Here is a 448,850-nt window from a genome sequence, read left to right on the forward strand (position 1 = left end):
GCGTAATGTGCCATACTATCAATTTCTGCGCGCAGTGGGCGAGGGGATGCGAGCGGCCCTGAATGACCGGAAAGGCGTCATGGCTGTCTGTTTCGCTGATTGGCGCGCGAACTTAAAAAAACGGGGGTATAAAATGAAAACCAAGCTCTATCTCATGGCGAGCGCGATGGCGGTCGGTTTGCCGATGCTGGCGTCGCACGCCTTTGCCGATGACGTAGTTCGAGACGCTGGCCAGGCGGTTCCGGCTCGGGAGGTCGGCAGCCAGGCGACGGCGCAGAGCGGCGTCACGCCGGCGGCGGCCGCGAAGTCGGACGCAGCCGAGGAAACGCCTGCCGATGGCGCGACGCAGACCCGCCCCGTAAGGGCGGAGGCCGCCGAGGCGGATGAGGTTGCCGATGGGCACGCCGTGCTTTCCGACCTGGTGGTCACGGGCACGCGGATCAAGAATAAGACGACATTCGATTCACCGTCGTCGATTCAGGTCATTACCGCCGAAGACATGGCAATGTTGGGTCAGACCGATATTGCAAGCGTCCTACAGGACTCGACGGTCGCCGCTAACGCATCGCAAATCGATAACAATTATACAGGCTACAGTGTTGAGGGCGGCACCGGGGTCAATACGCTGTCGATGCGCGGCCTGGGCGCGCTGCGGACGCTGATCCTGGTCAACGGCCATCGCGTCGGTCCGGCAGGCGTTCAAGGGCAGGTCGGCCCGGTCGACCTGAACACCATTCCGAACACGATTATCGAGCGCGCGGAAATCCTGAAGGACGGCGCCTCGTCGTTGTACGGATCGGACGCCGTGGCGGGCGTCGTCAATATCATCACAAAGCAGAGGTTTAACGGCGGATCGGTCAATATAACCGAAAGCGTGCCCGTTGAAGCGGGGGGACGCCGCGACAGCTTCAGCATCAGTCAGGGATTTACCCATGATCGTTGGTTTGGTTCGGTCGGTCTCGACTACTCAAACCAAGAATCGCTGAATCTCGGCGACCGCGACTGGTCCAGCTGTCCGAATCCGTACGTCTATTATGCCGACGGAACACGCGCTGATCTGGTCGATGCAGAGACCGGCACCTATCAGTGCAATATGATGACGACCGGTACTATCCAGACCGGGGGCGCGGTCTATGTTCTGGATGACACCGCCACTCTGGGCGGCGGCGCGACCGGCCTGGACCGTGTCGGTCTTCATCGCGTTAGATATACCTTCCCCAGCACGGTCGCGGATTACATCAATAAGACGCGCGCATCGCGGGCTGAAGTGCCGAACTATGACTCGAAGTACGACGGCAAGAATATGATTTCGCCGTCTACGAAGTACAGTTTTGTGACGACTGGCGGTTACGATCTGGACGGTGGCGCTCAGATATACTTCGATGTGCTGGCAAACCAGAGAGAGTCAAGCACCGCTAACTGGATGCAGTTTTGGCCTACGGTAAACATTACGAACCCAAACAATATAGCGAAGGCAGGTAATAGCCTTGGGTTGACGGCCGCCAGCGCCTATTCGGTTATCGCAATTCCTCAACTGACCGACCAGAAAGTCCGTTATAATCGCGGACTGATCGGCATAAGGGGCGAGCTGCCGGACTTTGGTTCACTCAGGGGTTGGACATGGGACATCGCCGCGCAGATCTCTCATTCGAACGGCGCTTATGGCCAAAGCTTCGTATATGCTGACCGGGTCGCGGCGACGACAGCCGCCGGCACGGTCTGCGACGTCTCCAAGCTGACGACCGCCACCAGTTGTCCTACGGGCGGCGTGCAATGGTTCCGCCCCAGCACGGTGACCACCGGAAACTTCACAGCCGAGGAGAGCGCCTTCCTCTTCGGCTATGAAACGGGTCATACGACCTATGATCAAAAATATATCGAGGCCAACTTCACCGGGGATTTGTTCACCCTGCCGGCGGGGACGGTCGGGGCCGCTTTCGGTCTGCAGTTTCGTCAGGAATCGCTTGATGACGCGCCGGGGGCGCAGGCTGTCGCCAAAAACTATTGGAATACGTCCACCTTGGGCGCGACGAAGGGCGATGATACGATCAAGGAGGTCTATGGAGAAATCAGCCTTCCGCTAGTGAGAGACGTCTTCCTGGTTAAGAGCCTTGATGTCGATGTTTCGTCGCGCTTCTCCCACTACGACTCCTATGGTTCCAGCACGACCTATAAGGCCGGCGTGAACTGGGCCGTGACGGACACGCTTCGTCTGCGCGGCTCGCAGGGGACGTCGTTCCGCGCTCCGGGCCTGTATGAGCGCTTCTTGAGCCAGCAAACGAGCCTCTATACGCAAACGATCGATCCCTGCTACCGGCTCTTGAACGGAACGATCAGTGATCCGTCGGCGAACCTGGTGACCAATTGCGCCAAAGTCGGTCTTTCCAGCACCTATGCAGGCGGCGCCAGCGCTGTCGTTACTGAGGGGGGCAATGGAGATACACTAAAGGCTGAGACCGCGCTCAATAGGACGGCGGGTATTATCTTCACGCCGAAATCTGCTCCGATCATGGTGTCGGTAGACTACTATGACACTGAGATTAATGATCAGATTTCTAGCTTCGGTCCGGCAAACATATTGAACGAATGCTATAATTCCTTGAATATGTCGTCCGCATTCTGCAACCTGTTTACGCGCGCAACGACCAATGGAAATGGGTATGTTGCGGGCAATATTACTGCGGTGGACAACAGTTACCAAAACGTTGCTGAGCAGCGGCAAAAAGGATTTGATGTGTCGTTCACTTATAGCACGAAAGTGCTGGACGGCATGTTTACGTTCACGAGCGATAATACATTCGTTCGTGAGTGGACGTGGCAGCTGTTTACAGATTCAGAGAAGAGAGACGACCTCGGCCTTATCGGCTATCCTGAGTACAACGGAAGTCTCAATTTCAGATATCAACGAAATGACATAGCGTTGAACTGGGGTGTGTCGATGGTGGGGCGCGCGTCAAACTACAGCAGTCTCGGCACGGACATGACAGCAAGTTATCAAGGTACGGGCGTTGCTGTCCGTAACATCGTCGCCGTGCCATTTTATCACAACCATTCGTTTTCGATCAGCAAGCGAATGGATCGATCGACCGTAGTGCTGTCGGTTAGAAATGTGTTTGACCGCGATCCGCCGATCATTTCGTCTGCTGCTGGCGGTCGTGTTGGTAATGGCGCTCTCACCAGTCAGTATGACCAACTTGGCCGCACCATCGTGCTGAACCTGACGCGCGAGTGGTAGTCTCGACGTCTCAATAGAAGAGCAGAGAGGCGTATTGCTTTCGCCTCTCTGCCTAACGTTTTTTGTGCCGTTAATGTTGTGGGATTGTAATATACTATGAAAAGACATCGCCTCTTCGCTATGTGCGTAAGTGCGGTTGCGCTGACGGTCTCTATAAACGCGACCTGCAACCCATCGCCTGCATTCGCCGCTACGCCGAGCGAAGAGGCGGTTGATGTCCTGGTTAAGGGGATGAACATTCCCTATTCGACCTTCACACTGGAAAATGGCCTGCGGGTCATCGTGCAAACGGATCACCGTGCGCCGGTTGTGGCGGTCTCGCTCTGGTATGATGTGGGTTCAGGGGCGGAGCCGTCCGGCCGGACCGGCTTCGCGCACTTTTTTGAGCATCTGATGTTCACCGGGTCTGCCAATGTGCCCGGTGATGTCATGGAGCAACTAAAGAATATCGGTGCGTTTGAAATCAACGGCACGACCGGCGTCGATGTCACGAACTATTTCGAGACGGTGCCCACACCCAGTTTGGATGCGGCCCTGTTCATCGAAAGTGATCGTATGGCGAACCTCACCGGCGCCATGACCCAGGCCAAGCTGGATAGTCAGCGGGGCGTCGTGAAGAATGAGAAACGTCAGAAAGAAGACCAGCCGTTTGGGCTTGTTCGCGAGTTCATGCTGGAAAATCTGTTGCCTGAAGATCATCCCTATCACCATGACGTTATAGGCTCGATGGAGGATCTGAATAAGGCCAGCCTTAATGACGTGAATGAGTGGATTGAAGAACATTATGTGCCGAACAATGCACTATTGGTGTTGTCCGGCGATGTGACTTTAGACCAAGCGAAGGAAAAGGTTGGGAAATGGTTTGGCGACATTCCGCGAGGACATAGTGCGGACGCGCCTAAGCGTGATGTGCCTTCTCTTTCTGAACGAAAAGATCTCGTTTTAGCCGATCGCGTGGCGCAATCACGCCTTTATCGCTATTGGGCTGTCCCGGGTGTGGCCGATCCGGAGACTGTTTCGTTGGATGTCGGCGCTAGGATTTTGGGCGACATGGCGGGCTCGCGTCTCTACGACGCGCTTGTCCGCGACGAGAAGCTGGCCGATAGCGTAAACGCGCAGGTTCAGACTAACCAGCACCTTAGTTTTTTCCAGATTAGAGTGGATGTGAAAGCTGGTGTCGATCCGGACCTTGTGTCCAGGCGTCTGGATGAAATAGTGTCAGATTACATCGGTAAGGGCCCGGAGCAGTCGGAAATAGATAGGATTGCGGTCGATAATGCTTCCTATACTCTCGGCGCTCTCGAAACGGTAGGCGGTCGGGCGTCGCTGCTGGCCTATAGCATGCTCGCCTCTGGAAAGCCGGACGGATACAAGGACGAAATGCTGGCGATTGCGGACGCCTCGCCCGAAACGGTGAAAGCATCATTGAAGAAGTGGCTTTCTCGGCCGGTTCTGGCCTTTACGGTCGTTCCCGGCGACCGCGTCGAGGCCGAAGAGGCTGAGGTCACGGCCGGGGTGGTTCCGGGCGCGGCCGAAGGGGCGCCAACCAAGAGTGAAAGCCCGCCCGTCGTCGCAGCGGCCGACACACCAGCGGCTTCCGCCAATAGTCGGACCATGCCTCCTTTTAGCGGGGTGACGAAAATTGATTTTCCGGTGGTGGAAAACGCCACCCTTTCTAACGGGATCAAGGTCCATTTTGTGCGGCGTGACGTGCTGCCCGTCGTGAACGTGTCCTTGTCATTCGATGCAGGCATCTCTGCCGACAGCACGGACCGTCTTGGCGTGCAGGGCCTGATGTTGGCGGCCATGAAGCAAGGCACCAAGTCGATGGACGAGGGTGAACTGGGCATTGAACAGGAAAGACTGGGCGCACGTATCAATACGCGTTCGACGATGGATAGAACGCAAGTTGACCTAACCGCGCTTACGATGACTCTTGATCCCTCGCTTGATTTGCTGGCCGACATCGTCATGAATCCGTCGTTTGACGAGGCAGGCGTGGCGCGGGCGCGCGATCAGCGCCTGTCGGCGATTAAGCAGGAGCAGGCGCAGCCGCGGAGCCTCGCGTCGCGCACCCTGGCTGCCGCCCTCTTTGGCGGCCAGCACCCCTATGGGCGTCCCGTCTCCGGCAACGGCACGGCCAATGTCATCGAGACCGTGACCTCCGAAGACCTCGCCGCCTTCCACCAGGCCTGGATTCGTCCCGACAAGCTGGAAATCTTCATTGTGGGCAATCTAAGCTTGCAGGAGATGCAAAGTAAGCTGGAGGCGCGTTTTGGCGCCTGGGCGCCGCCGAGCCTTGCTGCGGGTCGTAAAAATTTCGACGTTGCGATTCCATCAAGTAATCCGCGCATCATTTTCATCGATGTTCCGCAATCGACTCAGTCCGTTATCTACGGCGGTAAGGTTTTGCCCGTGAAGGGGTCGGACGACCTGCTCGACCTCGTGCAGGCCAACACCATTCTTGGCGGCGGATATCAGTCGCGAATTAACGCGGATCTGCGAACGGCCAAGGGGTGGACTTACGGCGCTTCGACAAACCTCTATCGTTATGAAAACCAAGTCCAGTACACGATTGTTGCACCCGTCCAGGCGGATCACACTGGAGATTCTATAGTTGCCCTGCGCGATCAGGTTACTCAGTTTCTCGGCGAGAACGGCGTGACCCAGAGTGAACTTGATCGGACGGTCGATGGAAGTATCAAAGAGGCGCCGGGCAGCCTTCTGCGGTCAACGTCAATCCTGACGCGGATGCGAAACGATGCGCTTTATCAACGCCCATTTGATTCCATCGTAACGGAACAGGAGCGGCTTAAGACTTTGACGACTGAAGAGCTGGATGCCGCCGCCAGAAGCGTGATCGTCAAAGACGATTTCACCTGGGTTGTCGTCGGGGATAAGGAAAAGGTTCTTCCGCAGCTGGAAGGTCTGGGACTTCCGATCGAAGTGGTCCCGTCGGTTCAGTAGATCAGCGGGTTTGTCGTAGCGGGTGACCCCGGGGCGGTAGTGAACCGCCCCGGGGTTGCCGCAGGCTATTTGAGTTAAGTTATGCGGCGATGGCAACGTCGTCCACCGCCGCGTAGTCGCGCTGCTCTGCCTCGGCGGGCGGGATGTCGCCGATGGGGGCGAGCAGGCGTCGATTGTTGAACCCGTCGATCCATTCGAGCGTGGCGGACTCGACGGCTTCGAACTGCCTATGCGGTTCGTCGGGGCCAATCTCAGGATACGGTTTTGAGGCCAGCCGCCCGTGTCAAACGGGGGCGGTTCAAACCCGCCCCCGCGCCGCACCCGCCCCGCTCTTGAGGCGACAGTTCGCCGGGATGCTCTGCTGTTCACCGATCAAGGCCTACCATTGACCGAGACGTGGTTGATGAGCGTGCAGCGAACGGGTCAACCGACGCCATGACCAACCCAACTCTCAGTCAACGACCCGTTGCGCTCGCAGCAGCGCCTGTTCTTACTGCCCTGGGGATCGCAAGGGCGCGTCGATAGCCCGATCCTCAATCGCAGCCGATACCCCACCCCTTAAGCTCCGGATAGCCAGAAGAATGTTGAGCAAAATTACTGCCGCAATCGGCCTGATTGCCGTCATGGGCGGTCTTGCGGATCGCGCAGACGCCCACACGCCACGGATCGCAGAAACGGACGGCAAGACCGCAGCGATTGAACACCTGGTTCAGAGCGAAATGGCGTCTCGCCAAATTCCGGGGCTCCAGCTGGCGATCGTGAAAGACGGCGAGATCATATTCACGGGCGCTTACGGCCAGTCTGACCTGGAGACCGGGGCGCCTGTAACGGACCGCACTGTTTTCGGCGTCAATTCGATCAGCAAGGCCTTCACCGGCGTCGCGGCGATGCAGCTTGTCGAGGCCGGAAAGCTCGATCTCGATGAATCGGTGACGCACTATCTCGAAGGGCTTCCGCCGTCGTGGGACGCGATCACGGTCCGACAGATCCTCACGCACACATCCGGCCTGCCTGAGATCATCGACGACAATACCCGGCTGATCGACGGCGCCGAGCCCGACGCCGCCTGGGCAAGGGTGCAGGAACTCCCGCTGAGATACGCGCCCGGGACGCAGTATGCCTACAACCAGACCGGCTATGCCCTGATGGGCAAGATCATCGAGAAGCTCTCGGGCAAGCCCTTCGTTGATGTCGTTGGCGAGGGGCAGTTCAACGCGGCGGGCATGGCGCACGCCCGCTTTGGAAACACGGCCGACACCGTGCCCGAGCTGGCCCGGCTCTACACCTATCTGACGCTGCAGATCACGGACATGAGGACCGTTGGCGTCGAGCGCAGCGAGACCCCGTTTGCGCGCCAGGAGGTGTGGCCGGCCTACATGCATCCCACCGCAGGCGTTCAGGCCACGGCCACAGACCTGGCTGCATGGGTTATCGCGCTGCAAAAGCGGGAACTGGTCAGCGAAAGGGGCCTCGAGCAGCTCTGGACGCCGCAGCAACTGCCCGACGGAAGCTATCGCGGCTTCAACAAGACCATCAATGGCTATGGACTGGGCTGGCCGGTCATTCGCCGCGCGGAACACCCCGCGATCACGCCCACGGGCGGCAATCGCGCGGCCATCTTCATCTACCCCGAGGATGGCCTTGCGGTGATCGTTCTGACGAACCTGCTGGGCGCAGCGCCCCACGGTTTTGTCGACAGGATTGCGGCGCAATACATCCCCGATCTCGCCGTCGAAAACTGACGATAGCGTCTCGTCGGGAGGGTGGCCGGATTGGCGGTGGTCAAAAGCCGATCGGTTCAATGCAGGGGCCACCCACAGATGACAGCACCCGCGAATAGGCTGACGCCCTTGGGATATCTGTTCCTGACAACATCGCGGGTTGAGTTTATGCCGTCTGATGTCAGATATGGGGTTGAGAACGAACCGCAATTCCTGGGCGGAAATCGGAGACCTACCTGTGGCGGAGAGCGAGAGACGGCAGGGGATCCAATCCGTTGGCATCGGTCTGCGCGTGCTGGATGTGCTGGCGGCCCAGGAGGGGGCGCAGCCTTTGGGCGTCATCGCTCTGGCGGCCGATCTGTCGCCGTCGCAGGCGCATCGATATCTGGCCAGTCTGGTCGCGGCGGGCATGGCGCGTCAGGAGGCGGCCAGCGGTCATTATGATCTGGGGCCGGCCGCCTTGCGTCTGGGACTGGGCGCCCTGACGCGGATCGACGCCTTCCACGAGGCCAATCTGGCGATCACCGAATTCGCCAGAGAAACGGGGCGGACCGTGCAGATGGCCTCGCTGGGGCCGACCGGGCCGATCGTCGTGCGCTGGGCCATGGGCTCGCCGCCGGTGGCGACCTCGTTGATGGTCGGTTCGGCCCTGCCTCTGCTGCGGTCGGCGACGGGGCATGTCTTCCTGGCCTTCCGCCACGATAGCCATACGCGCCATCTGATCGCGCGCGAGACGGCTGAGGATCGCGGGCTGGAACCGGTTGATGTCGAGGGCCTGCGTAAGCGGGTGCGCGCCGACGGCTATTCCGCCGTCAGCGGTTCATTGATTCCCGGATTGCGGGCGACGGCCGTGCCGATCTTCGACTTGCAGGAAGAGGCCGTCATGACGGCGACCGTGCTGGCGACCTCGGCCTTCAAGCCCGAGCTTGACGACTCCGTTCGCGATCAGCTGATCGCCGTCTGTGATCGCGTGACCGCCGCTATCGGCGGACGCCGTCCGGTCCTCTAGAGACAGGGTTCAGGCCGCCGCCTTGCGTAGATCGGCGCGCGGATCGGCCGCCGTCTCGGGCGTCAGCGCCTTGCCGATCAGGCGGCGCGCCGTGCCGAAGTCGCGCGGCTGGTCCAGGCAGGCGGCGCCGACCAGGGTTCCGGCGCGAAGATAAAGTCGGACCCCGTCCCCGCGTGCGACCACGCTGTCGGCGACGGAGGGATCGCCGGCGATCTGCAGCATATGTCCGCACTGGGCGGTCCAGAACCAGGGCGTGGGTTCCAGCTCGCCCGGTTGACCCAGGATGGCCAGGGCCGCTGCGCGGGCCGAGGTCTGAGCGTGGGCCCAGGTTTCCATCCGGCGCGGGGCGGGGGCGTCGCCGAAGACGCGCAGGGCCAGGTCTCCGATGGCGAAGACATCGGGGTCGCCCAGCGAGCGATAGTCGGCGTCCACCAGCACGCCCGCGGCGGTCGGCAGGCCGGCGGCCTCGGCCAGCTCGACGCAGGGGATGATGCCGATGCCGACGACCATCAGGTCGGCGTCCAGCGTCGTTCCGTCGTCGAGGCCGACCGTCAGCCCGCCCGGCCGCTCCGTCACCGTCTTCAGCGAACGGCCGAGGTGAATCTCGACGCCGATGCGGGCGTGGGCCTCGGCGATCCAGGCGGCGGCGTCGGCGGGGGTGTTGCGCCCCAGCAGGCGTTCGCCGGCTTCCAGAACCGTCGCCGACAGGCCGAGACCGACCAGGGTCGAAGCGGTCTCGAGCCCGATCACCCCGCCGCCGACGATGACGGCGCGCGCGCCGGGACGGGCCGCTGCGGCCAGGGTCCGGGCGTCTTCGATCGTGCGCAGATGATGGATCCGCGGATAGTCGGGCGCATCGAGTCGTCGCGCCCGACCGCCGGTCGCCAGCACCAGTCGATCATACGAAACCTGCGATCCATCTGAGAGCGTGACCCGGCGTGCGTCGCGGTCGATAGCCTGGGCCGAGACGCCCAGCGTCAGCGTCACTTTCAGCTCTGACCAGCGGTCTTCGTTCGCCAGGTAGACGGGCGAGGCATCGGCCCCGGAAAGGAATTCCTTGGACAATGTGGGGCGTTCGTAGGGCGGTTCCGCCTCGTCGCCGATCACGCGGATAGAACCGGAAAAGCCAAGTTCCCGCAAAGAGATAGCGGCTGCTCCACCGGCATGTCCGGCGCCGATGATGACGATGTTTTCGACCATGGTCTGTCTCCTATCGCGCTGCACAATATGCAATGCGTTTGACATAGATCAAAAACCACGACATCTGTCCGGTCAACGGCGACGAGAGTTCGCTGACGACTTTCTGGTTCTGGGAGGCGCGAAAATGAACATTTCCGTCAAACCGCTCGAGGGGCGGATGTGGCCTGCGGACGTCGATGCGGCCGTGCCCTACTGGGTCTATACGGATCCTGAAATCTACGCGTCCGAGCTGCAGAAGATCTGGTACGGGCCGCACTGGCTGTATGTCGGCCTGGAGTGTGAACTGCCGAACGTCGGCGACTGGAAGACCACGACCCTGGGCGAAAAGCCTGTGGTCATGGTTCGGTCAGCCGAGGGCGAAATCTCGGTGGTCGAGAACCGCTGCGCCCACAAGGGCGTCAAATTCTGCCAGGCCCGTTTTGGCCATTCGCAAGAACTGATCTGTCCTTATCATCAGTGGTCCTATGCGCTGAACGGCGACTTGCAGGGCGTGCCCTTCCGTCGCGGCGTCAAGCGTCAGGGCGGCATGCCGGCCGACTTCGACCTGTCGCAGAACGGCCTGCACAAGCTGCGCGTCGAAGAGGTCAACGGCGTCGTCTGGGCGACCTTCTCGGACGAGACCCCGTCGTTCCGCGAATACCTCGGCGAGCGGTTCTGGAAACACTACATCCGCGTCTATGACGGCCGGAAGCTGGAGGTGCTGGGCTATAACCGCCAGCATATTCCCGCGAACTGGAAACAGATGCAGGAGAACATCAAGGACCCGTATCATGCGGGCCTGCTGCACGTGTTCTTCGCCACCTTCGGCCTGTTCCGGGCCGATCAGAAGTCCGCCGTCGACATTGACGACGAGGGTCGCCACGCCATCCTGATCTCGCGCAAGGGCGAACAGAAGGCGAGCGAGGCGACGGCCGACATCCGCAATCTGCAGAGCGACCTGGTCCTGGAAGATCCGCGTGTCATGGACGTGGTGCAGGAGTTTCCGGGCGACGAGACGGTGGGGATGATCACCATCTTCCCGAGCGTGATCCTGCAGCAGCAGATCAACAGTCTGACGACGCGACAGATCGTGCCCAAGGGGACGAACGGGTTCGACTTCCACTGGACCCACTGGTGCTACGCCGAGGACACGCCGGAGATGCGGCTGCGCCGTACGCGTCAGGCCAATCTGTTCGGCCCGGCCGGTTTCGTCTCGGCCGACGACGGCGAAGTCCTCGAGATGACCCAGCAGGGCGCGGCTGGTTCGCCCGACAAAAATTTCATCCTCCAGATGGGCGGGCGCGAGATCGAGTGCACCGACCACCAGGTCACCGAGACGGCTGTGCGCGGCATGTATCGTTACTGGAGAAAGGTCATGGGCCTGTGAGCACGTCCGTTCTCGAACGCTCCGTCGAAGGTCAGGGCGTGATCACGCGCGATGCGATCCGCGACCTCTACGACGACTATTACGCCGTGCTGGACGATGTGCGGCTGCACGACTGGCCGGAGTTCTTCACCGAGGACTGCCTGTATCGGGTGATCCCGCGTGAGAATTACGAAGCCGGCTATTCGCTGTGCACCATGCAGGCCGAAAGCCGGGGCATGCTGAAGGACCGGGTCACCGGCCTGACGCGCACCCAGATGTATGCGCCGCGCTATTATCGTCGCTTCCCGACTGCGCCGAGCATCGTCGGCGAGGACGGCGGGGCGGTGCTGACGCGGCACAATCTGCTGCTGGTCCAGACCTTGATCGACAAGACGTCCGAGATCGTCCTGTCCGCCGTGTGTCACGACCGCGTGGTGCGCGATGGCGACCGGCTGCGGTTCGCCAAGCGGATCGTCGTCTTTGATTCCGAAATGATCCCCAACAGTCTCGTGTACCCCGCATGACCGATACAGCGACTCTGACCTGGCAGCCCACCGTGGCGCCGTCCGATCTCGAACAATATGGCGTGGCCCAGGCCGTCGTCGGCGGCCTGAAGGTCGCCCTCTACGCCGTCGAAGGCGACTATTACGCCACCGCCGACCTGTGCACCCACGGCGCCGCCAGTCTGGCCGACGGCTACCTGGACGGCGACCTGATCGAGTGCCCGCTGCACCAGGGCGTCTTCAATGTGAAGACGGGCGAAGCCGTCGGCGCACCCTGCACCGTGGCGGTCAGAACCTTCCCGGTGAAGCTGCAAGACGGCCTGCTCCACGTCGGCGTGGAGGCTTGATCATGGACGGCGCCCAACCCCTGAAGAACGACCAGCAGGCGCAGCTGGAGACCCTATATCAGCAGATGGAGCCGGAAGGCCTCTATCCGCTTTGGGAGAAGCTGGCCGCCCTGGTGCTGCCCCGGCCGGACAGCCCGGCCAAGGTGCACAAATGGTCCTATGACAATGCCCGCGACTATCTGATGCGCGCGGGGGACCTGATCAGCGCCAAACAGGCCGAGCGCCGGGTGCTGATCCTGGAAAATCCCGGCCTGCCTGGGCTTTCGGGCATCACGCCCAGCCTCTATGCCGGCCTGCAACTGATCCTCCCCGGAGAAGTGGCGCCGTCGCACCGACACACCCAGTCGGCCCTGCGCTTTGTGATCGAGGGCGACGGCGCCTATACGGCCGTCGATGGCGAGAAGGCGATCATGCGCCCGTTCGACCTGGTGCTGACGCCGGGCGGACAGTGGCATGACCACAGCAACCCGACCGAGACGCCGATGATCTGGCTGGACGGCCTGGACATCCCGACCGTGCGCCATTTCGACGCCAGTTTCGCCGAGGGCTACAGCGAGGACCAGTATCCGGAACAGGTTCCGCCGGGCGACAGCCTGAACCGCTATGGCCGCAACATGCGTCCGCTGAAGGGACATACGGCCGATCGTCGTCCGTCGCATCAGCCGCTGTTCCACTATCCCTATGCCGACTGGCGTCCGGCTCTGGACGGGCTGGCCAACAGCGGCGCCGAGCCCGATCCGCATCTGGGCCACGCGCTGGAGTTTCTGAACCCCGTCAACGGCGGGCCGGTCATGGCGACCATCTCGGCCCATGTCCGTCTGATGCCGGCCGGGTTCGAGACCCAGCCGCGCCGCTCGACCGACGGCACCATCTTCGTGGTGGTCGAAGGTCAGGGCGAGGCGGTGATCGAGGGCGAGACCATCGTCCTGAACCCCCGTGACATCCTGGTCGTGCCGTCCTGGAAACAGGTGGTGTTCAAGGCCGAAAGCCAGCTGGTCCTGTTCGGTTATTCGGACAAGGCCTGCCAGGAAAAGTTGAACCTCTACAGAGAAGAAAACGCATGAGCCTGCTGTTCCAACCGCAAGCGCCGGTTCTCGCCCCGACTTCGACGGGCGATGATTTCCCGGTGCGCCGCATTCTTTGCGTCGGCCGCAACTATGCCGCCCATGCCCGTGAGATGGGCCGCGATCCGGATCGCGAGCCGCCCTTCTTCTTCACTGCCTGGGCCGAGACGGTCGTGCCGAACGGTTCGACCATCGCCTATCCGCAACAGACGGGCGACTTCCACTACGAAGCCGAACTGGTCGTCGCCATCGGCAAGTCCGGCCGCGACGTCTCGGTCGATACGGCCATGGATCATGTCTGGGGTTACGCCGCCGGTCTGGACATGACGCGCCGTGACTTGCAGCTGGCCGCTCGCGCCCAGGGCCGTCCGTGGGATACGGGCAAGAATGTCGAACAGTCGTCGCCGCTGGGTCTGATCCAGAAGGCCGGCGAGGGCGATTTCGACCCGACCAAGGGGTCGATCAAACTGACCGTCAACGGCGAAGTGAAACAGGACGCCGATCTGGCCGACCTGATCTGGCCGGTGGCCGACATCGTCGCCTTCGCGTCCAGCCTGTGGCGTCTCGAACCCGGCGACCTGATCTACACCGGCACCCCTGCGGGCGTCGGCGCGGTGGTCGAGGGCGACGAGATGACCGTGACTATCGACGGCCTCGAACCGCTGAACATTAAAGTCGGCCCCAAGGCCGCCTGAACAACAAGTCCAACATCAATGATTGGGACGAAGCGGGCGCAAGATCCGCACGTTTCTCTAGGGATAGGAAACCCACAATGGCTACTCTAGAAGCGACCGGCGGCAGCGCCGTCGTCGATCGGGCCAAGTTTGGTTCGTTGCAGTTCGGCGTTACGGCGCTGTGTTTCGTCATCGCCATGTTGGACGGCTTCGACACCCAGTCGATCGCCTTCGTGGCGCCGAGGATCGCCGAGGACTGGGGTCTGACCCCGGCCGCCTTCGGTCCGATCTTCTCGGTCGGCCTGCTGGGCCTGACCATCGGGGCCTTCGTGCTGAGCCCCGCCGCCGACAAGTTCGGCCGCAAGACCATCATCCTGATCTCGACGGCGATTTTCGGCGTTTTCGCTCTGCTGACCGCGACGGCGACGAACCTGGAACATCTGCTGATCTATCGCCTGCTGACCGGCATCGGCCTGGGCGCCGCCATGCCCAATATCATCGCCCTGACCAGCGAATATGCGCCGCAACGACTGCGGGCGACGCTGGTGACGGTCATGTTCTGCGGCTTCCCGCTGGGCTCGACCATCGGCGGCCTGGGATCGACCTGGCTGATCGCCAACTGGGACTGGCATTCGGTCTTCGTGGTCGGCGGGGTGTTGCCGCTGCTGCTCCTGCCGGTGCTCTATTTCATGCTGCCGGAATCGGTCCGTTTCCTGGTGGCCCGCGACGCGCCGGAAAGCCGGATCGCGCCCATCGTTAAACGCATCGACCCCGACGCCTCCACCCAGGCCTTCATCCAGGGCCTGAAGGACGAGCATTCGTCGGCGGCCAAGGGTTTCTCGGTCTTCCAACTGTTTCGTGAAGGCCGCGCGCCGGTCACGGGCCTGCTGTGGGTCGCCTTCTTCATGAACCTGTTGGTCATGTACTTCCTGGTGAACTGGCTGCCGACCCTGCTGAAGGGCGCGGGCCTGCCCCTGTCCCTGGCCATCCTGTCTACTTCGACCCTGAACCTGGGGGGCGTCGTCGGCGCCATCGCCCTGGGCCGCCTGATCGACAAGCGCAGCCCCTATATCGTGCTGGGTGCGGCCTATGCGGCCTCGGCGGTCTTCATCGCCGTCATCGCCTTCGGCGGCGTGAACCTGACCGTCCTGCTGATCGGCGCGGCCCTGTCCGGCTTCGGCGTCGTCGGCGCCCAGATCGGCTGCAACGCCCTGGCCGCCTCGGTCTATCCGACCGCCATCCGCGCCACCGGCGTGGGTTGGGCCCTGGGCGTCGGCCGGATCGGCGCCATCGTCGGCCCGCTGGTCGGGGGCATGCTGTTAGCCGCCGCATGGTCGCCGCAGAACATCATCCTGATGGCCGTCATCCCGGCGCTCATCGCTTCTCTCGCCGTCCTGGTTCTGGGCGGCGTGCGCAAGAAGACCGGAGCCTGAACCCATGATCCTGCACGGCTATTTCCGCTCCACCGCGTCGTGGCGCGTGCGGATCGCCCTGGGCCTCAAGGGGCTCGCCGCAGACCAGGTGTCGCATCACCTGCGCCGCGGCGAGCAGCGGGCGCCCACCTATCTGGCGCTCAACCCGCAGGGGCTGACGCCGGCCTTCGTCACCGATGACGGCGCGGTCCTGACCCAGTCCCTGGCCATCTGCGAGTATCTGGACGAGATCCACCCCGAGCCGGCCTTCCTGCCGCGTGACCCGGTGGCGCGCGCCCAGGTGCGGGCCGTGGCCCAGGCCATCGCCTGCGACATCCACCCGGTGCAGAACCTGAAGATCCTGCAGCGTCTTCGTGACCTGGGTCAGCCCGAGGAGGTCGTCACGGCCTGGGCCGCCGGGGTCATTGAAGAGGGGCTGGAAGCGGTGGAGACGCTTCTGGCCGAGGCCGAGGGCCCGTTCGCCTTCGGCGCCCAGCCGGGCCTGGCCGACATCTGCATCGTGCCGCAACTGGGCAATGCCCGCCGCTTCGGCGTGGAACTGCGCTGGCCCCGCCTCAACGCCATCGAGGCCGCCTGCCTGGAACTCGACGCCTTCCGTAACGCCGTACCCGGCGTCCAGCCGGACGCCGAATAACGCCCTGACCATTCGATGCGCGCCCGGAACCAACCGGGCGGCTCACCCTGGAGGAACCCATGCTGCTCTCGACCACGGCGGCCGCCGCGCTGCTGTCCGCAACCCTGCCCGTCAATCCGGCTGTGACCGACGTCACGCGCGAGACCGGGGCGTCCGCCCCTCCGGTCGTCGTCGAACAGGCCCAGCCGCAGTCGGCGCCGCCGCTCAGCGGCCAGTCGCCGGCTCAGTCCGCCGCGCCGTCGGCGGCGAGCCCGCCCATCGTCTTCAAGCCGCTCAACTATGACGACGATTGGACCCGTTTGCGTGATCCGGCCAAGCGCACCTCGCCCTGGGCCGATCTGAAATACATTCCCGTCGGCGAGAACGGCTGGCTGAGCCTGGGCGGCGAGGGCCGCTGGCGCGCCGAATATCGCGGCAACGAAAGGTTCGGCCGGGGCCTGCAGGACGATGACGGCGATCTGCAGCAACGCCTGCGCCTGTGGGCAGACCTGCACGCCACGCCGAATCTGCGCGTCTTTGTCGAGCTTCAGGACGGCCGAACGACCGGCCTGGACAGTGGCGAAGCGGTCATTGAGGAAAGCCGCACCGATGTGCACCAGGCCTTCGTCGAGACGAAACAGGTCTTGGGCGACGGCGCGCTGAAGGTCCGTGTCGGTCGTCAGGAGTTCGGCGTCGGCGTGTTCCGCATCATCGAGCCGCGTGAGGGCTCCAACGCCCGTACCGCCTTCGACATGACGCGGATCATGTACGACCGCCCGACCGGCTGGTCCGGCGGACTGTTCGCCGGCTATGCGCTGCGTGAGAGCAAGGCTTCTTTCGACGATGCGACCAACTACGACTACCGGCTCTATGGCGTCACGGCGTCGCGCCGGCTGGGCGCGGGCCCCAATGCGCCCCGGCTGGAACTGTTTTACGCCAACACCGACCGCCTGGGTCTGGCCTTCGACACCGGCGTCGCGGGGCGGGATCAGCGAGACACGGCTTCCGTTCGCCTGGATGGTCGGGTTGCGCCCTGGGACTATGATGTCGAGGGCGTGATCCAGCGCGGTGATTATCGCGGGCTGGATATCGAGGCCTGGTATGTGTCGGGCACGGTCGGTCGGACCTTCGATCATCGCTGGGCGCCGCGCGTGGCTTTGCGCATCGACGCCGCCTCGGGCGACAAGGATCGCACCGACAATGTCCAGAACACCTATAACGCCTTGTATGTGCCGCCGATCTCGCTGCGCACTGACTTCAACGTCTCCAACCTGATCAGCATCCAGCCTCAGGTCACCTTCCGGCCCCTGCCCAAGACCACGATCGGACTGTCGACGGCGGGCTTGTGGCGCCAGAGCAAGAAGGACGGCGTCTATCTGGTGTCGGGCGCGGCTTTGCGCGCCGGTACCGAAGGCGAGTCCGCCTATGTCGGTTGGCGCTATGCGGGGTTCGTCACCTACGCCGTCAACCCGTTCGTCAGCGTGTCCGGCGTGGCCAATTACACCGTGTCCGGCGACTTCCTGAAGGAGAGCGGCGTGGCTGAGGATCAGTCCTATCTGGGCCTGATCCTGACCGCGAAATTCTGACGAAAGGGGAGGGCCGGACGACCCGACTGCGACCCAGGCCGCAGCACACGCCGATCATCATGGCCCTCCTTATCTCTACCGCCACGACCCCAGGTCTGGCCCGCCGGCGACGACGCGGCCAACGGCCTCCCGCTTGAAAGAAGCCGGGAAGTTCCGGGGTTGAACCGTCGTGAGACACGCCTCTCCAGCTCTGAAAAACGAGCATGGGCGTCCATTGACGCGAGGGGGGATCAGACCGAAAATTTGCCAGACGGCCTGTAAGCCGGGTTTTGTTCCGCTCCGAAGCCGAAGCCTGGAACGGCGACGATCATTCCTCTGGACCGTCCATTGCTGAACGGTTCTCGCGACCTACCCGGACATCTGAGGCGGTGAGCCCCGCGAGGCGAACCCCGCGCGATGTCCCTATTTGGTCTTGCTCCAGGCGGGGCTTGCCATGCCGTCCCTGTTGCCAGGCACGCGGTGGGCTCTTACCCCACCCTTTCACCCTTACCGGCCTCGCAAGGCCGGAGGTTTGCTTTCTGTGGCGCTATCCCTCGGGTCGCCCCGGGCGGAAGTTATCCGCCGCCTTTTCACCGTGGAGCCCGGACTTTCCTCGACGGAATCAAGTCCCGCCGCGACCGCCCAGCCGTCTGGCGGAGGCTAGATGCGCCGCTGCGCCGCGCAGGTCAACCAACGGATGCGTTGGCGGACGAAATGTGGCATGATCGGCGCATGGTCGAACCCGTCTCGAAGATGATGACGCCCGAAAGCGACGAGCAGCGCGAACGCCGGATCGCACACGAACGCGCGCTATTGGCCGAAGCCTATGCGGACATCGCCGCCGGCCGGGTTATTTCAGGCGAAGAGGCCGAGCGCTGGCTCGAGGCCGAGATCGCCTGGGCGACCGCCCACGACCACTGAATGCGTCGTCGCAACACTCTGATCGTCACCGAACGGGCGCGACGGGACCTCGGCCAAGCCAGGGAATGGCTCACCCAAGCCGGCAGCGGTGCACGCGGACGGTCACGGTATGCGGCCCTCTTGGCGGCCTTACAGGACTTGAAGACCGCGCCGACCCGTTGGCCGTTTGGCGAAAATCCGAATGTTCGAGAACATGTTCGGGAAGGATACCGCTTCTTCTACGAATGGTGCGAAACCGACCACAGCGTCACGATCCTGAGGATCTACGGCCCCTTCCAGGACCGCGCGGCCCTCTAATCCAGCACGCCCGTGACGCTCTCGACGCTGGCCAGTTGCAGCAACCCCACCAGCCGCGCCCGCGTCTCGCCGTCGGCGACGCCGTCGATGCGGTCGGGGCGCCAGTGCCGCTGGAAGGCGCGGACCGTGGTCTCAGTCTCGGCGTCATAGTCGCCGCCGGGCGTCAGCCCATAGCCCAACCGGTGCAGGCCGGCGCGCAGCACCACGACCCCGATCCCCTGGTCGCCTTTTTGCAGCAGGCCGCCCAGGGCCTTGATCCGTTCGGCGGCGGGTTCGAACCACAGGCCGTGCCCGGCCTCTGCCAGCCGTTTCCAAGGGAAGAGCTCGCCGGGATCCGTCTTGCGCTCGGGCGCCAGGTCGGAATGGGCGATGATGCGGTTGTCGGGAATGGTCCAGCGGTCGCGGATATCGCCGATCAGGGCGATGACCGCCGCGATCTGGGCCTCGGGGAAGGGGCGATAGCCGAACTCATGGCCGGGATTGACGATCTCTATGCCGATCGAGGCGGCGTTGCAGTCGTCCTCGCCGCGCCAGACCCCACGGCCCGCATGCCAGGCGCGCCGTTCTTCGGGAACCAGCTGGAAGACGCGGCCGTCTTCCTCGATCAGATAATGGGCCGAGACCTTGGCCTCGGGATCGCGCAGCCGCGCCAGGGCGGCTTCGCCCGTCTCCATGCCGGTATAGTGGAGCACCAGCATGTCGGGCGGCGCGCGACGCGTGTCGAAGTTCGGCGAGGGCGCCGCAATCAGGTCAACCATGACGTCGGGCCTCAGCGGCCGTGGCGCTCCCAGCCGTAGGCGACCCAGGTGCCGTCCACCTTGTGCGCCTCAATCACGTCGGGATCCCCGGCGCGGCGACGCGGCGCCAGGTTGCGGCGTGTCCGCATGGCCAGACCGGCCAGGAAAACCAGGATCCCGGCGAACAGGGCGATCACCGCGACCGCGGCGGCGGTGAAGACGGCCAGAACCGCGCCGACGGCCAGGGCGGCGACGGCGGCGATCAGGCCCGCGATCCACATGATCGAGGCGATCAGGCCGTTGGGCCGGCGGCGGGCGGCGAAGCCCAGTGTGGCGAGACGTTCAGGCTGGAACATGGGTCATCCTTTCAGGCGCTCCTAGGAACGCCTTTGGTTCAATGTCGGTCCATTGGGCCCTGCGGTCAATGGATCGTCCCCTCACGCCTGTGTGCGATGGATCGTCACGCCCATCGTTAGAACATCGGTTGATCGGCCAGGACGACGGCGCCCTCGCTGCGCATCCGCTCGCCCTCGACCCGTTGCATCAGCGCCTGGGCCTGCGGATCGGCCATGACGCCGCCCAGCATGACCAGGGCCTGGGCCGCCTCGCTCTGGACCCCGAACATTTCGGACAGGGCTTCCCACGGCGACTTTGACTTGGGGAAATGCTTGAAGCGCACGGACTCGCCGGCCGGAATCTTGGCCAGGGCCTTGGCCTTGGCCACCGCCTCGGTCAGGCCGCCCAGCTGATCGACCAGGCCCAGCGGCAGGGCCTGGGCCCCGGTCCAGACGCGGCCCTTGGCGATCTCGCGCACCCGCGCCGGCTCCAGCTTGCGACCCGTCGCCACGCGGGTGATGAAGTCGTCATAGATCCGGTCCATCGAGCCGGCGAAGGCGGCCCGCTGCTGGGGCGTGAAGGACTGGGTCGACGAGAAGGCGTCGGCGTACTGGCCCCCGACCGTCAGGTCGCGCATATCCACGCCGAACCGGCCCAGGGCGTCGGCGACGACGAACTTGCCGCCGAACACGCCGATGGAGCCGGTCAGGGTCGAGGGCTGGGCCACGATCCAGTCGGCCTCCGAACTGACCCAGTAGCCGCCCGATGCGGCGTAGGCGCCCATGGAGACCACCACCGGCTTGCCGGCGGCCTTGGCCGCGCGCACGGCGGCCAGGATCTGTTCCGAGGCTTCCGGCGATCCGCCCGGCGAGGAGACGCGGAAGACGATGGCCTTCACGGCCTTGTCCTCGATGGCGTCATAGATGGCCCCGGCCGTGTCGTCCGAATGGATCGACGAGCCGCCGCCGAAGCTTCCGCCGTCGCCCCGGCCGGTCACGATGGCGCCCTCGCCGCCGACGATGGCGATGGCGTTCTTGCCCGAGCCGGTCCGTTCGCCCTTTTCGGAGACGTACTGGCCGAACTCGACGATCTCGGCGCCCTTGCCGGCGCGGCGCTTGATCTCGGCTTCGGCCTCTTCAACCTGGCCGATCTTGTCGATCAGCTTGTTCGACAGGGCCTGTTCGGCCGAATAGGGGCCGGCCTCGATCACCGTCTTCAGCGCGGCCGGGGTGGTCTTGCGGTCCTGGGCGGCGTTGGCCAGGGCGCTGTCATACAGCGAGGTCATCCAGGCCGTCATGGCCTCGCGGTGCGCCGGGGTATAGTCGCTCTGGGTGTATTCGTTGACGGCGTTCTTGTACTCGTAACGCTGCTCGAAATCGGCGCGCACCCCGTATTTGTCGAACGCCCGGCCCAGGAACAGGCTCTCGGCCGAGAAGCCGGTGGCCTGGAAGCCGGCGGTGTTCTGCATCCACAGTTCGGACGCCGAGGCGCCGACCATATAGGTCGACATCACCGCGCCGGCCGGGGCGAAGCCCTGGCTGTGGGCGATGACCGGCTTGCCCGAGGCGCGGAAGCGACGGATCGCCTGGCGCAGCTCGTCCGCCGTCGCCGGGGTCATGCCGGCCTCCGGCAGGCGGATCAGCACCGCCTTGACGTTGTTGTCCTTCTCAGCCTGGGCCAGACCGTCCACGACCTGAAGCACCGACAGGCTCGAACCGCCGAAGGCCGCGAACGGATTGGTCGACGGCTGGTCGCTGATCCCCTCGCGCAGGTCCAGTTCCAACACCGCGCTGGCGGGGGTTTCCGGTTTGGACGAGGCGCCCGCGATCGCGACGGTCAGCAACACCATCGGAATGACGACGACGAACAGGATCAGTCCGGTGAAGACACCCAGAACCGTCAGGAAGAATTGCTTCATGGGAGAAGGCGCGCTCGCAGGGGCCGAAATGGCTCGATTTCACCATAGTGCCGGAACAGTCACCGTCAAATGAACGTCCCGCAACGTCGGCGCGTCGCATCGCCCCGGATCCAGCATGTTGCGGCGGCGCGCCGCGATTGATGCGGCTTGCGGAAATCCCTATATGAGCCGCCAACGAGCGAGGGCCTGTCGCCCCGCGCCATAGACCGGAGACCGCCCCATGCTGGTCACCCTGATGAAGTCCAAGCTGCACCGCGCCACGGTGACCCAGGCCGACCTCGACTACGAGGGCTCGATCGCCATCGACATGGATCTGCTGGACGCGGCGGGCATCTTTCCGCACGAGCAGGTCGATGTGCTGAACATCACCAACGGCGCCCGTTTCACCACCTACGCCATCGAGGCCCCGCGCGGCTCCAAGGTCATCGGCGTCAACGGCGCCGCCGCCCGCCTGGTCCAGAAGAACGACAAGGTCATCGTCGTCACCTACGGACAACTCCCCCAGGAAGAAGCCCGCCAGTGGACGCCGAACGTCGTGCTGCTGGACGATAACAACGAGATCAAGCGCGCGGCCTGATCCAGGCGACGTGGCGATGCAAAAAGGCCCGCCGGCGACGGCGGGCCTTTTCTTCGTTCATCAGCGTCGATCAGCGCGCGATGTCGTAGACGCCCGTAATGTCGATCCGCACCGTCAGCTCGCCGGCGGCGACCGGGGTGCTGGCGTCCTCGCGCATCGCCATGGCGCGCACGGCGAACATCGGCTGGGGCTCGGGCGAATAGCCGCCGCCTTCGCTCAGGTTGCGGATGCCGGCCAGCTGGACGTTCAGGGCCTGGGCGTACAGCTGGGCCTTGGCTTGCAGGGCCCGAACGGCCAGTTGGCGCGCCTGGTTCTCGGCTGCGGTCGGATCCTTCAGGCCGAAGCTGATGCCGTCGATCTGGTTGACCCCGGCTGCGACCACGGCGTCGGCGGTGGTCCCGACCTTGGTCAGGTCGTTGATGACCACCGTCACCCGGTTCACGGCCTGATAGCCGCGCAGCTTGGGCGGTTCGTTCTGCACATAGTCATATTGCGCCGACAGGTTCAGGCCCGAGGTCTGGACGTCGCGCTCGGCGATGCCGGCGCGGCGCAGGGCGGCCATGACCTGGGTCATCCGGGTCGCATTGTCGCGCATGGCCTGCTGGGCCGTGGGGGCCTCGGTCTGGACGCCGAAGCTGATGGTGGCCATGTCCGGCGCGGCCTTGACCTCGCCATAGGCCGACAGGTTCAGCGACGGCGCGGGCTGCATCATCTGCACCGGCTGGACGCTCTGGGCCATCGCCGGAGCGACCGCGCTCAGGGCGACCGCCGCCGTCAGGGCGCTGCCCAGCATCAGGGATTTGAACGCGCTTTTCATGCCGAAGTCTCCGTAGGACGATCCTGACCGACGGGTTCGTCGATCCATGGCCGCAACCTTGGCCTTTTATGCCTGAACCAACGCCTCAGCTTCCATGTCGGTTTCCGTTCATCTTCGTGAATTCGCTGAAACATGCCGTCTGAGAACGCGCCTCTTGGCAAGCCGCATCCGCGCCTGCTAGGCGGTTCCTCCCGCCGCGCCGCGCATGGTCGCGCGCTCTGGGGGCCTGTAGCTCAATGGTTAGAGCCGACCGCTCATAACGGTCTGGTTGGGGGTTCGAGTCCCTCCGGGCCTACCAATCCTCGATAGAGGTCTGATTAGGCAGGAAATCCAGCAAATCCGGTCCTTCTGAAGCTTGCACTGTGACACAAAACTGTGTCACCGGACGGGAATGGACGCCGTGCACGGATGCGCTCATCTCTACCGCCGTGGAGCGGTCTATCAGTTCCGCCGGAGGGTCCCGGAGGACGTCTCGGGGGACCTCGGGATCACCCAATGGCGCGAAAGTTTGCACACCCGCGACTTTGAGGAAGCCAAGCGCCTCGCCCGCGAGAGGGGCGTCGCCACTGATGCCTTGATCGTCAATGCGAGGGCGAAGGCAGCCGGTAAGGCGTCCTTGCCGCTGAACAAGACCGATGCCGCGCGCATGGCGAACGCCTGGATCGGCGAAGTCCTGGAGTTCGATGAGGCGACGCGAACGGGCCGTGGTGAGAGCGGCGTCAGAGGCGCGCATCTGTGGCTGGAGGAAGCCACCCCTGATTATCGCCGGGCGTTGGCGACCCTCGACATCACCTCGGTCACACCGGAGGTGGACAAGGCGCTTGCCCAGGCAGGCCTATGGTACCCGCCGGGGGACCCTAGCCGGGAGATACTGGGTCTCGCCCTGCTTCGTGCCCAGGTTCGCCTTCTGGACCTCATGGAGCGCCGTCTGTCGGGGCAAGTGGTGGAACCGCCTTCGGAGGCCCCACAGGCGTCCTCAGGGGCCGTAGGGGGCATCACTCTCGGCCAGCTCATCACCCTCTACAAGGCCGAGCGCATGTCCGCACACGGAGGAGAGTCCACAGAGCGTAAGTACGGCCATGTCTTCAGGGCCTTGGAGGAGGCGCTGGGCACGGAGAGGGCCATCCGAGGCATAACGCGGGCTGACATCCGCCAAGTCCGCGACCTTCTCAGGCGTGTCCCCGCCCATGTCGGAAAGCGTTTTCCTGGCCTCAGCTTGACGGAGGCGGCCGATAGGGCCGACGCCACGGGCGCGCAGCGATTGGCCCCCAACACGGTCAAGTCGTATCTTCAGAACCTGTCCGCGATGCTGCACTGGGCGGTCAAGGAAGAGCATATCGACCGTAACCCCGCTGTCGGCCTCTTGGGCAAGGACAGGGCGGTGGTGAAACGCCGGGGCTTTAAGCCGGACGAGCTGGCGGTACTCTTCAGCGCCTTGGAAGCTGAGCGGGCGCGGATGCCTTGGAAATACTGGCTCTCGGCCATTGCCCTCTACTCTGGTGCCCGCGCCGGGGAGATCGCGCCGCTGCGAACGGCTGACATCGTCCAGATAGACGGCGTCTGGTGCATGAACTTCTCCGAGTTCGACGAGGAGGGGCGGCGGATCGAAGAGCGCCGACTCAAGACGGAGCCCAGCGCGCGGCGCACCCCTCTTCATCCCGCTCTGGTGGAGGCGGGCTTCTTGGCCTTCGTCGAGGCCCGCCGGAAGGCAGGCGATGAAGTTCTATTCCCCCAGCTTCGCCCCGGCCCCGGCGGGAACCACTCTCACGACCTGTCCAAATGGTTCGGGCGGTTCAGGTCTGATCTGGGCCTCAGCGCCCCCGCCACGCCGTTCCACGCCTTCCGGCATGGTTTCAGAGATGCTTGCCGGGAGGCGGGCCTGTCGGAAGAGGTGGCCGCAGCTCTGGGCGGCTGGGCGGGACGCGGGCTGGTCTCGAAATACGGGGATCGCGGCATGGTCAGTGTGTTGGATCGCGAGCTTCGTAAAATCAGCTATGCGCCGTTCAATCTCCCCGCCGCCCCGTAGCCATCGTTCGTCCGCCCGGCGTCTCGCCAGCCCCGGATCGAATAAAGTTGCACCCTTGGGGTGGGATTGGCTCAGGAGAACCCTCAGGCCACCTCAGGTCACCTCAGTGTAACTTGACGGTGTGGCCAGCGCCTGGAGATCTGGGTTCAGCCTCCGCCTCGAATAAACTTCCACCCTTGGGGCGGGATTGCTCAGGATAAACCTCAGGTGCCCTCAGGTCACCTCAGGACAACCCGAGGGCGGCAGTAGGGGCTGAAGCTCGACGATGGCGTCTGGAAATTAGGCGATGTACGCCTAGGCCAGAATTCAACGTTATGGACGAGCTTATGGCCACCCCCTCCGCAGATGACCGCGCCCACACGAGCCGGAGGTCGATCTCTCCGGCGGTCCTTGCAGCCGAGCTTGACGGCCTGACCGGCGTTGTTGAGCGTCTAATCCCTCTCGCGCCCGAGACCCTCACGGCCCGCCAGTTGCTGTTCTTCCTGGCAGTTGCTCGCAAGGACCTTCGGCACAGCCGGGTTACCCTCAGTCAGATTAAGGGTGAGTTTGAGGGCATTGGCCGCTCTATCGAGAAATCCAAGGACATGCTGCTGGAGCCATCCCGCTCATACCCGAAGGCCGTAGGTTGGCTCACTCAGGAGCATGACCCCGAAGATCGCCGCGTTCGATATCTGCGGCTGACGCCGCGCGGCCTGGACGTCCTGGCCGCCATCGTGGGCGTCTAGCTGGGTGGGGTCGGCGACGCTAATCCCCGACCCCTGTCTGCTCTAGCCCAGCGAGACCGGGGCCACCCTTGGTCAGACCAAGGGAGGCTCCACAGAGGCAAACTATCTCGGGGACGGCGCGACGGGCAACCCCACCACCTTCGCCTTCACCCGCGCCGCCGACGACATCGTCAACATCCGCTCCACCTTGATCGACGGGGAGCCTTGGTTCGTCGCAGCGGACGTCTGCCGGGCGCTGGGTCTTAGGGCAGACCACACAAGTAAGCACCTCCACCGCTTTCAGCCGGAAGAGATCAACACCCTGGACCGCCGACTGCCTCCCTCGGACGGAGGCAGTGCCTTTGACCTGTGGGAACCGCGTGAGTATCGACTGCGGATTGTCTCCGAGTCCGGTCTCTACAAGCTCATCATGCGCTCGAACAAAGCCGAAGCCCAGGTCCTGACGAAGACACGTGACTCAAACACGTGCCTCCCGGAGGGTCTCTTCCGCCGACAACGACATCATCACCATCCGCTCCACCGTGATTGATGGTGAGCCTTGGTTTGTCTCGGCAGACATCTGCCGGGCATTGGGCCTCGCCTCCAACACAGCGACAAACGGCATCGGTCGCCGACTGTTCAAGCCGGACGAGTTGAAGTCGATCACGAGGGGAGGTGTTCAAAACACTCCCCCTCTCCTTTCCCTCTTTGAAGGCAGTACCAGTCGCCTCGCTCTGCTCAGTGAGCCTGCGCTTTACAAGCTCATCATGCGCTCGGAGAAAGCCGAAGCGCTGGCGTTCCAACACTGGCTCGCCTCCGAGGTCCTGCCGTCCATCCGCAAGACCGGCACCTACTCCCTCGCCGACCACGGCCGGGAAGCCATGCCGCTGCCTATGGACATCGCGGAATCCTTCGCGGTCGTGCTGGGGGAGGCCCTAGAAACCCCCTCCAGAGCCCGCAGGGGCGCAGGGAGACCTGTGGGCACCCGAGCGTCCCGTAAGCGATCTTGGTGACTCCAGCACCCCTTCCTGGGGCATCCAGAGGTAACCTGGGGAGACCTCGTGTCTCCTTGGGTGCCTTGGGGTATACTCAGGTGGTGGTGATTAGGGTAATCCTGTTATAGAGACTCTATGGTCTACCTATAGGTTACCCTAGGGTTTTAGAGATGGGGATTGGTGTCTCCGTTTTCAAAGTCTGCACGGATCTAGATCCTATATTTTCGCGGTTGTTCATCGCCTCGAATAAACTGACACCCTTGATACCAGCGTAGTTTTAAAACGCACTCTAGGAGCCAAACGCTGTCAGCGGCGGGCTCTGGTGCAGGAATGCGTCGCGTACTTCGCTGAGAAACCTGCCGCTGAGCTGCGGCACCAACCTGGAAAATCAATGGAACCGAACATCATCCGCACGGGCAACCGTGACGGCGACGCCGTCGTGCGCGTGGAGATCGCGAATAAGCGCGGTGTCTTCGTCACCATGGACGCCGCAGACTATGACGCTTGGGTCGCCGCCGGGCGATCTACGAGATTCTGGCTCAACCGAAACGGCCCCCTCACCGGAACCTATCGCGTGGTCTACCGCGACCGTAGCGTTGCCGGTGGGATTGCTGGGGTGGCCCGCGAGCTTCTGCAACCGGGACCGGGGCGAGTAGTCCAATACCGAGACCAGGACCGGCTGAACCTTTGTCGGCGGAACCTCCTCGTGCGCAGCGGTCGAGCGAAGGGGCAGGCCGTTGCTCCCGAGTTTGCCGATGAGATCGAGGACCTCTGATGCTCACTCCCCGCCAACTGCACGTGAAGGGCGCGCCTACACCCGTCCCGCCGCCCGGCGATGCCTCTGCGGCGGGGGGGGGGGGCAGACCAAACATCAGGCCTAAGCGCCGCAACCCACAAGGCCCGTCATGACCGATTTTCTTACAGGGGATGAGTTCACCGCCACCAACCACCGGGCCTCGGCCGAGAGTGGCTGTCACCGTGGCAACGAGGGGAACGGCCGTCCAGCCCTGCGGGAGCCCCTGCCTTGCTCCACGAAGTTTATAGATCTGGGTGGGGTATCAAATGCACAAGCCGCTGAGTGGCTTGTGGACCTATCCGAGGGCCTGAGCGAGGCAGACCAATCCGAAATCAAGGCCACCTCCGGCCTAGAGCCCGCTGTTGCGCTTGTGTCGCATGTAATGATCTCCGACATGGCCTGGGCAATTCTCGACGACGCGGAGCCTATCGCAGTCTTTGGCTGTGTCCCCATCGGCAATCCCTCGGTCGCCCATGTGTGGATTTTCGGAGCTGACCGGATGGATGAACGCGATGACGTCCTCGAAATCTTGAGGCAATCTAGGTCGTTCCTGAACCTGATGCAGACTCGTCACCAGACGCTGTACAGCTTCGCGGACGCTAGGAACACGCGGCGACTAACGTGGCTTCGGCGGTGCGGTTTCCAAGCCTACGAGCCCCGCCCGCCTTGCAGCCTGGAGGGTCATCTGTCCTTCCGCTTCACGACGACCCAGCGCGATGTGTGAACCAACTATCATGGCGGCTCTCGCCGTCGCCACGACCGCTGGCGGCATCGTCGCCCAGGTCCGGTCCGCCAAGAAGCAAGAAGCCGCGATCCGCGAGCAGCTTGCGGTCTCCCAGACCGAGATCGACAACAAGGCCACCGCCGAGATCAACGACCGCCAGCGCGCCGCTCGCCGAGAGCAGGCCCGCATCAAGGTGGCCGCCGGTCAGGCTGGCCTTCAGCTCGGAGGCTCCATCGACTCGCTTCTTCAGGACAGCCTCATGCAGGCCGGTCTGAGCGAGGAGCGCACTCTGGATAACCGAGCCACGGAACAGCGCGGCGTCACCGCCGAGGCCAACTCAATGCTGTCCCGCGTCGAGCGTCCCACCATCGTGGGTGCGGCTCTTCAGCTCGGTAGTGCGGGGATGAACGGTTACGCGCAGGGCAAGTCCCTGCAAATCGCCCGTCAGAATGCCCAGACCGAGCCGAAGTAGAGGTCCGGCTGCTCCACACGGCCTCGCCTCCGGCGGACTCCTGGCAGCCTTGCCGGTGCCAACGCTTTTTGGGTCACTTATCTGAACTGGCATATACGGGGTAGCGCGCTCAGCTAATCCCCCCACCGGGGGGCTCGGGACACCTCAGCGGCGGCAGGCCCCGCCCCCTCCATCACATATAGCAGCGGACCCATGCCGACACGCTAGTCCCCGCCCACGGAAAGGACCGCGCATGGCACCGCCCGCCACAATAGCCGCCCTCGGGTGGACGCCTGGAGACCTGATGGCACCCGAGGACGCCGCTTGGTTCCTTGGCCTTGAGCTTGACGACCTTCGTCGATGGAGAGTGCAGGCGACCGGTCCCGCCTACGAGCGGTGGGGGTGGCAGGCCTACCGCTATAAGGCTGGTGATCTGGAGTGGTGGCGGGGACAGAGACCCCGTCCGAAACGGGTATACCCTCAGCGGACAGGGGCAAGGCGTCCGACATGAGTTGACTTCCTAATTATCGGACGGTAAGTCCGGCCTTATCTTAGACCTTTTCGGACAGTTTCGTGGCCGACATCATCGCCTTCACCGCCGCCCCACAGGCCACCCCCAAGCTCCCCGAGGGCATCGCCATGGTCGTTCCCTTCGTCGGCATCGCCACCGCACAAGCGCGTCGGGCCTTGGACCACCTCCGCGCCTCGCAGGAACGGGTGGCGGCATGGGATGCCCAGCTCTCACCGCTCCGCGCCGCTACGACACAGGCCAAGGCCGCCGCCCGCCGCGTGGTCGCATCTGTCGGGCCGGGTGCATTCGGTGATGCGCTGGATCGCCGGGCGTTCGCCATGGCGCTGACGTGCGGCAGCTCTAGCCGTGACCGCGCCCAAGCGGTGCTGGACCTCCACGCTGCCCAGAGGGCCGCTGGGGCCGCCCTGGCTCGTCTGCCGCGCCAAGAGGCTCGCCGGGTCTACGACGCTGCGTTCCCAGGCCTTTCGCCTCAGCGGGTCGGCATTGCCGTCAGTGCGCTTCTGCGGGACCACGCGGTGGCCCTGCGGTTCGCCGTGGAGGCCCTGTGATGGCGGTCGTTGGTTATGCGCGGGTGTCATCGGTTGGGCAGTCGCTGGAGGTCCAGGAGGAGGCCCTGCGGTCTGCGGGGTGCGAGAAGGTCTTCTCCGAGAAGCGGACGGGGACGACCCAGGCGGGCCGCGACGAGTTGCGCCGGGCACTCGAGTATGTGCGGGAGGGCGACACGTTCGTCGTCAGCCGCATCGACCGCCTCGCTAGATCGGTCAGCGACCTGAGTGAGATTGTCGCCGTCCTCACCACGAAAGGTGTGAGCTTCCGCGCGCTCCAACAGGGAGAGTTCGACACGACCGCCGCGACGGGCCGCCTGTTCCTGACGATGCTCGGAGCGTTTGCGGAGTTCGAGACCAGCCTACGGCGAGAGCGTCAGATGGAGGGGATTGAGAAAGCCAAGGCCGAGGGGCGGTATAAGGGGCGGCCGAAGAGCGTGGATACCGCCTCAGTCCGCCGTCTTCATGCTGAAGGCGTGAAGCCCGCTCACATCGCTACGCGCCTTGGGGTGGCCCGCTCGACGGTCTACGAAGCCCTAAAGGGCTGACCGGAGCATTCGGGTGAGCGTGCCTTATACCCTGCTTTTTTTAGCGCGACTGTCTGAGCAAGAGGGGCAGGGCGCACGTCCGGCTGCCCACCGCCTGCTTTAGCCAGCGAGACCGGCGGTCCCTGCGCCAACAGGGGGCCGTCCACTCCGCGAAGGTATTCCTGGCGCTTTCCCTGGGCAACCTGCGGGAGCTGAGAGGCGGCCTAGGAGCCTTCCCACCCCGCAATGGCGAGGCGAAGCCTGAGCTTCACTCTCAGTTGACCGCGCACTCCAGGCGGCGTCTCTCCGCCGCCTACAGTAAGGACGTGCGTGTGATTCCAGCTACCACCAAACTCCGCCCAGCAGCCCAGTACCTCCGGATGTCTACGGACGGACAGCAGTACTCCCTGGAACATCAGCGGGCGGTCATCTCCGGCTATGCCCAGTCCGCCGGTTTCGAGATCGTCCAGACATATATAGACGCCGGTAAAAGCGGGGTGACAGCTCGCCGCAGAGAAGGCCTCAGCGCGCTCCTCGCTGACGTGGTGTCCAAGCAGGCACCGTACACCACACTGCTGGTTCTGGATGTGAGCCGCTGGGGCCGTTACCAAGACCCCGACGAGGCGGCGCATTACGAGTTCCTCTGCCGGTCGGCAGGGGTCGAGGTGCGGTATTGTGCAGAGACGTTCGAGCCCGGGTTGGCGGGCTCCGTGTTCAAGGCCCTCAAGCGTGTGATGGCCGGGGAGTACAGTCGCGAACTGTCTGCAAAAGTCCGCGTGTCGAAACAGCGGAACGCGCTGGCGGGGAACGCCCCTGGCGGAACCTCACGCTACGGGTTCGCCCGGCAGATCGTCAATCCAGACGGCAGCTTGGGCAAGATACTGGAGCGTGGGGAACGCAAGCAGCGCCCCGAGCAGACGCTTCAGTTCGTCCCCGAGGGGCCTAAGCAATCCGCAGTTCTCCGGCAGACTTTCCGGCTGTACCTCAACGACCACCTGAGGATGGCCGACATCGCGCGGCGACTGAACGCGGAGGGGAAGTTCTGGCTGGACGGCACACCGTGGACCAAGCAGCGCATCTCGGAAGTCCTGCGGTGTGAGTTGGTCACTGGTCGCCAGCCATTCGGGAAGACCGCAGTTTTCTTGGGTGACATAGTCTACCACGACCGTGCTTCCTGGGGCTCCGTTCAGGTTTTCCCGGCCATCGTCCCCGTGAAGACCTACGAACGGGTGCAGGCGCGACTGGCAACCCTAAACGGCCGCCCGGGGAAGACGGACGAGGAAATGCTCGAAGACCTTCGCATCCTGAAAAGACGACATGGCCGGGTTACTGCTGCCATGATCGATGCCGACCCAAGCTGCGGTGCAAGCGCCACATACTTCACTCGGTTCGGCACTCTTTCAAAGGCCTACAAGCTGGCGGGCTTTCACTACGCTCCCCGTGAGCGGGGCCGACGTGAGGACGGCTCTCGCATCTCGAGAGAGGAGGTCTTAGGCCGCATCCGCGATCTCCACGCTGAGAACGGCAGGATCAATATGTTCCTCTGCCGTGACGATGAGAGACTCCCGGCCCTGGATTGGATCAGGTGGGAGTTCGGAAGCCTGGGCGAGGCCTTCGATGCCGCTGGGGTTTCGCATCGGAGCAACGGCGGCCCACGCCGCACATCACCAAACAGCGTTCATCCCCGCGCCCCACCCGGGAAAGGCCGCGCTGAAGTCTTCACCGGCCCATTAGGTGGCCGATACACAATCAGCTCAGGCGGTCGAAAGAAGTACGGCTGCTGATACGAACGCCGACAAGAGGGCTGGCCGAAATCCGCGCTGTCGAGGCGAAAACTGGGGTCAGTTCCGTTCCAGAATTGAGGCCTTTTTCTTTTCTTTGGTGACGTTGGCTTCCAGCCGAGCCACTTGTACGCCTCGCAGCACCACAGGTAGCGCGTAAGACAAGACAAGGGCGGCGGCAGCTAGACCGAAGGAAACCCGCTGCAGCTCATTACTCAGGTCCACTTGGCTCTTCGGCACAAGACGAGAGCCAAGAATAAACGTGAGAGTCGCCAGATATAGCCAGAAGAGCTGCTGCTGCCTATCGAGCCGCCGCCGCACCAATTCGGTGTCGTTTTGGACCCGCTTCCACCCGCCCGGCCTGAGCGCGTCTGTGTTCAGCAAGGACATTATCGCGATGATGAACCCAGCTAGAATCGAGAACAACGTCACGATCACGTCCATCGCCTTCTCGTTACCGAGGATAAGCGGCCCGCCTAGTCGGTAGGCAGCGAAACCGACAAATGCGGCGATGACTAAAAGTGAAACATAGGCAACACGTTCAATGTTCATGACGCCTCTCAAGGTTGGTGCAGCTCATCGTGATAGCCCTTCAAAGCAGCCCAGCCGTGGTTATGGTCTGGGTGCTTACCTAACGCCTGAAGGGGCGAAACTTTCATCAACTTCACATCATCCGCGCCGATTGTTTCACCCCGCGCGGTCACGATCTTGAAGCCTTCATCATCGTCCGCGACAGCTTGGGTCGCTACCGCCAAGACCAATGGATCGGTGACCAGAGCTGCCCTACGCTTGTCTAGCGTGAGTTTCACCTCAACCTTCATATCGGGAGATGGAGCGGGCGCACCGACACCAGCGCCACTGAATGACCGAAGCTGATCCAATACGGCTCCAATAAGCCCTTCCTTGGTAGTGTCCCGCTGCGCGGCATCAACTGCGGTTTGCGAGGCCGCACCATTGAATGTGACTGAGCTAATCCCGTCTCGAGTGATCCGAGCTACCTTGTCCACATCAGTTCGGTCACTCAGGTCGAACCGGTAGTGGTCCGCAATAATCTGGGCATCTACAGCAGCTTGATTGACCCATGATACGAGGTAGGAGTCGGATGACGTGCCGCTTCTGCAACTCAGAACTGTATCGCCAAACACCAAATACAACAGGGTGGCATCTGCGTATTGGCGCTGAGGAGGGGGAGGTTGGGCCTGCAGGGCGTTAGCTCCACCATCTCCGGCATTCTGGGCTGCTACCGGCTGATTTCCCGCCGCAGCGCCTGGGTCAGGCAAGGTCGTGACAGCTTCTCCTGCTGTGTACACGGCGAGGTGAAGGTAAACTCCCTCTGGCTGCACATCATGATGCATCAGATAGATGCTTTTGCCGCCATAACTCGCTGTGCGTCTCAGCGGTTGGCGAGCAAGCAGCTGCCCGAGGAGCCCGGCAAAGCTGCCCGTGCCGCCCCTGTCGGCACCAAAGGCTGAAGGACTGTTAGCGAGCCGAACTCGTAGTTTCCGAATTAGCAAAAGTTGGTCCCCGATTCCCACAGCGCGTGGCCAAGACAACTACTGCGTCCTCGCCGCTGTAGCAAACCGCCGTTCCGCAGGCCCATCATGATCGCGCGTGGAGGATTGCGCGTGACACCAAGACTGTGACACAAGCGCCCGCTTAAGGCCCACAGAAGCCTGGAAATGCTGGATCTGAGGGGCTCCTAGAGGCTCTCCCTCCGGGCCTACCACTCCTTGTCGGGACCACTTGAAACTGGCTCAGCGCCAAGATTTATCGACCCATCAACCTGGGCGGTCTGCCGGTCGCGCGATGCGGCCCTGTGGAAGAACTGGTCGTCCAGGGAGCGGAGCTCCGGAAGGACGTAGACCAAGCCGGGGGCGTCCTTGAACAGGGGCAGGATGACTGCCGAATAGAAGGCGGCGGGCACGTTGATGCAGCCATAGGATATCCGGTTGTCCGACGTCATCGGACTGTCGAGCCGCGCCTGCCGGTGTTCGGAAATCACAGCGGTGGCGACCGGGTGCAGCGAGATCGCCGCATCATAGTCGACCCAGAGGACGGTCCTGCCGGCAAAATTCTCACCCAGTTGCCCGGTGAAGCGGCCCGCTGGCGTGATCCGCTCCTCCGGACCGATACTGGCCAGGGCCCGGTCGCCGATGCCTGCGGGGGAATCATCGCCTTGCGCGAGACCGAGCAGGACCGGGGTCGACGCCAGCATCACCCCCGCCGGGTCAAAGGCCTGGGCCTGGGCGCCAACCTTGTCGACGATCACGAAGGGCCGGCCCTGGTTGTCCCCGGTCGCCAGTACCCAGTTTCGAAGCGCCTCGACCCCTGAGGGCGTCTCGGGGGCGGCGGTTTGCACAGGCTTTTCGCCCTCGGCGGCGGCCGATCCGCCGAAGCCGAAGGCCGCCATACTGGCCGCGAACCCCAGGCTGAGGAACAGCCTGCCTGTCCGGCGCCGTCCCGGGACCGCCGCCGGCCGCCAGGAGGGGGCTGCTGTGGCGAACGAGGTCGTGATCAGTTCCGATCCTGCTTGGGCGGACGGACTGGCGCGGGAACGACCGGCGTCGGCGGTTCAAAATAGGGCGTGGTCGTATCCGGAGGAGTCTCCGCCTCTGGCGGCGGGACATCCTGATTGGACGGCGGACTCTCGGGCGGCGGCGGCGGGGGCGCCGGAGTGTCGGGGGGCGGGAGTGGGAAATCCGGAGGCGGGAAGCCGGTGATGACGAAGGGCGGGGCCTCGACGGGGGGCGGGGACGGTGACGGGGGGAACGGCGTGACGAAGGGCGGCGTGACCACGGGCGGGACCACGACGGGCGGAATCTCGATGGGCGGGACCACGACCGGCGGAACCACGACGGGCGGAACAACCACGGGAGGTTCGACCGGAGGCGTCACGACGACCGGGGGCGTGACCACGGGAGGAACCACGACCGGAGGGACGACGACGGGCGGAACGACCACGGGGGGGGTGACGACGGGCGCCGGGGTGATGGTGCTACGCGTCCGGAAGCCGGCGAAGCAGCAGGAACCGGCCAGGGCGTACTGGGCGGCGTTAGCTCCCGACAGACTGTAGCCGCTGTAGGCAATGCCGACGTCCGTCCCAGCCTCTGCGCTATCGAACGAGGCCGTGGCGTCCGGACCCGCGACGAGAGTGACGCCGGCGGGCGTCCCGGAAACCGCCGTGGTGCGGAACCCGGTCAGGGTTGTGGCGGTCGTTCCATCCGCCGGACGGCCGCCCTCGGGGAACAGCAGCATTTGCTGGGTCAGGGCCGCGCCTTCGGTGAGGACGAAATGGATTCCGAAGTCGGTCGGCGCGTCGTAGGACACCGGATTGTAGTTGATGGTCACTGGCGCGACGGTGACGGTCGTGGGCGGCGCCAGGGCCCCATAGATGATCGTGCCGCCGTCGACGCCGGGTCCGTTGGCGTTGAAGCCCGCGATCAGGGTCAGGCCGATCGGAAGCCCGAGGCTTTCGGCCGGAATGGCGGATCCTCGCGTCAGGGTCACGGCGGCGTCGATGTGGACGTCGTGGCCGGCGCACAGGGCGATGTTGCCGTCCGTTGTGGTGATGGCGTGGAAAACCTGGATGTCCTCGCCAGCGCTCAGAAGCACGCTGCCACGCGTGGTGGTGATCGGCGCGTTCACAATCACGTCCCGACCGCAGCAGGCCACAAGATTGCCGTTGGTCGCCGTGATGGGCGCGTTGATATTGATGTCGCGACTGGCGTTGAGCGTCAGGGTCGTCGCCGCACCGGACGCGGTCCAGGCGATTGCATCATTGACGTTGATGTCGCCATTGCCAGCCAGCGCCGCGCCGGCGCCGGTCAGGGTGCTGATCACCACATCGGTGGTCACAAGCTGGGCCGAGAGCGTCGCGCCGGAGATGTCGCCGCCGGCCCCGATGGTGAAGTCCTGGGGGTCGATGAGCCAAGTCCCGGTGGTCCCGCTTGCAGCCGCCGTCGTGATCCGCGCGCCGTCGGCGATCCTGACCGTGGCGGCCGAGGTTTCGATGAAGCCGCCGTCGCCGCCATCGGGCGCGCTGGCGTCGAGAGAACCGCCCGCAGTCACCGTGCCGCTGCTCATGTCCCCCAGCAGGAGAATGACGCCGTCACGATCGCCGATGGTCCGGGCCTGGATGGCTCCCGTGTTGTTCACGACCGTATTGAGAAGGGCGCCGGCGCCCTGAGCGGTCATGATGACGGATCCGCCGTCCGCCTGAAGGAGTCCGCCGTTGCGGACCAAGGCGCCGACGGCGCCGGTGTCGACGGCGACCTTGAGCAGGCCGTCGCCCGCGAAGTCGAGGGTGATCGCCTCACCGGCAGCGAGGACGATGGAGCCCAGACGAGCCTGGACCACCCCATCATTGGCGACCTGCCCGCCCAGCAGGGCCACGTAGCCCCCACCGCTGGTGATCGCGCCCTCGTTGACCACTGATCCGCCCGTTCCGGAGAAGCTGTAGTTTCCAGCCATCAGGTCCGCGTCGCTGAGCGCCAGGGTGGAGGCGACCAGACCGCCGACATTCACCTGGGCGCTGCGCCCGAACAGGATGCCGTTGGGATTGACTAGGAAGACCTGACCGTTCGAGGTCAGCCCGCCCATGATCAGAGAAGGATCGGCGCCCAGCACCCGGTTCAGGGCCACAGAGGCGCTGTTCGGCTGGACGAAGACGACGTTGGCGTCGGCGCCGATCGAGAAGCTCTGCCAGTTGATCGCGACGTTCTGGCTGGACTGGTTGACCGTCAGAGTATTGCCGCCCGTGGACAGGGTCGCCTTACCCGCGGAAGTCACCCCCCCGACGGGCAGGGTCTGCGCGGTCGCGGCCGTCCCCACGGACAAGGCCGTGGCGAGCCCCAGGGCGGCCGGCGAGATCAGGCCCGTGAGAATGGTCGAGGCCGACAGGATCTTACGACGTCCTGATGGGCAGCACCACCCGTAGAGGCCTGAGAACAGGCCGTGGAGGCGAGTCATGGCGGAATCCTTGTGGGGGTGCGGCGCGGCGGTCCGGGCGAAAACGGTCATCAGAACAGCTGCACGATCTGGAAGGAGAAGCGGTCACGGCGGTCAGGACCGGAGCTGACCCTCTGATCGCCGTTTCGGCGGGCCCAGGTGGTCCTCACGATCAGGTTGGAAGGGCTTTGCCAGGCCAGGCCGAGGCCCGCACCGCTGCGACGTTCATGGTTGGAGCCCGTGAACCAAGGGCTCTGCGCCACTTTCACCTCGCCCCAGTCGATGAAGCCGAACGCCTGTAGATGGCCCGGCAGGCCTGGCGTCCATGGATCGAGGGCGAGCCGGGTTTCGACGGTGGCGACATAGCCCTCGTCGCCATAGGCCTCGCCTTCAGGATAGGCCCTGACGGCATAGGCGCCGCCAAGCTCCATCTTTTCGGTGGTGTCCAGATTTCCGGTGGCGACCTGCCCCCGCAGCGCGCCGTACAACGACAGCGGCCCCATGAGGGTCTGGGTCCGGGCCAGGCTGTATTGCAGCTTTCCGAATCCACCCTGGGTTCCGGCGGTCGCGGCGTCTGCGGCCCGCTCGAGCGGCGAACGGATGTCCAGAGACCCGGCGGTCCCGATCAGCGACCAGGCCGTCGCCCCGCCACCCCCGAAGGCGTCCAGGGAGTCTCCGCGCAGGCCCAGCCCGACCGCGTCGATCGTCTTGCGTGATGACTGGGAGACCAGGCCGATATCGTCTTTCAGGTTCTTGTGGTCGAAGCCGCCAAAGACGGAGACATTGGCCCGGCGTGATCGCAGGATCGGATAGCTGGCGAAGACGCCGAAGATGTCTGCGGAACCGCCGGCGTCCAGGGCGGAAAACTCCTCGCCGAGATTGTAGTCGACGTGGGTATAGGCCGCTCCGATGGTCGCCTCGCCGAGCGGGCGTTGATAGTTGGCGCGGCCATAGGCGAGACCCTCGCCTGATGTCAGAACTCTGAGGCTCGCGAGATCGCCGGCTCCGGTGGGGTTGTTGAGGTTGAGCGAGCCCCCGAACCGGTAACGGCCCGAATAGCGGTCGCCGACATTGTCAGCTTCCAGACTGCCAGAGAGCAGAGGCGCGTTGGCGATCTCGACGGTCAGGTCCGAGGCCCCGGGCTGGACGGCCGGTGACAGGGTGGAATTCACAACGACGCCCGGGAGATCAGACAGTAGCAGCAGCGCGCGCTCCAGCGGCCGGATGGCGATCACTTCTCCGGTTTTCAGTGCGGGACGATCCAGAATGGACGCGATGACCCTGTCGTTCAGTCGGGACTCATTCTGCACCGCGATCCCGCCATACCGACCTTCGGTTACGGCGATGGTCACGACGCCGCCGTTGATCTCCTGCGCGGGCAGATAGGCCCGGGCGAGGAAATAGCCCTTGTGGTTATAAAAGTCGGTGATCTCCGCCGCCCCATTGCGGAGTTCCGCCAGGGTCAGGTCGCTGCCGGGCGTGATCCCGGTCAGGGCGGCCAGGTCCTGCTCCGGGAACAGGGTGGCGCCGGCTACCCTTAGTCCTGTCACGTGCACCCGGGCTCCCTCTACGACGGGTTCGCGGACCTGGTCGGGCGTGACCAGGTCGATACCGCTGCGGGCTTCGGGCCGGACGACCGGCGGTATCTGTTGCAAGAGGCTCCCAGCGTTCGGAACCGATTGCTGTGCGTGCGCGGCTCCGGCCGCCCCAAGCAAGGCAGCCGTCAAAAGGCTCAGTTTCATCGGGATCGTCTCGGTCGCCGCCGCAGGATTCAGGGCGTGCCGGTTCCTGAGCAGCAGGGAATCACCACGCGCCAGTCAAGTTTTCAGAGCAAATCCGGTCTTCGACGCGCCACGTGAATGGAGTGCGCTTCACAGATGTCATTTAGCGTTCTAGCCAATGTTCTCTGAGCTTTGTGACCCTCCAGAAGTGCGTCTGCCTGCCAATAGTTCCCCGCGCGCGCCAAGTGCTGACAGCGTCTGGTCTGTGCGCCTGTTGGGCGCGCCGTTCCGCAGCCGCCCGTCAGGCCGACAGCCAAACCGCGGCAGCGGTGTAGAGGGCGATGCCGAGCGTGAGGTTGAAGGGGAAGGTGATCGCCAGAGACGCGGTGACAAAGACGCCGGCGTCGGCCTTGGGGGCTGCAAGCCTCATGGCTGCGGGCACGGCGATGTAGGACGCCGACCCGGCGAGAATCGTCAGCAGGGCGGCGTTGCCGGCCTCCAGCCCGGCGAGACGGGCCAGCCCCAGGGCGACGCCCGCCGAGATCAGGGGGAAGCCCAGGGCGAAGGCGATCACGCCTGGCGACAGCTTTCGCCCGCCCTCCATCAGCCGGCGGGCGGCGGTCAGACCGATGTCGAGCAGGAAGAAGGCCAGGGCGCCCTGGAACAGCGGCCCGACAAACAGGTCCAGCCGGGCCATGCCGGCCTCGCCGGAGATCAGCCCGATCAGAAAACTGCCGAGCAGCATCACGGACGCCGCGCCGACGAACACCTCCCTCAGGATCGACCTTCGCCTTCCGGGCTCGCCATGGCCTGCGCCGTTCAGCAGAACAAGCGCCGTCAGGATGGCGGGGGTCTCCATTAGGGCGAGGACAGCCGCCATATAGCCGCCCGATGGGATGCCGGCGGCGGCAAGATGCTGCTGGCCGGCGGCGAAGGTCACCACCGACACGGATCCGTAGGTCGCCGCCAGCGCGCACAGGGTCGGGCGATCAAGTCTCGGGACGCGCTTCAGGATAAGGAATGCGACCAGCGGCATAAGGGCGCTGAGTGCGACGCCCAGCGCAGCCGCCGCCAGGAAATCCCCATTGAAACCCGCAGCGCGCGCCTCCACCCCGCCTTTGAATCCGATGCACAGCATCAGGTAGAGCGACAGGCCCTTGGCGATCGGCTCGGGGATCGTGAGATCCGAACGGGCGAACGCAGCCGCCGCCCCGAGGAAAAAGAACAGAATGGCCGGCGAGGTAAGGAGCGCCAGGCTGGTGAAGAAATCGGGCATGCGTCAACTGGTCCACTGAAGGTCCGCCCGAGTGGTCTCGACCGGGACGGCGATCCAGTTTATTGATCTTATGCGAGCTATAAGGGACGCTAATGACATGGCCGGCCGGCTGGTCAATCTGGACATCGACCTGTTGCGCGCCTTTGTGACGGTCGTTGAGACCGGTAGCTTCACCCGCACGGCGGCCTTGCTCGGCCGGACCCAGCCGGCTGTCAGCCTGCAGATCCGCCGCCTGGAGGATCAACTTCGGTCGCCGCTGTTTGATCGGGGGGGGAAGGGCGTCGGCCTGACGACAGAGGGCGCGGGGCTTCTGCCGCAGGCCCGCCGGTTGTTGCGACTGAATGATGAGATCGTATCGACCCTGGGCGATGGAGATCTGGAGGGCGAGGTTCGGCTCGGCGCGCCCGAGGACATCGCGACCATGCACCTGCCCGGAATCCTTGGAGCGTTCGCGCGCAGCCATCCCCGCATCCGACTGTCTGTAATCTGCGACTACACCGCCAACCTGCTCGACCAGATGTCGCGCGGCATGCTGGATCTGGCGCTGATAAAACGAGAGCCCGTCGGGCCGGATCTGGGCGTTCGGGTGTGGAGCGAGCCTCTTGTCTGGGTGGCGCTGGACCCGTCCATCATTGAGGCGTCGCCGCTGCCGCTGATCATCGCGCCCGCCCCGGACATCTATCGTAAACGCGCCTTGGGCGCGCTCACGGACGCCGACATCGGTTTCCGCGCGGCCTTCACTTCGCCCAGCCTCGCCGGTCAGATGGCGGCGCTGCGGGCCGGCCTCGGCGTCGGCGTGGTTCCCGCCGCCATGGCCCCCCGCGACCTTTCGGTGCTTGGGGAACCACTTCCAAGGTTGAGCGACAGCGAGATCGCGCTGGTCACCGCACGGGGCGCGGGCGGGCCCGCAGACCTCCTTGCGCAGGAAGTTCTGCGCGCACTCGAGCGAGGTCCATCGCTCCATGACGGGCTTCTATAGACCGCATCATCACTACGGATTGGTCGGGTCGCCTCGGCCGTCGCTGATCGTGATGCTGTTCGCCTTCTCCGGCGCGCGCCCGCCCCGTTCATCCAGAGCTTTTGCCCAGGTTTCAGCAGTCCCGCTCGGGGCGAGGCCGTTAACGCGTTGTGAATGCGGCGCCGGGCAGAGTTCTGCACAGCATGTGAACAGACTTGTTGTTCTGTGTATGTTCTTGTGCGTAGCCTGTGCCTAGGTCGATATACGTCAAGACATGGTTAAGTATCGTTACCCATCCCATTGAGACCCATTTCATCCCATGCTATCCCATTCCCATGATTTGGGGCTGAGAGGCGGGCGCGTCGGGCGTTCGTCAGGCATCTAGGGGCGGGCCGAAGGGCTCGATGGACAGGGCGTGTTTCTCTCGACCTACGAGAAACAGTTGGACGGCAAGCGCCGTCTCCTGATCCCCAACGATTTCCGCACGACCGAAAACGGCGCCGCCGGCGGCGTCTTCATCTTTCCCTCCATCGAGGCCGACTGTCTGGAAGCGGGCGGCGACCGCCTGTTCGCCGTCTATGCCGAGATGATCGAAGCCCTGCCGTTCGGTTCCGAAGAGCGTTCGGCGCTGGAATGGCAGGTGATGGGCGAGCAGGTGCGTCTGGCCTATGATTCCGGCGGCCGCATCACCCTGCCGGAAGGTCTGTGCGCCGAGGCGGGGCTGGAGGATACGGTCGTCATCGTCGGCCTGAACGACCGGTTCCAGATCTGGTCGCGCGAGAAATGGGCGGCCCGCCGCGCCGAGCAGCGCGCCCTGGCCAAGGCCGGCATGGCCCAGATCGGCGCCCTGAAACTGGCGGCCCAGATGAAGCTGGCGGGGGGCGGATCGTGACCGACGCCCCCCACAATGCGCCCCACGCTCCCGTCCTGCTGGCCGAAGTGATCGAGGCGTTGCAGCCCGGTCCCGGCGACGTCGTGATCGACGCTACCTTCGGCGCCGGCGGCTATACCCGCGCCATCCTGGCGACCGGCGCCCAGGTCATCGGCCTGGATCGCGATCCGACGGTTCAGCCGCATGCCGACGCGGTCGCCAAGGACTTCCCCGGTCAGTTCCAACTGATCCGCACGCCCTTCTCGGGCCTGGCCGGCGCCTTCGCCGACAGCGGCAAGGCCAGGCTGGACGGCGCCGTCTTCGATATCGGCGTCTCGTCGATGCAACTGGATCAGGCCGAGCGCGGCTTTTCCTTCATGCGCGACGGGCCGCTGGACATGCGGATGTCCGATGAGGGCGACACGGCCGCCGACCTCGTCAACAGCTGGGACCACGGGCCGCTGGCCCATATCTTCAAGCTGTATGGCGAAGAGCGTCAGTCCGGGCGCGTCGCGACCGCCATCCTGCGCCGCCGCGTCGAACGGCCCTTCGCCCGCACCCTGGATCTGGCCGAGGTTGTCGAAAAGGCCCTGGGCGGACGTCGCGGCGCGCCGATCCATCCGGCGACGCGGGTCTTCCAGGCCCTGCGGATCGCGGTGAATGACGAACTGGGCGAGCTGGAGCGCGGGCTTGAGGCGGCCGAGGCGACCCTGGCGCCCGGCGGGCGTCTGGCCGTCGTCACCTTCCATTCGCTGGAAGACCGGATCGTCAAGGCCTTCCTGACCGAACGGACCGGCAATACTCCGGCGGGGTCGCGCCATGCGCCGGTCGCGATCGATCCGCGCAAGCCCAGCTTCACGCTCCAGTTCAAGGGTGCGCGCGAGGCGGGCGACGAAGAACGTTCGGTTAATCCGCGCGCGCGCTCGGCCAAGCTGCGCGCCGCCATTCGCACCGAGGCGCCGGCCTGGGCCTCGACGTCGGGGAGGGCTGCGGCATGACCACGGCGCCCTTCTTTGACTATTCGCGCAACGCCCTGCAGCGGCTGTTCGACTGGAAGGTCCGCGGCGTGCGCTGGATCGAGATCATCGGCGTGGCCCTGGTCGCGGTGATGATCGTGTCCGTCTATGCGGCCAAGGCGGCGGCGGCGCGCGAAAGCGGCCGCATCGCCCAGCTGGAGCAGGACATTCGCGAAAACGGCCAGCGGGTCCGCCTACTGCGCGCCGAGGTCGCCCGGCTGGAGCAGCCGGCGCGGCTGGAAAACCTGTCGCGTCAGATCGGCTTGGGGCCGGTCGAGGTTCATCGTCAGGCCAAGGAGGCCCAGCTTCCCGAGTTGAAGGCGGCGCCTGTCGCGGCGCCGGCTGCGCCCGCTGTCGTGCAGGCCGCCCCGGCCGGGGTCGCCGCCGCTGCGCCGGAGACGGTGCAATGAGCGTTCAGGATCATCGCTATCACCGGCCGGCGCCGGGCATGGACCTTCAGGGACGGCTGTCGCCCTTCTGGCGCGGTCTGTCGGAACTGGTCTGGCGTCTGGAGCATGGCTTCGAGCGGGCTCGCGCCGACGCCCGGCCGGAAGAAGACACCCGCGTCCGCATCTTCCTGATCCTGATCGTCTTCTCCTGCGTCTTCGCAGGTCTGGCCATCGGCGCCTCGTATAAGGCTCTGTTCGGCGAGGCGAGCGGTCGCTGGGCCGGCGCCAATCCTGACGCCCTGGTGCGCGGCGACTTGACCGATCGCAACGGCGAGCTGCTGGCGACCAACATTGTCCATTATGGCCTCTATCTGGACCCGGCCGAGATCTGGGATCGCGACCAGGCCTTCCGTCAGCTGCGCCGCGCCCTGCCGCGCCTGCCTGCGGCGCGGTTGCGCAAGGTGCTGGACGGGGATCGGCGCCTGATCGTCCTGACCGGACTGACGCCCCAGGAGAAGGCGGCCGTTCACGACCTGGCTCTGGGCGGGGTGACGTTCGAGCCCGAGGATCGCCGCGCCTATCCGCTGGGAACCTCGGCCGTGCACCTGATCGGCGACGCCGATACGGGCGGGCAGGGGACCGCCGGCGCCGAGCTGGCCTTCAACGACGAGATCCGCGCGGCGGGCCAGCGGGGCGAGAACTTCCCCCTGTCCATCGATCTGCGGATCCAGGGCGTGGTCGAGAATGAACTGGCCGCCGCGGCCATCCAACACCAGGCCAAGGGTGCGGTCGCCATCGTCACCGACGTTCAGACCGGCGAGGTCCTGGCCATGGCCAGCTGGCCCAACTTCACCCAGGCCGACCGCAAGGCTGCGCCGGACGGAGCCGCCCTGAACCGCGCCGTCTCGGGCCACTATGAAATGGGGTCGGTGTTCAAGACCTTCACCGTCGCCGCCGGTCTCGACACCGGGCGGGCCGACATGAGCACCCTGTTCGACGCCTCCGAGGCCTTCCAGATCGGCGACCGCAAGATCCAGGACTTCCACGCCCAGAACCGGGTGATGACCCTGGAGGAAGTCTATCTGCACTCGTCCAACATCGGCACCTCGCAGCTGGCGGTGCAGATGGGGCCGGACACCATGCGCGACTATTTCCGCCGTCTGGGCCTGTTGGACGCCGCCGGGATCGAGCTGAAGGAATCGGCGCGTCCGGTCCTGCCGCGTCGCTGGGACAACTCGACCCTGGCCTCGCTGTCGTTCGGCTACGGCATCATGATCACCCCGGCCCAGATGGTGCAGGCCATGGGCGCGCTGACGAACGGCGGTCGGATGATCCCGCTGTCCCTACGTCGCGGCGGCGCCCGTGGGGTCCAGCCGCAGCAGATCGTCACCGAAGAGACCTCGCGCGCCGTTCTGGAGCTGATGCGCGCCAATGTGGTTCGGGGTTCGGGCGGTTTCGCCGACGCCCCCGGCCTGCGGGTCGGCGGCAAGACCGGCTCGGCCAACAAACTGGTCAACGGCCGCTATGATCCCAGCCATGCCCTGGGGTCGTTCGCCGCTGTCTTCCCGGTGGACGGACCGCTGAACGCCAAACGCTACTCGATCTTCGTCCTGATGGACGAGCCGGGGACCTATCCCAAGACCGGCGCCTATGTGGCCGCGCCTGCGGTGCGCAACATCGCCGACCGGATCGCCGGCTTCCTGGGCGTCGAGCGCCGCGCCGACCGCTGGCGCACGGCGACCGGCGAGAAGACCCCCGAGTACCAGGGCGTGCAGGGGGACGGCCTGTGAACGCGCTTCACCTGTCCGATCTGCTGCGTCGCGACCTGGCGTCCGACCCGATCATCACCGGCGTCACCGCCGACAGCCGCAAGGTCGCGCCCGGGGCCCTGTTCGTCGCCCTGCCGGGCACGGCCGCCGACGGCCGCGCCTTCATTCCCCAGGCCCTGGCCCAGGGCGCAGCGGCGGTGCTGGCGCCGACCGATACGCCGGACAGCGCCGCGCCGGTTCTGGTGACCTCGGGCGACGTGCGCCGGGCCTACGCCATCGCCGCGCGCGGCTTCTACGGCGCCCAACCCAAGACCTGCGTGGCGGTGACCGGCACCAACGGCAAGACCTCGGTCGCCGCCTTCTGCCGCCAGATCTGGGCCGGCCTGGGCCACAAGTCGGCCAGCATGGGCACCCTGGGCGTCGTCGGCCAAAAGGGCGCCAAGACCTACGCCCTGACCGGCCCCGGCCTGACCAGCCCTGACGCCGCCGAGGCCGCCCGCCTGATGGCCGAACTGGCCGCCAAGGGCGTGACCCATGTGGCGGTCGAGGCCTCGTCGCACGGCATCGACCAGCGGCGTCTGGACGGGGTGGCGCTGAAGGCGGCCGCCTTCACCAACCTGACCCAGGACCATCTCGATTATCACGGCACGATGGAGGACTATCGCACCGCCAAGCTGCGCCTGTTCGAGGCCCTGCTGCCGCGCGGGCGGACCGCCGTGCTGAACGCCGACTCCGACGCCTATTCCGCCTTTGCTTCGGCCTCGATCATGGCGGGCCTGGGCGTGATGGGGGTGGGCGAGCGCGGGCGCGACCTGGCCCTGATCGGCCGCCAGGCGACGCCGGAGGGGCAGCGTCTGACCCTGGACGTGCGCGGCGAGGTTCGCGACATCCTGCTGCCCCTGGCCGGCGCCTTCCAGGCCTCGAACGCCCTGGTGGCGGCGGGGCTGTGCATCGCCGCCGGCGACCGGCCCGATGAGGTGATCGGCGCCCTGGAAGGCCTGACCGGCGCCCAAGGTCGCCTGCAACGGATCGGCGCCGAGACGGGACGCGGCGAGGTCTATGTCGACTACGCCCATACGCCGGACGGGCTGGAGACGGTGCTGACCGCCCTGCGGCCCCACGCCGCCGGCCGTCTGATCGTGGTCTTCGGCGCCGGCGGCGACCGGGATCGCGGCAAGCGGCCCCTGATGGGCGAGATCGCCGGGCGTCTGGCCGACGTCGCCATCGTCACCGACGACAATCCCCGCAGCGAAGACCCCGCCTCGATCCGCGCCCAGGTCCGCACCGGCTGCCCTGACGCCCTGGAGATCGGCGACCGTCGCGCCGCCATCGAGGCCGCCGTCGAAATGATGCGCGACGGGGATGTGGTGGTCATCGCCGGAAAAGGGCATGAACAGGGTCAGATCGTCGGCGGCGTCACCCACCCGTTCGACGACGCCACTGTCGCGTCCGAGGCCCTGTCGTTGAATGCCTGATACATCCGCCCGCCCGCTCTGGACGGCCGCCGAAGTCGCCGCCGCCACGGGCGGCGTGCTGCACGGCGACGACCGCCCCATCACGGGCCTGACCTACAACAGCCGCGAGATCGTCGCCGGCGACCTGTTTCTGGCCCTGAAGGGCGCGCGCGACGGGCATGAGTTCGCGCCTGGCGCCTTCGCCGCCGGCGCTGCGGCGGCCCTGGTCGAACACGCCGTCGAGGGCGGCGCCTATGTGGTCGTGCCGGACACCCTGCACGGCCTCGAAGCCCTCGGCGTCGCCGCCCGCGAACGCGCGCCCCACATCAAGCGCGGCGCCGTCACCGGCAGCGTCGGCAAGACCAGCGTGACCCAGGCGATCAAGGCCGGCCTGGATCTGGCCGGGCCCGCCCACGCCTCGATCAAGAGCTACAACAACCATATCGGCGTGCCCCTGACCCTGGCCCGCATGCCGGTCCAGACCCAGCGCGCCGTGTTCGAGATCGGCATGAACGCCCCGGGCGAGATCGCGCCCCTGTCGAAGTTCGTGGCTCCCCACGCGGCCTGCGTCACCACCGTCGGTCCGGTCCACATCGAGGCCTTCGCCGACGGCGAGGCGGGCGTGGCGCGCGAGAAGGCTTCCATCTTTCAGGGCCTGGTCCCCGGCGGCACGGCGGTGGGGAACGGCGACGTCGCCTTCTCGGGCGTCCTGTGCGACGCGGCCAAGGCGGTCGGGGCGCGGCTGGTCACCTTCGGGACCGATCCGGGCCATGACGCTCGCCTGCTGGATTTCCGCCCGGACGCGGAAGGGGCCACCGTCTTCGCCGAACTGTTCGGCCAGCCGCTCGAATACCGCCTGGCCCAGTCGGGCGCCCACTGGGGGCTGAACAGCCTGTGCGTCCTGCTGATGCTGAACGCCCTCGACGTCGAACTGGACACGGGCCTTCAGGCCCTGGCCGGCTTCCAGTCTCTCGCGGGCCGGGGCCAGACCCGCACCGTCGCCATCCCCGGCGGCGTCTTCACCCTGATCGACGAGAGCTACAACGCCAATCCGCTGTCGATGACCGCCGGCTTCCGCAGCCTGGGCGCCCGACCCACGACCGGCCGCCGCATCGTGGTCCTGACCGACATGCTGGAGCTGGGCGACCAGAGCCGCGCCCTGCACGAAGGCCTGGCCCAGCCCATCGCGGCCGCCGGTCTGGACCTGGTCCACGCGGCCGGCCCCGAGATGCGGCGCCTGTACGACGCCCTGCCGACCTCCCGACGCGGCCTGTGGCGCGAAACCGCCGCCGAACTCGCCGCCGAGGCGTCCGCGCTGGCGGCGGCCGGCGATATCGTCATGGTCAAGGGATCGAACGGATCCAAGGCGTCCCTGGTCGCCAAGGCCCTGGCCGATCTGCAAACCGCCCCTTCAAGCCCTGACACGCCGCCCGCGACCCGATAGAGACCCCCCGCATGTTCTATCTTCTGTATCTGTATTACGCCGACGTCGCGCATCAGTACCCGCTGCTGAACCTGATCCAGTATCAGACCGTCCGCGCGGCCCTGGCCCTGGCCACGGCGGCCATCGTGGCGGCGGCCATGGGCAGTCGCTTCATCAACTGGATCCGCACCAAACAGGGCAAGGGCCAGCCGATCCGCGACGACGGTCCGGTGTCCCACCTGTCCAAGGTCGGCACCCCCACCATGGGCGGGCTGATGATCCTGGCCGGCATCGGCGTGGCGGTCTTCCTGTGGGGCGACCTGACCAACCCCTATATCTGGATCGTCTCGGGCGTGACGGCGGCCTTCGGCGTGCTGGGCTTCATCGACGACTACGCCAAGGTGACGAAACAGACCTCGGCCGGGCTGACGTCGAAACAGAAACTGGCGGCCCAGACGGTGGTGGCCGTGATCGCCGGGGTTCTGACCGTGCTGTGGATGAAGGCCTCGCCGACCTCGCCGGGGCTTGAGACCTCGATCGCCTTCCCCTTCTTCAAGGCGGTTCTGCTGAACATCGGCTGGTTCTATGTGGCCTTTGCGGCCTTCACCATCGTCGGCTTCTCCAACGCCGTGAACCTGACTGACGGTCTGGACGGGCTGGCGACGGTGCCGGTGATGATGGCGGCCGGCGCCTTCGGCCTGATCGCCTATCTGGCCGGCAACTTCGTCTTCGCCCAGTATCTTCAGGTCCACCACGTGCCGGGCGCCGGCGAACTGGCCATCTTCTGCGCCGCCATGATCGGCGGGGGCGCGGGCTTCCTCTGGTACAATGCCCCCCCGGCCAAGATCTTCATGGGCGACACCGGGTCGCTGGCCCTGGGCGGAGCCCTGGGCGCCATCGCCGTCACCACCAAGCACGAGCTGGTGCTGGGCATCGTCGGCGGCCTGTTCGTGATGGAGGCCGCCTCGGTCATGATCCAGGTCGGCTATTACAAGCTGACCAAGAAGCGCATCTTCCTGATGGCCCCCATCCACCACCACTTCGAGAAGATGGGCTGGCCGGAATCGACCGTGGTCATCCGGTTCTGGATCATCGCCGGGGCGCTGGCTCTGCTCGGCCTGTCGACGCTGAAGCTGAGATGAGCGACGCCTTTTTTCTTCCGTCATCCCAGGGCTTGTCCCTGGGATCCATACTCCCGGTGTCGACCGCTGGCGCGCTCTGCGGAAACACCGGGTGTATGGATCCTCGCCACAAGGGCGAGGATGACGGTGTGAGAGATCCGAGATGATCCCCGTTCCCGGCTATGAGGGCAGGCGGGTCGCGGTCTTCGGCCTGGGACGGTCGGGGATCACGGCCGCGCGCGCGCTGAAGGCCGGAGGCGCGACGCCGATCCTTTGGGACGACGGCGTCTCGGGCCGGCTTCAGGCCCAGGCCGAGGGCTTCGTGGTCGAGGATCTGACGACCGCCGACTGGTCCGGCTTCGCCGCCCTGGTCCTGTCGCCCGGCGCCCCCCTGACCCATCCCAAGCCGCACTGGACCGTGGACAAGGCGCGCGAGGCCGGCGTGCCGGTCGTCGGCGATATCGAGCTCTTCGCCCGCGCCATCGCTGTCCTGCCTCAGGGGCAGCGGCCGAAGGTCGTGGCCATCACCGGCACCAACGGCAAGTCCACGACGACCGCCCTGATCGGCTGGGTGCTGCAACAGGCGGGCCTGACAGTCTATGTCGGCGGCAATATCGGCATCGGCGTCCTGGCCCTGCCCGTGCCGACGCCGGGCGCCGTCTATGTGATCGAGGTCTCCAGCTATCAGCTGGACCTGACGACCCGCTTCGCGCCGGACGTGGCGATCCTGACCAATGTCTCGCCGGACCATCTGGACCGTCATGGCGGGATGGAGGGCTATGTCGCCGCCAAGCGGCGGATATTCGCCGCCCAGGGACCGGATGCCGTGGCCCTAGTCGGGGTGGACGAGGACTGGGGGCAGAGGATTTTGTCCGGCCTGAACGTCCGGGTCATCACCATCTGCTCTTCCGCTCATCCCCGCGAAAGCGGGGACCCAGTCCTTTCGCAGGGGCAGGGCGCTGGGGATCAAGATCGTGGCCGCACGGACGAAGTGGACCGCCCAAAGAACTGGGTCCCCGCTTTCGCGGGGATGAGCGGGATTGAGGCTAATCCGGGCACCATCCGCGCCCAAGGCCAGACTATTGCAGATCTTGCACAGGCCCGCTCGCTCCCCGGCCGGCACAACGCCCAGAACGCCGCATTCGCCTATGCCGCCGCGCGGGCCCTGGGCGTATCGCATGACGCCGCCGTCAAAGGCCTGCTGACCTTCCCCGGCCTGGCCCACCGGATGGAGGCCGTCGGCCATATCGGCCCGGTTCGCTTCATCAATGACTCCAAGGCCACCAACGCCGACGCCGCGCGTCAGGCCCTGGCCTCCTATCCGGCCGTCTTCTGGATCGCGGGCGGCAAGCCCAAGGACGGCGGCATCGACGACCTGACCGACCTCTTCCCGCGCGTGACCAAAGCCTATCTGATCGGCGAGGCGGCCGAAGCCTTCGCCCACGCCCTGCGCGACACGCCTCACGTCATCTCGAAAACCATGGACGCCGCCGTCGCCGCCGCGGCCGCTGACGCCCAGGCTGCCGGCGGCGACCAGATCGTGCTACTGTCGCCCGCCTGCGCCAGTTTCGACCAGTACCCCGACTTCGAGGTGCGGGGCGAGGCCTTCCGCGCCGCCGTGCTGGCCCTCGGCGCAACCCCGGAGACAGCCCGATGAGCGCCTCCTACACCCCCGCCTTCTCGCGCAACGACCAGAGCCCGGTCGCCCAGTGGTTCTGGACCGTGGATCGCGGCCTGCTGAGCGCGGCCCTGGCGCTGATGGGGCTGGGCGTGGCGCTCAGCTTCGCCTCCAGCCCGGCGGCCATTCTGGCCGATGAATCGATCACCGACCCCTTCCACTATTCCTGGCGGATGATGGTCTTCTCGGGCCTGGGCCTGACCCTGATGCTGACCAGTTCGCTGCTGTCGCCGCGCGGGGTGCGCCGCATCGCCGTCCTGGCCCTATTCGGCGCCATCCTCGTGATGATGGCCCTGCCGTTTATCGGCGACACGGTGAAGGGCGCCGCCCGCTGGGTCAATTTCGGCCCCTTCAGCCTGCAACCGTCCGAGTTCGCCAAGCCCGGCCTGATCGTTTTCGCCGCCTGGATGTTCGCCGAGGCGCAGAAGGGGCAGGGGGTGCCGGGCGTGACCATCGCCTTCGGCTTCTACGCCCTGACGGTCTGCCTGCTGCTGATCCAGCCGGACATCGGCCAGACGCTTTTGATCACCACCACCTTCATGGCCGTCTTCTTTATGGCCGGGGTGCCGTTCAAATGGATGGCGGTCCTGGCCAGCGCGGGCATGGCCGGCCTGGTGTCGCTCTATTTCGTCTTCGGCCATATGCGCGACCGCCTCAGCCGCTTCTTCTCGCCCGAGACCACCGACACCCACCAGATCGACGCCGCCTCGGAGGCCATTCGCGCCGGCGGCCTGGTCGGACGCGGGGTGGGCGAGGGGGTGATGAAACGTCACGTCCCCGACCTGCACACCGACTTCATCTATTCGGTCGGGGCCGAGGAGTTCGGACTGGTGCTCAGCCTGACCATGATCGGCCTGTACGCCTTCATCGTGGTGCGTGGCCTGCGCCGGGCCATGAAGCTGACCGACCCGTTCGAGCAGACGGCGGCGGCGGGCCTGTTCATGCTGATCGGGCTTCAGGCCTGTATCAATGTGGCGGTGAACCTGAACCTGATCCCGACCAAGGGCATGACCCTGCCCTTCATCAGCTACGGCGGCTCGTCCATGCTGGCCATGGGCCTGACCATGGGCTTCGCCCTGGCCCTGACCCGTCGTCGGCCGGGGGCGTATGAACCGGGCGCCAGCCTGGCGCGGCCGGGACGGCGGTTGCTGTAACGCGTCCCCTTTGTGGTCCGGCTTCCAAAGAGCGAGCGTCATTTATGGTTCGTCATCCTAGGCCTTGTGCCTAGGATCCATAGACTCGAGCGGCGCCGCTTGAACTCCACTGTCGGACACCGGGCGTATGGATCCTAGGCACAAGGCCTAGGATGACGATGGGGAGTGTTGGGCTTCGCGCATAATCCCAATCGCAAATATCAGCTCAATCAAGGCTTTGACTAAACCGATCCCTCCTCTTCCTACCACTCCCGAAATCTGTGCCATCCTGCCGCCGTCGAGGGCCAGGGACCAAAGGGAGGGGTTTGGAAGAATGCAGAATGCAGTGGCGGTTTGGCGGTTTGTCACCCTGTTTTTACGACACGCTGACGTGCCCATGCAGAGAATTAGGACTATGCAGACCCAGCCCTTCGGAGACCGTCCCTGATGTCCAAACTCTGCGTCGTCGCCGCCGGCGGAACCGGCGGCCATATGTTCCCGGCCGAGGCCCTGGCGCGGGAAATGGCCGCGCGCGGCTGGCGCGTGGTGCTGGCGACCGATCATCGCGGCGAGCAATACGCCCACGCCTTCCCGGCCGAAGAGCGGCTGGACCTGGATGCGGCGACCGGCTCCGGCCCGCTGGGCCTGATCAAGGCGGGGGTTCAGATCTTCAAGGGGGTGATGCAGGCGCGCGCGGCCTTCGACCGGCTGGGGGCCGATGTGGTGGTCGGCTTCGGCGGCTATCCGTCGGCCCCGGCCCTTGTGGCGGCGGTGACGTCGCAACGGCCGACCGTCATCCATGAGCAGAACGCCGTCCTGGGCCGCACCAACCGTATCCTGGCCCCCTATGTGAACCAGGTGGCTTCGTCCTTCCCGACGCTGGAACGGGCGCCGGCCAAGGTGCAGGGCCGCTCGCACGTGGTCGGCTCGCCGGTCCGGGCCGAGATCCGCACCCTGTTCGACCGCCCCTATGCGGCTCCGGTCGAGGGCGGTCCGATCCATGTCCTGGTGACCGGCGGCAGCCAGGGCGCCCGCATCCTGTCCGAGACCACGCCCCGCGCCCTGGCGGCCCTGCCCGAGGCCCTGCGTCGCCGCCTGAAGGTGCAGCAGCAGTCGCGGCCCGAGACCCTGGAAACCGCCCGCCAGATCTATCTGGAAGCCGGGATCGAGGCCGAGGTCGCGCCCTTCTTCCGCGACATGGCCCAGCGTCTGTCCAAGGCCCATCTGGTCGTCGGCCGTTCGGGCGCCTCGACCTGCGCCGAACTGGCGGTCGCGGCCCTGCCGTCGGTGCTGATCCCGCTGAAGATCGCCATGGACGACCACCAGCGCCTGAACGCCAAGGCCCTGGTCGACGCCGGGGCGGCCGAGATGGTGCTGGAAGACGATCTGACGGTTCAGGGCCTGACCGCGACCCTGGACGCCCTGCTGTCCGACCCCGCCCGCCTGTCGTCCATGTCGGCGGCGGCCCGCTCGGTCGCCATCCCCGACGCCGCCGAACGCCTGGCCGATCTGGTGGAGGCGACGGCGGGGCGCTCATAATGTCTCCTCCCCACAACGTGGGGAGGGGGACCGCGCGAAGCGTGGTGGAGGGGTTCTGGACGCCCCACAGACGTCTGCGATGCGTTGAAGAACCCCTCCGTCACGGCGCGAAGATGCGCCGCGCCACCTCCCCATCGCTTCGCGATGGGGAGGAGACCTCAACCCTTGCGGACCTGATGCGTTAGGAAGCCCATGCCTCCCGAAATCATCGCCGTCACCCGCCAGATCCGCGCCCTGTGGAATCAGTTCGACTGGCTGCCCGAATGGGCGGTCGTGGTCCTGGTCCTGCTGGTCTTCGTCGGCGGCGGCTGGCTGACCCACAAGATCGTCTTCGCCATCCTGCGCCGGGTCGTGAAGAACAAGGACGTCTTCTGGCGCGGGGCGGTCGAACGCGCCCGGGTCAAGCTGCGGGTCCTGATCATCATCATCGGCGTCGGCATCGGCGTGACCGTCTCGCCGATGGACCCCGGCCCGTCCCAGGACATCCGCAACATCTTGCAGTTCCTGTTCGTCCTGACCCTGGGCTGGCTGGCCTCGGGCCTGCTGGACATGTGGTCGGTGATGCACCTGAAGCGGTACAATATCGCCGTCGAGGACAATCTGCTCGCTCGCAAACACCTGACCCAGACCCGCATTCTGCAACGCGTGGCCAAGGTCATCCTCTTCATCGTCACCGTCGGCCTGGCCCTGATGACCATCGCCGGCTTCCGCCAGTGGGGCGTCAGTCTGCTGGCTTCTGCGGGGGTGGTCGGCATCATCGCCGGTCTGGCCTTGCAACCGATCCTGACCAACATGGTCGCCGGCATCCAGATCGCCTTGACCCAACCCATCCGCCTGGACGACGCCGTCATCGTCGAGAACGAGTGGGGCAATGTCGAGGAGATCACGGCGACCTATGTGGTGGTCAAGCTGTGGGACTGGCGCCGAATGGTTCTGCCCCTGTCCTATTTCATATCCACGCCGTTCCAGAACTGGACCCGCGAGAACGCCCGGCTGATCGGCACGGCCTTCTTCTACGTCGACTATGAAGCCCCGATCGACCGGCTGCGCGAAGCCTTCGAGGGCATCGTCAAGGGCTCGAAACTGTGGGACGGGGATGTCCAGGTGATGCAGGTGACCGACATCACCGAACGGGTGCTTCAGGTCCGCTGCCTAGCCAGCGCGCGATCCGCGCCGGTGGCCTTCGACCTCCGCTGCGAGATCCGCGAGAAGCTGATGGCCTTCATGCGCGACCAATGCCGCGACGCCCTGCCGCGCGACCGCCTGGAATGGCCGCAGGGGGAGGAGAGGCCGGTCAGTCCGCCAGCGCCTTAGTCTCCCTCCCCGTCCCGGGGAGGGGGGCCGCGCAGCGGCCGGGTGGGGGCGGCCGCCTCAAGCTCGCGTACGATGAAGTCCACGACGTCTGTCAGGCGATCCCTGACGTCGACGGCCGGGATGCGAAGCGTCTTCAACCCCACTTGCAACAGGGCGTCGTCGCGTCGTCGATCCCAGTCGCTGCGCCCCTCGTGCGAACCGCCATCGACTTCAACCACCAGTCCTCGCGAAAGGCAGACGAAGTCGAGATAATAGCCAAGCAGGGGGTGCTGGCGTCGAAAGTGAAAGCCCTGTGCGCGCAGGCGACGTAGCGACAGCCAAAGCCGCGCTTCCGGCGGGCTCATGGATTTTCGCATGGCTCTGGCCTTGGCAATCCTGGCCATTCTGGGCCGCCCCCACCCGGTCTCGCTGCGCTCGACCACCCTCCCCTGAAGGGGAGGGAGAGGCAAGGGGTCAATCCTTCAGCGCGGCTTGGCCCTGAAGAATGGCTTGGACCAGTGACAGGGTTTCTATGGGAGCCTCGCCGCACGCCACAGCCAGCAGTTCCGCCGCATCTCCGCCCGCCGCCGCCGCATAGGCCGGGGCGGGGTCGGGCGTCGCGGGGCCTTCGGTTCCGTCTTCGCGCAGAGACGCGAAGTCGAGCCGATCCGCCGTGTGCGCGCGGCAGTCGAAGGCCCAGCGGGACCAGCCGCCAACATAGGTCACATCCCCGACCTTGAACCCCGTCTCCGTGACCTGAAGCTCGCGCATCCGGGCCGTATCGCCCTCCCGTTCGATCGAGGCGACATCGGCATAGATGGCGAACCGGCCGACGCCGGTTTCGACCAGTTGGGGATCGACGAGTACGAGCAGCAGGGCGATCATGCGACCAGTTTCTCCGCCTGGTGCAGATCCACGCTGACCAGCTGGCTCATGCCGCGCTCGGGCATGGTGACGCCATACAGCCGGTCCATCCGGCTCATGGTCACCGGATTGTGGGTGATGACGATGAAGCGGGTGTCCGTCCGCGACCGCATCTCGTGCAGCATCTTGCAGAACCGATCCACGTTCGCATCGTCCAGCGGGGCGTCCACCTCGTCCAGCACGCAGACGGGGGCGGGGTTGGCCAGGAAGACGCCGAAGATCAGAGCCGCCGCCGTCAGGGCCTGTTCGCCGCCCGACATCAGGCTCATGACCGACAGCCGCTTGCCGGGCGGGCAGGCGTATATCTCCAGCCCGGCCTCCAGCGGATCGTCGCTCTCGACCAGTTTCAGCTCGGCCTGGCCGCCGTCGAACAGGGCCTCGAACAGGGCCTTGAAGTTGGCGTTGATCACGTCGAAGGCGGCGATCAGCCGTTCGCGGCCCTCGGCGTTCAGTTCGTCGATCCCGTCCCGCAGCTTGGCGATGGCCTGTGTCAGGTCGATGCGTTCCGACTTCATGCTGTTCAGCCGGTCGCCGTATTCGGTCGCCTCGTCCTCGGCGCGCAGGTTCACAGCGCCCAGGGCTTCGCGTTCGCGTTCCAGTCCGTACAGCAGGCTCTCAGCCCCGGCGGCGTCGGGCGGGCGGGCCACGGCTTCATCCGTCAGCTTGCGGGCCAGGTCTTCGGGCGACATCTGGGCGGTCTCGCGCAAGGTCGCCTCGGCCTCGGTCAGCTTCTCGGCTGCGGCCTCTGCGCGAGCAGCCAGACCGGCGCGAGCCTCGCGGGCCTGGGATGCGGCGGCGTCGGCGGCGCGGGCGGCGCGGTCGGCCTCGGTCGCGGCGGTCTCGGCTGTGGCCATGGCGTCGGACGAGGCCTGTTTGCGTTGTTCGGCGGCGGTCAGCGCATCCAGCAGCTTGCTGCGCTGTTCCGCAAAGCCCTGGGGCGCGACCTCGGCCTGTTTCAGCAGGGCGGCGGTCTTCTCTGCGTCCTTCGCCAGGGCGGAGACGCGGGCGCCGCTGTCCTTGGATCGGGCGATCCAGCCTTCGCGGGCGCGGGTCAGGCTGCCCAGGCGCTGTTCGCGGCCCTGGCGGTCGCGGGCCTCGGCGTCTCGGTCTGACCGGGCGGTCTGGGCGGCGATGCGAGCCGCGTCGGCGGCGGCGCGGGCGGCGGTCAAGTCGTCGCGCAGGCCGTTCACGGTTTCGGACGGGGCGTCGACGGTCTGTGCGGCGGCCAGGGCGGCTTCAGTCTCGGCCACCTCGGCGGTCAAGCGCGCCAAGGCTTCGTCCAGCGCCTGTGCGCGGGCCTCGCGGCGGGTCTGGTCGCGCATCAGGCTTTCGACGCGGTCGCGGCCTGTGGCGACGGCCTTGTCGAGGGCGAAGGGTTTCAGGCGGGCCGCCTTGACCGTCTCCTCCGCCGCGCGGAAGGCCTCGGCCGTGGTCTTCTGCTGGGCCTGCGCCTGCTCCAGCGCCGGCTTGCCCTTGTCGATCTCGGCTTCCAACTCGGCCAGCCGGGTGCGTTGGGCCAGGCGGACGGCGGCGGGGCGGGGCGCTTCGGCGCGGCTGACGAAGCCGTCCCAGCGGTACAGGTCGCCCTCGGGCGTCGCCAGACGGGCGCCGACCGGCAGGGTGCGGGCCAGTTCGGCCGCCTGGGCGCGGGGGGCGACGCCGCACAGGGCCAGGCGGGCGGCCAGTTGCTCGGGGGCCTGGACATGATCCGACAGGGGCTCGACGCCTGTGGGCCAGACCGGCGGCCGGGGCTCGGCGCCGGCCCAGTAGGCTGCGGCGCGGGCGTCCAGAGCCGCATCCAGGTCTTCGCCCAAGGCGGCGGCCAGGGCGGCTTCATAGCCCCGGTCGGCGCGGACCTTGTCGAGGGCGGGGGGATGGTCGCGCTTGCCGCCGACCAGCAGCTGGGCCAGGCCCCGCGCCTCGGTCTGAAGCCGGCCCAGCCGGTCCTCGGCGGCGCGGGCGGCGGTGCGGGCCTCTTGCTCGGCGCGCGCCAGGTCGCCGCGTTTGGCTTCGGCCGTCTCGACGGCTTCGCGGGCGGCGGTCAGTTCGGTCTGGGCCGTCGCGAGCGTTTGGCGGGCGGTCTCAAGCTCGGGCGTCTCCAGCGGCCCAAGGGCGTCGCGTTCGCACTGGGCCTGTTCCCGCTGTGCGACGACGCGGGCCAGGCGGGTTTCGGCGTCGCGGCGGCGGGCGGCCTCGGCGTTGGCGCGGGCCTCGACGGCGGCCAGGGTTCCGGCCAGGCGTTCGACCTCGGCGTCGGCGGCCTTGCGGGCCTCCTCGGCGGCGGCCAGGGCCTTGTCCAGTTCGGGGCCGCGTTCGGGGGCGGCGGCGATCTCGGCCTGGAGCCGGGACAGTTCGTTATCCAGCCGGTCCAGCTCGCGCCTGGCGTCGGCGGCCATATTGGTCTCGCGCTCAGTATCGGCGGCGATGCGGGCGGCCTCGGCCTTCAGGCGATCCACCTCGGCGCGGGCGGCCTGTTCGGCCATGTCGAGGCGGTCGCGCTCCAGGCTGGCCCGGTGCAGCAGGGCGGAGGCGACGGCGTCTTCTTCCCGCGCCGGCTTCAACGCTTCCTGCGCGGCGAGAGCGGCGGTCTGAGCGGCGGCGGCGATAGTCGTGGTCTCGGCCACGGCCCGGTCGGCGTTGCGAAGCTCTTCCGCGGAGGTCTCGGCCGCAAGGCGGGCGTCGTTCCAGCGGGCGTAGAGCAGGGCGGCCTGAAGGGCGCGGATCTCGGCGGAGATCTTCTTGTATTTCTCGGCCTGGCGGGCTTCGCGCCTCAGCCGGTTCAGCGCCGTCTCCAGCTCGCGGCCGATGTCGTCGAGGCGTTCGAGGTTGGTCTCGGCCGCCTTGAGCCGCAGTTCGGCCTCGTGACGGCGGGTGTGCAGGCCGGCGACGCCGCCCGCCTCTTCCAGGATGCGGCGACGGTTCTGGGGCTTGGCGGCGATCAGTTCGCTGATCTGACCCTGGCGGACCAGGGCGGGGGAGTTGGCGCCGGTCGAGGCGTCGGCGAACAGCAGCTGGACGTCGCGGGCGCGGACCTCTTTGCCGTTGATCCGGTAGGTCGAGCCCTGGCCCCGGTCGATGCGGCGCGAGACCTCCAGCACCGGGCTGTCGGTGAAGGGCTGGGGCGCGCGGCGTTGGGCGTTGTCGATGGTCAGCTGGACTTCGGCGTGGCTGCGCGGAGGACGGCCCGAGGCGCCGGCGAAAATGACGTCGTCCATGCCCTGGCCGCGCATGGCCTTGGCGGAGTTGGCGCCCATGACCCAGCGCAGGCTTTCAAGGACGTTGGACTTGCCGCAGCCGTTGGGGCCGACGATGCCGGTCAGGCCGGATTCGATATGGACCTCCGCCGCATCGACGAAGGATTTGAAGCCGACGAGCCGCAGGCGCTGGAACTGCATCGGTCCTGGCGTTTACCGGCGCAGCAGCGGGTCGATGGCGGCCGACAGGGCCTCCAGCGTGTGTTCGGCGATGGGCTTGCCGTTGACGAAGAAGGCGGGCGTGCCCGCCACGCCGGCCTCTTGCGCCCCGACGATCTGCGCCTGAAGCGCGGCGCCGGTGGCGGGGTCGTTGAGGCAGGTCTCGATCTGCTCACGGGTCTTGCCGCTGGCGGCGACGCCGGCGTCAAACCAGGGCTTGGCGCCCGTGGTGCGCAGCTCAGCCTGGTCGCGCATGAAGACCTCGGCCACGGTGAAATAGCGGTCCGGCGCAGCGCAGATCGCCACGGCCGCAGCGGCGGCGGCGACATTGGCCGGGGCGGTCGGCAGGTTGCGATGCACCAGCCGGACCTTGCCCGTGTCGATGTATTTGGCCTTGAAGGTCGGCAGGACCTGGTTGTGGAAGTCGGCGCAGTGCGAGCAGGTGAAGCTGGCGTATTCGATCACCGTCACCGGCGCGTCGGCTCGACCCAGGACATGATCCTGGGCCGTCACCGGCGGCGGGGGCTCGGCCGCAGAGGCCGGCCCCGCCAGGGCGGCGGTCAGGAGGGCGAAGGTGAGGACGGCGCGCCGGATCATGGTCTTATTTCGCCAGTTCGGCGTCGATGGCCGTGGACAGGTCGGCCAGGCTGGCGCCTTCGCCGCCGGGGGTGATGACCTGGGTGTCGTTGACGTAGAAGGCCGGGGTGCCGGTCACGCCCTGGGTGCGGGCGGCCTGGACGCGGGTCTCCATGGCGGCGACGGCGTCCTTGTCGGTGACGCAGTCGTTGAACTGCTGTTCCGACATGCCGGCGGCCTGGGCCGTGCGCAGCAGCCAGTCGCGCGGCGTCGAGGTCAGCATCTCCTGCTGGGTGGCCATCAGCTGGTGGACGACGTCGAAATACTTGTCCGGGCCGGCGCAGCGGGCGACCAGGAAGCCGGCGGTGGCGGCGTCGACCGGCGGGGTCGGCAGTTCGCGGAAGACATAGCGGACCTTGTTGGTGTCGACGTATTTGGCCTTGAACGCCGGCCAGGTGTTCTTCTGCCACAGGGCGCAGTGGGGGCAGGTGACCGAGGCGTATTCGACCACGGTGACCTTGGCGCCTTCCGGCGCGCCCAGGCCCATGTCGCCCTCGGCCGCACCCTTGGAGCCGCCGCCGCAAGCGGCCAGGGCCATGGTCGCCAAGGCGGCGCCGGTGATGGCCGCACGGCGGCTCATGCGGGCGAAGCGGGTTTCGAAGTTGGCCATGGGACTTCCTTGGTCGGAGCGTTGCCGGATGATCGCGCGATTCTCTCGGAACCACGGAACCCTAGATTAGTCGAGAATGGGTGCGGCTTTTTCCGGGCCGCGACTGTCTGATAACGCGAACTTCGCGGCGATCAAAGATCGTTGCTCGCAGGCCGCTTAGGTCGTTTCCTGTCACGATTGATCGTAAAGTCGATAAGGGTCGTTCCGACCGAGACGATGAGGGCGAAGATGACGCCTGCCGGCGCCTTGTCCATCAGGGTCGTGTCGAGCGGGATCAAGAGGGCGGCGACGATAAAGCCCAGTCCGGCGCCCAGGAATGAGCCGACAAAAACCCTGAACCAATAGGCCTTTCGCTTTTTGCCGCGCCGATCCATCCGCCTATTTCCCTAGCCAAGGGCGCAGAAGGTTTCCGTAGCGAAGATTTGTCAATCGCGGTCGTTTGAACGCGACAGGGTCGCGCGGCCCAGGCGGGCCAGGGCGGCGCGCAGTTCTTCGGGAACATCGGCGATGGAGGCGGCCAGATCGGCCTCGGCTTCGGCGGCCAGGGGCGGGGGTTTGGCGGCGCGTTTGGGCCGGGCGGCGGCCTCGGTCAGGGGTTTGATCGGGCCCTGGGCGATGCGGAGGCGGTCCACCGAACCGGCGCCGAGGAACAGGTTCACCCGGGCCAGGATGTCTTCGGACTGATGCTGGACCAACAGGGCGGCGGCGCCGGCGACGCGCAGCTCCAGCACGCCGGGCTGGCCGGCCTTGCCCTTGGTCAGTTTCTGCGGACGGGTGACGCGGGCCAGTCGGTCGCCGACGATCTCGCGCCAGCGGGGCTCCAGCGCGCCGGCGCCGCGACCGAACTTCTCGTCCAGCTTCTTGATCAGGGGCGTCAGGGCCTTGCCGGCGCGCGGCGCTGGGCGCGGCGCCGGGCGGGTGCGGCGGCGCGACAGGATCTCGCGGACCTCGGCGTCTGTGGGCAGCGGGCGGCGCATGGGGCTATATAGCGCCATCTCATGCCCCCAGTCTCTCCCAACGTCGCTCTGATCCGTTCCGAAATGCTGGCCTGGTACGACGGTCATGCGCGCAGTCTGGCGTGGCGCGCGCCGCCGGGGGCGGAGGGGCGGACCGAGCCCTATCGGGTCTGGCTGTCGGAGGTGATGCTGCAGCAGACCACGACGCCGCATGCGACGCCCTATTTCCAGAGCTTCACCGCCCGCTGGCCGACGGTGTCGGACCTGGCGGCGGCCGAGGACGGGGCGGTGATGGCCGCCTGGGCGGGGCTGGGCTACTACGCCCGGGCCCGCAATCTGCTGGCCTGCGCCAGGGCTGTGGCGGGCGAGCATGGCGGCGTGTTTCCGGATACGGAGGCGGGCTTGCTGGCCCTGCCGGGGGTGGGCGCCTATACGGCCGCGGCGGTGGCCGCCATCGCCTTTGATCGCGCGGCCAATGTGGTGGACGGCAATGTCGAGCGGGTCATGGCGCGGCTGTTCGCGGTCGAGACCCCGGTCCCAAAGGCCCGGCCCGAGCTGAAGCGGCTGGCGGGTCTGTTCGTCACCGATGAGCGACCGGGAGATTGGGCGCAGGCGCTGATGGATCTGGGGGCGACGGTGTGTCGGCCAAAGTCGCCGCTGTGCGGCCAGTGCCCGGCGGCGGACCAGTGTCTGGGCCGGGCCGGCGGGAGCCCGGAGCGGTTCCCGGTAAAACTCAAGAAGGCGGAGCGTCCGCATCGCCAGGGTTTCGCCTTCGTCATGATCGATCCCGACGGGCAGGTGGCGTTGGAGCGGCGGCCGGACAAGGGGTTGCTGGGCGGAATGCTCGGCTTGCCGACCTCGGACTGGAGCGCCGCGCCGGATGCGACGCCGCCCGTGTCCGCCGATTGGCGCGAGGCCGGGGCGGTCGAGCATGTCTTCACCCATTTCAGCCTGACCCTGACGGTGCGCGTGGCGCGGGTCGAGGCGGAAGGGGGCTATCAGTGGCTGGGGCTCGAGGCGGCGCGGGCGGCTCTGCCCACGGTCTTCGCCAAGGCCCTGGATCGTGGGGCGCTGGATCGGGCCGGCGAACCGGCCCTGATCTGACGGCCTATTGCATCCCGGCGCGGATCTCGGCGCGGAGGGCGTCGATGGATTTCAGGCCCTGGTCGGTCTTGAAGCGCCAGTAGGTCCAGCCGTTGCAGGCCGGGGCGTTCTCGAACAGGGCGCCCAGCTTGTGGATCGAGCCGGTCATCGAGCCGGACACCAGCGAACCGTCGGCGCGGACGCGGGCCTCGCGCTCGCCCCTTGGGGCAATAGAGGCGGTCGCCGGGGTGCAGCAGGCCGGCCTCGACCAGGGCGCCGAAGGGCACCTTGGGCTCGGCGCGCTTGGAGCCCATGACCATCAGGTCTTCGGGATTGGCGGGAATGACGGCGGCGATGCGGGTCTGGGCCACATCGGCATAGGTCTCGTCACGCTCGATGCCGATATAGTGGCGGCCCAGGCGTTTGGCGGCGGCGCCGGTGGTGCCGGTGCCGAAGAAGGGGTCCAGCACGACGTCGCCGGGGCGGGTGGCCGACAGCAGGACGCGGTGCAGCAGGGCCTCGGGCTTCTGGGTCGGATGGGCCTTCTTGCCGTCGGCGTCCTTGATCCGCTCCTCGCCGGTGCACAGGGCGAAGGTCCAGTCGGACCGCATCTGGGTGTCTTCGTTGAAGGCCTTCAGGGCGTCGTAGTTGAAGGTGTAGCGCTTCTGGTCGCGCGAGCGGGCGGCCCAGATCAGGGTCTCGTGGGCGTTGGTGAACCGGGTGCCCTTGAAGTTCGGCATCGGGTTGGACTTGCGCCAGATGATGTCGTTCAGCACCCAGAAGCCCAGATCCTGGATCGCCGCGCCCAGGCGGAAAACGTTGTGATAGGAGCCGATCACCCAGATCGAACCCTCGGGTTTCAGCACCCGACGGCATTCGGTCAGCCAGGCGCGGGTGAAGGCGTCGTATTCGGCGAAACTGTCGAACTTGTCCCAGTCGTCATCGACGGCGTCGACCTTGGAATTGTCGGGACGCAGCAGGTCGCCGCCCAGCTGGAGATTATAGGGGGGGTCGGCGAAGACCATGTCGACCGAGGCGTCGGGCAGGCTTTTCAGCACGGCGATGCAGTCGCCGCGGTGAATGACGTCCTTGGCGAGGACGGGGGTGTTGAGCTCGGACATGGAACGCGGCCTCGGAACAGTGAGACGGGCATGGTGAATCCTTACGGTTAAGGCAGTGTTGATTCCGGGGGTTTCTTTGGCTGATCGCGGACAAGCGGCTTCGCCTTCGCGGGCGACCAGCGAAGTTGGGGAGGGCGTGGGACGCCGGGTCTGCACCCGGGGTTTGGAGTTTTAGTTACCGTTTCGGCGCAGTCGTCGTCCCACGTGGTCGTTTTCCACACGCGCTCCGGCTGGCGGCCCTAGCCTTCGAGCCTTGCCGGATCGGCGGGCCGCCTTGCGACGGCGTCGCCGGGGCGGACATGCCGATTGAAAATCGACAGCGGTCCGCTTTCCTAAGCGTGCGGCGAGCAGGAGGCGGCATCCATCGCCGCCCCTAAGGACCCCGGCGGTCTCCTCCCCACCGGCTTCATCGCTCGACCACAGCCCCGCCGCCGTCAGGGCGCTGGATCCGACGCCCTCCCCATCGGCGGGGATGAGAGGATTATGCGGGAGGTTTGAGGGGTGATGAGAAGCGGGGGATGAGATTCTGTTAGGGCGTTGAAATCGTTGATCGCGGGGCAGCGTCATTGTGCGCGCTGGCTCACCTCTCCGCGCGCGAAGGCGCGGGGGGAGGACAGGTCGCGCTTGCGACCAGGCGGGGGCGACTCCGACGGTGGGGATGACGGGACCAGCGTCTGACACCGAGTCGCCCCCACCTGGCGTTCGCTGACGCTCCCGCCTGTCCTCCCCGTTCGCCTTCGCGAACGGGGAGGTGAGTGAGGCGGCGGCGTCACCTCTCCGCGCGCGAAGGCGCGGGGGGAGGACAGGTCGCGCTTGCGACCAGGCGGGGGCGACTCTGGCGGTGGGGATGACCGACCCAGCTTCAAACACCGAGTCGCCCCCTCCTGGCGTTCGCTGACGCTCCCGCCTGTCCTCCCCGTTCGCCTGCGCGAACGGGGAGGTGATCTCGTGCCGCTCAGTTCGCCTTGCGGATCAGTTCGTCGGCTAGGGCGGCGGTCAGATAGCCGTCGGCGGTGCGGCCGTTGGCCTGTTGCCAGCGGCGCAGGGCCGTGCGGGTGTTGGTTCCGATGACCCCGTCCACGCCTTGGGTGTCATAGCCCAGTTTGCGTCAGGGCCGCCTGGGCGCCGATCCGTTGTTCGCGCGACATGGAGGCGTCGTTGGGCCAGGCCTTGGTCACGCCCGGCTTGCCCATGATCCCGTCCGCCGTCAGGCCGATGGCCAGGGCGTAGGAGACCGAGTTGTTGTAGCGCCGGATCACATAATGGTTCGGCAGGGCCAGGAAGGCCGGGCCGTTGGCGCCCTGGGGCAGCAGGATGGTCGCGTCTTCCAGCGCCTCGGCCCCGTTCGGGGTTCCGCCCTGGGCCAGGCGCACGCCCTTGGCCGCCCAATAGGCCCAGTTGTGCCTGGGCCCCTCGGCCTCGGCGTAGTTGAAGCCGGTCGGCAGGGTGACCTCATAGCCCCAGCCCTGGCCGCGCTTCCAGCCGGCCTGGGCCAGCAGATTGGCGGCGGAGGCCAGGGCGTCGGCGTCGTCGTTCCAGATGTCGACCTTGCCGTCGCCGTCCTGATCGACGCCCAGGCGCAGATAGTTGTCGGGCATGAATTGGGTCTGGCCCATGGCCCCGGCCCAGCTGCCCTTCAGGCCCGCGCGTTCGCGGCGGCCGTCGACGACGATGTCCAGCGCGTCCTTCAGCTGGGCCTCGGCCCAGTCGCGGCGGCGGCCGTCATAGGCCAGGGTCGCCAGCGAACGGATGACGTCATAGTCGCCCTGAACCTGACCGAAGGCGCTCTCCTGGGCCCAGACCCCGACCAGAATCTCGGACGGCACGCCGAACTTCTGAACCACCGGCCACGGCACGCGGTCGATCCGCTGCTTGGCCTGGGCGATTCGCGAGGCGGTGACGGCGTTCTGGACATAGGCGCCGGCGGGTTTGGAGAATTCGGGCTGGTTGCGGTCCAGCCGCACGACCGAGGGGTCGGGGGCCAGTCCCGCCAGTTCGCGCTCATAGTCGGCGCGTCGGGCGCCGCCCTTTCGCGCCAGGAAACCCTGTTTCCAACCCTCGAACCCCTGCTGGTCATAGGCGGCCAGCGGCGGCGCCTGGGGCGTCGGGGGCGCGACGACCACCGGCGGGGCGGGTTCGGGCTGCGGCGTCGGCAGGCTGACGGGCGGTTCCGGCAACATCGGCGCACAGGCGGCGACCGATACGATCAGGAGCAGGCGATAGGAAAAGCGCATGAGATTCAGACTACAGCCCCTGAGCCATTAGGGGAAATGACATACGCGCGAATGCGACTCGCGGGTCATAAAGCGCCTGTGGGGCGAAAGCGGCGCCGCAAGACTCTCCCCGTGGCGTCGTTAACCCTCAATTTCATCGACCCGCTAACGGACTGCGGCGTATTCACGCAGTGTGCTCTGACGGCCTGATGGCGGAGTGGCGACGCAACGGGCGTGCAACCCCGGAAACCCTCCGTTCGACTCGGAGGTCAGGCCTCCATATTTTTGGTGCTATCGCCCTTTGGGCTACTTGAGCACATGGTTTTGGGTGCTATCGCGCTTCGCGCTACTTGAGCACGGGGTGGGGAAAGTGACCGCCGGGCAGGCGGGGATTGGCTTTTCCGCTCATTTCCCTTGTAGCGGGTTGACGTTCGGAAGACCGCTCTCTATACGACCGCCTCCGCCGCGATCCGCCCGGATCAGCGGCTTTCTTATTGGCTTCTCTCAGGACGTCCGACCATGAAGGTCCGCAGCTCGCTCAAGTCCCTGAAGACCCGTCACCGCGACTGCAAGGTCGTGCGTCGCAAGGGCGTCGTCTTCGTTATCAACAAGACCGACCCGCGCTTCAAGGCGAAGCAGGGCTAAGCTGCGTTCGCAGCGCGCCGCCTCGGCGGCGTGCGCACGCAGGGTTCGCGCTGAAGTCGCCCAAAGGGCGATAGCGCAACGACAATCCCTGACGATCCACAGGCTGCGGGCTTTGTCCGCGGCCTTTTTCGTGTTCGGCGGTTGAGCCGCGCCTCTCGGCATGGTTAGCGTCCGCGCTTGATTTTTGGAGTATTCCCCATGGCTGACGACGCCGCCTTCGACGCCTCGTCCGACGTTCTGACCGCGACGGCCCAGGGCCGGCTGCGCACCATCATCGAGCGCCTCGAGCGCCTCGAGGAAGACAAGCAGGCCGTCATGACCGACATGAAGGAGGTCTTCGCCGAGGCCAAGGGCGAGGGCTATGACGTCAAGATCCTGCGCAAGGTCATCCGCATCCGCAAGCAGGACAAGGCCAAACGCCAGGAAGAGGACGCCATCCTGGACCTCTATCTGTCGGCCCTCGGCGAGATCTGAGGCTGACCCGGCTTGAAGCGCACCCCCTTCAAGCCAGGCGGCGGGCTTTCGCGCTCAAGCGGGCCGAAGGGCGATGGCGGGTTCAAGACGCGCTCAAGCAGCCCGAAGGGCGATAGCGCGCCTAAGAAAGCTCCGCCCAGCCCCTTCGAAGTCCAGCGCGAAGCGGCGAAACGCGCCGCACTCAACGCCTTGAAACGCGCCCGCCGCTCGGCAGAGAAGGCGGGCGTTTCTCTGTCCGAATGGGAGGGGGAGTTCCTTGAGTCCGTCAGCGACCGGGTCAAGACCCACGGCCGCGCCTTCGCCGACCCCGAAAAGGGCGCGCCCGGTCAGGCCCTGTCGGCCATGCAAGGCCGCAAGCTGAAGGAGATCACCGCCAAGGCGAAGGGGGAGGAGCCGAAGCGGCGGTGGGGGAGGAAGCCAAAAGATCTCCAATAGATCGTCATCCTCGGGCTTGACCCGAGGATCGGGTTGTCCGCAACTCAGCGTTGATGAGTGAGCGCCGACCTTTCATCGCGACCTATATCGAGGCCAGCCGTCCGCACGGCGTCCTTTACATCGGCATGACCTCGAACCTGTATGAACGCGGCCATCAACACCGGAACAGCGCGTTCGAAGGCTTCGCACGTCGCTATGGTTGTGGTCTGCTGGTCTGGTACGAGCAGTTCGAGCTGGTCACGGCCGCTATCCGCAAAGAGAAGGCGCTGAAGCGTTGGAATCGCGTGTGGAAGCTCGAATTGATCGAGCGGACGAACCCTGAGTGGGTCGATCTCTACCCCAGTCTGTGCGGCTGGGCGCCCGATCCTCGGGTCAAGCCCGAGGATGACGGTGAGGGGAGTGTGAAGGCGTTTTTGAAGCGGCTGGAATCAGGCGAGTGACGCTCACCCCGCCTCCTTCAGCTGCCCCTCCAGCCCCTGTTCGCGGACCTTGCGGTACAGGGTGGAGCGGCCGATGCCGAGGCGGCGGGCGATTTCGGACATGTGGCCGGCGTAGACCTCGATGGCGTGCTGGATCAGGTCGCGTTCGATGTCTTCCAGCGTCCGCAGATGGCCGCGGTCGTCCAGGATGCGGATCGGCTGTTCCGGCAGGGGCGGCAGGTCCGTGTAGGACGGGGCGGCGTTGGCCGGGGCGGGGGCCGTGTCCGGCATGGGCGCCGTCACGCCCGAGATGGACGGGAAATCATAGGGTTGCAGGAAGGGCGAGTCGGACAGGACGATGGCGCGGAACACGGCGTTTTCGAGCTGGCGCACATTGCCGGGCCAGTCGAAGGCCTGGAGCATGGCCAGGGTCTCGGGCGCGCAGCCCATGATCCGCTTGCCTTCCTCGGCGTTGAACCGGGCGATGAAATGATCGACCAGGGCCGGGATGTCCTCGCTGCGTTCGCGTAAGGACGGGGCCTCGATCGGGAAGACGTTCAGCCGATAGAACAGATCCTCGCGGAAGGCGCCGTCCCGGACCTGTTGGGCGGGGTCGCGATTGGTGGCCGAGACGATGCGGACGTCGATCTTGACCGGGCGTTTGCCGCCGACCGGATCGATCTCGCTCTCTTGCAGGGCGCGCAGCAGCTTGACCTGGAGGTCCAGCGGCAGTTCGCCGATCTCGTCCAGGAACAGGGTGCCGCCGTCGGCCTCGCGGAACTTGCCCAGGGTCTTGTCGACCGCCCCGGTGAAGGCGCCCTTCTCGTGGCCGAACAGGATGGATTCCGCCAGATTGGCGGGCAGGGCGCCGCAGTTGACGGCGACGAAGGGCTTGCCGGCCCGGTCGCTGGCGCCGTGCAGGGCGCGGGCGATGACCTCCTTGCCGACGCCGCTTTCGCCGGTGATCAGGACGGGGATGGAGGATTTGGCGGCGCGGGCGCCGAAGGCCTTGACCATCCGCATGGGGGCGCTGTCGCCGATGATGTCGTCGAAGCTGGCGCGGCCCTGCGCCCGTTTGGTCAGCCGGCCGACCTCGGCGGTCAGTTGATCCAGCTTCAGGGCGTTGCGCACCCCGACCAGCAGGCGTTCGGGCCCGACCGGCTTGACGAAGAAGTCCTGGGCGCCGGCCTGCATGGCCTTGACCACGGTGTCGATGCCGCCGTTGGCCGTCAGGACGATGACCGGGGTGGTCAAGCCTGCGCTGCGCAGCTCGGCCAGGCACTCCAGACCCGACATCTCGGGCATGACCATGTCGAGCAGGATGACGTCGGCGCCGCCGCCGCGCGTCATCCGGTCGATGGCCTCGCCGCCGCCGGCCGCATGGACCACGGCGTGACCGTCGCGTTCGAGCACAGCCTGCAACAGGCGGCGCTGGGTCGGATCGTCGTCGACCACCAGAACGGTCTTGGCCATGGGGCGTCCCTTGTCATCACCGAGGGGCCGCCCGTGGATCGGACTGGCCCGTTTCGGGACGATTTCTAGGGGGACGAGGTGAAAATCGGGTGAGAGGGCGTGGTGAGCGGGGGGTTAACGGGGCGTCGCACTGGGGCAACCGGTCGAGACTTCCGCGTCCAGAGGCGCGCCGTTCAAGGTGAGGTCAGGCAGGCGCGCCGCGCGCGTGCCGATCCGGCCCTCGGCCAGGGCCGCGCCCAAATCTGTTCCTGGGGTAAAGCAGGCTGAACTATAGCGCGCGTGCTCGAACCACCGCCCGTCCGGCTCTTGAATGAAGGCCATGATGACGCCGTGCGTGGCGACCAGCAGGTCATCGCGGCCATCGCCGTTCAGGTCCAGGGCGCGGGTGCGGCATGGGGCGGCGCCGGCGCAGCCGCGCAAGACCGGCTCCAGACGCCCCAGTTGAGCGGTGAAGCTGTCGGGGACCGGCGGCTGGCCGGGCGCGGGCTCCAGTCGGACCTTGCGCGCCGTCGCTGCGGCAACGGCGGGGTCGCCCAGATCAAAGGCGTGGCGGTTGGTCTTGGCGCGGGCTTCCCGCGCGTATTGGGCCACCTGTGGATTCTCGGAGCGGGTCAGGCGATCTAGAGCCGCCAGCCCCGCCTTGCCGCTGTCGAACCGCAGGAATTCATAGTCGAAATCCTGAGGCTTAACCGCCCCGCGCTCCAGCCGCGCGACCTGATCCGCAACCGACAGCCGCGCCGGGTCGGCGATGGGGCTGAACAGGGCCAGGATGACGGCGACCGAAAGGACGGCGGCGAGGATGTTGGTCGGCTCCAGCGGCTTCATCCAGGGGCCGGGGCGCAAGGCGGCGAACAGATAGCCCAGGCCATGGACCGCGCCGATCACAGCACAGGCCGTGGCGATGATCCGATCCGGCGTCAGCCCGTGCTGGCCGATGCGCAGCGCCAGGCCCCAGAAGGCCAGGGCGATCAGGGGCGCGATCAGGGCTGAGGCGACCCGGACGCCGTAGCGCAGGACCACCGGAGGGCGATGGTCGGGACGGCCGTCCTGATAGGCGGTGTTGATCAGCACGATCAGGGCCGCCGCCGCCGACAGGACCAGGGCCGTCGCGCTGCCCGTCTGCCACAGGCCGCCCAGACCGGTGAAGGGCAGGGCCGCGAGGAAGCCGCCGACCAACACGGTGATCACCAGCAGAAGCCAGGACAACAGCATCAGGGCGACGGTCCGTACGCCCCGGATCAGGCCGTCGCGCACATCGGTCAGATGCACGGCTGTGGCGAAGGCCAGGCCGGTCAGGGGCAGTGTGAACCAGCCCTTTTCCAGCAGGTCGCTGAGGAAGCTGAGCCCGATGATCTTGAACAGGGCCGCTCCCAGCAGAAGCAGCAGCCAGAAGGCGCCGGCGAAGCCGACGGACAGCACACCCTGCACCCCCGCCATCCAGGCGGCGTCGAAATAGGCGGCGAAGGGCGCAACCAGCCGACGCTCACGGTCCGCCGGCACGACCAGATGATGGGCGATGAACAGGGCCGCCGCCGCGAAGACGAACAGGGGGAAGGTCGCCTCGCGCGCGCCGTCGGCCTGGCGGGCGATGTCGTGCCAGGCCAGGAAGGCCAGCGCCGCCCCCGCGATCAGGCTCCAGACGACATAGACCCAGAGCCGCAGCTTGCCGACGCCGGTCAGCAGGACGGCGGGCAGGAACAGGGCGGTCAGCAGGGATGGGGCGAACAGGTCGGGATGGCGTTGCGACCAGCTGGCGCTGTCGCCCTCGGTGGCGCGCAGCAGCAGGTACAGGACGATGCCCTGCAACAGACCGACGGTCAGCCGCACGATGGCGATACGGCGGCGGTCGCCGTCCGGCGTGGTCCCGCCCCAGCCCGTGCCGAGAATATTCGCCGCTTCGGTGGTCATGACGCGCCCCTTCGCCCGGCTCGGAGCCCGAGTGGGCGCGCCATCTAACCGCAGCGGGGGCGTTCAGGGAAGCGTCGCCTCGATCCGGCAGGCGCGCGCCAGATAGCAGCCGCGCGGGGCGAAATGGATGTGGACCTGGTCCAGGGCCGGATGGTCGAACGCCTCGGCCAGGCGCGCGTCCAGATCGGCGCCGTCGATCACCAGCCCCTCCAGCATCAGGTTGCGCCGGTCATAGAGGCGCAGCGACAGCGGCCGTTTGGTCAGCATCTCCGGCGCCGGGCCTGTGATCGGCGCCTGTTCCACCGCCGACTCGCGCACGAAAATCGGGCCGGAGGCGCGATAGGGCGAGGTCGGGTCGGTCAGATGGGCGTGATTGACCAGCACCAGGGCTTCGCCGGCGTCGGCGTCGCGCAGACTGACCCGGCAGGGGGCGCGACCGGGGGCGTCGGCGACCCAGCGGCGCGCGCCGGCGGCGGCTAAGTCTTTATCGGACATGGCGAAATAGGGCGCGAAGGGCTCAAGGGGAAGGGCATGGATACGGTAGGTCATTTGGGATCTCCTGGGTGAGGGGATCTGATTGCGACGATCTGCGCGCGGCGTCTGGCGGCTTGCGGCCGTTGCATCGGCTTCGCCGCGCCCCCACAAAGGCGGCATGAACGCCCCCTTCAAAGCCCCGCCCCAGTCAGAACCTGCGGAAGCCCCGCTGTGGGACCTGACCGACCTCTATGGTTCACGCGACGACGTCCGGATCGCCGCCGACCTGGCCAAGGCCCGCGCCCTGGTGGACGAGCTGAACGGCCTGCAAGGCCGGCTGGCGGGGCAGGGGGGCGATCCGGCCGCCTTGGGCGCCGCGCTGGATCGGGCGATCAGCCTGTATGAACAGGCGTCCGACGTGCTGGGCGCCCTGGGCGCCTACGCCTTCCTGGCCGCCTCGACGGCGCGGGACGACGCGGGGGCGCAGGGGTTCGAGGCCGATGTGCGCGAGAAGATCACCGCCATCGCCACCCCGACCGTCTGGCTGACGCTGGAGATCAACCAGATCGACGACGCCGCCCTGGAGGCCGCGCTGACCGCCCACGCCGGCGCATCGCGCTGGCGGCCGTGGCTGCGGCGGGTGCGGGCGATGAAGCCGCACGAGCTGTCGAGCGAGTTGGAGACCTTCATCGCCGAACGCGGCCCGATCACGGCCCAATGGCCGCGTCTGTTCGACGAACAGCTGGCGGCCCTTAGGGCGAAGGCCGGGAATGAGAGCCTGACCCTGGCCGAGGCCCTGAACCGGCTGTCGGACGCCAAGCCCGCGCGCCGCAAGGCCGCCGCCGAGGGCCTGTCGGAGGCCTTGGCCGCCCGCGCCCCGACCCTGGCCCTGGTGCTGAACACGGTCGCCGCCGACAAGGCGATGGAGGATCGCTGGCGCGGTTTCAAACGGCCCGCCGACGGCCGCCACCTGGGCAATGAGGTCGACGGCGAGGCGGTGGACGCCATGGCCGAGGCCGTCGCCGCCGCCTATCCGCAGCTGTCGCACCGCTATTATGCGCTGAAGGCCAAGGCCATGGGCAAGGCGCGGCTGGACCACTGGGACCGCAACGCCCCGATCGAGACCACCGCCCCGCGCGCCTTCACCTGGACCCAGGGGCGCGAGATCGTGCTGGACAGTTTCTCGGACCTGGGCGGCGACTTCGCCGAGCGGGCCGCCGGCTTCTTCGACAAGCCGTGGATCGACGGCCGCGCCCGGCCGGGCAAACAGTCGGGCGCCTATGCCCATCCGGTCACCGCCGACCGCCACCCCTATGTCTTCCTGAACTGGATGGGCGAGCGGCGCGACGTCCTGACCCTGGCCCACGAACTGGGCCACGGGGTGCACCAGACCCTGGCGGCGGACCAGGGCACCCTGTTGGCCGACACGCCCCTGACCCTGGCCGAGACCGCCTCCATCTTCGCCGAGGGGCTGACGTTTGATCGTCTGCTGGCGACGGCGCCCAAGCGCGAGCAGCGCGGCCTGCTGGCCGGGCGGATCGAGGACGGGCTGAACACCGTGGTGCGCCAGATCGCCTTCCACCGGTTCGAGACCCGCTTCCATGACGAGCGCCAGAAGGGCGAGGTCTCGCAGCAGCGGATCAACGAGCTGTGGCTGACCGAGATGGGCGCCTCGCTGGGCCCGGCGGTGACGCTGAACCCCGGGTATGAGCACTGGTGGGCCTATGTCAGCCACTTCGTCCATTCGCCCTTCTACGTCTACGCCTACGCCTTCGGCGACCTGCTGGTGGCGGCGCTGATGGAGGCGCGGCGGGCCGATCCGACGGGGTTCACGCCGCTGTATCGCGACCTGCTGGCCGGGGGCGGGGCCAAGACCTATGTCGAGGCGCTGAAGCCCTTCGGCCTCAATCCGCGCGACCCGGCCTTCTGGAGCGTGGGCTGCAAGCGGCTGGAACGGTTGGTGGATCAGTTCGACGCGTTGGGGTGAGGTTGGGGGGCTTCCTCTCGTTCCCGTCATCCTAGGCCTTGTGCCTAGGATCCATAAACACAGGCGTATGAAGTCGGCGCACCCCGTTCGACACCGGGCGTATGGATCCTAGGCACAAGGCCTAGGATGACGACGGTTGGGGGCTGGGATGACGATGGGCTGGGCCGGGAGGGGCGACTTTTTGGGGGCGGAGGCGGTCGCCGAGGAGGCTGGCGTCCGGCCGAACCCGCGCTATAGTCCCCCCAACGATTAGACCCAGGGAGCTCTCATGGCCAAGGCCAAAAACCCCGCCACCGCCCAGGCCGACGCGGATGCGAACGCCTATGTCCGGGGCGAGATGCAGATCAATGAACAGGCGGCGACGTTCAAACTGTTCATGGACCTGACCAAATGGGGCTCGCTGGGCGTGGCCTGTCTGCTGGTCTTCCTGACGCTGTGGTTCCATCCGGGCGGCAGCCTGGTGGCGGCCCTGGTCGGCGCGGTGGTGCTGGGCGGCGTGGGCTTCGTCGCCCTGAAGCCCAAGGCTGACGCCGGTCACTGAGGGTCCGCCTGGCGGGCGAAAGAACGACGCGCTTTGACGGCGCGCTCGGAACCGGCCTAGTCTCGTGTCCCAAAGAAGAACAAGGGGATTCGCTTGGCTGTCGCTATCGCCGTCACCCGTGAACGTCGCGAAGGCGAGACGCGCTGCGCCGTCACGCCCGAGACGGTCAAGAAGCTGATCGCCCTGGGCGCGACCGTCTCGGTCGAGGCGGGGACCGGCCTGGGTTCCTCCATTCCCGATGCGGACTATGTCGCGGCCGGCGCGGCGGTGAAGCCGGACACCCGCGCGGTGCTGGACGGCGCCGACATCGTGCTGAAGGTGCGCGGCCCCACGGCCCAGGAGACCAGCGCCCTGAAACCCGGCGCGATCGTGGTCGCCATGCTGGACGCCTGGCGCGACAAGGCCACGGTCGAGGCCCTGCGCGGCGCCAACGCCACCGCCTTCGCCATGGAGTTCGTGCCCCGCATCACCCGCGCCCAGGTCATGGACGTGCTGTCGTCCCAGGCCAATCTGGCCGGCTATCGGGCGGTGATCGAAGCGGCCTACGCCTATGGCAAGGGGTTCCCGATGATGATGACGGCGGCCGGCACGGTCGCCGCCGCCAAATGCTTCATCATGGGCGTGGGCGTCGCCGGGCTTCAGGCCATCGCCACGGCGCGGCGTCTGGGCGCCGTCGTCACCGCCACCGACGTTCGTCCCGCCACCAAGGAACAGGTCGAGAGCCTGGGCGCCAAATTCCTGGCCGTCGAGGACGAGGAGTTCAAGAACGCCCAGACCGCCGGCGGCTACGCCAAGCCGATGTCGCCCGAATATCAGGCCAAACAGGCCGAACTGACCGCCAGCCATGTGGTCAAACAGGACATCGTCATCACCACCGCCTTGATCCCCGGCCGCGCCGCCCCGGTCCTGCTGACGGCGGCCCATGTGGCCTCGATGAAGCCGGGCTCGGTCATCGTCGACCTGGCGGTCGAGGCGGGGGGGAATGTCGAGGGCTCGAAGCTGAACGAGGTGGTGACCACCGCGAACGGCGTGACCATCGTCGGCTGGTCCAACCTGCCCGGCCGCATCGCCGCCGACGCCAGCGCCCTCTACGCCCGCAACCTGTCGGCCTTCGTGGGGCTGATGGTCAAGGACGGGGTTCTGGCGGTGGATCTGGAGGATGAGATCCTGAAGGCGGCCGTGGTGACGCACGGCGGGGCCGTGGTGCATGAGGGGGTTAGGGGATGACGGCGAACGAAACCCTCTCCCTCCCCGTTCCGGGGAGGGTGGTCGGCGCGTCAGCGACGACCGGGTGGGAGCGGCCGCAGGCCGCGCGTTCCACCAGATTCTGCGCCGCCCCCACCCGTCTGACGCTTCGCGTCAGCCACCCTCCCCGTGCCGGGGAGGGAGAAAGGTAATCATGGAACACGTCGATCCCACCGTCTTCCGCCTGGCCATCTTCGTCCTGGCCATCTTCGTCGGCTATTATGTCGTCTGGAGCGTGACCCCGGCCCTGCACACGCCGCTGATGGCCGTGACCAATGCGGTGTCCAGCGTCATCATCGTCGGCGGCCTGATCGCGGCGGCCGCCGTGTCGGGCGACGTCACCGGCCCCAGCGCCTGGATCGCCAAGGGCGCGGGCGTGCTGGCCGTGACCCTGGCCAGCGTCAACATCTTCGGCGGCTTCATGGTCACCCGTAGGATGCTGGCCATGTACAAGAAGAAGGAGCGGCCGGCTCCCAAGAGCGCCGCATGACCGACGCCGCGCAGATCGCCGTCGGGGGCTCCTGGGTCGCCACCGGCCTGGGGTTCGGCCTGTGGCTGTACGGCTGGTTCGGGACCAAGGTTCCGATCAAGCGTCAGCGGCTGCACGACTGCGGCATCGCCTTTGTCTTTTCGGCCATTCTGGTCCGGGTCGTGACCCAGGACCGGCCGTTGGGCGTCTTCGAATGGGCCCTGTTCTTCATCGGCCCGTTGTTCATCGCCGCCGCCCTGTGGCGGTTGGCGCGCACGTCTTGAGGGGAGGGGCGTGATGAACGCATCGCTGGCCGCACTGGCCTATCTGGTTTCGGGCGTCCTGTTCATCCTGTCGCTGCGCGGCCTGTCCAGCCCCGAGACCAGCCGACGGGGCAATACCTACGGCATGATCGGCATGGCCCTGGCCATCGGCGTGACCCTGCTGACCCTGGGGACCACCGGGGCGCTGGACAAGGTCACCCTGGCCCTGATCGCGGGCGGGGTCGTGGTCGGCGGCGGGGCCGGCGCCCTGATCGCGCGGCGCGTGGCCATGACCGACATGCCGCAACTGGTCGCCGCCTTCCACAGCCTGGTCGGCATGGCCGCCTGCCTGGTCGCCATCGGCGCCGTCTATGCGCCCGAGGCGTTTGGAATTCTGTCGGAGGACGGGACGGGCATCAAGACCCTGTCGATCGTCGAACTGTCGCTGGGCGTCGCCATCGGGGCCATCACCTTCACCGGCTCGGTCATCGCCTTCGCCAAGCTGAACGGCAACATGAGCGGCGCGCCCATTCTCCTGCCGGCGCGGCACCTGATCAATGTCGGCCTGGCGCTCGGCCTGGTCTTCCTGATCGGGATTCTGATCGGCACCGGCGGGTCGGCGACCTGGGCCTTCTGGGGTGTGTTCCTGATCGCCCTGGTGCTGGGCGCGACCCTGATCGTCCCCATCGGCGGCGCCGACATGCCCGTGGTGGTGTCGATGCTGAACTCCTATTCCGGCTGGGCGGCGGCGGCCCTGGGCTTCACGCTGGAGAATATCGCCCTGATCATCACCGGCGCCCTGGTCGGGTCGTCGGGCGCTATCCTGAGCTACATCATGTGCAAGGGCATGAACCGCAGCTTCATCAGCGTCATCCTGGGCGGCTTCGGCGGCGCGGATGCGGCGGCCGGTCCGGCCGGCGCCAAGGAGACCCGGCCCGTCAAACAGGGCTCGGCCGAGGACGCCGCCTTCATCATGAAGAACGCCTCCAAGGTCATCATCGTGCCCGGCTACGGCATGGCCGTGGCCCAGGCCCAGCATGCGCTGCGCGAAATGGCCGACAAGCTGAAGGAGGAAGGGGTCGAGGTGAAATACGCCATCCACCCCGTCGCCGGCCGCATGCCCGGCCATATGAACGTCCTGCTGGCCGAGGCCAATGTCCCCTATGACGAGGTGTTCGAGCTGGAGGACATCAACGCCGAGTTCGCCACCGCCGACGTCGCCTTCGTCATCGGCGCCAACGACGTCACCAACCCCGCCGCCAAGACCGACCCCACCAGCGCCATCTACGGCATGCCGATCCTGGACGTGGAGAAGGCCGGGACCGTTCTGTTCATCAAGCGCGGCATGGGCTCGGGCTATGCGGGGGTGGAGAACGAGCTGTTCTTCCGCGACAACACCATGATGCTGTTCGCGGATGCCAAGAAGATGGTCGAGGGGATCGTGAAGGGGCTGTGACGCCCCACGTTCGTCATCCTAGGCCTTGTGCCTAGGATCCATAAACACAGGCGTCTCCGCAAGGGGCGCGGCTTTTAACACCGGGCGTATGGATCCTAGGCACAAGGCCTAGGATGACGGGCGGAGGGAGGCTGTCACTCGTCGCCGCCCATCGTCTCGCCGACCGCCGAAACCCCTATCGCCCGGCCCGCACCGGCGCTATCACGCGTCCGTGAACGCTCTATCCAAACCCGCCCCCGTCGCCCATCGCCGTTTCGAGGCGCTCGATTCCCTGCGCGGGGTGTGCGCGGTTCTGGTGGTCATGTTCCATATGCCGGTGGCCAGCCATTGGCGGACCTGGGACTTCATTCAGCACGCCTATCTGTTCGTCGATTATTTCTTCGTCCTGTCGGGCTTCGTCATCGCCCATGCCTATGCCGAGCGGCTGAAGACGGGGGCGGACGCTGGGCGGTTCATGGTGCGGCGGTTCGGGCGGATCTGGCCGATGCACGTGCTGATGCTGGCGGCCTATGTCGGGTTGGAGCTGGCGCGGCTGGCCTTCCATTTCGATAGTGCGGCGCCGTTTACCGGGGACCGGTCGGTGTGGGCGATCTTCACCAATCTGGCCCTGATCCAGGCCTGGCACGTCCATCCGCATCTGACCTGGAACGGCCCGTCCTGGACGCTGAGCGCGGAATGGGCCTGTTATCTGATCTTCGCCGGTCTGGTGCTGGTCGCGCCCAAGCGGTTCCGCTGGATCGGCCTGGTTCTGGCCATCGTCGGCGGGGTTCTGGTGGTCAGCTATGCCCGGCGCTGGATGAACACCACCTATGATTTCGCCGTGCCGCGCGCGGTCTACGGCTTCTTCCTGGGCTGCCTGTTGCAGGGTCTATGGATGAATATCCCGCGCCTGAAGGGGCTGGCGGCCACGGGGCTGGAGATCGCGGCCGTCGTCGGAACCTGCGTCTTCGTGGCCTGGGCCCAGGGGCCGGTGACGGTGGCCGTGACCCTGGTCTTCGTCGTCCTGGTCTGGGTGTTCGCGGGCGAGGAGGGGCGGGTGTCGCGCCTGCTGGATCATCCGGCCCTGGTGACCCTGGGGCGCTGGTCCTTCTCCATCTACATGGTCCACATGTTCATCCTGACCGTGATGCTGATCATCGCGCGCAAGCTGGACTGGCTGCCCGGCGGGCGGCGCGTCGATTTCGGCTCGGTCTGGCTGAACGACCTGTTCGCGCTGGGTCTGTTCGGCTTCATCGTCGTGATCGCGGTCGTGGCGCACAATCAGGTCGAACGGCCGGCCCAGTGTCTGATCGACCGCTGGACCAAGCCCAAAGTCGCCTGAGCCCTGAGACGCGTTCAGGCCGCCATCAGCCAGGGCGTTTCCGCCGGGTCCGACCGGGCTTCGTCCCACAGGGCGTCCTCGTCCGAATAGCGGGCGATGGCGGCGGCGGAGATGACGTCCACCACCTGTTCCTCCAGCCGATCCCAGATGACGGCCAGGTCCGACGAGCCGTCGGCTTCGCACGGGACGATCAGATAGCGGTTGGCGTTGACGGCGTGGGTAGGTTGGAAACGAGCCATTTGATGATCTCCTGAAGCGGTCGGCCTCTTGTCGATGATGATGTTATGGCGCACTGATGCGTCAGAAACGGACGTATCGTTCAGGAGCGACGGTGAGACACGACAAGGCGGCCATGGTGATCGACTTGGCGCGGCGGCTGGCCGCCAGCGCCGAGGGCCTGACCTTGGATGAAATGGCGCGCGACATGCGCGTCAGCCGGCGCACCGCCGAGCGAATGCGCGACGCCGTCTTCATGCTGTTTCCGACGGTGGAGGAGGTGTCGGACCCGCCGTCGAAACGCTGGCGTATTCGCGGCGGCCTGTCGGCCTTTGAACAGGCGCCGACCTCGACCGAGATGTTGGAGTTGTCCAAGGCGGCCACGGCCCTGCGCGCGGCGGGCGAACCGGCGCGGGCGGCGGCGCTGGAGGGGCTGGAGCGCAAGCTGAAGGCGGCGATGCGCTCCACCACCCTGAACCGGATGGCCCCGGACCTGGAGGCCCTGGTCCGGGCCGAGACCATCGCCGTCCAGGCCGGGCCGCGTCCGTCTGCCGACGAAGGCCTGCTGACCGCCATTCGCGGGGCGGTGCTGGCGCAACAGCCGCTGGGCTTCACCTATTCCCGACCGGGCGCCGAACCGCGCCGGCGGGCCGTCGCGCCGTGCGGGGTCATGTTCGGCCGCGCCAACTATCTGGTCGCCGCCGACCGCGAGACCGGCCGTATCCAGACCTTTCGCCTGGACCGGATGAGCAGCGTCGCCCCGCAGGAGGGGGTGGCGGTCCCGCCCGCCGACTTCGACCTGGGCGTCTTCGCCAGCCAGTCGTTCGGCATCTATCAGGACGAGATCGAGGAGGTGGTCCTGCGCATCGCCCCTGAAGGCGCGGCCGAGGCCAAGAGCTGGCGCTGGCACCCCACCCAGACGTTCGAGGATCAGGCGGACGGCGGCGTGATCGTGCGGTTCCGGGCGTCCGGCATGCGTGAACTGGCCTGGCACCTGTTCACCTGGGGCGAACAGGCGGTGATCCTGGCGCCCCAGCGGCTGAAGGCGGTCATGGCCGGGGAACTGGCGGCGGCCGGACGCGCTCTGGACGCGGCCCGCGGATGACGAAGGCTTAAGGTGACGCTGTCGCCGGTCGTCGCTATGGCCGCCCTGACCTATCGGAGAGTTTCATGCGTCTGAAGACGGCCCTTATCTGCGCGGGCTTCATCGGCCTTTCGGCCGTGGCCGCCTGCGCCTCTCCCGCCGTCGTCGGACCTCAAGGCCCGCCTGTGGCCGAGGACGGCCGCGTCGCCGTCACCGTCCAACGCGACGGCGACCGCTGGACCGCCGACTATCAGATGGATCGCGACGCCCCGGCCTGGGCCTTCTTCCGGTCGGCCCTGCTGCGCGAAAGCCGCCAGCCCTGGCGGCCGGACTGGTGGCGGGTCGAGACGCCGGGCGTCGTGCTGGAGCGGATCGGCGACTATGATGTGCTGCGCTCGACCGACGGCGGTCCTGTGCCCCGCGACGTCCGTATCGTCATGACGCCGCGTCCCGGCGACCTGGAGGCCGAATATGATCCGGGCCTGGTGTTTTCGGACGGCACGGTGGCGCTGTTTTCCGGTCAGTTCGACGTCATTCCTCTGGAGTCCGCCGCCGCCGCCCGCGCCCTGCCGCGCGATCTCAACGGCGTCGATGTGCCCGGCGGTCCGGCCAGCGTGACCTGGCGCGACCGCGCCGGCCCCGTGCTGTTCAAGGGCGAGCGCCAGTCTCAGGTCACGGCGGTGGACGCCCAGACCTATGTCCTGTTCGGCGACGCGACGACGCGCCAGGGGGAGGGGATCACCACCGTGATCGACCCCGGCCTGCCGCGCTGGCTGGGCGACGAACTGGCCGGTTTCACCCCGCGCGTCATGGCCTATTACGCCCAGCGGCTGGGCCGGGCTCAGGGCGAGGCGCCGACCCTGATGGTCAGCTGGACCGGCCCGACCAAGGCCCTGTCCAGCATGGGGGGCAGCGTCCTGCCGGGCCTGATCTCGATGAATTTCGAAGGGGAGGGGGTGCTGAACCCCGACGCCCAGGCCCTGGCCCGCGCCCACTGGTTCATCGGCCATGAGGCGGCGCATTTCTGGCTGGGCTCGCAGGGGCTGCGCTACCAGTACGCCCGCGAAGCCTGGATCACCGAGGGCGGCGCGGACCTGATGGCGGTGCGGGCCCTGAAGGCCATGGACCCCGCCTATGACGACCGGGCCGAACTGCAACGCGAGGTGGATGACTGCGTCACCCTGGCGGCGGGCAAGCCGGTGTCCTTGGCCGGGGACCGGGGCGACAACCGCGCCTATTACGCCTGCGGCGCGGTGTGGGGGATGGTCATCGAAGCGGCGGAGCGACGCGCCGGCGGCGGCGACTTCTTCGATGTGGTCGCCGAATTCCAGCGCCGCAACAATGCGGACGGCGTCCTGACCCGTGGTGAATGGCTGGGCGCCCTGACCCGCCTGTCGCGCGATCCCACCCTGGCCAACGACATCTCGACCCTGCTGGACCAGGGCGTCGCCGACCCGTCCGCCGTCATCGCCCGCCTGTTCCAGCGCACCGGCGTCGCCTTCCGCCTCGAGAACGGCCGGGTGATCCTGAGCTGAAGATTTTGATGCGGATCAAGGCGAGCAGGCGTCGAAGGGCGCATTCAGGCGATGGCAACAAGGAGCATCGCCATGACCTATGCGAGCCTGATGGTCTATGTGGACGACGAACCCGACAATGTCGCGCGGATCGGTTTCGCGCGCGACCTCGCCGCCATTCATGACGCCGCCCTGATCGGCATATCCGTCAGCGAGCCGGAGCCGCCGCTGGTGGACGCCTATGTCGCCGGGGGCATGGCCGGGGAAATCCTGACCCTGCGGCGGGATCAGGCGGACGGCGAACTGTACGCCGCCAAGACCCGTTTCCTCGAGGCGCTGAAGGACACCGGCATCGCCCACGAATGGCGGTCCGAGACCGGCTATCCCGCCTCGTGCGTCACGCACCACGCCCGCGCGGCGGACCTGATCCTGGTGGGGCGTGACGCCGGACGGCTGCCCTATCGCGCGCCGGACGCGGGCGATCTGATCATGAATATCGGCCGGCCGGTCCTGGTCGCCCCGCCTCACGCCCAGGCCGCGCCGGTCGATGGGGTCGTACTGGTGGCGTGGAAGGAGGGACGCGAGGCCCAGCGGGCCGTCGCCGCCGCCCTGCCGCTGTTGAAACAGGCGCGCGAGGTCAAGGTGGTCGAGATCTGCGCCTCGGCCGACGCCGCCGCCGCCGCCGCGCGGGTCGCCGACGTCGCCGCCTGGCTGCGCCGTCACGGCGTCGTCGCCGAAAGCGAGGCCAAGGTGCGGGATGAACGCCCGGCGGGCGACCGTATCCTGGCCCTGGTCGAACAGATGGGGGCCAATCTGATCGTCTGCGGCGCCTGGGGCCATTCGCGGATGCGCGAATGGGTGCTGGGCGGCGTCACCCAGGCCCTGCTGAACCGCAGCCAATCCTGGCTGCTGCTGAGCCACTGAGGTTTTTGGGGCCTCAGCGCTCTTCGCGGGCGTGGAAGATGCGGGCGACCACGACCACGTCCGCATCGACCCGGTATTGGACGACGTAGCCGCTGGCGCCGAAGGGGATGTAGAGGTGGCGTAGACCGTCCAGGTCGATCCCGATCATCGGGGTCTCCGCCAGTCGGCCTATGGACCGGGTGATGGTATGGCCTGCTCGTCGGGCGGCGTTTGGATTGACGCCCCGCAGAAAGCCGATGACCCGTCGGCGATCCTGAATCGCATCGAGCGACAGCCGTATTTTCAAGCCTTGGCCTTCAACATGGCCTCGATCTCAGCCTCGAAATCCGCCGCCCAGTCCTCGAACTCGACGAAATTGCCGGTGCGGTCGTACTCAGCCAGCCGACGTTTGGCCTCGGTGGTGTCGTAAGGCGTGGTCGGAGGCCAAGGCTCTGGGCTGTCCACGATGAAGGCGGCGTCCTTCTCTCGGACTTCGAAGTCGCCGGAGGGGGCGTCACGCCCGCTCGCGAGCGCCCTGTCCAGGAGTGCGACGGCATAGGCCTCCGGTTCCATACCCGCCGCGCGCGCAGCGACCTTGAGCCGCTCAAGCGCCGCGTCGGTCAGGGGCAGGGTCAGGACGTGATCGGCCATGACTCAACCATGTCACAGCTATGAGTGGTTGTGAACTCACATCGCCGCGAATGGATAGGGGCTGACCGACTTTGACCAGTCGTCCACGGCCAGCGGCCGGTCGATCGGCGCGGCGGCGCGTTCGGCGCAGGGGTGGCGGTGGCACAGGCGGCAGGCGGGGCCGATGGGGGTGACCTCAGGCCGCTCCAGATCCAGGCCGTGGGCATAGGCGAGCCGGTGGGCGTGGCGCAGCTCGCAGCCCAGACCGACGGCCAGGTCGTGGGTCTCGCCGTACCCGTCCTGGCCCTGGCGTTCGACCGTGCGGGCGAAGGTGAACCAGCGGCCGCCGGGCTTTCCGTCTTGGGCGGGCGTCTCGATGATCTGGGTGATGATCCGGCCGGGGGTGCGAAAGGCCGAGTGCAGCCGCCAGCGCGGGCAGGCGCCGCCGAAGCGCGAGAAGGGAAAAGCGCCGGCCGCATAGCGTTTGGAGATGTTGCCGGCCTGATCCACCCGCATCAGGAAGAAGGGCACGCCCCGCGCCGTCGGCCGCGACAAGGTCGTCAGCCGATGCGCCGCCTGTTCATAGCTGACCCCGAACCGGGCCTGGAGCCGCGCCAGGTCATAACCCGTCTCCTCCGCCGTCCGCTGGAAAGCGGCGTAGGGCATCAGGGTCGCGGCTGCGAGCGTGTTGGTCAGGGCGACCTTCAGCAGGGACCGCGTCGGTCCGTCTGGGGCGTTCGCGGCCTGGACCATGTCGTTCAGGGCCGGGCCGTGTTCGACCAGGGCCAGCTGATAGGCGATGGCGAAGGCGCGCGACGACGGCCCCAGGGTTTCGGACAGCAAGAGGCGGCGGCGGTGCAGGTCGTAGCGGCGGGTCCATTCCACCATGACCTCGGCCGGCAGGGTGCGGACGCCCAGGTCGTGTTTGGCCGCCAGCCGCTGGCGGGCGGCGGGTTCGAAGCCGTCGGCGTGGGCCGGCGCCTCGGCCGCCAGGGCCTCGGCCAGGGCCTCGCCCATCTGGTCCAGTTCGGGGAAGTGGTTGCCGCGAGACTGGATATATTCGCGCACCCATTCAGCGGGGCTGGTCTCGACCAGGCCTTCGCCGTTTTCGGCGGCGGCGCGGGCCCGGGTGCGGCCGTCGTCGAAGGCCTGATACAGCCGCAGCAAGGCGTCGGCGACGCCCGGCGCCTCCTCCAGCAGTTGCACCAGTTCGTGGCGTGGGGCGGACAGGCCCTTGAACAGGGGGTCGGCCAGGATCTCGGTCAGACGGGCTTCGTCCGCCGCGCCGCCCTGGTTCAGGCTGCGCAGATCGACGTCGTAGGTTTCGGCCAGCCGCAGCAGCAGCTGGGCCGAAACGGGGCGCTGGTTGCGCTCTATGTGATTGAGATAGCTAGGGGAAACCCCCAGATCGGCGGCCATCGACGTCTGGGTCAGGGCCAGGTCGCGCCGCAGCCGCTTCAGCCGGGCGCCGAGGAAAAGCTTGCGATCAGCGGAGGCGTCCATGGCTGCAGAATGTCACAACATGACCGATGATGCAAAGTCATGATGTGACAAAGTGACATCAATGAGCCGGGTGATGCTGTGTCATTCGTGACTTACGCGTGTTCTTGTCTCCGAGACGGCGGCTGCGGCCGCGCCCTCCAGAGACCGAGTTCGACCATGACCACCTTCGCCGACCTGGTTCCTTCGCCCGCCGGCCGTTTCGACGGCATCGAGCGCCCCTATACGCCGCAAGACGTCCTGCGCCTGCGCGGGTCGGTGCCGGTCACCCATACGCTCGCCGAGCGCGGCGCCAACCGCCTGTGGCAGCTGCTGCACGACGAGCCCTTCATCAACGCCCTGGGCGCGGTCACCGGCAACCAGGCCATGCAGATGGTCCGCGCCGGGTTGAAGGCCATCTATCTGTCGGGCTGGCAGGTCGCGGCCGACGCCAATACGGCCGGGGCCATGTATCCCGACCAGTCGCTGTATCCGGCCAACGCCGCGCCGGAACTGTGCCGCCGCATCAACCGCACCCTGCAACGCGCCGACCAGATCGAGCACGCCGAGGGCGGCGCGAAACGCGATTGGTTCGTCCCCATCGTCGCTGACGCCGAGGCCGGCTTCGGCGGGCCGCTGAACAGCTTCGAGATCATGAAGGCCTTCATCGAGGCGGGCGCCGCCGGCGTCCACTTCGAGGACCAGCTGGCGTCCGAGAAGAAGTGCGGCCACCTGGGCGGCAAGGTGCTGATTCCGACCCAGGCGCATGAGCGCAATCTGGTCGCGGCGCGTTTGGCCGCCGACGTCATGGGCACGCCGACCATCACGGTCGCCCGCACCGACGCCGAAAGCGCCCAGCTGATCACCTCGGACATCGACGAGCGGGACCAGCCCTTCATCGACCGCGACAACCGCACGCCTGAGGGCTTCTTCCGCCTGAAGGAAGGCACGGGTCTGGATCATTGCATCGCGCGTGGCCTGTCCTACGCCAATATCGCCGACCTGCTGTGGTGGGAGACCAGCCATCCGGATCTGGACGATGCGAAGAGGTTCGCCGAAGCGATCCAGAAGAAGCATCCGGGCAAGCTGATGGCCTACAACTGCTCGCCCTCCTTCAACTGGAAGGCCAGGCTGGACGACGCCACCATCGCCAAGTTCCAGCGCGAGCTGGGGGCCATGGGCTACAAGTTCCAGTTCGTGACCCTGGCCGGCTTCCACAGTCTGAACAACGCGATGTTCGAGCTGGCGGACGGCTATCGCGATCGCGGCATGGCGGCCTATTCCGAACTGCAGCAGCGCGAGTTCGCCAACGAATCCATCGGCTACACCGCGACGCGCCACCAGCGCGAAGTCGGCACCGGCTATTTCGACCAGGTCGCCACGGTCATCTCCAACGGCACGTCCTCGACGACGGCGCTGAAGGACTCGACCGAGACCGCCCAGTTCACCCACGCGGCTTAACCCGAAAAGGAACCGCCCAAATGGAACCGCTGACCCGAACCGAAGCCATCATTGACTTCTGCCTGGCGCCCCTGGCGCTCGACACCGGCACGGAGGCCGAACGCGAGGTGCGCCGTCGCATGACGCACGTGCTGCGGACCTATCAGGCCAAGGTCGCCAATCCCATCGCCGTGGACTTCTCGTCCATGCCGTCCCAGGTGATCAACGAAGCCGCCCACGGCTACGAATAGGCCGGGAATGACAAAGGGCGCGTCCCGAACGGGGCGCGCCCTGATATTCGACAGCTTCAGCGGCTTGTCATCGCCTTCTGAAGCCCGCCACCCCGTCAAGCGAAGTGGTCTCAAAGCCCGATGCATTAGCAGAGCGGGGACGGACATGAATTTGGGACTCTAAAGATGCGCTGTCAACCGCTGAAGGCTTAGGGCGCACAGCACGGCGGTTCTGACACCTTTGAGCTGGTCGTCCGTGACGTGGGGTTGGACATATTTCCGACTTCCGTCAGGTCCCCGCCCTACGCCTATGAGCGATAGGCGCTTATGACTTACAGCGGCGAACAGATCGCACTTCGCCCATTTGTGCTGCCCCTCCCAGGGCCTTGGCAGTTCGTGTTTCAGCTCTAAGTCAAAATGATAGTCGCAGATGTCGCGTGGAGCCGTCGTGCTCAGGGGCACGACGTTGCACAGGCCTTCACGGCGCCTGAGGCGGGGTGAAATCACTACGCATAGCCGCCGCTTGACCATTTCCGGCTCGATAAAGCCCGTGCCGTAGTCGCAAAGCAGGATCGCCCCCTGCTTGGGATGAAAGGTGATCGCCATCCTCTATGGCTAGCAGCGTGTGGGGATTTTCGGTAGCGAGCCCCGCAACCTGGGTGCGTCGAAATGAAAAGGCCCGCCCCGATTGCTCGGGGCGGGCCTTATTCTGCTCGCGAGGCTCAGCGCGACGCGGAAGGCGCAGTGTTTAGCGAAGCCGTCGGCGACGGCGCAGGCGTTTGCGTCAGCGTGGTCGATACCGGAGACACGACTGCGCCAGGCGTGCCCGTCTCTTCCGGAGCGCCGACGGTGATCGAGGGCGTGAACACCGCCTGGGTGGTGCAGGTGGCCAGGTCGCGGGCGACGTGACGGCCCAGGCAGAACATGTCCTCATAGCTGGGGCGCGAGGCGGCCAGGCACTGGAACAGCATCAGTTTGGACATGTTCAGGCAGAATTCGCTGTTGCTCTCGACCGCCAGGGCGTCGGTGTTGGCGCGCGCTTCATCCCCGGCGGCGCCGAGCGCGGCCAGGGCCGCGATGGCCAGTGATCGCGTCAGGGCCGGCGTATAGGGCGGCGCCTTGCGGGACGGTTCGACGGAGAGACCCTGGCCGCTGTTGGCGGCGGTGAACAGGCGGCTGGATTCCTCGGCCGACGGCAACATGGTCACCGCCGACAGGGTCTTGGCGCCCTCGAGGCGGATTTCGCGATTTGAAATCGGGGTGACGGCCCAGCGACGACGCGGATCACGCCTTTCCTGAACCGTGTAGGCGTCGGCCTCGACGGCTTCGGCGATGGCGCGCATTGCAATGGCGTCCTTGCCGATGGTGGCCACGATCAGACCGGCGGCGGCGTCGGCGCCGGGCAGGGTGGCGGCATAGGCCGGGTCGGCGATCAACTGGGCGACCATCTGCTGACGCTGGACGGGATCGGCGGCGAACTGGCGCACCCCGGCCACGAACTCGGGCGATTGCAAAGCGATGATCGAACCATAGGCGATCAGGCCGCGCGACAGCTGGGCCGGCTCATAGGAGGCGCCCTTGCGGATGGCGGCCTGAATGGATTCGGCGTCCGGGAAACCGCCGGGCTGAATGGTCGCCGCTTCTCTCAGGAAGGCGACATAGATCGAGGCCGCCTGGGCGACGCCTTCATTCAGGGTGACGGGCGGTGGGGGCGGAGGCGGCGGTGGCGGCGCCGCCTCGGGTTCCTTGGTGCTGCAGCTCGCCAGGAAAGCGGCGGCTGCGAGGGCGGCGATCGACAGGCCGCGGGTCATTAAGGCCTTGGGCATAGGGCGCGTCCACAGAACTATGCGCCCCGAAGGGGCGCTTACTGAAAGGCGCTTATAACGTGCCGAAACGGGTTTGCCGAAAATTAATCGAACAACTTCGACACGGATTCCTCGTTGGCGATCCGTCGGATAGCTTCACCGATAAGCGGAGCGACCGAAACCGTGCGGATTTTCTTGCAGTTCAACACTTCGTGCGGCTGCTCGATGGAGTCGGTGATCACCAGTTCCTTCAGCGGGCCGTCGGTGATCCGCTGTACGGCCGGGCCCGACAGAACCCCATGGCTGATATAGGCCGAGACCTCGGTCGCGCCGTGGTCGATCAGGGCCTTGGCCGCGTTCACCAGGGTGCCGCCGGAATCGACGATGTCGTCGAACAGGATGCAACGGCGGCCTTCGACGTCGCCGATGATGTTCATCACCTCGCTCTCGCCCGCCTTGGGGCGACGCTTATCGACGATGGCCAGATCGACGTTCAGGCGGCTGGCCAGCGAGCGGGCGCGCACCACGCCGCCGACGTCGGGCGAGACGATCATCAGGTCGTCGCCGCGCGAATAGTGTTCGCGGATATCCTGGGCCAGGACCGGGGTGGCCACCAGATTATCGGTCGGGATGTCGAAGAAGCCCTGAATCTGACCGGCGTGCAGATCCATGGTCAGCACCCGGTCGGCGCCGGCGCGGGTGATCAGATTGGCCACCAGCTTGGCCGAGATCGGCGTGCGGCCGCCGGTCTTTCGATCCTGACGGGCGTAGCCGAAGTAGGGCATGACGGCCGTGATCCGCCGAGCGGACGCGCGCACCAGCGCATCCGTGATGATCAGCAGCTCCATCAGATTGTCGTTGGCCGGATAGCTGGTCGACTGAAGAATGAAGACGTCTTCGCCCCGGACGTTCTCTTCGATGACGGCGAAGACCTCGTTGTCGGCGAAACGCTTGACCTGGGCCTTGGTCAGCGGACCGTCCAGGTGGTCCGCGATGGCCTGGGAAAGGGCCCGGTTGGAGTTGCCTGAGAGCAGCTTCATCAGCTGGTCATCCTTTCGCCGTCATCCGACCCCCATGAACGGCGGTCGGTTGGCGCGCTCTTTACCAGCGGTGCCGGGCAGGGCAAGTCGTGTGCGGAGAGTTTTCGTCGGCATGGCGTGTCCCGGTCGTGGGTGCTAGAGATCGCCGCGTTCGTTTCCGGAGGCCTGTCCTAGGGCTGGTCTCCGCTCGTCATGGGGTCGTCCTTGTCCGTTTCTAAGTTCCGTTCCGGCCTGGTGCTGATGGCCGCAGCGGCCGCCGCTCTGACAATTTCGGGTTGCGCCGGCAATAAGCGCCCCAAGCTGGCCTATGAAGAGCGGCCGGTCGAGGCGCTCTACAACACCGGTTATCAGCGTCTGGAACAGAAGCGCTGGGCCGACGCCGTCGACTATTTCCAGGAGGTGGAGCGTCAGCACCCCTATTCGGACTGGGCCCGCCGCTCGATCCTGATGCAGGTCTTCGCCTATTATCAGAACAACAATTACGCCGAAGCCATCGCGGCGTCGGACCGGTTCATCTCGCTGTTCCCGGGCAATCCGTCGGCGGCCTACGCCTTCTACATGAAGGCGGTGTGCAACTTTGAACAGATCACCGACGTGGGTCGTGACCAGGGCTACGCCAACGCCGCCCTGGCCGGTCTGAAGGACGTGGCCCGCCGCTATCCGGGCACGGCTTACGCCACCGACGCCGCCGTCAAGATCGACATGGTCAACGACCAACTGGCCGGCAAGGAAATGAACATCGGCCGCTATTACCAGCGCGCCAACCAGCCGCTGGCGGCCCTGAACCGCTACAAGGCCGTTATCGCCAACCCCGAGTTCCAGCGCACCTCGCACACCGCCGAGGCCCTGTACCGCCTGGTCGAGGTCAATCTGCAGCTGGGTCTGAAGGAAGAGGCGACCCGCAACGGCGCCGTCCTGGGTTACAACTTCCCCGGCAGCCCCTGGTACGCCGAGGCCTATGCCCTGCTGACCGAAAACGGCCAGACCCCGGAAAAAGCCCCCGAGGCCAAGCGCGAATCCTGGCTGCAGCGGATCATCCCCGGCTGATCGTCCCCTTGACGGTCAGATTTATGTAGTTACATAAATGATCGTCTTCGACCCGGCGAAGGATGAGGCCAATATCGCCAAGCACGGCGTCTCGCTGTTGCGAGCCGACGAGATCCAGATGCAAGACGCCTTGATCGAGGTGGATGACCGCTTCGATTACGGCGAGCCGAGATGGATCGCCTACGGCGAACTGGACGGGCGGCTGCACGTTCTGGCCTTCACGGTTCGAGACGCAAGGGTGCGGGCCATCAGCCTGCGCAGAGCCAATGACCGGGAGCTGAGATATGTCCGAGAACAAAGGGGTGTCGGAAGCGGCCTCTGAGCCTTTTCTCGACGAGGACGACGCGCCTGAGCTGACCGCAGAGCGGGCGGCGAAACTTCGCCCCGCACGTGACGTCCTGCCCGACTATATCCTCAACCAGTTCAAACGCGCCCCCGGCCGCCCCAAGGCCGAGGCGCCCAAACAGCAGGTCACCCTGCGGCTGGACGCCGATCTGCTGGAGCATTGGCGCGCCCAGGGGCCGGGCTGGCAGTCGGGCATCAACGCCGCCCTGCGTCGGGCCTCCGGTCTCTGATTCCTTTCACGCCGCCACGCGCTAGACTGCGCCCCATGCCGAATCGCGTGCGCCCATGCTGACCGCCCTTTCCATCCGCGACGTCGTCCTGGTCGACGTGCTGGATCTCGACGTCGAGACCGGATTGACCGTGCTGACCGGTGAGACGGGGGCGGGCAAGTCGATCATTCTGGACGCCCTCGGTCTGGCCCTGGGCGGGCGCGGCGACGCCGGCCTGGTGCGCCACGGGGCCAAACAGGCTGTGGCCACCGCCATCTTCAGCGCCCCGGACGATCCCGACCTGCTGGCCCTGATCGCCGACAAGGGATTCGAGGTCCAGCCGGGCGAGGATCTGATCCTGCGCCGGGTGCTGAACGCCGACGGCCGCAGCCGCGCCTATGTCAACGACCAGCCCGCCGGGGTCACGGCCCTGCGCGAGATCGGCGCCGCCCTGGTCGAGGTTCACGGCCAGCATGAGACCGTCGGCCTGCTGGACTGGCGCACCCACCGGGGCCTGCTGGACGCCTATGGCGGGCTTCAGCCCCAGCTCCAGGCCGTCGCCGCCGCCGCGACCAAGCTGAAGGCCGCCGAGGCCAAGCTGGCCGAGCTGAAGGCCCAGGCCGCCGACGCCGCCGCGCGTCTGGACGAGATCAGCCAGAACCTGTCCGAACTGGACGCCCTGGACCCTCGCGCCGACGAGGAGACGGAACTGGCCGGCGAACGCGCCCTGCTGGGCGCCGCCGAAAAAGCCATCGCCGACTTAGCCGACGCCCGCACCCAGCTGGGCGGCGACAAGCTGAGCCAGAAGCTGGGCGCGGCCCTTCGCGCCGTCGAACACGCCCGCCAGCGCGCCGGCCAGGCGGGGGCCGAGGGCGACCATCCGGTCATCGTCAAACTGTCCGCCGCCGTCGAGGCCATCGACCGCACCATGGTCGAGGCGGCCGAGGCGGTCGCCGCCGTGGACGCCGCCGCCGACGCCTTCGACTATGAGCCCGGCCGCCTGGACAAGGCCGAGGAACGGCTGTTCGCCCTGCGCGCCGCCGCCCGCAAGCTGAACACCACGGTCGACGCCCTGCCTTCCTTACGCATCCGCCTGCGCGAGCAACTTCGCCTGATCGAGGACGGCGAAGAGGCCCTGGCCAACGCCGGCCGCGAAGCCGCCGAGGCCGCCGAATCCTACGACCTGGCCGCCACCTTCCTGACCTCGGCGCGCGAGGCGGCGGCCGACCGCCTGACCGCCGCCGTCATGGGCGAACTGGGCCCGCTGAAGCTGGAGCGCGCCCGGTTCCGCGTCGCGCTTGAGCCGATCGAGGGCCGGCGCGGCCCCGATGGAGTCGAGACCGTCCGCTTCCAGATCGCCACCAACGCCGGAACCGACTTCGGCCCGCTGGACGCCATCGCCTCGGGCGGCGAACTGGCCCGCTTCGCCCTAGCCATGAAGGCCGCCCTGGCCAGCCGCGAGGACATGCGCCAGCCGGTCATGATCTTCGACGAGGTGGACCAGGGCGTCGGCGGCGCCGTGGCCGAGGCCGTCGGCTCGCGCCTGAAACGCCTGTCCACCGGCGCCCAGGTCCTGGTCGTCACCCACAGCCCCCAGGTCGCCGCCCGCGGCCACGCCCACTGGAAGGTGATGAAGGCCGACCACGACGGCGCGACCACCACCACCGTCGTCGCCCTGGACGACGCGCGCCGTCAGGAGGAGATCGCGCGGATGCTGTCGGGGGCGGAGATCACGGATGAGGCAAGGGCGGCGGCAAGGGCGTTGATCGGGTAGGGGGGGGGGCGAGGCGATCAGTACCCGACTTCTGCGTGGCGCACCGCCGGGTGATCTCGCAGGATTTGGCTGACCTTATCCACAGTTCCCGCCGGCAGGCCGCGCTGGACCAACATGAAGTCGAGGCATTCCAACAGGCTTTTGAGCTTGTTGCTGGGCGCTACTGGGAGATTGTGCCGACGAAGGCGGGCAGGCTGCTTCTGAAGAGTGCGGTTGAACAGGCGATCATGGTGCGCGCAGACATTTCGAAGATCGACCAGACACTCCAGCCAGTTGGTGAAGACATCATGGGAGGGAAGGCCGAACGCTGCGGCGATGGTCGCCCTCATCGGATTGGCCAGCAGCTTGTAAAACCGCACGCTCGCTCCGAACGTCAGGAACTCCTTGATGGTCCAGAATGGCGGTAGAACGGGGTCGCCATATGTCTGCATGTAGTGACGCGCCCGGGCGTCTTTTGACTTTGCATAAACGGTCGCGAGTTGACTCATCGCCTCTCGACGGGCCGAGGCGTTGTGGAAGGCGTCGACTTGCTTGTGAGGATGGCTCCCATGGATGCTGGTTAGCGCCTCTGACATACTGTTGCGGAACGCTACCTCGAATATCCCGCAAGCGTCGAAACAGGCTGAACGCAGCTGACGATCACACTCATACAGCTGCAGAATGTCGGCGTAGCTCGTATGGGGTCGGAACGGCTTGCCGGGCAGATGGGCCTGCCGGCGGGCGATGAAATAAATCCGCAGCCGCTCGTAGCCGATCAGGTCGATTTCGACGGCCGCGACTTGGGGATTGGCCACAATCAGCCCGCGCTCGCTCAGATGGCGAACCCAGTCCGCAGGCGCCGCATGGGGCTTTCTGTAGGGAGGAAGCGCCATTTAAACGAAAAGGACCGCCCTTTTGCACTCTTCCCGAAGGAAGACGTGTGGCGGCCCGTGACTCGCTGAACATAGCGCGATCTTGCCAATTTTCAAGTTCGTTCGATCATCGACGGTTTCGATCCAGCTGCCACGTAGGACAGCCTGGAAAGCGAAAAGGATGTTAGCCGGATCGTACCGCTTAGGAGACAGGATGCTCATATCTTTATCGGCCCAAACATGCCCGTGTGGATGATGGCGTTCCAGATCGTCTTGATCGATTGGCCCGTTTCCTGGCTTACAAACAGCGAGGATCGCGCCCCGTGCGGCCGACCGAGGAAATAGGGCCGCATTGTTTCCCAAGTCTCTGCAACTTGACTCCATCGCCAGCACGGTACCTCCTTTTCAAGGATGAGAGGCATGGCCAGCGCCAGAGGTACGGTGTGATCGTCGTTCAGGGCGTGGTCCCAATCGCATTTCACGAGAATTGGGGTGGCCTGTGGGTTGTAGAACTGCACGTCTAGACGCTCGGCCGTGATGCGAGCGTGAGGATAGCGGGGTAGAGCATTAACCGAGTCTATGACTTGCTGACCGTCCCCATATGGGCAGGTGACGAAGCCGTGGGCAAAGTATCGCGTGTGATCCAGGCCCGCGTAGCCGCATTGCTTGCTGGGAGTGGTCGCCGGGTGGCGGTCATCGTGTTTGGCGACCAAGGGGTGCCAACTGGGGTAGGCGTCAACCACGGGTCCGAGTTCGTCAATGATGTTCTGTAGCGCCTCGCGGCTGTGGGCGCGGACCTGAGGCGTTGCGTCCCGTGCTCGGGGGACCAGATAGGCCTCGACTTCTTCCTGTCCGCTCTTTGCCAGTTCGCCTGCTCTAAACGCCATGTCGCCCTCCTTGAACGGCCGCTATCTCCTCGTTATTCGCAATCTGCGCATAAATCAATATTTTCGTGCGCGAAACATCTTTTGTGAGTTCTGGCGTGCGTTTGCGGAGAAGAGAGAAAGAGGAGCGAATGCCTTCAGGGCTGCGTTCCCAGGGCGCTTTCGCCGGAATTGTTCTGCGATGTCTCAGGCTTTTGAGCGAAGACTGCGAACGTAAGGGCCGTTGCGGAGGTGGCGCAGGGCTTGAGAAAACGAGGCGCGCCACCGCCCCCTTCGCCGCCGCCCGTCAGTCAATCGCGAACTTCGGCGGCGCCAGCCTCAATCGGGTGTCGCTGACCAGCTCTTCGCCGAAGAACTTGACCAGCAGGGTCGAACCTCCGGCTGCGGCACGAACACGCCCGCCAACACGCCCGCCAACGCGCCGGCCAGGCGGTGGCCGAGGGCGATGACGCTCTCATCTGGGCCGGCTTACTCGCAAAAGAAAAGGCCGTCGCCCGGGGGCGACGGCCAGTTTTGGGGGGAGAGAATTCTACAGCTTATAGGCGAAGCTCAAAGCCAGGACGCGACCGTTCTTGTAGAAGGCGGTCGGGGCGTCTTTGGTGCCGCTGTAGGAATAGTAGGTCTCGTCCAGCAAATTCTGAGCGTTCAAGTTCAGAGAGACGCGGTCAGTCACGTCATAGGAGGCCGAGAAGTCCAGTTGGCTGTAGCCGTCTGTGCTGTCTTTAGAGTTCAGGCGGCCGATTCCCGTGAAATAGGAAGAGCGGTAATTGTAGCTCAATCGCGCCTCGAACGGTCCGTTCTCGTAATAGGGAATTACGTTGACCGTATATTTCGACAGGAACGGCATGTTGTATTCCTGGACCTCCGCCTCTGAATAGGAGACGTTTGTCTGGATGCCGAAGCCCCAACGCAGGTTGCTCTGATAGGATATGAGCAGTCCGGTTACCTTGGCGTCCTGAGCATTGATAGGTGCTGTTACGCTATAGGTTTCTTCACTCCCAGTATTGGGGTTGTAGAGTTGCATATCGGTCGTCTTTGAGACGATATAGGAGCTGATGTCGCGGTGGAAGATCTCCGCCGAGACGAGGGCGCCGGGTGCGAAATACCACTCTGCCGAAACGCCGAGGTTCAGGGCCTCGTAGGGGTCCAGATCCGGGTTGCCTCCACTGGCGGTGTGTTGAGTGTCATCCCGGCTGAAGGCGCCGGCGAGTTGGCCGTAGCGAGGACGCGCGATGACCGAGGCCGCCGCGCCCCGCAAGAAGAGATCCGGCGTGATCGCATAGGCGATGTTGAAGGCCGGCAGGAACTTGTCGTAGCTCTTGGAGGTCTGGGTCTGGTTGTAGGTGTCGCCGCCGTCTTCGGTGACCCAGTAGGTGGAATCATCCTGGGTGCTGACGAAACGCCCGCCGATGTTGCCGCGCAGATCGCCCTGTTCGAAGTTGCCCTGGACATAGGCGGCGGCGACGCTTTCATCGACCTTGAAGCTCGAGCCGTAGTCGATGCTGTAGAAGGAATATTTCGCCTCCGCGAGCAGCCGCATGACTTCCTGCTTGGTAAGGGTCGTGAACTGGGTGGCGTTGCCGCTGACCCCCAAGCCGTCAAACAGGCCCGACGGGGTTTGCACCGTCTCGATGTCAGCCAGCGAGAAGGGCGTGTCGGAATAGACCGAGGTGCCGGCCGAAGATTCTTCATTGGTGTGGTCGGAGTATTTCAGGCCGAACAGGATGTCTGTGAACGGGCCCCACTCCACTTCCCGCTTGAAGTCGAGCTGAGCATAGGTTTCGTCGTCCGAGGTCACGCCGGTGTAGACGCCGCCCAGCTGATAGCCTGTGAAGGTCTGCCCGTTTCGCGTAACCGTCCCGTTCGCTCGGCTGGTGAAGGTGCCTGGATCGCTGGGGTCGGACGTATAGTTGACCGCGGTGTTCTTGCCATCGAAGGCATAGGTGAAGCCCGCGCTGGATACTGCCGAGAACAGATATTCCGGATCCTTGCCGCCGGTCGCCTTGGTGTAGCCCGCGTCAGCATGGATGGTCCACAAGCCGGGCGTCCAGTTGGCGGCCAGGTTCAGACTGTCGTTCTGGATGGTCGTGACGCGGTAGTTGGTGTCGAGCTGCGCGGTGTCGCCGTTGGCCTTGGCTCCGAACGCGCCACTCGTCATCAAGCCGTTCTCAACCGTCGCGGCCTGAAGTGTGGAGGGCGTCCAAACTGCGACGGAGTATTCGGACTGGCTGAAGTTGTTGTACTTGCCTTCGATGTGCAGGCCGGTCAGCAGGAATTCCAGCTCGTCCGATGGCTTGTACTGGATGGCGCCGGACAAGCCGACCCGTTCGCGGGTCTGCTCGAAATAGGCGAAGTTGATACAGCAGGGCAGACGTGAAGCCTGCAGTTCAGCAAGGCTGGCGTTGGTCGGGGCTGCGCCGTTGATGGTGGGGCCGCCGGTGACATTGCCCGCCGCGTCGTAGGTGAAGGCGCTGTCGAAGCTGCTGCCGCTGCTGTAGCCGAAATACTCGACCCCGGCGCGGGTCAGATTCTGCTTGTCGTAGGTGGCGCCGAGCAGAAGGCCGAACTTGCCTGATTCGTTCTTCCAACTGTAGAGGCCCGAAGCGCGAGCATTGGCCTTGTCAGAGCGGTCATTATACGAGCCGCCCAGGGAGCCGGAGAAGGTGTTGGACGCCAGATCCAGCGGCCGGCGCGTGTGAATGATGACGGTGCCGCCGAGGCTGCCTTCGTCGATGCGTGCTTCCGGTGTTTTGAAGACCTCCGCCCGAGCCACGATTTCGGGAGCGAGCAGGGAATAGTTGAAGCTGCGGCTGGAACGATCAGACGGGTTGCCGCCCCAATCGGCCGAGGCGATCGCATGGCCATCGACAAAGACGCGATTCAAAGCGGGATCTGTGCCGTGAATGGCGACCCGCTCGCCCTCGCCGAACTGGTGATCGACGGATACGCCCGGCACGTGGGCCAAGGCCTCCGCCACGTTCCGGTCGGGAAACTTCCCGACGCCGTCGGCGGTGATCACATCAATGATGGCGTTGGCGTCTCTCTTCACCTCGATCGATTTCTTCAGGCTCTCGCGGATGCCTGTGACGATCACCTCATCGACGCTGGAGGTTTCATCGGCCTGTTGGGCAAACGCCATGGTCGAAATGGACGCGCCGGCCAAGGCGGTGGTGAGCAGTATGTAGGTCTTAAGCCTCATGATCCGAAATCTCCCCTATGGGCCCTGCGGCCCGCCCTCGTTCGACCACCAAGTTGATGGCCACCCAGACCTTCAATTCGTGCAGTACCAATCTAGACCATTGAAGTACCTTCGGCGGACTTGACCTTAGGACTGGTATTTAAACTTCGTCAATTCACATCTCGAATTCGTGACAATTTCGGATGACGCCGGTCGGTGAGTCCGTCGTTGGAGTGCGGCCAAGCCGTCCCCCGCCGCGATCCAGGGCGCGTGGGCAGAAAGTTTTATCTATACAAGAGCTAGTCAGCAGACGGAGGGCTCGCTCAGTCACGGGCCAATGGCGTCATCTCGCCGTAGGAAGGCGCCCCAAGTTGTGGGCTTATGTTGGTTTATATTGGTATTTAATATGGGGCGTCGCCGTCGAGGGAGCCGGCTACGAGAAGGCCAGGGGCGTCGATCCGGATCGCCGACCGGAAGTCGTCGCCCAGGTCCACGCCGGGAATGGTCCCGGTCGCCGGCTCGGCCTCGTACCGGGCGTGGACGAGCCGCATCAGGGCGGGCAGGTTCGGAACGGCCGTGCGGGCGACGGGGTCTTCACCCAGCAGGCTTTCCGACCGACGGAAGCGGGCTTCGTCGAACGGCGCATCTGCGTCGGTGAACAGCAGCGCTTTCCGGCGAATGACAGGCTAGGCTCTCGTCATGTGGCGGCTGCTTCTCATCGTGATTCTCCTGACCGCCTTTCCGACGGGTTTGCGGGCGCAGGATTGGCAGGCCTGTCGCGGCGAACGGGGCGCGGCGGCGCCGGTTCTTCGGGACTGTCGGGCGGTGGAGGGCGTTCTGGACCCCCAGGGGCGGGCGCTGTGGCTTCGCTCTGTCGTGCGCCGACCAGACGGCGCTGGTCCGGCCGCCCTGTATGTCGTCGGCACGGCCTCTTCCGAAGTCTGGATCAATGGTCAGCGGCTGGGCGCCAACGGACGACCCGGCGCCTCGGCCGCGACCGAAACGCCCGGCCGCTACGAAGCGGCCTTCCCGGTTCCCGAACATCTCTGGCGGCCCGGCGACAATCCGGTCGTGATCCACATGTCGTCGTTTCATGGCGCTGTGCGGTTGGACGGCCCCATCGCGGGGATCGTGGCCGCCCCCTATCCGTGGCCGTCGCGCGCGGTCCCCCTGGCGGTGGTCTTCACGCTTGCGGGCGCGCTGTTCGCCGCCGCCTTCGGTTTCGCCGTCATCCACGGCCTGCGCCGTACCGGGTCAAGCCTGGCGCTGGCGACCCTGGCGGGCGTCGCGGGGCTGCAAGCGATCCTGGAGAGCCTGCGGGCGCTCGCGCCCTATGCCTATCCCGTGCACGGCTGGCGTCTGGTCGGCATCTGGCTTTTGACCGCCGCCTTCGCCGTGCTGCTTGTCGCCTATGTCGTGGAGCGCTTCTGGCCCCAGGCGCGCCGCGGGCTGATGGCGTTGGCCGTGGTCGCCGTGGTCGCGACCGTCTTCGCGCCCGGCTTCGATCTGAAAAGCCAGCTGGCCCTGATGGTCGGCCTGTCGCTCGCCGTCACGGCGGCCGGCGTCGGCGTGTATCGTCGTCGTGGGGGCGCCCGTCTGACCCTGGCCTATCTCGGCCTCTTCATGGCGACCGGCCTGGCTTTCCCCGCCTGGCTGGTCGATCTCTCCTATTTCCTGTTCGCCGCCGGCCTCCTTCTTCCGCTTCTGATGGCCGAGGTCGTGCGGCTGGGGCGGGATGACCAACAGCGAGAGATCGCGCTCACCCGCGCCGCCGCGCGCCCCAATTGTCTGACCGTGGCCTCGTCACGGGGCGTCCAGCGGATCCCGCTCAAGGACATCGTCTCCATCGTGGGCGCCGACGACTATGTGGAACTGCGACTGACCGATGGGCGCAAACTGCTGCACGCGGCCCGTCTGGACCGATTGGAAGCCGAGCTGCCGGCGGGCTTTCTTCGGGTCCACCGCTCGGTGATCGCCAATCTTACTCATGTTTGCGGCTTCGAGCGCGACGCTTCGCGCGGCCGACTGCTGATGGACGAAGGCGAGCCCTTGCCCATCAGTCGCAACCGCCTTTCGACCGTTCGCGACGCACTGGACGATCGGCATCTCAAGACATGAACTGAGCCCGACCTGCCGACGGGCCGCCATATCGCTCTCGCGTCAGCCTCACCCTTGTGGCGCGTATCCATACGCCCGGAGTCTGACGGCGCGCACCCTGCGGAAAGACCGGGCGTATGGATCCCAGGGACAGGTGTTCAGTCCGGGGAGATAGCGGACACCTGTTCGGAGACAGGGCGGACGCTTTTTGGGTTGGGTCAAGTCGAGGTTTGCGACCTGGTGGCCTGCGAGCGGGTGGCATGCGGCCTCGACGCCGTCTTCAACGCGCCCTTGGCGATCAGATAGGCGCAGCCTGCCGCGAGTACGATCGTCGCGACGACGCTCGCCTCCGGGCCGAACGCCCCGCCGGTCAACCACCATGGCGCGTCAGGGGCCGGAGCCAGGTTCGCGACGAGCGGCGTCACGGCCACCGTCTGACCGCTGACCTCCAGTCCGAAACCCATGCCAAGCAAGGCGTTCCACCCAGTGTGGGCCGCGCACACGCCCCACAAGGATTCTTCCCTGATCGCGTAGAGGCTGAGCGCGACCGCGAACAGAAACAGATTGAACAGCCCGAGCGCGAGCTCACCCGACGGATCGATATTGCTGGCATGGAGCAGGGCGAAGAAGCCGGAGTTGATCAGGACGGCGGCGACCAGTCCATGTCGGGAGGCGATCAAGGGCATCAGCCAGCCGCGCAGCATTACTTCTTCGGTCGCGCCCTGGATCATATAGCCGCCGAACAGGACGAGCAGCGGCGCCAGCAGGGCCGGCGTGGGCGAGACCCAGGATCCGCTTCCGCCGGCCGTGTAGCCGCCGGCGGCGAAGATGACGCCGACGACGGCGCCGAGCGCCAGTCCTCCGACAAGCAGGCCTCGCAGATAGGGACCGGCGATCCTGGCCTTGAAGCCGAGGCCAGCCGGTGATCGGCGCTCGAACAGGGACGTCCAGGCCAGAATGAGAAGGAGGGTGACCCCTCCGCCCGCCAGGAAGATGGCGAACGGCTCCCACTGCGTATCGAGATCCGCCTTGTGATAGCCCATGGGCTTCAGGACGCCGAAGATTGTCGTCAGCTGTCCGATCAGAAAGAAGACGACGATCAGGACGACCGCCGCAACGGTCCAGGTTCGCCGACCTTTGACGGCGCGCGGCGCGAAAATTTCATGTCTACTCATAAGCCCCCTCCGGCGGTCTCACGACCCCGCGCTTTCCGGTCGATGCGCGCAGATCGTCTTTGAATGCGGGGGAGAGGCGTTTAAGCGACGATTCAGATGCACCAGGTCGGATTAATTATATGTAATGTAAGGAGCTTTCCCTCTGGGTGTGGCCGCGAAATTTGCAGGGTGGAGTGTGTGCTCTGCGGATACGCTGGGTTTGCTGGCGTTGGGGACAAGCCCTGGTGCGACGCGGGAAAAGGGAAGGCGAAGGCCCACGACCAGTCGGATGTTCGCCGAATTCATCCCCAACGCCCCCCGCATTAGCGGTCCTGTCATCATCGTGCTAAGAGCCCCGCCCTTTATACGGGCGGCGATGTCGCCAGAGCATTTCAGTCTTCAGGAGAAGCACACATGAGCAGGGTGCTGGTCATTGGCGCCGGTGGCGTCAGTTCGGTCGCCGTCCACAAGATGGCGATGAATGCGGACATCTTCTCGCACATCACTCTGGCGAGCCGCACCAAGTCCAAGTGCGACGCCATCGCCGAATCCGTCAAGTCGCGCTTTGGCGTGACCATCGACACGGCGGCGATCGACGCCGACGACGTGGCGGCGACCACGGCCCTGATCCAGGCGGTCAAGCCCGCCCTGGTCGTCAACCTGGCCCTGCCGTATCAGGATCTGGCCATCATGGACGCCTGCCTGGCCGCCGGGGTCAACTATCTCGACACGGCCAACTACGAGCCGCGCGACGAGGCCAAGTTCGAATACAAGTGGCAGTGGGCCTATCAGGACCGCTTCAAGGCCGCCGGTCTGATGGCCCTGCTGGGCTCGGGCTTCGACCCCGGCGTGACCTCGGTCTTCGCCACCTACACCAAGAAGCATCTGCTGGATTCGATCGAGACGCTCGACATCCTGGACTGCAACGGCGGCGACACCGGCCTGCCGTTCGCGACCAACTTCAATCCTGAGATCAATCTGCGCGAAGTGACCGCCCCGTCGCGTCACTGGGCCGATGGCCAGTGGATCGAGGGCCCGGCCCTGTCGCACAAGCAGGCCTTCGATTTCGAGGGCGTGGGGCCCAAGAACATGTACCTCATGTATCATGAGGAACTGGAGTCGCTGGCCAAATTCTATCCGGAAATCAAGCGCATCCGCTTCTGGATGACCTTCGGCGACTCCTATCTGAAGCATCTGGAAGTGCTCGAGAATATCGGCATGACCTCGATTGAGCCGATGATGTTCCAGGGCCGCGAGATCATCCCGATCGAGTTCCTGAAGGCTCTGCTGCCGGAACCCTCGTCGCTGGGCCCGATCACCAAGGGCAAGACCAATATCGGCACCATCGCCACCGGCCAGAAGGACGGCGCGGCCAAGACGGTCTACGTCAAGAACATCTGCGACCACCAGGACGCCTATGCCGAGACCGGCAACCAGGCCGTCAGCTACACCACCGGCGTCCCCGCCATGATCGGCGCGGCCCTGATGCTGACCGGCCAGTGGAAGGGCGAGGGGGTGTTCAACATGGAGCAGCTGGATCCCGATCCCTTCATGGACATGCTGAACCAGCACGGCCTGCCGTGGACGGTCGAGGAACTGTCCGCTCCGCTGGACTTCTGAGGATACGCCCATGGTCATGCAGACCCAGGCCGGCGGACCGGGCGCCTTCGCCCGGTTCGATCTGAACCGCGTCCCGTCGCCCGCCTTTGTGGTCGATGAGGTCGCGGTGCGTCGCAACCTGGCGGTCCTTCAGGACGTCGGGGCGCGGGGAAACGCCCGGGTTCTGCTGGCCCTGAAGGCCTTCTCGATGTGGTCGCTGGCCGATGTCGTCGGGGAATACCTCGACGGCGTCTGTGCCTCGGGCCTGTGGGAGGCGCGGCTGGCGCGGGAGTTTTACCACGGGCACCTGACCACCTATTCCCCGGCCTACAAGCCCGCCGACCTGCCCGAGATCCTGCGGCTGTCGGATACGGTCATCTTCAACGCCCCGGACCAGATCGCCCGGTTCGCCGACCTGATCGCCGCCGCCCGCGCCGAGGGTGAGACGTTCGATATCGGCCTGCGCCTGAACCCCGAGCATTCGGAGGGCGAGGTCGCCAAATACGACCCCTGCCAACTGGGCTCGCGCCTGGGATTCCCGGTGTCGCAACTGACGCCGGAACACTTGAACGGCGTCGACGGCCTGCACATCCACGCTCTGTGCGAACAGGGGTTCGAGCCGCTGGAGCGGATCTGGGCCGCGGTGGAGCCCAAGCTGGCGCCCCTGTTGCCGGACTTGAAGTGGATCAACCTGGGTGGAGGCCACCACGTCACCCGCGCCGACTATCGGATCGACGCCCTGGTCGGCTTCCTGAAGGATTTGGGCGAGCGCTACGGGCTTCAGGTCTATATCGAGCCGGGCGAGGCCATTGCGCTGGACGCCGGCATATTGGTGGGCGAGGTGCTGGACACCTTCCACAACGGCCTGGCCATCGCTATCACCGACATATCGGCGACCTGCCACATGCCCGATGTGATCGAGGCGCCCTATCGCCCGGCTATGTTGAACGAGGCCGAGAACGGCGTGACCTATCGGCTGGGCGGGCCCTCCTGCCTGGCCGGCGACATCATCGGCGACTATGGCTTCGCCACTGCGCCGACGCCGGGAACCCGCATCGCCTTCCTGGACCAGGCCCATTATTCGATGGTGAAGACCAACACCTTCAACGGGGTGCCGCTGCCGGCCATCGCCCTGTGGAACAGCGACACCGACGCGCTGAAACTGGTGCGCGAATTCGACTATTCCGAGTTCCGCGACCGCCTGTCCTGACGGACCTGGGGGGTTAAACCCCCAGAATCCAGCCTTCTTCCTGCTCCACCTGGGCGATCAGCTCGGGCGTGGCGTCCTTGGGCGGGCCGAAGGCCTTGGCCAGGTCGCCGGCCTCGTCCATCTGGGCCAGGGCCTCGGCGGTGGAGCGGACCTGGGCCTGATCCTTGAACTCGCCCTCATTGGGCTTGGCGTCGAACATGGACGGCCAGACCTCGACCACCAGGGCCGACAGCGGCTCGACGTCGTCGGGCGTCAGTTCGCGCCAGCCGGTGCCGAACGGCCAGACGGCGCCCGAAGATCCCAGGCTTTCCAACAGCCTGCGCACAGCCGGGATGCCCACCAGGGTCTGGCCGCCGACGGCGCCGGCCCCGTGCATCTGCCACACGCTCTTGGGCTGCAGCCTGCCCTTGCGCGCCGCATTCTCGGTCGCCCGGAACTCAGGAATGTCGGCGCCGGCGCCCACCGGCGGCTTGGTCGTGGTCAGCCAGCGCTGCGCCTGTTTCGCCGGGGCGCCCCACAGCGGCCAGGCCTCGTCCGTCATCAGCCGGTTCATCTTGGCCGCCACCTGATAGCGGTTGTTCGTATTATCGGCCTTGTCCACGACATTGGACGCGATGAACTTCCACATGGAATTCCAAGGGGTTCCGTCCAACTTCAGCCGCGCGGCCGTGCCGACCGGATAGCCGAAATTGAAGTCCAGCCCGACCAGAACCCGGTCGCCGCGCTTCCGGTGATCCGCCAGGATCGAGGCCAGCAGGGCCTCGCCCTCCGCCCGCGTCGCGACATTGTGCGTCTCGGTATAGAGGCGGAACCGCACGTCGCGCTTGGCCACCCCGATCCACAGCGAGGTGTCGCCGAGTTTCTTGGTTTCGGCGGCGGTCCAGTCGGCGACGACATAGGCGTCGAATAGGCGGGCCAAGGCGGCCTCCCGTAAAAAGGCGTGTCGTTAGGAATGAGCGGGGGTTCTAGACCTCTCGCTGCTCAATCGGAAGGGGCGATGGGTGTCCGTCAGCCCTTCAGCAGGGCTTCCAGGTGCGACAGCCAGCGCCGGCCCAGCCGCAGCGCCTCGCCGGGAGAGCCGGTCTCGCCTGCAAAGCTGGCGTCCCACAGGGCCAGCTCGAACTCGGGATGGCGGGCGTCCGCGAACATCAGCCGCAGCACCACCTGTTCGGCGTCGGGCGCCAGTACGTCCAGCGCCTTGCGCGCCTCGCCGCGCCGGATGCGGGCGACCACATGGCCATCGACGATGATCTCGCCGCCCTCGACCTCCTCGAAGGCGTAGGCCAGGCCGTGGGCGCCGTTGGCCCACAGCACCACCACCTGTTCGATGTCGAAGTTCAGGGCGCAGGCCCGGCCCTCGCGCGGTGAAACCGCCTCGACCTCAGGCGGGACGCCCAGGGCCTTCAGCAGGGCGCGGCGGATGCGACGCGGCGGCTCCATCCACCACGCCAGGGTCAGAGCCAGGGTCGTCAGCAGGGCCGCCGCCAAGGCGATCAGCAGGACCACCCGCAGGACGTCGGCCATGGGCGTCAGGCCTCCGCGTCGGCCGACAGGTCGATATCGACCACCACCGGCACATGGTCGCTGGGCTTGTCCATGTCGCGCGCGTCGCGATGGGTCTCGATGCCCCGGAACCGATCCGCCGCCTGGGGCGACAGCAGGGCGAAGTCGATGCGGATGCCGTGGTCCCTCTGCCAGGCGCCGGCCTGATAGTCCCAGAAGCTGTAGGTTCCGGCCGGCTCTCCGCCGACCTCGTGCGCATCGGCCAGGCCCAGGTTCTTAAGAGCGCGAAACGCCTGTCTGCTCTGGGGCCGGAACAGGGCGTCGTCGGTCCAGGCCGCCGGGTTCTTGGCGTCCTCAGCCTCAGGGATCACGTTATAGTCGCCGCACAGGGCCATCGGCTCTTCGAAGGCGAGCAGGTCGCGGGCGTGGCGGTTCAGCCGCTCGAACCAGGCCAGCTTGTAGTCGAATTTCTCGGTCCCGATCGGATTGCCGTTGGGCAGATAGATGGACGCCACCCGGATCGGCCGGGGCGCCTCGACCACCGCCTCCAGATAGCGGGCCTGTTCGTCGGTCTCGTCGCCGGGCAGGCCGCGCCGAATGTCCGACAGCGGGTATTTCGACAGCATAGCCACGCCGTTGTAGCTCTTCTGACCGTGGGTCTCGACATTGTAGCCCAGGCTCTCGAAGGCCTCGCGCGGGAATTTTTCGTCCACGCATTTGATTTCCTGGAAACAGGCGACGTCGGGGGCGGCCTGCTCCAGCCAGGCCAGCACGGTGGGCAGGCGGGCGTTGACCGAGTTCACGTTCCAGGTGGCGATGCGCATTGCGCGACGGTAGGGCGCGTCACGGTTTCGGAAAAGAGGCCGCGCAAAACAAAAGGGCCGCCGGATCGCTCCGACGGCCCTTTGTCTTGTCTGCGGTGGTCGCTTACGGGCGGCCGCCGGCCGGCGCCGGAGCGGCGGCCGGGACCGTGGTCAGCTTGCAGCCGCCGCCGATCTGCTGGGCGGTGGCGCAGGGATAGACCTGCTGCACGACATTTTCGGTGTTCACACGGGCGATGATCCCGTCGCCGGCCGCGCACTTGGCTTCATAGAAGACGCCGTTGGCGTTGCGGCCCATCAGGCGAGCCTCGGTCACGTCGCAGGACGCAGCGTCCGAGCCGGCGAAATAGGATTTCACCTGGCCGGCGTTTTCGGCCGAGGTGGTGAAGGCGCAGGTTCCGTTTTCAGCCAGCACCTGGATGCAGGGGGTCTTGGTCCAGTCGTTGTTCAGTTGCTTGATCCAGAAGCCGGCGCCGTCGGAGCAGCCGGCTTCGTACATGACGCCGCCGTCGCTGGACTTGCCCAGAACCTTGACCTCATCGACCGTGCAGGCGACGCCGGCCTGGACGGCGTATTCGCGCAGGAATTTCTGCGTGTCGGTGTTGGCGACGATGGAGCATTGCGGACCGGGATCGGCGGCTGGATCGCGGGCGCGCAGGGTGGCCGCCGAATAGGACAGAAGGACGCAGTTGGAGGCTTCGGGCGGGGTCTTGGACTCGATCATAAAGCCCGGTCCGGCGGCGCAGGCGACTTCATAGACCGAGGTCTTTTCGGCCGTCGTGCCCAGCAGTTTGGCTTCCGTCACCTGGCAACCGGTGTTGGCGAGCGTGGCCTGTTCCTGGGCGGCGGCCTGGATCTGCTCGGCCGTGGGGGCGGCGGGCGCGCGTTCGCGGCGTTGACGAGAGGCCGAGGCGCGCGAGGAGCCTTCAACGGTGGCGGGCTGGTTATCGGCGCCGCGCTGCTCTTGCGCGAAGGCGGGAGCGACCGATATGGCGCTGAACAGGAGCGCCGCGAGGGCGGCGGCGATGCGGGCTTTCATGGAACACCTTCGGTTGGGGACGGCTGAAGGCTTCGTGGCGATCTAATCGGGCGGGGTCAAGGCGACTGTGGACGTCTTGGGCAAGACCTGACTAAGGTTGTTCGTTTCAATTGGAGACGCACTTGGCGGACGATGCGGCGGCCCTGGAACCGGGGATAGGGGCGCGAGGCCTGACCTATCCCATGCCCGATGCGCCCGCGCCCGGCGCGGCGATCGAGGTCGCGCGCGGGGTGCTGTGGCTTCGGTTCGCCCTGCCGTTCCAGCTGAACCATGTGAACGTCTACGCGGTTCGTGACGGCGACGCTTGGACCGTGATCGATACGGGTCTGCGCACCCCGGACAGTATAGCGGCTTGGGAGGTCGCGTTGGCCGGCGCGCTGGAGGGCCGGCCGGTGAAACGGCTGATCTGCACCCACATGCACCCCGACCACATCGGCCTGGCGGGCTGGCTGTGCGGACGCAGTGGCGCGCCGCTGCTGATGTCGCGGCTGGAATATGTGACCGCCCGCATGCTGATGGCCGAACAGGCCGGCGACGCGCCTGAAGACGGGGAACGCTATTACCGGGCCGCCGGCTGGACCGAAGCCCAGATCGACCGGTGGAGGAACGACTACGGCGGCTTCGCCAAGGGCGTGGCCCCGATGCCGCGCAGCTATCTGCGGCTGTCGGACCAGGAGGTGATCCAGATCGACGGCGACGACTGGACCGTGGTGGTCGGGTCCGGGCACAGTCCTGAACATGTGTGCCTGTGGCGGCGGTCGGACGACGTCTTCCTCGCCGGCGACCAGATCCTGCCCCGGATTTCGTCGAACGTCTCGGTGTGGCCGACCGAGCCTGAGGCCGATCCGTTGGGCGACTGGATGGACTCGCTGGCCAGGCTGCGGGAGCTGCTTCCAGAGGGTGCGTTTATCCTGCCGTCGCACGGCGAGCCCTTCTACGGCGTGCACGCCCGGCTCGACGCCTTGAAGCGCGGCCATGAGACAGCGCTGAAACGGCTTGATCGGACGCTGCGTCAACCGTCTAGGGTGATCGACGGTTTCTCGGCCGTGTTCGGTCGGGCGGTCGGAGACGGCGTATTGGGCATGGCCACGGGCGAGGCCCAGGCGCACCTGAACTATCTGGAAAGACGCGGCCGCGCCCAGCGGACGCGAGACGAGAACGGCGTCGACTGGTGGACAGCCGTCAAACGGGACGAGGAAACGACGTGAGCGAACATATCCGCACCCAACTGGCCGACGGCGTCCTGACCCTGACGCTGGACCGGGCCGACAAGAAGAACGCCATCACCCAGGCCATGTACTCGGCCCTGTCTGAAGCAGTCGAACAGGCCCGCACTGACGACGCGGTGCGGGTGCTGCTGCTGCGCGCCGAGGGCGACAGCTTCTCGGCCGGCAACGACATCGGCGACTTCATCGCCATCGGGGCCCAGACGGAACAGCCGTTCGACATGTCGGTGTTCCGCTTCCTGAAGGCGCTGGCCGATCTGGACAAGCCGCTGGTGGCGGCGGTCAAGGGGCGGGCGGTCGGCATCGGCCTGACCATGCTGCTGCACTGTGATCTGGTGGTGGTGGCCGAGGACGCCCTGCTGTCCGTGCCCTTCGTCAATCTGGCCCTGGCGCCCGAGGCGGCCTCCAGCCTGCTGCTGCCGGCGGTCATGGGGCATCAGCGGGCGTTCGAGATGTTCGCCCTGGGCGAGCCGCTGGACGGTCGCACGGCCCTGGCCTGGGGCCTGGCCAACCGGGCGGTTCCGGCCGATCAGGTCGAGGCGACCGCAGCGGATCTGGCGGCCAAGGTGGCGGCGCGGGCGCCCAACTCCATCCGCAAGACCAAGCGGCTGATGCGCGACGCGGAGGGTCTGTGGGCGCTGATGCAGCGCGAGGGCGAGGCCTTCGGGTCGCAGATGAAGAGCCCCGAGGCGATGGAGGCCTTCCTGGCCTTCACCCAGAAACGGGCGCCCGACTTCTCCAAGATCGGCTGACCCTTCCAAGACCGCGCCTTGATTTGGCGCGGCTTTGGCCCTAGTGCGCGCGCCTCGCCGTCGGAGCGCCCATGTCGCACGCCCCTGTTCTGAATCTGGCCCTGAATCTGGGCATGCCGGCGGCTTCCAACCGTATCGAAGCCGAAACCTCGGCCGACGCCGCAGGCGTCGAGGCCCTCATCATGGCCGCCTTCGGTCCTGGCCGTTTCGTCAAGACGGCGGAGCGGCTGCGCGAAGGCTCGCATCCTGCGGCCGGCTTCGTCGCCCGTCGGGGAGAGCGTATCGTCGGTTCGGTTCGCCTGTGGCCGGTCCTGATCGGCGAGACCTCTGGACTGTTCCTGGGCCCTATCGCCGTGGACGCCGCCAGCCGCAGCGACGGCCTGGGGGCCGAACTGGTGCAGGCCTGCCTGGATCAGGCGCGGGCGATGGCGGTCGGCGGGGTGCTGCTGGTCGGCGACCAGGCCTATTTCGAGCGGTTCGGCTTTGTCGGCGCGCCTGAGGCGATCCTGCCGGGGCCGGTGGATCGGCGTCGCGTCCTGTGGCTGCCGACCAAGGTCGAGGCCGTTTCGGGCGCGGTTCGCATCGGCTGACCTTTCCCGGTCGGTCCGCTGGGCCTAAGTCATGGCGGACATGACAAATCCCGAAGACCCCAAGTTCGGACTGAACGCCGTCGCAGAGGCCGTAAAACAGGCGCCGGGCCGCGGCCTGCCGCCGGTCCATCTGTGGAATCCCGAACACTGCGGCGACATCGATATCGTCATCCGGCGCGACGGCGTCTGGATGCACGAGGGCTCGCCCATCGGCCGCAAGGAACTGGTGCGGCTGTTCTCCACCGTGTTGCGCAAGGATCCGGACGGCTATCATCTGGTCACGCCGGTCGAGAAGTTGAAGATCGCCGTCGAGGATCTGCCGTTCCGCGCCGTGTCGGTCGGGCGCGAGGGGGACGATCTGATCTTCGTCACCGACGTCGGCGACGAGGTGCGGGCGGGCGAGGCCGATCCCATCGTGGTCGAGACCGATCCGACCACGGGCGAACCGTCGCCGCGCGTCCATGTGCGGCGCGACCTGTGGGCGCGGATCAGCCGGTCGGTCTTTTATGAACTGGTTGAGATGGCCGAGGAGGTCGACGGGCGGCTGGTCGTGCGGTCGGGCGGACATGGTTTTTCGCTGGGAGCGGTGGCGTGAGCCTGGACACGCTGAGAAACCGCCTGGTCGAGCGGCTGGCGCCGGTTGAGACCTGGCGGCCGGAACTGGTCGCGGCGCGGTCGGACTTTGATCTGAATCCCAAGGCGACGCGGCCGGTGCGTGAGCTGCGGCCGGCGGCGGTGCTGATCCCCGTCGTGGCGCGGCCCGAGGGGGCGACCGTCCTGCTGACGCGGCGGGCGGACACCTTGGCGCGGCACACAGGCCAGATCGCCTTTCCGGGCGGACGCCTGGACCCCGGCGAAAACGCGGTCCAGGCGGCGCTGCGCGAGGCGGACGAGGAGGTGGCGCTGAACCCCGACACGGTCGAGGTTCTGGGCCTGTCCGACGCCTATGAGACCGGCACGGGCTTCCTGGTTACGCCCGTGATCGGCTGGCTGCACACGGCGCCGGAGACGACGCCGTCGCCGGACGAGGTCGCCGAGGTGTTCGAGACCCCGTGGGACTTCCTGATGGACGCGGCCAATCACCGCCGCGACTTCTACGATATGGACGAGGGGCTGAGACGCTGGTTCTGGGCCATGCCCTGGGGCGAACGCTATATCTGGGGCGTCACGGCGGGAATCCTGAAAGGGCTTCACGCCCGGCTGTATGGCGACGAGCCCAAGGCTGAGGTTGCGGCCGAAGAGGACGCGGCGTGAGCGTGTCCATGCTCGGCCAGCCGTGGCTCGAGGCGTCGGCCACGCGCGCGGTCATGGCCGCGCTCGAGGCGGCGGGCGGCCCCGACTGCGCCCGCTTCGTCGGCGGCTGCGTCCGCAACAGCCTGCTGGGCCGGCCCGTGGATGATATCGACATCGCCACGCGGCTGCGACCGGAAGAGACCATGGCGGCGCTGAAGGCGGCGGGGCTGAAGGCCGTGCCGACCGGGATCGAGCACGGCACGATCACCGGGGTGTCCGAGCGCCAACCCTATGAGATCACCACCCTGCGGCGGGATGTGGAGACCGACGGGCGCCGCGCCGTGGTCGCCTTCACCGAGGACTGGGCCGAGGATGCGGCGCGGCGGGACTTCCGCCTGAACGCCCTCTACGCCGACGCGGCCGGGACGGTGTTCGATCCCACCGGCGGCGGCCTGGCCGACGCGGCCGAGGGGCGGATCGTCTTCGTCGGCGACGCCGAAATCCGGATTCGCGAAGACTATCTGCGGATTCTGCGCTTCTTCCGCTTTCAAGCCTGGTACGGGCGGGGCGAACCCGATGCGACCGGCCTGGCCGCCTGCGCCGCGCTGAAAGACGGGATGGCTCGGTTGTCGGCCGAGCGGGTGTCCAAGGAATTGCTGAAACTGCTGGCGGCGGTCGATCCCCGCCCTTCGGTGCGCGCCATGGCGGAAACCGGGGTGCTCGCCGTCGTCTTGCCGGACGTCCAGCCGCTGGATCTGCTCGAGGCCACTTGCGGGCTGACCGACGACCCGGTCATGCGTCTGTCGGCCCTGGTGCCTGACGATGCGGCCGTCGTCGTGCGGATCGCGCGGGATCTGCGGCTGTCGAATGCGGTGCGGGACCGGATGGCGGCGGCGGTCGCCGAAGGCCCGGTGGTGGCGCCCGACATGACCGAGGCCGCCGCGCGGGCGGCGATCTATCGGCTGGGCCGCGCCGCCTTTGAAGATCGGCTGACGCGCGCGGAGGCGCAAAGCGGTCGCGACGGCGCGGCCCTGCGCCGCCTTGCGACTGCCTGGACGCCGCCGTCCATGCCGGTCGGCGGACGCGACCTGGCCCGACTGGGCCGGACGCCGGGACCGGAGACCGGGCGCATCTTGAAGGCGTTCGAGGATGGCTGGGTCGCCGACGACTTCCCCACCGACGGCCATGAAGACCGGCTGAGATCGCTTATGGCTTCGCTCGGGTGAGCTCGGTCACGACCGGATAGTGGTCCGAACCCGTCGGGCGTCCGATGCGGCGGCTGACCAGGGCCAGGTCGGGCGAGCGATACACCTGATCGATGGTGATGCCCAAAACGGCGGGCAGGCGGGTCGGCCAGGTGCCCGGAAAGCCCGGCGCGGGAACCAGACCCAGATCCTTCTTGATCTGACGCCCGATGCGGGCGCTGGAGACGCTGTTGAAATCGCCGGCGACGAGGGTGGCGCCCGGCGTCGCCGCCTTGCGCCTTTCGGTCAGGGCCATGACCTGGCTGATCTGCCCCCACTGATATTCATAGGGCCAGGGACGGGTCAGGTGCACGCCGAAGACGGTAAGCGGGCCCAGCGGCGTCTCAACCACGGCGCCGATGGCGCTGAGCCCGTCACGCCGCCACGGCAGTTTTTTCACTATGGGATACCGGGAGGCGATCACGGATCGCGACGCCGATTGGCCCAGCGTCATGACGCCGTTGACCCGACGGTGGGGATAGTCCGCGAGCAGGCGGTCGAGTTGGGCGATCGGCGCATCGCCGACCTCGACCAGGATCACGATGTCCGCGTCGGCTTCCTTGATGGAGGCGCGCATGGCGTCGACATCGGTATTGAGCGTCCAGAGGTTGGCGGAATAGACGCGGATGACCGGCTGGTCCGGTTGGCGCAGGCCCATGGGCGTCATCCACTGCGGCCAGACGGCCACGAATAGGACGAGTGTCGCCAGACCACCGACGCCGACCGCCGGCCATAGACGCAGCACCGCACAGGCCAGGGTCAGACCCGCCGCCGCCAGCAGCACAGGCCCCGTGAACTGGGCCAGAATGTCCACCCAGCGATGATCTATGCCGCTGAGCGCCGCCACGCCGAAGAACGACAGGCCGATCAGGACCAGGCAGGCCGCCGAATTGGCCGCCAGCTTGAGCAGGGACATCGTGTGTTGCCTTTCCTGGTGAACGCTGTTGCCTATGCCGCGTTAGGGCGACGCTTGGGAGAGGCGCGACATGGCCAGACGGTCGATCACAGATATCGAAAAGATTTGGTCCAATGTCGAGGGGATCAAGAAACTGTCCGACCGGGTGATCGGCATCGGACCGTTCGGGATCGGCATGGACGGCCTGCTGACCTGGGTTCCAGTGGTCGGCACGGTCTATACGGTGGGAACCGGCGCCTGGCTGGTGATACAGGCCGTGCGGGCCAAGGCCTCGCCGGCGACCCTGGCGCGGATGGTCGCCTATATGGCCGTCGATACGGCGACGGGCACGGTGCCTATCGCGGGCGACGTCGTCGACACCTTCTTCCCCGGCCAATTGCTGGCGGCCAAGGCGTTGCAGAAGGACATCGAGACCACCCACTGGGTCGAGGACACCGAGGCGGGGGCCAGGGCCAGCGGCGATCACGACCGGCATCTGGAGAGGGTCCGCAACGACAAGAAGCTGCGGCGCATCGTCTATCTGCACGACTGAATTGTGCGCGCTGGCGGTCGTCTGATTTCCTAATTTCTCTGACGAAAATCCATGCCATCAATGGCTTGAGTAAAAATTCGACCCTCCAGCCCGCCTGAGTTGGCGGCGCCCGCAGACTGATCTCCGACAAGAACGGAGATCCTGATGAGCGACGATTTCACTGCGCGTTTGAGCCTGCCCTATCTGGCGGCGGGGCAGATGCAGAAACATGTGACCCTGAACGCGGCGCTGACGCGGCTGGACGCCCTGTTGCAGACGGCGGTGGTCAGCGCGACGACGGCCGTCCAGCCGTCGGCGCCGCTTGACGGCGACCTCTATATCCTGCCGGACGGGGCGAACGGCGCGGCCTGGACCGGTCTGCCCGCCGGCGCCCTGATGCGGTTCGAGGCGGGCGGCTGGAGCCGGGTCGCCACGCCCGTCGGCCTGATCGCCCTGGTGCTGGACGCCGCCGTTCTGGTGGTGCTGGACGACGCCGGCTGGACCCCGCTGGGGCGACGGCTGGGCGAGGTTCAGGGCCTGTCGCGCCTGGGGATCGGCACGACCGCCGACGCCGCCAACCTGCTGGCGGTCAAGACCAACACCGCCCTGTTCACCGCCCGCGCCGAGGACGAAGGCGGCGACGGCGACCTGCGTCTGACCTTGAACAAGACCGCAGCGGGCGACGTCCTGTCGCTGCTGTTCCAGAGCGGCTACGGCGGCCGGGCCGAGTTGGGCCTGGTCGGCGACGACGATCTCGGCCTCAAGGTCAGCCCGGACGGATCGACCTGGCGCCGCGCCTTCGGCGTGGATCGCGCCACCGGTCGGGTCGCCTTCGACCGAGGCGCGACCCGACGCGAGACGACGATCTTCGCCGCCGACGGCGTCTATACGCCGCCCGCCTGGGCGCGATGGATCGAGGTCGTCTGCGTCGGCGGGGGCGGGGCCGGCGGATCAGGCATGGCGGGCCCCGCCGGAACCGCGCGCTTCGGCGGCGGCGGCGGCGGCGCGGGCGGGTTGAGCGAGGCGGGCTGGATGGTCGCTGATCTGGGCCCCGATCTGGGCGAGACCCTGGCGATCGCCGTCGGCGGCGGAGGTTTGACCGCGACAGGCGGCGCCGGCGGTCAGACGACGGTCAGTCTAGACGGCGTCGTTCTGCTGCGGGCCGGTGGCGGCGCGCCCGGCGCCGTTGGAACCGCCGCGGCGGGGCAGGGCGGCTCGGGCGGCCTGGGTCAGCGCGTCGGCAATCCCGGCGGCGACAGCCGGATCACGGCGGCGGCGTCCGCCGGTGGTGAAACCGTCTGTGCCGACGGATCGGGCGGCGGCGGCGGCGGCGGCGGTCTGAGCACCGCAAACATCGCCCAGTCGGCCGGCGCAGGCGGGGCCGGCGGCTGGGCCGTGCGTCGGGCAGGGGGCGGCGCGCCGGGCGCGGCGGGCCAGGCCTCGTCGGCGCCCGGCCTGTCCTGGCCCGGAGGCGGCGGAGGCGGCGGCGACGCCTCGCCCACGGGCGCGGGTGCAGCGGGCGGGGCAGGCGCTGCTTACGGGGCGGGCGGCGGCGGGGGCGGCGCGGGCCTGACCCTGCCGGGCGCGGGCGGCGCAGGCGGCGCTGGCGTGGTTCGCCTCACGGCCGTCGGATGAGCCGGCGGCGTTATCTGCCCGAGCCGGTGGAGGTGCTCGATCCCGAGGCTTGGGACGTCCCCAGGTCTTTGAACGACACGACCCGCCGCGCCCAGACAGGCTTCGACGGCCGCTGCGGTCGGCCGATTCAGGACAAGGAGGACGAAGAATGAGCGGAAACGACACCCTGGCCGAGGGCCGCTGGCTGTGGCGCAGACTCTATGCCTTCGCCGTCAGCGCCGGACTGTGGCTGCTGCTGATGCGGACGGTGGCGCGGATGCCGGCCGAGATGCTGCCCAAGATGACCGACGGACTGATGGGCCTGCTGGCCTTGATCCTGGTCCTCTATCTGGTGGCGCCGACGGCCGAGCAGCTGGTCGCCCTACTGGCCAATGCGCGACTGCGCCTGACGGGCGGCCGCTCATGAGCGCGCGATTGTCCGCCCGCTCCCGTTCGCGTCTGAACGGCGTCCATCCCGCCCTGGTCGCCGTGGTCGAGGCCGCCCTGGCGCGCAGTTCGGTGGACTTCATGATCACCGAGGGCCTGAGAACCCCCGAGCGGCAGGCGGCCTTGGTCAAGGCCGGGGCCAGCCAAACCCTGAAGTCCCGCCACCTGACCGGCCACGCCGTCGACGTCGCCGCCCTGGTGGACGGCCAGGTCCGGTGGGACTGGCCGCTCTACGGCCGGATCGCGGAGGCGTTCAAAGCCGCCTCGCGGGAGCTGAACATCCCCATCGTCTGGGGCGGGGACTGGAAGAGCCTGCGCGACGGCCCGCATTTCGAGCTCGACCGGAAGTCCTATCCATGAGGGCCGGAGCGGCAAAAACGACTCGGCAACTTGTGCCGCCGTGTGTCGAGAATTGCCGGGTCTTGGCGAGGGCGATCTGAAAAAAATCAATGAAATCAGTATTAAAGTGTGCCGGTTTGCCCGTTTCTGTCTGGCCCCGCCCTTGCTCTCTAGAGGTCGAGCAAAATGCTCCTGGCGCTAAAATGGCGCCGGACATCACACGAAGTGAAGAGGACAGCCAAAATGGCTAGCAACAGCATCAACGTGAACGTCGGCGCCATGGTCGCGCTGCAAAACCTTAACGCGTCCAACAAGATGTTGGACGTGACGCAGAACCGTGTCTCCACGGGAATGAAGGTTTCCAGCGCCAAAGATAATGGGGCGATCTTCGCCATCGCGACGAATCAACGCGCCGAAATGGGCGCGCTCAACTCCGTGATGCAATCGCAACAACGCGGCCAATCGATCGTCGACGTAGCGCTCGCCGCCGGCGACACCGTCGTCGCCGCCCTGACTGAAATGAAGGCCCTTGCCGTGGCCATCGAAGCCGGCGGCAGCTCCGCGACGGCCACCGCGCTCCAAAACGACTACGACGCTCTGCAGACCGAGATCGACAGCGCCCTGGCCGGCGCCAACTTCGACGGCGTCAACCTGTGGACCGACGGCGCCGTGACCGGCGTCATCACCGACACCTCCGGCGGCACCTTCTCCATCGGCATCGCCGCCGCCAGCGACGGCACGCCCACGGCTACGACCGCAGCGGCTGTCCAGACCGCGATCGACGCCTTCACGGCCGATCTGGCGACCATGGGCACCCAGTCCAAGTCTCTGGATCGCCAGGTGACCTTCACCAGCAAGCTGCAAGACGCTGTCGAAGCCGGCATCGGCAACCTGGTCGACGCCGATCTGGCCAAGGAAAGCGCGCGCCTGACCGCGCTCCAGACCAAGCAGCAACTGGGCGTCCAAGCCCTGTCGATCGCCAACTCGGCCAGCTCGATCCTGGTCAGCCTGTTCCGATCCTAACCTCGCGGGCGTATCGGCCTCTCTGGCCTGCGCCTCACAATCAAACGTCAAAAAGGCGGTCGGACCTCGGTCCGGCCGCCTTCTTGCTTGGTTGGCAGCTTTTGCCCGGCAGATTTTTCCTACCCAGTCGGCAAAATCTGCCCCGCTAGGCGAAATCTGCCGGGATGGATTAATCTAAACAACAGTATAACGTAGAAGAAACAATGACTTGAGCGAGGTCGGGTTAACGGTTCTTGGCCCGGCAATTGCTTCACTTCAATCGGGCAAAAAGCTCCCGGCTGTTAAAATGACGCCGGACATCACGAAGTGAAAAGGACAGCCAAAATGGCTAACAGCGTTAACACGAACTATGGCGCCAACATCGCTCTTCAGAGCCTGAACGCCACCAACAAGTCCCTGGCCACGACGCAAGGCCGCGTAAGCACCGGTCAGAACGTTTCGTCCGCCAAGGACAGCGGCGCCATCTTCGCCATCGCCACCAACCAGCGCGCTGAAATGGCGGCCCAAGGGGCCGTCAAGCAATCGCTGCAACGTGGTCAGTCCATCGTCGACGTCGCTCTGGCGGCCGGCGAGACTGTCGTCGCGGCCCTGACGGAAATGAAGTCGCTGGCCGTCTCCATCGAAGCCGGCGGTTCCTCCGCCACGACCACGGCTCTGCAAGCCGACTACGACGCCCTGCAGACCGAAATCGACAGCGCTCTCGCCGGCGCCAACTTCGACGGCGAAAATCTGTGGACCGCTTCGGCTTCAGTGGTCACCGATACTTCGGCGACGTCGTTCACGGTCGGCATGGCCTCGCCCGCCGACGGCACACCGGCCGGCGCCACCGCTGCTCAAGTCCAGACCGCGATCGAGGCCTTCACGGCCGACATGGCGACCCTGGGCTCGCAGTCGAAGTCGCTGGACCGTCAGGTCACCTTCGCCAGCAAGATGGAAGACGCCCTGGAAGCCGGTATCGGCAACCTGGTTGACGCAGATCTGGCCAAGGAAAGCGCCAAGTTGACCGCCCTGCAGACCAAGCAACAGCTCGGCGTGCAGGCGCTGTCGATCGCGAACTCGTCCAGCCAGATCTTGCTGAGCCTGTTCCGTTAAGATGAGCGGCCGGAGCGGCCTACGTCGCTCCGGCCCTTCACTTCCGTTTAAATCCAGAAGGGCGCGGATCGTCCGCGCGAGGAGCCATGGCTGACAATGTCGCGAGCGTGTCCTCGGTAAACTTCTTTCCACCCGATCCTGCCGACGTCACTCCTACCCCGACCCCCACGCCGTCTCAGCCTTCGCTGCAGGCCGAGGAAGCGGCGAAAGCGAACAACTATCGCCTGACCATCGAGTCCGCCGAAAACGGTCGCTTTGTATACACGATCAGTGATCCGATCACGGGCAAGGTCGTGCTGAAACTGCCGCGGGAAGTCGTTCAGACTCTCGCAGACGACCCCAGCTACCGGGGCGGAAATGTGCTGAAAACCTCCGTCTAGACGAAGGCTGTTCAGGTCAAAGACTGCAACGCCGCCGGTTCGCCGGACGGCGCTATCGTGGTTTCTTCGGCGTTAACCATACGCTCACGACTCATGGTTAATCCTGTAGGGAACAGAAGTCCGGGGCTTGAAGCCATGACCACTAGCGTACACACCAACACCTCGGCGATGATCGCCCTTCAGAACCTGAACCGCACCAACGACCAGTTGGCGTCGACGCAGGGCCGGGTCAGCACTGGCCTGAAGGTTCAGGGCGCCAAGGACAACGCCGCCGTTTGGGCGGTCGCTCAGGCGCAGCGGGCGGACAAGGGGTCGCTGGAGTCGGTGACGACCAGCCTGAACCGCGCGACCTCGATCGCAGACGTGTCGCTGGCGGCGGGCGAGCAGATTTCCGATCTGCTTCTTGAACTGAAGGCCAAGGCGACGGCGGCGGCTGACCCCAGCGCCACGGCTGCGACCAGGGCCTCCTACGACCAGGAGTTCCAGGCGCTGCTGGGCTCGATCGATTCCTTTGCTGACAACGCCACCTTCGACGGCGCGAACATTCTGGACGGGGCGTCCACGACCGCGCTCGATTTTCTGGCCAACGCCGACGCGACCGAAACCATTTCCATGACGCGTCAGAACATGACGGTCGCTGGCTTGACGCTGACCGGCGAAGATCTGACCACTCAGGCCAATGCGGAAGATGCCCTGACCGCCGTCACCGCGGCCATCGCGACGGCCAGTTCCCGGCTGGCGGAGCTGGGCGCCGAGGCCAAGCAGATCGAACGCCACACCACCTTCGTCAGCAAGCTGTCCGATTCGCTGGAGGCGGGTATCGGCAATCTGGTCGACGCCGACCTGGCTAAGGAAAGCGCGCGATTGCAGGCGCTTCAGGTTCAGCAGCAACTCGGCGTGCAGGCCCTGTCGATCGCCAACCAGGCGCCACAGGTCATTCTGTCGCTGTTCCAGAACTAGGCCCGACTTAAGAGTTCGTTATCGGCCTTCGGCGCATCTTGGATAGCGGAGCCGATCGATGATCAACAACAGCTATCTGTTGGGACTGTATGGGGTGACGACGACCACGGCGTCTTCCTCGTCAAGCACGTCTACGACTTCAACCAAGCGCACCCAGCCTACAGCGCCCTGGACGGCGACGGAGAACGTCCCGACCGCCAGCGAAATGGTGCGGTCGGCCCTGGCGGGCCGTCGGATCGTCAACGAGGCGGCGGTGGACGTCGATCTGGCCTCAGCCTCCGACGACTATCGCAAGCTGTTCACCACCTATCAGGCGCTCAACACGCTGTCCGCCCTGGCGGACCGGGCCGCCACCCGCGGCGTCAGCGAGTCGGAATCCGCTCTGCTGAACAAGCGGTTCGCCTCAGGGCTGGCCGAGCTTTCGGCCTATCTGGCCACGGCGAAGTTTGAAGGCTTCAGGATGGCCGACGGCGTCGCCCAGAACACCGTCAAGACGACTGCGGCCATCGAGAAGACCTCCAGCACCTTCATCACCGCACCGGTGCATGAGGGGGCGCTCACCGAGACGGTCGACGCCTTCGAAGGGGACGTGCGCTTCTCCATCGGCGTCTCGATCTCAGGCGGCGCGCAGACGACTATCGACATCGACCTGGCCGACATGGGGTCGACCCCCCGCACATTCGACAATGTCACCGCCTTCATGAACGAACAGCTGGACGCGGCGGGCGTGGAGACCCGCATCGGGCGCGAGCAGATTCCCGGCGTCGCCAAGACGGTCAAGGTGGGGGACAAGACCGTCACATTGCCGGCGGGCCCGGATCAGTGGGCGTTGAAGGTGTGGGGCGGGGCGGGCGAAACCGTCTCATTCTCCGCAGCAGAGACGTCCGACGCCGTCTACGTCACCCAGACCACCGGCGGTGGAGCGGAACTCCTGAAGTTCCAGACCGAGGGGGGAAGCGCGCCGACGGCGACGCAGAGATTGGGCGAGACCTTCTGGGTCGAGGGAAGGGCCGGCCAGGTCGCCCTGCCGGAGGGTGTCGCCGCCGTGCGCGACAGCGCCGTGGCCGCCGACGGCTCGGTCTGGGTGCTGGCCGACCTGACCGAGGGAGAGGATGGCCAGCCGATCAAGGGGCAGCGCGACGTCGCCCTGATGAAGTTTGATTCCGCCGGGAATCTGACCCAGACCAAGCTGCTGGGGGCGGCGTCCAGCGCCAACGGCTTCTCGCTCGCCATCGCCGACGACGGCCGGATCGCGGTCGCCGGCTCGGTGACCGGCGCCCTGGACGCCGGCAAGAGCGGCGAAGACGCCGCTGTCGCAGACAGTTTCGTCACCGTCTTCGACGCTTCGGGCAAGGAGGTCTGGACCCAGCGTCGCGGCGCCAAGGCGGCCGATGAGGCGACCGAGGTCAGTTTCGGCGCCGACGGCACGGTCTATGTCGCCGGTCGGTCGCGCTCCATGATGCCGGGCGCCGAGGGCGCGCTGGGCGGATGGGACGGCTACCTCCAGGCGTTCGACGAGCAACGCCTGACCCCGACTTCGCCGCTCAGTGGTCTTATGGTGGGCGCGGCCCAGTTCGGCACGGCCGGCGACGACAATGTCCAGGCCATGACGACCTCGGGGTCGAACCTCTATACCGCCGGGGTGGAGAACGGTCGGATCATGGTCCGACAGTTCACGCTGGACGCCTCGGGCGCCCCGACCCTGGCGTCGAGCCGCGATCTGGGCGCGGCTCAGGGCGCGATCGCCGGGATCACGGTCGACAATGGTCAGGTCATCCTGACGGGTCAGACCGACAACGCCGCCCTGGACGTCGGCGGCGCGACGAATTCTCATGCAGGCGGCACGGACGTGTTCGTGGCGGTTCTGGATCCTGACCTTCAGCCCTCCGCCAACGAGCGGCTGACCTATTATGGCGGCGCCGGCGTGGATACGGCGTCCGATGTTCAGGTCAAGGACGGCAAGGTCTGGATCACCGGCGTCGCAGACCGTCCCGGCGATGCGGCCAAGACCGATCCGACCCAGGCCTATCTAGCGCGGTTGGACCCTCTGACCGGCGCCGTCGAATACAGCCAGACCTGGCGCGCCCAGGGCGACCAGGCCGTGACGGGCAGCCTGACGGTCGTGTCCGGCGGCGCCAGCGTGCTGGACAAGCTGGGTCTGCCGCAGGGCGAGATCATGCAGTCGGATTCCAAGCTGCTGACCGTCGCCACCGCCGCCCGCGCGGGCGATCAGTTCAGCATCACGCCCGGCAACGGCACGCGGGCCATCACCGTCACCATCGCCGCGAACGAGACGATGGCCAGCCTCGCCAAGAAGATCACCAGCGCGTCCAACCGCCAACTCATCGCGACCGTGGTCACGGACAAAAAGGTCTCGCCGCCGACCGAACGGATCGAGATCAAGGCCGCCGACGGCAAACAAGGCGCCACCGTCTCGTCAGGGGCGGTCGGCAAGGACGCCCTGGGCGCCCTGGGCCTGTCGCCGGGCTATATCGGGAACACGGGCGACAAGGAAAAGAAGGCCTACGGTCTCAATCTGACCAGTGCGCTGAACCTTAGCAACGCCGACTCCATCAAGGCGGCGAACGCCGCCCTCGCCAACGCCCTGACATCGGTAAGGTCGGCCTACAAGTCGCTGGCGCCGTCGACCGCAGCCATCACCAACACCCAAACCGGCAACAAGTCGTCGACCGCCTATCAGCAAACCCAGCTGGCCAATTTCCAGGCGGCCCTTACCCGTCTGACGGCCTGATCCGCCGATCTGACCTCGGTCGGCGCGGCTAGGCGGTTGACGCCCGGCGCCCGTTCCGGGTTATTGGGCGCCTCAGTTGCGAAAGCCCCTTATGGCCCTTCCGAACGACAATCGCGTCATCATCGCCATCGGCGCAGGTCTGGTGATCATCGCCGCCGTGGTGCTGGCCCTGATCTTCACCGGCGGCGGCAAGACGCCAGAGGCCCCGCCCGCCGCCAAGGGCGGTCTGACGGTCGATCTGGCCGACGCCCCTTCGCTGGAGCCGACGCGCGAGCTGCGCTGCTTCGTCGATGGTCAGTTCGTCGGCATGGCGACCCTGGCTGACTGCGCCCAGCGCAACGGCCTGGCCACCGACGCCCTGGATGTCGGCATCGACGAGACGGGCGCCCTGGCCGCCGCGCCCACCGCCGCCTTCGCTCCGCCGCCCGAACTGCCGCCGGTCGAGATGGCCGAGGCCGCGCCTGCGCCCAGCGCCGAAGCCGCCGCGCCCAGTACGCCCGCGCCGACGCCGTCCGGTTCTCAGTGCCTGCGCCACTCCGGGTCGGACTGGCGCGTCCTGTCCAGCGGCATGAGCCTGAACGCCTGCGTCCAGGCCCTGTACGCCGGAACCTGCGTCCGTCCGGGCGACGCCCAGTACGGCCGCTGGGGCGACACCACCCTGCGTCTGGTCCCGCGTCGAGTGGAGCAGTCGGGCGACAACAGCCGCTTCCGCACCCTGGCGGAGCAGGACCGTAACTGCCAATTCCCGGGTCTGAACTGATGCGCGTCTTCGCTGTCTCCGCCATCGCCGTCGCCGCTGTTCTGGCGGCGTGCAGCAACCAGCCCAAGTACGAGTTCGCACCCGGCGTCTGCTATTTCGTCGCCACCCCGGAAGGCCAGGCCCCGCGTTTGCAGAAGATGGGTGAAAACGTCACCCAGATCGAACTCTGCGCCGGCCAGCTGGAGGAGATGCGTCTGCGCTTCCTGCGCATGGGCGGCTCGAACCAGGAGGTCGCCGGCGCCTATCAGGGGCGCTTCATCTTTGTGGACCGCGAGGGTGTGAAGTTCGGCAAGAGCCTGACGGGCAGCCGCTTCTTCGCCATGGCCCGCACCGGCGACGGCCGTCTGGCCATTCCCGGCGCCATCCAGCGCGACGACACCGGCCGCCCCACCGCGATCGCCGCGCCGCCGCCCGAGACCAAGTAGAGGGCCGGCGCCGGCCAAGGGCTTGCGGAAATCGAACAAAGGTGGAACAAACTGTTAATCCATCCACCGGTTTGGCGGGTCTGATGTCGAATGCGGCTGGCGGCGACCGGCGGCGGCTCTAAGACATCCGGCTGAATTACGGAGCAGGCGAGGGACTCGCCGCTCCCTACGAGAAGGAAGTTTCCATGGCGGGCAGCGTCAACAAGGTCATTCTGGTCGGCAATCTAGGCCGCGATCCTGAAATCCGGTCGATGCCGAACGGCGACCGTATCGCCAACCTGTCGATCGCCACCTCGGAAACCTGGCGCGACAAGTCCTCGGGCGAGCGCAAGGAAAAGACCGAGTGGCACCGGGTCGTCATCTTCAACGACAACATCGTCAAGGTGGTCGAGAACTATGTGAAGAAGGGCTCGACCGTCTATATTGAGGGCGCGCTCCAGACCCGCAAATGGACCGACCAGCAGGGCGTCGAGAAATATTCGACCGAGATCGTGGTCAGCCGCTTCAAGGGTGAGCTGACCATGCTGGGCGGCCGCGCTGAAGGCGGCGCCTCTCAGGGCGGCGGTTACGGCGGCGGCGGCGGTGGTCGCGGCGACGACGACTATTCCTCGGGCTTCTCCACCGGCGGCGCCAACAAGCCCAGCGGCCCCAAGGAAAGCTACGACCTGAACGACGACATTCCGTTCTAAGGTCGATCCGAACCAACCATGGGGCGGGGGCCTTACAGCTATCGTGAGGATCCCGCCGTCCCGGCCTTCCCGGACGACCGGCCCCTGGTCCTGTTTGACGGCGATTGCGCGCTCTGTTCCGGCTCGGCGCGCAAGATCCTGAAGGCCGACCGGGCCGGGCTGTTCCGGCTGGCCCCGACGCAGTCGGCGCTGGGGCAGTCGCTTCTGACGCATTACGGCGTTGATCCCCAGGATCCGGCGACCATGCTGCTGATCCAGGACGGCGTGGCGCGCGAGCGATCCGACGCGGTTCTGGCCATCGCCGCCCAGCTGCCCGTGCCTTATCGCTGGGCGAGCATCGGGCGGATCGTCCCGCAGTTCATTCGCGACCGGCTGTATGATTTTGTGGCGCGCCGCCGTCGGCGGTTTCCCGGTCCGACCTGGTGCGCCCTGCCTCCGGCGGGCGTCGATCTGAAGGATAGAGTGCTGGGATGAGCGGACGGGTGCTGGTGCTGGGCGCCAACGGCTTCATCGGCTCCCATGTCGCGGCCGCCCTGTCTGTTGAAGGCTGGCGCGTGCGCGCGGGCGCGCGGCGTTATCGCCGAACCGTCTCGTCGCGCCCCGAGCTTCGACTGGATCGTCGCCGACTTTTCGAAACTGACGACCGCCCAGGCCTGGGCGCCCCTTCTGGACGGGGTGTCGGCTGTGGTGAACTGCGTCGGCGTCTTGCAGGACGGCGGCGGCGACAGCACCCGCGCGGCCCATATCGACGGGCCGCGCGCCCTGATCGCCGCCTGCGAGGCGGCGGGCGTGTCTCGGTTGATCCACATCTCCGCCGTCGGCGCCGATGAAGCGGCCGGCACCGACTACGCCCGCACCAAGGCGCAGACCGAACGACTGGTCGCTGACAGCGCGCTCGACTGGCTGATCCTGCGGCCGTCGCTGGTGGTGGACCGGGCGGCCTTCGGCGGCACGGGCCTGATCCGGGCGCTGGCGGCCTTCCCGCTGTTTTCACCGGTGGTGGGCGCAGACCAGACCTTCCGTCCGATTCCTCTCGGCGACCTGACCGCCGCCATCGTCGCGGCCTTGCGGCCCGGCGCCCCGTCGGGTCTGACCCTGGACATGCCGGGACCGGAGGCGGTGACCCTGGCCCAGACGGTGCGCCTCTATCGCGGCTGGCTCAGCTTGAAGCCGGCGCCGGTGGTGCGCGTCCCGCGCGCCCTGGCCGCTCCGGCCCTGGCGGTCGGCGATCTGCTGGGGCGGTTAGGCTGGTCCTCGCCGATCCGCACCACGGCCATGCGCCAGATGGACCATGACGTCTCCGGCCACGACAGCGGTTGGGCCGAGCGCCTCGGCGTGTCGTCGCGCGGCTTCTCCCGCTTCCTGGCCGAGACCCCGGCCTCGGTCCAGGACGTCTGGCACGCCCGCCTGTGGTTCGTCCGCCCGATTTCGATCCTGACCCTGGGCCTGTTCTGGCTGATCACCGGCCTGATCAGTTTCGGCCCGGGTTGGAGCGGCGCGGTCTCCATCCTGCACGAAGGCGGCTACGGCCGATGGGCCGGGCCTGTGGCCGGGTGGGGCGCCTTGCTGGACGTGGTTCTTGGGCTGGCCCTGTTCGTGCGGCCGTGGACGGCGCGGGTGGCGGTCTTCATGTGTCTGGCGACCGTCGGCTATCTGATCGCGGGCACGCTCAGCCTGCCGCACTACTGGATCGACCCCTTGGGGCCGTGGCTCAAGGTCCTGCCCATGATGGCGCTCTGCCTGTTCGTCGCTGCAACGGACGCCCGCCGATGAGCCTCTATTTCGCGCTGAAGATCATCCACATCCTGTCCGGCGCCGTCCTGTTCGGCACGGGGGCGGGCATCGCCTTCTTCATGCTCCGCGCCCACGCCACACGCGACGCCCGCACGGTGGCCGAGGTCGGCCGTATCGTGGTCCTGGCCGATTTCGTCTTCACCACCAGCGCGGTGGTGGTCCAGCCCATCAGCGGCCTGGGCTTGATCCATCTGCAGGGCTGGTCCCTGACCAGTCCCTGGCTGCTGGTCGCCTATGGTCTTTATGTTTTCGTCGGGGTCTGCTGGCTGCCGGTCGTCTGGATCCAGTATCGAATGATGAAACTGGCCGAGCAGGCGGCAGGGCAGGGGGCGCCCCTGCCGCCCGCCTATCATCGCCTGTTCCGCTGGTGGTTCGCCCTGGGCTGGCCCGCCTTCGCCGGCGTCCTGGCCATCTACTGGCTGATGGTCGCCAAGCCCACCTTCTGAGGCCTACCAGACCGCCTTGTCGAAATGGCGCAGGATCATCTGGTCGGCCGTGATCAGCGTGGCGCCGTCGGCCATGGCGTTGGCGACGATCAGCCGGTCGAACAGGTCGCGCGTCCAGGCGAAGCGACAGGCGGCCTCGGATACGGCGGTCATTGAGGCGTCCGACAACGCCAGGTCCAGTCGGTCCTGAAGGTCCCGAAGCAGAAGATCGGCCGTCTTCAGCTTGACCCGACCGATCTCGATCAGGATTTCGATCTCCACCAGCACCAAGGGGGACAAACGCAAGTCGCGCGCCTGCGCCAACTGCGCCTGCGCCGGGCGGCTGATCTGCCGATCCAGTCGATAATAGAGCCAGAGGGCGACCTGGGTGTCGAGATGGGTCACTTATCGCCGAAATCGAACTTGGTGTCCGGATCCCAGGTCCAGTGGCTCTTGTTGGTGTCGATATCGTCGGGGCAGTCTTCCCAACCCTCCCGCACCCCTTGCGCCATATAGGCGTCCCAGCGTTCCTCGGGCGTCGTCGGCTTGGCGGGCGTCTCGGCGATGAGGGTCAGCCGCCGACCGCCGCGCCGGATCACCAGCGGCTCGCCGGTTTCCAGCACGCTGTCGACCAGCCGGAACAGGTCCTTGCGCAGGGCGGTCAGGGTGACTTCGGTCATATGTACAGGCTGCGCTCGAGGCCTGTACATGTCAATGCAACGCGCCGACACGCCATTTGACAGGCGAAGCGGCTCAGGCCGTGCGATAGGCGGGCATGACCGACGTCGCCCCCGCCCCATCTGCCCCGGCGCCCGCCAAGCCCCATGCCCTGACCGGGCTGGAAATCGCCGCCATCGTGGCGATCATCGTCGTCTGGGGCGTGAACAATGCGGGGGCCAAGCTGGCGACCGAGACCCTGCCGCCGCTGCTGGTGGGAGCCATCCGGTTCGGCATCGCCACCGCCTGTCTGCTCGTCTTCGTTCGGCCGCCCTTCCCGGATTGGAAAAGCCTGACCCTGATCGTCATCCTGGGAGGGCCGATCCAGTACGGCCTAGCCTACACCGCCTATTGGATGGCCACCGACGTCAGCCCTGTGACCGTGGCCAACCAGTTATGGATTCCCTTCACCACCCTGTTCGCCTTCCTGATCCTGGGCGAGCGGCTGAGCAAGGCCGCCCTGATCGGCATGGGGGTGGCCTTTGTCGGCGTCGCCTGGATGACGCTGGACGCCCATGCCTTGCAGGACTGGAAGGCCATCCTGGTCGCCATCGCCGCCGGCGCGGCCTGGGGCGTGACGACCGTCGTGGCGCGACGCACCACCTCCATCCCGCCGCTGAAGATGCAGGGTCTGCTGGCCCTGGGGGCCTTCCCGGTCATGGCCTTTGGATCTGCCGTGTTCGAGCACGGGCAATGGGAGGCGGTGAAGTCCGCCACCCCCATGGTCTGGGCCGCTCTGCTGTGGGCCGGGATCACCTCGTCGGTCCTGGCCACCACGCTTCTGTTCTGGCTGGTGCAAAGGCGTGAGGCGGGGCGGGTGACCCCCTATCTGCTGGTGACGCCGGTGGTGTCGATACTGATCGGCTGGGGGCTGATGGGCGACATCCTGACGCCGCAGATCCTGACCGGCTCGGCCATCACCATGGGCGGGGTGGCCCTGGTCGCCTTGGCCGAGCGGGGCTTGCGCGCGGGCGCCGCCAAGGCTTGATCGTCTCCTGAGCCTTTCAGGAGACCGCCGTGAACCACGCCCCCATCGACGCCGACCATGTCTCCCGCCGCTGGCTGGGCAAGGCGACGCACGAACTCCCCGCCAACGCGGCCAGCGTCGTTCGCAGCGCGGCCGAGCGCCGCCCGATCTCTGAGGACGTCAACGAGGCCTTCGACGACCGCCAGACCTTCGGCGATCGATTGGCCGACCGGGTGGCGACGTTCGGCGGGTCGTGGACCTTCCTGATCGCCTTCGGACTGTTCCTTGTGGCCTGGTCGTTGCTGAACCTGGCCCTGCGGCGGGACGCCTTCGACCCCTATCCCTTCATCTTCCTGAATCTGATGCTGTCGATGATCGCAGCGGCCCAGGCGCCGATCATCATGATGAGCCAGAACCGTCAGGCGGCGAAGGACCGTCTCGATGTCGGCAACGACTATCAGGTCAACCTGAAGGCCGAGATCGAGATCATGGCCCTGCTGGACAAGGTCGAACACCTGACCGCCCGCCAGCAGGAGCAGACCGAAATGATCGAGCGGCTGCTGGCCGAAAAGGGGCGCTGACGTTCCAAATACTCCGTCATCCTCGGGTCAAGCCCGAGGATCGGATGCGGATCGGGCTGTGCGCCACCTCCCGACGCAATGCGGCTGAATCGCCGATCCCCACTTCCTGACGGTCGAGGAGACGCGCGCCTTCAACGCCCAGGCCGCCTACTGACCTGACTTGGCCAGTTGCATCTTCAGCTCGGCCAGCCGCCAGTCCGTCGGCGTGTCGATGTCCTGTGCCTCCATTGCATCGATGACGAAGCTGCCGGCCCGGCCGGCGAATGTCGGCTGTTTTGTCACGCAGACTTCGCGGGTCATCCAGTAGAACTGAGCCGCGTCATGATAGGCGGGCTCCAAGTCCTGCGATCGACTGGCGTAGTGTTCGGGGCGCCGCATCGCCGTCCGGCCGTGCATGTCGCGGCGCAGGGCGCGCTGGATCGGATAGTCGAAGGCGACGACGGGAAAGACCGTATCGAAATCCCCGGTGTCCATCAGATCGGCGGCGCGCTTCAACGTCGAGGAGCGCAAGAGCGGCGCCGTCGCCGAAATGCAGCACAGGCGATCGAACCGCTGGCCGTCCGCCTCGTAGCGATCGACGACTTCGGCCATCACCTCGAGGATGATCGCATGATCGTCGGCGGTCCTGGCGCTGCGCAGGAAGGGGACGCTGGCTCCGGCGGCGCGGGCCACCTCGGCGATCTCCTCGCTGTCGGTGGACACCATGACCGTATCGAACAGGCCGCTTTCGAGCGCAGCCTCGACCGACCAGGCCAGCATCGGTTTGCCGGCGAAGTCGCGGATGTTCTTGCCAGGCAGCCGATTGGAGCCTCCGCGCGCGGGAATGACAGCCAGGGCCTTCACGCCATACCCCCCGACGCCAGGCCCTTCACCGCAGAAATCACGCGCTCCACCTCCTCGTCGGTCATGGCGGGGAAAAGCGGCAGGCTGAGCGCCGTTTCGTAGTAGCGATCGGCGGCCGGGAGGCGCGCCGGCTCGCCGTAGGTCTGACGATACCAGGGCTGATGCGGAACGGGGATGTAGTGCACCTGCGACCCGACGCCCAAGGCGGCGAGGTCGGCCATCACCTCGGCGCGGGACCGGCCGATACGCTCGAAGTCGATCTGGACGACGAACAGGTGGTATCCGGTGCGGTTGAGCTCTCGGCGCGGCGGACGAAGCCAGTCCAACTCTTCGAATGCGGCCTGATACTGATCGACGATGGCGAGTCGACGATCAATGAAGCGATCCAGCTTCCTCAACTGGCTCGAGCCCAGGGCCGCCTGGATTTCGGTCAGACGATAGTTGAATCCCAGGAGTTGCTGTTCGTACCACCAGGTTCCGGGCTGCTCTGACAAGCGGGCGGGGTCACGCGTGATGCCGTGTGAGCGGAGGAGAAGCAGGCGTTCGTACAGCGCCGGATCATTGGTCGTCACCGCGCCGCCTTCGCCCGTCGTCATCGTCTTGACGGGATGAAACGAGAAGACGGTCGCGTCCGAGTGTCGGCAGTCGCCCACCTTGCCGTCGCCATGTTCGGAGCCGATCGCATGGGCGGCGTCTTCGACGATGCGGGCTCCGGCCTCGTCGGCGATTTCGCGAAAGGCGGCCATGTCGGCCGGACGGCCGGCGAAATGGACTGGCGCGATGACTCGGGTTCGATCCGTCATTGCGGCGCGCGTGGCCGCAGGCGACAGGTTCAGGGTCTCCGCGTCAATATCGGCGAACACCGGGGTTAATCCCACATAGGCCATGGCGTTGGCCGTCGCCACGAAGGTGATCGGGCTGGTGATCCCCTCGCCGGGACTGAGATCCAGCGCCGCCATCGTCAGATGAAGGCCAGCGGTGGCGTTGCTCACCGCAACCGCAAACCGGGCGCCGACATAGGCGGCAAGCTCGGCCTCGAACTGGGGCGTCGCCGGGCCCTGGGTCAGAAAGTCGGATCGGAGCGCGGCGAGCACGGCGCGCTCATCGTCCGCGTCGATCCACTGGCGACCGTAAGGGATGAAGCCTTTGGGCTCCATGTTCAGCGGCCCTGCGCCGTCAGCGCCCGAATGATTTCAGGCCGCATCAGGCCGCGATCCGCTCGTGTGATCCGACAGAAGTTCCTCGCTCAGGGCCTCGGCCATCTGCCGCATTACCTGCTCCCACTGATCGAACTGTGCGGCGTGGAAGATGCGGGCGGAAGGATAGCAGGGCGCTTGATCCGAACCGAACCCCGTCCACGAACCCGGACCGGCGCTGACAAACACCCGCGCGCCCACGGCCGCCGCGATATTGGTCGTCGCCGTGGATGGCCCCATGATGGTGTCCAGCGCGCAGCAGAGCGCGGCCAATTCGTCGAGATCCATCTTCAGATCGATGCCGGGCGGCGTCCAGATGTCGAACCCGCGCGCCCTGGCCGCCGCCAGGTCTTCCTCGGCATTGGCGTACTGGAGGTTGACGAACCGAACGCCCGGCGTTTCGAGAACGGGGCTCCATAGGGTGAACGGCGAATAGTGGCGCTGGCGCGACCCGCCCATCTTCATGCTCTTCCACAGCACGCCGACATAGGGGCCGGGCCCGCTGTCCTCGAGCACCTGACGCCAGTGCGCCACGCGTTGTGGATCGGGGACCAGAAACCCCGGATCGCGGGGGAAGGCGGCGAGGCTGGTCCGGAAACGCCGGAAGAGGCTGGCCATAGGAGTCCAGACGTCGATTGGCGCGGGCTGATCGCCCAGATCGACCGTCCGAAACAGGGTGTTGAACTGACGGACGGTCTTGTGCGGCAGTACCTTCGCCTGCGGAAAGCTGCGCTGGAATAGCGTCACCAGTCTTCGTTCGACAGCGATGATCAGCCGGCCGTCAGGGCCGAGGGCGTCCAGGGTGTCGCTTATGATGTTGGCGAAAAGGACTTCGTCACCCAGGCCCTGTTCGCCGTAGATCAGCAGGCTCTTGCCGCGCAGGTCGTCGCCCAGGTCCCAACGTCTGCCGAATTCAGTGAAGACAAAGGCGCCTTCCAAAGCCGCATCGAACCGAGCCTCATAGCTTTCGAACCCGGCGACCAGGTCGCCGGTGAGCAACTGGGTGAAGGCCTTCGCCAGGCGGATGGAGGCAATTTGGCGGGGGTCGGTCAGGCCTTGCGAGGCAAGGTCCATGTCCTGGAGCGCCCTTTCGGATTCGCCGAGAACGGTCAGGCAGTAGGCCCGGTTGTGGCGGGCCTTATGGAAGCCTGGATCCAGTCGAAGCGCCTCGTCATAATAGACCATCGCCCCAGCAACATCGCCGTTTTCGCTCAACACCGTGCCGAGGGTGTTCCATAGACCCGGGTGTTCGGGATTGCCGTTGATGCTGTCGCGCAGCAGGGCGAACGCCTCATCATATCGGTTCTGGTCGCGAAAGACGCAGGCGAGGCTGTCGGCGACCTCTTCATTGCCTGGCTCGCCCGCCAGAAAGCGTTTGAACAGCCTCTCGGCGATCTCCAGCTTGCCGAGACGATAGGCCAGCTGACCCACTTCGCGCACCACGGAGAGGTCGTTGGGGGCCAGCCGAGCGGCGGCTTCATATGCCGTGAACGCCTTGGCGAACTCGCCCTGTTTGTCAAAAGCCACGGCCAGCATCCGCCAGGCCAAGGCATTGCTGTCGTCCAACTCGAGCGCCTGCTGAAGACGCGTCGAGGCGGTGGCGTAGTCCTGCCGAGCCAGGGCCTCCAGACCGGTCTTCAACCGGATCAGGGTCTTTCGCCGACTCGCCTGCGCCTTGGCCGATAGCTTGGCGCCGCCGCGGCTGTCTTTTTCCTGGGCCTTTATGAGACGGGCGAGGGAGTCCGATAGGGCCGAATCCCCCTTAAGCCCTTCGAGGATGGGACGCGGTCGTGATGCGGAATTTTTGAGCCGGTTCACCAACTATCTCCTCGATTGAAACATAGTGGCAAAACAGGGTTAACGTGATCTTTCCCGCCCGCTCGGCCAAGTCTTGCGAGCGGACCCATGGGCGGCGACGGCGCAACAGGTGATCTTTCTGCAGAGGGGCAGGCGATTTGACTGTCCGGTCAGGAAGACTCCGAAGACACGCAGTGCTCAGGCGACCTGCAGCGTCTCGTTAACGCCTCGTTTAACGAAGCACACCAACTTGACCATAAAAGGATAGACGGTCGCTCATCATGCCGGTTTCCCATGCCCTCGAGGACGTCACTTTCCCGCCGACCCTGGAGGACGGCCGCGGCGCCCTTGCCCGTGGAGATGCGGACCAAGCGGTCGAACTGTTCTACGCCATCACGCAGAACAAGCCTGCTGACTGGGAAAGCCGATACTGGCTTTACAGCGCGCTTGTTGCCGCCGGACATGAAAATCTCGCGCGTCAAATTCTGATCGATGCTTGCAATCTTCATGCTGTGGCGGTCATGCAGGAGATCGGCACAGATATGGAGCGGTTCCGCTCCGATCCCGCCTACTGCGGGTCCGTGGGGCGACAGCTGTATATCGCCAATCAGATGGGGGCCGCGACGCTGGCGCTGAGCCATGCGCTGGATTTCGACAATCTCGTCCCGGATGTCCTGATCAGTTACGGCCTCTCGATGCAGCATCAGGGTCGGATGGCCGAGGCGATTGATGTCTTTACCCTTGCCGTCGAGCGCTTTCCCGGGCCTGCAATCCACGGCTTTCTGATCTACGCGCTGTTTCACGGGCCTGACCGTCTGAAGCAGGTCTCCGACGAGGCGCGCAAATGGGCCGCGCTCTACGCCGCGCCACACACATCTGGGACGAAGACGGTCGCCAATTCGTCGGCCGCAAATCGACGCCTGCGGATCGGCTATGTCGGCCCTAGCTTCTCGCGCAATCAAGTGGCCCAGTTTCTTGTTCCCGTTCTTGAGTCTCACGACACGGCGTCTGTGGAAGTCTTCCTCTACTGCGCGGATCCATCCGTTGAGATCGGCCTGCCAGAAGCCTGTACAGTCAGGGCGATCGGGGCGATGCCGGACACCGAGGTCGTCGAGCAAATCCGTGCGGATGGGATCGATGTCCTCGTCGACGTCTGGGGTCACACGGCTGGCAGCCGGCTATCGGTCTTCGGGCATCGTCCGGCGCCCGTGCAGGTGGCCTGGATAAATTTCGTGCAGACCACCGGACTGAGCAGCATGGACTATGTGCTGCACGCCGACAGCATGGACGCCCCCGGAACGGCGGATTATTTCGTCGAGAAGATTTGGCGAATGGGCGACATCATGGCGCCCTATCGACCGGCGCCGGATCGCCCCGATCCTGTGCCGACGCCGGCGCTGCGCAACGGTTACGTCACCTTCGGATCCTTCAACAATCCGGCGAAGATCAGCGAACAGACTGTGATCGCCTGGGCGGAGATCCTTCGGACCCGTCCGACGAACCGGCTGCTATTCAAGTACCGATACTACGTCGATCCCGTCTTGCAACGGGCCACGCAGGCTCGATTTTCCGCCTATGGGGTCAGCCCCGAACAACTGCAGTTCCAAGGCCACAGCAAGGGGGCGGACTACCTGAACGCCTTCTCCGAGATCGATCTGGCGCTCGATCCCTCGCCCTGCACGGGCGGGACCACCACATGCGACGCCTTGGCGAACGGCGTGCCGGTCCTGACGCTTAAGGGCGACGACTTCTTCTCGCGGATTGGCCTGCCCGCGCTTGTGCCGTGCGGGCTGACCGAGTTGATCGCGAACGACTGGGGCGACTACGTCAGGCGCGCCTTGGACCTGACCAGCGACGCTTCACGCCTTGACGGCCTCCGCCAGCGGGTTCGCCCCGCGTTCGACGCCTCGGCCTACCGTGACGAGGCGGGCTTCACGCGCAATCTCGAAAGTATTTTCCGCGAGATGCACGCGCGTGCGATCGCGGACGCGCAGTGAAGTCATGACCGAAACGGTCCTTGTCTTTCCGGCCGGGACGCCGGACGCTCTGAAATACCGGAGCGAGGCGGCCGAGCGGGGACATCGTGTCGTCGGGGCGTCGTCTCTTGCGTGGAATCCCGAAGCAGGCCGCTACGACAGCTGGGAGTATCTGCCCTATGTCCATGATCCTGACTTCGCCGAAGCCTTGCGACGCCTGATCGGGCGTCTGGGCGTTACGGCCATCTATTCCCCTCATGAAGTCGTCAGCGCCCATCTTGCCGAAATTCTTCCGGGGCTCTCGGCGAAGACCCGCTTGATCAGTGTCTCGCCGCTTCTGGCCAAGGAGCGGGCTTACCGCGCCCTCTGGGACCGCGCAGCCGAGATCAGCACAGCGCCCGACTGGTTCGGCGGCGGCGCCCCGCGTCTCGCCGGTCCCCGGCTGGCCGGTCTCTTGCGTTTCGTGGACGATGTGCCCGGCATGTCCGACAACGACAAGATCGCGGCGATGATCGAGGTCGCGCGTCACGTTCCAGCCGGAGATATCGTCGAGATCGGGTCGTGGTGGGGCCGGTCAGCCGCCCTGTTGGCCCTGTTGTCACGCCATCACGATCTTGGTCCGGTGCTGTGTGTCGATCCATGGCGTGCCGACGCCTTGTCGCAGGGCGTGGCGATGTTGGACAAGGCCAGCGCAGCCATGAACCTGGACGACGCTCTCACCATCTTCGAGACCAATCTCGCGCCCCTCGCGGACGGGCGAATCAACTATATTCGCGCGACATCGACTGTGGCCGCCGAATCCTATTGTTCCGGCTTGACTGTAGAGACCGAGGTCTTGGGTCGCACCGTCTATGCGGGCCGGATCGCCCTTTTGCATATCGATGGCAACCATTCTCTGGAGCGGGTGACAGAGGACGTTGAGAACTGGACGCCGCACATGGCGCCTGGAGGTTGGGTGGTCTTTGACGACTATGTCTGGGCCTTCGGCGATGGGCCTCGAATAGTAGGCGACGCCTGGTGCGCGCGTCACGCGGACCGGATCGCCCGCAGCTTCGTCATGGGCACCGCCTTGTTCGTCCAACTGGAACCCTAATGACCTTGGATCAGAGCCAGATTGACGAACAGATGCGCACCTTGGGATGGGTGCGTTTCGAGGGCGTGCTGGACGCAGACCAGGTCGCCGCTTTGGGACGAGACGCAGAGGCCCTCTATGCCGAGCGCCGACTGGTCCAGGTGCGGAACGGCGTCGCCGCCAATATGGAGGGCGCGGGTCATCACGCGCTCGGCCTGGACAACAGTCTGGATCGCTTTGTCGGGGACATGCCCTTGATGGACCAGATCGAGCACTATTTCGACGGCAAGACCATTCTGCTGAATTTCGGGGTGACCCTGCATCCACCGGGGGTCACGACCTATACGCACAAGCCCCACAGGGACATCCGGACCTGGTCCAACGGTTTTAGACTGTCGCTGAACATGCTGGTGATGCTGGACGAATTCACCGTTGAAAACGGCGCGACCCAACTGCTGGAAGGGTCGCACCGCGTAGAGGACATGCCCTCGGCGGACCATTTCGCCCAACAGGCTATTTCTCTTACCGGCCGGGCGGGGGACATCATTCTGTTCGACAGCCTGGTGGTTCATAGCGCGGCGCCCAATCGTAGCGCCGCGCTGCGCCGCGGCCTGACGCTTTGTTTTGGCCGCCCATTCATGAAACCGCATATGGACTGGCCCCGCTTCCTGCCCGTCGAGACCCATTCCGGCCTGACGCCGACAGCGCGCCAACTTCTGGGGTTTCATGCCCGGGTGCCGACTAGCGTCGAGGACTATTATCAACCCCCCGAAAACTGGTCGTTCAAGGCGGATCAGATATGAGCGCGACAGATCCGATGACTCACCCGAGCGCCGTCGTCTCGGCCGAACATCAGCGGTTGGCGGCGGCCGTGTCCTCCTACGGCGAGGGCGCAGCCCCGTTCGACGCCCTGATGCGGGGGTACATGATGCGCGCCTTTTCGCCGTGGTTCGCGGACGGCGCTTGCCTTCAGGTCGGCTGCGCGCACGGCGACCAGACCAGCCTGCTGCTTGAGCGGTATGACGACCTGACGGTTCTGGAGCCTGATCCCACCTTCGTCGCCCACACGCGCAAACGGCTGGGTGACCGTGTGGTCCTTATCGAGGCCCTGCTCGAGGACTACGAGACCGATCGGCGGTTCGACACCATCGTATTTTCGCATGTGCTGGAGCACGTCGCGGAACCGGTGGCCGCCCTGCGTCGACTGGGTGCGCTCCTGGCGCCCGGCGGGCGTCTCTATGTGGTTGTGCCCAACGCCGAGGCTCCGTCGCGACGCATCGCGGTGAAAATGGGCTTGTTCAGCCATCTGGAAGGCCTGTCCGCAGCAGATGAGGCGGCGGGTCATCGCCGTGTCTACAGGCTGGACACCCTGCAACGCGACGTCGCGGCCGCGGGACTGAACGCTGAGCACAGCGGAGGAATTTTCTACAAGCCCCTGGCCAATTTCCAGTTCAACGGTCTGATTGGAGGTCCGCTGATCAGCGACGATTTCCTCGAAGCCTGTTATGCTCTTGGCCAGGAACGGCCGAGCGAATGCGCCAGCATCTTTGTCGTCGCAAAGGCTGCAGAATGAGCATTTCAGGTCGTCGAGTACGTCTGCGGGCGCTGGAGCCCAGCGATATTCCGCTGCTGCATCGCTGGGCCAATGACCCTGCCATTTGGAGGCAGTTGGGCGGCTGGCAATTTCCCTCCAGCGAGGCGAGCACGCAGGCTTGGCTGAACGGTCTGGCGACCGACCGGCTGAATCAACGTTTCGCGATCGAAGGCTTGGAAGACGGCCTGCTGCTCGGCACAGCCAACCTCGTCGCCATAGACTGGAAGAATGGGACCGCCTTCCACGGCATGATGCTGGGCGCCGCCGAGACACAGGGCAAGGGCTATGGTCTCGATACGGTCATGACGATCATGCGCTATGCCTTCGACGAGCTGCGGCTGGAAAGGCTGGACGGCGACATAATCGAATACAACGCCGCATCGCACCGGCTCTATGTCGGCAAATGCGGGTGGCGCGAGGAGGGCCGGCAAAGAGGCTGGCATTTCCGCGAGGGGCGTCGCTGGGACAGGATCCTCGTCGGCGTCACACGCCAGGACTATGCCGATCTGGTCGCCGAAAACCGCTACTGGGCCGGCTGAGCTCGTGCATCCCTATGCGAGCCTGGCCTACGCCCACGCGCTAGGCCACGCGGGACGGCCGGTGGCCGTACCGGAGTGGGGCGTCCCGATTCTGGCGCGCTCCATTCCTCGGGATCTCAATCCCGCCTTTGGCGAGGGCGAGGATGCCATGGGCCTCTACCCCTTGGCGGCGCTTGCGACGACCGCAGACTTGAGCGGCGGACTGGAGCGGTTGCGCGGCCTCGGTCTGATCTCGGTCGTTCTCGTGCCTGATCCGCTTGCAGGCCCTCCGCAGGAGCGTCTCTCGGAGGCGTTCGGCTTCGTCCAGCCGTTCAAGGCCCACCTGACCATCGACCCCGCCCGCGGCCGCTACTGCCCCAGCCGTCATCATGCCGAACGCATCCGCCGGGGACATCGCCGGTGCCGAATCGACGTCGGCTCCTTGCCGCTCTGGCTCGAAGACTGGAAACGCCTCTACCGGGGTCTGGTGACCCGCCGCAGCGTCGCCGGGGTGGCCGCCTTTCCCGACGCCAGTTTCGAGGTCATGGGGAAGGAACCGGCGCTGGTGGCCTTCGCAGCCTCGGTCGGAGACCGTATCGTCGGCATGACGTTATGGTTCGCCTGGGACGGCGTCATCTACAACCACCTGACCGCGGTGGATGCGGATGGATACGCCAACGGCGCCAGTTTCGCCCTTTACGACGCAGCCATCCAACATTTCGAGGGGCAGGGCGTGGTCAACCTGGGCGGAGGCGCCGGGATCGGCTCTGGAGAGGGGGGGCTCTTTGCCTTCAAAAGCGGTTTCGCCAATGGCGAGGTCATGACTTCGCTGTGCGGTGCGGTTCTCGATCCTGCGCGATATGCCGCCCTGAGCGCCGGCGTGGAGACCGGATTTTTTCCGGCTTACCGCGCTTAAGCGGTGGGGAGAGGTGTAGAGCCTGCGAATTCCAGGACGGCGTCGACGATGCGCATCATCTCTGGCCGCCCATAACGGCCGTCGAGGGGCAAGGACACACAACGACCGCTGAGCCGATGGGCGGCGCCAAATTGGCTGGGAGAGGGAAGGTTCTCCCAATGGCGAGCAGCCCAGATTCGCCGGTCCGCAAGATGGGCGACGAGATCGGCGGCATTCGAGACGACGACAGGAAAAGCCAGGGGCGCGAATTGCGGAGCCGGATCGGGCCACAGCGCAAACGGAGCCAGATGTGCAGCGAGGCTTTCCCAGTTGCGGCGACGGGCGTCTGCTTCGGGTTGGATGGCGACGAGATCGAGGGCGGCGAGGGTTCGATCGCTGCAACAGCGGGGCTCGGCGTCGTACGCTGTCTCACGGGCTCGGTAGTCTGGGAACCATGTGTCGGGATTCCGCCCCTCAGCGTCCGCACGCCGGCAGTCATTGGCCGTCCACAGGCCGGGCAACCCGGGCCGGGTCGGGGGAGCAGGCAGGTCTGACCCGACGAGAAGGCCGCCGTCAGCCACGCCCAGCAGCTTGCGCGGACTGTAAAGCCGGACTGCCCCCGGGATGCCCGCTCCCGGGTCCAACGCCTGGGCGCGGTCCTCGATGACCAGGAGGGAGGGAAAGTCAGAAGCCAGCATCTGGAACTTGGTCTCGGGCGGGCGGCCAAACCAGGCGATCGTCAGGACCGCATCGTCGGGCGCCAGGCCGGCGCGCACCGCCTCGACATCGCAGTTGAGTTGCTCGTCCACCCCGTACCAGATCGGTTCCACCCCCGCCCTTGTCACGCCCTCGACCAGAGCGCGGCAAATATAGGCCGGCAGCCAGAGCCGTTTCACTTGGCGGGCGACAAGCAGAGCGGCGAGGGCCGCGCGGGCGGTCGCAAAGGCGCGGTTGTCGTTCTGTCCAGCCGTCCAAGCCGACCACACTGTCGTCGCGCACAACGGTGGGCCGGCCCGGTCAGCCGCAGGGATAAGGCTGCCGATGCCTTTGGGCGGCGTTCCCATCATGTCGACTCTTTCCTTCCTGTTCCGTGAGGGGGAGGGAGCCGACACTGCCGCCATCGGGGAAAGGCTTGTGCCCCACCCAGGGTCAACGGCCTGAAAGCGCCAAGCTCAAGGCGGCGGCGACACGCGAAATATCATCCCCGTCCATGTCGATCGCGAAGGGCAGGCCGAGCACGGAACGGCTCAGGGTCTCGGTCACGGACAAATCCCCACGCGGGTACTCAGCGAAAGCCGGATTCAAGTGACAACCCCGGTCCCACCAGCGCCGGGTGTGAATGTCTTGGTCCTGGAGTCTGTATTCAACGGCGTCAACCGATCCGTTCGGAAGGCCCACGGAGCACACGCTGGTGACCCAGCCGTCGCCCCAGCCCGGCTGGAACTGAACGTCTGGAAGGAAGGTCATGGCGACCTTCATCATCTGCGCGGCACGTAAAAACTGCAGACGGTCGGTCTCCCAGCTGTCCAGAGCGGCCAGACCCACCGCGCTCGCATACTCGCTGAGTTTCGCATTCGTCGCCGCGATGTCCGAGAGGCGTGAGCCGCGAAAGCCGAACGTCGTTAACTGCCTGACGCGCGCCGCCAGTTCGGCGTCCGTCGTCGCCAGAAACCCACCTTCGCCGATACCGAGGACCTTGGTCGCGTGCAGGCTTATGACGGTGGGGATTTCCGCTACGCGCGCCTGATCGAAGGCGGCGGCGGCGTCCAGCACGACGGGCAAGCCGGTGTCTTCACGCAGCGCTTTCCAAGCTTCGAGATCCGGCATGGCGCCGAAGGCGGCGACAACGACCACGGCCGAGACCGGAGCGGGCGCCCATGCGAGGGCGTCGCGCACGGTCTCAGGTCGAAGCATCCAGTCGTTCGGGTCCACGTCGAGAAACAGGGGGGTCAGGCCGGCGGCGATCACGGCATGGGCTGTGGCGACGAAGGTGTAGGACGGAACGGCGACCAGACTGCCCTTCGCGAGGTCCAGCGCATTTAGGGTCAGGGTCAGGGCCTGGGTTCCGTTCACGCAGGTGACCACCTTGGAACCCGCCTCGAAGCGCCCCGCAAGTCGGGATTCGAACTCCGTGAGAAGGGGGCCAAAGTTCGAATAGCTCCGGGCCGCGTCTATGCGCCGCAGATACGGGAGAACAGCGTCGGCGTCGGGTAGGCGCGGCCGGGCCGCTGGGATAAATCGCTGAGCGAATTCGATGGGCTGATGTTTGGCGGCGAGGGGGTCAGACATGTTCAGGGCTGCGCAATTTTCTCGATGAGAAGATGTTGGGCACGATTCATGCGGCGTTGGCACGCAAGGGGGTCAGCCATCAGCCGTGCGCACCAGGTTGCTTTTGATCTGCGCTGATCCGTCCGCAGCCAGATCCATCCGCGTCGTCTCCAGGAGAAGCGGGCCTCGAATGGCTGCGTTCACGGCGGTAAGTCCCCCTGCGGAATGTGACCGCCGGCTGATGAGATAGCGCAACGAGATACGTTCGTGGTCCGCCGTATCCGGCTGAGTTCCATGCAGGGTGAACGGGTGCCAGAGGGCGGCGAATCCCGCTTGGCCTGTCAGAACGGTCTGTCGCACCTCGACAGACTGCCCATCCGGGCTGCTGTAGAGCCAGGCTTGTCCGTCCTTGCGCGAGAGCATGTGCGGGAAGGTTGTCGCGCCGAGCACATGGCTGCCCTCAAGCAGGAAAAGCGGCGCGTCAGATCGGGCGACCGGATGAAGGTAGACATAGACGGTGACAAAATCGGCTTCCTGGTCTTTGAAGTCGATGATGTCCTGGTGGAAGTCGATCCCGTAAAAATAGGTCACATCCCGGTACTCGGGTTTCACATACGGGCCCAGATTGTTGACGGGGGCGCCTTCGATGCGCGCCTTCAACCAGTTTGGAATGGACCGGGATGGAACGCCGCAGACAATCTTGCGGTCTGTGATGACATAGTCAGGTCCAAGCACCTCTGTGAGGGCGCTCACCATGCCGCGATCCTGCTCAACAAAGGCCAGATCTTCATCGAACCGTTCAAGAAGATTTCGCCCAGGACGAGGGTTTACGCCGCGATACTGGGGATCAAGGTCGAAGACCTCTTCTTCTAGGAACAGGCTCTCGTCGAACCGACGCACAGCCCTGATCTTGCTCAGCAGCGCTGTCGCGCCTGCGGGGTCCAGCGGCCAGTCGAACCGATATGCGCCATCAGAGATCAGGATCTCTGTCACAGATGGCCCTATGCTGGTGTTCTCGGCCGCCGTGCTCATTGCCTTCCCCGTTCGTAGTCGTTTGCGTGTTATCCTGCGGTGGTGAACCGCTCGTGAGCTGCGGGCGAAAAGAGGTTCTCAACCTTGCGAGCCCTCGAAAGTTGAGGGACGTTCGGATCAAACTACCCTGATTCCGGTCTGGATCGAGCGGTTAGAGTTTCGGCGGCAAAGCTAACGGAGCAGCGACTGTGTGGTCAGAGTCGTAGTGCAGCGACTTCGATTGTCGCGATGGCTTTTGAGACTGTATTGTCAGTTCAATAGTCGTGCATCGCAGCGGCAAATCGCGTAGCTAAGCGAGAGGACAACCCGGCTGAACCTTTTCGCGGGGACATTAAACGCCATGACCCACGTCGAAATCGAGGTTCAGGACATGGACGCCAAGGTGGATTGGCGGCTGACCGAACGCCAACAAAGTCTGCCTCATTCCGGCGCATCGCGATGACTACGCCGGGATTGCTTATAGTGTTCACCGAAGGCGATCGGGTCCGGGGCCTCGGCCACGTCAGTCGGTGCAGCGCATATGCGGAAGGCTGGTTGCTGCGAGGCGGACAGGTTCGCTGGATTCTGGACGGTGACGCGGTCGCCGTCGCCGCGATCGGCTCCGGGCAGGACGTGATCCAGCGTCGCTGGCAGGAGGACGGGCAGAGCCCGAGCGGTCTGCGGGCGGGCATCGCTCTGATCGACAGCTATGTCGCCTCGGTCGAGGCCATGGAGACGATCGCATCCAATTCTGACGTCATAGTCTTCATCGATGACCTGGGCTCGTCCTATCCGTCGGGCGTGGTCGTTCATCCGGCCCCCGATCGGCCGGTCTCCGAGACCTCCGAAAACGAATGGGTGCTGAACGGTCCGTCGTGGCAGCCTTTGCGTCCGCCGTTCTGGGATCTGCCGGAGCGTCTGCCCGCGCGGCCCGACATCGAGCGGATTCTGGTGATCTTCGGCGGAGGCGATCTGCACGGGCTCGGCGTGCCCATGGCCCGTTTGGCCCAGCAGGCCTACCCTGCGGGGAGGATCGATCTGGTGCTGGGAGCCGGCCAGCCGGCGCCGCCCGTGATGCCCGGCGTGTCCGTACATCAGGCGATCGACGCCGCCGCCATAGCGTCCCTGATGCTGGAGGCGGACATCGCAATCAGCGGTGCGGGGCAGACGGTGTTCGAACTCGCCCGGTGTGGAACGCCGGCCATCCTCGTCGGAATCGCCGCCAACCAGAAGGCCAATCTCGATCACTGGCCGGCCTTGTGCGGCTATATTGTCGCGGGCGTTTGGGACGCTGCGGACCTCGAGGCGCGAGTGAAGGCGGCAATGGCTCAACTGCGGGATCCGGTTGCGCGACAGAGCATCGGCGCCAGAGCCGCAGGCGTGGTCGACGGGCAGGGGGTTCGACGTCTGTTCGATCATCTCGAACGGTCCATGGTTCAGGAGCGCGTCTGATGCGATATGCCGATTGCCGATTGCGGCCGATGGCTGAAGGGGATCGCGCCCTCGTCCTGTCGTGGCGCAATCAGGATCGGATCCGCGCCAATATGTATAGCGACCATGTCATCACGGTCGACGAGCATGCCCGTTGGTTCGATCGGAGCTTGGCCGACCGATCCGCCGTCTATCGCATATTTGAATACAGCGACCGGCCGGTCGGCTTCGTATCCTTCACCGAAATTGACCGGACCCATGGCCGCGCCAACTGGGCATTTTATCTGGGTGAGACGGACACGCCGCGCGGATCGGGCGCCGCCATGGAACTGCTCGCGCTGGACGAGGCGTTCGGGCCGGTCGGAATCCGCAAACTGTGCTGCGAGGTGTTCGCCTTCAACGGCGGCGTCGTCCGGCTGCACGAGCGGTTTGGCTTCACCCGCGAAGGCTTGCTCGCGAAAGCGCGTCTGAAGGATGGCGAGATGCAGGATATCATCTGTATGGCGCGGTTGGCCGACGACTGGCCTTCTGATCGGGCGGCCTTGATGGCGAGCGTATTCAAGGAAGATGCGGCATGAGCTTCACCTATCCGGACCATGTGTTCATGGTGGCGGAGCTTTCGGCCAACCATGGCGGTTCGCTTGAGGTTTGCCTCGAGACCGTGCGCGCTGCGGCGGCGGCTGGGGCCGATGCGATCAAGGTCCAGACCTACACGGCGGACGGGATCACCCTTGACTGCCAGACGACGCCTTTCCAGATCAACGACGGAACCCTGTGGGACGGCGCGACCCTGCACGACCTCTACCTCGAGGCTCAAACGCCTTGGGAATGGCATGCACCGATCCAGGCGGAGGCCCATCGTCTCGGCCTGACCTTCTTCTCGTCGCCGTTCGATCTCGAGGCCGTCGACTTCCTGGATGAGATGGACGTGCCGATCTTCAAGATCGCCTCGTTCGAGATCGCGGACATCCCGCTGATCGAACATGCGGCGTCCAAGGGGCGCGCGATGATCATCTCCACCGGCATCGCCAACATGGGCGACATCGAGGAGGCGATCGCGGCCTGTCATCGGCAAGGCAACCATGACATCACCCTGCTGAAATGCACCTCGGCTTATCCGGCGCTGCCGTCGGACGCCAATCTGGCGACGATACCGGTCTGGGCGAAGACCTTCGGCCTCAGGATGGGCTTGTCGGATCACACGACCGAGAATGCGGTCGCCATCGCCGCAGTGGCGCTGGGCGCCCGGGTGATCGAGAAGCACTTCATTCTCGACCGCGCCATCGGCGGACCTGACGCCAGCTTCTCGCTGACGCCGGACGAGTTCGCCGGCCTGGTTAAAGGCGTCAGGATCGCTGAACAAGCCATCGGCGGCGTCCAGTCTGGACCCACGGGCCAGGCCCTGGTCAACCGCCGCTTCGGCCGATCACTGTTTATCGCGATGGACATGAAGAAGGGGGAGGCTTTGACGCCCGAGAACCTTCGTTCCGTCCGCCCCGGCGACGGCCTCCACCCCCGGCATTATCGCGAGCTCCTCGGGCGCAGACTGCGGCAGGACGCTGCGAAGGGCACGCCGCTGGTCTGGTCATTGCTGGACTGACAGACCATGGGGCAATCGCGATGAGGGGGTGTTGCTGATGCTGCTCAGGACGTGCTCTACACTTGCATTAGAGCCGTCCGGGCGCTCTTCAGACGCGTTGGCGCGGCGGATCCGGGTCTGCGCGCAGCATCACCTAGGGCACCTGAATCGCCATGTTCGACGACAAATCGGTACTGATTACGGGAGGCTCGGGCTCGTTCGGGCGGATGTATGTCCGCACAATCCTGGAGCGCTACAATCCCAAGCGGGTGATTGTCTATTCGCGCGACGAACTGAAGCAGTTCGAGATGCAGCACGAGTTTTCAGACCCGCGCATGCGCTTCTTTCTCGGCGACGTGCGCGACAGGGAGCGGTTGATACAGGCCACGCGCGGCGTTGATTTCATCATCCATGCGGCGGCGATGAAGCAGGTGCCGGCGTCGGAATACAATCCGACGGAATGTATCCGCACCAACATCACCGGCGCGGAGAACGTCATTGCGGCGGCCCTGGCCAATGACGTCGAGAGCGTGATCGCCCTGTCGACCGATAAGGCCGCCAGTCCGATCAACCTCTATGGGGCGACCAAACTCGTCTCGGACAAGCTGTTCGTGGCCGCCAACAATATGGCGGGCAGCCACCGGACCCGCTTCTCGGTGGTCCGCTACGGCAACGTGGTGGGGTCGCGTGGTTCGGTCCTGCCGCTGTTTGAAAAGCTGATCGCCGAGGGCGTGGAGTCCCTGCCCATCACCGATCCGCGCATGACCCGGTTCTGGATTTCACTGCGTCAGGGCGTTGATTTCGTCCTGACCAATTTTCAGCGGATGCAGGGGGGGGAGATTTTTATTCCGAAGATTCCCTCTGTGAGAATTCCCGATCTGGCCGAAGCGCTGGCCCCCGGCATGCCCACGCACGTCGTGGGCGTCCGGCCGGGCGAGAAACTGCATGAAGTCATGTGCCCGACCGACGACTCACACCTGACTTACGTTTTCGACGACCACTATGTGATCGCGCCTACCATCCGCTTCCACAACATACAGGCCGATTTCGGCCATAACGCGCTTGGGGAGGTCGGTGAGCGGGTCACACCCGGCTTCCAGTACGACTCCGCGACCAATCCCCACTTCCTGACCGTTGAGGAAACGCGGGCGTTCAACGCCCAGGCCGCCTACTGATCTGGTCTGGCCAACTGCATCTTCAGCTCAGCCAGTCGCCAGTCCGTCGGCGTGTCGATGTCCTGGGCCTCCAGTGCATCGATGACGAAGCTGCCGCCCCGGCCGGCGAATGTCGGCTGTTTTATCAGGCAGACTTCGCGGGTCATCCAGTAGGGATACTCCCTCGTGAGCTGCCCCCGGTTTCGTTGACCCCAGGGTCGGGGCAAGCGGTAAAGTCTCAACGACGAAGGTTTCTCGCAAGCAGTTGTGGCGGACGGATCGTTGCACGCCGTCGCTCAACAATCGGACCCCTGCAATTTCGCAAACGGGTCGCGCGCTGCCATCACGCAGGCGCCGAAGCGAGATGTTCGGATCGTCACCGCGAGCAATCAGCGCCGGTGAATTCCCGCCCGAGGATGACGGAGGGAGTGAGGCGTCAGCTCGCGCTTAAGGCCGCGCAGGCCACCCGCGCGCCGGCGCCGCCGATGGGCTGGCTGGCGTGGTCGTCGGGATTGGCGTGGATGATGATGGCCGAGCCGTCGGCGTCCCACAGCCACTGGCCCGGTCCTTCCGCAGAAATCCGCGCGCGGGTGGTGAACAGTTCGGCGTTCACCTTGCCGTCCGCCCCGGCATAGATGTTCGGCAGATCGCCGTCGTCCGGCCCGGCCGCGTTCAGCAGGCCGTGCGGCGCCTTGGGCTCGCCGTGGTTGATATGGGCGCCGGACGAGGTGAAGGGCGCGGCGCAGGCGCCGGTCGCATGGATATGGATGCCGTGCCAGCCGGGCGTCAGGCCCGAGGCCTCGATCTTGATCACCAGGCCGGTCGGCCCCTGGCGCAGGTCCACTCGGCCGATGGTCTCGCCCTGCGCATTGACCAGAACCGCCTGTCCAGCGGCGCCGACGGGCGCGCGCTCGGCCTGCATCTGGGCCGCGCCGGCGGCGGACGCGCAGGCTCCGGCGAGGGCCAGCGGGGCGGCGAAGAGCAGGGCGGCGGCGAGGCGGTTCATGCGCATGTGAAAAGTCCTTTCAGAGACGGGCTTTCACGGCGACGTCGCTTTGCCTCCGGGGCCCTTGGATGCTAGAAATCGTCACAGCGGATCACGTTCCGATTCCGGCCGCATAAAGCCACGCTTCCTTGACCGACGACAACTACGAAAACGCCGCAACTCCGATCGTTCCGGGAGGCGGCGGCTCCGACATTTCCACGATCACGATCGAGGACGAACTGAAACGTTCGTACCTCGACTACGCCATGAGCGTGATCGTCTCGCGCGCCCTGCCTGACGCCCGTGACGGGCTCAAGCCGGTTCACCGTCGCATCCTGTATTCGATGCACGACCTGAACATGACGCCCGAGCGCAGCTATTCGAAATGCGCCCGCGTGGTCGGCGACGTGCTGGGCCGGTTCCACCCCCACGGCGACGCCTCGGTCTATATGGCCCTGGTGCGGATGGCTCAGCCCTTCTCGATGGGTCTGATGCTGGTCGACGGCCAGGGGAACTTCGGCTCGGTCGACGGCGATATGCCCGCCTCGATGCGTTACACCGAGGCCAAGATGGCCCCGGCCGCCGTCGCCCTGATGGCCGACATCGACAAGGACACTGTCGATTTCCAGCCCAACTACGACGAGAAGGAGCTGGAGCCGGTCGTCCTGCCGGCGCGGATCCCGAACCTGCTGGTCAATGGCGCGGGCGGCATCGCCGTCGGCATGGCGACCAATATCCCGCCGCATAATCTGGGCGAGGTCGTGGATGCGGCCCTGGCCCTGCTGGATGATCCGAACATTTCGGACGACGCCCTGCTGGACATCGTGCCCGGCCCCGACTTCCCGACCGGCGGCGAGATCATGGGCCGCACCGCGCCGCGCAACGCCCTGCGCGACGGTCGCGGCTCGGTCATCGTGCGCGGTCGCGCCTCGGTCGAAGAGATCCGCAAGGATCGCGAAGCCATCGTCGTCACCGAACTGCCGTTCCAGGTCAACAAACAGACCCTGATCGAACGCATCGCCGAAATGGTGCGCGAAAAGCGTCTGGAAGGCATCTCCGACGTCCGCGACGAATCCGACCGCCAGGGCATGCGGATCGTCATCGAGCTGAAGCGCGACGCCTCCGGCGACGTCATCCTGAACCAGCTGTGGCGCTACACCGCGATGCAGAGCTCGTTCGGCGTCAACATGCTGGCGCTGAACCACGGCCGGCCTGAACAGATGGGCCTGCGCGACCTGTTGCAGATCTTCCTCGACTTCCGCGAGGAAGTGGTGGTCCGCCGCGTCAAGTTCGAGCTGAACAAGGCCCGCGACCGCGGCCACGTCCTGGTCGGTCTGGCCGTCGCCGTCGCCAATATCGACGAGGTCATCCACATCATCCGCTCTTCGGCCGATCCGACCGAGGCGCGCGAACGTTTGCAGGCCAAGCCCTGGCCCGTCGGCGATATGATGGCCCTGGTCGAGCTGATCGCCGACCCCCGCAGCGTCGTCATCAATGGCGACAGCCTGCAACTGACCGACGAGCAGGCCCGCGCCATCCTGGCCCTGACCCTGTCGCGCCTGACCGGCCTGGGCCGTGACGACATCTTCGGCGAGGCGAACGGCCTGGCCGACACCATTCAGGGCCACCTGACCATCCTGTCGGACCGCAAGAACGTCCTGGCCATCATTCGCGACGACCTGATCGACGTGAAGGACAAGTTCGCCGTGCCGCGTCGCACCCTGATCGGGGAAGGCGACGGCGAGATGGAGGACGAGGACCTGATCCCGCGCGAGGACATGGTCGTCACCGTCACCCACGGCGGCTACGTCAAGCGCGTCGCCCTGAACGCCTATCGGACCCAGCACCGCGGCGGCAAGGGCAAGTCCGGCATGACGATGAAGGACGAGGACGCCATCACCGGCGTGTTCAGCGCCTCGACCCACACCCCGGTCCTGTTCTTCGCCACCAATGGCAAGGCCTACAAGCTGAAGACCTGGCGCCTGCCGCTGGGCAATCCGCAGTCGCGCGGCAAGGCCTTCGTCAACCTGCTGCCCATCGAGCCGGGCGACAGCATCATGAACGTCCTGCCCCTGCCCGAGGACGAGACCACCTGGGGCGACTACGACATCATGTTCGCCACCAGCTCGGGCGACGTGCGCCGCAACAAGCTGTCGGACTTCGCCACGGTCAACCGCGCCGGCAAGATCGCCATGAAGCTGGAAGGCGAAGACCGCATGGTCGGCGTCGGCCTGTGCACCGCCGACGACGACGTGCTGCTGACCACGGCGCTTGGCCGGGCGATCCGGTTCAAGGCCGACGACGTGCGCGTGTTCAAGGGCCGGGATTCGACCGGCGTCCGGGGCGTGCGCCTGCAAGACGGCGACGAGGTCATCTCCATGGCCATCCTGGGCCGCGTCGATGCGACGCCGGAAGAACGCTCGGCCTACGTCAAACACGCCAACGCCATGCGCAAGGCCCTGGCCGGCGCGGAGGCGGAAGAGGATGTTGCGGCTCCGGCTGAAGCCGAAGACGAGGTCGCTGACGCCGCCCTGACCGTCGAACGGATCGCCGAACTGGGCGCCGCCGAACAGTTCATCCTGACGGTCACAGAGACCGGCTTCGGCAAGCGGTCCTCGGCCTACGAGTATCGTCGCACCGGTCGCGGCGGCCAGGGCCTGACGGCTCACGGCCTGGGCGGTCGCGCGGGCACGCGCCTTGCCGCAGCCTTCCCGGTCGAGGAGACGGACGACCTGCTGTTGGTCACCTCGGGCGGACAAATGATCCGCACGCGGATGGATCAGGTCCGCATCGTCGGCCGCTCCAGCCAGGGCGTCACCATCTTCCGCACCGGCAAGGACGAAAAGGTCGTCTCGGTCGAACGCCTGCCGGAAAGCGGCGGCGCGGATGAGGCGGACGTCGCGAGTGAAGAGGGCGAAGCCTAAAACCAAGACCCTCTCCCAGCGGGAGAGGGCTTGAGCGCACGGCGGCGAAGCCGTCGTCCTTGCGCGAAAGGGTGAGGGGCAGGTGGTGCGAGCTAGCCCACCGGCGGTCCCTCATCCGGCCCTTCGGGCCACCTTCTCCCCACGGGAGAAGGAAGGAGGAGAGGGGAGCGGCCATGACGTCTGACATCCTGATCAACGGCGAACCCGCCAGCCCTGACGACCTGGCCCACCAAGCCCTGGTCAACTACGGCGCCTACACCTCCTTCCGCGTCGAGCACGGCGCGGTCCGGGGGCTGGACCTGCATCTCGCCCGCCTGGGCCAGGCCGCCGTCGAACTGTTCGGCGAAAGCCCCGGCGAGGCTGAGTTCCGGCGTCTGTTGGCGCGCGCTGTTGAGGGACGTGACAAGGCCTGGATGCGCGTCAGCCTGTTCTCGCCCGAGATCGGCCATCGCGATCCGTCCTTCGTCGGCCGGCCCAAGGTGATGACCGTCGTCTCGCCGCCCCCGCCGCCCCTGGCCGCCCAGATGCGGGTGACGGCCGTTAAATACGAGCGCAAGCCGGCGCACCTGAAACATGTCGCCACCTTCGGCGCCACTTGCGCGCGCCGCACTGCGCGGGCGGCGGGCTTCGACGACGCCCTGTTTGTCGATGACCAAGGCCATGTGTCCGAAGGCGTGACCTGGAACATCGGCTTCATCAAGGGGAATGGCGTTGTCTGGCCCCAGGCGCCGATGCTGGCGGGCGTGACCCAGGTCCTGATCGAGCGGGGGCTGGCCGAGGTTGGCCTGTCGTCGCAGACCCGCCCGGTGCATGTTTCCGAACTGGCGGGCTTCGATGGCGCATTCCTGTGCAACAGCGCCACGCCGGCCTGTCCCATCACGGCCGTTGACGACACGGTTTTCGCCGTCGATCCGACCCTGATGACTGCGATCGAAACCGCCTGGGCCGCCAATGATCCGCTGCCTTTGACAGTCCAGCACGCCTAATTCGTCAAGAAAGATCCAGTAAAATCAAATCCGTCGTCAGCAGATTCAGCAATCGGCGCGCCTGGGTTTACGGCGGGTGTAAGGTTGCTCAATGACCGATGTGACGCCAAGATCCGCCCCGCCGTCCCAACCGCCTGCATTGGCGCTTTTGGCGCTTTTGGCGCTTTGTCACCCTGTTTTTACGACACGTCACTACGCCAACCGGCTGCTAGGCCGAACCTTTCGCACCTGCTAAGTCACGCCGAACAGCAGGCGACAGGCTGGGGAGACACGCCATGCGCATCGGGCTTTATCCGGGCACCTTCGATCCGGTGACCAACGGTCACACCGACATCATCAAGCGGGCGTTGAAGCTGGTGGATCGGCTGGTCATCGGCGTGGCCCAGAACGACGACAAGGGGCCGTTGTTCACCACGGACGAGCGGGTCGAAATGCTCCAGGCCGAGGTGGCCAACCTGGGCGGCGACATCGTGGTCCAGCCCTTCTCGACCCTGCTGATGCATTTCGCGGAAGAGCTGAACGCCAATGTCATCATTCGCGGTTTGCGCGCCGTGGCCGATTTCGAATACGAGTTCCAGATGACGGCCATGAATCAGCGCCTCAATCAGGACATCGAGACGGTATTCCTGATGGCCGACCCGCGGCATCAGGCCATCGCCTCGCGGCTGGTCAAGGAAATCGCCCGTCTGGACGGCGCGATCGACAGTTTCGTCAGCCCCGCCATCGCCGCGCGCGTGCGGGACAAGGTCAAGAACAGAGGATGAGTTCGTCAATGCGTCTTGGTGTGATCGCGGCGGCCGCCGCCGCTCTTCTGGCGTCGGTTTCGACCCAGGCTCCGGCTATGGCCCAAGCTCAGGCCGCGGCCCAGGCCCCGGTTCAGGCTCCCGCTGCGGACTGGCGCACCGTCGCGCCTGAGAACCTGCTGGTCATCGACACCCCCAAGGGCCGGATTCTGGTCGAGCTGACGCCGGTCGCCGCCCCCGCCCATGCCGAACGTATCCGCACCCTGGCCAACCAGGGCTTCTATGACGGGCTCAAGTTCCACCGCGTCATCCCCGACTTCATGGCCCAGACCGGCGACCCCCAGGGCACGGGCGAGGGCGGCAGCGAACTGCCGGACCTGAAGGCCGAGTTCAGCTTCCGTCGCGGGCGTGACGCCGGCTTCGTCGCTGTCCCGAACGCGGGGCAGGGCGTGCGCGGTCTGGTCGGCGTCCTGCCGGTCGAGACCCAGCCCGACGCCCAGATGATGATCACCGCCGACTTCAAGGTCGGCGCCCACGGCCTGTTCTGCCCCGGCGTCCTGGGCATGGCCCGCGCCGGCGCGCCCGACACCGCCAACAGCCAGTTCTTCCTGATGATGGGCGACCGGGATCAGTTGAACGGCGTCTATACCGCCTTCGGCCGCGTGGTCTTGGGCCTGGACGTGGTGAACAAGCTGAACAAGGGCACGGACGCCGACGACGGCAAGGTGGCCAATCCCGACGTCATGACGCGGGTCCGCATGGCCTCGGCCCTGCCCGAAGGCGAACGTCCGACGGTGCGGGTTCTGAATCCCGCCAGCGCCGCCTTCGCCGCGCGTATCGCCGCCACCCGCACCGCGCGCGGCGGCGGCTTCAACATCTGCGACGTCCAGCCGGTGGCCGAGGTCGTCGGCGGTTAGACATGGGCAAGGGGGCAGGGGCTATGAAGGTTCGAAACGCACTGATCGCGGCGGGGCTGACCGCTCTGTTGTCCGGCCCGGCCCTGGCGCAGCAAGCGGCTGTCCCGTCGCCCCCGCCCGGCCCGAGCGAATGGCGCGCCGTGGCCCCCGACAATCTTCTGGTCATCGACACGACCAAGGGCCGGATCCTGGTCGAACTGGCCCCCGAGATCGCCCCGGCCCATGTCGAGCGGATCAAGCTGCTGGCGTCGCGCGGCTTCTACGACAATCTGGCCTGGCACCGGGTCATCGACTGGTTCATGGCCCAGACCGGCGACCCCCTGGGCACCGGCGACGGTCAGAGCTGGTACCCCGACCTGAAGGCTGAGTTCACCTTCCGGCGCGGCCCGGACATGGCCTTCACCCCCGCTGCGGCTCCGGCCGGGGCTCTGGTCGGATTCTATCATTCCGTCCCGGTTCAGACCCAGCCCGACGCCCTGATGGCCGGCACGGCCGACCGCAAGGTCCACGGCTGGGGCCTCTATTGCCCGGGCGTCGCCGGCATGGCCCGCGACGAGGGCAATGACACCGCCAACAGTCAGTTCTTCCTGATGCGCCAGGCCTATCCCGCCCTGGACAAGCGCTACACCGTCTGGGGCCGCGTGGTCGTGGGGCTGGAGATCGTCCGCGCCCTGAAGGCCAGCTCCGAGCCCAGCGGCATCGTCGCCGATCCCGACCGCATGAGCCGCGTCCGCCTGGCCTCCGACCTGCCCGCCGCAGACCGTCCGGCGGTGCAGATGCTCAACACCACATCGCCGACCTTCCGCGCCCTGATCGACCAGGCCCGCCAGGCCAAGGGCGCAGACTTCTCGGTCTGCGACATCGACGTGCCGGTGCGGATGGGTTGATCGTCTCCTCCCCGCTATGCGGGGAGGGGGACCGCGAAGCGGTGGAGGGGTTCTGGACGCCCCACGGACGTCGGCGATGCGGCGGAGAACCCCTCCGTCTCTCCGCTTCGCTCCGAGCCACCTCTCCATAAAATGGGGAGGAGACACAATGGGTTATGCCGCTGCCGCCCCCCGGCCACGACCCCGACGCCGCCTGCGCCGCTTGGGCGGCTTCTTGTCCTCCCGCATCTGCTGCAACAGCAGGCCTTCGCGCAGGCCCCGATCGGCGACCCGCACCCGCTCCGACGGCCAGGCCCGCTGGATGGCCTCCAGGATCGCCGCCCCCGCCAGGACCAGATCGGCCCGGTCCGGCCCGATACAGGCCTCCTTGGCCCGCCCGTCCGGCCCCAGGGCCTTCAGCCGCTCCGCCGCCGCCTCGCAGTCGCCGCGCGTCATCCACAGCCCATCGACCCGGTCGCGATTGTAGCGGGGCAGGTTCAGGTGGATGCCCGCCAGACTGGTGATCGCGCCGGACGTCCCGATCAAATGCGCCCGGTCCCGCGACAGCAGGTCCAGCATGCCCGGATCCTCGATCCCGCCCCCGGCCAGGGCCGCGCCCATATCGGCGACCATGGCCTCATACCAGTCTTCGCCTGCGCCCTCCGGCTCCGGGTGCCGCTCCGCCAGGGTGACGACCCCCAGGGCCGCCGACATCCAGCCGGTGGTCTTCCAGTCCGACCCCTCGCGCTTCAGCCAGGACAGTTCGGTCGACCCGCCGCCCACGTCGATGATCACCACCCCCTCGGCCCTGGGATCGATCAGGTTCAGACAGCCCTCGACCGCCAGCCGCGCCTCTTCCGCCGGATCGATGATCCGCAGCCTCAGCCCGGTGCCTTTACGCACCCGATCAATGAACTCGACGCCGTTCTCGGCCGCCCGGCAGGCCTGGGTGGCGACCGCACTCAGCCGCACCGAGTCGACGCCCTTCCTGACGATCCGGTCGGCGCACAGGGCCAGGGCGTCATAGGCCCGGTCCATGGCCCGCGGGTCCAGCCGTCCCGTGTGGGACAGGCCTTCGCCCAGCCGCACGATGCGGCTGAAGCTATCGACCACCCGAAAGCCGTCGCGTGAGGGCCGCGCGATCAGCAGTCGACAATTATTGGTCCCCAGATCGAGCGCGCCATAGAGTTGCGCATCCCGACCCGACGCATCCCGCTCGCGGGAAGGCTGGGACCGCTCGTCGCGCCTCCGGGGCGCGCCGTGGGTCTCCGGCATGGGCCGTCATTCCGATGTGGGCGGTCCAAAGCGGCGCCCGTCCCGATCAACCTAGCCCGCCAATATCATCCGCGCCAAGCCATTCTGTCAGGAAGATGAACAGGCCTGGAGGGATCGGGGTCATCGCGCCAAGCGTATCAGGAGCCCATGACCCAGGTTCTTACAGCCCGCTTCGCCATCGGCCAGATCGTCCGCCACCGCGACGACGCCTTCCGGGGCGTGGTGATGGACGTCGATCCCGCCTACGAAGGCCCGGCGCTCGACACAGGCGCGGTTTCGCCGCACCAACCCTTCTACCGCGTCTTCGCCCTGGGCGAGGACGGCGGCTTCGTGGCCTACGCCGCCGAGGGCGTGCTCGAGGACGGCCAGTCTGTGCTTCAGCCCGACGACGCCCAGCGCTGGTTCACCGTCGATGCTCAAGGCCATCACGCGCCCCTGCACGAAGCCATTCACTGACCAGGCCTTTGAACGGGCGCCGACCGGGCGTTAGGATGGGGCAAAAGAGGAGCGTCCCATGTCCGACTTCGAACACGTCTTCGAACAGCCGCCCGAAGGCGCGGCCGCCGACTGGACCATCCCCCAGAACTGGGCCGCCTATACCGACATCGAACACCGCACCTGGGATACGCTGTACGCCCGCCAAATGAAGATCCTGCCCGGCCGCGCCTGCGACGCCTTCCTGAGCGGCCTGGACGCCCTGGACCTGAACGCCGGCGGCATTCCCGACTTCGCCATCATCAATCCCAAGCTTCAGGCCCTGACCGGTTGGACCGTCGTCTGCGTGCCCGGTCTGGTGCCCGACGAGGTCTTCTTCGATCACCTGGCCAACCGCCGCTTCGTCTCGGGCCAGTTCATCCGCAAGCCGGACCAACTCGATTATTTGCAAGAGCCCGACATCTTCCACGATGTCTTCGGCCATGTGCCCATGCTGACCGATCCCGACTTCGCCGCCTATATGGAGGCCTATGGCAAGGGCGGACAGCGCGCCGCCGGCCTGGGCATGCTGCCGAACCTGGCCCGGCTCTACTGGTACACGGTCGAGTTCGGCCTGATGAAGGAGGCCGACGGCCTGCGCATCTATGGCGCGGGCATCGTCTCGTCATCGACCGAGAGCGTCTTTGCTCTGGAAGACCCGTCGCCGAACCGCCTGGGCTTCGACCTGGAGCGGGTGATGCGGACGCTCTACCGGATCGACGACTTCCAGCAGGTCTATTTCGTCATCGACAGCCTGGAGGCGCTGAAGGACGAGACGCTGAAAGACTTCGGGCCCGTCTATGACGCCCTGAAGGGTCAGGCCGACCTGCCGATCGAAACCGTTCTGCCGACCGATCAGGTCTTCACGCGCGGCACCCAAGCCTATGCGGCCAAGGGCGGGCGGTTCGCGGCCTAGAAGGCCTTCCCCCGCTTGCGGGGGAAGTGTCAGGCCGTGGCGCGCAGCGACACGCCTGACGATGGGGGAAGTCCTGCTTCTTGAGAGAAGACTTCCCTCTCCGAGCCTGGTCCGCTGCGCGGACGCCGGCCCACCTCTCCCGCAAGCGGGAGAGGGCCTTCACTTCAAGCCTGCTGGAACGGATAGAAGCCGCCGCCCAGGCTCAGGATGCGGGTCAGGGCGTCTAGGGCGCTCCGGCTTTCGTCCAGTAGCGCCGGATCCGCGAGATCCGCCGGCCGCAGTTCGTCGCGGTACCAGCGGTTGGCCCAGGCCGACAGCTCGGCGTGCAGAGCGTCCGTCAAGCGCATCGCCGGATTGGTCGCGGCCAGTTCCGCCTCGTTCAGGACGACCCGCAGACGCAGGCAGGCCGGACCGCCGCCGTTGCGCATCGACTGGCGCACATCGACGTAGCGGACCTGGCCGATGGGACCGTTGGAGGCGGCCAACGACTGCGCCACCGCATGGCTGCGCGGGTTGTCGCGGGTCTCGGTGGGGCAGATCAGGGTCAGGCGGTCCTCGCCCGGAATCTGGATCAGCATCGAGTTGAACAGGTAGGAGCTGATGGCGTCGGCCAGGGGCAGGTCGGCGGACGAGACCTTGATCGGCTGGAGCTCGAACAGGTCCTCGCAGGCTCCGGCGAGGTAGTCGATGACCGTGTCCGGGTGGTCGAACGAACTGTCATGGTAGAAAAGGCAGGTCTTGGCGCCGACGCAGACAACGTCATTGTGGAAGACGCCACCGTTGATTGCCTCGGCCGACTGACGCTGGAAAAACCAGCGATCAACACCGTGACGGCGTGCGACGGCGAGCGACGCCTCCAATGTCTGACGAGCCGGAAATTCTCCTGTCCAGGACTCGAACGCTTCACGTCCATAGACAAACAGGTTCATGCCCGGCGATCCGTGGTCGGCGCACAGGCGCACATGGTTGGCGGCGCCTTCGTCGGCCAGATGCGCGACCGAAGGCAGGGCGTCATGGACGGCGAACCGCTCGGGATCCGGGAACAGGGCGTCCAGCGCCCGCTTCGTCTGTTGGTGCTCCAGCGACCGGTGCAGATTGGTGATCAGATTGGCGGGGGTGAAATGCACCCGGCCGTCGGCGGCGTCGGCGCTGGGCGTCACGGTCGCGGCGTTGGCCGCCCACATGGGTGAGGCGGAACAGGCGGCGGCGGCGAAGGAGGGCGCGTCCTTCCAGGCCCGCTCCAGCACCTGGGCGTTCGAGCCCGAGAACCCCAGGGTCCGCAGGAAGGGGATGTTCGGCCGCTCGTGCGGGGGCAGGACGAACTGGGGCAGGCCCAGGTCCGCCAGGGTCTTCATCTTGTCGAGCCCCTGCAACACCGCCGCGCGCGGATTCGACGCCTCGCCCTTGTTCAGGCTGGAGGCCAGATTGCCGGGCGACAGACCGGCGTAAGAGTGCGTCGGCCCGATCAGGCCGTCGGCATTGGCTTCGACGGCGTAGGTCATCGCAACCCCTTGATCTCGCCTTCGATGTTCGCGACCGCGTTGGCCTCGAAGCTGGCGACCGGATAGGCGCAGTAGTCGGCGGCGTAATAGGCCGACGGCCGGTGGTTGCCGCTGGCGCCCAGGCCGCCGAAGGGCATGTCGCCGGCGGCGCCTGTGGTCGGGCGGTTGAAGTTGACCACGCCCGCGCGGATGCGGCGGATGAAGTGGTCCCAGTTGGCTGGATCGTCGCTGACCAGACCGGCGGACAGGCCGTAGCGGGTGGCGTTTGCGGCCTGGATCGCGGCGTCGAAGGTCGGGACGCGGACGACCGACAGGAAGGGGGCGAACATCTCTTCGTCGGGGACGTCGATCCCGGTCACGTCGATGATGGCCGGCTTGACGAAAGCACCGGGTAGATTGGCGACGGGGCCCGAGGCGCGGATCACCTTGGCGCCCGCGTCGATCCGCTGTTGCAGCGCCTTTAACGCTGCCTCGGCCGCGCGGGCCGAGATCAGCGGCCCGGCGTAGGGTTCGGGATCGCTGTCCCAAGGACCGAACACCAGGCGGTCGGACAGGGCGGCGATGGCTTCGAGAATGGCGTCGCCCTGAGGCCCTTCCGGCAGGATCAGACGCCGGGCGCAGGAACAGCGTTGGCCGGTGGTGATGAAGGCGGACTGCACCGCGATGCCCGCCACGGCTTCGGCGTCGGCGGCGTCCCAGACGACCAGAGGATTGTTGCCGCCCAGCTCCAGCGCCAGGATGACGTGCGGATCATCCGCGAACTTGCGCCGGAAGTGAGCGCCGGCCGCGCCTGAGCCGGTGAACATCAGGGCGTCGATCCCGGCGTCCAACAGGGCCGCGCCGGTCTCGCGGCCGCCCTGGACCACATTGACCACGCCGGTCGGCATGTCGGCGGCGGCGAAGGCCTCGGCCATGACCTGGCCGACCAGGGGCGTCTCTTCCGACGGTTTGAACACGACGGTGTCGCCAGCCAGCAGGGCGGGGACGATATGGCCGTTGGGCAGGTGGCCGGGGAAGTTGAACGGGCCCAGCACCGCCGCCACGCCGTGCGGACGGTGGCGCAGGGTGGCCCGGCCGAAGGCGGTGTCGCTGGTGCGTTCGCCGGTGCGTTCGTCATAGGCGCGGATGGAGATGTCCACCTTGCCGATCATGGCGGCGGCTTCGGTCTTGGTCTCCCACAGGGGTTTGCCGGTCTCGCGGGCGATGGCCTCGGCGATCTGGGGCGCGCGGTCCTTCAGAACGGCCTGATAGCGTTTGACCGCCTCGATCCGCTCGGCCCGAGGCGCGTCGGCCCAGGCGGGGAAGGCGGCGCGGGCCACGTCAACGGCGGCCTGGACCTGGGCGGGGCTGGCGGCCTCGCCCTCCCAGTTGGTCGCCTCGGTGGCGGGATCGGTGGATTTGAACACGGTCATGATTTCACCCGGACGGTGGCGCCGGCCTTGATTTTCAGCGCAGCGGCGGTTTCGGTGGTCAGGCGGACGGTGTCGCCCTCGATGTCCGCCTTGGCGCGGACGGCGCGGAAGGCGGCGATGCTGTCGGTCGAGATCAGGGCCGGCAGTTCGGCCTGAACCTTATCGACCAACTCCACCGTCAGGCGGCGCGCGTCGCGGACCGTGCGGATATTGTCGCGGCCGCACGAGACGGTGGGGCCGGCGTCGAAGATGTCCACCAAGCCGTTGGGCCGGAAGCCCTCGCTCTCTAGCAGCGCCATGGCGGGCACGCCCTGGGGGTGGACCTTGCCGATCACGGCGCGGGCCGGTTCGGGCAGGAGCTCGGTATAGATGGGGTGACGGGGCGCCAGGTCGAGGATGAATTGCTTGTCGGTGGAGCCGCTCATTCGATCCGCGTCGTCGAACTCCATCGGGAAGAATTTGTGCGCCACATGATCCCAGAAGGGGCAGGCGCCGTCGGGGGTGAAGACCCCGCGCAACTCGGCCAGCACATTCTCGGCGAACAGTTCGGGCTGGGCCCCGATCAGCATATAGCGCGACTGGCTGAGCAGACGGCCGGCGCCGCCCTTGCGACGGTCGGCCTTGAGGAACAGCGAGCCGACCTCGGTCCAGCCGGTGCATTCATTGACCAGCACCAGGGTCTGGTGATCCAGCTTGACCCCGATGGACGGCGAGGACGCGGTGTTGTTCACAACGCGGAACGAGAAGAAGGGGCGTTTCAGGCCCACCGTCGCCTTGACCGAGCCGACCCCGTCGACGTCGCCGGTGTCGCTGTCTTCCAGCATCAGGGTGTACCAGGCCTCCTGCCAGGCGACCTCGCCGCGGAAGCTGGCCTGGCTGAGTTCAAGCCGATCGGACAGGACGTCGGGGTCTTCGGGCAGGCTGGTGAAGCCGGGACCGGACAGGATGGCCAGCTCCAGCAGGTAGTCGAGGTCGGCGGGACCGGCGGGACGGACGACGAGCATTCAGAGGGTTTCCATCCGCAGGGCTTTGAGTTTGGCCGCGTCGATCTCGCCCGAGGCGATCTTGCACAGGATCAGGGCGCTGAGCTGGGCGCGTTCGACGAAGCTGTCGGGCCAGGCGAACTCCTGGTCCGAATGAATCTCGCCGCCCCGGACGCCGAGAGTGTCGATATTGGGCAGGCCGGCGGCGTGCAGATTATTGCCTTCGCAGACGCCGCCTGACGGCTTCCAGGCGATGGGCTGGCCCAGCAGGGCGCCGGCTTGTTTCACCGCTTCGAACAGGGCCGTCTGGGCGGCGTCCATCGGCTTGGGTGCGCGGGTGAAGCCGCCGTGAAGGTCCAGGGTCAGCCCCTCGAAAGGCGGCGTGGCGGCGATGGCGCGGACCGAGGCGTCGATCCAGTCGGCGGCGGCCTTGTCCGGCACACGTACATTGAAGCGGACCACGGCGTTGTCGGCGACGACGTTCAGGGCGCCGCCGCCTGAGATCTTGGCCACATTGACGGTGACCCCTTCATGCTGGCCGTTCAGCCCGTGCAGAGCGGCGGCGATCATGGCGGCGCCGGCGACGGCGTTGCGGCCCTCGTCGAAGGCGCGGCCGGCGTGGGCGGCCTTGCCGGTGACGATCAGATGATAGTTGCCGCTGCCCTTGCGCGCCCCGGCCAGGGTGCCGTCCGCCAGGGCCGGTTCATAGGTCAGGCCGACATGGCCGCGCGCGCCCAGCTCGGCCAGCAGGGGAGCGGAGGCGGGCGAGCCGATTTCCTCGTCGGGGCTCAGCAATACGGTCCAGCCGACGCCGTGTCGGTCGGGATGGGTTTCGAAGGCCTCCAGCGCGGCCAGCAGCACGCTGATCCCGCCCTTCATGTCGGCGACGCCGGGGCCGTTCAGGGCGCCGTCCGCGCGGGTGGTCACGGTCTGGAAACGGCTGTCGGCGGGGAAGACGGTGTCGTAGTGGCCAGTCAGGACGACCTGGATCGGCGCTTCGGGGCGGGCCGTAATCTTCAGGGCGTCGGCGTGGGCTTCGGTCCGCACCGAGCCGTCGTCGGCGACGGTGGTCGAGCCCTGGGTCGGGATGCGTTCGACGACGGCGGGCAGGGTCTTCGCCTCGGCTTCCAGAGCGTCCAGCACGGCGTTCAGTCCGGCGGCGTTGCGGCTGCCGGAGTTGATATTGGCCCAGTCGATGGTGCGGCCGATGATGGCCTCGCGCCGCGCGGCGACGTGATCGAGGACGGCCTGGTCCGAGGTCAGAATCCGCATCGGCCGGACCCTAGACGCAGCCATGGCAAAGGTGAAGGGCGTGGCCTGTATGTCACGGGCGATGATCGCTAGGTTGCCCGCGAAACAAGGGAAGTTGCATGACACGTTCGACCTTCGATCTCTGGCTGCGGGCCATGAATCCGCTGATCCTGCCGCGCGGCATGGCCGAGGCGCAGCGGGCGGCGCGGTCGATGGTGATCGGTCTGGCCATTGCCCTGGCGGCCAGTCTGGCTCCCACCTGGTGGATGTTCACCTCGGGCTGGTTCGAGTCGGCGATGAACTACGAATATGTCCGCATGAACCTGGCGCCGGAGCAGATCGCGACCCAGCGGGCGATGATGAAGGTGATATGGCCGTATATGATCGGCTTCGGCGCGATCTTTTCGGTCTTTTTGTATGGCGTGCTGGCCGCAGTGCAGTGGCGGATGATGACGCGGGTCATTCCGATCATCATGCTGGCCATGATCGCCTACAGTCTGGTGGCCAATATCGGCATGCGGCTGCTGGGAAGCCTGCCGACGCCCGAGCTGCCCCTCTGGATACTGCTGATCATCTGGCCGGCCTCCATCGTTTCGGCGGTCATCTATGTCGCCTCTCTGCAAGGCGCCATGCTGCTGCACCGGCTGCGTCGCGAGCCGTGAGACCTAGTTCCGGTTCGGGCGGCGGTCGGCGCGCTGACCGGGCTCGCGGCTTTCGCGGCGCCAGCGGATCGACAGGCTGGTGTCGCCTTGGCCGCCGAACTGCGAGCTGATGGCCAGGTTGCGGCGCGGTTGCCATTCGACCTTGACGGCTGCGCCGCCCTCGCCGCCGCCGATGACCTCCAGATAGACGTCGTCGGTGATGTAGCGGCCGCCGGCGACGGTCACGGCCGAGGCCTCGCCGCCGAAGGACAGTCGGTCGAGCCCGGCCAGTTCGCGCAGGTTGCCGATCACGTCGAACCCGCCGCCGCCGGCCAGGGCGGCGACCCCCGCCGCCAGTTGGGCGGCTTCGAACGGCGACAGCTGGGATGCGGATCGGCCGAACAGCACCTGCGACAGGATTTCGTCCTGCGGCAGGGCGGGGGTGGAGGTCAGGGCGATTTTCGGCTGGTCCGCCGTGCCCGTCACATTGATCGAGGCGGTCAGGGAAGTGTCCTCGCGCGTCGCCGAAAGGTCGAGGCGAATCTGCTTCGGATCGGTGGACAGGGTGACGCGGCCGGTGTCGTCGAAGATGAACCGCTTGCCCGCGAACTCATAGTCGCCGCGCACCACATTGGCCGTGCCGGTCAACTGAGGCTGGGCGATGGTGCCGCGCACCCGGGCGTCGACGTCGAGCACGACGTTCAGGCCGCGGCCGCTGACCCGTACCTTGCCCCCGGCTGACCGCAGGCTGATGTCCATGCCGATCTGCGGACCGGCCCGGCGAGTCTGGGTCTCCTCCGCATCGCCGCCGGGGCGGTTGATCTCGACCACATCCATGGAGACGATCCCGGTCGAACCGGGAACTTCCGGCTCGATACGCGCCTCGTCGACCGTGATCTCGCCCGACAGCTGGATATTGCCGTCCTGGCCGCGCACGATGGTGAGGGGGCCCGAGGCGCGCGCTTCGCCGATATCGTTGTCGATGACGCGGAACCGGTTCAGCGTCAGTCGCGCGGTCGATCCCGATCCTTCGCGCAGGCCGACACGGCCCTGGCCCGTGACGGTTCCGCCCGCCGTGTCATTGGCGGTGAAGGTCTCGATCTGGGCGACGGTGTCGTCGAAACTGGTGCGCAGGTTCAGGTCGCCGAGAACAAGACCGACGCTCTTTTCACGATAGGAGCCCTGGCTCAGGTCGAAACGGCCGTTCAGGCGTGGCGCGGCCAGGGTGCCCGCGATGGCGGCCTGGCCCGTCACCTGTCCGGCCAGGCTGCGCTCGCCGCCCAGGAACAGGTCCCAGATCGGCTGGATCTGGCCATTGATCGAGACCGCGCCGGACATCGGCCGCTGGCGGGCGATGGCCAGTCGCAGGGGCGCAGCCGACGCCTCGACCGGCAGAACCAGATCAGCGGAGGCCTGGACCGCGCCCTCGTCGGCGGCGGTCGCCTTGAGGGTCAGGCTGTTGTTGATCAGGGTGGCGTCCAGTCGCCCGTCGACGGCCAGGCCGCGCGGCGCGTCGATGCTGCGCACGTCCTGCAATGTGACATTGGCCGCGCCGGACAGGTCGTCGCCCGCGCCGCGCAGCGCCACCCGGCCTGTGGCTTTGCCCCGCAGTTGCGGCGACAGGGTCTGCAGATCGACGCTGGTCAGGTCGGCCTGGATGATCGCCGTACGCGCGTCCTGGCGCAGGTCCGCCAGCAGCACGCCGCTGCCGACGCCCAGATCGAGGTGGGCGATCCGCGTCGCGCCGTCGAGCGAGAGGGTGGCGGGGCTGCGCGTGGTGAAGGCCACCTCGCGCACCCGGCCCCCGCCGCGCAGGGTCAGCGCCTGGGCGGCGTCGCGTCGGGAATAGACGCCCGTGCCGTTGAACTGGGCCGGCGTGCCGCCGCCGACGTCCAGCGCCAGGCTGAAAGGCAGGTTGTCCAGCGTGCCGCGCCCGTCCAGATCAAGGGTGCGGACGGTCCAGCTCTGGCCGGCCAGACGGATGTTGCGGCCATTGACGTCGAGAATGGCGCTCTCGGAGCCGCCGCCCTCGGTCAGGCGGATGCGGCCGTTGGCTTCGCCGGCGGTCAGGAAGGCGCCGGTGCGCGCGGTGAAGGTCAGGTCGGCGCTGGAGGGAATGCTGTTCGACAGGGCCACTGCGCCCTGGGCTGTGACGCCCCCGGCGTTGACGTCGAGGTCGGTCAACCGGATCCGCTGGCCGCCCAGGAAGAAGTTCCCCGACGCACGGGCCGGGCCATAGTTCGATCCGCTGGCGACGGTGATCCGACCGTCGGACGCGTCGGCGCCTCGGCGGAAGCTCAGGACCAGATCCGCATTGGTCAGGGTCAGGGCGCCGGCCGTGACCTTGTCGAAGCCTGCGGTCAGATCGACGCGAGGCTGGGACAGGGTTCCGGTCAGGGCCCCTTGCCCGTTCATGTCGCCGCCGATCTCGACCGGTCCGACGGCGAAGGGGCCGCGCGCATTCCAGTTCAGCGCCAGTCCAAGCCGCCCGTTGGTCTCGATCAGGCCCTTGGCGCCGGCGCGTCCGGCCGCGCCGGTCAATTCGCCGCGCTCCACCTCGATCCGTCCGCCGTTCAGTTTGCCCGTCAGCTGCAGGCGCGGGGTGCGGCCCAGCAGGCGGTTCAGCTCATCCATGCCGACCGTCAGATTACGGCCCCGACCGTCGAAGTTCAGCATCCAGGGCGCGCCGGTCTTGGGCGACGAGGCCCGGATCGGCCCGCCGAAGGCGCCGGCGGCGTTGGACACGACCCGCGAGGCGTCGGTCAACTGGGCCTCGCCCCGGAAGCCCAGGGCGCCCAGCAGATTGCGGGAGCCGGAGCCTTTCAGGGTCAGGCCCTGGCCTTGCAGATCCAGCGTCTCCAGCAGGATCGCGCCGTCCTTCATTCGCGCGGCCTCCAGCTGAATGCGCGGGGCGGCGCCCAGCAGGCCGCCGATGAGGCCCTCGGTCGCGCCGCCGTTGGCGCGAATGTCGCCGTCCAGATCGATGCGGCCGTTCTTGACCTGTATGTTCAGCGGCCCGGCGATGCGGGTGGCGCGGTAGCTGGCCAGGTTGGCGTTCAGCACGGTGGCCTTACCCTGCAAGGTCCAGGTCTGGGCGTCGCCCTTGAACAGGCCGGAATAGGCGGCGGGGCCGGCGACGTCCGAGCCGACCAGCTTGCTGAGCGAGGTGGCCTGAACCTCGAGCTGGATTCCCTCCGGCGAACTGCGGTCGGACATGCGGATCAGGCCGCGGGCTTCAGAGGCGATGTTGTCGGCGGTCAGCTTCCAGTCAACGCGCTGATAGGCCTTGTCCTGGGTGGGCGTCATGGTGAAGCCGAAGCGGGCAGTGCGGCCGACACGTTCGATGAAGGGGGCGAACAGGTCCGACCCGCTGAAGTCGAGATCGCCGGCCAGGCGCGAGCCGTTGTCACCGAACCTGCCATCGACGGTCAGGGGGACGAAGTCGCCCGTCTGGACCTTGGCGTGGACCATGTCGGCGTTGACCACGGCGACGGCGGAAAACGGTTTGTCCGGAGAATAGCCCAAGGAGCCGGCCAGCGGACCGCCCTGGGCCTCGTTGGCGCGCAGATTGACGCGGGTCTCTTCCAGCTTGCCGCCAAAGATCGCGGCAAGGCGAAGATAGTCGCCGGGGCGGTTCAGACTGTCGGCGTTGACGGTGGCGCTCTTGGCGCCCCGGCGCGGCAGGCTGACGTCCCCCGCCAGGTTCCAGCGGCCGTATTCCTTGGAGAAGCCCTCCAGCAGTTCGACCTTCGCTGCGAACCGGTCGATGTCCACGTCGATCGGCTGAGGCCCGCCCGGCTTGCCGCTGGGCGCGTCGAGTACAGGGCGGCGGATCAGCTGGATCACGCCGGCGCTGATCTCGGTCGCGTGGAACCGGCGGGTGATCAGCGGCCAGTAAGACCAATCAACCCGGACATTGCGGGCGTCCAGCCAGACGCCGTCCCGGTCGGTCACCGTGACCCGGTCCAGGGTGAAGTCGTCTAACAGGTCGCCCTTCAGTCCATAGACGTTGATCCGGCCATAGCGGCTGATCTTCTGGCCCTGCACGAAGCCCGTCACCCGTTCGCGTCCGGCGTCGGAGACGATGTACATCCGCCCCCCGAGCAGGGCGATGACCAGCAGGACCAGCAGGCCGCCGATCACGCCGCCGGCGATCGGGGCCAGCCGTTGCAACAGGCTGCGCGTCTTGCGGACCGCGGCGGCGGTCTGTTCCGGCGGGACGGCGTCCGGCGTGTTTTCGGGCGGGGCCTCGGTCAAAACGCCTGCCCGATGCTGATGTAAATCTGGAAGGCCGAGTCGCCGTCGCGCTGGTCGAGGGGCATGGCGATGTCCGCGCGGATGGGGCCGAACGGCAGCTTGTAGCGCACCCCGACCCCCGCGCCGTAACGCATGTTGGTCAGGTTCGGTGTTTCCTGGAAGCCGACGGCGCCGGCGTCCAAGAAGGCCACGGCCTGGAAGCTCTGGCCGATGTCATGGCGCACCTCCAGCGAGGTTTCGAACAGGGAAAGGCCGCCGCGCGGCGTTTCGTCCGGCAGTTCCGGATTGACGCCCTGATAGGAGTAGCCGCGCACCGAGCCGCCGCCGCCCGAATAGAACAGACGGTCAGAGGGGATGCTCAACTCGCTGCCGCCGATGATGGCGCCGATACGGACGCGGCCTGCCAGAACGGTGCGGGCCTGATCCTGAAGCGGCAGATAGGCGGTGGCCTGGCTTTCGCTGCGCAGGAACAGGATGGTGTCCTCGCCCGCCACGGCGGTGGGCTGGACCGAGACGGTCATCCGCCATCCCCTGGTCGGGTTCAGCGGGTCGTTTGAGTTGTCGATATAGGCGCTGGTCCGGCCGGTGACGATGGCCAGATCCCGGTCGAACGTCACCGCGCTGGGCGGGGTCGAGGTGTAGTCGTAACGGTTCTCGTTGTACTGGCCCGCGTCCAGACCCAGCCCATAGTTGAAGTAGGAGGTCCGTCCGATCCGCTGTTGCAGTTCGGCGGCCAGCACCAGGGCGGTCCGGTCATAGGCGTCGGTGTCTTCCTTCACCACGCCGGCGCTCAGCTTCAGGGTTCGACCCGGCTTGCGCCAGTGGGGCAGGGACAGGTCGCCGCCGATGCGGCTGTCGATATCGGCGAACCGCGCTTCAAGCGCCAGGGTGTCGGCGCGTCCCAAGCGATTGTAGCGGGTCCAGAGGAAGTCCACGCCCGCGCCCTCGGCCGTGGACCAGGTGGCCCCGGCCTCGACGACGCGACGGGGACGGTCGTTCAGATTGACGACCACCGGCCGGCGCCCGTCGGCCTGGGTCTGATCGAGCGGGCTGAGGGCGACGCCGACGCCGTCATAGACGCCCGTATCCAGCAGACGGCGCTCCAGTTCGCCCACCTGTTCGGGGTCGTAGCGGTCGCCGGCCTTCCAGGGCGCCAGTCTGGCGACCCAGGCGGGATTGGTGCGGCCGGCCCCTTGCAGCACCACCCCGTCCAGCAACACCAGCCGGCCGGAGTCGATGTGGTACTCGGGGGCGACGGTTAAGGCGGCGTGGTCCACCACTACGCGGCGCGGCTCGGCCTTGGCGTCGGCGTAGCCGTTGCGGGACAGGGAGGCCACGGCCCGGCCCTCGCCGGCGATGACATCTACGGCGCGGCCGGGATCACCGGGTTTCAGACCGATCGCCGCCTGGGCCTGGGCGGCGCCTTCGGCGTCAGGGGCGGTCTCGAGCCAGGAGATGGTCGGCTGGGTCAGCAGGAAGCGGGGGCCGGGCTGGACGGCGACGATGGCGGACGGCCGCTCTTCGCCCTCGACCACGTCTTCGAGCACGGGCTGGTAGTAGGCTTCCGAGCGCAGCAGGGCCTCGGCGGCGGCCATGGCGCCCTGGGCGCGTCGCCGAGCCTCGAACCGGCTTTCCGGCGCGCCGTCGACCAGGCCGACGGCCCGTTCCAGCAGGCGGCGCAGTTCGGCGTCCATGTCGCCCCGGATGGCCGCGCGTGGTTCGGCGGCGGCGGCCTGGGCGGCGAGGCTGCAGATCGCCAGGGCGGCGAGAAACAGGGTGGGCCGGAACGTCAAACTCTAGCTTTCGTCAAGGGCGCGGACTTCAGGTCGGCGCCTGTATACACCCTGGCGCCGCCGTGTGGCGGTCCACGCCTCAGTACATGTGGCGGTCCATGCCTCAGTAGAAGAGGGTTTCGCTCTCGGGTCGGACCGATTGTTCGGACGTGCGTTCTTCCGGCGGGATAGGCGTCGTGGGGGTAGGGGCCGGGTCGGTCACTTCCGGGGCCACGACGGGCTCGGCCGAGTCCTCTGCAGCCGGCGCCTGTTCCTCGATCTGAGGCGTGTCCGCGTATTCGTCCTGCGAATTTGACTGAAAGTCGTCGCAGCCTGCAAGCGCCAGCACGCCGAGCGCCGTTGCGGCCAGAACGAAAATCGAGCGTCTCATCAAACCAGGTCCCCAGGGTGCCGACTGTTGCAACGCCTTGGGCGTCGTCTCGTTCCATAGCGCCGAAAACGTCGGGGGTCATCCCGCCTCCGCACCCCAGGCGGTCAGGGCCTCGTTCAGCGAGGCGAGAGAGGGTTTTGCGGCGGCCTCGAGCACGGCGCCGTCGAAGCGGGGCGCCGGGGCGGGAAGGCCTTGATCGAAGGTGGCGCGGGCGCGATTGTGGGGATGGTCCGGGGCTTCGGTCAGGCTGAGGACTGGGGTGACGCAGGCTTCGGTCTGCGCGAAACGCCCGGCCCAGTCATCCCGGTCACGGGTGGCGAACAGGGCGGCGAACCGGGCCTGGAGCGCGGGCCAGGCGGCGGTGTCGTACTGGGGCGCGTCGGACGGATCCACGCCGAGGCCGTTCAGCAGGGCGGCGTAGAAGCGCGGCTCAAGCGCCGCCACCGCGACGAAGCCGCCGTCCCGGCAGGCATAGCAGCGATAGAAGGGCGCGCCGCCGTCCAGCAGGTTGGCGCCGCGGCGGTCGCTCCAGACGCCTTGGGCGCGCAAGGCCTGGAACAGGCCGCCCAGCAGGGCGGTCCCGTCGGTCATGGCGGCGTCGACGATCCGGCCTCGACCGGTGGTCTTGGCCTCCAGCAGGGCCGCCAGCACGCCCGTCACCAACATCATCGCCCCGCCGCCATAGTCGCCGACCAGGTTCAGCGGCGGGGCAGGGGGGCGGTCGGGCTCGCCCATGGCGTGCAGCAGGCCGGTCAGGCCGATATAGTTCAGGTCGTGGCCGACCTGGTTCGCCAACGGTCCCGTCTGGCCCCAGCCCGTCACCCGGCCATAGACCAGGGCCGGATTGCGCGTCTGGAGCGTCTCGGGACCATAGCCCAGGCGTTCCATGACGCCGGGACGAAAGCCCTCGATCACCGCGTCGGCGCGGTCGGTCAGGGCGAGGATGGCGGGGCGGTCGGCGTCGGACTTCAGGTCCACCGGAACGGCGGCCCGGCCCCGGTGCAGCAGGGCCCCGCCGACCTCGTCGAAGGGGGAGGCCCCGGCCGAGGCTGAACGGGTCAGACGCAGCACCTCGGCCCCCAGGTCGGCCAGCACCATGCCCGCGAAGGTGACCGGCCCCAGGCCGTCGAATTCGACGATTCGAAGTCCATTCAGCGGTTTCATGTGCATCGAGTAGCAGACCTGGTCTTGACCGGAAGGGCGGATTGCAACAGAAGGCGCCCTTCGACGGTTCGGGCCAGCCCCGGATGTCGCACGGTGCGTCCTTAGCTCAGTTGGTTAGAGCATCTGACTTTTAATCAGAGGGTCCTCGGTTCGAGCCCGAGAGGACGTACCATTTCTCCCCTTTTGCGGAGCCCCATGCCCCAGCCTGTCTTCTTCGCCGTCGAGACCGGCGGGACCAAAATCGTTTGGCGGATCGAGGATGCGGCCGGCGCAGTGCTGGACGAGGGGCGATTCGCCACCGGCCGACCCGAAGCGGCGGTCGAGGCCCTGGTCGCGGCGGTCGGCGACAGGACGGTCGCGGGCCTGGGCGTGGCCAGTTTCGGGCCGCTGGTGGTCGATCCCGCCTCGCCTGACCGCGGTCTGATGCTGGCGACGCCCAAGCCGGGCTGGGCCGGATTCAATCTGTCGAAGACCCTGGCCGAGCGTTTCGACGCGCCCTTCGCCGTGGACACCGACGTCAACGCCGCCGCGGTCGCCGAGGCGCGGCTGGGGGCAGGGCGGGGCGCTATGGCCGTGGCCTATGTCACCGTGGGAACCGGGATCGGCGGCGGGCTTTGCGTGGACGGTCGGACGCTGAAAGGCGCGGCGCACCCCGAGATCGGACATATGTTCGTGCGTCGCGTCGAGGGCGACACCCAGCCCGGCGCCTGCCCCTTCCATCCCGATTGCGCCGAAGGACTGGCGGCGGGGCCGGCGGTGCAGGCGCGGCTGGCGGGTCGGCGGCTGGAAGAGGCGGACGAGGTTCGGGCGACGACGGCCGACTATCTGGGTCAGTTGATCGCCGGTCTTGTGTTCGCCTGGGCGCCGGACCGGATTGTGATGGGGGGCGGAGTCATGTCGACGCCCGGCCTGATCGCGGAGGTCGAGGCTGCGGCGCGACGGCGCATCAACGGCTATGGCGCAGCGGTGGTGATGGGCGAGGCCGGTTATCTGGCGCCAGCGCAGCGCGAGCATGCCGGACTGGACGGCGCCATGCTGATGGCGCGGGATCTGGCGCACTGACCGCAGGCGAAGACGACGATTTCGTGATGCATCATCCGTAAGAAGTCTGATTGCGGATTGATCCATTTTGGGATTAGCTCTGGGGATAAACAAAAAAGACCCTAGGGAGCGATTATGAGACAAGACCAACATCACGAATTCGACTTCGCGGGAGGCCTGGCCCTGGGCCTGGTGTTCAGCCTGCTCGCTTGGGGCGTGATGGTTGCGGGCCTGGCCCGGGTGTTTTGAGCGAGGCGGCTTGCGTGCTCTAAGGGCCGCATGAAGCCGATCCTTGTTCCCGCTCTCGTCGCCTTGCTTGTCCTGGCTGGATGCAACGCCGGCCGCTCCGCCATGGGCGGGGCGGAGCAGGTGGGCGAGGGCCTGGGCGAGGCGGTCACCGCGCCGCTGGACGACTTCAACCTGCGGCGGCAGCTGATTCCGACGGTGCTGTTGCAGGCCGAGGCCAATCCCTATGATCTGCGCAATCTGAACCAGTGCACCACCATCGGCGCCGAGGTGGCGCGGTTGGACGAGGCCTTGGGGCCCGACACGGACGAACCGCCGCGCCAGGACGGCTCCTATCGCAGCGAACAGGCGGCGGATGCGGCGGCCAGGGCGACGCTGGACGCCATCCGCGGCACGACCACCGACTTCATTCCGGGCCGCAGCTGGATCCGTCGGCTGAGCGGGGCCGACCAGCACAGTCGTCATGTCCAGTCGGCTATCCAGTCGGGGCGGATGCGGCGGGCCTTCCTGAAGGGGATCGGCATGCAGAGGAACTGCGCCCCGCCGGCGGCGCCGAGCTGGTTCCGGCCGAAGCGGTAGGGCGTATCCAATTTGGCCGTCATCCTCGCCCTCGTGGCGAGGATCCATACGCCCGGTGTGTCCGCAGAGTGCCTCATCGTTGAAACCGGGAGTATGGATCCTAGGGACAAGCCCTAGGATGACGGTGTGGGGAGGGGCGTGGTCGCTAGCCGTTCGACCCACGACCGACGCGATCTAACGTCTGCCGGCCGGCCGGCGCTTGTCGGTGCGGTCGCCTCTGATCTGAACCGCGCCGTCCTTGGCGAAGGCCTCGAAGGAGGATTTGTCGATGTTGCGGAACTCGCCGGTCCGGTCCCAGTCCCAGGTGAAGGAGATCCGTTCGCCCTTGTGCGCGAACTTGCCGGACCAGTGGGCGAAGAATGAGTATTTGTCGCCGCCGATGATGATGACGTGGCGGTGCAGGGCCGTCTCGTTCCCCGCGTCGCGGGGCGGCTCCTCCAGATAGGTGTTGTAGGCGTGGAAGCCTGACTTCTCGATGCGCATCAAATGGTTCCGGGGGTCAGTTCGACACATGCCGCGCGTGAAAGTCGCGGCGGAACTGTTCGAACCGGCCTTCCGAGATGGCGGCGCGCATGGCGGCGGTCAGGGCCTGGTAGAAGGCGATATTGTGCCAGCTGAGCAGGACCTTGCCGAGGATTTCGTCGGCGCGGATCAGGTGGTGCAGATAGGCCTTGGAATATTGCGACGACGGCCCGTCGATGGCGGGATCGAGCGGATCCTGGTCCTCGGCGAAGCGGGCGTTCTTCAGGTTCAGCGGTCCGTCCCAGGTCCAGGCCTGGCCGTGGCGGCCGGCGCGGGTCGGCAGGACGCAGTCGAACATGTCGACGCCGCGCCAGACCGCCTCGACCAGGTCGATCGGCTTGCCCACCCCCATCAGATAGCGCGGACGGTCGGCGGGCAGCATCTCGGGCGCATAGTCCAGCACGCGGCACATGGCGTCGTGGCCCTCGCCCACAGCGAGACCGCCGATGGCGTAGCCGTCGAAGCCGATCTCCTGAAGCTGGTCCGACGACTGGCGGCGCAGATCTTCATAGGTCGAGCCCTGCTGGATGCCGAACAGGGCCTGGTTCTCGCGCTCGCCGAACCGGGCCTTGGAGCGGGCGCCCCAGCGGATCGACAGCTCCATGGCCTTCTGGGCCGCGTCCCGCGCGGCCGGCCAGGAGACGCATTGGTCCAGTTGCATCGAGATGTCGGCGCCGATCCGGTCGGCCTGGATCTCGATCGAACGTTCGGGCGTCAGGACGTGTTTGGAGCCGTCGATATGGGAGGAGAAGGTCACGGCCTCTTCCTTGACCTTCGAAATCCCGGCCAGGGACATGACCTGGAAGCCACCCGAGTCGGTCAGGATCGGCTTGTCCCAGCCCATGAATTTGTGGAGGCCGCCCAGACGCTCCATCCGTTCGGGGCCGGGGCGCAGCATCAGGTGATAGGTGTTGCCCAGGAGGATGTCGGCGCCGGTCGCCTTGACCTGATCCACCGTCATGGCCTTGACCGTCGCCGCCGTGCCGACCGGCATGAAGGCGGGGGTGCGGATGTCGCCGCGCGCGGTCTTCAGCACGCCGGTGCGGGCGCGGCCCTGTTTGGCGGAAATCTCGAAGGGGAAGGGCATCAGGCGATCAGTCGTTCAAGCTGCTCGATCCGCGCCAGATCCTTGGGGCGGCCGAACAGGCGGTAAAGGGCGATATGGTCCCGGATGTCGGGCACGAACAGCGGCACGTCGTCGATGAAGACGGCATGGCGCGAGGTAAAGGCGACCGGCCGCCATTCGGCCCCGTCGCGGGCCTCAAGGTCCGCCATGACCTCGACCAGGACCGGCTGGTCCGGGGCGCGGCCGAAGACGGCCGAGCGGAACAGGCCCTCGCCCGGATCGGGCACGATCTGTCCGTCCAGGGCCGCCAGCAGGGCGCGGGCGTCGCGCGGCGCGCACAGGACGTCGATGTCGGGCACATGCAGATCGGTCAGGCCGTAGAGCGCCATGGCCGCCCCGCCGAAGATCCACCACGGCTGATCCAGATCGCGCGCAGCCTCGCCGACGGCGATCAGGCCGTCCTGGAGGTCTTGCGGGAGATCGAGGTCGAAGTCGTCGGGGCTCACGGGGCGGGTCTTTCGTCAGGGGACGGCATTTAAGGGTTCGGGCGGCGGAAGGCTACAGGGCGAGCGGCGGCGCCGACGCGCTTTCGCTGCGAAGTTGGAGGCCCATCGCGAGTGGAGGGCGGGACGGAGCGCCGGGCCTCGCCCGGGATGGATTAGTTTTTACCGTTTCGACGAAGACAGACGCTCCGCGCGCAGGGTGTTTCTGCCGGCCGGGGATATTGAAGCGGCAGTTGTGATGCCTCTTCCCCAAGGCCTGCGTCAGGTCGGCGATCCCTGCGAAGGACCGTCCCGAGTGCGACCGGGTTCCTAACCCCGTGTCCTCCGCCGACGTTTCTGCGCGGGATGAGCCCACCGATGCACCGTCATGCGGCGCGAGGGAATCCCACCCCCGCCCCTGATCCCTACGCTCCCGCCGCCGCAAGGTCGCAGGCCTTACGAGCCCTCCTAGCGACGAGACCGGGGGCATTATGCGCGGGTTTTGGGGGGTGGTGAGAAGATGGGGGTGAGATTTGTGTAAGGGGTTGGATTCGTTGGGGTGAAGGCAGCGTCATTGTGCGCACTGGCTCACCTCCCTGCGCGCGAAGGCGCGCGGGGAGGACAGGTCGCGCTTGCGACCAGGCGGGGGCGACTCTGGCGGTGGGGATGACCGGGCCAGCGTCTGACACCGAGTCGCCCCCTCCTGGCGTTCGCTGACGCTCCCGCCGGTCCTCCCCGTCGGCCTTCGCCGACGGGGAGGTGAATGTGGCGTCAGCCGTGCGTCTGGTCCCAGTGCCGCACCGCATCCGCGTCGCGGGCTGAGAGGTCGGGGTAGGCGGGGTCGGAGCCGACGTCGGGGACGCGGCGCCAGGAGCGGGCGCATTTCGGGTGGTCGGCTAGGGCCACCGTCACCGCCAGCGTTTCGCCTTCGACCAGTTCGGCGCCCGAGGTGCGGAAGATCTCGGCCGCGTCCAGACCGTCGAACGGGGCGAAGGTTCCGGCCGGCGCCGTGACGGTCGGCCAGGCGTCCAGCGCCCCGCCGATCAGTTTGTCGCGACGGGCGGCCTCCAGCGATTCATTGACCACTTCCAGCACGGTGTTGATCTTTGACCACCGCTCCGCCTCGGCCGCATTCTCCCATTCCGCCGGCGTCTCCGGGATCACCCGCGCGCAGTTGGTGCCCGCATCGGGGAAGCGCGTCGTCCAGGCCTCTTCCATCGTAAACGGCGTCAGCGGCGACAGCCAGGCGGTCAGGCGCAGGAAGACCGCGTCCATCACCGTGCGGGCCGCGCGGCGACGCATTTCGTCGGGGCGGTCGCAGTAGAGGCTGTCCTTGCGGATGTCGAAATACAGGGCCGACAGGTCGTTGGAGCAGAACTCCAGCACCGGGCGCACCACGTCCTGGAACCGGTATTCGGCATAGGCCTGGCGCACATGGGCGTCGAGTTCCCACAGGCGGTGCAGGATGAAGGTCTCCAGCGGCGGCATCTGATCCAGCGGCAGACGCTCGGCCTCGTCGAAGTCGGCCAGGGCGCCCAGCAGATAGCGGACCGTGTTCCTCAGCTTGCGATAGGCGTCCACCGTGGTTTGCAGGATCTGTTTGCCGATCCGCTGGTCCTCGGAATAGTCGACCAGCGACACCCACAGACGCAGGATGTCGGCGCCGCTCTCCTTGATGATGGTCAGGGGATCGGTTGTATTGCCCTTGGACTTGGACATCTTCTCCCCCTTCTCGTCGAGGGTGAAGCCGTGGGTCAGGACCGCCTTGAACGGGGCGCGGCCGCGCGTGCCGCAACCTTCCAGCAGGGACGACTGGAACCAGCCGCGGTGTTGGTCCGACCCTTCCAGATACAGGTCGGCGGGCCAGTGGGCCGGGCGGTCGCCGGTATAGCCGTGCTCGGGCAGGCGCGGGTCCAGGGTGAAGGCGTGGGTCGAGCCGGAGTCGAACCAGACGTCCAGGATGTCTTCGACCTTCTCATACCGGGCCGGGTCATGGGCGCCCAGGAAGTCGGCGTCCGGCGCGGTGAACCAGATGTCGGCGCCGTGTTCGGCCACGGCCTTGACGATCCGGGCGTCCACCTCGGGGTCATGCAGGGGCTGGCCGGTCTGTTTGTCGATGAACATGGCCAGGGGCGTGCCCCAGGCGCGCTGACGGCTGACCAGCCAGTCGGGACGACCCTCGACCATCGAGCGGATGCGGTTGCGGCCGGCGGCGGGGTGGAAGGCCGTGTCGTCGATGGCGGTCAGGGCCGTTTCGCGCAGGGTGTCGCCCGACTTCAGGGGCTGATCCATGCGGATGAACCACTGGGGGGTATTGCGGAAGATGATCGGGGCCTTGGAGCGCCACGAGTGCGGGTAGGAGTGTTCCAGCCGGCCGCGCGCCAGCAGATTGCCGGCCTCGATCAGCTTGTCCATCACCGCCCCGTTGGCGGGGCCGAACTTGCCGGTTTTCTTGCCCTCGGTCTCCAGCACCTTCAGGCCGGCGAACAGGGGGACGCCGGGGTAGTAGGCGCCGTCCGGGTCGACCGTGTCCGGCACCTCGTGATGACCGTGGGCCTTCCACACCTCGAAGTCGTCGGCGCCGTGGCCCGGTGCGGTGTGGACGAAGCCGGTGCCGGCGTCGTCGGTGACATGGTCGCCGGCCAGCAGGGGCACCGAGAAGCCGTAGCCGCTGTCGAGCGCGGCCAGCGGGTGGGCGCATTCCAGGCCGGACGGATTGATGTCGTAGATGCGGGTCCAGGCGGCGATCTTGGCGGCCTTGAACACATCCTCGGCCAGCTTGTCGGCGACGATCAGCCGGTCGCCCGGCTTGGCCCAGGGCGCGAACTCCAGACCCTCTTCCATGGCCGTGACCTCATACAGGCCATAGGCGATCTCGGGGCCGTAGCTGATGGCGCGGTTGGCCGGGATGGTCCAGGGGGTGGTGGTCCAGATGACGATGGACGGGGTGCTGGTGCGGAAGGCCAGCAGGTCGTCGGGATGGTCGTCGGACGCGCCCGTGACCGGGAACTTGACCCAGATCGTGGGGCTGACATGGTCGTGGTATTCGATCTCGGCGTCGGCCAGGGCGGTGCGTTCGACCGGCGACCACATGACGGGCTTGGAGCCGCGATACAGCTGGCCCGAGTTCTTGAACTTGTGGAACTCGGCGACGATGGCCGCCTCGGACGTGAAGTCCATGGTGGCGTAGCGGTTGGCGAAGTCGCCGGTGATGCCCAGGCGTTTGAACTGGTCGCGTTGCAGGTCGATATATTTGCCGGCGTAGTCGCGGCAGGCGGCGCGGAACTCGTCCTTGGACACCTCGTCCTTGCGGCGGCCCTTGGCGCGGAACTGTTCCTCGATCTTCCACTCGATCGGCAGGCCGTGGCAGTCCCAGCCGGGGACATAGTCGACGTCATAGCCCAGCAGAAAACGGCTGCGGACCACGAAATCCTTCAGCGTCTTGTTCAGCGCATGGCCGATGTGGATGTCGCCGTTGGCGTAGGGCGGGCCGTCGTGCAGCACATAGAGGGGGGCGTTTTCGGATTGCCGCTGCGCCCGCAGGCGCCCGTACAGGTCGCCCCACTGCTCCAGGATCAGCGGCTCCTTCTGCGGCAGGCCGCCCCGCATGGGAAACGGCGTTTCGGGCAGGAAGACGGTGTCGCGATAGTCGCGGCCGCTGGGGGTGTCGGTGGTGTCGGGGGCGTCGGCCATGGAAAGTCTCGGCGTCGTGAAATTAATGTCGCTGTCTTCGTTCGCCCTATCGCGCTTCGCGCTGCTTGAGGGCGGGTTCGCCCTCTGGGGGCGGTCGTTCCCGGCGTGCACGGGGCCAAGGGCCCAGAGGCGCTACGCCGGGCGGCTAATCGAAATCAGGCGAAGGAAGACGCGGACGGTCATTGTGCGGGCGGTCTAGCAGACGGATGCGGCATTGCGCCATCCCGAACACCGCCGCGTCTCAACGGAAACGAAAGGCTTTTGGGGTCTTGGTTAAGATTGGATCGTCCGGAAGTCTGTCCGGACGACGTGAGAATTCGTTCGGGAGTCCCGCCGATGCGGCAGCGGATCAGGAATTGGATGCTGGGTCTGGCGGCCGGCGTGGCCGTGCTGGGCGCGGGGAGCGCGGCCCTGGCCCAGTGCAGCAGCGGCTGCACCCCCGACCCCTGCTCCTCGTGCGAAACGCCTGAGCCCCCGACGCCCCCCTCCTGCGGCGGCGGCGGATCGTGTGGCGGCGGCGGGCACGGCGGCGGGAACTCGAACACCAACGTCAATGTGAACGTCAACGTCAATGCCAGCGCCAGCGCCGGCGCCCGATCCTATCTCAACGCCCGGGCCGGCGGCTTTTCGGGCAGTTCCGGCGGGGGCGGCGGTTCGGCCTATGTCAGCGTGGACCAGCCCTATCCCACCACCATCCAGAACCTGGCCGTCGAAGGCCTGGTCCAGACGGTCCGCACCCCCTTCACCGCCTATCGCCGCTCGATGAAGCGGGTCGTGATCCAGGCCGTCTGCATGGACGACCGCCAGACGCCGCACCCCGCCTCGCAGGTCAAGCCGGATCGCGAGATCGCCGACGGCTATGAGGGCGAGATCTATCGCTGCCTGGCCGGAACCTGGCTCCAGGCGACGATCGCGGACTATGAGGGCGAGATCAAATTCGACCACGGCACGGCCCTGACCTGCAAGAAGCACGAGGCCCTGTGGTTCGGCGGCGAGGGCAAGCTGGAATGCCGCCCCGAAAAGGCCGAGCGCGACTGCAACGAACGCTCGCTGCTGCGCCGTTACGGGGCCGGGGTGAAGATCCTGACGATGTACCGCGAAGAGGAATACACCGAATACCGCGAGGAACAGGTCCAGAGCGCGACCGTCATCACCGGGGCCATCACCCTGGACGGCGGCGTCGGCGGCCGGGTGTTCTGAACCGGAGCTGACACGCTTCGTTCAGGCGCGGCTCAGGCTGGGCGTGCGAGACATAAGACCGTCGGCTCTCCGTCGACGATCCTGAAGACTGGCCCCAAAAAGGCTCGGCCCCGGCTCGAAAGAACCGGGGCCGTTTTTCTTACTGGGCCGGCTTGTCCGAGACGACCTCGGCGCGCCAGGCGGTGTCGGGCTTCAGATACTGTTGCGCCAGCCGTTGCAGGTCGGCGGCGGTGACGGCCTCCAGCACCGCGATATTGTTGCGGGTCTGGTCCAGCGAGGCCGGGTTCGACTGGGCCTCCGACAGCTGGCCCAGCCAGTAACCGTTGTCGGCCATGCTGCGCCGCAGCCGCTCCACCGCCGGGCGGCGGGCGCGGTTCAGCTCGTCGTCCCCGACCGGATTGTCGCGCAGGTCGGCGACGATCAGGTCCACGGCTTCGAACAGTTTCGTCAGCGACTCCGGCGGCGTCTCGGCCGCCACGGCGATATAGCCATAGCCCGCAAACGTATCCGAGTTGGTCCCGCTGGCGTTCGGCGAATAGGCGATGGCCTGTTTCTCGCGGATCTCCTCGTTCAGCCGCAGTTGCAGCACGGCCTCCAGCACGCCCAACTGGCGGGCCGTGGTGCGGTCGCCGATCTGGTCGGTGGTGGGCCAGGCGACGACGCCCAGGGCCTGGGTCGCCTGGCCGGCGTGGGTCAGGCGGATCGGGGTCGCGGTCGGGGCGGGGAAGCGCCGCTGGGCCGAGGCCGGCGCCGGGGTGGGCGCCGGGCCGCGCGGGGGCAGGGCGGCGAAGGTCGAGCCGACGGCGGCGATCACCGCGTCCACATCGACGTCGCCGACCACGGTGATCTCGATCGGACCCTGGGCCAGGGCCGCCTTGATCTGTTCGCGCAGGGTCTCGATCTCGATCGACTGGAACTGTTCGTTGGTCGGGGTGGCGGCCCGCTGGTCGCCGCCGGCCAGCAGCACCCCGGCCTGAAGCCCGAAGGCCCCGCCGGGCGTCGAGGCCCGCTGTTCCAGCGACTGCGGATAGCTGGCCTTGGCCCGTTGCAGCGGCGCCGCCCTCAGACCCGGATCGGTCAGATAGGCGGTCAGGATCTGCATCGTCAGCGCCAGATCCTCGGGCCGGGTCGCCCCGCCCAGGCCGTAGGAGTCCAGCCCCTGGCTGATGCTGGTGGTGAACACATGGCCCGCCAGCACCCGGTTCATCTCGTCCACCGTCAGCTTGCCCAGTCCGCCCGAGTTCAGCACGGCGTTGGTGGCGAACAGGGGCGAGAACCGGTCGCTGGGCATGCCCAGGCTGCCGATCCCGGTCGAGGCGCTGATCAGGATCTGGTCGTCGCGGAAGTCGGTCTTCTTGATGTTCAGCATCGTCCCGTTGGGGAAGCGGACCAGGGTCGCCCCCAGGTCGGCGACCTCCACCCGCGATTCCGGCGCGGCGGCCGGGCCGAAGTCCTCATAGGGCCATTTCAGTTCGGCCTGGGCGGCCGGCGCCGCCACCGGAACCTGACGCGAGGCCTCCAGGGCGGCGGTCACGGCCGCCTCGCCCCCCTCGACCGGGACCGGGCTGGTGAACAGGACCAGCGGACCCTGGCCTTCGAACACCGGCCGGACGGCGGCGTTGACCTGTTCCGGCGTCAGGCCGGCGACGGTCGCCTCGAACCGGGCCAGGCTGTCCTGCGGGGTTGAGAAGACCGCATCCCCGTTGACGGCGTTCAGCAGGGCGCCGGCCAGGGCCGGTGTCGAGCGGGTGGCGGCGGTGGCCACGGCGTTCTGCAAGCCGGTGCGGTATTCGGTGATCTCGCGATCCAGCTCGGCCTGGGTCACCCCGTACTGGGTCAGGCGGCGCGCCTCCTGTTCGGTGGTCTCCAGCGCCCGTTTCCATTCGCCGGGGGTGAAGGCGACCGACAGAACCCCGGCGTCCAGGCTGTCGAACAGGCCCTGATAGCCGCCGCCCGCGCTCAGGAAGGGCGGATTGTCGGCCCGCGCCATCTCGCCCAGCCGCCGGTTCAGCACCGCCAGACCCAGGCTGCGGCGGGTGTCCTCGGCCCGCTCGGCGGCCGTGTCGGGATCCAGGTCGGGGGCCTTGATCCAGTTGATCTGGATCGACGACTGCACGCCGGGCTCGACGATGATGCTGGTCTGGGGTTCGCGCGGCTGCACCTGGCCCAGGTCGGGCTCGGGCCCGTCCGCCGCCTTGGGCGTCCAGTCGGCGAAGGCGGCGCGGATCTTGGCCTCCATCGCGTCCACATCGAAGTCGCCCACGGCGATGAAGGTCGCCCGCGACGGCCTGTAATAGGCGTCATAGAAGTCCACGAACCGGTCGCGCGGCGCGGTGCGGATCACCTCCAGATCGCCGATCGGCAGGCGTTGCGACAGGCGTTGCCCCGGCGCCAGCAGGCCCAGCTGGGTCTTCAGCACCCGGAACTGCGGCGTGTCGCGCGTCCGCGCCTCGCCCACGATCACCCCGCGCTCGGCGTCGATGGCCTCGGACGCCATCAGGGCGTCGCCCATCATCTGGCGCATCACGTGCAGGGACGTATCGACCGTCTCGTCCTGGGTGTTGGGCAGTTCCAGCATATAGGCGGTCTGGTCGAAGCTGGTGAAGGCGTTGGTGTCGGCCCCGAAGGCCAGGCCCAGCCGCTCCAGGATCCGCAGCATCTCGTTCTCGGGGATGTCCTTGGTCCCGTTGAAGGCCATATGCTCCATGAAGTGGGCCAGCCCCTGCTGGTCGTCCCGCTCCATCAGCGAGCCCGCGTCGATCCGCAGCCGGAACGAGGCCTGACCGGGCGGGGTGGCGTTCTTCAGCAGGGCGTAACGCATGCCGTTCGGCAACAGGCCGTACCGCACGGCGGGATCGGCCGGAATATCACTGGCCGCCTGGGCCCAGGGATCGGACGGGGCGACCTGGGTCTCGGCTTGAACAGCGGCGGCGGGCGCAAAGGCCATCGCCAGAACGGGGGCCGGCAGGCTGAACGCCCCCGCCGACAGAGCCAATCCCGAGGCTGCAACCAGCAGCAGACGACGCGCAGACCGCATGACATCACTCCAAACACCGCAACCCCCGATGGAGCGGCCGATGGTTGGAGTAGGCGAGGGCGGGCGGCAGGGCAAGGCGACGTTTGGCCTCCCCCTTGGGGCGCTCGCCCTCCGGCCGCCCTCCGCCCGCCCGCCGCCGCGACGGCGGAACCCGCTGTGCTCAGGCCTGAACCTTGCGCGTCCGCAGCCAGGAATACAGCATCGAGCCGCCGATCAGGGCCAAGGTCGCGATCAAGGACCATTGCGGCTCCAGATAGGGCGCCAGCGGCGCGCCGGTCACGTCCTTCCAACCCTTATAGAGGCCGAAGTTCCAGATGATCTTGACCCCGATCAAGACCAGCACCAGCGACAGCCCATATTTCAGGTATTTGAACCGCGCCACGGCCTCGGCCAGCATGAAATACATCGACCGGAGGCCGAGGATCGCGAAGATGTTGGACGTGTAGACGATGAACGGGTCCTTGGTGACCGCGAAGATCGCCGGCACGGAATCGACCGCGAAGATCACATCCACCACCTCGACCATCACCAGCGCCAGGAACAGAGGCGTCGCGAACAGGACCAGACGGCCTGAGCCCTTGGGGTCCGGCCTTTTGACGAAGAAGTTGTGGTTGTCGATCGTGTCGGTGATCCGCATCCGCTTGCGAAGAAACTTCAGCACCGGGTTCTTGTTCAGATCCATTTCTTGGCTGCCGCCGAAGATCATCTTCCAGCCGGTGAAGATCAGGAAGGCCGCGAAGATGAACAGGACCCAGGTGAACTCGTTGACGATCGCCGCCCCGAGCGAAATGAAGATGGCCCGGAATACGATCGCCCCCATGATGCCCCAAAACAGCACCCTGTGCTGATATTGGCGTGGCACGGCGAAGAAGGTGAAGATCATGCCGATGACGAAGATATTGTCGAACGCCAGCGCGGTCTCGAGCAGATAGCCGGTGAAATACTGAAGCACGGCCTGCTGGTTGAGGTTCTCGGCGCTCATATAGTAGCGCGGGTCGGGTTCGTAGACGAAGTAGACATAGGCGCCGAAGGCGACGGCGATCGAGGCAAAGGACGCCCACATGCCTGCCGATTTCTTGGCGGAGACGACGCCGTCCTTGTTGTTCACGACCCCGAGGTCGAGCCACAGGAGCAGTCCGATAAAGGCTAGAAATGCGATCCAGAGCCAGATGGGCTGGCCGACATAGGTCAATGCAAGAAACGGAAGGGACTCAAGCATCCCGTACCTCCAAGTTTTGAAAGATGGCGCCGCGTTGCACCGGTCCAGGTGGGAATCCGACATCGCAGCCGACGCCTCGGCTGCCAGAGGGGCCCGGACCCTTGGAGTTTGTTATGGTGGCGAATGAATACGGGTCCGTCAATCGATCTCAGTGATTCTAGTCTGTCCTTAAGATCATCATGACTGTGGTCATGAGTCATAATCATTTTTCATGGGGCGAATGCTCATTTCTTATTGGCGCTTTTGGGCGCGGCGGCGCAGCCTGTCTTTGCGGCCCATCTTTGCAACCTGGGCCCCTCTGGCGATCATGGTGATCGTGATGTCGGACCGCATCGGGTGCGCTCGATGCCGGGGTCCGATTGTCTCGTCCCCACAAGCCTAAGGCGTCGACATCGAGCGTCCCGACCCAGAAGGGAGAGGCTCCGTGTCTATCGAGACAGCGCGTTTGATCGCTGAAGTCGATGGCGGCTTGGATACGACAGGGCGCGCCGCGACCTTGCGCCCGTGCGAAATCCTCAACGTCGATCTGTCGGCTTACGGCCTGGCCTGCGGTGACGGAGAAGGACGATGAGGGTCGGCGCATTCAATCCCGTCGCCCAGGCCTGGGCCAGCCAACTCGCTCAGACGACCGGCCGTGTGGCGTCGCACCAGAGCTCCCCCACGGACCGACCCGTCGACCGCCCCCACGCCATTCAGGACGACACGAGCACCCGGCGGCCCAGCCGGCATACCTTCGACATTCGCGTCTGAGGACTGCCCCTGCGGATCGGACGGTGCGACCTGCCCGCCCGCCTGGGCGGCGGCGGGGGCAAAGGTCATGGCCAGAACGGGGGCCGGCGCACTGAACGTCCCCACCGACAGAGCCAACCCCGAGGCTGCAACCCGCAGCAGACGAAGCGCAGACCGCGTGAGATCACTCCGAAACGCCGCAACCCCCGATGGAGCGGCCGATGGTTGGAGCGGGCGAGCGCGTGGGATAGGGCAGGGCGACGATAGCCGTCTGGAGGAACGGGCGGGTGGGCCGCTTGTGACACTAGGCAGCCGAAATTTGGGTCCGCAGCTCTGCGTTGCTAAAGCTTGGCTGGAACCGGCGTACTGCAGGTGAAGTTGGCGGCGAGCTTGGTTGCGTCGAGGTCCTCGGGACGACCTGAGAATCGTGGATACCGGGGATACCGGCAGAGCGGCATGGATCTGCCAGGCGCGTCCGCCGTGCCGAGCTTCTGAGCCACCAGCGTTTCTGGCACGGCGACATTCATGACCCACCGATCCAGGGCGAGCAGCAGATCGGTCTGGTCGGGCCCTGCGCCCCCGCCACAGTGGTTCACGCCAGGCGCTACGTAGAACCGCGTTGCGGCCTCAGCTCTGGCTGGGCCAACGGCCTGCTTCATCCTCGTCATATAGTCGATCGTCGACTCGACGCTCAGAGCGGCGTCCGACCCGCCCTGCCAGACGATCAACTTGCCTCCCCCGTCGATGAAGGCGCGAATGTCCGGGTTGGTCGCGTCGTTGAGCGCAGCCATTTCCTCCAATGCTTCCGGATCACGGTCCCAGGGTATGTAGGCGAGAGAGTCGGCGCTCCGGTCCTTCGCTAGGTAATACTGCACCGTGCTGTCCTGCATGAGGAAATAGCCACTCTGGCGGACGTTGCCGTTACCGGTCGCCCATAGGCCGAAGCCCGCCGGATCATCTTCATTGCCCGACAGCGGATACCCCCTGTTCGAGTAGACGTCCTTGACGCCGTTGAAGACGATATCGGCCGTCCACGTTCTCACTAGGGCGAGCTGGGCGTCCGACAGGCAGGTGTCCCCAAGATCTCCCCCACCCACGCAGCGCAGGGTCTCTAGCCTGATGATGCCGGGCGTGCAGGCGGCGCGATGGGACACCACGCCGTCCACGAGGCCGTCGAGACCATCACAGGCGTCTCGCACATGACGGGCCAACAGGGCCGCCTTGGCTTGGCCGAAGGCTGCGCCGGGTGCGGCCGCCGCTCTGGCCGCCGCGTTGAAAGCACCCATGAAGCCGACCCAGTTGAAGGCGGGCGCCCGGGCGATCACGCCGTCGAACAGGTCCGGGTTGCGTTGAACCGCCATCAGGGCCTCGCGGCCTCCGGTGGAGCAGCCTTCGAAATAGGACTGGGACGGGGGGGAGCCGTATGCGGTGGAAATGATCTGGAGTGTTGTCGCCATGACCGCCGGAACGGCCTCGCTTCCGAACAGGCGGGCAGCGTGCTGGTCGCCTTCAACAAAGGCGGCCGACATGCCGGTTGGGTCCTGGTGACCGGAGTCGCTGACCACCTGGGCGTAACCCTGCACGAGGGGCGCGACGACCAGTTCCGGCATGACGCCGTTGTAGCCGCCGCCCCCGCCGTAATAGAGCTTGCTGTTCCAGGTCTGCGGCAGCCGGATTTCGAAATTCAGTTTGGGCGCGATTGTCCCGCTGACCCTGCAGTACGCCGGGGCCGCCTCGGTTTCGGCGATCAGCGCCGTCACCAGCTTCGATCCCCCGACCTCACGGCCCGACAGGGCATGGCAAACGGCCGTCGCCGAAGTGGTCGGATGGCCGAGCGGGCCAGCGCTTGCCACCCCCGCCGCATGGGCGAAGGTGGCGAGAAGCGAGCTGACAGCTGCGACCGCGAACAGAGGGCGGAGAGTGCTGCTCATTTGCGCCTCCCTAGAAGCGGGTCTTCAGCGTTACGAACGCCGACCGGGGCTGAGTGGGTATGACCACCGGGAACCCAAAGTACTGGTAGGTGTCGAAGGCGTCGCTGTCGGTCAGATTGACCGCAGACAGCTCCACCGTGACCCGGCCGAAGTCGTAGGCGGCCTGGGCGTCCACGGTGGTGTAGCCCGGCACCCAGACGGAGTTCGGCAGGGTGTCCTGACGCGCTCCAAAGCTGGTGACGCCCGCCCCGAACGACAGCCCGGCTGCGGCGCCATCCAACACGCGATAGCGCCCGGCGATCCGTCCGCTGTTCTTGGGGATGCGCGGCAGGGTGTCCCCAACAGGCAGGGAGTTGTCGCGAGTCACTTCGGCGTCCGTGTAGGCGTAGTTGGCCAGCAGCGAGAAGGCAGGCGTCGGCTCCCAGATGAAATCGGCCTCCAGACCCCGCGCACGTTGGGTTCCGGTCTGGATCGAGAAGAGCGGATTGTCCGGATCCGGCGTGGCGACGTTGTCGCGGGTCTGCTCGAAGATGGCGATCGTGCCCGACAGACCCAGGCGGGTCATCGCCAGTTTCACACCGCCTTCGACATTTTCAGACGTCTCGGGTTCCGGCGTTTCCAACCCGATGAAACCGAAGGGCGCGCGGAACGCCGTTGCATAGCCCGCATAGAGGGCGATACCCGGCGCGACATCGAAGGTCGCCCCGATCCGGGGAGACAGGTGATTATAGGTCTCGTCCGTCCCCTGTTCGGCTTCCTTGAAATTGAGCCGAGTGAGGCGCAGCGAGCCGGTCAGGTGGAGCCGTCCATAGGTGACCTGGTCCTGCACATAGATCGCCGATGTCTGGTAGCGATCCGTCTGCGTCATGCTCATCGGCTCCAGGGGGCCGAATGGCAGGGTGTAGGTCGGATTGGCCAGGTCGATCTCGCCGACGGGGACGCCGGTAAAGGCCATGCCGGAGTAGAATTTTGTGTGGTCGTAGCTGACCCCGACGAGGATACGGTGATCGCCGCCGAAGGCGTTCGCCGCGATCTGCAGATTCGCGTCTAGCGCACCCTCCTGCGTCGTGGTGAACATGTTCATCGGCAGGATGGGATAGACGGTCGGCGTGGCGGGATCGGGTGCATACATCGCCGGGAAGACGAAGCTGCCAACCTCGACCACTTCGCTGTCGTAGTAGCGCCCGGTGACCGTCAGCTTGAGTTTATCGCTAAAGACGTGACGCAGGGTCACGGTCTCGAGGTGGTTCTCCATCCGGGTGTGGGGCTGGCCCACCGGCGCACCCGGGAAGGCGTTGCGCTCAAGTTCGCCAGCGAGTGCCTGTTCCGCAGGCAGGCCGGAGTATTCCAGCTGACTGTTGCGATTGATCTGGGCCTGGAACAGCAATTCCGTGTCCGGGCCGAGCTGGACGGACAGGCTGGGCTTGATCACCCAGCGTTCGCCCTCGACCTGATCGATCCAACTTTCGCTGCTCTGGTACTCCGCCGAGATACGCGCGGCCACGCCTTCGGCCAGCGGCAGATTCACGCTGCCATAGGGGTTCCAGGTCGAGAAGCTGCCCGCGCGAACACCGAAATAGCCGCCGAAAGTGTCGGCCGGCCTTTCGGACACGATGTTGATCAGTCCGCCGAGGGGGGAGCCCAGACCGCCTCCGTAGAGGGCCGAGCTCGGTCCTTTGAGCACCTCGATTCGCTCGATGCCGACCAGACCGGCGGGATCGAAGGCCTGCTGGTTGCCGCCGAAGATGGGCAGGCCGTCAACATAGACCTCACCGGGGAAGCCGCGAAGCAGCGGCGGGGTGAGCAGCACCTCCTGCGGCTGGGTGGCCGTCACGCCCGAGACGTTCACCAGCGCGTCGGACAGGTGGCGAACGCCCTGTTCTTCCAGCAGGCTGCTGGTGAGGACCTGAACCGACTGGGGGACCTGGATCAGCGGCGTATCGGTTCGCGTGGCCGAGGTGGTGTCAGTCGAGGCGTAGCGCTGTCGGAGGCCAGTAATGACCACATCGCCGATCCAGCTGGGCGTAGTCTGGGCGGTAGGTTCGGTTTGGGCGAAGGCGGGGGCCGCGCAGGCGGCGAGAAGCAGCGCCAGGGGCGCAGCGGAAGTCTTGAGACGCATGGGAGAATGATCCTGATCGGAGAGACGTAAGCCGCCGGACGGGCGGCGTTCGGACGTATTCGATCAGGCTGCGGGCGGCGCTGTCGCAGGAGGAAGCCGTCGTGTCCAGAGGCTCAGCGCGGCGGGGGGCGTCACCCGAGGGGTAGGTACGATCAGTCCAGGAAAGACCGGTGCCTGAACCTGCACGCTGGGTTCGGGCGGTGGGAGCATGGCCGATGACGTCGCCACCAGCACACACAGCGGACACTTTATCGCGCCTATGGGCGCAGGTTCGTCCGGCGTTGGGCGCCCGTTCGCATCGACGGCGACGGCCATCTGGTCGCCCGAACACAAAATCACCGCCGTGGTAGAGGTCAGAGCCGACGCCGTAGTCGGCAGCAACGACCCGAGCATGATCGCGAAAATCGCGGCGAGGAACGCCAGCGATCGCGTCAACGACCATTGTTCTGAGGAGTAGGGCTGCACAAAGCCTCCTTAGGCGGGATGAATTTCTCGCGATAGTGCGGTTGTACGAGGATATCGTTTGTCGGGTGCAGCTAAAGTCTGTTCTGGACGCCGTGCGGTTCTCCGACTCTTGTCCCAATTCTTACGAAAATCCCCATCCTTTTCAACGTCCCACCGCCCGAAACCACCCCTCAACCCACCACGCCCCAAAACCGTGCGACACTCTTCCCCCACGGTCTTTGAAAACCAAATCCCCCTCCCGTCGCCCTCTCGGGAAATGGCGCTTTTGGCGCTTTGTCACCCTGTTTTCGTGCCAGCGCCATTTCCACGCAGCCCCGCCCCCCCCGCGACGACTGGACGAAAATAGACTCCATCTTTTCGCAGTGGATCGAGTCCAGTCCTCAGCCGCCCGGCCGGCTGACATAGAAGGTCGCGCTGTTGCCCACGGCGGTCGCTCCGACCACGGCCGTGCGGCCGGCGCCGATGGTGGCGGTGGTCGTGGCGGTGACATTGGCGTCGTTGGTCTGGGTGTTGGTCACATTGACCTCGCCGCCGCACTGGGAACAGGCGTATCCGGTGACGCTGTTGCCCACGGCCTCGGCGCCGACATAGGCGTCATAGCCGCTGACGCCCGTATAGGTCGCGGTCGCCTCGACCCCGCCGGTGTTCAGCTGGGTGTTGTTCAGCTCCAGATAGATGTCCTGGTTGCCGGCGATGACCTCATTGGCGACGGCGCGGGCGGCGACGGTGGTCTGGCCCTGCACATAGGTCTGGGCCTGGGCGACGGCGCGGACCCGGCCCTGGTTGGTCTGGTCGGTCGCCGCGACCAGCGAGCCGCCGGCGTTGTAGAGCACGGTCTGGTTGGCGCGGGCGTTGGCGCGGGCGGCTAGGTTCCAGGCGTTGTCGACATAGACGTCGGTGCGGGCCTCGATGGTCGACGGGGCGTTGGTCTGGCGGATCGTCAGATCCTGGTGCGAGGCGCCGGTGGTCGAGGTCTGGACCGCATTGGCCACGGCCTGGGCCGAGAAGTCGGCGGGGGCCGGGATGTACTGAACGTCGGCGACGGTCTCGGCCAGGACGGTGGTCTGGGCCGACTGGTCCACGGTCCCGGTGATCGAGGCGGAGGGGCCGCCCAGGGCGACGCTGTTGGCCACAGCCGTGGTCGCGACGGCGCCGCCGTTCTCGACATGGGCCGTCGGCGCATCGACGGCGGTGCGGGCGGTCACGGACGGGCCCGTCATGGTCTGGCGCGCCGCCAGGGCTGCGGCCGCCTGATCGATCCCGCCGACCAGCAGATTGCCGCTGGCGTCGTTGGTCACCTGCAACTGGCCTACGGCGACGTCCAGGTTCACCGTGCCGGTGACCTCGCCGGTCATCGTCTGGGTGCTGGTGCAGGTCGCGCCGGTCTGGGCGGCGCAGACGGTCGTCGTCTGGGCCGTCGCCTCAGTAGCGGCTAGGGCGAACGTCGCCGTCGCGGCGATCATGCCAGCGAGACGGATCGGCGCGGGTCTGGCCATTGTTCGTCTCCGTGGTGGGATAGGCCGGATAATAGCCGCCGGTCGGGCCGACGGCGCCGTCGCCGAGCGGATCATTGGCGGAGTCGAGGCAGATTTCGGGGCCGGGGGCGCCGTACAGATTGGCCATGAACTCGACCGTGGCCCGCTCGACCAGGGCGCGCACGGCCAGCTGCGTCGGCTCCATCCCGCCGGACCCGGCCGAGATGTCGAAGACATTGCCGTTCAGGAAGTCGAACACCCCCGCCGAGATCTCGCGGCCGATGATCTGCTTCTGGTAGGAGACGACGTCCACGACCTCGAGCGTGGTGGTCTGCACCAGCCGCAGGTCGATGGCGATGTTCATCACATAGGTGCGGTAGGTGGCGATGCCCGATCCAGGGGTGTCGGAGTCCGTCTCGCCCATGGCGGCGTCGAACCCGCCCGAGCGGATGTTGTAGTTCACCTCGGTGATGCCGCCGACGATGTAGAAGTCCGAGCCCGGAACCTGGCCGGCCAGGATGCGGCGGTACTGGGTGTCTTCCGGTCCCTGGGCGCCGGGGGTCTGGTCGCCGATCAGCTTGTTGTTGGCGTAGCGCAGCTCCAGCTCCGACACCGAGGTATCGTAGCGTTCGACGATCCGCGCCCCGGCCTTGGCCAGGGCCGAGTTGGCCATCAGCGAGGCGCCGCCGGTGATCTGGCGTCCGCCGTCCGAGGAGACGGTGCCGGTGTAGTCGCTGATCCGCCCCACGGCCATGCGCGGCGAGGGCAGGTTATAACGCCGGGCGTAGTCCGCCAGGCAGTAGAGGGCGGCGGAATAGGGGGTCGGGTTGGCCGTGACCGGCGCATTGCCGATCGGCGTCGCATACTGGCCCGACGGCCCCGCCACCGGGCTGACGCAGCCGGCCAGCAGCAGGGCCGCAGCCGTCGCAGCGGCGCCCGTGCGAATGAAGACTGGGCGGCTCATGGCAGGGTAAGGGTTCCGTTCAGGGCCGTGCCGGCGGTGACATCGCCGTTGTTGGTCTGTTTCGAGTTGACGATGACGGTGTTGTGGCTGCCCTGGACCACGACGTTCAGCTGGTTGCCGATGGCGGTCGAACCGCCCGTGGTCGATCCGCTGCTGCTGGACGAGCCCGCGCCGGCATAGGCCGAGGCCACGCCGCCGGACTGGCTGGAATAGGACGACGCCCCCGACTGGATCAGGCCGTTGACGATCACCCGGTTGCCGTTGGCGTCGCGGGTCGATCCGGTGGTGGCGGCGCTGGTCGCGCTGCGGGCGGAGCCATAGCCCTGCTGGAACTGTGCGGCGCCGCTGGAGCCTGTGGTCTGCGCCGCCGCCAGGCTCGGAGCGCCGAAGACCAGGATCGCGGCCAGGGATGCGGCCAGGGACGCAGCCTGGGTCGGCAGGGGGGCGATCAGCCTCTTGACCGGCATGGGGTTTGCTCCTCGCGCACAGACGAACCACGGACCGAAAGCATGATCCGCAGCTCAAACTGCGTTAAGGTTATTAAGAAGCGCTTGAGATACGGGAAATCCCTGCGCATGGGTGATGAATGTCCGAACCCGACGGTCGATTCGCCGCGCCCCTCGAACCCCGGGGGCCCAGGTCCGAGAGGATGTTCAACGCCCCGGTCCCGGTGGTGCTGATCGCCTTGTCCATGCCGGTGCTGTTCTTCTTCCAGCGCCAGTTGCCCGACATGGGCGGCGCAATGGCCTTTGCGCCTGTCGATCTGGAGAACGGGCGATGGGGTGGGTTGCTGACCGCCATGCTCCTGCACGGCAGTTGGACGCACGCCATCATGAACGCGGTCGGGGCGCTCGCCTTCGGCGCCCCTGTGGCCCGGTTGTTCGGTGACCGGATCGGCCCGACCGTCTTCCTGCTCTTCTATATAGGCTGCGGCGTGATCGCCGCCCTGGGCTATGGACTGGTCCACTGGGGCTCGAACGACGCCATGGTGGGCGCGTCCGGCGCCGTGTTCGGCCTGATCGGCGGGGCGACCCGTCTGATGGGCGGGCAGGGCAGGGTGTTGAGCCTGTTCAACCGGCGCGTGGTCAGCGCCTCCATCGCCTGGATGGCGGTCAATGCGTTGACGGGCCTGATCGGCTATGCGCCGGGCGCCGAGGGCGCCCGTATCGCCTGGGAGGCGCACGCCTTCGGCTTCTTCGCCGGACTGCTGGCCATAGGCCCGCTGGCGCGCGCCTTCGGCAAGGGGCCGCTCCCCGACGCGGCGTCCGACGAGCCTGAATCGCGGATTTGATTCCTGCGGCCCCATGAGCGATCATGGTTATCGAGCGGCCCTGTCGCCATTCCGGCCCCGCGGTCGTCTCTTAACCATAGAGAAGGAGCCGCGATGTTCGTCGCCGAGATCCTCAAGACCAAGGGAAACGCCGTCTTCTCCATCGCGCCCTACCTGACGGTGGCGCGCGCCTGTGAGGAACTGGAGCTGAAACGGGTCGGGGCCATGGTGGTCCGCGACGGCGAGACCGTCGTCGGCGTGTTTTCCGAAAGGGACGTGGTCAAGGCCCTGGCCGCTGACGGCCCGTCCGCCCTGAACCGCCCTGTCGGAGACTATATGACGGCCAAGGTGATCTTCGCCGAACCGGGCGAGGCCATGTCCGCGCTTATGACCCGGATGACCGACCGGCGGATTCGCCATCTGCCGGTGATGGACGGCGGGCGATTGGTCGGCGTCATCTCCATCGGCGATGTGGTCAAATGCCAGATCGCCGAACACGCCCGCGAGGCCGAAAGCCTCAGAACCTATATCACCGCTGGCTGAGCGGGGTGCGGTGAAGCTTCGGAGATTCCGACTCCGCGAGATTCTTCATCGATCTGTCAGAATCTGGTTGCGGCGGAAAAGGGTGGCCCGTATAGGACCGCCTCGCTCGGAAACGGGCCGGCCCTGAGGGCTTCGGAGCTTCGGTTTCGGGGGTTTTGAGGGGAAGAAAGAGTTGAGAAACTTCTTGCTTTCCTGGGTTGGTTTCAATAGGTTCCGCGCTCCAATCGAATCGCCGAACGGTTAAGAGGAAAGCCTCTGCGTTTTCCTCCGGTGGTTTTTTGTGGTTTTGAGGCTTCGGTCTTGGTTCTGCAAAATCTCTGAAAAGAGCGGTTGACACGAGGTTCGCGGTTCTCTAAATCGCCGCCTCCGCCGACGACGAGGCGCTAAACAAGTCGGGCCGCTGAGGCGGTTCTAGGTCTTTGACATTGTTGATATGGAAAGAGAAACGCAGGCGGCGGTGTTCTAGCGATGACCATCTGGTCATTATACGACACTGACTATCTGCGGTCTTTTTGAAAAGATACCATGCGTCGGTCTTCGGATCGATGAATGGGAACTCGTCAATAAAATACGTAGAACTAATGCCAAGACGTCCTTCGGGATGTTCTTAAGCTTAGGTCAGAAGTCAACTCAACCTGAGAGTTTGATCCTGGCTCAGAGCGAACGCTGGCGGCAGGCCTAACACATGCAAGTCGAACGAACTCTTCGGAGTTAGTGGCGGACGGGTGAGTAACACGTGGGAACGTGCCTTTTGGTTCGGAATAACTCAGGGAAACTTGTGCTAATACCGAATGTGCCCTTCGGGGGAAAGATTTATCGCCATTAGAGCGGCCCGCGTCTGATTAGCTAGTTGGTGAGGTAAAGGCTCACCAAGGCGACGATCAGTAGCTGGTCTGAGAGGATGATCAGCCACATTGGGACTGAGACACGGCCCAAACTCCTACGGGAGGCAGCAGTGGGGAATCTTGCGCAATGGGCGAAAGCCTGACGCAGCCATGCCGCGTGAATGATGAAGGTCTTAGGATTGTAAAATTCTTTCACCGGGGACGATAATGACGGTACCCGGAGAAGAAGCCCCGGCTAACTTCGTGCCAGCAGCCGCGGTAATACGAAGGGGGCTAGCGTTGCTCGGAATTACTGGGCGTAAAGGGAGCGTAGGCGGACATTTAAGTCAGGGGTGAAATCCCGGGGCTCAACCTCGGAATTGCCTTTGATACTGGGTGTCTTGAGTATGAGAGAGGTATGTGGAACTCCGAGTGTAGAGGTGAAATTCGTAGATATTCGGAAGAACACCAGTGGCGAAGGCGACATACTGGCTCATTACTGACGCTGAGGCTCGAAAGCGTGGGGAGCAAACAGGATTAGATACCCTGGTAGTCCACGCCGTAAACGATGATTGCTAGTTGTCGGGATGCATGCATTTCGGTGACGCAGCTAACGCATTAAGCAATCCGCCTGGGGAGTACGGTCGCAAGATTAAAACTCAAAGGAATTGACGGGGGCCCGCACAAGCGGTGGAGCATGTGGTTTAATTCGAAGCAACGCGCAGAACCTTACCACCTTTTGACATGCCTGGACCGCCAGAGAGATCTGGCTTTCCCTTCGGGGACTAGGACACAGGTGCTGCATGGCTGTCGTCAGCTCGTGTCGTGAGATGTTGGGTTAAGTCCCGCAACGAGCGCAACCCTCGCCATTAGTTGCCATCATTTAGTTGGGAACTCTAATGGGACTGCCGGTGCTAAGCCGGAGGAAGGTGGGGATGACGTCAAGTCCTCATGGCCCTTACAGGGTGGGCTACACACGTGCTACAATGGCGACTACAGAGGGTTAATCCTTAAAAGTCGTCTCAGTTCGGATTGTCCTCTGCAACTCGAGGGCATGAAGTTGGAATCGCTAGTAATCGCGGATCAGCATGCCGCGGTGAATACGTTCCCGGGCCTTGTACACACCGCCCGTCACACCATGGGAGTTGGTTCTACCCGAAGGCGCTGCGCTGACCGCAAGGGGGCAGGCGACCACGGTAGGGTCAGCGACTGGGGTGAAGTCGTAACAAGGTAGCCGTAGGGGAACCTGCGGCTGGATCACCTCCTTTCTAAGGATGCTTCTCCAGGCCGTCTCTCACGAGGCTGTCTATTGAGGCTCCAATAAACTGCGGAATGCCGCCGTCTCCGTTTCTCTTTCCACTTTCGTCATCGACGCATCGACCATTCGGGTTGATGTATTGGTGACGCGATCGCGAGCCTGGGTTCCCAATCTTTCTTGAAAGTTTGGCCCGGCTGTCGCTGCCATAGGCCCGTAGCTCAGGTGGTTAGAGCGTACGCCTGATAAGCGTAAGGTCGGCAGTTCGAGTCTGCCCGGGCCTACCAGGACTTCTGGTTCGCTGGGGGTTCTCAGCCTCAAGACGGCATCGCCGACAGCTCTCCTGGGCTTCGCACTGTTCCTGGTTGGAACGGGGCCATAGCTCAGTTGGTAGAGCGCCTGCTTTGCAAGCAGGATGTCGTCGGTTCGACTCCGTCTGGCTCCACCAGGACCTTGTGATCGCATTCGAGTTTGCCGTTGGCCGTAAGGCTGGCGTGCATTGAAATCGTGAAGGAAGAACGTGACCGGCTCCCCTGAGCTTGTAGGTCTTGTTCGAGAAGAAGACATTGTCTGACAAATATCAGGCTTGGTCCCCCGGCAACTTTCCAGTCGGGCGGAATAAACCAAGCATGAGTTTTGCTGAGAAACGATCAAACGTTGAAGGGCTTCTGACGGATGCCTTGGCGTAGAGAGGCGATGAAGGACGTGGCAAGCTGCGATAAGAACCGGGGAGGCGCTAGCACCCTTTGATCCGGTTATTTCCGAATGGGGAAACCCACCTTTACAGTCTTCCAACTCTGTTTCTTCGGAAGCAGCGATTGGCGGATTGTTTAAAGGTATAATGAGCTGAATACATAGGCTTCATTAAGCGAACCCGGGGAACTGAAACATCTCAGTACCCGGAGGAAAGGACATCAACCGAGACTCCCGTAGTAGTGGCGAGCGAACCGGGACCAGGCCAGTGCTCTTGTGAAATAAAGACGAACGATCTGGAAAGGTCGGCCATAGTGGGTGAAAGCCCCGTAGTCATCAAACAGCAAGAGACTCGAGTAGGGCGGGACACGTGAAATCCTGTCTGAACATGGGGGGACCACCCTCCAAGCCTAAGTACTCCTCTACGACCGATAGTGAACAAGTACCGTGAGGGAAAGGTGAAAAGCACCCCGACAAGGGGAGTGAAACAGATCCTGAAATCGGAAGCCTACAAGCAGTCGGAGCCCCCAAGCGGGGTGACGGCGTACCTTTTGTATAATGGGTCAGCGACTTCATGTGTCGAGCAAGCTTAAGCCGTTAGGTGTAGGCGCAGCGAAAGCGAGTCTGAATAGGGCGCTAAGTTCGACGTATGACGACCCGAAACCAGGTGATCTATCCATGAGCAGGTTGAAGGTTGGGTAACACCAACTGGAGGACCGAACCCGTGAATGTTGAAAAATTCTGGGATGACTTGTGGATAGGGGTGAAAGGCCAATCAAACCTGGACATAGCTGGTTCTCCGCGAAATCTATTTAGGTAGAGCGTCCGACGAATTCCTTGGGGGGTAGAGCACTGGATGGTTGCGGGCTGCGCGAGCGGTACCAATACTAACCAAACTCCGAATACCCAAGAGAACTATCGGGCAGACACACGGCGGGTGCTAACGTCCGTCGTGAAAAGGGAAACAACCCTAACCATCATCTAAGGCCCCCAAGTCACGGCTAAGTGGGAAACGATGTGGGATTGCTTTGACAATCAGGAGGTTGGCTTAGAAGCAGCCATCCTTTAAAGAAAGCGTAACAGCTCACTGATCAAGCGATCCTGCGCGGAAAATGTAACGGGGCTCAAGCCGTGCGCCGAAGATATGGGTTTGCAGTTTACTGCAAGCGGTAGCGGAGCGTTCCGTAGGCCGGTGAAGGTCAGGCGTGAGCCTGGCTGGAGGTATCGGAAGTGAGAATGCTGACATGAGTAACGATAGGAGTGTGAGAGACACTCCCGCCGAAAGACCAAGGGTTCCTGCGTAAAGCTAATCTGCGCAGGGTTAGTCGGCCCCTAAGGCGAGGCTGAAAAGCGTAGTCGATGGGAAGCAGGTAAATATTCCTGCACCAGCTGGAAGTGACGGATGGCTTAACTCGTACCCACTTATTGGATTGTGTGTGCGGGGGCGTTGTCCCAGGAAATAACTCCAGCAGAGACCGTACCCGAAACCGACACAGGTGGTCAGGTAGAGCATACCAAGGCGTTTGAGAGAACTATGCTGAAGGAACTCGGCAAATTGCACGCGTAACTTCGGAATAAGCGTGACTCACCCTGGGCAACCAGGACTGAGTGGCACAAGCCAGGGGGTAGCGACTGTTTAGCAAAAACACAGGGCTCTGCGAAGCAGCAATGCGACGTATAGGGTCTGACGCCTGCCCGGTGCCTGAAGGTTAAAGGGAGTTGTGAAAGCGACGAACTGAAGCCCAGGTAAACGGCGGCCGTAACTATAACGGTCCTAAGGTAGCGAAATTCCTTGTCGGGTAAGTTCCGACCTGCACGAATGGCGTAACGACTTCCCCACTGTCTCCAGCATAGGCTCAGTGAAATTGAATTCCCCGTGAAGATGCGGGGTTCCCGCGGTCAGACGGAAAGACCCTATGAACCTTTACTATAGCTTCGCCTTGGCGTTAGCGACCGTATGTGTAGGATAGGTGGGAGACTATGAAACCGGGGCGCCAGCTCTGGTGGAGTCGTCCTTGAAATACCACCCTTACTGTCGTTGACGTCTAACCGAGGGCCGTTATCCGGTCCCGGGACATGGCGTGGTGGGTAGTTTGACTGGGGCGGTCGCCTCCTAAAGTGTAACGGAGGCGCGCGATGGTGAGCTCAGAGCGGTCGGAAATCGCTCGTCGAGTGCAATGGCATAAGCTCGCCTGACTGCGAGACTGACAAGTCGAGCAGAGACGAAAGTCGGCCATAGTGATCCGGTGGTCCCGAGTGGAAGGGCCATCGCTCAACGGATAAAAGGTACTCTAGGGATAACAGGCTGATTTTGCCCAAGAGTCCATATCGACGGCAAAGTTTGGCACCTCGATGTCGGCTCATCACATCCTGGGGCTGGAGCAGGTCCCAAGGGTATGGCTGTTCGCCATTTAAAGTGGTACGTGAGCTGGGTTCAGAACGTCGTGAGACAGTTTGGTCCCTATCTGCCGTGGGTGTTCGAAGCTTGAGAGGATCTGTCCCTAGTACGAGAGGACCGGGATGGACATACCTCTGGTGTACCTGTCATGGCGCCAGCTGTGCAGCAGGGTAGCTAAGTATGGAATAGATAACCGCTGAAAGCATCTAAGCGGGAAACTAACCTCAAAACAAGGCTTCGCTGAGGATCGTGGAAGACTACCACGTTGATAGGCCAGGTGTGGAAGTGGGGCGACCCATGAAGCTTACTGGTACTAATAATCCGATCGGTTTGATCGTTTCTCAGCAAAACTCATTCGATGATTGCTCCTTGACCGAAGCAATCTCAGACAATGTCTTCTCATCATCCGCTGTCCGCCTTGTTGACCTGGTGGCTATGTCGGAGGTTCCACACCCGATCCCATTCCGAACTCGGTCGTTAAGCCCTCCAGAGCCAATGGTACTTCGTCTCAAGGCGCGGGAGAGTAGGTCGCCGCCGGGTCTACAAGGCGGACAGCCGATGATGAAATCTAATCACCGCAAATGCGGTCTTCTCGAAACGTTCTTCCTCACGAAACTACCGTTTGCCGCGGGATGGAGCAGCCCGGTAGCTCGTCAGGCTCATAACCTGAAGGTCGTAGGTTCAAATCCTACTCCCGCACCCAAGATTAACGACACCCCCGGCGCGAAAGCGACGGGGGTGTCGTCGTTCACGGGCCTGAGCGTCGCCGGCGATGGCGCGATGAAGAGGCCGCGATGAAGAGGCGTTGGCGAACCAACCTCAGCCAGGCCGTCAAACTGTTCGAAAAATCGGCGTCACGTCAGAGTTTTCAGGGGCAGCTCACGCCGGTATTGTGACAAGTGCGCGACGGCGCTGAAAGAAAAGGAGCCCGTCCGCGCGGTGTGGCTGATTTCAGAGAACGCGGGCTTGCCGCCTTCTGAAGGCGCGTGCCAGTCTCAGTGCGCATGGGGATTTCAGACGATACAGCGCTCTGGCTTGCGCGAAGCGTGATGCCGCATGAGCCTGCGCTGCGCGCATGGTTGCGTCGGGGGGCTTCGCCTGCCGACGTGGATGATATTGTTCAGGAAACCTACGCGAAATTGATCGGTGTCGCGGATGTCGGCGCCATCCGTAACGTGCGCGCTTATCTTTTTCGCACGGCGCAGTCCGCGGCCGTCGATCGCTTGAGACGAATGAGCGTGGTGCCGCTCGACGCCGTCGCCGATATCGACAGACTTCAGATCGCGGCAGATGCGGTGACGCCAGAAGATGAAGTCGTGGGCCGCAACGAACTTCGGCTTCTCGCGAAAATGATCGACCGCCTTCCTGATAAGACGCGTCGTGTCTTCATCTTGAGCCGGGTGGAGGGGCGCTCGCAGAAACAGATTGCTCAGGAGACGGGATTCCCTGAAAGCACCGTCGAGAAGCACATCGCCAAGGCCTTCGTCCTACTGATGGCCGCATATGCCGATGGAGGATATGATGCTCCAGATGCGTCAAGGTTGCGGAACGTGCGGATCGGACGAAGGGCGGATGGCAGGGACGGAAACGGCTGAAGAAATCGATCGTCGCGCGGCCATGTGGGCCGCGCGGCTTGATCATGGCGCGTTTTCAACTGCGGATCAGCGTGAATTCGACGCTTGGGCGGCGGAGGATCCGCGTCGTTTGGGCGCCTTCGCCCGCGCCCGCGCCATAGCGCTTCATTCCAAACAGGCATCCGCCCTGCGCGGCGGCGCCGTTTCAGAGCAACCCGTGATGGCGCGGCGGTCTCTGCTGGCGGCCGGAGTGGCCGTGGCGATGTTGAGCGGCACGGGATTGGCCGCGGCCTATTGGCGACGTTCTCAGCGGCTGGATACGGTGCGCGGCGAAGTCCGCTCGGTCCCCCTGGACGACGGCAGCGTGGTCACGCTCAACACCCTTTCGCGTGTCAGCGTTCGCTATACGCGTTCCGTCCGCGAAATTGTGCTGATGTACGGCGAAGCCCTGTTCGAGGTGGCCGTCGATCCGGTCCGGCCTTTCGTCATGCGAGCGGCCGGCGTCGTGCTTACGACCTACGATGGGTCTTTCCTGCTGAAGCGCTTGAATCAGTCGCCGCTTGAAGTGGCTGCGCTTGCGGGCTCGGTCCATATGCGGGTGGGGCAGGGGCAGGCGCAGATCCTGACCGCCAACCAATTGATCAGTCTCGGCGGAAACAATGTGTCAAGCCGTCGTCCCATAGACGCGCGCCAGACCAACCAGATTCTCGCCTGGCGCGACGGCAAGATCGAATTCCACGACGAAAGCCTGCAGGCGGCCGCCGCTGAGTTCGCCCGGTTCAGCGAAGTTCCGATCGAATTCGCGGATCGAAACGTGGCGGAAATGAAAATCACCGGCCTGTTTGAAGCACATGATCCGGCGGCCTTTGCGCGAGCGGCGGCGCGCAGCCTGAATCTGCGCGCAGAAATCAGCACGAGCCGAATTTTGCTCGCTTACGGTTAAATATTTTCCGGACGCTGGAGGATTCCCGTTCCGCTACCCGTCTTGTCTATGTCCGGTGCGCCGGGGGAACATAGACAACGGATCGGGGGATCTCATGGTGTCGTGGAAGCGATTGTTAGCGGCGGGCGTGGCTGGGGGCGTGCTTGTCGCAGCGGCCCACGGAGCAGCGGCTCAGGATAGACAATTCAACGTAGCGGCTCAGCCGCTGGCGCAAGCCATTCCGGAACTGGCGCGTCAAGCCGGGGTGACAATTTCAGCCCCAACCGGCCACCTTGCCGGCCGGGTCGGGCCGGCGATCTCGGGCCAGATGGACGTCGAAGACGCGGTCAACCGACTGCTGGAGGGCACCGATCTCTACATCGCCTCACACGAGGGATCGACCATCATCCTACAGAAGCGGAGCGCAGGCGACAGCCGCGCCGCCGAGGTCCAGGAGGTCGTGGTCGTCGGGAGCCGGATCAGGGGCACGCGCATAAACGAGGCCTTGCCAGTCACAGTCGTCGATCAGTCTGATCTGGATGCGATCGGCGCCACCGACGGCGACGATCTCTATCGCTCCATCGCCCAGATGGGCGACGTCGGCTTCAACGAGGCGGACAGCGATAACGGCGGCATCAATAATGCCCGGGGGGATGTGGCGTCGATCGACCTGCGTTCGATCGGGACGGGCAATACCCTGGTTCTCCTGAACGGCCGGCGGCTCGTGCCCCATCCCGGCACGCAGATCGAAAACTTTGTGCCGGTGCAAACGGTCAACACCAACGCCATTCCGACCTTCGGCCTGCGTCGGGTCGAGGTTCTGGCCGATGGAGCCGCGGCGCTTTACGGCACCGACGCCGTGGCCGGCGTCGTCAACAACGTCCTGCGTGACAATTTCGAAGGCTTTACGGTCCAGGCCGCCATGGGGCGCGACGAAGGGGGAATGGAGGAGTATTCCTTCGACTTCCAGGCTGGCAAGGACTTCAACAACGGCAAGACCAACGTCTCGATCATGGGCGGCTACCTGACGCGGGATCCGCTTTATATCTGGGAACGGGACTATGCGACCGTCGCAGGACGGGTGGCCGCCTTTGATGGCCGGGCTTCTGGCCTCGACTATGCAACCTACAGCACGATCACGGCCTGGGCTGAAGGCATCAAACTGGATCCGACGACCTACCGGAATGCCGGAACCACCACGCGGGTCAACGGAACGACATTGACGTCCACGGCCGGAAGCTTCCACGTCCAGCCCAGCACCAACGCCGGCTGCATCACCGGCGCCTATACGACGGGGACCTGTTTCGATAACTCGACACTGGCGACGACGACCGACGACGACAATCTCCGCTATGATCTGGACTCGATGCGGACCATCGGCTCGGCGGTTGATCGCGCCAACCTGTTCACCTTCGTCAACCACAAGTTCGACAACGGCGTCGAATTCTTCGGCGAGCTGAGCTACTACTGGGGCGAGACTTGGTCGCAGCGGCAGCAGGACACGCCGCTCGACACGCAGCGCGTGCTCATGTCCCCGACCGCCTACTGGAATCCGTTCGGCGCCACTGGCGTGACGGCCCGGCTGAGCGGACTGTCCGGCGTGCCGACGACCGGGTCTGCGATCCAGATCCAGGACTACCGTTTCGCCGATCTCGGTTATCGGGAGATCGAGGTCGAGAACGTCAACACCCGGTATCTGGGCGGTCTGCGCGGTGAACGCTTCGGCTTCGATTGGGAAAGCGCCTTGCTCTACAGCAAGGCCGAAACGACCGACGAAATGGACGGCGTCAGCATGACCCTGCTCCAGGACGCCATCAACATGACGACGCCTGACGCCTACAATCCCTTTGTCGGCGGCGACCTGACCAGTCCCCAGAACGGCGTGACGGGATTGAACAGCCAGGAGACGATCAACAGCTTCATGGTCGAGGTTTACCGCTACGCCGAGACGGAACTGATGCAGTGGGACTTCAAAGTCTCCAAGGGCGATTTCTACCCGGTGCCGGGGGGACACATCGGTCTGGCTGCGGGGGTTGAGGCGCGCCGGGAAACCTTCGCTGAAGATCGCGACCCGCGTCTGGATGGAACCATCACCTTTACGGATCTGGCCGGCGCCGTGTCGCAGAGCGATGTCATGGGCGTGTCCTACACGCCGGACAGTGCGGGCGCGCGCAACGTCTATTCGGCCTTCCTGGAATTGGCCGTTCCGGTCGTTTCGCCGGAAATGAACATCCCGCTGGTGCAGTCTATCGATGTCCAGATCGCAGGACGCGTGGAGAACTACACCCTGTTCGGAACGGTCGGCGCCCCAAAGGTGGCGTTGGCCTATCGTCCGACGTCCTGGTTGATGTTCCGCAGCGCCTGGTCAGAAGGGTTCCGCGCGCCGAACCTGCTTCAGCTCTACCAGCCGGATTTCGAACGATCGAACAGCCGACGCGACTACGCCGCCTGTGCGGTGCAACTCGCCATAGGCGCGATCCCGACCCTGACGACCAGCAACGACTACTGCACCAGCGAAGACCGCATCGAGAAGCGCTCGGGCAATACGGACCTGAAGGCGGAGAACTCCGAAAACATCAGCCTGGGCCTGGTGTTCGAACCCGAGCTCTGGTCCGACCGGTTCGGCGACCTGACGCTGACCGTCGATTACTGGAAGATCCGTCAGGAGGATCTGGTCGGGATTTTCGGCGGCGCCAACCAGTTGATCATGGACTATTATTTGCGTCAGATCGGCAGCTCGAACCCCAACGTCGTCCGGGCCGATCCCGACGCCCAGCAGATCGCCGACGCTGCGGCGGCGGGCCTGGCGCCCGTGGGCGACCTGTTGTCCATCAAGGACGACTACATGAACCTTCAACCGCGTGAGTCCGAAGGTCTCGACTTCCGCCTGTTCTACACGCTGCGCGACACCCCGGCGGGCGACTGGCGCCTCAGCCTCAATGCGAGTCAAAAGCTGAAGCTGTATCAGGAGGCCAGCGAGCAGCATCAGATCCTGCTGGACGCTCTGGCTGACGGCACGATCGCGGGCGTGACGGTCGGCGGCGTGGAAGACCTGATCGGACAGAACGGCAGGCCGGAGTGGAAGTTCACCGCGTCCCTGACCTGGGATCTGGGCCAGTGGACCTCCGGTTGGTACACCAGCTACGTCTCCGACTTCGTCGACACCAGCGCCACCTATGTGGATACCGACGACTATTGGGTGGTGGACGAGTGGCTGACCCACAACCTCTACGTCCAGTATGAGTTCGACAAGGGCGGCCCGCTGGACGGTGCGCGCGTCCGCATCGGCGCGCGCAATCTCTTCGATGAGGATCCGCCGCTGGCCGACGAAAGGTTCGGCTACACCGGCAGCGTCCATTCCAATCGTGGCCGCTGGTGGTACGCCAGCATCCGCAAGTCCTTCTGACGACAGAGCTCGGGCGAGCCTCCGCCTCGCCCGAGCCTTCCAGGAAATCGACATGTCTTCGCATGCGCCTTCGGCGGGCTTGTTCCGACCGGCTCGACTTGCCGCGCGCCTATGGTTCGCCACGCCGCTGTGGCGACGGATCCTGATGGGTCTGGCGCTCGGCGCGGTCGCAGGCGTGGTGCTGGGTGAGCGCGCCCAGGACCTGAAATGGATCGGCGATCTCTTCATTCGCCTCATCCGTATGCTGGTCACCCCGCTGGTCTTTGTCACCATCGCCGCCGGGGTGTCCGCCATGTCCGATCCGGCGCGGTTGGGATCGGCCGGCCTCAAGACCATGCTCCTTTACTTCGGCTTGATGCTGATCGGCGCGGCCATCGGGCTGGGCCTAGGCGCGCTGATCCAGCCGGGCGCCGGCGTCGATCTCGACGGGGTCGTCCCCGCGCCCCTGGCCGAGGCGCAAGACCTGACCGCCATACTGACGAACATCGTGCCCCTGAATCCCATCGCGGCCATGGCGGAGGGAGACGTCCTCGCCGTCATCTTCTTCGCTCTGCTGATCGGCGGCACCCTGCTGGTGACGGGTGAGGAGGGGCGACCTTTGCGGCGGGTTCTGGAGTCGGGTTCCGCCGTTCTGCTGCGCGTCGTTCAGTTCGTGATGGAACTGGCGCCGTTCGGCGTCTTCGCTCTGATCGCCTGGGTGATGGGAACCAGCGGACCAACGGCCTTCGTAAGCGTGTTGCGGCTGTCCTGCTGTGTGCTCTTGGGCGCCGCTGTTCAGACCTTCATCGTCCACGGCGCCGTTCTGCGACTGATCGCGCGTGTCCCGGTCTTGCCGTTCTACCGGGACATCGTTGACGCCGTGGCGGTGGCCTTTTCGACATCGTCCAGTGCGGCCACCCTGCCTGTGGCGCTGAGGGTGGCGCAGAGGAACCTGGGCGTCAGTCCGGCCATCGCCTCGACGGTGCTGCCGCTGGGGGTGACGCTCAGCATGGATGGAACCGCCCTCTATGTCGGCCTGCTGGCCGCCTTTTCTGCTCAGGTGTTCGGCGTCGCCCTGGGGCCGGCCGATTATCTGGCCATAGTCGCAGTGACGGCCCTTGTGGCCCTGGGCGCCGCGCCTGTGCCGTCAGCCTCGCTGTTTCTGCTGGCGGCGGTTCTTTCGGTGATTGGACTAGGGCCCGAGCAAACAGCTTTGATCGTCGGCTTTATCCTGCCGTTCGACCGGCCTCTCGATATGATCCGCACCGTGCCGAACTGCACCAGCGATCTGGCCGTGGCCGTCGCCGTCGCCCGTATGGAAGGTGAACTGGACCTCGTAACCTACAAGGAAAGACCGTTGGAATGAGCCGTCTCCAACCGCTGCTGGCCGCCCAACTGACCCTGGCGCCCTGCGCTGACCCGATTCAGCGGCGGTCATTCCCTGAGAGGAAATCACGAATCTGTCTTCATTGGAGAATGGGATGATGAAGCGACTGATGATGGCGACCGCCGTCGCGGCGATTGTGGCCGCATCCACGCCGGCCTCTGCCCGACAGGACGCAGCGCCGCCGCCAGCGACCGAACAGACCGTCGGCGAGCGGATCGTGTTTCGCAGCATGGACGAGGCGCGCACCGAACTGGTCGGCTATCTGTTTCGGCCAGTGGGCACGACGCCGGAAGGCGGAGCTCCGGCCGTGGTGCTGATGCACGGTCGAGGCGGCGTCTATTCGTCCCTGGCTGACGGAGTCTATGAGGCGCAGAACCTGACGCTACGGCTCAAGTTCTGGGCCGACTATTGGACTGACCGTGGCTACTACGTCCTGGTGGTCGATAGCTTCGGGCCGCGGGGTTATCCGATCGGGTTTGCAGCGGGGACCTACAGTTCGCGGCCGCCGGAGATCAATGAGGTGACGATACGACCGCTGGACGCCTATGGCGCCCTGAGGTTCCTGCGCAGCGTGGACGACGTGGCGGATGATCGTATCGGCCTGATGGGCTTTTCCAACGGCGCCAGCACTGTCCTGTCGGCTTTGGCCGACGACAAGCCGGGGGACATGCGCCGGATCGGCTTCCGGGCGGGGCTCGCCCTCTACCCAGGCTGCGGCCTCCAGGGCCGGTTCCGACAAGCCTACAAGACCTATGCGCCGGTCGAGGTCTTCATCGGTACGGCCGACCAGGAGGTGTCGCCCGAAAGCTGCCGGACCCTGGTTGATCGCGCGCAGGCGGCGGGCGCTCCGGTCAATCTGACCGTCTATCCGGACGCGGCGCACGGTTTCGACGATCCCAGCCGCAGCCGGCAGGCGGTCGCCGCCAACGCGACCGCCACCCAGGACGTTCGCAGTCGGGTTGATCGCTTCTTCGAAGCTCAACTGGCTCCCCGCTGACTTCAGGCCAAGGCGAGGAGAGGGCGTCGGCGGCAAGGCCGACGCCCTCTTTCGTTTCAGGATCCCGGCGCGGCGGCGGGGCCGTAGAACAGGGCGTTGAACAATAGGCGGACCGAGGCGCGGGCCTGGGCGCGATTGATGACGTCCGGCCCCAGGATGATCAGCCGCCCCTGGCCCATTGGCGCATTCACCACGGCGGCGGCGCCGGCCAGCTTCTCCGGACCTATGGCCCATCCGCTGGACACTACGGCGGGCGAGGCATAGCGTGCGGCGATCCCTGCGTCCCCCCGCGCCGTCCCCCGCGCCGTGAAGGCGGCGTTCTCGTCGAAGAAGACATTCAGTCGGGCCGGGAGGCCATAGGCCAGCGGGTCGGCGGGATCGACATCCACCGCCAACAGCGCGCCGGGGATGAAGAAGTCGGTGGAGGGCAGGGGCTTGTTTTCGATCGACAGGACGTCGTCGATCGGCGCTCCCAGGGCCAGGGCCAGTTGGTGGGCCGAACCGGCGGTCACGATCGTGCCCCCGGCCTCAGCGAAGCGGGTCAGCTGCGGCAGGGTCTTCTCTCGCGTGACGGCGCCCAGCCAAGAACGATAGGCTTCGGGGATCGTCTCAGGATCCGGCTGCCCGCGCCCCGTTCCGTTCGGGAAATCGCCGGGCAGCAGATCGGGCGCGAAGACAAGGACGTCGAAATCCTCTTTCAGGTCTCCCGCGTCGAGACGTTGAGGATAGACGACCTCGAAGGGATACTCGAACTGCTCCAGCAGCCAGCGGGTCCAGCCGGCCGACATGGAGCCGCCGTAACGATCCACCAGACCGATCCGCACAGGCTTCAGCGCGATGGCGTCTCCGCGCGGCGCGCGCGCCACGGCCTCGGCGTTCAGGCCGAGGTCGGCGACCGCCTGTTCGACCAAGGCGCGCGACACGTCGTTTGCCGGGATCCACAAGGCGCCCGGCGCGAGGGTGCGGGCGCCGACACGCACCTCGGCCTTCTGCCAGAAGACCGGCTGCCCCGCCTTCAGCAGGCGATTGGTCAGGATGAAGCTGTTGATCGCCGCATGGTCGATGATGAAACCCGCCTTGCCCTGTCCTCGAACCTGACCGGCCGGGACGGAAATGAGATCGGGCACTGGTTCCAGCGGCGCCTCGAACGGATCGAGAATCCGGTCGAACTTCACCCCCATCTGGAGTGCGAGCGTATAGCCGGTGGCGTCATAGGGCAGGGCCGGCGGGCCGCCGGGATACTGCAGGTCGTGCGGATGGTCCTGCGGTTCGAACATGTCCAGGACATGCGGCCGATAGGCCTGGTTCGTCCGCACGACGAAGGAGCCGGCCGGATAGGAGGTTCCGGCGATGGAGAAGGCGCGGGTGGCGCGATCGACGTCCACCCCGGTCTTGATCAGGCTGTTGAGGAAGGCAATGGCGGTCGGCAAATCGGCCTGGTCCGCCGGAAGGACATAGGCGCGCGGATCGCGCAGCGCCGGGTCGTGCAACACCTTGTCGTACAGGGCGGGATCGACCGATCGTCCGCCCTGGCTCGCCGCTGTCTTCAGGGCCTCGATGCGAGAGGGGGTGACCCGCCAGGTGTCGGTCTCGCCCCGTGCAATGGCGTTCGAACCCATGCGCCAGATGTTGAACAGCAGCCGGTCGCGGTTGCGTGACGCATAGTCCAGCACCGCGCGATTGATCGACAGCGAATAGTCGATGGATTGCCGGAAGCGCCAGGTCTGCGGCGCGATGGGGGCCGGCAGATCGTTGCGCGGCAGCTGGTTGTCCGGAACCAGCGCGATGCGGCTCGGCGTGGGGTGGCCGGTGATCTCCGTCAGCAGGCCGATGGAGTTATGGAAATAGGTGATGGAACGCTCCATCCCGTTGTTCCAGGTGGAGTAGCGGGCGCCGCTGCGCATGGTCGCGCCGGGCTTGCCTTCGGCGACCAGTCGGTTGTGCATGGCGGCGCCGACCTCTGACAGGGCGGTCATCGCCAGAGGATCGTAGTTGTAGTTGAAGGGGTCCCGGAACGGCGGCATGAAGACGACCGTCCCCGCCGGCGCGGACTGGTGATGGTTGTAGACGATCTGGGGGAACCATTCCCGGAACAGCATGCGGTTGACGTTGGTCGTCTCCGTCATCGCGGACAGATAGTAGTCGCGATTGTTGTCGTGGCCGACATAGGCCTGATAGAGGCGCGGCAGGCTGGCGAACTCGCGCTTTTCCGGGTCAGCCTCGCGCATGTACCAGTCCGCCACCAGATCCCAGCCGTCCGGGTTCAGCGGCGCGAACAGGATGATCACGTCGTCCAAGACCCGCAGGGCCTCGGGATCTTCAGCGGTCAGCCATTCATGGACGGCGGCGATCAGGGCCTGGGGCGGCACGGTCTCGGTTGCGTGAAGGCCGCCGTCGATCCAGACGACGGCCTTGCCCTCAGCGGCCAGGGCCCGTGCTTGGGCTTCATCGACGCCCTCGGCCTTGGCCAGGCGTCGCGCGATGTCGCGGTAGTGATCCAGGCGGGCGATGTTCGCCGGAGACGAGACCGCAGCGACATACTGGGTTCGCCCTTCGGTCGTCTTGCCGATCTCCATCAGCTTCATACGATCCGACTGGCCGGCGAGCGTATGGAGATAGGCTTCGAACTGTCGGTAGTTGATCAGCTGATAGTCATCGCCGACCTCATGTCCAAACGCCTCATGCGGGGAGGTGATAGGATCTGTCTGAGCGGCTGCCGGTCCCCCAAGCAGCGCGCTCGCGATCACAATCGCAGCGAAAATTCGGTTGAACATCGTCTATCTCCATTCCCCGTCTACTGATTTAGACGCGCGGCGACTCGAATTTCCTCCAGCGAGCCTGCCCCGGCCTTATGGGAAAGGCATCGCACAAATCAGGATCATTTGCCGATCATGCGCTCGGGGCCGAAGGGGCGGTCGAAGATCAGATGACGCGGTGAAGCACGGCGGCGTCGGCGATCTGGCGCAGGACGGCCTCGTGGCCCGGGGTGTCGAGGGGGCTGGACAGGCCGATCGAGTTGCAGCCGTGGCGAGCCAGGTCGCAGGCGGCCGAGACCAGCGGCGCGATCAGATCCTCGGGGCGCAGCAGGTCGAAGGCGACAAGGTTCTCGACCATGAAGCGCCGGGCGCCCGTCGGATCGGTGGAGATGGAATAGGCCAGTATGGCCCGGACGCAATCGTTCACCACGGCCGCGAGAACCCCGCCGACGGCGGGCGCGGCGGCGACCATGGCGCGCCAGGCGTCCAGCGTGAGGCGCGGGTTCGCCATGCGGGCCAGCACATAGGTCTGGTCGGCCTCGGCCCTTTCGAGGCGGCGATACAAGAGCGCGCTCATGATCGGCCTCGTAACGGTTGGACGAAATGGCCGCCTTGATCTCCATCAATCATTTGCGTGGTGAGCACGCGCGGCTTACCCTCTGGCCGTCATGCTCGAACTCAGATCCCTCCCCACGGATTGCGGCCAGCGCCGACAGGATTCGGTGTGTTCGACCTGCGGCGCGCGGGCGTTCAGCGTGTGCAGCAGCCTGGATCCGGCGGATCTGGTCAGCCTGGACGCCATCGCCGAGCGGGTGTCGCTGAAGGCGGGCGAGTCCCTGATCCGCGAGGGGGATCCGGCGACCCACCTGTTCAACATCACCTCGGGATCGGTGAGGATCTACAAGCTGCTGCCGGATGGGCGGCGTCAGATCACGGGCTTCCTGTTCGCCGGCGACTTCGTCGGTCTGGCCACCGGTCAGGACTATGCGTTTTCGGGCGAGGCCATCGAGGATGCGACCCTGTGCCGGTTCCGCAAGACCGATTATCGCGCCCTGATCCGCGAGCGGCCGCTGCTGGAAGAGGCCCTGCTGGATCGGGCGACGCACGAACTGGCGGCGGCGCAGAACCAGATGCTGCTGCTGGGCCGCAAGACGGCGCAGGAGCGGATCGCCTCCTTCCTGCTGGACCTGCCCACCCGCGATCCGCTGCGGCCGTCGGCCGAGGATCAGGTGCGGCTGCCGATGACGCGGTCGGAGATCGCAGACTATCTGGGCCTGACCATCGAGACCGTGAGCCGGGTGCTGACCAAGCTGAAGACGACCGGGGTGATCCGGTTGCTGGCGCTGAACGAACTGCGGATCGAACAGCCCGATCGTCTGCGCGACATCGCCGAAGGCGACGCCTAAGCCCAGACCCGGCAAATGCAGTGGGTGGCGTCGTAAAAACATACCGCCAAACCGCCAAACCGCCAAAATGCAGCTTCATCCCTCATGCCCTTCGCCTCTGCGTCATCGAGGTCCGTGGCGCGGAGAGGAGTGTAACCCGGCGGGCGGGCCTGTCGGGTTGAAGGGTGAAAACGCGCCGCAAACCCGCAGCCCAGCGTGAATCGCAGCGCGCGCAAATAAATCCGAGTGTGGCCGTCTTCAGACCAGGGCCTGCTGACGGTGGGCGGTCAGACGCACGCGGCCGTCGGTTCCGACGCCCTCGATCCGCAGCGTGCGGTGGCACAGACGCGTTGGGGCAGGGCGGTGGCTGACGATGATCAGGCCCTGGCCGGAGGCCTTCAGGCGACGGTCGAGCGCGGTCAGGACCTGGGCTTCGGTCGCGGGGTCCAGGCCCTCGGTCGGTTCGTCCAGCACCAGCCAGGGCGCGGAGCGCAGATAGGCGCGGGCCAGGCCGAGGCGACGGCGTTCGCCGCCGGACAGGCGTTCGCCATTGGGGCCGACGCGGGCGTCCAGACCGAGCGGGTCGGCGCGGACGCGATCGGCCAGGGCTGCGTCTTCGAGCGCGGCCCATAGGGTTTCATCGTCCGCAGGACCGGCCAGCAGCAGGTTTTCGCGGATCGTGCCGTCGATCAGGCGGATGTCCTGGGCCGCGTAGGCGAACAGGGACAGTCGGTCGTGGGGGGCGATGTCGGCGATGTCGAGCCGGCCCAGCCAGGCCTCATTCGTGACGGCGTCGCGCAGACCGACCAGGCGTTCGATCAAGGTGGTCTTGCCCGCGCCGGACGGACCGATCAGGCCCAGGCGCAGCGGCGGCGCCATGCGGTCGCCGTCTGCGGACAGGGTCAAGCTTGCGGTGGTCGGAGCGGACCCCTGCCGCGCCGACGGGGGCGAAGCCAGGGCGTCGAGGCGGGCCGTGGCCTCCACGGCGGCGCCGTTCTGCAACAGGGCGCCGACCAGACCGGCGGCGGATTCGATGCCCATGACGGCGGCCAGGGCGGCGAGGGCCGTCATCGGCAAGGGCGCGCCCAGGGTGGCGGGAATGACGGCGGCGACGGCGAGGCCCGTGACCGCCGCCTGCCAGGCGGCCATCCAGCCGCCGGCCTGGGTCAGGGCGATCTGGGCGCGGTCGAGAGCGGCGGCGGCGTGGGCCGCCTCGCCGGCCGCCCAGCGATCCAGGCCATAGGCCTTCAGCTCCGGGGAGACGGCCTCGAGCGCGGACAGCCGATCCTTGAGCGCGCCCGTGGCGATCTGAACCTGGCGACCGGCAGGGGCGGCCAGGCGACGGGCGAGCAGGACCGATCCCGCCGCGCCGAGACCCATGGCGAGCAGCAGCATCAGACCGGCGAGGGGGCCGGCCATGCCCGCGAGCAGGGCGGACGAGGCGACGCCCGCGCCCATGGCCCAGGGCGCCGAGAGCCGGACGAACAGGGTCTGGACCGCGTCCACATCCTGGACCAGTCGGGCCGAGGCCTCGCCGGACGACAGGGACAGGGCCTGGGCGGGGGGCGCCGAGGCGAGGGCGTCGAACAGTTGCGGTCGCAGCCGCGCCAGGGCCTTCAGCGCCGCCTCATGGCCGGCGACGCGTTCAATGTAGCGGGCGCCGGTGCGCAGGACGGCCAGCAGACGGATGGTCGCGCTGGGCATCATATAGTTGAAGGCCTGGACGGCGACGGATCCGGCGACCCCCGCGATGGCGGCGCCGGTGATGAACCAGCCTGACAGGCCCAGCAGACAGGCGGCCGCGACCGCGACAGTCGCGCCCCCCGCGGCGGCAAGGCGCAGGCGGCTCCGTTGAGCCTGACGTTGCGCGGCGATCAGGGCGCCGACGCGCGAGGGAAGGGGACGGGTCATCACAGGCGCACCACGCGGTCGGCCATGGCCGCGACGGCGGCGGAATGGGTGGCGATCAAGGTCGTGCGGCCTCGCGTCGCCTGACGGATCAGGTCCAGCATGGCTTCTTCCGAAGCGGGGTCCAGATTGGCCGTCGGTTCGTCCAGCAGCAGGATGGGCGCGCGCTTCAGAATGGCGCGGGCCAGGCCCAGACGCCGCCGCTCGCCGCCCGACAGGCCGCCGCCGCGTTCATCGATGGGGCGGTCCAGGTCGCCGAACAGGCCGGCCTCTCCGGCGGCGACCAGGATACGGCCAGGGCAGGCGGAGGGATCGGCCAGACGGATATTGTCGCCCAGACTGCCGGGCACGACGACGGGGTTCTGGCTGGCCCAGGCGATCTGGCCGGCGAAGCCGCCCGCCTCGCTGAGCCGCGCGCCGCCGACCTCGACCTCGCCGGTGGTCAGGGGCGACAGGCCCAGTAACAGGTGCAGCAGGCTGGACTTGCCCGAACCGCTGGCGCCGACCAGGGCGACGATCTGGCCGGGGCGGACCTCCAGGTCGAAATCGGCGATCATGGGGGCGGCGCCCCCATAAGCAATGGAGACCTTGGCGAAGCGGATCGCCGGGGCGTCTTCGGGCAGGATATGGCGGTCCCGCGCCGGGGCCTCGGGCGTGATCAGGGCGGGGACGGCGGATTCGGCGGCCTGGCGGTCATGATAGGCGGCGGCGAGGCGACGCAGGGGCTGATAGACCTCGGGCGCCAGGGCCAGGACGAAGAAGGCGCGGCTCAGATCCAACTGCTCCGGCGCGGGGAAGGGGAGCAGTTTCAGCAGGTTGAAGCCGCAATAGACGGCGATCAGGGCGACCGACAGGGCTGAGAAGAACTCCAGCACCCCGGACGACAGGAAGGCGATCCGCATGACGCGGTTGGTGCGGCGCTCCAGCTCGTCGGAGGCGCGGGCGATTTCGGCGGTGGTGCGGGCCCGGGCGTCGAAGGCCAGAATAGCGGGGAGGGCGCGCACCCGGTCCACGAACAGGCCCGACAGCCGTTCCAGCGCCTGGAACTGGCGGCGGCTCTCGCCCGCTGCGGCGGTTCCCGCCAGGATCATGCCGAAGATGAAGGGCATCAGGGTGAACAGAAGTATGCCGGCCGAAAGCGGGCTGGCCACGGCGGCGACGGCGATGATCAGCAGGGGGGACAGGCCGGCCGCCATCTTCAGCGGGGTGAAACGGGACATGTAGCCGTCCAGCGCGCCGACGCCTTCGACCACGGCGGTCAGGCGATCATCGGAACGGGCGCCGCGGCCGAACAGGTCGGCCAGCAGCCGGTCGCGCACGCTGGTCTTGACCGAGCGACCGAGGCGCGCCCCGACCACGACTGCGGCCTGGCCCACCAGACCGCGCGCGATCAGGCTGGCGACCGCCAGCAGCAGCCAGGGCAGGGCGGCGAAGGGCGAAACGCCGAAGGTCGCCACGGTCATGGCCAGGCCGCCCGCGAAGCCGACGGCCGGAACCACGTCCGCCACGGCCAGAAGACCGGCCAGGGCCGTCAGCCGGCGCCAGGGCGCCGCGGCCTGTTTCAGCCAGACCGCAGGGGAGGAGGCCGTGATGAGCGCCGATGTCATTCCAAACTCCAGCCTCAGGTCGGACGCCATGGCCATTGGACAAACCGTCGTTGGGCGAAATGTCCAAGGACGATCAGTCCACTACGACTGACCGGGCAACAGGGCTTTGATCGAAATCAAGGCGACCGTCCCGCCTTGGTTCTAGGGCGGGAGAAACGTCGGTCGTCGTGGCCGGCCACAAGGAGCCTTGAGCCATGATCGACCTCGCGGTCGTCGACCTATCCAGGCTGCAGTTCGCACTGACAGCCCTCTATCACTTCCTGATCGTGCCCCTGACCCTGGGGATGTCGTTCATGCTGGTTATCATGGAGTCGATCTATGTGATCACCCGACGGCCGATCTGGAGGACCATCACCCGTTTCTGGGGCGTCTGCTTCGGCATCAACTTCGCCCTGGGCGTCGCGACCGGCATCACCATGGAGTTCCAGTTCGGCATGAACTGGAGCTATTTCTCCCACTATGTGGGCGACATCTTTGGGGCGCCGCTGGCGATTGAAGGCCTGATGGCCTTCTTCCTGGAGGCGACCTTCATCGGGCTGATGTTCTTCGGCTGGGAGAAGCTGAAGCCGTCGGCCCACCTGTTCGTCACCTTCATGGTCGCCCTGGGCACCAATCTGTCGGCGGTCTGGATTCTGGTCGCCAACGGCTGGATGCAGAACCCGGTCGGCGCCGCCTTCAATCCGGACTCGATGCGGATGGAGGTCACCGACTTCATGGCCGTGATCTTCAATCCGGTGGCCCAGGCCAAGTTCGTCCACACCGTCAGCGCCGGCTATGTCCTGGCCTCGGTCTTCGTGCTTGGGATCTCGGCCTTCTATCTGCTGAAGGGCAAGCACGTCGGCTTCGCCAAGCGCTCGATGACCGTGGCCTCGGCCTTCGGCCTGGCGGCCTCGCTGTCCGTCGTCGTCCTGGGCGACCAGTCCGGCTATGCCCTGACCGATAACCAGAAGATGAAGCTCGCCGCGCTGGAGGCCATGTGGCACACCGAGCCTGCGCCGGCCGGCCTGACCCTGATCGGCATCCCCAGCATGAAGGACCGCGAGACCCACTACGGCGTCCATGTGCCGTGGGTCATGGGCCTGATCGCAACCCGCTCCATCGACAAGCCGGTGGCGGGCATCTTCGAACTGGTCGCCACCGCCGAGACGCGGATCGAATCCGGGGTCATCGCCTATGACGCCCTGGAGAAGGTCAAGGCCAATCCGGCCGATCCCGTCGCCCGCGGCGTGTTCGAAATCCATCGCCGCGACCTGGGCTATGGCCTGCTGCTGAAGCGCCACGTCGCCGATCCGCGCATGGCCTCGCCCGAGCTGATCCGCCAGGCGGCGTGGGAGACGGTGCCGAACGTGCCGCTGCTGTTCTGGACGTTCCGGACCATGGCCGGCATCGGGATGTACCTGATCGCCATGTTCGCCACCGCCTTCGTGCTGTGCACGATGCGCAAGCATGACACCAAGTGGTTCCTGCGCCTGGCCCTGTTCTCCATGCCCCTGCCGTGGATCGCGATCGAGTCCGGCTGGATCCTGGCCGAGATGGGCCGTCAGCCCTGGGCGGTCGAAGGCGTGCTGCCGACCTTCCTCGGCGCCTCGTCCCTGAGCGTGCCTCAGCTGTGGGCCACCATCATCGGCTTCACCGCCCTGTACGGCGCCTTGGCCGTGGTCATGGTCAAGGTGATGCTCCTCGCCATCAAGAAGGGTCCGTTCCACGAGCAGGAGCAGTTCGCCGAACCCACACCCGAAGCCCCCGGTGCGCGCCCCGTCGCGCCCGCCGTGGCCTGACCCAGAGAGATTTTAGGACATCCGACAATGGATCTTCCAATCGACTTCGCAACCCTTCGCCTGATCTGGTGGGCCCTTCTGGGGGTTCTGCTGATCGGCTTCGCCCTGACCGACGGTTTCGACCTGGGGGTCGGCGCCCTGCTGCCCTTCGTCGCCAAGACGGATGAGGAGCGCCGGATGGTGATCAACACCGTCGGCGCGACCTGGGAAGGCAACCAGGTGTGGTTCATCCTGGGCGGCGGCGCGATCTTCGCCGCCTGGCCCTTCGTCTACGCCGTCAGCTTCTCGGGCTTCTACCTGGCCATGTTCCTGGTCCTGTCGGCCCTGATCCTGCGGCCGGTGTCGTTCAAGTACCGCTCCAAGCGCACGTCGCCCAAGTGGCGGTCGTTCTGGGACTGGTGCCTGTTCATCGGCGGCTTCGTGCCGGCCCTGGTGTTCGGCGTCGCCGTCGGCAACGTCCTGCTGGGCGCCCCCTTCCGCCTGGATAGCGACCTGCGGTCCTTCTACGAAGGTCATTTGCTGGGCCTGTTCACCCCCTTCAGCCTGATCGCCGGCCTGTTGTCGGTGGCCATGCTGGTGCTGCACGGCGCGGCCTGGTTGTCGGTCAAGGCCGAGCAGGGGCCGGTGCTGGAGCGGGCGCGTCTGTACGGCACGATCGCCGGCGTCCTGGCCCTGGTCCTGTTCGCGGCGGGCGGTCTGTATATGGCCTTCGGCGGCGTCGGCTACCGGATCACGGGCGACCTGGACATCCAGGGCTTCTCCAACCCGCTGCGCACCACGGTTGCAGCCGCGCCCGGCGCCTGGCTGGACAACTACGGCCGCTATCCGTGGATGATGATCGCCCCGACATTGGGCTTCGTCGGCGCGGTGGTCGGGTTGTCGGGGATGTGGCTGCGGTCCGCGCCGCTGGCTTTCGGCGGATCGTCAATCTCGACCGTCGGCATCATCTCGACCGTCGGCCTGTCGATGTTCCCCTTCATCCTGCCCAGCTCGATCGATCCGCAGTCGAGCCTGACCCTGTGGAACGCCTCGTCCAGCCACCTGACCCTGTTCATCATGCTGATCTGCACGCTGATCTTCCTGCCGCTGATCCTGATCTACACCAGCTGGGTCTATTCCGTGCTGTGGGGCCGCACCTCGACCGCCGCCCTCAAGACCAACCCCGACCTCTACTGAGCTCAAGGAGCATCAAGTCATGTGGTATTTTGCCTGGATACTGGGCCTGGGTCTGGCGGTGGCCTTCGGCGTGCTGAACGGCGTTTGGCACGAGTTTCATCTGTTCGACGAGGGCGACCAAGGCCTGTCGGTCGATGCGGCGAAAGAGGGCGATGTCCCTCTCTAGCTCCACCGGCGCGCTAACGACGCGCGCGCTGATCGCCCGCTACGACGCCCACGCGCCGCGCTACACCTCCTATCCGACGGCGGCGCAGTTCACGCCCGCCGTCGGGGCCGCCGACTGGGGGGCGTGGCTGTCGGCCGCGCCCCTCGACCGCGCGGTGTCGCTGTATCTGCACATCCCCTTCTGCAAGCGGCTGTGCTGGTACTGCGGCTGCAACACCCGGGCGATGAACCGGGTCTCGGCCATGAGCAGCTATGTCGATCTGCTGCTGAAAGAGGCCGACCTCGTGCTGTCGCGGATCGGTCGGCCGGTGCGGGTCGGCTCGATCCACCTGGGCGGCGGCACGCCCAATATGCTGCCCCCCGAAGAACTGGAGCGGCTGTTCGCCGGTCTGGCCGCGCGGTTCGACCTGGGCGACTGTTTCGAGATCGCGGCCGAACTGGACCCTGAAGTCCTGACCCAGGACTGGGTCGAGGCGGCTGGCCGCGTCGGCCTGAGCCGCGCTAGCCTGGGCGTGCAGGACCTGTCGCCCAAGGTTCAGGCGGCGGTGAACCGGCCCGAGTCCTTCGAGACCATCCGCTGGGCCGCCGAGGCGCTGCGGGCGCAGGGCGTGACCTCGTTGAACCTGGATCTGATGTACGGACTGCCGCTTCAGGCGGTCGAGAATGTGATCACCACCGTGGCCCAGGTCGCAACGCTGCGGCCCGACCGGATCGCCCTGTTCGGCTATGCCCATGTGCCGTGGATGAAGCCGCACCAGAAGCTGATCAACGAGGCCGACCTGCCGGGGCCCGAGGCGCGCTTCGCTCAGAGCCAGGCGGCGGCGCGGTATCTGGTGCAGAAGGGCTGGCAGGCGGTGGGCCTGGATCATTTCGCCCTGCCGCACGACTCGATGGCCGCGGCCGCGCGGGCCGGTCGGCTGCGTCGCAACTTCCAGGGCTATACGACCGACGAGGCCCCGGTGCTGATCGGCCTGGGGGCGTCGTCGATCAGCCGTACGCCGCAGGGCTTTGTTCAAAACCTGACGCAGGAGCGCGAATGGCGCGCCGCCGTCGAGGCCGGCGACCTGCCGGTCGCGCGGGGCGTGGCGCTGGACCCGCGCGACGCCTTCGTGGGCGAGATCATCGAACGGCTGATGTGCGACTTCGCCGTCGATGTCGCCGCGATCGCCGGACGACACGGGCGAGCCCTGAGCGAAGTCGGCCAGGCCTGGCCCCGGCTGCTGCCGTTCCAGCTGGACGGATTGGCCGAGGTCAGCGGCTCGGTGGTGACGGTGACGGACCTGGGCCGGCCGTTCGTGCGGGCGGTCTGCGCCGCCTTCGACCCGGGCGCCGTCGATCTCGAGAAGCGGCACGCCCGCGTGGTCTGATTGGACAGATTGTCCGACCCCTGCATCGGTTTGCGCTGGATCAAGGCCGGACCTGTGCAGGGGGCGCATCTCCCCCTTCAAGACGCTCGGAACGGGTCGCATGAGGCGACAGCGGGCGTCGGGGATGAGCAAGATGAAACTGAAAACCCTGATCCTCTCCGCCGTCGCCGCCGCGGCTTTCGCGGCCCCGGCTATGGCGCAAACCGCCGTCTGGGAAATGCCCAAGAAGGGCGACTGGATCATCACCGGCCGTGTGACCGACGTCTTCTCCGACGCCGACAACGCCATCACCACCGCCGCCGGCGTCGATTCCGGCCTGAAGGTTGATGTGGGCGACAGCGTCATGCCGACCCTGGGCTTTACCTATTTCCTGACCGACCATTTTGCGGTCGAGGCGATCCTGGGCACGACCAAGCATGAGATCCGCGCCCAAGGCGGAACGACAGACGTCGCCGTGCACGAAACCTGGGTCGTGCCGCCGATCGTGACCCTGCAATATCGCCCGCTGACCGAAGGCCGGTTCAGCCCCTATGTCGGGGCTGGGATCAACTACATGCTGTTCTACAGCGGCGAGGACAAGAACGGCTTCACCGTCGATCTGGACGACGGCTTCGGCTACGCCCTGCAGGCGGGCGCCGACGTCGGCATCCAGGGGCCGTGGAGCCTGAATCTGGACGTCAAGAAGGTCTGGTTCAACACCGACGCCGACGTCAACAACGGCGCGCTGAAGAGCGATGTGGATCTGGACCCGTGGGTCGTTTCCGTCGGGGTGGGGCGTAAGTTCTAAAAATCACATCGGAAATGCGTTCGAAATGGAAGCCCCGCCGGTTCGCCGGCGGGGCTTTCGCTCGTGTGCGGACGCGCTCGACAAATGGGACGACGCGTCCTAGCGAGAGGCGAGCCGATTGTTGCGGCGCACTCTGGGGATTTTCGCATGCCTTCTGGTTTGATCGCCCTGCTCGACGATGTGGCGGGCATCGCCAAGATGGCGGCGGCGTCGATCGACGATGTCGGGATGGCGGCCGGCAAGGCCTCGACCAAGGCCGCAGGCGTGGTGGTGGACGATGCGGCGGTGACGCCGCGCTATGTCACCGGCCTGTCGCCCAGCCGGGAATTGCCGATCATCGGCAAGATCGCCCTGGGGTCGTTCCGCAACAAACTGATCTTCATCCTGCCGGCGGCGCTGCTGCTGAGCGCCTTCGCCCCCTGGGCCATCACGCCGATCCTGATGTGCGGCGGGGCCTATCTGTGTTTCGAGGGCGCCGAGAAGCTGATGGAGGCCTTCGGGCACGCCGGCCATGAAGAAGAGGCCGCCGCCGAGGGCGATCCTGCGTCGCTGGAAAAGGCGACGGTGGCCGGGGCGGTGCGGACCGACCTGATCCTGTCGGCCGAGATCATGGCCATCGCCCTGGCGGATGTCTCGACCCAGCCGATCGTGACCCAGGCGGCGATCCTGGCCGTGGTCGGCGTCGCCATGACGGTCGCCGTCTATGGCGTGGTGGGCCTGATCGTGAAGATGGACGATATCGGCCTGCACCTGGCCGAGCGGCCCAATGGCGCGGTGCGCGCCCTGGGGCGTGGCCTGGTCAAGGGCATGCCCGTGGTGATGGACGCCCTGTCGGTCATCGGAACAGCGGCCATGTTGTGGGTCGGCGGCGGCATACTGGTGCACGGAACCCATACGCTGGGGCTGCACTGGCCGGCTGAGCCGCTGGAGCATCTGGCCCATGCGGTCGGGGCCGCGACCGGACCGCTGCACAGCCTGGTCAGCTGGGCTGTGACGGCTCTTGGCTCGGCCGTCATCGGCGTGATCGTGGGCGGGGTGATCGCCCTGCTGGTTCATCAACTGGGGCGGCTGCGGTCCACGCCCGCCCACTAACGCCGCGAGCGCAGCGGCTGTCACGCCCTTGCCATCGCCGGCCCGTACAGCGCCTGCCTGAATATCGGAGTATGCCCATGTCCCTGTCGCGCCTCACGGTCGCCGCCCTGGCCGCCCTTTCGCTGAGCGGCGTCGCCTTGCCGGCGATGGCCCAGCAGACCGCCGTTCCGCAGACGTCGCGCGCGGCCCTGACGCCGCCCAAGCTGATCGTGACCATCGTGGTGGACCAGTTCAGCGCCAATCTGTTCGACCAGTACCGCGGTCGCTACACCGGCGGCCTGCGGCGGATGGCGGACCAGGGACTGGTGTCGATCAACGGCTATCAGACCCATGGCCTGACCGAGACCTGCCCCGGCCATTCGACGGTTTTGACCGGTCAGCATCCGACCGAGACCGGCATTCCGGCCAATGACTGGATCGACGCCAAGACCGGCAAGGAGGTCTATTGCCTGGCCGCCCCGGCCAACCATCTGGCCCACGGACGCGACGATACTGACAACGGCCCGGTCGGACCCGAACAACTGCGCGCCACGACCCTGGGCGACTGGCTGAAGGCCGTCAGCCCGCAGAGCAAGGTCGTCGCCGTGTCGGGCAAGGATCGGGGGGCCATCAATCTGGCGGGCCACCAGGGCCAGGCCTTCTGGTTCACCGAGGGTTTCGGCCTGACCACCTATGTCGAGCCGGGCGAGACGGCGCAGGCCAAGCTGGCGCCGGTCGCGGACTTCAATCGCGCCTTCCGCCTGGGCATGAGCTTGGCGCCGGTCGCCTGGGACTACACGGACGACCAATGCCGGGCCCTGGCCGGGGACTGGACCATTCGCGGCCAGACCTTCCATTCGACCCTGCCGCCCGCGGGTTTGAAGTTCGACACCTCGCCCCTGCTGGACGAACAGACGCTGAAGGCCGCCGAATATCTGCTGGACAGCCAGAAGCTGGGGCAGGGGGCGGCGACCGACATGCTGGGCGTCAGCCTGTCGGCCACGGACCGGATCGGCCACATGTACGGCACCCAGGGGCCGGAGATGTGCGAACAGATGCTGCGTCTGGACGCGGCCCTGGGCGAGTTCCTGGACCGGTTGGCCCAGGTTCCGGGCGGCGCCCTGGTGGTGCTGACGGCCGACCACGGCGGGTCGGACTTCGTCGAGCGGCTGCACGACCACGGCTATCCCCACGCGCGCCGCGCCGACATGGCGGCGATCCAGGGCGTGAACGATGCGTTGAAGGCCCGGTTCAGCCTGACGGCCGATCCGTTGCAGGCCGGCGGCAGCGGCCTGATGGTCGCCGACGCCCAGCACCGGTCCTTGCCCGATCCGCTGCGGACCCAGGTGGCCGAGGCGGCGGTGGAGCTGTTGCGCGTCCTGCCGGACGTGGCCTTTGCCGAGACCCGCGACCGTCTGCTGGCCGAGCCCCTGCCGGACAGCCGCCAGCCGGAGATGATGAGCCTGCGCGAGCGGATGCGTCTGTCCACCGTGGCGGAACGTTCGCCGGACATCCAGTTCGCCTTCGCCCAGAACGTCACGGCGGGCGGCCGGGTGGGTTCGACCCTGGCCGGGCATGGCACGCCGTGGGAGTATGATCGCCGCGTGCCGATCCTGTTCTGGTGGCCGGGCGCGACCGGTGAAGAGCGGTTTTTGCCCATCCGCACCGTCGATATCGCCCCGACCCTGGCCCATGTCATCGGGGTGGCGACGCCCAAGGTGGAAGGGCGCTGTATCGACCTGAACGGGTTCGCTGTGGCTGATTGTCCGGCGACGGAGATGACACCGGCGCGATAAACTCCTGTTTCGCACTCGTAAACTCATGTTTCCCAACGGGGGCGTGGCCTTACGTTGGGGACGTTTCATCGGCAGAAGGGGGCAAATCGTCCTAGCTGTCCCTTGTCCAGGGGCGGGGCGACCCAGAAACGAACAGGAAGCGTCCCCATGAACAGAGCCCGCCGCGCCCGCATCGTCGCGACCCTGGGGCCTGCAAGCCGCGCCCCCGGCACGGTCAAGGCCCTGGCCGAGGCTGGGGTGGACGTCTTCCGCCTGAACTTCAGCCACGGCACGCACGAAGATCACGCCGCCGCCCTGAAGGCTGTGCGCGGCGCCGAGTTGGCCTTGCAGCGTCCGCTGGGCGTGCTGGCCGACCTGCAAGGGCCCAAGCTGCGGCTGGGGCGGTTCAAGGACGTCGAGATCGCCGTCAAGCCGGGTCACAAGATGCGGTTCGACCTGGACCCGACGCCCGGCGACGAAACCCGGGTGCAGATGCCGCACCCCGAAATCTTCAAGGCCCTGCGCACCGGCATGCTGTTGCTGCTGGACGACGGCCGGGTGCGGCTGCGGGTCAACGACCGGACCGACGACTGGGCCGATGTGACGGTCGAGAGCGGCACGAAACTGTCGGACCGCAAGGGTGTGGCTGTGCCAGAGGCCGTCATCCCCGTGTCGGCCCTGACCCCTAAGGACCGCGAGGACCTGGCCTTCGCCCTGCGCCAGGGCGTGGACTGGGTCGCGCTCAGCTTCGTGCAGAAGCCGGAGGACATGGCCGAGCTGAAGCGGATCGTGAATGGTCAGGCGGCGTGCCTGGCCAAGATCGAGAAGCCGGCGGCCCTGGCCGATCTGGAGGCCATCCTCGACTATTGCGACGGGGTCATGGTGGCGCGCGGCGACCTGGGCGTCGAGCTGGACCCCGAGGACGTGCCGGTGGCGCAGAAGCAGATCGTGCGCGCGGCCCGTAATCGCGGCGTGCCGGTGATCGTGGCGACCCAGATGCTGGAGTCGATGACCAGCGCGCCTTCGCCGACCCGCGCCGAGGCCACCGACGTGGCCAATGCGGTCTATGAGGGGGCGGACGCCCTGATGCTGTCGGCCGAGACGGCGTCGGGCGACTATCCGCTGGAATCCGTCGCGATCATGAGCCGGATCATTGAACGGGTCGAACGCGACCCGATGTGGCCCAAGCTGATGGGCGCCGAACACGCCGGCATGGACGAGCAGGACGTCGACGCCCTGGTCGGGGCGGCGGCCATGGCGGCCAACGCGCCGTCGACCGGCTGTCTGGTGGTCTACACCACCTTGGGCGGCACCGCCCGACGCATGGCGCGCGAGCGGCCGTTGAAGCCGATCCTGGTGTTGACGCCCAATCCGAACACGGCGCGCCGACTGGCCCTGGTCTGGGGTCTGGAGCCGCGTCTGGGCGACCAGCCCTCGTCGCTGGAGGACGTCACCGACGACGCCGTCAACGGGGCGGTCAAATATGGTCTGGCCGAGCCGGGGCAGCGGATCCTGATCCTGGCCGGCACGCCGTTCGGGGCGCCCGGCGCCGCCAATCTGCTGCGTCTGGCCCATGCCCCGGCGGCCAAGGGCGGTGCGCGGAAGAAGGGCTGAAGCCGCCCCTAGGTCAAGACTCTGGCTTAGCCGGACGATCCGGCTACTGTATGCGGATGAATCGGCGATCCGCATGATCAAATATATCGGCTCCAAACGCGCCCTGCTGGGGCATGTGACCGGCGCCGTGGCGGGGGTGCTGCCGCAGGGCGGGCGGGTCTGCGACCTGTTTTCGGGCACGGCGCGGGTCGGTCATGCGCTGAAGAAACAGGGGTTTCAGGTCTGGTCGAACGACCACAACGCCTATGCCCACACCCTGGCCACCGCCTATGTCCAGGCGGATCGCGAGCGCTGGGTCGAGCGGGCCGAGGCGGTGCTGGCCGAACTGCGGACGGTTGCGCCGCAGGCGGGGTGGTTCACCCAGGCCTTCGGCCACGACGCCCGCTATTTCCACCCGGACAATGGCGCGCGGATCGACGCCATGCGCGACCGGATCGAGGCCTTGGGCTTGGAGCCCGAGCTGAAGGCGATCGCCTTGGTCAGTCTGATGGAGGCGGCTGACCGGGTCGATTCCACGGCCGGGGTGCAGATGGCCTATATGAAACAGTGGGCCCCGCGCGCGCTGAAGCCGCTGGAGCTGCGCCTGCCCGACCTGCTGCCGTCGGTCGGCGCGCCGTGCCGCGCGACCCAGGGCGACGCCGTCGAAATGGCCGAACAGGTCGAGGCGGACCTGGTCTATCTGGACCCGCCCTATAACCAGCATTCCTATCTGGCCAACTACCACTGCTGGGAAAGCCTGGTGCTGTGGGACCGGCCCGAGACCTATGGGATCGCCAACAAGCGAGTGGATGTGAAGACCCGCAAGAGCGCCTTCAACAGCCGGCCCGGCATCGGCCCGGCCCTGCGCTCGGTGGTCGAGCGGATCAAGGCGCCGAACCTGATCGTCAGCTTCAACGACGAAGGCTATCTGAGCCGGGCGGATCTGGTCGAGATGCTGTCGGCGCGGGGCCATGTCCAGGTGCTGGAAATCGCCCACCCCCGTTATGTCGGCGCCCGGATCGGCATCCATAATCCCAAGGGGGTGAAGGTGGGGCAGGTGGGGCGGTTGCGGAACGTCGAACATCTGTTCGTGGTCACAGACAAGCCCGTCGAACTGCCGGTCGCGGCCTGACACCGGGGTCATGATCGTATCGGGAACCTGACTCGGCGGGCGCCGTTGATTCATCATGCAACCGCCCGTCACGCACACCGGAATTCCCGCTCGCGAAGAGGATTATCGCGCGCGGCAGGCCGCCGAGCCCAAGTCTTGGGTGACGGATCAGCCGGTCGAGGCATGGAGCTCCGACGCTCGAGCTTGGCCTGGCCAGGGCGCGCATCTGTACACCCACAATGCCGAGCGGTTCGCCCGCGCTGAAGCGGCGCCGGCGGAGACGACCGAAGCCGACGTCGAGCCGGCGGTGAGCCCGCCGCCGCACTGGATGATCATGATCGCCGTCGCCGCCGTCGCCGCCCTGATGGGCGCGCTGCTCGGCGGGTTCTTGCATATCTGAGGCGAGGCCTCAGGCCTCTTCCAGCAGAGCCCTGATCGGCGCCCAGCTGCGGCGGTGGGCGGGGCAGGGGCCCAGGGCCTTGAGGCCCGCCGTATGGGCCGGGGCGTTGTAGCCCTTGTGCCCGGCGAAGCCGTAGCCGGGATACTGGGCGTCCAGGTCGATCATCAGCCGATCCCGCGCCGTCTTGGCCAGGATCGAGGCCGCCGCGATGGATAGCGACAGGCCGTCGCCGCCGACCACGGTCTGGATTTCGCAAGGCAGTTTGAACCGATAGTTGCCGTCGACCAGGGCCGCGACCGGCTGAACCTTCAAGGCCTCGACGGCGCGGCGCATGGCCAGGCCCGTGGCGTGCAGGATGTTCAGTTCATCGATCTCCTCCACCGACGCAAACCCGACGCCCCAGGCGACGGCGCGGGCCTTGATCTCGGGCTCAAGAGCGGCGCGGCGCTTTTCGGTCAGGGCCTTGGAATCGTCGATGCCCGGCGGCAGGTCGTCGGGGTTCAGGATCACCGCCGCCGCCGACACCGGCCCCGCCCACGGACCCCGCCCCGCCTCGTCCACGCCGCAGACGGGGCCGTTGACGCGCTGGATCAGCACGGCCTCGAGCGCGAGGGTGGGGAAGGCTTTCGGAGTCGCAGGGGCTTTAGCCATGGCCCGCCATCGCACGAAGCGGGGTGTGACGGAAGCGGGGGTGGGGGGCGTTCGCCATGACGGCGCTTTCACGGCCGTGATTGGGACATTGCAAACGTCGCAAAGCGGACGTCGGGTGTGTCTGAGAGGGGTGGGGAGCGGACATTTAGGCGTCAAACTGGATGAACGGCTCGACTATCGTCAGGTGCTTGTACTCGGTCATTCATGCCGTAGTCGCGCATAACGCCCGCGATACGCAGTCGGTAGTCACGAAATACCTCTGCACGCCCCTTGACCTGAGTTTCGCGGTGACGAGGACGCTCTCGCCACGCCGCTACAGCCGTGTCGTCCCGAAAGAAGGAAAGCGACAACAGTTTGTCGGGCTCAGTGAGGCTGCGAAAGCGCTCGATCGAGATGAACCCTTCGATGGTTTCGAGTTCATCGCGCAAGGCCGCAGCGAGGTCGAGATACTGTTGTGTCCGACCTTCGGCGGGCCAAACCTCGAAAATCACAGCGATCATCGAACAGCCAGTGGCGCGTGCGGCCCCGAGGCCAGACGCAGGAACAAGCGGTCTTCCTTTTGGATGAACTTCTCTCGCTTGGCGAAGTCGTAGTTTTCTCGCCCGAGAGGGTCATCGCGCAACCGCGCACGATAGGCTTCGTAAGCGGCAAGGCTCTCGATATTGTAGACGCCGTAGGCAGTCGTGGACGAGCCCTCGTGCGGACCGAAATATCCGACGAGATCGGCTCCGCAGCGCGGAATTGCCTGGCCCCAGTTGCGAGCGTAGGCGTCGAAGGCGTCCGCTTTGAACGGGTCGATTTCGTAACGAATAAAGCATGTGATCATGGCCTAGCGCCTCCATACGCGCCTCATGATCCTATCGCGGGACGCAGAGCCCATGCTTCGGTCTCGACCGAAGCATGCTCGTCTCAGGCGTGCTACTCAGAGTGCGCAATCTCTGCAGGGCGGTCACATACGGGGGAAAGCGGACGTCAAGCGTTCCCTTGGCTGGGGTCTGACTGGGAAGATTCTGAGCGCATCATCTTCAAGCCAAACCGGACCCCTCTGAGGGCGGCGCCGACGAGACCCAAGGGGATTAGAAACCGGACGAAGATTTCGATTTGCCAAAACCCCGCGCCCTGCGTGATGGCACGCCATAGGTAGTCCGACGCTCCCCAGACTGCGGCTGCTGCGAGCAGCCCCGACAGGATTACGACCATACCGCCGTTCAAGAGGGTTGCCGCTCTCTCTTCAGGACCATCGATCTGCGTCACGGGCCAGTCTCCTTGTCCTTGGTTTGCTACTCTATAGCACAAGCGAGCTGTGCGAGCCGTCCGCTAAGGGTCGACCCGTCAATCACCCAAGACCTGAATTCAGACCCTGGCGTCAGAGGCTCATCGCCCGGACCTCCCCATGTCGGAAGCAGGTCGTCTGGTGGTCGTTGACCATGCCCACGGCCTGCATGAAGGCATAGACGATGACCGGGCCGCAGAAGTTGAAGCCGCGCTTCTTCAGGGCCTTGGCCATGGCGACGGACTGTTCGGTCTGGGTCGGGGCCTGGCGGTAGTCGGCGAAGGGGGTGTGGATCGGCTCGCCGCCGACGAAGGACCAGAGCCATTCGGAGAAGTCTTCTCCGTCATCGCGCATTTCCAGCCAGATCTGGGCGCCGCGGATGGCGGCGTTGATCTTGGCGCGCGAGCGGATGATGCGGGCGTCGCCCAGCAGGCGCTGGATGTCGGCCTCGTCGTAGCGGGCGACGATCTCGGGGTCGAAACCGTCGAAGGCGTCGCGGATGCCTTCGCGTTTGCGCAGGATGGTGATCCAGGCGAGGCCGGCCTGAAAGCCGTCGAGGACCAGCTTCTCCCACAGGGCGCGGGGATCGCGTTCCGGCACGCCCCATTCGGTGTCGTGATAGGCGATGTAGAGCGGGTCGGTGGTCCCGCACCAGCCGCAGCGGCCCGAGGTGTGTGAGTCGGTCATGGCGGGATGTTGCCGGTTTGTTCGGCGTGAGGGAAGGGGCGCGACCCTCTCCCGCTTGCGGGAGAGGTGGCCCGGCGTCCGCGCAGCGGACCAGGGTCGGAGAGGGGAGTGTCGCTCAAAGGAAGACTTCCCCCATCGTCAGGCGTGTCGCTTCGCGCCACGACCTGCCACTTCCCCCGCAAACGGGGGAAGGTCTTGAGGCTCAGTCCCGCACCAATCCCCCGTCCACCACCAGGTTCTGGCCCGTCACCGCGCGGCTCCAGGGCGAGGCGAAGAACAGGGCGGCGTCGGCGAATTCTTCGGGCGTGGTGACGGATCGCAGCGGGGTCATGCCGGCGATGAAGTCGAAGACGGCTTCCGGCGTGGCGGCGCTGGCGTCGGTGGTGCGCAGCAGGCCGCCGGAGATCATGTTGACGGTGATCCCGTCGGGGCCCAGGTCGGCCGAGGCGGTGCGGGTCAGGGACAGGAGCGCGGCCTTGGCGGCGGTATAGTCGTGATAGGGCACGACCGGGTTCTGGAACAGGTTGGTGCCGATATTGATGATCCGCCCGAACTTGCCGGCGGCCATGCCCGGCGCCGTGGCCTGGATGGTGTTCAGGGCGCCGCGCACGACGGTCGAGAACTGGGCCGCCAGTTCGTCCCAGCCGATGTCGGTCATCTGCGACCGGGCGTCGCCGTTGAAGCTGTAATCCAGGGCGTTGTTGACGACGGTGGTGACGGGGGCGCCGAACCGGGCCTGGGCGGCGGCGATCAGGGCGTCGACGGCGGCGCGGTCGGTCACATCGGCCTGGAGGGCGATGGCGCGGTCGCCGATCTCGGCCGCCAGGGCGGTCGCGGCCTCGCCGCTGGCGCGCCAGTTGATGATCACGCGCGCCCCTTCACGCGCGAAAGCGCGGACGGCGGCGGCGCCGACGCCGCGCGCGCCGCCGGTGACGAGGACGATCTGGTCGGCGATCTTCATGGGAGACTCAGTCTGTTGAGGAGGGAAGGACGTCCTGACCCATCCATGAGGGTTTGCGCAAGCGCACGGGCCGGCCCTCGACGGTCAGGTCGCCGTCGATACGGTCGATGCGCACAAGCGCCATGGCCGAGCCGTCGCGGCCCGACAGCACCTCGCCCGCGCGCAGCTCGCCCTTCAGCACTTCGGCGCCGAAGGCGGGCGGGGGGCCGTCGAAGTCGAGCGGCATCATGCGGTTCTTGATCACGCTCCGGCGCTTCATGCGCGAGGTGGTCTCCTGGCCGACGAAACAGCCCTTGTGGAAGTCGATGCCGTTCAGCAGGTCGAAATCGGCCTCGATCGGATAGGTCTTGTCCTGGGGGGCGTCGGCGGTCGGATCGGGGACGCCGACCGACAGACGGTGGGCGTCATAGTCGGCCTCGGTCGCGTCGGCTGTAGCCGGGCCATAGAGGCGGCCGCCCATCAGGGCGGTGCGGGGGTCGGGAAGGAAGTCGGCGGGGGCGTCCGGCCAGGCGGCGAAGACGGGGCGGTCGTCGGCGGCGACCTGGACCTTGGCGCGGAGCTTGTACATCGACAGCCGCTGGATCAGGGCGTCGCGGCGGTCGGCGGCCACGTCCAGCAGGACGCCCTCGGCCTCGCCCAGGATGAACAGGTCGAACAGCAGGCGTCCAGGCGGCGACAACAGGGCGCCGAAGCGGAGGTCGCCGTCGCCCAGCGTCTCCACGTCCTGGGTCAGCAGATTGTGCAGGAAGGGCCTGGCCTCCTCGCCCATGACGGAGATGAGGGCGCGGGAGGAGAGGCGGGCGATGGGCATGGCGCCAAGATAGGGACGCGCAGGCCTGGGCTCCAGACCTGTTGTCGCCGCAAGCCGTCAGTGGGGCGTTCGGGCCTGGATGAAGGCCGCCACATCCTCGACCACGCCGGGCGCCAGGGGAAGGCTCGGATTGGCGTAGACCGCCAGGTTGGCGTCGCGGTCGGCGGGGGCGATCTTCAGGCTGTGGTTGACGCCGTCCCAGAGTTTCAGCGTCGCCTGCGGGTTGGCGGCCGCCAGAGCCTGGGCGTCGGCGACGCTGACCTGAATATCGGTGGTCCCTTGGCCGATGAAGACGGGACCGTCATAGGCGGCGACCAGGGCGGCGGGGTCCAGCGGCAGCCAGGAGATCAGATAGGGCTGGATCGACGGACGCAGCAGGGCGCCCAGGGCCGGCGGCGTGTCGGCGACTGTGCGGCCGGCCTCAAGCTCGCTGAGCGCGTGGTAGGCCTGGGTCTTCAGCGGCTCGGGCAGGGAGGCCAGTTGCTCGCGCAGCACCGTAGCCGCAGGACGGCCGGCGCCGGCCAGCAGCACCAGGCCGCAGATCTTGCTGGAGTCGGGGGTATCGCCGCCTTCGACGGCCTTGAGGGCGACCAGGGCGCCTTCGCTATGGCCGATCAGCCAGGCGCAGGGCTTGCCCGCGCGCCTCGCCGCCTCGGCGGCCCAGGCGCGGGCGTCGGCGACATTGGCGTCAAAGCGCAGCTCGGTCTCGGGCCCGCCGGCCGCGGCGCTGGCGCCCACGCCGCGCTTGTCGATGCGGACCGTGGCGATCCCCTGGGCGGCCAGACCTTCGGCCAGCAGGCGATAGGAGGCGCTGGAGATGCCGAGCCGGCTGTTGCCATCGCGATCCGTCGGGCCGGAGCCGGGCAGGATGACGGCGACGGTCGTGGGGCTTTCGGGCGCCAGCAGGGTTCCGTGAAGCGGCGCGGGCTGGGCGGGCAGGGCGACTTCGGTCGAGACCGGGCCGGTGAGCAGGGCGAGGGTCATCGTCAACATGGCGGTCTCCTTGTCGGGGGGCAGGTTCAGAAGGGCCGGCGGTCGGGATCGCTGCGCCAGACGCGCCAGCTCTCGAAGACCGAGAGGGCGGCGACGATCAGGGCGCCGGCCGTCAGGGACAGGGCGCCCAGCGGCTGGGGCGAGAGGGGCGCGGCGACCAGGCCGACGAGCCCCAGCAGGAAGAACAGGCGTCCCGCCAGTCGGTTGGAGCGGTCCCAGGCCAGTCGGCTTTTGTAGCTCCAGGGCGTGCGGACCCCGACCAGCGGATTGGGCGCGACCCGGCCGAGGAAGGCGCCCAGGACCAGAAGGATCAGCGACACCCCCGCCATGGTGACGACGGGGCCGGTCTCGGCCGTGGCGTTTCCTAGCCCCGTCCAACTGATCAGCAAGCCGGTGACGGCGAAGACGAACAGGGTGACGCCCTGGCCAATCCGTAGGGACCGGCCGCGCGAAGGGTCGCCTTCGGAGACGGCGCGCAGAGCGCCCAGGCCCAGTCCGGCTGTGACGATGAAGCCGATCAAGGTCATGCCGCCGAGGACGGTCGCGAACTCGACCCGACTGCCCCACCGATCAACCTGGAACGCGCTGTTCCAGTGCATCGGCATGGGCGTGGTCGGGCCGTTGAAGGCGATATGCAGGGCGAAGGCCGCCTGGACCGCGAAGACGGCCAGGGTCAGATAGTCGAGCAGCGACAGGCGATCCTTCATCGACGGGGCTCCTTTTGGACGAGGGGCGTGACTTCGGCGGCTTCACCCGTGCCGACGATGTCCATTAGAAAGGCCATGGCCTCTTCGACCGCCGAGATTTCCAGCCGATAGCGGATGGTCTGGCCCTCGCGCTCGGGACTGACCAGGCCGGCCTCCTTCAGGGCGTTGAGATGGCCGGTGATGGTGGGCCAGCTCATGTCGAAGGCGGCGGCGATGTCGCCGGAGGCCAGAGGTCCGGCGCGCAGCATGGCGATGATGCGACGGCGCACCGGATGGGACAGGGCTTTGAACAGGGTGTTCATAGGAACTACCCTAATTAGGGCATTGGCTAATTGCAAGTCGGCGCAGGATCCGCCTGACCCGGCCGGCGGCCGCTCAGGCCTGGGGTGTCGTCAGATCGAGAAGCTGACGCCGCAGCCGCAGCTGGAGGCGGCGTTGGGATTGCGGACCACGAACTGGGCGCCGGCCAGTTCGTCGACATAGGCGATCTCGGAATTCTTCAGGAAGGGGACCGACACGGGGTCGACCAGGGCGGTTTGGCCGTCGGCCTGGATGCGCAGGTCGTCGTCCTCGGCCGTCTCGACCAGTTCGAACCGGTACTGGAAGCCCGAACAGCCGCCGCCGTCCACCGCGACGCGCAGCATCAGGGTCTTGCCCTCGGCCGCGCCCAGTTTGGCCAGGCGTTTGGCGGCGCTGGCGGCCAGGATTATGCCTTCCGGCGCGCGCGTGGCGACCGTAAAGGCGGATGTGGACGGTTCTGTGGATTGGACGGTGCTCACGGCTGTCTATATGAGGCGCGCAAGGGCGTTCGCAAAGGCCCCGTCGCATCAAAGCCGCTTCAAAGTTGATGACTTGAGCCAGACACCTCTCGCCCCCTACGCCGAACGCGCCGAGCTGACCCTGGGCCGCCGCTTTTTCGAGCCGCCCAGCCGGACCCGCACGGCCTTTGCGCGCGACCGCGACCGGATCATCCATGCGACGGCGTTTCGGCGTCTGAAAGAGAAGACTCAGGTCTTCGTCGCGCATGAAGGCGATCATTACCGCACCCGCCTGACCCATTCGCTGGAGGTGGCGCAGATCGCGCGGTCCCTGGCCCATGCGCTGAGACTGGACGACGACCTGGCCGAGACGGTCGCCCTGGCCCACGACCTGGGCCATCCGCCCTTCGCCCACGCGGGCGAGGACGAGTTGGTGATCCAGATGGCCGACCACGGTGGCTTCGACCACAATGTCCAGAGCTTCCGCGTCGTCACCGAGCTGGAGAACCGCTATCCGCAGTTCGACGGGCTGAACCTGAGCTGGGAGACGGTCGAGGGCGTCATCAAGCACAACGGCCCGGTGTCGCACCGGCTGGACGAGCCGGCCTGGTCCGTGGTGCGGCCGTACCGGACGGGCGGGGAGGCGGGCTGGGACCTGCGCCTGGGCGGCTTCGCCTCGCTGGAGGCTCAGTGCGCCGCCATCGCCGACGACATCGCCTACAACAACCATGACGTGGACGACGGGGTGCAGGCCGGGCTGATCACGCTTCAGGATCTGGACCCGGTGCCCCTGATCGGGCCGATGCTGGCGCAGGTGCGGCGCGACTGGCCCGCCATCGACGACCGGATGCTGCGGATCGAGGCCGTGCGGCGGATGATCGGGGTCATGGTCGAGGACGTCCTGGCCGAGACGGCGCGGCGGCTGGAAGAGGACCGGATCGGCTCGACCGAGGACGTGCGCACGGCGAGCCGGACCCTGGTGGACTTCTCACGCGGCATGCACGCGGACCTGGCCATTCTGCGCAAATTCCTGTTCGAGCGAATGTATCGCCACTACCGCGTCAACCGGACGCGCAGCCAGGCGCGGCGGGTGCTGTCGCAACTGTTCGAGCTGTTCATGGCCGAGCCGGAGGTGATGCCGCCGGAGTGGGGCGTGCCCGCCGCGACCGACGATCGGACGGCCAGGGCCCGCGCGGTGTGCGACTATATCGCCGGGATGACCGACCGCTATGCGATAGAAGTCCACCAGAAACTGTTCAGCCTCGACCTAGCCCTCGATCTGTGATTCGAAAGACGGCGGCGGGGCGTTAGACTAACCGTTCGACGCGCCGATTCGCCGCGTCGGACAGAACGGCGGAGCGCGACCATGTCTTTTGATGACGACAACCGACCGGGCCAGAGTCCGGGACAGAGTCCGGGACAGGGCGCCTATACGCCCCCGACCGATGACGACCTGCCGTTCCGTCGCAATTCCTATGATCCGCGCGCCGGCGGCGGCGGCGGCCGCAATGTCGGGTCGGGCGGGGGCAAGTCGCCGCCGGTGACCCTGATCGTCAGCGCCGTGATCCTGCTGGTGCTGATCATCGCGGTGATCTTCTTCTACCGGTCCGGCATGCGCGCCTCGACCGATGCGCCGCCCGCTGTGGGCCAGCCCGTCGGCGAGATGAAGACCGCCGCCCCCATCGACGCCCAGCCGGTCGATCCGGCGGCGGGCGTCCGCGTGTATCGCGACGAGGCCGAGACCACCGACGCTCCTGTGACCTTCACCCCGCCGCCCGAGGCGCCCAGCCGCGTCCGGCCGCGCCGCCCGTCGTCGCCCCCACCGGCCAGGGCCTGCCGGCTGCATCTGCCCCCGCGCCCCGTCCGACGACGCCGGCCCCCAAGACGGAGGCCCCGACGCCTGCCGCTCCGGCCCCGACCGCCCCCGCCGCCGCCGGCGGTTCGGCCTCGGTCCAGATCGGCGCCTTCTCCTCGACCGAGATCGCCGACCGGGAATACGCCGCCGTCGCCGGACGCTTCGGCCAATATGCGTCGGGCGCCGAGAAGCGCGTGACCGAGGTGACCTCGTCCAGCGGCTCGACCCTGTACCGCACCACCTTTACGGGCCTGTCGCGCGAGCGGGCGGTCGCCTTCTGCAACGCCTTGAAGGCCGCCGGACGGGATTGCATCGTTCGGTGACTTCCGCTGCGATCTACGGGTGTGCGGGCCATCGGCTGACGGAGGACGAACGCGCCTTCTTCGCCGAGACGCGTCCCTGGGGCTTCATCCTGTTCCGGCGCAACATCGACAGCCCGGAACAGGTGCGGGCCCTGACGGATGAGCTGCGCGCCGCCATCGGCGACGCCGACGCCCCCATCCTGATCGACCAGGAGGGGGGGCGGGTCCAGCGGATGGGGCCGCCGCACTGGCCCAAATACCCGCCGGGGAACGCCTATCTGAAGGCGACGAACGACCCGATGGACGCGCGCGAATTGGCGCGGCTGGGCGCGCGGCTGATGGCGCACGACTTGCGCGAGGTCGGGATCAATGTCGATCTGCTGCCGGTGCTGGACGTGCCTGTGCCCGGCGCCCACGACATCGTCGGCGACCGCGCCTATGGTCAGGATCCGGCGACGGTCGCGCTGCTGGGTCGGGCCGCGGCGGAAGGCTTGCTGGCCGGCGGGGTGCTGCCCTGTATCAAACATATGCCGGGCCATGGCCGCGCCTTCGCCGACAGCCACAAGAACCTGCCGACGGTCCACGCCGATTTCGACAGCCTGGACGCCTGGGACTTTGCGCCGTTCAAGGCGATGTCGGACATGCCTTGGGCGATGACGGCGCACATCGTCTTCACCGCCGTGGACCGGAAACGCCCGGCCACCCAGTCGAAGAAGGCCGTGCGGATGATGCGCGAGCATCTGGGCTTTGCCGGCCTGATCATGACCGACGACCTGTCGATGCAGGCCCTGAGCGGGTCGCTGGGCGAGCGGGCGCATCAATCCTTGAAAGCGGGCTGCGACGTCGTGCTTCACTGCAATGGCGATCTGGCCGAGATGCAGGATGTGGCCGAGGCGACGGGCAGGCTGAAGGGCAAGGCCAGGGCCAGGGCCGAGGCGGCGATGGCGCGGATTGTCCGCGTTCCCGAACCCCTCGATCCGGTTGCGGCCCACGAACGCTTCTTCCGCGCCATGGCGGGCAAGACGGACGCCGCCAAGGGGCCGGACGTGGGCGAGGCGCAGGCATGACCCGTGTAGCCTCTACCGGCCTCAAGCAGCGCGAAGCGCGGTAGGCCAACAAAAATGACCGACGCCTTTCAGCCCAATCTGGATTTCACGGCCGTCGCCGAGGTCGAGGAGCGCGAGGCCTTTGTCGTCGATCTGGACGGCTATGAGGGGCCGTTGCACGTCCTGCTGGCCCTGGCGCGGACGCAGAAGGTCGATCTGCTGAAACTGTCGATCACCCGGCTGGCCGAACAGTATCTGGCCTTCGTGCACGAGGCGCGGCGGCGCAACTTCGCCCTGGCGGCGGATTATCTCGTGATGGCGTCCTGGCTGGCCTATCTGAAGTCTCGACTGCTGCTGCCGCGCACCGAAAAGGACAAGGGCGAGGAGCCGCCGGCCGAGGCCCTGGCCGCCGCCCTGGCCTTCCGGCTGCAAAAGCTGGAGGCCATGCGCAAGGCGGTGGATCAGCTTTTGGCCCGGCCCCAGCTGAAGCGCGACGTCTTCACCCGAGGCGACCCCGAGGCGACGGTGATCGTTCCGTCCGACCGGATCGACGCCAGCCTGTATGAGCTGATGAGCGCCTATGTGACCCAGCGTCGGCGCGAGGGCGCGCGGCGCTATTCGCCCGGCCAGCGGGTCGAGGCCTTTCCGCTGGAGGCGGCGCGCGACTGGCTGCGCGAGATCATGCCCCGCCTGGCCGACTGGACCACGCTGGACGAGGTGGCGCCCCATCGCGGCGGCGACGAGGGGCCCAGCCAGGCCAGCTATACGGCGTCCACCCTGTCGGCCAGTCTGGAGCTGGTGAAGGAGGGGGCGATGGACATCCGCCAGACGGCGCCGTTCGCGGACCTGTATCTGAAGCGGCGCGGTGATGGGCATCCGCTGGAGCTGACGCCGTGAGAATTGCGCCTGCTCAATCCTATCACTCCGTCATCCTAGGGCTTGTCCCTAGGATCCATACGCCCGGTGTCTGGCATGGGCGCACCTTCGGAAAAACCGGGAGTATGGATCCTCGCCACAAGGGCGAGGATGACGGAATTGGGGGGAGCAGAATAGATGTCTGACCTGTCCTTCCAACCCGACGACGGCGAGATCGAGCGCCGGGTCGAGGCCCTGCTGTTCGCCGCCGCCGGTCCGTTGAGCGCCGCCGAGATCGCCGCCCGTCTGCCCGAGGGCGCCGATGTCGCCCGCGCCCTGTCGGGGCTGCGCGCCCGGTACGAGGGGCGAGGCGTCGAGCTGGACTGCGTCGCGGACCGCTGGCGGTTCCGTACTGCGGCGGACCTGGCCTTCATGATGACCGAGGAGCGCGAGGAGCCGCGTCGCCTGTCGCGGGCCGCGCTCGAGACCCTGGCCATCATCGCCTACCACCAACCCGTCACCCGCGCCGAGATCGAAAGCGTGCGGGGCGTCACCCTGTCGAAGGGCACGCTGGACCTGTTGCTGGAGATGGGGTTCGTGCGCTTACGCGGGCGTCGGCGCACGCCGGGGCGGCCCGTCACCTATGCCACCGCCGACCGCTTCCTGGAGCATTTCGGCCTGGCCAGCCTGTATGATCTTCCCGGCGTGCAGGAGATGAAGGCCGCAGGTCTTCTGGATCTGTCTCTGCCGGTCGGGTTCGAACTGCCCGATCCGGGCCGAAGCGACGCCGCCGAGGATGAAGGCCCCGTCATCGACGACGACGCGCCCGAGTTCGCCCAGGATTTCGTCGGCAACTAGGGGTAACCCCGTATAATTGCATTAACGGGGCGGAACGCCTCCCTGATGTTTGCTGAGGGCTGTACTCGGGGGATGCTGCGTGAAGTCAGATTTGACAGGTTTGCGGCTTGTGGCTTTGCTGATGCTGGCTGTCGTCGTCGGCATGATCGGCGTGCTGAGCATCGTCAGCAGGGGAATCGACGACCATCAGCGCGAGCGTGATCAGTCGATGGTCGGCCTCAGGCTGGCCCGCATCGTCGAGACCGCAGGCGAGGATCTGGAGCCGGTGACAGTTTGGGACGAAGCGGTGCGCGAACTTAGCAAGCCGACCGCAGCGCAATGGTTCGATCGATTTGTGGGGGGCGTCTATACAGGCCGTCACGGGCATCTGGCGACATTCAGCTATGATGCTTCGGGGGAAATGTTGCGCGCCAACCATGCCGATGGGCTCTCCCACTCCGGCGAGACCCACCCCATGGAGCGCGCCGCCCGCCCCCTGATCGACCAACTCGCCGCCCAGGCCCGGGCGCGGGACCGTTCGACCCATGGAAGGGCGGCAGCCCTGGTCAATGCAAGCTTCATACGGGTGGACGGCGCCGTCTATATCGTGGCGGTGTCGACCGTCGTGCGTCACACCTCGGCGGGGCCGGCGACCGGCGGTGACCCCATGATCGCTTCCTTCAAGCCTTTCGACGCCGAGGTGGAATGGATCCGTACCCGCATGGGCAAGACGGATGTCCGGTTTTCGACGGGCGCCGAGCCCCCGAATGGCATGGCGGGCATCCCCATCCTCGACGCGAACGGAGCGCGGCTCGGCCAGATTGTGTGGACTCCTGATCACCCCGGCTATCGCATCCTTACCCACGCCCTTCCGCTTCTGCTGTTGATGATGGCCGTGCTGGCTGCGAGCGGCGGCTTGTTGATGTGGCGAATGTTCTCGGACATGCGTCGTCTACGTGCGTCCGAGGCGGCCCTGTCCGCCGCCCTGGAGCATGCCGAGGCGGCGAACGCGGCCAAGAGCCGTTTTCTGTCGAACGTCAGCCATGAGCTGCGCACGCCGCTGAACGGCGTCCTCGGCATGGCTGAAGTCCTCGGCCAGGACGCGCTGACCCATCGGCAGCGCGAGCGTCTGGATATTCTGAAGGAGGCGGGAAATCGCCAACTGAGGTTGATCGAGGATCTGCTCGACGTCGTCCGCCTGGGAGACGGCGCCGTAACGCTGGACGAACGCCCGTTCCGCCCCTCCGTCTTGTTACGCAGCCTATACAATGATCATCGGGCCGCCGCCGCGGCGAAGGGGGTTTCGCTCAAGGTGGAGGCGCCGGAGGGCGAATGGCTGGGCGACGCCGTTCACCTGGAAAAACTGCTCGGCGCCCTGGTTCACAACGCGATCCGCTTCACCGAATCCGGCGCGGTGAACGTGCGAGTCCTGGTCCGCGACGGTATGACGTTCGAAGTTCAGGACACGGGGGCCGGCATGACCAAGGCCGAGGCCGCGGTTCTGTTCGACCCCTTCGCCCAGGGCGACGACAGCAGAACCCGCAAGGCGGAAGGCCTGGGCCTGGGCCTGACGGCGGCCAATGGTCTGGCGCGGCTGATGGGCGGTCGGATCGAGGTCGAAAGCAGCCCAGGCTGCGGCAGTCTGTTCCGCGTCACCCTGCCGCTGGCGCCCGCGCTCAGGTCGTCAGAAGCCGCGGCAGCTTGAAGGTCACGGTCTCGCGCGCGCCGCCGTCCTCGGTCACCGTGGCGTCGAACCGTTCGGCTATGGCGTCCACCAGGGCCGCGATCAGCGGTTCGGGGGCCGAGGCGCCGGCGGTGACGCCCACCGTCTGAACCCCGTCGAACCAGCTCCAGTCCACCTGGGAGGCGTCATCGACCAGCCGGGCGTCGCGGGCGCCGGCGCGCATCGCCACCTCGACCAGCCGCGCCGAGTTGGACGAGTTCTTGGACCCGACCACCAGCACCAGTTCGCAGCCCTCGCCCAGCACCTTGACCGCGTCCTGGCGGTTGGTGGTGGCGTAGCAGATGTCTTCCTTGTGCGGATCGGGCAATTCGGGGAAGCGCCGCTTCAGCACCTTCAATATGCCCGCCGTGTCATCGACCGACAGGGTGGTCTGGGTCGCATAGGCCAAGGGGGCGTCGCCGGGGCGTTCGAACGATTCGGCGTCGGCCTCGGTCTCGATCAGGCTGATGGCGCCCGGCGGCAACTGGCCCATGGTGCCGATCACCTCCGGGTGGCCGGCGTGGCCGATCAGGATGATGTGGCGTCCTGCGGCATGATGACGCTCGGCCTCGACATGGACCTTGGACACCAGGGGGCAGGTGGCGTCGAGGAACAGCAGCTGGCGCGCCTGGGCGTTGGCGGGCACCGACTTGGGCACCCCGTGGGCGGAAAAGACGACCGGCCGGTCGTCCGGGCATTCGTCCAGTTCCTTGACGAACACAGCCCCCATGGCCTTCAGCCGCTCGACCACATGGCGATTATGAACGATCTCGTGGCGCACATAGACGGGGGCGCCGAACTTCTCGATGGCCCGCTCGACGATCTGGATCGCCCGGTCCACGCCCGCACAGAAGCCGCGCGGCGTCGCCAGCCGCACCGCGATGGGGCGGCGTTCGGGCGAGGGGGAGGGGACGTGCATGTTCATGGCCGCCAACCTAGTCGTTCGCGCGTCATATCGCCATGCGGGGCGAGCGAATCCCCGCCCTCAGACAGCGACGCATCGCCACGGTCATGCTGTTCTGGACGAAAGGTCAAGCCGAACAAAGATTTAGCTTCCGATCACGACGCCTTGACCAACCGGCCGCTCACGATTAGTTTCCGCGCCGAATTCAGACCCGCCCGAACACATTGTTTGAGCGCTGAACGCACAGGTCCTGTCCCCTATGTCGGAATCGCGCGAAGAGGCGATCAAACGCCTCCAAGACAGCGCATCCGCATTGGAGGCGCGGACAGCGGTGGAGAAATCCGCCGAGCTGACCGGCCATCAGGTGTCGGGTCAGGCCTACAAGATCATCGCCGAGCTTCTCGGCGGCGTCCTTGTGGGTCTTGCGGCGGGTTTCATCGCGGACTGGGTCTTCGGGACCCGTCCGTGGGGTTTGATCGGCGGGGTCCTGTTGGGCTTCGCCTTGTCGATTTACATGGCGCGTCGCACAGCCAACCGGCTGATGGCGCAGGCCAAGGCGTTGGGGATTTCGGCTTCGGCCGAGCCTTACGTCGAGGCCGACGAAGACGGGGAACGATAGGGCTTCATGGCCGATCCGATTCATCAGTTTCAGATTCAGAAGGTCTTCGACCTTCCTGACGTGACCTTGCCTGTGCTGGGAACGGTCGATCTGGCCGTGACCAACTCGCACATCGCCATGACCGTCGCATTCGTCGTGATTGTCGGCTTCCTGGCCGCCGTGACGTCGAACGCGCAGATCGTGCCCGGTCGCTTGCAAGCAGCAGGCGAGGGTCTGTTCGGCCTGATCGACAATCTGGCGAATTCGATCATCGGTCACGAAGGCCGGAAGTATTTCCCGTTCGTCTTCACCCTGTTCGTGATGATCCTGGGCATGAACATCCTGGGGCTGTTCCTGACCTTTACGGCGACGTCGCAGTTGGCGATCACCGTCACCTTCGCCTTGATCACCTTCGGTCTGGTTCTGGTGGTCGGTTTCGTCAAGAACGGCCTGGGCTTCTTCAAGCTGTTCTGGCCCATGGGCGCGCCGCTGGCGCTGCGCCCGATCGTCGGCCTGATCGAGTTCGTCTCTTTCCTGCTTCGTCCGGTCACCCTGGCGCTTCGTCTGTTCGGCAATATGCTGGGCGGCCACGTCGCGCTGAAGATCTTCGCCGGCTTCGTCGTATCCCTGGGCCTGCTGGGCCTGGGCGGCGGCGTGGGCCTGCTGGCCTTCCCGGTCGCGGCCCTGTCGCTGGGCATGGTCGTCGCCCTGACCGCGCTTGAGTTTCTCGTGGCCTTCCTTCAGGCCTTCGTCTTCGCCGTTCTGGCCTGCATCTATCTGAATGATGTGGTCAACCTGGACCACGCCCACTAAGGGCCGGACCAGTCTCTTCACCCCAACCACCAACGACTTAATCTAGGAATACAATCATGGACGCTGAAGCCGCGAAGTACATCGGCGCTGGTCTCGCCACCCTGGGCATGATCGGTTCGGCCCTGGGCGTGGGCAACATCTTCGGCCAGTTCCTGGCCGGCGCCCTGCGCAACCCGTCGGCCGCCGCCGGCCAAGTCGGCAACCTGTTCGTGGGCGCCGCCCTGGCCGAAGCCCTGGGCATCCTGGCCTTCGTGCTCGGCATCCTGATGATCTTCGGCTGATATCAGCCGATACCGGCGCGCGGGGTTCGCCCGCGCGCCGTTTCATCTGATTCTGCAGCAGACGGTTCATGGCCAGCACCCACACCAACGACGCGCTTCCCGCTTCGGTCGAAGCGGACCTGCACGCCGAGACGGCGACCGCCGCCGAGCACGGCTCGGGCGGCCTGCCGCAATTCCAGTTCGAACACTGGGCGGGCCAGATCGGCTATCTGCTGATCCTGTTCGTCGTCCTGTACGTTCTGGTCTCCAAGGTCTTCGCGCCTCGCCTTCGCAAGGTGATGGGCGAACGGGCCGATACGATTTCCAACGCCGTCGCCACCGCGCGTCAGGTCCAGGCCGAGGCCGCCGAACAGGCCGCCCAGGCTCAGGCCGAGGTCGCCAAGGCCCGCGCCGACGCCCGCGCCATGGCCGCCGCCGCCAAGGCGCGCGTGACCGAAGACGCCAACGCCCGTCAGGCGGCTGAAGAAGCCGTCGTCAACGCCCGCATCGCCGAGGCCGAGACCGCCATCGGCAAGACGCGCGACGCGGCCATGGCCAATGTCGCGACCATCGCCTCCGACGCCGCCGCCGCCATGGTGGAGCGCCTGACCGGCAAGGCCGCCACTGCGGCCGAGGTGGCTACGGCCAAGGGAGCCGTCTGATGAACCTGATCTTCGAACACGGCATCTGGAGCTTCGCCAATGCGGAGATCTGGGTCGGCATCGGCCTGCTGATCTTCTTCGGCATCCTGATCGCCGCCGGCGTGCCCAAGATCGCCGCCGCCCAACTGGACGCCAAGGGCGCCAAGATCCAGGCCGACCTGGACGAGGCCGCCCGCCTGCGCGCCGAGGCAGAAGCCCTTCTGGCCCAGATCCGCAAGGAGAAGGCCGAGGCCGAGGCTCAGGCCGCCGAGATGATGGCCCAGGCGGAAGCCGACGCCCGTCGTCTGGAAGTCGATTCCAAGGCTAAGCTGGAAGAGACCCTGGCCCGTCGCCAGAAGATGGCCGAGGCCCGCATCGCCCAGGCGGAGGCCCAGGCCTCGGCCGAGGTCAAGGCCGCCGCCGCCGACCTGGCCGCAAAGGCTGCGGAACAGATCCTGGCCGCCCGCCTCGCCGGCGGCGCCAAGGACCCGCTGCTGGACGCCGCCATCGCCCAGATCGGCGATCGCCTGAACTGAGTACGGCTGGCTCAGCCGAACGAAAAAAAGGCCCCCGGCGTCGCTGGGGGCCTTTTCTTATTTCGGTTGACCGCTGTCAGTGGGCGGTGGCGCCGTTCAGGAAATCGGCCGCATGCCGCCTCTCGCGCGTCACCAGTCGGGCATAGACATTGCCCAGCACGATGCCGAACACCGCATGGGTGATCAGCAACCAGCCGAAGGTGCCGAAGCCGGCCGCTGCGGTGAAGGTGCGGTAGTCGCCGAACATCGTGATGGCGCCCATCATCACCACCCAGGCCCCGACGGCGAAGACTATGCCCTTGGTTTCCGGGGTGTCGGTGGGCAGGCGGGGACACAGAATCCCAAACAGCGGCCCCAGGATGAAGACGCCGCTGACGGCATGGATCGCCCAGCCGACGGCCATGTTGCCGGGCATGCCGATCATGGTGGCGATCACCCCCTGGAATGGATCGAACCAGTTGAGGAACAGATTGGGTATTTCAAGCAAGGAAACGGCGATGGTGGCGGCGAGACCCGCAATCATGCCCTTTTGTACGCGTGACATCATGACCTTAGCGCCTCCCAACGCATTGGTGGTTCTCTGATAACGCCCGCGTACGATACGCCTGTAGAGGGAGAACGGCGTTCACGATGATGTGGTTAGCAGTTGCAACAACGCAACCGCGATATATCCGCTGAACTAACGGAAAAGCCTGCGGAAATACCGGCGCAACCTCTTCCGCGCCCGGATCAGGCGACGGCGGGGCCTCTTAAGCACGATCTTTTCCGCGCGCAGGGCCTGCTGCCAGAAGACCGGCGCGAACTCGGGCTTCTTCCGCATGAGTCGGCGGAAGGGATAGACCCACTTGGGGCGGGCGTACTGGGCGCGGATGAACTGACGCTTGGCCCAGAACGAGCTCTTCAGGATGAGCATCAGACCGACGGCGATGACGGGCACGCCGCCGGGGCCGGGCAGGGGAGCGATCAGAATGCCCAGCAGAACCACGAAAAGCCCGCCAGCCATAAGCGCCCAGCGTTTCAACACACGCAGCGGGCGGCTGCGCGATCGGAACGACGGAAGGCGGATCGCGGTTGCGAAGGTCAAGTCGGCGCCAGACGAAGAGGAGGGAGGAGGCCCAGTGACAACGATCGTCACGGCCAGCCTATCCCCGCTGAAGCGGAGAATGAGCAACCGTGGCGAACCTGCCACATTCACATTAAGGCCGTGTGTCCATGGCTGATCCGTGGCTGAGATGTGAAGCTTTCGTCATGATTGATCAAAGGCTTCCACTGTTGCCTTGCGGACACGATCGGAGCCAGTCCTGCCTAACCGCCGCCCCCTCAAACGGGCGATCTGATTGTCAAAGCGACCTGGGGACAAGCGGTGGAGTGATGGGGCGGGGCGCGCCCACCCCACTGGGGCTGAGCCTCAGCCCGCGTCCCGCCAAGCCTTCAGGCTGTCCATCGCCCGGATGCTTTGCAGCCGCTTCTTGGCCCGGCCGCGTTCCTTCAGCGGGATCTTCTTGCCCTCTTCGTCGACCTTGGGCGCCTCCAGCGGGGGCAGAAGGCCGTAGTTGATGTTCATCGGCTGGAATTTCGAGCCTTCCAGGTGCCCGCCGGTGATGTGTTCGACCAGGGCGCCCATGGCGGTCTCGGGCGGCGGAGCGGCAAGGTCGCGGCCCAAAGCCTGGGCGGCGGCGAGACGGCCGGTCAGCAGGCCCATGGCGGCGCTCTCGACATAGCCCTCGACCCCGGTGACCTGGCCCGCGAAGCGCAGGCGGGGCATGGCCTTGAGGCGCAACTGCTTGTCCAGCAGCTGGGGGCTGTTCAGATAGGTGTTGCGGTGCAGGCCGCCCAGGCGCGCGAACTGGGCGTTCTGGAGGCCGGGGATCATGCGGAAGGTCTCGGCCTGGACCCCGTGCTTCAGCTTGGTCTGGAAGCCGACCATGTTGAACAATGTGCCCAGGGCGTTGTCCTGGCGCAGCTGGACGATGGCGTAGGCCTTGACCAGGGGATCGCGCGGATTGGTCAGGCCGACCGGCTTCATCGGGCCGTGACGCAGGGTCTCGCGGCCCCGCTCGGCCATGACCTCGATCGGCAGGCAGCCGTCGAAATAGGGGACGTGCTCCCAATCCTTGAACTCGGCCTTGGGGCCGTTCAGCAGGGCGTCGATGAAGGCCTCGTACTGGACCTTGTCCATCGGGCAGTTGACGTAGGCGGCGGCGTCTCCGCCGGGGCCCTCCTTGTCATAGCGCGACTGACGCCAGGCGATGTCGAAGTCGATGCTGTCGGCGTGGACGATGGGGGCGATGGCGTCGAAGAAGCTCAGGCTTTCCTCGCCGGTCGCCTTCAGGATGGCCTCGGCCAGGGCGGGCGAGGTCAGGGGGCCGGTGGCGACGATGACATTGTCCCACTCCTGCGGCGGCAGGCCTGCGATCTCCTCGCGCACGATGGTGATCAGCGGGTGGGCCGCCAGTTTCGCCGTCACGGCGGCGGAGAAGGCGTCGCGGTCCACCGCCAGGGCGCCGCCCGCCGGCACCTGGTTGACGTCGCCGCAGGCCATGATGATCGAGTCGAGCGCCCGCATCTCGGCGTGCAGCAGGCCGACCGCATTGTGCTCCCAGTCGTCCGACCGGAAGGAGTTGGAACAGACCAGTTCGGCCAGGCCGTCGGTCTGGTGGGCGTCGGTCTTGACGCCGGGCACGCCGCGCATCTCGTGCAGGATGACGGGCACGCTGGCCTGAGCGATCTGCCAGGCGGCCTCAGACCCGGCGAGGCCGCCGCCGATGACGTGGATGGGGGAAGGAGAGGGGGAAGCAGTCATCGCGGCCTTCTAGCGGCCGTCTGGCGTGATGTCATGATCCCCTGCTATGTCAGAGGCGGGGATATGGGGGCGTGAGCGTGAGCAGTCATCGGCATCTGCGGCTGGGCCAAGCCCTGTCGGCGGCCTTCGCGGGGCTTCCGCGCGCTTGGAAGGGCGCATGGGGTGCGATCCTGGCCTGCGCTGTGGTGTGGAGTTTTGCCTATCTGGCCTTAGGCGCGGTCAGCCTGATCTGGGCCCCCTTCGGTCTGGCCGGGAGCCTGGTGCTGATCGGCGCCCTGACGCGGATCGCCGTCAGCGATGACGCGACGACGGCGAAGCGGCTGGGCCTGGGACCGGCGGGGCTTCAGTTCGGCCTGCCGGAACTGCGGTTGCTTGGCGCCGCGCTGTTGTGCGCCGTCTTCATGGCGATGATCCTGTCCGTCGTCGCCCTGCTGCTGCTGGCGGTGTTCGGCATGGCGGGCCTGGACGCCGAGGCGATCAATCAGCGGCACTGGGGGGCGGTCGGTCCGGCGTGGAAGCTGGCTTTGCTGGCGGTCGTGACCCTGCTGGCCCTTTTCGGCCTTCTGGTGATGGGCGTGCGTCTGGCCTTGTTCGCCCCGGCGACCCTGGGGCGCGGCCATATGGTCTCGCTGAACAGCATGGGGATTGCGCAGGGCAGTTTCTGGCCTTTGCTGGGCGGACTGTTCGTGGTCGGCCTGCCCAAGATCGCGCTGTTGATCCTGACAAGCGCAGGCTTGCTGTCCGGCCTCTTCGGCTGGGTCGTGTGGGCGGTGGTTCTGTGCGGCCTGGAAGCGCCCCTCACGATGGGCTTCCTCGGCGCGGCCTATCTGCGACTGGAATACTGGACGCCGCCTTCGACAGAAAGCTAGAAGGCCCGCGACGTCAGAGACGGTTCGGTCTAAGCGGTTGACCGTGCATCGCGCCTCGACGGCGACCCGATGATTTGGGCTGGAGTTGATCATGAGCTTTTCCGCGACAGACGCGGCCTTTGAGGGATTTCGCGTCACCCGCGGCAACCCCTTGCCCATTCTGCTCTGGGCGCTTGTCTGGCTGGCGGGACTATTCATAGCCTCGATGGTCGCCGTTCCCATCGCGGCGCCCTATGCCGCCGAAATCCAGTCGGCGGCGGGGGATCCCTCCGCGCTTTCCGCCGAGGCCACGCGGGCGGTTTATCTGATGACGGCCATGGCCGCGCCCTTCGTGATCGGGGTGCAGTCCATCGTCTCGGCGGCGGTCTATCGCGCCGTGCTCGAGCCGGAGAACAAGGCGTATGGCTTCCTGCGTCTGGGGCGCGATGAGCTTCGTCTGCTCCTTGTCACGATCATCGTCACAGCGATCAGTTTTGCCGTCAGCAGCGCCAGCGAGTTCCTGGTTCGATTTTCGAGCGAGGCCTTGGGGTTGCTTGGGGGCTTCTTCTTCAATCTCCTGGGCCTGGCCCTATCTGTGTTTCTCAGCGTGCGGCTGTCGCTGATCGCCCCTTTGACGTTGAAGCGTCACAAGTTCAGCTTTGCTGAAGGCTGGCGCATGTCGGGGCGCGTCTTTTGGCCGCTGCTGGGGATCACGGTCCTGGCCTTCGTCATGGCGCTTTTCGTCGTGGTGCTGTTGTTCCTGATCGGTTGGCCTCTGGCCGCCGCCCTCGGGGGAACAGGCGCGGGTGCGCTGCTTCCCAACCTGCTGCTGCTTCTGCTGATTCCGTTTGGCGCGATGCTGGTTTCGGTGCTGCTGTGGACGCCGTTCGCCGCCACTGTTCGCGACATCGCCTGACCGTCAGGCTGGCGCCTTCGCCCGCTTCTTCTTCGCCGGCTCCACCGATCCGCCCAAGGCCGCGACCCGCGCCTTGCGGCGGGTCTCGTGCCGGTCCAGCACCTCCTTGAGGTATTTGCCGGTCCAGCTGGCGGTGTTGCCCGCCACCTGTTCGGGCGTGCCGACCGCGACGATCTCGCCGCCGCCGTCGCCGCCCTCGGGGCCGAAGTCGAGCAGATAGTCGGCGACCTTGATGACATCGAGATTGTGCTCGATCACCACGATGGTGTTGCCGGCCTCGACCAGTTCCTGAAGCACCTCAAGCAGTTTACGGGTGTCCTCGAAATGCAGGCCGGTGGTCGGCTCGTCGAGGATGTACAGGGTGCGGCCGGTGGCGCGTTTGGCCAGTTCCTTGGATAGCTTGACCCGCTGGGCCTCGCCGCCCGACAGGGTGGTGGCGGGCTGGCCGACCTTGACGTAGCCCAGGCCCACGCGCTCCAGCGTCAGCATCTTGTCGCGGATCGGCGGCACGGCCTTGAAGAAGGTCGCGGCCTCCTCGACCGTCATGTCCAGCACGTCCGAGATCGACTTGCCCTTGAATACGATCTCCAGCGTCTCGCGGTTGTAGCGTTTGCCCTTGCAGACGTCGCAGGTGACATAGACGTCGGGTAGGAAGTGCATCTCGATCTTGATGACGCCGTCGCCCTGGCAGGCCTCGCAGCGGCCACCCTTGACGTTGAAGCTGAACCGGCCAGGGCCATAGCCGCGGGCCTTGGATTCCGGCAGGCCGGCGTACCAGTCGCGGATGGGACCGAAGGCCCCGGTGTAGGTCGCCGGGTTCGAGCGCGGGGTGCGGCCGATGGGCGACTGGTCGATGTCGATGACCTTGTCGAAATGCTCCAGCCCCTCGATCCGGTCGAAGGGGGCGGGGGCTTCGGACGCATTGTTCAGGCGGCGCGCGGCGGCCTTGTACAGGGTCTCGATGGTGAAGGTGGACTTGCCGCCGCCGGACACGCCGGTGATGCAGGTGAAGACGCCGACGGGGATTTCGCCGGTCACGCTCTTGAGGTTGTTGCCGCTGGCGCCGCTGATCTTCAGCATCCGCTTGCGGTCGATGGGACGACGGCCGTCGACGGGGATCTCGATCTCGCGCTCGCCGGTCAGATATTTGCCGGTCAGCGACTTCGGATTGGCCATGACCTGAGCCGGCGTGCCCTCGGCGCAGACCTCGCCGCCGTGGACGCCGGCGGCCGGGCCCATGTCGATGACATAGTCGGCGGTCAGGATGGCCTCCTCGTCATGCTCGACGACGAGCACGGAATTGCCCAGGTCGCGCAGGCCCTTGAGGCTTTCCAGCAGGCGGGTGTTGTCGCGCTGGTGCAGGCCGATGGAGGGCTCGTCCAGCACATAGAGGACGCCGGTCAGGCCCGAACCGATCTGGGACGCCAGTCGGATGCGCTGGCTCTCGCCGCCCGACAGGGTGCCGGAGGCGCGCGACAGCGACAGATAGTCGAGGCCGACGTTATTCAGGAACCGCAGCCGGTCGCCGATCTCCTTCAGGATGCGCCGGCCGATCTCCATCTGCTTGTCGCTGAGCGCCTCAGGCAGGGCTTGGACCCAGTCGTAGGCCTTCTTGATCGATAGGGTGGAGACGTCGGCGATGTCCTGCCCCCCAACCTTGACCGCCAAGGCCTCGGGCTTCAGCCGCTTGCCGTGGCAGGCGTCGCATGGGGTCTCGGACTGATAGCGAGCCAGCTCCTCGCGCACCCAGGCGCTGTCGGTCTCGCGCCAGCGACGCTCCAGGTTCGGCAGCACGCCCTCGAACGGCTTGGAGACCTCGTATTTGCGGGCGTTGTCGTCGTAGGTGAATTTGATCTTCTCGGCGCCGGTTCCGTACAGGATCGCCTTGTGCGCCTGGGCGGGCAGTTCGCGCCACGCGACGTCCATCGAGAAGCCGTAGTGGCGGCTGAGCGACTGCAGCGTCTGGGTATAGAGGGGCGAGGGGCCGCGCGCCCAGGGGGCGACGGCGCCCTTGTGCAGGCTCTTGTCGCGATCCGGGATCACCAGGTCGGCGTCGAAGGCCAGCTTGACGCCCAGGCCGTCGCAAACCGGGCAGGCGCCGAAGGGATTGTTGAACGAGAACAGCCGCGGCTCGATCTCGCTGATCGTGAAGCCGGACACCGGACAGGCGAACCGCTCGGAAAACAGCAGGCTGCGCGGCGCGGTCTCGCCCTCGGCGACGCTGGCCCACTCGGCGTTGGCGATGCCGTCGGCCAGACCCAGGGCGGTCTGTAGACTGTCGGCGTAGCGGGCTTCCTGGTCCGGCTTGGTGACGATCCGGTCTACGACGATGTCGATGTCGTGTTTGAACTTCTTGTCCAGCGTCGGGGCTTCGTCGATGGCGTAGAACTGGCCGTCGATCTTCAGCCGCTGGAAGCCCTGACGCTGCCACTCGGCGATTTCCTTCTTGTACTCGCCCTTCCTGCCCCGAACGACGGGGGCGAGCAGCAGGATGCGTTCGCCGTCGGGCAGGGCGACCAGCTTGTCGACCATCTGGCTGATGGTCTGGCTCTCGATCGGCAGGCCGGTGGCCGGCGAATAGGGTACGCCGACCCGCGCCCACAGCAGGCGCATATAGTCGTGGATCTCGGTCACCGTGCCGACGGTCGAGCGCGGGTTCTTGGACGTCGTCTTCTGCTCAATGGAGATGGCCGGGGACAGGCCCTCAATCAGGTCCACGTCCGGCTTGCCCATCAGCTCCAGGAACTGGCGCGCATAGGCCGACAGGCTCTCGACATAGCGGCGCTGGCCCTCGGCGTAGATGGTGTCGAACGCCAGCGAGGATTTGCCCGAGCCCGACAGGCCGGTCATCACCACCAACTGCTCGCGCGGGATGTCGAGATCCACGCCCTTGAGGTTATGCTCGCGGGCGCCGCGAACGCGGATGAAATTGTGCTTTTCGGTCATGCTGTCCGGAGAACGCGGGAAGGGCCGGGCGGGTCCGGCGCGACATCGCTATATGGGGATGAATCGCAGGATTGAAGCAAGAACAATGTGCGAACATTGCTGCGCTGGGCGCGGTGAGTTATCGTCGCGCCATGGCCGAGGGTTTCGACATCCACCTGAACGAAGATCAGGCGCGGCGGCTGAAGGCGGCGGCCGAGGCGGCGGGCGTGGACCCGACGGCCTATGCTTTGCAACTGATGGACGGCGTGATCGGCGATATCAGTATCGGCGGAATGCGCGAATATCCGGCCGCCTGGGTCGCTGAAGATGCGGAGCGCTGGGCGGAATATGAGCGCACGGGGGAGACTATTCCGCTCGAAGATGCGTTGGCCGCGTTCGACGCCGCTCTCGACGAGAAACTACGCGCGAAGGCGAGATGAGGTTCACGGTCGTGGTGCTCCCGTCTGCGCAACGGGATCTGCTGCGACTGACATCTTTCCTGGCTGAGGCCGCTCCATCGGCCGTCGAGCGTATGCGCGCCGTGGTCAAGGAAGCGCTGCGTTCGCTTTCCGATATGCCGAACCGGGGCCAGCAGATCGACGAATACGACCGCCGGCTGAAGGCGCCATTCGGCGAGGGCGCCTATGTGATTATCTATCGGGTGGAGCAGCGGCGCGTCGTCGTCTCGCACGACATCCACTCACGAGAGGATTGGCATTCGCGGGACGATTGGCCAGCCTGATCTAATCCGGCGTCCAACCCTGGGTCGGCCGCACGAACCGCTCGCCCTTGGCCAGCATCACCCCGTTGGCGGTCGCGATCCCCAGTTCCAGGCTTTCGGCGATGCGGCGGGCGCGTTCGATGAAGTGGGCGGCGGCGACGGGCGGGCACAGGTCTCGTGCGGTCTCGACGAAAACCTCCAACCAGCGGTCGAAATGGCGGGCGTCGATGGGCAAGGGCAGGTGTTTCGGCATCGGCCGCCCCTGATAGACGCCGGTCGATAGGGCGACAGACGACCAGAACAGCTTCATCTGCGCCAGATGCGGGCCCCAATCGTCTATGCGCTCGGCGAAGATCGGGCCGATGAGATGATCGGTGCGGACGCGGGCGTAGAAGCCCTCGACCAGGGCGTCGATCATGGCCTCGTCTATGCCGGTCTCGTCGCGCAGACGCTGAACGGTCGCCTCGCGGCGGGCGGCGGCCCCGGCGGGGTCTTCGATGCGGAAGCGACTTTCCATAAGGCGGGGAATAGCCGGGCGTTGAAGCTCGCGCCACTGGACGATCCGCCCAACCTCACGCGGCCGTGTTCGACGCCAGACTTGCACATTTCAGGATTACGACCCATCCTCCTTGTTCTGACGCGTTTTGCAGAAGGTTTGACGATCATGATCATCGCATTGGCCACCGGTTCCGCCCTGTCCGCCATGCTGCTCGTGATCCTCCATGCCAACCAGCCCAAGCCGAAACGGGTCCCCGTCCGCGCTCGCGACCCTCGCCAAGGTCGCCGCTAGGACGCCTGACGGCGTTACGCTTTTCGATAATCTGAGCCTGACGTTCGGGCCTGAGCGCACCGGCGTCGTCGGTCGCAACGGCGCGGGCAAGACGACCCTGCTGCGGTTGATGTCCGGCGCGCTCGAGCCGACGACGGGGCGGGTGGAACGGCCGGTCCGCGCGGTGCTGTTGGATCAGGAAGCCGCGATCCTGAAGCCGGACGAAACCCTGGTTGAGGCCTGGCGGCGGCTCAATCCCGAAGGCTCGCTCAACGACGCCCAGGCGGCGTTGGCGCGGTTCCTGTTCCGGAACGCCATGGCGCATCGCAAGGTCGGGGCTCTGTCGGGCGGCGAACGGCTGCGCGCGGCCCTGGCCTGCGTCATGACGGGGGCGACGCCGCCGCAGTTGCTGATTCTGGATGAGCCGACCAATCATCTGGACCTGGACTCGGTCGCGGCCGTCGAGGGCGCCCTGTCGGTCTATGACGGCGCCCTGGTCGTGGCCAGCCACGACGCCGACTTTCTGGACGCTATCCGAATCGGCAGGACAATCGTCCTCTAACCGACGCCGCCGGTCTGGCGCAGTCCCTCCCACAGGGCGATTCCTGCGGTGACCGACAAGTTCAGCGAGCGCGCCTCCGGCCGCAGCGGAATCACGACCCGGGCGTCGGCGGCGGCGTGGACATAGTCCGGCGCGCCGGAGGTTTCCTTGCCGAACAGAAGCGTGTCGTCGGGTTGAAAGACGAAATCGGGCAGGGGGGTGGCCCCTCGTGTGGTGAACAGAATCAGTCGTCCAGCGGGGCGGTCGCGCTGAAAGGCGTCCCAGTCGGCATGGCGGCGCATATGCGACAGGGGGCCATAGTCCAAGGCCGCCCGCTTCATGGCGCGGTCGTCGAAACGGAAGCCTGTGGGCTCTACGACGTGCAGTTCGACCCCGAAACAGGCCGATAGCCGGATGCAGGCGCCGACGTTCTGAGGAATGTCAGGTTGAAAAAGGGCGAGACGCATTCTAATCCATTATTATACGCGGCCTGGGGGTTTGTCGCGGTCTGTCTGCGAACGTTTCGCAAGAAACGTCAGCGACTTGCGGTCATAGGCCGCAAATACAGGCCGGGGGGAATACTGGGTCTCGATTTTAGGGTTCGTGCCGCAAAAGAGGAACGCCAATACAGGCGCTCCCGGCGGTCTTCGAGAGGTGAAACGTGGCCGAGACGGGTGTGATTCCGGAAGGCGAGGGCGATCCGAATCGCCGCGACTTCATCCATATCGCAGCGGGCGCCGCTGCGGTCGGCGCCGGGGCGATGATCGCCTGGCCCCTGATCAACCAGATGAACCCCGCCGCCGACACCCTGGCCCTGGCCTCGATCGAGTTCGATCTGACCAAGGTGCAGGAGGGCCAGCAGGTCGTCATCAAATGGCAGGGCAAACCGGTGTTCGTGCGGTATCGCACCCCGGCAGAACTGCAGCGCGTGATTGCCGACGACCACGCGCCGGGCCTGAAACAGCCCCAGACCGACGCCGAGCGCACCAAGCCGGGCCACGAGAAATATCTGGTTGTGGTTGGATCCTGCACCCATCTGGGCTGTGTTCCGACCTTCGGGGCCGGCGACTACGGCGGCTGGTTCTGCCCCTGCCACGGTTCGCACTATGATGCGTCCGGGCGGATCAGGAAAGGACCGGCGCCCCTGAACCTGGTGGTGCCGGACTACGAGTTCGCGTCCGATACCCGCGTCAAGATCGGTTGAGGGGGAGGACATGAGCGAACACGAATCCACCTACGTCCCGAAAACGGGCATCGAGAAGTGGCTGGACACCCGGCTGCCGATCATCCGCTTCGGCGCCGACTATATGTCGCTGCCGACACCCAGAAACCTGAACTACTGGTGGACCTTCGGCGGCATTCTGGCCCTGTGCCTGATGACGCAGATCGTCACCGGCATCGTTCTGGCCATGCACTATACGCCGCAGGTCGATCTGGCCTTCGCCTCGGTCGAGCGGATCATGCGCGACGTCAACGGCGGCTGGCTGATCCGCTATGTCCACGCCAACGGCGCGTCGATGTTCTTCATCGCCGTCTATCTGCACATGCTGCGGGGCCTGTACTACGGCTCCTACAAGGCGCCGCGCGAGATGATCTGGATCATCGGCTGCGTGATCTTCTTCCTGATGATCGCCACGGCCTTCCTGGGGTACGTCCTGCCCTGGGGCCAGATGTCCTTCTGGGGCGCTGAGGTGATCACCAATCTGATCGGGGCCATTCCGGTGATCGGCGAGCCGATCCTGATCTGGCTGCGCGGCGGACCGGCGATCGACAATGCGACGCTGAACCGCTTCTTCTCGCTGCACTATCTGCTGCCCTTCGCCATATTGGGCTGTGTCGTCCTGCACCTATGGGCGCTGCACTCGGCGGGTCAGAACAATCCGGTCGGCATCCTGATCCCCGCCGATCGCTCGAAGAAGGACATGCTGCCCTTCCACCCCTATTTCACGCTGAAGGACGGGTTCGCGATCATCCTGTTCCTGCTGCTGTTCGCGATCTTCGTCTTCTATCAGCCGAACGCCCTGGGCCACGCCGACAACTATATCCCGGCCAACCCGCTGCAGACCCCGGCGCACATCGTGCCCGAGTGGTACATGCTGCCCTTCTACGCCATCCTGCGCGCCATCCCGGACAAGTTCGGCGGCGTGGTGGCCATGTTCGCCGCCATCGGCGTGCTGTTCGTCCTGCCCTGGCTGGATACCTCCAAGGTGCGGTCGATGCGCTATCGGCCGACCATGCGGTCCTTCTTCTTCATCTTCCTGGTGGTCGGCGTCGGCCTGGGCTGGTGCGGTGGTCAGCTGCCGGACGCCCAGGTCATTCCGGGTGTTGCGGGCTTCAATCTCTTTGACGGCAACATCAACTCCTATCTGTGGCTGACGCGGCTGTTCACGGCCTACTACTTCCTGTTCTTCCTGGTCATCATGCCCTTCGTCGGCCTGAAGGAGACGCCCCTGCCGATCCCGGCCACTATTTCCGAGCCGGTCCTGACGGGTGCGGACGCGATGCCGGCGCTCGCTCCGGCCTCGCCTGAGAAGAAGGGGTGAGGGCCATGATGACCGTGAAAATCAACGCCTCGATGTCCAGGCTCATCGCGTCGGCGGCCGTGGCCCTCGGCCTGCTGGCCGCAGCCCCGGCCCTGGCTTCGGGCGGGGCTGCCCATCCGCGCTCGGGCGGGTTCAGCTTCGAGGGACCGTTCGGCGTCTATGATCAGGGCCAGCTTCAGCGCGGCTACAAGGTCTATCAGGAGGTCTGTTCGGCCTGTCACGGCATGAACCTGATGCACTATCGCAATCTGGGTGATCGCCACGGGCCGTTCTGGAATCCGAAATATCCGAACCCGAACGACAATCCGGTGGTCAAGGCCCTGGCCAAACAGGTTCAGGTCCCGGATATCGACAGTGAGACCGGCGAACCGATCCAGCGCGACGCGACGCCCGCCGACAAGTTCCGCAGCCCCTATCCGAACGCCACGGCCGCCGCCGCAGGCAACGGCGGAGCGGCCCCGCCTGATCTATCGGTCATGGCCAAGGCCCGTCACGACGGCGCCAACTACATCTACTCGCTGCTGTCGGGCTATCGCGCGGCGCCGGCGGGCCTGACGATCCGGGAAGGGCAGCACTACAACCCCTATATGGCCGGCGACCTGACGCCCTTCTGGACCGGGGACAAGCACCATGTGCCGGAGGGCGGCTTCATCGCCATGCCGGCGCCGCTGCGGGCTGGCCAGGTGACCTATGACGACGGCTCGCCCCAGACGGTGGACCAGTATGCCAAGGACGTCGCTGCCTTCATCGCCTGGACCTCTGAACCCAAGATGGTCGAACGCAAACAGGCTGGGTTCGGGGTGATCTTGTTCCTGCTGATCTTCGCCGGCGTCACCTACGCCAGCTATCGCCGCGTCTGGAAGGGTGTCGCCCACTAGGCGTCGGCTTCCAGCACCCGATCATCAGCCCGCCGAAGTCCGCTTCGGCGGGCTTTTGATTGCGACAAATGGCGGCTGACATGGAATCGACATGACGGATTTCGCCCCCTAGGGTCGGCGACTTCATTTCCGGCTGTGGGGCCAAGTGTTTATGCGTATCGTCTCTTCCTTCGCCGCCGTGCTGCTGGCCGGCGTCACCCTGTCCGCCTGCGCCACCGCCGGACCGGATCGGGCCGCAGCTTCGTTCGACGCCGCGCGGATTTCAGAGGATATCCGCATCCTTTCCAGCGACGCTTTCGAGGGACGCGGCATCGCCACCCCGGCCGAAGACAAGGTCGTCCAGTATCTGAGCACACAGTACGCCGCCGCCGGCTTCCAACCGGGCGGGCCGAACGGTCAGTGGACCCAGGACGTCATCCTGAACCGGTTCGTGCAATCCAATGTCCGCGCCTCGCTGAAGCTGGGGGACTGGAGCTTGCCGATGACCCAGGGGCGGGAGGTCGCCATCTCGACCCGCCGTCCGGCGCAGCACGTCAGTCTGAAGGACGCGCCCCTGGTCTTTGTCGGCTACGGCATTACGGCGCCCGAGCGGAACTGGAACGACTTCAAGGGCCAGGACCTGCGCGGCAAGATCCTGGTCGTCCTGGTCAATGACGCCGACTTCGACGAGCCGGCGCTGAACACCTTCGGCGGCAAGGCCATGACCTATTATGGCCGCTGGACCTACAAGTACGAAGAGGCGGCCAAGCACGGCGCGGCGGGCGTTCTGATCGTCCATGAGACGGCGCCGGCCTCTTACGGCTGGGCGACCGTCGCCAACTCGTGGGGCGTGCCCCAGTTCGACATCCTGAGGCCCAATGCGGCGGCCGAGCGCGTGCCGATGGAGGGCTGGATCCAGCGCGATGTGGCGGTGGACCTGTTCCGCCGCGCGGGGCTGGATTTCGAGGCGCTGAAGGTCCAGGCGCGCAGCCGCGACTTCCAGCCCGTGGCCCTGCCCGGCGCCGGCTTCTCGACCGAGTTCGATGTGGCGACCAACCAGGTCACCAGCCACAATGTCATCGCCCGCCTGCCGGGCACGACCCACCCGGACGAAACGGTGCTGTACACCGCCCACTGGGATCACATCGGCATGGGCGAGCCGGACGCGACGGGCGACCGGATCTTCAACGGCGCCGTCGACAACGCCTCGGGCACCGCCGGCCTGCTGGAACTGGCGCGGATGTATGGACGCAGCCCCCGCACCGAACGGTCGGTGGTGATGATCAGCTTCACCGCTGAGGAAAGTGGTCTGCTGGGCTCGGAATACTACGCCGTGAACCCGGTCTATCCGCTGGCCAAGACAGTCGGCGGGTTCAACATGGATTCGATGAACGTCTACGGCCGCGTCGCCGAGCTGGGCGTCACCGGCTACGGCCAGTCCGACTTCGACGAGCGGCTTGCGGCGGCGATTCAGCCCCAGGGCCGCACCCTGGCGCCGGACTATGAAAACGCGGCCGGCACCTATTATCGTTCCGACCACTTCCCCCTGGCCAAGCGCGGCGTGCCGATGGCCTATGCGGGCAGCCGGGGCGACTTCCGCGACGAGCCGATCGCCCAGCGTCAGGCCGACCGCGCCGAATATGGCGCCAAACGCTACCACCAGGCGGCGGACGAATGGTCGCCGAACTGGGACTATCGCGGCATGATGGAGGATCTGACGGTCTTCTATGATGTGGGCCGCGCCCTGGCCAACGGCCGCGACTGGCCGGAATGGAAGACGGGCTCTGAGTTCGCCCCGGTGCGCGCCACGACGGCCGCCCAGCGTCGCTGAGGTTTTCGCGGGCCGGGACACGCTCCCGGCCCATATTTCTTTGATCCTATTGTCGAGCCAGGCTCATGTCCTTTCGTCGTGGTTCCGTGGCGCTGGCGGCGCTGTTTCTAGCGGTCTGCGCCACCGTTCCGGTCAGCGCGGCGCCCGCACCCGACGACGCTTTCGCGACGGCGTCCGCCACGACGCCCGAGTTCAGCGCACAGCGGCTGTCGGATCACATCAAATACCTGTCTGCCGATGAGCTGGAGGGGCGTTTCCCCGGCCTGGTCGGCGAACGCCTGACCCTGGCCTATCTCCAGGCGCAGTATGAAGCCCTGGGGCTGGCGCCGGGCGGGCGGGACGACGCCTGGCTCCAGCCGGTCGATCTGGTGCGGTTCAAGCCCGAAAGGGCGCCGACGGCCGCTTGGACCGGGCCGGACGGCGCGCGCCATGACTTGATCTCGGGCACGGACATCACCCTGCGCGCCGGTCGGAATGATCCTGTGCTGAAACTGGAAGACCTGCCGCTGGTCTTCGCCGGCTATGGTGTCGTGGCGCCGGAACCTGGGTGGGACGATTATGGAGACGCCGATCTGACCGGAAAGGTCGTTGTCATTCTGCGCGGGCAACCCGAACCTCTGGGCGACGATCCGAACTTCTACGGATCGACCGAACATAAGATGCAGGAGGCGCTGAAGCGCGGGGCCGTGGGCGTCATCACCTTGCAGCAAGAGGACAGCCGCTGGCGACGCGCTGTCGGCGGCGCGACCCGGCCGCAAATGACGGTCAAGGGCTCAGCCGATGCGCGCTTCACCGGCTCCATCAATACGGCGACAGGAACCGCCCTCGGAGGGGCGGCCCTGACGGAAGCGGTCGCACGCGCCAAGACGGCCGGCCTCGGCGGCGCCGTCGCTCTGGAGGCCAGGCTGTCGCTGGATATTGCCGAGTCGACCGAGGTGATTCACTCGAACAATCTGCTGGCGAAGATCCCAGGCACGACGCGACCCGACGAATATGTCGTCTATTCCGCCCATTGGGATCACATCGGCAAGGCCAAGGAGCCGAACGCCGAGGGCGACGACATCTACAACGGGGCCTGGGACAATGCCTCGGGCACAGCCGGCTTGATCGAGATGGCGCGGGCCTTCAAGGCGGGGCCGGCGCCCGAGCGCACCGTGGTCTTCCTGCACGTAACGGCCGAGGAGCAGGGATTGCTGGGTTCGGAGGCCTATGCCGCCGACCCAGTCTATCCGCTGGCGAAGACGGCGGCGGACATCAATATCGACATGCTGCCCTTCACGCCGGCGACGCGGGACGTGGCGGTGTTTGGCGTCGGCAAGTCGGAACTGGAGGATATTCTGGCGCGGTTCGCGGCGGGTCAAGGGCGCGCCGTGACCGGCGACGGCTATCCCAAGGAGGGCTTCTATTACCGCTCCGACCATTTCAACTTTGCGGCGGGCGGGGTGCCGGCCCTGATGCCGTGGAGCGGTCGCGATTTTGTCGAGGGCGGCATGGAGGCCGGCACGCCCTATTATGAAGCCCAGATGGGCCGCTATTACCACAAGCTGACGGACGAGTGGCGGGCCGACTATGACTTCACGGCGGCGCTGCAAAACATGGACCTGCTGTATCGGCTGGGGCTGACGGTGGCCGACAGCGAGACCTGGCCGGCATGGAAGCCGACAGCGGAGTTCAACGCCATCCGCGACGCCACCGCCGACCAGCGCCGTTAAAGGCGGCCCGCGGCGACGTCGTGAACCTGGCCCATATTGATCGTGGCATGAGGACGGTGAAACTGTTGCTCTGCCCCGGCTCGCCGAGAGCGCGGGATCCGGCCAATCCGCTTGGGAATATGTTCGAGTCGGAACAATAGCCGGCTGCTTCCACAATCGCCCCGTTTCCTTGAGAGTGTCGGTTCATGCAGAAAGAATCGCGCCTTGATACGTATAAATGGCTAGGTATGGATACTTAAATAGACGCAATTATCGATCAAAAACCAACGTTTTATATCGTCATTAACTGACGTCGATACGTCCTCTCAAAAAAGCTATTCAGTTTGGAGGACTGTTCGTGCGATTGAAAACAGTAATCATTGCCATCGGCCCGGTGTTGGCTGTTTCGGCCTTCACTTCCGCCCATGCAGCGCAGCCCGACGGCGCAGCTGCCGCAGATGTCATCGTCACCCAGCCTCAGAACGGGGGATCTGCCCCGCCCGCCGCCGCCGCCGCCCAGCAAGTCTTTTCAACGGGGGTCGCCCGTGGTCGCGATCCGCTGGACAGTGCGACTTCGACCAGCGCGCTGAGGCAGGATGCGATCCAGGTGCTCGGCGCCCGTTCTCTGGGGGATATCCTGCGTACGGTCCCCGGAATCCGAACCGAGGCGTCGACCGGCGACGGCAGTTCCGCCTACACGATCCGCGGCCTTCCGCTGGCGTCCGGCGGATCCAAATATATGCAGATCCAGGAAGACGGGCTGCCGGTCCTCGAGTTCGGGGACTTCTTCAACGGCGCGACGGACATCTTCATCCGCGCCGACTTCAATCTGGCGGCCGTGGAGGCCATCCGGGGCGGTTCGGCCTCGACCTTCGCGTCCAATTCGCCGGGCGGGGTCATCAACCTGATCTCCGAGACGGGGCAGGTCAAAGGCGGCGCGATCCAGGTCACGACCGGGCTCGACTATGACAGCAACAGAGTGGACTTCCACTATGGCGCGCCCATCACCGATACTCTGCGCTTCCATATCGGCGGCTTTTACCGCTCAGGCGAAGGTCAGAGGGACGTCGGCTTCAAAGCCTATGAGGGCGGCCAGTTAAAGTTCAACCTCACCAAAAAGTTCGCCAATGGCTATGTCCGCCTGTCCGGCAAATATCTGGATGACAGGTCGCCGCACTATCTGCCGGGGCCGGTGCGGATCACCGGCACCAACGATGATCCGCACTTCGGCAGCTTCAACGGATATGATGTTCGGCGCGACTCCATGCTGGCAGGCTACCTCGGGGATCTGATCACTCTGGACGGCGCCAACAATCCGGCCCGGTTTCCGCTCAGCCAGGGTCAGGACGCCCACGTGCGATCAATCGGCGTGGAGTCTCAGTTTGATGTCCGAGACTGGACCCTCACACACCGCGCCCGTTACTCGAAAGTCGCGGGCGGCACGACCCGCAACCTGGTTTCCGCCATCTATTCCGGCAGCGCCATGCCGGCCTCCCTGGGCGGGGGAACCGGGACATTCACCTATGCGACCGGTCCGAACGCGGGACAGGTTATCGCCAACCTCGGGTCCATCAACGGCAATGGTCTGGTCGTGGCCTCGGCGTTGAACCGGGTCGATTCCAGCGACCTGGGCAATTTCATCAGCGACCTTCGCGCCACGCGCGCCTTCACCCTCCCGGGCGGCGAACTGACGGTGACGGGCGGGCTGTATAACTCGATCCAGAACTACAATAGCGACTGGCTGTATTCGAACCATCTGCAGGATGTTGCGGGCGACGGTCAGTCCGCGCTGATCAACTACAGGACGGCCGGCGGCGCGCTGAGGTCGCAGGACGGGTATCTGGGCTTCAACCGCTCGGGCGCCACCGCCTTCTTCAGGCGGAAATATGATGTCCAGTACGAGATCGCGGCGCCCTATGGCTCGGTCAACTACCGGTTCGGTCGGATCGCGATCGGGGCCAGCGTCCGTTATGATACGGGACAGGTCAGCGGTCAGCTGTACGGGGCCGATCTGGGCGGTGGGCGGGTCGGCATGACGTCCGTCGATTTCAATGGCGACGGCGTCATATCGTTTGCGGAATCTCGGACGGCGTTCACGCCGCTGGATCGACCGGCGCCCGTCGACTATGACTATGATTACATTAGCTATTCTAGCGGAATTAATTTCCGGGTGTCCGAGCCGTTCGCCCTGTTCGCCCGCTATAGCCGCGGCGCGCGGGCGGGGGCGGACAAGGTGCTGTTCTCGAGCAAGGTCAGTATGACCGACGGCAGCATGCCCGATCCGGAAGACGGTTATGACATCGTCGAACAGCTGGAGGGTGGGTTCAAATATCGCACGCCCACGCTGACGGTGAACGTCACCGGCTTCTCGGCCGATACGGAGGACACCAACGTCCAGGCCGGGGCCATCACCACCGACCGGGAATACACCGCCTATGGCGTGGAGACAGAGGCCGCCTATCGTCGGGGGCCCTTCAGCCTGACGGGCGGGGTCACCTGGACCCAGGCCGAGATTGTGAACGACAAGTTCAACGCCGCCGTGGCCGGCATGGTCCCCCGTCGCCAGCCCGACTTCATCTTCCAGGCCAGCCCGCAGTATGACAGCCGCAAGGTCTCGGTGGGGGCCAATATCATCGGCACGACCAGCAGCTGGGTGCAGGACGTCAACCAGATGAAGATGCCGGGCTATGTGCTCGTCAACGCCTTCGTCCAGTACCGTCCTAGGGAGCGGGTCCAGCTGATGCTGGACGCCAACAACCTGTTCGACGAGGTCGCCTTCATCGAGATCACGACCCCGTCCGTGCCGGCGAACGGGATCGGTCTGGGGCGGGCCGCCAACGGTCGCACCGTCAACCTCTCGCTACGCTACGATTTCTGATCACGGCGAGACCGATCATGAAAAGCCCCCGCCGCTGGTGCGACGGGGGCGATCGGGCTGTTCAGCGTGTGGGGCGACCGCTCAGTTGAACAGGAAGTTCATCACGTCGCCGTCCTTGACGACATAGGTCTTGCCTTCGGCGCGCAGCTTGCCCGCCTCGCGCGCCTTGGCTTCGCCGCGCAGGGCGACGAAGTCGTCAAAGGCGATGGTTTCGGCGCGGATGAAGCCCTTTTCGAAGTCGGTGTGGATGACGCCGGCCGCCTGGGGCGCGGTGTCGCCGACATTGATGGTCCAGGCGCGGGCCTCCTTCGGGCCGACCGTGAAATAGGTCTGAAGCCCCAGCAGCTTGTAGGCCTCGCGGATCAGGCGGTTCAGGCCGGGTTCTTCCAGACCCAGGGTCTCGAGGAACTCCTTCTGCTCCTCATCGTCCAGGACGGCGATCTCGGATTCGATCTGGGCCGAGATGACGACCGAGTTGGCGTTGTCCGTGGCGGCGCGGGCGGCGACCTTGTCCGACAGCTCATTGCCCTTGTCGGCCGAGCCTTCCTCGACGTTGGAGACATAGAGGGCGGGCAGGGCGGTCAGCAGTTGCAGCATGTGCCAGGCCTTGGCGTCTTCCTTGGAGACGTCGGCGGTGCGGGCGGGCTTGCCGGCGTTCAACTGGGCCAGGGCCAGATCGACCAGTTTCAGCGTCAGGCCGGACTCCTTGTCGCCGCCCTTGGCGCGCTTCTCCAGCTGGGGCCGGCGGCGCTCCAGGCTTTCCATGTCGGCCAGCATCAGCTCGGTCTCGATGATCTCCAGATCGGCGATCGGATCGATGCGGTTTTCGACGTGGGTGATGTCGTCGTCGACGAAGCAGCGGGCGACGAAGGCCACGGCGTCGCAGTCGCGGATATTGGCCAGGAACTGGTTGCCCAGGCCCTCGCCCTTGGACGCGCCGCGCACCAGGCCGGCGACATCGACGAAGGTGATGCGGGCGGGGATGATTTCCTTGGACCCTGCGATCTCGGCCAGGGCGTTCAGACGCGCCTCGGGCACGGCCACGTCGCCGGTGTTCGGCTCGATGGTGCAGAACGGATAGTTGGCCGCCTGGGCCGCCGCCGTCTTGGTCAGGGCGTTGAACAGGGTGGACTTGCCGACGTTGGGCAGGCCGACGATCGCGACTTTAAGAGCCATGGTATTCCTCGTGAGCGCGAGCCTTTAGCGGGTTCGATCCCGTTTGTCAGGCTCGCGCTGCAAAAGGCGTCAGTGGGCGCTGTGATCCATGCCCGCCATGGCCGCCATTGCGGGCTGGCGCACCGCCGCCTGAACCGTCACCTCGGGCGCCGAGGCGAACTTCAGGGTGATGGGCACGGTCTCGCCGGCGACCAGGGGCGCGGTCAGGCCGATCAGCATCAGGTGATTGCCGCCGGGCGCCAGGCCGACCGCCTGACCGGCCGGCAGCGGCAGGCCCTCGGTCAGCTGGGCCATCTTCATCATGCCGTTCTCGGTCTTCATCTCGTGGACCTGAAGTTCGGCCGCGCGGGGGCTGGCGCCGCCGGTCAGGCGGTCGTCGGTCGCGGCGGTCAGGGTGACGTAGCAGCCGCCGGCCTTGGCTCCGTTGGGCGAAGGGCGGCACCAGGCGTCGGCGGCGGCCACGACAGCGGCCGTCGCCTCAGCGGCAGGGGCCGGCTTGTCCGCAGGCGGGTTGCAGGCCGCCAGAACGAGGGCGATGGCGGCGAGGGACAGATGGGTTTTCATGGCGTCGGTTCTTTCAGGAAACGGCGGGACGACGCCGGATCATCGGCCGCACGGCTCGATCGAGCAATACGGCCAAGACCAGGCTCAGGCCCGTCAGGGGATAGAGGACGGCGAGGGGCAGGACGATGCCCAGGACAGCGGCGCGGACGCGGGGTCCGGGTGGGGCGGGCGGGGCGCCCAGGCGCAGGCGCGACAGGTTCGGCGGGCGGCGCTTCCACCACATAATCAGGCCGCTGATGGACAGCAGCCAGACGCCGATACAGCCCAGCAGCATGATGATGCGGTTCACCTGTCCAAACTGGGTGCCCTGGTGGGTGTAGATGCCCCATTCGATGGCCTTGGCGCCGACGCCGAACCGGTCGTAGCCGAGGTCGGCCAGCAGGCGCCCCGAGGCGGCGTCGATGTACAGGGACCGGCTGTCCTGAACCCGGCGGGCCTGAGTCGTGATCGTATAGGCCGTGCCGCCGGCGGCGGGGATGTTGACGGCGTAGGGCCGGGCCAGACCGGCGTCGTCGGCGGCCTTCAGCACCCGATCCAGGGCGCCGTGGCCCGCGTGGTCGTGGGTCATGACCATTCCGTCCATGGCCCAACCGGCGCCGATGGGCTGGTCATGGTGTTCGGCGCGCTGCCAGGCCCCGGCGACGGGCGCCGGCGGGCGGCCCAGACCGCTGGACTTGACCGCGTCCATCACCGTGTCGCCCCAGAAGGCCGACCAGGGCATGCCGGTGACCGCCAGGAACAGCACGACCCCGCCGACATAGACGCCGGTCAGGGCGTGCAGGTCGCGCCAGAAGGGGCGTCGTCGTGTGTCGTTCGTCTGGGGCGAGAAGGTCGCAACCGCCCGTCCGCGCGGCCACCACAGATAGAGGCCGGTGGCGAACAGTATGATGGTCCAGCCCGCCACGATCTCCACCAGGATGTTGAATGGCCGACCCAGCAGGGTCAGGCTGTGGGTCTTCTTGACCAGTTCCATGAACCCGCCGGCGGGAATGACGCCGGTCGCGCGGCCTGTGTGCGGATCGACGAAGACCGTCTTCTGCACCCCGTCGGGCCGATCCACCCGCAGGCGGACGGCCTGGTCCAGCCGGGCGGGCAGGACCAGATTGGCGACCCGACCGCCGCCGGCGGCCTGGGCCGCCGACGTCACCCAGGTCGTCGGCGCGGTCTGGGTTTGGGCCACCGGCACGCGGATCATGTCGCGATAGAGGGCGCCGTCGATCTCGTCCTTGAACAGATACAGACCGCCCGTCAGGGCCAGCAGCATCAGCACGGGCATGACGAAGACGCCGGCATAGAAATGCCAGCGCCAGACGGCCCGGTAGGCGCCGGACAGATCGTCCGGCGCCTGGGTTGCGGCCTTCCCGGCCATCAGTAGCTCATCCTCACGCCGACATAGGCCGAGCGGCCCTCGCCGGGGAAGAAGACGGCGGTCGAGACGCTGGCCAGGCTGGCGTCGGTGACGGCGCTGAAGTTCGAGACATAGGCCTCGTCGAACAGGTTGCGCACGTCGGCGAAGACGGTCAGGCCGCGCCGCACGGTCCAGCCCATGTTCAGGTTCGCCACCGTATAGGCGGGCGACTTCAGGGTGTTGGCGTAATCGACCCAGGAATCCGCCATCGACCATTCCACGCTGGGCGCCACGAACCAGCCGGCCGGGTGATCATACCGCAGTTCGGCCCGGTACAGATGCGGCGGCACGACCGGCAGGTCATTGTCGCCATAGACCTTGTCTCCGTCGAAGTAGAAGTCCGAGAAGGCGTAGGTCTGGCGCAGGCGCCACTGCGGCGCGATCCGCCAGTCCACCCCCGCTTCGATCCCCTGGTGAACCGTGGGCCCGGCGTTGAAGGTGGAGGCGGGAATGCCCAGCGCGTTGTCGATCACGAAGTTCAGCAGCTCATGGTCCAGGTCGGCGCGATAGGCGGTGACGTCCCAGGTCACGGGGCCGCGGCGACCGCGCGTGCCGACTTCCCAGGTCACGGCCTCCTGCGGGACCAGGGGTTGATAGCCGCTGGCGGTCGGCGACAGGGCCGAGAAGTTGGGGGGCTCGACAGAGCGGGTGACGTTGGCGAAGACCTGATCGCCTTCCTCGCTTTCCCACAACAGGCCGGCGCGGGGCGCGAACCAGTCAAACGTCTTATCGACGCTCAGGTCGATCGTGTCGGCGACGCCGGGGACCACATAGCTTTGATAGTCCCGCTCGGCGCGGCCCCAGGTTCCCCCGGCGACCAGGGCCAGGCGGTCGGTGACGAACAGCCGCCCCTCGCCGAAGACGTCCAGCCCCTTGGCGTTCTGGAAGCTGCGGGCGCGCAGACCGTTCTGCTGGCCGGCCAGATTGGCCCACTGTTTGGCGTCCAGGTCGCCCTGGCGATACCAGGCGCCGTAGAAGGCGTCGGCGCGCAGGCCAAAGACCTGACCTTGCCAGTCGAACCGGCCGAAGGCGCCATAGTTGCGGCTTTCCTGATCGATGACCTGGAAGACGGGGTGGTCCAGATCCTTCCACGTCCCATAGATCGCGCCCTCGAACACGGTGGACTCGTCCAGCCGCCAGCGCGTCTGCAAGGTCGTTCGGATCGATTGCATATTGCGCTGGTAGTTCAGTGTGACGTTGCTCAGCGTCGCCGTCTGGGGCTTGGTCAGGGCGTCCGACAGGCTGACGCTGCCCGGGATTTCCTGATGGACGTCGCCGCCCGAGACCAGCAGCCGCACCTCGCGGTCCTGGCCGAAGCTGCGGCCGATATTGGCGGACAGGTGCAGGGACTTGCCCTCGCTCTGCTGACGCCAGCCGTCCACGCTCTGGCCTGTGACGGCGGCGAAGCCGTCCCAGTCGCCGCGCACGCCCGCGACCTCGGCATGGGCGCGCACCGTGCCATAGGAGCCGCCGTCCAGACGCAGGCTCAGGTTCGAGGCCGCCGTACGGCCGGTCGGTGTGACCAGATTGACCGCCCCGCCCAGCAGGGCGCCGCCGAAGCGCAGGGCGTTGCCGCCCTTGTAGACCTCGGTGTAGCGGGCGATCAGCGGGTCGATCAGCTGGAAGTCGCCGAAGCCGTCGGCCTCGTTGAACGGAACCCCGTCCTGGGCCAGCAGGGTGCCGCGATTGTGGCTGGAGTTGCCGATGCCCGAGCCGCGGATCGACAGGCGGATGTCGCCGCCCCACTTCTTCTGGGCATAGACGCCCGGCGCGTCGCGCAGCACGTCGGCGAGGTTGGGCGCATAGCGGTCGGCGTAGGATTCGGCCGAGACGACGGCGACCGCGCCGGGCGTGCGAGACAGGCGTTCGCGCGCCTCGGCGACGACGGCGGGGTCGTCGGCGTTGCGCCGGGCGGTGACGATGACGGTGTCGAGGACGGCGGGCTCGGACGCCTGTTGGGCCAAGGCAGGGCTGGCCAATGAGGCAAGCAGCAGGGCGCAGGGCGCCGCAGTGGTCTTGAGAGACATGATGATCCTGAAGTCAGAACGAGAAGGGCGCGCGGGCGGAGGGCCGGCGCGGGCTTTGGGTCTGGTTCAGGCGTGGGGCGGGGCGGTGGACGGCGGGCGCGGCGGCGCCCGGGCCGGAGGCGGCGGGCTGACGCGGGCGGGCGAGTAGACGACGGTCTCGACCGTGCGAATGACCGGCGCCGGTTCGGACGGGGGCGGGGCGGGGAGGGCGGCGGCCAGAGGCACGACGCAGGCGGCGCACTTGGCCCCCAGGTGCTTGTTGACCGGGCCGTCCATGCCGCCGGTCTGGATGGTCTGGGGGCCTTCTGCGGAACAGATGACCAGGGGCTGTCCCGGTTTGACTGCGGCCAGGGCCGCAAAGGGCAGCAGGGTTCCGAGCACGAGCGCGAAAACCGCCGCCAGGAAGGCGAGCGATTTCGATATCGACCAATGATCGGCGCCGGAACGGTTCACGCCTCGCCTCTACGGCGTTTCTCTGAGGGCGTACAGGCTACAGTTCGCCGCGCGCCGCCTGGCGGGGGCTGAACTTGGGCGCAGGGGCCAGGCGCATGACCTCGCCCTGATAGCGCTCGTCGTCGCCGGCGGCGGCGAAGGGCAGGGCGTCGGCGCAGGCCTGGAGCAGGGCGTCCAGCCAGGGCTGCTCGGCCTTGTGGAAGTCGCCCAGGACATGGGGCATGACCAGCGCCTTCTCGCCGGGATGGCCGATGCCCATGCGGGCGCGGCGGAAGTCGGCGCCCAGATGGCTGATCAGCGAGCGGACGCCGTTCTGGCCCGCAGCGCCGCCGCCCGTCTTCATGCGGAACCGGCCGGGCGCCAGATCGATCTCGTCGTGGAAGACGATGATCTCCGACGGCTTGATCTTGTAGAAGCGCGCCGCCTCGCCCACGGCCCGTCCGCTCTCGTTCATATAGGTCTGGGGCTTCATCAGCAGGACCTTGACCGGCCCGTCCGCCGTCTCGACCTGGCCTTCGCTGACGATCGACTGGAACTTGGCCCGCTCGGGCCCGAACCGCCATCGCCGTGCGATCTCGTCAGCGGCCATGAAGCCGATGTTGTGGCGGTTCTTCTCGTATTTGGCGCCCGGATTGCCGAGGCCCGCGATGATGATCATTCGACGCCCAGCCCCAGAACGAACATCAGGTGGAGATTGAGCACAGCGGTTTCCTGTGAGCTGAGGCTTCCGATCACTTCACCGCAGCGTGCGGCCGGGACCGGATAGATCTTGTCGGCCTGGATAAGCGAGGGCTTGTGCAGACCGTTGGCGGCTTCGGGTTGAATGAGTTGGCGGTAGGCGGCGCTCTTGTCGATGTCGCTGGTCATCAGGCAGACCAGAACCGTACCGGTCTGGACGAGGTCCGACTGAACGACGACGGCGGGGCGCGGCTTGCCATGGTCGCCTGACACCGCGACCGTTATGAGATCACCACGCTTCAATAGATATCCGATGCGTCGTCCTGGGCCAGGTCTTCGCTCATCATGGTCTCGATGAAGCTGATGGTGGCGCGTTCGTCTTCGCTGTCGCGAATACGGGCCTGATCGCTCTCCAGTCTTTCACGAAAACCCGGCGCCTCAGGATCGAGCGCCCAGACACGGACCTGTTTCAGGCCGGCCGCCTTCTTGCGTTCCCTGTAGCGCTTGTACTTGTCCGGCCGTCCAGCATGGAGGTTCATGTAGGAAAGGTAGCGCGCCACCAGTCGGGGCGCAACGTCGACAAAGAAAAGCCCCGCCGCGGCGAACCGGGCGGGGCCTGATCTTGTCGAAGCGACGAAGGCTTAGGCTTCGGTCGTCTCGGTGGCTTCGTCAGCGGCGGCCGAGAGGGCGGCGGACGAGACCTTGATCGTGGCGATCACGAAGTCGCGGTCGGTGATGGTGGCCTCGACGCCCTTGGGCAGGCTGATGTCCGAGAAGCGGATGGTGTCGCCCATCTGCGACTTGGCCAGATCGACGACCAGTTCTTCCGGGATGCTGTCGGCCTTGACCAGGATTTCGACCGCGTGGCGGACGACTTCCAGCGAACCGCCTTGACGGACGAACGGTGCGTCGTCGGCGTTCTTGAAGTGAACCGGCACTTCGATCTTGACCGGGGCGTGCTCGTCAACGCGCATCAGGTCGAAGTGCAGGGGGCGGTCCGACACCGGGTCGAACTGCACGTCCTTGGCGATGACCGGCTGGGTCTCTTCGCCGTACTTCAGCGTGACCAGGTGGCCCAGCAGCTTGCCGGTGTAGAGGGACTTGCGGAAGTCCTTCTCGTTCACCGAAAGAGCCACGGGGGCCTTGTCGCCGCCGTACAGGACACCCGGCACGAAGCCGGCGCGACGGGCGGCGCGTGCGCTGCCGGTGCCGACGCCATCGCGGACGTCCACGTTCAGAATGATCTCGGCCATCTGGCTCGCCTCAACAACAACGGAAACACCGCGCCAACCCTGGGCCCGCGCGGCGGGGGTCATGAACCCTCGAATTCAAGAGCGCGGGCTATTACACGCATCATGGCGGATGTGCAACCGCCATGGACGAGATCCCGCGTCAGATCAGGCCGCCCTAACCGCGCCGGTCAGCAAAGCCCCGGGATCGGCGACGATGGTCAGCAGCTCTGCGGCGTCGAACGGTTTAGCCAGATGTTGGTCCGCCCCGGCCGCGCGTCCGGCCGCGACATGTTCAGGCATGGCGTTGGCGGTCAACATCACGATCGGCACGCGCGCGCCGCCCATGGCCGCCTCGTGTAGACGAATCTCGCGCGTCGCGGTCAGTCCGTCCATCACCGGCATCTGCATGTCCATGAGCACAAGATCGAAGTCTTGGGTCCGGAACGCCTCGACGGCTTCGGCGCCGTTCTCCACCGTGAAGATATCGGCCATGGTCTGGCCTAGAATCAGTTCGATGACGCGGCGATTGGTGGGATGGTCGTCGGCGACCAGCACCCGAACGGCGCCAAGCCCGTCGTGTGGCCCGCCTGCCGTTTTCGGCTCGCTCTGCGCCGGCTTGTCGCAGACCGTCATCGGGATTGTCAGCATAAAGGCCGAACCGCCTCCGGGCTCGCTCTCGCAGTCCAGATCGCCGCCCATCATCTCGGCCAATTGCCGACAGATGGAGAGACCCAGTCCGGAGCCGCCGAATTCGCGCGTAATGCCGCCGTCGGCCTGTTCGAACCGGCTGAACAGGCGTTCGCGGGTGGCCGCATCGAATCCAATGCCCGTGTCTTCGACCGTAAACCGCAGCGTCGGCGTCCCGCTCGCGTCCGGGCCACGCTGGACGGTCAGTCCCACAAAACCCTTGGCGGTGAATTTCACCGCGTTGGAAATGAGATTTGTCAGCACCTGTTTCAGGCGCACGACGTCGCCACGAATCCACAGGCCTTCTTCGACATCGACATCGACGTGGAAGCCCAGATGCTTCTGTCGCGCATTCTCGGCATACAGCTGCGCCGCCTCGCGCACGGCGACCTCCAGCTCGAAGGCGTCGTCGGTCAGTTCAAGCTTGCCGGATTCAACCCGGGCCAAATCCAGAATGTCGCTGAGCAGGGTCTGAAGCGTCCGGCCCGAGGCCTGCATCAAATCCAGCATCTCGTGCTGTTCGGGGGTCAGGTCGGTTTTTGACAAGGCCTGGGACAGGCCGATCACACCGTTCAGCGGCGTGCGGATCTCGTGACTCATATTCGCCAGGAACTGGCTCTTGGCGACATTGGCCGTCTCGGCGGCGTCACGGGCTTCGCGCAGGGCCTGGGCGTCGCGCTTGAGGGCCGTGATGTCGTTGCAGACCGTGACGGTGCCGCCGCCGGGCGTGCGGCGATCCTGGATCTGCAGCCATTGGTCGCCGCCGACCTGCTGTTCGATGGTTGAAGATCCCTGGCGTCGGACGCGGAGCCTTTCGGCGATCCACGCCTCCTCGCAGCCGATCGCCTCATCATACCGGCCTTCGTTGATTCCGATCTGAAGAATCTCCCGGAATGTCATTCCGACCTTCAGGAAGGGCGCGAGCTCCGGGTTCACCTCGGCGTAGCGCGCATTCCACAAGACCAGCCGGTCGTCGGCGTCGTAGAAGCCCAGACCGTCCGACATGGCCTCGACCGCCTCGCGGATGTGACCCAGGGCGCCGGCCCGCGCCGTGTAAGCCCTAAGCACCAGCCCGCCGCCGACGCCCACAATCGAAAGGGCGAGGATGAAGACGATGGTGCGCATGGCGTCGTGCGCCAGGCCTGTCTGTGCCGACACGCTGGGGTCTGGGGTCACGGTGATCGCGGCCATGCCCACAAAATGCAGGACGACAATGGCAAGCGAAGCGCCCGCCGCCGTGACGGCCAGTCGGCGGAGACTGCCTCGCTCATGGAAGAAGGCGGTCGTTCCGCCGATAGCCATGCCGCCGACCAGCGACGCGACAACGAGTTCGGGATTCCAGCTGAGCGCCACCGGCGCCCGCAAAGCGGCCATGCCCAGATAGTGCATCGCGGCGACGCCGGAGATCGCGACCAAGGCGCCCAAGACACGGCGCATGCGATCATTGCCGGGCAGCGAGACGAAAATCGCCAGACCCACGCCGACCACGATCACCAGAGCCGAAGCCAGCGTCAGGGCTGGATCATAGGTCAGATCGCCGGCGCCGACATAGCCTTGCATGGCGATGAAGTGCGTCGCCCAAGTCGACATGGCGCCCATCAGACCGCCCGAGATCGCCAGCCGTCTACGGCGCGCGCCGTCTGTGATTCGGGCTCGGTCGATGAATCGAAAGGCCGAGCCCATGCCCGCCAGGCAGACGATGACGGCCAGCAGGGCCACCCGCCAGTCGTGGTCATTCGAGATGCAATAAAGTATCCTGTCCACGTCGCCCCCTTCGATGGAGGACGATGGCCGAAACTCCTAAACAAACCGTGCGGCGACGCTTAAAATAAAACGGTGGCGTGTGTCGGCGCGCCGTCACAGAATCCGTGCAAGGATCGGATTCCCCCCGGCTGCCCATATGGAGGCCTGCGCCGCATATGCCCTACGAATCCTCGCCTTCGCCTGTCGCGCCGATCTCGACTTCGCGTCTCTGGACCGTCGGGATCAGCATTACGATCGCTGTGGTCGTGATGGTCGGGCTGGCCTTCATTCATTCAGAGATCGCCAACTGGCTGTTGGGCGGGGCGGCGATCGTGGCCATTTCGGCGTGGATTTTGAACGCAAGTCCGTCGTCCAACATCCCCCTGCCTGAATCGACGGGCGCGCCAATCGAAATTCCCTCCGAGCCCATGAAGGCGGAACTGCTGGACCGGGTGTTCGAGGCCCTGGACGATCCGGTTCTGATCATCAGCGGCGGTGAACCCGACGACATCGCCGGTCGCCGCATCGTCATGGCCAACAATGCGGCGCGCGATCTGCTGCGAATACAGAGCCAGGGCGCGCTTCTGGTTCAGGTGTTGCGCGAGCCCGGCGTTCTGGAAGCCGTAGATGAGGCCTTGTTCGGGGGCGTGTCGCGCACGACGGATTATACGACCGGCGGACAGAGGGATCGGCGATGGCGCGCCTGGACCCGGCCGCTTGGTCGCGAGGGCGGCATGGCCGGCGGCGCCTTGGCCATGGTCATCCTGCGAGACGAGACGGATGCGCGGCGCACCGAGATGATGCGCGTCGATTTCCTGGCCAACGCCAGCCATGAACTGCGCACGCCCCTAGCCTCCTTGAGCGGTTTCATTGAGACGTTGAAAGGGCATGCGCGCGACGATGTCGTCGCGCGTGATCGCTTTCTGGATATCATGTCGGCTCAGGCGGATCGGATGGGACGGCTGGTCGCCGACCTTCTGTCGCTGAGCCGGATCGAACTGAACGAGCATATTCCGCCGTCCGGTCGGGTGGACCTGGACCGGGCCGCATCGGATGTGCTCGACGCTGTAAGTGTGCTGACACATGAAAAACAGGTCGCCGTGGTGATGGACCAGGGCGAGGCGAGGGCTTCGATCAGCGGGGACCGGGACGAGATTTTGCAGGTCGTTCAGAACCTGCTGGACAATGCGGTCAAATATTCTCCGAAGGGCGGCACGGTGGAGATCTTGGTGCGATCCGACCTGTCCTTCGATGAGGCCTGGGCCTCCCGTATGCCGGGTGCGACGCGCTTGCCGCTGGTTACGCCGGATCGGGCGGTCGGCGTCTTCTACGCAGCCGTCACGGTTCGCGACCATGGTCCCGGAATGGCGCGTGAACACCTGCCACGACTGACCGAGCGATTTTATCGCGTCGAGGGTCAGAAGAGCGGCGAACGTCAGGGGACCGGGCTGGGCCTTGCCATCGTCAAACATATCATCAACCGCCACCAGGGTGGTCTGGTGGTGGAAAGCGCGCCGGGTCTGGGCACCGCCTTTACGGCCTGGTTCCCCATGGTGGTCGAGCGGCGGGACACGCGTACAGCCGCAGCGTGAGGCCGCGCGGGCCGGCGCTGTTATCGAACTGTCATCAACTCGTCTTAATGCGCTGACCATTCACAGGCAGTAGTCGCGCCGCGTCGAGCCCGGATCCCCGGTCGTCTTTCGATTCGCGCCTGCCCCGCTTCGGACCCGGAATGATCTGGATTTATCTGCTGATCCTTGTAGCGCTCGGCGTCGCCGCCTTTTTAGGCGGTCGCGAGTTGGCGCGTCGTCGCGCGGTCGGCGCCAAGCCGCATTCCCGGCCGGGCCAGCACGGCGCCTATGCCTTGATCTGGGTTGCTGCGCCCGCCTTGCTGGTTCTGATCCTTCTCAGCGTTTTCGCGGCTCCGCTGGAGCGCCAGCTGACCGCCGCCGGCACGCCCGAGGCTGTGGCGGCGCTTGAGCCCTTCCGTCGCGACGCCTTCTTCGCCGACGCCCATCGTGTCGGCCGCGGCGAGCAGGCTCTGCAAATCTGGGAGCGCCCGCTGGCCGAGCAGCTTCCGGTCGAGGCGCGCCGCATGGTCAGCATCGAGCGGACCCTTCAATGGGGCGGCGGTCTGGGCGCCATTCTCGCCGCTCTGATCGGGGGGCTGTTCGCCTTCAGCCAGATCAAGCCGCAGACGCGCGCCCGCAACCGGGTCGAGGGTTGGGTCTATGGCGCCCTGTTCGTCTGTTCGGCCATCGCCGTTCTGACCACCCTGGGCATCATTGCGTCCCTGGCGTTCGACTCTTTCCGCTTCTTCCAGACCGTGCCGGTGTTCGAGTTCCTGTTCGGAACCCAGTGGAGCCCGCAGATCGCCATTCGCGCCGACCAGGTCGGTTCGACCGGAGCCTTTGGGGCAGTGCCGCTGTTCGCCGGCACCCTGCTGATCATGCTGATCGCCATGTGCGTCGCCGCGCCGATCGGCCTGCTGTCGGCCATCTATCTGTCGGAATACGCGGGACGCACCACGCGCGCCGTGATCAAGCCGCTGCTCGAGATTCTCGCGGGCGTGCCCACCGTGGTCTACGGCTTCTTCGCCGCCTTGACGGTCGGGCCCATCCTGCGGGTCTTCTTCAATGAGATCGGCCTGTTCCTGATGGGCGGTCCGCTGGACGGGCTGGGCCAATATCTGGCCCTGGTGCAGAACCAGATGGCCCTGACCGCCGGCGCCGTCATGGGGATCATGTTGATCCCGTTCGTGTCCTCCCTGTCCGACGATATCCTGAACGCCGTGCCTCAGTCGCTGCGCGACGGGTCTTTCGCCATGGGCGCGACCAAGTCCGAGACGGTGAAGCGGGTGCTGCTGCCCGCCGCCCTGCCGGGCATCGCCGGCGCCCTGCTGCTGGCCGTGTCGCGGGCCATCGGCGAGACCATGATCGTGACCATGGCCGCCGGCCTCGCCGCGAACCTGACCTTCAACCCGTTGGACACCGTCACCACGGTTACGGTGCAGATCGTCACCCTGTTGACCGGCGACCAGGAGTTCAACAGCGCCAAGACCCTGTCGGCCTTCGGACTGGGTCTGACCCTCTTCCTGGCGACGCTGGTGCTGAACATCGTGGCGCACCGGATCGTCCAGACCTACCGGGAACAATATGACTGACGCGACCCCCGATCAGATCGACGGCGCGGCCGCGAAGGGGCGGCTGGATCGTCTGCGCGCCGGCCTGAAACGCCGTCACGCCAAGGAAGCGCGGTTCAAGTGGTTCGGTCGGCTGGCCATCGCCGCCGCCATGGTCTTCCTCGCGGTCCTGCTGGTGCGGATCGTCGAGCAGGGCCACACGGCCTTCTATACCCACACGGTGACGGTGCCGGTCTATATGGACCCGGCTCGCATCGACCGCGCCTATCCGCAGGGCTCCAACTTCGAGCAGCTTGCAGCCGAGCAGCAGTTGGCGCGCTGGGGCATTCAGGACGACGCGGCGGGCACGGCCTCCAGCCAGATGAAGGCGCTCTTCTCGTCCGAGCTCAAATTTGTCGCGGCCAAGCTGGTGGCGAAGCGGTCGGACGTCATCGGTGAGACGGTTCCGCTGTCGGTGCCCCTTTCGGACGACGCGGACCTGTATCTTAAGGGGGAAATCTCCAAGTCGACGCCCCAGGATCAGCGCCGCATCAATGATCGGCAGATCGCCTGGCTTGAGCGGATGCAGGCCGAAGGCGTGGTCGGATCCCACTTCAACACGGCCCTGTTCACCAACGGCGACTCGACCCAGCCGGAGCTGGCGGGCGTCCTGGGCGCCGTGGTCGGTTCGGCCCTGATGCTGATGGTCACGGCCTTGATCGCCATTCCCCTGGGCGTGGGCGCTGCGATCTGGCTCGAGGAATTCGCGCCCAAGAACAAGTTGACCGACATCATTGAGGTCAACATCAACAACCTCGCGGCCGTGCCCTCCATCGTCTACGGCCTGTTGGGCCTGGCGCTGTTCATCAACTGGATGCACCTGCCGCGCGCCAGCCCGATCGTCGGCGGTCTGGTGCTGGCCCTGATGGCCTTGCCCACGTTGGTGATCGCCACGCGCTCGGCCCTGAAGGCGGTGCCGCCGTCCATTCGCGAGGCGGCCCTGGCCATGGGCGCGTCGAAGACGCAGACGGTGTTCAGCCACGTCCTGCCGCTGGCCATGCCCGGCGTCATGACCGGCGCCATCATCTCAATGGCTCACGCCCTGGGCGAGACCGCGCCCCTGTTGCTGATCGGCATGGTCAGCTTCGTGCCGGGCGTGCCGCACGCCATCGACCAACCCGTCGGCGCCCTGCCGTCGCTGATCTACATCTGGGAGAACGCCTCCGAGCGGGCGTTCCATGAACGCACCGCCGCTGCGATCATCGTTCTGCTGGTCTTCATGATCATCATGAACGCGGCGGCCATCATCTTGAGGCGGCGCTTCGAGCGTCGGTGGTAAGAGAATGAAATTCCGTATTTTCCGCTCCGCCGAAGATCAGACTGGGGCCGGCCCCGTCGATCCCACTGAAGCCCCGCGCATGGGTGGCCAAGTCCTGCCTGAAGCCACGACGACCGCCAAGGCGAAGGCCACGGAGGAGCCCCGCGCTTACGAGGCGTCGGACCTGCCTGGGCCGACCGTGATCGACAGTCCTCCCGTCGGTCCGATCAAGATCGCCGCGCGCGACGTGTCCGTCTTCTATGAGGGCAAGCAGGCGCTGTACGACGTCTCGCTGGATATTCCGGACAAGACGGTCACCGCTCTGATCGGTCCGTCCGGCTGCGGCAAGTCGACCTTCCTGCGGACCATGAACCGCATGAACGACACCATCTCAGGCTGCAAGGTTACCGGCCGGATTGCGATGGACGACGAGGACATCAACGATCGTTCGATCGACCCCGTGCTGCTGCGCGCCCGCGTCGGCATGGTGTTCCAACGTCCGAACCCCTTCCCCAAGTCGATCTACGAAAACGTCGCCTACGGCCCCAAGATCCACGGCCTGGTCAGCGCCAAGTCCGAGATGGACGGGGTTGTCGAGAGCGCACTGAAGCGCGCCGGTCTGTGGGAAGAAGTGGCGGACCGGCTTCAGTCGTCGGCCATGGGCCTGTCGGGCGGGCAGCAGCAGCGTCTGGTCATCGCCCGCGCCATCGCCGTGAACCCCGAAGTGATCCTGATGGACGAGCCCTGCTCGGCCCTGGACCCCATCGCCACCGCGCGGATCGAGGAACTGATCGACGAACTGCGCGAGCGGTTCTGCATCGTCATCGTCACCCACTCGATGGCCCAGGCCGCGCGGGTGTCGCAACGCACCGCCTTCTTCCACATGGGCCGTCTGGTCGAGACCGGCGACACGGAAGACATCTTCCAGAATCCCCGCGAGCGGCGCACCCTCGACTACATCACGGGACGCTTCGGCTGATGAACCAGCATACGGTCAAGGCTTACGGCGACGAGCTGAACCAGATCACGGCCGAGGTCGCCCGTATGGGCGGTCTCGCCGAGGCCCAGGTTTCGGACGCCATCGACTCCGTCGCTCGGCGCGACATCGCTTTGGCGCGCGCGGTGGTCGAGCGCGACTTGAAGCTGGACGCCCTTCATCGCGACATCGAGAAGAAGGCGATCCGCCTGATCGCCCTGCGCCAGCCGGTCGCCAGCGACCTGCGCCGCACCCTGGGCGCCATGAAGATGGCCTCCGATCTGGAACGCACCGGCGACCTGGCCAAGAACATCGCCAAGCGGGCGCTGATCCTGGCCGAGAGCGAGCCCATGCAGCCCCTGACCCGTTCGATCGAGCGGATGGGGCGGCTGGTCTCGACCCGGCTGCGTGACGTGCTGGACGCCTATACCGCCTCGGAACTGGATCGCGCCGTGGCCGTCTGGCAGACCGACGACGAGGTCGACGAACACTATAACTCGCTGTTCCGCGAGTTGCTGACCTATATGATGGGCGATCCGCGCACGATCGGCGCCTGCACCCATCTGCTCTTCATGGCCAAGAACCTGGAGCGGATCGGCGATCACGCGACCAATATCGCCGAGACCGTGCACTACGAAATCACCGGCGACGACATCCAGGGCGAACGCCCGCGCGCCCATCCCGGCGCGGAAGACGAAGCCTCTACACCCAACCTGACGACCAACTCGCACTAAGCCGCGACCGGAGCCCCGCCGTGCAGCCCTATATCCTTGTGATGGAAGACGAGGACGCGTTGGCGACCTTGCTTCAGTATAATCTTGAAAAGGAAGGTTACGACGTCACTGTCGCGGCCGACGGCGAGGAGGGCATGCTCCAGATCGACGAGCGTCAGCCCGATCTGGTGCTGCTGGACTGGATGTTGCCCAAGCTGTCGGGCATCGAGGTCTGCCGTCGTATCCGGGGCAAGGCCGAGACCCGCAACCTGCCGGTCATCATGCTGACGGCGCGGGGCGAGGAGAGCGACCGGGTGCGCGGTCTGGATACGGGCGCCGACGACTATCTGACCAAGCCCTTCTCGATGGTCGAGCTGATCGCCCGCATCCGCGCGGTTCTGCGCCGCATCCGGCCGGGCCTGGCCGACGACCGGCTGAATCATGGCGACATCATCATCGACCGCGTGTCGCACCGGGTGAGGCGTTCGGGCCAGGAGGTCCATCTGGGCCCGACCGAGTTCCGCCTTCTGGACCATTTCATGCAGCATCCGGGCCGGGTGTTCAGCCGTGAACAACTGCTGGACGCGGTCTGGGGTTCGGACGTCTATGTCGAAGCCCGCACCGTGGACGTCCATGTCGGCCGGCTGCGCAAGGCGCTGAACATCGGCGAGAGCGCCAACCCGATCCGCACCGTCCGCTCGGCCGGCTATTCGCTGGATCTGGAAGGCTGAGGGTCAGGGAATATCCCCTGCAAGTCGCGGCCGCCCGACCATAGGCGGACTATGCGAACCTCTTGATCATAGATCTTGAAGGCCACGCCGACCCGGTGTTCGAACACCGCGATCCGTAGTCCGGGGTAGAGGTCGTCGCGGGCCTCGCCCCGCTGCGGGAACAGGTCGAACTGGGCGCAGAAGGTCAACAGCCTTTGGGCGTATCGGTCTGCGGTCGGCGAGCTGGCGTGGTCGGTGATCCAGTCATGGATTGACCCGAGATCCTCGATGGCCTGCGGATCGAACGTCACCGCCCGCAACTTCACTCCGCGCGCGTCCGCGCCGATTGCCTTTTCCTCAACAGGTTCAGCACCTGTTCGGCCGGGATGCCGGGCGTGTTCTCGCGCTCGATCCGTTCCAGGGTGGGCGCCGCCTCGGTCCGCAGCCAGGCCTCTACGCCCGCGTCCTGGCTCAGCAAATAGGTTTCAAGGCTCTCCACCACATAGGCTTCGGCGCTTTCGGAAAAGCCCGAGGCGACCTTGGCGTCGATTTCGCGCGCGGTCTGCTCGGGCAGTTCGACGGTGATCTTGCGGGTGGCGGCCATGGGGCGATCCTCTCACGAAATCGCTCCTCCCGCCACGCGCATCAGATCTGTTCGGCCACGATCTCGTCCGGCTCCAGCGCGTAGACCGAGGCGCAGTATTCGCAGGTGACGCGGATCTTGCCGTCGTCCTCGACCATGTCGGCGCGTTCGGCCGGGTCAAAGGAGGCCAGGACCGAGGCGATGCGGTCCCTGGAACAACGACAAACCGCCGTCAGCGCGCGCGCGCCCTCCAGCCGCACGCCGTCCTCGTGGAACAGGCGGAACAGCAGGGTTTCCGGCGAGATGGTCGGATCGATCAACTCGTCGTCGCCCAGGGTGCCGAACAGGGCCCGCGTGCGGTCCCAGACCTCCTCGGTGGAGCCGCGCGCCTCGTCGCCGGCGATGATCTGGATCATCGCCCCGCCGGCGCGCCACTGGGAACCGGCCTCGGTCAGCACCTCGCCGACGGCCAGGCGGACTTTGGTCGGGACCTGTTCGGACTGCTGGAAATAGTGTTCGGCGCACAGCGACAGGCTTTCGCCCTCGATAGGGGTGATGCCCTGGGTGCGTTCGAAGTCGGGGCCGCGATCCAGGGTCATGACGAAGACCCCCTGACCCAGCAGGGTCTGGGCGCCGGGACGCGCAAAGCCCTTGGAGGCCTCGGCCACCTCGGTCTCGTCATAGCGGCAGTAGCCGCGCAGCGTGCCGTCGGTGCCGTAATCGGCGACGACATAGCGCACCGGCCCGTCGCCCTGGGCCTGGACCATCAGCCGGCCCTCGAACTTCAGGCTGGAGCCGATCAGGGCCGCCAGCGCGCAGGCCTCGCCCAGCAGGGCGGCGACCGGCTCGGGATAGGCGTGGGCCGCCAGGATCTTGTCGATCGTCGCGCCCAGCCGGACCAGGCGGCCGCGCACGGGCCAGCCCTCGATCTGGAAGGCGGCGGCCAGGTCGTCGGAAACGGCGGAGTGAGGCGCGTGATCGGTCACGGCGGGGTCCTTGGAAGACGTCATTTCAGGATCGCGGCTATTTAGGCGCCCGAAGCGCCCTTGATAAGGGGTGCGATGTCGGCGGACGAAATCGGTCGATCAGGTTGCGACGATCAAAGGCGCGCCGTCGCCTCGAAAAACCTGTAGAATCCGGCTCTACAAACCATGGAGAACCTCGAGAATTTGTCGAGGCCGGATGCAAGGACGAACATGCGCGCGAAACCTGTTCTGAAGCCGCTGAGCGAGCAGTCCATCGTCGTCACCGGCGCGACCTCGGGCGTCGGTCTGGCCACGGCGCGGCGGGCGGCGCGGGCGGGGGCCAAGGTGTTTCTGATCGCGCGGGGTGAGGCGGATCTGCGGGCCCTGTGCGAAGAGTTACAGGCCCAGGGATCGCGTGTCGCCTGGGCGGTCGCCGATGTGTCGGACGCCGAGGCGCTGAAGGCGGCGGCGGACAAATGCGTGCGGCTGTTCGGGGGCTTCGACACCTGGGTCAACAACGCCGGGGTAGGGCTGTTCGGATCGATCCGCGAGACGACCCTGGAGGATCAGCGGCGGCTGTTCGAGACCAACTACTGGGGCGTCGTGAACGGCGCCGTGACGGCGGTCGAACATCTGCGGACGCGGCCGGGCGGCGGCGCCATCATCAACGTCGGATCGATCCTGTCGGACCTGCCCCTGCCGGTGCAGGGCGTCTACGCGGCGTCCAAACATGCGGTGAAGGGGTTCACCAACGCCCTGCGGATCGAGCTGTTGCGCGACCAGGCGCCGGTGGCGGTCAGCCTGGTCAAGCCCGGCGCGATCGACACTCCCTATAGCCGGCATGCCCGAAACCTGACGGGGCAGGCCCTGCACAATCCGCAGCCCGTCTATGCGACCCATGTGGTCGCCGACACCATCCTGTACTGCGCCACCCATCCGATCCGCGAGATCACGGTGGGCGGGGGAGGGCGCGTCATCGCGTCTTTCTACTCCGCCTTGCCGGGGATTGCGGAACCTCTTCTGGCGCGGTTCGCTCCGTCTTTGATGCGGGACCGCCGTTCCGCCTATCGGCCGTATGACGACGGGCTCTACGACCCGACCGAGGACGGCCTTGATGAAGAGGTTCACTATCCCATGGTCCGTAATTTCAGCGCCCTGGCCGAAGTCCGCAAACATCCGGGCATTACCGCCGGCAGCCTCGTCGCCCTTGCGGCCGGCGCCGCCGTGGTCCTGTATCTGACCCAGCGCAGCGGACCGATGCGGTATCAGCGTATCAAGACCCGTATCGATCCACGCGGATGGGTGGACACGAACGAACTGCGCGACCGTTTCCACGACGCCGTCGACGCCTTCCGTCACCGCGCCGAAGACGCGGGCGAGCGGGCCGAGGCGTTTTCGCGTGAAGCGCGCCATCGCGCCGGTGATGCGGCCCATGAGGCGCGGGGCCGGGCGGACGAGTGGTTCCGCTCCACCCGTAAGGGGTCGAAAAAGGCGTTGAAGAAGCACGGCAAGACGGCGCGCCGTTATGTTGACGACGCCGGCGCCTATGCCCGCGATCACGCCCGTGAAGGCGGCGCGCTTCTGGCCGTCGCCACCCTCGCCGCTGCGGTTGGCGCAGCCGTGCTGGAAAGCCGTCGCCCGGACAGTCACGTGCGCCGCATCGCGCGGTTCTGATATTTCTTGCCGCCCGCCGCGCCGAAAATCCCGGCGGGCGGCAAGGTTTAAGCGCAACTGATCGGCTTCATCAGCACGGCTCGGCTTTGCCGCGGGCGCGAAGGCCGCTAAGACGCCGCCCATGAGCGCGCGCCCCACACTGATCTTCGACTTCGATTCGACCCTGGTCGCCTTCGAAACGCTGGAAGCCCTGGCGGACATCGCCCTGGCCGACTCGCCGGAAGCGGAAAAAACCCGCGCCGAGATTGCGGACCTGACCGACAAGGCCATGGCGGGGGAACTGGCCTTCGGCGAGGCCCTGCGTCGCCGCCTGGCGCTTCTGCCCCTGACCCGCGCCCATGTCGCGACCCTGGCCGAGACGGCGCCGGATCATCTGACCGCCTCGGTGCGGCGCAACCTGAACTTCTTCCAGCAGCACAAGGGCAAGGTGATCATCCTGTCCGGCGGCTTCCGCGAGGTCATCGCGCCCGTCGCCGAAATGCTGGGCGTGTCGCCCGACCGGGTGCTGTGCAACGATCTGGTCTATGACGCCGAGGGCCGGGTCACCGGCGTCGACGACGCCAACCCCCTGTCCCAGGCCGACGGCAAGCCGGCCGTCATCCATGCCCTGAAGCTGTCGGGCCGGGTCGTCATGATCGGCGACGGCTGGAACGACGCCGAGGTCAAGCTCGCCGGCGCCGCCGACGCCTTCTACGCCTTCACCGAGGTCGCCCGCCGCGCGCCCGTGGTCGAGGTCGCCGACGCCGAGGCCGCATCCCTGGACGAAGTGCTCCACGCCGAAGGCCTGGTCGGCCGCTGGTCCTTCCCGCGCAGCCGGATGAAGATGCTTCTGCTTGAGAACATCCACCCCGCCGCTGTCGAACAACTGGAGGAGGCGGGTTACTCGGTCGAGACCATGAAGGGCGCCCTGGACGAGGATGACCTGATCGCCGCCATCAAGGGCGTGCATGTGCTGGGCATCCGCTCCAAGACCACGGTCAGCCGTCGGGTGCTGGAAGAGGCCGACCGGCTGATGGCGATCGCCGCCTTCTGCATCGGCACCAACCAGATCGACCTGGACGCGGCTTCGGACCATGGCGTGGCGGTTTTCAACGCTCCCTATTCAAACACCCGCTCGGTCGTCGAACTGGCCATCGGTCTGATGATCGTCCTGATGCGCGACGTGGTGGACAAGTCGGCCGCCATGCACGTGGGCCAATGGAACAAGTCGGCGACCGGGTCGAAGGAGTTGCGCGGCAAGACCCTGGGCATCGTCGGCTATGGCGCCATCGGCAGCCAGTTGTCGGTCCTGGCCGAGAACCTGGGGATGCGGGTGCTGTTCTATGACCTGTCGGAGCGGCTGGCCCTGGGCAATGCGCGACGCATGCGGTCGTTGGACGCCCTGCTGGCCGAGAGCGATGTCGTCACCCTGCACGTCGATGGGCGGCGCGAGAATTCGAACATCTTCGGCGCGGCCCAGTTCGCGCGGATGAAGGAGGGGGCGCTGTTCCTGAACCTGTCGCGCGGCCATGTGGTCGACGTCGGCGCCCTGGCCCAGGCCATGGGATCGGGCCGGGTCGCCGGGGCGGCGGTGGACGTCTTCCCCGAGGAGCCGCGCACCAATTCGGACCCGTTCGAAAGCCCTCTTCAGGGGATGAAGAACATGATCCTGACGCCGCACATCGGCGGATCGACCGAGGAAGCGCAGGAAGCCATCGCCGAGTTCGCGGCCGAGCGGCTGCTGGGCTATCTGAACCGGGGCGACACGACCTTCAGCGTCAACCTGCCGAATGTTCAACTGGCCGAGGTGTCGGGCGCGCACCGCATCCTGCACATCCACAAGAACCAGCCGGGCGTGCTGGCCGAACTGAACCGGGCCCTGGCGGCGGCGGGGCTGAACATCCTGGGTCAGCATCTGAAGACTGACGAACGCACCGGCTATGTCATCACCGACGTGGACCGGGACTATGACCCCGAGGCGCTGCGGAGGTTGAAGACCGTACCGGGAACGCTGAAGTTCCGCACTCTGCACTGAGTGCGGAAGGATGCTGAGAGGGTTTCAGCCTTGCCCTCGCGCCGCCGGCCCGCCAAGAACGATACACGCTTCCCGCCGCACCGGACCGACCGCATGACCGCCGACCGCACCCGCCTCGACGCCCATATCGCCGCTCTGGATGCGCCTGAGGGTCTGAAGACGGTCCTGACCGTCGCCGCCGCCACCTGCGCCAACATCAGCAAGGTCGTCGCCGGCGGCGCCCTGGCCGGGGCGCTCGGCGCCTCGGGCCAGATCAATGTTCAGGACGAGGAGCAGAAGAAGCTCGACGTCATGACCAACGACATGCTGACCGACGCCCTTCTGGCCTGTCCCGCCGTCGCCGGCGTCGCCTCGGAGGAAATGGACGAGGTCCAGCCGGCGCCCCATTCGACCGGCGACTATCTGGTCCTGTTCGACCCGCTGGACGGCTCGTCCAACATCGACATCAACGCCATGGTCGGGACCATCATCTCGGTGCTGAAGTCCGCGACGCCTTCGCCGACCGAGGCCGACTTCATGCAGCCGGGCCGAAACCAGGTCGCCGCCCTCTATGCCCTCTACGGTCCCCAGACCATGCTGGTCCTGACCACTGGGGCCGGAGTCAAGGGGTTCACCCTGTCGAACGACGGCGACTGGATCCTGACCCACGACGCCATCGCCATCTCGCCGGACACCAAGGAGTTCGCCATCAACATGTCGAACCTGCGCCACTGGTCCCAGCCGGTGCAGACCTATGTGGGCGACCTGCTGAAGGGCGACGAAGGCCCGCGCGGCAAGAACTTCAACATGCGCTGGGTCGCGGCCATGGTGGCGGACGTCCACCGCATCCTGATGCGCGGCGGCGTCTTTCTGTACCCGTGGGACAGCCGTGAGCCGAACAAGCCTGGCAAACTGCGCCTGATGTACGAGGGCAATCCTATGGCCTTCCTGGTCGAACAGGCCGGGGGCAAGGCGACGACGGACGGGACGCAGCCCATCCTGGACGTCCAGCCCGAGCATCTGCACCAGCGCATCCCGGTCGCCCTTGGCTCGGCCAACGAGATCGACGCCTACGCGGGCGTGTGATGCAGATCCGCCCGACTGACGCCCTCCTGGTCATCGACCCGCAGAACGACTTCTGCGAGGGCGGTTCTCTGGCGGTCGCGGGCGGGGCGGGGATCATGCCGCTGATCAACCGGCTGGCCGAACGGTTCTCGCGCGTGGTCCTGACCCAGGACTGGCACACGCCGGATCAGATCAGCTTCGCCTCCAACCACCCCGGCGCGGCCCCCTTCACCGAGATCGAGGTCGCCTACGGCCGTCAGATGCTGTGGCCGGACCACTGTCTCCAGGGCTCGCCCGGCGCCGACTTCCATCCCGACGTCGCGCCGACGGTGCAGAGGGCCCTGGCCGTGGTCCGCAAGGGCTACAACCCGGCGGTCGATTCCTATTCCGGCTTCTTCGAGAACGACCATCGCACCCCGACCGGCCTCGCCGGCCTGCTGCGCGACCTGGGCGTGACGCGTGTCTTCCTGGCGGGCCTGGCCTTCGACTACTGCGTCCGCTTCACCGCTGAGGACGCGGTGCGCGAAGGCTTCGAGGCCGTGGTCATCTCCGACGCCAGCCGGGCCATCGCGCCCCAGACCGAGGCGGCGGCGCGGGACAGTTTTCGAGCGCTGGGGGTGGCGGAGGTCGGGGCCGCAGCCCTCCTCGGCTAATCTCGCTACTTTCGTCATCCTCCGGCAAGCCGCGTCTTCGCGGCGCAGACCGGGGGACCCAGCGGCGCCGTCAGGCGAAATCTCAACACCGCAAGATGTTGGAGGACCGAGTCCGCGACAGGTTCGCGCTCACGCGCGCCGCTGGGTCCCCCGGTCTCGCTACGCTCGCCGGAGAATGACGAAAGAAGAGGCGTCACCCCGCCTTGGCGTAGGCCTCCACCTCCGCCACAAACGCCGCCTTCTCCGCCTCGCCCAGGAACGACCCCTCGAAACTGTTCCGCGCCAGCAGCGTCACCTGATCTTTCGTCAGCCCCACCGCCGCCGCCAGCCGGCTGTAGTTGTCGTTCACATAGCCCCCGAAATAGGACGGGTCGTCCGAGTTCAGGGTGACGTGCAGGCCGCGGCGCAGCATCTCGGGCACGGGGTGGTCCTTCAGGTCGTTCACCACGCACAGTTTCAGGTTCGACAGGGGGCAGACGGTCAGGGTCATCTGCTCACGCGCCAGCCGCTCCACCAGGGCCTCGTCCTCCATCGAGCGATTGCCGTGGTCCATCCGGTCGATGTGCAGCAGGTCCAGCGCCTCGTGCACATAGGCCGGCGGGCCTTCCTCCCCGGCATGGGCGCACAGTTTCAGGCCCAGCTCACGCGCGGCGGCGAAGACGCGCTGGAACTTGGACGGCGGATGGCCGACCTCCGACGAATCCAGCCCCACCCCGATGAAATGATGCAGATAGGGTTTGGCGGCCTCCAGGGTCGCGAACGCCTCGTCCTCGGTCAGGTGGCGCAGGAAGCTGAGGATCAGGCCCGAACTGACGCCCAGTTCCGCCTTGGCCCGGTCCATCCCCGCAATCAGCCCTTCGACCACCACGCCGAAGGCCACGCCCCGGTCGGTATGGGTCTGAGGATCGAAGAAGATCTCGGCATGGCGCACATTGTCGGCGGCCGCCCGCTGGAAATAGGCGAAGGCCAGATCCTCGAAATCCTGGCGCGTCAGCAGCACCGCCGCCCCGGCGTAATAGATGTCCAGGAAGTCCTGCAGGTTCGAGAAATCATAGGCCGCCCGCACCGCCTCGACGCTGTCATAGGGGATGGACACGCCATTGCGCTGCGCCAGTTCGAACATCAGCTCCGGCTCCAGCGAGCCCTCGATATGCAGGTGCAGCTCCGCCTTGGGCAGGCCGGCGATATAGGCGTCGAGGTCAGTATCAAGTTTGCCGGTCATAGGCCGTTCTCCTGCGCATAGTCTTCCAGGCTCATGACTTCGATGCCCGTCGCCTCCGATGCTCCCACCTTGGCGATCAACTTCTTGTCCGCCGTCAAAAAGGGGACACCCAACTGTTCGGCGTGAGCGACGTAAAAGCAGTCATAGGCCGGATGTTCCAAGGCGATCGCCAACTGCACCGCCCGTTCGATCAGTCTACGACCGGGCTCCACATAGAGGTTCATCGTCTCGATCAGTTCGACGGCCTGCATCGCCTGATCGCGGGTGATGTCGCCCATCCGACAGCGCTTCCAGATGATGTTGGCGCATTCCGACAGAATCAGATCGGGCGCCGACCATGCCTGGGCGCGCAACGCGGCGACGGCGATGGGGCTGTCGGGCTCATGTAGGGCGACCTTGATCGCGACGCTGGCGTCCACGACGATCAACGATAATCCCGATCTTCTCGGATCAGGATTTCGGAGGGCGTGCTGAGCTTTCCCTTGGTGGCGTCGCGAAGGGCGGCGGCGCGGCGCTCCCACTCCGCGTCGATACGAGGCGTCAAAGCCTTGCGAAGGATCTCGCGATGCTCCGCCTCGGCCGAGCGATTGTTTTCCTGGGCGCGCTTCTTCAGGGCGATGGCGATGTCGTCGTCGATGTTGCGGACGTGGAGGTTGACGGGCATGGTCGCTCCTTGTGCTAGCACATATAGCACGAGGTTGGCCTTGCCGCCACTAGGCGTTCGACACCACCAGCCGCAGATGTCCAGTCTTGGTCTTTCCCGCGTCGTCGTTGGGCGGTGGATCGGGCGGCGGGGGTAGGCTGGGGCGGGCGCTCCAGGCCTCGGGCCGTTCGATCCAGCCCTTGGCCGTCTTCAGCCGGTCGGGCAGCATGGACCGGGCCACCAGATTGGGCCCGATCCCCACCAGTTCATCGGTCCAGCCGGCGATTTGGCGATTGTGAAGCCGTCCGGGCGGGGCGACGCTGACGATCCGCTTGTTGGGATAGGCTTCTCGCACGAACCGCACCGTCGCCGCATGGTCCCCGTCGGTGGTCAGCAGATAGACGGAGTCGACCCGGTTCGCCGCCACATCGTCCGCCACCGCCAGGGCCAGGTTGACGTCGCTCTGCTTCTCCGTCGCCGAACTCCAGCCGTGGCCGCAGGCGCGGCAATGTTCGCCATGGACGATGAAATGGCCCATCAGGCAGCGCACGCCTCGCGCCCTCAGCGCGGCTTCATAGCGGAACTGGGCCTCCATCCGCGCCCTGGCCTGGGGGCTGTGGGCGCTGACCCAGACGACGCCGGTCAGCCGCTCCATCGGATCGATCAGACCCCGCCCCAGGGCCTGCAAGTCCAGCCACAGCCACTCGCGCCGCTTCTGGTCCAGCAGGGCGTGGAACAGGTTGAACCCGTCGACATAAAGCACGGCGCGGCGCTTCAGGAACGGCGGCGTCAGGTCGCCGGGGCCGAACGGGCGCAGGGCCGCGTCCGCCATGCGGATACGGCCCCGATGCTGACCCCAGCGACGCCCCTTCGACTGCTGACCGTCGGGTTTCCCCATCCGTCGCCCGCTCCCTGAACCCGGCAAAGGTTAATCAGAGCCGGCGCGCGGAGTCCGCGTCTTTCAGGTCACAGAACGCCGGTCACATCCGTTCGGGCGTCTCGATCCCCAGCAGGGTCAAGGCCGTCTCGAGCTGGCGCAGGGCCGCCGCCGACAGGGCCAGGCGCGAGGACCGCGTCGCCGCGTCCGGCGCGACCAGCACCGGGCAGGCGGCGTAGAATTTCGAGAAGGACTGCGCCACCCGATAGGCGTGTTCGGCCACTAGGTGCGGCATCCGCTTGTCATAGGCGTCGGACACGGCGGCGCTGAAGGCGTCCAGCGTCAGGGCCAGATCGCGCTCCGCCTGTTCGGCGATGACGATGGGCCCCGGCGCCGCCCCCTGTTCGGCGGCCTTGCGCAGTAGGGATTTGATCCGCACCGACTGGTACAGCAGATAGGGACCGGTCTTGCCCTCGAAGCTCATGAACCGGTCCAGATCGAAGACGTAGCTGGTGGTCCGCGCGTTCGACAGGTCGGCGAACTTCAGGGCGGCGATGGCCACCTTGTGCGCGATGGCCTCGAACTCCTCGGGTGACAGGTCGTCGCCCAGCTTGGCTTCCTTCAGCCGCTCGCGCGCCTTGTCCGTCGCCTGATCGATCAGGTCGCGCAGCTTCAGCACGCCGCCGGCTCGGGTCTTGAACGGCTTGCCGTCCTGGCCGTTCATGGTGCCGAAGCCCAGATGCTCCAGTGATCCCTCGACGGCGTAGCCGGCCAGATAGGCGGCGCGGAACACCTGTTCGAAATGCTCGGCCTGACGTTCGTCGACGACATAAAGGGCCAGATCCGGCGCCAGGGCCTTCTTGCGGTCCAGGATCGTCGCCAGGTCGGTCGTGCCGTACATGGCCGAGCCTTCCGAGCTGATCACCAGCAGGGGCGGGGGCGAGGGCGCCTCGATCACTGAACCGTCGGCCAGCTTCTTCTTGCGGGTCTCGCCGGGCTTGGCGACATGGACCACCTGGGCGCCGTCGTCCTCGACCAGCAGGCCGGTCGCCTTCAGGTGCGCCAGCATTTCGGGCATCTGGGGATCGGCGTCGCTCTCGCCGTTCCACAGGTCGAAATCGACCGACAGATCGCCGTATTCGCGCTTCAGCGCCTCGCGGCTGACCGCCACGAAATGGGCCCACAGGGCGCGATAGCCGGGGCGGCCGTTTTGCAGTTCCGCCGTCGCCTTGCGGGCGCGGTCGCGGAAGGCCGGGTCTTCCTTGGCCTTGCCCGCCGCCAGCGGATACAGCCGGTCCAGGTCGGCCAGGCTCACCGGGCTGTCGGCCGGGAAGGGGCCGTCGCCCTCGACCAGGAAACCTTCAGCCAGACCCTCGTCGCCGCAGGCCACGATCAGCAGCCCCATCTGGAAGCCCCAGTCGCCGAAATGGGCGTCGCCGGTCACATGGTCGCCTCGGAAGCGGAACAACCGCTTCAGGCTCTCGCCGATAATGGCGCTGCGCAGGTGGCCGACGTGCATCGGCTTGGCCACGTTCGGGCCGCCGAAGTCGATCACCACCTTGCGCGGCTCGGCCACGACGGCGGCGCCGGCATGGTCGGCGTCTGCGGCGACTTCCGTGGCGCGTTCGGCCAGGGTCGCATCGGCGATCTTCAGATTGATGAAGCCCGGCCCCGCCACCTCGACCGAGGCGAAGCGCGGATCGGCCGTCAGCCGTTCGGCGATCTTGCCCGCCAGTTCGCGCGGATTGGCCTTCAGCGCCTTGGCGGCGGCAAGCGCGCCATTGGACTGGAAGTCGGCCAGGTCGGGACGATCGGACGGCGTGACGCGGGCCAGGGCCGCATCCACGCCTTCGGCGGCGAAGGCGGCGGCGACCGCTTCGCTGAGGACGGTCTTCAGATCGGCCATTATTGGCTCGGGGTAGGGGCTTGGGCCGTTCCGGCGTTGGCGCGGAAACGGCTGCCCGAGCGGTTGAACTCGGCCATTTCAGGCGTGACGTCGAAGCCGATCAGGACTTCGAAATTGCCGCCGCTGGTCGAGACGTCCGCCCGCGGGATCACGATGCTGCGTTCTTCGTGGACCGAGGCGGTGCGTTCGCCCTCGAACTTCACGGGCAGGTCGAAATATTCCTTGGCCAGGACGGCGCTGTTGCGCTCGGTCACCGCGACCCAATAGCGATAGGTCTTCTGGTCTTCGCCGGCCTGCGGGCCCCGGCCCAACTGGAACAGGATGTCCATGTCCAGCTTGATGGGGTCGTCCTCGCGATATTCACAGTCCGCCGAGACGCCTTCGATCTCGCCGGTGAAGCCGACGTTGGAGATGGCCGCGCGACCGCCGTCCATCTCGACATAGCGAGCGGCGTCGTACAGCACCTTCACGAAGGGGCAGGGGCCGGCGTTGGCGCGGCGGCGCAGCGGGGCGAAGCGCGGCGCGCGGTCGGCGGGCGCATTCTCGGAACCATCGGCCTGCTGGCCGCTGGATCCGCGATCCCGCTGTCCCGACTGTCCGGGCGACATCTGCGCCTGGGCGGCGGTGGGCAGGATGGAGGCCGCGATGGAGACGGCGGCCAGGGCGGAAAGCACGCGACGCATCAGTTATATTCCGACAGCGAGAGGACCAACGCCGTGGCAGGCGTCCTTGGAACAGGGGGCGAGAGGTCTTACAGACCCGGCAGCTTGAAGCCGCGGCTCTGGCGCGGCGTGATCGTGATGGTCTTCTGGCCGCCGGTCAGGGCCTGAAGACGCTCGGCCTCGGTCGAGGCGTCGATCGTCTGCTGGCCGTCGGCCGTCTGGCGCACGGTGGGCGCCTGGCTGGCGGCGTCGCCCTTGCGCCAGAACATCACGCGGTCGGCGAAGCTCGGATCCTTGTGGGCGATGTCGCCGAACTCGTCATCGACGACGTAGCGGGCCAAGGGATCGGCCTGTTCGGCGCCGGCCTGGGCGACCAGAACCTGTTCGCCGGGGGTGCGGGTGATCGCCTGACGCTGGCCCAGCAGAATCTGGCGGGCGGCGCTCTCGGGCGCCAGTTCCTGCGGACGCGGCTGGCCGGGCGCGGGCGGGCGCAGGCCGTACTCGGGCGGCACGCTCAGCGGCGCGGTGGAGACGGTGACGAACTCGTCCGGCACGACCTTGGTCAGGCCGATGCCTTGCTTGATGGTGCCGCAGGCCGAAACGGCGAGCGCGGCTGAGGCGGCGAGGGTCAATACGGCGACGCTGCGAATACGCATGGTTTCAGGCTCTGATCGGCTGATGCACGGAACGCCCCTGCAGGCGCTGTTGGCATAGTGAAGAGGGGGTGATTACGACTTTTCGGGGGCCGCGCCAACCTTCGAGCCTGATCGGTGGAGACGGCGATCCCGCCGAGGCCGTGAATCAGGCTCTGGATCGGACGAAAGCCGGGTTCAGGCTTTCGCGGCCCTGTCTGACAGGAAGCTGTCCAGAATCAGCAGGACGACGCCGATGGTGATGGCGCTGTCGGCGATATTGAACACCCAAGGGAAGACGCCCGTGCCCGAGACGTCGATGAAGTCGACGACATAGCCGAACCGCACCCGGTCGATCACATTGCCCAGGGCCCCGCCCATGACGAAACCGATGGCGGTGATCAGCAGGCGGCGATCCGACTGGGTCGCCCACCAGGCCAGGCCGGCCGAGACGATGACCGAGAAGATGGTCAGCCCCCAGCGCGCCTCGCCCCCGCCGAACAGGCCGAAGCTGACCCCGGTGTTCTGTACGAAGGTGAAGCGCAGGATCGGCGGAATCACCTCGGCGAACACATAGCCGACGGGGATCTGGCTGACCGACGCCACGTCCGGCAGGCTCAGAATCCAGGCCTTGGTCAGCTGGTCCAGAACGATGATCAGAACGGCGATGCCGTAGGCGGCCAGGGCGATGCGAGTGATCTTCATGCGGCGGCGGTTAGCAGGAAGCGGCGCCGGGGCGAAGCGGAAAACCACCCAGGCCCGAACTTCAAGTCGGCGATTTCAGGATGGGAAAAGAAAAATGGCGCCCATGGCGATTCGTGCGGCCATCATCGTTTGCCGGGCGAAAACGGCGATCAACTCGCCTCAGATGAGAGTGGATTAGAATGGCGTCATGATCCGGCCGCCGCTCATTCCTGTCGAACCCGTCCCGTCGGCGACCCATGCCGGGTCGCAGGTTTGGCACGATTGGCGCCTTGTCACCCTGTTTTCGCGCCAAGCGCGGGTTGGCGGGTTGGCGCTTTGTCACCCTGTTTTTACGCCAAGCGCCAACGTCAGAACAGGTCGCCCTGGCTTGTCGTCGGCGATACTGGCGTCGGCGGTTTCGGCTTTGGCGTGGGCTTGAGGGGCGTGGGTTTGAGGGGCGGGGGCGACGCGGCCCGTCCATCCTCGCCATCGATGGTCGCGCCCCGCGCGCCGTCGCCGAACACCAGCCGCACCGCCTGGCCGGCCTCCAGCCCCGCCGCTGCGGTGATCCAGTCGCCGTCGGCGGTCTCGACCCGTGCAAAGCCGGGCTTGGGCCGACCGGGGTCCAGCGTGGCCAGCGCCCGCGACAGGGCGTTCAGCCGGTCCTGGTCGCGGGTCAGCCGCCGCTCGACCGTCGGCTTGAACCGGGCTGCGACGGCGTTCAGTCGGTCGCCCCGACGCTCCAGCGCCCGGTCCAGCAACCCGCGCCCCAGTCGCCCGCCGACGCCGGCCAGCCGCCGTTCGTGGACCGAGACATTGCGTTGCAGCCCCGATCCCAGCCGGCTCGACACATGGTCCAGCCGCTGCTGCGCCAGGGCCAGCAGGTCTTCCGGCCGCGCCGGCAGGCCGCGCGCCACGGCCCGCAGCCGGGTGCGCCGATCCTCGATCAGCCGCCCGCCCGCCAGGACCATGCGCCGGTCCAGGTCGGCGACGGCATATCTCAGGTCCGCCAGCACCGGCGTCGCGATCTCGGCCGCGCCCGTCGGCGTCGGCGCGCGCCGGTCGGAGACGAAGTCGATCAGGGTGGTGTCCGTCTCGTGCCCCACGGCCGAGATGATCGGGATCCGCGCCGCCGCCACCGTCCGGGCCAGGGCTTCGTCATTGAAGCACCACAGGTCTTCGACCGAGCCGCCGCCGCGCGCGACGATCAGCAGGTCGGGGCGCGGGATCGGCCCATCCGGCGTCATCGCGTCAAAACCGCGAATGGCGTTGGCCACCTGGCCGCTGGCCGCTTCGCCCTGGACCACCACGGGCCAGACGATCACCCGGCAGGGCCAGCGTTCGGCGATCCGGTGCAGGACGTCGCGGATCACCGCACCCGTAGGGCTGGTGATCACGCCGATGGTGCGCGGGAACTGGGGCAGGGGCTTCTTACGCCCCGGCTCGAACAGGCCTTCCTCGCGCAGCCGGACCTTCAGCCGCTCCAACTGGGCCAGCAGGGCGCCGGCGCCGGCCGCCTCCATGGTCTCGATCACGATCTGGTACGAGGACCGCGCCGGGTACGAGGTGATCTTGCCGGTGACGATGACCTCCAGCCCTGCCTCCGGCTGGACCCCCAGGCCCCGCACCGAGCCCTTCCAGATCACCCCGTCGATGGCCGACTTGTCGTCCTTCAGGGTCAGATAGATATGGCCCGAGGCGTGACGATTGACCTTGGACACCTCGCCCCTCAGCCGGACGTGGCCGAATCGTTCCTCCAGCGTCCGCTTCAGGGCGAAGGACAGTTCCGAGATCGACAGGGGCGGATTGTTGTCGCGCGGGGCGGCGGCCTCGGCCGGGCCTTCGAACACATAGGAGTCGTCGCTCATCGGCCTATCCTAGCCTGCGTCGATCCGCGCGGGAACAGGATCGACGCTGTCCCGTTCGCCTTTCATGGCCGTCGACCCTCCAGGAACCGATCCGGACGACCGCGACCCGCGAGAGCGCGGCCTGATGCGCCGCAGCGTCGATGGCGGGGCCATGAGCCCCTGGCTGATCATTGGCGGGATCGCCCTGATCGGCCTGGCCGTTTACGTCCTTTCCGCCGTGTTCTGACGCTTCAGCCCCGCGGACGCTTGACCGCCCGACGCAGGCCCGTCATTGCCGACTTCATGATTATTCTTCTCGTCGGATCGGGCGGGCGCGAACACGCCCTGGCCTGGAAGATCGCCCAGTCGCCGCTGGTCAAACGCCTCGTCGCCGCCCCCGGCAATCCCGGCATCGAGAAGCTGTGCGAGCTTCGTCCGGTCAAGGCTGACGACGCCGAGGGCCTCGCCGCTCTGGCCCGCGAGATCAAGGCGGACCTGGTCGTGGTCGGGCCTGAAGTGGCCCTGGCCGCCGGTCTCGCCGACCGTCTGGCCTCGGCCGGCATTCCCTGTTTCGGCCCCACCGCCAAGGCGGCCCAGCTGGAGGTGTCCAAGGCCTTTTCCAAGGCCTTCCTGGAACGCCACGAAATCCCCACCGCCGGCTACGGCGTCTATGACACGGTCAAGGACGCCAAGGCCGCCCTGGACGTGTTCAAGCCTCCCTATGTGATCAAGGCCGACGGCCTGGCCGCCGGCAAGGGCGTGGCCATCAGCCCCGACCGTCCCGACGCCGAGGCTGAGATCGAGCGCATGCTGGGCGGCCGCTTCGGCGCCGCCGGCGCCCGCGTCGTCATCGAAGAGTTCATGGACGGCGAAGAAGGCTCGCTCTTCGCCCTGTGCGACGGCAAACAGGCCATCCTGTTCGGCGGCGCCCAGGACCACAAGCGCGCCTTCGACGGCGACACCGGCCCCAACACCGGCGGCATGGGCGCCTATTCGCCCGCGCCCGTCTTCACCGCCGACCTGGTGCAGCAGGCCGACGAACGGATCGTCCAGCCCACCATCCGCAAGATGGCCGAGGAGGGCGCCCCCTATCGCGGCGTCCTCTACGCCGGCCTGATGGCCACCGCCGACGGTCCCAAGGTGGTCGAGTTCAACGCCCGCTTCGGCGACCCCGAATGCCAGGTGCTGATGATGCGCATGGCGGGGGACATCGTCCCCTATCTGTTGGGCTGCGCGCGAGGTGACGTCTCGGGCCTGCCGTCCCCGGCCTTCAAGCCTCAGACGGTGATCTGTGTCGTCATGGCGGCCAAGGGCTATCCCGACAGCCCGCTGGAAGGCTCGATCATCCGCGGCGCCGACCAGGACTTCGGCCCCCACGTCCAGGTCTTCCACGCCGGAACCCGACGCCGCGACGACGGCCAACTGTGCGCCGCCGGCGGCCGCGTCCTGAACATCTGCGCCGAGGGCGACGACATCGCCCAGGCCCGCGAACGCGCCTACGACGCCATCCGCAAGATCGACTGGCCCGGCGGCTTCAACCGCTCCGACATCGGCTGGCGGGCGCTGGGGCGGGCGTAGGCGGGCTTAAGCCCAGGCGAACAGCAGCCGGCCTTCGCCCATCCGCTCGCGCAGCTCCGGCAGATCGGTGTGGGCCACCGAGAAACAGCCGTAGCTGCGGCCCAGCTTGCCTTCGCGCGCCAGGAAGTCGGGGTCGGCGTAGTCGGCGCCGTGGATGATTATGGCCCGCTCGCGCGCCTTGTCGTTGGTGTATTCCAGCCCGTCCAGCAGGACATTCGGCCCCTGCTGCGCGCCCCAACCGGCGCCTGCGGTGGCGTAGGCGCCGACCGAGGACATGTTGGAATCCGGCGTGTTGGAGAAGCGTTGGGCATAGCCTGTGTGGCTGGGGTCCGAACCGCGTCCGTGGCAGGTGCGCAGAACCTTGACCTCGCCCGCGACGAGATCGACCTCGTACAGCCGCTCTTCGCCCGAGAATTTCTTGAAATCGACCAGGTACATGCGGTCGCGCAGCGGGATTTTCCGGTGGTGGACGTCCAGGGCGGCCATCGCCCTTTCCATCAGTTCCTTGCGCACATGGCCGCGCGGATCGAGAGGCGGCGGCGTGACGACAAGGGCTTCGACGACGGGGGCAGGAGCCGGTGTCGGGATGGGTTCGACCACCGCCAACTGCGTCAACGGAGCGGATGCGCCCGCGCTGGCGCAACCGGCCAGCATGGCCGATCCGCCCAGAATGAGTCCTCGTCTTGAAAGCCGCATGCGACGCCCTCGTTGCGGTTTATCTTCGGAGATGTTTGTTTCAAATGGTTACGGGCAAGGCAACCTGAGCCTTGTGGGGCATTTTTGCGGCGCCGCGCCGCAGGGGAAAAATCGATGATGCGTTTCGGTCTAGCGCTGGCGGTGCTGATGGCTTCAGCCTCGGTCGCGGCTGCGCAGCAAACCCCCGCTGGGGCTCAGGTTTCACCGAGTCAGACGACGACGTTTGTCGAGGCGGGCCGATTGCTGGCCGATCCTTCGAACGGCGTTGTGCAGCGCGGTAAAACTCTCGTGATCAGGGGGAACCAAGTCGTCGAGATCCGCGACGGCTTTGTCGGCGACCCGTCCCAGGGGCGAGTCGTCGATCTGCGCGAGTCTTTCGTCCTGCCCGGTTTGATCGACAGCCACGTCCATCTGACGGGCCAACAAAATCCCAATTCTCGCCTCGAGGAAGTGACTCAGTCAGACGCGACACAGGCCATGGTGGGGGCCCGCTACGCCCGGCGCACCCTGATGGCCGGTTTCACCACCGTGGCGGACTTGGGCGCCAGCAACGCGGCCATTTTCGCCCTGCGCGAGGCGGTGAAGACCGGCGACGTGCCCGGCCCGCGCATTATCGCGGCCGGATCATCAGTCTCGATCCACGGCGGCCACGGCGACGCCAACGGCTTCCGCGAGGATGTCCTTCATCTGCTGTCGCCTGAAAGCGTTTGCTCTGGGGCTGAGGACTGTATGCGCGCGGTCCGCACCCAGGTCCGTTCGGGCGCCGACATCATCAAGATCACCGCCACGGGCGGCGTCTTGTCCAACACAGCCGCCGGCCTGAACCAGCAGTTCACCGATCCCGAACTGGCCGCCATCGTCGAGAGCGCCCACCGCATGGGCCGTCAGGTCACGGCCCACGCCCATGGCGTGGACGGGATCAACGCCTTCCTGAGGGCCGGCGGCGATTCCATCGAACACGGCACCTATCTGGACGATCAGTCGATCCGGCTGTTCAAGCAGAACGGCGCCTGGCTGGTGCCGACCCTGTTGGCTGGGGATTTTGTCGCCCGCGTCGCCTCGGGGTCGAACAACTTCTTCACCCCGGCCCAAACCGCCAAGGCGCTGGAGGCGGGGCCGAAGATGCTGGACATGGCGCGGCGCGCGCATGAGGGCGGGGTGAAGATCGCCTTCGGAACCGATTCCGGGGTCTCGGCCCATGGGGACAACGCGCAGGAGTTCGCTCTTCTGGTTCGGGCCGGCCTGACCCCGCTGGAAGCTATTCAGGCCGCCACCGTCGGCGCGGCCGAGCATCTGCGCATTTCCCGCGAGGCGGGGAAGATTGTTCCGGGCATGCCGGCCGACATCGTCGCCGTGACGGGCGACCCGCTGACGGACGTCACCGAATTGGAGCGGATGAAGTTCGTGATGAAGTCCGGCGTGGTCTACCGCGCCGACTGAATCCGGGAGGTCAGGAAGGCGGTGAAGGCCGCCTCATCCTCGAACCGGGCGACGACCGGCCAGGCCGTAACGCGCGCGCGCTGATCGGGCGTCAGCCGCACCCAGTCCTTTTCCGTCGTGATCAGGCCGGCGTCGTAGACCCCAGCCCGATCCATCAGGAACGCCATGTCTGCGGCGCTATAGGCCGCATGGTCGGGGAAGGGGACGAAGTCCGCCAGGTCGCACCCCGCCGCCTTCAGCGACCGCTCGACCTTCCACGGCTTGGCGATGCCGGCGAACCCGACCTGAGGCCCAGGCGGCGGCGGCCCTTCGGGCGTCAGGCGCGCGACGAAGATGGGCAGGCCATCGAACACGGCCAGCAGCTCGAGATCAGCCGTCTCCAGATCGGTCGGCAACATGACGACCACCGCATCGGCGCGGGCCAGCCCGGCCTTCAGCGGCTCGCGCATCGGCCCTGAGGGAAAGACCGACCCATCTCCGAACGGCCATTCGTCGTTCCGCGTCTCGCCATCCACGATGATCAGACTGACAGTCTTGCTTAGCGCCGGATTCTGGTGACCATCGTCCAGCACCAGGGCCAGCGCCCCTTCGGCCTGGGCCGCCATCGCCCCGGCGACGCGGTCGCGCGAAATCCAGACGGGGGCGTCCAGGGCCAGCATCAGGGGTTCGTCGCCGACGTCCGCCGCCGTGTGGGCCTCAGGATCGACCCGGACCGGACCTTCCAGCCGGCCGCCATAGCCGCGTGACAACCCTTGCGCCTCCACGCCCGCAGCGCGCAACAGCCGCAGCGTCTCGCGCGCAACCGGGGTCTTGCCCGACCCGCCGACGGTCAGATTGCCGACCGATATCACGGCGCAGCCCGGATCGACGGGCACAGTCCGGGCGATCCGCCGGGCCGTGACGTTGGCCCAGATCCAGCCCAGCGGCTTCAGCACGGTGCGCGTCACCCGCGCATGATCTCGGTCGCGGACATACCACCAGCGCGGCGTGTTCAGCTTCATCGCCTGGGCCTCTTCTGCGGCGTCAGCGGCGACAGCCAGGTCCACAGCCGATCCAGACCGCCGCCCGCCTCGGCCGCCGCGCGCCGGGCGCGCTCGCCCATAGCCTTGGCCGCCGCCGGATCGGCCAGCAGGGGCGCCACCGCCTCGGCCAGGTCCCAGGGCGCCTGGACCAGGATCAGGCCGCCCGCCTCGGCCAGGGCCGAGGTGACGGTCGCCCAGTTCGAGGCGTCCGGCCCCGTCACGGTCGGTCGGCCCAGCCGCGCGGGCTCCAGCGGATTATGCCCTCCCACCGCCGGCAGACCCAGGGCCGGGGCGAACGATCCACCCATCACCACCACGTCCGCCAGGCGCAGGAACAGGCCCATCTCGTTCAGGGTGTCGGCCAGATAGACGTCGGTGTCCCGCCCTATGGTCTCGCCGCGCGACCGCATGGCGAAGACCACGCCCTCGCGCTGCAAGGCCGCGGCGATGTGCGGCCCCCGTTCCGGATGGCGGGGCAGCAGGATCAGACAGGCGCGCTCGGCCAGCTTGTCCAGGGCGCGGACGATGGCGATCTCTTCACCCTCGTGGGTGCTGGCGGCCACGACCACCGGCCGGTCGCCGATGGCGGCGCTGAGGCGGCTGAAGGCGGCCGTATCATGGGGCAGGGGCTCGCCCGCCAACTTCAGATTGACCAGGCCGTCGATGCGCGCGCCCAGGCCCTCCAGCCGTTCGGCCGACAGTTGATCCTGGGGCAACACCAGGTCAAAGGCGCCCGTCACCGCCCGCGCCGATGCCGGAAATCGCGCCCAGCCCTCGACCGTCTTTTCGGTCACGCGCGCACTGACCAAGGCCAGTTTCACCCCGCGCCGATGCGCCTCCAGAAGCATGTTGGGCCACAGTTCGCTCTCGACGAAGATCGCCAGGCTGGGTCGCCAGTGATCCAGGAACCGCGCCACGACGCCGGGTCCGTCCACCGGCGCATACTGATGGATCACCCCCTTCGGCAGACGGTCGGCCAGGATTCGCGCCGAGGTCACCGTGCCGGAGGTCACCAGCACCGTCAGGTCCGGCCGCATCTTCACGAACCGCTCGACAAGCGGCAACAGGGACAGGGTCTCGCCCACGCTGACGCCGTGCAGCCAGACCAGATCGCCCTGTGGCCGTTCGATGCCGGTGAAACCCATCCGTTCATCGACGCGCGCCGGGTCTTCCTTGCCCTTGGCGGCGCGGCCGTCCAGCAGACGCGGGGCCAGCGGCTCTAAGGCCCGCGTCAGCAGCCGATAGGCCAGCAGCGGCAAGGGCGTCACGACTTCAGTCCCGTAATGGCGTCGGCCCGCGCCTCGACCGCAGTCAGTCGGGCCGTCCAGTCGGTGACGACGTCCGCCATGTCGGCGCCTTCGGGGAAGTCGGCGCGATCCCAGACCACGGCGCCCTTGCCGAAGGGCAGGGGCAGCACGGCGCGGTCCCAACTGTTGAAGCGGATCGCGGGGTTGCAGGACAGGCCGATGAACAGGGCCGGCGCCCCGGACAGCTTGGCCATCAGGGGCAGGCCTTCGCCCATGACCCGGGCGGGGCCGCGCGGACCGTCGGGCGTCAGGGCCAGGGCGCCGATCTTCAGCTGTTTCAGGCCGTCGCGCAGGGCCTGCGACCCGCCCTTGGCGCGGTCAGCCTTGTCCTTGTTGGCGGACGATCCACGCACGGCGGGGAAGCCCTGACGCGCGACGGCCTTGGCGATGAACTCCCCGTCGGCCGATAGCGAGATCAGCCCCTTCGCCGCCTGCGCCCGATCCAGCGGCCACGACGCCGGCGCCAGGCCGATGCGCGAGTGCCAGAAGACGCACAGAACGCCTCCCCCTTTGGCCCAAACGGCCTCCGCCAGAGACTGGTTCTCGTGGGTCCATCGGATGGTCTTGATACAAAACCGCATCCACTGGGCCAGCGCCCAGGCCAGGGTGGATTGGATAATTGGATTGCGAAGCGGCCTCAAGCGACGGCCTCGACGGTCGCGCCGCCGCCGTCCAGCGACTGCTGTCGGGCCAGGCGGGAATAGAGGCCGCCCTTTGCCACCAGAACGTCGTGCGACCCTTCCTCGACCACCCGGCCAGCCTCGATCACATAGATGCGGTCGGCGTTCCTGACGGTCGACAGCCGGTGTGCGATCATCAGGGTGGCGCGGCCTTTCATCAGCCGTTCCAGCGCCGACTGCACCAGGGCCTCGCTCTCGGTGTCCAGGGCGCTGGTGGCCTCGTCCAGCAAGAGGATGGGCGCGTCCTTCAAGAAGGCGCGAGCAATGGCGATCCGCTGGCGCTGGCCGCCCGACAGCCGCAGCCCCGCCTCTCCGGCGCGGGTCGCATAGCCTTCGGGCAGGGCGTTGATGAAGTCGTGTGCGGCGGCCGAGCGCGCGGCCTCCTCGATCTGGGCCTCGGTGGCGCCCGGTCGGCCATAGGCGATATTGGCGGCGATGGTGTCGTCGAACAGGAAGGGTTCCTGCGTCACCAGGGCGATGTGATCGCGCAGGTCGTGGATGCGCAGCGACCGCACGTCGGCGCCGTTGATCGTCACCGCGCCTCCCGTCACGTCATAGAAGCGCGGCAGCAGGCTCAGGATCGTGCTCTTGCCGCCGCCCGAGGGCCCGACCAGGGCCACGGTCTCGCCCGGCGCGACCCGCAGCGACACCCCCTCCAGCGTCGGCGCTCCGCCGGGGGCGTAGGCGAAGGACACCTGGTCCAGCACCACCTCGACCGGGCCGGCCGCCAGGGGTGCGGCGTCGGGCGCCTCGCGGATCTCGGCCTCGATGTCCAGGGCGCCGAACAGGCGTCGCGCGGCGGTGAAGCCTTCGCTCATCACTGTGGCTAGGTTGGTCACTTGTCGAAGGGCCTGACCGGCGGCCAGCAGCATGCCGATAAAGGCGGCGAACGCGCCCACGGTCATCTCGCCCGACTGCGACCGCCACCCGGCATAGGCCATGACCGCCGCCACCACGACATAGGCGACCATGTCGCTGGACGGCCCGGCGAAGGCGCGGGCGTTGGCGCCCTTGATGACGTGACGCTGGCGCCGCGCCACCACCTCGGCGACCCTGTCCTGCTCGGCCGCCTCGCGGTTCTCGATCTTGATCAGCCGGACCCCGTCCAGATTCTCCATCAGGGCGGTGGACAGGTTCTCGGTCTCGGCCATGGCGCCGCGCGCCGCCTTGCGGGTCTTGCGCCCGAACCGGCGCAGCACCAGCGCCACCAGCGGAACCCCCAGCAGCACGACCATGGTCAGCTGCCAGTCGATGAAGCCCATATAGATCAGCACCGCGATCAGGGTCAGCAGGTTCTGGGTGTAGTTGACGACGCCCGAGGTGAAGGCCTCGCGCACCATATTGGCGTCGAACAGCACTGACGAAACGAAACCGCCCGAATGCTGGCTGCGCAGGCGCGCCAGGTCAGCGCGGATCATGGCCCCGAACAGACGGATCTGGATGTCGCCGACGATGGTGTGACCCAGCCGGTTGACCAGGGCCGCCTGGCCGATCGCCGCCAGCGTCCGCATCACCGCGACCGCCAGAATGGATACCGGGATCCAGATAATGGCCTTGTCCGCCGGGAAGCTGACGACCCCGAACAGGCTGATCGGCTCGGTCCCGCCCAGGAACAGGCCGTTCACCGCCGGCTCCAGCAACTTCAGCAAGGCCGCCGTCAGCAGGCCCGTCATCGCCGCGCACGCCACCGACAGGATTAGCGACCCCTTGTGCCGGGACAGATAATCGCGCCAGATTCGCGCTAGTAGGGCGCGCAGGGGCATGGTGTCGGAAGCGGCGGCGGTCATCGGCTCTCGGTCGGACGGCTTGCGGTTCAAGTCAAGCCGGGACAGGTGACGCGGCGGCTTAGTATCGCTATCTGGCGCTCATGGCGCGCTTTGATCTTTCGACCGCGATGGGCCGTTTCCGGGCGCATTGGCATTATTTCTGGGCGGATCACGCCTTTCTGCGGCTGGCGTTTTCGAACGCCCATTGGCTGGGCCCCGACCTGGTGCGCACCAACCAGCCGTCGCCGCGCCAACTGGCCCATTGGAAGACAAAGGGCGTCCGCACCGTCATCAACCTGCGTGGACAGCGGGACGAGGGCTATTACTGGCTGGAGCGCGAGGCCTGCGAACGCCTGGGCCTGACCTTGATCGACGCCCCGCTGGATTCGCGCGACCCGCCCCAGACCGACCGCATCCACCGCGCCCGAGACCTGTTCAAGACCATCGAATATCCGGTCCTGATCCACTGTAAGTCGGGCGCCGACCGGGCGGGGATGATGGCCGTCTTCTACCGCCATTTCCATCTGGGCGAGCCGATGTCGGTCGCCATGAAACAGCTGTCCAAGAAATACCTGCACTCGCGCGAGGGTCTGACCGGGGTGCTGGACTATACGCTCGAGAAATACGTCAATGAGATCGAGCCGCGCGGCATCAGCTTCATCGACTGGGTCGACAGCCCCGACTACGATCCCAAGACGATCCGCGCCGAGTTCAAGGCCGGCTGGTGGGGCACGCTGCTGACTGAGAAGCTGCTGAAGCGGGAGTAGGGGGTCAGCCCCCATCCTAATGTCGTCACCCTCGCCACAAGGGCCAGGATGACGGGTTTATAGAGGGCGTTAGCCCCAGGGGCCTTTCGGAGGCAGATCCCCGCGTTCGCGGGCCTCGGCCGTCAGCTCGGCGTCGCGCCGCGCCTTGCGGTCGGCTTCCCACTTTTTGAACCAACGCGCATAGCCGAGCTGTCCCCGCAGCGAAAAGCTGAACAGGATCAGCACCGCCAGCAGGCTGACCAGTTGGAAGATCTGTTGCGGTTCCAGGTTCATGTTCGTTCAGCGTCCGGGTCAGGGAACGGGTTCCCGTTCCCTGACGTCGCAGGATTAGGCCGCGTCGCCGCGCGGATCGATCAGCTTGTGGGCGTGCAGGATGAAATAGCGCATGTGGGCATTGTCCACGGTCGCCTGGGCGCGCGCCTTCCAGGCCTGTTTGGCCTCGTCATAGCTGCCGTAGGCGCCGACGAACTCGACCTGGGACACGTCGCGAAACACCGGCTCGTTGGGGTGACGCAACTCGCCGCCGATGACGAGGTGGAGCAGTTGCTGCGGGACGGAGGAATGATCGACCATCGGATGTCCTTGAGGGCTGGGGAGGAGCTTCGCTGGGGCATAGGCCCAGAACGCCTAAGGATCAATGTATGACAGGGTTTTTCAGCCCAAGCCTCAGGTCGATAGAGGCACGTTTTTACAGCGTCGTATGATCAGCGGATGCAGGGCCGGGGCGGCGCAGACCAGGCTGGCCTGACGCGGGTCCGGCCGGTTGAACGCCCAGGGCCGACCATGATGGTCGCTGACCCGCGCTCCGGCCTCCTCGGCGATCAGACTGCCCGCCGCCACGTCCCAATCCCATTTCGGCGTCAGGGCCAGGGCGGCGTCGAAGGCCCCCGCGGCGACCAGAGCCATCCGATAGGCCAGTGCGTTGCGTTTCGAAAAGCGCAGCGCCGGCCACGGCTCGTCCCAGTGCGACCCCTCGATCATCCGTGCGTCGCCCAGCACTGAGGCGTCATCCAAAGTCTCGGCGTCCGACGCCCGCACGAGGATCCCGTTGCGCCGCGCCCCGCCGCCGCGCGTCGCCACATAGGTCTCCTGAACCTCCGGCGCATGAATGACGGCGGCCACAACCTCGCCGTCCTCGACGACCGCTATGGGCACGCACCACCAGGGCTGGCGCTTCATATAGGCGACGGTGCCGTCCACCGGATCGACGACGAAAATCCGTCGTTTCGACAAGCGCTCGGGCGAATCCGCCGTCTCTTCCGACAGCCAGCCATAGTCGGGGCGCGCGGCCAGCAGCCGGTCCTTCAGCATGGCGTCCACTGCCAGGTCGCCGTTGGTCACGGGCGATCCCCCGACCTTGGACTCGATCCTCAGCCCAACCTCGCGCTCCGCAACCGCCAGGGCGCCGGCGTCGATCGCCGCCTGGCGGATCAGTTCGAGATCGGCGTTCAGGTCGGTCATTTGCCCGCTATGGCCACCGCGTCGAACATCAGGCTGGGCACATTGAACCCGCCCCGGAACTCCAGGTCGGACCCGCGTTGGAGGCGCAGATAGAGTTCAGGCAGCTTGCCCGCCACCGTGACCTCGTTGACCGGATAGGCGATCTGGCCGTTCTCGAACCAGAAGCCGGACACCCCGGCCGACCAGTCGCCGGTGTTCCCGTTCAGCGACGGCCCGAACATCGAGGTGACCAGCAGGCCGGTCCCTGCCTCGGCCATCAGCCCCGCCAGGTCGTGCTCACCCGGCTCCATGTGCAGATTGTGGGTTCCCACTCCCGCCGGTCCCGCCAGGCCGCGCGAGGCGTGACCGGTGGACTGCAGCCCCAGTTGGCGGGCCGAGGCGCTGTTCAGCAGCCAGGTGGTCAGGACGCCGTCGTCGAACAGGGCGCGACGCTCGACCGCCACCCCCTCGTCGTCGAATGGGGTGGAGCCCATGCCGCGCGGCCGGAACGGATCGTCGATCAGGGTCACGCCTTCGGCGAACACGCGCTGGCCCATTCGATCCTTCAGGAAGGAGGTGCCCCGCGCGATCGACGGTCCCGAGATCGCGCCGATCGCCGGCGAGACGATCTGGCCCGACATGCGGTTGTCGAAGATGACCGGCGCGGTGGTCGAGGCGATCTTGCGCGCCCCCGTCCGGGCTACGGCCCGTTGCCCGGCCGTCCGGCCGATGATCTCGGCGCCCGGCAGATCCGACAGATGCCGTGTCGAACGGCTCTCGCCGCCCCTCTCCATGGCGCCGTCCTTTTCGGCGATCACCCCGACGCCCAGCGAAAAGGCCGAGCCCTGATAGTCGCCGTCGAACCCATGCGACGTCACCAGCCGCCACCGGCTGGACGACCAGGACGCATGCCCGCCCTCGGATCGGGCCACGCCCTCCACCGCCAGGGCTGCGGCCTCGGCCTCGGCCGACACCTGTTCCAGGGATTCAGCGCTGCGTTCGCTGGGGTCGAACAGGTCCAGTTCGACGAAGGGGCCGCGCGCCAGCCGATCTTCGGGGGCGAAACCGGCATGGGGGTCTTCCGGCGCCAGTCGGGCCATGGCCACCGCCCGTTCCACCAGGCGTGCCTGGGTCTCGGGCGACAGGTCCGAGGCCGAGACCGACGCCTGGCGCTGTCCGACAAAGACCCTCAGGCCCAGGTCGCGCGATTCCTCGCGCTCGACGTCTTCCAGCTTGCCGTTGCGCACCCCGACCGACAGCGAGCGGCGATCCGCGCTGACCGCCTCGGCGGCGTCCGCTCCGGCCTTCAGGGCCGCCTGGACAATGTCATTCAACAGATCGGTGGAAACAGGCGGATACAGGGTTTCAGTCATGCCCCGATATGGCGGACCCTTTGCTGCACCGCAACCTCGCGCCTCAGGCGACGGAGAAGGCGATCAATCCCACGGCGGCGGTCAGCAGCGCCGTATAGGTCAGCATCATGCCGATCACCCGGCCCAGCGACGGCCCTGTCTGGAACAACAGGCCCAGGGCATGAACGACACGCCCGACCAGCAGGGTCGCGCCGACCGCATGCACCATCCAGGCGGGCGCGCCGACCACCGCCATCAGCAGCAGGGCGATCATGCCCGGCGTCGCATATTCGGCGCAGTTGCCGAAGGCGCGGCTGGCCGCCAGCAGGCCGGCATTTCCGCCGTCGCCGAAGGAAACCATGTGCTTGCGCCGTTCGCCGACCACCAAGCCCGACAGCACGAGCATCAGCAGGATCAGCAGACCGCTCCATAGGGCGGCGGCTTGGACGGCTTGCATCAGGGGAGTGGTCATCGATCAGTCCTCGCGGCCGACGGGATACAGCAGATAATGGTCGTCATAGAAGGGCGTCCGCTCATAGAACCAGGCCAGCCGCGCCTGCGGGTTCGCGGCGAAATCGGGCTCGGCCGCCAGCTTGGCCTCGAACTCGGCCTTCAGCGCCGGATCGGCGGCCATCATCTTATCGGCCAGCGGCGCGATGGCGTAGGCCTCGATATATTCGACCCGGCTCATGACTTCGGGGAACATGCCCCAGGCGAAGAAGCTCTCACTGGACTGCGGCTCCAGCAGCAGCACGACGATGTCGCCCAGCGGCTGATCGGTCGGCACCCGAACCGAACCGGTCGGGAAGGTCCAGTCGCGGCGCTCGACCTCGACCGTCTTGACCGAGGCCTGGACGTGGCCCTCGTTGGCCCGCGTCGCCAGTTTGGGTTCGACCAGACGCAGCATCGACAGGTTCACCGTGCGCGGCGCGTCCACCGTCTCCATCTCGACGCCGTGGATCTTCAGCCGCTCGATGATGTCGGTGCGATAGCTCGGCACCCAATAGGCGGTCGGCCGCGTCAGGCTCAGCGTCGGCTTGGACCCATAGAAGGGCATCTGCCACAGCTCGGGATCGGGTCGACCCAGCCAGCGCACCTCGTCGCGGCCCGAGGCGGCGCTGGGATACATCTCGTACAGCACGCCTTTGAACGGACGGATGGAGGAGGGGGTCTCCTCTGCCTCGAAATTCGCCGCGATTTGCGCCGGCCGCAGCGCTCGGTCCTGGTCCGTCGCCGCCTTCAGCGCCGCGCCCTGGTCCGCCAGCAGCCGCATCGCTTCTTCGATGAAGACATAGGCGCCCAGCACCCGCTGTTCGTGCGGCTTCAGGCTGTGGTTCTCGATCAGGATGGTCGGCACATGGGCCGCTGAACCCCAGCCGTTCGAGAACCGCTCGCCCAGCCCGCCGTCCGACAGCCCCTTCTTCGGCTCATCGTCGTCGATGCCGAACACCAGCTCGCCGGGGATGTGACCCTCCCGCTCCAGGGCCGCATTCATCGCCGGCTTGAACACCGAATCCAGCCAGGCCGAACTGTTCGGCGACCGGCTGAACGTCCCGTCTTCGCCGTTGAAGCCGTAGGTCACGTCATACTGGTAATCCAGACCGTCGGTGACATGGACGTCCACATACAGGTCTGGCCGGTATTTCAGGATCAGGCCGCGCACCGCCCGCATTTCGGGCTGGTCCAGCTTCAGATAGTCGCGGTTCAGGTTCTGGTTGGTCGCCGTATTGCGCCAGCCCTGGATGCGCGGCCCGCGCTGGTTGGGGCGAGAATAGGCGCTGGCCCGCTCATGCCCGTCCACGCTCAGGATCGGGATCAGGATCAGATTGACCCGGTCCAGCAGGGCGTCCTTGCCGTAGAAGGCGATGTCGCGCAGCATCATCATGCCCGCGTCCTTGCCGTCGATCTCGCCCGGATGGATGCCCGCCTGGACCATCAGCACCGGCTTGGCCGGGTCAAAGGCCGCTCCGTCCTTGGACGCGATCACGGCATAGATGGGCCGCCCCTCGGGCGAGACGCCGAACTGTTCGATGCGGATCAGGTCGCTGGCGGCGTCCAGACGGTCGAACCAGGCGCGGGTGTCGGCGTAGTTCGGTGAAAAGTCATGCGCCGGATCGGCCTCGAACGGCGTGACCCAGGGATCGCTCGCCTCGCGCAACAGGGCCTTGGACGCCCCGTCCCAGGCGAGCGCCGGCGGCAGGAAGGCCTGGTCCCACGGCGCGGTGTTGGGAAGCGTCTGGGACATGGCGGGGCTCACGCTACAGGCAAGGGCGGCAAGAAGGGCTGAAATCAGAGAAGTGGATCGCATGGCCTTTCGTGAGCCGATTGCCTCGGCCTGACAAGCTATCACCCGCCGCCGCCCAGCGCGGGCGTCCAGCCGCCGGCCTTGACCAGCAGGGCGGCCGAGTTCGCCGCGCCCCACAGGCTGTAGAACAGCACCACGATCAGGGCGCCGACCACAACCTTGCGCCACGGTGCGAACGCCGCCGTCGCCGTCCCGGTCACGAAGATCGCGACCCCGACCCAAAGCCGCAGCGAACCGGCCAACCGCGCGAACTCCGCATTCATCTGCGCCAGGATGATCACCACCACCGCAACGATCAGATTGGCCGCCAGGACACAGCCGAACACCAGCCGACGGTGGGCCCAGAAATGGTCGTCTAGGTCGATCTGCTCGTCGCCGCCGTCGGTCTATACACGTGGAAAGGTCACGCTGGCCGCCACATAGAAGGTGGCGGCGATGCTCAGCGAGATCAGCAGTACGAAGGTGTTGAACGGCGCCCCTCGAAAGATGACCCAGGCCTGGTTCCAGAAGGTGGCGATGTCGATGGCCACGAACAGGGCCAGCAGTGGCGTCAACCAGCCGAACCGGATTCGCCGTTTCTCATGCAGGACTCGCGCAAATCCGCCGACCAGTTCAGCGACCGACAGGCCCAGCAGCAGGCCGTAAAAGCTGAAGAAGAATTCGAACGCGCTCAAGACAGCCCTCCGGCGACCTAATCCTCAAACATCTCGCGCAGAACGGCGAGTAGCCTTAGCATGTCCGGAGAAGGTAGCTTGCCAAGCTTTCGCAACATGCGTGATCGGTCAACTGATCGAATCTGCTCGATCAGAAGTCGGCCCTCCTTGCCGCCAAATCGCACCTCTGGCCGAAAACTCGAGGGCCGACTGCCGCTCGTTAAAGGTACAATGACGTGTACCGGGAGATGGCTCAGGTTATCCGGCGACACCACGACGCAGGGACGGGTCTTCCTCAACTCGCTCCCTACGGTCGGATCAAGTTGGACCAGCCAGACCTCACCTCGCCGGATCAACTGGGCTCTCTTTCATTTTCCGCGAGCGCAGCCTCCAGGCGGGCGATGTCTTCATCTGACCAGTCATCGCCCAAGGCTTCGGCGTCCGTGTCTCCCGTGAGGTCTGCGTCGAGCCATTCGCGCTCTTCCTCGGTCAACCCGGCGGCGGCGATCAGCTTGGCGTCCTCCGCCCAGCCTTCGCGCACCTTCCGCTTCACCGGCACGATGGTGACCTTGCCAGGCTCATAGACGAACTCGACGGCGCCGCCCTCGCTGACGCCCAGCGCGGCGAGCACGGGTTTGGGCAGGATGACGCCCGCCGAATTGCCGATTTTCCGAACCTTGCTGCTCATGGCGGCGCCTCGTTGCAACAAAGTTATAACATGGCGCCCGCGTTATTTCCAGATCGGCGTGCCGTCGCCCGGCAGGCCCAGCCGGCCCCACAGGTCGTTCACCCGTTCGATCACCGCCTCGTCCATGCGGATTTCCTCGCCCCATTCGCGCTTGGTCTCGGGCGGCCATTTGTCGGTGGCGTCCAGGCCGATCTTGGAGCCGAGGCCGCTCTCAGGCGATGCGAAGTCCAGATAGTCGATGGGCGTCGACTCGATCACGGTGATGTCGCGCGCCGGGTCCATCTTGGTCGAGATGGCCCACATGACGTCCTTCCAGTCGCGGGCGTCGATGTCGTGGTCCACGACGATGACCCATTTGGTGTACATGAACTGGCGCAGATAGCTCCAGACGCCCAGCATCACTCGCTTGGCGTGGCCCGGATAGGCCTTCTTCATCGACACCACGGCGATCCGATAGCTGCACCCCTCGGGCGGCAGCCAGAAGTCGACAATCTCAGGGAACTGCTGGCGCAGCAGGGGAATGAAGACCTCGTTCAGCGCCTCGCCCAGCACGCTGGGCTCGTCCGGCGGCCGGCCGGTAAAGGTCGTCAGATAGATCGGGTCGCGGCGCATGGTGATGGCGCTGACCTGAAACACCGGGAACTTCTCGACCGAGTTGTAATATCCGGTGTGGTCGCCATAGGGGCCTTCGTCCTCGAACTCGTTCAGCAGGACATGGCCTTCCAGCACGATCTCGGCCTGGGCCGGCACCATCAGCGGCACGGTCTTGCACGCGACCAGTTCGGCCTTGGCCCCCCGCATCAGGCCGGCGAACTGATATTCCGACAAGGTGTCCGGCACCGGCGTCACCGCCGCCAGGATCGTCCCCGGATCGGCGCCCAGCACGACGGCGCAGGGCAGGGGCTCTTTGGGCCGCGCCTTCTTGTGCCGCGCATAGTGTTGCGCCCCGCCCCGGTGCGCCAGCCAGCGCATGATGGCCTTGTCCTTGCCCAGCACCTGCATCCGATAGATGCCCAGGTTGAAGTCGTCCTCGCGATCCTCGCTGGGCCCCTTGGTGACGACCAGGCCCCAGGTGATCAGGGGGGCCGGCTCGCCGGGCCAGCACGACTGGACGGGCAGGGCGGTCAGGTCGATCTGGTCGCCCTTCAGCACCACCTCCTGCACCGGCGCCTTCTTCACCGTCTTGGGTCGCATCGACATGACGGTCTGCGCCAGGGGCAGCATTTCCATCGCGTCGCTCAGGCCGCGCGGCGGGGTCGGATTGCGCAGGAAGGCCAGCAACTCCCCGACCTCGCGCAGCTCGCCCGCCGTCGTCCGGTTCTTGCCCTCCAGGGTCACCCCCATGGCGACCCGTTTCACCGTGCCGAACAGATTGGCCAGGCAGGGGATGGGGCTGATCGTCCCGTCCGGCATCACCGGCTTTTCGAACAGCACCGCCGGCCCGCCGTTGCGCAGCAGCCGGGTCTGAATCTCGGTCATCTCCAGCACGGTCGAGACGGGTTCGGACACCCGCACCAGCTCGCCGTCGGCTTCCAACTGGTCGATGAAGTCACGCAGGGATTTGTAGGCCATGAAGCGTCCGGTCTTTTTCTTTCCGCTCATCCCCGCGAAAGCGGGGACCCAGTGCTGTGGGCGTTCTGACGCCGACATCGCAACGCAGCCCTCGATCCCAGACGGCCTTGTTCGCAAAAGAACTGGGTCCCCGCTTTCGCGGGGATGAGCGGTGATGGGGATGCCTAAAGCGCCGGGGCCGAACTGTCACGCCTCGTTCGACCGAACACCCGATCCAGCCCGACCAGCGCCAGCCCGACCAGCAGGAAGACGCCCAGCAGGACGGCGAAAATCGCCAGCACCCGGCCCAAGCCCAGAGCGTCAACATTGACGAACCTATAGGGCCACCAATGGGTCGCCAGCCCGTGAACCAGTGTCCACACGCCGAAGATCAGCGGGACACCCAGGGCCTTCACCGGGTCGATCCACCGCAGCTCCCCCTTGGGCGTGAACCACAGCCAGTCCAAGAGGAAGGCGACCGGCATCACGTAGTGCAGCACCAGATTGACGCCGAGGGTCAGACCCTCCGGCCGCCAGTAGGGGGCGATCATGAAATGATACACCACCCCGACGGTCAGGATGTAGGTCGTCACGGCGGCGCGGAAGGCCGGCGACGCCGTCCAGCGGGCCAGCGGCCTTGTGGGTTTCAGCAAAGGCCCGGTCAGGGCCCCGGCGACCAGGATATTGCTCAGTATGGTGAAGAAGCTGAAGTACTGGACGGTCCGCGTCATAACCGCCCAGCCGTCCGCCGGCGCCGCCATCAACAGATATTGCAGCGCCAGCGCTGCCCAGCCGATCACGGCGAAGGCGGCGCGCCACAGGCGCGGTCGATCTCGTTCACGCAACATGCGCGTCTCTTTCGATCAGCGGGCGATCAAGCGGCGGCCTTGTCCCATTCGTAGGCGTCGTCCAACCATTGCCCCAGGCGCTCGCCGCGATTCAGGGCGTCCATCCGTTGCATCTCCTCGCTCGACAGTTCGAAGTCGAAGATGTCGAAATTCTCGCGCGCGCGGCTTTCCTTGGTCGTGCGGGGAATGGCGATGATCCGGTTCTGGATCAGCCAGCGCAGCGTGACCTGGCCGTTGGTCTTGCCGTGGGCCTCGGCGATCTCGGAAATCGTCTTGTCGTCGGCGATCTTGCCCTGGGCCAGCGGCGACCAGGCGGTGATCGACGACCCCAGCTCGGCCGCCGTCGCCACCAATTGGTCGATCCCCAGATAGGGATGGTGCTCGACCTGGTTGGTCAGCAACCGGGCCTTGGACAGGCTCTGCGCCTGCCTGAACTCCTTGGACGGGAAGTTCGACAGACCGATGGACTTGGTTAGTCCCTGGTCCTTGGCTTCGTTCAGCGCACCCAGGGTCTCTTCGAACGTCGGCGTCGGCTTGGGCCAGTGCAGCAGCAGCAGATCCGGCGTCGTCCCCAGGCTCTCGGCCGATTCCTTGGCCTGTTTCAGCAGGGCGTCATGGCCGAAATGCTCGACCCAGATCTTGGTGGTCAGGAAGATGTCCTCGCGGGCCACGCCCGAATCCCGGATGCCTTCGCCGACCGCCTTCTCGTTCTTGTAGATCCAGGCGGTGTCGATGTGGCGATAGCCGATCCGCAGCGCCTCGGCGACCATCCGGCGCGCGTCCGCCGGCTCCAGCTGCCAGGTGCCGAAACCGAGCAGGGGGATTTCGACGCCGTCGACGGTGATCGTGGGCTGGTCGCCATAGGCCATGGGGAAATCCTTCTTACTCGGGGAGCAGCACAGTTAGGCGCCGGGTCGGGCCTTCGAAACCCCCGCATCGAACCAATCCAGAATTTCCTGCCACAGCGGCTCCAGCCCCTTGCGGAAGGCGCCCTCGTGGCCGATCCGTCGCGCGCCATAGTCGCCGGCGCGACGCACCAGGATCTCAGACGGGGCGTTGGGATAGGCTTTCAGCAGCGCCGCCCCCGTGCCCGGCGTGGCGATGGGGTCGTCCGGGAAGATCCAGGACTGGATCGGGGCCCGCACCGCGTCGAACCCCTGGGGCTCCAAGGCGCCGGACTTCAGCTCGTCCAGGAAATAGGCGGGCTTCAGGCACCACCGCTTCCAGGTCTCGAACACTCCGCGCGGCAGATCCGTCCCGCGCCACAGCCTGCCGGCCCGGACATAGCCGTGGCGGCGCAGATGACGGGGCCCGAAGCCGAACCAGAAGAACAGCTCCATCGGATTATAGGTCCGGTGATGTCCGCCCCACCATCCGGTCCCGACCGAGACGAAGGCGTGCCGCCCGATCTCGGCCTGGTTCGGCATGAAGCCGACGAAATGGCCGCCGACACTATGTCCTACATGAAAGACGGGCAGCCCGGGCGCGGCCTTCTTCAACGCCTTCAACGCCGCCGGCATGTCCAGCCGACCCCAGTCGGGATAGTCCATCTCCATCGCCGCCAGATCCCCGGGCCGCGATCCGCCTATGCCGCGATAGTCATAGGTCAGGACCACGCAGCCTCGCTCGGCCATCCAGCGCGCGAACCGCGCATAGAAGCCGCGTGGAAACCCCGTGCCTGCGGAGACCAGAACCGCCATCCTCGGCGCATCGCCCCGGAACAGCGTCGCCTCCAGCGGCCAGCCGTCCACGGCCTTGATGACCCGATCCTCGACCGCCAGCCCCATGTCGTTTCCCTGTCCGTTCTTATTTTAAACGGACCCTGCATGGTTTCCCCAACGTCAGGTCAAGCGGCGTCATAGGCCTTTACCATCCGCTTCGGCGCGACCTTTCGCCACCGCTTTTCCAAGGCCGCCTTGAACGACGGCTCCCCATAGGACACGCCGTCCTCCACGCCGGGCAAGGACAGCAACAGCGCGCGCACCCCGTCACGGGTCATGGCGCGATCAGCTCAAGTTCGGGAAAATAGGTCCGATACCGCGCCCCGTCGCGCGTCAGCAGCCGGTGTCCGGCGACCAGGGCGTGGGCGCCGATGAAGAAGTCGGGCAGGGGCGAGGTCCGCACGCCGCCGCGCCGACGATAGGCCACGAAGGCTCGGCCGGCGGCGAAGGCGGCGGACCATGGCAAATCCTCACGCACGATGGCCATATCGGCCAACAAGGCGTCAAGCGGATCAGCCGCCGGATACCCCGCCGACAGTTCGGCATAGATAATCGGGTTGATGATCACGGCCGCTCCCTCGTCCTCCACTTCCGTCAAGCGGGCGGCGGACCAGTCGAACCAGAGAGAATCCTCAAGGGCGATGTCGAGCAGCACATTGCTGTCGACCAAAACGCCGCTCATTCGCCGCGCGTCATCGCCATGATGTCGTCGGTGGAGAGGCCCCCCGTGTGCGCGGTGCCGCGCAACCGTTCGACCATCCGAAGGCGCGTCCCCGCCTTTTGACCTGACTTGCGGCTGACCGTCACGACGTTTCCGTCATAGTTGAACTCCACATCCGTGTTCGGCAGCAGACCCGCCTTCTCTCGAATGTCGATCGGAATGGTCACTTGACCCTTGGATGTGACGCGCATGGCATGACCTCGCTTCGATCAGGCTAATACCACGAAATCCGCCTTGTAACCTCAGTACGCCAACGCGATCCCGTCCTTGCGCATCTCGGTCGCCGCGCCATAGGTCCAGCGCCCGCCGGGGTTCATCTGTTTCATGACGTTCTGATAGCCGCCGAACCCGCCGTCCGGCTCGCCCAGGATCCAGCCCATGGCCCGCAACTGCGCCTTGGTCGCCTCGGGCACGCCGCTCTCCAGGTGCAGCACCCCGGTCCCTTCCTGCGGCTGGCCGGTCGGTTCGGACGAGCCATAGTGCTGCCAGCGCGGCGCATCCCCCGCTGCCTGGGGCTCCAGCCCGTAGTCGACCATGTTGATGATGATCTGGGCCTGGCCCTGGGGCTGCATGGCCCCGCCCATGACGCCGAACGCCATCCAGGGCTCGCCGTCCTTGACCGCGAAACCGGGGATGATGGTCTGGAACGGCCGCTTGCCGGGCGCATAGACATTGGGATGACCGTCGGTCAGGGCGAACAGCTCGCCCCGATCCTGGAACATGAAGCCTAGCGGTTCGGTCCCATTGTCCGGCGCCAGGCCCGAGCCCATGCCGCGATAGTTGGACTGGATCCAGCTGACCATCATTCCGTCGGCGTCTGCGACGCTGAAATAGGTGGTGTCGCCGTGGTGCGGGGCGTCGCCGGGCATGACGCGGTCCATCACCCGGTCCGGCCGGATCAGCCTGGCCCGTTCGGCGGCGTACGCCTTGGAGTTCAGCCATTCGACCGGGGTCTTGGAGAAGCGGTCGTCGGCGAACCAGCGCGCCCGGTCCTCGAACGCCAACCGCTTGGCCTCGGCCTGGACGTGCAGCGAGGCGGCGGACTGGAAGCCCATGGATTTCAGGTCGAACTGTTCGCAGATGTTCAGGATCTGGTTGGTCGACAGGCCCTGGGTGTTGGGCCCCAGGCCGAAGACGTCCACTCCGCGATAGTTGGTCTGGATCGGCTCGACCCATTCGGTGTGGTGGGCGGCCATGTCGGCGCGGGTCATCCAGCCGCCGATCCGCTTGAAATAGGCCTCGATCTGATCGGCGATGGGGCCGTCATAGAAGGCGTCGCGCCCGCCCTCGGCGATCATCCGCAGGGTCTTGCCGAGGAAGGGATTGGCGAAGACCTCGCCCACCTTGGGCGTCGCCCCGCCGGCGGCCCAGATGCGTTTGCGGTTGTCATTCTCTTCGATGGGGATCACGCCCCGGTCGAAGGCCGCCATATTGCGTTCCAGGTAGTAGGCGATGACCTGGGGCATGGGGACGCCCTGTTCGCACAGCTCGGCGACCGGCAGCAGGACATCCTTCCACGGCAGCTTGCCGTAGCGTCGATGCGCGCTCCACCAGGCGTCCACCGTGCCCGGCACATTCACCGTCACCGCGCCATAACGCGGCAGATAACCCTCAATGGCCTTGGATCGCGCCGTCTCCAGGCTCAGGCCTCGCGGACTTGCGCCCGATCCGTTCAGCCCGACGACCTTCTTCTGCTTGGGGTCCCACAGCATGCAGTAGGCGTCGCCGCCGATGCCGTTGGCGACCGGCTCCAGAAAGCCCAGGGCCGCATTGATGGCGATGGCCGCGTCTATGGCCGATCCGCCGCGCCTCAGGGTGTCGATGCCGATCAGACTGGCCGCCGGATGGGCCGTCGCCGCCGCCCCGCTCGCGCCCCAGACGGTCGAACGCCCCATGAATTTCGGTCCCGTGATCCGGTCGCCGATGCCGATCCCGGCATAGGGATCGGCGGGGCGAGCCGGCGAGGGCGCTGCAGACGCCGGCGCCGACTGCTGCGCCTGGGCCGCAGTCGTGGCCAGCACCCCGACGGGCAGGGCGGACAGGAAGGTGCGACGACGCATGGGCGAGACTCCTCGAACGACCGATCCGCCATCAAGGCGGTCAGCGCGCGCGGGGGCAAGCCTTGCCGCAAAGAAAAAGGCCGCGTCCCTTTCGGAACGCGGCCCTGATCCTGGATAGAACCTCAGTCCTATTCGATGTCTTCGTTCAGCAGACCGACCTTGAAGAAGCCGTTCTCCTGCATCTTGTTCATGACTTCCATGAACTGCGAGTACTTCACTTCCGGCTGGGCGCGCACGAAGACGCGCTCTTCCTGGCAGGAACCGCCGCCCAGGGCGGTGCAGACGTCGGCGGCCAGATTGTCGATCGAGGTTTGCTTCTCGGCGATGAAAAGCTGACCGGTGTCCTGGATGGTGATGTACACCGGTTCCTTTTCTTCGGTCGGGTTCACCGGCGGCTGCGCCGGCGGCAGGTCGAGTCGGATCGACACGGTCGCCATGGGCGCGGCGACCATGAAGATGATCATCAGCACCAGCAGAATGTCGATGAACGGCGTGATGTTGATATCCGCCGTCTGTTCGATCGTGTGCTTGTCCCCACCGGAACCGCCGATCTTCGCAGCCATGCCTAGTCTCCGTTACTCGCCGGCCGCAGATCCGCGCCGACATTCCCTATGGATCGCCCGAGAGCTTGATCGGTTCTTGGCGTCCCGATGCGCGCTTGTAAAGCGGTTCTAAACGATCCTGCGTTCCGGAACGTCAATTACCCGCGACAGGCGAGGCCTTACGCCTTCGCCAGCTTCAGGAAACGGTCCACCAGGGCAGGATCGTCCTTGAAGACGCCGGTGAACCGGGTGGTGACGGTCGAAACATGCCGGTGATGCACGCCGCGGGTGGTCATGCACTGATGGGCGGCGTCGATCATCACCGCGACGCCCTTGGGCTGCAGGTGCGATTCGATGGCCTCGATGATGTCGTTGGTCAGGGTTTCCTGATTCTGCAGCCGCCGGGCGAAGATCTCGACCACCCGCGCCAGCTTGGAGATGCCGACCACCTTCTCGCCGGGCAGATAGGCGACATAGGCCTTGCCCAGGAAGGGGGCCAGGTGGTGCTCGCAATGGCTCTCCACCTCGATCTCGCGCAGGATGACCATGTCGTCGTAGCCGGTCACGTCCTCGAAGGTCCGCGACAGCTCCTTGGCCGCATCGGCGTCATAGCCGTCGAACCATTCCCCGTAAGCCTCGACCACCCGTTTGGGCGTGTCGATCAGGCCTGGGCGGTCGGGATTGTCCCCGGCCCAGGCGATCAGGGTGCGCACGGCGTCCAGCGCCTGCTCGCGGCTGGGACGCGCGACTGGATCGTCGCTGACTAGGACGGGCTTGGCGGGGATGACGCTCATGAACTCAATTTTCCGGCCGAGGCGGTCGGGGCCGCCCGGTATAGCTTCTACAATCCGTCGGGACTGTATATCAGGCCGCTATATGGGACGGACCCTCCGTCCCGCAAGAAAACCCGCTGAAGACTTATCCATGCCGCTGCACATCCACGACACCCTGCGCCGTGAAAAGCGCCTGTTCGAACCGCGCGATCCGAACCGGGTGACCCTCTATGTCTGCGGCCCGACGGTCTATGACTACGCCCATATCGGCAATGCGCGCCCGCCGGTGGTGTTCGACGTCCTGGTGCGGCTGCTGCGTCGGACCTACGGCGCGGACCATGTGATCTACGCCCGCAACGTCACCGACGTGGACGACAAGATCAATCAGAAGGCCGCCCGCGAGGGCGTGCCCATCGGCGAGGTCACGGCTCGCTATGAAGCCGCCTATCTCGCCGACATGGGCCTGCTCAACGTCAGCCCGCCCGATATCGCCCCCCACGTCACCGAATTTATCCCGGCCATCGTCGCCCAGATCCAGGCCATCGTCGACGCCGGCTGCGCCTATGCGGCGGAAGGCCATGTGCTGTTCGACGTCTCTTCCTATCCGTCCTACGGCGCTCTGTCGGGCCGGAACCTGGACGATATGATCGCCGGCGCCCGGGTCGAGGTCGCGCCCTACAAGAAGAATCCCCACGACTTCGTCCTGTGGAAACCGTCCAAGCCGGACGAGCCGTCCTGGCCGTCGCCCTGGGGCGAGGGACGTCCCGGCTGGCATATCGAATGCTCGGCCATGATCGAACAGACCCTGGGCCTGCCCATCGACATCCACGGCGGCGGCATCGACCTGGTCTTCCCCCACCACGAGAACGAGATCGCCCAGGGCGTCTGCGCCCACGGCCACGCCCATGACGCCGGGGCTCACGACGAATACGCCCGCTACTGGATGCACAACGGCTTCCTGACCGTGGACGCCGAGAAGATGTCCAAGTCCATCGGCAATGTCCTGCTGCTGCACGACCTGGTCCAGGCCATGCCGGGCGAAGTCGTCCGCTGGGCGCTTCTGTCGGCCCACTATCGTCAGCCGCTGGACTGGAACCAGGGCCTGCTGGACCAGTCCAAGAAGTCGCTGGATCGGCTGTACGGCGCCCTGCACCGCTCCAGCAGCGTTGAAGCCCTGGACCTCGATCCGCCGACCGACTTCCTCAAGTCCATCGAGGATGATCTGAACACCCCCGGCGCCATGGCCAGCCTGTTCGCCCTGTCCAGCGAGATCGAGCGCGGCATGACGGCGGGCGACACCGCCGCCGTGGCCCAGGCCCGCGCCCGCCTCGTGGCCTGCGCCTCCATCCTGGGCGTGCTTCAGGCCGACCCCGCCGCCTGGCTGGAAGGCGACGTCTCCGACGCCCTCCGCCTCGAGGTCGAAGCCCTGCTGGAGCAACGCGCCGCCGCCCGCGCCGCCAAGGACTGGCCCGAAGCCGACCGCATCCGCGACCGCCTGAACGCCCTGAACGTCGTCGTCATGGACGGCCCTGAGGGCGCCACCTGGCGGATGAAGGGGTAAGGCCACACCCACACGCCATCACCCTCTGACTTGTTCGGAGGGTGATGGAATCTGGATTCAATACCGCGCCCGCAGCGTGATCCCCACCGTGCGCGGATCGCCGGGGTTGCCGATCACCAGGCCCGAGTTGCCGGACTGGACGCTGACGAACTGCAGATAGTCCTCGTCCAGCGCGTTCCGGACCCAAACCGACGCCTCCCAGCCATTGTCGGCGCGGAAGCCGGCCCGCAGGTTCACGATCGTATAGCCCTCGATCTCGGTATAGCGCGAGACCGAGGCGTCGGAGTTGTAGGTCGAGCGGAAGCTGGCGTCCGCCCCGCCGTAGAACTGGCCCGGCAGACCCAGGAAGCCGCCGTTCCCGTGCACCTCGCCGCCGGCCGACGCGGCCCAGGGCGAGACCCCCGGCAGGTCCTTGCCCGAGAGATCGCAGGCCACGGTCGAGGTCCCGATCTGCTCCAGCGGGCAGGGGCCGTTGGCGAAGGAGTCGTATTTCGCATCGGTCCAGGCGACGTTGGCGTACAGGTCCAGGTGTTCGTTCGGCCGGGCGACGGCGTCCAGTTCGATCCCTTGGATCACTACCTTCTCGGCATTGGCCAGATAGCCGCGCAGGGCGCCGGGGCCGCTGTCGACGACATTGGCCTGATAGTCGTCCACGTCGGTGCGATAGGCGGCCAGGTTGGCCGTCACCCGCCGGTCGAAACCTTGCGTCTTCAGCCCCAGCTCATAGGTCGTCACCACCTCGGGCTTGACCACCGCATTGGTCAACGAGGGCTGGCCGTTCGGCAGGGTGGGGATGCCGGCCATATTGATGCCGGCCGACTTATAGCCCCGCGCCGCGCTGCCATAGACCAGGACGTCGTCGCTGACGTCGTAGGACAGCGCTGCCTGGCCGGACAGGTCGTCGTCCGAGATTTCGGCGTCATAGGCCTGGGGCCGGGCGATGCCGAGCCGGCGCGAGATCAGGGTGGCGTCCGTCGTCGCCAGTCCGCCGGTCGTCGTCGCCGCATAGGTTCCCGACTTCTCCTCATAGGTGTAGCGCAGCCCCGGCGTCAGGTGCAGCCGGTCGGTGATGTTCCAAGTCAGTTGGCCGAACACGGCGTAGGAGTCCGTCTCGATCCGGCTATCGTTGAACACTGTGTAACCGTCCAGCAGGGCGTCCGGCAGGCTGGGGCTCAGCAGCCAATAGGTGGCGTCCGCGCCGTATTCGGTGACCCCGTGCGTCTCGACCGCCTGGTGGAAGGCGTACAGGCCGCCGGTCCAGTCGATGCGGTGGTTCCCGTTCGAGGACAGGCGCAGCTCCTGGCTCCACTGGTCCTGCCACGACGGATTGGCCGACTGGCGGGTGATGTCGAGGGCGGTGTAGTCGCGGTCGTTCTGCGGTCCCCAGTCCCACGCCCGCCAGGCCGAGACCGAGGTCAGGGTCGCCCAGCCGAAGTCGTAGTCGACGATGGCCGAGACTCCGCGGTGGATCTGGTCCGCCTGTATGCCGCTGTCGATGTCGGCCAGCCGGTCATAGGGATTGGTGCTGGCGGGCGTATAGCCGCGACCGGCGGCCAGGGCGGCGAACTGCTGGGCGGCGGGCTTCAGCGTCTGGCCCGCCGTGACATAGACTTGGGTGCAGCACTCCGGCGTCAGGTCGGCATAGTCGGCGAACAGCCGCACTCGCAGCTGGTCCGTCGGCTGGAACAACAGTTGCCCGCGTAGACTGATCGAGTCCTGCGCGTTCTGCTTCTCCCCGGTGGTGACATTGTCCAGCACCCCGTCGCGCCGGGTCGAGACGACCGAGAACCGCGCCGCGACCTTGTCGTCCACGATGGGGCCCGAGAAGGTCGCCTTGGCTTGCAGGAAGCCATAGTCGCCGAAGCTCAGCTCCGCCTGGCCTTCGGGCGTGAAGCTCGGGTCGCGGGTGGTGATGTTTAAAGCGCCGGCGGTGGTGTTCTTGCCGAACAGCGTCCCCTGCGGCCCGCGCAGGATCTCGATCCGGTCCAGATCGACGAAGTCCAGCGTCGCCGTCGCCGGTCGGCCATAATAGACTTGGTTCACATAGATGCCGACCCCCTGTTCCAGCCCGTCGTTGGCCAGGCCGTAGCTGGCCCCAAGCCCCCGGATGGTGATGGCCGTGTTGCGCGGGTTCGAGGTCAGCAGCTGCACGCTGGGCGCCAGCTGGGTGATCTGGCCGACATTATAGGCGCCGGTCCGGTCCAGCAGTTCCTCGTTCACCACCGTCAGGGCGATGGGCACGTCCTGCGCCCGCTCGTCCCTGCGACGCGCGGTGACGACGATGTCGCCCAGACTGGCGATGGGCGGGGTGGCCGACTGGGGCGCGGCGGCCTCGTCAGCACCCGCAAAAGCGACGGCGGGCGCGCCGAGGCAGGCCGCCAGGGCTGTGACTGAAACCAGACTTCGGGCGAGCGCCCGGGTGACGATGGACATATTCCCCTCCTGTGTATCCGAAGGGAAATGAGGTCTTATTTAAATCTACCAATCAACTAGGAATTTCTATCACCGGCGGATAGCGCCCCTGACAACCAATGATCGCTTCAGGCCGCTTCCCCTTGACCCCGCGCGCCCGGCGCGACACGAGGCGGCATGAACTATCGCCACAGCTTCCACGCCGGAAACTTCGCCGACCTGGTCAAACACGCCCTGGTGCTGTGGCTGGTGAGCACCCGCCAGGCCGCCGGGCCTCTGACGGTGTTCGACACCCATGCGGGCGCGGGCTTGTACGACCTGTCCGGCGATGCGACGCGCTCTAAGGAGGCCGAGGCCGGGGTCGCGCGTCTGATGACCGACGCGGATCTGCCGCCGCTGATGCAGGCCCTGGCGGATCGGGTGGCGGCGCTCAACCCCGACGGCGGCGCCCGCTTCTATCCCGGTTCGCCCCTGCTGATCGCCGACGCGCTCGGGAACGAGGACCGCTATGTCGGCTATGAACTGAACCCGCCCGTCCGCGCCCTGCTGGATCAGGCCCTGGCCGCCCGCCCCAACGCCGAGGCGCGCGAGGGCGACGGCTACGCCCTGGCTACGGCCGAGGCGGCGCGGGTGCGCGGCCCCCTGATCCTGATCGACCCGCCGTTCGAAAAGCCCGACGACTATGTCCGCTCGGCCGAAACCGCCCTGGCGGTGGTCCGTCGCGATCCGACCGCCACCGTGGCCATCTGGACCCCGCTGAAGGATCTGGAGACCTTCGACGGCTTCATCCGCCGGCTTCAGGCCAAGGCCGGCCCGACCCTGGTGGCCGAGGCCCGCCTGCGTCCCCTGACCAATCCGATGAAGATGAACGGCTGCGCCCTGGTCATCGTCAATCCGCCGCCGGGCGCCGAGGACGCAGCGCAGCAGGTCTGCGCCTGGGTCGCCGACCGTCTGGGCGATCCGGGCGGCCGGGCTGAAATCTGGTCCTTCTGATCGGCGCGCCCCTTGTCTATGGTCGGGCCATGACCCGCATCGCCATCCTAGAAACCGGCCATCCGCCCGAGGCCCTGAAGGACAGTTTCGACGACTATCCGGCCCGGTTCCGCGCCCTGCTGGGCGAGACCGTCCCGACCACCCGTTTCGACGTCCAGTCCGGCTGTCTGCCGACCGATCCCGCCGCCTTCCAGGGCGTGATCGTCACGGGCTCGGCCGCCGGCGTCTATGACGACCTGCCGTGGATCCCCCAGCTGATCGACTGGCTGCGCGCCGCGCGGGGCCGGACCCGGATCGTCGGCATCTGTTTCGGCCACCAGGTCCTGGCCCACGCCTTCGGCGGCGCGGTCGAGAAGTCGGACAAGGGCTGGGGCGTCGGCCTGCACCGCTATGACGTCCATGCTGACGAGCCCTGGATGCAGCCCCGCGCCCGCACCATCGCCATCCCCGTCTCGCACCAGGATCAGGTCGTGGCCGTCTCGCCGGACGCCCGCGTCATCGCCTCCAGCGGCTTCACCCCCTACGCCGGCCTGGCCTGGGGCGACGACGCCATTTCCTTCCAGTGCCACCCGGAGTTCCAGCCGGACTACGCCGCCGCCCTGGTCGAGGTCCGGCGCGGCTCGCGCATCCCCGAACCCCTGGCCGACGCCGCGCTCGACAGCCTGAAACGCCCCAACGACCGCGCCATCCTCACCGCCTGGATCCGCGCCTTCCTGCTGCTGACCCCGCCTCCGGTCGAGGATCACGGCAGCGGGATCTAGCTTCCACTTTCCTTTCGTCATCCTCCGACAAGCCGCGTCTTCGCGGCGCAGATCGGGGGACCCAGCGGCGCCGAAGGCGATGCGTCCGCCGCTCGATGTTTGAACACCTCGTCCGCGACAGGTTCGCGCTCGCGCGCGCCGCTGGGTCCCCCGATCTCGCTACGCTCGTCGGAGGATGACGAAAGAAGGGGGGCGCTAAACCCCCAACACCGCGATCAGCCCCAGGCTCAGCCCCACCAGGGCCGCCAGCGACAGCACCACGGCCGCCGCCACCCGCCCGCCGGCGCGCGCCACGGCCCGGATGTCCGTTTGTAGCCCCAGGGCCGCCATGGCCGCCACGGTCAACAGGCCCGACGCCGTCGCCATGGGTGAAAGCGCCGCCTGCGGGATCAGGTCCAGGTTCCGCAGGGCGATCATGGCCAGGAAGCCGACGATGAACCACGGCAGCAACCGGTGCAGACCCGGCCCCTTCGCTCCCTCCGCCCGGTCCCTGAACATCAGCGACAGCACCAGGATCACCGGCCCCAGCATCAGCACCCGCGCCAGCTTGACCACCGTCCCCGTCTGGGTCGCGACCGCGCCGAACGGGGCGGCCGCCGCCAGCACCTGGGGCACGGCATAGACGGTCAGCCCCGCCAGGGCCCCGTATTGCACGCCGCTCATGGACATCAGCCCGCCCAGCAGCGGCAGGGTCAGCACGACCACCACCCCCAGCACGGCCGTAAAGGCGATGGAGGCGGCGACCTCCTCGCCATCGGCGTCGATCACCGGGGCCACGGCGGCGATGGCCGAGTTGCCGCAGATGGCGTTGCCGCACGCGACCAGCAGGGCCATGCGCGGGTTCAGCCCCAGCAGACGCCCGATCCCGAACCCGACCAGTATGGCGGCGGCGACCAGGGCGAAGACCCCGGCCACGAACCCGACCCCCAGCGACGACAGGGTGGCCGCGCTGACCGAGGCGCCCAGCAGGACCACCGCCACCTCCAGCAGGATCTTGGCTGAAAAATCGATCCCGACCCTGAACCGGGCGTCCGGCGTCCAGGCAGCCCGTACGCCCGCGCCGAGCAGGATGGCCAGGACCAGCGGCTCCAGCCAGGCCTTGCCGAAGACGTCCCGCTCCAGACTGGTCAGGCCGACCGCCGCCAGGGCGACCACCAGGCTCATCATCAGGCCGGGCCAGACCGAACGGCCAAACGCGCCCAGCTGCATCCTGCGGGGCAGGGGAGGGCTCAAGGCTGCGACGGAGGCGGTGGACTTCATGGTCCAGCTTGATGGCCCGCCTCTCGACCACCGTCCAACGGATTGTTATGGTCAGTTCAATCCGATTTGGAGATTGATCTTGACCCTGGAACGCCTGCGCATCTTCGTCGCCGTAGCCGAGCGTCAGCATGTGACGGCGGCCGCGCGGGCGCTGAACCTGACCCAGTCGGCCGTCTCCAACGCCATCGCGGCGCTCGAGGCCGAACATGACGTCCATCTGTTCGACCGGGTCGGCCGGGGCGTGGTCCTGAACCAGACCGGTGTGGCCTTCCTGCCCGAGGCCAAGGCCGTGCTGGCCCGGGCCGCGGCGGCCGAGGCGGCGCTGGCGGACATGAGCGCTTTGCGACGCGGCCGCCTGACCATCTTCGCCAGCCAGACCATCGCCAGCGCCTGGCTGCCGCGCCGGCTGGCCGCCTTTCACGCGGCCCACCCCGGCGTCGAACTGGACGTGGCCATCGGCAATACGCGTGAGGTGGCCGAGGGGGTGTTGAGCGGCGCGGCCGAACTGGGTCTGGTCGAGGGCGAGATCGACCAACCCTTGCTGGATCAGACGGTGGTGGGCTCGGACCGGCTGGCGGTCCTGGTCACGCCTGACCACCCCTGGGCTGGGCTGCGCCGACTGGAGGCCCAGACCCTGGCGACCCAGGCCTGGGTCCTGCGCGAAGCGGGCTCGGGCACCCGCTCGACCCTGGAGGCGGCCCTACGAAACGCGGGCGTGGACCCCGCCGCCCTGTCCATCGCCATGACCCTGCCGTCGAACGAGGCGGTGCTGGCGGCGGCCGAGGCAGGGGCAGGGGCCACGGCCCTGTCCGAGAGCGTCGCCTACGCCTCGGTCGCCGCCGGCCGCCTGGTCACCGCCGCCTTCAGCCTGCCGGAGCGCCCCTTCCGCCTGCTGCGCCATTCCGAACGCTACCGCAGCCGCGCCGGCGACGCGTTTGTGGCGGCCATGGGGTGAGCGGACAGGGGATACGCCCCTAATTCCGCGTCACCGCATGTTGAATTCTAAGGGTTTTCAAAGAAAATTCGACAGTCGACCTATCACCCTTCCGGGCGCAGTTAGACTGGGCGTCAGGTCTTTGACAATCGAATGGAAACACGCCGCCAAACTGCACTCTTTTGCATATTGCACCGATTTCGACGGTGCAGTGCAATTTGGCGGGTCGGTTTCAAGGGCGCTCGGGTCGCCTGAAATACACTCAAATAGACTCAAAAAAATTGGAGTCGAAACAGTCTAATCCGCCCGCTGCCACCCGCAGCCCGCGCCTCAAACCCCACGCCCCCGTCATCCTCGGGCTTGACCCGAGGACCGGGCTGTCCGCCGCATTGCGCCAGCGGCGGGCGCACAGCCCGATCCGCATCCGGTCCTCGGGTCAAGCCCGAGGATGACGGGTGTATGGTCCGGCCGCCTACAGTCCAATCCGGGGAAACACGAACCGCTCCAGCAGCAGCGAGGCCGCGAAGTAGAAGCCGATCACCACGAACAGGGTCAGCGGGATCTGCGGCTGTTTCGACAGGGTCAGATAGACCCCGTACAGCACGGCGAACAGGGCCGAGGTGGCCAGGGGCCGCAGCAGGATCTTCGAAAGGGGGGATTTCACGGCCATTTCACCACCGGGGGCATGGAGCTGAGGATCGAATCGACGTTGCCGCCGGTCTTGAGGCCGAACATGGTGCCACGGTCGTACAGCAGGTTGAACTCCACATACCGGCCGCGCCGCACCAACTGCTCCTCGCGCTCCTCCGGCGTCCAGGCCTCGCCCATCCGCCCGGCCACGATCTTCGGATAGATGTCCAGGAAGGCCAGACCCACGTCGCGGGTGAAGGCGAAGTCCCGGTCGTGGTCGCCGCTGTCGTGGTGGTCATAGAAGATGCCGCCCGTGCCCCGCGGCTCCTGCCGATGCGGCAGGAAGAAATACTCGTCGCACCAGGCCTTGTATTTGGCGTGCCAGTCGGGATCGTGGGCGTCGCAGGCGGCCTTCATCGCGGCGTGGAAGGCCAGGGTGTCCGGGTGGTCCTGGCGCCGATCCGCGTCCAGCACCGGCGTCAGATCGCCCCCGCCGCCGAACCAGCTCTGGGTCGTGGCGATGAAGCGGGTGTTCATGTGCACGGCCGGAATCCGGGGACTGACCGGATGGCAGATCAGGCTGATCCCGGTGGCGAAGAAGCGCGGATCCTCCGCCGCCCCCGGCACCGTCTTGGCGTAGTCGGCCGGAAACGATCCGTGGACGGTCGAGACATGGACCCCGACCTTCTCGAACAGCCGGCCGTGCATCATCCCCATCACGCCCCCGCCGCCGTCCTTGCGGTCCCAGGCGGTCCGCACGAACCGCCCCGGCTCCCCCGGAAACAGCGCGGCCGGCGCCGCATCCTCCAGCGCCTCGAAGGCCGCATGGATACGGTCGCGCAGATGCTCGAACCAGGCGCGGGTCTCGACCTTCTTCAGGTCGAGCGGATCGGAAAAGGCGGCGTCGCTCATACCGTCTCTTAGACCTTCCCCCGCTTGCGGGGGAAGTGGCAGGTCGTGGCGCGCAGCGACACGCCTGACGATGGGGGAAGTCTTCTACTGAGCAATACTTCCCTCTCCGACCCTGGTTCGCTGCGCGAACGCCGGGCCACCTCTCCCGCAAGCGGGAGAGGGTTCTTTTCTCCAGGTCCGTCTGTCAGTGTGCGTCGCAACATCAGGGAGTCGCATCATGATCCGTCATCTGCTGGCCGGCGTCGCCGTCGCCGCCTTCGCCACCACCGCTAACGCTCAATCCGCAGGCGAGGCCCGCGTGCTCGAGATCCTGAAGACCACCCCCCTGATCGACGGCCACAACGACCTGCCCTGGGCCCTGCGCCAGCAGTTCGGCAATGACGTCTATGCCGTTGATCTGACGACCAATCTGGACGCGACGACCCAACTCCACACCGACATCGCCCGCCTGCGCGCCGGCGGCGTCGGCGGTCAGTTCTGGTCGGTCTATGTCCCCGCCAGCCTGACCCCGCTCGAGGCGGTCGAGGAGACCTTCGAACAGATCGACACGGCCAAGCGGATCATCGCCGCCCACCCCGACGTCTTCGGCCTGGCGACCACGGCGGACCAGGTCGACGCCGTCTTCGCCTCGGGCCGGATCGCCAGCCTGATCGGCATGGAGGGCGGCTACTCGATCAACGACTCCCTGGCCCTGCTGCGTGAATACTACCGCACCGGGGCGCGCTACATGACCCTGACACACTCCAAGACCACCACCTGGGCCGACAGCGCCACCGACGCCCCCAAATGGGGCGGGCTCAGCCCCTTCGGCGAGGATGTGGTGCGCGAGATGAACCGGCTGGGCATGATGGTGGACCTCAGCCACGTGTCCGAGGACACCATGCTGGACGCCATGCGGGTGTCCGACGCCCCGGTGATCTTCTCCCACTCCTCGGCGCGAGCGATCACGGCCCATCCCCGCAACGTCCCCGACCGGGTGCTGCGGATGATGCCTGAGGACGGCGGGATCGTGATGATCAATCTGGCGCCCGGCTTCGTCTCCGAACGGGTCCGCGCCTGGAACGCCGACCGCGCGGGCGAGGAGGCGCGGCTCAAGGCCCTGAACCCCGGCGATCCGACCGCGGTCGAGGCCGGCCTGACCGCCTGGTCCGCCGCCCATCCGACGCCCCAGGCGACCCTGGCCGACGTCGTCGCCCACATCCAGCATGTGCGTCAGGTCGCGGGGATCGACCACGTCGGCCTGGGCGCCGACTTCGACGGCATCGGCAGCCTGCCCGAAGGCATGACCGGGGTGGACGCCTATCCCCGCATCCTCGCCGCCCTGATGGACGCCGGCTGGACCGAGGCCGACATCCGCAAGATCGCCGGCGAGAACCTGCTGCGCGTCATGCGCGCCGTCGAAGCCACCGCCGCCGCCAAGGCGTCCGAGCGACCGTCGCTGGCCAAGCCGACCGCCGGCTAGGCCGTCAGCCCCAGGCTTCGACGGCGCCGCGGCGGCGGACCGGGGCCGTGCTCGCCAGTTGCGTGCGCGGCTCCGCCTCGGCGCGGCCGAACAGCCAGCCCTGGCCGTACTCGACGCCCAAGGCCTTGAGTTGGGTGACGACCTCTTCGGTCTCGATCATCTCGGCGATGGTCTCGAGCTTCAACGACCGGCTCAGTTCGACGATGTTGCGCACCATGTTGCGCACCACCTCATCGGTTTCGATGTCCCGGATCAGGGCCCCGTCGATCTTCACGGCATCGACCGACAGTTTGCGCAGGTAGTCATACGAGGCTGCGCCCGAGCCGAAGTCGTCGATACAGACCTTGATGCCCGTGTCGCGCAGGGCCGCCAGACGGCGGTTGGCGGCGCCGATGTCCGCCAGGGCGGAGGTTTCGGTGATCTCGACGATCAGCCGCTTGCGGTCGGCCGGCGAACCGGCGGTCATCTGCAGCAGGTGTTCGACATAGGTGTCGTCGCCCAGCGAGGCGCCGGACACATTGATCGCCATCTTCAGCAGGCCGGCGCCCGGCGCCCGCATCCGCTTCAGCACCTTCTCAGCCACGGCCAGATCGAAGGACTCGATCATGTCCAACTCCTCGGCCATGCGAATGGCGTTGGCGGGGCCGGCGCTGGCGTTGAAGCGCGCCAGGGCTTCGAAATGGTGAACCGCACGCGAGGTCAGTTGCACAATGGGTTGGTAGTGGACTTCAAACTCGCGCGATTTGACGACGGCGCGGAAAGCCTCCGCGTCCCGGAACGTCCGCTTCAGCGCTTCGGAGAAGGCGACCTGAGGGTTGGCGAGACCATCGTCCTTCAGACAAGCCTCGATCGCGTACCGCATGGCGCGCAGGACGCACAGGGTGTCTCCGCCCTCCGGAAGGGTGGAGGCGAACGATTCGGCGTCGAGATTCACGCCCTCCGCGCGGCCGGCCTCAACGACCTCGGCGGCCAGATCGCGGGTGTCGCCGGGCGCGCGGAACAGGGCGTAGCGCTCGGGGGTGATCTGAGCCGCCGAGGAACCATGCGCCGCTGCGGATTGAAGCGTCGCTTCGATCCGGCGTTGCACCTTTTCCGCAACCTCTCCGGCCAGGTCCTCAAGCCCGCGAATATCAAGGAAGGCGAGTGAAAGGCTGGGCGCCAATGCGACGACGCGAGCGGCGTCGGCCATAAAGGTCTCCGCGTCCATAAGGGGCGGCGTCTCAAGCGAGGCCACCGCTATGGCGGGGCCTTCATAGGCGATTGAGCACGAGATGGACGGCGCCAGCTGGGGCAGGATGAAGGCCCTCAGAGAGGCCCGTCGCACGCGCCCAGGCCCCGCCTGGACCAGGATTTGGGCGGCGGCGCTGCGCGCGCCAGGCTTGGTCTGCAGCAGAAGCTCGAGCGCGCCGTAACCTTCATGAAGGAAGGTCACCAGGGGCTTGCCCGTCCAAAGCGCCCCGACATCCGTGCCGGGCAAAGGGCCGGCGCCGAGCGCGAAGGCGACGCGGCCTTCGGCGTCAATTTCGACCAGGGCATCGGAAGATGCGAAGGCCAGACCGAGAAGGCGAGTAGTCATCGACATGACGCCACCATGCCCGGTCGGCGCTTAAAAAATAGGCAACACCGGCGAGATTTCTAAGCCGGCGCTACGGCCTCAAGCCTTGCGGTTGAAGGCGACCGCGCGGCCGTCTCCCATCGCGGCGCGGCCGTCGGCGGCATAGGCTGATGCGGGCGTGCGGGCGGCGGCGACCTCATGGGCGATGGCGCGTACCAGCCCCTCAGAGATCTTGCGGGCCGCCTCGACCGCGCTCGCGTGTCGCGCCAGCACGGCTTCGAAGGCGCGGGTGGCGTCGATCAGGGCCATGCGTTCGGTGGCGATGGCTCCGGCCAGCAGGGCGGGATTGGCCTTTACGTGACCGGAATCGCGGCGATAGAGGTTCGCCATCTCCTGAGTTTCGGCCAGGCTGGCGGCCACCTTCTGCGGTTTGCCTTCCTCGAAGGCGCGCGTCTCGGTCGCCAATCGCTCCGTCAGGCGGCGGGTGAGCTCTAGCAGTTGACGAACGCGAGCGGTGGCCAGGTCTGCGTCGTTCATTGGGCGCCCTCCTGCATCTTCATCATTTCGTTCATGACCGAGCCTGCCAGGCCGATGCCGCCGGCCGAGACGGTCTTCTTCGCCATTTCATCCAGCATAAAGCTGCGCCACGTCGCCTCGGCCTGACCGCCGCCGAACAGGCCGTCGGTGGAGAGGCCCTCGAACATCGGCTTCAGCATCTGCGACAGGAAGGAGGCCTCGAAGGCTTCGGCGGTGCTTTTGATCTTGTCCTTGGACGCACCGACCGTATTGGCGGCCAGGCCCTGGACGGGGCGGAGCAGGTCGGTAGAGACGGCGAGGTCGGTCATGCTCACATCACCTCAATGTCGGCTTGCAGGGCGCCGGACGCCTTGATGGCCTGAAGAATGCTGATCATGTCGCGGGGGCTGACCCCCAGCGCATTCAGCCCATTGACCAAGGTGGACAGGCTGGTTCCGCCGCCGACGAGCCGCATCTGGGTGCCCAGATCCTCCTCGACGGTGACCTGGGTGTTGGGGACGACCGCCGTCTGGCCTTGGCTGAACGGGGCGGGCTGGCTGACGGACGGCTGCTCATCGACCGAGATGGTCAGATTGCCCTGGGCGATGGCCACGCGCGAGATGCGGACCGCGTCGCCCATGACGATGACGCCGTTCACTTCGTCGATGATGACCTTGGCCGGAGAATCGACGGTGACGGGCAGGTTCTCGACGCGGCTGATGAAGCCGGCCATGCCCATCTGGCCCGGCGCGCGCAGAGCCACCACCGTCCCGTTTTCGGCCAGAGCCGAGCCGGGATAGGCGGCGTTGACGGCTGCGGCCACCCGCTGGGCCGTAGTGAAGTCAGGATTGCGCAGGTTCAGACGCACCTCATTCATATTGGCCATCTGAAAGCCCGTTTCGCGTTCGACCGAGGCTCCGGAAGCGATGCGGCCGGCGGTCGGCACGCCGCGTGTGATCGAAGATCCTGAACCGCCTCCAGCAGAAACAGAGCCGGTCTGAACCGAGCCCTGCGCCACCGCATAGACCTGGCCGTCCGCGCCTTGCAGGCTGGTCACGACCAGTGATCCGCCCAACAGGCTCTTGGCGTCGCACATCGACGAGACATTGACGTCGATTCTTGAACCGGGCGTGGCGAAGGCGGGCAGTTCGGCCGACACCATCACGGCGGCCATATTCTTGGTGTTGGCGTTGCCGCCGCGGATATTCACGCCCAGGCGTTCGGTCATGCCCTCCAGGGACTGGCGGGTGAAGGGGCAGTTGCGCAGGCTGTCGCCTGTGCCGTTCAGGCCCATGACCATGCCGTAGCCGACCAGTTGGTTGCCGCGCACGCCTTCGACGGCGGCGATGTCCTTGATGCGCGATTGGGCCAGGACCGGCGACGCGCCCGCGCCCAGCGCAGCCACGGCGGCGAGGGAGGCGACAAGGCGGGCAAGCAGATTCTGCATCGGTCGGACGTCCTTACGGCGTTTCATATGATCGGATGCGAAGATCGTGCCGGATTGTAAGTCTATGAAATATCGCGCTTTCGCATCTGTGTGTGGGCGTGTCGGCGGCAAGTTTTGCCGGGGCGTTAACCAAACGGTCATTCCGTTCGCCAAGGATGGGACCATGAGCCGGAGCATCCGCTGATGAAGGTTACAGGCACTACGGGCCCTAACGCCCCGACGGGCGGCAAGGCTGCGCGTTCGGCCGCCGGCTTTTCGTTGGGCCAGTCCGCGCCGACCTCAGGGGCGGCCGCCCCTGCGGCCAGTGTCGCGCCGTCCACGGTCGGCGATGTGTCCGCCTTGATGGCTTTGCAGGGGATCGAAGGGCCGCTGGAGAAGCGACGTCGTGCTGTAAAGCGGGGGACGGGCCTGCTTGATCGCCTGGACGAGTTGAAGATGGCTCTGCTGTCCGGCGAGGCGGACGAGGCGACGCTCGAACGACTCGCTCGGACGTTGCGCGAAGAGCGGCCGGACGACGGGGACGTCGAACTGAACGCCTTGCTGGACCAGATCGACCTGCGGGCATCGGTCGAGCTGGCCAAGGCGGAGCTGAGACGCGGCGGCGTCTGACGTCAAAAACTTCAGTTTTTCAAAATTCACCGACGAAACCGCGCGCCAAATGTCACGCGGGTCACGTCTGTCGCCTAATCGTGATCACGGAATCGCGAACGCCGTTGCCGGGGCTCTTCGGTCTGACTATACGGCCCATACGCCACAGGGGGGCGTGCTTAGAGAGCGTGAGTGCGATGAACGCTTTGGCGTCCGTTGTGTCCGACGAAACCGGTCCTTATCGGCCGTCTGACAATGAGCCGTTCATGAGTGAACGGCAGCTTGCCTATTTCAAGAAGAAGCTGCTGGACTGGAAGGACGACATCCTTCGAGAGTCCAAGGGCACGGTGGTCAATCTGAAGGCCGAGACCGAGAATCATCCTGATCTGGTTGATCGCGCGTCGTCGGAATCGGATCGCGCGCTTGAGTTGCGCACCCGGGATCGTCAGCGCAAGCTGATCTCCAAGATCGACGATGCGCTGCGTCGGATCGAGGACGGGTCGTACGGCTATTGCGAGGACACCGGTGAACCGATCGGTCTGGGACGTCTCGAGGCCCGTCCGACGGCGACCCTGTCGGTCGAAGCCCAGGAACGCCACGAACGCCGCGAACGCGTCCACCGCGACGACTGATCAGGCCTTCAGCGCCGGTTCGATGTCGGTGTGGATGAAGTCGCCGCCCTTGTAGAGCAGGGGTAGGTTGCGTTCCTTCGCCAGGGCGTAGGCGAAACAGTCGCCCAGGTTTAGCTTGGCCGGAGTGCGTTTGCCGTAGTTGCGTTCTGCGTCGGTGGCGAGCCGAGCGGTCTCGGCGAAAGCCGGAGCGATCCGAATGTCCAGTTCCAATATTAAGCGATCAAGCCGTTTCATGCCTTCTTCGCCATGGAGTCGCCTGACCCGAGCTGCAGCTTCCCAGTAGCCGACTGGGGAGATTTCGCATTTGTCTGCGAGGATACGCTCGACGAATGCGTGCTTCTCAGGTTCGTCCAGAAGGATGGCGACGAGGGCAGAAGCATCGACAGCCGTGGTCACTTAGGAAGCCCATCTTCATCGTAGAGGTCGTCGTCGGTCAGCGGTGGCCCTAAGATCGGCAAGGCATTGAACTCCCGCACGATCTCGTTCACCGCCGCAATCTTTCGATCGATTTCCGCCTGTCGCGCCTTATCCGTGCGCTCTTCCCGCTCACGCGCCATTTCGTCGACCAGGTCCGTGATTGACCGACCCTCGCGCCGCGCGAGGCTGCGAAGTCGCTCGGCGACATCGGCTTTCCGGATTTGCACGGGCGCGTTCATGACGGAGAGAACTTTATCATGACCGAGGGCTCCAGCCAATCCGCGCCTTGACTTCGCCCGGTTGCGGCGCGACCTAGCCGCCTCGCTTTCAAGGTCGTCTTCTCATGTCCGTCAAGGTCCGTTTCGCCCCGTCCCCCACGGGTAAGCTGCACGTCGGCAATGTCCGCACCGCCCTGGTGAACTGGCTGTTCGCAAAGGGGCAGGGCGGATCGTTCGTGCTGCGGATCGACGACACCGACCTGGCCCGTTCCACGCCCGAGTTCGAACAGGGGATCGAGGACGATCTGGCCTGGCTGGGTCTGACTTGGGACGAGCGTTACAACCAGTCCAAGCGCTTTGATCGCTATGAGGAGGCCGCCGCCAAGCTGAAGGCGTCGGGCCGGCTGTATCCCGCCTATGAGACCGCCGACGAACTGGACCGCCGGCGCAAGGTCCAGCTGTCGCGCGGCCTGCCGCCGATCTACGATCGGGCCGCCCTGGAACTGACCGAGGACCAGAAGGCCGCCTATGAGGCCGAGGGCCGCCGTCCACACTGGCGTTTCAAGCTGGAAGGCAAGCGGGTCGCCTGGGAAGACCTGGCGCGCGGCCATGCCGAGGTCGACACCGCCTCCATGTCGGACCCGGTGCTGATCCGCGAGGACGGCCTGTTTCTCTACACCCTGCCATCGGTGGTCGACGACATCGACATGGCCATCACCCACGTCATCCGGGGTGAGGATCACGTCACCAACACCGGCGCCCAGATCGAAATCTTCGAGGCCCTGATACGGGAAGGGATGGGCGCCACGGTCCCCGGTTTCGCCCATATGCCCCTGCTGGTCGGCGCAGACGGCGCGGCCCTGTCCAAGCGCCTGGGCTCGCTGTCGATCAGCGACATGCGCGACCAGGGCTATGAGCCCATCGCCATCACCAGCCACCTGGGCCGGATCGGCACCTCGGATCCGCTGGAAGTCGCTGAGTCCGTCCAGGCCCTGGGCGCCGGCTTCGCCTTCACCAAGATGGGTCGCTCTCCGGCGCGGTACGACACCGCAGACCTGGACCGGTTGAACGCCCAGGCGCTGCACGTCATGGATTACGCCACGGCCCAGCCGCGCCTACAGGCGCTGGACGCCGACCTGGGCGAGACCTTCTGGTCCGTCGTGCGCGGCAACCTGAATACGTTCGCCGATGTGGTTGAAATGGCGAAGATCGTGCGGGGTCCGATCCAGCCGGTGATCGAGGACGCCGCCTTCATCGACGCCGCCGCCGCCCTGCTGCCTGAAGTGATCGACGAGACTGCCTGGTCGGTCTGGACCAATGCCGTCAAGGCTGAAACGGGCGCCAAGGGCAAGGCCCTGTTCATGCCGCTTCGCCTGGCGCTGACGGGTCAGGCGCATGGGCCGGACATGGCGGCCATGGCGCCGCTGATCGGTCGTGAAACCATCCAGCGGCGTCTGAAGGGCGAGGCGGCCTAAGCCGCCTCGACCCGCATCAGCCGTTGCAGACGGCCAGTTCTTCGGTGCTCAGGGCCACGCCCTTATAGGAGAAGGCGGCCACGCGGCCGAACTTCTGAACCACCCGGCGGCACGCGCGCGTCGCAGGCTGTTCCGTGCCGCCGGCGGCGGTGCAGGTCGCGCCCTCGCACGACCAGCGCGCGCCGTCGATGATGGTGGCGCGCGACGGCGCGGTCGCGGCGTCGATCAGGGTCAGGCGGGTGGCGGCGGGGGTTTCGGCCATCGCGGGGGCGGCGGCGAATAAGGCGGCGGCGACGAGGAGGACGCGCATGATAAATCTCCGGATTGAAGAACGGCGTCATGCCGTCGCGGCCAATGTCAGTTTTCGATAAAAACTGTCAAGCCGGCCCGGAAAATATTTATGAGCGGCGATAACCTATCGACGATCATACTTCCTTTCGGTTGCGCTGTCCTGGGCCTGGATCTGGACCATGGCTTCCTCAATCGTATCCGCGACTGTCCAGGCGTCGAGGAAGGAGGCGGGCGTCATGCCCTCATCCACACTGTGCCGCATCAGGGCGAAGAAACCTTCCCAGAATCCATTGAGATTGAGGAAGACGACTGGCTTCTGGTGCAGGTCGAGGCGTTTCCACGACAGCAGCTCGACGACCTCTTCCAGGGTGCCGATGCCGCCGGGCGCGACCACGAAAGCGTCGGATTGATCATACATCAGTTGTTTGCGCTCGTGCATCGAGGTGACGACAACCGTCTCGACCTCGTCGAACAGGCGCTCGCGGCTGCGCAGGAAGGCCGGCATGATGCCGACGACGCGGCCGCCCGCTTCGTGTGCGCCCCGCGCTGAGGCGCCCATCAGCCCGACGCCGCCGCCGCCATAGACCAGACGCCACCCGGCTTGCGCCGTCGCCTTGCCGAAGGCGCGTGCGGCCTCGGTATAGGCGGGGTCGGCGCGGTCGGACGAGCCGCAGAACAGGCAGACGGACGGACCGTCGAAAGGAAGGAAGGATACGGGGGGCAGGGACATGGAGCCTCGGACTGAACGAATGCGCGGTTGGCCCATGGCCAAACCGGCGGCGGGCGGGGTAACAGATTTTCCAGCCGCTTGGCTGTCAGCCATATATCGTCGAGGCGCAGGATGAAACGCCGGATCACAGCCACGGTCGTCTTAGCCGCGACACTGCTTGCGGCCGCTTCCGCCTGTTCGAAGCAGGGTGACGCTGCGGCGAAGGTCGAGGACGCAGCCACATCCTCCGTCTGGGTTCGCCCTCCCAAGATCGAAACGGCGATGCGCGAAGGCGACGGCGTGGTGGTGCGGGGCCAGGCGGGGCCAAATGCTCGCGTCGTTCTGCGCGGAACGGACGGCGCGGCGGTGGCTGTCGCCGCCGATGCGACGGGAGGTTTTGAGCTGCGTGTTCCCGTCGGCCCCGGCGACGTCAGGCTGACGCCCGAAGTTCAGGTCGGAGAAGACGCCGCGCCTTCCCCGGAAACCCTGGTGCTCGTTCAGCCCGGCGCCGGGCCCCTGTTCCTGGTCGCGTCAGGGGAGCCGACGCGGCGTCTGGACGGTCGAGGCGCGCTGGACGCCGTCGATTCGGACGGAGCGGCCGTCATTCTGTCCGGCAAGACGTCGGGGGGCGCGCCCAATGTGCTGATCGACGGGGCCCGCGCCGTCGTCATGCCGGGGCCTGACGGGGTCTGGCGCGCTACGGCGCCCGGCGCCGGGGCATCGGTCATTGAGGTGGACGGGGTCAGGTTCGCCTTTCCCGGTTTTGGCGGACAGTCGGACTTTACTCCGGTCCGCGCGGGCGACGGCTGGCGTTTGACCTGGGCCACCGGCCCCAGCGGCCGTCAGACGGTCTGGTTGCCGGACCGGCGTTCGTAATCCATTGTTAACCGAAGCGCTCAATGAAGGAACTGTCCCTTTTTGGGACGCACCATCACCGAACCTTATTTAAACCCGGCGTTCGCGCCGGGTCTTTTTTTGCGCGTCTTCAGACGCTCATGTTGTCGATAAGTCGGGTCTTGCCCAGCCAGGCTGCGACCAGAATCCGCGCCGGCGCATCGACGACGCCGTTGCGGAACGGCGACAGGTCCTCGGCGTGGCGCACCGTCACATAGTCGATCCGTTCGAAGCCGGCCTTCAGTATGGCCGAATAGGCGTCCCGTTCGACGCCGGGCAGGGGCCGGCCGGCGGCGGCGGCCACGGCGGCCTCGGCCAGAATCTGGTTGAGGCGGCGCGCGACGGCCAGTTCGGCTTCGGACAGGTAGTCGTTGCGCGAAGACAGGGCCAAGCCCGTCGCGTCACGTTCGGTCGGGGCCGCAACGATCTCGACCGGAAGGTCCAGGTCGCGGACGAACCGACGAATGACCATCAGCTGCTGGTAGTCTTTTTCGCCGAAGACCGCGACATCGGGCTGAACCTGGTTGAACAGCTTGGTCACGACCAGAGCGACCCCGCCGAACATCTGGGGCCGGAAGTCCCCCTCCAGGCCCAGGGCTGGGCCGGCCATGACCAGACTGGTGGCGAAGCCTTCGGGGTACATGTCAGTGGCGGACGGCGCGAACATCAGGTGACAGCCCGCACCGGCCAGCAGCCGAGCGTCTTCTTCCGGGCGGCGAGGATAGCGGCCCAGATCCTCGTGGGGCGCGAACTGGGTTGGATTGACGAAGTTGGAGGCCACGACGCGATCCGCCCGGCGGCCGGCCTCGCGCACCAGGGTCAGATGGCCTTCGTGCAGTGCGCCCATGGTCGGAACCATGCCGACAGTCAGGCCTTGTCTTTTCCAGTCGCGCACGACGGTGCGCAGATCCGCCACGGTGTGGACGACGGGGAGGGACGCAGGCTCGATCATGGTGAAGCGGTTAACCCTTTGGCTTAAGCGTGTTGATGCACCAGACCTCAAAACCTGGCGGCTAGGGTCGTGCTTATGACGCCAGGCCTAGCGACCCGTCCAGTTCTGATCACGCTTGCCATCGCCCTCGCCGGTTGCGGGGGGAGCGATGGCGCGCCTCAGAGCTTCCGCGCCATGGCCGACCGCGTCGCCGCTATCGACATTCCCATGGATCCTCAGGCTGCGAAGTCGGGCGCCGTCGAACGCCGCACGCACGAGGAGCAGGGGTTGCGACAACTCAAGTTTTCGCCCGCCCATGTGGCCGTAATGACGCCGCATGAGATGTGGGATGCGCGGGACGCCCTCAGCGGCGGAATCCCCGCGATCTCGACGGACTCGGACGGTGACGGCCTTCGCGACGCCGTGGTGCGGATGGCCCGGCCGGCGGTCGAAACCGCTGTGCAAGCGGCCCCTGCCATTGTGACTCAGACCGTCGTAACCAAGTCTGTCGCCGAACGCGCCGCGCCGGTTGAAACCCCTCGGCTTCGCCCTGCCGTGGTTCGGACTGAGCCAAGCTCCGCCGGGCGGATGATCCAACTGGGCGCCTTTTCCAGTCCGGCCGGAGCCCAGGCCGCCTGGGCCCGGTTGAAGGCCCGCGCGGACCTGTCCAACCTGTCGCCGGTGTTCGAGCGCGTCGAGGTCAACGGCCGCAGTCTGACCCGGCTGAAGGTGGGCCCGATTCCAACCGAGGCCGCTTCGGCTCTATGCGCCGCCGCTCAGGTGGCGGACCCCTGGTGCCGCCGCGCCGGTTGAGCCGTCGGACCAAAGTCCACAGATACGCGTTAACGCCTCGTTGACCTTTGGCCCCCGTGGGCCGACTCTGACCCGTCCAAGGGCCGCGCAGGATTGAGTCGCGTCGGTCGCTACAGAGGGTTACCTCCATGACGCAGCCTCACGTGATTGTCCTCGGCAATGAGAAGGGCGGGGCGGGCAAGTCCACCCTGGCGATCCATATCGTCACGGGCCTGCTGCACGCGGGCCGCACGGTGGCGATTATCGATCTGGATCTGCGCCAGCGGTCGATGCAACGGTTTTTCACCAATCGCCTGGCCTGGCTGGCGGCGAACAATCAGGAACTGCCTCAACCCTTCATGCCCGACATGGGCGACGGCAAGGCTCTGGCCAAGGGCGGTACGGTCGAGCAGATCGCCGTCTTCGAACGGGCTTTCGATGAGGCTGTGGCCGCCGGTGTGGACGCCATCCTGATCGACACGCCCGGCGGCGACACCGCCGTGTCCAACGCCGCCCACGCTCGGGCCGACCAGATCGTCACGCCGATGAACGACAGTTTCGTCGATTTCGACCTGCTGGGCGAGGTCGATCCGGTGACGCTGGATCTGCTGAAACCCTCTATCTATTCCGAAAGCGTCTGGGAGGCGCGCAAGGTGCGGGCCATCAGCCAAGGCCGCAACGCCACCATCGACTGGCTGGTGGTGACCAACCGCCTGGCCGTCGCCGAGGCGCGCAACCGCAAACGCCTGGAAGAACGGATGAACAAGCTGGCCAAACGGGTTGGTTTCCGTGTCGGCCCCGGCCTGCGCGACCGGGTCATCTATCGCGAGCTGTTCCCGTTCGGCCTGACGGTGGCGGATCTGTCGAACGACATCCGGCCGGTGGCGGTGTCCCTGGCCCACGTCGCCGCGCGGCAGGAGCTGCGCAACCTGATGAAGGCCATGGGTCTGGAACAGGCCTTGGCTCCGCTGGACGTCGCGGCTTAAAAGGCGAACTGACCGCATGAGCCTGATCTGGCTGGCCCTGGCGGCGATCGCCATCTGGGCCCTGGTGCGGCTGGGCCGTCAGACCGAGAGCCGCGGCCGGGCCCACTGGCGCGTGACGGCGACCCTGCTGGGGTCGGTGCTGCTGGCCGGAGGCGCTCTGGCGGCGTTTCGCGGGGCCTGGTTGTGGGCCGGCGTGATGGCGGCGGCGGGCCTGTATCTGGCCTGGTCGTCGCGCGTTAGGCCCTCAATCCGATCCGAACCCATCAGCGAGGCCGACGCCCGCGCCATTCTGGGCGTTCGCCCTGGCGCGACCGAGAGCGAGATCCGCGCCGCCTGGAAGAAGGCCATGTCCCGAGCGCATCCTGATCAGGGCGGCACAGAGGGCTTGGCGATTCAGGTCAATGCGGCGCGGGACCGCCTATTGAAAAAGAGCGGACGCTGAGGCCGCTCGCCTTCAGCGTCCGGTTATGGCCCGCCCGAAACTCTTCCAGCTCAGCTTGACGTCCGACAGGGCGCCGGCGCGGAAGGCCCGTCCCGCGATCCAGACCATGAACCCGGCGGTGGCGAACATGCCGATCAGGGTCAGGACGATCTCGATCAGCGGCGGATCGCTGGGCGCTCGGGCGCTCATCAGGAAGGGCGTGAAGAAGGGGATCCACGACAGCACCTTCACCATGGGTGCGTCCGGACTGGTCAGGGCCATCTGCATGACCAGCATCGGCACGACCAGGATCATCATGATCGGCCCCATCAGAGTCTGGGCGTCTCGCGGCGTCTCGCAGAAGGCGCCGATGGCCGCGAACAGCACGGCGTACATCAGATAGCCGCCGACCATATAGGCGATGAAATAGAAGACCAGGCCGTCATCCAGCAGCACCTGACCCACCGTCGCCGCCGTCTCGGGCGAGGCGGACACCAGTCCGAATGTCCCGATTCCGCCCCAGACCACCAGCACGCTGAGGGTCAGCATCGCCACCCCCAGCACCTTGCCGGTCAGGATTTCGGTCGCCGAGGCCGAAGACAGCAGCACCTCCAGGATCTTGTTCGACTTCTCCTCCATCACGCTGTTCAGCAGGATGGAGGCCCCGGTGATGACCAGGGACCACAGCAGGAAGCCGGCGCCCAGGCCGATATAGGATGGGATGCGGTCACGCATCGAGACCTCGCCCCCGCTCGCGGCGTTGGGCGAGAAGGCCTTCACCTCGGGTTTGAAGTCTTCAATCGCCTCTACCAGCGTCGGGGCGACCCCTGCGGCCGTCAGGGCCTGGTCGCGATAGCCCGTTCGTAAGGCGTCGCGGACGAAGTCCACCACGTCGTTGTCCGTGGCGCGTGCGGTCCAGACCTGGGCCTGGGGCTTGCCGTCGATCCGGCTCAGGAAGACGACGGCGTCCAGACGCCGCGCCTTGGGGGCGTCCTTGTCCAACAGCTCGCGCAGGGCGGTTTCGCGGGCGGCGCCGGGCGGCGCGGCGACGATGGGGGAGGGGGGCTCGACCAGTCGAATCTTGGGCCCGGCGATGGAGGCGGCGGCTCGGCCGACCGCAGCCTGGCCCTTCTGCGCGGCCTCCTGGATCTGTTCGGCCATCCGATCCTTCTCGTCCTGAAGCGCGGCGCGGACTTCGGCGGCCAGACCGGCGGCCTCAGGCCCTTCTTCGATCACGGCTACGGCCTTGATCGGTTCCGAAGACTGGATCAGCAGCGGAATACCGCCGCCCAGCACGGCGAACAGCGGGAAGGCCAGCAGCGACAGCCAGAAACCCACGGTCTTGGCATAGGCGACATATTCGCGCCGGGCGATCAGCAGGGTGCGTTTCATTGGCTCGCCTCCGCAGGGGGGACTGCTTGATCGGGATTGTCGCCGGTCAGGCCGATAAAGGCGTCGTGCAGCGTCGGCTCCTTCAGAGCAAAGCCGCGCACGTCCAGCCCGTTCAGGAAGGCCGCCTTCAGCGTCTCCTGGCCGCCCGCGCCGCTGGCCAGGGCGATCTTCAGCCGCCGCACCCCGTCCGTGTCGGACAGGGTCTCGACCCCCGCCACGCCGGGCAGGGCCGCCGCCGCCTCAGGGCTGATGGCGCCGTTCAGATCGAGGAAGCGCGGCGAGGTCGCCTTGGCCTCGTCCACTGAGCCTTCGAACGCCTTCTTGCCCCGCGCCAGCAGCACGACCTTGTCGCACAGCCGCTCGGCGTGTTGCATCACATGGGTCGAGAACAGGACGGTGGCCCCGTCCGCCGCCAACCCCCGGATCATCTCTTCCAGCCCCTGCTGGTTCATCGGGTCCAGACCCGAGAAGGGCTCGTCCAGAATCACGAACTCGGGCTGATGCACCACCGCCGCAATCAGCTGGACCTTCTGGGCCATCCCCTTGGACAGCTCCTTCATCTTCTTTTTCTGCGACGCGCCGAGGCCCTGCTGTTCCAGCAGCCGTTTCGCGCGCTTCTTGCCCTCGGACGCCGGCAGGCCCTTCAGGGCGCCGAAGAAGGCGATGGCCTCGACCGGGGTCATCTTCTTGTAGAGGCCGCGCTCCTCGGGCAGGAAGCCGATCCGGTCGCGCACCGACCGACCATTGGGCGCGCCCAGGATGTCGATCCGCCCCGCGGTCGCTTCTTGCAGTCCCAGGATCATCCGCAGGGTCGAGGTCTTGCCCGCCCCGTTCGGCCCCAGGAAGCCGCAGATCGACCCCTTGGGCACCTGAAAGCTCAGATCGCGCACGGCGTCGAACCCGCCGTACCGCTTGCTCACGCCCTCCAGCGTCAACGCAGCCGTCATCTCGTATCCCCCCACAGTTGCGGCCAACCTAGCAAGGCCGAAGCGGTCCAGGCCAGCCGCTTCGGCGTCGCGCCCCTACTTCAGAACCGGCAGGTCGATATAGGAGGCCTCCTCGCCCGCATGGTGGATGGCGTTATCGGCGATCACGCCCTGGGTTTCCGTCTCGTTGGGGCCGCCGGTGTTCAGGTTGCGCACGAACTTCGGGAAGTTGGAGCTGGTCACCTCCACGCGGATCCGGTGACCGGGCTGGAAGGTGTTGCTGACCGTCATCGGCGTCGGCTGCACCGTCGCCACCTGACCGGGGACCAGGGGCGTCGGCCGGGCATAGCCGTCGCGGTATCGGGCCCGCATGATGGTGTCGCCCAGGATGTAGGCCGTACCATCCGGCGCCACGTCCACCAGCTTGACGGCGAAGTCGGTGTCCTGCGCCGACGACGACACCTTCAGCACCGCATCGATGAAGCCCGTCACCTGCATAGGGGCCGTCAGCGGTTCTGACGTATAGACCAGCACGTCATTGCGCGCCTCGATCGGGCGCTGATCGAAGGCGCCGGCCGTGACCAGCCCGCCGTTGCAGCAGTCGCCGCCGCCGATGGTCTGGACCGGGTTCATCGGATCATAGCGATAGCGATCCGCCGCCTCTCCGGCCGGCGGCGCCTCCAGGCTGAGGCGGCCGTCGCCGTTCAGGCTGTTGGCCGCGCCGCCCGAGCGCAGGTACATTCGAACCGTCTCCACCCCCTGGGGCGGCCACTGGGCGGCGGTGCGCCACTTGTTTTCGCCCATGTTGAAATACTGGACGTGCGGGGTGGTGGCGGGGAAGGCGCGCGCCTCGCCCTTCAGCCAGAGGTCGAACCAGGCGGCGACCAGGGCGTCGCTGTCGAAGCTGGCGTCGCCCAGGTCCCGGTCGCCCGAGCGGAAGTTCGGCCCCAGGCCGCCAAAGGCGCAGTGATTGTTCGGTCCGACCACCACATACTGGTTCTCGGCCGCCTCGCGATCCTGGGTGGTCGAGCGGGCGTGGTTGAACAGCTCCATGTTCGGGCCGATGGACACGTCATACCAGCTGTTGAACCACAGCGACGGCACGCCCCAGCCCATGTCGTCGTGATACAGGCCCCCATCGCGCCAGGCGGGATCGTTCGGCGTGCGCGCGATCAGTTCCTCGAACGTCGCCGGCGGCTCGCCCAGATCCTTCAGCATCTCGTTGACGGGCAGGTGGCGGATCTGGCTGGGCCAGCTCACCTCCGGCTTCTTGGCGTCCAGATCGTTGTAGCGGACCAACCGGGCGCGGGTTTCCTGATCGACGTCGCCGGGGATCTGGGCCCGCTGCGGATTGTCCACGCCGTACAGCCAGACGAAGAACAGGTTGCGGGGCACGCCGCCCGTGTACCAGTTGCCCTGCTCCTGGAACCGGCCGACCTTGCCGATGCCGGCGCCGGACGCCTGGGGCACCATGGCGGCGTGGGCCGGGTGGTTCTGGGCGGCCAGGGCCAGCTGCCATTCGGCGGAGGACGAACAGCCCAGGGTGCCGACCTTGCCGTTCGACCAGGGCTGTGCCGCGATCCAGGTCAGGGCGTCATAGCCGTCTTCCTGGGGGTAACCCAGGATCTCGTAATCCCCGCCGGAGAAGTAGCGCCCCCGCTCGTTCTGCATCACCAGGGCGTAGCCCCGGCTGACCCAGGTCAGGGCGCTGCGCGTCGAACGGGCGTTATTGGCCAGCTCATTATAGGGCGTCCTGACGAAGACGGTGGGCAGGGGCCCCTTAGCGCCCTTGGGCCGATAGATGTTGGTCGCCAGGCCCACGCCGTCACGCATCGGCACCATCACCGCCATGTCGACATCGGCGATGCGGGACAGTTCGGACTGGGCCGCCGCGTCGCTGTAGCGGTTATAGTTCTCGGCCGAGGCGGCCATGGGCGCAGCCGCCAGGACGGCCGCGACGACGGCGGCGACAAATCTGTTCATATCCGGGTCCCTCTCGAAGGGGGGAAGTTAGGCCGATCCCGGACCCGGCCGCAACACGCGCTCTGGGTCAGTTCGCGCTTTTGACCGCCACGGCGAAATGCCGATCCAGCACCTTGGTCGGGTTGACCTGGCCGTCGCCGCGCCGAACCTCGAAATGCAGGTGCGGGCCGGTGGAATAGCCGGTGGAGCCGACCAGTCCGATCCGTTGGCCGTGCGCCACCGCATCGCCGCTGGCGACGTCGATCCGGCTGAGGTGGCCATAGATGGTGCTCAGTCCATTGGGGTGGCGCACCTCGATGAAGTGGCCGTATCCGCCGGCGTCATAACCGGTGTGAACGATCCGGCCCTCGGCGGCGGTGAAGACAGACGTGCCCAGGGGCGCGGCGATATCGACGCCCTTGTGCGCACGGGCGCGCGCCTCGATGGCCAGCTTGCGCAGGCCGAAGGGGGAATTGATCGCATAGCCGCGCACCGGCGCCGAAAACTCGATCTGGCGCATCACCGGCCCGGCGGCCTCGACCTCGGCCTTCACCGGAGGCGCAACGGGCGCGGCCGAAGACGCCGGCGGCGTCTCGCGCGTCACGGCGGGCGCGGCGGCGGCGGCCAGCAGGGCGACCGCGGCGAAGGCCGCCGTCTGACCGGACTGGATCAAAAGGGTCTTGCAACGCGCCAGGGGCGCATCGGTCAGCAGGCGTCGCATGCGGCGGCGTCTCCAGCGTGTTCACGCTCTGGAATGGCGGGAGGCGGCGACCGAAAGGCCGACCGGGCGTCCCGTGGGAAACGGGCTTATGCCGAAAGCCTGGGGCGACTTTTGGACCGCTATCCGGCGGCGGAGGGTCGCAATCGTCAGGCCTCCGGCCGGCGCGCGATCAGATCGATCAGCGCCGACATGCCGTGATGCCCCGAACCTTCGTTCAGTTCCGCGTCATAGGCATCCAGGGTCAAGACGTCGAAATCGCTGAAGCGCGCGTCCAGCAGTTCGGCGGTATAGAGTTGATCGACCTGCGATGGCCCGCCCGTGCCGTATTCCAGCTGGCGCGGCGTATAGCCGTGCAGCAGGATCAGCCCGCCTGGCTTCACCGCCCGCTTCATGCCGTCGAAGATCGCGTCCCGAAACGCCGGTTCCGCGAACTGAATGAAGATCGCCGCGACGACGTCATACTCCGCCTGCGGCCAGTCCCAGCCCTGCAGATCTTGGATCCTGAAGTCGACCTCCACCCCCGCGTCGTGGGCCAGTCGCCGCGCCTTGTCCTGACCGGAGGGAGAAATGTCGGTCGCCACCACATGGTGGCCCAGAGACGCCAGATAGACGGAGTTCCGTCCCTCTCCATCGGCCGGCGCCAGGATACGGCTGCCCGCCGGCAGGATCTTCGCGTGGTTCAGCAGGAAACGGCTCGGCGCCGTGCCGAACACATAATCTTGCGTCGCCGCGTAGCGCGCATCCCAGCCTGTGCCTAGCGTCGCCATATCGCTTCTCCTGTTTGAGAGTCGTTATCAGTTGGCCTGGCGCGCTTCAAGCTATGGGATGTTTCAGGCGATGATGTCCGGCAGGATCTGGTCTTCGATCTTCACGATCTCGTCCTTGATCGCCAGCTTCTTGCGCTTCAGCCGGGCGATCATCAGCTGATCGGGAATGGCGGCCTCCGACAGAGCCTCGATTGAGGCCGCGAGGTCGGCGTGTTCGAGGCGCAGCAGTTTCAGGCGAGCCTGAAGGATCGCCTCTTCCTTGCTGATTACCGGTGCGTCGTCATTCATGGTGCAATCCCCGGCGCGCTTATAGCCACCCGCGCGTCAGGCCGGAAGGGCGTCGGCGAGACGGATCAGCGCGGGACGCGGCGTCACCTGCGCCCAGACCCGCGCGGTTGCAACCAGGGCGTCTATGGCGGGACGCGGCGTTGCAGCGGGGGGCGGCGTCCCGACGGCCGACACCAAGCCTTCCAGCGCCTCGAGCAGATGGCGTTCCGCCTCCAGCTCCAAGGCTTTCACACGGTTCCGCACCGCCTCGCGCGGGCCGTCGTCGATATCGGGGATCGGCGCCTTCAGGGTGCGACGGACCGCGCGCAGCGGCGCGACCACGACGCTGTCCCAGGCGCGGGCGGTGTCGCAGGCCGCCTCGATGGTCTCGGCGTCCGGCTTCAGGCCGACGGCGGCGGTCCAGGCGGACCACAGCAGCAGCGGCACGTTCTGCTCATGATTGTCCTGCAAGGCGACGCAGGCGTCGCCGACGCCGGGCGCCCCATAGGCCGCAACCGCCCAATCCCAAAGGGGCTTCATTTCAGCCCCTCCCACCGTCGCACGGCGCTCCAGTCCAGACCGAACAGGTCCAGGGTCCGGCCGACCGACTGGTCCACCATCTCCAGGATCGAACCCGGCCGGGCGTAGAAGGCGGGCAGGGGCGGGGCGATGGTCGCCCCCATCTCAGCCAATGCCGTCATCGTCCGCAGATGCCCCAGGTGGAAGGGCGTCTCGCGCACCATCAACACCAACGGGCGGCGTTCCTTCAGCGTCACATCGGCGGCGCGGGTCAGCAGGGACGAGGTCACGCCCGTGGCGATCTCGCTCATCGTCTTGACCGAGCAGGGGGCCACGATCATGCCCAGGGTCTTGAACGAGCCCGAGGCGATGGTCGCGCCGACGTCGGCCAGCTTGTGAACCACTGAGGCCTTGGCGGTCAGGTCGGCGGGCGACAGATCCGTCTCCTGCGACAATGTGAGCAGGGCCGCCTTGGTCACGACCAGATGGCTCTCGACGCCCAGGTCCTTCAGCGCGTCCAGCACCCGCGCGCCGTAGATCGCTCCGGAAGCCCCTGAAATTCCGACGACAAGTCGATAAGGAGGCTTGCGTATGGCTCCGTTCACATCATCGACCATTTTTGAGGTCAGCCTCCGTCGGGTTCGGCCTGGCGGGCCGTCACCGGAATGTGATTCCACAGCCCGCCAATCCGGGCGCTCACTCTACTGGTCCCTAACCTAAGGAGGCGCAAGCCATGACCATCGAGGCTCGTATTCGCGAACTGGGTAATCGTCATCGCACCCTGGATCAGACGATTCAGAAGGAGCTCACCCGTCCGTCCGTGGACACGTTGCAGGTCAGGGAGCTGAAGCAGAAGAAGCTTCGGCTGAAGGAACAGATCACCAGTCTGGAGGCGCGGGCCCACTAACGGCTCTCGACCTCCCGAAATGACGACGGCCCCGGAGATCGCTCTCCGGGGCCGTTTTTATAAATCGTCATCCTCGGGCTTGACCCGAGGACCGGGTCATCCGCCGCTCCTGCGAGGACGTAGACGCACAGCCCGATCCGCACTCGGCCCTCGGGTCAAGCCCGAGGGTGACGGACAGGGGTCAGTCCTTGGTGCCGAACACCGAAGCGGCCGTCGGCTCGGCGGTCGGGCGCTGGCGGGCTTCCGGCACGAACTCGGGTTCGGCCTCGACCTCCTCGACGGGTTGCAGCACGCCGCCGCCCTTCTTCAGGTCGTCCTTGGTCTTCTTGTCGGCGGCCTTCTTGACGATCTCGTCCAGCGCCAGCTGACCGACCAGGCCCAGGGTCACGGGATCGACCGGCTTGATGTTGGCGCTGTTCCAGTGGGTGCGGTTGCGCACGCTCTCGATGGTGGACTTGGTGGTGCCCAGCATCTTGGCGATTTGGGCGTCGGTCACCTCGGGGTGATTGCGCACAAACCAGGCGATGGCGTCCGGGCGGTCCTGGCGACGCGAGACCGGGGTGTATTTCGGCGCGGGCTTGGCCGACTTCATCAGTTCGGCGTGGCGGCTGACGATGGCCTTCAGGCGATAGTTCTCGTTGGCCTGGGCCTTGTCCAGTTCTTCGCGCGTCAGTTGGCCGCCGGTGACGGGATCGACGCCGCGGATGTCGCGGGCCACGTCGCCGTCGGCGATGCCGCGCACTTCCAGCGGATGCAGGCCGCAGAAGTCGGCGATCTGCTCGAAGCTCAGAGAGGTGTTGTCGACCAGCCAGACCGCAGTGGCCTTCGGCATCAGAATGTCGCTCATGGGGCGTTCGTCCCGGAATGGTGGGGCCGCCGAATGGGGTTTCGGCTGGCGTTGGATACGACGGCGCCCGGCCTTTCGACCGGGCGCTTATGGTTTCGATATAGGCCTATTCGCCCGAAAAGAAAACGCCGCCGAACAATCATGTACAGCCAAGGTTCATGTGCGCCGTCGCAACCTTCGCGGTAGTAGGGGCTTTCGCCTATGGGAGAGGAGAATCACCATGTCCATTCTGCTTGGGGCCGCCATGGCCGCAGCCCTGGCTTCGGGCCAGGACATCACCGCTCAGCGTGTCGCGCCGCGTGGCAGCTACGTTCAGAGCTGTTCTGAGTCCTACGTCCACCAGGGGCGTCTCTACGCCGACTGTCGCGATCGCAGCCGCCAAGTGCGCGGCACCTCCATTGCGCTGGCGCAGTGCAGCAACGCCGACATCGCTAACGACGACGGCCTGCTGGTCTGCGGACGCGTTCGTGGGGATTACGAAGACCGCGGAAACGGACGTCCCGGCAACGGAAATGGCAACGGCGGCGGCGGTCGATCCTCGATCGTGGTCTACGACGACTCCAACTATCGCGGCGCCTCGCGCGAGTTCACCAGCGAGGATCGCAATCTGGGCAACACCCCCTTCAACGACCGGATCAGTTCGATCCGCGTGCGTGGGCGTTGGGAGATCTGCACCGACGCCCAGTTCGGTGGTCGCTGCCGCATCATCGACGGCGATGTGCGCAACCTGAACAGCACGGGCTTCAACGACAGCATATCGTCGATCCGTCCCGTGCGCGGCGGCGGCCGCTACTAGGCGGTGTGGACCAAGCGCTTGATTAGCTGCCGAAGCGACTAGTTCCGTCAATTAGGCGTTGACGGCTGGGCGTCAATGATGCATTGACTCATCGTCAATACATCATTGACGGTGGCGCAGATGCAAATCATTGAGCAGCAAGCGATCAGGGACCAAACATCCGCTCTTGTGTTAGACTGGGCGGCCCGCCGTGAGCCCCCATTTACGGGGGAAACTGGCGAAGGGTTCGCTGAAGCCATCACCGTTGCGCACCTAGTGGCGGATGAAGGTAGAGTTAGCCTTCACCGTTGGATTGACGCGGCGCGGCGTAACGGACTGAGTTGGACCGAGATTGGCAATGCTCTTGGTATCTCCAAACAAGCCGCCCAGCAGCGGTTTAAGCCAGCAGGAATAGAGGGCGACTTTGAGGGCGGGGAGGGCGAGGAGATCGTTCGCGTTGGAGCTACCGCTTTCAATGAAATGAGCATCCTGCGTGAGGAAGGCAGAAAGGGACGTGAACTGGTCCGAACCGGCGCGCTGACGTTAGTATTCCGTGCTACGGCGCAGTCCTGGGAGTATCAACGGAGGCTTGGCTCCCGGACGATGGCCGCAGAAATGAAGAGAGGCGGATGGATATACGTATCTAGTTGGTTGCCGTTTCATTATTTCAAACGGCAAACAAGCAACGCGTAAGCCCAGTTGTGCCGCTTTTATTGCGCTTGAGATCGACGTCTCAAAACGGCTTTCGGCATAATGACCCGTAGAAGTCCAAAAACAATCGGTCGCTGATTCAAGGCTCTCTTCGACTTCGTGCTCGTCGCATCCCTGAGGCCGTGGATCAGGCACATTGTCCACAACGGCTAGGCCGTCAGCACGAACTTGCCGACGTGGTCGCCCGCCTCCAGCGCGCGATGGGCGTCGGCGGCGTGTTCCAGCGGGAAGGTCGCCTGCACCGGCGGTCTGACCGCGCTCGATACGACCCAGGGCCAGACCGTCGCCTCCACGGCGGCGGTCAACCGGGCCTTCTCGTCCGCCGGGCGGCTGCGCAAGGTCGATCCCGTCAGCACCAGTCGTTTCAGCATGATCCGCATCAGGTCGACTTCGACCTTCGATCCCGACAGCGAGGCGATGACCACCCAACGCCCGCCGGGCTTCAGCGCCTTCAGGTTCAGCTCGGCATAGTCGCGGCCCACCATGTCCAGCAGCACGTCGGCGCCGCCCGCCTCGGCGATGGCGGCGGCCAGGTCGTCGGTCTTGGCGTCCAGGCTGATGTCGGCGCCCAAGGCCTTGGCCGCCGCGGCCTTGTCGGCCCCGCGCGAGGTGGCGATCACCCTGGCGCCTGCGGCCTTGGCCATCTGGATCGCGGTCACCCCGATGCCGCTGGTCGCCCCATGGATCAGAAGCGTCTCACCGGGCTTCAACCCACCGGCCTCGAACGCATTGGCGAAGACGGTGAAGACCGTCTCGGGCAGGACCGCCGCCTGGGCATAGTCCAGACCGTCTGGGATCGGCAGCACATGCCGGGCGTCCACCACGACCCGCTCGGCATAACCGCCCCCGCCCAGCAGGGCGCAGACCCGGTCGCCGACGGCCCAGCGCTCCACGCCTTGGCCCACCGTCTCGATCTCGCCGGCGACTTCCAGCCCCAGGATGTCCGAAGCCCCCGGCGGCGGGGGGTATCCCCCGTTTCGCTGCAACAGGTCGGGCCGGTTGATCCCCGCCGCGTGTACCCGAATCGTCACCTGGCCGTCGCCGGCTGCGGGGTCGGGCCGTTCTGCGATCCGCAGCGCCTCGGCCGGTCCTGAACCGCCCTCGATCTCGATGACCCGCATAGTCGCCTCCGCTTGCAATCGTCCGTATCCGGGCGTTCAGATAGGCGTCCCGGCCGCGTGCGGCCATGACCTGACGCAGAAAGGCGACCACGATGTTCGAGGATCTCGAGCCCCGCTCCCGGCGCGGAGACGCCCTGACCGCCCTGGGCCGCGAGGATCTGGACGCCTATTCCATCGAAGATCTGCAAGAGCGGATCCAGGCTCTGGACGACGAGATCGGCCGCGCCCGCGCCGCCATCGACGCCAAGACCGCCAAGAAGAGCGCGGCGGACGCCCTGTTCAACTTCCGCTCATGAATCGCGCCCACGACAAATCCATGGCATGACGGTTGCAGTCGGCACGACAAAGGCCGCGTCTTGGCCCAAAGTCGTAACGAGCGTCCAATCCCATGATGATGTCCACCATGACCCTGAGCGACAACCAGAGTACGGGCTCCACAGCAGACCGGGCCCGTGTCGTTCGGGACTTTTCCCGTTCGGAGCTGTTCGACCGCACCTTCCGCGAGGGCATGGAACTGGTCGAGGAGACGGCCGCCTACCTGGACGGCGAGGGACGTCGGGATTCCAAGATGTTGTCGCGCAGCGCGGCCCTGGCCTATGCGGCCGAGAGCATGAAGCTGACGACGCGCCTGATGCAGATCGCGTCCTGGCTTCTGGTCCAGCGGGCCGTGCGCGAGGACGACATGACGCCTGAAACCGCCTGCGAGCCGCGCTATCGCCTGAACGACCGCAAGATCGAGAGCGAGCCCAGCCACGCCGAACTGCCCATCGCCCTGGTCGAATATCTGGTCCGTTCCGAGAAACTGTTCGACCGCACCCTGTACCTGGACCGGCGCATGTACCTGGACGCCCAGGAAGAGCAGCCTCAAAACGCGGTGCTCAGCCAGCACGGCCTGCTGGAAGCCGCCTTCAAGATCTGAAGCCGTCATTTCTCCCTCCCCCTGCGGGGGAGGGTCTTCTTGCCCTACGGCCCGACGTCGTTGGCGTCGCGACGGCCGTCGTCCACCGGCTTGGGCAGGCTGACGGCGATGCCCAGGGCCTGGGCCAGCTTGTCGTCGCGGCCATAGACGTCCTCACGGAAGGCCACCCGGCCCTGACCGTCGACGAAGGCCGTCCAGTACAGCAGCCGCACGGTGATCTCGCGGCCCGTCGTCACCCGCGTGGTCTCGCGGCTGTCCTGGGCCGTGTCGAACTCGGCCAGCTTGACCGGATCGGGCGACAGCAACAGCCGGGCGAACTCGACCGCGTTCTGCACCCGCACGCAGCCGTGGCTGCGCTGGCGCATCGACAGATTGAAGGCGGCCTTCGACGGGGTGTCGTGCAGGAAGATGGCGTAGCTGTCGCGCAGCTCGAACTTCACATAGCCCAGGGCCGACTTGGGCCCCGCGCGTTGAATGACGGTTCCGTCCCGCACGAACATGTCGTTGGCGGCCAGATAGTCCGGTCCCTTCGGCAGGATCTCGCGGCGTGCGATCCCGGCCGGCACATACCAGGGCGGATTGGCGACGACCGAGGCGAAGGGCTTCTCCAGACTGGGGGTCTGGTTCTCGGCCGATCCCACCACGACGCGGTTGGAGTGGACCGGCTTGCCGTCCTTCCAATAGACCATGATGGCGGCGGCGGTGTTGACCTCGATCCGCTCCGGCGCGACGTCGCGCTTCAGCCAGCGGCGGCGTTCCAGGTTCAGCGCGATCTGGCGCGCACGATCCTCGGCCGAGGCGCCCAGCGAGCGCTGGGTGCCCGTCCCGATCCGGCCGTCCGCGCCCAGGCCGTGCCGGACCTGGAAGCCCTGGACCGCCCGTTGCAGTTCCGCCCCATAGGTCAGGCCCTGGGCCTTCAGCCGCGCGCCGTCCGCCGCCGTCAGGTCGCCTTCCGCCGTCAGCCGGTCGATCAGCGCCGGGAGGCGGCGATCGCTCATGTTCGGTTCGATAGTCGGTCCGGCGATAAAGGCCGGCCAGCCGCCCTGGGCGGCCAGGCGACGATAGCGGACATAGCCGGCCGACAGGTTCTGATAGCCGATGTCGGTCGGGGCCAGACCCTCGAACCAGTCCAGCAGGACATTGCGCGCCAGGGCGTCGCTCATGCCGCTCGGCAGGTCGGCGCGGTTTTTCTGCATCTCCCACAGGTCTTCGACCGTCTCGGGGCGGACCTTGCCCTCGGCCAGGATCCGCCCATAGGCCAGGGCGGCGGCGGTGGTGCGCAGGTCCGAAGAGGCGGGATCGGCGGCCAGTCCGACAAAGTCGAAATAATCGCCCGCCGCCAGGCCATGCCGCTCGGCGCGACCGGCCACGGCGTTCAGCGCGCGCATCCGTTCGCTGTTCCACACCGGCCGCCAGCCGTTCATTTCATAAAAGGCGCGGACGTCGGCCTGTTGCGTCTCGGGCAGGCGTGAAATCTGGTCGTTGAAGCTGTTGTAGAAGGCGGTCGCCTGCGGCCCGCGCTGGACGGTCACCGACTGAGCGCGCGCTGTTGAGGCGAGGGTCATGGTCGCCGTCGCGACACCCAGACCCAATTCCCGTCTATTCATAACCTGTCCGCTTCTCGATGGCTCGATCCCCGTGAATCGACGCCGGTAATGCCGTGTCCGAACGCCGCCCACGTTACCGGCGTTCCGGGCAAACAAAAAGCGCCGGTCATGCGACCGACGCTCTTCGTAGCCTGATTGCCGCGATGTGTCGCAGCCAGGACGCGCTTACTTCTTGATGAAGCCGGCGAACTTGTTGTTGAAGCGCGAAACGCGGCCGCCGCGGTCCAGCAGGTGGGCGTTGCCGCCGGTCCAGGCCGGGTGGGTCGACGGATCGATGTCCAGGTTCAGGGTGTCGCCTTCCTTACCGTAGGTCGAACGGGTCTGGTAGGAAGTGCCGTCGGTCATCACCACATTGATGAAGTGATAGTCGGGGTGCGTATCCGCTTTCATGGTCGTCGTCCGGTCTCTGGCGCGATGACGATGCCGACCGTCGCTGCGCATGAAATGAGAAACCCGCCAGAAAATCCGGCGGGAATGAGGGGCGGCGTTTACACCGGGGGGCGTTCCGGGGCAAGAGGCAGGCGAAATGACCGATCAAACCGCCGCATCCGCCCGCTCCGCCAGCCTTCCTGCGGGGCGCGCCTCCGGCGTGGAAACGGTTCAGGGCCGCCCCAGCGCCGGCGCCCTTCTCGCCGAACAGATGAACGAGGCGGGCGAGAAACGCGCCAAACGCCGCGACATCCGCCCGCTGGCCCGGCTGATTCCCTATGCCCTACGGCACAAGGGCCACGCCCTTATGGCGGTCTTCTGGCTGCTGCTGTCCACCACCGCGTCGCTCGGGCTGACGGTCCTTGCGCGCGGAGCCATCGATCACGGCTTCGAGGCTGGCGGCGCCAATCTGAACCTGTGGTTCCTGTTGCTGGGCGCCAACGCCCTGTTCCTGGGCCTGGCCACCGCCGCCCGCTATTTCTACGTCACCCGCACGGGCGAGCGCGTCATCGCCGATGTCCGCAAGGGCCTGTTCGGCCGTATCCTGACCCTGGACCCGTCCTTCTACGCCCAGATGCGCACCGGCGAGGTGCTGTCGCGGTTGACCACGGACATCGCCCTGGTCGAGACCCTGATGACCACCTCGGTCTCCTATGCGCTGCGGAACTTCCTGACCCTGATCGGCGGGGTCGCCCTGCTGTTCTTCGTCAGTCCGAAACTGACCGGCTTCGTCCTGCTGATCGTGCCCTTCCTGCTGGGCCCGATCTTCATCTTTGGTCGCAAGGTCCGCAAACTGACCGTCGCTTCTCAGGACCGGTTCGCCAACGCCGTCGGCTTCGCCGGCGAGAGTGTGGACGCTATCGAGACGGTTCAGGCCTTCGGCCGTGAACGCAGCGCCATCGCCCGTTTCGGTGCGGCGGTCGAGGACGCCTTCTCCGCCTCGCTGACCCGTATGCGGGCGCGGGCCTGGATGACCGCCCTGATCATCATCGTCATGTTCGGCGGCGTCACCCTGGTGCTGTGGCTGGGGGCCCAGGACGTGGTGGCGGGCGTCATGACGCCGGGCGCGCTTCTCCAGTTTGTCCTTCTGTCGGTCTTCGCCGCCGGCGCCGTCGGCGCCCTGGGCGAAAGCTGGGGCGATGTGCAAAAGGCCGCCGGCGCCATGGAGCGGATTGAGGAGCTTATGCGGGCCACCCCCGACATCGCCCCCCCGGCTCAGCCCACGGCCCTTCCGTCGCCGCCGCGCGGCGAAGTGTCGATGTCGGCCGTCGGCTTCTCCTATCCCGGACGTCCCGATCTTCCGGCCCTGAAGGGGTTCAGCCTGACCGTGCGGCCGGGCGAGACCGTGGCCCTGGTCGGTCCCTCGGGCGCCGGCAAGTCGACTGTCTTCCGCCTGTTGCTGCGCTTCTATGATCCCCAGACCGGCGTGGTCTCGGTCGACGGCGTCGATGTGCGTCAGGCCGATCCCGTCGCCGTGCGCGACCGGTTCGCCTGGGTGTCGCAGGAGACGCCGCTGTTCTCGGGCTCGGCCCTGGAGAACATCCGCTTCGGCCGCGAGACCGCCACCCTGGACGAGGCGCGCGCCGTCGCCGAAAAGGCCCAGGCCCTGGGCTTCATCGACGCCCTGCCGGAAGGCTTCGACACCCCGTTGGGCGAACGCGGCAAGAGCCTCTCGGGCGGTCAGCGCCAGCGTCTGGCCATCGCCCGCGCCCTGGTCCGCGACGCCCCCATCCTGCTGCTGGACGAGGCCACCAGCGCCCTGGACGCCGAAAGCGAACGTCTGGTCCAGATCGCCCTCGACCAGGCCATGCAAGAACGCACCACCCTGGTCATCGCCCACCGCCTGGCTACGGTCCTGCGCGCCGACCGCATCGTCGTCATGGACGACGGCCGCGTGGTGGAGGAGGGGACGCACGACCAACTGGTGGCCAAGGGCGGGCTCTATGCGCGTCTGGCCGAGTTGCAGTTCCGGGCGGGTTGAGGCTTCCATCTTCCGTCCTCGGGTTCGCCCCCAACTTCCGTCCTACTCGGTCCCGCCGTCGCCTTCCGTCTTCCTCGCACCCTCCGTCATCCTCTCACCGGAACCGACAATGGCTGGCGGTGGCAATCTGAACGTCCGCTTGTCGGTCAGAAGCCAAGGAGCGCTTTCGACCCTTTGCGGACTTTCGAGGAACTTGAACAGTGGTAGCTTCGAGCTGATGGTCGCCGCGAAGCGGCGTCGGCTTTAATGATTTGCTATGCCTTATTGTCCAGTAAATGAAAACGTACCCCAAGTCGACTCGTCGCTGTCTACAGCATCTTCGGGGTAAAGAAATTCTGCCCCAGCTCCTTCGTGCCTGATGGCGCCGACGCTAATCATCATGTTCCAGGTGTTGCCCGCAAATTTTGTGCGTGACACTTGTAGTTGTCTGTGTGTTCCCCTGGCGAATTTTGGCCCATTGTTATTCTCAGGATCTTCAAGCCCAAAATATGGTACCCAGAATCCAGCATAGTCTCTGAGCTCCCATGTCGCGGACTCACCCCATCCTTCGTCGGTACGCACTCGTTCTCCCATTTGAGCGGAGAGATGGAAATGGTGGAGGTATCCAGTTTCTGCATGCTCTATGTAAAGATCCAATACCGTGTAATCTTCTGATTTGCCTTTGGCGCAAATGTAGAAGTAGTCTTTATCGTGCATAAGATAGATGTAAGCCTGCGCAGGCAGCTCGATCTTTGTCGCTGCTTCCCATTCATCATTTCCGCAATGCCCGTCCAACAGTGCTGCTTTGCTGGTTGGGTTGATAGAGATGATATCGGAAGCTTTGGCTTCATTGGCTGCGATTGATATGCAGGCGATCAGTAGCAATGGCTTCAACGGATTATTCATGGGGCTCCTCGTGTTGTTTCGGGTTGGTTAGATCAATGTCCGCTTGCCGGCGACGCATGAAATTCTGCTTTCGACGACGGGCTCAACTGATCGCTGCAACACACGCAGCGAAGGTCTCCGCTGGCGTCCGATAGAGCAAGGTATTTCTTGGCCGTTCGTTGAGCCATCGGGCGATGGCGCTGAGCTGGGCCTAGCTGTGTAGGGACAGGTCTGCTTTCCACCCCAAACCGACCTTCGGGATGTCCGCTTTCTGCGCCAGCGACCGGCTTTGTCGGTCGCGGTCTATCCCCCTCATTTCAGGGCTTGACCCGAGGATCCGGCGTAGGGCTGAGGCGGCGCCCGACGTCTCTTCACGGCGTGTGGAACCTCCGATCCTCGGGTCAAGCCCGAGGATGACGGGGGAAGGGGAGGTCCAACACCCTGCCGGCGCTCCTAATTTTTCTGCCGAATAACTGACTTTTCAATGTCTTGACGTCCGAAAACGCCGCTCAAGTCAGCACGCCCCAAAACCGTGAGATACTGTCGGCACGGTCTTTGAAAACCACATCCCCGCTCGGTCCCGCGCCGCCTGCAAATTGCACTCTTTGCACATTGCACCGCTTTTTCCGGCCTGTGCAATTTCACCGCGCCCGCGAAGAATAGACGAAAATAGACTCGTTTTTTTCGCAGTGGATTGAGTCTATTTCCCAGTCGCTCCCTGTCGCGCCAAGGCCGGAAAGTCGCTGAACACCGCGTCCACTCCGGCCTCGGCGAAGGCGGCGGCGTATCCCGCCATGTCGCCGTGCTCCGCAAAGCCCTCGCCCCGCCGCCGCTCGGTCGGCAGGAAGGCGTTCTCGGCCCTCAGGGTCCAGATCACCACCTTCAGCCCCGCCGCATGGGCGTCCGTGACCAGGGCGCTGGGCGTGGTCGTGCGACCCTCGGCGTCCCGCGGCAGGACCAGGGTCATCTCCGGCGCGACCCAGTCGGCATAGGCGGCCATGGCCTTCAGCCCCTCGGGCGTGATCATCTGGGCATAGGTGACGTCCGGCCGGTCCGCCGGCCCGCCCGCGCTGCTGACCAACTGGGCCAGGGGCGCGTCGATCCTTGTCGCCAGCCGCTCCAGCGGCCCGACCTCGAAACACTGGATGATGATGGGCGCATCGGCGCCGGTCAGGCCCAGTCGCTCAAGCTCCGCGACGAAGCCGTCCTCCATCGGCAGGCCGATCCCGGCGAAATAGGTCGGGTGCTTCAACTCGGGCGCCACCGCGATGGTCCGTCCCGTCCGCACCGAGGCCGCGCGGGCGATGGCGACTACCTCGTCAAAGGTCAGGATCGCCTCCTGCCCGTCATAGGCGGCGCTGCCGGGCCGAAAGGCGGGCAGCCGCTCCTTGGCCCGCAGCGTCTTCAACTCAGCCAGGGTGAAGTCCTCGGTGAACCAGCCGGTGGTCGCCACCCCGTCGATGGTCTTGGTGGTCTTGCGATCCGCGAACTCCGCCCGCTCGCCCACATCGGTCGTGCCGCCGATCTCGTTCTCGTGCCGGTCGATGAAGGCCCCGTCCTTCGACAGCACCAGGTCAGGCTCGATCACGTCCGCGCCCTGTTCGACCGCCAGTTCATAGGCCGCCCGCGTATGCTCGGGCCGTTCGCCCGAGGCGCCGCGATGGGCGATGATCAGCGGCTGGGCCACGGCAGGCGTTCCGGTCAGCAGGACAAGGGCGGTGACGATGGCGCGGATCATGCCCCTTGGATAGGGCAGGGGCGCGACAAGCGAATGACGACGGCGTTTCTCCCTCCCCCTGCGGGGGAGGGGGGCGAAGCGCAGCGGAGCCGGGTGGGCCGGGCCGGGCGACGTCCCACAGACCTAATCGCCTCAGTCCGTGCGCCCTGGCCTGGCCGCCCCCACCCCGTCGCTTCGCGACGCCCCTCCCCGGACGGGGAGGGAGAGGCGGCTGTACGGCCTCAGGACGCCTGCAACACCTTGCGCAGCTGCGGATGAAGCTCGCTGTTGCTGGCCAGGATCGACACGCCCGTCTTCGGGTCGCCGTCCGTCTCGATGGTCGTCACCGACCCGCCGGCCTCTGTGACGAACAGGATGCCCGCCGCCACGTCCCAGGGCTTCAGGCCGCGCTCATAGAAGGCGTCATAGCGACCGGCCGCGACCCAGGCGAAGTCCAGGGCGGCCGAGCCCAGGCGGCGGATGCCGGCGACGCGCTGGCCGATGGCGTGGATGTCCTTGATGGCCTGGGCGTGGCCCGACTTGCCGATGAAGGGCAGGCCGGTGGCGATCAGGCTCTCCGACAGGTCGCGCCGACCGGCGACGCGGATCCGCTGATCGTTCAGATAGCAGCCCTTGCCCTTCTCGGCCCAGAACAGCTCGTTCATGACGGGGTTGTAGGTCACGCCCGCGACGATCTCGCTCGACCCGTCGGGCGCGCGCCGCTCCAGCCCCACCGTGATGGCGAAGTGGGGCATGGCGTGCATGAAGTTGGTCGTGCCGTCGATCGGATCGACGATCCAGGTGTGGGACTTGTCCGTCCCCTCGATCATGCCGCGTTCCTCACCCAGGAAGCCATAGCCGGGGCGGGCCTTCATCAGCAGTTCGTACAGGGTGTCCTCGGCCTTCAGGTCGGCCGCCGTGACGAAGTCGCCGGGCCCCTTCCTCGACACCTGAAGCTGGGAGACTTCACCGAAGTCGCGCAGCATGGGGCGGGCGGTCTTGCGCACCGCGTCGAGCATGACTTGGAGCAGGGCGGAAGCGAGGGCCATCGGCGGATCTCCTGGTCCGCATGTCCTGAAAAGGCGCTTTGGCCCGGAGATGCGGAGAAGTTCAAGGGTCGGCGTCAATCTACGCCGGGTGACTAGTGTTAGTGAGCAAGGCGTGAGCGATGGGGGCGGCCTCGGCTCACCCCTTGCTCACTAACACCCCTCGCTCACCCCGATAACTCAGTCCGCGCGGCGGACGTATTCGCCGCTGGTGGTGTCGACGATGATGCGCTCGCCCGCCGACATATAGGGCGGGATCATGATCCGCACGCCGTTCGACGCCATGGCGGGCTTGTAGGAGGACGAAGCCGTCTGACCCTTCACGGTCGGCTCGGTCTCGGCGACTTCCAGCACGACCTGATCCGGCAGTTCCAGGCCGATCGGACGCTCTTCGTGCATCTCGATGATGACCTTCATGCCCTCTTGCAGATAGGGGATGCGGTCGTCGCCGACCCAGGTCTTCTGCAGTTCGATCTGTTCGTAGGTGGCGTCGTCCATGAAGACCAGGCTGTCGCCGTTGTCGAACAGATAGGAGAAGTCCTTCTGCTCCAGGGTCACGCGCTCGACCTTGTCTTCCGACCGGAAGCGTTCGTTCAGCTTGTTGCCGGTCTCGAGGTTCTTGGCCTCGACGTTGGCGAAGGCGCCGCCCTTGCCGGGCTTGACGTGGCTGGCCTTGGTGACGACCCACAGGCCGCCATTGTGTTGCAGGACCATGCCGGGCTTGATGGTGTTGCCGTTGATCTTCATGGGGTCACATCGGGAATGGAGTTGCGCCCACGCGCCCGGATGGGGCGTGGCGAATAGGGCGCGATCCCTAGAGGAAGCCCCGGCAAAGGGCAAGGCGGGCCTAGTGCAGGGTGCGTTCGCCCGACGCCTGGTCCACCTTGCGGTGCAGGAAGTTGCCCAGCCTTACGCCGCCGCCGGTCGGCGCAGCCATCTTGCCCGCCCCCTCGTCCAGCTTGCGCGCCTCGTGGGCGAAGGCCGCCGCCAGTCCCGCCGACGACATGGCCGCCAGCACCTGTTTCCACATCGACGACGGCCGCAGACCCAGCCAGATGGCGTTGACCGTCTGCGCCGCGACCCACAGGCCCATGGCGCGCGTGCGCTCGCGCTGCGGCGGCGCATTCCAGACCCGCACGGCCGACAGCGTAGTGGCCGAAAACACCGCAGGCAGGATCAGACTGAAGGCGCCGTGCGGCTTCTCCGTGATCGGCAAGTCCTTGTCGCGGACATGTTTCAGCCTGCGCTTCGGCGTCAAGGCGCCCGACGCGATGCCCGTCGCCAACAGGGCGAAGCCCACGGTCAGCGCCACACCCATGGCGACATGGGCCGCGCTCCGCCCCTCGCTGTTCAGCAGGTCCACGGCGGCGTCGCGCACGTCGTCGATGGCCTCGTCGATATCAGTCATGGTCCGCTCCTGCTTGCCCGCTTGAATCAAATGGGCGGCGTCGGACCCGGTTCCGTCAGACCTCGACCGGCTCGACAGGTTCTGTCTCGCTCGGATCGAAATCATAGTCCAGCAGGTCGCCGGGCCGGCACTCCAGCACAGCGCACAGCCGCGCCAGGGTGCTGAAGCGTATGCCCTTCACCTTGCCGGATCGGAACAGCGAAAACTGCGTCTCGCTGAGGCCGACCTGGGCGGCGACGTCGCGCGCCTTCAGGCCTTTGCGGACCATAAGGTCATTCAGGGTCACGCGAACCGGCATTCAGATCATCTCGTCCATCTCGGCCTGTAGTCTCGTCGCCTGATCCAGAACCCGACCGAGCAGGAACAGCGCGCCGCCGATCATGCCCAGGGTCATTCCCGGCACATCGAAATAGGCCCAACCGCTGCGTTCGTCGCCCATCAGTCGCATCAGATTGGTGATGCCGAAGACGCTGAGCAGTCCGCCAAAACCCAGCGCCAATCCGACGCGGCGCAGAGCGTCTGACAGGGTGGGCTGGATCAGCCGCCCCTTGGCCAGTTGCCCCAGCGCCGACCCGATCGACCATACGGCGAACAGATAGAGGCAGGCCGGAGTGGCCCATACCATCTCCCGTAGCAGAAGTATGACGGGCCGCCCTTCGCCTCGAAGCAAGAACACAACCGGCGCCAAGGCCAGCAGCGCGCCGACGCTGCAGACCATGAAGATCGCGAGCCAGCGGAACTGGCGGCACATGCGGTGGAAGCGGGCGGGATCGTCGACGGCCATGGGTCTGTCCGGGGCTTGGAAACCTGTCTTGTCTTTAATCTTGACTTAAAGATCGGGGTTGCGCAACTTTATACCGGACTTAAACAAACGGGAACGCCGTCCGATGGCCGCCGCCATAGAAGCTCACTCTATCACCCGCCGTTTCAAGGGCCGATCCGCCGTGGACGCCCTGTCGATGACCGTGCCGGATCGCGCCGTCTATGGCTTCCTCGGTCGGAACGGGGCCGGCAAGACGACGACGTTGAAAATGCTGCTGGGCTTGATCCGGCCGACGTCGGGAACCGCATTGGTCTGCGGTATCGACGTGGCGCGCGACCGGATCGGGGCGTCCCGTCAGGTCGGAGCCTTGCTGGAGGCCCACGGCTTCTACGCCAACCTGACGGGTCGCGAGAACCTCGACCTGACCCGGACCCTTCTGGGCCTGCCCCCGACCGAGATCGACCGGGTGCTTGAGGTGGTCGAGATGGCCGACCACGCCCCGCGCCGGGTCAGCGACTATTCCCTCGGCATGCGCCAGCGGCTGGGTCTGGCCCGCGCCATGCTGGGTGCGCCGCCGGTGATGGTGCTGGACGAGCCGACCAACGGCCTGGATCCCGACGGCATCGCCGACATGCGACGCCTCCTGCGCGACCTGCCGGACCGGACGGGGGCCACCGTCCTGTTGTCCAGCCATCTGCTCGGCGAAATCGAACAGACCGCCACCCATATCGGCATCATCAACGACGGCCGACTGGTGCTGGAGGGCGAACTGGCCGCTTTGAAGGCAGGGCTGGCGCCTCAAATTCTGATCCGGACGCCCGACCCGAAGACGGCGAGGGCTGTGATCGCTGCGCGAGGCCTGTCTGCCGGGCCGAATCCCGAGGGTCTCACCATCGACCTCAAGCCCGGAGAGGATGCCGACGCTGTCTCGGCTGGCCTGAACGCCGCCCTGGTCGAGGCCGGGGTGGCGGTGTTCGCCATCGGACCCCGCCCGCGCTCTCTGGAGGGCCTCTATCACAGCGTGGCCGGCGCGACGTCCATCCGAACCGCAGAGGCCGCATGATGCTCGCTGTATTGAACGTCGAAATCCGCAAGCTGAACCGGTCTCTGGCCCTGTTGCTTGCCGTGGCCGCTCCGTCCCTGATCGCCGTCTTCGGTTTCTTCATGGCGCTGCGAAACGACAAGCCCCAGCCCTGGGAGATGTGGATCGGTGCCGGGTCCGCGATCTGGGCCTATTTCATGATGCCCATGAGCGTCACGGCCCTGACGGCCCTGGTGGCCCATATGGAGCATGGGCCGAAGAGCTGGGATCATCTGCGCGCCCTGCCGGTGGCGCGCTGGAAACTCTACGCGGCCAAGGCGATCTGCGTCGTCGGCCTTGTCCTGCTGATGAGTGCGGGCGTACTGTTCCTGACCGCCGGATCGGTGACTTTGGCTGCTGTAATCAAGCCGGCCGTGGTGCCGACCGGCCCGTTCGAACTGGCGACCTATGCAAGGGCGCTGGGCCTGATGGCGCTGGCTGCGATCCTGATGATCGCGATCCAGTTCTGGGTCGCCCTGCGCTTCGCCAGTTTCGTCCCGGCCCTCGTCGTCGGCATCGGCGGCACCTTCTTCGCCGTCGTGGCCACGGCGGCGAAACAGGGGGTCTTCATGCCCTGGCAGATGCCGGTCAACATCATGGCCACCGAGGCCTGGCGCGTGAATACGGCCCTGGGTCTGGGCGGCGGACTGGGTCTGGTCGTACTGGTGCTGGCGATCCTGCACCTCGCCCGGCGCGAGGTGGTCTGACGCTGGTCAGCCCCCCGTGGCCGCGCTGTCGGTGACGATTTCCTTCATGGCCGACTGTAGATAGTTCTGCGCGCCCAGCAGTTCGATCAGCTTGTGCTGGTTCTCGAGGAAGTCGATGTGCTCCTCGGTGTCGGCCAGGATCTTCATCAGCAGATCGCGGCTGACGTAGTCACGGGTCTCTTCACATTGGGTGACGGCCGCAGCGGTCGTGGCGCGGCTGTCGATCTCGAGCTGAAGGTCGGCGCCCAGGCATTCGATCGGGTCCTCGCCGACCTTCAGCTTGTGCAAGTCCTGCAGGTTGGGCAGGCCGTCCAGGAACAGGATGCGCTTGATCAGCATGTCGGCGTGTTTCATTTCGCCGATCGATTCTTCGTAAATCACGTTGCCCAGATGGGACAAACCCCAGCTTTCGAACATCCGGGCATGCAGGAAATACTGGTTCACCGCCGTCAGTTCATTGGTCAGCACCGCATTAAGAGTGCGGAGGATCGCGGGATCGCCCTTCATGGCCATGGTCCTTTGTCTCTCGGCGGCACCTTCGCCGTCCTTCGAGCTGTGCGATACCACAGTAAAACCCGCTTTGTTTATTTGCGAGTTTTTATCACCGCATTGATAGTGCGAGTGATTTCCAGATGCCGAAAACCAAAAGCCTATTCAGCCGCGATGGCGAAGGCCTCTCGGCTGTCCTGGATCATCTGGCGCATCTCGCAGACGCATTTGGCGCACTGCGGCTGGCATTGGTGGCTGGCGAAGATATCGCGCGGCTTGCAGGCGCCGGCCTCGATGGCCTGGGCGACATCACGCTGGCGAAGGCCATTGCAGTTGCACACGTACACGGAGATCTGGAACCCGTTGGCTGAGAATGGTTCGCTATAGCACTCCTTAACGTGATTGCAAGTCGTTCGCATGGCGGTGTGACCAAAGGGCCGTTGACGAATGGTCGCAGGGGAGGGCAGTCAGCCCTATGGCTAGATCCCCCACTGTTTCCGCTCGCCCGCCCTGCCGGCTGTACCTGATTACGCCGCCCGCGATTCCCGACCTGGACGCCTTCGCTGTCCGGCTGGAGGAAGCCCTCGGCGCGGGCGACGTCGCCGCTCTGCAAATCCGGCTTAAGCCTGCCGAGGACGCCGCCATTGTCGCCGCCGTCGAACGGCTGGGCCCGATCGCGCGCCGGCATGACGTGGCGGTGCTGCTGAACGATCGGCCCGATCTGGCGCGGGCGACCGGCTGCGACGGGGTCCACATCGGTCAACAGGACGGATCGCTGGCCGAGGCGCGGCGGATCATGGGGCCTGACGCCATGATCGGCGTCACCTGCCACGACGACCGGGATCTGGCTTGGGACGCGGCCGAGGGCGGCGCCGACTATGTCGCCTTCGGCGCCTTCTATCAGACCGACACGAAAGAGACGGTGCATAGGCCCGATCTCGATATCCTCACCGTCTGGCAAGAGACAGTCGAGGTTCCCTGCGTCGCCATAGGCGGCATCACCGTGGACACCGCGCAAGACGTGGCGCGCGCCGGCGCTGATTTCGTGGCGGTTAGCGCGGCGGTGTGGAGCAATCCGCAAGGCCCTGCTTCGGCGGTCAAAGAGCTTAACCTAAGGTTGAGTTTTTAGCGCGAGTTCATGTTTCAGGGGATATTAGGAACCTTATGTTTTGATCACTGAAGGATAACTTCGCCCGAGACCGTTGATGACCATGAGCCGCGTGCTCGACATTGATGTCGCCAAGCCGCCGTCAAGGCGCGTCGCGGTCGCTCAATTGCCGGTTGAACAGAGAGGCGGCGAGGTCTTCGCACATCCGCTTGTCCCGGTGTTGACCGGCGTGATCGTCGCTGTGCTTGTGGCCCTGGCGATCGGCCATGCCCGCAGCGCTGGATTGATCGCCGGCCTATGGGCTGCGGGCGGAGTTGCGGTGGCGGTCTGGCTGCGAGCCGGGCGCGGGGCGCGCCATGACGTCGCCTTCGCGCTTGTTCTGACGACAAGCGTGCTGATCGGTCAGCTGATAGCGGGCAACAAGCCCGTCCTCTCAATCGTCTTCACCGCCGCGAACATGATCGAGATCGGGTGCGCCGTCCTTCTGGCGCGCCGGTTCGTGCCGACGTTGAATGTCTCCAGTCTGAACGGCGCGGGCCGGTTTTTGATCTGCGTCGCTCTCATCCCGCCGATCCCCGCCGCCATAACCGTCGCTCTCGCCCTGACGCAGTTCGGCCCCTACGATGTTCTGGAGGGTTTCCAGACTTGGTGGTTCGGCCATGCCTTGGGGCTGGCTCTCATCGGAATGCTGGGGATGTCGCTCACCGGCGCTACGCTGGCCCGCCTGAAGAAGTCCGGGGCGGTTTGGGAGGCGGGAGCTTTGCTGACGGCTCTGCTGAGTGTCCAGTGCATAGGCCTCGCAGCTCGGCTCGAGGTCGGCATCGTGACGATACCCTTGCTTTTGATCGTCGCGGTGCGGCTGGGCGTCGCCGGTACGGCCTTCAGCCTGTTGTTCGTCACCCTTTTGTCGGTCGGCGGCGCCATGCTCGGCTTTGGCGCGCTGACCGATGGGACGAGCATGTCGCGCGCCGTCATGATGGCGCAGGTGCAGGTCCTGGTCGCCTATATGCCGATCCTTCTGGTCGCCGCGCTTTTGGAAGAACGTGACCGTCTGGCTGACTGTGCCCGTACCGGCCAGATCCGTGCGGAGCAGGCCTCTGAATCCAAGTCGCGGCTGCTGGCCAATGTGGCCCATGAGATCAAGAGTCCCGTGGCCGGCGTGATCGGCATCGGCAATCTCTGGTCAACCGGGCAACTGGGGCCTGTCACCCCCCAGCAGACGGAGATGGCGGACATGCTGGTCAGGACGGCCCGGCAGGTCGAGGCCCTCGCCCATGATCTGCTGGACCTTGCGCGGGCGGAGTCCGGTGCGGTCAAGGTCGAACTGCGACCGACAGATATTTCAGGCGTGCTCGAGGATGTCCGACGTTCGGCCATGCTCCGGTTGGAGGCGCAAGGGATTGATCTTCAAATCGAATGCGAAAGCGAAGGTTTGATTGCGGTCGCGGATTCCCAGCGGCTGATGCAGGTGATCGACAACCTTGCCACAAACGCGTTGAAATATGGGGCTTCAGGAAGGCGAGTCATTCTTCGGGCGCTGAGTGTCGACGAACACGTCCGGATCGAGGTGATCGATTTCGGGCCAGGCCTGTCCGAGGAAAAGAAGGCGCAACTGTTTGAGCCGTTCAATCGTCTGGGCCTGGAGAGGTCCAGTATCGAAGGGCACGGCGTGGGCCTGGCGATCGCCAAGCGACTGGTCGAGTTGCAGCGCGGCGCTATCGGGGTCATTTCGGCGCCGGGGCAGGGCGCGACCTTCTGGCTGACCTTGCCGCAAGCCTGACCGCTCTTGCGGTTCCCTTGGCGCCGGGTAATGGTCCCGGCATGTTCGCCATCGCCTTAGTCACGATCCTCCTGTCCGGCCAGGACGCATCAAGTCAGCGGTCGACATCGGATCTGACGCGCGACCTCAACAGCGGGCCGCCCTTCAAGCCGGCGCCGCCGGTTCAGCAGCCCGCGCCCGTTTCGGCCCAAGCCCCGGTCCAAGCCTCAGCTCCGGCCCCAGCTCCGGCCCCAGCTCCGGCCCCGGCTGCTGCTCCGACGGCCGCGAACCAGGATGCGACGCCTCCGGGCTCGGCCGCCGCCCACCCGTCATCGACCCGCCCGTCATCGACCTTGACCCGTGATCTGAACAGCGCGCCGCCCTCGGCCGCCAGGCCCGCCGTGCCTGTAGCACCCTCAGCCCCGCCGGCCGCGAACCAATCCGTTTCGACCCCGCCGGCGGCGACGGCCAAGCCTGTCGCACCACAGGCGTCCCCCTCTGTTTCAACCCCACGCCCAGCCCCGACGCCAGCCCCGACGCCAGCTCCGCGTCCAACCTCGACACCCGATCCTGCGCCGACTTCGCCTCAAACACAGACGCCGGCCGTCTCATCCGCAAGGTCGGTTCCGCCACAGCCGGTGTCGCCCGTCGCTGTTGCACCGCAAGGCCTGGACGCCGCAGCCATGGCCGTCCTTCCCTTTACGCTGGAGCTTCCGACCGGAACCGTGCTGACCCAGTCGCGCGCCGGGGCCGACGCGCGGATCTACGCCGTTCGTCGCGGATCGACGCCCCTAGTCATGATCTACGCCGGTCCGGCGTCTCAGTTTCCCGTCTACGACGGGCAGATGGTCCAGGCTGCGGGGCGCGCATCGATCGTGGTGACCGAGGGTGGACGTCGTCTGGCGCTGGAGCATCTGTTCCGGCGGTCGTCCTCGCCAGAGGAGATCCACGTCTGGGTCTCCGCCGCAGACGGCGCCGACCGAGATCTGGGCGAACGCATCGCCCAGTCGGTCGATCCCCGCTAGGCGATCAGTCGGCGGACCAGACCGCCATTTCGGTCCCGGCAGGATCGGCGAAATGGAAGCGGCGGCCGCCCGGGAAGGCGTAGATTGGTTTCAGGATCATGCCGCCTGCCGCCTGAACCCTGGCCTGCATGGCCTCAAGGTCGTTCGCGTAAACAACAGGCAGGGGCGTCCTCGTCCGTTCGGCCTGATCGGCGTCAAACCCTCCGTCCAGCCCCTGGTCGAAGGCGGCATAGGTCGGGCCGTAGTCGATGAAGGTCCAGCCGAAGGCCTGACTGTAGAATTCCTTGGTGGCGGGTAGGTCTGCAGCGGGCAGTTCGAGGTAGTCCAGTTTTCCGTCTTCACGCACGGTTGATCTCCTGGAGTGCGGCGCCACCGACGAACCTCTCTTGCACGCCGCCCTGATCTGCGCAAACCTGCAAACGGTTCGCAGTTGCAGGGAGTCGGGTGATGATCGTGATGACGACGGGTCTGACCGGCCTGATGGCCCTGATGCGGCAGGACGAGAAGCCGAAGGACAGGGCGAGCAACGACGCCTGTCAGCCGTCCAGCCTGCGGCCCAGCACGATCACATCCTGTCGTTCCAAGCCCAGTCGCTGATAAAAGCCCAGCGCCGCTTCATTATCGGCGCGAACCATCAGCTGAAGCTTAGGTGCGCCCTTATCGGTCAGCCATTCCTGCGCCGCCGCCATCAAGCAGCGCCCCAATCCGCTGCGGCGACGCTCCGGATCGACCGCCAGATAATAGATCCAGCCGCGATGGCCGTCGAAGCCGACCATGATCGTCCCGCTCATCCCCGCCTCATCCGCCGCGACCAGCACGGTGGAGGTCGCGCCGTTCTTCGCCAGATTCAGGTCCGCTACCGGATCGTTCCAGGGGCGGGTCAGGCCGCATGAGGTCCACAGGGCGATGACAGCCTCGTCTTCGCCTTCGCGGATAGGGCGGATGTCCGTCATCCGACCTGGGCGCGGTGCCGCAGGAAGGCGTCGGCCAGGACGCAGGCCGCCATGGCCTCGACCACCGGCACGGCGCGAAGAGCCACGCACGGATCGTGGCGGCCCTTGGTACGAAGATCGGTCTCCTCGCCGTCGCGGGTGATGGTCTGGCGCAGCGTCAGGATCGAAGAGGTGGGCTTGAACGCCACCCGCGCCGTGACCGGCTGCCCCGTGGATATCCCGCCCAGCACCCCGCCGGCGTGGTTCGACAGGAAGATCGGCTGTTTGTTCAGGTCCAGACGCATCTGGTCGGCGTTCTCCTCGCCCGACAGTTCGGCGGCGTCGAAACCGGCGCCGATCTCCACGCCCTTGGCGGCGTTGATCGACATCAGGGCGGCGGCCAGTTCGGAATCCAGCTTGCCATAGAGCGGCGCGCCCCAGCCGGCGGGGACGCCCATGACCTCAAGCGCCACCACAGCGCCTATCGACGAACCGGCCTTGCGGACCTCGTCCAGATAGGCCTCCCATTCCGGCACGACGGCGGCGGAGGCGGCGAACAGGGGGTTGTTGTGGACGGCGTCGAAATCGATGGCGTCCGGCGCGATCCTGTGCGGACCGATCTGAACCACGCCGGCCCGGATTTTGACCCCGTCGCCCAGCACCTTGCGCGCGACAGCGCCCGCCGCCACCCGGCTGGCCGTCTCGCGCGCCGAGGATCGTCCACCGCCGCGCGGATCGCGCACGCCGTATTTGGTCTGATAGGTGAAGTCGGCATGCCCCGGGCGATAGGCGCGCGCGATCTCGCCATAGTCCTTGGATCTTTGATCCTCGTTCTGGATCAGGATCGATATGGGCGTGCCGGTCGTGACCGGGCCGTCGCCGTCGTCGAACACGCCCGACAGGATCTGCGCCGTATCGCTTTCGCGCCTCTGGGTCACGAAGCGCGATCCGCCGGGCTTTCTCTGGTCCAGCCAGGGCTGAAGATCGGCCTCGGTCAGAGGGATCATCGGCGGGCAGCCGTCGACGACGCAGCCGATAGCCGGCCCGTGGCTCTCGCCCCAGGTGGTCACGCGAAACAGATGGCCGAAGGTATTGTGCGACATGGCCGACCCTAATGGTCGAGGACGGCGGCGAGGTCCAGTGTCTGTGCGGCGTCTTGCAGCCGCCGATCTTGTGTCCACAGCCGCGCGCCTGGCGTCAGGCGGGTGGAGGCGAGCAGGTGGAGGTCCAGATAGCCGACGCCGATACCGAACAGGCGATTTTCCTCAATCAAGGTCAGCACCTCCTGGTGCGAAGCCGCGACGGCGGTCGGAAGATGCGAGAGTTGGCTGAGGAAAGTCCGGCGGTTGGCGAGGTTTCCAGCGGCCAGTTCACCAATGACGGCGGCGTGGCACAGGACGTCCTGGTCATAGAGCAGCTTGAGCAAGGTCTCGTTCGTGGACCGCAGATGCCCAATCCATACCGAACTGTCGGCCAGGATCACTCTTTGACCAACTCGGAGCGTCGCCGAGGCGCAGCCGTCGCCGTAGGGTCGGTTCCGCCCATGGCGGCCAAACGACGGGCCGCCTCACGGGCGACGAAGGCTTTCAGGGCTTCGCGAATGATGGCGGATCGTTCGGAGAGGCCGGAATATTCCGCAGCTTTTTCCATCAGTTCGTCGTCGAGGGTCACGGTGGTCCGCATAACCAGCCTCATCAAAAACGTCACCAGATGATGCGCTTGGTGACGTCTATGTGCAAGGTCAGGCTGCAATACGTTCCGGCGCCCAGGCGCGGGTGAACCGCACCAGCAGATCTTCGGCGGGCGAGGGGGCTTCGGACGACGGCGTCAGAGTCACGAAAAGATGGCCCTGTGCGCGGGCGCCCCTTGCGGGCAATCCCAGACCCTTGAACCGCACCCGCGCCGGGGCGGCCATCTCGGGCGTGATCCAGGCGGATCGCGGTCCTGCATGGGTTTCGACCTCGACCCGGCCGCCTTCCTGAAGCAGTCGCGACGAGGTGGGCCAGTTCATGAACAGATCGTCGCCCAGGACCGAAATCCCGTCCTCGGTGCGGATCAACACGGCCAGATAGAGATCGGCGCCGTCGACCCCGCCGCCACGCAGGCGCAGATGTTCGCCGGTGCGAAGGCCGGCGGGGGCCGCCACTCTTATGGTCCGGTCGCCTAGCCTCAGGTCCATCCTGGCCCCGGCGATCGCCTGCATGGGGCTCAGAACCAGCACAGGCGCCGGAGCGGGGTCTTGCTGGGGCGGCGCCAGGCTGGGGCGGGCCGGCGCATGGGCCTGGACCAGGCGATAGGCGGCGATGACGTGCCGGAAACGCTCGGCGTCCCCGCCCGGTTGGTCGGGCCGGGCCTCCTTCACCGCCGCACGGAAGGCGGTCTTCAACGCCTCGGCGTCGGCTGCGCCATGCAGGCCCAGGGTGGCCAGGGCTTCGCGGACGGCGGCGGCGTCGGATGTGGGGCGGATGGCGCTCATTCCGCTACCGTTCGCGCGATAGGGTCAATGCGCGGTTAACCGCGATTCGATCTTGGCTGTTTTGATCCCAATCATTTCATCACGCGCCTGCTCGGGTTAGAGAACCGACATGACCGCCCCCGTAATCCCGCCCAGCCCGTCGCGTGAAGAATACGCGCGCGACTACGCCGCCGCCCTGGCCGCCAATGGCGACGAAGCCATCTTCGAACGATCTGAGCCGGTCGGCCTGTTCGTCGAGTGGTTGGCTGAGGCGAGTGCGCATGAGATCAACGATTCCAACGCCATGACCCTGTCGACGGTCGATGGCGAGGGCATGCCTGACGCCCGCATCGTCCTGCTGAAAGACGTCGATGATCGTGGCTTCACCTTCTATTCCAACAGCCAGAGCGACAAGGGCGTGGAACTGGCCCAGCGTCCGGTCGCCGCCTTGATCTTCCACTGGAAGTCGCTGCGGCGTCAGGTGCGGGTGCGGGGACGGGTCGAGCCGGTCACTGCGGAGGAGGCCGACGCCTATTTCGCCAGCCGGGCCCGCGAAAGCCGGATCGGCGCCTGGGCCTCGGACCAATCCCGCCCCCTCGACGCCCGCGAGACCCTGGAAATCGCAGTGGCGCGGGAAACAGCCCGGTTCGAAGGCGGCGAGGTGCCTCGGCCCGAACACTGGACCGGTTGGCGGGTTGTCCCGCAAAGCGTCGAGTTCTGGCGCGACCGACCCTTCCGCCTGCACGACCGGCTGCGCTTCACGCGCGACGGAGACGCCTGGACGCGCGAACGTCTCTGGCCTTGATATCGCGGCCGTTAGGCGTGAACGAAACGCTCAGGCTCCGCCTGCGTTAAGCCCGTCTCGCCACGGCCAAGGTTTTCGATGCGTCTTCTCTCGCTGCTGTTCGCGTCCCTGCTGCTGGCGGCCTGCGCCACCCATCCGGGCAAGGTCGATCATGTCCGGTTCGCGCCGGACGCCGCGCGTGTTCTGGCGACGACGGAAGCTGGAACCGTACGGGGGATTGAAGGCGCGGGCGTGCGCGCCTTCTTGGGCGTGCCGTTCGCTCAGGCTCCAGTGGGGGATCTGCGGTGGCGGGCGCCCCAGGCGCTCCAGCCGTGGGACGGCATGCGCGATGCGACCCGGCTCGGTTCGGACTGCACCCAGGCCATCGGCCGCAAGGCCATTCTGGGCGGGGGCGGCGGGCTGGTCGTCGGGTCCGAGAACTGCCTCTACCTGAACATCTACGCCCCAGCCGGAACGACGGCCCAGCCACGACCGGTGATGGTCTATATCCCGGGCGGCGCCTTCACCATCGGATCGGGGGCCAATTACGATCCGTCGAGACTGGCGACCGAACAGGGTCGGGTGGTCGTGACCCTGAACTACCGGCTCGGCGCCCTGGGCTGGCTGGCCCATCCCCAGTTCCAGGCGCTGGGCGAGGGCTTCGGCGGCAATTTCGGCCTGATGGATCAGCAGGCGGCCTTGCAATGGGTGCATCGGAACATCGCGGCCTTCGGCGGCGACCCGGCCAATGTCACCCTGTTCGCGGAGAGCGCGGGGGCCTGGTCTGCCTGCTACCTGATGGCCTCGCCCAGGTCGGAGGGCCTGTATCAGCGCGTCATCCTGCAAAGCAGCGGCTGCCTGGAGCCGTCGTCCCTGGTCAGCGCCCAGGATGCGGCTGCCTCGGGTCCCCTGTTCGCCGAAGGCCTGGGCTGCGCCGGGGCGGATCAGGTGGCCTGCCTCAAGGCCCTGCCGGCCTGGCGTCTGTCGCGTGCGCCGTCCGTGCGGGCGGGGATCAACGGGCCGGGGTCGTGGGGGCCGGTCCATACCGACGCGACCGTGCCTGAAAATCCAGCGCTCGCGATCCACGAGGGCCGGTTCACCCGCGTGCCGGTCATCGTCGGCACCAACCTGGACGAAGGGCGGCTGTTCGCCAACGAGGTCAAGGATATGGATCGCTACCAGAAGGAGACGATCTGGATGTACGGCGACCTCGGTCCGCGCGTGCTGGATCGCTATCCGGTCGGTCCCGACGGTCCCGCCTACGCCATCGCGGCCAACTTTACCGACCAGAGGTTCGCCTGTCCGTCCCAGGCCCTGCGTCGTCAGCTGTCCCGCTATGTCCCGGTCTGGGGTTACGAGTTCGCCGATCGTGGGGCGCCCTTCGTCCTGCCGGACTGGCTCGTCGGACTGGATCTCGGCGCCTATCACGCCGGCGAACTGGCCTATGTCTTTGGGACCAGTTGGGTGTTCGCCGATGTGAAGCGGTTCACGCCGGAGCAGAAGGCCCTGTCAGAGCGGATGCAGAGCCTGTGGGCCGGCTTCGGTCAGAGGGACTTTGGCCCGGACTGGCCCCGCGTCGAGGTGTCCGGCCCGGTGCGTGTGTTCAGCCCCGGCGGTGACCGGCTGGACGCCGACTTCTTCGACCGCCACCACTGCGACTTCTGGGACGGCGCCCCGTTCGGCGCCGTCCAATAGTCAGAGAAACCGCACCGTCACGCCCGGCTTGACCTTGTCGGCCAGGGTCCAGGCGTCCCAATTGGTCAGGCGCACGCAGCCGTGTGAGGCGGTCTTGCCGACCAGATGCGGGTCCGGCGTGCCGTGGATGCCGTAGCTGGGCTTGTTCAGGTCGATCCAGACCACGCCTACAGGATTATTCGGCCCCGGCTTGACCACCACCTTGCGGTTCCCGTCGCCATAGCTGAGCTTTGACGGGTCATAGGTATAGTCGGGATTGCGAGCGACGCCGTTCACCTTGACCGTGCCGGTCGGGGTCGGATTGTCGCCACTGCCGATGGTGGCTGGAAAATAGGCGATCAGCTTGCCGGCGGCGTCGAAGGCCTTGACGGATCCTTCGGCCTTATCGACCTCGATATGATCCACCTCGGCGGGCAGGGGCGTGGTGTTGACCGCCGGGACCAACAGCGCCTGTCCGACCCGGCCGAAGTCCGCGCCGGGATTCATAGCCCGCAGCAGTCCCTCGGTCACATGGAAACGCTCGGCCAAAGCCTCCACGATATTGGCGTAGCCCATGAAACTGGCCTCGCCCTGCGCCTCCAGGCCCGTCGGAGCCTGGCCCGTATAGGGGCCGGCCAGATCCTGCTGCGTGATCCGGTAGGTCGAGGTCACGGCGCCGAGGCCGGCCGCGCGCAGACGGCCCATCACATCCGCGTCCAGTTCGCCGGTCACATCCAGGCCCTGGGCTTCCTGAAAGGCGGTGACAGCCTGACGCATGTTGGACCCCGCAAGGCCGTCGATGGCGCCGGGCGAAAAGCGCGCCCGTTCCAGCAGGATTTGCGCGCGGACCAGAGCCGGCTCCGGCTGGGCTGGATTTTGCGCTGTGGTTGGGGCGGAGTCTGGCGATGGCGGGGAATAGGCGCTGTTTTCGATGGCGTCGCGGGACAGCGGTCCCTGGTTTCGTATCTCGGTGGTGGCGGCGGGCGCGCGGTCGTCACCCGAGGGCGAACAGGCCGCCAGGCCGAGGATCAGCAGAGTAGGGACAAGGCGGACGTGTCGGTTCAAGGCTCAGTTCTCTTCGCCGGTCGCCGGGTCGGTCGCGGTTTCGCCCGAGTTGCTGGAGCCTTCAGATCCCTTGGGCTCGGTGGCGGGACGCGGGGGCTCGCCGTCGCGATCAGGTCGCAGATTTTCGTTCTCGACCTTGCGATCGTCGGGCCGGGCGTCGGTCATGTGCATCTCTCCAGCGGAGCGGGTCTCCGCCATCAAGCAACGCGCTGGAGGCGGCGGGGCTCCCGTAAACCCGCCCTAACAACCGTTCACCATTCCGATGAACCGTACCGCAACGGGACATGGGCCAGGATCTCAGCTGGACCGGGCCTTGCTGGACAATGCCCCAAGAGGACGCCCATGCCCGAAATGCTACAGGTCGAAATCATCAAGGCGGACGCGATGGACGCCGCGGCGATCAGCTTGTGGCGCGAATGGGTTGCGAGCAATCCCCTGCTGCAAAGCCCCTATTTCCGCTGGGACTATACACAGATTGCGGCGCAGGTCTCACCCGGCGCCGCCGTCGCGGTGTTTCGGCGGGGGGGCGATGTCGTCGGATTTTTCCCCTACCAGAAGCGTGGCGGATCGGTGCAGCCGTTGGGCGCGCCGATGAACGACTATCACGGCGTGATCGCCGCCGAGGGTGAGGTCATCACCCTGGAAGAGGTAGCGCATCTGCTGAAGGCACGCCGGTTGAACGTGCCGGGATGGATCGGCGCCGGCGAAACAGGACAGGCGCGCGAAACTGTGCAGGTCGCCATGCCGGAATCGGGTTTCGACGCCTGGTACGCCGAACGCCGCTCGACCTTCGGCAAATACTTCAAGGACAAGGAGCGGGCGCGTCGCAGTCTGGAGAGCGAACTGGGCCCGGTTCGGGTCCAACACGGCCTGCGGGATCCCAAGCTGCTGGATCATCTGATCGACCTGAAGGCGGCGCAGTATCGCCGGTCAGGCCTCCACGACATCTTCGCCTGCGGCTGGACCCGCGATCTTCTGCAAGCCCTCATGGCGACGCAGGTCAGTGATTTCGGCGCGTCGATGGCGGCCATGTATGCGGGCGAAAAACTGGTGGCGGTCGAGTTCTCGCTTCACGCGGGTCTTCACCATCATTTCTGGTTCCCGGTCTACGAGCCCAGCCTTTCGCGCTGTTCCCCCGGCATTCTGCTCAGCATGGACACGATGCGGCTGTCGGCGGCCGACGGCTTCCGCGTCTTCGACTTCGGTTTCGAAGGCGAGAGCTACAAGAAGTATTTCGTCAACGCCCGTCAGACGGTGCGCGAGGCGGTGGTGATGCGTCCAGGCCTCGGTCAGGTCTTGGGCGACGCGGCCGTGGAGGCGCTGGATCGGACGGGGACCAGGGGGGAAGCTCTGCGCGCATCGCTGCGCCGTCGTTGGTCCACCATCGAAGCCTGCGAAGCCTCGCCGATCGGTCGGCTGCGGGGGGCGGCCGTCGCCGCCCGCTCGGCTGTCCAAAAGGCCGCTGCCCGCAAAAGGGCGCCGGCCCGCGTCGCTCACGTCTAGGATAACCATGAGCGACTGTCGCACCCGCTATCCCGGCCCCGTCACCCAGGCCCAGATCCATCCGCACAGTCTGGTTGATCAGGGCTTCGCCGAGGATGCGGCCCTGGCCGCCGTGCTGGATCGCTATCCGGCCGATCTGTTCGACATCAATCTGTACGACTACGACGACGCGGGGCAGGTGTCGCTGCGGACCGGCGCGCGGGGCGATCTGTCGGGCGAAGAACTGCTGGAGGCGATCAAACAGGGGCGTCTGTGGGTCAATCTGCGCGGGGTCGAGACCGGCTGGCCCGAGTTGTGGCAGGCGGCGATGACGGACTTTCGCGCGATCCAGGCGACCTATCCGGGTATGCGCGCCGTCCGCAACGCGGGGCAGTTGATCCTGTCGTCGCCCAAGGCGCGCGTCCCGTATCATTTCGACGCGGCGGGCGTTGTGCTGTTCCACCTGCGGGGTCGCAAGCGGCTGTTCGTCTATCCGGGCGACGAGGCGCATCTGGCTGAGCGCAATATGGAACAGGTCGTTGCGCGTCAGACGACAGAGGAACTGCCCTATACGCTGGCGTTCGAGAACGACGCCCAGGTGATGGATCTCGAGCCGGGCCGCGCCCTGACCTGGCCGTTGTACGCCCCGCACCGGGTCGAGAACCTCGACCGCTTCTGCGTCAGCCTGTCGATGGACTTCCAGACCTGGCCTTCGCGGTTCAGGAATGGGGCGTTGTTCACCAATGCGGTGATCCGCCGTCTGGGCGGTCGGCCGCGCTTCACCGACCGCATGACGAAACCCGAATTGGCGGCCCGCTGGGCGGCGTCCTTGGCGTTCAAGCGGGCCGGGGCGATGAAGAGCCGGATCGCCACCTTCCAGCGAGATTTCGAGCCTCGCCTTGGCGTCGCTGACGGCGCGGGGGCGCTGGCGGGCCCCGTTAATTCGAGTTCATGACCTCGAGTTAAAATGACTCGGGGCGACCGGGCGCGCACCCTTCTCTCGTAATCGGGAAAGGGAAGGCCGCACATGAAGACCGTATTGATCGCCGCCGCCGGAGTCTCCGCACTGCTCGGATTGGCGGCCGCTGCGCCCGCCTCCGCCGGCGAGGTTGAGATCCGCAACGCCGTGGCGCGCGTGATCGTCATCGTCGAGGATCGTCAGGATATCGGCGTCGAGGTGACACAGGGCCGTTCGCGCCTGCCCGCCATCCAGGTGCGCCGTAACGGCCGCGACGTCGAGATCGACGGCGGGCTTCGCCGCAACGGCTTCTGGGGGCGAAGCGACGGCATACGTAACTGTAACTCCGGCCGCGCCGACGCCGCCCAGCCGGGGCAGGGCGCTACGGTCGAGGTGCGGGACCTGGGTCGCATCCGTCTGGAGGACGCGCCTCTGATCGTGGTGCGGACCCCCCGCAATGTCGACGTCAGCGCCGGCGGCGCCGTCTTCGGCGCTGTTGGACGCGGCGCGCGCTCGGTTGAGCTCGACAGCGGCGGATGCGGGACCTGGACTGTCGCCAATGTGGACGGCGCCCTTGAACTGAGCGTCGGCGGGTCAGGGTCGGTTCGCGCCGGCACATCCAGGTCGCTGGAAGCCAACGTCGGCGGATCGGGCTCGATCTCCGCAGGCGCGACCGGAAGTCTCGAGACAGCCGTAGGCGGTTCCGGCAGCGTCGAAGTCGCCAGCGCCAACGGTCGGGGCGACGTCTCCATCGGCGGTTCCGGGGGCGTCAACATCCGGCAAGGCCGAATGGACAAGCTGTCGGTGGCTATCGGCGGCTCCGGCGACGTCCGTTTCGGCGGAACCACGCGAGACCTCAGCGTCGCCATCGCGGGATCCGGCGATGTCCGCGTCGCCGCCGCGACCGGCGCAGTTTCCCGTTCCATCGTCGGATCCGGAACGGTTCATATCGGGCGCTAAGACCCGTCTCTCGCCGCGAGAGGAAAGGCCCCCGGTCGTGGAACCCCGGGGGCCTTTTGCTTGCCCGCAGCAAAGAAAAAGCCCCGGCGGATCGCTCCGCCGGGGCTTTGGCTTTCAGGCGAACCCGAAAGACTTAGAAGCCGCTCAGGAGGCTCGTGATCGTCGAGACGCCCAGGCCGGCGCCGGCGCGGTCACGCGCTTGCAGACCACCGCCGAAGCTGTAGCGCAGGCCCAGCGACCAGGTGTCGACGTCGATCGAGTCGACGTCGGCGCGGGTGTAGGAAGCGCCGACCGAGAACGGGGTGTTCTCGATTTCGTATTCGGCGCCCACGCCATAGGTCCAGGCGTCCACGTCGCCGCCGGTGACGTCGACGTTGTTGTAGCTGACGCCGGCGTTCAGGCGCAGGTTCGGCATGACGTAGAAGGCGGCGTCGCCGCCGACGGTCCAGATGTCGGCGTCGATATCGTCAGCCGTGGTGTAGGCGACCAGGCCGGTCAGGGTCGCGTTCGACAGGTACTTCTGGGCTTCGGCGCCGACGGTCCAGACCGGGTCGTTGCCCGAGCCGATGTCGTTGGCGGCGACGAAGGCGCCGGCGCGGACGTCGGAGGTCCACATCTTGGTCAGGTGAGCGGCGGCGACGCCGGTGACGTCTTCTTCACCGAAGGCCTTGGTGTAGTCGACGGCGCCGTTCAGGGTCACGGTCCAGTCGGCGGCCGGCAGGGCGACGGTGCCGTCCACGGTCCAGACGTCGGCGTCATAGTCGTCGCCGGCGAATTCGACCGACGGGTTGGAATAGGTCACGCCGACCGAACCGATGGCGTCTTGAGCGAAGGCCGGGGCGGCGAACAGGGCGGCAGCGGCAGTGGCGAGGAGGATCGTCTTCATTTTCGTTTTTCCTTAGCAGTCTCAACCCGGATGGGGGTCCGAGGAGGGCGGCTGCTATCAGGATACGGCCCAAGCGGAGCAATAAACCGTCGTTACATAAGTGTCTTGAAACTGTCGTGTGGCCCATCCGCCACGCCTTGTGGTCGCAATGTGTCAGGGGTGCGCGCATCTCGGGGCAAGGTGTTAAGATCGATCAATCATATAATCGTATAAGCATATCCTTATATGTATTGACGGCCGGCAGATTGTGAGGCCATTCTCAGTCGTCGTGGTCTCCCCGTGTCTCGGTGCGGGGAGCTAAGAGGGAAGCCGGTGTGAAACCGGCGCTGCCCCCGCAACTGTAAGCGGCGAGTCGAGGGTCCATCTCGTGTCACTGGCGTCCGCGCCGGGAAGGCCGGATCCGAGGCGTCGACCCGTGAGCCAGGAGACCTGCCCCGACAGATAACGTCCTCCGGCGGGGTGCCCGGTCAGGCCGCATGCGCGCCGCCGGACCCCGCACGTCCGCGTCGGCGTCCGCGCGACCCTGTCCGAAACCTGGCCACAACACAGGTTTCGAATGTCATGACCCGCCATACCGTTCAGGTCGCCACCCTCGGCTTTCCCCGCATCGGCCCCAAACGAGAGCTGAAGACCGCGCTCGAGGCCTATTGGGCCGGAAAGACCGACGCAGAGGCTCTGCTGTCCACCGCCGCCGACCTGCGCGGCCAGACCTGGGCGCGCCAACGCGCCTTGGGCGCCGACATCGTGCCGTCGAACGACTTCTCTCTTTATGATCAGGTGCTCGACCTGACGGCCATGGTCGGCGCCGTGCCGACCGCCTACGGCTGGGGCGAGGACCGGGTCGATCTGGCCACCTATTTCGCCATGGCCCGCGGTTCACGCGGCGGCGGCCAAGTGTGCGCACACGGCCATGTCCATGCGAGCGGCGAGGGGACGCCGGCGATGGAGATGACCAAATGGTTCGACACCAACTACCATTACCTCGCGCCCGAATTCACGGCTGACCAGGTGTTCCGCCTGGGCTCGACCAAGGCGTTGGACGAGTATCTGGAGGCCAAGGCCCAGGGGATCGAGACCCGACCGGTGCTGCTGGGACCGGTGTCCTATCTGTTGCTGGGCAAGACCCGGGGCGACGCCTTCGACGTGCTCAGCCTGCTGCCGCGCCTGTTGCCGGTCTATGCCGAGGTGCTGCGGTCTTTGGCCCGCGCCGGCGCCACCTGGGTGCAGATGGACGAGCCCTGCCTGGTCACGGATCTGAGCGACGAGGCGAAGGCGGCCTATGATCACGCCTATCGGGTGCTGACGGATGTGACGCCGCCGATCAAGCTGATGCTGACGACCTATTTCGGGGCGTTGGGCGACAATCTGGACACGGTCTTGCGCCTGCCGGTTCAGGGCCTGCACATCGATCTGGTCCGCGCGCCGGAACAGTTGGCTCAGGTCGCCTCGGCGTCGCGGGCCGATCAGGTGCTGTCGCTGGGCGTGATCGACGGCCGCAACGTCTGGAAGGCCGACCTCAACGCCGTGCTGGACAAGATCGAGCCCTTGGTCGCGGCGGGACGCCAGGTGGTGATCGCCCCCTCCTGCTCGCTGCTGCACACGCCCATCGATCTGGAGCGGGAGACGGCGCTTGACCCGGAAATCAAGGACTGGCTGGCCTTCGCCGTGCAGAAGGTCGCTGAACTGGCGACCTTGGCGCAGGCGCTGAATGAAGGACGTGCTGCGGTGAAGCCGGTGCTGGACGCCTCGACCGCTTCCGTCGCCTCGCGCCGTACCTCGCCCCGCATCAATGACCTCAAGGTGCAGACGCGAGCGGCGGACACCGATCCTGGCTTGGCGAGCCGGATCTCCAGCTTCGAGATCCGCCGCCAGGTCCAGCAACGGCGTCTGAACCTGCCCGCCTATCCGACCACCACCATCGGCTCCTTCCCCCAGACGGCCGAAGTCCGCAAAGCCCGCGCCGATCACGGCAAGGGCCTTATCAATGATGCGGCCTATGCCGCCTTCCTGCGCGAGGAAACGGCGCGGACGGTGAAATGGCAGGAGGATCTGGGCCTGGACGTGCTGGTCCACGGCGAGTTCGAGCGCAACGACATGGTCCAGTATTTCGGGGAGCAACTGTCGGGTTTCGTCTTCACCAAGGCGGCCTGGGTGCAATCCTATGGCTCGCGCTGCGTCCGCCCGCCGATCATCTATGGCGACGTCTCGCGGCCCAAGCCTATGACGGTGGAATGGTGGCGCTACGCCCAGTCCCTGACCAGCCGCCCGATGAAAGGGATGCTGACCGGCCCAGTGACCATCCTGAACTGGTCCTTCGTGCGCGACGACCAGCCGCGCAGCACCACCTGCCGCCAGATCGCCTTCGCCATTCGCGACGAGGTGACGGACCTGGAGACAGCCGGCGCCGCGGTGATCCAGATCGACGAGGCGGCCTTGCGCGAAGGTCTGCCTCTGCGCCGCGCCGACTGGGCCGACTATCTTGATTGGGCGGTCGAAAGCTTCCGCATCACGGCCTCCGGCGTTCGGGACGAGACCCAGATCCACACCCACATGTGCTATTCCGAGTTTAACGACATCATCCAGTCCATCGGGGCGATGGATGCGGACGTCATCTCCATCGAGACCTCGCGGTCGAAGATGGAGCTGCTCGACGCCTTTTCCGACTATCGCTACCCGGCCGAGATCGGGCCGGGCGTCTATGACATCCATTCGCCTCGCGTGCCGTCGGTGGGCGAGATGGCGGCCTTGCTGACGGCGGCTGCGGGCAAGCTGCCGGCGGATCGGTTGTGGGTGAACCCGGACTGCGGCCTGAAGACCCGCGCCTGGCCGGAAACCGAGGCGGCGCTGGCCAATATGGTGTCGGCCGCCAAAGCCGCGCGTCTGGAAGCCATCGCGGCGTGAGCGTCACGCTTATAGATATGGTCTTCCCTGGGGACGCCAATCACCACGGGACATTGTTCGGGGGCGTCGGTCTGGCGCACCTGGACAAGGTCGCCTTCCTGGCCGCTGCGCGTCATGCGCGGCGGCCGACCGTGACGGCCGGATGCGAACGGATCGACTTCGCCGCACCGGCCCTGATCGGCGAAATGGTCGAGGCGACGGGGCGGATTGTGCGCGTCGGGCGCAGTTCGATGGGCGTCGAGGTCGAGCTGTGGGCCGAGACGCCGGTCAGCGGCGAGCGGCGGCTGTGTACGCGTGGCCGGTTCAACATGGTGTCCCCACGCGCGGCGGGGCAGGGCGACCTGCCGCCTCTGCGGGAAGACACGGCGAATGACGACGGCTGGCTGCGGGCGGTGGAGATGGTCTTCCCGACCTGGACCAATCACTACGGCACCCTGTACGGCGGCGACGCCCTGAAGCTGATGGGCAAGGCGGCCTTCGTCTGCGCCACACGCAAGGCCAGGGCCGTCATGGTCATGGCGGCGTCGAACCGCATCGACTTCTCTTCTCCCATAAAAGAAGGCGACATGATCGAGCTGGCGTCGCGCGCGACGCGGGTCGGCCGTTCCTCCGTTACTATAGAGGTGGAACTGTGGGCCGAGGGCCTGCTGACGGGCGACCGGCGGCGGTCTGCAGCGGCGGAGTTCGTCATGGTGGCGGTCGATGGAGCCGGGCGCCCCCGGGCGATTTCCGGGGCGTCGCCGGCGCTGGAACCCGCGTGACGAAATCCTGTCTCAGCCGGGGTTTGCGCGCTTGACGAAATCAGAATCGATAGGCATAAGCCACCACTCTTGTTGGACCGGCTGTGCAGTTCGCTGCAAACGCGGTCCGCAGGAACGACCTAAGTCACTGTTCTTTGCAGCTTCTTGGGATTTCAACGGCCTTCGCGGGCGACTGCGTGGGCCGATCGTTTTTGCGGATTTGCGTTCCCTGAGGGCTTTTTGCCCGAAGGCCTTCGGTCTTTGAAATGGTTCACAGGGACGCGGTCCTCCGACCGCATTGGAAGTAAGCACCGATATGGATCAAAGCATCCGCATCAGGCTCAAGGCCTTTGATCACCGCGTCCTCGATTTCTCGACGCGCGAGATCGTTAATACCGCCAAGCGCACCGGCGCGACCGTTCGCGGTCCGATTCCGCTGCCGACCCTGATCGAGAAGTTCACCGTGAACCGCTCGCCGCACGTCGATAAGAAGTCGCGTGAGCAGTTTGAAATCCGCACGCACAAACGCGTGCTCGACATCATCGACCCCACCCCGCAGACCGTGGACGCGCTCATGAAGCTCGACCTGTCCGCCGGTGTGGACGTCGAGATCAAGATTTAAAGTAGAAAGAGGCGGGATCCGATGCGCACGGGCGTGATCGCCAAGAAGCTGGGCATGACCCGCGTGTTCGCCGATGACGGCGCGCACGTACCGGTCACTGTGCTGCAGCTCGACGGCTGCCAGGTCGTCGGCCAACGTACCCAGGAGCGTGACGGTTACGTCGCTCTCCAGCTGGGCGCTGGCACGAAGAAGGCTAAGAACACCAACAAGGCTCAACGCGAGACCTTCGCCAAGGCGGAAGTCGAGCCCAGGGCTTATGTCACTGAGTTCCGCGTCGATGCGGACGGTCTGCTGGACGTGGGTGCCGAACTGTCGGCCGAACACTTCCTGGTGGGCCAGAAGGTCGACATCCAGGGTGAAACCATCGGTAAGGGTTTCGCCGGCGCCATGAAGCGCTGGAACTTCGGCGGTCTGCGCGCCACCCACGGCGTTTCGGTCTCGCACCGTTCGCATGGTTCGACGGGTAACCGTCAGGACCCGGGCCGCACCTTCCCTGGCAAGAAGATGGCCGGTCACTACGGGACCGAAACCGTCACCACCCAGAACCTGACCGTCGTCCGCGTGGACGCCGAGCGTGGCCTGATCCTGATCAAGGGCGCTGTCCCCGGTCATGACGGCGGCTACGTCAAGGTTCGCGACGCCATCAAGAAGGCTCGCCCGGCTGACGCTCCGTTCCCCGGTGCGCTGAAGTCGAGCAAGTCTGCTGCTCAACCCGCCTCGACCCCGGCTGAAGAAGCCCCCGTCGAAGCGACCGAAGGCGGTGAAGCGTAATGAAACTCTCTGTCATCCAACTCGACGGCAAGGCCGCTGGCGACGTGGAACTGTCGGACGCCGTCTTCGGCATCTCTGACATCCGCGGCGACATCCTGGCCCGCACCGTCAACTGGCAACTGGCCAAGCGCCGCGCCGGTACGCACAAGGTTCAAACCCGCAACGAGAATTCTCGTACGGGCAAGAAGATGTACAAGCAAAAGGGCACCGGCGGCGCTCGTCACGGTTCGCGCCGTGCGCCGCAGTTCGTCGGCGGTTCGCGCGCCTTTGGTCCGATCGTTCGCGACCACGGCTTCTCGCTGCCGAAGAAGATCCGCGCGCTCGCTCTGCGTCACGCCCTGTCCTCCAAGGTGAAGTCGGGCGACCTGATCGTCGTCGACACCGTCTCGGTCAAGGAAGCCAAGACCGCCTCGCTGCGCGAGACGCTCGGCAAGCTGGGCTGGACCAAGGCTCTCATCATTGCGGGTCCGGAAGTCGACACGAACTTCGGCCTGGCCGCACGCAACATCCCGCACATCGACGTGCTGCCGAACGCCGGCCTGAACGTTTATGACATCCTGCGGGCTGACAAGCTGGTGCTGACCAAGGCCGCTATCGAGGCGATCGAAGCCCGCTTCAGCGATAAGGAAGCCGCGTAATGGCCGCTCAACCTACCGCCAAACACTACGACACGATCCTCTCGCCGATCATCACCGAGAAGGCGACGATCCTGTCCGAGCAGAACAAGGTCGTCTTCCGCGTCGCCGACACGTCGACCAAGGACGAGATCGCAGCTGCGGTCGAAAGCCTGTTCAAAGTCAACGTCCTGAAGGTCAACACCCTGGTTCAAAAGGGCAAGACCAAGCGTTTCCGGGGTATCCTGGGCCGTCGCGTGGACATCAAAAAAGCAATCGTGACCCTGGCTGACGGCCAGTCGATCGACGTGACCACGGGGCTCTGATCAGATGGCCTTGAAACATTACAATCCGACCTCGCCGGGCCGTCGCGCCCTCGTGCTGGTCGACCGTTCGGAGCTCCACAAGGGCCGTCCGGAAAAGTCGCTGACCGAAGGCCTGACCAAGTCGGGCGGACGCGGGCAGGGCGGTCGCATCGCGGTCCGCTTCCGTGGCGGCGGCGCCAAGACCCTGTACCGCAAGATCGACTTCAAGCGTCGCAAGTGGGACATGGTCGGCACGGTCGAGCGTCTGGAATACGATCCGAACCGCACGGCCTTCATCGCCCTCGTGACCTACGAAGACGGCGAGAAGACCTACATCATCGCGCCGCAACGCCTTAAGGCCGGCGACGTGGTGATCGCGGGCGAAAAGACCGACGTGAAGCCGGGCAACGCCATGCCGCTTCGTTCGATGCCGGTGGGTACGATCATCCACAACATCGAGATGAAGCCGGGCAAGGGCGCTCAGCTGGCCCGTTCGGCCGGCGCCTATGCCCAGCTGGTGGGTCGCGATCAGGGTTACGCCCAGATCCGCCTCGGCTCTGGCGAGCTTCGCATGGTTCTGGACGGCTGCATGGCCACGGTGGGCGCGGTTTCGAACCCCGACCACATGAACCAGAACCTCGGCAAGGCCGGTCGCAAGCGTCACATGGGCTTCCGCCCGCACGTCCGCGGCGTCGCCATGAACCCGATCGACCACCCGCACGGTGGTGGTGAAGGCCGGACCTCTGGTGGTCGCACCCCCGTCACGCCGTGGGGTAAGGACACCAAGGGCACCCGTACCCGCAAGAACAAGGCTACGGACAAGTACATCATCCGTACCCGCCACGTTAAGAAGGCTCGCTAAGAATGGCCCGCTCCTCCTGGAAAGGCCCGTTTGTCGACGGGTATCTGCTCAAGAAGGCCGACGCCGTTCAAACGTCGGGCCGCAAGGACGTGATCAAGACCTGGTCGCGCCGCTCCACCATCCTGCCGCAGTTCGTCGGTCTGACGTTCGGCGTCCATAACGGTCAGAAGCATGTGCCCGTGTCGGTCTCGGAAGAGATGGTCGGCATGAAGCTCGGCGAGTTCGCTCCGACCCGGAACTTCCCGGGTCACGCGGCGGACAAGAAGGCCAAAAGGAAGTAACTGATGGCCCAGACAAAAAATGAGCGTCGGGTCGCCCCGACCGAGGCCCGCGCCAAGCTGGTCAACGTACGCATCAGCCCGCAAAAGCTGGGCCTGGTCGCCGCATCGATCCGCGGCATGCCGGTCCAGAAGGCGCTGAACGAGCTGGAATTCAGCCGTAAGCGTATCGCGACCGACGTCCGCAAGGTCCTGTATTCGGCGATCTCGAACGCCGAGAACAACCACAACCTCGACATCGACAACCTGATCGTTTCCGAGGCCTATGTGGGCAAGAACCTGGTGATGAAGCGTTTCGCGAGCCGTGCTCGTGGCCGTTCGTCGCGCATCCTGAAACCGTTCAGCGAGATCACTATCGTGGTCCGTGAAGCCGGCGAGGCCGCCTGATGGGTCAGAAAATCAATCCGATCGGTCTGCGCCTCGGCGTGAACCGTACGTGGGACAGCCGTTGGTTCGCCGCCGGCGCCGACTATTCCCGCCTGCTGCACCAGGACCTGAAGCTGCGCGAGTGGCTGCGGGAACGTCTGGCCGCCGCTGGCGTGTCGCGCATCATCATCGAGCGCCCTCACAAGAAGTGCCGGATCACCATCTACGCCGCCCGTCCGGGTGTCGTGATCGGTAAGAAGGGCGCTGACATCGAGAAGCTCCGCAAGGACATCTCGGCGCGCACCGAAGGTGAAGTTCACCTGAACATCATCGAAGTCCGCAAGCCGGAAACCGATGCTCAGCTGATCGCCGAGAACATCGCGCAGCAGCTGGAACGTCGTGTTGCATTCCGCCGCGCAATGAAGCGGTCGATGCAGTCGGCGATGCGTTTGGGCGCGAAGGGCATTCGGATGAATGTCTCGGGTCGTCTGGGCGGCGCTGAAATCGCGCGGATGGAATGGTATCGCGAAGGTCGCGTGCCGCTTCACACCCTGCGGGCCGACATCGACTATGGCTTCTACGAAGCCAAGACGACCTACGGCATCATCGGCGTGAAGGTCTGGGTGTTTAAGGGTGAAGTGCTCGAGCACGATCCGATGGCCCAGGACAAGCGTTGGGCCCAGGAAGCGTCGGGTCCGTCCTCGAACGAAGGCCGCGAACGCGGCGGCCCCCGTGGCGACCGCGGTCCGCGTCGCGACCGGGGACGTGAGAACTAAGTCATGTTGCAACCGAAGAAGACCAAGTACCGCAAGGCCTTCAAGGGCCGCATCCACGGCTCGGCCAAGGGTGGCTTCTCGCTGAACTTCGGGTCGTACGGCCTGAAGACGCTGGAGCCGGAACGCATCACGGCGCGTCAGATCGAAGCGGCTCGCCGCGCGATCACCCGCCAGATGAAGCGCCAGGGCCGCGTCTGGATCCGCGTCTTCCCCGACCTGCCCGTCACGGGCAAGCCGGCCGAAGTCCGGATGGGTAAGGGCAAGGGCGCCGTGGACCACTGGGCCGCGCGTTGCCACCCGGGCCGCATCCTGTTTGAAATCGACGGTGTCACGGACGAAGTCGCCCGTGAAGCCCTCCGTCTCGGCGCCGCCAAGCTGCCGGTCCGCACCAAGGTCGTGACCCGCATCGACGCCGGCATCGCCCATGTCGAGGTAGCCGCCTAATGACCAAGATCGCCGATCTGCGGTCGCAAACGACCGACCAACTGTCCGACGAGCTGCTGAAGCTCAAGAAGGAACAGTTCAACCTGCGCTTCCAGGCGGCCACCGGCCAAATGGAAAAGACTCACCGCGTTGGTGAAGTCCGCAAAGACATCGCTCGCATCTCGACGCTTCTGCGCGAGAAGCGTGCGGCCTCGTAAGGAAACGAATATGCCCAAGCGAATTCTTGAAGGCGTGGTCGTGTCCGACAAGGGCGACAAGACCGTCGTCGTGAAGGTGGAGCGCACGCTGCTTCACCCGGTTCTGAAGAAGATCGTTCGTCTTTCGAAGAAATATCACGCCCACGACGAAGCCAACGCGCTCAAAGTCGGCGACATCGCTCGCATCGTCGAGTGCGCCCCGAAGTCCAAGTTGAAGCGTTGGGAAGTCCTTTCCAACGCCTCCGCCTCGTAATCAGAAGGATCTGATCTTATGATCCAGATGCAAACTAACCTGGAAGTGGCCGATAATTCGGGCGCCCGCCGGGTCATGTGCATCAAGGTGTTGGGCGGCTCCAAGCGCCGCTACGCCTCGATCGGCGACACAATCGTCGCCTCCGTGAAGGAAGCCATCCCGCGCGGCCGTGTGAAGAAGGGCGACGTTGTTCGCGCCATCGTCGTGCGCACCGCCAAGGACATCCAACGCAAGGACGGCTCGGTCATTCGTTTTGACAAGTCGGCCGCCGTCATCGTCAACAAGCAGAACGAGCCTGTCGGCACGCGGATCTTCGGCCCGGTTCCCCGCGAACTGCGCGCCAAGAACCACATGAAGATCATCTCGCTGGCTCCGGAGGTCCTGTAACATGGCCGCCAAGATCAAGAAGGGCGACCGCGTCGTCGTCCTCACCGGCAAGGACAAGGGCCGCACGGGCAACGTGCTGAAGGTCCTGCCCACCGAAAACCGCGTCCTGGTTGAAGGCGTCAACATGGTTCAGCGCCACACGCGCCCGAGCCAGGCTGACCCGCAGGGCGGCATCAAGAACAAGGAAGCCTCGCTTCACCTGTCGAACGTCGCGATCGCCGACGCCAACGGCAAGGCGACCCGCGTCGGCTTCAAGATCGATGGGGACACCAAGGTCCGCATCGCCAAGACGACGGGAGACGTCATCTGATGGCTACCGAGAAGTACACTCCGCGCCTCAAGGGCGAGTACCAGGCGCGCATCCGCCAGGTGCTGAAGGAAAAGTTCGGCTACACGAACGAAATGCAGGTGCCCAAGCTGGACAAGATCGTCCTGAACATGGGTATCGGCGAAGCCGTCGCGGACTCCAAGAAGGCGAACGCCGCCCTCAAGGATCTGACGGCCATCGCCGGTCAGAAGGCCGTCGCCACCAAGGCCCGTAACTCCATCGCCGGCTTCAAGCTGCGTGAAGGCATGGTCATCGGCGGCAAGGTCACCCTGCGCGGCGACCAGATGTACGAGTTCCTGGACCGGTTCATCACGATCGCGCTGCCGCGCGTGAAGGATTTCCGTGGTCTGAAGGGCACGTCGTTTGACGGTCGCGGCAACTACGCCACCGGTCTGAAGGAACACATCGTGTTCCCGGAAATCAACTACGACCAGATCGACCAGATGTGGGGCATGGACATTGTCGTCTGCACCACGGCCAAGACCGATGAGGAAGCCAAGGCTCTCCTCACCGAGTTCAAGTTCCCGTTCGTGAAGAACTGAGCGGGAAGGGAAGAGAACAATGGCTAAGAAGAGCGCCGTAAACCGCAACGAAGCCGTCAAGGCCCTGGTTGCGAAGTATGCCGCGAAGCGGGCCGCCCTGAAGGCGACCGCCAACGATGAAAACCTGCCGCTTGAGGAGCGTTTCGACGCGCGCCTGAAGCTGGCTGAACTGCCGCGCAACTCCGCGCCGAGCCGTATTCGCAACCGTTGCGAAGTGACGGGTCGTCCGCGGGCGTTCTATCGCAAGCTCAAGATGAGCCGGATTGCGCTGCGTGAACTCGGCAACCAGGGCCAGATCCCTGGCCTGACGAAGTCCAGCTGGTAAGGGGAGCGAACAGACATGATGATCAACGATCCCCTGAGCGACATGATCGCTCGCATCAAGAACGCGGCGACCCGCAAGCGTTCCAAGGTGCTGACCCCGGCCTCGCGTCTGCGCCAGCGCGTCCTCGACGTGCTGCAAGACGAAGGCTACATCCGCGGCTACAACCTGGTTCAGAACCCGGGTGAGTTTCCGCAGTTCGAGATCGAGCTGAAGTACTTCGACGGTCAGCCCGTCATCGCCGAGATCGCTCGCGTGTCCAAGCCGGGCCGCCGCGTCTATTCGGCGATCGGCGATCTGAAGCCGGTCAAGAACGGCCTCGGCATCTCGATCCTTTCGACTTCGAAGGGCGTCATGTCGGACGCCGCCGCTCGCGACGCCAATGTCGGCGGCGAAGTCCTCTGCAGGGTCTACTGATATGTCCCGTATTGGCAAGAAAACCATCGCTGTGCCGAAGGGCGTGACTGTCACGCTCGACGGTCAGACCGTCTCCGTGAAGGGCCCCAAGGGCGAAAGCTCTTGGACCGTCGCCGAGGAAATCGAAGTCACGCACGAAGGCGACGAGCTGTCGCTGGGCCTGCGCACGGACACGCAACGCGGTCGCGCGATGTGGGGCCTGTCGCGCACCCTGGTCGACAACATGGTCACCGGCGTCACCACCGGCTTCGAGAAGTCGCTTGAGCTGGTCGGCGTGGGTTACCGCGCCGCGATGAAGGGCGACGCCCTGTCGCTGCAGCTCGGCTTCTCGCACGAAGTCGATATCGTTCCGCCCGCCGGCGTCAGCTTTGTTGTTCCGAAGCAAACCGAGATCAAGATCTTGGGTTCGGACAAGCAGGCCGTCGGTCAGATCGCCTCGGTCATCCGCAAGCTGCGTCCGCCTGAGCCTTACAAGGGCAAGGGCGTCCGTTACGCGGGCGAAAAGGTCCGTCGCAAGGAAGGCAAGAAGAAGTAAGTCATGGCTCTTTCTCTTCGACAACAAGCCAAGCGCCGCTCGGAGCGCACCCGTCGCCGCCTGAAGGCCGTCGCCAACGGCCGTCTGCGCCTGTCGGTGTACCGTTCGGACAAGAACATCTCGGCCCAGATCATCGACGACGCCCAAGGCGTGACCGTCGCGTCGGCCTCGTCGCTGGAAGGCGGCAAGGGCAAGCGCGGTTCGGACACGGCTGCGGCCGCCGCGATCGGCAAGCTGATCGCCGAACGCGCCATCGAGAAGGGCGTCAAGGACGTCGTCTTCGACCGTGGCGAGTACATCTATCACGGCCGGGTCAAGGCGCTGGCGGAAGCCGCGCGCGAAGCCGGCCTGAACTTCTAAGGGACGCGAAGCATGGCGCATCAACCCCAGCGCGGCGGCGGCGGCAACGATCGCAATCGTCGTGACAACCGCAACGGTCCCGCTGTCGATGGTCCGGATTCCGACATCGTCGAGAAGCTGGTCCACATCAACCGCGTCGCCGCCACCGTCAAAGGCGGTCGTCGGTTCTCGTTCGCAGCCCTGATGGTCGTCGGCGACGGCAAGGGCCGCGTCGGTTTCGGTCACGGCAAGGCGCGCGAAGTGCCGGAAGCCATCCGCAAGGCGACCGAAGAAGCCAAGAAGACCATGATCCGCGTTCCGCTGCGCGAGAACCGCACCCTGCACCACGACGGCAACGGCCGTTGGGGCGCCGGCAAGATCATGATGCGCGCCGCCCCTCCCGGGACCGGCGTCATCGCGGGCGGTCCGATGCGCGCCGTGCTCGAAACCCTCGGCGTCCAGGACGTCGTGGGCAAGTCGACCGGCTCGTCGAACCCCTACAACATGATCCGCGCGACGTTCGAAGCGCTGAAGGTCCAGTCCTCGCCCCGTCAAGTCGCGTCCAAGCGCGGCAAGAAGGTCGCGGATCTGATGGGCCGTCGCAACGACGGCGCCTCGGCGCCCGAAGCTGTGGAGTCCTAATCATGGCTGAGCAAAAGACCGTCACCGTCAAGCAGACCGGCTCGCCGATCCGCCGCAAGAACGACCAGCGCGCCACCCTGGTGGGCCTGGGTCTGAACCGCCTGGGTCGCGAGTCGACCCTGGAAGACACCCCCTCGGTTCGTGGGATGATCGCCAAGGTCGCCCACCTGACCGAGATCGTCGAAAAGTAAGACCGGCGGCCGCCTCGGCGGCTGTCAAAAGTGAAAAGCGTTAGTGAGCGAGGAGTGAGCGAGGGCTTGCTTCTCGCTCACTTTTTGCTCACTAGCACTCCTCACGAAATTCAACCGCCGAGTCCGGACGATGTCCGGGCGCTAGCACCCGAAAGGATCAGGCATATGAAACTGAACGAAATCCGCGACAACGAAGGCGCGCACAAGAAGCGCATGCGTGTCGGCCGTGGCCCCGGTTCGGGCAAGGGCAAGACCGCTGGCCGTGGCGTCAAGGGTCAGAAGTCGCGTTCGGGCGTCGCCATCGGCGGCTTCGAAGGCGGCCAAATGCCGCTGTACATGCGTATGCCTAAGCGTGGCTTCAACAACGCCAACGCTCTGAAGCTGGCCGAAGTGAACCTGTGGCGCCTGCAAGACGCCATCGACGACGGCAAGCTGGACGCCAAGTCGGAACTGAAGGGCGACGCCCTGGTCGCCGCCGGCGTGATCCGTCGCGTCAAGGACGGCGTGCGTCTGCTGGGCACGGGTGAGCTGAAGCAAGCCCTGAACCTGGTCGTCTGGTCGGCCTCCTCGGGCGCCATCAAGGCCATCGAAGCCGCTGGCGGTTCGGTCGTGCAAGAACGCATCGCCGCTGAAGCCAAGGCCGCCGCCCGCATCGAGAAGCGCAACCTGGCCAAGGGCAAGGTTCCGCCCGCCAAGCCGCGTCTGGGCGACGAAAACAAGATCTCGGCCCGCACCAAGCGCGCCGCCGCCAAGGCCTAAGCAACGCGTCGTCGCGGCTGAACTAGGCCGTGGCCTGATTACACCTGCGACGACGAAACAACGGAAGCGGCCCTCGCATGAGGGCCGCTTTCCGCCTATCTGACGACTCAGTCAGTCGTGGGGACGCATAATGGCTTCGGCCGCAGAACAACTCGCCGCCAATATGAACATGGGCTCGTTCGCGAAAGCGACCGAGCTGCACAAGCGCCTGCTGTTCACGCTGGGCGCCTTGCTGGTTTATCGCATCGGGACTTACGTTCCGATCCCGGGCATCAATTCGCAGGCCTTCCTGCAATTCTTCCAAGACCCCTCGGGTCAGCGCGGCATCCTGGACATGTTCAACATGTTCTCGGGCGGCGCGGTCGAGCGGATGGCCATCTTCGCGCTGAACGTCGCGCCCTATATCTCGGCGTCGATCATCGTGCAGCTGATGGGCACCGTGTATCCGCCCTGGGAGAAGCTGAAGAAGGAAGGCGGCGAAAGCGGCCGCAAGCAGCTGAACCAGTACACCCGCTATCTGACGGTGTTCCTGGCCCTGGCCCAGTCGCTGGGCATCGCGGCGGGCCTGAACGCCCAGCCGGGTCTGGTCGACAATCCGGGGATCTTCTTCCTGGTCTCGACCGTCGTGACCCTGACGGGCGGCACCATGTTCCTGATGTGGCTGGGTGAGCAGGTGACGGCGCGCGGCGTCGGCAACGGCATCTCGCTGATCATCTTCGCCGGCATCGTGGCGGTTCTGCCGTCCACCATCGCCCGGATGCTGGGCCTGGCCCAGCAGGGTCAGATGTCGGCCTTCGCCCTGTTCTTCATCGCCGTTCTGGCGGTCGTGACCGTGGTCTTCATCGTCTTCATGGAACGGGCCCAGCGTCGTCTGCTGATCCAGTATCCGAAGCGCCAGGAAGGCAACCGCATGGCCGGGGGCGAGCGTTCGTTCCTGCCGCTGAAGGTCAACACCGCCGGGGTCATCCCGCCGATCTTCGCCTCGTCGCTGCTTATGCTGCCGACCACGGTGGCCAGCCTGACGGCCAATGCCGATCTGCCCGGCTATATGAGCTGGCTGCCGCTGGTGACGGCGCAGCTGACGCACGGCCAGCCGTTGTTCATGGCCCTGTACGCGGCCCTGATCATCTTCTTCTGCTTCTTCTACACCTCGATCACCTTCAACCCGGAGGACACGGCCGAGAACCTGCGCAAGTACGGCGGCTTCCTGCCGGGCATCCGTCCGGGCAAGCGCACGGCCGAGTATCTGGACTATGTCCTGACCCGTCTGACGGTGATCGGCGCGGCCTATATCACCGCCGTCTGCCTGCTGCCCGAGTTCATGGTCGCCCAGATGGGCAACAGCCTGTACTTCGGCGGAACGTCTATCTTGATCGTGGTGTCGGTGACGATGGACACTGTGGCCCAGATCCAGTCCCAACTGCTGGCGCACCAGTACGAGGGCCTGATCAAGAAGGCCAAGCTGCGCGGTCGCGGCGGTCGTGGCGCGGCCACGCCCGTTCGTCGCTAAGTCCAAGAACAAAGCCTAAGGGGAGGGCCTAAGCGTGAACTTGATCCTGTTCGGACCGCCGGCGGCGGGCAAGGGGACACAGGCCAAGCGGCTGGTCGAAGAGAAGGGCATGGTCCAGCTCTCGACCGGCGACATGCTGCGGGCCGCCATCGCCTCGGGCTCGGAACTGGGGCTCAAGGTCAAGGACGTGCTGGCGCGCGGCGATCTGGTGACGGACGAGATCGTCATCGCCCTGATCGAGGACCGCCTGACCGAGGCCGAGGCCGCCGGCGGCGCCATCTTCGACGGCTTCCCCCGCACCGTGGCCCAGGCCGAGGCCCTGGACGCCATGCTGGCCAAGCGCGGCGTCCAGATCGACGCCGTGGTGCGGCTGAAGGTCGATGATTCCGCCCTGCTGGAGCGGATCGCGAAACGCTATGCCGAACAGGGCCGCCCCGACGACAATCCCGAGACCTTCGTGGTGCGTCTGGAGGCCTACAATCGCAACACCGCCCCGCTGCTTCCCTATTACGAAGCCCAGGGCAAGCTGACCGAGGCGGACGGCATGGGCTCGATCGAGTCCGTGGCCAAGGCGATCGACGAAGCCCTGGCGTGACCAAACCGGACGTCGGGCGTTAGACGACCGATGCCAGACGCTGAGACCCCTCATGACCGAAGGCGCGCCCGCAAACGCTGGCGCGCCTTCGCCGTTTTCGTCGGGGTGGCGGGGGCCGAGCTGGGCCTGGCGCTTCTGCTGGGCCAGGTGAAGGGCAGGGCGCCCGAGATCGCGGGTGCGCAGCCGCATCCCGTCGACGTCCTGCTGTATGCCCCCCCGCCGCCGATCTCGCTTGAGCCGCCTGCGCCGGAGACCGGGGGCGCGCCCCGGCCGCGCCGTCCCGCATTCACACGCCCCCGCCGCCGAAACAGGAGCGTCCGCGCGAACTGCCGGCGCCGCCTCGGCCCGCGCCCGACCCGGCCCCGGTCGTCGGAATCGCGCCCGCGCCTTCGCCGGCGCCCGGTTTCGGCCAGGGCGGGCAGGGGAGCGGCAGCGGCTCTGGCGTCGGCTCGGGCTCAGGCCCGGGAAGCGGCGCGGCCGGTCCGCGCCTGCTCACCAGCCCGACCCTGGCCCAGATCCGCGCCAATCACCCGCGCGAGGCCCGCAGCCGCTATGGACGGGTCGAGCTGTCTTGCCGCATTCGCCTGGACAGCCGGCTGGAGGCCTGTCGCGTGGTCAGCGAAAGCCCCGCCGGCTTCGGCTTCGGCGCGGGCGGGCTGGCGGTGTCGAGCTATTTCCGATTCCAGCCCGCGACTGAGAACGGCCGTCCCGTCGAGGGGCAGCCGGTGACGGTCGGCATTGACTTCGGCATTCCGCCTCGGCGTTGAACGGCCTTCGTTGACAGGCCTTTCGGCGCGCCCCTCTATGGGCGGCTCACGGGGGATGTTCGATGATGCGAATGACGACGGCGACGGCGCTCGCCCTGGTTCTGGCCTGCGGCGCGGCGCCCGCCCTGGCCCTGGCGCCAGCCTCTCCGCCCACCGCCTCGTCCGTCCAGACTATCGACGGTCTGTTCCCTCTGCAGGTCGATCAGGACAAGGGAACTGTGAAGCTGGAACTGCCGGCCCCGGACGCCGACGGCGTCATGGCGCGGGTCATCCATTTCACCACCCTGCGGACCGGCGTCGGGTCGGCGGTCACCGGCCTGGACCGCGCCCAGATTGGTCCGACCCATATCCTGGTTTTCCGCAAGATCGGCGATCGCGTCGTCGCCGAATACGAGAACCCCGCCTATCGCGCGCCCAACGGCTCGGTCGATGAACAGGCGGCCGCGCGTGACGCCTTCTTGAGCTCGACCGTCTGGTCCGGCGCCATCGACAGCCGCACCTCGGACGGCGGTGTGGTGGTCGACATCGGCAAGTTCCTGACCTGGGACGCGACCGGCATCGCCGCCGCCCTGAAACAGGCGGGGCAGGGAACGTTCAAGCCGGTCGCGGATCTGAGCCTGGTCGATGCTTCGGCCGCCAGGGCCTTTCCTGAGAACCTTGAACTAGAGGCGCGCCTGACCTTCTCTTCGGACGACGCGGGACGCGAGGTGTCGCGCATCGCCCCCGACTCCCGTCTGGTCACCTTCAACGTCCACCACAGTTTCGTGAAACTGCCGGACGACGGCTATCAGGCGCGGCCGTTCGATCCACGCACCGGGGCGATGAACCAGGTGGTGGCCGACTTCTCGGCGCCGCTGGATGAGCCCATTGTTTCGCGTCTGGCCAGCCGCTTCCGGCTGGAGAAGACCGATCCCAAGGCCGCGCGCTCGACCGTGGTCAAGCCGATCATATTCTATGTCGACCGCGCCGCGCCCGAGCCGATCCGTTCGGCCCTGGTCGAGGGCGCGTTGTGGTGGGCCGACGCCTTTGACAAGGCGGGCTTCATCGACGCCTTCCGCGTCGAGGTTCTGCCCGAGGGCGTGGATCCGATGGACGCCCGGTACAATGTCATCAACTGGGTCAATCGCGCGACGCGCAGCTGGTCCTATGGCCAGAGCGTGGTCGATCCGCGCACCGGCGAGATCGTCAAGGGTTCGGTCCTGCTGGGTTCGCTGCGCGTCCGTCAGGACATGCTGATCTTCGAAGGCCTGGTCGGCGCAGACCGCACCGGTACGGGCGCCCAGGACGATCCCCAGCGCGTCGCCCTGGCCCGGATCCGTCAGCTGTCGGCGCACGAGGTCGGCCACGCCATCGGCCTGATGCACAATTTCGCGGCCTCGACCCAGGAGCGGGCCTCGGTGATGGACTATCCGGTGCCGGTGATCGGGATTGGGGAGGATCAGGCGTTCGACTTCACCCAGGCTTACGGCGTCGGCATGGGGGCGTGGGATGATTTCGCCATCGACTGGCTGTACGCGCCCGCCGACGCCGCGACCCTGGACGCCAAGGCGAGGGCAGGGGCCGCGCGGCTGCGCTTCGTCTCTGACGCTGATGCGCGCGTGCCGTCGATGGGCCAGCCCTGGGGCAGTCTGTGGGACAATGGCGCGGACTCGGTCGCAGAACTAAGCCACCTGATGCAGGTGCGGCGCATCGCCCTGGACCGGTTCGGTCTGCGCAACCTGCCGGCCGGATCGCCGGTCAATGATCTGCGACGCCGGCTGGTCCCGATCTATCTGTATCACCGCTACCAGGTGGACGCGGTGCTGAAGCTGGTTGGGGGGACCGACTACGGCTTCCCCGTCGTCGGTGACGGGCGCGAGGTGGCGACGCCGGTTCCGGCCGCGACTCAGTCGGCGGCGCTGGACGCCCTGATCGCCACCCTGGATCCGGCCGAGCTGGTCCTGCCCGTGCCGCTGCTGGACCTGCTGGCGCAGCAGCAGTCGGGCGACGGCGACATTCAGCACCAGATCGAAGTCTTCCCGGGCGAGACCGGGCGCGGATTCGACGCAGGGGCTGCGGCCGATGTGGCGGCAGAGGTCACCCTGTCGGGCCTGTTCGCGCCGGAACGTGTCAACCGGCTGGTCGAATCGACCGCCCGCGATCCCCAGGCCCTGGGTCTGCCCGCCGTGCTGGATCGAACCACGACCGCCGTCTTCAAGCCCGCAGCAGGACGCTTGGCCGAACCGGCGCGTCGGGTTCAGGCCCGATATGTCCTGACCCTGGCCGGGCTGGCGCGCGGCAAGGACCTATCCGGCACCGCCGCCGCCCTGATCGACGCCGAACTGGAGACGATCGGCGCCCGCCTGCGGGGCTCGCGCGCCGCCGACCCGGTGCAACGCACGCACGACCGCTGGCTGAGCGGCCTATTGACCGATCGCGATCGATTGGATCAAGTGTTGAACGATCAACGTCACCCCGTCGCCGTCCCCCCGGGCAGCCCGATCGGCGACGTGGATTGCTGGTTGTGCGGGCTCCAGTCGCCGTCATTGCGCTCAGGCGTTGACGCGATGTGAATCATCTGTATAAGGGCGCCTTCCCGCGAAGGGCGCCACGCTCCTGGTTTGTTAACCGGAGCGTTTGTTGCGTCTGACTAACGCGTATCTGGAGAATTTCGTGGCCCGTATTGCTGGCGTCAACATCCCGACCAACAAGCGCGTTGAAATCGCGCTTCAGTACATCCATGGCATCGGCCCCGCCGCCGCCAAGGACATCACCGAAAAGGTCGGCATCGAGCCGGCTCGCCGGGTGAACCAGCTGACGGACGCCGAAGTCCTGTCGATCCGTGAAACCATCGACAAGGATCACACCGTCGAGGGCGACCTGCGCCGTGAGACGTCGATGAACATCAAGCGCCTGATGGACTTGGCCTGCTACCGCGGCCTGCGTCACCGTAAGGGCCTGCCGGTCCGCGGTCAGCGCACGCACACCAACGCCCGCACCCGCAAGGGCCCCGCCAAGCCGATCGCCGGCAAGAAGAAGTAAGACAGACACATGGCCAAGGAACCGGGTCGCGTAAAGAAGCGCGAGCGCAAGAACATCACCTCGGGCGTCGCCCACGTGAACGCCAGCTTCAACAACACCATGGTGACCATCACCGACGCGCAAGGAAACGCGATTTCCTGGTCGTCGGCCGGTCACATGGGCTTCAAGGGCTCGCGTAAGTCGACCCCGTATGCGGCCCAGATGGCCGCTGAAGACGCCGGCAAGAAGGCGCAAGAACACGGCGTGAAGACGCTGGAAGTGAACGTCTCCGGTCCGGGTTCCGGCCGTGAATCGGCCCTGCGCGCGCTGCAGTCGGTCGGTCTGACGATCACCACCATCCGCGACGTCACCCCGATGCCGCACAACGGTTGCCGTCCGCCCAAGCGTCGTCGCGTCTAAGCGACACCGCCTAAAGCACCCCCATCTCCGTCGGCTCCACCATGGCCTCGTCGACAAGGCCGGAGCCGACGAAACCCGTTCGAGGGACAAAATGATCGAAAGAAACTGGCAAGAGCTGATCCGTCCCGAGAAGCCGCAGATCGAGATCGGTTCCGACGCCCAGCGCAAGGCGCGCCTGGTGGCCGAACCCCTCGAGCGTGGCTTCGGCGTGACGCTCGGCAACGCGCTTCGTCGCGTTCTGCTGTCCTCGCTGCAAGGCGCGGCTGTCACCGCCATCCAGATCGACGGCGTCGTTCATGAATTCTCGTCGCTGGAAGGCGTTCGGGAAGACGTGGTCGACATCGTCCTGAACATCAAGCAACTGGCGCTGCGCATGCACGCCGAAGGCCCCAAGCGCATGACCCTGCGCGCCACGGGCCCCGGCGTCGTGACGGCCGGCCAGATCGACGTGCCGGCGGACATCGAGGTTCTGAACCCCGATCACGTCATCTGCACCCTGGACGACGGCGCGTCGGTCCGCATGGAACTGACCGTCCAAAACGGCAAGGGCTATGTGGCCGCCGAGCTGAACCGTCCGGAAGATGCGCCGATCGGCCTGATCGCCGTCGACGCCCTGTATTCGCCGGTCAAGCGCGTCGCCTATCGCGTCGAGCCGACCCGTCAGGGCCAGTCGCTGGATTACGACAAGCTGCTGCTGGAAGTCGAAACCAACGGTGCGGTCACGCCGGTTGACGCCGTGGCCTATGCCGCGCGCATCCTGCAAGACCAGCTTCAGATCTTCATCACCTTCGAAGAGCCCAAGAAGGCTGTCGAGCAGTCGGACGGCAAGCCCGACCTGCCCTTCAACCCGGCCCTGCTGAAGAAGGTGGACGAGCTGGAGCTGTCGGTCCGTTCGGCCAACTGCCTGAAGAACGACAACATCGTCTACATCGGCGACCTGATCCAGAAGACCGAGGGCGAAATGCTTCGCACCCCGAACTTCGGCCGCAAGTCGCTGAACGAGATCAAGGAAGTTCTCGCGACGATGGGTCTCAGCCTCGGCATGGATGTGCCGAACTGGCCGCCCGAAAACATCGAAGACCTGGCCAAGAAGTTCGACGACCAGATCTAAGTTCAACCCTCCGCCCGTCTCCTCTCGGGGAGAATGTCGGGGCGGTTAGAAGATTACGAGCCTAGGTCTTCCTCAAGGAAGATACCGGGCTCGGAGTAGGAGAGACCCAGATGCGCCACGGCGCCGCCCATCGTAAACTCGGTCGCACGAGCAGCCACCGCACCGCCATGTTCGCGAACATGGCCGCCTCGCTGATCAAGCACGAGCAAATCACCACGACCCTGCCCAAGGCGAAGGAACTGCGTCCCTTCGTCGAGAAGCTGGTCACCCTGGCCAAGAAGGGCGATCTGCACGCGCGTCGTCAGGCCATCAGCCAGGTTCGCGACGTGCCGCAAGTCGGCAAGCTGTTCGAAACGCTCGGCCCGCGCTACAGCGAGCGTAACGGCGGCTATATCCGCATCATGAAGGCGGGCTTCCGCCACGGCGACAACGCCCCGATGGCCGTGATCGAGTTCGTCGATCGCGACGTCGAAGCCAAGGGCAAGGACTCCGGTCCGGTCCTGGTGTTCGAAGGCGACGACGAGGCTTAAGCCTTTCGTCTCTGACGAGACTGATGTTCGAAAGGGCGGCCGGAGCGATCCGGCCGCCCTTTTGCTTTGAACGGACATGGGGCAAGGGGCGCGGATGTCCGTCGCCATCGTCGAATACCGCCCCGACCACGCCGCCGCCTGGGCCCGGCTGAACGAGGCCTGGCTGGCCGAGGGCGGGTTCTCCGTCGAGGCCAAGGACCGGCGGTCCATCGACGATCCGCACGGGGTCTTCATCGCCGGCGGCGGCCGGATTTTCATCGCCGAACGGGACGGGGAGGCGGTGGGCTGCTGCGCCCTGATCCGTATTCCTGACGGCTTTGAAGTGTCGAAGATGACGGTGACGCCCGCCGCACGCGGTCTGGGCCTGGCGCGGCGCCTGCTGGAGGCCTGCGAGGCGGCGGTGCGCACCGACGGCGCGTCTCTGCTCTATCTCGAGACCAACAGCGCCCTGAAGCCGGCCATCGCCCTGTACGAGAGCTTCGGCTTCCTCCACCTGCCGGCCCGCCCAACCCCCTACGCCCGCGCCGACGTCTTCATGGAGAAGCGGCTCTAGCCGGTGAAGGCCTCGCCCAGGGCCAGGATCCATATGAGCAGAACGCACAGGCCGTAGGCGATCTTGTCCAGGCGGGTGCGTCGGGGCGGGCGCGGCGGCGGGTCGAACTGGGGCATGACCAGCTTGGAGCCGATTTCCCTCGAGGCCGAAATCGATTAAGCGGGCAGGGGTCTGTGAGGGGAAGTCACATGAGGTCCGCCGCGCCGCCGCCGCTGAACGCCCTGCGCACCTTCGAGGCCTTCGCCCGCCACGGCAGCATGACCCGCGCCGCCGCCGAGCTTTGCGTCACCCATGGCGCGGTCAGTCGCCAGATCGCGGCCTTGCAGGCGTCTTTGGGGGTGGTGCTGGTGGCCGGTCCTCGTCACGCTCTGGTCCTGACCGAGGCGGGGGTGCAGTTGGCCGAGCGGCTGACCCCGGCTTTCGGCGCGATAGCCGATGCGGTCCAGGCGACCCGCCACGGCGCCGCGCGGGAGATCGAGATTTCCTGCCTGGGCACCTTCGCGCTGAAATGGCTGATCCCCCGTTTGCCCGATTTTCTCGCAGCCCATCCCGAGGTTCGAGTGCGGCTGTCGGAATCCTATTCGCCGGTTGATTACCGACGTGATCGATTCGACGGCGCCATCCGCATCATCGAACCGGACGAGGTCTATCCGCGCGCCCAGGCCACGCGCTTCCTGTCCCAGCATCAGGGGCCGGTCGGGGCGCCGGCCTTGATGTCAGGGCTTCCCACCCTGGCGGCCGTCGCCGCCGCCCCACGCCTGCGCTCCGCCACCTTCCGTCGGGCTTGGCCGACTTGGGCCGCACTGGCCGGGCTAGACCTGCCGCCGGCGAAGGTGGAGCGCGAGTTCGCGCATAATCATTCGATGGTCGAGGCCGCCGTGTCCGGCATGGGCGTCGCCATCGCGCCCTGGGCTTTTGTGGCGCCGGACGTGACGGCGGGGCGGCTGGCGGCGCCCTTCGGCTTTGTCGAACGTCCGTCCTGGTTCGCCTTTCTGCGGCCGGAGGGACGGCAAGACCCCGCCGTGGACGCCTTCCGCGACTGGCTGGTCGCGCAAGGGGAGGTCAGCCCCCCGCCGCCGAGCGGCGCTGCGGAAACGCCCGCCAGCGCGCCCAATTTCTGAAGATAAGTTCAAGATATTCAGGGTCTTGGCGGCGATGGCAAGTCCTCTTCTCAGCACGCTCGCGACCGGGCGCATACTGGGCGTGTGATGAATGCGCCCGTCTGCGTGCGGAGGAAAATGTACGAAAATAGACTCCAAAAAATTGGAGTGGATTGAGTCTATTTCGACCGAGGCTCTGACGCTCCGTATCACGGCTGAAATGGGTTGCAATTGCGAGTCGTTCGCGGCAATTGGGCGCCCACGGTCAAGGTGTCGCGGATGTCCCGACGCACTGTCCGGGCCGCAGCACTCCCCGCGCGGCCGTTTCCCGATCTGGAGTTCATCCTGTGCGCAGTCGCCAACCTCTCGCCGCCGCCTTCCTGATCAGCCTGGCCCTGCCGGCTTCCGCCGCCCTGGCTCAGACTGCGAGTGGCCCGGTCCGCCCCGCCGGCGGCCACAGCCGCACGGCCTTCATCGAAGGCTATGACGCCAATCGCGACGGCCGCGTGCACCGCGCCGAGTACGACGCGATACGCGACGCCCGCTTCAAGGCCGCCGACGCCGATGGGAACGGCGTCCTGACGGAGGAGGAGTATGTGGCGGAATACGCCGGGCGCCTGCGTTCGCAATACGCCAACGCCTCGCGCCCCTCGGACGAGATGTTCGAGCGTCAGCTCAAACAGGCCGTGGTTCGGTTCTCGGTGATCGATCGGGACCGCGACGGCCAACTGACCCCCGAAGAGAACCAGGCCGTGGCCCTGCGCACCTTCGAGGAGCATGACACCGACCATGACGGCGTGGTGTCGCCTGAGGATCCCGAGCCCAAGCCCGAAACCGATGGGGACGCCGCACCCGCCGCGCCCCGGTCATGACCAGGGTTTCGCTCGGCGTCGGGGCGGCGGTCGCCGTCCTCGCCGCGACCGGCGCGTCTGCGGCGGACCTCAGCGTCGAACTGGAGGTGCCGACCCAGGCCTCGGCCGCCTATCACAAGCCCTATGTGGCGATGTGGATCGAGCGCGCCGACGGCGCCCCGGTGGGGACCTTGTCGGTTTGGTACGATGTCCGCGTCCGGCATGGCAACGGAACCGTCTGGCTGCGCAATCTGCGCAGCTGGTGGCGTAGCGGCGGCCAGGCCCTGACCCTGCCGGCCGACGGCGTCAGCGGCGCGACCCGGTCGCCGGGCCGTCAGAGCCTGCGCTTCAAGGGCGACCAGGGCGTTCTCGCAGGCCTGCCTGACGGCGACTACAATCTGGTGGTCGAAGCCGCGCGGGAGCAGGGCGGCCGCGAAGTGGTGCGGACGCCGTTCAAATGGCGGAGCAGAGCGCGCGCCGCACGCACCGAAACGCGAGCCGCCGGCTCGAGCGAACTCGGCGCCCTGACGGTCGCCGTCCTGCGATGACCTGAGCTGGCCGCCGTTCAAGGCCCCATTCCACTCAACAACTGCAAATGCGACGCAAAGCTAGTCGGTAAAGCCGATAACTGAAGGACTAACTTCTGATGACTTCTCCTCTCGCCAATCCCCTGAACCGCCGGCTGCTGGGCGCCTCCGCCCTGGCCCTGGTTCTGTCCGTCTCCGGCCAGGCTTTCGCCCAGACGACGCCGCAGACGGATGACGCCGACGACGCCACCACCCAGCTGTCGCTGGGCAAGATCGTTGTTTCCGCCGGCGTCGAAAAGATCGCCACCGACACGCCCCAGGCGGTCACCGTGCTGAACCAGGACGACATCGACGACACCCAGGCCTCGACCATCGGCGACCTGCTGGACGATGTTCCCGGCGTCTACACCGCCGGCGGCGCCAGCAACCTGGGCCAGACCTTCAACATTCGCGGCATGACCAGCAACCGGGGCGAGGTTCTGATGCTGGTTGACGGGGTCGAGAACTATTTCGAGGGCTACCGGATGGGCGCCTTCTTCTCGGAGCCCGAACTCTACAAGCGGGTCGAGGTCCTGCGCGGCCCCAGCTCCTCAACGCTTTACGGCTCGGGCGCCCTGGCCGGGGTGATCAACTTCACCACCAAGGACGCGTCGGACTTCTTGACGGGCGACGACACTTTCGCGCTTCGGACGCGGTTCGGCTATGAATCGAACGGCGATGGAAAGCTGGGCTCCATCATCATGGCGACCCGGCCGACGGAAAACCTGGACCTGCTGATCGCCCTGAACGGCCGCAGCAGCGACGACTACAAGGACGGGAACGGCGACGTCGTGACCCCCTCGGACGCCAGCGCCAACTCCGTCCTGGCCAAGGCCCGCTACTATATCGGCGGCGATCGCAAGCACAGCGTCTGGGCCTCGGCCCAGGTGTGGGAGACCGACAGCTATCAGCTCTATGACCAGATCACGGGCCTGACGGCCTTCGGCACGGTGCGCCGCCGCACCCGCGACGAGGCCTTTGTGCTGGGTTATGACAACGGGTTCGAGGGCAATGATCTGCTGGATCTCAAGGCCCAGGTCTCCTTCTCGGAAACCCTGACCGATCAGGACGGCATCGCCCTGTCCAGCAGCCTCGGCTATGCGTCAGAGTACAGCTATTCGACCGTTCAGGCCCGTCTGGAGAACACCTCCAAGTTCACCCTGTCGCCCGATTGGACCGCCTTCGTCACTGCGGGCCTCCAGTACTACAGCCAGGAACGTCGCAATCCCCGTTACAAGGCGGACGGCAGCCTCCAGGCCAATGGGGCGACCACCCATCCGGAAGGCGACACGACCCGGTACGGCGGCTTCATCCAGGCCGAGATCCTGTGGCGTGACAAGCTGGTGATCACGCCCGGCCTGCGGATCGACCATACCGAACTGAGCCCCGGCGCCGGCGTCGTGACCGGTGGCGGCTCCACCGCCGTGCCGGAGGATGCGAGCGACACCGGCTATTCGCCGAAGCTGGCCGTGCTCTACAATCTGACCGACTATCTGAACGTCTTCGGTTCGGTGGCCCACACCGAACGGATGCCGATCCTGGACGAAGTCTACAGCCGCTCGGGAACCGCCCCGGTCAACCTGAACCTCGACCCCGAGAAGTCCAACAACTACGAGCTGGGGGCGTCGCTGACCCTGCGCGGTCTGGTCACCCCGTCCGATCGCATGAACGCCAAGCTGACCGCCTTCAACAACAAGGTGGAGAACCTGATCACCTCGGCGTCCGCCACCTCGGGCTATTTCATCAACGTGGGCGAGGCCAAGTACGAGGGCTTCGAGGTCGAGGCCGAATATGCGACCCGCGCCCTGATCGCTCGGGCCTCCTACGCTACGGTGGACGCCACCAACGAGACGACCGGCGTCCTGCTGAACACCCGTCCGGCCGACGAGCTGAACCTGAACCTGGGTTATGTTCTGAGCGATCTGGATCTGACGGTCGGCTGGCGCGGCGAGTTCGTCAGCGGCATCACCAACTACAACGCAACGACAGGCGCTGTGTCCTCGACCGTGGACAGCTACAATGTCCACGACCTCTATGCGACCTGGCGGCCCCGCACCGGCAGCCTGGCGGGCATGGACGTCCGGGTTTCGGTCGACAACGTCCTGGACGACTATGTGAAGAACAACCTCGCCTCGTTCGCTGGTCAGGGGCGCAGCTTCAAGCTGAGCCTCGGCAAGACCTTCTGACGCCAGTGGTTCTGTCGCGCAAAGGGCGCTTGTGCGCCCTTACGGCCTCCGTTCTTTTGAACGGAGGCCTGCTGCTGGCCGCTGTGAGCCAGCCGATGGAACGGACCTTGTTCATCGAGCCCCAGGCCATGGTGGTCGAGCTGATCGGGCCGGATCACGGGATCGCCGTGCCGGACAGCCTGAAGTCCGATACGCCCAAGGACCAACCGACCAAGACGGCGGCGTCGGCTCCCCCGACGCCGCCGACGCCTGTGCCGACAAGGCTTAGCCCCGTTCCAGCGGCCGACCCCATCGTTTGGAGACCGCAGGAGACCAAGGCGGCGGCAGCGCCCACGCCGGTCCGTCCGGTCGCCGCCGAAAGCGCCCCTCCGCCGCCTTCGGCAGGGCGTTCGACCGATGCTCCGCCCAGTGCGGCCGCAGCGCCGCCGTCCAGGCCGGCGCCCCCGGCGGGCGGCGTCGTTAACTCGCCTGTATCCTTGTCCGGGGCCCAGGGCGACGCCTATGGCGCCCGCGTGCGCGCCCATCTGGAGGCGTACAAGATCTATCCGCGCGGCGCGAAGCGACTGCGCCAGACCGGCGTGGTCACAGTCCGGTTCGTCATTGATCGGGAGGGGCGGGTGATCGCGTCCCGCATCGTCGCGGCCTCGGGGGTTTCGGCGCTGGACGAGGAGGCGATGGCCATGCTGGCGCGGGCCAGCCCCGTGCCGCGCCCGCCGCCGGGCGTGCCCGGCGCGCGGATCGAGATGCGGACGCCGGTCGAGTTCTCGCTGGAGAACTGACCGACGTCCGAACCTGGGCAGGCGCTATTCCTTGGACAGGTCCTGGCGCTGGAACCAGGCGATCGAAGCCGCGACCGGCACGACGCACCACAGGACCAGGCTGGTGATGGCCTTGATGACCAAGCCGTCCGGCGCCGGCGTGTCGCCGGCCACCGCAGCCTTGAGCGTGTCATAGGCCAGGCCGGGCAGCAGCAGCTGGGAGACCCAGTCGGTCGGCGCCCAACCGATGATCGGCAGCAACGGTCCGCCGAGGATCGTCTGGACGAAACCCAGGGCCCAAGGCACGAACAGGGCCGCCAGCAGGGATCGGCTGATCACCGCCGCCAGCAGGGCGATGAGGCCGTACTGGACGATGCGGATGTAGGACAGCAGCCAGGTCAGCAGGAACTCGACCAGTTTGAAGTCGGTCAGGTCGAAACTCATCGGCCGGCCGGTCACCAGGGCCTCGGAGATGAAGTAGATGAAGGCGGCGACCAGGGTCGTCAGCATGGCGATCATGGCCAGGGCCTTCATCACCCCGATCTTGCCCAGGAGCAGCCAGGGACGCGCGTTTCGGGCGCTGATCAGACGCCAGGTCTCCCAGCGATAGTCGCCCGCATAGACCGCCGCCGCAGCCAGCAACATGAAGACCAGCAGCACGCCGTTGGCGCCGTTGCCGGCCGCAAAGCCGAAGGCCTCGGCCAGATTGACCGGCTGATTCCCCAGCTCGGGCGGCAGATTGGCCTTGGCCGCCAGGGCGTCGCCCTTGGCCTTGGTCAAGATCTGATAGATCAAGCCGCCGACGATAATGAGAAGAGGCGTCAGCAGGACGCTGCAGAAGATCGCGGTCCGGTTCCGCGAGATGCGATAGGCTTCGGATTTCAGTGCATCAACCAGCATGGTCGGTCCCCTTCGCAGGCGTGCCCTGCACGCCGGTCCAGCCGGTCTCGCTCATGAAGACGTCTTCCAGATCGGCGCCGATCCAGCGGGCTTCTTCGATATCGACCCCGGCCTCGACCAGGGCGCGGATCGTCGCCGCCGCCTCTGCGCGCGGCACGGCGGCCACCAGGGCGTCGCCGTCCAGCGTGGCCCGTTCGCCCAGCACGCTCATGGCCTTGGCCAGGGGGGTGACCGACAGACGCAGGCGCTCGCCCGAGGCCGTCAGGTCGGAGACCCGGCCTTCGGTGATCACCTTGCCCTTGTTGAAAATGGCGACGCGGTCGCAGACGCGCTCGACCTCTTGCAGTTGGTGGCTGGCCAGGATGACGGTGACGCCGTCGTCGTCGGCCAGGCTGCGGATCAGGGCCCGCATCTCCTGGATGCCGGGCGGATCCATGCCGCTGGTCGGTTCATCGAGAATGACCAGGTCGGGCTTGGTCATCAGGGCGGCGGCGACGCCCAGGCGTTGCAGCATGCCGACCGAGAAGCCGCGAACCCGACGGTCCGCCGCCTCGGTCAGGCCGACCCGCTTCAGCCAGGCCTCGATATCTGCGGTCGCCACCCCGCCGTGGGCGTGGCCCAGCCAGACCAGGACCTGGCGCGCGGTCATGAAGGGCGGGAAGCGGGGCGTCTCGATCATCGAGCCCATCCGTCACGTCGCCGCCGGATCGCCGATCCGGCCGCCCATGACCGTGGCCTCGCCTTCGGTCGGGCGGATCAGGCCCAGCAGGGTGCGGAACAGGGTCGACTTGCCCGCGCCGTTGGGGCCGAGGATGCCATAGACCCCGCCGCGCGGGATAGACAGGGTCAGGCCGTCCAAGGCCTTTACCGTCCCATAGGTCTTGGTCAGGCCGCGAATTTCGATGACGGTTTCCATGAGCGCAAGCTTGGCGTGAGAACGGCGTTCCCACAAGGCGTCATGGACTTGATGCGGATTAAGTTTCCGCAATGGTTCCGTGTCGTTTTGGACGGCGTCGTCAGGCGTAGTTGAAGCTGATCGAGATGCGGTCCGACTTGGCCTGGTTGGTCGGCACCTCGTGCCGCAGCCAGCTTTCCCACATCAGAATCGTGCCGGCCTGGGGCTTCAGATAGACGAAGGGGCGTTCGGCCTCGGTGGCGTCGTCGGTCACGCCGGGACGGGCCATCATGAAGGGCAGGCGGGGGTCTTCCAGCTTCAGCGACGAGGCGCCGTCGGGGATGTCGATATAGACGGTGCCGGACAGATAGGCGTGGGGGTGAATATGGCCGGTGTGGCCGCCGCCCGGCTTGAGGATATTGACCCAGAGATTGTCGAGACGCGGCTTGCGCGCCAGGTCGAAGTTCAGGGCCTGGGCATAGGCGAGGGCATGGCGGTCGAGGTGGCGCTTCAGATCGGCGAACTCGGGGAAGCGCTGGGGCAGGTCGTTCAGCGAGGCGTAGGAGGTGTAGCCGCGATAGGCGTTGTCGCGGCACCAGCGGCGGCCACCCGCGTCTTCCTCCGCCATCATGCGGACGACGTTGATCAACTGTTGATTTAGGTCGGTCCAGCCTCGGCTGTCGGCGAGGGAGGCCTCATAGACCTGGGTGACGAAGAGCGGGCGTAGGGACATGGGGAGGGGGATAGCGGAAGGCGGGGGAAACTTCACCTCCCTGTTCGCGAAGGCGGACGGGGAGGACCGGCGGCCGTAGGTCGCCAGGAGGGGGCGAAGGGGTGGTGAAGGCGCAGGTCCGTCGGAGACCGAGTCGCCCCCTCCTGATCGCTGCGCGATCTGTCCTCCCCGTCGGCCTTCGCCGACGGGGAGGTGAAGACACAGCCGCCACGTCTCGCTAAGACTTCGGCATGTTCAAGTCCGTCCTTGTCGCCAATCGTGGCGAAATCGCCTGTCGTGTCTTCCGTACCGCCAAGCGGATGGGAATACGCACTATCGCCGTCTATTCCGAGGCCGACGCCCAGGCCCTGCACGTGCGCGAGGCGGACGAGGCGGTGCTGATCGGCCCGGCGGCGGCGCGCGAATCCTATCTGGACGGGGCCAAGGTGCTGGCGGCGGCGAAGGCGACGGGGGCGGAAGCGATCCACCCCGGCTATGGCTTCCTGAGCGAGAACGCCGAGTTCGCCGAGGCGGTGGCGGCGGCGGGTCTGATCTGGATCGGACCGGACCCCGCGTCGATCCGGGCCATGGGGCTGAAGGACGCGGCCAAGGAATTGATGATCCAGGCCGGGGTGCCGGTGACGCCGGGCTATCTGGGCGCGGACCAGTCGGAGGCGACCCTGACGGCCGAGGCGGCGCGGATCGGATATCCGGTGCTGATCAAGGCCGTCGCGGGCGGCGGCGGCAAGGGGATGAAACGGGTCGATGATCCGGCCGATTTCGCCGCAGGACTGGCCAGCGCCAAGCGGGAAGGGGCGGCGGCCTTCGGCGACGACCGCGTGCTGATCGAACGCTACATCACCCGGCCGCGCCATATCGAGGTGCAGGTGTTCGGGGACCGGCACGGGGATGTCGTGCACCTGTTCGAGCGGGACTGCTCCCTGCAACGCCGCCACCAGAAGGTGATCGAAGAAGCGCCGGCGCCGGGCATGAGCGAGGCCGTGCGGGCCGCCGTGACGGGCGCGGCGATCAAGGCGGCCAAGGCGGTCAACTATGTCGGGGCCGGGACCATCGAGTTTATCGCCGACGCCTCGGACGGGCTGAAGGCGGATGGGATCTGGTTCATGGAGATGAACACCCGGCTTCAGGTCGAACACCCAGTGACCGAGAGCGTGACCGGCGTCGATCTGGTCGAATGGCAGTTCCGCGTCGCGGCGGGCGAACCCCTGCCGCTGAAGCAGGACGAGATCAAGCTGACCGGCTGGGCCATGGAGGCGCGCCTCTATGCTGAGGATCCGGCCAACGGGTTTTTGCCGTCGATCGGGCGGCTGGAGCATTTCGTCATGCCGGACGGAATTCGGGTCGATACGGGCGTGGAGCAGGGCGGCGAGGTCAGCCAGTTCTACGACCCGATGATCGCCAAACTGATCGTACACGAGGACACCCGCGAGGCGGCGGCCGCGCGACTGGCCGAGGCGGCGGGCGAGGTCGAGGTCTGGCCGGTCAAGACCAATGCGGGCTTCCTGAAACTCTGCCTGGACCATCCGCGCTTCGTGGCGGGGGATGTGGACACCGGCTTTATCGCGGCGGAGGAGGGGGCGTTGCAGTCCGTTGAAACCGCCGAAGCGACGCTGGCGGCTCTGACCCTGATCGCCGAAGCGGCAGCGGATGCCGAGGCGGCTGGGGCCGACCGGTTCAGCCCTTGGGGCGGTCAGCCTGGCTTGTCGTATGGGGTTCGATTGAACGCACCGGCTCAGACGACGGTGTGGGCGCATGTGGACGGCCGGGGCGTGTCGGGGGGTGTGACGCCGGTCGAGACGGGATGGCGCGGCGTTGAGGGACTGATGGCCCAGGTCGGGTTCGATCAGGTGCAGGCCGGGGAACGCCTGTTCGGCTATCAGGTCGTCGATGACGGTTTCGTTCTGTTCGTGGACGGCGAGGCGCGTCGGGTGACGCCGTATCGCGCCGCCATTGGCGCCGGCGCCGGCGCTCTTTCCGACGGCTCCCTCCGCGCGCCCATGCCGGGCAAGGTCGTCGCCGCCCCGGTCAAGGTCGGCGACGCGGTGACCAAGGGCCAGCCGGTCGTGGTGCTGGAGGCGATGAAGATGGAGCACGCCCTCACTGCGCCCTTCGACGGGGTGGTTGAAAGCGTCGCAAGCGTCGGAGATCAGGTGGTGGAGGCGGCCGTTCTGGCGGTGGTGAAGGCAGCGGACTAAAGCCCGAGGCCGCCCAGCGGCCGCGTCTGGATCGAGTCGTCCATCTTGGCCATCAAGCCGTAGATCGGACGCCAGTCGCCGCTTTGACGCAGGTTTTCGCTCCAGGACTGATGGGTCGGTTGATCGACCCAGACCTCCGTGACCCAGAGGATGTCAGCTTCGGCCAGATCGTGCGCGACGATATAGGAATGACAGCCGTGTTTTCTGACGGCGGGGTCCATCAGCAGAAGCGCAAGTTCGTCGCGGCGGCCAGGGTAGGCCGTCAGGCGCGTGATCAATCCGTACATACTGGCCCCGTGGCGTGCGATGGAGCGACGCGCGCGATCATTGATAGCGTTCACAGATTAAACAATCTGGCCAAGGCGCCTAAGGGCGACTACGTGGGCGCCATGCCGCTTCACATGATCAAACTGGGCGTCGGCGTACCCGACGTCGAATGGCTGGAGGCCCGCGCGGCCAAGGGCGGCCCTCTGGTGGTCCACACCCGGATGACGCCGAAGCGCGCCTCGGAGATCGAGGACGGCGGTTCGCTGTACTGGGTGGTGAAGGGGACGATCGTCTGCCGCCAGCCCGTGCTGGACATCGCCACCCTGGGCGAGGGCAAGGAGAGCCGGTGTGAAATCACCCTGTCCCCCCAGGTTATCCGCACCGCCCCCATGGCGCGGCGGCCCTTCCAGGGGTGGCGCTATTTCGAGCCCAAGGATGCGCCGGTGGATCTGACCGAACTGGACGCGGGCGAGGCGCCGGAGGAACTGGTGCGGCAACTTCGCGAACTGGGCGCCTGGTAGACCAGGCCCGCAAGGCTTTTGGGAGTTGACCCCGGCTGATGCGCGTGGCCTGTGCCGCCTCCGATGATCGCGCTCAGCCCCCAGACCCGTTCCGCCTTTCGCGACCTGCTCAACCTGGCATGGCCGGTGATCCTGGCGCGGATCGGCATCATGACCATGGGGCTGACCGACGCCATCGTGGTGGGGAACTTCTCCAGCAAGGAACTGGCCTTCCACTCTCTGGCCTGGGCGCCGACGTCCATCGTGGTGACAACGGCGGTCGGGTTGATGCTGGGCGTGCAGGTGATGACGGCGCGAATGCTGGGCGAGGGCCGTCGGCACGCCGTCGGCGCGGTGCTGCGCCGGGGCCTGACCTATTCGTTACAGATCGGCGTGGTCTCGATGATCGCCCTGATCGCGCTTGGTCCTTGGGGGCTGAGCAAGTTGGGGCTGGAGGACGGACTGGCCGAAGGCGCGGGCCCGGCACTGGTGGTCTTCGCCCTGTCCATGCCCTTCTATCTGATCTCGGTGACGGGGCAGTTCTTCCTGGAGGCCCTGGGACGGCCCAAGCCCGGCATGGTCGCCATGTGGGTGGCGAACGGGGTCAATCTGGCGCTGAATCTGCTGCTGGTGCCGGACCTGCTGGGCATCGGTTTCGACGGCGCCTTCGCCTCGGCCTGGGCGACGTTCGGGGCCCGGGCGGCGCTGGCGATCTTCCTGGTGGTCTATATTCTACGCCTGCCCGAGGCGCGGTCGCTGGGCATATTCGACAAGCCCGAGCCCGACCCCAAGGCGGCGCGTGAACAGGTCAAGGTCGGCCTGGGCGCAGGCGCATCCTATTTCATCGAGGTCGGGGCCTTTTCGGGTTTCACCTTCTTCGCCGGCCAGATCGGCGCAGCGGAGACGGCGGCCTGGGCGGTGGTGCTGAACGTCTCGGCCATCGTCTTCATGCTGCCCATGGGCCTGTCGTCGGCGACGGCGGTGCTGGTGGGGCGCAGCTATGGCGCCGGCGACGGGCGAGGCGTTTTGCGGGCCGGCCTGGTCGGTCTGGGCGTCGTCACGGGGCTGACCTTCATTGTCGCCCTGGTGGTGTGGCCCAGCGCGCATCTGATCGTGGGCGCTTACAATCGCGATCCGGTCCTGCTGGCCATCGCCGCTCCGGCCCTGGTGCTGGCGACCCTGTTCTTCGTGGCGGACGGAATCCAGGTGGTGGCGGCTCAGGCGAACCGGGCGGCGGGCGACGTCTGGTGGCCCACGATCATGCATTTCGTGGCCTATGGGGCGGTGATGATGCCTCTGGGCTGGATCCTGGCGCATCGGATGGGCGTCGATGGCCTGGTCTGGGCGGTGGTGATCGCCAGCCTGGCCTCGTCGGTCCTGCTGACCGGGCGGTTTGTCCGGGTGGCGCGGAGAGGAAGTGGCGAGTGGCGAGTGGCGAGTGGCGAGTAGGACTGGCGTCTTCGTTGGCGGTTTCAGGACTTTGCATCTTGCCGTGACCGCGAACGGTCGCCACTAACCACTCGTCACTCGTCACTCGTCACTCGTCACTCGGTATCCATGGCCCGCATCCTCATCACCTCGGCGCTGCCCTACATCAACGGCATCAAGCACCTGGGAAATCTGGCGGGCTCGATGTTGCCGGCCGACGTCTGGGCCCGGTTCAAGCGGGCCCAGGGCCATGAGGTGCTGTACATCTGCGCCACAGACGAGCACGGCACCCCGGCCGAGCTGGCCGCCGCCGCCGCCGGTCAGGACGTGCGCACCTATTGCGACGAGCAGCACGAGATCCAGAAGGCCGCTGGTCAGGCCTTCGGCCTGAGCTACGACTGGTTCGGCCGGTCGTCCAACCCGCAGAACCATCGTCTGACCCAGCATTTCGCCGAGGCCCTGGAGAAGAACGGCCTGATCGAGGAACGGGTGGATCGGATGATCTATTCGATCGACGACGCCCGCTTCCTGCCCGACCGCTATGTCGAGGGCACCTGCCCGCACTGCGGCCATGTCGGCGCGCGCGGCGACCAGTGCGACAACTGCGGGCGTCTGCTGGACCCGACCGACCTGATCGATCCCTATTCGTCGGTGTCGGGGTCCAAGAACCTTGAGGTCCGCGACACCCGCCATCTCTATCTACTGCAAACCAAGATCGAGCCGCAGATCCGCGCCTGGGTCGACAGCAAGACCGGCTGGCAGGTTCTGGCCAAGTCCATCGCCTACAAGCATCTGGACGAAGGGCTGATCGACCGCGGCATCACCCGCGACCTGGCCTGGGGCGTGCCGGTGCTGAAGGACGGCTTCCCGCGTCCGGGCATGGAGGACAAGGTCTTCTACGTCTGGTTCGACGCCCCCATCGAATATATCGCCTCGACCGAGGAGTGGGCCGAGGCGACCGGTGGGTCTTGGCGCGATTGGTGGCGTCTGGACGAAGGGGCCGAGGACGTCCGCTATGTCCAGTTCATGGGCAAGGACAATGTCGCCTTCCACACCGTGTCCTTCCCGGCGACCATCATCGGCTCGGGCGAGCCGTGGAAGACGGTGGACCAACTGAAGGCCTTCAACTGGCTGAACTGGTACGGTGGCAAGTTCTCGACCAGCCAGAAGCGCGGCGTCTTCATGGACCAGGCGCTGGAGCTGCTGCCGGCCGACTACTGGCGCTGGCGCCTGACGGCCTACGGGCCGGAACATGCGGATTCGGCCTTTACCTGGGAAGATTTCCAGGCCTCGACCAACAAGGACCTGGCCGATGTGCTGGGCAATTTCGTCAACCGGATCGTCAAATTCGCCGAGTCGAAGTTCGACGGCGTCGTGCCGGAAGGCGGCGAGGCCGGGCCGGTCGAGATCCAGCTGGAGGCCGACATCAAGGCCGGGATCGCCGAAGCGACCGAACAGTTCGAGGCCATGGAGTTCCGCAAGGCGGCCCAGGCCCTGCGAGCCGTCTGGGTGTTGGGCAACGAGTATCTACAGGTGGCTGCCCCCTGGACGGCGCTGAAGACCGATCGCGACCGCGCGGCCGTCGGCGTACGCACGGGGCTGAATCTGGTGGCCTTGTTCGCCCGTCTGGCGGCGCCGATCCTGCCGTTCTCGGCCGAGAAGATCGCGGCCTCAGTCGGCGTCAGCGACCTGTCCTGGCCGGGCGCCGACGAGGATGTGCTGAACGTCCTGACGGTCGGTCAGCCGGTCGCCGCCCAGGGCGTACTGTTCGCCAAGATCGAGGACGCCCAGGTGGCCGAATGGTCCGAACGCTTCGGCGGCGCGGAGTAAGCGCGCTTCTTTTCCCGTCCGGTGAGGAACGAGCGGAAAGACTACTCGGCGACGATCACCGGCAGGCCTGCCGCATGCCAGGCTTGGATGCCGCCGACCAGGTTGAACAGGGGCTGGCCTTCAGGGCCGGTGGGTCCGACGAAGGCGCAGACCTGATGGCTGCGGCCGCCTTTCAGGCACTGTACGATGATCTTCCGATCAGCCGGCAGGTCCAGCGCCTCCCAGGCGGTGGGCATCTGGCTGAGCGGGGCCAGGATTGCGCCGTCGATGCGGGCGGCGGCGAACTCGTCCGGCTCGCGCACGTCGATCAGGATCGCCTCGCCGGATTGCAGCCAGGCGGCGGCCTCCTCGACCGTGACCGTTGCGACCGTCACGTCGCGGGCGCCGGAGCAGGCGCCGTCGGTTCGGCGGGGACCGGGGGCGGGCTGGTCTCGGCGCCCTTCTGGCCCAGGTGTTTGGCGGCTTCCTCGGGACTGATCTCGATGAAGGCCGGTGCCGAGGCGTTGAACTCATCCATATGGCCGGTGCGGACCACCACCTGACGGGCGCCGTCCCAGATCATGTGGATGGCGACATACAGGACCACGACCAGACCGACGTAACCGATCCAGCGATAACGGTGCAGAAGCTTGGCGATGTAGGTGGCGGCTAGGCCCATCAGGGCGATCGACATAATCAGGCCGAAGACCATGATCCAGGGATGGTCGTGGGCGGCGCCGGCGACCGCCAGGACATTGTCCAGCGACATGGTGATGTCGGCGATCATGATTTGCAACAGGGCGGCGCCGAAGGATTTGCGCTTCAGGCCCAGTTCCTCGGGCGACGGTCCCTTGCCGTGTTCGATGCTCAGGGCCAGCTCGAGTTCCCTCTCGGCCTCGGCCTGGTCGTGGGTGCGCTGCTCCTGCAGTTCGCGCCACATCTTCCAGCAGACCCATAGCAGCAGCAGGCCGCCCGCCAGCAGCAGACCGACCAGGGCCAGCAGCTGGACCGTGATCAGGGCGAAGCCGATGCGCATGACGACGGCGGCGGCTAGGCCGATCAGAATGGCCTTCTTGCGCTGTTCCTGGGGCAGGGCGGCGGCGGCCAGGCCCACGGCGACGGCGTTGTCGCCGGCGAGGACCAGATCCATCAGCAGGACTTGGCCAAGCGCTGTGGCCTGGCCTGCGAGTTCGGGAGAAGAGAGGAATTCCATGTCCGCTCCTTAACGCCGGTGCGACCGTCTGTCAGCCGCGTTGCGCGCGCGCCGCCTCATAAAGTGCGACGGCGGCGGCGTTGGAGACGTTCAGGCTCTCGAATCCGCCCGGCATAGGGATCTTGGCCAACACATCGCAGTGTTCGGCCACCAGGCGGCGGATGCCGTCTCCTTCGGATCCCATGACCAGGACGGTCGGCTGGCGGTCCAGCGCCTCTTCCAGCGTCTGTTCGCCCGTTCCGTCCAGACCGACGGCGCGCCAGCCCAGATCCGCCAGCCGTTCCAATGCGCGCGACAGATTCGTCACCCGGGCGTGGGGCAGGCGTTCGGTGGCGCCGACCGCCGCCTTGGCCAGGGCGCCGGCCAGGGCGGGGGCGTGGCGGTCCTGCACGATGATTCCCCGCGCGCCGAAGGCCAGGGCCGAGCGGAAGATGGCGCCGACGTTCTGGGGGTCCGTCAGCTGGTCCAGCATGACGATGACGCCCTGAGCCGGTTCAGCCAACTCTTCCAGCGACACGCCTTCCAGCGGCTGGACCTTGAAGGCCAGGCCCTGGTGGACGGCGCCGGCGGGCAACATCCGGTTCAGGGCTTGGACCTCGACCACCTCGATCTTGTGACCGTGCGCCAGTTTGCCCTCTTCGATCTCGGCGGCGCGCTCCGCCGTGGCGAGCAGACGACCCGTGCCGCGACGTGCGGGATTCGCCAGAGCGGCCAAAACCGGGTGACGCCCCCAGAGAAAATTATCGGCGTCCGACTTGCCCCGATCAGGCGAACGGGGCGGACGGGGCGCGTCCTCGCGTCCGGAAAACCCTTGCGCCACGGGCTTTTGGCCCTTTTCGCGGGGCCCGGAAGCCCGGCCTCCAAAGATTGGTTTTTTACCGCTTTTACGGTCGTTGCGTTCTGTTTTCGACGACACTATAAGACGCCCTCCGATTTGGAGCCCCAAGGGCTTTCGGGTCTGGGCGCCCCCTCTATCCTAGAGGAGGCGACAAGCCGAAGGCTTTTGTTTCGTCCCGCTTGATTATGGGCGGAATGAGGGGTCCGCGGTTCGACAAGGCGCGCTGGGGGAATGTCCCGAGTGGCAAAGGGGGGGGACTGTAAATCCCCTGCGTAAGCTTCGAAGGTTCGAGTCCTTCTTCCCCCACCACGCGCCTTGACGGATACGGCGGATCAGGACGACGGAGAGGAACCGGCTGCGGCGTTCCCAAAGAACTTCCGCAGTCTCCGCGCGGGTATAGCACAATGGTAGTGCAGCAGCCTTCCAAGCTGAGGATGTCGGTTCGATCCCGTCTACCCGCTCCAGGTTTTTTGATCAGCATCGCGCCCCTCAACCCGGGCCATCAGGAGTTTGGCCATGGCCAAGGAAAAGTTCGAACGGAACAAGCCGCACTGCAACATCGGCACGATCGGTCACGTTGACCATGGCAAGACGACGCTGACGGCGGCGATCACGATGACGCTGGCGAAGGCCGGCGGCGCGAAGGCCATGGCCTATGCGGACATCGATGCTGCGCCGGAAGAAAAGGCCCGCGGCATCACGATCAACACCGCGCACGTGGAATATGAGACGGCCAACCGTCACTATGCCCACGTCGACTGCCCCGGCCACGCCGACTATGTGAAGAACATGATCACCGGCGCCGCTCAGATGGACGGCGCGATCCTGGTGGTTTCGGCCGCCGACGGCCCGATGCCGCAAACGCGCGAGCACATCCTGCTGGCCCGTCAGGTCGGCGTGCCGGCCCTGGTGGTCTTCATGAACAAGGTCGACCTGGTCGACGATGAAGAACTGCTGGAGCTGGTCGAGATGGAAGTGCGCGAGCTTCTGTCGTCCTACCAGTTCCCGGGCGATGATATTCCGATCACCAAGGGTTCGGCCAAGGCCGCGACCGACGGCGTGAACCCGGAAATCGGCGAACAGCGCGTTCTGGCCCTGATGGAAACCGTCGACGCCTACATCCCGCAGCCGGAACGTCCGGTCGACCTGCCCTTCCTGATGCCGGTCGAAGACGTCTTCTCGATCTCGGGCCGCGGCACCGTGGTCACGGGTCGCGTCGAAAAGGGTATCGTCAAGGTCGGTGAAGAAGTCGAAATCGTCGGCATCCGTCCGGTTCAGAAGACGACCTGCACCGGCGTCGAAATGTTCCGCAAGCTGCTGGACCAAGGTCAAGCCGGTGACAACGTCGGCGTTCTGCTGCGCGGCACCAAGCGCGAAGACGTCGAGCGCGGTCAGGTTCTGTGCAAGCCGGGTTCGATCACCCCGCACACCAAGTTCCTGGCTGAAGCCTATATCCTGACCAAGGAAGAGGGCGGCCGTCACACCCCGTTCTTCACCAACTATCGCCCGCAGTTCTACTTCCGCACGACCGACGTGACCGGCATCGTGCAGCTGAAGGAAGGCGTCGAAATGATCATGCCCGGCGACAACGCCGAGCTGAACGTCGAACTGATCACCCCGATCGCCATGGATCAGGGCCTGCGCTTCGCCATCCGTGAAGGCGGCCGCACCGTCGGCGCCGGCGTCGTCGCCAAGATCATCGAGTAGTCGAGGATCTGACTCTAAGCCTGGCCTAAAGCGCGCACGCGCTGCTTGAGGCCAGGCACTACAGTCGCCTAACAGAACGGCCCCCGGAGAAATCCGGGGGCCGTTTTGCTGTGGGGATTGGAGCCTAGCGGCGTCGGATCAGCGCTTGGCCGCCTCGATCATCCGGGCGATCTTCGCGGGCTCGATACTGGCGGCGGCCTTGCCGTTGACGAAGAAGGTGGGGGTGCCCTGGAGCTTCAGCGCTGCCGCTGTCGTGTGGATGTCGGCGATGTGGCGGGTGGTTTCGGGCGCGACGAGGGCCTGTTTGGCGCGGGCCAGTTCTACGCCGTGCTCGGCCAGGATGCGATCGACGGCGTCCGGCGTCAGGGCCCGTTCGCGCATCAGGGCGTCATAGACCTCGAGATATTTGCCCTGCTGGTGCGCGGCCAGGGCGGCGCGGGCGGCGTATTGCGAGGCGACATCCTCGCCTCGGTCCAGAATCGGCCAGTCCTTGAAGACGAAGCGGACGTCCGGATGGGCGGCCATCAGGGCGCGGAACTGGGGCGCCACGGCCTTGCAGCCGGGGCAGCGGAAATCGAAGAACTCGATCACCGTCACCTTGGCGTCGGCGGGGCCGAAGGCGGGGTCGCGGTTGTCGGGGGCCAGCAGGGCGGCGTTGGCCGTGGCGGCGGCGTTGGTCTCGTCGACGCGGGCCTGACCTTCCTTGGCCTGAAGCGCCAGGCTGGCTTCCTGGAGCACCTCGGGGTGTTCCAGCAGATAGGCGCGGACGTCGCCGCCTGAGCCGCCGCCGAAATAGGGGGCTGCGGCCAGGCCCAGGGCCACGACCGAGACGCCCAGGGCGACATAGCCGGCGACGCCCCCGCTGAAACCGCCCTTCAAGGGATGCGGGGCGGTCGGGGTCTCAGGCGCGGGTGCGTCGTCGGTCATGAAGGCTCGCGGTCAGGATGGGTAGGGCGTCAGTTCAGCGTCGTCGGCTTGCGGGCGGCGTCGCGGCGATCAAGGTCCAACAGATCGTCAGGTGTGGCCCCGGACGCCAGGACGATGTCCACCGCCCGGCGCCATTCCATGGAGTTGGGGTCCAGCATGCTGCGGGCCCGCAAAGCGAACTGGGTCGCTTCGCGTTCCTGGCCGGCGGCGAAATAGTACTCGGCGGTGGCGAGACGCGCCTCGCCCTCCTTGCCCTGGGCGGCGTAGGCCTGACCCAGCAGGCGCCAGGCCATGGTGTTTTCGCGCTCCGCCACCGTCGCGTGCTTCAGCTGGTCGATGGCCTCATCCAGGTTCTTGGGATCGTCTGTGCCGATCAGGGCGTGGGCCAGGTTGATGCGCAGCAGGGGGGCGTCGGGCTTGAGCCGCACCGCTTCGCGGTGGGCGGCGACCGCTTCGGTTGGGCGACCCTCCTCGAAATAGATCTGGCCCTTCAGCTCGGCGAAATAGGGGTTTTGCGGATCCTCGGCGATCAGGGCGTCGACGGCGGCCAGAGCCTTGTCCGTCTGACCGTCGCGGTACCAGGCGATGGCGCGGGCGTAGCGGCCGGGCAGGGTGGCGTCGGTGGACGGATAGGCGCGCAGGGTGGTGTTCGGCGGGTCCATGAAGGCGTGGATCTTGGCCAGGATCAGGGCGTGCTGGGCCATCCGCTCGGGACTGTCGCGATGACCATAGTGGGGCTGGTCCTGGACATAGCGGCGCATGGACTCGATCCGCTGCGACGACAGGGGGTGGCTGCGGAAATAGGGATAGCGGCGGGCGTCGGAGAAGACTTCCTGAGCGCGGAAATTCTCGAAGAAGGAGACCAGGCCCGCCCCGGATTCGCCGGCGCCTTCCAGCGCCCGCGCGCCGGTCAGGTCGGCCTCGCCCTCCTGGCTCTGCATATATTGAAGCGCGCCGATCGTGCCGAAATACTGGCTAGAGCCCAACAGGGCGACGCCGGCGTCCGGCGCGCCGGCGGCGATGGCCAGGGCGCCCAGGGCCATGGTCATGAACATCGGCTGTTTGGCGGCGTTCTGGGCCCCGTCGCGCAGGGTGTGGCGGTTCTTGATATGGCCTGCCTCGTGCGCCATCACGCCGAGCAGTTCGTTGGCGTTCTTGGTCCGCAGGATCAGGCCGGTGTTGACGCCCATGATCCGCCCGCGCGTGGCGAAGGCGTTTAAATCATTGTCATTGACCAGCAGGACCTCGATGTCCGCGGGGTTCAGACCCATGGAGACAAAGACAGGGTCGGCCCACTCCCGGATGATCCCCTCGATTTCGGTGTCGCGGATCAGGCTTTGGGCCGAGGCCTGGCCGGCGGCGACGAGGGCTGCAAAGCCCACCGCCGCCGCCGTCAGGATGCGGGATGCGGATCGGGGAAGCCAGGTCATGGCGTACTCCACAATATCGGCCGACCCCCCGTCAGCATTCTGACAGTCTAATCGTGACCGATCAGCGGCGCCACCACCCACGCTTGGGCTTTTCGGGCGGGGCGACGATCTGGTTCGGATCTTCGGCGAGGATCGCCTCGACATCGACTTCAGGCGTCGGTGCGACGAAAGGCTCGGCCAGGACGGCGGGTTGCGGTTCGGCGGTCAGGGCTTCCTCGGGCGTGACGTCCAATTCCACCGGGGCGCCTTCGACCGGAGCCTCGTTCAGCTCGATCGCCGTGTCCGGGTGCGGTTCGACATGGGCCTCGACCTCCAGGGCCTCGGTGTCCGGCGTGACCTGGATCGCGGCATCGGCGCTGGCCGACTTGCGGCGGACGCGACGACGTTGAGGTTCCGCCGCAACCGAGGGGGCGTCAGCCTCGACCGCTTCAGCGGTCGGTTCGACGATCACGGCCATCGGGGTCTCGGGCGAGCCGTCGGGCGGCATGCCTTCGTTGGTGGCGCGGTTCTCGACCTTGATGTCTTGGCCGACAGCGTCGCCGCCCCGACCCCGGCCGCGACGACGGCGGCGACGCGAACGCCCGCCTTCCTCGCCGGAGCCTTCGGACGCCACAGTGTCCAGACCTTCGACCTCGGCCTGGGCGGCCTGCGGACGCTCAGCACGATCCGGACGTTCGGCGCGGGGCTCGGGACGGCCGGGGTTCAGCGGGTCGAACCAGACGTAAGGATCGTCCAGCGACGGGGTGCGGCCACGGACCCAGGTATAGACGTCGCGCTCGCCGTCCTCGCGGACGCGGCGACCGCCCCGGCGGCCCCGGCGGCGGCGGCGGCCGTTCTCGTCTTCTTCGTCGTCAGACGCGTCGTCGATATTCAGCGTATCGGCGGCTTCGACCGTTTCGGCGACCTCAGCGGTTTCGTCGTCACGACGCCCGCCGCGACGGCGGCGATTGCGGCCCCGGCCCCGATCACGATCACGACCACCGGATTCGGCGCGTTCAGCCCGTTCACGCGGTTCGTCATCGTCGCTGTCCTCGCGGTCCAGCGCCTCGACGTCGTCGTCATCGTCGTCGCTGACGATCTCCTCGTCGTCGTCCTCATCCTCGTCTTCGTACAGGGACGGATCGAAGTCGTCGTCGAGGTTTGGCATCTCGATCTCGGGCGCGACGAAGTCCTCGTTCGTCTCGGTGCGATCGATATTGTGCTCGCCCTGGCCCAGGCTGTCATCGATCTGGACGATGACGTTCAGGCCGCGACGTTCCAGCAGCGCCTGCAGATAGGCGCGCTTGTGGTTCAGGATGTACAGGCCGACGGCGGTGCAGACCTTCAGCACCACGACGCCCGCACCGTTCTTGCCGGCCTCGATATCGACCGCGCGCAGGGTCATCAGGGCGGCGGATTCAGCGGAGCGGATGCGGCCCGTGCCCTGGCAGTGGGGGCAGGCCTCGGTGGCGCCCTCGATCACGCCCAGGCGGCGACGCTGGCGGCTGATCTCCATCAGGCCGAACGGCGAGATGCGGCCCATCTGGATGCGGGCGCGGTCTGAGGACAGCGCCTCTTTCAGCACGCGTTCGACGGCGCGGTTGTTCTTGCCCTCATCCATGTCGATGAAGTCGATGACCACCAGGCCGGCGAGGTCGCGCAGGCGCAGCTGGCGGGCGGCTTCCTCGGCCGCTTCCATATTGGTCTTGAACGCTGTCTGTTCGACGTTGCGTTCCTTGGTGGCGCGACCCGAGTTCACGTCGATGGCCACCAGGGCCTCGGTCTGGTTGATCACCAGATAGCCGCCAGACTTCAGCGGCACGACCGGCTGGTGGATCTGGGTCAGCAGCTCTTCGATGCCGTTGGCGGCGAACAGGGGCCGCGAGCCGCGATACAGGTGAACCTTCTTGGCCTGGGCCGGCATCAGCACGCGCATGAAGTCGCGCGCTTCCTTGAAGCCCTCGACGCCTTCGACCTGGATGCCGTCGAAATCCTTGTCGAACATGTCGCGCACGGCGCGGCGGACCAGGTTCTCTTCCTCGTAGATGACCGAGGGCGCGTGAGAGGCGAGGGTGGTCTCGCGGATCGTCTCCCACAGGCGCAGCAGATATTGGTAGTCGCGCTTGATCTCGGCCTTGGTGCGTTTGGCGCCGGCCGTGCGGATGATCAGGCCCATGCCCTTGGGCACTTCAAGCGCCGAGACGGCGCTCTTGAGGCGGCGACGGTCCGAGGTGTTGGTGATCTTGCGGCTGATGCCGCCGCCCTTGCCGGTGTTGGGCATCAGGACGCAGTAGCGGCCGGCCAGCGACAGCCAGGTGGTCAGGGCCGCGCCCTTGGCGCCGCGTTCGTCCTTGACGACCTGGACCAGCAGGATCTGGCGGCGCTTGATGACGTCCTGGATCTTGTAACGACGCATCAGGCGGCGCTTCAGGCGCTCTTCGTCCGCCAAGGCGGCTTCGGGATCGGCGTCGTCGTCGGACTCGCGACCCAGATCGTCGTCATCGTCCTCGTCGTGCGCTTCGGCCATGATGGCTTCGCGGTCGGCGACCGGGATTTGATAATAGTCCGGGTGGATCTCGTTGAAGGCCAGGAAGCCGTGGCGGTTGCCGCCGTATTCGATGAACGCAGCCTGGAGGCTGGGTTCTACGCGGGTGACCTTGGCGAGATAGATGTTGCCGCGAAGCTGGCGCTTCGCACGGGATTCGAAATCGAATTCTTCAATTTGGCGTCCGTCGACGATCGCGACCCGGGTTTCTTCCGGGTGGGCCGCGTCGATCAGCATGGTCTTTGACATGGAAAGTCTCTCTCTGGCGCGCGCAGGCCGACCGTCCCGGAACACCGGGTAGGGTCATGGCGGCTCGCCGAACGGGGGGAAGGGCCGGCGCACGCGACATCCCTTCGCCGGGAAGGGCGAAGCAGGCTTGATCAAGCCGTTGGGGAGCGCAGGCGGAAAGGCCCATGGAGGTCGTCGGTCCTGAACCGGGCGCGCCAATCCCTGGGGAAGGCCGCAACCCTGGTCCGCTCTTTGAACCATCGGCGGCGCCGGGGCGGTTCTCGGATTGGTGAAAGTCAGCGCCGCGAGGAGGGCGCGCCGGTATTCGCAAAGGCGAAAAGGCGCGATCGGTTCGCGGACGGTTCACATCATAGTCACGCCGCACGCGAATTAAAAGGTGTTCGGCCTTAACCCCCTGAATACGAGCGTCTGGCATGATGAAGCTCAAGTTCGCGTAGGATGGGTTCGACGTCGTTATGGACGGTCGTTTTTTGACAGGTGTGGTGCGCTGGGGCGCGAGGGAATGGGCGATGACCGCCTTGGCCTTCGTCGTCATATGCGTTGTCGCGCTGTTCGCGACGCGTGGTTTCGCCTGGGGCGCCCAGGGTGATGTTCTGGGAATTCGCTTCGGCGCCGACGGCGACCGGACGCGGGTCGTCATCGATCTGGACAAGTCGACGCAGGGGCGGGTGATCGACACGGGCGTGGACGGACGCGTCACCCTGGCGCTGAACGGCGTCGCGCCCGGCCGGGGCCTGAACGGCGGCGGATCGGGCCTAGTTCGCTCCTATCAGGTCAGCGCAGCGGGCGGCGCCTCGCGCGTTCAACTGGAGCTGGCGCGCGGAAGCCAGATCGAGCGCCGCTTCCTGCTGCCGCCCGGCGACGGGGTGGCCCATTATCGTTACGTTGTGGATCTGAAGGCTGTGGGCGGGGCTGTGCCTGCGCCACCGGCCGCTCCACGTTCGACGCCGGCTCCCCGGCGGGCCGAGCGTCCGCTGATCGTGATCGACGCGGGGCATGGCGGACGCGACCCTGGCGCCAGCGGGGCCAAGGTCAGCGAAAGTCAGGTCACTCTGGCCGCCGCCTTGGCCCTGAAGGCCGAGTTGGAGCGGACCGGCCGGTATCGCGTGCGTCTGACGCGTGAGACCAACACCTATGTCGATCTGTACCGCCGCGTCTCCATCGCGCGCCAGGCCGACGCCGACCTGTTCATCTCGCTGCACGCGGACGCCGGGAGCGATCCGGCCGTGCGCGGGGCCAGCGTCTATACCCTGTCCGAACAGGGCGCCGGTCGGGCTGTGCGCGAGTTCACGCGGACCGACAACTGGCACCGCGAACTGCACCTGCCGGGGCGTGACCCCTCGGTGGACCGTATTCTGCTGGACATGACCCAGCGCGCCACCCAGAACCGCTCGGCCCAGTTCGCGCGCGTCCTGCTGACCCACCTGGAAGGCTCGGACCATCCGCTGCTGCGTCGCAGCCACCGCGATGCGGGCCTGGCCGTGCTGCTGGCGCCCGACGTGCCGGCGGTGCTGCTGGAAATGGGCTTCATCACCAATCCCGAGGACGAGCGACTGCTGACCGACGAGCGCGCGCGTCGTCGTCTGATGAAGTCGGTCGCCGACGGTATCGATCGCTATTTCCGCGAGCCGCCCGCCCCGCTGATGACCGCGTCGAACGATGGAGCGGGACAGCCCTGAAGGCGTCCCGCTCGACCTGTTCAGGATCGCATTTCAGGCGGCGATGACGCCGGCGTCTTTTCTATGGGCGACCGGTGTTGAGAGGCTGCGGATCGCAGCCCGGGGCGTTTCGATCCAACGTTCCAACATGGGGAGAACGTCTGGGCAGGTCTCCTGGTCGAACTTGCGCGCGAACAGGGAGGGGCTGGCCTTCAGCGCCGCCGTATCCGCGATCGTATAGGTCCGGGGCCGCAATTTGATGTCGCCGTCGGGGATCCAGTCGATCATCCGCATGTCGTCGTTGACCATCGGCCCGTGGACCTCGGTATTGTTCATCACGGTCTGGAAGAAGCCCTCGTCGGCGATGAAGGTGTGGCGGTAGAAGGCCTTGAACCGGTCCGCCGCCTTGTCGTGGCAAACGAATTCGCAGAAGCGCCGGCTGACCATCATCCACTGATTGCCGATATAGGGGGTGGCACCGCGCAGGAACGGACGGCGCAGCAGGGTTCGGACGATGCCTTTGGGCCGTTCGAAGACCAGATTGCGCACGCGGTTCATGGTGTCGGGCCGGACCTTCTTCTGATCGACGGCGCGGATGAACTCCTGCCCGGGATGGCGAGCCAGGAAGGCCTTGATCTCTGCCTGGGACTTGAGAGGAAAGTCCTGTCCGCTCAGGTTGATGAACACCGACCAGTCGTCGCTCATTTCCAACAACCGCTTCATCCCGCGCAATTCGGCGTCGATCAGGCTGTAGCCGCCCCACAGGGCGCGGCGGCTCTCGATCACGGCGGCGTTGGCGTAGGGCGCCAGGAGGTCGCGAATCTGCTGCTCCAACTCGGGGCCTGAGTTCCGATCCACATGGACGACATAGTGGTTCGCGGGGTCATAGACGGCTTCGAACAGGCGTTTGAACTGTTCGGGATAGCGGTGGACCAGGATCAGATAACCGATCATGCGTTTTCGCTCCCCTCGGATGAGAGAGAAAGCGCCGTCGCGACGTGCGTGACGGACAGCTTGATGAGCCATGTCATAGGGAAGGCTGGTTTCGCATGGTGGTCAAACCGGATCCGATCAACCGCCTGACGGCGGTTCGCGCCTCGGCGACCATCCTCCTATTTGGGAAGTCCTGGCGAAAACGCCATGGGCGAGAACGCGGCTCGGCCTCATTTGCCGGTCGGGCGGCTGTTAGGGTGGGTCTTTGAACAGGAAGACCGATCCGCATGAAAGAGAGCAAGGGCAAGACCAAGAAGGCGGCGCCGCCCAAGAAGAACGCGTCGCAGCCCAGCCTGAAAAACCTGACGCCCGTGCCCGGGCGGCCTTCGAAATAGGCGCGACGCCGCCTTAGGCCAGTCCGGCCTTCTTCAACGTCTTCCAGGCCTTGATCACGCGTTGCAGCTTGGCCTCGGCGCCGCGGTCGCCACCGTTGGTGTCGGGGTGAAAACGTTTCAGCAGGTCGTGGTACTGGGCCTTGATCCTGGCCTTGTCCGCGCCGGGATCCAGGTCCAGGTCGGCCAGGGCGGCGCGTTCCAGCTTGCCGATGCGGCGATCCTCGGTCGGCGATTGCGGCGCCTGATCGCCCTTGCGTCCGAACAGGCCGAAACTGTCGCGCCAGGATCCCGCGCCGGTGTTGTTCGCCGTGCCCATCTTGGCGGAGAAGGCGGCGGCCTCGCGCGTGAACTTGCCGGCCTGCATCTCCCAGGTCGGGCGGCCGCCCGTCATGGCCTCGTTTTCCTGAATGCTGCGAATCTGGCCTTCGCTCATCCCCGCGTAGAAGTTCCAGCCCTTGTTGTACTCGCCCGCGTGGGCCTGGCAGAATTCATAAAAGTCGTTCAGCCGTTCGCGTGACTTGGGCGCCTTGGCTGTCGCGGCCTTGCGGCAATCAGGCCATTGGCAAGGCTTTTCGCCGGGCTTGAGGTGCAGGACGTCCGCCTGGGCGGCTTCCTCCTCCTGAGCCTTCGGCGGTTTCACCCGGATGTCGGTGAATCGCGGCTTGTATTGAAAGGAGGCGGACATCAAACGAAGTGTAGTGCGGATTTGGACCTCTTCAAGGAAACGATCATGTCAGACGGCCCCGTGGCGACGATTATCCGCGAAAAACTGAGCGCCGCGCTGTCGCCGCAACGACTCGAGATCGAAGACGACAGCTGGCGGCATGCCGGGCATCACCACGAGGGGGGCATGGACGCCCAGCCCGGAGGCGAAACTCATTTCAATCTGACGGTCGTGTCCGCCGCGTTCGAGGGGCAGTCCAGGGTCCTGCGTCAAAGAACGGTCAACGGGCTGCTTAGGGATGAGTTGGCGGGGCCAATTCACGCCCTGTCGATCAAGGCGCTTGCGCCGAGCGAGATTGTCCACAGCGTGTGATTGCGCAAAAACCAACGTTCACTCCGTCTTAGAACCTTCGCCCTAGCGTCATGCGACCAAACAGAACGTGGGGACGGCTGGGACATGGTTGAATCTGACGGGGTGGCCAAGGCCTTTGCCGGCGATCGACGCGCGGGCGATCCCGCCCAGGCCCTGACGGCGATCCTGCAGACGCAGTACCTGCGCTACGTCATCATCGCCACCTGGGCCTTGGGCTTGCTGGGAACAGTGCCGTGGTGGCAGGCCATGTTATGGTTCGTCGTCACCGTCGCGGCCGGCTCGATCCGGGGCGTGGTCGAACACAAGCTGAGCCATAGGGTCGATGTCGGCTGGGGCATGGTGTTTCCCGCCGTCGGGGCCGCAACGACCGCGGCCTGGGCCATTGCTCCGCTGATGGCGTGGTTCTCCGACGCCTCGTTTGGCCGCCCGCTGGCTATTGCTTTGATTATCTCCGGCTTCGTGTTGGTCTTCGCCCAACTGCGCAGCTCGCCCCGTCAGGCCATGATCATCTCGTCGCCCTATGCCGGCGCAGCGGGAATCATCCTGCTGAGCCTTTGGGGCAAGCCCGAGTTCTGGTCGATGCTCGCGGTGTTGCCGTTCACCGCCGCCTGCCTGTTCGTTCTCGTCACAATGACCATGCTCAGGGAAGGGCGGATTGACGCCTTCCAGGCCCATCAGGCCCATCTGATCGAGGAGCTGGAGGCGGCGCGTGACAAGGCGAACGCCGCCAACGACGCCAAGTCGAACTTCCTGGGCGTGATTTCGCATGAACTTCGCACGCCCATGAATGGGGTGCTGGGCGCCGCCCAGCTGCTCGGCGCGACCCGTCTTGAAGGTGCGCAGCGCGAATATCTGTCGATCATTCGCAATTCCGGCGACAACCTGTTGTCGCTACTGAACGACATCCTCGACATGACCAAGATCGAGGCCGGCAAGATGACCTTCGAGGTGGTCGATGTCGTGGTGGAGGATTTGCAGCGCCGGATCACCGGACCGTTCGAAGCCCAGGCCGAGGCCAAGGGTCTGATTTTCGTTTCGGAATGGGAAGGTGAAATCCCCTCGGTCGTGCGCGGCGATCCGCTGCGGGTCTGCCAGGTGGTGCAAAATCTTCTGTCCAACGCCGTCAAGTTCACCGACGCGGGCGAAATTCGATATGTCGTTCGCGGGCATCGTATTTCCGACCGCAGGGTCGGCTTCGAGTTTTCCGTGAAGGATAGCGGCGCGGGCATATCGCCGGCCGATCTGGAGCGGCTGTTCCAACCCTTTACCCAGGTCGACGCGTCCTCGACGCGCCGGTTCGGCGGCACGGGGCTGGGCCTGACCATTGCCCGGCGTATGGCCAACATCATGCACGGCGACATAGACGTGACATCGACGGTGGGCGAGGGGTCGTGCTTCACCCTGACCGTCGAGGCTGACGTCGTGGAATGGGCCAGTCCCGTCGCGCCGGAACGGGTTGAGGCTGAGGCCGAGACCGTCGAGTGCCTGCGGGTCCTGGTGGTCGAGGATCATCCGGTGAACCGCATGATCCTTGAGGCCTGGATGAGCACGGCGTCCCATGTCACCGTCACCGCAGAGGACGGTCAATTGGCTGTCGAAGCCGCGCTGGCGCAGGCGTTCGACCTGATCATCATGGACGTCAACATGCCGGTGATGGACGGGCTGACCGCCACTCGCCTGATAAGAGACGGCGGCGGCGTGAACGCCGAGACGCCGATCGTCGTCCTGTCCGCCTCGGCGCGCAAAGAAGATCACCAGGCCGGATTGAGTGCTGGAGCCGACGCCTATCTGACCAAGCCCATCGACTTCGGAGCCCTGGCTGAAATGATGAGCCGCGTGCCGGGCGGGCGTGAGGCCGTGGGGCGGGCAAGCGTGGGCGAGGAACAGTCGGTCGCCGCCTGATTACGGCCCAAACTCGGTCGTGGCCTGATCGAAGACGCCTCGGAGGGAAACCTCCGGGGCGTTTTTCGTTGTGGGCTGACGGCGACGCCAAGGACGCCCTAGATGGATCATCATGCGCGCCTTCGCCGAGCTTCTGGATCGTCTGTCGCTGACCGCTTCGCGGAACGCCAAACTCGTGCTGCTCAGGGATTATCTGAGGACGACGCCCGATCCCGACCGCGGCTGGGCGCTGGCGGCGTTGACGGGGGAGCTGACGTTTGACGCGGCAAAGCCCGCGATGATCCGCAAGGCCGTCGAGGCGCGCGTGGACGGGGTGCTGTTCGGCTGGTCCTACGATTATGTCGGCGATCTGGCGGAGACGGTCGCCTTGATCTGGCCGGCGCCGCCCGACCGACGGCCCAATCGCGAGCCGGAACTGGCGGAGGTGGTCGAGGTGCTGCGGACTGCCAAGCGCGCCGAGGTGAAGGACTTGCTTGAGGCCTGGCTGGACGCGCTGGAGCCCAAGGGACGATGGGCTCTTCTGAAGCTGATGACGGGCGGCCTGCGCGTGGGGTTGTCGGCGCGGCTGGCCAAGACGGCGGCGGCCATGCTCAGGCCCGCTGAACGGTCTTCGCCGCCTTCTCCGGACGGGGCGGAGACGACCACGACGCTTGAGCCGGTCGATGTCTCGGCCATCGAGGAAGTCTGGCATGCGGTCCCGCCGCCTTACGGCGATCTGTTCGCCTGGCTGGAAGGGCGGGCGGAACGACCCAGCCCAGACGCGCCGGGGCGGTTCCGCCCCGTAATGCTGGCGGTCGCCGTGGACGAGGCGATCGACTTCCCGAAAATGGCCCCGGAAGACTATGCCGCAGAATGGAAATGGGACGGGATCCGCGTCCAGGCCGTGGTCGAAGGCGGGGTTCGGAAACTGTGGTCCCGTACAGGCGACGAGATATCGGCCGCCTTTCCCGACGTGGTCGAGGCTCTGGCGTTCGAGGGAGCGATTGATGGCGAACTGGTGGTCTGGCGCGACGGTATGATCGCGCCGTTCGGCGATCTGCAGCAGCGGCTGAACCGCAAGACGGTGGACGCCAAGGCGATGGCCGCCTTTCCGGCGGCGGTGATCGCCTATGATGTTCTGGCCGAGGGCGGTGAAGATCTGCGGGGCCTGCCTTTGCAGGCGCGGCGGGCGCGGCTCGATGCCCTGGTCCAGGCGCATTCCGGCGCGCGCCTGCATCTGTCGCCCCTTGTGCCTTATCAAGACTGGGCGGAGCTGGCTGGGCTGCGGGCCGATCCGCCGGTCGGGGCGGCGGCCGAAGGCCTCATGCTGAAGCGTTGGGACAGTTCCTATCTGGCGGGACGTCCCAAGGGGCCGTGGTTCAAGTGGAAGCGCGATCCCCACGTGATCGACGCCGTGTTGATGTACGTCCAGCGGGGGCACGGCAAACGATCCAGCTTCTATTCCGACTACACGTTCGGCGTCTGGACCGGGGAGGGGGCGCTGACCCCAGTGGGCAAGGCCTATTTCGGATTTACGGACGAAGAGCTAAAGCAGCTCGACAAATTCGTACGCGACCACACGGTTGAACGGTTTGGCCCTGTACGATCCGTTCGGGCGGAGCGCGACTTCGGCCTGGTGCTGGAGATCGCCTTTGAAGGCCTACAGAGATCGACACGGCACAAGTCGGGCGTCGCCATGCGTTTTCCAAGGGTCAGCCGGATCCGCTGGGACAAGCCTGCGCGTGAGGCCAACACCATCGACGACGTGATGAACCTGTTGGACGCAATAGAAGGCGGCGGCGGCCGGATCGCCAAGACCTGAGGCTTAGTCCGGGCGAACGACCATACAGGTGACGCGGCGTTCCGACAGGGCGTTGCAGGCCGCCTTGGCGGCGTCCTCGGTCAGGCCGGTGAAGCGCGACCGGTACCAGTCGCCGGCGGTTTGCACATTGCGTTCCGCGCTGGCGAACTGGGTGCGGAAGCGACGATGGACCTCGGTCAGCCAATCCGTGGCGATCTTCTCATCCCTGAAGGCGCCGACCTGGACCGCCCAGCGGCCGGCAGGGCGGGCCGGTTCGCGGGCGGGTGGAGGCGTCGTACGGCGCGGGGCGCTGGCTCCGGGGGCGGAGGGCGCCCCATTCAGAGAGGCGGTGACATTGCCGGGCGCGCGTTGGGTGGTTCCGGTCGCCTGAGCCGTGGCCGCCGCGCGCTGGTTGGCGGCTGTACTGCGTTCGGACGGGGAGGGGGTGACCCGGTTGGGCAGAACAGCCGGCGTGGGGGCGGCCGTATAGGCGACGGTGCTGGACTCCGCCCCCATGCCGTCCTCGTCGTCATTGGCGAGCGAAGCATAGGCGATCGGCGCGCTGGTCTCGCCCAGGCCGAAGCCGCGTTGTTCGAAGAAGGATTGGGCGATCTGAATATTCTCGCCCTGGCTGCGGCGGCGTTCGACCTCGAAGCCCGTGTCCATCAGTTCCGCCACATGGGCGTTGCGGCTAGCGCTGGAGCGACCGCCCAGAACGATGGTGATCAGGCGACGGCCGTCGCGCACCGCAGAGGCCGCCAGATTATAGCCGGAGGCGTTGGTGTAGCCGGTCTTCATGCCGTCATAGCCGTTGCCGGTCGGCAGCAGGCCGTTGGTGTTGCGATAGTTGCGGCCGTTGTAGGCCCAGTCGTGCAGTCCGAAGTAGCTGTAATACTGAGGGAAGTCGCGCATGATGGCCCGCGCCAGGATAGCCTGGTCGCGCGCCGTCGTGACCTGTCGCGCGTCGGGCAGGCCGTTGGCGGTGTAATAACGGGTCTGGGTCATGCCCAGTTGCGACGCCTTCTGGGTCATCAAGGTCGTGAAACGGGCTTCCGACCCGCCGACATGTTCGGCGATGACGACGGCCATGTCGTTGGCGGATCGCACGGCCGTGGCGCGCATGGCGTCGTCCAGGGTGATGGTTTGGCCCGCCGCCAGTCCCAGTTTGGACGGAGGTTCCGAAGCCGCCCGTGAGGACACGGTCAGAACATCGTCCGCCTTGACCTTGCCCTGAGAGAGAGCCTCGAAGGCCAGATACAAGGTCATCATCTTGGTCAGGGACGCCGGGTAGCGGCGGCTGTCGGCGTGGCGTGCAAACAGGACTTCGCCCGAGGCGGCGTCGATGACGATAGCGGCGTAGCGGCTGTTTTCCTGCGACTGAGACTGCGCCTCGATCGAACGCACGTTGGCGCCCAGGGCTATCGAAAGCGCGAGCAGGGCGAACAGGCCGCGACGGACGAAGGAGATCATGGGCGGTTACGACCCTCGCTGGAAACTCAGGGTGCGACAGGCCCCCCGGCCTACGCGATTGAAGACCTAGCATAGGCCCCACGGGTTTCATGGTGGTTAACCGGTCGTCAACGCAAATTTGAAACGCCGAACAGTGTTATCGCTGTTCACATGGTGCAGTGCACAAACTTCACTTGATCAACCTTTGCGATTGCAGCATACAGCGAGAGAGCGGGGTTCGCCTCGTGATTGAATGTCGCCGTGCCTTATTCCCCCTCAGGCTCATAATTCTGGAGACGCGACCATGGCCGACAGCGCCGAAACCGTGAAGAAGACCGTCGAACAAACCGCCGCCAAAGCCAAGGCGCAGGCCGAAACCTTCCAGGCCGCCGGCGCCAAGGCGCTGCGCGAAGGCATCGACAAGTCAGTGGCCTCGCTGAGCGAAATCAATGCTCACGGCAAGAAGAACCTGGACGCCATGGTCGAGTCGGCCACGGTCGCCCAAAAGGGCGCTGAAGCCCTGTCGCAGCAGGCCCTGGGCTTCGCCAAGAACGCTTGGGAAGACGGCGTCGCCGCCAGCAAGGAACTGTCGACGGCCCGCTCGGTGCAGGAGTTCTTCGAGCTCCAGACCACCTGGGCCAAGAAGTCCATGGAACGCTACATGGCCGAGCTGACCAAGACGAACGAGATCCTGACCTCGACGGTCAAGGACAGCCTGAAGCCGATCAACGAACGCGTGACCGAGTCGGTCGAGACCTTCCAGGCCGCCCGCTGATCGCCGCCTCGCTGAACGATCTGAAAAGCCCCGGGGTTCGCCCCGGGGCTTTTTTCGTTTTGGGTCAGAGGTTTGGCCTTCACGAAACCTGTGACTGGACGCGGCTTCAATTCCGGCCATCATTCCCTATCTGATAGCCAAGACGACTCCCCGATTACGGAATACGAATGCCCATTCAAAGGCCCGGTGAAACCGGGGGCGGCGCAGGCGCCGCCACCATCACCGAAACAAAGCCGAAGCTTCAGAAGCCCTCGTTGTATCGGGTGCTGATCCTGAACGACGACTACACGCCGATGGAATTCGTCGTCTATGTGCTGGAGCGGTTCTTCCAAAAGAGCCGGGAAGAAGCCACCCGCGTCATGCTGCATGTGCATCAGCACGGCGTGGGGGTGTGCGGCGTCTTCACCTATGAGGTCGCCGAGACCAAGGTCGCGCAGGTCATCGAAACCGCGCGCCGCCATCAGCACCCGCTGCAATGCACGATGGAAAAGGACTGAGAGGAACCTCCCGATGCCTTCATTTTCCCGTCCTCTCGAAGAAACCCTGCACCGCGCCGTCGGCTACGCCAACGCGCGTCGGCATGAGTATGCGACGCTCGAGCATTTGCTGCTCGCGCTGATCGACGATCCTGATGCGTCGGGCGTCATGCGCGCCTGCAATGTGGATCTGACCGCGCTCAAGGCCGCCTTGACCCTGTACGTCGACAATGACCTGGCCGCCCTGGCCACGGCCGACGGCGAGGACGCCAAGCCGACCGCCGGTTTCCAGCGGGTGATTCAACGCGCCGTCATCCACGTCCAGTCCTCGGGTCGCGAAGACGTGTCCGGCGCCAATGTGCTGGTCGCCATCTTCTCGGAGCGCGAGAGCCACGCCGCCTATTTCCTGCAAGAGCAGGACATGACCCGCTACGATGCGGTCAATTTCATCGCCCATGGCATCGCCAAGAAGGCGGGGTCGGCCGAGACCCGTCCGGCAAAGGGATCTTCCCCCGAGGAGACCGATGACGCCACGGCGGTGAAGTCGGGCGGCGAGGCGCTGGAAGCCTATTGCGTCGATCTCAACGAGAAGTCGCGCCAAGGCAAGGTCGATCCCCTGATCGGTCGTCAGGCCGAGGTTGATCGCTCGATCCAGATCCTGTGCCGCCGGACCAAGAACAACCCGCTTCTGGTCGGCGATCCGGGCGTCGGCAAGACCGCGATCGCCGAAGGCCTGGCCCGCAAGATCGTGAACGGCGAAGTGCCCGACGTCCTCAAGGACGCCACCATCTATTCGTTGGACATGGGCGCCCTGCTGGCCGGCACCCGCTATCGCGGCGACTTCGAGGAACGCCTGAAACAGGTGGTCAAGGAGCTGGAAAACCACGACAACGCCGTGCTCTTCATCGATGAGATCCACACGGTGATCGGGGCAGGCGCGACGTCAGGCGGGGCCATGGACGCCTCGAACCTGCTGAAGCCGGCCCTGGCCTCTGGGTCGCTGCGGTGCATGGGATCGACGACCTACAAGGAATATCGCCAGCACTTCGAGAAGGACCGCGCCCTGGTGCGTCGCTTCCAGAAGATCGACGTCAATGAGCCGACGGTCGAGGATACGGTGAAGATTCTGAAGGGTCTGAAAACCTATTACGAACAGCACCATAAGGTCCGCTACACCGACAGCGCCATCCGCACGGCAGTCGAGCTGTCGGCGCGGTACATGACCGACCGCAAACTGCCGGACAAGGCGATCGACGTGATCGACGAGGCCGGGGCGTCGCAGATGCTGGTGGTCGAGTCCAAGCGCAAGAAGGTCATCGGCCAGAAGGAGGTCGAGACCGTCATCGCCAAGATGGCGCGCATCCCGGCCAAGTCGGTGTCCAAGTCGGACACTGAAAGCCTGCGCGAGTTGGAAGTCGATCTGAAGCGCGCGGTGTTCGGCCAGGAGCAGGCCATCGAACAGGTGTCGGCGGCGATGAAGCTGGCGCGGGCGGGTCTGCGCGATCCGAACAAGCCGATCGGCAGCTTCCTGTTCAGCGGTCCGACCGGCGTCGGCAAGACCGAGGTGGCCAAACAGCTGGCATTGACCCTGGGCATCGAGATGCAGAGGTTCGACATGTCCGAGTACATGGAGCGCCACACCGTCAGCCGCCTGATCGGGGCGCCTCCCGGCTATGTCGGCCATGACCAGGGCGGGCTGCTGACGGACGCCGTCGATCAGCATCCGCACTCGGTGGTGCTGCTGGACGAGATCGAGAAGGCGCATCCGGATGTCTACAACATCCTGTTGCAGGTGATGGACAACGGTATGCTGACCGACGCGGTCGGCAAGAAGGTGGACTTCAGAAACGTCATCCTGATCATGACGACCAACGCCGGCGCCGCCGACAACGCCCGCGCCTCCATCGGTTTCGGCCGGGGCAAGGTCGAGGGCGAGGACGACAAGGCCATCCAGCGCCTGTTCGCGCCGGAGTTCCGTAACCGTCTGGACGCCATCGTGGCCTTCAAGCCGTTGCAGGCCGACACGATCCGTTCGGTGGTGACCAAGTTCATCCTTCAGCTGGAAGCCCAGCTGGCGGATCGCAACATCACCATCGAACTGACCGACGAAGCGGCCGACTGGCTGGCCAAGAACGGCTTCGACGAACTGTACGGCGCGCGTCCGCTGGCGCGGGTCATCCAGGACTCGATCAAGAAACCGCTGGCCGACGACATCCTGTTCGGGCGCCTGACGCGCGGTGGGCACGTCAAGGTCCAGCTGAAGGACGGCAAGATCGACTTCGACGTCAAGAGCGCCGGCGGCGTTCCTGCGAAGTCGGAGGAAGAAGAGACGGCCTGATCGGGCTGGATCTCGACCGAAGCCAAGGCCCGGGTGGAAACGCCCGGGCCTTTTTTCATGCGCCCGGCGCGTGACGGCGGCATAGTGGGGCGATGGGGCAGGCAGGACAGATCGATGAGGCGCAGACTTGGCTCGCCGAGGCGGAGCAGCGCCTGGCGGAGGGGGACCTGCACGGCGCCTTTGCGGCCTACAAGGCCTGCCTGAAAGCAACACCGGACTTCCCGCCGGGATTGGCGGGGATGGGGCTGTTCCTCGCCGAGTATGGCGATCCGGGCACAGCGGCCCAGGTGTTGAGCGAAGCGGTTGCGTTGGGCGGCGAGACCTTGGCGCTTCAGGTCGCTCCGGCCTTCTCTCGACTGCTGGAGGGGCTGAAACCCAGAACCTGGAGCGCCACGCTGGGGCGAGATCTGCAGACTTGTCTGAGTGCGCCGACCGTCGATCCGCAAAGCCTGTCGCGCGTGACGGCAGAGGCCCTGCTGCTCAAACAGCCCGTTTTCGATGGCGGCGTGGAGACGCTGGAGGCCATGGGACGCGATCCGTTGTGGCTGGCCTTCCTGTCGCGGTGTGTCAACGTCAGCGCACCGATGGAGACGCGGCTGAACGCGGTGCGCGCCGCCCTGGTCGAAGCCCTGGCCGGCGACGGCGGGGAGCCGACGCCCGCCCTCGGCGCCTTGACCGCCGCCTTGGCGATCAGCGGGTTTGCGTCGGAATATGCGGCGCCGGTTCGAGCCGCGAGCGGCATGGCTGCGGTTCTGTTTCGGCCGCCGACTTCGTCGGAGGCGTCCGTTTTGGGCGAGGGCGATAGTCAGGCCTTGCTGATCCGCGGTGCGGTCGAGGAGCCGGTGCGGGAACGCGCTCTGGCGAAGACCGTCGCGGCCCTGACGCCCGAGGGCGCCGACGCTGTATCCGAAGCCGTTCGCGATCAGTACGAAGCCAACCCCTATCCGCGCTGGTCGGCGCCGCCCGCACCGCGACCCCGACCGCTGGCCGAGGCGGTAACAGCGCTGCCGGGACTGGATCGCCGAGCGTTCGGCGGCAAGGCGGAGTCTGTCCTGGTCGCGGGGTGCGGCACGGGGTTCGAGCCGATCGACATGGCGCGGATGGACCCGTCGCTGGCGATCACCGCCATGGACCTGAGCCGCGCCAGCCTGGCCCACGGTCTGCGGGTGGCGCAAGACCTGGGGCTGAGCGGGGTGCGGTTCGCCCAGGGCGACATACTGGCCTTGGACCAGGTTCAGGCGCGGTTCGACGTCGTCACCAGCACGGGCGTGATCCATCACATGGCGCGGCCTGAGGCGGGTCTGGCGCGGCTGGCGGGCGTTCTGCGGCCGGGCGGCGTGGTGCGGTTGGGACTGTACAGCGAGCGGGCGCGGGCGGTGGTGCGGATGGCGCACGACCTGATCCGGGCGCGGGGCTGGACGCCGGTGGAGGCGGACATTCGGGCGTTTCGCGCCCATGTTCTGGCCCTGCCGGATGGCGAGCCCTTGGCGACGCTGAAGGACAGCGCGGACTTCTACAGCTTGAGCGGCTGTCGCGATCTGGTCTTCCACGTGCAGGAGCATCGTTACACGCCGCCGCAGCTCGGCGAATTGATCGCCGGGGCCGGGTTGAGGCTGGTCGGGTTCGAGGCGTCGCCCGAGGCGAGGGCGGCGTTCGCCGGGGCTTTCGGGCGGGCCGATCCGCTGGACCTCGGCCTGTGGGACCAACTGGAAGCGCGCCGGCCCGATCTGTTCGCCGGCATGTACCATCTGTGGGCGCAGAAGCCGGGCTAGGCTGAGATCTTCCCCCGCTTGCGGGGGAAGTGTCAGGTCGTGGCGCGTAGCGACACGCCTGACGATGGGGGAAGTTTTGCGATTGAGCGAAACTCCCCTCTCCGACCCTGGTTCGCTTCGCGAACGCCGGGCCACCTCTCCCGCAAGCGGGAGAGGGTCAGTTTTCGTTTTTGAAGGGCGACAGTTCCTCGGTCATCTCCAGCCTTTGAGCCTCGACGGCCGGGCCTTCCCGCCGCAGATAGTCGGCCACCGGGCCGCGCAGCGCGGGGTCGGCGATGAAATGGGCCGAATAGACCGGCGAGGGCAGGTAGCCGCGCGCGATCTTGTGCTCGCCCTGGGCGCCCGCCTCGACGCGAGAGAGCCCCCGCGCGATGGCGAACTCGATGGCCTGATAATAGCAGAGTTCGAAATGCAGGAAGGGCACCTCTTCCAGCGTGCCCCACTGGCGGCCGTACAGGGCGTCGCGGCCGATGAAGTTCAGGGCGCCGGCGATGGGCGTCCCGTCGCGGAAAGCCATGACCAGGGCGATCCGGTCGGACATCGTCGCGCCGACCCGGGAGAAGAAGTCCCGCGTCAGATAGGGCCGCCCCCATTTGCGGTCGCCCGTGTCCATATAGAAGGCGAAGAAGGCGTCCCAGTGGGCCTGGGTGATGTCGGCGCCGGTCAGGACGCGGATGTCCAGATCGGCCTGGGCGTCGCGGCGTTCACGGCGGATCGTCTTGCGGCGGTTGGCCGACAGGGCGGCCAGGAAGTCGTCGAAGGTCCGATAGCCGTCATTGCGCCAGATGAACTGGATGTCCTGGCGCGGCAGAAGGCCGGCCTGCGCCATGTCCGTCCACTCGAGCTCGGTCGGGAAGTTGACGTGCAGGGACGACACCCCCAGCCGCTCGACCAGGGTCAGGGCGCCCTGAAGCAGGGCTTGCCGCACCGTCGCGGCGTCCGTTTCGGGGGTGTTGAGGAAGCGAGGCCCGGTCGCCGGGGTGAAGGGCACGGCGGTCAGCAGCTTGGGATAATAGCGGCCGCCGGCCCGCTCATAGGCGTCGGCCCAGCTGTGGTCGAAGACGTATTCGCCCTGGCTGTGGCCCTTCAGATAGAGAGGCATGACGCCGATGACGGCATTGTCCTCGTCCCTCAGGGCCAGATGACGCGGCGCCCAGCCTTCCTGCGGGGCGGCGCTGCCCGAAGCTTCGCAGGCGTGCAGAAAATCGTAGGAGACGAAGGGATCGCCGGTGGGACGCGCGCAGGCGTCCCAGGCCTCGCGGCCGATATCGGCGATCCCGTCGTGGACGGAGATCTGAAAACTCACGCCCCGCTCCCAAAGTCCGTCATCCTCGGGCTTGTCCCGAGGATCCATACACTCAGCTCCCCGACGGGGCTCACGGCGTGGAAACCGGGAGTATGGATCCTAGGCACGAGGCCTAGGATGACGGGGAAAGAAGCGGGGCCGAAGGTCAACGGATCTCCACGATGGCGTCGATCTCGACCGCAAAGCCGAGGGGCAGCTTGTAGACGCCGACGGCCGAGCGGGCGTGGCGGCCGGCGTCGCCGAACACCTCGACCATCAGGTCCGAGCAGCCGTTGATGACAGCGGGAATGGCCTCGAAGTCCGGGCCAGCCTGGACGAAGCCGCCCAGTTTCACGATCCGCACCACGCGGTTCAGATCGCCGTCGCAGGCGGCCTTGATCTGGGCCAGCAGGTTGACGCCGCACAGGCGAGCCGCCGCGTTGGCCTGTTCCGGCGTCACGTCCACGCCGACCGTGCCCTTGATGCCGCCAGAGGCGTCGTTCGACAGCTGGCCTGAGATATGGACCACGGCGCCCGTCTGGACGAAGGGCACATAGTTGGCGACCGCCTTGGCGGGTTCCGGCAGGACGATGCCGAGTTCGGCGATGCGGGCTTCGATGGTCATGGATGCTCCTTGATTTGGTCGGCGGTTTAGCGCGGCGCAAGGGCGGCGTCACCCGTTCGTGGTCTTAAGTCTTCGCCAATCGGGTCGTGCCATGAAGGCCGTATGGATCTGCACCTGACCCCCGACGTCGCCGCGTTTCAGGCCGTGTTGGCGCGTCTTTCCAGCCTGGACTGGGCCCGCGTGGACGCCGACGCGAAGACGGCCGCGGTCAAGGCCGCAGAAGCGGCGCCGCATTGGGATTTCGAAAGGCCGGCCAAGGCTGTGAACGCCGTCTTGGGCGCAGACGCATCGGACGAGGTTCGGCGCGGATTGATAGCATCCTGGGCCCTGCAGTTGCCTGATCGGGTCGCGGCCATGGGCCTGCCGGCGGAAGTCCTGGCCCTCTATCCCTATTGGTTCGAACAACTGGCCGGCTTCCTGACCAAGGCGGTGGGCGACTATGATTTCGATCACTGGGCCAAGGATGTTCGCTTCACCCTGGCGCTCAGCGTTCCAGGGGCCAGAAGCCAGGTGATCGACCTCAGTTCGCCGGTCGGCCCGGGGCAGATCGTCAGACATGTCCGTGACGGCTGGGGCTTTAGTCCTCTGTTCCGCTATCTGGCGGCGGGCGCCAAGCGTGAGCCGTGGCTGGAGGTTCATACCGAGAGCCGCTGGCTGCGCGGCTTCAACGAGGACGGCTGGAACGAGGCCTGGGCGACGGCGGCGGAACTGTGTCGGTCGCGGCCTGAGCTGGCGGGGATGATCTGCTCCAGCTGGTTCTATGATCCGCCCCTGACCGAAATCAGCCCGCGCCTGGCGCACCTGCGGCTCAATCCGCTGAAGGGCGGCGCCTTCATGGTCCATCAGGGTCCGGGTGAGATCCACACCGAACGGGCGGGCGCCGCCTCCGCGTCACGCAAGGCGCTGATCGACAGCGGCCAATACACCGCGCGGTCGTGGCAGATGATTTGGCCGCGACGCGAGCTGATCGCCTGGGCGGACCGGCGCAAGGCGGAAACAGCCGCGTCCCATCAATCGCCATCCGGGGCGCAAGCCTAGGATAACGGGCTGTGTGAGCGGGTGCGGAGCTTCATTTCCGCGCCAAGCCCTTGCAGAAGTCCCCGAGCACTTGCGGATACAGTGTGTGTTCCGCCGTCTTGACCCGTTCGGACAGCGCTGAAGGCGTGTCGTCGGCCAGGATCGGCACACGGGCCTGGCCCAGGATCGGGCCCTCGTCCACGCCTTCGGTGACCAGGTGGACGGTGCAACCGCCCTCGGCGTCGCCGGCGGCGATGGCGCGGGCGTGGGTGTCGAGGCCGGGATAGAGGGGCAGGAGGCTGGGGTGGATGTTCAGCATCCGGCCGTCCCACGCGCGCACCAGCCAAGGGGTCAGTATGCGCATGTAGCCGGCCAGGGCGACGACCTGGACGCCGGCGTCGCGCAGGGCCGCGTCCACCGCCTGCTCATGGGCCTCGCGGTCCTTGCCGAAGGGCTTGTGGGGGATGGCGACCGTTTTGACGCCCTTGGCTGCGGCGACGGCCAGGCCGCCCGCGCCCTCGATGTTCGACAGGACCAGGGCGATTTCATAGCCGCTGGCGCCGGCCTGAGCGGCGTCGATCAAGGCGGCCATGTTGGAGCCGGTCCCCGAGATCAGGACGGCGACGCGGACGGGAGAGGCGGCTGGCGACGACATGGCCGCCCCCATGGCGGGGCGGGCGGCGCTTGGCAAGGCTCAAACGCGATCCGCTCTTGTTGTCCGCCGTGTTCGGACGTTACCGTATAACGCCGCCCATCCGACGAGGGATCCTGAGGGCCGGCGCGTACAGGGGACTATCGCATGAAAAGACTGATCTGCCTCGCGGCCATGGCCGCGATGCTGGGCGCGCCCGTGGCGTCGCTCGCCCAGGAGAGCGGCCCGAGCAGCGGCGCGAGCGGCGGCGGCGCGATGCGCTCGGCCACCGATCGGTTCCGCAACGCCAATGCCGACGCCATCGAGAAGGACTGGGCGCGCGCGCCGGTCGAGGAGGCCGAAGTCACGACGGCCCATTCGGTCAATGCCCATGGCAAGACGCTGCGGTATCACGCGACGGCGGGCACCCTGACGATCCGCGACGACGCGGGCATGCCGACGGCCAGCCTGTTCTATACCGCCTATACGCTGGACGGTCAGCCGCTGGGGACGCGGCCTGTGACCTATCTCTATAACGGCGGGCCGGGCTCGCCGACGGTGTGGCTGCACATGGGCTCGTTCGGGCCGATGCGGGTCCAGACCGATGAGCCGACGGTGGTGCGGCCCGCGCCCTTCGCCTTCGGCCCCAATGACATGACCTTGCTGGACCAGACGGATCTGGTCTTCATCGACATGGTGGGGGCGGGCTTCTCGCGGCCGCTGGGCGAGACGCCGGGTTCGGCCTTCTGGGGCGTGGACCAGGACGCCGACGCCTTCGCCCGCGCCATCATGCGCTACACGACCAAGTTCAGCCGCTGGTCCAGCCCGAAATACATCATCGGCGAATCCTACGGCACCCTGCGCACCGGCGCGGTGGCCTTCCAGTTGGAAGACCGGGGCATGTCGCTGAATGGCGTGGTGCTGCTGTCGTCGATCATGAACTACGGCGTGCGCCAGCCCGGCTATCCGCAGAATTTCGTCACCCTGCTGCCGACCTATGCGGCGACGGCCTGGTATCATCGCAAGCTGGCCCATCCGGCGGCGACGGTGGAGGAACAGGTTCAACGGGCGCGCGACTTTGCGCTTGGGCCCTACGCCTCGGCCCTGGCCAAGGGGCATATGATCTCGGACGCCGAGCGCGCCGACATCGTGCGCCAGATGAGCGACCTGACCGGCCTGTCGCCCGCCTTCATCGACAACGCCAATCTGCGGGTCGAGCTGAGCAGCTTCCGCAAGGAGCTGCTGCGGGATCGGCGTCAGACCATCGGGCGGCTGGACACCCGCTATCTGGGCCTGGACGACGACGCTTCTGGAGACTCGCCCGAGGACGATCCGTCCAGCTCGGCCGTGACGGGGGCCTATTTCGGCATCTTCCGCGACTATGTGGCCAATGAGCTGAAGTACGACACCGACGTCGAGTACCGGATGTCGGCGCGGGGCCTGCCGGGCTTCAACTGGAACTGGAACCACCGTCCGCCCGTCGGCGGGCCGCAGACGACGCCGAATACGGCGGTCGATCTGGCCACGGCGATGCGGCGCAATCCGTATCTGAAGGTGATGGCGCTGAACGGCTATTACGACGCCGCCACGCCCTTCTTCTCGACCGAGTTCGATCTGGCCCAGATGATGCTGGAGCCCAGCCTGCGGCCGAACCTGGAGTTCACCTACTACGAGGGCGGCCACATGATGTACCTGAGCCGCGACGCCCTGGTGAAGCTGCACGCCGACCTGTCGCGCTTCTACGGCGAGACGGCGAACGGCGGGGCGCGCTGATACGCAAAAGGGCCGGAGGCGTCGCCGCCTCCGGCCCTTGTTTCATTCGAAATCGGCGCCTCGAAGGGTCAGGCCGCTTCCAGCTGTCCGCAGACGAAGGCGACCTCGCCCGCGTTGAGCAGGGCGGCCAGCACCGGCTCGGCGTTTTCGGGCGCGACGATCAGCATGAAGCCGACGCCGCAGTTGAAGGTGCGGCGCATCTCGTGATCGCTGATACCGCCCGTCTCGGCCAGCCACTGGAAGATCTGGGGCATGGGCCAGCTGTTCCAGTCGAACGAAGCCTTCAGCCCCTCGGCGATACAGCGGGGCGGGTTTTCGATCAGGCCGCCGCCGGTGATGTGGGCCGCGCCCTTGATCAGGCCCGCCTTCATCAGGGGCAGGACCGGCTTCACATAGATGCGGGTCGGCTCCATCAGGGCCTGGGCCAGCGACCGGTCCTTGGCGAAGGGGGCGTCGTCGCCCCAGGCCAGGCCGGACTTCTCGACCACCTTGCGGACCAGCGAATAGCCGTTCGAGTGGGGGCCGGTGGAACCTAGGCCGATGATGATGTCGCCGGCCGCCTGGCGATCCAGATAGGGCAGGGCGTGGCCGCGCTCGACCGCGCCCAGGCTGAAGCCGGCCAGATCATAGTCGCCGTCGGTGTACATGCCCGGCATTTCGGCGGTTTCGCCGCCCACCAGGGCGCAGCCGGCCTGGCGGCAGCCCTCGGCGATGCCGGCGACGACGCGGCGGGCGGCGTCGATCTCGAGCCGCCCGGTGGCGTAATAGTCGAGGAACAGAAGCGGCTCGGCGCCCTGGGCCAGCAGATCGTTGACGCACATGGCGACCAGGTCGATCCCGACGCCGTCATGACGGCCGGTCTCGATGGCGATCTTCAGCTTGGTGCCCACGCCGTCGGTGGTGGTGACGATCAGCGGGTCTTCAAATCCGGCGGCCTTCAGGTCGAACAGGGCGCCGAATCCGCCCAACGAGGGCTCCGAACCGGGGCGCGCCGTGGACTTGGCCAGGGGCTTGATATGTTCGACCAGCATCTCGCCTGCGTCGATGTCAACGCCGGCATCGGCGTAGGTCAGGCCGTTTTCGAGAGGCTTTTGGGGGTCGCTCATGGTGATCAGGCCTGGAATCGGGGCGGAAATGCAGCGCGGCTCTTGCCACAGGTGGGTTGCGGGGGGCTATAGCATCGGAATGACGCCGATCACCACCAATGAGGCGCTGGCCGATTTTTGCGCCCGCCTCGCCACCGCCCCGTTTATCACGGTCGACACCGAGTTCATGCGGGAGACGACCTACTGGCCCAGGCTGTGCCTGATCCAGGCCGCATCCGCCGATCACGCCGGGATCATTGATCCCATGGCGGAAGGCCTGGACCTGGAGCCTTTCCTGGCCCTGTTGCGCGATCCCAACATCATCAAGGTGTTCCACGCCTGCCGACAGGACGTCGAAATCTTCGTGCGACTGGGCGCCATGCCCAAGCCGATGTTCGACACCCAGGTCGCCGCCATGGCCGCCGGGTTCGGTGAACAGGTCGCCTATGATTCGCTGGTGCGGCAGATGCTGCGCGTCGAACTGGACAAGGGCAGCCGCTTCACGGACTGGGCGCGTCGTCCGCTGTCGGACAGCCAGCTGGTCTACGCCCTGGGCGATGTGACCCATCTGGCGGCCCTGTATCCCAAGCTGCGCGACCGACTCCAGAAGGACGGCCGGCTGGACTGGGTGATGTCGGAGATGGAGAGCCTGGTCGATCCGGCCCTGTACGACACCAATCCCGAGAATGCCTGGAAGCGGCTGAAGCCCAAGAAATTCTCGGCCAAATATCTGGCCGCCTTCAAGGCTGTCGCCGTCTGGCGCGAGCGAGCGGCCCAGGAGCGTGACCAGCCGCGTGGCCGCATCCTGAAGGACGAGGGCATCGACGAGGTCGCACAACAGACCCCGACGGATCCGGAAGCCTTCAACCGTCTGCGCTCGGTGCCCAAGGGCTTCGGCGGTTCGCGCCTGGGTCTGGAACTGGCCGATGAGCTTAAACGCGTCCTGGCCGATCCCGAATCACACGCGCCCGATATGGAGCGCCCGGCCCACCGCCAGCCGGCGCCGCCTTCGGTGGTGGAGCTTCTGAAGGTGTTGCTGAAGGCCAAGAGCGACAACGCCGGCGTGGCGTCCAAACTGATCGCCACCGTCGCCGATCTGGAGAAGATCGCCGTCAGCGACGACGCCGATGTGGATGCGCTGAAGGGCTGGCGCCGCCAGATCTTCGGCGAGGATGCGCTGAAGCTGAAGCGCGGCGAGATCGCCCTGGTGCTGAGCGGCGCGCGGGTCGAGGTCGTCGAGATCGAGAGCTAGGCCAAATCAGGTCGGCATCCTCGCCACAGGGGCGAGGATGCCGACCGTTAAGAGAGCGCGCTCCTAACCGGCCGGCGGCTCCTACAGTTCGGTGGGATTAGATCGACAGGCCCAGTCCCATCGCCTCGGCCAGGGCCTTGGCGCGCTTCTTAGTCTGCTCGCCCAGCAGCAGGTCGGCGTAGCCGTCCGTCGCGGTCAGGTTCAGATCGCCGCCCTTCACCGTCGCCGTCGCATTGGCCAGGAGCTGGGACGACCGGCCCGACAGGTCGCAGGCCAGGCGGATGGCCAGGCCCAGGGCGCGCGCGCGTTTGGCGGCGTCCTCGTTCAACAGGCGGGTGATGATGTCCGGTTGAGGCGTCGCCGGGCCGCCGCCGTAGCGGGCGTTCATGGCGCAGGCCAGGAAGGCGCGTTCGGTGTGGCTAACGCCGGCGACCGGCGCGCGCAGCACCTGGTCGAAGGCCAGTTCCAGCCGGTGGTCGGGGTGCAGCCGGGCGCCCAGGTCGGAAAGGCGGCAGGCGGCGGCGGTCAGAACCGAGTCCCGGGGCTCCCCGAAAGCCTTCGGCAGGGCGGCGAGGATGTCGGACATCCAGCCGTTCAGAGCGCCGGGCAGGGCCGGGTCTATCCCCTGTCGCCCGCCCAGGGCGGCGCAGCCGGCCAGCAGCGGGTCGGCGGCGCGCGTCTCATCATCCAGGGTGTCGAACAACAGGCCCTCGCGCACGCCCCAGGCGGACATCTCGATCCGCTTCAGGTTCAGATGCTTGATCAGGCCCTCCAGCACCAGGCCGGCGTAGGGCAGGGTCTCGGCGCGCTTCTTGGACACGCCTGGCAGTTTCGCCAGTCCGGCCGCAGACTGGTGCGCGACCAGACGGGCGGTCTCCAGCGCCTCGTCCGCCGTCATCTGGTACTGGTGGACGACCTTCAGCGGATAGGATTTCAGCGCCATATGGACCTGGGCCAGGGTGCGCCAGGCGCCGCCGACGGCATAGAGGCGGTCGGCCTGGAACTGAGCCGCGACCGGCGTCAGCCGTTCGTCGATGCGGGCCTTGATCCGCTCGGCGTCGAAGCCCTTGCCCTCGGCCAGGGCGAAGGGGCCCAGCGGCAGGGTCAGGCCGTGTTCGACCCCCCATTCTTGCTTCATGGGCCCGTTCAGGCGTGTCAGCTCCAGACTGGCGCCGCCCATGTCGGCCGAGACGCCTTGGGCGTCCGGTGCGCCGGCCAGCACGCCCATGGCGGCGTATTTCGCCTCTTCCTCGCCAGACAGGACGCGGATCTGCAGACCGGTCTCGGCCGCGACGCGCTGGCAGAACTCCGGCCCGTCTTCGGCCTCGCGCACGGCGGCGGTCGCGGCGATCAGGGTGGCCTCGGGACGCACGCCCTCCAGCACGGCGGCGAAACGGCGCAGCGCCGTCATGGCCATGACCACGCCCTCGGGCGACAGCCTTCCGGTCGTCGGCAGGTCGCGGCCCAGGCCGGCCAGGACCTTTTCGTTGAACACGGTCCAGATGGCGCGGCCTTCCAACCGATAGAGCACCAGACGGACCGAATTGGAGCCGATATCGATGGCCGCGACGTCGCGGCCGATAAGCGCCAGATTGGGCATCAGCGGCCGGGACGCTCGTAACGCAGGGCTTCGGGCAGGGTCTTCACCTTGCGTCCGCGACCCGACAGGCTGGGATTGGTCATGAAGTATTTGTGGGCCGAGAAGGGCCGCTCCGGATCGGCGGCCTGGACCCGCGTATAGCGCCCATCGGCGTCCAGCACCCAGCTTTGTGCGTCGTCCTTCAGATTGGCGACCATGATCTGGTCCAGCACCTGGTCGTGGACGGTGGCGTTGCGGATCGGGGTCATCAGCTCGACCCGACGATCCAGGTTACGCGTCATCCAGTCGGCCGAGGAGATGAAGACCTTGGCCTTGTCGTGCGGCAGATCCTTGCCGTTGGCGAAACAAACGATGCGGCTATGCTCCAGGAAGCGGCCGACGATGGACTTGACGCGGATGTTCTCCGACAGGCCCGGCACGCCAGGCCGCAGGCAACAGATGCCGCGCACCACCAGGTCAATGCGAACGCCCCACTGGCTGGCCCGGTACAGGGCGTCGATGATCTCGGGATCGACCAGGGAGTTCAGCTTGACCCAGATGGCGGCCGGCTTGCCCTGGGCGGCGGCCGACATCTCCTTGCCGATCAGGTCGATCAGGGTGGACTTCATGTTCAGCGGCGACACCACCAGGGCCTCCAGCTCGTCCGGCGTGGCGTAGCCGGTGATGTAGTTGAACACCCGGCTGGCGTCGCGGCCCAGGACCGGGTCGCACGAGAACAGCGACAGGTCGGTGTAAATCTTGGCCGTCACCGGGTGATAATTGCCGGTGCCGAAGTGGCAGTAGGTGCGCAGGGCCTCGCCCTCGCGGCGCACGACGACGCTCAGCTTGGCGTGGGTCTTGTATTCGACGAAGCCGAAGACGACGTGGACGCCGGCCCGCTCCATGGCTCGGGCCCAGCGCAGGTTGGCCTCTTCGTCGAACCGGGCCTTCAGCTCGACCAGGGCGGTGACGTTCTTGCCGTTCTCGGCCGCCTCGATCAGGGCGGCGACGATGGGGCTGTCCTTGGAGGTGCGGTACAGGGTCTGTTTGATGGCGATGACGTTCGGATCGCGCGCCGCCTGACGCAGGAACTGCACCACCACATCGAAGCTTTCGAATGGGTGGTGGATCAGCAGGTCCTTCTCGCGGATGGCGGCGAAGACGTCGCCGCCGTTGTCGCGCACGCGTTCGGGATAGCGTGGCTCATAGCCCTTGAACTTCAGGTCCGGATGGCCGCCCGGAATGAGGTCTGAAAGTTGGGCCAGGCCCAGCATGCCG

Annotated in this window: 443 protein-coding genes, 8 tRNA genes, 3 rRNA genes, 1 other RNA gene, 6 pseudogenes and 1 riboswitch (1 of these 462 only partly in view); of the genes and pseudogenes, 255 read left to right on the top strand and 206 right to left on the bottom strand. The window is 66.4% G+C overall.

The window, feature by feature from the left end; translation table 11 throughout:
- Positions 1–79 precede the first annotated feature (79 nt).
- Entirely contained in the window at positions 80–3,235 is a 3,156-nt protein-coding gene (locus OU998_RS04755; RefSeq protein ID WP_267515691.1) for a TonB-dependent receptor plug domain-containing protein, read from the top strand.
- Positions 3,236–3,466: 231 nt separating this feature from the next.
- The gene (locus tag OU998_RS04760) at positions 3,467–6,202 is read left to right on the top strand and encodes a M16 family metallopeptidase (protein WP_267515692.1); all 2,736 of its coding nucleotides are present in this window, start codon (positions 3,467–3,469) and stop codon (positions 6,200–6,202) included.
- A gap of 79 nt (positions 6,203–6,281) precedes the next feature.
- Here OU998_RS04760 and OU998_RS04765 read toward each other — a convergent pair.
- Positions 6,282–6,437, bottom strand: a pseudogene (locus OU998_RS04765) (IS3 family transposase); the annotation flags it as partial.
- 346 nt (positions 6,438–6,783) lie between these two features.
- On the opposite strand from OU998_RS04765, the gene OU998_RS04770 reads away from it, so the two are divergent.
- Together OU998_RS04770 and OU998_RS04775 are read left to right on the top strand one after the other, a co-directional pair.
- Positions 6,784–7,944: a serine hydrolase domain-containing protein gene (locus OU998_RS04770; protein ID WP_267515693.1), complete on the top strand. Its 1,161-nt coding sequence runs from the start codon at positions 6,784–6,786 to the stop codon at positions 7,942–7,944.
- A gap of 217 nt (positions 7,945–8,161) precedes the next feature.
- Positions 8,162–8,932: an IclR family transcriptional regulator gene (locus OU998_RS04775; RefSeq protein WP_267515694.1), complete on the top strand. Its 771-nt coding sequence runs from the start codon at positions 8,162–8,164 to the stop codon at positions 8,930–8,932.
- 9 nt (positions 8,933–8,941) lie between these two features.
- Here the strand turns inward: OU998_RS04775 and OU998_RS04780 are convergent, their stop codons facing one another.
- Positions 8,942–10,132, bottom strand: coding sequence for an NAD(P)/FAD-dependent oxidoreductase (locus tag OU998_RS04780; RefSeq protein ID WP_267515695.1), 1,191 nt, complete (start codon positions 10,130–10,132; stop codon positions 8,942–8,944).
- A 124-nt stretch (positions 10,133–10,256) separates the two neighbouring features.
- Here OU998_RS04780 and OU998_RS04785 point away from each other — a divergent pair, with 124 nt between their 5' ends.
- From OU998_RS04785 to OU998_RS04820, 8 genes are all read left to right on the top strand, one after another.
- On the top strand, positions 10,257–11,498 hold the full coding sequence (locus OU998_RS04785) for an aromatic ring-hydroxylating dioxygenase subunit alpha (RefSeq protein ID WP_267515696.1): 1,242 nt from the start codon (positions 10,257–10,259) through the stop codon (positions 11,496–11,498).
- Complete coding sequence (locus OU998_RS04790) at positions 11,495–12,001, top strand: aromatic-ring-hydroxylating dioxygenase subunit beta (RefSeq protein WP_267515697.1); 507 nt, start codon at positions 11,495–11,497, stop codon at positions 11,999–12,001. Before OU998_RS04785 ends, OU998_RS04790 begins: the two co-directional genes overlap by 4 nt.
- A complete protein-coding gene (locus OU998_RS04795) occupies positions 11,998–12,327 on the top strand; it encodes a non-heme iron oxygenase ferredoxin subunit (RefSeq protein ID WP_267515698.1) in 330 nt (109 codons plus the stop codon). Before OU998_RS04790 ends, OU998_RS04795 begins: the two co-directional genes overlap by 4 nt.
- 2 nt (positions 12,328–12,329) lie before the next feature.
- Positions 12,330–13,391, top strand: a complete 1,062-nt coding sequence (gene gtdA / locus OU998_RS04800; RefSeq protein WP_267515699.1) for a gentisate 1,2-dioxygenase — start codon at positions 12,330–12,332, stop codon at positions 13,389–13,391.
- Positions 13,388–14,086 (top strand): fumarylacetoacetate hydrolase family protein, encoded by a 699-nt coding sequence (locus OU998_RS04805; RefSeq protein WP_267515700.1) that lies wholly within the window; start codon positions 13,388–13,390, stop codon positions 14,084–14,086. Before gtdA ends, OU998_RS04805 begins: the two co-directional genes overlap by 4 nt.
- A gap of 77 nt (positions 14,087–14,163) precedes the next feature.
- Positions 14,164–15,498: an MFS transporter gene (locus OU998_RS04810; RefSeq protein WP_267515701.1), complete on the top strand. Its 1,335-nt coding sequence runs from the start codon at positions 14,164–14,166 to the stop codon at positions 15,496–15,498.
- A 4-nt stretch (positions 15,499–15,502) separates the two neighbouring features.
- Positions 15,503–16,132: a maleylacetoacetate isomerase gene (maiA, locus tag OU998_RS04815; RefSeq protein WP_267515702.1), complete on the top strand. Its 630-nt coding sequence runs from the start codon at positions 15,503–15,505 to the stop codon at positions 16,130–16,132.
- Between the two features lie 59 nt (positions 16,133–16,191).
- Positions 16,192–17,697 (top strand): alginate export family protein, encoded by a 1,506-nt coding sequence (locus OU998_RS04820; protein ID WP_267515703.1) that lies wholly within the window; start codon positions 16,192–16,194, stop codon positions 17,695–17,697.
- Positions 17,698–17,939: 242 nt separating this feature from the next.
- Here OU998_RS04820 and rnpB read toward each other — a convergent pair.
- Positions 17,940–18,330, bottom strand: an RNA gene (rnpB, locus tag OU998_RS04825) — RNase P RNA component class A.
- A 78-nt stretch (positions 18,331–18,408) separates the two neighbouring features.
- Here rnpB and OU998_RS04830 point away from each other — a divergent pair.
- On the top strand, positions 18,409–18,597 hold the full coding sequence (locus tag OU998_RS04830; RefSeq protein WP_267515704.1) for a CopG family transcriptional regulator: 189 nt from the start codon (positions 18,409–18,411) through the stop codon (positions 18,595–18,597).
- Positions 18,598–18,894 carry a type II toxin-antitoxin system RelE/ParE family toxin gene (locus OU998_RS04835; RefSeq protein WP_267515705.1) on the top strand — a complete coding sequence of 99 codons (297 nt, stop codon included), beginning with the start codon at positions 18,598–18,600 and terminating at the stop codon, positions 18,892–18,894. It begins immediately after the preceding gene.
- Here OU998_RS04835 and OU998_RS04840 read toward each other — a convergent pair.
- The 3 genes from OU998_RS04840 to sppA all read right to left on the bottom strand — a co-directional run bounded on the left by OU998_RS04840 (position 18,891) and on the right by sppA (position 21,885).
- Positions 18,891–19,652 carry an N-acetylmuramoyl-L-alanine amidase gene (locus tag OU998_RS04840; RefSeq protein WP_267515706.1) on the bottom strand — a complete coding sequence of 254 codons (762 nt, stop codon included), beginning with the start codon at positions 19,650–19,652 and terminating at the stop codon, positions 18,891–18,893. The two genes, OU998_RS04835 and OU998_RS04840, sit on opposite strands and share 4 nt — an antisense overlap.
- 11 nt (positions 19,653–19,663) lie before the next feature.
- Positions 19,664–19,987, bottom strand: coding sequence for a hypothetical protein (locus OU998_RS04845; RefSeq protein WP_267515707.1), 324 nt, complete (start codon positions 19,985–19,987; stop codon positions 19,664–19,666).
- Between the two features lie 116 nt (positions 19,988–20,103).
- A complete protein-coding gene (gene sppA, locus OU998_RS04850) occupies positions 20,104–21,885 on the bottom strand; it encodes a signal peptide peptidase SppA (RefSeq protein ID WP_267515708.1) in 1,782 nt (593 codons plus the stop codon).
- A 220-nt stretch (positions 21,886–22,105) separates the two neighbouring features.
- Here sppA and panD point away from each other — a divergent pair, with 220 nt between their 5' ends.
- Complete coding sequence (gene panD / locus OU998_RS04855; RefSeq protein ID WP_267515709.1) at positions 22,106–22,462, top strand: aspartate 1-decarboxylase; 357 nt, start codon at positions 22,106–22,108, stop codon at positions 22,460–22,462.
- Between the two features lie 70 nt (positions 22,463–22,532).
- Here the strand turns inward: panD and OU998_RS04860 are convergent, their stop codons facing one another.
- Positions 22,533–23,279: an SIMPL domain-containing protein gene (locus OU998_RS04860; RefSeq protein ID WP_267515710.1), complete on the bottom strand. Its 747-nt coding sequence runs from the start codon at positions 23,277–23,279 to the stop codon at positions 22,533–22,535.
- Between the two features lie 222 nt (positions 23,280–23,501).
- On the opposite strand from OU998_RS04860, the gene OU998_RS04865 reads away from it, so the two are divergent.
- From OU998_RS04865 to OU998_RS04910, 11 genes are all read left to right on the top strand, one after another.
- A tRNA-Ile gene (locus OU998_RS04865) sits at positions 23,502–23,577 on the top strand.
- 93 nt (positions 23,578–23,670) lie between these two features.
- The gene (locus OU998_RS04870) at positions 23,671–25,305 is read left to right on the top strand and encodes a DUF6538 domain-containing protein (RefSeq protein ID WP_324287977.1); all 1,635 of its coding nucleotides are present in this window, start codon (positions 23,671–23,673) and stop codon (positions 25,303–25,305) included.
- Between the two features lie 326 nt (positions 25,306–25,631).
- Positions 25,632–26,030, top strand: a complete 399-nt coding sequence (locus OU998_RS04875) for a hypothetical protein (protein WP_267515712.1) — start codon at positions 25,632–25,634, stop codon at positions 26,028–26,030.
- 175 nt (positions 26,031–26,205) lie between these two features.
- Positions 26,206–26,559, top strand: a complete 354-nt coding sequence (locus tag OU998_RS17030) for a Bro-N domain-containing protein (protein WP_420709831.1) — start codon at positions 26,206–26,208, stop codon at positions 26,557–26,559.
- A complete protein-coding gene (locus OU998_RS04880; protein WP_267515713.1) occupies positions 26,483–27,022 on the top strand; it encodes a Bro-N domain-containing protein in 540 nt (179 codons plus the stop codon). Before OU998_RS17030 ends, OU998_RS04880 begins: the two co-directional genes overlap by 77 nt.
- Positions 27,023–27,395: 373 nt before the next feature.
- Positions 27,396–27,779: a hypothetical protein gene (locus OU998_RS04885; RefSeq protein ID WP_267515714.1), complete on the top strand. Its 384-nt coding sequence runs from the start codon at positions 27,396–27,398 to the stop codon at positions 27,777–27,779.
- A 130-nt stretch (positions 27,780–27,909) separates the two neighbouring features.
- Positions 27,910–28,524, top strand: coding sequence for a hypothetical protein (locus tag OU998_RS04890; RefSeq protein ID WP_267515715.1), 615 nt, complete (start codon positions 27,910–27,912; stop codon positions 28,522–28,524).
- A gap of 10 nt (positions 28,525–28,534) precedes the next feature.
- On the top strand, positions 28,535–28,996 hold the full coding sequence (locus OU998_RS04895) for a virion core protein, T7 gp14 family (protein ID WP_267515716.1): 462 nt from the start codon (positions 28,535–28,537) through the stop codon (positions 28,994–28,996).
- Between the two features lie 552 nt (positions 28,997–29,548).
- A complete protein-coding gene (locus OU998_RS04900; RefSeq protein WP_267515717.1) occupies positions 29,549–30,055 on the top strand; it encodes a hypothetical protein in 507 nt (168 codons plus the stop codon).
- Positions 30,055–30,600: a recombinase family protein gene (locus tag OU998_RS04905; RefSeq protein WP_267515718.1), complete on the top strand. Its 546-nt coding sequence runs from the start codon at positions 30,055–30,057 to the stop codon at positions 30,598–30,600. Before OU998_RS04900 ends, OU998_RS04905 begins: the two co-directional genes overlap by 1 nt.
- Positions 30,601–30,911: 311 nt before the next feature.
- Positions 30,912–32,363: a recombinase family protein gene (locus OU998_RS04910; protein WP_267515719.1), complete on the top strand. Its 1,452-nt coding sequence runs from the start codon at positions 30,912–30,914 to the stop codon at positions 32,361–32,363.
- 57 nt (positions 32,364–32,420) lie between these two features.
- On the opposite strand, the gene OU998_RS04915 is transcribed toward OU998_RS04910, so the two are convergent.
- From OU998_RS04915 to OU998_RS04940, 6 genes are all read right to left on the bottom strand, one after another.
- Complete coding sequence (locus tag OU998_RS04915; protein ID WP_267515720.1) at positions 32,421–32,912, bottom strand: hypothetical protein; 492 nt, start codon at positions 32,910–32,912, stop codon at positions 32,421–32,423.
- Between the two features lie 8 nt (positions 32,913–32,920).
- Entirely contained in the window at positions 32,921–33,715 is a 795-nt protein-coding gene (locus OU998_RS04920; protein ID WP_267515721.1) for a hypothetical protein, read from the bottom strand.
- 365 nt (positions 33,716–34,080) lie between these two features.
- On the bottom strand, positions 34,081–34,770 hold the full coding sequence (locus OU998_RS04925) for a L,D-transpeptidase (protein ID WP_267515722.1): 690 nt from the start codon (positions 34,768–34,770) through the stop codon (positions 34,081–34,083).
- Between the two features lie 104 nt (positions 34,771–34,874).
- Positions 34,875–37,328, bottom strand: a complete 2,454-nt coding sequence (locus OU998_RS04930; protein ID WP_267515723.1) for a filamentous hemagglutinin N-terminal domain-containing protein — start codon at positions 37,326–37,328, stop codon at positions 34,875–34,877.
- A 50-nt stretch (positions 37,329–37,378) separates the two neighbouring features.
- Entirely contained in the window at positions 37,379–38,962 is a 1,584-nt protein-coding gene (locus OU998_RS04935; protein ID WP_267515724.1) for a ShlB/FhaC/HecB family hemolysin secretion/activation protein, read from the bottom strand.
- 367 nt (positions 38,963–39,329) lie between these two features.
- Positions 39,330–40,304 (bottom strand): sodium-dependent bicarbonate transport family permease, encoded by a 975-nt coding sequence (locus tag OU998_RS04940; protein WP_267515725.1) that lies wholly within the window; start codon positions 40,302–40,304, stop codon positions 39,330–39,332.
- Positions 40,305–40,335: 31 nt separating this feature from the next.
- Between OU998_RS04940 and OU998_RS04945 the strand changes: the two genes are divergently transcribed.
- From OU998_RS04945 to OU998_RS05000, 12 genes are all read left to right on the top strand, one after another.
- Positions 40,336–41,283 (top strand): LysR substrate-binding domain-containing protein, encoded by a 948-nt coding sequence (locus OU998_RS04945; protein ID WP_267515726.1) that lies wholly within the window; start codon positions 40,336–40,338, stop codon positions 41,281–41,283.
- Positions 41,284–41,677: 394 nt separating this feature from the next.
- Positions 41,678–42,154 carry a division/cell wall cluster transcriptional repressor MraZ gene (locus OU998_RS04950; RefSeq protein ID WP_267515727.1) on the top strand — a complete coding sequence of 159 codons (477 nt, stop codon included), beginning with the start codon at positions 41,678–41,680 and terminating at the stop codon, positions 42,152–42,154.
- The gene (rsmH, locus tag OU998_RS04955; protein ID WP_267515728.1) at positions 42,151–43,131 is read left to right on the top strand and encodes a 16S rRNA (cytosine(1402)-N(4))-methyltransferase RsmH; all 981 of its coding nucleotides are present in this window, start codon (positions 42,151–42,153) and stop codon (positions 43,129–43,131) included. The genes OU998_RS04950 and rsmH overlap by 4 nt, the downstream gene beginning before the upstream one ends.
- Positions 43,128–43,559, top strand: coding sequence for a cell division protein FtsL (ftsL, locus tag OU998_RS04960; RefSeq protein ID WP_267515729.1), 432 nt, complete (start codon positions 43,128–43,130; stop codon positions 43,557–43,559). Before rsmH ends, ftsL begins: the two co-directional genes overlap by 4 nt.
- 38 nt (positions 43,560–43,597) lie before the next feature.
- The gene (locus OU998_RS04965) at positions 43,598–45,328 is read left to right on the top strand and encodes a peptidoglycan D,D-transpeptidase FtsI family protein (protein ID WP_267516713.1); all 1,731 of its coding nucleotides are present in this window, start codon (positions 43,598–43,600) and stop codon (positions 45,326–45,328) included.
- The gene (locus OU998_RS04970; RefSeq protein WP_267515730.1) at positions 45,325–46,782 is read left to right on the top strand and encodes a UDP-N-acetylmuramoyl-L-alanyl-D-glutamate--2,6-diaminopimelate ligase; all 1,458 of its coding nucleotides are present in this window, start codon (positions 45,325–45,327) and stop codon (positions 46,780–46,782) included. The genes OU998_RS04965 and OU998_RS04970 overlap by 4 nt, the downstream gene beginning before the upstream one ends.
- Entirely contained in the window at positions 46,775–48,205 is a 1,431-nt protein-coding gene (locus tag OU998_RS04975) for a UDP-N-acetylmuramoyl-tripeptide--D-alanyl-D-alanine ligase (RefSeq protein ID WP_267515731.1), read from the top strand. Before OU998_RS04970 ends, OU998_RS04975 begins: the two co-directional genes overlap by 8 nt.
- An 11-nt stretch (positions 48,206–48,216) precedes the next feature.
- Positions 48,217–49,326 carry a phospho-N-acetylmuramoyl-pentapeptide-transferase gene (gene mraY, locus OU998_RS04980; protein WP_267515732.1) on the top strand — a complete coding sequence of 370 codons (1,110 nt, stop codon included), beginning with the start codon at positions 48,217–48,219 and terminating at the stop codon, positions 49,324–49,326.
- Positions 49,327–49,468: 142 nt separating this feature from the next.
- Positions 49,469–50,962, top strand: a complete 1,494-nt coding sequence (gene murD, locus OU998_RS04985; protein WP_267515733.1) for a UDP-N-acetylmuramoyl-L-alanine--D-glutamate ligase — start codon at positions 49,469–49,471, stop codon at positions 50,960–50,962.
- A complete protein-coding gene (locus OU998_RS04990) occupies positions 50,959–52,137 on the top strand; it encodes an FtsW/RodA/SpoVE family cell cycle protein (protein WP_267515734.1) in 1,179 nt (392 codons plus the stop codon). The genes murD and OU998_RS04990 overlap by 4 nt, the downstream gene beginning before the upstream one ends.
- A 426-nt stretch (positions 52,138–52,563) precedes the next feature.
- On the top strand, positions 52,564–53,655 hold the full coding sequence (gene murG, locus OU998_RS04995; protein ID WP_267515735.1) for an undecaprenyldiphospho-muramoylpentapeptide beta-N-acetylglucosaminyltransferase: 1,092 nt from the start codon (positions 52,564–52,566) through the stop codon (positions 53,653–53,655).
- 192 nt (positions 53,656–53,847) lie between these two features.
- Positions 53,848–54,969, top strand: coding sequence for a mechanosensitive ion channel family protein (locus OU998_RS05000; protein ID WP_267515736.1), 1,122 nt, complete (start codon positions 53,848–53,850; stop codon positions 54,967–54,969).
- Here OU998_RS05000 and OU998_RS05005 read toward each other — a convergent pair.
- The 7 genes from OU998_RS05005 to OU998_RS05035 form a co-directional block, all read right to left on the bottom strand.
- Positions 54,966–55,352 (bottom strand): endonuclease domain-containing protein, encoded by a 387-nt coding sequence (locus OU998_RS05005; RefSeq protein WP_267515737.1) that lies wholly within the window; start codon positions 55,350–55,352, stop codon positions 54,966–54,968. The genes OU998_RS05000 and OU998_RS05005 overlap by 4 nt on opposite strands.
- A 70-nt stretch (positions 55,353–55,422) precedes the next feature.
- Positions 55,423–55,833 (bottom strand): surface-adhesin E family protein, encoded by a 411-nt coding sequence (locus OU998_RS05010; RefSeq protein ID WP_267515738.1) that lies wholly within the window; start codon positions 55,831–55,833, stop codon positions 55,423–55,425.
- Entirely contained in the window at positions 55,830–59,267 is a 3,438-nt protein-coding gene (locus tag OU998_RS05015) for an AAA family ATPase (RefSeq protein ID WP_267515739.1), read from the bottom strand. Before OU998_RS05015 ends, OU998_RS05010 begins: the two co-directional genes overlap by 4 nt.
- Positions 59,268–59,279: 12 nt before the next feature.
- Entirely contained in the window at positions 59,280–59,882 is a 603-nt protein-coding gene (locus tag OU998_RS05020; RefSeq protein WP_267515740.1) for a thioredoxin domain-containing protein, read from the bottom strand.
- A 4-nt stretch (positions 59,883–59,886) separates the two neighbouring features.
- Positions 59,887–60,531 (bottom strand): DsbA family protein, encoded by a 645-nt coding sequence (locus OU998_RS05025; protein WP_267515741.1) that lies wholly within the window; start codon positions 60,529–60,531, stop codon positions 59,887–59,889.
- A gap of 131 nt (positions 60,532–60,662) precedes the next feature.
- Positions 60,663–60,905, bottom strand: coding sequence for a hypothetical protein (locus OU998_RS05030; protein WP_267515742.1), 243 nt, complete (start codon positions 60,903–60,905; stop codon positions 60,663–60,665).
- A 51-nt stretch (positions 60,906–60,956) separates the two neighbouring features.
- A complete protein-coding gene (locus OU998_RS05035; protein ID WP_267515743.1) occupies positions 60,957–61,508 on the bottom strand; it encodes a DUF721 domain-containing protein in 552 nt (183 codons plus the stop codon).
- A gap of 21 nt (positions 61,509–61,529) precedes the next feature.
- On the opposite strand from OU998_RS05035, the gene mutY reads away from it, so the two are divergent.
- Positions 61,530–62,591 carry an A/G-specific adenine glycosylase gene (gene mutY / locus OU998_RS05040; RefSeq protein ID WP_267515744.1) on the top strand — a complete coding sequence of 354 codons (1,062 nt, stop codon included), beginning with the start codon at positions 61,530–61,532 and terminating at the stop codon, positions 62,589–62,591.
- A 4-nt stretch (positions 62,592–62,595) separates the two neighbouring features.
- Here the strand turns inward: mutY and OU998_RS05045 are convergent.
- From OU998_RS05045 to OU998_RS05050, 3 genes and pseudogenes are all read right to left on the bottom strand, one after another.
- Positions 62,596–63,691 (bottom strand): annotated as a pseudogene (locus OU998_RS05045) (site-specific DNA-methyltransferase).
- A 955-nt stretch (positions 63,692–64,646) separates the two neighbouring features.
- Positions 64,647–64,772: a peptidoglycan-binding domain-containing protein gene (locus OU998_RS17035; protein ID WP_420709803.1), complete on the bottom strand. Its 126-nt coding sequence runs from the start codon at positions 64,770–64,772 to the stop codon at positions 64,647–64,649.
- A gap of 10 nt (positions 64,773–64,782) precedes the next feature.
- Complete coding sequence (locus tag OU998_RS05050) at positions 64,783–65,925, bottom strand: lytic murein transglycosylase (RefSeq protein ID WP_420709805.1); 1,143 nt, start codon at positions 65,923–65,925, stop codon at positions 64,783–64,785.
- A gap of 182 nt (positions 65,926–66,107) precedes the next feature.
- Here OU998_RS05050 and OU998_RS05055 point away from each other — a divergent pair.
- From OU998_RS05055 to OU998_RS05075, 5 genes are all read left to right on the top strand, one after another.
- A tRNA-Ala gene (locus tag OU998_RS05055) sits at positions 66,108–66,184 on the top strand.
- Positions 66,185–66,423: 239 nt separating this feature from the next.
- Positions 66,424–66,549 (top strand): type B 50S ribosomal protein L36, encoded by a 126-nt coding sequence (ykgO, locus tag OU998_RS05060; protein WP_008263184.1) that lies wholly within the window; start codon positions 66,424–66,426, stop codon positions 66,547–66,549.
- A gap of 198 nt (positions 66,550–66,747) precedes the next feature.
- Positions 66,748–67,023, top strand: a complete 276-nt coding sequence (locus OU998_RS05065) for a DUF2312 domain-containing protein (protein WP_267515745.1) — start codon at positions 66,748–66,750, stop codon at positions 67,021–67,023.
- A 12-nt stretch (positions 67,024–67,035) separates the two neighbouring features.
- Positions 67,036–67,458: a hypothetical protein gene (locus OU998_RS17040; protein WP_420709806.1), complete on the top strand. Its 423-nt coding sequence runs from the start codon at positions 67,036–67,038 to the stop codon at positions 67,456–67,458.
- Positions 67,459–67,511: 53 nt separating this feature from the next.
- Positions 67,512–67,898 carry a GIY-YIG nuclease family protein gene (locus OU998_RS05075; RefSeq protein ID WP_267515746.1) on the top strand — a complete coding sequence of 129 codons (387 nt, stop codon included), beginning with the start codon at positions 67,512–67,514 and terminating at the stop codon, positions 67,896–67,898.
- A 3-nt stretch (positions 67,899–67,901) separates the two neighbouring features.
- Here OU998_RS05075 and OU998_RS05080 read toward each other — a convergent pair whose 3' ends face one another.
- The 3 genes from OU998_RS05080 to OU998_RS05090 all read right to left on the bottom strand — a co-directional run bounded on the left by OU998_RS05080 (position 67,902) and on the right by OU998_RS05090 (position 71,807).
- Positions 67,902–69,350: a sigma-54-dependent transcriptional regulator gene (locus OU998_RS05080; protein WP_267515747.1), complete on the bottom strand. Its 1,449-nt coding sequence runs from the start codon at positions 69,348–69,350 to the stop codon at positions 67,902–67,904.
- Between the two features lie 114 nt (positions 69,351–69,464).
- Positions 69,465–71,258: a DUF4153 domain-containing protein gene (locus OU998_RS05085; RefSeq protein ID WP_267515748.1), complete on the bottom strand. Its 1,794-nt coding sequence runs from the start codon at positions 71,256–71,258 to the stop codon at positions 69,465–69,467.
- Positions 71,259–71,321: 63 nt separating this feature from the next.
- Positions 71,322–71,807 carry a DUF1203 domain-containing protein gene (locus OU998_RS05090; RefSeq protein WP_267515749.1) on the bottom strand — a complete coding sequence of 162 codons (486 nt, stop codon included), beginning with the start codon at positions 71,805–71,807 and terminating at the stop codon, positions 71,322–71,324.
- 103 nt (positions 71,808–71,910) lie between these two features.
- Here OU998_RS05090 and OU998_RS05095 point away from each other — a divergent pair, with 103 nt between their 5' ends.
- The 7 genes from OU998_RS05095 (at position 71,911) to OU998_RS05125 (ending at position 79,014) form a co-directional block, all read left to right on the top strand.
- On the top strand, positions 71,911–73,719 hold the full coding sequence (locus OU998_RS05095; protein WP_267515750.1) for a M3 family oligoendopeptidase: 1,809 nt from the start codon (positions 71,911–71,913) through the stop codon (positions 73,717–73,719).
- Positions 73,720–73,987: 268 nt separating this feature from the next.
- A complete protein-coding gene (locus tag OU998_RS05100; protein ID WP_267515751.1) occupies positions 73,988–74,260 on the top strand; it encodes an aa3-type cytochrome c oxidase subunit IV in 273 nt (90 codons plus the stop codon).
- A 93-nt stretch (positions 74,261–74,353) separates the two neighbouring features.
- Positions 74,354–75,487 carry a Re/Si-specific NAD(P)(+) transhydrogenase subunit alpha gene (locus OU998_RS05105; protein WP_267515752.1) on the top strand — a complete coding sequence of 378 codons (1,134 nt, stop codon included), beginning with the start codon at positions 74,354–74,356 and terminating at the stop codon, positions 75,485–75,487.
- Positions 75,488–75,659: 172 nt separating this feature from the next.
- Positions 75,660–75,995 carry an NAD(P) transhydrogenase subunit alpha gene (locus OU998_RS05110; protein WP_183195948.1) on the top strand — a complete coding sequence of 112 codons (336 nt, stop codon included), beginning with the start codon at positions 75,660–75,662 and terminating at the stop codon, positions 75,993–75,995.
- Positions 75,992–76,258 (top strand): hypothetical protein, encoded by a 267-nt coding sequence (locus tag OU998_RS05115; RefSeq protein WP_267515753.1) that lies wholly within the window; start codon positions 75,992–75,994, stop codon positions 76,256–76,258. The genes OU998_RS05110 and OU998_RS05115 overlap by 4 nt, the downstream gene beginning before the upstream one ends.
- A gap of 13 nt (positions 76,259–76,271) precedes the next feature.
- Positions 76,272–77,693, top strand: a complete 1,422-nt coding sequence (locus tag OU998_RS05120; RefSeq protein WP_267515754.1) for an NAD(P)(+) transhydrogenase (Re/Si-specific) subunit beta — start codon at positions 76,272–76,274, stop codon at positions 77,691–77,693.
- Between the two features lie 211 nt (positions 77,694–77,904).
- Positions 77,905–79,014 (top strand): acyltransferase family protein, encoded by a 1,110-nt coding sequence (locus tag OU998_RS05125; protein ID WP_267515755.1) that lies wholly within the window; start codon positions 77,905–77,907, stop codon positions 79,012–79,014.
- A gap of 14 nt (positions 79,015–79,028) precedes the next feature.
- Here OU998_RS05125 and OU998_RS05130 read toward each other — a convergent pair whose 3' ends face one another.
- On the bottom strand, positions 79,029–79,253 hold the full coding sequence (locus OU998_RS05130; RefSeq protein WP_267515756.1) for a hypothetical protein: 225 nt from the start codon (positions 79,251–79,253) through the stop codon (positions 79,029–79,031).
- Between the two features lie 92 nt (positions 79,254–79,345).
- Here OU998_RS05130 and OU998_RS05135 point away from each other — a divergent pair, with 92 nt between their 5' ends.
- The 3 genes from OU998_RS05135 (at position 79,346) to OU998_RS05145 (ending at position 82,752) form a co-directional block, all read left to right on the top strand.
- A complete protein-coding gene (locus tag OU998_RS05135) occupies positions 79,346–80,335 on the top strand; it encodes a helix-turn-helix transcriptional regulator (RefSeq protein ID WP_267515757.1) in 990 nt (329 codons plus the stop codon).
- Between the two features lie 65 nt (positions 80,336–80,400).
- On the top strand, positions 80,401–81,849 hold the full coding sequence (locus OU998_RS05140; RefSeq protein WP_267515758.1) for a hypothetical protein: 1,449 nt from the start codon (positions 80,401–80,403) through the stop codon (positions 81,847–81,849).
- Between the two features lie 72 nt (positions 81,850–81,921).
- Complete coding sequence (locus OU998_RS05145; protein ID WP_267515759.1) at positions 81,922–82,752, top strand: universal stress protein; 831 nt, start codon at positions 81,922–81,924, stop codon at positions 82,750–82,752.
- Between the two features lie 13 nt (positions 82,753–82,765).
- On the opposite strand, the gene OU998_RS05150 is transcribed toward OU998_RS05145, so the two are convergent.
- The 3 genes from OU998_RS05150 to OU998_RS05160 are packed head-to-tail and all read right to left on the bottom strand — an operon-like array spanning position 82,766 to position 84,864.
- Complete coding sequence (locus OU998_RS05150) at positions 82,766–83,038, bottom strand: type II toxin-antitoxin system RelE/ParE family toxin (RefSeq protein ID WP_267515760.1); 273 nt, start codon at positions 83,036–83,038, stop codon at positions 82,766–82,768.
- Positions 83,035–83,382, bottom strand: a complete 348-nt coding sequence (locus OU998_RS05155) for a hypothetical protein (RefSeq protein WP_267515761.1) — start codon at positions 83,380–83,382, stop codon at positions 83,035–83,037. The genes OU998_RS05150 and OU998_RS05155 overlap by 4 nt, the downstream gene beginning before the upstream one ends.
- A 36-nt stretch (positions 83,383–83,418) precedes the next feature.
- Complete coding sequence (locus OU998_RS05160) at positions 83,419–84,864, bottom strand: helix-turn-helix domain-containing protein (protein ID WP_267515762.1); 1,446 nt, start codon at positions 84,862–84,864, stop codon at positions 83,419–83,421.
- 156 nt (positions 84,865–85,020) lie between these two features.
- On the opposite strand from OU998_RS05160, the gene aceA reads away from it, so the two are divergent.
- Positions 85,021–86,301: an isocitrate lyase gene (aceA, locus tag OU998_RS05165; protein ID WP_267515763.1), complete on the top strand. Its 1,281-nt coding sequence runs from the start codon at positions 85,021–85,023 to the stop codon at positions 86,299–86,301.
- Between the two features lie 20 nt (positions 86,302–86,321).
- The gene (locus OU998_RS05170; protein ID WP_267515764.1) at positions 86,322–86,531 is read left to right on the top strand and encodes a hypothetical protein; all 210 of its coding nucleotides are present in this window, start codon (positions 86,322–86,324) and stop codon (positions 86,529–86,531) included.
- Positions 86,532–86,690: 159 nt separating this feature from the next.
- Here OU998_RS05170 and OU998_RS17045 read toward each other — a convergent pair whose 3' ends face one another.
- The 3 genes from OU998_RS17045 to OU998_RS05180 all read right to left on the bottom strand — a co-directional run bounded on the left by OU998_RS17045 (position 86,691) and on the right by OU998_RS05180 (position 89,355).
- Positions 86,691–87,116, bottom strand: a complete 426-nt coding sequence (locus tag OU998_RS17045; protein WP_420709807.1) for a type II toxin-antitoxin system PemK/MazF family toxin — start codon at positions 87,114–87,116, stop codon at positions 86,691–86,693.
- A 116-nt stretch (positions 87,117–87,232) separates the two neighbouring features.
- On the bottom strand, positions 87,233–88,336 hold the full coding sequence (locus OU998_RS05175; protein WP_267515765.1) for a hypothetical protein: 1,104 nt from the start codon (positions 88,334–88,336) through the stop codon (positions 87,233–87,235).
- A gap of 83 nt (positions 88,337–88,419) precedes the next feature.
- Positions 88,420–89,355: a ribose-phosphate pyrophosphokinase gene (locus OU998_RS05180; RefSeq protein ID WP_267515766.1), complete on the bottom strand. Its 936-nt coding sequence runs from the start codon at positions 89,353–89,355 to the stop codon at positions 88,420–88,422.
- Between the two features lie 192 nt (positions 89,356–89,547).
- Between OU998_RS05180 and OU998_RS05185 the strand changes: the two genes are divergently transcribed.
- The 4 genes from OU998_RS05185 to recN are packed head-to-tail and all read left to right on the top strand — an operon-like array spanning position 89,548 to position 92,730.
- Entirely contained in the window at positions 89,548–90,402 is an 855-nt protein-coding gene (locus tag OU998_RS05185; RefSeq protein ID WP_267515767.1) for an outer membrane protein assembly factor BamD, read from the top strand.
- Positions 90,403–90,439: 37 nt separating this feature from the next.
- Positions 90,440–90,724, top strand: a complete 285-nt coding sequence (locus tag OU998_RS05190; RefSeq protein ID WP_267515768.1) for a BrnT family toxin — start codon at positions 90,440–90,442, stop codon at positions 90,722–90,724.
- Positions 90,687–90,977 (top strand): BrnA antitoxin family protein, encoded by a 291-nt coding sequence (locus tag OU998_RS05195; RefSeq protein WP_267515769.1) that lies wholly within the window; start codon positions 90,687–90,689, stop codon positions 90,975–90,977. Before OU998_RS05190 ends, OU998_RS05195 begins: the two co-directional genes overlap by 38 nt.
- Before the next feature lie 55 nt (positions 90,978–91,032).
- Positions 91,033–92,730, top strand: coding sequence for a DNA repair protein RecN (gene recN / locus OU998_RS05200; protein WP_267515770.1), 1,698 nt, complete (start codon positions 91,033–91,035; stop codon positions 92,728–92,730).
- 17 nt (positions 92,731–92,747) lie between these two features.
- Here the strand turns inward: recN and OU998_RS05205 are convergent, their stop codons facing one another.
- From OU998_RS05205 to OU998_RS05220, 4 genes are all read right to left on the bottom strand, one after another.
- Positions 92,748–93,602, bottom strand: a complete 855-nt coding sequence (locus OU998_RS05205; protein WP_267515771.1) for an Abi family protein — start codon at positions 93,600–93,602, stop codon at positions 92,748–92,750.
- Positions 93,603–93,799: 197 nt separating this feature from the next.
- Positions 93,800–94,468: a hypothetical protein gene (locus tag OU998_RS05210; protein WP_267515772.1), complete on the bottom strand. Its 669-nt coding sequence runs from the start codon at positions 94,466–94,468 to the stop codon at positions 93,800–93,802.
- A 526-nt stretch (positions 94,469–94,994) separates the two neighbouring features.
- Entirely contained in the window at positions 94,995–97,664 is a 2,670-nt protein-coding gene (locus tag OU998_RS05215) for a TonB-dependent receptor (protein ID WP_267515773.1), read from the bottom strand.
- 380 nt (positions 97,665–98,044) lie between these two features.
- Positions 98,045–98,194, bottom strand: coding sequence for a hypothetical protein (locus tag OU998_RS05220; RefSeq protein WP_267515774.1), 150 nt, complete (start codon positions 98,192–98,194; stop codon positions 98,045–98,047).
- A gap of 148 nt (positions 98,195–98,342) precedes the next feature.
- Between OU998_RS05220 and OU998_RS05225 the strand changes: the two genes are divergently transcribed.
- Positions 98,343–99,761 carry a LytR/AlgR family response regulator transcription factor gene (locus OU998_RS05225; protein WP_267515775.1) on the top strand — a complete coding sequence of 473 codons (1,419 nt, stop codon included), beginning with the start codon at positions 98,343–98,345 and terminating at the stop codon, positions 99,759–99,761.
- A gap of 197 nt (positions 99,762–99,958) precedes the next feature.
- Here OU998_RS05225 and OU998_RS05230 read toward each other — a convergent pair whose 3' ends face one another.
- A complete protein-coding gene (locus tag OU998_RS05230; protein WP_267515776.1) occupies positions 99,959–100,915 on the bottom strand; it encodes a CPBP family intramembrane glutamic endopeptidase in 957 nt (318 codons plus the stop codon).
- 393 nt (positions 100,916–101,308) lie between these two features.
- On the opposite strand from OU998_RS05230, the gene OU998_RS05235 reads away from it, so the two are divergent.
- Entirely contained in the window at positions 101,309–102,514 is a 1,206-nt protein-coding gene (locus tag OU998_RS05235) for a saccharopine dehydrogenase family protein (protein ID WP_267515777.1), read from the top strand.
- A 10-nt stretch (positions 102,515–102,524) separates the two neighbouring features.
- Positions 102,525–103,703: a carboxynorspermidine decarboxylase gene (locus tag OU998_RS05240; protein WP_267515778.1), complete on the top strand. Its 1,179-nt coding sequence runs from the start codon at positions 102,525–102,527 to the stop codon at positions 103,701–103,703.
- 13 nt (positions 103,704–103,716) lie between these two features.
- On the opposite strand, the gene OU998_RS05245 is transcribed toward OU998_RS05240, so the two are convergent.
- The 4 genes from OU998_RS05245 to OU998_RS05260 all read right to left on the bottom strand — a co-directional run bounded on the left by OU998_RS05245 (position 103,717) and on the right by OU998_RS05260 (position 107,066).
- Positions 103,717–104,622 (bottom strand): cobalamin biosynthesis protein CbiG, encoded by a 906-nt coding sequence (locus OU998_RS05245; protein ID WP_267515779.1) that lies wholly within the window; start codon positions 104,620–104,622, stop codon positions 103,717–103,719.
- An 89-nt stretch (positions 104,623–104,711) separates the two neighbouring features.
- Complete coding sequence (locus OU998_RS05250) at positions 104,712–105,227, bottom strand: hypothetical protein (protein WP_267515780.1); 516 nt, start codon at positions 105,225–105,227, stop codon at positions 104,712–104,714.
- A 5-nt stretch (positions 105,228–105,232) separates the two neighbouring features.
- Entirely contained in the window at positions 105,233–106,030 is a 798-nt protein-coding gene (gene xth, locus OU998_RS05255; protein ID WP_267515781.1) for an exodeoxyribonuclease III, read from the bottom strand.
- Between the two features lie 103 nt (positions 106,031–106,133).
- Positions 106,134–107,066 (bottom strand): hypothetical protein, encoded by a 933-nt coding sequence (locus OU998_RS05260; protein WP_267515782.1) that lies wholly within the window; start codon positions 107,064–107,066, stop codon positions 106,134–106,136.
- Between the two features lie 122 nt (positions 107,067–107,188).
- Between OU998_RS05260 and OU998_RS05265 the strand changes: the two genes are divergently transcribed.
- From OU998_RS05265 to OU998_RS05290, 6 genes are all read left to right on the top strand, one after another.
- Positions 107,189–108,274: an MBL fold metallo-hydrolase gene (locus OU998_RS05265; RefSeq protein WP_267515783.1), complete on the top strand. Its 1,086-nt coding sequence runs from the start codon at positions 107,189–107,191 to the stop codon at positions 108,272–108,274.
- On the top strand, positions 108,271–109,044 hold the full coding sequence (locus OU998_RS05270; RefSeq protein ID WP_267515784.1) for an enoyl-CoA hydratase: 774 nt from the start codon (positions 108,271–108,273) through the stop codon (positions 109,042–109,044). Before OU998_RS05265 ends, OU998_RS05270 begins: the two co-directional genes overlap by 4 nt.
- Positions 109,045–109,115: 71 nt before the next feature.
- Positions 109,116–109,634: a GNAT family N-acetyltransferase gene (locus OU998_RS05275; RefSeq protein ID WP_267515785.1), complete on the top strand. Its 519-nt coding sequence runs from the start codon at positions 109,116–109,118 to the stop codon at positions 109,632–109,634.
- Between the two features lie 31 nt (positions 109,635–109,665).
- Positions 109,666–110,229, top strand: a complete 564-nt coding sequence (locus OU998_RS05280) for a DUF1285 domain-containing protein (protein ID WP_420709809.1) — start codon at positions 109,666–109,668, stop codon at positions 110,227–110,229.
- The gene (locus OU998_RS05285) at positions 110,226–110,888 is read left to right on the top strand and encodes a CoA pyrophosphatase (protein WP_267515786.1); all 663 of its coding nucleotides are present in this window, start codon (positions 110,226–110,228) and stop codon (positions 110,886–110,888) included. Before OU998_RS05280 ends, OU998_RS05285 begins: the two co-directional genes overlap by 4 nt.
- Entirely contained in the window at positions 110,885–112,093 is a 1,209-nt protein-coding gene (locus tag OU998_RS05290; protein WP_267515787.1) for a CCA tRNA nucleotidyltransferase, read from the top strand. The genes OU998_RS05285 and OU998_RS05290 overlap by 4 nt, the downstream gene beginning before the upstream one ends.
- Here the strand turns inward: OU998_RS05290 and OU998_RS05295 are convergent.
- On the bottom strand, positions 112,074–113,027 hold the full coding sequence (locus OU998_RS05295; RefSeq protein ID WP_267515788.1) for an endonuclease/exonuclease/phosphatase family protein: 954 nt from the start codon (positions 113,025–113,027) through the stop codon (positions 112,074–112,076). The genes OU998_RS05290 and OU998_RS05295 overlap by 20 nt on opposite strands.
- Before the next feature lie 70 nt (positions 113,028–113,097).
- Here OU998_RS05295 and OU998_RS05300 point away from each other — a divergent pair, with 70 nt between their 5' ends.
- From OU998_RS05300 to OU998_RS05375, 17 genes and pseudogenes are all read left to right on the top strand, one after another.
- Entirely contained in the window at positions 113,098–113,559 is a 462-nt protein-coding gene (locus OU998_RS05300; protein WP_267515789.1) for a DUF4112 domain-containing protein, read from the top strand.
- Between the two features lie 144 nt (positions 113,560–113,703).
- Positions 113,704–115,173, top strand: a complete 1,470-nt coding sequence (locus OU998_RS05305; RefSeq protein ID WP_267515790.1) for a DUF2793 domain-containing protein — start codon at positions 113,704–113,706, stop codon at positions 115,171–115,173.
- Positions 115,170–115,325, top strand: coding sequence for a hypothetical protein (locus tag OU998_RS05310; protein WP_267515791.1), 156 nt, complete (start codon positions 115,170–115,172; stop codon positions 115,323–115,325). Before OU998_RS05305 ends, OU998_RS05310 begins: the two co-directional genes overlap by 4 nt.
- Positions 115,322–115,579, top strand: a complete 258-nt coding sequence (locus OU998_RS05315; protein ID WP_267515792.1) for a hypothetical protein — start codon at positions 115,322–115,324, stop codon at positions 115,577–115,579. Before OU998_RS05310 ends, OU998_RS05315 begins: the two co-directional genes overlap by 4 nt.
- Before the next feature lie 8 nt (positions 115,580–115,587).
- Positions 115,588–115,959, top strand: a complete 372-nt coding sequence (locus OU998_RS05320) for a M15 family metallopeptidase (protein WP_267515793.1) — start codon at positions 115,588–115,590, stop codon at positions 115,957–115,959.
- Positions 115,960–116,181: 222 nt separating this feature from the next.
- Positions 116,182–116,961, top strand: coding sequence for a flagellin (locus tag OU998_RS05325; RefSeq protein ID WP_267515794.1), 780 nt, complete (start codon positions 116,182–116,184; stop codon positions 116,959–116,961).
- A 324-nt stretch (positions 116,962–117,285) separates the two neighbouring features.
- Positions 117,286–118,053, top strand: coding sequence for a flagellin (locus tag OU998_RS05330; RefSeq protein ID WP_267515795.1), 768 nt, complete (start codon positions 117,286–117,288; stop codon positions 118,051–118,053).
- Positions 118,054–118,139: 86 nt separating this feature from the next.
- Positions 118,140–118,433, top strand: coding sequence for a hypothetical protein (locus OU998_RS05335; RefSeq protein ID WP_267515796.1), 294 nt, complete (start codon positions 118,140–118,142; stop codon positions 118,431–118,433).
- A gap of 135 nt (positions 118,434–118,568) precedes the next feature.
- Positions 118,569–119,393 (top strand): flagellin, encoded by an 825-nt coding sequence (locus OU998_RS05340; protein ID WP_267515797.1) that lies wholly within the window; start codon positions 118,569–118,571, stop codon positions 119,391–119,393.
- Between the two features lie 58 nt (positions 119,394–119,451).
- Positions 119,452–122,145, top strand: coding sequence for a transcriptional regulator (locus OU998_RS05345; protein WP_267515798.1), 2,694 nt, complete (start codon positions 119,452–119,454; stop codon positions 122,143–122,145).
- A 91-nt stretch (positions 122,146–122,236) separates the two neighbouring features.
- On the top strand, positions 122,237–122,905 hold the full coding sequence (locus tag OU998_RS05350; RefSeq protein ID WP_267515799.1) for a hypothetical protein: 669 nt from the start codon (positions 122,237–122,239) through the stop codon (positions 122,903–122,905).
- Complete coding sequence (locus tag OU998_RS05355; RefSeq protein ID WP_267515800.1) at positions 122,905–123,330, top strand: hypothetical protein; 426 nt, start codon at positions 122,905–122,907, stop codon at positions 123,328–123,330. Before OU998_RS05350 ends, OU998_RS05355 begins: the two co-directional genes overlap by 1 nt.
- Positions 123,331–123,515: 185 nt before the next feature.
- The gene (ssb, locus tag OU998_RS05360) at positions 123,516–124,019 is read left to right on the top strand and encodes a single-stranded DNA-binding protein (RefSeq protein ID WP_267515801.1); all 504 of its coding nucleotides are present in this window, start codon (positions 123,516–123,518) and stop codon (positions 124,017–124,019) included.
- An 18-nt stretch (positions 124,020–124,037) separates the two neighbouring features.
- On the top strand, positions 124,038–124,493 hold the full coding sequence (locus OU998_RS05365; RefSeq protein WP_267515802.1) for a thiol-disulfide oxidoreductase DCC family protein: 456 nt from the start codon (positions 124,038–124,040) through the stop codon (positions 124,491–124,493).
- Positions 124,490–124,561 (top strand): annotated as a pseudogene (locus OU998_RS17050) (hypothetical protein); the annotation flags it as partial. The gene OU998_RS05365 and the pseudogene OU998_RS17050, both read left to right, overlap by 4 nt.
- Complete coding sequence (locus tag OU998_RS05370) at positions 124,539–125,792, top strand: SDR family oxidoreductase (protein ID WP_267515803.1); 1,254 nt, start codon at positions 124,539–124,541, stop codon at positions 125,790–125,792. The pseudogene OU998_RS17050 and the gene OU998_RS05370, both read left to right, overlap by 23 nt.
- Positions 125,789–126,259: a DUF2269 family protein gene (locus tag OU998_RS05375; protein WP_267515804.1), complete on the top strand. Its 471-nt coding sequence runs from the start codon at positions 125,789–125,791 to the stop codon at positions 126,257–126,259. Before OU998_RS05370 ends, OU998_RS05375 begins: the two co-directional genes overlap by 4 nt.
- 3 nt (positions 126,260–126,262) lie before the next feature.
- Here the strand turns inward: OU998_RS05375 and OU998_RS05380 are convergent, their stop codons facing one another.
- Positions 126,263–126,643 carry a type II toxin-antitoxin system VapC family toxin gene (locus OU998_RS05380; protein WP_267515805.1) on the bottom strand — a complete coding sequence of 127 codons (381 nt, stop codon included), beginning with the start codon at positions 126,641–126,643 and terminating at the stop codon, positions 126,263–126,265.
- Positions 126,640–126,918, bottom strand: coding sequence for a type II toxin-antitoxin system Phd/YefM family antitoxin (locus OU998_RS05385; RefSeq protein ID WP_267515806.1), 279 nt, complete (start codon positions 126,916–126,918; stop codon positions 126,640–126,642). The genes OU998_RS05380 and OU998_RS05385 overlap by 4 nt, the downstream gene beginning before the upstream one ends.
- 95 nt (positions 126,919–127,013) lie before the next feature.
- Between OU998_RS05385 and OU998_RS05390 the strand changes: the two genes are divergently transcribed.
- Positions 127,014–127,943 carry a DMT family transporter gene (locus tag OU998_RS05390; protein ID WP_267515807.1) on the top strand — a complete coding sequence of 310 codons (930 nt, stop codon included), beginning with the start codon at positions 127,014–127,016 and terminating at the stop codon, positions 127,941–127,943.
- A 29-nt stretch (positions 127,944–127,972) separates the two neighbouring features.
- Entirely contained in the window at positions 127,973–128,503 is a 531-nt protein-coding gene (locus OU998_RS05395) for a DUF1003 domain-containing protein (protein WP_267515808.1), read from the top strand.
- A gap of 147 nt (positions 128,504–128,650) precedes the next feature.
- On the opposite strand, the gene pseF is transcribed toward OU998_RS05395, so the two are convergent.
- Genes pseF through OU998_RS05410 form a run of 3 tightly spaced genes read right to left on the bottom strand, consistent with a single transcriptional unit; the run spans position 128,651 to position 132,360 of the window.
- Positions 128,651–129,346 carry a pseudaminic acid cytidylyltransferase gene (pseF, locus tag OU998_RS05400; protein WP_267515809.1) on the bottom strand — a complete coding sequence of 232 codons (696 nt, stop codon included), beginning with the start codon at positions 129,344–129,346 and terminating at the stop codon, positions 128,651–128,653.
- Complete coding sequence (pseC, locus tag OU998_RS05405) at positions 129,343–130,503, bottom strand: UDP-4-amino-4,6-dideoxy-N-acetyl-beta-L-altrosamine transaminase (protein WP_267515810.1); 1,161 nt, start codon at positions 130,501–130,503, stop codon at positions 129,343–129,345. Before pseC ends, pseF begins: the two co-directional genes overlap by 4 nt.
- A 36-nt stretch (positions 130,504–130,539) precedes the next feature.
- Positions 130,540–132,360, bottom strand: a complete 1,821-nt coding sequence (locus OU998_RS05410; protein WP_267515811.1) for a tetratricopeptide repeat protein — start codon at positions 132,358–132,360, stop codon at positions 130,540–130,542.
- Between the two features lie 260 nt (positions 132,361–132,620).
- Here OU998_RS05410 and OU998_RS05415 point away from each other — a divergent pair, with 260 nt between their 5' ends.
- The 6 genes from OU998_RS05415 to OU998_RS05440 are packed head-to-tail and all read left to right on the top strand — an operon-like array spanning position 132,621 to position 138,415.
- Positions 132,621–134,336, top strand: a complete 1,716-nt coding sequence (locus tag OU998_RS05415; RefSeq protein ID WP_267515812.1) for a hypothetical protein — start codon at positions 132,621–132,623, stop codon at positions 134,334–134,336.
- Positions 134,337–134,340: 4 nt separating this feature from the next.
- Positions 134,341–135,408 (top strand): class I SAM-dependent methyltransferase, encoded by a 1,068-nt coding sequence (locus OU998_RS05420; RefSeq protein WP_267515813.1) that lies wholly within the window; start codon positions 134,341–134,343, stop codon positions 135,406–135,408.
- Positions 135,408–136,190, top strand: a complete 783-nt coding sequence (locus OU998_RS05425; protein ID WP_267515814.1) for a phytanoyl-CoA dioxygenase family protein — start codon at positions 135,408–135,410, stop codon at positions 136,188–136,190. The genes OU998_RS05420 and OU998_RS05425 overlap by 1 nt, the downstream gene beginning before the upstream one ends.
- Positions 136,191–136,204: 14 nt before the next feature.
- Positions 136,205–136,960 carry a class I SAM-dependent methyltransferase gene (locus OU998_RS05430; RefSeq protein WP_267515815.1) on the top strand — a complete coding sequence of 252 codons (756 nt, stop codon included), beginning with the start codon at positions 136,205–136,207 and terminating at the stop codon, positions 136,958–136,960.
- The gene (locus OU998_RS05435; RefSeq protein ID WP_267515816.1) at positions 136,957–137,520 is read left to right on the top strand and encodes a GNAT family N-acetyltransferase; all 564 of its coding nucleotides are present in this window, start codon (positions 136,957–136,959) and stop codon (positions 137,518–137,520) included. Before OU998_RS05430 ends, OU998_RS05435 begins: the two co-directional genes overlap by 4 nt.
- A 4-nt stretch (positions 137,521–137,524) precedes the next feature.
- Complete coding sequence (locus tag OU998_RS05440) at positions 137,525–138,415, top strand: GNAT family N-acetyltransferase (protein ID WP_267515817.1); 891 nt, start codon at positions 137,525–137,527, stop codon at positions 138,413–138,415.
- Here the strand turns inward: OU998_RS05440 and OU998_RS05445 are convergent.
- From OU998_RS05445 to OU998_RS05455, 3 genes are all read right to left on the bottom strand, one after another.
- Positions 138,412–139,461 carry a hypothetical protein gene (locus OU998_RS05445; RefSeq protein ID WP_267515818.1) on the bottom strand — a complete coding sequence of 350 codons (1,050 nt, stop codon included), beginning with the start codon at positions 139,459–139,461 and terminating at the stop codon, positions 138,412–138,414. The genes OU998_RS05440 and OU998_RS05445 overlap by 4 nt on opposite strands.
- Before the next feature lie 82 nt (positions 139,462–139,543).
- Complete coding sequence (locus OU998_RS05450; protein WP_267515819.1) at positions 139,544–140,746, bottom strand: DegT/DnrJ/EryC1/StrS family aminotransferase; 1,203 nt, start codon at positions 140,744–140,746, stop codon at positions 139,544–139,546.
- Between the two features lie 9 nt (positions 140,747–140,755).
- Entirely contained in the window at positions 140,756–141,694 is a 939-nt protein-coding gene (locus OU998_RS05455) for a phytanoyl-CoA dioxygenase family protein (RefSeq protein ID WP_267515820.1), read from the bottom strand.
- 438 nt (positions 141,695–142,132) lie between these two features.
- On the opposite strand from OU998_RS05455, the gene OU998_RS05460 reads away from it, so the two are divergent.
- From OU998_RS05460 to pseB, 4 genes are all read left to right on the top strand, one after another.
- Positions 142,133–143,125 (top strand): hypothetical protein, encoded by a 993-nt coding sequence (locus OU998_RS05460; RefSeq protein ID WP_267515821.1) that lies wholly within the window; start codon positions 142,133–142,135, stop codon positions 143,123–143,125.
- Positions 143,125–143,682 carry a UDP-4-amino-4,6-dideoxy-N-acetyl-beta-L-altrosamine N-acetyltransferase gene (gene pseH / locus OU998_RS05465; RefSeq protein WP_267515822.1) on the top strand — a complete coding sequence of 186 codons (558 nt, stop codon included), beginning with the start codon at positions 143,125–143,127 and terminating at the stop codon, positions 143,680–143,682. Before OU998_RS05460 ends, pseH begins: the two co-directional genes overlap by 1 nt.
- Positions 143,679–144,704, top strand: a complete 1,026-nt coding sequence (gene pseI, locus OU998_RS05470) for a pseudaminic acid synthase (protein ID WP_267515823.1) — start codon at positions 143,679–143,681, stop codon at positions 144,702–144,704. Before pseH ends, pseI begins: the two co-directional genes overlap by 4 nt.
- 152 nt (positions 144,705–144,856) lie before the next feature.
- Positions 144,857–145,858, top strand: a complete 1,002-nt coding sequence (pseB, locus tag OU998_RS05475) for a UDP-N-acetylglucosamine 4,6-dehydratase (inverting) (RefSeq protein ID WP_267515824.1) — start codon at positions 144,857–144,859, stop codon at positions 145,856–145,858.
- Here pseB and OU998_RS05480 read toward each other — a convergent pair.
- Both OU998_RS05480 and OU998_RS05485 read right to left on the bottom strand, forming a co-directional pair.
- Positions 145,852–146,004 (bottom strand): hypothetical protein, encoded by a 153-nt coding sequence (locus OU998_RS05480; RefSeq protein ID WP_267515825.1) that lies wholly within the window; start codon positions 146,002–146,004, stop codon positions 145,852–145,854. The two genes, pseB and OU998_RS05480, sit on opposite strands and share 7 nt — an antisense overlap.
- Before the next feature lie 269 nt (positions 146,005–146,273).
- Positions 146,274–146,849 (bottom strand): superoxide dismutase family protein, encoded by a 576-nt coding sequence (locus OU998_RS05485; RefSeq protein WP_420709810.1) that lies wholly within the window; start codon positions 146,847–146,849, stop codon positions 146,274–146,276.
- Positions 146,850–146,971: 122 nt separating this feature from the next.
- Here OU998_RS05485 and gyrA point away from each other — a divergent pair, with 122 nt between their 5' ends.
- The 5 genes from gyrA (at position 146,972) to OU998_RS05510 (ending at position 153,279) form a co-directional block, all read left to right on the top strand.
- Positions 146,972–149,746 carry a DNA gyrase subunit A gene (gyrA, locus tag OU998_RS05490; RefSeq protein ID WP_267515826.1) on the top strand — a complete coding sequence of 925 codons (2,775 nt, stop codon included), beginning with the start codon at positions 146,972–146,974 and terminating at the stop codon, positions 149,744–149,746.
- Positions 149,747–149,919: 173 nt separating this feature from the next.
- Entirely contained in the window at positions 149,920–150,732 is an 813-nt protein-coding gene (locus OU998_RS05495; protein ID WP_267515827.1) for an aminotransferase class IV, read from the top strand.
- A 275-nt stretch (positions 150,733–151,007) separates the two neighbouring features.
- The gene (gene coaD, locus OU998_RS05500) at positions 151,008–151,496 is read left to right on the top strand and encodes a pantetheine-phosphate adenylyltransferase (RefSeq protein WP_267515828.1); all 489 of its coding nucleotides are present in this window, start codon (positions 151,008–151,010) and stop codon (positions 151,494–151,496) included.
- A gap of 8 nt (positions 151,497–151,504) precedes the next feature.
- Positions 151,505–152,392 carry a peptidylprolyl isomerase gene (locus tag OU998_RS05505; protein ID WP_324287978.1) on the top strand — a complete coding sequence of 296 codons (888 nt, stop codon included), beginning with the start codon at positions 151,505–151,507 and terminating at the stop codon, positions 152,390–152,392.
- Positions 152,393–152,415: 23 nt separating this feature from the next.
- Positions 152,416–153,279, top strand: a complete 864-nt coding sequence (locus tag OU998_RS05510) for a peptidylprolyl isomerase (RefSeq protein ID WP_267515829.1) — start codon at positions 152,416–152,418, stop codon at positions 153,277–153,279.
- Between the two features lie 153 nt (positions 153,280–153,432).
- Here OU998_RS05510 and OU998_RS05515 read toward each other — a convergent pair whose 3' ends face one another.
- On the bottom strand, positions 153,433–154,533 hold the full coding sequence (locus tag OU998_RS05515; RefSeq protein ID WP_267515830.1) for a Ppx/GppA phosphatase family protein: 1,101 nt from the start codon (positions 154,531–154,533) through the stop codon (positions 153,433–153,435).
- A 147-nt stretch (positions 154,534–154,680) separates the two neighbouring features.
- Here OU998_RS05515 and hspQ point away from each other — a divergent pair, with 147 nt between their 5' ends.
- Together hspQ and phhA are read left to right on the top strand one after the other, a co-directional pair.
- Positions 154,681–154,989: a heat shock protein HspQ gene (gene hspQ, locus OU998_RS05520; RefSeq protein ID WP_267515831.1), complete on the top strand. Its 309-nt coding sequence runs from the start codon at positions 154,681–154,683 to the stop codon at positions 154,987–154,989.
- 58 nt (positions 154,990–155,047) lie between these two features.
- Positions 155,048–155,923 carry a phenylalanine 4-monooxygenase gene (phhA, locus tag OU998_RS05525; RefSeq protein ID WP_267515832.1) on the top strand — a complete coding sequence of 292 codons (876 nt, stop codon included), beginning with the start codon at positions 155,048–155,050 and terminating at the stop codon, positions 155,921–155,923.
- Between the two features lie 164 nt (positions 155,924–156,087).
- Here the strand turns inward: phhA and astB are convergent, their stop codons facing one another.
- Genes astB through OU998_RS05545 form a run of 4 tightly spaced genes read right to left on the bottom strand, consistent with a single transcriptional unit; the run spans position 156,088 to position 161,092 of the window.
- Complete coding sequence (gene astB / locus OU998_RS05530) at positions 156,088–157,425, bottom strand: N-succinylarginine dihydrolase (RefSeq protein WP_267515833.1); 1,338 nt, start codon at positions 157,423–157,425, stop codon at positions 156,088–156,090.
- Positions 157,422–158,837, bottom strand: a complete 1,416-nt coding sequence (gene astD, locus OU998_RS05535; RefSeq protein ID WP_267515834.1) for a succinylglutamate-semialdehyde dehydrogenase — start codon at positions 158,835–158,837, stop codon at positions 157,422–157,424. Before astD ends, astB begins: the two co-directional genes overlap by 4 nt.
- Complete coding sequence (locus OU998_RS05540; protein ID WP_267515835.1) at positions 158,834–159,841, bottom strand: arginine N-succinyltransferase; 1,008 nt, start codon at positions 159,839–159,841, stop codon at positions 158,834–158,836. Before OU998_RS05540 ends, astD begins: the two co-directional genes overlap by 4 nt.
- Positions 159,842–161,092 carry a hydrolase gene (locus OU998_RS05545; protein ID WP_267515836.1) on the bottom strand — a complete coding sequence of 417 codons (1,251 nt, stop codon included), beginning with the start codon at positions 161,090–161,092 and terminating at the stop codon, positions 159,842–159,844. It abuts the gene before it with no gap.
- A gap of 98 nt (positions 161,093–161,190) precedes the next feature.
- Here OU998_RS05545 and OU998_RS05550 point away from each other — a divergent pair, with 98 nt between their 5' ends.
- The gene (locus tag OU998_RS05550; RefSeq protein ID WP_267515837.1) at positions 161,191–161,733 is read left to right on the top strand and encodes a hypothetical protein; all 543 of its coding nucleotides are present in this window, start codon (positions 161,191–161,193) and stop codon (positions 161,731–161,733) included.
- 3 nt (positions 161,734–161,736) lie between these two features.
- Here OU998_RS05550 and OU998_RS05555 read toward each other — a convergent pair whose 3' ends face one another.
- From OU998_RS05555 to OU998_RS05570, 4 genes are all read right to left on the bottom strand, one after another.
- A complete protein-coding gene (locus tag OU998_RS05555; protein ID WP_267515838.1) occupies positions 161,737–165,969 on the bottom strand; it encodes a translocation/assembly module TamB domain-containing protein in 4,233 nt (1,410 codons plus the stop codon).
- The gene (locus OU998_RS05560; protein ID WP_267515839.1) at positions 165,966–167,762 is read right to left on the bottom strand and encodes an autotransporter assembly complex protein TamA; all 1,797 of its coding nucleotides are present in this window, start codon (positions 167,760–167,762) and stop codon (positions 165,966–165,968) included. Before OU998_RS05560 ends, OU998_RS05555 begins: the two co-directional genes overlap by 4 nt.
- Positions 167,763–167,865: 103 nt before the next feature.
- Positions 167,866–168,132 (bottom strand): hypothetical protein, encoded by a 267-nt coding sequence (locus OU998_RS05565; protein WP_267515840.1) that lies wholly within the window; start codon positions 168,130–168,132, stop codon positions 167,866–167,868.
- 78 nt (positions 168,133–168,210) lie between these two features.
- Positions 168,211–169,296, bottom strand: a complete 1,086-nt coding sequence (locus OU998_RS05570; RefSeq protein ID WP_267515841.1) for a CaiB/BaiF CoA transferase family protein — start codon at positions 169,294–169,296, stop codon at positions 168,211–168,213.
- A gap of 95 nt (positions 169,297–169,391) precedes the next feature.
- On the opposite strand from OU998_RS05570, the gene OU998_RS05575 reads away from it, so the two are divergent.
- The 3 genes from OU998_RS05575 (at position 169,392) to OU998_RS05585 (ending at position 171,162) form a co-directional block, all read left to right on the top strand.
- A tRNA-Lys gene (locus tag OU998_RS05575) sits at positions 169,392–169,468 on the top strand.
- Positions 169,469–169,491: 23 nt separating this feature from the next.
- Complete coding sequence (locus tag OU998_RS05580) at positions 169,492–170,358, top strand: ROK family protein (RefSeq protein ID WP_267515842.1); 867 nt, start codon at positions 169,492–169,494, stop codon at positions 170,356–170,358.
- Positions 170,359–170,616: 258 nt separating this feature from the next.
- A complete protein-coding gene (locus OU998_RS05585; RefSeq protein ID WP_267515843.1) occupies positions 170,617–171,162 on the top strand; it encodes a hypothetical protein in 546 nt (181 codons plus the stop codon).
- 174 nt (positions 171,163–171,336) lie between these two features.
- Here the strand turns inward: OU998_RS05585 and OU998_RS05590 are convergent, their stop codons facing one another.
- From OU998_RS05590 to ileS, 4 genes are all read right to left on the bottom strand, one after another.
- Positions 171,337–171,645, bottom strand: coding sequence for a hypothetical protein (locus OU998_RS05590; protein WP_267515844.1), 309 nt, complete (start codon positions 171,643–171,645; stop codon positions 171,337–171,339).
- A 16-nt stretch (positions 171,646–171,661) separates the two neighbouring features.
- Positions 171,662–172,774 (bottom strand): tRNA guanosine(34) transglycosylase Tgt, encoded by a 1,113-nt coding sequence (tgt, locus tag OU998_RS05595; RefSeq protein WP_267516719.1) that lies wholly within the window; start codon positions 172,772–172,774, stop codon positions 171,662–171,664.
- Positions 172,771–173,256: a hypothetical protein gene (locus OU998_RS05600; RefSeq protein ID WP_267515845.1), complete on the bottom strand. Its 486-nt coding sequence runs from the start codon at positions 173,254–173,256 to the stop codon at positions 172,771–172,773. The genes tgt and OU998_RS05600 overlap by 4 nt, the downstream gene beginning before the upstream one ends.
- Before the next feature lie 747 nt (positions 173,257–174,003).
- Positions 174,004–176,925 (bottom strand): isoleucine--tRNA ligase, encoded by a 2,922-nt coding sequence (ileS, locus tag OU998_RS05605; protein WP_267515846.1) that lies wholly within the window; start codon positions 176,923–176,925, stop codon positions 174,004–174,006.
- 336 nt (positions 176,926–177,261) lie between these two features.
- Between ileS and OU998_RS05610 the strand changes: the two genes are divergently transcribed.
- On the top strand, positions 177,262–178,125 hold the full coding sequence (locus OU998_RS05610; RefSeq protein WP_267515847.1) for a hypothetical protein: 864 nt from the start codon (positions 177,262–177,264) through the stop codon (positions 178,123–178,125).
- 139 nt (positions 178,126–178,264) lie between these two features.
- Here the strand turns inward: OU998_RS05610 and OU998_RS05615 are convergent, their stop codons facing one another.
- Both OU998_RS05615 and OU998_RS05620 read right to left on the bottom strand, forming a co-directional pair.
- Entirely contained in the window at positions 178,265–181,162 is a 2,898-nt protein-coding gene (locus tag OU998_RS05615; protein ID WP_267515848.1) for a M16 family metallopeptidase, read from the bottom strand.
- 160 nt (positions 181,163–181,322) lie between these two features.
- A complete protein-coding gene (locus OU998_RS05620; protein WP_267515849.1) occupies positions 181,323–182,381 on the bottom strand; it encodes a TerC family protein in 1,059 nt (352 codons plus the stop codon).
- 567 nt (positions 182,382–182,948) lie between these two features.
- On the opposite strand from OU998_RS05620, the gene OU998_RS05625 reads away from it, so the two are divergent.
- On the top strand, positions 182,949–183,131 hold the full coding sequence (locus tag OU998_RS05625; RefSeq protein ID WP_267515850.1) for a hypothetical protein: 183 nt from the start codon (positions 182,949–182,951) through the stop codon (positions 183,129–183,131).
- 320 nt (positions 183,132–183,451) lie between these two features.
- On the opposite strand, the gene OU998_RS05630 is transcribed toward OU998_RS05625, so the two are convergent.
- The 6 genes from OU998_RS05630 to hfaA all read right to left on the bottom strand — a co-directional run bounded on the left by OU998_RS05630 (position 183,452) and on the right by hfaA (position 190,531).
- On the bottom strand, positions 183,452–185,041 hold the full coding sequence (locus tag OU998_RS05630) for a tannase/feruloyl esterase family alpha/beta hydrolase (RefSeq protein WP_267515851.1): 1,590 nt from the start codon (positions 185,039–185,041) through the stop codon (positions 183,452–183,454).
- 10 nt (positions 185,042–185,051) lie between these two features.
- Positions 185,052–187,160 (bottom strand): TonB-dependent siderophore receptor, encoded by a 2,109-nt coding sequence (locus OU998_RS05635; RefSeq protein WP_267515852.1) that lies wholly within the window; start codon positions 187,158–187,160, stop codon positions 185,052–185,054.
- A gap of 63 nt (positions 187,161–187,223) precedes the next feature.
- A complete protein-coding gene (locus OU998_RS17055) occupies positions 187,224–187,553 on the bottom strand; it encodes a DUF2946 family protein (protein WP_420709832.1) in 330 nt (109 codons plus the stop codon).
- 452 nt (positions 187,554–188,005) lie between these two features.
- Complete coding sequence (hfaD, locus tag OU998_RS05645) at positions 188,006–189,121, bottom strand: holdfast anchor protein HfaD (RefSeq protein WP_267515854.1); 1,116 nt, start codon at positions 189,119–189,121, stop codon at positions 188,006–188,008.
- On the bottom strand, positions 189,048–190,064 hold the full coding sequence (gene hfaB / locus OU998_RS05650; RefSeq protein ID WP_267515855.1) for a holdfast anchoring protein HfaB: 1,017 nt from the start codon (positions 190,062–190,064) through the stop codon (positions 189,048–189,050). Before hfaB ends, hfaD begins: the two co-directional genes overlap by 74 nt.
- Positions 190,061–190,531 carry a holdfast anchoring protein HfaA gene (gene hfaA, locus OU998_RS05655; RefSeq protein ID WP_267515856.1) on the bottom strand — a complete coding sequence of 157 codons (471 nt, stop codon included), beginning with the start codon at positions 190,529–190,531 and terminating at the stop codon, positions 190,061–190,063. The genes hfaB and hfaA overlap by 4 nt, the downstream gene beginning before the upstream one ends.
- A 182-nt stretch (positions 190,532–190,713) precedes the next feature.
- Here hfaA and OU998_RS05660 point away from each other — a divergent pair, with 182 nt between their 5' ends.
- The 13 genes from OU998_RS05660 (at position 190,714) to OU998_RS05720 (ending at position 205,312) form a co-directional block, all read left to right on the top strand.
- A complete protein-coding gene (locus tag OU998_RS05660) occupies positions 190,714–191,355 on the top strand; it encodes a rhomboid family intramembrane serine protease (RefSeq protein ID WP_267515857.1) in 642 nt (213 codons plus the stop codon).
- 93 nt (positions 191,356–191,448) lie between these two features.
- On the top strand, positions 191,449–191,877 hold the full coding sequence (locus OU998_RS05665; RefSeq protein ID WP_267515858.1) for a CBS domain-containing protein: 429 nt from the start codon (positions 191,449–191,451) through the stop codon (positions 191,875–191,877).
- Between the two features lie 631 nt (positions 191,878–192,508).
- Positions 192,509–193,969 (top strand): 16S ribosomal RNA (locus tag OU998_RS05670).
- Between the two features lie 197 nt (positions 193,970–194,166).
- A tRNA-Ile gene (locus OU998_RS05675) sits at positions 194,167–194,243 on the top strand.
- A gap of 85 nt (positions 194,244–194,328) precedes the next feature.
- A tRNA-Ala gene (locus OU998_RS05680) sits at positions 194,329–194,404 on the top strand.
- Between the two features lie 200 nt (positions 194,405–194,604).
- Positions 194,605–197,385, top strand: a 23S ribosomal RNA gene (locus tag OU998_RS05685).
- Positions 197,386–197,472: 87 nt separating this feature from the next.
- A 5S ribosomal RNA gene (rrf, locus tag OU998_RS05690) occupies positions 197,473–197,587 on the top strand.
- Together the 16S, 23S and 5S rRNA genes with 3 tRNA genes alongside form the textbook arrangement of a ribosomal RNA operon.
- A gap of 86 nt (positions 197,588–197,673) precedes the next feature.
- Positions 197,674–197,750 (top strand) — tRNA-Met (locus OU998_RS05695).
- 301 nt (positions 197,751–198,051) lie between these two features.
- Positions 198,052–198,642 carry an RNA polymerase sigma factor gene (locus OU998_RS05700; RefSeq protein WP_267515859.1) on the top strand — a complete coding sequence of 197 codons (591 nt, stop codon included), beginning with the start codon at positions 198,052–198,054 and terminating at the stop codon, positions 198,640–198,642.
- On the top strand, positions 198,569–199,564 hold the full coding sequence (locus OU998_RS05705) for a FecR family protein (protein WP_267515860.1): 996 nt from the start codon (positions 198,569–198,571) through the stop codon (positions 199,562–199,564). Before OU998_RS05700 ends, OU998_RS05705 begins: the two co-directional genes overlap by 74 nt.
- 244 nt (positions 199,565–199,808) lie before the next feature.
- Positions 199,809–202,949, top strand: coding sequence for a TonB-dependent receptor (locus OU998_RS05710; protein WP_267515861.1), 3,141 nt, complete (start codon positions 199,809–199,811; stop codon positions 202,947–202,949).
- A gap of 52 nt (positions 202,950–203,001) precedes the next feature.
- Positions 203,002–204,294, top strand: a complete 1,293-nt coding sequence (locus tag OU998_RS05715) for a dicarboxylate/amino acid:cation symporter (protein WP_267515862.1) — start codon at positions 203,002–203,004, stop codon at positions 204,292–204,294.
- 115 nt (positions 204,295–204,409) lie between these two features.
- Positions 204,410–205,312 (top strand): dienelactone hydrolase family protein, encoded by a 903-nt coding sequence (locus OU998_RS05720; RefSeq protein ID WP_267515863.1) that lies wholly within the window; start codon positions 204,410–204,412, stop codon positions 205,310–205,312.
- A 56-nt stretch (positions 205,313–205,368) separates the two neighbouring features.
- Here OU998_RS05720 and OU998_RS05725 read toward each other — a convergent pair whose 3' ends face one another.
- Positions 205,369–208,086: a M14 family metallopeptidase gene (locus tag OU998_RS05725; RefSeq protein WP_267515864.1), complete on the bottom strand. Its 2,718-nt coding sequence runs from the start codon at positions 208,084–208,086 to the stop codon at positions 205,369–205,371.
- Positions 208,087–208,234: 148 nt separating this feature from the next.
- Positions 208,235–208,645, bottom strand: a complete 411-nt coding sequence (locus OU998_RS05730; protein ID WP_267515865.1) for a hypothetical protein — start codon at positions 208,643–208,645, stop codon at positions 208,235–208,237.
- A gap of 178 nt (positions 208,646–208,823) precedes the next feature.
- Here OU998_RS05730 and OU998_RS05735 point away from each other — a divergent pair, with 178 nt between their 5' ends.
- Entirely contained in the window at positions 208,824–209,474 is a 651-nt protein-coding gene (locus OU998_RS05735; RefSeq protein ID WP_267515866.1) for a cyclic nucleotide-binding domain-containing protein, read from the top strand.
- Between the two features lie 237 nt (positions 209,475–209,711).
- Here OU998_RS05735 and OU998_RS05740 read toward each other — a convergent pair whose 3' ends face one another.
- Together OU998_RS05740 and cydD are read right to left on the bottom strand one after the other, a co-directional pair.
- Positions 209,712–211,364, bottom strand: a complete 1,653-nt coding sequence (locus tag OU998_RS05740; RefSeq protein WP_267515867.1) for an amino acid ABC transporter ATP-binding/permease protein — start codon at positions 211,362–211,364, stop codon at positions 209,712–209,714.
- Positions 211,364–212,968, bottom strand: coding sequence for a thiol reductant ABC exporter subunit CydD (gene cydD, locus OU998_RS05745; protein WP_324287979.1), 1,605 nt, complete (start codon positions 212,966–212,968; stop codon positions 211,364–211,366). Before cydD ends, OU998_RS05740 begins: the two co-directional genes overlap by 1 nt.
- Positions 212,969–213,165: 197 nt before the next feature.
- On the opposite strand from cydD, the gene OU998_RS05750 reads away from it, so the two are divergent.
- The 10 genes from OU998_RS05750 to OU998_RS05795 all read left to right on the top strand — a co-directional run bounded on the left by OU998_RS05750 (position 213,166) and on the right by OU998_RS05795 (position 224,191).
- Positions 213,166–214,746 (top strand): cytochrome ubiquinol oxidase subunit I, encoded by a 1,581-nt coding sequence (locus OU998_RS05750; RefSeq protein WP_267516721.1) that lies wholly within the window; start codon positions 213,166–213,168, stop codon positions 214,744–214,746.
- A gap of 27 nt (positions 214,747–214,773) precedes the next feature.
- The gene (gene cydB, locus OU998_RS05755) at positions 214,774–215,922 is read left to right on the top strand and encodes a cytochrome d ubiquinol oxidase subunit II (RefSeq protein WP_267515869.1); all 1,149 of its coding nucleotides are present in this window, start codon (positions 214,774–214,776) and stop codon (positions 215,920–215,922) included.
- Positions 215,923–215,941: 19 nt separating this feature from the next.
- Entirely contained in the window at positions 215,942–216,088 is a 147-nt protein-coding gene (gene cydX / locus OU998_RS05760) for a cytochrome bd-I oxidase subunit CydX (protein ID WP_267515870.1), read from the top strand.
- A complete protein-coding gene (gene hemN, locus OU998_RS05765; protein WP_267515871.1) occupies positions 216,075–217,454 on the top strand; it encodes an oxygen-independent coproporphyrinogen III oxidase in 1,380 nt (459 codons plus the stop codon). Before cydX ends, hemN begins: the two co-directional genes overlap by 14 nt.
- A 124-nt stretch (positions 217,455–217,578) precedes the next feature.
- The gene (locus OU998_RS05770) at positions 217,579–218,241 is read left to right on the top strand and encodes an OmpW/AlkL family protein (protein WP_267515872.1); all 663 of its coding nucleotides are present in this window, start codon (positions 217,579–217,581) and stop codon (positions 218,239–218,241) included.
- A gap of 147 nt (positions 218,242–218,388) precedes the next feature.
- Positions 218,389–219,333 carry a DUF808 domain-containing protein gene (locus OU998_RS05775; protein ID WP_267515873.1) on the top strand — a complete coding sequence of 315 codons (945 nt, stop codon included), beginning with the start codon at positions 218,389–218,391 and terminating at the stop codon, positions 219,331–219,333.
- Between the two features lie 77 nt (positions 219,334–219,410).
- Positions 219,411–221,108, top strand: a complete 1,698-nt coding sequence (locus OU998_RS05780) for an alkaline phosphatase family protein (protein ID WP_324287980.1) — start codon at positions 219,411–219,413, stop codon at positions 221,106–221,108.
- A 147-nt stretch (positions 221,109–221,255) separates the two neighbouring features.
- A complete protein-coding gene (pyk, locus tag OU998_RS05785; RefSeq protein ID WP_267515874.1) occupies positions 221,256–222,701 on the top strand; it encodes a pyruvate kinase in 1,446 nt (481 codons plus the stop codon).
- 73 nt (positions 222,702–222,774) lie between these two features.
- Positions 222,775–223,812 (top strand): DNA adenine methylase, encoded by a 1,038-nt coding sequence (locus OU998_RS05790; RefSeq protein WP_267515875.1) that lies wholly within the window; start codon positions 222,775–222,777, stop codon positions 223,810–223,812.
- A 55-nt stretch (positions 223,813–223,867) separates the two neighbouring features.
- Positions 223,868–224,191: a hypothetical protein gene (locus tag OU998_RS05795; protein ID WP_267515876.1), complete on the top strand. Its 324-nt coding sequence runs from the start codon at positions 223,868–223,870 to the stop codon at positions 224,189–224,191.
- Between the two features lie 9 nt (positions 224,192–224,200).
- On the opposite strand, the gene OU998_RS05800 is transcribed toward OU998_RS05795, so the two are convergent.
- The 11 genes from OU998_RS05800 to erpA all read right to left on the bottom strand — a co-directional run bounded on the left by OU998_RS05800 (position 224,201) and on the right by erpA (position 231,053).
- Positions 224,201–224,842, bottom strand: a complete 642-nt coding sequence (locus OU998_RS05800; RefSeq protein ID WP_267515877.1) for a ribonuclease HII — start codon at positions 224,840–224,842, stop codon at positions 224,201–224,203.
- Between the two features lie 152 nt (positions 224,843–224,994).
- Complete coding sequence (locus OU998_RS05805) at positions 224,995–225,342, bottom strand: antibiotic biosynthesis monooxygenase family protein (protein ID WP_267515878.1); 348 nt, start codon at positions 225,340–225,342, stop codon at positions 224,995–224,997.
- Entirely contained in the window at positions 225,339–225,668 is a 330-nt protein-coding gene (locus OU998_RS05810; RefSeq protein WP_267515879.1) for an NIPSNAP family protein, read from the bottom strand. The genes OU998_RS05805 and OU998_RS05810 overlap by 4 nt, the downstream gene beginning before the upstream one ends.
- Before the next feature lie 146 nt (positions 225,669–225,814).
- On the bottom strand, positions 225,815–226,096 hold the full coding sequence (locus OU998_RS05815) for a hypothetical protein (protein ID WP_267515880.1): 282 nt from the start codon (positions 226,094–226,096) through the stop codon (positions 225,815–225,817).
- 112 nt (positions 226,097–226,208) lie between these two features.
- Complete coding sequence (locus OU998_RS05820) at positions 226,209–226,802, bottom strand: DNA-3-methyladenine glycosylase I (RefSeq protein WP_267515881.1); 594 nt, start codon at positions 226,800–226,802, stop codon at positions 226,209–226,211.
- 202 nt (positions 226,803–227,004) lie between these two features.
- Positions 227,005–227,763 carry a 3-oxoacyl-ACP reductase gene (locus OU998_RS05825; RefSeq protein ID WP_267515882.1) on the bottom strand — a complete coding sequence of 253 codons (759 nt, stop codon included), beginning with the start codon at positions 227,761–227,763 and terminating at the stop codon, positions 227,005–227,007.
- Positions 227,764–227,770: 7 nt separating this feature from the next.
- Positions 227,771–228,574, bottom strand: a complete 804-nt coding sequence (locus tag OU998_RS05830) for a YgfZ/GcvT domain-containing protein (protein WP_267515883.1) — start codon at positions 228,572–228,574, stop codon at positions 227,771–227,773.
- 57 nt (positions 228,575–228,631) lie between these two features.
- Positions 228,632–229,567 carry an alpha/beta hydrolase gene (locus OU998_RS05835; protein WP_267515884.1) on the bottom strand — a complete coding sequence of 312 codons (936 nt, stop codon included), beginning with the start codon at positions 229,565–229,567 and terminating at the stop codon, positions 228,632–228,634.
- A 26-nt stretch (positions 229,568–229,593) separates the two neighbouring features.
- A complete protein-coding gene (locus tag OU998_RS05840; protein ID WP_267515885.1) occupies positions 229,594–230,274 on the bottom strand; it encodes an SdpI family protein in 681 nt (226 codons plus the stop codon).
- Positions 230,271–230,576, bottom strand: a complete 306-nt coding sequence (locus OU998_RS05845; RefSeq protein WP_267515886.1) for a metalloregulator ArsR/SmtB family transcription factor — start codon at positions 230,574–230,576, stop codon at positions 230,271–230,273. Before OU998_RS05845 ends, OU998_RS05840 begins: the two co-directional genes overlap by 4 nt.
- Positions 230,577–230,666: 90 nt before the next feature.
- Positions 230,667–231,053, bottom strand: a complete 387-nt coding sequence (gene erpA, locus OU998_RS05850; protein ID WP_267515887.1) for an iron-sulfur cluster insertion protein ErpA — start codon at positions 231,051–231,053, stop codon at positions 230,667–230,669.
- 73 nt (positions 231,054–231,126) lie between these two features.
- On the opposite strand from erpA, the gene OU998_RS05855 reads away from it, so the two are divergent.
- The 7 genes from OU998_RS05855 to OU998_RS05885 all read left to right on the top strand — a co-directional run bounded on the left by OU998_RS05855 (position 231,127) and on the right by OU998_RS05885 (position 237,632).
- Positions 231,127–232,317, top strand: coding sequence for a deoxyguanosinetriphosphate triphosphohydrolase (locus OU998_RS05855; RefSeq protein WP_267515888.1), 1,191 nt, complete (start codon positions 231,127–231,129; stop codon positions 232,315–232,317).
- 81 nt (positions 232,318–232,398) lie between these two features.
- The gene (locus OU998_RS05860; RefSeq protein WP_267515889.1) at positions 232,399–233,085 is read left to right on the top strand and encodes an SPOR domain-containing protein; all 687 of its coding nucleotides are present in this window, start codon (positions 232,399–232,401) and stop codon (positions 233,083–233,085) included.
- Entirely contained in the window at positions 233,013–233,210 is a 198-nt protein-coding gene (locus tag OU998_RS05865; protein ID WP_267516725.1) for an SPOR domain-containing protein, read from the top strand. The genes OU998_RS05860 and OU998_RS05865 overlap by 73 nt, the downstream gene beginning before the upstream one ends.
- A complete protein-coding gene (gene nagZ / locus OU998_RS05870) occupies positions 233,207–234,256 on the top strand; it encodes a beta-N-acetylhexosaminidase (RefSeq protein WP_267515890.1) in 1,050 nt (349 codons plus the stop codon). Before OU998_RS05865 ends, nagZ begins: the two co-directional genes overlap by 4 nt.
- Positions 234,257–234,310: 54 nt before the next feature.
- On the top strand, positions 234,311–235,132 hold the full coding sequence (locus OU998_RS05875) for a segregation and condensation protein A (protein WP_267515891.1): 822 nt from the start codon (positions 234,311–234,313) through the stop codon (positions 235,130–235,132).
- Between the two features lie 156 nt (positions 235,133–235,288).
- Positions 235,289–235,948 carry an SMC-Scp complex subunit ScpB gene (scpB, locus tag OU998_RS05880; protein WP_267515892.1) on the top strand — a complete coding sequence of 220 codons (660 nt, stop codon included), beginning with the start codon at positions 235,289–235,291 and terminating at the stop codon, positions 235,946–235,948.
- Between the two features lie 121 nt (positions 235,949–236,069).
- Positions 236,070–237,632, top strand: coding sequence for an ATP-binding protein (locus OU998_RS05885; RefSeq protein WP_267515893.1), 1,563 nt, complete (start codon positions 236,070–236,072; stop codon positions 237,630–237,632).
- Here OU998_RS05885 and ispH read toward each other — a convergent pair.
- Entirely contained in the window at positions 237,604–238,575 is a 972-nt protein-coding gene (gene ispH / locus OU998_RS05890) for a 4-hydroxy-3-methylbut-2-enyl diphosphate reductase (protein ID WP_267515894.1), read from the bottom strand. The two genes, OU998_RS05885 and ispH, sit on opposite strands and share 29 nt — an antisense overlap.
- Positions 238,576–238,885: 310 nt before the next feature.
- Here ispH and OU998_RS05895 point away from each other — a divergent pair, with 310 nt between their 5' ends.
- The 5 genes from OU998_RS05895 to OU998_RS05915 all read left to right on the top strand — a co-directional run bounded on the left by OU998_RS05895 (position 238,886) and on the right by OU998_RS05915 (position 241,402).
- Positions 238,886–239,173, top strand: a complete 288-nt coding sequence (locus OU998_RS05895; RefSeq protein WP_267515895.1) for an AtpZ/AtpI family protein — start codon at positions 238,886–238,888, stop codon at positions 239,171–239,173.
- Positions 239,174–239,179: 6 nt separating this feature from the next.
- Positions 239,180–239,965 (top strand): F0F1 ATP synthase subunit A, encoded by a 786-nt coding sequence (locus OU998_RS05900; RefSeq protein WP_267515896.1) that lies wholly within the window; start codon positions 239,180–239,182, stop codon positions 239,963–239,965.
- A gap of 56 nt (positions 239,966–240,021) precedes the next feature.
- Positions 240,022–240,246 (top strand): F0F1 ATP synthase subunit C, encoded by a 225-nt coding sequence (locus tag OU998_RS05905; protein ID WP_008261286.1) that lies wholly within the window; start codon positions 240,022–240,024, stop codon positions 240,244–240,246.
- Between the two features lie 68 nt (positions 240,247–240,314).
- Positions 240,315–240,887 carry a hypothetical protein gene (locus OU998_RS05910; protein ID WP_267515897.1) on the top strand — a complete coding sequence of 191 codons (573 nt, stop codon included), beginning with the start codon at positions 240,315–240,317 and terminating at the stop codon, positions 240,885–240,887.
- Complete coding sequence (locus OU998_RS05915; protein ID WP_267515898.1) at positions 240,887–241,402, top strand: F0F1 ATP synthase subunit B; 516 nt, start codon at positions 240,887–240,889, stop codon at positions 241,400–241,402. Before OU998_RS05910 ends, OU998_RS05915 begins: the two co-directional genes overlap by 1 nt.
- A 76-nt stretch (positions 241,403–241,478) precedes the next feature.
- Here the strand turns inward: OU998_RS05915 and OU998_RS05920 are convergent, their stop codons facing one another.
- The 3 genes from OU998_RS05920 to trmFO form a co-directional block, all read right to left on the bottom strand.
- Complete coding sequence (locus OU998_RS05920; RefSeq protein WP_267515899.1) at positions 241,479–241,949, bottom strand: DUF6789 family protein; 471 nt, start codon at positions 241,947–241,949, stop codon at positions 241,479–241,481.
- A gap of 132 nt (positions 241,950–242,081) precedes the next feature.
- A complete protein-coding gene (locus OU998_RS05925) occupies positions 242,082–242,405 on the bottom strand; it encodes a hypothetical protein (RefSeq protein ID WP_267515900.1) in 324 nt (107 codons plus the stop codon).
- A 405-nt stretch (positions 242,406–242,810) separates the two neighbouring features.
- Positions 242,811–244,205, bottom strand: coding sequence for a methylenetetrahydrofolate--tRNA-(uracil(54)-C(5))-methyltransferase (FADH(2)-oxidizing) TrmFO (trmFO, locus tag OU998_RS05930; protein ID WP_267515901.1), 1,395 nt, complete (start codon positions 244,203–244,205; stop codon positions 242,811–242,813).
- Positions 244,206–244,276: 71 nt separating this feature from the next.
- Between trmFO and OU998_RS05935 the strand changes: the two genes are divergently transcribed.
- Together OU998_RS05935 and OU998_RS05940 are read left to right on the top strand one after the other, a co-directional pair.
- Entirely contained in the window at positions 244,277–245,074 is a 798-nt protein-coding gene (locus tag OU998_RS05935; protein WP_267515902.1) for a hypothetical protein, read from the top strand.
- Between the two features lie 91 nt (positions 245,075–245,165).
- A complete protein-coding gene (locus tag OU998_RS05940; RefSeq protein ID WP_267515903.1) occupies positions 245,166–245,969 on the top strand; it encodes a hypothetical protein in 804 nt (267 codons plus the stop codon).
- Positions 245,970–245,972: 3 nt separating this feature from the next.
- Here the strand turns inward: OU998_RS05940 and uvrA are convergent, their stop codons facing one another.
- Entirely contained in the window at positions 245,973–248,915 is a 2,943-nt protein-coding gene (gene uvrA, locus OU998_RS05945; RefSeq protein ID WP_267515904.1) for an excinuclease ABC subunit UvrA, read from the bottom strand.
- A gap of 131 nt (positions 248,916–249,046) precedes the next feature.
- Between uvrA and OU998_RS05950 the strand changes: the two genes are divergently transcribed.
- Positions 249,047–249,334, top strand: a complete 288-nt coding sequence (locus OU998_RS05950) for a hypothetical protein (RefSeq protein ID WP_267515905.1) — start codon at positions 249,047–249,049, stop codon at positions 249,332–249,334.
- Complete coding sequence (locus tag OU998_RS05955; protein WP_267515906.1) at positions 249,331–249,636, top strand: type II toxin-antitoxin system RelE/ParE family toxin; 306 nt, start codon at positions 249,331–249,333, stop codon at positions 249,634–249,636. Before OU998_RS05950 ends, OU998_RS05955 begins: the two co-directional genes overlap by 4 nt.
- Before the next feature lies 1 nt (position 249,637).
- On the opposite strand, the gene OU998_RS05960 is transcribed toward OU998_RS05955, so the two are convergent.
- Entirely contained in the window at positions 249,638–250,132 is a 495-nt protein-coding gene (locus OU998_RS05960; protein ID WP_267515907.1) for a group III truncated hemoglobin, read from the bottom strand.
- A 277-nt stretch (positions 250,133–250,409) separates the two neighbouring features.
- Between OU998_RS05960 and OU998_RS05965 the strand changes: the two are divergent.
- Positions 250,410–250,946: pseudogene (locus tag OU998_RS05965) on the top strand (ATP-binding cassette domain-containing protein); the annotation flags it as partial.
- On the opposite strand, the gene OU998_RS05970 reads toward OU998_RS05965, so the two are convergent.
- The gene (locus OU998_RS05970) at positions 250,943–251,392 is read right to left on the bottom strand and encodes a tRNA (cytidine(34)-2'-O)-methyltransferase (RefSeq protein ID WP_267515908.1); all 450 of its coding nucleotides are present in this window, start codon (positions 251,390–251,392) and stop codon (positions 250,943–250,945) included. The pseudogene OU998_RS05965 and the gene OU998_RS05970 overlap by 4 nt on opposite strands.
- 194 nt (positions 251,393–251,586) lie before the next feature.
- On the opposite strand from OU998_RS05970, the gene petA reads away from it, so the two are divergent.
- The 6 genes from petA to OU998_RS06000 all read left to right on the top strand — a co-directional run bounded on the left by petA (position 251,587) and on the right by OU998_RS06000 (position 260,725).
- Positions 251,587–252,129 (top strand): ubiquinol-cytochrome c reductase iron-sulfur subunit, encoded by a 543-nt coding sequence (gene petA / locus OU998_RS05975; RefSeq protein WP_267515909.1) that lies wholly within the window; start codon positions 251,587–251,589, stop codon positions 252,127–252,129.
- A gap of 10 nt (positions 252,130–252,139) precedes the next feature.
- The gene (locus OU998_RS05980) at positions 252,140–253,468 is read left to right on the top strand and encodes a cytochrome b (protein WP_267515910.1); all 1,329 of its coding nucleotides are present in this window, start codon (positions 252,140–252,142) and stop codon (positions 253,466–253,468) included.
- 5 nt (positions 253,469–253,473) lie between these two features.
- On the top strand, positions 253,474–254,346 hold the full coding sequence (locus tag OU998_RS05985) for a cytochrome c1 (RefSeq protein ID WP_267515911.1): 873 nt from the start codon (positions 253,474–253,476) through the stop codon (positions 254,344–254,346).
- A 151-nt stretch (positions 254,347–254,497) separates the two neighbouring features.
- Positions 254,498–256,156, top strand: coding sequence for a M28 family metallopeptidase (locus OU998_RS05990; protein ID WP_267515912.1), 1,659 nt, complete (start codon positions 254,498–254,500; stop codon positions 256,154–256,156).
- 65 nt (positions 256,157–256,221) lie between these two features.
- On the top strand, positions 256,222–257,868 hold the full coding sequence (locus tag OU998_RS05995) for a M28 family peptidase (RefSeq protein ID WP_267515913.1): 1,647 nt from the start codon (positions 256,222–256,224) through the stop codon (positions 257,866–257,868).
- Positions 257,869–258,211: 343 nt separating this feature from the next.
- Complete coding sequence (locus OU998_RS06000) at positions 258,212–260,725, top strand: TonB-dependent receptor domain-containing protein (protein WP_267515914.1); 2,514 nt, start codon at positions 258,212–258,214, stop codon at positions 260,723–260,725.
- Between the two features lie 81 nt (positions 260,726–260,806).
- Here OU998_RS06000 and ychF read toward each other — a convergent pair whose 3' ends face one another.
- The 10 genes from ychF to OU998_RS06050 all read right to left on the bottom strand — a co-directional run bounded on the left by ychF (position 260,807) and on the right by OU998_RS06050 (position 270,714).
- Positions 260,807–261,901: a redox-regulated ATPase YchF gene (gene ychF, locus OU998_RS06005; RefSeq protein ID WP_267515915.1), complete on the bottom strand. Its 1,095-nt coding sequence runs from the start codon at positions 261,899–261,901 to the stop codon at positions 260,807–260,809.
- 69 nt (positions 261,902–261,970) lie between these two features.
- The gene (locus OU998_RS06010; RefSeq protein ID WP_267515916.1) at positions 261,971–262,465 is read right to left on the bottom strand and encodes a copper chaperone PCu(A)C; all 495 of its coding nucleotides are present in this window, start codon (positions 262,463–262,465) and stop codon (positions 261,971–261,973) included.
- Positions 262,466–262,478: 13 nt separating this feature from the next.
- Positions 262,479–263,834 (bottom strand): PepSY-associated TM helix domain-containing protein, encoded by a 1,356-nt coding sequence (locus tag OU998_RS06015; protein ID WP_267515917.1) that lies wholly within the window; start codon positions 263,832–263,834, stop codon positions 262,479–262,481.
- Complete coding sequence (locus OU998_RS06020) at positions 263,834–265,900, bottom strand: TonB-dependent receptor family protein (RefSeq protein WP_267515918.1); 2,067 nt, start codon at positions 265,898–265,900, stop codon at positions 263,834–263,836. The genes OU998_RS06015 and OU998_RS06020 overlap by 1 nt, the downstream gene beginning before the upstream one ends.
- Positions 265,901–265,966: 66 nt before the next feature.
- Positions 265,967–266,353, bottom strand: a complete 387-nt coding sequence (locus OU998_RS06025) for a DUF2946 family protein (protein ID WP_267515919.1) — start codon at positions 266,351–266,353, stop codon at positions 265,967–265,969.
- Between the two features lie 37 nt (positions 266,354–266,390).
- On the bottom strand, positions 266,391–267,011 hold the full coding sequence (gene pth, locus OU998_RS06030; protein ID WP_267515920.1) for an aminoacyl-tRNA hydrolase: 621 nt from the start codon (positions 267,009–267,011) through the stop codon (positions 266,391–266,393).
- Entirely contained in the window at positions 267,008–267,334 is a 327-nt protein-coding gene (locus tag OU998_RS06035; RefSeq protein ID WP_267515921.1) for a type II toxin-antitoxin system PemK/MazF family toxin, read from the bottom strand. The genes pth and OU998_RS06035 overlap by 4 nt, the downstream gene beginning before the upstream one ends.
- The gene (locus OU998_RS06040; protein ID WP_267515922.1) at positions 267,331–267,591 is read right to left on the bottom strand and encodes an antitoxin MazE-like protein; all 261 of its coding nucleotides are present in this window, start codon (positions 267,589–267,591) and stop codon (positions 267,331–267,333) included. Before OU998_RS06040 ends, OU998_RS06035 begins: the two co-directional genes overlap by 4 nt.
- An 81-nt stretch (positions 267,592–267,672) precedes the next feature.
- Positions 267,673–268,284: a 50S ribosomal protein L25/general stress protein Ctc gene (locus OU998_RS06045; protein WP_267515923.1), complete on the bottom strand. Its 612-nt coding sequence runs from the start codon at positions 268,282–268,284 to the stop codon at positions 267,673–267,675.
- A gap of 144 nt (positions 268,285–268,428) precedes the next feature.
- Positions 268,429–270,714, bottom strand: a complete 2,286-nt coding sequence (locus tag OU998_RS06050) for an ATP-binding protein (protein ID WP_267515924.1) — start codon at positions 270,712–270,714, stop codon at positions 268,429–268,431.
- Between the two features lie 155 nt (positions 270,715–270,869).
- Between OU998_RS06050 and OU998_RS06055 the strand changes: the two genes are divergently transcribed.
- The 6 genes from OU998_RS06055 (at position 270,870) to phoB (ending at position 277,552) form a co-directional block, all read left to right on the top strand.
- Positions 270,870–272,285, top strand: a complete 1,416-nt coding sequence (locus OU998_RS06055; RefSeq protein WP_267515925.1) for a sensor histidine kinase — start codon at positions 270,870–270,872, stop codon at positions 272,283–272,285.
- A gap of 140 nt (positions 272,286–272,425) precedes the next feature.
- On the top strand, positions 272,426–273,856 hold the full coding sequence (gene pstC / locus OU998_RS06060; RefSeq protein ID WP_267515926.1) for a phosphate ABC transporter permease subunit PstC: 1,431 nt from the start codon (positions 272,426–272,428) through the stop codon (positions 273,854–273,856).
- The gene (pstA, locus tag OU998_RS06065; protein ID WP_267515927.1) at positions 273,849–275,153 is read left to right on the top strand and encodes a phosphate ABC transporter permease PstA; all 1,305 of its coding nucleotides are present in this window, start codon (positions 273,849–273,851) and stop codon (positions 275,151–275,153) included. Before pstC ends, pstA begins: the two co-directional genes overlap by 8 nt.
- Before the next feature lie 4 nt (positions 275,154–275,157).
- Positions 275,158–276,111, top strand: coding sequence for a phosphate ABC transporter ATP-binding protein PstB (pstB, locus tag OU998_RS06070; RefSeq protein WP_267515928.1), 954 nt, complete (start codon positions 275,158–275,160; stop codon positions 276,109–276,111).
- The gene (phoU, locus tag OU998_RS06075) at positions 276,111–276,842 is read left to right on the top strand and encodes a phosphate signaling complex protein PhoU (protein ID WP_267515929.1); all 732 of its coding nucleotides are present in this window, start codon (positions 276,111–276,113) and stop codon (positions 276,840–276,842) included. The genes pstB and phoU overlap by 1 nt, the downstream gene beginning before the upstream one ends.
- Positions 276,843–276,862: 20 nt before the next feature.
- On the top strand, positions 276,863–277,552 hold the full coding sequence (gene phoB, locus OU998_RS06080) for a phosphate regulon transcriptional regulator PhoB (RefSeq protein ID WP_267515930.1): 690 nt from the start codon (positions 276,863–276,865) through the stop codon (positions 277,550–277,552).
- Here phoB and OU998_RS06085 read toward each other — a convergent pair.
- The 3 genes from OU998_RS06085 to OU998_RS06095 are packed head-to-tail and all read right to left on the bottom strand — an operon-like array spanning position 277,528 to position 279,100.
- Entirely contained in the window at positions 277,528–277,842 is a 315-nt protein-coding gene (locus tag OU998_RS06085) for a type II toxin-antitoxin system RelE/ParE family toxin (RefSeq protein WP_267516727.1), read from the bottom strand. The genes phoB and OU998_RS06085 overlap by 25 nt on opposite strands.
- 11 nt (positions 277,843–277,853) lie before the next feature.
- On the bottom strand, positions 277,854–278,135 hold the full coding sequence (locus OU998_RS06090) for a hypothetical protein (RefSeq protein WP_267515931.1): 282 nt from the start codon (positions 278,133–278,135) through the stop codon (positions 277,854–277,856).
- 41 nt (positions 278,136–278,176) lie between these two features.
- On the bottom strand, positions 278,177–279,100 hold the full coding sequence (locus tag OU998_RS06095) for an Hsp33 family molecular chaperone (RefSeq protein WP_267515932.1): 924 nt from the start codon (positions 279,098–279,100) through the stop codon (positions 278,177–278,179).
- Between the two features lie 210 nt (positions 279,101–279,310).
- Between OU998_RS06095 and OU998_RS06100 the strand changes: the two genes are divergently transcribed.
- The 4 genes from OU998_RS06100 (at position 279,311) to OU998_RS06115 (ending at position 284,464) form a co-directional block, all read left to right on the top strand.
- Positions 279,311–280,753 carry an SDR family oxidoreductase gene (locus OU998_RS06100; protein WP_267515933.1) on the top strand — a complete coding sequence of 481 codons (1,443 nt, stop codon included), beginning with the start codon at positions 279,311–279,313 and terminating at the stop codon, positions 280,751–280,753.
- Between the two features lie 121 nt (positions 280,754–280,874).
- Positions 280,875–282,767, top strand: a complete 1,893-nt coding sequence (serA, locus tag OU998_RS17060; RefSeq protein ID WP_267515934.1) for a phosphoglycerate dehydrogenase — start codon at positions 280,875–280,877, stop codon at positions 282,765–282,767.
- A 93-nt stretch (positions 282,768–282,860) separates the two neighbouring features.
- Positions 282,861–283,832 carry a class 1 fructose-bisphosphatase gene (locus tag OU998_RS06110; protein ID WP_267516729.1) on the top strand — a complete coding sequence of 324 codons (972 nt, stop codon included), beginning with the start codon at positions 282,861–282,863 and terminating at the stop codon, positions 283,830–283,832.
- On the top strand, positions 283,832–284,464 hold the full coding sequence (locus tag OU998_RS06115; RefSeq protein WP_267515935.1) for a nicotinamidase: 633 nt from the start codon (positions 283,832–283,834) through the stop codon (positions 284,462–284,464). The genes OU998_RS06110 and OU998_RS06115 overlap by 1 nt, the downstream gene beginning before the upstream one ends.
- A 193-nt stretch (positions 284,465–284,657) precedes the next feature.
- Here the strand turns inward: OU998_RS06115 and OU998_RS06120 are convergent, their stop codons facing one another.
- The 9 genes from OU998_RS06120 to xseA all read right to left on the bottom strand — a co-directional run bounded on the left by OU998_RS06120 (position 284,658) and on the right by xseA (position 292,958).
- Complete coding sequence (locus OU998_RS06120) at positions 284,658–285,686, bottom strand: adenosine deaminase (protein WP_267515936.1); 1,029 nt, start codon at positions 285,684–285,686, stop codon at positions 284,658–284,660.
- A complete protein-coding gene (locus tag OU998_RS06125; RefSeq protein ID WP_267516730.1) occupies positions 285,683–286,105 on the bottom strand; it encodes a type II toxin-antitoxin system VapC family toxin in 423 nt (140 codons plus the stop codon). The genes OU998_RS06120 and OU998_RS06125 overlap by 4 nt, the downstream gene beginning before the upstream one ends.
- A gap of 5 nt (positions 286,106–286,110) precedes the next feature.
- Positions 286,111–286,350, bottom strand: coding sequence for a FitA-like ribbon-helix-helix domain-containing protein (locus tag OU998_RS06130; protein WP_267515937.1), 240 nt, complete (start codon positions 286,348–286,350; stop codon positions 286,111–286,113).
- 49 nt (positions 286,351–286,399) lie between these two features.
- Complete coding sequence (locus OU998_RS06135) at positions 286,400–287,227, bottom strand: NYN domain-containing protein (protein ID WP_267515938.1); 828 nt, start codon at positions 287,225–287,227, stop codon at positions 286,400–286,402.
- An 82-nt stretch (positions 287,228–287,309) separates the two neighbouring features.
- Entirely contained in the window at positions 287,310–289,112 is a 1,803-nt protein-coding gene (gene argS / locus OU998_RS06140; RefSeq protein ID WP_267515939.1) for an arginine--tRNA ligase, read from the bottom strand.
- Positions 289,112–289,795 (bottom strand): Tat pathway signal sequence domain protein, encoded by a 684-nt coding sequence (locus tag OU998_RS06145; RefSeq protein WP_267515940.1) that lies wholly within the window; start codon positions 289,793–289,795, stop codon positions 289,112–289,114. Before OU998_RS06145 ends, argS begins: the two co-directional genes overlap by 1 nt.
- A 68-nt stretch (positions 289,796–289,863) precedes the next feature.
- Positions 289,864–290,430: a DUF3035 domain-containing protein gene (locus OU998_RS06150; protein ID WP_267515941.1), complete on the bottom strand. Its 567-nt coding sequence runs from the start codon at positions 290,428–290,430 to the stop codon at positions 289,864–289,866.
- Positions 290,431–290,604: 174 nt separating this feature from the next.
- On the bottom strand, positions 290,605–291,111 hold the full coding sequence (gene lspA / locus OU998_RS06155; RefSeq protein WP_267515942.1) for a signal peptidase II: 507 nt from the start codon (positions 291,109–291,111) through the stop codon (positions 290,605–290,607).
- A 347-nt stretch (positions 291,112–291,458) separates the two neighbouring features.
- Entirely contained in the window at positions 291,459–292,958 is a 1,500-nt protein-coding gene (xseA, locus tag OU998_RS06160) for an exodeoxyribonuclease VII large subunit (RefSeq protein ID WP_267515943.1), read from the bottom strand.
- A 64-nt stretch (positions 292,959–293,022) separates the two neighbouring features.
- Between xseA and OU998_RS06165 the strand changes: the two genes are divergently transcribed.
- Positions 293,023–293,184: a hypothetical protein gene (locus OU998_RS06165; RefSeq protein WP_267515944.1), complete on the top strand. Its 162-nt coding sequence runs from the start codon at positions 293,023–293,025 to the stop codon at positions 293,182–293,184.
- Between the two features lie 56 nt (positions 293,185–293,240).
- Positions 293,241–294,515 carry a phosphoribosylamine--glycine ligase gene (purD, locus tag OU998_RS06170; protein WP_267515945.1) on the top strand — a complete coding sequence of 425 codons (1,275 nt, stop codon included), beginning with the start codon at positions 293,241–293,243 and terminating at the stop codon, positions 294,513–294,515.
- Positions 294,516–294,521: 6 nt separating this feature from the next.
- Here the strand turns inward: purD and OU998_RS06175 are convergent, their stop codons facing one another.
- Entirely contained in the window at positions 294,522–295,211 is a 690-nt protein-coding gene (locus OU998_RS06175) for a murein L,D-transpeptidase catalytic domain family protein (RefSeq protein WP_267515946.1), read from the bottom strand.
- Positions 295,212–295,325: 114 nt separating this feature from the next.
- On the opposite strand from OU998_RS06175, the gene OU998_RS06180 reads away from it, so the two are divergent.
- Positions 295,326–296,651 (top strand): metal-dependent hydrolase family protein, encoded by a 1,326-nt coding sequence (locus OU998_RS06180; protein ID WP_267515948.1) that lies wholly within the window; start codon positions 295,326–295,328, stop codon positions 296,649–296,651.
- Here the strand turns inward: OU998_RS06180 and lpxK are convergent.
- From lpxK to OU998_RS06200, 4 genes are read right to left on the bottom strand one after another with little or no spacing between them, the layout of a single operon-like run.
- Complete coding sequence (lpxK, locus tag OU998_RS06185; RefSeq protein ID WP_267516731.1) at positions 296,636–297,652, bottom strand: tetraacyldisaccharide 4'-kinase; 1,017 nt, start codon at positions 297,650–297,652, stop codon at positions 296,636–296,638. The genes OU998_RS06180 and lpxK overlap by 16 nt on opposite strands.
- A complete protein-coding gene (locus OU998_RS06190) occupies positions 297,649–298,941 on the bottom strand; it encodes a 3-deoxy-D-manno-octulosonic acid transferase (protein ID WP_267515949.1) in 1,293 nt (430 codons plus the stop codon). The genes lpxK and OU998_RS06190 overlap by 4 nt, the downstream gene beginning before the upstream one ends.
- Positions 298,938–299,561 (bottom strand): lysophospholipid acyltransferase family protein, encoded by a 624-nt coding sequence (locus tag OU998_RS06195; protein ID WP_420709814.1) that lies wholly within the window; start codon positions 299,559–299,561, stop codon positions 298,938–298,940. Before OU998_RS06195 ends, OU998_RS06190 begins: the two co-directional genes overlap by 4 nt.
- Before the next feature lie 56 nt (positions 299,562–299,617).
- Positions 299,618–301,447: an ABC transporter ATP-binding protein gene (locus tag OU998_RS06200; RefSeq protein WP_267515953.1), complete on the bottom strand. Its 1,830-nt coding sequence runs from the start codon at positions 301,445–301,447 to the stop codon at positions 299,618–299,620.
- A gap of 80 nt (positions 301,448–301,527) precedes the next feature.
- Between OU998_RS06200 and OU998_RS06205 the strand changes: the two genes are divergently transcribed.
- A complete protein-coding gene (locus tag OU998_RS06205) occupies positions 301,528–302,193 on the top strand; it encodes a fused DSP-PTPase phosphatase/NAD kinase-like protein (RefSeq protein WP_267515955.1) in 666 nt (221 codons plus the stop codon).
- A 69-nt stretch (positions 302,194–302,262) separates the two neighbouring features.
- Here the strand turns inward: OU998_RS06205 and OU998_RS06210 are convergent, their stop codons facing one another.
- The 20 genes from OU998_RS06210 to folE all read right to left on the bottom strand — a co-directional run bounded on the left by OU998_RS06210 (position 302,263) and on the right by folE (position 316,868).
- The gene (locus OU998_RS06210; protein ID WP_267515957.1) at positions 302,263–302,466 is read right to left on the bottom strand and encodes a hypothetical protein; all 204 of its coding nucleotides are present in this window, start codon (positions 302,464–302,466) and stop codon (positions 302,263–302,265) included.
- A 54-nt stretch (positions 302,467–302,520) separates the two neighbouring features.
- The gene (locus OU998_RS06215) at positions 302,521–302,766 is read right to left on the bottom strand and encodes a DUF4170 domain-containing protein (protein ID WP_267515958.1); all 246 of its coding nucleotides are present in this window, start codon (positions 302,764–302,766) and stop codon (positions 302,521–302,523) included.
- Between the two features lie 93 nt (positions 302,767–302,859).
- The gene (locus OU998_RS06220; RefSeq protein WP_267515959.1) at positions 302,860–303,654 is read right to left on the bottom strand and encodes a 3'(2'),5'-bisphosphate nucleotidase CysQ; all 795 of its coding nucleotides are present in this window, start codon (positions 303,652–303,654) and stop codon (positions 302,860–302,862) included.
- Positions 303,651–305,006: a TldD/PmbA family protein gene (locus tag OU998_RS06225; RefSeq protein WP_267515960.1), complete on the bottom strand. Its 1,356-nt coding sequence runs from the start codon at positions 305,004–305,006 to the stop codon at positions 303,651–303,653. The genes OU998_RS06220 and OU998_RS06225 overlap by 4 nt, the downstream gene beginning before the upstream one ends.
- A gap of 43 nt (positions 305,007–305,049) precedes the next feature.
- Entirely contained in the window at positions 305,050–305,457 is a 408-nt protein-coding gene (locus OU998_RS06230; RefSeq protein WP_267515961.1) for an MAPEG family protein, read from the bottom strand.
- A 3-nt stretch (positions 305,458–305,460) separates the two neighbouring features.
- A complete protein-coding gene (locus OU998_RS06235; RefSeq protein ID WP_267515963.1) occupies positions 305,461–307,293 on the bottom strand; it encodes a M14 family metallopeptidase in 1,833 nt (610 codons plus the stop codon).
- A 38-nt stretch (positions 307,294–307,331) separates the two neighbouring features.
- Entirely contained in the window at positions 307,332–307,616 is a 285-nt protein-coding gene (locus OU998_RS06240; RefSeq protein WP_267515964.1) for a hypothetical protein, read from the bottom strand.
- Positions 307,617–307,676: 60 nt separating this feature from the next.
- The gene (locus tag OU998_RS06245) at positions 307,677–307,964 is read right to left on the bottom strand and encodes a hypothetical protein (RefSeq protein ID WP_267515965.1); all 288 of its coding nucleotides are present in this window, start codon (positions 307,962–307,964) and stop codon (positions 307,677–307,679) included.
- 17 nt (positions 307,965–307,981) lie between these two features.
- On the bottom strand, positions 307,982–308,299 hold the full coding sequence (locus OU998_RS06250) for a type II toxin-antitoxin system PemK/MazF family toxin (protein WP_267515966.1): 318 nt from the start codon (positions 308,297–308,299) through the stop codon (positions 307,982–307,984).
- On the bottom strand, positions 308,296–308,631 hold the full coding sequence (locus OU998_RS06255) for an AbrB/MazE/SpoVT family DNA-binding domain-containing protein (protein ID WP_267515967.1): 336 nt from the start codon (positions 308,629–308,631) through the stop codon (positions 308,296–308,298). The genes OU998_RS06250 and OU998_RS06255 overlap by 4 nt, the downstream gene beginning before the upstream one ends.
- A 42-nt stretch (positions 308,632–308,673) precedes the next feature.
- Positions 308,674–310,203, bottom strand: a complete 1,530-nt coding sequence (locus OU998_RS06260; RefSeq protein WP_267515968.1) for a UbiD family decarboxylase — start codon at positions 310,201–310,203, stop codon at positions 308,674–308,676.
- 164 nt (positions 310,204–310,367) lie between these two features.
- A complete protein-coding gene (locus OU998_RS06265) occupies positions 310,368–311,030 on the bottom strand; it encodes a Pr6Pr family membrane protein (protein ID WP_267515969.1) in 663 nt (220 codons plus the stop codon).
- Between the two features lie 26 nt (positions 311,031–311,056).
- Complete coding sequence (locus OU998_RS06270; RefSeq protein WP_267515970.1) at positions 311,057–311,899, bottom strand: aldo/keto reductase; 843 nt, start codon at positions 311,897–311,899, stop codon at positions 311,057–311,059.
- A gap of 33 nt (positions 311,900–311,932) precedes the next feature.
- Positions 311,933–312,817, bottom strand: coding sequence for a serine aminopeptidase domain-containing protein (locus OU998_RS06275; protein ID WP_267515972.1), 885 nt, complete (start codon positions 312,815–312,817; stop codon positions 311,933–311,935).
- A gap of 59 nt (positions 312,818–312,876) precedes the next feature.
- Positions 312,877–313,029: a hypothetical protein gene (locus OU998_RS06280; RefSeq protein ID WP_267515974.1), complete on the bottom strand. Its 153-nt coding sequence runs from the start codon at positions 313,027–313,029 to the stop codon at positions 312,877–312,879.
- Positions 313,026–313,433, bottom strand: a complete 408-nt coding sequence (locus tag OU998_RS06285) for a type II toxin-antitoxin system VapC family toxin (RefSeq protein ID WP_267515976.1) — start codon at positions 313,431–313,433, stop codon at positions 313,026–313,028. The genes OU998_RS06280 and OU998_RS06285 overlap by 4 nt, the downstream gene beginning before the upstream one ends.
- On the bottom strand, positions 313,430–313,663 hold the full coding sequence (locus OU998_RS06290) for an AbrB/MazE/SpoVT family DNA-binding domain-containing protein (RefSeq protein WP_267515977.1): 234 nt from the start codon (positions 313,661–313,663) through the stop codon (positions 313,430–313,432). Before OU998_RS06290 ends, OU998_RS06285 begins: the two co-directional genes overlap by 4 nt.
- 51 nt (positions 313,664–313,714) lie before the next feature.
- Positions 313,715–315,532 carry a gamma-glutamyltransferase family protein gene (locus OU998_RS06295; RefSeq protein ID WP_267515979.1) on the bottom strand — a complete coding sequence of 606 codons (1,818 nt, stop codon included), beginning with the start codon at positions 315,530–315,532 and terminating at the stop codon, positions 313,715–313,717.
- Between the two features lie 128 nt (positions 315,533–315,660).
- Positions 315,661–316,095: a biopolymer transporter ExbD gene (locus OU998_RS06300; protein WP_267515980.1), complete on the bottom strand. Its 435-nt coding sequence runs from the start codon at positions 316,093–316,095 to the stop codon at positions 315,661–315,663.
- Positions 316,096–316,253: 158 nt separating this feature from the next.
- Complete coding sequence (folE, locus tag OU998_RS06305) at positions 316,254–316,868, bottom strand: GTP cyclohydrolase I FolE (protein ID WP_267515981.1); 615 nt, start codon at positions 316,866–316,868, stop codon at positions 316,254–316,256.
- A gap of 130 nt (positions 316,869–316,998) precedes the next feature.
- On the opposite strand from folE, the gene cysS reads away from it, so the two are divergent.
- A complete protein-coding gene (gene cysS / locus OU998_RS06310; RefSeq protein ID WP_267515983.1) occupies positions 316,999–318,408 on the top strand; it encodes a cysteine--tRNA ligase in 1,410 nt (469 codons plus the stop codon).
- 57 nt (positions 318,409–318,465) lie between these two features.
- On the opposite strand, the gene OU998_RS06315 is transcribed toward cysS, so the two are convergent.
- The gene (locus OU998_RS06315) at positions 318,466–320,841 is read right to left on the bottom strand and encodes a TonB-dependent receptor (RefSeq protein ID WP_267515985.1); all 2,376 of its coding nucleotides are present in this window, start codon (positions 320,839–320,841) and stop codon (positions 318,466–318,468) included.
- A gap of 156 nt (positions 320,842–320,997) precedes the next feature.
- On the opposite strand from OU998_RS06315, the gene rlmJ reads away from it, so the two are divergent.
- Together rlmJ and OU998_RS06325 are read left to right on the top strand one after the other, a co-directional pair.
- Entirely contained in the window at positions 320,998–321,813 is an 816-nt protein-coding gene (gene rlmJ, locus OU998_RS06320; protein ID WP_267515987.1) for a 23S rRNA (adenine(2030)-N(6))-methyltransferase RlmJ, read from the top strand.
- Positions 321,814–321,842: 29 nt separating this feature from the next.
- Positions 321,843–322,574: a type 1 glutamine amidotransferase gene (locus OU998_RS06325; RefSeq protein WP_267515989.1), complete on the top strand. Its 732-nt coding sequence runs from the start codon at positions 321,843–321,845 to the stop codon at positions 322,572–322,574.
- Positions 322,575–322,769: 195 nt separating this feature from the next.
- On the opposite strand, the gene OU998_RS06330 is transcribed toward OU998_RS06325, so the two are convergent.
- Positions 322,770–323,834, bottom strand: a complete 1,065-nt coding sequence (locus OU998_RS06330) for a YeiH family protein (protein ID WP_267515991.1) — start codon at positions 323,832–323,834, stop codon at positions 322,770–322,772.
- 79 nt (positions 323,835–323,913) lie between these two features.
- Here OU998_RS06330 and OU998_RS06335 point away from each other — a divergent pair, with 79 nt between their 5' ends.
- Positions 323,914–324,789, top strand: coding sequence for a LysR family transcriptional regulator (locus tag OU998_RS06335; RefSeq protein WP_267515992.1), 876 nt, complete (start codon positions 323,914–323,916; stop codon positions 324,787–324,789).
- A gap of 451 nt (positions 324,790–325,240) precedes the next feature.
- Here OU998_RS06335 and OU998_RS06340 read toward each other — a convergent pair whose 3' ends face one another.
- Positions 325,241–325,432, bottom strand: coding sequence for a hypothetical protein (locus tag OU998_RS06340; protein WP_267515994.1), 192 nt, complete (start codon positions 325,430–325,432; stop codon positions 325,241–325,243).
- Entirely contained in the window at positions 325,429–326,310 is an 882-nt protein-coding gene (hemF, locus tag OU998_RS06345) for an oxygen-dependent coproporphyrinogen oxidase (protein WP_267515996.1), read from the bottom strand. Before hemF ends, OU998_RS06340 begins: the two co-directional genes overlap by 4 nt.
- Before the next feature lie 217 nt (positions 326,311–326,527).
- Between hemF and OU998_RS06350 the strand changes: the two genes are divergently transcribed.
- Positions 326,528–327,772, top strand: a complete 1,245-nt coding sequence (locus OU998_RS06350; RefSeq protein WP_267515997.1) for a dipeptidase — start codon at positions 326,528–326,530, stop codon at positions 327,770–327,772.
- A gap of 4 nt (positions 327,773–327,776) precedes the next feature.
- Here the strand turns inward: OU998_RS06350 and OU998_RS06355 are convergent, their stop codons facing one another.
- The 4 genes from OU998_RS06355 to OU998_RS06370 all read right to left on the bottom strand — a co-directional run bounded on the left by OU998_RS06355 (position 327,777) and on the right by OU998_RS06370 (position 331,290).
- On the bottom strand, positions 327,777–329,348 hold the full coding sequence (locus OU998_RS06355) for an EAL domain-containing protein (RefSeq protein ID WP_267515999.1): 1,572 nt from the start codon (positions 329,346–329,348) through the stop codon (positions 327,777–327,779).
- A 78-nt stretch (positions 329,349–329,426) separates the two neighbouring features.
- Positions 329,427–329,864 carry a flagellar basal-body protein FlbY gene (locus OU998_RS06360; RefSeq protein ID WP_267516000.1) on the bottom strand — a complete coding sequence of 146 codons (438 nt, stop codon included), beginning with the start codon at positions 329,862–329,864 and terminating at the stop codon, positions 329,427–329,429.
- The gene (locus OU998_RS06365) at positions 329,861–330,172 is read right to left on the bottom strand and encodes a rod-binding protein (RefSeq protein ID WP_267516002.1); all 312 of its coding nucleotides are present in this window, start codon (positions 330,170–330,172) and stop codon (positions 329,861–329,863) included. Before OU998_RS06365 ends, OU998_RS06360 begins: the two co-directional genes overlap by 4 nt.
- Before the next feature lie 2 nt (positions 330,173–330,174).
- Entirely contained in the window at positions 330,175–331,290 is a 1,116-nt protein-coding gene (locus OU998_RS06370; RefSeq protein WP_267516004.1) for a flagellar basal body P-ring protein FlgI, read from the bottom strand.
- Between the two features lie 183 nt (positions 331,291–331,473).
- Between OU998_RS06370 and OU998_RS06375 the strand changes: the two genes are divergently transcribed.
- Positions 331,474–331,899 (top strand): flagellar assembly protein FliX, encoded by a 426-nt coding sequence (locus OU998_RS06375; protein WP_267516005.1) that lies wholly within the window; start codon positions 331,474–331,476, stop codon positions 331,897–331,899.
- A 176-nt stretch (positions 331,900–332,075) separates the two neighbouring features.
- A complete protein-coding gene (dksA, locus tag OU998_RS06380; RefSeq protein WP_267516006.1) occupies positions 332,076–332,510 on the top strand; it encodes an RNA polymerase-binding protein DksA in 435 nt (144 codons plus the stop codon).
- Here the strand turns inward: dksA and OU998_RS06385 are convergent, their stop codons facing one another.
- Together OU998_RS06385 and OU998_RS06390 are read right to left on the bottom strand one after the other, a co-directional pair.
- On the bottom strand, positions 332,511–332,906 hold the full coding sequence (locus OU998_RS06385; RefSeq protein ID WP_267516007.1) for a type II toxin-antitoxin system VapC family toxin: 396 nt from the start codon (positions 332,904–332,906) through the stop codon (positions 332,511–332,513).
- Positions 332,903–333,166 carry a type II toxin-antitoxin system VapB family antitoxin gene (locus tag OU998_RS06390; RefSeq protein ID WP_267516008.1) on the bottom strand — a complete coding sequence of 88 codons (264 nt, stop codon included), beginning with the start codon at positions 333,164–333,166 and terminating at the stop codon, positions 332,903–332,905. The genes OU998_RS06385 and OU998_RS06390 overlap by 4 nt, the downstream gene beginning before the upstream one ends.
- 104 nt (positions 333,167–333,270) lie before the next feature.
- Between OU998_RS06390 and gltX the strand changes: the two genes are divergently transcribed.
- A complete protein-coding gene (gene gltX, locus OU998_RS06395) occupies positions 333,271–334,620 on the top strand; it encodes a glutamate--tRNA ligase (RefSeq protein ID WP_267516009.1) in 1,350 nt (449 codons plus the stop codon).
- Positions 334,621–334,636: 16 nt separating this feature from the next.
- Here the strand turns inward: gltX and OU998_RS06400 are convergent, their stop codons facing one another.
- Together OU998_RS06400 and OU998_RS06405 are read right to left on the bottom strand one after the other, a co-directional pair.
- A complete protein-coding gene (locus OU998_RS06400) occupies positions 334,637–334,930 on the bottom strand; it encodes a CC_3452 family protein (protein ID WP_267516010.1) in 294 nt (97 codons plus the stop codon).
- Between the two features lie 105 nt (positions 334,931–335,035).
- Positions 335,036–335,641 carry a TIGR00730 family Rossman fold protein gene (locus OU998_RS06405; protein WP_267516011.1) on the bottom strand — a complete coding sequence of 202 codons (606 nt, stop codon included), beginning with the start codon at positions 335,639–335,641 and terminating at the stop codon, positions 335,036–335,038.
- Positions 335,642–335,752: 111 nt separating this feature from the next.
- Here OU998_RS06405 and OU998_RS06410 point away from each other — a divergent pair, with 111 nt between their 5' ends.
- Positions 335,753–336,496 carry a hypothetical protein gene (locus tag OU998_RS06410; protein ID WP_267516013.1) on the top strand — a complete coding sequence of 248 codons (744 nt, stop codon included), beginning with the start codon at positions 335,753–335,755 and terminating at the stop codon, positions 336,494–336,496.
- 109 nt (positions 336,497–336,605) lie between these two features.
- Here OU998_RS06410 and panC read toward each other — a convergent pair whose 3' ends face one another.
- Entirely contained in the window at positions 336,606–337,466 is an 861-nt protein-coding gene (panC, locus tag OU998_RS06415; RefSeq protein ID WP_267516015.1) for a pantoate--beta-alanine ligase, read from the bottom strand.
- 174 nt (positions 337,467–337,640) lie between these two features.
- On the opposite strand from panC, the gene OU998_RS06420 reads away from it, so the two are divergent.
- The 3 genes from OU998_RS06420 to OU998_RS06430 all read left to right on the top strand — a co-directional run bounded on the left by OU998_RS06420 (position 337,641) and on the right by OU998_RS06430 (position 339,665).
- Complete coding sequence (locus OU998_RS06420) at positions 337,641–338,258, top strand: SPOR domain-containing protein (protein ID WP_267516017.1); 618 nt, start codon at positions 337,641–337,643, stop codon at positions 338,256–338,258.
- Positions 338,259–338,386: 128 nt separating this feature from the next.
- Entirely contained in the window at positions 338,387–339,223 is an 837-nt protein-coding gene (locus OU998_RS06425) for a division plane positioning ATPase MipZ (protein WP_267516018.1), read from the top strand.
- A 16-nt stretch (positions 339,224–339,239) separates the two neighbouring features.
- Entirely contained in the window at positions 339,240–339,665 is a 426-nt protein-coding gene (locus OU998_RS06430) for a molecular chaperone DnaJ (protein WP_267516020.1), read from the top strand.
- Between the two features lie 12 nt (positions 339,666–339,677).
- On the opposite strand, the gene OU998_RS06435 is transcribed toward OU998_RS06430, so the two are convergent.
- The 8 genes from OU998_RS06435 to OU998_RS06470 all read right to left on the bottom strand — a co-directional run bounded on the left by OU998_RS06435 (position 339,678) and on the right by OU998_RS06470 (position 346,815).
- Positions 339,678–341,036, bottom strand: a complete 1,359-nt coding sequence (locus OU998_RS06435) for an ABC transporter permease (RefSeq protein ID WP_267516022.1) — start codon at positions 341,034–341,036, stop codon at positions 339,678–339,680.
- Positions 341,033–341,983, bottom strand: a complete 951-nt coding sequence (locus tag OU998_RS06440; protein WP_267516023.1) for an ABC transporter ATP-binding protein — start codon at positions 341,981–341,983, stop codon at positions 341,033–341,035. The genes OU998_RS06435 and OU998_RS06440 overlap by 4 nt, the downstream gene beginning before the upstream one ends.
- A 75-nt stretch (positions 341,984–342,058) precedes the next feature.
- On the bottom strand, positions 342,059–343,945 hold the full coding sequence (locus OU998_RS06445; protein WP_267516024.1) for a CocE/NonD family hydrolase: 1,887 nt from the start codon (positions 343,943–343,945) through the stop codon (positions 342,059–342,061).
- A gap of 67 nt (positions 343,946–344,012) precedes the next feature.
- Positions 344,013–344,645: a M23 family metallopeptidase gene (locus OU998_RS06450; protein ID WP_267516025.1), complete on the bottom strand. Its 633-nt coding sequence runs from the start codon at positions 344,643–344,645 to the stop codon at positions 344,013–344,015.
- A 146-nt stretch (positions 344,646–344,791) separates the two neighbouring features.
- Entirely contained in the window at positions 344,792–345,412 is a 621-nt protein-coding gene (locus OU998_RS06455; RefSeq protein WP_267516026.1) for an SAM-dependent methyltransferase, read from the bottom strand.
- 63 nt (positions 345,413–345,475) lie between these two features.
- The gene (locus OU998_RS06460; protein WP_267516028.1) at positions 345,476–345,700 is read right to left on the bottom strand and encodes a YdcH family protein; all 225 of its coding nucleotides are present in this window, start codon (positions 345,698–345,700) and stop codon (positions 345,476–345,478) included.
- 36 nt (positions 345,701–345,736) lie between these two features.
- Positions 345,737–346,219, bottom strand: coding sequence for a TIGR02444 family protein (locus OU998_RS06465; protein ID WP_267516030.1), 483 nt, complete (start codon positions 346,217–346,219; stop codon positions 345,737–345,739).
- The gene (locus OU998_RS06470) at positions 346,216–346,815 is read right to left on the bottom strand and encodes a UbiX family flavin prenyltransferase (protein ID WP_267516032.1); all 600 of its coding nucleotides are present in this window, start codon (positions 346,813–346,815) and stop codon (positions 346,216–346,218) included. Before OU998_RS06470 ends, OU998_RS06465 begins: the two co-directional genes overlap by 4 nt.
- 116 nt (positions 346,816–346,931) lie before the next feature.
- Here OU998_RS06470 and OU998_RS06475 point away from each other — a divergent pair, with 116 nt between their 5' ends.
- Positions 346,932–347,105, top strand: coding sequence for a YdcH family protein (locus OU998_RS06475; protein WP_267516034.1), 174 nt, complete (start codon positions 346,932–346,934; stop codon positions 347,103–347,105).
- Positions 347,106–347,286: 181 nt separating this feature from the next.
- Here the strand turns inward: OU998_RS06475 and OU998_RS06480 are convergent, their stop codons facing one another.
- Positions 347,287–347,952: a DUF1013 domain-containing protein gene (locus OU998_RS06480; RefSeq protein WP_267516036.1), complete on the bottom strand. Its 666-nt coding sequence runs from the start codon at positions 347,950–347,952 to the stop codon at positions 347,287–347,289.
- A gap of 220 nt (positions 347,953–348,172) precedes the next feature.
- Here OU998_RS06480 and OU998_RS06485 point away from each other — a divergent pair, with 220 nt between their 5' ends.
- Together OU998_RS06485 and OU998_RS06490 are read left to right on the top strand one after the other, a co-directional pair.
- Complete coding sequence (locus OU998_RS06485; protein WP_267516037.1) at positions 348,173–348,748, top strand: beta/gamma crystallin-related protein; 576 nt, start codon at positions 348,173–348,175, stop codon at positions 348,746–348,748.
- A gap of 120 nt (positions 348,749–348,868) precedes the next feature.
- Positions 348,869–349,420 carry a hypothetical protein gene (locus tag OU998_RS06490; protein WP_267516038.1) on the top strand — a complete coding sequence of 184 codons (552 nt, stop codon included), beginning with the start codon at positions 348,869–348,871 and terminating at the stop codon, positions 349,418–349,420.
- 167 nt (positions 349,421–349,587) lie between these two features.
- On the opposite strand, the gene OU998_RS06495 is transcribed toward OU998_RS06490, so the two are convergent.
- On the bottom strand, positions 349,588–350,559 hold the full coding sequence (locus OU998_RS06495) for an NAD(P)H-quinone oxidoreductase (RefSeq protein WP_267516039.1): 972 nt from the start codon (positions 350,557–350,559) through the stop codon (positions 349,588–349,590).
- 92 nt (positions 350,560–350,651) lie between these two features.
- On the opposite strand from OU998_RS06495, the gene OU998_RS06500 reads away from it, so the two are divergent.
- Together OU998_RS06500 and OU998_RS06505 are read left to right on the top strand one after the other, a co-directional pair.
- Entirely contained in the window at positions 350,652–350,855 is a 204-nt protein-coding gene (locus tag OU998_RS06500) for a DUF1192 domain-containing protein (RefSeq protein ID WP_267516040.1), read from the top strand.
- A gap of 107 nt (positions 350,856–350,962) precedes the next feature.
- Positions 350,963–351,478 carry a DUF1465 family protein gene (locus tag OU998_RS06505; RefSeq protein WP_267516042.1) on the top strand — a complete coding sequence of 172 codons (516 nt, stop codon included), beginning with the start codon at positions 350,963–350,965 and terminating at the stop codon, positions 351,476–351,478.
- A gap of 44 nt (positions 351,479–351,522) precedes the next feature.
- Here OU998_RS06505 and OU998_RS06510 read toward each other — a convergent pair whose 3' ends face one another.
- The gene (locus tag OU998_RS06510) at positions 351,523–353,043 is read right to left on the bottom strand and encodes a L,D-transpeptidase family protein (RefSeq protein ID WP_267516043.1); all 1,521 of its coding nucleotides are present in this window, start codon (positions 353,041–353,043) and stop codon (positions 351,523–351,525) included.
- 207 nt (positions 353,044–353,250) lie between these two features.
- Positions 353,251–353,475, bottom strand: a complete 225-nt coding sequence (rpmE, locus tag OU998_RS06515) for a 50S ribosomal protein L31 (protein ID WP_267516044.1) — start codon at positions 353,473–353,475, stop codon at positions 353,251–353,253.
- A gap of 136 nt (positions 353,476–353,611) precedes the next feature.
- Here rpmE and OU998_RS06520 point away from each other — a divergent pair, with 136 nt between their 5' ends.
- Complete coding sequence (locus OU998_RS06520; RefSeq protein WP_267516045.1) at positions 353,612–355,495, top strand: ABC transporter transmembrane domain-containing protein; 1,884 nt, start codon at positions 353,612–353,614, stop codon at positions 355,493–355,495.
- Positions 355,496–355,756: 261 nt separating this feature from the next.
- On the opposite strand, the gene OU998_RS06525 is transcribed toward OU998_RS06520, so the two are convergent.
- The 7 genes from OU998_RS06525 to OU998_RS06560 form a co-directional block, all read right to left on the bottom strand.
- Positions 355,757–356,380, bottom strand: coding sequence for a hypothetical protein (locus tag OU998_RS06525; RefSeq protein WP_267516046.1), 624 nt, complete (start codon positions 356,378–356,380; stop codon positions 355,757–355,759).
- A gap of 679 nt (positions 356,381–357,059) precedes the next feature.
- A complete protein-coding gene (locus OU998_RS06535) occupies positions 357,060–358,097 on the bottom strand; it encodes a glycerophosphodiester phosphodiesterase (RefSeq protein ID WP_267516047.1) in 1,038 nt (345 codons plus the stop codon).
- 221 nt (positions 358,098–358,318) lie between these two features.
- Entirely contained in the window at positions 358,319–359,125 is an 807-nt protein-coding gene (locus OU998_RS06540) for an inositol monophosphatase family protein (protein ID WP_267516048.1), read from the bottom strand.
- Positions 359,126–359,302: 177 nt separating this feature from the next.
- Positions 359,303–359,869: an elongation factor P gene (gene efp, locus OU998_RS06545; protein ID WP_267516049.1), complete on the bottom strand. Its 567-nt coding sequence runs from the start codon at positions 359,867–359,869 to the stop codon at positions 359,303–359,305.
- Between the two features lie 100 nt (positions 359,870–359,969).
- The gene (locus tag OU998_RS06550; protein ID WP_267516050.1) at positions 359,970–360,530 is read right to left on the bottom strand and encodes a TspO/MBR family protein; all 561 of its coding nucleotides are present in this window, start codon (positions 360,528–360,530) and stop codon (positions 359,970–359,972) included.
- Between the two features lie 55 nt (positions 360,531–360,585).
- Positions 360,586–360,828 (bottom strand): helix-turn-helix domain-containing protein, encoded by a 243-nt coding sequence (locus OU998_RS06555; RefSeq protein ID WP_267516052.1) that lies wholly within the window; start codon positions 360,826–360,828, stop codon positions 360,586–360,588.
- Positions 360,829–361,314: a DUF2975 domain-containing protein gene (locus OU998_RS06560; protein ID WP_267516053.1), complete on the bottom strand. Its 486-nt coding sequence runs from the start codon at positions 361,312–361,314 to the stop codon at positions 360,829–360,831.
- 103 nt (positions 361,315–361,417) lie between these two features.
- On the opposite strand from OU998_RS06560, the gene OU998_RS06565 reads away from it, so the two are divergent.
- Together OU998_RS06565 and OU998_RS06570 are read left to right on the top strand one after the other, a co-directional pair.
- A complete protein-coding gene (locus tag OU998_RS06565; protein WP_267516054.1) occupies positions 361,418–362,356 on the top strand; it encodes an ABC transporter ATP-binding protein in 939 nt (312 codons plus the stop codon).
- Positions 362,356–363,081 (top strand): ABC transporter permease, encoded by a 726-nt coding sequence (locus tag OU998_RS06570; protein ID WP_267516732.1) that lies wholly within the window; start codon positions 362,356–362,358, stop codon positions 363,079–363,081. The genes OU998_RS06565 and OU998_RS06570 overlap by 1 nt, the downstream gene beginning before the upstream one ends.
- A gap of 6 nt (positions 363,082–363,087) precedes the next feature.
- Here OU998_RS06570 and bfr read toward each other — a convergent pair whose 3' ends face one another.
- Positions 363,088–363,588 (bottom strand): bacterioferritin, encoded by a 501-nt coding sequence (gene bfr / locus OU998_RS06575; protein WP_267516055.1) that lies wholly within the window; start codon positions 363,586–363,588, stop codon positions 363,088–363,090.
- A gap of 143 nt (positions 363,589–363,731) precedes the next feature.
- Positions 363,732–363,917 carry a (2Fe-2S)-binding protein gene (locus OU998_RS06580; protein ID WP_267516057.1) on the bottom strand — a complete coding sequence of 62 codons (186 nt, stop codon included), beginning with the start codon at positions 363,915–363,917 and terminating at the stop codon, positions 363,732–363,734.
- A 128-nt stretch (positions 363,918–364,045) separates the two neighbouring features.
- Here OU998_RS06580 and thiE point away from each other — a divergent pair, with 128 nt between their 5' ends.
- The gene (gene thiE / locus OU998_RS06585; RefSeq protein WP_267516058.1) at positions 364,046–364,699 is read left to right on the top strand and encodes a thiamine phosphate synthase; all 654 of its coding nucleotides are present in this window, start codon (positions 364,046–364,048) and stop codon (positions 364,697–364,699) included.
- Positions 364,700–364,775: 76 nt separating this feature from the next.
- A complete protein-coding gene (locus OU998_RS06590) occupies positions 364,776–366,458 on the top strand; it encodes a sensor histidine kinase (protein WP_267516060.1) in 1,683 nt (560 codons plus the stop codon).
- A gap of 163 nt (positions 366,459–366,621) precedes the next feature.
- Here the strand turns inward: OU998_RS06590 and OU998_RS06595 are convergent, their stop codons facing one another.
- Positions 366,622–366,909 (bottom strand): hypothetical protein, encoded by a 288-nt coding sequence (locus OU998_RS06595; RefSeq protein ID WP_267516061.1) that lies wholly within the window; start codon positions 366,907–366,909, stop codon positions 366,622–366,624.
- Between the two features lie 211 nt (positions 366,910–367,120).
- Between OU998_RS06595 and OU998_RS06600 the strand changes: the two genes are divergently transcribed.
- Complete coding sequence (locus tag OU998_RS06600; protein WP_267516062.1) at positions 367,121–367,462, top strand: hypothetical protein; 342 nt, start codon at positions 367,121–367,123, stop codon at positions 367,460–367,462.
- A gap of 4 nt (positions 367,463–367,466) precedes the next feature.
- Here the strand turns inward: OU998_RS06600 and OU998_RS06605 are convergent, their stop codons facing one another.
- The 6 genes from OU998_RS06605 to OU998_RS06630 form a co-directional block, all read right to left on the bottom strand.
- Positions 367,467–367,808: a VOC family protein gene (locus tag OU998_RS06605; RefSeq protein ID WP_267516064.1), complete on the bottom strand. Its 342-nt coding sequence runs from the start codon at positions 367,806–367,808 to the stop codon at positions 367,467–367,469.
- Positions 367,809–367,998: 190 nt separating this feature from the next.
- Positions 367,999–368,415 (bottom strand): GNAT family acetyltransferase, encoded by a 417-nt coding sequence (locus OU998_RS06610; protein WP_267516065.1) that lies wholly within the window; start codon positions 368,413–368,415, stop codon positions 367,999–368,001.
- On the bottom strand, positions 368,412–369,497 hold the full coding sequence (gene aroC, locus OU998_RS06615) for a chorismate synthase (RefSeq protein ID WP_267516066.1): 1,086 nt from the start codon (positions 369,495–369,497) through the stop codon (positions 368,412–368,414). The genes OU998_RS06610 and aroC overlap by 4 nt, the downstream gene beginning before the upstream one ends.
- An 8-nt stretch (positions 369,498–369,505) precedes the next feature.
- Entirely contained in the window at positions 369,506–369,877 is a 372-nt protein-coding gene (locus OU998_RS06620) for a type II toxin-antitoxin system VapC family toxin (protein ID WP_267516067.1), read from the bottom strand.
- Positions 369,874–370,077 carry a type II toxin-antitoxin system VapB family antitoxin gene (locus OU998_RS06625; protein WP_267516068.1) on the bottom strand — a complete coding sequence of 68 codons (204 nt, stop codon included), beginning with the start codon at positions 370,075–370,077 and terminating at the stop codon, positions 369,874–369,876. Before OU998_RS06625 ends, OU998_RS06620 begins: the two co-directional genes overlap by 4 nt.
- Before the next feature lie 58 nt (positions 370,078–370,135).
- The gene (locus OU998_RS06630) at positions 370,136–370,870 is read right to left on the bottom strand and encodes a DnaJ C-terminal domain-containing protein (RefSeq protein ID WP_267516069.1); all 735 of its coding nucleotides are present in this window, start codon (positions 370,868–370,870) and stop codon (positions 370,136–370,138) included.
- A 109-nt stretch (positions 370,871–370,979) separates the two neighbouring features.
- Between OU998_RS06630 and pdxH the strand changes: the two genes are divergently transcribed.
- Together pdxH and OU998_RS06640 are read left to right on the top strand one after the other, a co-directional pair.
- Entirely contained in the window at positions 370,980–371,654 is a 675-nt protein-coding gene (gene pdxH, locus OU998_RS06635) for a pyridoxamine 5'-phosphate oxidase (RefSeq protein WP_267516071.1), read from the top strand.
- 78 nt (positions 371,655–371,732) lie between these two features.
- Positions 371,733–373,328, top strand: a complete 1,596-nt coding sequence (locus OU998_RS06640; protein WP_267516073.1) for a carboxylesterase/lipase family protein — start codon at positions 371,733–371,735, stop codon at positions 373,326–373,328.
- Here OU998_RS06640 and OU998_RS06645 read toward each other — a convergent pair whose 3' ends face one another.
- Complete coding sequence (locus tag OU998_RS06645) at positions 373,329–374,372, bottom strand: L,D-transpeptidase family protein (RefSeq protein WP_267516075.1); 1,044 nt, start codon at positions 374,370–374,372, stop codon at positions 373,329–373,331.
- A gap of 3 nt (positions 374,373–374,375) precedes the next feature.
- On the bottom strand, positions 374,376–374,537 hold the full coding sequence (locus tag OU998_RS06650; RefSeq protein WP_267516076.1) for a hypothetical protein: 162 nt from the start codon (positions 374,535–374,537) through the stop codon (positions 374,376–374,378).
- A 177-nt stretch (positions 374,538–374,714) separates the two neighbouring features.
- On the opposite strand from OU998_RS06650, the gene OU998_RS06655 reads away from it, so the two are divergent.
- The 3 genes from OU998_RS06655 (at position 374,715) to OU998_RS06665 (ending at position 377,772) form a co-directional block, all read left to right on the top strand.
- Complete coding sequence (locus OU998_RS06655; protein WP_267516078.1) at positions 374,715–375,875, top strand: GNAT family N-acetyltransferase; 1,161 nt, start codon at positions 374,715–374,717, stop codon at positions 375,873–375,875.
- A 7-nt stretch (positions 375,876–375,882) separates the two neighbouring features.
- Positions 375,883–376,809, top strand: a complete 927-nt coding sequence (locus OU998_RS06660) for a transcriptional regulator (RefSeq protein WP_267516080.1) — start codon at positions 375,883–375,885, stop codon at positions 376,807–376,809.
- 72 nt (positions 376,810–376,881) lie between these two features.
- Positions 376,882–377,772: a DUF2807 domain-containing protein gene (locus OU998_RS06665; protein WP_267516081.1), complete on the top strand. Its 891-nt coding sequence runs from the start codon at positions 376,882–376,884 to the stop codon at positions 377,770–377,772.
- A gap of 133 nt (positions 377,773–377,905) precedes the next feature.
- Here OU998_RS06665 and OU998_RS06670 read toward each other — a convergent pair whose 3' ends face one another.
- Positions 377,906–378,658, bottom strand: a complete 753-nt coding sequence (locus tag OU998_RS06670; protein ID WP_267516083.1) for a porin — start codon at positions 378,656–378,658, stop codon at positions 377,906–377,908.
- A 252-nt stretch (positions 378,659–378,910) separates the two neighbouring features.
- Positions 378,911–379,110, top strand: a riboswitch (cobalamin riboswitch).
- Positions 379,111–379,219: 109 nt separating this feature from the next.
- On the opposite strand from OU998_RS06670, the gene metE reads away from it, so the two are divergent.
- The 37 genes and pseudogenes from metE to OU998_RS06855 all read left to right on the top strand — a co-directional run bounded on the left by metE (position 379,220) and on the right by OU998_RS06855 (position 406,217).
- The gene (metE, locus tag OU998_RS06675) at positions 379,220–381,559 is read left to right on the top strand and encodes a 5-methyltetrahydropteroyltriglutamate--homocysteine S-methyltransferase (protein WP_267516084.1); all 2,340 of its coding nucleotides are present in this window, start codon (positions 379,220–379,222) and stop codon (positions 381,557–381,559) included.
- On the top strand, positions 381,556–382,320 hold the full coding sequence (locus OU998_RS06680) for an acyl-CoA thioesterase (RefSeq protein ID WP_267516085.1): 765 nt from the start codon (positions 381,556–381,558) through the stop codon (positions 382,318–382,320). The genes metE and OU998_RS06680 overlap by 4 nt, the downstream gene beginning before the upstream one ends.
- A gap of 295 nt (positions 382,321–382,615) precedes the next feature.
- Complete coding sequence (gene rpsJ / locus OU998_RS06685) at positions 382,616–382,921, top strand: 30S ribosomal protein S10 (protein ID WP_105563630.1); 306 nt, start codon at positions 382,616–382,618, stop codon at positions 382,919–382,921.
- Between the two features lie 21 nt (positions 382,922–382,942).
- The gene (gene rplC / locus OU998_RS06690; protein WP_267516088.1) at positions 382,943–383,692 is read left to right on the top strand and encodes a 50S ribosomal protein L3; all 750 of its coding nucleotides are present in this window, start codon (positions 382,943–382,945) and stop codon (positions 383,690–383,692) included.
- The gene (rplD, locus tag OU998_RS06695) at positions 383,692–384,330 is read left to right on the top strand and encodes a 50S ribosomal protein L4 (protein ID WP_267516091.1); all 639 of its coding nucleotides are present in this window, start codon (positions 383,692–383,694) and stop codon (positions 384,328–384,330) included. The genes rplC and rplD overlap by 1 nt, the downstream gene beginning before the upstream one ends.
- The gene (locus OU998_RS06700; protein WP_135195322.1) at positions 384,330–384,632 is read left to right on the top strand and encodes a 50S ribosomal protein L23; all 303 of its coding nucleotides are present in this window, start codon (positions 384,330–384,332) and stop codon (positions 384,630–384,632) included. The genes rplD and OU998_RS06700 overlap by 1 nt, the downstream gene beginning before the upstream one ends.
- Positions 384,633–384,636: 4 nt before the next feature.
- On the top strand, positions 384,637–385,473 hold the full coding sequence (gene rplB, locus OU998_RS06705) for a 50S ribosomal protein L2 (protein WP_267516094.1): 837 nt from the start codon (positions 384,637–384,639) through the stop codon (positions 385,471–385,473).
- 2 nt (positions 385,474–385,475) lie between these two features.
- Positions 385,476–385,754 carry a 30S ribosomal protein S19 gene (gene rpsS / locus OU998_RS06710; RefSeq protein ID WP_008262211.1) on the top strand — a complete coding sequence of 93 codons (279 nt, stop codon included), beginning with the start codon at positions 385,476–385,478 and terminating at the stop codon, positions 385,752–385,754.
- A gap of 3 nt (positions 385,755–385,757) precedes the next feature.
- Positions 385,758–386,138 carry a 50S ribosomal protein L22 gene (gene rplV, locus OU998_RS06715; RefSeq protein ID WP_267516099.1) on the top strand — a complete coding sequence of 127 codons (381 nt, stop codon included), beginning with the start codon at positions 385,758–385,760 and terminating at the stop codon, positions 386,136–386,138.
- Positions 386,138–386,893 carry a 30S ribosomal protein S3 gene (gene rpsC, locus OU998_RS06720; protein ID WP_183194940.1) on the top strand — a complete coding sequence of 252 codons (756 nt, stop codon included), beginning with the start codon at positions 386,138–386,140 and terminating at the stop codon, positions 386,891–386,893. The genes rplV and rpsC overlap by 1 nt, the downstream gene beginning before the upstream one ends.
- Before the next feature lie 3 nt (positions 386,894–386,896).
- Entirely contained in the window at positions 386,897–387,337 is a 441-nt protein-coding gene (gene rplP / locus OU998_RS06725; protein ID WP_267516103.1) for a 50S ribosomal protein L16, read from the top strand.
- On the top strand, positions 387,337–387,534 hold the full coding sequence (gene rpmC, locus OU998_RS06730) for a 50S ribosomal protein L29 (RefSeq protein WP_008263673.1): 198 nt from the start codon (positions 387,337–387,339) through the stop codon (positions 387,532–387,534). The genes rplP and rpmC overlap by 1 nt, the downstream gene beginning before the upstream one ends.
- A gap of 10 nt (positions 387,535–387,544) precedes the next feature.
- Complete coding sequence (rpsQ, locus tag OU998_RS06735) at positions 387,545–387,787, top strand: 30S ribosomal protein S17 (protein ID WP_267516110.1); 243 nt, start codon at positions 387,545–387,547, stop codon at positions 387,785–387,787.
- A gap of 18 nt (positions 387,788–387,805) precedes the next feature.
- Positions 387,806–388,174 (top strand): 50S ribosomal protein L14, encoded by a 369-nt coding sequence (rplN, locus tag OU998_RS06740; protein WP_003164378.1) that lies wholly within the window; start codon positions 387,806–387,808, stop codon positions 388,172–388,174.
- 1 nt (position 388,175) lies between these two features.
- On the top strand, positions 388,176–388,484 hold the full coding sequence (rplX, locus tag OU998_RS06745; RefSeq protein WP_008263379.1) for a 50S ribosomal protein L24: 309 nt from the start codon (positions 388,176–388,178) through the stop codon (positions 388,482–388,484).
- On the top strand, positions 388,484–389,044 hold the full coding sequence (gene rplE / locus OU998_RS06750) for a 50S ribosomal protein L5 (protein WP_154726240.1): 561 nt from the start codon (positions 388,484–388,486) through the stop codon (positions 389,042–389,044). The genes rplX and rplE overlap by 1 nt, the downstream gene beginning before the upstream one ends.
- A 19-nt stretch (positions 389,045–389,063) precedes the next feature.
- Positions 389,064–389,369, top strand: coding sequence for a 30S ribosomal protein S14 (gene rpsN, locus OU998_RS06755; protein ID WP_135195330.1), 306 nt, complete (start codon positions 389,064–389,066; stop codon positions 389,367–389,369).
- A 15-nt stretch (positions 389,370–389,384) separates the two neighbouring features.
- Positions 389,385–389,783, top strand: a complete 399-nt coding sequence (rpsH, locus tag OU998_RS06760) for a 30S ribosomal protein S8 (protein WP_054765468.1) — start codon at positions 389,385–389,387, stop codon at positions 389,781–389,783.
- A gap of 1 nt (position 389,784) precedes the next feature.
- Entirely contained in the window at positions 389,785–390,318 is a 534-nt protein-coding gene (gene rplF / locus OU998_RS06765) for a 50S ribosomal protein L6 (protein ID WP_267516134.1), read from the top strand.
- A gap of 3 nt (positions 390,319–390,321) precedes the next feature.
- Positions 390,322–390,678: a 50S ribosomal protein L18 gene (rplR, locus tag OU998_RS06770; protein WP_154726238.1), complete on the top strand. Its 357-nt coding sequence runs from the start codon at positions 390,322–390,324 to the stop codon at positions 390,676–390,678.
- Positions 390,679–390,690: 12 nt separating this feature from the next.
- Positions 390,691–391,299 carry a 30S ribosomal protein S5 gene (rpsE, locus tag OU998_RS06775; protein WP_008262674.1) on the top strand — a complete coding sequence of 203 codons (609 nt, stop codon included), beginning with the start codon at positions 390,691–390,693 and terminating at the stop codon, positions 391,297–391,299.
- A 2-nt stretch (positions 391,300–391,301) separates the two neighbouring features.
- A complete protein-coding gene (gene rpmD / locus OU998_RS06780) occupies positions 391,302–391,490 on the top strand; it encodes a 50S ribosomal protein L30 (protein ID WP_183194946.1) in 189 nt (62 codons plus the stop codon).
- A 165-nt stretch (positions 391,491–391,655) separates the two neighbouring features.
- Positions 391,656–392,117: pseudogene (gene rplO / locus OU998_RS06785) on the top strand (50S ribosomal protein L15); the annotation flags it as partial.
- Between the two features lie 262 nt (positions 392,118–392,379).
- Entirely contained in the window at positions 392,380–393,759 is a 1,380-nt protein-coding gene (gene secY / locus OU998_RS06790; RefSeq protein WP_267516140.1) for a preprotein translocase subunit SecY, read from the top strand.
- 34 nt (positions 393,760–393,793) lie between these two features.
- Positions 393,794–394,354, top strand: a complete 561-nt coding sequence (locus OU998_RS06795; RefSeq protein ID WP_267516141.1) for an adenylate kinase — start codon at positions 393,794–393,796, stop codon at positions 394,352–394,354.
- A gap of 611 nt (positions 394,355–394,965) precedes the next feature.
- Entirely contained in the window at positions 394,966–395,121 is a 156-nt protein-coding gene (locus OU998_RS06800; protein WP_267516142.1) for a hypothetical protein, read from the top strand.
- A gap of 62 nt (positions 395,122–395,183) precedes the next feature.
- Complete coding sequence (locus tag OU998_RS06805; RefSeq protein ID WP_267516143.1) at positions 395,184–397,673, top strand: zinc-dependent metalloprotease; 2,490 nt, start codon at positions 395,184–395,186, stop codon at positions 397,671–397,673.
- Positions 397,674–397,773: 100 nt separating this feature from the next.
- Positions 397,774–398,142: a 30S ribosomal protein S13 gene (gene rpsM, locus OU998_RS06810; protein WP_026108555.1), complete on the top strand. Its 369-nt coding sequence runs from the start codon at positions 397,774–397,776 to the stop codon at positions 398,140–398,142.
- Between the two features lie 9 nt (positions 398,143–398,151).
- Positions 398,152–398,541: a 30S ribosomal protein S11 gene (gene rpsK, locus OU998_RS06815; RefSeq protein ID WP_008264180.1), complete on the top strand. Its 390-nt coding sequence runs from the start codon at positions 398,152–398,154 to the stop codon at positions 398,539–398,541.
- A gap of 91 nt (positions 398,542–398,632) precedes the next feature.
- Positions 398,633–399,652, top strand: coding sequence for a DNA-directed RNA polymerase subunit alpha (locus tag OU998_RS06820; protein ID WP_267516149.1), 1,020 nt, complete (start codon positions 398,633–398,635; stop codon positions 399,650–399,652).
- A gap of 110 nt (positions 399,653–399,762) precedes the next feature.
- A complete protein-coding gene (gene rplQ / locus OU998_RS06825) occupies positions 399,763–400,182 on the top strand; it encodes a 50S ribosomal protein L17 (protein WP_267516151.1) in 420 nt (139 codons plus the stop codon).
- Positions 400,183–400,276: 94 nt separating this feature from the next.
- On the top strand, positions 400,277–400,735 hold the full coding sequence (locus tag OU998_RS06830; RefSeq protein ID WP_267516153.1) for a GNAT family N-acetyltransferase: 459 nt from the start codon (positions 400,277–400,279) through the stop codon (positions 400,733–400,735).
- A gap of 188 nt (positions 400,736–400,923) precedes the next feature.
- Positions 400,924–401,856, top strand: a complete 933-nt coding sequence (locus tag OU998_RS06835) for a LysR substrate-binding domain-containing protein (RefSeq protein WP_267516155.1) — start codon at positions 400,924–400,926, stop codon at positions 401,854–401,856.
- A gap of 326 nt (positions 401,857–402,182) precedes the next feature.
- Positions 402,183–402,707 (top strand): EF-hand domain-containing protein, encoded by a 525-nt coding sequence (locus tag OU998_RS06840; protein ID WP_267516157.1) that lies wholly within the window; start codon positions 402,183–402,185, stop codon positions 402,705–402,707.
- On the top strand, positions 402,704–403,234 hold the full coding sequence (locus OU998_RS06845) for a DUF2271 domain-containing protein (RefSeq protein ID WP_267516159.1): 531 nt from the start codon (positions 402,704–402,706) through the stop codon (positions 403,232–403,234). Before OU998_RS06840 ends, OU998_RS06845 begins: the two co-directional genes overlap by 4 nt.
- Before the next feature lie 98 nt (positions 403,235–403,332).
- Positions 403,333–405,438, top strand: coding sequence for a TonB-dependent receptor domain-containing protein (locus OU998_RS06850; RefSeq protein ID WP_267516161.1), 2,106 nt, complete (start codon positions 403,333–403,335; stop codon positions 405,436–405,438).
- 95 nt (positions 405,439–405,533) lie between these two features.
- Entirely contained in the window at positions 405,534–406,217 is a 684-nt protein-coding gene (locus tag OU998_RS06855) for an energy transducer TonB (protein WP_267516163.1), read from the top strand.
- Between the two features lie 24 nt (positions 406,218–406,241).
- Here the strand turns inward: OU998_RS06855 and OU998_RS06860 are convergent, their stop codons facing one another.
- From OU998_RS06860 to OU998_RS06870, 3 genes and pseudogenes are all read right to left on the bottom strand, one after another.
- Positions 406,242–407,096 (bottom strand): ABC transporter permease subunit, encoded by an 855-nt coding sequence (locus OU998_RS06860; RefSeq protein WP_267516165.1) that lies wholly within the window; start codon positions 407,094–407,096, stop codon positions 406,242–406,244.
- A pseudogene (locus OU998_RS06865) lies at positions 407,086–408,012 on the bottom strand (ABC transporter ATP-binding protein). Before OU998_RS06865 ends, OU998_RS06860 begins: the two are co-directional and overlap by 11 nt.
- A 100-nt stretch (positions 408,013–408,112) precedes the next feature.
- A complete protein-coding gene (locus OU998_RS06870) occupies positions 408,113–408,724 on the bottom strand; it encodes a TIGR02466 family protein (RefSeq protein ID WP_267516167.1) in 612 nt (203 codons plus the stop codon).
- Positions 408,725–408,954: 230 nt separating this feature from the next.
- Here OU998_RS06870 and OU998_RS06875 point away from each other — a divergent pair, with 230 nt between their 5' ends.
- Positions 408,955–410,919 carry an acetyl/propionyl/methylcrotonyl-CoA carboxylase subunit alpha gene (locus tag OU998_RS06875; RefSeq protein WP_267516169.1) on the top strand — a complete coding sequence of 655 codons (1,965 nt, stop codon included), beginning with the start codon at positions 408,955–408,957 and terminating at the stop codon, positions 410,917–410,919.
- Here the strand turns inward: OU998_RS06875 and OU998_RS06880 are convergent.
- Positions 410,916–411,206 carry a putative quinol monooxygenase gene (locus tag OU998_RS06880; RefSeq protein ID WP_267516171.1) on the bottom strand — a complete coding sequence of 97 codons (291 nt, stop codon included), beginning with the start codon at positions 411,204–411,206 and terminating at the stop codon, positions 410,916–410,918. The genes OU998_RS06875 and OU998_RS06880 overlap by 4 nt on opposite strands.
- A 102-nt stretch (positions 411,207–411,308) precedes the next feature.
- On the opposite strand from OU998_RS06880, the gene OU998_RS06885 reads away from it, so the two are divergent.
- The 3 genes from OU998_RS06885 to metG all read left to right on the top strand — a co-directional run bounded on the left by OU998_RS06885 (position 411,309) and on the right by metG (position 414,944).
- Positions 411,309–411,707, top strand: coding sequence for a DUF1489 family protein (locus tag OU998_RS06885; RefSeq protein WP_267516173.1), 399 nt, complete (start codon positions 411,309–411,311; stop codon positions 411,705–411,707).
- A 63-nt stretch (positions 411,708–411,770) separates the two neighbouring features.
- Positions 411,771–413,135 carry an MATE family efflux transporter gene (locus OU998_RS06890; protein ID WP_267516174.1) on the top strand — a complete coding sequence of 455 codons (1,365 nt, stop codon included), beginning with the start codon at positions 411,771–411,773 and terminating at the stop codon, positions 413,133–413,135.
- A 108-nt stretch (positions 413,136–413,243) separates the two neighbouring features.
- The gene (metG, locus tag OU998_RS06895; RefSeq protein ID WP_267516176.1) at positions 413,244–414,944 is read left to right on the top strand and encodes a methionine--tRNA ligase; all 1,701 of its coding nucleotides are present in this window, start codon (positions 413,244–413,246) and stop codon (positions 414,942–414,944) included.
- 41 nt (positions 414,945–414,985) lie between these two features.
- Here metG and OU998_RS06900 read toward each other — a convergent pair whose 3' ends face one another.
- Genes OU998_RS06900 through rlmB form a run of 3 tightly spaced genes read right to left on the bottom strand, consistent with a single transcriptional unit; the run spans position 414,986 to position 417,052 of the window.
- Positions 414,986–415,318, bottom strand: a complete 333-nt coding sequence (locus tag OU998_RS06900) for a rhodanese-like domain-containing protein (RefSeq protein ID WP_267516177.1) — start codon at positions 415,316–415,318, stop codon at positions 414,986–414,988.
- Positions 415,315–416,136, bottom strand: coding sequence for a YjbE family putative metal transport protein (locus OU998_RS06905; protein WP_267516179.1), 822 nt, complete (start codon positions 416,134–416,136; stop codon positions 415,315–415,317). Before OU998_RS06905 ends, OU998_RS06900 begins: the two co-directional genes overlap by 4 nt.
- A 31-nt stretch (positions 416,137–416,167) precedes the next feature.
- On the bottom strand, positions 416,168–417,052 hold the full coding sequence (gene rlmB, locus OU998_RS06910) for a 23S rRNA (guanosine(2251)-2'-O)-methyltransferase RlmB (protein ID WP_267516181.1): 885 nt from the start codon (positions 417,050–417,052) through the stop codon (positions 416,168–416,170).
- Between the two features lie 147 nt (positions 417,053–417,199).
- Between rlmB and OU998_RS06915 the strand changes: the two genes are divergently transcribed.
- From OU998_RS06915 to tuf, 3 genes are all read left to right on the top strand, one after another.
- Positions 417,200–417,283 (top strand) — tRNA-Tyr (locus OU998_RS06915).
- Between the two features lie 81 nt (positions 417,284–417,364).
- Positions 417,365–417,438 (top strand) — tRNA-Gly (locus OU998_RS06920).
- Positions 417,439–417,490: 52 nt separating this feature from the next.
- Complete coding sequence (gene tuf / locus OU998_RS06925) at positions 417,491–418,681, top strand: elongation factor Tu (protein WP_267516182.1); 1,191 nt, start codon at positions 417,491–417,493, stop codon at positions 418,679–418,681.
- A 138-nt stretch (positions 418,682–418,819) separates the two neighbouring features.
- Here the strand turns inward: tuf and OU998_RS06930 are convergent, their stop codons facing one another.
- From OU998_RS06930 to OU998_RS06940, 3 genes are all read right to left on the bottom strand, one after another.
- A complete protein-coding gene (locus tag OU998_RS06930; RefSeq protein WP_267516183.1) occupies positions 418,820–419,608 on the bottom strand; it encodes a thioredoxin domain-containing protein in 789 nt (262 codons plus the stop codon).
- 29 nt (positions 419,609–419,637) lie between these two features.
- A complete protein-coding gene (locus tag OU998_RS06935; protein WP_267516184.1) occupies positions 419,638–421,038 on the bottom strand; it encodes a M48 family metalloprotease in 1,401 nt (466 codons plus the stop codon).
- 61 nt (positions 421,039–421,099) lie between these two features.
- Positions 421,100–423,811 (bottom strand): Rne/Rng family ribonuclease, encoded by a 2,712-nt coding sequence (locus OU998_RS06940; RefSeq protein ID WP_267516186.1) that lies wholly within the window; start codon positions 423,809–423,811, stop codon positions 421,100–421,102.
- A gap of 509 nt (positions 423,812–424,320) precedes the next feature.
- On the opposite strand from OU998_RS06940, the gene OU998_RS06945 reads away from it, so the two are divergent.
- Complete coding sequence (locus OU998_RS06945; protein WP_267516188.1) at positions 424,321–425,490, top strand: N-acetylmuramoyl-L-alanine amidase family protein; 1,170 nt, start codon at positions 424,321–424,323, stop codon at positions 425,488–425,490.
- 33 nt (positions 425,491–425,523) lie between these two features.
- On the opposite strand, the gene OU998_RS06950 is transcribed toward OU998_RS06945, so the two are convergent.
- Both OU998_RS06950 and OU998_RS06955 read right to left on the bottom strand, forming a co-directional pair.
- Positions 425,524–426,423: a beta-1,6-N-acetylglucosaminyltransferase gene (locus OU998_RS06950; protein WP_267516190.1), complete on the bottom strand. Its 900-nt coding sequence runs from the start codon at positions 426,421–426,423 to the stop codon at positions 425,524–425,526.
- Positions 426,424–426,810: 387 nt separating this feature from the next.
- Positions 426,811–427,482 (bottom strand): J domain-containing protein, encoded by a 672-nt coding sequence (locus tag OU998_RS06955; RefSeq protein WP_267516191.1) that lies wholly within the window; start codon positions 427,480–427,482, stop codon positions 426,811–426,813.
- A 45-nt stretch (positions 427,483–427,527) separates the two neighbouring features.
- Here OU998_RS06955 and OU998_RS06960 point away from each other — a divergent pair, with 45 nt between their 5' ends.
- The 3 genes from OU998_RS06960 (at position 427,528) to OU998_RS06970 (ending at position 431,536) form a co-directional block, all read left to right on the top strand.
- Complete coding sequence (locus OU998_RS06960; protein ID WP_267516734.1) at positions 427,528–427,833, top strand: BolA family protein; 306 nt, start codon at positions 427,528–427,530, stop codon at positions 427,831–427,833.
- A gap of 84 nt (positions 427,834–427,917) precedes the next feature.
- The gene (locus tag OU998_RS06965) at positions 427,918–429,735 is read left to right on the top strand and encodes an ATP-binding protein (protein ID WP_267516193.1); all 1,818 of its coding nucleotides are present in this window, start codon (positions 427,918–427,920) and stop codon (positions 429,733–429,735) included.
- A 112-nt stretch (positions 429,736–429,847) separates the two neighbouring features.
- Complete coding sequence (locus OU998_RS06970) at positions 429,848–431,536, top strand: cisplatin damage response ATP-dependent DNA ligase (protein WP_267516195.1); 1,689 nt, start codon at positions 429,848–429,850, stop codon at positions 431,534–431,536.
- A 3-nt stretch (positions 431,537–431,539) separates the two neighbouring features.
- On the opposite strand, the gene OU998_RS06975 is transcribed toward OU998_RS06970, so the two are convergent.
- Positions 431,540–432,985 (bottom strand): serine hydrolase, encoded by a 1,446-nt coding sequence (locus OU998_RS06975; protein WP_267516197.1) that lies wholly within the window; start codon positions 432,983–432,985, stop codon positions 431,540–431,542.
- Between the two features lie 283 nt (positions 432,986–433,268).
- Here OU998_RS06975 and OU998_RS06980 point away from each other — a divergent pair, with 283 nt between their 5' ends.
- The 4 genes from OU998_RS06980 (at position 433,269) to OU998_RS06995 (ending at position 438,325) form a co-directional block, all read left to right on the top strand.
- A complete protein-coding gene (locus OU998_RS06980; RefSeq protein WP_267516199.1) occupies positions 433,269–433,739 on the top strand; it encodes a phasin family protein in 471 nt (156 codons plus the stop codon).
- 167 nt (positions 433,740–433,906) lie between these two features.
- On the top strand, positions 433,907–434,236 hold the full coding sequence (clpS, locus tag OU998_RS06985) for an ATP-dependent Clp protease adapter ClpS (protein ID WP_267516200.1): 330 nt from the start codon (positions 433,907–433,909) through the stop codon (positions 434,234–434,236).
- Between the two features lie 13 nt (positions 434,237–434,249).
- Positions 434,250–436,553, top strand: coding sequence for an ATP-dependent Clp protease ATP-binding subunit ClpA (gene clpA, locus OU998_RS06990; protein WP_267516202.1), 2,304 nt, complete (start codon positions 434,250–434,252; stop codon positions 436,551–436,553).
- Between the two features lie 92 nt (positions 436,554–436,645).
- On the top strand, positions 436,646–438,325 hold the full coding sequence (locus OU998_RS06995; protein WP_267516203.1) for a class I SAM-dependent methyltransferase: 1,680 nt from the start codon (positions 436,646–436,648) through the stop codon (positions 438,323–438,325).
- Positions 438,326–438,482: 157 nt separating this feature from the next.
- On the opposite strand, the gene OU998_RS07000 is transcribed toward OU998_RS06995, so the two are convergent.
- Positions 438,483–439,679, bottom strand: a complete 1,197-nt coding sequence (locus OU998_RS07000; RefSeq protein ID WP_420709815.1) for a GNAT family N-acetyltransferase — start codon at positions 439,677–439,679, stop codon at positions 438,483–438,485.
- 97 nt (positions 439,680–439,776) lie between these two features.
- Positions 439,777–440,235: a RidA family protein gene (locus OU998_RS07005; protein WP_267516206.1), complete on the bottom strand. Its 459-nt coding sequence runs from the start codon at positions 440,233–440,235 to the stop codon at positions 439,777–439,779.
- 102 nt (positions 440,236–440,337) lie between these two features.
- On the opposite strand from OU998_RS07005, the gene OU998_RS07010 reads away from it, so the two are divergent.
- The gene (locus tag OU998_RS07010) at positions 440,338–441,273 is read left to right on the top strand and encodes a hypothetical protein (protein ID WP_267516208.1); all 936 of its coding nucleotides are present in this window, start codon (positions 440,338–440,340) and stop codon (positions 441,271–441,273) included.
- A gap of 31 nt (positions 441,274–441,304) precedes the next feature.
- On the opposite strand, the gene purN is transcribed toward OU998_RS07010, so the two are convergent.
- Complete coding sequence (gene purN / locus OU998_RS07015) at positions 441,305–441,907, bottom strand: phosphoribosylglycinamide formyltransferase (RefSeq protein ID WP_267516210.1); 603 nt, start codon at positions 441,905–441,907, stop codon at positions 441,305–441,307.
- 144 nt (positions 441,908–442,051) lie between these two features.
- On the opposite strand from purN, the gene OU998_RS07020 reads away from it, so the two are divergent.
- Complete coding sequence (locus OU998_RS07020; protein WP_267516211.1) at positions 442,052–443,656, top strand: S10 family peptidase; 1,605 nt, start codon at positions 442,052–442,054, stop codon at positions 443,654–443,656.
- 68 nt (positions 443,657–443,724) lie between these two features.
- On the opposite strand, the gene purM is transcribed toward OU998_RS07020, so the two are convergent.
- Positions 443,725–444,762, bottom strand: a complete 1,038-nt coding sequence (gene purM / locus OU998_RS07025; protein WP_267516213.1) for a phosphoribosylformylglycinamidine cyclo-ligase — start codon at positions 444,760–444,762, stop codon at positions 443,725–443,727.
- Positions 444,763–444,841: 79 nt separating this feature from the next.
- On the opposite strand from purM, the gene rnd reads away from it, so the two are divergent.
- The gene (gene rnd, locus OU998_RS07030) at positions 444,842–445,993 is read left to right on the top strand and encodes a ribonuclease D (RefSeq protein WP_267516215.1); all 1,152 of its coding nucleotides are present in this window, start codon (positions 444,842–444,844) and stop codon (positions 445,991–445,993) included.
- A 97-nt stretch (positions 445,994–446,090) separates the two neighbouring features.
- Here the strand turns inward: rnd and OU998_RS07035 are convergent, their stop codons facing one another.
- Positions 446,091–447,593, bottom strand: coding sequence for a Ppx/GppA phosphatase family protein (locus OU998_RS07035; protein ID WP_267516217.1), 1,503 nt, complete (start codon positions 447,591–447,593; stop codon positions 446,091–446,093).
- A protein-coding gene (locus OU998_RS07040; protein ID WP_267516218.1) for an RNA degradosome polyphosphate kinase crosses the window boundary here: on the bottom strand, positions 447,593–448,850 show its 3' portion. Its footprint extends 959 nt past the window's final position; the window shows 1,258 of its 2,217 coding nt (coding positions 960–2,217); its start codon lies off the right edge, out of view — the gene reads right to left on this strand; the stop codon is at positions 447,593–447,595. The genes OU998_RS07035 and OU998_RS07040 overlap by 1 nt, the downstream gene beginning before the upstream one ends.

The organism is Brevundimonas sp. SL130, from assembly GCF_026625805.1.
GTDB lineage: Bacteria > Pseudomonadota > Alphaproteobacteria > Caulobacterales > Caulobacteraceae > Brevundimonas.

Coding starts and splice junctions, on each gene's coding strand:
- OU998_RS06330 (WP_267515991.1), bottom strand. CDS start 323,834: ATGAAGTCCACCGCCTCCGTCGCAGCCTTGAGCCCTCCCCTGCCCCGC.
- OU998_RS06275 (WP_267515972.1), bottom strand. CDS start 312,817: ATGGGGCTGGCGGTCGAGGATCGGGTCATCAAGGCCGTGGACGGCTGG.
- OU998_RS05960 (WP_267515907.1), bottom strand. CDS start 250,132: ATGGAAAGTCGCTTCCGCATCGAAGACCCCGCCGGGGCCGCCGCCCGC.
- OU998_RS05315 (WP_267515792.1), top strand. CDS start 115,322: ATGAGCGGAAACGACACCCTGGCCGAGGGCCGCTGGCTGTGGCGCAGA.
- OU998_RS05835 (WP_267515884.1), bottom strand. CDS start 229,567: ATGTTGACGATGACCCTCGCCCTGCTCACCGGCCCGGTCTCGACCGAA.
- OU998_RS05790 (WP_267515875.1), top strand. CDS start 222,775: ATGATCAAATATATCGGCTCCAAACGCGCCCTGCTGGGGCATGTGACC.
- OU998_RS04870 (WP_324287977.1), top strand. CDS start 23,671: ATGGACGCCGTGCACGGATGCGCTCATCTCTACCGCCGTGGAGCGGTC.
- purM (WP_267516213.1), bottom strand. CDS start 444,762: ATGAGCGACCCCCAAAAGCCTCTCGAAAACGGCCTGACCTACGCCGAT.
- OU998_RS06020 (WP_267515918.1), bottom strand. CDS start 265,900: ATGTCTCTCAAGACCACTGCGGCGCCCTGCGCCCTGCTGCTTGCCTCA.
- OU998_RS06505 (WP_267516042.1), top strand. CDS start 350,963: ATGACCCTGAGCGACAACCAGAGTACGGGCTCCACAGCAGACCGGGCC.
- secY (WP_267516140.1), top strand. CDS start 392,380: ATGGCTTCGGCCGCAGAACAACTCGCCGCCAATATGAACATGGGCTCG.
- OU998_RS06280 (WP_267515974.1), bottom strand. CDS start 313,029: ATGACCCGTGACGGGGTGCGCGCGCTGTTGCTGTCCTTGCCCGGCGTG.
- OU998_RS05355 (WP_267515800.1), top strand. CDS start 122,905: ATGCGCGTCTTCGCTGTCTCCGCCATCGCCGTCGCCGCTGTTCTGGCG.
- rplX (WP_008263379.1), top strand. CDS start 388,176: ATGGCCGCCAAGATCAAGAAGGGCGACCGCGTCGTCGTCCTCACCGGC.
- purD (WP_267515945.1), top strand. CDS start 293,241: ATGATTATTCTTCTCGTCGGATCGGGCGGGCGCGAACACGCCCTGGCC.
- pth (WP_267515920.1), bottom strand. CDS start 267,011: ATGATCATCATCGCGGGCCTCGGCAATCCGGGCGCCAAATACGAGAAG.
- sppA (WP_267515708.1), bottom strand. CDS start 21,885: ATGAAGCAATTCTTCCTGACGGTTCTGGGTGTCTTCACCGGACTGATC.
- serA (WP_267515934.1), top strand. CDS start 280,875: ATGAGCGCGCGCCCCACACTGATCTTCGACTTCGATTCGACCCTGGTC.
- metG (WP_267516176.1), top strand. CDS start 413,244: ATGGCCCGCATCCTCATCACCTCGGCGCTGCCCTACATCAACGGCATC.
- OU998_RS05780 (WP_324287980.1), top strand. CDS start 219,411: ATGTCCCTGTCGCGCCTCACGGTCGCCGCCCTGGCCGCCCTTTCGCTG.
- OU998_RS05830 (WP_267515883.1), bottom strand. CDS start 228,574: ATGCCCATCGCCCGCCTCTCCTCCCGCGCCCTCATCTCCGTCATGGGC.
- hfaD (WP_267515854.1), bottom strand. CDS start 189,121: ATGGCCAGACCCGCGCCGATCCGTCTCGCTGGCATGATCGCCGCGACG.
- OU998_RS06970 (WP_267516195.1), top strand. CDS start 429,848: ATGCGCGCCTTCGCCGAGCTTCTGGATCGTCTGTCGCTGACCGCTTCG.
- OU998_RS06540 (WP_267516048.1), bottom strand. CDS start 359,125: ATGGCCCTCGCTTCCGCCCTGCTCCAAGTCATGCTCGACGCGGTGCGC.
- OU998_RS05585 (WP_267515843.1), top strand. CDS start 170,617: ATGAAGCCGATCCTTGTTCCCGCTCTCGTCGCCTTGCTTGTCCTGGCT.
- OU998_RS06260 (WP_267515968.1), bottom strand. CDS start 310,203: ATGGCCTACAAATCCCTGCGTGACTTCATCGACCAGTTGGAAGCCGAC.
- OU998_RS06015 (WP_267515917.1), bottom strand. CDS start 263,834: ATGGCCGGGAAGGCCGCAACCCAGGCGCCGGACGATCTGTCCGGCGCC.
- lspA (WP_267515942.1), bottom strand. CDS start 291,111: ATGAAGATCACTCGCATCGCCCTGGCCGCCTACGGCATCGCCGTTCTG.
- coaD (WP_267515828.1), top strand. CDS start 151,008: ATGCGCATCGGGCTTTATCCGGGCACCTTCGATCCGGTGACCAACGGT.
- OU998_RS05110 (WP_183195948.1), top strand. CDS start 75,660: ATGGAACACGTCGATCCCACCGTCTTCCGCCTGGCCATCTTCGTCCTG.
- rplC (WP_267516088.1), top strand. CDS start 382,943: ATGCGCACGGGCGTGATCGCCAAGAAGCTGGGCATGACCCGCGTGTTC.
- phoU (WP_267515929.1), top strand. CDS start 276,111: ATGAACCAGCATACGGTCAAGGCTTACGGCGACGAGCTGAACCAGATC.
- OU998_RS05460 (WP_267515821.1), top strand. CDS start 142,133: ATGACTACGCCGGGATTGCTTATAGTGTTCACCGAAGGCGATCGGGTC.
- OU998_RS06010 (WP_267515916.1), bottom strand. CDS start 262,465: ATGAAAACCCATCTGTCCCTCGCCGCCATCGCCCTCGTTCTGGCGGCC.
- OU998_RS04940 (WP_267515725.1), bottom strand. CDS start 40,304: ATGCCCGATTTCTTCACCAGCCTGGCGCTCCTTACCTCGCCGGCCATT.
- mraY (WP_267515732.1), top strand. CDS start 48,217: ATGTTCTATCTTCTGTATCTGTATTACGCCGACGTCGCGCATCAGTAC.
- OU998_RS06870 (WP_267516167.1), bottom strand. CDS start 408,724: ATGTCCCTACGCCCGCTCTTCGTCACCCAGGTCTATGAGGCCTCCCTC.
- OU998_RS06150 (WP_267515941.1), bottom strand. CDS start 290,430: ATGCGTATTCGCAGCGTCGCCGTATTGACCCTCGCCGCCTCAGCCGCG.
- OU998_RS05240 (WP_267515778.1), top strand. CDS start 102,525: ATGGTCATGCAGACCCAGGCCGGCGGACCGGGCGCCTTCGCCCGGTTC.
- OU998_RS05350 (WP_267515799.1), top strand. CDS start 122,237: ATGGCCCTTCCGAACGACAATCGCGTCATCATCGCCATCGGCGCAGGT.
- OU998_RS06450 (WP_267516025.1), bottom strand. CDS start 344,645: ATGCGACGCCTGCTGACCGATGCGCCCCTGGCGCGTTGCAAGACCCTT.
- OU998_RS06410 (WP_267516013.1), top strand. CDS start 335,753: ATGAAACGCCGGATCACAGCCACGGTCGTCTTAGCCGCGACACTGCTT.
- OU998_RS06225 (WP_267515960.1), bottom strand. CDS start 305,006: ATGACTGAAACCCTGTATCCGCCTGTTTCCACCGATCTGTTGAATGAC.
- phhA (WP_267515832.1), top strand. CDS start 155,048: ATGTCCGACTTCGAACACGTCTTCGAACAGCCGCCCGAAGGCGCGGCC.
- hfaA (WP_267515856.1), bottom strand. CDS start 190,531: ATGCCGGTCAAGAGGCTGATCGCCCCCCTGCCGACCCAGGCTGCGTCC.
- hemF (WP_267515996.1), bottom strand. CDS start 326,310: ATGAGCGACGCCGCCTTTTCCGATCCGCTCGACCTGAAGAAGGTCGAG.
- OU998_RS05375 (WP_267515804.1), top strand. CDS start 125,789: ATGAGCCTCTATTTCGCGCTGAAGATCATCCACATCCTGTCCGGCGCC.
- OU998_RS06200 (WP_267515953.1), bottom strand. CDS start 301,447: ATGACCGCCGCCGCTTCCGACACCATGCCCCTGCGCGCCCTACTAGCG.
- OU998_RS04840 (WP_267515706.1), bottom strand. CDS start 19,652: ATGGTTGACCTGATTGCGGCGCCCTCGCCGAACTTCGACACGCGTCGC.
- OU998_RS07020 (WP_267516211.1), top strand. CDS start 442,052: ATGAAAAGACTGATCTGCCTCGCGGCCATGGCCGCGATGCTGGGCGCG.
- OU998_RS04780 (WP_267515695.1), bottom strand. CDS start 10,132: ATGGTCGAAAACATCGTCATCATCGGCGCCGGACATGCCGGTGGAGCA.
- OU998_RS06235 (WP_267515963.1), bottom strand. CDS start 307,293: ATGCGATCCACTTCTCTGATTTCAGCCCTTCTTGCCGCCCTTGCCTGT.
- rpsQ (WP_267516110.1), top strand. CDS start 387,545: ATGCCCAAGCGAATTCTTGAAGGCGTGGTCGTGTCCGACAAGGGCGAC.
- OU998_RS05455 (WP_267515820.1), bottom strand. CDS start 141,694: ATGAGCACGGCGGCCGAGAACACCAGCATAGGGCCATCTGTGACAGAG.
- OU998_RS04860 (WP_267515710.1), bottom strand. CDS start 23,279: ATGAAAAGCGCGTTCAAATCCCTGATGCTGGGCAGCGCCCTGACGGCG.
- OU998_RS06295 (WP_267515979.1), bottom strand. CDS start 315,532: ATGCGTCGTCGCACCTTCCTGTCCGCCCTGCCCGTCGGGGTGCTGGCC.
- OU998_RS05700 (WP_267515859.1), top strand. CDS start 198,052: ATGGGGATTTCAGACGATACAGCGCTCTGGCTTGCGCGAAGCGTGATG.
- OU998_RS17045 (WP_420709807.1), bottom strand. CDS start 87,116: ATGGCGATCACCTTTCATCCCAAGCAGGGGGCGATCCTGCTTTGCGAC.
- OU998_RS06355 (WP_267515999.1), bottom strand. CDS start 329,348: ATGACTACTCGCCTTCTCGGTCTGGCCTTCGCATCTTCCGATGCCCTG.
- OU998_RS04930 (WP_267515723.1), bottom strand. CDS start 37,328: ATGACTCGCCTCCACGGCCTGTTCTCAGGCCTCTACGGGTGGTGCTGC.
- OU998_RS05300 (WP_267515789.1), top strand. CDS start 113,098: ATGGCCAGACGGTCGATCACAGATATCGAAAAGATTTGGTCCAATGTC.
- OU998_RS05885 (WP_267515893.1), top strand. CDS start 236,070: ATGCTGGCTGTCGTCGTCGGCATGATCGGCGTGCTGAGCATCGTCAGC.
- rpmC (WP_008263673.1), top strand. CDS start 387,337: ATGACCAAGATCGCCGATCTGCGGTCGCAAACGACCGACCAACTGTCC.
- OU998_RS05845 (WP_267515886.1), bottom strand. CDS start 230,576: ATGAACACCCTGTTCAAAGCCCTGTCCCATCCGGTGCGCCGTCGCATC.
- OU998_RS05195 (WP_267515769.1), top strand. CDS start 90,687: ATGTCCGAGAACAAAGGGGTGTCGGAAGCGGCCTCTGAGCCTTTTCTC.
- OU998_RS05025 (WP_267515741.1), bottom strand. CDS start 60,531: ATGGCCAACTTCGAAACCCGCTTCGCCCGCATGAGCCGCCGTGCGGCC.
- OU998_RS06930 (WP_267516183.1), bottom strand. CDS start 419,608: ATGACCGACGACGCACCCGCGCCTGAGACCCCGACCGCCCCGCATCCC.
- OU998_RS06215 (WP_267515958.1), bottom strand. CDS start 302,766: ATGGTCGATCATTCCTCCGTCCCGCAGCAACTGCTCCACCTCGTCATC.
- OU998_RS05385 (WP_267515806.1), bottom strand. CDS start 126,918: ATGACCGAAGTCACCCTGACCGCCCTGCGCAAGGACCTGTTCCGGCTG.
- OU998_RS05660 (WP_267515857.1), top strand. CDS start 190,714: ATGTTCAACGCCCCGGTCCCGGTGGTGCTGATCGCCTTGTCCATGCCG.
- OU998_RS05250 (WP_267515780.1), bottom strand. CDS start 105,227: ATGGCCGACGTCCTGCGGGTGGTCCTGCTGATCGCCTTGGCGGCGGCC.
- OU998_RS05230 (WP_267515776.1), bottom strand. CDS start 100,915: ATGAGTAGACATGAAATTTTCGCGCCGCGCGCCGTCAAAGGTCGGCGA.
- uvrA (WP_267515904.1), bottom strand. CDS start 248,915: ATGACCGAAAAGCACAATTTCATCCGCGTTCGCGGCGCCCGCGAGCAT.
- OU998_RS05775 (WP_267515873.1), top strand. CDS start 218,389: ATGCCTTCTGGTTTGATCGCCCTGCTCGACGATGTGGCGGGCATCGCC.
- OU998_RS05220 (WP_267515774.1), bottom strand. CDS start 98,194: ATGCGGCTCGTCCACGCCCGGTACGAGGCCGAGCCGGCGACCGGGACC.
- OU998_RS05955 (WP_267515906.1), top strand. CDS start 249,331: ATGAGGTTCACGGTCGTGGTGCTCCCGTCTGCGCAACGGGATCTGCTG.
- rnd (WP_267516215.1), top strand. CDS start 444,842: ATGACGCCGATCACCACCAATGAGGCGCTGGCCGATTTTTGCGCCCGC.
- OU998_RS06475 (WP_267516034.1), top strand. CDS start 346,932: ATGACCATCGAGGCTCGTATTCGCGAACTGGGTAATCGTCATCGCACC.
- OU998_RS06055 (WP_267515925.1), top strand. CDS start 270,870: ATGCCCTACGAATCCTCGCCTTCGCCTGTCGCGCCGATCTCGACTTCG.
- OU998_RS06500 (WP_267516040.1), top strand. CDS start 350,652: ATGTTCGAGGATCTCGAGCCCCGCTCCCGGCGCGGAGACGCCCTGACC.
- rpsJ (WP_105563630.1), top strand. CDS start 382,616: ATGGATCAAAGCATCCGCATCAGGCTCAAGGCCTTTGATCACCGCGTC.
- OU998_RS06300 (WP_267515980.1), bottom strand. CDS start 316,095: ATGGCTGCGAAGATCGGCGGTTCCGGTGGGGACAAGCACACGATCGAA.
- OU998_RS06975 (WP_267516197.1), bottom strand. CDS start 432,985: ATGATCTCCTTCGTCCGTCGCGGCCTGTTCGCCCTGCTCGCGCTTTCG.
- OU998_RS06115 (WP_267515935.1), top strand. CDS start 283,832: ATGCAGATCCGCCCGACTGACGCCCTCCTGGTCATCGACCCGCAGAAC.
- OU998_RS06315 (WP_267515985.1), bottom strand. CDS start 320,841: ATGTCCATCGTCACCCGGGCGCTCGCCCGAAGTCTGGTTTCAGTCACA.
- OU998_RS06600 (WP_267516062.1), top strand. CDS start 367,121: ATGGCCGTCCTTCCCTTTACGCTGGAGCTTCCGACCGGAACCGTGCTG.
- pseC (WP_267515810.1), bottom strand. CDS start 130,503: ATGGAGCCCAAAGGCTTCATCCCTTACGGTCGCCAGTGGATCGACGCG.
- OU998_RS06535 (WP_267516047.1), bottom strand. CDS start 358,097: ATGATCCGCGCCATCGTCACCGCCCTTGTCCTGCTGACCGGAACGCCT.
- OU998_RS05910 (WP_267515897.1), top strand. CDS start 240,315: ATGGCCAGCACCCACACCAACGACGCGCTTCCCGCTTCGGTCGAAGCG.
- OU998_RS06670 (WP_267516083.1), bottom strand. CDS start 378,658: ATGAAGACGATCCTCCTCGCCACTGCCGCTGCCGCCCTGTTCGCCGCC.
- OU998_RS05335 (WP_267515796.1), top strand. CDS start 118,140: ATGGCTGACAATGTCGCGAGCGTGTCCTCGGTAAACTTCTTTCCACCC.
- OU998_RS06430 (WP_267516020.1), top strand. CDS start 339,240: ATGAGCCTGATCTGGCTGGCCCTGGCGGCGATCGCCATCTGGGCCCTG.
- OU998_RS06935 (WP_267516184.1), bottom strand. CDS start 421,038: ATGACCTGGCTTCCCCGATCCGCATCCCGCATCCTGACGGCGGCGGCG.
- OU998_RS05035 (WP_267515743.1), bottom strand. CDS start 61,508: ATGCGCCGCCCGCTGCCCACAGACGCCGAGGTCCGCGAGATCCTGTCG.
- rplQ (WP_267516151.1), top strand. CDS start 399,763: ATGCGCCACGGCGCCGCCCATCGTAAACTCGGTCGCACGAGCAGCCAC.
- OU998_RS05190 (WP_267515768.1), top strand. CDS start 90,440: ATGATCGTCTTCGACCCGGCGAAGGATGAGGCCAATATCGCCAAGCAC.
- argS (WP_267515939.1), bottom strand. CDS start 289,112: ATGGCCGATCTGAAGACCGTCCTCAGCGAAGCGGTCGCCGCCGCCTTC.
- OU998_RS05805 (WP_267515878.1), bottom strand. CDS start 225,342: ATGATCGCTGTGATTTTCGAGGTTTGGCCCGCCGAAGGTCGGACACAA.
- rpsC (WP_183194940.1), top strand. CDS start 386,138: ATGGGTCAGAAAATCAATCCGATCGGTCTGCGCCTCGGCGTGAACCGT.
- OU998_RS05725 (WP_267515864.1), bottom strand. CDS start 208,086: ATGTTCAACCGAATTTTCGCTGCGATTGTGATCGCGAGCGCGCTGCTT.
- murD (WP_267515733.1), top strand. CDS start 49,469: ATGATCCCCGTTCCCGGCTATGAGGGCAGGCGGGTCGCGGTCTTCGGC.
- OU998_RS06940 (WP_267516186.1), bottom strand. CDS start 423,811: ATGTCAAAGACCATGCTGATCGACGCGGCCCACCCGGAAGAAACCCGG.
- rplR (WP_154726238.1), top strand. CDS start 390,322: ATGGCTCTTTCTCTTCGACAACAAGCCAAGCGCCGCTCGGAGCGCACC.
- OU998_RS05800 (WP_267515877.1), bottom strand. CDS start 224,842: ATGGCTAAAGCCCCTGCGACTCCGAAAGCCTTCCCCACCCTCGCGCTC.
- OU998_RS06490 (WP_267516038.1), top strand. CDS start 348,869: ATGCAAATCATTGAGCAGCAAGCGATCAGGGACCAAACATCCGCTCTT.
- OU998_RS06360 (WP_267516000.1), bottom strand. CDS start 329,864: ATGAACGACGCAGACCTGGCCACCGCTCGCGTTCGTCAACTGCTAGAG.
- OU998_RS06135 (WP_267515938.1), bottom strand. CDS start 287,227: ATGGGGAAACCCGACGGTCAGCAGTCGAAGGGGCGTCGCTGGGGTCAG.
- scpB (WP_267515892.1), top strand. CDS start 235,289: ATGTCTGACCTGTCCTTCCAACCCGACGACGGCGAGATCGAGCGCCGG.
- pdxH (WP_267516071.1), top strand. CDS start 370,980: ATGACCGCCCCCGTAATCCCGCCCAGCCCGTCGCGTGAAGAATACGCG.
- OU998_RS07000 (WP_420709815.1), bottom strand. CDS start 439,679: ATGGATCCTCGGGACAAGCCCGAGGATGACGGACTTTGGGAGCGGGGC.
- OU998_RS05635 (WP_267515852.1), bottom strand. CDS start 187,160: ATGCGTCTCAAGACTTCCGCTGCGCCCCTGGCGCTGCTTCTCGCCGCC.
- OU998_RS06860 (WP_267516165.1), bottom strand. CDS start 407,096: ATGCTGGTTGATGCACTGAAATCCGAAGCCTATCGCATCTCGCGGAAC.
- OU998_RS04885 (WP_267515714.1), top strand. CDS start 27,396: ATGGAACCGAACATCATCCGCACGGGCAACCGTGACGGCGACGCCGTC.
- OU998_RS05445 (WP_267515818.1), bottom strand. CDS start 139,461: ATGATGGGAACGCCGCCCAAAGGCATCGGCAGCCTTATCCCTGCGGCT.
- OU998_RS05090 (WP_267515749.1), bottom strand. CDS start 71,807: ATGACCTACCGTATCCATGCCCTTCCCCTTGAGCCCTTCGCGCCCTAT.
- OU998_RS05420 (WP_267515813.1), top strand. CDS start 134,341: ATGACCGAAACGGTCCTTGTCTTTCCGGCCGGGACGCCGGACGCTCTG.
- panD (WP_267515709.1), top strand. CDS start 22,106: ATGCTGGTCACCCTGATGAAGTCCAAGCTGCACCGCGCCACGGTGACC.
- OU998_RS04895 (WP_267515716.1), top strand. CDS start 28,535: ATGGCGGCTCTCGCCGTCGCCACGACCGCTGGCGGCATCGTCGCCCAG.
- OU998_RS06485 (WP_267516037.1), top strand. CDS start 348,173: ATGTCCATTCTGCTTGGGGCCGCCATGGCCGCAGCCCTGGCTTCGGGC.
- gtdA (WP_267515699.1), top strand. CDS start 12,330: ATGGACGGCGCCCAACCCCTGAAGAACGACCAGCAGGCGCAGCTGGAG.
- OU998_RS05275 (WP_267515785.1), top strand. CDS start 109,116: ATGTCGCACGCCCCTGTTCTGAATCTGGCCCTGAATCTGGGCATGCCG.
- OU998_RS04760 (WP_267515692.1), top strand. CDS start 3,467: ATGAACATTCCCTATTCGACCTTCACACTGGAAAATGGCCTGCGGGTC.
- OU998_RS06660 (WP_267516080.1), top strand. CDS start 375,883: ATGAGCGACTGTCGCACCCGCTATCCCGGCCCCGTCACCCAGGCCCAG.
- pstB (WP_267515928.1), top strand. CDS start 275,158: ATGAAATTCCGTATTTTCCGCTCCGCCGAAGATCAGACTGGGGCCGGC.
- OU998_RS05510 (WP_267515829.1), top strand. CDS start 152,416: ATGAAGGTTCGAAACGCACTGATCGCGGCGGGGCTGACCGCTCTGTTG.
- OU998_RS06835 (WP_267516155.1), top strand. CDS start 400,924: ATGAGGTCCGCCGCGCCGCCGCCGCTGAACGCCCTGCGCACCTTCGAG.
- OU998_RS05065 (WP_267515745.1), top strand. CDS start 66,748: ATGGCTGACGACGCCGCCTTCGACGCCTCGTCCGACGTTCTGACCGCG.
- OU998_RS05985 (WP_267515911.1), top strand. CDS start 253,474: ATGATGACCGTGAAAATCAACGCCTCGATGTCCAGGCTCATCGCGTCG.
- OU998_RS05075 (WP_267515746.1), top strand. CDS start 67,512: ATGAGTGAGCGCCGACCTTTCATCGCGACCTATATCGAGGCCAGCCGT.
- OU998_RS06425 (WP_267516018.1), top strand. CDS start 338,387: ATGACGCAGCCTCACGTGATTGTCCTCGGCAATGAGAAGGGCGGGGCG.
- OU998_RS06175 (WP_267515946.1), bottom strand. CDS start 295,211: ATGCGGCTTTCAAGACGAGGACTCATTCTGGGCGGATCGGCCATGCTG.
- rpmE (WP_267516044.1), bottom strand. CDS start 353,475: ATGAAAGCGGATACGCACCCCGACTATCACTTCATCAATGTGGTGATG.
- OU998_RS06405 (WP_267516011.1), bottom strand. CDS start 335,641: ATGTCCCTGCCCCCCGTATCCTTCCTTCCTTTCGACGGTCCGTCCGTC.
- hspQ (WP_267515831.1), top strand. CDS start 154,681: ATGACCCAGGTTCTTACAGCCCGCTTCGCCATCGGCCAGATCGTCCGC.
- OU998_RS06045 (WP_267515923.1), bottom strand. CDS start 268,284: ATGGCCGAGATCATTCTGAACGTGGACGTCCGCGATGGCGTCGGCACC.
- OU998_RS06495 (WP_267516039.1), bottom strand. CDS start 350,559: ATGCGGGTCATCGAGATCGAGGGCGGTTCAGGACCGGCCGAGGCGCTG.
- ychF (WP_267515915.1), bottom strand. CDS start 261,901: ATGGCTCTTAAAGTCGCGATCGTCGGCCTGCCCAACGTCGGCAAGTCC.
- OU998_RS05155 (WP_267515761.1), bottom strand. CDS start 83,382: ATGGCCGATCACGTCCTGACCCTGCCCCTGACCGACGCGGCGCTTGAG.
- OU998_RS06435 (WP_267516022.1), bottom strand. CDS start 341,036: ATGAAACGCACCCTGCTGATCGCCCGGCGCGAATATGTCGCCTATGCC.
- pseH (WP_267515822.1), top strand. CDS start 143,125: ATGCGATATGCCGATTGCCGATTGCGGCCGATGGCTGAAGGGGATCGC.
- OU998_RS05415 (WP_267515812.1), top strand. CDS start 132,621: ATGCCGGTTTCCCATGCCCTCGAGGACGTCACTTTCCCGCCGACCCTG.
- clpS (WP_267516200.1), top strand. CDS start 433,907: ATGCCCATTCAAAGGCCCGGTGAAACCGGGGGCGGCGCAGGCGCCGCC.
- tuf (WP_267516182.1), top strand. CDS start 417,491: ATGGCCAAGGAAAAGTTCGAACGGAACAAGCCGCACTGCAACATCGGC.
- OU998_RS06130 (WP_267515937.1), bottom strand. CDS start 286,350: ATGCCCGTCAACCTCCACGTCCGCAACATCGACGACGACATCGCCATC.
- OU998_RS05170 (WP_267515764.1), top strand. CDS start 86,322: ATGGAACCGCTGACCCGAACCGAAGCCATCATTGACTTCTGCCTGGCG.
- OU998_RS04795 (WP_267515698.1), top strand. CDS start 11,998: ATGACCGATACAGCGACTCTGACCTGGCAGCCCACCGTGGCGCCGTCC.
- OU998_RS06230 (WP_267515961.1), bottom strand. CDS start 305,457: ATGACCACTCCCCTGATGCAAGCCGTCCAAGCCGCCGCCCTATGGAGC.
- gltX (WP_267516009.1), top strand. CDS start 333,271: ATGTCCGTCAAGGTCCGTTTCGCCCCGTCCCCCACGGGTAAGCTGCAC.
- OU998_RS06700 (WP_135195322.1), top strand. CDS start 384,330: ATGGCCGCTCAACCTACCGCCAAACACTACGACACGATCCTCTCGCCG.
- astB (WP_267515833.1), bottom strand. CDS start 157,425: ATGACCTACGCCGTCGAAGCCAATGCCGACGGCCTGATCGGGCCGACG.
- OU998_RS07005 (WP_267516206.1), bottom strand. CDS start 440,235: ATGACCATCGAAGCCCGCATCGCCGAACTCGGCATCGTCCTGCCGGAA.
- OU998_RS05330 (WP_267515795.1), top strand. CDS start 117,286: ATGGCTAACAGCGTTAACACGAACTATGGCGCCAACATCGCTCTTCAG.
- rplD (WP_267516091.1), top strand. CDS start 383,692: ATGAAACTCTCTGTCATCCAACTCGACGGCAAGGCCGCTGGCGACGTG.
- OU998_RS06830 (WP_267516153.1), top strand. CDS start 400,277: ATGTCCGTCGCCATCGTCGAATACCGCCCCGACCACGCCGCCGCCTGG.
- OU998_RS05390 (WP_267515807.1), top strand. CDS start 127,014: ATGACCGACGTCGCCCCCGCCCCATCTGCCCCGGCGCCCGCCAAGCCC.
- OU998_RS06110 (WP_267516729.1), top strand. CDS start 282,861: ATGACCGCCGACCGCACCCGCCTCGACGCCCATATCGCCGCTCTGGAT.
- pseB (WP_267515824.1), top strand. CDS start 144,857: ATGTTCGACGACAAATCGGTACTGATTACGGGAGGCTCGGGCTCGTTC.
- OU998_RS04810 (WP_267515701.1), top strand. CDS start 14,164: ATGGCTACTCTAGAAGCGACCGGCGGCAGCGCCGTCGTCGATCGGGCC.
- clpA (WP_267516202.1), top strand. CDS start 434,250: ATGCCTTCATTTTCCCGTCCTCTCGAAGAAACCCTGCACCGCGCCGTC.
- OU998_RS06875 (WP_267516169.1), top strand. CDS start 408,955: ATGTTCAAGTCCGTCCTTGTCGCCAATCGTGGCGAAATCGCCTGTCGT.
- OU998_RS05210 (WP_267515772.1), bottom strand. CDS start 94,468: ATGGCGTTTAGAGCAGGCGAACTGGCAAAGAGCGGACAGGAAGAAGTC.
- cydX (WP_267515870.1), top strand. CDS start 215,942: ATGTGGTATTTTGCCTGGATACTGGGCCTGGGTCTGGCGGTGGCCTTC.
- OU998_RS06375 (WP_267516005.1), top strand. CDS start 331,474: ATGAAGGTTACAGGCACTACGGGCCCTAACGCCCCGACGGGCGGCAAG.
- OU998_RS06270 (WP_267515970.1), bottom strand. CDS start 311,899: ATGGCCTATGGCGACCAGCCCACGATCACCGTCGACGGCGTCGAAATC.
- OU998_RS06290 (WP_267515977.1), bottom strand. CDS start 313,663: ATGCGCGTCACATCCAAGGGTCAAGTGACCATTCCGATCGACATTCGA.
- thiE (WP_267516058.1), top strand. CDS start 364,046: ATGGCTAGATCCCCCACTGTTTCCGCTCGCCCGCCCTGCCGGCTGTAC.
- ispH (WP_267515894.1), bottom strand. CDS start 238,575: ATGAACATGCACGTCCCCTCCCCCTCGCCCGAACGCCGCCCCATCGCG.
- OU998_RS06610 (WP_267516065.1), bottom strand. CDS start 368,415: ATGACGGACATCCGCCCTATCCGCGAAGGCGAAGACGAGGCTGTCATC.
- rpsH (WP_054765468.1), top strand. CDS start 389,385: ATGATGATCAACGATCCCCTGAGCGACATGATCGCTCGCATCAAGAAC.
- OU998_RS05430 (WP_267515815.1), top strand. CDS start 136,205: ATGACTCACCCGAGCGCCGTCGTCTCGGCCGAACATCAGCGGTTGGCG.
- rpsE (WP_008262674.1), top strand. CDS start 390,691: ATGGCGCATCAACCCCAGCGCGGCGGCGGCGGCAACGATCGCAATCGT.
- OU998_RS05080 (WP_267515747.1), bottom strand. CDS start 69,350: ATGGCCAAGACCGTTCTGGTGGTCGACGACGATCCGACCCAGCGCCGC.
- rplE (WP_154726240.1), top strand. CDS start 388,484: ATGGCTACCGAGAAGTACACTCCGCGCCTCAAGGGCGAGTACCAGGCG.
- pyk (WP_267515874.1), top strand. CDS start 221,256: ATGAACAGAGCCCGCCGCGCCCGCATCGTCGCGACCCTGGGGCCTGCA.
- OU998_RS04820 (WP_267515703.1), top strand. CDS start 16,192: ATGCTGCTCTCGACCACGGCGGCCGCCGCGCTGCTGTCCGCAACCCTG.
- folE (WP_267515981.1), bottom strand. CDS start 316,868: ATGAGCGTCATCCCCGCCAAGCCCGTCCTAGTCAGCGACGATCCAGTC.
- OU998_RS06640 (WP_267516073.1), top strand. CDS start 371,733: ATGCGTCTTCTCTCGCTGCTGTTCGCGTCCCTGCTGCTGGCGGCCTGC.
- OU998_RS05365 (WP_267515802.1), top strand. CDS start 124,038: ATGGGGCGGGGGCCTTACAGCTATCGTGAGGATCCCGCCGTCCCGGCC.
- OU998_RS06665 (WP_267516081.1), top strand. CDS start 376,882: ATGAAGACCGTATTGATCGCCGCCGCCGGAGTCTCCGCACTGCTCGGA.
- OU998_RS06285 (WP_267515976.1), bottom strand. CDS start 313,433: ATGAGCGGCGTTTTGGTCGACAGCAATGTGCTGCTCGACATCGCCCTT.
- OU998_RS06460 (WP_267516028.1), bottom strand. CDS start 345,700: ATGAATGACGACGCACCGGTAATCAGCAAGGAAGAGGCGATCCTTCAG.
- OU998_RS05340 (WP_267515797.1), top strand. CDS start 118,569: ATGACCACTAGCGTACACACCAACACCTCGGCGATGATCGCCCTTCAG.
- OU998_RS05740 (WP_267515867.1), bottom strand. CDS start 211,364: ATGACCCGTCCCCTTCCCTCGCGCGTCGGCGCCCTGATCGCCGCGCAA.
- OU998_RS05630 (WP_267515851.1), bottom strand. CDS start 185,041: ATGAGCAGCACTCTCCGCCCTCTGTTCGCGGTCGCAGCTGTCAGCTCG.
- OU998_RS05345 (WP_267515798.1), top strand. CDS start 119,452: ATGATCAACAACAGCTATCTGTTGGGACTGTATGGGGTGACGACGACC.
- OU998_RS05485 (WP_420709810.1), bottom strand. CDS start 146,849: ATGCGCATGAACCGCCTCGCCGCCGCCCTGCTCTTCGCCGCCCCGCTG.
- OU998_RS05030 (WP_267515742.1), bottom strand. CDS start 60,905: ATGGATCGGCGCGGCAAAAAGCGAAAGGCCTATTGGTTCAGGGTTTTT.
- OU998_RS05015 (WP_267515739.1), bottom strand. CDS start 59,267: ATGCAGTTCCAGCGCCTGCGGCTCGTCGGCTTCAAATCCTTCGTCGAT.
- OU998_RS06955 (WP_267516191.1), bottom strand. CDS start 427,482: ATGTCCGCCTCCTTTCAATACAAGCCGCGATTCACCGACATCCGGGTG.
- OU998_RS06650 (WP_267516076.1), bottom strand. CDS start 374,537: ATGACCGACGCCCGGCCCGACGATCGCAAGGTCGAGAACGAAAATCTG.
- OU998_RS05115 (WP_267515753.1), top strand. CDS start 75,992: ATGACCGACGCCGCGCAGATCGCCGTCGGGGGCTCCTGGGTCGCCACC.
- OU998_RS05665 (WP_267515858.1), top strand. CDS start 191,449: ATGTTCGTCGCCGAGATCCTCAAGACCAAGGGAAACGCCGTCTTCTCC.
- OU998_RS06145 (WP_267515940.1), bottom strand. CDS start 289,795: ATGCGTCGCGTGCTTTCCGCCCTGGCCGCCGTCTCCATCGCGGCCTCC.
- OU998_RS05130 (WP_267515756.1), bottom strand. CDS start 79,253: ATGGCTCGTTTCCAACCTACCCACGCCGTCAACGCCAACCGCTATCTG.
- OU998_RS06890 (WP_267516174.1), top strand. CDS start 411,771: ATGATCGCGCTCAGCCCCCAGACCCGTTCCGCCTTTCGCGACCTGCTC.
- OU998_RS05970 (WP_267515908.1), bottom strand. CDS start 251,392: ATGCGTCTCGCCCTTTTTCAACCTGACATTCCTCAGAACGTCGGCGCC.
- OU998_RS06560 (WP_267516053.1), bottom strand. CDS start 361,314: ATGGCCGTCGACGATCCCGCCCGCTTCCACCGCATGTGCCGCCAGTTC.
- OU998_RS05260 (WP_267515782.1), bottom strand. CDS start 107,066: ATGAAAGCCCGCATCGCCGCCGCCCTCGCGGCGCTCCTGTTCAGCGCC.
- OU998_RS06525 (WP_267516046.1), bottom strand. CDS start 356,380: ATGAATAATCCGTTGAAGCCATTGCTACTGATCGCCTGCATATCAATC.
- OU998_RS05730 (WP_267515865.1), bottom strand. CDS start 208,645: ATGAGCGCGCTCTTGTATCGCCGCCTCGAAAGGGCCGAGGCCGACCAG.
- OU998_RS06995 (WP_267516203.1), top strand. CDS start 436,646: ATGGGGCAGGCAGGACAGATCGATGAGGCGCAGACTTGGCTCGCCGAG.
- OU998_RS06365 (WP_267516002.1), bottom strand. CDS start 330,172: ATGACCGACCTCGCCGTCTCTACCGACCTGCTCCGCCCCGTCCAGGGC.
- OU998_RS05425 (WP_267515814.1), top strand. CDS start 135,408: ATGACCTTGGATCAGAGCCAGATTGACGAACAGATGCGCACCTTGGGA.
- OU998_RS04770 (WP_267515693.1), top strand. CDS start 6,784: ATGTTGAGCAAAATTACTGCCGCAATCGGCCTGATTGCCGTCATGGGC.
- OU998_RS06630 (WP_267516069.1), bottom strand. CDS start 370,870: ATGAGCGCCATCCGCCCCACATCCGACGCCGCCGCCGTCCGCGAAGCC.
- rplF (WP_267516134.1), top strand. CDS start 389,785: ATGTCCCGTATTGGCAAGAAAACCATCGCTGTGCCGAAGGGCGTGACT.
- OU998_RS05820 (WP_267515881.1), bottom strand. CDS start 226,802: ATGACCGACTCACACACCTCGGGCCGCTGCGGCTGGTGCGGGACCACC.
- OU998_RS06455 (WP_267516026.1), bottom strand. CDS start 345,412: ATGGCGACGCTAGGCACAGGCTGGGATGCGCGCTACGCGGCGACGCAA.
- efp (WP_267516049.1), bottom strand. CDS start 359,869: ATGAAGATCAACGGCAACACCATCAAGCCCGGCATGGTCCTGCAACAC.
- OU998_RS06960 (WP_267516734.1), top strand. CDS start 427,528: ATGTCAGACGGCCCCGTGGCGACGATTATCCGCGAAAAACTGAGCGCC.
- murG (WP_267515735.1), top strand. CDS start 52,564: ATGTCCAAACTCTGCGTCGTCGCCGCCGGCGGAACCGGCGGCCATATG.
- OU998_RS05915 (WP_267515898.1), top strand. CDS start 240,887: ATGAACCTGATCTTCGAACACGGCATCTGGAGCTTCGCCAATGCGGAG.
- OU998_RS05100 (WP_267515751.1), top strand. CDS start 73,988: ATGGCCAAGGCCAAAAACCCCGCCACCGCCCAGGCCGACGCGGATGCG.
- OU998_RS06370 (WP_267516004.1), bottom strand. CDS start 331,290: ATGCAGAATCTGCTTGCCCGCCTTGTCGCCTCCCTCGCCGCCGTGGCT.
- OU998_RS06855 (WP_267516163.1), top strand. CDS start 405,534: ATGGAACGGACCTTGTTCATCGAGCCCCAGGCCATGGTGGTCGAGCTG.
- rpsS (WP_008262211.1), top strand. CDS start 385,476: ATGGCCCGCTCCTCCTGGAAAGGCCCGTTTGTCGACGGGTATCTGCTC.
- OU998_RS06480 (WP_267516036.1), bottom strand. CDS start 347,952: ATGAGCGACATTCTGATGCCGAAGGCCACTGCGGTCTGGCTGGTCGAC.
- OU998_RS04905 (WP_267515718.1), top strand. CDS start 30,055: ATGGCGGTCGTTGGTTATGCGCGGGTGTCATCGGTTGGGCAGTCGCTG.
- OU998_RS06470 (WP_267516032.1), bottom strand. CDS start 346,815: ATGGTCGATGATGTGAACGGAGCCATACGCAAGCCTCCTTATCGACTT.
- OU998_RS05795 (WP_267515876.1), top strand. CDS start 223,868: ATGCAACCGCCCGTCACGCACACCGGAATTCCCGCTCGCGAAGAGGAT.
- OU998_RS06845 (WP_267516159.1), top strand. CDS start 402,704: ATGACCAGGGTTTCGCTCGGCGTCGGGGCGGCGGTCGCCGTCCTCGCC.
- OU998_RS05160 (WP_267515762.1), bottom strand. CDS start 84,864: ATGGACGCCTCCGCTGATCGCAAGCTTTTCCTCGGCGCCCGGCTGAAG.
- OU998_RS05515 (WP_267515830.1), bottom strand. CDS start 154,533: ATGCCGGAGACCCACGGCGCGCCCCGGAGGCGCGACGAGCGGTCCCAG.
- OU998_RS05995 (WP_267515913.1), top strand. CDS start 256,222: ATGTCCTTTCGTCGTGGTTCCGTGGCGCTGGCGGCGCTGTTTCTAGCG.
- hemN (WP_267515871.1), top strand. CDS start 216,075: ATGTCCCTCTCTAGCTCCACCGGCGCGCTAACGACGCGCGCGCTGATC.
- OU998_RS04965 (WP_267516713.1), top strand. CDS start 43,598: ATGGACCTTCAGGGACGGCTGTCGCCCTTCTGGCGCGGTCTGTCGGAA.
- OU998_RS05370 (WP_267515803.1), top strand. CDS start 124,539: ATGTCGCGGCCGCCCTGTCTGTTGAAGGCTGGCGCGTGCGCGCGGGCG.
- OU998_RS05925 (WP_267515900.1), bottom strand. CDS start 242,405: ATGGCTGGCGGGCTTTTCGTGGTTCTGCTGGGCATTCTGATCGCTCCC.
- OU998_RS06880 (WP_267516171.1), bottom strand. CDS start 411,206: ATGTACGGATTGATCACGCGCCTGACGGCCTACCCTGGCCGCCGCGAC.
- aroC (WP_267516066.1), bottom strand. CDS start 369,497: ATGTCGCACAATACCTTCGGCCATCTGTTTCGCGTGACCACCTGGGGC.
- OU998_RS04805 (WP_267515700.1), top strand. CDS start 13,388: ATGAGCCTGCTGTTCCAACCGCAAGCGCCGGTTCTCGCCCCGACTTCG.
- metE (WP_267516084.1), top strand. CDS start 379,220: ATGACCCGCCATACCGTTCAGGTCGCCACCCTCGGCTTTCCCCGCATC.
- OU998_RS06120 (WP_267515936.1), bottom strand. CDS start 285,686: ATGACCGGCAAACTTGATACTGACCTCGACGCCTATATCGCCGGCCTG.
- OU998_RS05825 (WP_267515882.1), bottom strand. CDS start 227,763: ATGAAGATCGCCGACCAGATCGTCCTCGTCACCGGCGGCGCGCGCGGC.
- OU998_RS06255 (WP_267515967.1), bottom strand. CDS start 308,631: ATGAGCAGCAAGGTTCGGAAAATCGGCAATTCGGCGGGCGTCATCCTG.
- OU998_RS04830 (WP_267515704.1), top strand. CDS start 18,409: ATGGTCGAACCCGTCTCGAAGATGATGACGCCCGAAAGCGACGAGCAG.
- OU998_RS06090 (WP_267515931.1), bottom strand. CDS start 278,135: ATGGCCGCCACCCGCAAGATCACCGTCGAACTGCCCGAGCAGACCGCG.
- OU998_RS05235 (WP_267515777.1), top strand. CDS start 101,309: ATGAGCAGGGTGCTGGTCATTGGCGCCGGTGGCGTCAGTTCGGTCGCC.
- OU998_RS04915 (WP_267515720.1), bottom strand. CDS start 32,912: ATGAACATTGAACGTGTTGCCTATGTTTCACTTTTAGTCATCGCCGCA.
- OU998_RS05810 (WP_267515879.1), bottom strand. CDS start 225,668: ATGATCACATGCTTTATTCGTTACGAAATCGACCCGTTCAAAGCGGAC.
- cysS (WP_267515983.1), top strand. CDS start 316,999: ATGCCGCTGCACATCCACGACACCCTGCGCCGTGAAAAGCGCCTGTTC.
- OU998_RS06400 (WP_267516010.1), bottom strand. CDS start 334,930: ATGCGCGTCCTCCTCGTCGCCGCCGCCTTATTCGCCGCCGCCCCCGCG.
- OU998_RS06590 (WP_267516060.1), top strand. CDS start 364,776: ATGACCATGAGCCGCGTGCTCGACATTGATGTCGCCAAGCCGCCGTCA.
- OU998_RS05540 (WP_267515835.1), bottom strand. CDS start 159,841: ATGCTCGTCGTCCGTCCCGCCGGTCCCGCCGACCTCGACTACCTGCTG.
- OU998_RS05180 (WP_267515766.1), bottom strand. CDS start 89,355: ATGAAGCTGCTCTCAGGCAACTCCAACCGGGCCCTTTCCCAGGCCATC.
- rpmD (WP_183194946.1), top strand. CDS start 391,302: ATGGCTGAGCAAAAGACCGTCACCGTCAAGCAGACCGGCTCGCCGATC.
- OU998_RS05620 (WP_267515849.1), bottom strand. CDS start 182,381: ATGCTTGAGTCCCTTCCGTTTCTTGCATTGACCTATGTCGGCCAGCCC.
- OU998_RS06655 (WP_267516078.1), top strand. CDS start 374,715: ATGCCCGAAATGCTACAGGTCGAAATCATCAAGGCGGACGCGATGGAC.
- OU998_RS05715 (WP_267515862.1), top strand. CDS start 203,002: ATGTCTTCGCATGCGCCTTCGGCGGGCTTGTTCCGACCGGCTCGACTT.
- OU998_RS05175 (WP_267515765.1), bottom strand. CDS start 88,336: ATGCCCAAGGCCTTAATGACCCGCGGCCTGTCGATCGCCGCCCTCGCA.
- purN (WP_267516210.1), bottom strand. CDS start 441,907: ATGTCGTCGCCAGCCGCCTCTCCCGTCCGCGTCGCCGTCCTGATCTCG.
- OU998_RS06980 (WP_267516199.1), top strand. CDS start 433,269: ATGGCCGACAGCGCCGAAACCGTGAAGAAGACCGTCGAACAAACCGCC.
- OU998_RS05900 (WP_267515896.1), top strand. CDS start 239,180: ATGGCCGATCCGATTCATCAGTTTCAGATTCAGAAGGTCTTCGACCTT.
- rpsN (WP_135195330.1), top strand. CDS start 389,064: ATGGCTAAGAAGAGCGCCGTAAACCGCAACGAAGCCGTCAAGGCCCTG.
- OU998_RS05580 (WP_267515842.1), top strand. CDS start 169,492: ATGCCCCAGCCTGTCTTCTTCGCCGTCGAGACCGGCGGGACCAAAATC.
- trmFO (WP_267515901.1), bottom strand. CDS start 244,205: ATGACTGCTTCCCCCTCTCCTTCCCCCATCCACGTCATCGGCGGCGGC.
- OU998_RS06520 (WP_267516045.1), top strand. CDS start 353,612: ATGACCGATCAAACCGCCGCATCCGCCCGCTCCGCCAGCCTTCCTGCG.
- OU998_RS06820 (WP_267516149.1), top strand. CDS start 398,633: ATGATCGAAAGAAACTGGCAAGAGCTGATCCGTCCCGAGAAGCCGCAG.
- OU998_RS04835 (WP_267515705.1), top strand. CDS start 18,598: ATGCGTCGTCGCAACACTCTGATCGTCACCGAACGGGCGCGACGGGAC.
- astD (WP_267515834.1), bottom strand. CDS start 158,837: ATGACCGTGTTCAAATCCACCGATCCCGCCACCGAGGCGACCAACTGG.
- maiA (WP_267515702.1), top strand. CDS start 15,503: ATGATCCTGCACGGCTATTTCCGCTCCACCGCGTCGTGGCGCGTGCGG.
- OU998_RS06445 (WP_267516024.1), bottom strand. CDS start 343,945: ATGAACAGATTTGTCGCCGCCGTCGTCGCGGCCGTCCTGGCGGCTGCG.
- OU998_RS07035 (WP_267516217.1), bottom strand. CDS start 447,593: ATGCCCAATCTGGCGCTTATCGGCCGCGACGTCGCGGCCATCGATATC.
- OU998_RS05145 (WP_267515759.1), top strand. CDS start 81,922: ATGACCTATGCGAGCCTGATGGTCTATGTGGACGACGAACCCGACAAT.
- rplV (WP_267516099.1), top strand. CDS start 385,758: ATGGCCCAGACAAAAAATGAGCGTCGGGTCGCCCCGACCGAGGCCCGC.
- OU998_RS06945 (WP_267516188.1), top strand. CDS start 424,321: ATGACCGCCTTGGCCTTCGTCGTCATATGCGTTGTCGCGCTGTTCGCG.
- OU998_RS06100 (WP_267515933.1), top strand. CDS start 279,311: ATGCGCGCGAAACCTGTTCTGAAGCCGCTGAGCGAGCAGTCCATCGTC.
- OU998_RS05565 (WP_267515840.1), bottom strand. CDS start 168,132: ATGAGACGCTCGATTTTCGTTCTGGCCGCAACGGCGCTCGGCGTGCTG.
- pstC (WP_267515926.1), top strand. CDS start 272,426: ATGATCTGGATTTATCTGCTGATCCTTGTAGCGCTCGGCGTCGCCGCC.
- OU998_RS05505 (WP_324287978.1), top strand. CDS start 151,505: ATGCGTCTTGGTGTGATCGCGGCGGCCGCCGCCGCTCTTCTGGCGTCG.
- OU998_RS05435 (WP_267515816.1), top strand. CDS start 136,957: ATGAGCATTTCAGGTCGTCGAGTACGTCTGCGGGCGCTGGAGCCCAGC.
- OU998_RS05120 (WP_267515754.1), top strand. CDS start 76,272: ATGAACGCATCGCTGGCCGCACTGGCCTATCTGGTTTCGGGCGTCCTG.
- OU998_RS05225 (WP_267515775.1), top strand. CDS start 98,343: ATGTGGCGGCTGCTTCTCATCGTGATTCTCCTGACCGCCTTTCCGACG.
- OU998_RS05185 (WP_267515767.1), top strand. CDS start 89,548: ATGGGGTCGTCCTTGTCCGTTTCTAAGTTCCGTTCCGGCCTGGTGCTG.
- OU998_RS06510 (WP_267516043.1), bottom strand. CDS start 353,043: ATGACCCTCGCCTCAACAGCGCGCGCTCAGTCGGTGACCGTCCAGCGC.
- OU998_RS05610 (WP_267515847.1), top strand. CDS start 177,262: ATGCGGCAGCGGATCAGGAATTGGATGCTGGGTCTGGCGGCCGGCGTG.
- OU998_RS06210 (WP_267515957.1), bottom strand. CDS start 302,466: ATGAACCTGGAACCGCAACAGATCTTCCAACTGGTCAGCCTGCTGGCG.
- OU998_RS05140 (WP_267515758.1), top strand. CDS start 80,401: ATGCGTCTGAAGACGGCCCTTATCTGCGCGGGCTTCATCGGCCTTTCG.
- ftsL (WP_267515729.1), top strand. CDS start 43,128: ATGACCACGGCGCCCTTCTTTGACTATTCGCGCAACGCCCTGCAGCGG.
- OU998_RS05615 (WP_267515848.1), bottom strand. CDS start 181,162: ATGCGGTCTGCGCGTCGTCTGCTGCTGGTTGCAGCCTCGGGATTGGCT.
- OU998_RS06165 (WP_267515944.1), top strand. CDS start 293,023: ATGGCCGTCGACCCTCCAGGAACCGATCCGGACGACCGCGACCCGCGA.
- OU998_RS06565 (WP_267516054.1), top strand. CDS start 361,418: ATGGCCGCCGCCATAGAAGCTCACTCTATCACCCGCCGTTTCAAGGGC.
- OU998_RS07010 (WP_267516208.1), top strand. CDS start 440,338: ATGGATCTGCACCTGACCCCCGACGTCGCCGCGTTTCAGGCCGTGTTG.
- OU998_RS06950 (WP_267516190.1), bottom strand. CDS start 426,423: ATGATCGGTTATCTGATCCTGGTCCACCGCTATCCCGAACAGTTCAAA.
- OU998_RS06570 (WP_267516732.1), top strand. CDS start 362,356: ATGCTCGCTGTATTGAACGTCGAAATCCGCAAGCTGAACCGGTCTCTG.
- OU998_RS04920 (WP_267515721.1), bottom strand. CDS start 33,715: ATGCATCATGATGTGCAGCCAGAGGGAGTTTACCTTCACCTCGCCGTG.
- dksA (WP_267516006.1), top strand. CDS start 332,076: ATGAACGCTTTGGCGTCCGTTGTGTCCGACGAAACCGGTCCTTATCGG.
- OU998_RS06465 (WP_267516030.1), bottom strand. CDS start 346,219: ATGAAGCCCCTTTGGGATTGGGCGGTTGCGGCCTATGGGGCGCCCGGC.
- OU998_RS04845 (WP_267515707.1), bottom strand. CDS start 19,987: ATGTTCCAGCCTGAACGTCTCGCCACACTGGGCTTCGCCGCCCGCCGC.
- cydB (WP_267515869.1), top strand. CDS start 214,774: ATGGATCTTCCAATCGACTTCGCAACCCTTCGCCTGATCTGGTGGGCC.
- OU998_RS06625 (WP_267516068.1), bottom strand. CDS start 370,077: ATGCGGACCACCGTGACCCTCGACGACGAACTGATGGAAAAAGCTGCG.
- OU998_RS05625 (WP_267515850.1), top strand. CDS start 182,949: ATGAGGGTCGGCGCATTCAATCCCGTCGCCCAGGCCTGGGCCAGCCAA.
- OU998_RS04890 (WP_267515715.1), top strand. CDS start 27,910: ATGACCGATTTTCTTACAGGGGATGAGTTCACCGCCACCAACCACCGG.
- OU998_RS05950 (WP_267515905.1), top strand. CDS start 249,047: ATGGCCGAGGGTTTCGACATCCACCTGAACGAAGATCAGGCGCGGCGG.
- OU998_RS06440 (WP_267516023.1), bottom strand. CDS start 341,983: ATGACGGCTGCGTTGACGCTGGAGGGCGTGAGCAAGCGGTACGGCGGG.
- lpxK (WP_267516731.1), bottom strand. CDS start 297,652: ATGAAGCTGAACACGCCGCGCTGGTGGTATGTCCGCGACCGAGATCAT.
- OU998_RS04755 (WP_267515691.1), top strand. CDS start 80: ATGGCTGTCTGTTTCGCTGATTGGCGCGCGAACTTAAAAAAACGGGGG.
- OU998_RS06885 (WP_267516173.1), top strand. CDS start 411,309: ATGCCGCTTCACATGATCAAACTGGGCGTCGGCGTACCCGACGTCGAA.
- OU998_RS05770 (WP_267515872.1), top strand. CDS start 217,579: ATGAGCAAGATGAAACTGAAAACCCTGATCCTCTCCGCCGTCGCCGCC.
- OU998_RS06265 (WP_267515969.1), bottom strand. CDS start 311,030: ATGTTGCGTGAACGAGATCGACCGCGCCTGTGGCGCGCCGCCTTCGCC.
- rpsK (WP_008264180.1), top strand. CDS start 398,152: ATGGCCAAGGAACCGGGTCGCGTAAAGAAGCGCGAGCGCAAGAACATC.
- OU998_RS05860 (WP_267515889.1), top strand. CDS start 232,399: ATGTCTTTTGATGACGACAACCGACCGGGCCAGAGTCCGGGACAGAGT.
- OU998_RS05050 (WP_420709805.1), bottom strand. CDS start 65,925: ATGCGCTTTTCCTATCGCCTGCTCCTGATCGTATCGGTCGCCGCCTGT.
- OU998_RS04875 (WP_267515712.1), top strand. CDS start 25,632: ATGGCCACCCCCTCCGCAGATGACCGCGCCCACACGAGCCGGAGGTCG.
- pseI (WP_267515823.1), top strand. CDS start 143,679: ATGAGCTTCACCTATCCGGACCATGTGTTCATGGTGGCGGAGCTTTCG.
- OU998_RS05215 (WP_267515773.1), bottom strand. CDS start 97,664: ATGAGGCTTAAGACCTACATACTGCTCACCACCGCCTTGGCCGGCGCG.
- OU998_RS05570 (WP_267515841.1), bottom strand. CDS start 169,296: ATGAAACCGCTGAATGGACTTCGAATCGTCGAATTCGACGGCCTGGGG.
- OU998_RS06850 (WP_267516161.1), top strand. CDS start 403,333: ATGACTTCTCCTCTCGCCAATCCCCTGAACCGCCGGCTGCTGGGCGCC.
- OU998_RS06905 (WP_267516179.1), bottom strand. CDS start 416,136: ATGGAATTCCTCTCTTCTCCCGAACTCGCAGGCCAGGCCACAGCGCTT.
- OU998_RS05010 (WP_267515738.1), bottom strand. CDS start 55,833: ATGATCGCCCTGCTGCTCGTACTCGTCGATCCCCAACTGGTCGAAACC.
- OU998_RS04785 (WP_267515696.1), top strand. CDS start 10,257: ATGAACATTTCCGTCAAACCGCTCGAGGGGCGGATGTGGCCTGCGGAC.
- OU998_RS05280 (WP_420709809.1), top strand. CDS start 109,666: ATGGCGGACATGACAAATCCCGAAGACCCCAAGTTCGGACTGAACGCC.
- rplB (WP_267516094.1), top strand. CDS start 384,637: ATGGCCTTGAAACATTACAATCCGACCTCGCCGGGCCGTCGCGCCCTC.
- OU998_RS05085 (WP_267515748.1), bottom strand. CDS start 71,258: ATGACCACCGAAGCGGCGAATATTCTCGGCACGGGCTGGGGCGGGACC.
- OU998_RS06805 (WP_267516143.1), top strand. CDS start 395,184: ATGATGCGAATGACGACGGCGACGGCGCTCGCCCTGGTTCTGGCCTGC.
- OU998_RS05020 (WP_267515740.1), bottom strand. CDS start 59,882: ATGATCCGGCGCGCCGTCCTCACCTTCGCCCTCCTGACCGCCGCCCTG.
- rplP (WP_267516103.1), top strand. CDS start 386,897: ATGTTGCAACCGAAGAAGACCAAGTACCGCAAGGCCTTCAAGGGCCGC.
- OU998_RS05325 (WP_267515794.1), top strand. CDS start 116,182: ATGGCTAGCAACAGCATCAACGTGAACGTCGGCGCCATGGTCGCGCTG.
- OU998_RS05980 (WP_267515910.1), top strand. CDS start 252,140: ATGAGCGAACACGAATCCACCTACGTCCCGAAAACGGGCATCGAGAAG.
- OU998_RS06420 (WP_267516017.1), top strand. CDS start 337,641: ATGGCCGACCGCGTCGCCGCTATCGACATTCCCATGGATCCTCAGGCT.
- pstA (WP_267515927.1), top strand. CDS start 273,849: ATGACTGACGCGACCCCCGATCAGATCGACGGCGCGGCCGCGAAGGGG.
- recN (WP_267515770.1), top strand. CDS start 91,033: ATGCTGACCGCCCTTTCCATCCGCGACGTCGTCCTGGTCGACGTGCTG.
- OU998_RS05905 (WP_008261286.1), top strand. CDS start 240,022: ATGGACGCTGAAGCCGCGAAGTACATCGGCGCTGGTCTCGCCACCCTG.
- OU998_RS17055 (WP_420709832.1), bottom strand. CDS start 187,553: ATGCTCGGGTCGTTGCTGCCGACTACGGCGTCGGCTCTGACCTCTACC.
- OU998_RS06390 (WP_267516008.1), bottom strand. CDS start 333,166: ATGAACGCGCCCGTGCAAATCCGGAAAGCCGATGTCGCCGAGCGACTT.
- ssb (WP_267515801.1), top strand. CDS start 123,516: ATGGCGGGCAGCGTCAACAAGGTCATTCTGGTCGGCAATCTAGGCCGC.
- ileS (WP_267515846.1), bottom strand. CDS start 176,925: ATGGCCGACGCCCCCGACACCACCGACACCCCCAGCGGCCGCGACTAT.
- xth (WP_267515781.1), bottom strand. CDS start 106,030: ATGCGCATCGCCACCTGGAACGTGAACTCGGTCAACGCCCGCCTGCCC.
- rlmJ (WP_267515987.1), top strand. CDS start 320,998: ATGAACTATCGCCACAGCTTCCACGCCGGAAACTTCGCCGACCTGGTC.
- cydD (WP_324287979.1), bottom strand. CDS start 212,968: ATGACATCGGCGCTCATCACGGCCTCCTCCCCTGCGGTCTGGCTGAAA.
- rplN (WP_003164378.1), top strand. CDS start 387,806: ATGATCCAGATGCAAACTAACCTGGAAGTGGCCGATAATTCGGGCGCC.
- panC (WP_267516015.1), bottom strand. CDS start 337,466: ATGATCGAGCCTGCGTCCCTCCCCGTCGTCCACACCGTGGCGGATCTG.
- OU998_RS05590 (WP_267515844.1), bottom strand. CDS start 171,645: ATGCGCATCGAGAAGTCAGGCTTCCACGCCTACAACACCTATCTGGAG.
- OU998_RS05205 (WP_267515771.1), bottom strand. CDS start 93,602: ATGGCGCTTCCTCCCTACAGAAAGCCCCATGCGGCGCCTGCGGACTGG.
- OU998_RS06555 (WP_267516052.1), bottom strand. CDS start 360,828: ATGCCGGTTCGCGTGACCCTGAATGACCTTATGGTCCGCAAAGGCCTG.
- OU998_RS05095 (WP_267515750.1), top strand. CDS start 71,911: ATGAACGCCCCCTTCAAAGCCCCGCCCCAGTCAGAACCTGCGGAAGCC.
- OU998_RS06350 (WP_267515997.1), top strand. CDS start 326,528: ATGATCCGTCATCTGCTGGCCGGCGTCGCCGTCGCCGCCTTCGCCACC.
- OU998_RS05310 (WP_267515791.1), top strand. CDS start 115,170: ATGAGCCGGCGGCGTTATCTGCCCGAGCCGGTGGAGGTGCTCGATCCC.
- OU998_RS06325 (WP_267515989.1), top strand. CDS start 321,843: ATGACCCGCATCGCCATCCTAGAAACCGGCCATCCGCCCGAGGCCCTG.
- OU998_RS06195 (WP_420709814.1), bottom strand. CDS start 299,561: ATGCGGTTTTGTATCAAGACCATCCGATGGACCCACGAGAACCAGTCT.
- OU998_RS04990 (WP_267515734.1), top strand. CDS start 50,959: ATGAGCGCCTCCTACACCCCCGCCTTCTCGCGCAACGACCAGAGCCCG.
- xseA (WP_267515943.1), bottom strand. CDS start 292,958: ATGAGCGACGACTCCTATGTGTTCGAAGGCCCGGCCGAGGCCGCCGCC.
- OU998_RS05480 (WP_267515825.1), bottom strand. CDS start 146,004: ATGACCCGCGAAGTCTGCCTGATAAAACAGCCGACATTCGCCGGCCGG.
- OU998_RS05005 (WP_267515737.1), bottom strand. CDS start 55,352: ATGGCCAGGATTGCCAAGGCCAGAGCCATGCGAAAATCCATGAGCCCG.
- OU998_RS06220 (WP_267515959.1), bottom strand. CDS start 303,654: ATGACCGACCTGAACGCCGATCTCGAACTGATCCGCCAGGCGGCGATC.
- OU998_RS05545 (WP_267515836.1), bottom strand. CDS start 161,092: ATGCGGATTCTGACCTCGGACCAGGCCGTCCTCGATCACGTCGCCGCG.
- OU998_RS05705 (WP_267515860.1), top strand. CDS start 198,569: ATGCTCCAGATGCGTCAAGGTTGCGGAACGTGCGGATCGGACGAAGGG.
- OU998_RS06180 (WP_267515948.1), top strand. CDS start 295,326: ATGATGCGTTTCGGTCTAGCGCTGGCGGTGCTGATGGCTTCAGCCTCG.
- OU998_RS05495 (WP_267515827.1), top strand. CDS start 149,920: ATGACGTCTGACATCCTGATCAACGGCGAACCCGCCAGCCCTGACGAC.
- OU998_RS05000 (WP_267515736.1), top strand. CDS start 53,848: ATGCCTCCCGAAATCATCGCCGTCACCCGCCAGATCCGCGCCCTGTGG.
- bfr (WP_267516055.1), bottom strand. CDS start 363,588: ATGAAGGGCGATCCCGCGATCCTCCGCACTCTTAATGCGGTGCTGACC.
- OU998_RS05920 (WP_267515899.1), bottom strand. CDS start 241,949: ATGATGTCACGCGTACAAAAGGGCATGATTGCGGGTCTCGCCGCCACC.
- OU998_RS06550 (WP_267516050.1), bottom strand. CDS start 360,530: ATGACTGATATCGACGAGGCCATCGACGACGTGCGCGACGCCGCCGTG.
- OU998_RS05940 (WP_267515903.1), top strand. CDS start 245,166: ATGAGCTTTTCCGCGACAGACGCGGCCTTTGAGGGATTTCGCGTCACC.
- OU998_RS06205 (WP_267515955.1), top strand. CDS start 301,528: ATGGCGCGCTTTGATCTTTCGACCGCGATGGGCCGTTTCCGGGCGCAT.
- OU998_RS05295 (WP_267515788.1), bottom strand. CDS start 113,027: ATGTCCCTGCTCAAGCTGGCGGCCAATTCGGCGGCCTGCCTGGTCCTG.
- OU998_RS04975 (WP_267515731.1), top strand. CDS start 46,775: ATGCCTGATACATCCGCCCGCCCGCTCTGGACGGCCGCCGAAGTCGCC.
- ykgO (WP_008263184.1), top strand. CDS start 66,424: ATGAAGGTCCGCAGCTCGCTCAAGTCCCTGAAGACCCGTCACCGCGAC.
- hfaB (WP_267515855.1), bottom strand. CDS start 190,064: ATGAGCCGCCCAGTCTTCATTCGCACGGGCGCCGCTGCGACGGCTGCG.
- OU998_RS06965 (WP_267516193.1), top strand. CDS start 427,918: ATGGTTGAATCTGACGGGGTGGCCAAGGCCTTTGCCGGCGATCGACGC.
- aceA (WP_267515763.1), top strand. CDS start 85,021: ATGACCACCTTCGCCGACCTGGTTCCTTCGCCCGCCGGCCGTTTCGAC.
- OU998_RS05720 (WP_267515863.1), top strand. CDS start 204,410: ATGATGAAGCGACTGATGATGGCGACCGCCGTCGCGGCGATTGTGGCC.
- OU998_RS05550 (WP_267515837.1), top strand. CDS start 161,191: ATGACACGTTCGACCTTCGATCTCTGGCTGCGGGCCATGAATCCGCTG.
- OU998_RS05990 (WP_267515912.1), top strand. CDS start 254,498: ATGCGTATCGTCTCTTCCTTCGCCGCCGTGCTGCTGGCCGGCGTCACC.
- OU998_RS04925 (WP_267515722.1), bottom strand. CDS start 34,770: ATGGCGGCCTTCGGCTTCGGCGGATCGGCCGCCGCCGAGGGCGAAAAG.
- OU998_RS05875 (WP_267515891.1), top strand. CDS start 234,311: ATGACCGACGCCTTTCAGCCCAATCTGGATTTCACGGCCGTCGCCGAG.
- OU998_RS05840 (WP_267515885.1), bottom strand. CDS start 230,274: ATGAAGGATCGCCTGTCGCTGCTCGACTATCTGACCCTGGCCGTCTTC.
- OU998_RS05305 (WP_267515790.1), top strand. CDS start 113,704: ATGAGCGACGATTTCACTGCGCGTTTGAGCCTGCCCTATCTGGCGGCG.
- mutY (WP_267515744.1), top strand. CDS start 61,530: ATGCCCCCAGTCTCTCCCAACGTCGCTCTGATCCGTTCCGAAATGCTG.